Consider the following 453,626-nt stretch of genomic DNA (forward strand, 5'->3'; position numbering starts at 1 on the left):
CGTCGGTCCGCTCGAGGCTCGGCACGCTCCGGTCGGCCCCCTCGGCCAACGCGCCGGTCGCCTCGACCAAATCCGCCAGCGGGGCCATGACCTTGTGCGTCAGATACAGACGCGATCCGATCGCCAGCGCGAGAATCGTGACGGCCAGCGCGAGCAAGGCGATCGCGGTAATTGTCAGCGTGGTCTCGGAATGGGCCTTGAGATCGGCCTGTTGCTTGCCCGCCAGCGTCACTGCGGCATCGATCAGCGTGCGGTGTGCGGCATAGGCTTCCGACAGACTCGCATAGCTGCGGGCGAGCTGGGCACCGTCGCGCGCGCGGGCGGCGGCAATCATATGATCGGCCTCTGTCCAAAACCGCTGGGCGGGCGCATCGGCATCGCGCGTCAAGGCGTTCACCAGCGCCGGGTCGAGCGTCGATCCCTTCCAATACGCGTGCCGCTCGTCATAGGCCTTGCGCAGCGCCGCCAGCCGCGTCGCGCGCATATCGACCTGGTCGGGATGGTTGGCGAGCAAGGTCGCCTCGAGAAACGGCTCGAGCACATATTCGGGCGGCGGCAGGATGTCGGCGACATAATCCGATTCCGCCTGGATCTGTTCACCGATCGGGCCCCCAATCCGGACCAGATTGATGCCGTATGCGGCGATCACGATGGCCAGCAACATGGTGACCGTGATCAAGGCCGAGCCGATGCGAAGGCGCTTGGCAATGGACATGAAGGGATGACTTTCCAGCGAAAAAGCGATGCCGCCTCATTATAGACGACGCGCGCGCGAACGGTGGGCATCGGCTCTCATCCTACCGTGCCGACCTCGGTCAGTCTTCGCGGCGATCGCGGGGCATGGCACCGTCCGCACTGCCCGGCTTCTGTCGCTGCGGACTTTTGTCCTGACAAACACCCCCCATTTGGCCTAACCTTGAACTACCCTCCTGCTCCCGAAAGCTCCCCATGTCCGCTTATGCTGCCCGTCTCGTCGCCCTCCGCGCCCAATTGGCAAAAGACGGGCTCAATGGCTTCGTCGTGCCGCTGACCGATGAATATATGTCCGAATATGTCGGGGCCTATGCCCAGCGCCTGGCCTGGCTGACCGGCTTTCAGGGCTCGGCCGGCAGCGCGGTGGTGCTGGCCGACAGCGCCGCGATCTTCACCGATGGCCGCTATACGCTGCAAGTGCGCGAGCAAGTGTCGGCGGACGACTGGTCCTATGTCGCCGTCCCCGCGAGCAATGTCGCACGCTGGCTGGGCGAGCATGCCCCGGCAGGCGGGCGGATCGGCTATGATCCGTGGCTGCACACCAGCGCGTGGGTCGCCGATGCCCGCGCCGCACTGGCCGCGCGCGGGGCCGAACTGGTCGCGGTCGAGCGCAACCCGCTCGATGCGGTGTGGAGCGACCGCCCTGCCCCCTCGACTGCCGTGCTGACGGTGCAGGATGATGTGCATGCCGGGCTCGGCTCGGCTGCCAAGCGCGCGCAGATCGCCGACTGGCTGTCCGAGACCAAGGCCGATGCGGTGGTGCTGACCGCGCTCGATTCGATCGCCTGGACGCTCAACCTGCGCGGCAGCGACGTGGCGCACACCCCCGTCGCTCTGGCCTATGCGATCGTCGATGCCGATGGCACTGCCGACCTGTTCATCGCGCCCGAAAAGGTGACCGACGCGGTGCGCCAGCATCTCGGCAATGCGATTCGCCTGCATCCGCGCGACGCCTTTGCCGGTGCCTTGCATGGCTTTGCCGGCAAGCGCATCGCCGCCGACCCCGAGCGCGCCGTGTCCGCCATTTTCGATTCGCTGACCGCGGGCGGTGCCACCGTGCTGCCGCTGCGTGATCCGGTGGTGCTGGCCAAGGCGATCAAGAACCCGGTCGAGACCGCTGGCCACCGCTCTGCCTCCGCGCGCGACGGCGCGGCGGTCGCGCGCTTCCTGCGCTGGGTCGAGGCGGAAGCGCCCAAGGGCGGCCTGACGGAGCTCTCTTGCGTCGATCGCCTGAAGGCCTTTCGCGAAGAAACCGGCGTGTTGCTCGACACCTCGTTCGACACGATCTCGGCGACCGGCGCGCATGGCGCGAGCCCGCATTACCATTCGACCCCCGAATCGAACGCACCGCTCGAACTGGGCCAGCTCTATCTGGTCGATTCGGGCGGGCAATATGCCGATGGCACGACCGACCTGACCCGCGTGCTGCCGATCGGCACGCCGACCGACGAAATGCGCGACCGCTTCACCCGCGTGCTGAAGGGCCATATCGCGCTCGCCACCGCGGTCTTCCCAGCCGGCACCACCGGCGGGCAGCTCGATTCGTTCGCCCGCGCGCCCTTGTGGCAGATCGGGCTCGATTATGCGCATGGCACCGGCCACGGCGTCGGCGCCTATCTGTCGGTGCATGAAGGCCCGCAGCGCATCGCGCCGCCGACCTATCCCGGCGGTGGTGCGGCGGAACCGCTGCGCGCGGGCATGATCCTGTCGAACGAGCCGGGCTATTACAAAGCCGGCGAATACGGCATCCGAATCGAAAATCTGCTACTGGTCGAGGAACGGCCCTTCGCGCACGGCGCGACGATGCTGGGCTTCGAGACGCTGACCTTCTGCCCGATCGAACGTTCGCTGATCGTCGCGGAGATGCTGAGCCCCGCCGAACGCGCCTGGCTCGATGCCTATCATGCGCGCGTCGTCGAAGTGATTGGCGGCTATCTCGGTGCCGACGAGCGCGCCTGGCTGGCGGAAAAATGCGCGCCTATTGCTTAGGTGCATCCGGAGTGCTGGCGGTCGCACCCGCGTCCAGGGCGCGGGCGCGGCCCTTGCGGCGTTTCAGGTTTTCGCGCAGCGCCGCCGCCAGCCGTGCAGCTTTTTCCTCGTCTTTCGTCGTCACTTCGCCACACGCTCCTTGACAATGTCCGCTCCAGCGGCTCTTAGGCCGCTTCCGCCCGCGCCGTAAGGCGCTTCGTGGACATGCTGCCGTAGCTCAGTGGTAGAGCGCATCCTTGGTAAGGCTGAGGTCGTGAGTTCAATCCTCACCGGCAGCACCATTTTCTAAAGTGAGTGAGATATGCCCTTCGGGGCAAAGATAGGGCTTACGACCCTGATCTCGAGGCGCGTGTGAGCGCTCTGTAGGCGGCCACAAGGCCCTGCCAATTTTGTTGCGATCGGTAACGACCTTGGCCTTACCCGACCTCGGCCGTCCGTACCCGTTCGTGTCCATACGGTGCTTCGGTGGTATTGGCGCAGGGTATCTTTACGTCCTTTATCTTCTCTTTATGCGACATCGGTGCAGGCGCTCTGCACTTGGGCTTCCTCTTCATCGGAGCCTGATCATGTCCTATCGTTTCCTGCGCTACCCCAAGTGCCTTCCCCTTGGCGCGGTGGCGCTGAGCTTGGCAGCCTGCGCCGTGTCGGCTGCGTCTTCGACAGCGATCGCGACGTCCTATCCCATGACCACCGAGACCTGGCAGGGGGAGAAAGCGACGTTCGCGTCCGACGAAGCCTTCCCCGAGGGGCTGATGACCGTCTCCGAAGGATTTGCCGTGCTGAAAGTCGGCACCTTCGCCGAGGGAACGATCGAATTCGATATCAAGCCGCTCGCTTACGCCGATACCGGGATCGTGCTGCATCGTCGCGACGCGGATACCGCCGAGTTCGTCTATCTGCGCGCCAACCCGGATTGCCCGGCCGCCAATGATTGTGTGCAATATGCCCCGATTACCAATGGGCGCATGCAGTGGAACGCCTATTCGCGCTTCCAGAACAGTGCGCCGGTCGTGGCGTCCGGCTGGAACCACCTCCGCATCGTGATCGCGGACGGGCGGCTGCGATTGTTCGTTAACCACGCGGGCGAACCATCGCTGGATGTGCCGCGGCTGCAGGGCATCGCCGATCGCGGCGGGATCGCCGTGAAGGGACCAGCCATCTTCGCCAATGTCGTTGTTCGGCCCGAAGACAAGGGGTCGCCCGCGCCGTTGCCGGTCGATGTCGCACCGCCGGGCGTCGTCCATCACTGGCTGCTCGGTCCCGTCACCCATGCGCCCGCCAACGGCATTCCGAGCGCAAATGACATACCCAACACCGGCTGGCAGCGGTTCGAAGCCGAACCGGACGGTCTCGCCAATTTGGCCCGTGCCATTCCGAAGAATGACAGCCCGCGCCGACAAATCGCCTGGCTCAAGGTCGAGATTGATGCGGTCGCCGACGGCACTAAGACGCTCGACCTCGGTTTCGTTCCCCGCGCGTGGCTGTTTCTCAACGGCGCACAGATTTATAGTGGCGAGAACTTCTATTATCCGGCCGAAAAGCGGCTGGCACCGGCGGGCCGGTTTGCGCCCGACAACGCCCGGGTGGAAGTACACCTCCACAAGGGCAAGAACACGCTGGTCCTTGCCACTGACGACGCGTGGCGGCGTCCCGACGGCACGCTGCGGCCTGATCATTATGGTTGGGCGGCGATGGCACGCTTCGAACAGCCCGCGGGGTTGACCCTGCGATGAGGCTGCGGCCGGAAGCGATGTAATGGCACGCGACACGGCAAGACTTCAGGCGCGACGATCCGTTTCGCCTGGGGTCGCCAATCGGCCGTACCGTCAATCGGCGTTCCACTTTGCAAACGGCCGATGCTAGGGCGGTGGCATGACGACGCCGACGCAGTGGCAAATCGGGACGTGGACGTTCGACGCGGCCGGAACGCGCTTGACCGCGGGCGACACTGAAGTGCCGCTCGAGCACCGTGCCGCACGCACGCTCGACATGCTGTGCCGGAGCCGTGGTAGTCCGGTGTCGCGGGAAGAGATTCTCGCGGAGGTCTGGGAAGGCCGTTCGGTCAGCCCCAATAGCGTCGCGGTCGTCATTGCGGACCTGCGCCGTGCCCTTGGCGACGACGCGAGCGCGCCCCGCTTCATCACGACGATTCCCAAACGCGGCTACCGGCTGAGTGACGCGGTGCCGCGCGTCGCAGCACCGCCCCCCGTCACCCCTGCCCGACGAAACGTGTTGCGATCGCTGGCAATTGCGGTGGCGGTCATAGCGCTGCTCGGCGCGGGCTTTCTGGCAATGCGACCTCAATCCAGCGACCGGTTGACGCTCGTCGTCACTCCCACCGCCAACGACACGGGGCAGGCGCAGTATCGCCCGCTTGCGACCGCATTACAGGCGCTCCTCATCGACCGCCTGGCGCGGATGGGGGTGGATGTCATCGCGGCACCGACACCGCCCGGCCCGGTTAAGCACGGGCGGCAATTGTGGTTCCGCTCGCGGCTGATCTTGTGGAACGGTATCTCGACCCTGTCGATGGAGGAGGTCGATGGTTCCGGGCGTGTAACCTGGACGGGAATGGCGGTCGCGCCGCCGGACGCGCTGGCATCGGCCACCATCGCGCAGTTGAAGACGTTGAAGGCCAAGACCGTGGATCAGTAACTCTGCGGCCGCGCCGGGTGAAAGTGCGAGAGTGGTCAGCCGGCCGCACCTGGGTTGGCCTTCGCGATGGCGATCCGACCCTCTGAACCCGCGTCATGCCTGGCGAACCAACGCGCGAGATTGGGAAGGGCGGTCGCGACATGCGCCAGGGCCCGCGCGATCAGCGGTTCGGCAAACTGAAGGAGCAGGAGCACCTCTACCGCGTACGGGATATTCGCCTGCGCGAACGACGTTAAGAGCGTCTCCGACAATGCGTAGACCCGGTGGGCCTGGCTGAGGGTGGCGCGTCCCATGCGCCACCTATGCCGCTTTGCGGCGCGCGAGCGCCGACAACCGCCGCGGTAGAAGCTGAGCACCACCGGGCCAGAGGCGAGCGTATGGGATAGCCGCACCACACCGCCACGCGCATTGCTCAGCGCAAAGTCCGGTGCCTGGTTGCCCGCCGTCAGGGCGGCGTCGAGGATGCCCGACGCGACCAGGGCGAGGTCGGTCTTGGACATCGCGGCAGCGATATCGGTCGGCATCCTAGTCAGGAAATCGGCGTCTATGGCCTTGAGTTCGGCTGCACGTGACATCGGGGGTTCCTCAGGCAGAATGCCGGTTCAGGTGTCCGACCATCTCAGTTGGTCTCGGGTCGAGCATGTCAATTCGCACGACCTTCTGCCCCTGCCGTTCACCGAAGAGGCGCTCGATGCGGTCTGCACCAACATCCGCCATGTTCAGGACGTGCTCGAACGGCCGCTCGTTCTCGAAAATCCATCGACCTACCTGACCTTTGCCGATGACCAGATGACCGAATGGGCGTTCCTTACCAAGATGACCAAACGGACCGGCTGCTATCTCCTCCTCGATGTGAACAACATCTATGTGAGCGGAACCAATAACGGCTTCGACCCCTATGAGTATCTGGCTGGCGTCCCCGTCGATCGCGTCCGCCAGATCCATCTCGCGGGCCATAGCCAGGGGCGCGAGCGCCTGATCGATACGCACGACCAACCGGTTCCCGATCCGGTCTGGAACCTGTTCAGCCGGATCTACCCGCGACTGGGGCCGGGTTGCAGCAATGATCGAACGCGACGACAATATCCCGCCGCTTGCGGAGCTGCTGTCCGAGCTCGACATCGCCCGCCGGATCGCCGCCGAAGCGATGGCGGTCGCGGCATGAGCTTGCTCGCCCTGCAGCGGACGTTCCTGGACTTCCTGCTCGACCAACCCACCGATATTCCGGTTGCGGTAAACGGGGACGCCGGGCCGGGGCTCGCCGTCTACCACAATGCCTACCGCGCTCAGCTGGTTGCGTGTCTGAAGGACAGCTACGAGCGGCTTTGGGCGTGGCTTGGAGACGACGCTTTCGAAGCCGCGGCGCGCCATCATATCGCTGTTCATGCCCCGACGAGCTGGACGCTGGGCGATTACGGGATCGGCTTCGCCGACACGATCGACGCCCGCTATCCCGCAGATCCAGAGGTCGCCGAGATCGCCGCGCTCGACTGGGCATTACGCCGCGCGTTCGACGGTCCCGATGCGTCGCCCTTCGATCCGGCTCGCCTTGCCGAGATCGATTGGGACGATGCAGTCCTCCACTTCGTGCCAACCCTTGCATTGCTCCCAGTCAAGACGAATTGCGGTGCGATCTGGACGGCGATCGCAGCCGGCGGTGAAGTGCCCGCCGCACAGATGCTGCCCGAACCGGCATGGGTTCGAGTTTGGCGGGTGGACCTGCAGCCGCATTTTGCGACAATCGAGCGGACCGAGATGGACGCGATCCGGCTCGCTGCGTCCGGCCTGAGCTTTGCCCAACTGTGTGATCGGCTCGCGGAAACGATTGGCGTCGAGGAAGCGGTCCTGGCCGGCGGGCGCTATCTGACCTCCTGGCTGCAGGACGGTCTGATCGCGGACATTCAATGAAGCGCAAGCGCTGGCGTGTCGCCATGCTGGCAGCAGGGCAGGCCAGGAATGATCCGCTTCTATTTTCACCCGACACCAACGCTGCGAAGGCTGAGATCGCCGGTTCAATCCTCACCGGCGGCGGCCGTTTTGGGCGGAACCAACAGGATCAGCGATAGTCGAGCGCCGCGAGATCGCTGAGCAGATCTGGCCCCGTCGGCTCCCATCCCAGCCGCGCGACGGTCCAGGCGTTCGACGCGATCATGTCGCGCCCTGCGAAGGGGGCCATCCAGCCGAAATACTGCTCGACCTCGTCGGGCATGATCGAGCGGACCGGTAGATTGGCCCCCTTTCCAATCACCTCGGCGATGGCGCGTGCCGACACCCCCTCCTCGACCGAGGCGTTGTACCGCGCGCCGGGCTCGCCCTTCTCCAGTGCCAGAACGTAAAGCTTCGCCACGTCGCGGACATGCGCCGCAGACCAGCGCGTCTGTCCCTCGCCGAGATACGCCACTGCTCCAGCGCGGCGGGCCTCGGCAATCAACGGAGTGATGAGCCCGGCCCGGCTGGTGTCGTGCACCTGCGGCAACCGGATGGTGCGTACGTCGATCCGTCGCGCGATCAGCGCAGCGCCGGCAAGCTCGGTCGCAATGCGCGGATTCGCGTGGTGCGGGTTGAGCACATCCTCGGTCGCAGTGCCGCCGTTCAACGGCGTGCCAATGCCGACGCCAGAGGTGATCAGGATCGGCTTCGATGTCCCCTCCAGCGCCGCGCCCATTGCGGCGATGTTGCGTTCGTCTTTCTTGGTATTTTCGAAAAACGTCGCGAAATTGTGATCGAACGCACAGTGGATGACCGCATCGGACGCCGCAGCGCCGCTGGCGAGTGTCTCGGGCTGTTCGAGGTCGCCGCGGTGAACCTCGGCACCGGCCGCCTCAAGCTGCTCGGCACCGGCGTCGGAGCGGGAGAGCCCAAGCACCCGGTGGCCGCGATCGAGCAGTTGGGGGATAATGTGTGAGCCGATGAAGCCGGTCGCGCCGGTCAGGAATATGCGCATGGAAAAGTCTCCTTCTTGCGAAGGGGCGTATCGTCGCGCTTCATACCGTATTAAAGTAGGGACGGTATCAGGGTATAACACCTAACAGGATTGCGCATGGCAAGCGACGCGCCCTCTCTGCTCGGAGCGTATCTTCGGGATCGCCGCACACGCCTCGACCCGGTGGCACTGGGATTCGGCGGCGGGCGACGGCGCACGCCGGGGTTGCGCCGCGAAGAGGTGGCCAGCCGGGCGAATATCAGCGCGACCTGGTACACATGGCTCGAGCAGGGGCGCGGGGGCGCGCCGTCGGCCGATGTGCTCGACCGAATCGCCAAGGGGCTCTTGCTGACCGAACCGGAGCGCGAGCATCTCTACATGCTCGGCCTCGGCCGCCCGCCGGAAGCGCGCTACCAGCCGGTCGACGGCATCTCGCCGCGGCTCCAGCGGGTGCTGGACGGGATGGTGCTCAGTCCCGCGATCATCAAGACCGCGATGTGGGATGTCGTTGGGTGGAACCGCGGCGCTGCTCTGATGCTCACCGACTATGCCAAGCTGCCGCGCGAGCAGCGCAACATCCTTCGCCTGATGTTCAACAGCCACCACGTCCGCGCCCGCAATGCGGATTGGGACGGTATCGCCCGCTTTGTTGTCGGTGCCTTTCGCGCCGACGTAGCGCGCGCAGGGGCCAATGACAGCGCCGCCGTCACCCAATTGGTGACGGAGTTGTGTCGGGTCAGCCCGGAATTCGAAGCGCTGTGGCAAGACAATGATGTCGCCGCGCACGGCGAAGGGGTGAAGCGCATCCATCATCCGACCGCTGGACCGCTTGCGATGGAGTTCTCGTCCTTCGCAGTCGAAGGGCGGCCCGAGCTCGGAATGATTGTCTATAACCCCGCCTCGCCAGCGGATGCCGAGCGCCTCCGCACCTTGCTCGAATCCAGGGACGACTGATTAGGCGCGGGCGATCCTGGCCCGTGTGTTGAGGGTTCGCAGGGTCGAGGCCGCGCCCGGCTTCGGAGACCGCTTCACCGCGCCCGCCCGTCAAATCGCACTTTCGTTAACTCTACAGAGAATGAATGTTGCACTAAGGCAAAAACTCAGGCATCGCATCACCATCGCGCCGCAGAGCGCGTCAGGATGAGGATGGGGAAGTCTTCTTATGAAAAGCTGTGCTTGGTTGCTGAGCGCGTCGGCGCTGGCCTTCACCTCGAGTGGCGCGGCAATCGCGCAAACGGTACCGGCCCCGGTGGGGACCGCGACAACGGCGGAAGCGCCCGGCGATAGCAGCCAGGATATCGTCGTCACCGCGCTGCGCCGCAACGACAAGCTGTCGCAGACGCCGATCGCTGCGTCGGTGCTGTCCGGGGCGGATCTTGCCAATAAGGGCGTCGTCAATATCGACGCGCTGCAATTTGCGGTGCCGAGCGTCGTCGTCAACAATTTCGGCCAGGGGCTGGAGTTCAACATTCGCGGCATCGGCAAGGCCGAGCATAATTCGCAGACCACCACCGGCGTCATCACCTATCGCGACGGCGTGCCGACCTTTCCGGGCTATTTCCAGGAAGAGCCCTATTTCGACATCGCCAACATCCAGATTCTGCGCGGGCCGCAGGGCACGTCGGTCGGGCAGAATTCCACGGGCGGCGCGGTGTTTGCCAACACCAATGATCCGATCATCGGCGGCGGCTCGCACGGCTATCTCGCTGCGAGCTACGGCAATTATAACGATCTGAACGGGCAGGGCGCGGTCAATTTGCCGATCAGCGACACCTTCGCCGCGCGCGTTGCCTTTTCGGGCGAGCGGCGAGACGGCTTCTACCACATTACCGGACCCGGCGGCGCGGCCTATACCGGCAATAACGGCAGCGTACGCTCGATCGCGGGGCGGATCAGCTTCCTGTGGAAACCGACCGATCGCCTGTCGATCCTGTCCAAGACCGATCTCGATTATCTCGACATGGGGGCCTATCCGGCCGACCCGTTCACCAATCGCTCCAAGACGCTGACACTGGCGGGCGGCACCATCGCCAACCCCAATTACCGCGACCTGTTCGATATCACCGCCAACATGCCGCAGGAGGCGCGCGACAAGTTCGTCCGCACCGTGCTCAAGATCGATTACCAATTTGCCGGTGGGGTCAAGTTCCGCTCGATCAGCGGCTTCCAGACCGGCAACACGCTGTACCGCGCCGATCTCGACGGCACCAACGCGACCGCGAATGTCGCCGCCACGCCGACTACGCCCGCGCAGAAAAATTACATCTTCTTCGACACCACCACCGAAACGCAGTTCAGCCAGGAATTCAACCTCATCTCACCCGATAACCAGCGGTTCACCTGGTTGGTCGGCGCGTTCGGGCTGTGGAATACCTATTTCTGGCTGCCGCCCTACCAATTCGTGATCGACGCGCCCGGTGCCGGGCAGCCGCTCGGCACCACCGCCGGGCAATATACACTGCAAGGGCGCAACCCCGAGCGCTCGCTCGCGGTGTTCGGCCAGGTCGGCTTCAAGATCACGCCGCGGCTCACGGTTGATCTGGGCGGGCGCTACACCGCCAGCCAATCGACCAACCATGTCGACATCAACCAGAACGGGCTGCTGCTGCGCGACGACCAGCAGATCAAATCGAACAATTTCTCGTACAAGGCATCGCTCGGCTGGGTGATCGACCCTAACAACTATCTCTACGGCTTCGTCGCAACCGGCTTCCGCCCGGGCGGGATCAACGTGCCGGTGGGGTCAGGACTGGCCACGCCGCCATTCCAGCCCGAAAAGGTGCGTTCGTATGAAGCCGGCTGGAAGGCGAATTTCGCCGGCGGCCGCATCCACACGACGATCGACGCCTTCTACAACGACTATGAAAATTTCCAGGTGATCGTGGGGTATCCGACGCTGCCGGTGTTCGGCTTCGAGATCAACGTCCCCGGCACGACCAAGATCTATGGCTTCGAAGCCGAGGCCGATTTCAAGCTGGGGAGCTTCACCTTCGACGCCGGGATCAACGCCTTGCACAGTGAGTTGGCGCAGTTCTACGCGCTCGACACGCGCACCGGCGGATCGTTCGCGCCGTGTTCGCCAACCACCGGCCCCGCCACCGCGACCTGCCTCAACTTAAAGGGGCGCGAGCAGACCTACGCGCCCAACCTCACCTTTAACCTTGGTGCCTCGTACGAACATCGTTTCGCGAGCGGCGACACGCTGACCCCGCGCGTCAATTTCGGGCATATCGCGGCGCAATGGGCAACGCTGTTCGAGAATGCAGCGCAGGGCGATCGGCTCGGCGAGCGCAACATTCTCGGAGCGCAGGTGGCGTTCCAGCACAAGAGCTGGACCGTCACCGCTTATGGCACCAATTTGACCGACCAGCATTATGTCGCGGCGCTCAACAGCGGCCTCGATTTCGCCGGGCCGCCACGCCAGTACGGCGTCAAGGTGCTCAAAACGTTCTGACCTGTACCGCCTGGCCGTCGCCTGTGCAGGCGGCGGCCCTTACCCGCGAGTTTCGAAAGCACCATGCAAACATACGGCCTGACCGTCGATAAGTTCCTGGATCATGCCGCACAGTGGTTCGGTGATACGCAGATCGTAGAGGCCGATGCCGGGCAGGCGGTCCGACGGATCGGCTATGGTGCCTTGCGCCTGCGGAGCAACCGCCTGTCGGGGGCGCTGCGCACGCTGGGCCTGGGGTTCGGCGACCGGATCGGGACGCTGGCCTGGAACACCCAGGCGCATCTCGAAACCTATTACGCCGCGATGGGCATCGGGCTTGTATGCCATACGCTCAACCCACGGCTGACGCCCGCGCATCTCGCGGCGATGATCAACGAAGCCGAGGACCGTGTCATCGTCGTCGCGGCGGATCTGCTGCCGGTGTTGCGCGACGTCCTTGCCGACTGTCCCGAGGTCGCGCATGTGGTGGTAATCGACGCTCCCCTGCCGCAGGGCTCCCCGATCGGCACGCATCCGGCGCGGCTTTGGGCCTATGACGATCTGCTGGAACGGCATGGTGCCGAAACGCTGTGGGGCGACTTTGCGGAGACCGTCGCTGCAGGGCTGTGCTACACCTCGGGCACGACCGGACGACCCAAGGGTGTCGTCTACACCCACCGTTCCAACTATCTTCACACGCTGCGCGCGCTGCAGGCGGATGCGATGGCACTGACCGCGCGCGATGTGCTGCTGCTCGGCGTACCGATGTTTCACGCAAACGGCTGGGGCCTCCCGTTCGCCGCGCCGGGGGCGGGCACCAAGCTCGTCCTGCCCGGGCGGATGCTCGACGGCGCGAGTCTCGCGCGCGTGATGCGCGACGAGCGCGTGACCATCGCGGTCGGCGTGCAGACCGTGTGGCTTGGGCTGGTCGATCACCTCGAACGCACGGGCGAAACGCTGCCCGACCTTGAGCGTGTCCTGATCGGCGGATCGAGCTGTCCCGAAGCGCTGATCCGCCGGATCGAAGAGCGTCTGGGCGTGCATGTCCAGACGAGTTGGGGGATGACCGAATTGTCGCCGACCGGCACGATATCGCCGCCTTATCCGACCGCGCAGAGCCGCGGCGCGTCGGGCCGCCCCCCGCTTGGCGTCGAGTTGAAGATGACCGATGCAGCGGGGGTAACGCTCGCGCGCCAGCGCGGCACGCTCGGTCATCTCAAGGTGCGCGGGGCGAGCGTGCTCGACCGTTATTTCAAGGCGCAGAGCGACGCGCTCGACGAAGAGGGATTTTTCGACACAGGCGACCTCGCGATGATCGATGGCGAGGGCAATCTTACGATCTGCGGTCGCGCCAAGGATTTGATCAAATCGGGCGGGGAATGGATCAACCCGAACGAGATCGAGGCGCTGGTCGGGATGCACCCGGCGGTGCGGCACGTCGCGGTGATCGCGCGCGCCGACGAGCGATGGGGCGAACGCCCCGTGCTGATCGTCGAGACGGCGGAGGCGGACGTAACGCCCGCTACGCTGATCGCGCTGTTGCGCGGCAAGGTCGCCGATTTCTGGATTCCCGACCAGGTCGCGCAAATCGAAGCCATGCCGCTCGCCGCGACCGGCAAGATCGACAAGCTGCGGCTTAATGCCGAGCTTGCCGCGGGGACCATCCCGCTAACCAAGGTAGCGCGGTAGCGAGGCGCGCAGCCTCCCAAGGGGGGGCTGCGCCGGCACGCTCAAGGACATTCCGCGCTCGCCGCCGGAAGCTTCGGTGCGGCCAGCCCGACGTTCCAGTTCCATCCGATCTTGCCGGTCGCCTTGTGGCGGCACATCACCGTTTCGTTGAGCGCAAACATGCCGGGCATCAGCTTGGTTTCGACCAGCGGCACGTCGGCGAAGTGAAGATAGCTTTCGCCGCTGCCGAACGCGGGCCACGCCGGTGCCTGTGCCGCGACCGGCTGGCCGCCCTGCGCGAAGCTCGCCCAATAGTCCGCCATCGCGTCGGACAGCGCGCGGTTCACCGGCACATCCTCGACGCGCGGCCAACGCGGCGGGGTGCGATCGAAGGTGCCGAACACGAAGGGCAATTCGCTGGCATGGAATGCGTGCAGCCCGGCATCGTCAGCGGCGCGATAGCCGTGATCGAACAGATAGAGATAGGCCGATTGCCCGATCGCGGTTTGCGTGCGCGCCAGGCGCTCTGCGGTCCAGCCGTAGAGCGCGTCGCGCGTCGTCGCCAGAATGCTCTGCTTATAGTCGGCCGCAGGATACAATCGCAGGAACGCATCGGCGAGATCGCCATAGCGATCGCGAATGCCTTTTTCATAATCGGCGGCCGTCGCCGGAGCCTTGGGCGCAAGCACCGTCAGCGAACGGATTTCGCCCTGATTGAACCCGACCAGCAGCGGCACCGCTGCCTGTCGGCCCGCGGCGAAGGCCGAGACCATCTGCTCGGGCAGCACGCGCCCGTCGACCGTGCCCCAGGGGCCATAGCCCATGCCCGCCGCAGCATTGGTCAGCGTCTGCGCATCGATGCCGCGCAGCGCCCCCATGTCGGGTGCCTGCAGTGCAGCGGCCAGCATTTGCCCCGCCCCCTCGCCCGAGGGCGCTCCGTACACCGCCTTGCGGAGTTCGGGCATCGAGATCATGTAGCCGCTCTCGACAATCGCCCGAGAGAAGAGGCCGCGCGCCAGCGGCGATTCGAGCAAGTACATCACGCTCAGCCCGCCAGCAGATTCGCCCGCGATCGTCACCCTGGCCGGATCCCCGCCGAAAGCCGAGATATTGGCCTTCACCCATTGCAGCGCCGCAATCTGGTCGAGCAGGCCGTAATTGCCCGACACATGCTGCGCCGATTCTGCGCTCAGGCCGGGATGGGCCAGCCAGCCGAGCACGCCCAGCCGATAGTTGATCGACACGACGATCACCCCGCGCTCGGCAAGACGCTTGCCGTCATACACCGGGTCACGGCTCGATCCGCCCACCAGCGCGCCGCCGTGGATCCAGAGAAACACCGGTGCCTTATCCGCCTTGGCGGGCGTCCAGATGTTGAGCGTCAGGCAATCCTCGCTCACCGGCATCGGATCGCCGCTATAGATTGACGACGGCGTCTTGCTCTGTGGCTGGACGCAGGCGGGCCCGAACGCGGTGGCGGGGCGGACGCCTTGCCAGCGCGGCAGCGCTACGGGGGGCCGCCAGCGCAGCGATTGCACCGGCGGCGTTGCATAGGGAATGCCCCGGAACACGCGGATCGACCCGTCGACTTGCCCCTGCACCGCCCCCGCCGGGGCGGCGACGATGGGCGCGGTCTCGCCCGCGCGCGTCGCGGCAGGAAGCGCCAGCGCAAGGGCAGCAAGAACTTTGAAACGGCGAAACGCGATCATGCGGCAACCTTTCCGACGAAACCGCTCCGGCGCAGGACGCGACCGAGCCACAGAAACAAGGCGATAGCGACCAGATAGGCGGGTGCCAGCGTGTACAGGGCGACCTGCAGCGCGTGCGCCACGCCGCGCGCAGCGAAATAATCGCTCGCCGCGCCGACATAGGTGGGCCCCAGCCCGAGCCCGATGAAGTTCATCACCAGCAACAGCAAGGCCCCGGACAGAACACGCTGGTCGGGGCGCACCTCTTCCTGCACCAGCGCGACCGACGCCGAGAGATAGAAATAGTTGAGCAACATCACCACGGTGAGCAACATCAACGCGAGCGGCCAGGTCGGAGCCCAGACGAACGCGACGTAGAAGGGCAGCGCGATCGCCAGTGATACCGCCGGCCCGATCGCATAGACTTGCCGCGATCGCTTGATCAGGCGGTCGATCACACGCCCCGAGATCAGCATCCCACCGCCCATGCCGAGCGCCACCGCGATCGCATACCACACCGCGATTTCCGTCAGGGTCATGCCCTTTTCGCGGATCAGGAACAGCACCGCGAAATTGCCGAGCCCATAGGTCACGAATTGCGTCGCGCCACTGCCGATCGACACGAGCAGCAATACGGGATTGGTGAAGAACGCCCCGACCGTCCGCCAGAAGGGCAGCGCGTCGGCGGGCCGGGTCGTTGCCGCATCGTCCAGGGCACCGCGGACTGGCTCGCGGATCAGCAGCCGCACCGCGATCGCGGTCACCACCCCGATCCCACCGATGGCGATAAAGGCATAGCGCCAGTCGAACGCCGCCGCGATCGATGCGCCGAACGCAATGCCGATTGCCGCTCCGATCGGTGGCCCGAGATTGTAGATGCTAAGCGCGGTCCCGCGCGTGCCGGGCGGAAACGTGTCGGTGATGATCGCATAAGATGGCGGCACCCCGCCCGCCTCGCCAAACCCAACCGTCATCCGCGCGATCACCAATTGCGGGAAGGTCGCCGCCAGCCCGCAAGCGATGGTCGCCCCGCTCCAGATCGCACAGGCGAGCGCAACCACGCTCACGCGATTGGTCCGGTCGGCGAACCAGCCAACGGGGATCGCGATGAAGCAGTAGAAGAAGGCGAAATACAGCCCGCCAATCAGCCCCAACTGCCCGTCGGTGATGTGCAGCGTGTCCTGAATCGGCTTGGCCAGGATCCCGAGCAGTTGGCGGTCGAGAAAGTTCAGGACATAGACGAACGTCAGCGTGACAAGGACGATGCCCCGTCGCCGTGCGGCCGCAGCGGTGTTCGGCCGAACGCGCGGCTCCGCTGCCAGAATATCCATGCGACCTCTCCGTCGGCGTGCGTCTTATCGTTGAGGGCATCATGTGGGCGACACTTCGCGCTGTCAACTCTCACTCTCACGCGTGTGAATGATTGATCGCGCCTTGACGCCCGGCGTGGAGGCTGAAAGGACGGTCCTCGTGAGCGAAGAGACGAAACAGGTACGGCGACCGCGCAGGGCCGAACAACGCGCCGAGACGATGGAGCTGATCCTCGATACGGCGGAAGAGCTGTTCTCGCAGCACGGCCTATATGGCGTAACGCTGAAAGAGGTCGCCAAGCGCGTCGGGGTCCATCACACGCTGCTCAATTACTATTTCGCCGACAAGAAAGCGCTGTTTGATGCCGTCTTCTCGCGGCGTGCCGTGGTTACGAGCGAGCGGCGCATGAAGGCACTGGCCGATTATGAAGCGGCCTGTGGCGGCAAGCCGACGGTGGAGGGCGCATTGCACGCGTTCCTCGATACCGACCTCGATTTGTATATCGAGGGAGGCGAAGGCTGGCGGAACTATGCCAAGCTCGGCGCGCAGGTCGCCAATACGCCGGAATGGGGGGCCGAATTGATGGACACGCATTTCGACCCGGTCGTGCTGCGGCTGATCGAACTGTTGAAGCGCGCCTTGCCCGATTGCGACGAGCGCAAGATTTTCTGGGGATATCACTTCGTGACCGGCTCGCTGATGCTGACGCTCGCGCGGACCGGGCGGATCGACAAACTCTCGGGCGGGATCAGCCGCTCGGACGATTTCGTCGCGGTCAAGGAACATATGGCCAAGTTCATGGCCGGCGGTTTCCTGGCAATTTGCCGCTAAGCGGCCACGCCTACCCCGTTTTCTGACAATTCACTAACTCTCTTGAGAGTGATTTTATCTGCGGCTATGCAGAGCAAAATCATAGGAGGGTTGGATGTCATTGCAGGACCGAGTTGCGATCGTGACGGGTGCCGGCGGCGGGCTCGGGCGGGAGCACGCGCGCTATCTCGCGCGGCACGGCGCGCGCGTCGTCGTCAACGATGTTTCAATCGAGGCGGCCGAGAGCGTCGCTGCGGCGATCGTGGCCGAGGGCGGCGATGCGATCGGTATCGGGGCCTCGGTGACCGAGCCCGACGCGGTCGCCGCGATGGCGGAAACGGTGATGCAGCGCTGGGGGCGGATCGACATTCTGATCAACAATGCCGGCATATTGCGCGACAAGAGCTTCACCAAGATGAGCCTCGACGATTTCCGGCTGGTCGTTGACGTGCATCTAATGGGTGCCGCGATCTGCACCAAAGCCGTTTGGGAGACGATGCGCGCGCAGCGTTACGGGCGGATCGTGATGACGACCTCATCTTCCGGACTGTACGGCAATTTCGGCCAGGCAAATTACGGTGCGGCGAAAATGGCGCTGGTTGGTCTGATGCAGACGCTGGCGATTGAAGGGGAGAAATACGGTATTCGGGTGAATTGCCTCGCCCCGACCGCTGCGACGCAAATGACTCGCGGCGTGCTCTCCGATGAGAGCCTGGCGCTGCTTGATCCGGCCTTTGTCAGCCCCGGGCTGTTGGCGTTGACCGGGGAGGAAGCCCCCACGCGCACCATCCTGTGCGCCGGAGCCGGGCATTTTGCGACCGCGCACGTCACGCTGTCGCAAGGCCTGTACATCGGCACGCGCGATACGGCCGGAGCGCAACTGGTAGAGGACTGGGCGGCGGTTGCGAACCGCGCGGGAGAAGTGGTGCCGGCCTATGGCTTCATCCAAGCCGAACGCGAGTTGGCAAGTGCGGGTGGAGAGGTCGGCGTCCGCGCAACGCTTCGGTGATGGCGCAGCGCTTAACCGGAGCTGGTAGAGTTCCCCACCGCCAGCGCTAGCGTCGCGTTCGTCCGACACCCCGACACCAAAAACCCCGGCGACCCTGCTGGATCGCCGGGGTTTTCGTTGGACCGTCCCGCGCGTACGCAAGAGATCCCGGTCGGCCCCGACACCCGTATAGGGGGTCGGGTGCCAGGGCCGGTCCGTCTTAGCCGAGCAGCTTCAGCACGCCCTGCTGCGACTGGTTCGCCTGAGCGAGCAGTGCGGTCGAGGCCTGGCTGAGGATCTGCGCCTTGGCGAGGCTGGTCGTCTCGGTCGAGAAGTCGACGTCTTCGATGCGGCTGCGGGCGTCGGTCAGATTGGCGACGTTGGTCGTCAGGTTGTTGACCACCGAGCTTAGGCGGCTTTGGCCCGCACCCAGCGTTGCCCGCGTCGTGTTGACAGCCGCCAGCGCGGTGTCGAGCGCACCGAGCGCAGTGGTCGCACCGGCTGCGGTCGAAATGTCCGAACCGGTCACGCCGGACAGATCCAGGCCGCCAACGGCGAGCGAAACCGTGTCGGTTGCCGACGAACCCGTCTGGATTTTCACCGTGGCTGCAGTGGTGCCGAGCAGCGACACGCCGTTGAAGTTGGTCTTGCTCTGAATGTCGCTCAGCTGACCGGTCAGCTGCGTAACTTCGGCCTGCAAGTTGGTACGATCGCCCGCTGCATAGGTGCCCGATGCCGACTGAACGGCAAGCTCACGAACGCGCTGCAGGATGTTGGTGACTTCGCCGAGCGCGCCGTCTGCGGTCTGCGAGAGCGCGATGCCGTCATTGGCGTTGCGGATCGCCTGATTCTGACCCTTGATCTGCGAGGTCAGCGAGGAAGCGATGGCGAGGCCAGCCGCGTCGTCCTTGGCCGAGTTGATGCGCTTGCCGGTCGACAGACGCTCGATGCTGGTTGCCAGCGCAGCGCTGGCGGTGTTCGACGCATTGGTCGCGCGCAGTGCGGCGACGTTGGTTCCGATAACAGTCATGATGTGTCTCCATCGTGGTTCGGCAATCCCGCCGCCCCCTATCGGAGAGCCGAGCCGCCATCACAGGTAACGACCGGTCGCGGCAGGGATTAAGCACTTTTGCAAACCACGCGCTTTTGTCCGCACCGACACCCTTGTGCACAATGTTGCGGCGACGGCCGATTGCCGCCGGAAAAATATTGCCGCTTTGCAACGTCCTTAACGGGTCGTTTACCACGGGTAGGGCATTCCCTGGATTGACCAGGGGGAATTTCATGCGATCCATCATCCCATCCGCCGCGATCCTTCGCCAGCATTATGCGCTGGTTTCGACCTTGCGCGCGCAAGGCTTTGCGATCGGCAGCTTCGAAGACGGCAAGCTGCGCAGCGGCGACCTGTATCTGGTCGCGGACGGCGAAACGCCGCCCGCTGCTGCGCGAACGGTCGTGATCGGCACCGAGGGGCGTTGCATCGTGCCCTCGCGTGACGGCCATCCGGCGCGCATCGCGTTTTCCGGTGCGGATGCGGCGGTTGGCGCGGGCTTCGTCCGCGCATTGCTCGCCGAGCCCGAAATGCCGACGGCCGCCGACCCTGAAAGCCTGGCGCTCCACGCGCTCGCCGATCGCGTTGCCGCCGCCGACATCACCGTCCTGATCAACGGCCCGACCGGCACCGGCAAGGAAGTGCTGGCGCGCTCGATCCATCTGAAATCGGCGCGTGCCGCCGGGCCGTTCGTCGCGATCAATTGCGCCGCCTTGCCGGAGACGATGCTGGAGGCATTGCTGTTCGGCCATCAGAAGGGCGCGTTCACGGGCGCGTCGTCGGGCGGCGAAGGCTTTTTCCGCGCCGCGCACGGCGGCACGCTGCTGCTCGACGAAATCGCCGAACTGCCGCTGCAACTGCAGGCCAAGCTGCTGCGCGCGCTGCAGGAACGCGAGATAGTCCCGATCGGCGCGACCACGCCGCAGGCGATCGACGTGCGCGTCATCGCTTGCGCCAATCGCGATCTGCAGGATGAAGTCGCGGCCGGCCGCTTCCGCGCCGATCTTTATTACCGCCTCTCGGTCTTCCCGCTCACCACCAAGCCGCTCGCCGATCGTCCGCAGGATGTGCCCGCGCTCGCCGCAACGCTGATCCTGCGCCATGCCGGCAATCGCATGACGATCCCCTGGCCTGACCAGTCGGCGATCGATCTGCTGATCCGCCACGATTGGCCGGGCAATGTCCGCGAGCTGGAAAACGTCGTGCAGCGCGCGTTGCTGTTCGCCGGTGGCGACACGATTTCGGCCGAACACATTGTGTTCGATCGCCCCGCCGCGCGCGCCGCCAACGACCAGCCGGGGCAGCCCGCGACGCTTGGCAACATCGTCCAGATGCACGAATTCCAGGCGATCCGCGAAACGCTCGCGGCGTGCAACGGCAGCCGCACCGAAACCGCCAAGCGGCTTGGCATCTCGGAGCGTACGCTGCGCTACCGCCTCGCCAAGGCGCGCGAACAGGGCGATGACATCGTGCCCGCCACCAACCGGACGGCCTGGGCATGAGCATCGACGGCATTGGCGGTGGCGGCGCGATGGGCGTCGACCGGGTGATGGCGCTGCGCGCGCAGATCCTCGAACGCAACCAGGCGCTGGCCCGGGCTGGCACCACATCGGGAGCCGCCCCGGCGGCTGCGGCCAAGCCCGCGAGCTTCGCCGCGACCATGGAAGACGCGCTGAAGAGCGTGAACCAGGGCCAGGTCGAGGCCGGCAAGCTGTCCGAAGCCTATGAACGCGGCGAGACGATCGACATCGCCAAGGTGATGATGGCGCGTCAGCAAGCCTCGGTCGGGTTCGAAGCGACGCTGCAAGTCCGCAACAAACTGTTGTCCGCATACAAGGACATTATGAGCATGCCGGTCTAAGATAGATGAGCAACGCCCTCACCCCCGCCCCGCAGTCCGGTGTCGCCGCCCTGGTGCCCGAACGCTTCGCCAACCCCTTGCAGCAAATCCAGGGTCTGCTGGCGCAGCCAGCCGTCCGCCGCAGCTTGCCGATGGTACTGCTCGTCGGCTTGATCGCCGCTGCCGCGCTCGCCTGGATGATGCTTGCAACGCCGACGCAAAAGACGCTGTTCTCCGGCCTTGCCGATAGCGACAAGGCGTCGGTGACGGCCGCCTTGCAACAGGCCAACATCACCTCGCGGATTGACCCCGGCACCGGCGCGCTGACGGTTGCGGAAGACGATTATTCGCGCGCGCGCATTCTGCTTGCAGGGCAAGGCCTGCCCAAGGCTGCGCCCGGCGGATATCAAATCCTCGACAATCTTCCGATGGGCGTGTCGCGCGCCGTCGAAGGCGAACGCCTGCGCCAGGCACGCGAGACCGAACTCGCCCGGTCGATCCAGGAGATCGATGCCGTTGCCGAAGCCCGCGTCCACCTCGCCACGCCCGAACAATCGGTGTTCGTGCGCGACAATGCCGCGCCGTCCGCCTCGGTGATCGTCAAGCTACAACCGGGCCGTTCGCTCGGCGACGCGCAAGTGTCCTCGATCGTCAACCTCGTCGCCTCCTCGGTGCCGGGCATGAAGCCCGAAGGCGTCACCATCGTCGACCAGATGGGGGGGTTGCTCACCAAGGGTGCCAACCAAAGCCAGCTCGGCATCGCCAGCGACGAACGCATCGCCTTTCAGCGCCGGGTCGAAGAAAAGTACCGCGCCCAGGTCGTGCAATTGCTCACCCCGCTGATTGGTGCCGGCAATTTCACCGCCGAAATCCAGGCCGATGTCGACTTGAACGAAACCCAGGCGACGCGCGAAAGCTATGACAAGCAAGGCGCGCTCCGCGTCGAACAGGGCCAGTGGACCGGCAACGGCAAGGACGCGCAAGCCCCCGGCGGCATTCCGGGCGCGCTGTCCAACACGCCGCCGCCCGCATCCACCCTGTCCGCCCCGCAGCCCGCCGCGACGCCGACCCCGGCACCGCCCGCAGGCTCGGGCGTATCGACCCCCGGTGCCGCTGCACCGGTGGTGGCGGCCGCTGCCGGAGCGGTCAGCGATGCGATGAAGGCGAGCGACCAATATTCGCGCGCTTATGATCTAGGGAAAGAAGTGTCGGTCAGCCGCACCGCGCCCGGCACGATCACGCGGCTGTCGGTCGCGGTGCTGCTGCGCGACCCCGAAACCGGCAAGCCGCGCGGCACCATGGAGATCCAGCAAGTCACCCAGCTCGTCCAGACGGCGGTGGGCTTCAACCCCAGCCGGGGCGACCGCGTCACCGTGATCAGCCGCAAATTCGCTGGCGGAACCGCGCTGGACGACAAGCAGCCCTGGTATGAAGCAGGCTGGCTGCCGGTGGTCGCGCGCAACGCAACGGCACTGGTGATCGCCTTGCTAGTCTTGTTCCTGGGCGTCCGCCCGCTCGCCAAGAGCTTGATGAAGAAGGACCCCGAACCGGTCGCGCCGCAGGACCGCCCGGCGCTCGGTCGCGATCTGCTGAGCGAAGCGCAGGGTGGCGGACAAGCTCCGCCGCCGCCGAGCGACCAGCCCGTCAGCATCGACGCGCTGGAAAGCGCCCGCAACTATGACGATCGCATCGGCATGGTGCGCGGCTTCACCCGCGACAATCCGGCGCGCGCCGCGCTCGCCGTTCGGGACATGATCAAGTCATGAACGCTCCCATGCGCACCTTTACCGGCGTCGAACGTGCCGCCGTGTTGATGATGCTGGTCGGCGAGGAAGAAGCCGCCGCGATCCTGCAGAAGCTCGACCCCGAAGAAGTGCGGCAGCTTGGCAAGGCGATGTTTGCGGTCGCCGATGTCAGCGAAGTCGAGGTCGAATATGCGCTCGACGATTTCGTCGGTAAGGCACGCGAGCGCACCGCGATCGGCTTCGACCCGCGTCCGCGAATCGAGGCGGTGATGACGCGCGCGTTGGGCCAGGAAAAGGCTGACAGCGTGCTCGCGCGGATCGTCCCCGCTGAAGATGCGTGCCAGCTCGATTTGCTCGACTGGCTCGACGCCAGCGAAATCGCCGCGATGATCGAGAAGGAACATCCGCAGATCGCCGCCGTGCTGATCGCCAATCTGGAACCGAGCGTCGGCGCACAAGTGCTCGAACTGATGCCCGATGCGGCACAGCCCGACATCCTGCACCGGCTTGCGCGGCTGGGGCCGATCACGCCCGAAGCGGTCGAAACGCTGCGCACGATGCTCGCCAACCGCGCCGGGGCCGCACAGGCATCGGCCGGGGTGACGCTCGGCGGCACGCGCGATGCCGCCAAGATCCTGTCGAGCGGTCGCAAGGCGACCGAACTGCGCGTGATGCCGAAATTGTTCAAGATCGACCGCGACGTCGCCAAGGCGATCGAGGAAGCGATGTTCGTGTTCGAAAACCTGCTCGAACTTGATGACAAGAATCTGGGCACGCTCATCCGCAACATCGACAGCGACATCCTCACCCGCGCGCTCAAGGGCGTGGACGAAAGCATTCGCGGGCGCTTCCTCGGCTGCATGTCGAGCCGCGCCGCCGACGGCATTCGCGACGAGATGGAGGCGCGCGGACCGATGAAGCTGAGCGAAGTGCTCGACGCGCAGAAGGTGATCATCCAGATCGCACGCAACCTCGCCAAGGACGGCACCATCCAGATGGGCGCAGGCGAAGACGATTATGTCTGAATTCACCGCCGGATTTTCCGCGCGCAGCCAGGGTGTGGCCGAAGCGCTGCAGGCCGCCTTCGCGCCGCGGGTCGCGGGCTTCGCCGCCGCCGATTTGCGCGAGCGCGCCGAGCGCGGGCCGGTTTCCTTCTCCCCGCACGGCAGCGAGGGCGAACGCCCGCGGCATTTCTCGCCCGCCGCCCCCGGCACCAATCCGACCGCAGGCTGGGATCCGTTCGATGCCAACCCGGCCCCGCCGACAACGCCCTTTGTCGACCCGGTCGCAGTCGCGCATGAAGCGGGCTATGCGATCGGCTATGTCGAAGGCGGCGACGCCGCGCGCGCCGAAATGACCGCGCTGGCGGAGCGCGACCGCGTCCTGCTCGAATCGCTCAGCCAGGCGCTGCAATCGAACGACCGGATCGACCGGGAAGCGGTTGCGCGTCGCTTGCGCGAGACCGTGCTGTTCCTGGTCACGCGGCTGGTCGGCGAAGCCGGCATTTCGTCCGACCGGCTGGCCCAGCGGATCGAAGCCGCCGCCGACTTGCTGACCGATGTTACCGAATCGGCGATGCTGCGGGTTCACCCCGACGATGTCGCCTTGCTCGAGGGCAAATTGCCCCGCCAGATCTTCGCGGTCGGCGATGCCAGCGTGGCGCGGGGATCGTTCGTGCTCGAAAGCGCGTCGACCATCGTCGAGGACGGACCGGACTTGTGGCTCGAACAATTGGCGCAAGCGATCGATCATGTCGCGGTGCCCGGGGCATGACCGCCCTGCACACCGTTCGCCCTGAGCCTGTCGAAGGGCCGTCGTTTGTAGCACCGCCGCATGTGGGGCGAGAGGTGCTTCGACAGGCTCGGCACCAACGGAACACCAAGAGCATGCCATGCTGAACCGCTTCACCGGCGACTATCTCGACGCGCTCGGCCTGCCCGATTTCGCGCCGCGACCCAAGGTATCCGGGCGCTTGGCGTCGTTTGACGGGCTGCTGATGGAGGCCGTCGGGCTGACACTACCGGTCGGCACGGTGTGCCAGGTCGGTGACCGGCAATCTGGTGTCGAAGCCGAAGTGATCGGTTTCCGCAATGGCCGCACCTTGTTAATGAACCTCGGCGGCCCGGCGGCCTTGCTCCCGCAAGCGCCGGTACGCCCGCTCGGACCTCCGGGCGAGGCTGAGGTCGGGGCGGCGCTGCTCGGTCGCGTGGTCGATGGCGCGGGCAAGCCGATCGACGGGCTGGGGCCGATCCGCGGTGCGGCGCGCTGGCCGCTTGCGGGCAAATTGCAATCGCCGCTCGACCGGGGTCGCGTGCTGCACCCGCTCGATGTCGGCGTGCGCGCGATCAATGGTTTGCTCACCGTTGGCCAAGGGCAGCGCATCGGCATCATGGCCGGTTCGGGCGTCGGCAAATCGGTGCTGCTCGGCATGATCGTGCGCGCGGCACAAGCGGATGTTATCGTCATCGGCCTGATCGGCGAACGCAGCCGCGAAGTCGCCGACTTCCTCGAAACCAAGGTGGCGGGCGAAGCGCGCAAGCGCGCCGTCGTCATCGCGGTGCCCGCCAACCATTCGCCTGTGTTGCGCATTCGCGGTGCGCTGCGGACCCACGCCATTGCCGAGGCGTTCCGCGCCGAGGGCAAGAAGGTGCTGCTGATCATGGATTCGCTCACCCGCGTGGCGCATGCCGGGCGCGAAATCGGCCTGGCGCTGGGCGAACCGGCCAGCGCGCGCGGCTATCCGCCCTCCGCAATCGCGATGCTGCCCAATCTGATCGAACGCGCCGGCACCGACGTTGCCTCGGGCGGGTCGATCACCGCCATCTATACCGTGCTCGCCGATGGCGATGACGGCAACGATCCCGTGGTCGACAGCGCGCGCTCGATCCTCGATGGGCATATCGTGCTCAACCGCGCGCTGGCCGAGCGCGGCGTATATCCGGCGATCGACATCGGCCCCTCGGTCAGCCGCGTGATGAACGACATTGTCGACAAGCCGCACCAAATGGCCGCGCGCGTGCTGCGCCGTCACCTCGCCACCTATGAGGAAAATCGCGATCTGGTGCTGATGGGGGCGTATCGCTCGGGTGCCGATCCGGCGATCGACGCCGCCATCGCCTGCCATCCGGCGGTGCTCGAATATATCAAGCAGGACCCCGACGAGATGGTCTCGCTGCCCGATGCCGCCGCCGAGCTGATCGGCGTGTTCGGCGATGGCTAAGCCCTCCAAGCTCGACCGCATTTTGCGGGTGCGTACGCTCCAGCTTGGCCTGGTCCAGGCCGAGGAAGCGCGCGCGCACGATCGCGCCGCCAGCGAACAAATGCTCAGGTCGCGCATTGCGCAGCTCACCGCGAACGTCTCACCGACACCGGCGGCGGCCCCCGTTGCGGGCTTTTCGCTGGTCGCCGCAGCGCATTTTCGCGAGCGCCTCCACCAATCGGCCGAAGCCGCCGACGGCCGCTTGCGTGCGGCCCAGGCAACCGCTGCGCGCGCTAGCGAAGCGACGCGCGAGGCTCGCCGCGACCAAAGCGCGATCGAGAAATTGATCGCCCGCGCCGATGCCGAGGCCGTGGTCAAAGCGATCCGCGCGATGGAAGCCGCACCGCCAACGCGCAAAATTCGGCACGATCCTTGCTGAAGCTCTGACGACGTCGATCGGAAGCTGCGAATCGACCCCGTTGGAGCCTGCATGATCGATCTGTTGCCCCTATCGTCTGCGCCATCCGCCCCCGGCCACGGACACGCCCCCGGCCGCAGGGGCGGCACGTCCGGCCATTTCGAGAAGACGCTCGGCGCGGTGGTTGAGGCGCGCGATACGACGACGGCAGCCGCGTTGGCCCCGGCGGCGATTGCCCGGCAAGCGGTTGCCGTGGGTGGCAAGGGCTTGCCCCAAGTCGTCCCCGCCAAAGCCGTCGCGGCCGACGGAAACGGAACCGTAGCCGTCCAAAACCCGGTCCCGTCTCCCGCTGATCCGACGATCCCGGCCTTCCCCTTGGCGACTGCATCCAAAGCCGCGCAGCCGGTCCAGGACCCTGCCGCAACGCTGCCAGAAAGGCCCGCGCCAAACGTGGTGCCGCAAGCGGATTATCGTGACCCCGAATCCGTATCCGCTAAGATCAACGCTGACGGCATATCCCTTGCCACGGGACCGACCGGGGCGGCACCGATCGCTTTTCCGACGGTCGCGACACCGACGCCGTTCGCGGTGCCTGCGGCGCTGCAAAGCGGGACTGGTAAAGACGCCCGCGCACCGACGACACCTGTGGCGACCACCAATCCCTTGCTCGTGGCGGCCGGGAACACTGGGGTGCCCTTTCGGTCTGCGGGCACCACAACCGCTCTGATCGCACCGGCAACGCCCGGCTGGCGCGACAAAGCGCAAGATCTCAGGACGGGCGCGTCCTCCGCCGCAATGGCCTTGGCAAATGCGCCCGCACAAACGACTGCCCCGCAGGCCGATATCGGCGAGGAAGGCCCGCCGCAGCCCGCGCTTGCGCAGCGCGGAGAGTTGCTCGCGCCGACAATTGCAGCACTTAGCTCCGGTGGCCTTGACGCGGTCATCGCCAACGCGACGCCACAGCGACCGGGCACGGTCACGACGTCGCAAACGCGGACGAACGAGGACGGTCTAACGTTGCTGCCGACGTCGTCCTTTACGGTCGGCAATGCGGATAGCCAGGCGTCGCCCGTCGCGACGATAGGGGCTTCGGCGGCCAGTGCCCAAGCGGCATCGATTGGGCCGCGCGTCCAGACGCTGGCGGCCTTTCTAAACGGGCGTGACGCCACGGTGGCACCCCCGACACTTGCAGCCGCGGTCTCACCGAAAGCAGCACGCTCCGCGGACCACCAGAGCAAAGCCGTACGCGTCGACGCGCAAGACGTGACACCAGCATCCCTGGCCAATCTGGCGTCACCCTTGGTTGCGCCCACGATCGCCCCTGCTCCTGTCGCTGTTACCGTGGCTGATCCCAATGCAGCGGCATCGCCTACGGTGACGACCATTGCCTCGCTTGCTGCGGCTCAGCGCCCGGTTTCGATCACAACGCTCGAGTCGGCATCGACGTCCATCGCGACGGCCGCTCCATCGCCGCGCGCAACGCCGGGCCGCATAGCGACGCCAGAGACCGCAGAGACGGCAAACGACGGCACCGAGACACCCAGCCCTGCACCGCCAGGGCGCACACCTGCTGCCAAGCCGGATGCGATCCTACAGTCCCTGCGCGCGCCGCTCGGCGGCATGCTCGCAGCGCAGCCCCCAGGCGCGCCGACCGGTTTGGAGACTCAGCCATTGTCGATCACGCTGCCGGATTCGAGTTCGGTTGCCACGACTGGCCAGCCCAAACCGCCGCAACCCGCAATCGTGGCGACGGCCCCCGAGCGATCCCCTCTGCCAGCGGCCCCTGCGCAAGCGGTAGCCTCTCTGCCTATTCCAACCCCGACAACCGTAGCCGCGTCGCCATTGCCGCAGCCGCTGCGCGTTTCGGATGCCATAGCCCCTGTCGGACAAGCCGCCGCAGCGTCCGCACCGGCAGCGCCGCTCCCGATCGTTGCCGCATCGAGCCCGAGCGCGCTACCTACATCCGCGCCATTGGCTGCACCCACGCCAGGGGTAGACCGTTCTGATACGCCAAGCTGGGTCGCCCAGCGCGACGCCGCCGTGCCAACCATCACCGTGAGCACGACTCCGCAGCCGGCCGGTCAAGTCTTCGCGGCGGCAATCGCGGCGGCGACGTCATGGCGCAGCAAGCCTGCGCTCCCGGGTCAAGGCGACGCCGCACTACTGGCCGCCGCGCTCAGCACCGCACCAGCCGCCAATCTACCCGATCAAACCGCCGTGGCGGCGACCGGAAGCACCAACGCGGCACCGCTCGACCTGCGGCAGGATCCGGGCTTGCAGCGCATGATCGATCACATCGAAACGCTCCGCGACGATGCCAATGCGCATGACACGCGCATCAAGCTTTCGCCCGACGCGCTGGGGAGCGTCGACGTCGCCGTGCGGCAGGAGGGCGACCGCGTCCACGTTCGCTTCACCACCGAACATGAAGCCACCCGCGCGCTGATTGCCGAGGCGCAGCCGCGCTTGACCGAACTGGCCTCCGCGCGCGGCGTTCGCATCGGCGATACCAGCGTGACCGCCGATAGCGCGGGCGGCGGCAACGGTGCCGCCCCGCAGCCGCGCCCAACGCCGCAACCTTCGCGAACGCCGCCCCGCGCGCGCTCCGACGCCACTGACGATCCCGTCGACCACCGCCTAGCTTGAAGATGAAGGACAGTATCCATGAGTGACGCCCCCAAGGAAACGCCCAAGAAGAAGGGTGGCATGATGAAGATCCTGCTGCTCATCGTCGGCGGGCTGGTGCTCATCGGCGGCAGCGTCGGCGGCGCGGTGTTCGCCATGCACGCCGGGCTGCTTGGCGGCAGCAAGGCCGCACCCGAGCCAACCGGCCCACGGCTGGTCCCCAAGGCCGAGCAGAAGCGCGTCGGCACCGGTGAGGGTGCCGAGGGAGCCAAAGGCGGCACCAAGCCACCGATCGGCGTTGGCGGCGACAAATATGCCTCGAATTACTACGCCATGGACAAGGAGTTCACCTCCAACCTGCAGGACAGCGTCCATTTCGTGCAGGTCGGGGTCGCCGTCTCCACGCCCTATGACGATTCGGTGATCGAGAACATCAAGACCAACGAAATCGCGGTGCGATCGGCCATCCTGATGGCGCTCGGCGACACCACCGAGGAGCAGGTCTTCACCAGCGATGGCAAGAAGGTTTTGCAGCGTCGCATCGCCAAAGCGATCAACGATACGCTCAAGGAAAAAGAAGGCTTTGGAGGCGTCGGTAACGTTTACTTTACCAATTTCGTTGTTCAGTGAGGCATGGTTAACGAAGGCCTTCACAGCGCGAGCGACAGGCGGGAGCGGCCCCGGCGGACAGCAGAGCATGTCACGCTGGGGACGGCCAACCTCAACCCGTTCGGCGACCTGCATACGGTGCAGCATTTGTCCGCGCGGCTCGCGCGCGGCGTGCGCGCCGTGTTCGAGCCGTTGCTGCGCCGCGAGTGCCGCACCTGGGCCGAGCCGCTGGTGGTGCAGCGCCTGGCCGATTACCGGGTCGAACGCCCCGACGGGCTGACCGCATGGCTGCCAATGGCGATGACGGCGGCAGGGGCACCCGCAGCCGGACAAGCGCTGGCGGTGCTCGACGGGCGTTTCGTGATGGAATTGCTCGATCTGTTTTTTGGCGGCACCGGAGCGGCACCCGCCACCTTGCCCGCCGAATTCACCCCCGCCGCCGAGGCGATGATCGCCCAGCTCGGCCGGATGCTGGCCGAGCCGATGCGCGCCGCATGGGAGCCGCTCGCCCGGATCGAGTTCACGCCCGGCCGGGTCGAAGCGAACCCCGCACTGATTACCGATCTCGACGCCGATGACGCCGTCGTCATCACGCGCTTCGGGATTGCCTCGGGGACCGCCAAGCCCGTGTTTCTCGACCTGCTCTATCCGGTCACCGCGTTGAAGCCGCACGGCCCGTCCCTGACCGGCAAGGTGCATGGCAAGACCGCCGAGCCTGATCCGGCCTGGCGCACCGGCCTCACCCGCGCGGTGATGGACGTGCGCTTCCCGATCCGGTCCGTGCTGGCGGAACCGATGGTGTCGCTGAGCTTGCTGATGGAGCTGAAGGCGGGTGACGTGATCCCGATTTCGGTCGGCGGCGACGTGCCGGTGATGGTCGGGCGCGACCGGCTCGGCGCGGGCACGGTCGGCACATCGAACGGCAAGGCCGCGATCAAGCTCACGCATATTTCCTACGACCTAGACCGTGCTTTCGGGGGTGAATTGCAATGACCGACTTGAGTGGCGGATTCCCCGTCGATGCCAGCCTGGCCGCCAATTTCCGGCTGCTGCAGGACGTCGATGTCAAGCTGACGGTCGAGATCGGCTCGACCTCGCTCACGTTGCGCGAATTGCTCGCGCTTGGCGAAAGCAGCGTGATCGAGCTCGACCGACAGGCCAATGAACTGCTCGATGTGCTGGTCAACGGCACGCTGATCGGGCGCGGCGAAGTGGTGATGGTCGGCGACAGCTTCGGCGTGCGCATGACCGAATTGGTCAGCCCCGAGAAGCGGGCCTGATCGTCATGATGTGGTCCTATATCCTCAAGCTCGTCGTGCTGCTGCCGCTGGTGTGCGGCCTGATGATCGGGTGCCTTTATGCCTGGCGTCGGCTGGAATCGCGGCTGCCGGGTCAGCCCGCCAACCGGCTGCTCAAGGTCACCGAAACCATGATGATCTCGCCTAGCGTCCGGCTGGCGGTGATTGATTTCGAGGGGCGCAAGCTGCTCGTCTCGGTCAGCCGCACTGGCGTCGCCTTGATCGATCGCGGTGGAGACGCACGATGAGCGTCAAGGTCATTCGCAAAGGCTGCGGCCCGGCGCTGATCAAGCCATCGGTGGCGCGCGCGCTGCCGTGGGGCAAGCTGGCGCTGATGCTGCTGGGCGTGGTGTTCGCGATCCTGGTTGCGCACCCGGCCTTCGCCCAGGCCGCCCCGATCGCCGTGCCGACCCCCGGAGCCGGCGACGCCGCCGATCGCGCGTTGAAGGATCTTGGCGGTGGCAATGCGCCGATGGCGCTGAGCTTGCAGATCCTGATCGTGATGGGGCTGCTGACGATCCTGCCCGGCATCCTGCTGATGATGACCAGCTTCACGCGCATCATCATCGTGCTGGCGATCGTGCGCCAGGCGATGGGCCTGCAGCAAACCCCGCCCAACCAGGTGCTGATCGGCCTGTCGCTGTTCCTGTCTTTCTTCGTGATGGCGCCGACGATCACCCAGATCAACGCTACCGCGATCCAGCCTTATGCCGAGAGCAAGATCGGCGCGACCGACATGATCAAGGCGGCCGCGATCCCGCTGCACACCTTCATGACCAAGCAGACGCGCAAGAAGGACATCACCATGTTCGCCGGCATCGCCAAGAGCGGGCCGTACAAGCAAGCGAACGACATTCCCTTTTCGGTACTACTGCCCGCCTTTGTCACCAGCGAGTTGAAGACCGCGTTCCAGATCGGTTTCCTGGTGTTCCTGCCGTTCATCGTCATCGATCTGGTGGTCGCGACCGTGCTGATGTCGCTCGGCATGATGATGCTGTCGCCGACGATCATCTCGATGCCGTTCAAGCTGCTGCTGTTCGTGCTGGTCGATGGCTGGGCGCTGACGATGGGCAGCCTTGCCAATTCGTTCGTGAATTGACGCGATGCGCAGCACACAACCGTTCGAGCTGAGCTTGTCGAAGCCTGCCCGCAGCACCTGCCGCGGTCGCCGTGGCGCGCTGCCCTTCGACAGGCTCAGGGCGAACGGAAAGGAGCGTTTCTGATGGACGCGGAATATTTCCTGACCGTCGCCAATCAGACGATGTGGGTGCTGGCGCTCGCCGCCGCGCCGATCCTGATCCCGGCGCTGCTCGCCGGGCTGATCACCGGCATGATCCAGGCGGCGACCTCGATCAACGAACAGACTTTGTCGTTCGTGCCCAAGCTGATCGTCGTCGGGGTGTCGATCCTGGTGTTCGGCAGCTTGATCCTGGGGCTGCTCACCGATTTCACGATCGGGATTTTCGAACGGATCCCGGATCTGGTGCGATGAGCGCGGGCCGGGCCCTTTCTTCTCCCCTCCCGCTTGCGGGAGGGGCTGGGGGAGGGGAGTGCCGTTATTGCGCGCAATGCTCGCGCCACGCCCCTCCCCTAACCCCTCCCGCAAGCGGGAGGGGAAGATGAACGGTCCGCTCGGCTTCGGCCTGTCGGTCGAGCCGCAACTCTGGGCGCTGATCTTCGTGATGGTGCGCGTTGGCGCGGCGTTCATCGCGGCTCCCGTGTTCAGCGCGGTCTCGATCCCGGTCACGGTGCGCGTCACGCTGTCGGGTGCGATCGGCGTGCTGGTGCTCTCGGTGCATCCGGTGGTGCCGCCTGCACAGATCTTCGCGCTCACCACCTTTCTGGCGGTCGCGGCCGAGGCACTGGTCGGCTTCGCAATGGGCTTTATCCTGCAAATCGCCTTCGCCGCGCCGATGATTGCCAGCGAAGTGATCGGCACCTCGATGGGGATCGGCTTTGCGTCCGCCATCGACCCGCAGAACGGCCGCTCGACCCCGGCGCTCGGCCAGTTCTTCTCGATGATGCTGACCTTGCTGTTCCTCAGCGTCAACGGCCACCTCATCCTGGTCGAGATGATCGTGAAGAGCTATGATGCGCTGCCACCGGGGGCGGCCTGGCTCAAACCCGCACAGCTTGAAAATATCGCCTTTTTCGGTGGCTATACCTTCCTCGCGGGATTGTTGCTGGCGCTGCCCGTCGGCTTCCTGTTGCTGTGCCTCAACCTCGTCGTCGGCATGATCTCGCGCTCGGCACCGTCGCTCAACCTGTTCGCGGTCGGCTTGCCCGCCAGTCTCGCGGTCGGCGTCGTCGCGCTGGCGCTCGGCTTTCCGGCGATGGGGGATTATCTGCTCGTCATCATCAACGAAGGCCTTGCCGCCACCCAAAGCCTGGTGCTCGGCTGATGGCAGACGAATATGGTGAAAAGACAGAAGCCCCAACCGCCAAGCGCAAACGCGATGCGGCGGAACAGGGTGACATCCTCAAATCACGCGAGTTTGCAACCGCGCTGGTGATGCTCGCCGGGTGCGCCTGGCTGGCGATGATGGGGCCGTCGCTGGTTGGTGCCTGCAAGGAGATCATGACGTCGAGCTTTTCGTTCGATCAGCGCGATATCGAGGATTTCTCCCCCTTCCGCCCGCTCCTGCAAAGCGGCTGGAAGCTGGCACCGGCGATCGGCTCGCTGCTGGTGGTCACGCTGGCGGCGGCGATCCTTGGCCAGGCCGGGCTTGGGCATCTTGGTTTCAATGGCAAATTGCTCGCACCCAAGGCATCGCGGATCAACCCCGCCTCGGGCCTGCAGCGCATCTTTGGACCGCAGGGGTGGATCGAGCTCGGCAAGTCGCTGCTCAAGGTGGCGCTGCTCGGCAGCATCGGCTGGTACATGCTCGAACAGGCGTCGCACACCACGATCGGCCTCGCCTCGACCAATATCGGCACCGCGGTCGCCGCGCTCGGCGGCACCTTCATGGGGATTTTGTTCGCAATGGCGGGCGGGCTCGTGATCATCGCGGGCATCGACGTGCCGCTGCAATTGATCCAGCTGCTGCGCAAATTGCGCATGTCCAAACAGGCGATCCGCGACGAGCATAAGGAAACCGAAGGCTCACCCGAGGCCAAGGGCGCGATGCGCCAGCGCCAGCGCGAAATGGCCAAGCGCAACATGCGCGCGGCGGTGAGCGAAGCGCATGTCATCCTGACCAACCCGACGCACTTTGCAGTCGCCCTGCGCTACAATCGCGAGTCCGACCAAGTGCCCGTCGTCGTTGCTAAAGGGCGCGGCGTGGTGGCGCTCGCGATCCGCGAATTGGGGGCGGAGGCGCGGGTGCCCGTGCTCGAATATCCCTCGCTGGCGCGCGCCGTCTATTACACCAGCCGCGAGGGCCAGGAGGTGCGCGACGACCTCTATGTCGCGCTGGCGACGATCCTTGCCTTCGTGTTCGGGCTCAATGCCGCAGCGGGCGGCACGCCGCCGCCGGTGCTGGTGCCGCCGAGCGCGCGCTTCGACGAAAATGGCGTGAAGGAATCCTAAACATGACCGCCCGCCCGTCGTTCTTACATATGAGTTTTGGAGCAGGACCACAGCCATGGTGACCACCACCGCAACCCAGTCGATCCTCACCTCGCTCGGGGCCGGGTCGGGCGTCGACACGGCATCGTTGGTCGCCTCGCTTGTGCAAGCGCAGTTCGCCGCCAAGAACGCCTCGCTGACCAAGCAGGAAAATACGCTTACCGCGCAAATCTCCTCGGTCGCCAAAGTGCAAAGCGGCATCACCAGCTTTGCCTCCGGGCTCAAGACGCTGGTTCAGGGCGGCACCCTGGTGACGCAGCCGACCAGTTCGAACACGAGCGTGCTCACCGCGACCGCGCTCCCGGGTGCGAAATTGTCGGGTCTGGCCGCGTCGGTCGAGGTGACCCAACTCGCCACCGCGCAGGTGGCGACCAGCGCATCGTCCTTCTCCGGCCGCGATGCCACCGTCGGCACCGGCAATCTGACGCTCACCTTCGGCACCGCAACCGTCGACAGCGGCGCGTTGACGGGTTTTACCGCCGGTGCCGCCCAACCGGTGACCATCGCCATCGACAGTGCGCACCAGACGCTTTCGGGGATCGCATCGGCGATCAACGCCGCGTCGGCCGGGGTGACCGCGAGCATCGTCACCGATGCCAATGGCACGGCGCGTCTGACGCTGAAGGGGGCGACCGGCACCAATCAGGCGTTCACCCTCTCCAGCGACACGCCCGCCCTGTCCGCGCTCAATGTCGGCGTCGGCCAGAGCGCGACCACGATCGGCAGCGCGGCCGGCAACGCCCAGCTCAAACTGGACGGCGTTAGCGTCGAGCGCTCGAGCAACACCGTCTCCGACCTGATTGAGGGGGTGAAGCTCGAACTCACCGGCACTGCGGTCGGCAAGCCGGTCACCTTGGGCAATACCAAACCGACCGCGGCGCTGTCGCAAGCGGTGACGGATTTCGTCGATACCTACAATCAGCTGCAAGCGGTGCTCAAAACCGAGACCGATTCCACCACCGGTGCGCTGCGCAACGACAATAATGCCACCAGCCTGGCGCGCGCGCTGCGCGCGTTGCCACTAACCACGCTGGCGACGGGCGCGGCCGCGGGCGACCCGATCAATCTTGCCTCGATCGGGGTGTCGACCAATCGCGACGGCACGCTGAGCGTCGATTCAACCAAGCTGAACGCAGCTCTGTCCAAAACCCCTGACGCAGTGGAAGCCTTGTTCGCCAATGGCACGGGCGCAACTGGCGGCGGCATCGCCGCAGCGCTCGATGCGATCTCGACCGCGGCGGTCGACCAGAAAGTGACCATTAACGGCAATGTCGAACATATCGGCCTGGTTGGCAGCACCGCGCTTTATACCGCTGCCAAAACCAAGGTGACCGACGCCGAAGCCAAGGTCACCACCGACACCGCCGCCTATCAGGAGCGCCTGACCAAGCAATATGCGGCATCCGATGCGCTGGTGGCCAAATACAAGGCATCGCAGACCACGCTGACCAACCAGATCGCGCAGTGGAATAAAACCGGGTGAGCACCGCCTACGCAACCGCGTTCGGGCGCAACCCGGAAACGACCTATCGGCAGATCGAACTCGCCGGGCAGACCGCCGAGGCCGATGGCCCGGCGTTGGTCCAGCTGCTGTATGATGAGGCGATCCGTGCGCTGCGCGGCGCGGCATGGGCGGCCGAAAATGGCAATTATGCGATGAAGAGCGACAAGGTCACCCGCGCCACCGCAATCCTGTTCGCGCTGGAGGCGGGGCTGGATTTTGACGCCGGCGGCACCGTCGCCCCGGCTCTGGCCAACCTGTATGCCGGGGCGCGCCAAACCGTCGTCAATGCCAGCATCGGCAGCGATCCGGGCCCGTTCCGGGACGTCGCGGCGACACTCGACGAAATCGGCCAGGCCTGGCGTACGGTGCGCGCCGCGTGACCGGCACGATCCTGGCGATTGACGACAGCCGCACCAGCCTCAGCGTGCTCGGCCAGCGGCTTGGTCAGCTCGACTATTTGACGGTGCTCAGCGACAACGGTTCAGAAGGGCTCGACCTGATTACCGCGCGCGGGTTCGATCTTGTCCTGCTCGACATGGTGATGCCCGGCATGTCGGGCCTTCAGGTGCTGCACGAAATCCGCAGTAATCCTGATACAGCGGACTTGCCGGTGATCATGATGACCAGCCACCGCGATCCCGCTGCCGCGATTGACGGGCTGGCGGCGGGTGCGGACGACCATGTCGCAAAGCCGCTCGATTTCGATGTCCTCGCCGCGCGCATTGCCCGCGTGCTTGCCCGCGCACGGCGGATTACCGACCTCAAGCGCGCCAATGCCGCGCTGGATGCCCGCGTCGCGACACGCGCGATCGAACTGGGCGAGACCAAGGCCACGCTCGCCGCCACCCAGGCCGATCGCACGCGCCTGACCGCCTCGATCAAGACGCTAACCGACAAGATCCAATGGCTCAGCCGAACCAGCGTTTCGCGCTGAAATAGCCGATGATGCCGATGGTGATCGCGATGCAAATCCCGCCAATGGCATCGAACGCCCACGGCTCCTTGGCATAAGGCAACCCTTCGACATTCATGCCGTACAGCCCAGTCAGGAAGGTGAGCGGCAGGAAGATCAGCGCGACGATCGAGATCAGCAGCGCACGCGAATCGATCTGTTCGGCACGCAGATCGGTCAGCGATTCATGCATCAGTGCCGAGCGCTCGCGGATCGCTTCCAGTTCTTCGGCCATGCGCGCCGCGCGGTCGGCCGCAGAACTGAGATGCAGCCGGTCATCATCATGCAGCCAGTCGCAGGGAAGCGCCGCGAGTTTCTCCAGCGCGGCGCGCTGCGGCTGCAGGAAGCGCCGATAGCCGATCGCGGCGACGCGCACCTTGGTCACCCCGCGGCGCAGTTCGAACACCTTGTCGGCGTCGAGATCGGCTTCGCAATCATCGAGCCGGTCGCCGAGATCAGCAACTTCGGGATCGAGCTCTTCGGTAATCGCCACCGCGAATTCCGCGATCAGATCGCCGGGGTCGCGAATATGGCCGCCTTCGATCAGCTTCACCACATCGTCGATCGCGGTCACCGCCCGCCGGGTGACCGAAATCACCCGCCCCGCCACCGCCCAGATCCGCAGCGACGCGAGCGGGTCCGAGGTGGTCATCGCTTCGTTCGAGCGCCCGCGCAAATTGAGAAACGCGCCATCGCCCACCGCATCGCAGCGCGGGCGCGATTCGGACGTGGTCAGCGCATCGACGATATAATCGGGGGCTTTGGCGGTGTCGGTCAGCCACGCCTGCGCATCTTCATTGTTCGAGGTGAGATGCACCCAGACAAGGTCGCCGGTCGCCGCGATGGCCTGGCCGATGTCGATCCGCGCCGCCTTGCCGTCGGCAACGCAATAAGCAAAACCGCTCATAGTTTCTCCAGCCAAACCGAAAGCCCCGGCTCACGCGTAACGGGCGGACCTGCGCAGAGGATCCGCACCGCATCCGCACGCGCGCGGTCCAGAACGGCAGACGGAGCGGATGCCGCCGCATAAATCCGGTCGGCCAAGGCGAGCGCGCGCGCCTGGGCAAGCGTGAGATCGTCGGGATCGTCCGAGACCAGACGGATATGGACGAGTTGGTCGCGCTGCGCGGTCGGCGACTGCAGCCATGGCTCGACCGCGTCTGGCCCCGCAGACAATGGATCAAGCGCTCCCCCTTGCGCAAAGGCCGCGCCCAGCGCGCGCCGCCGCGCCTCCAGCGACGGGAAAGCGAGCCGGATCGCGGCACGCCAGCGGAACAGCGCGCTCGCAAGGGGGCCGAGCGTTTGTGGCAGCAGCGTCTCGAGCCGTTGCCGCACCGCCGCCGCCAGTCCGGCCGAGGCCCCGCCGGTGCCAATCGCGACGATCACGGGGTTGCGATCGATGATCGCGGGCAGCGTGAAGTCGCAATCATCGGGCCGATCGACCGCGTTGACCAGCACGCCGCGCGCCTTCAGCCGCGCGATGACCGCTTGCGCCTGTGCAGGTTCTTCCAGCGCAACGATCGCCAGCGCTGCGGTCGCCGCTTCGCCAACGATTTCGGCCCCGGCGCGCTCCAGCAAACGACGCTTGGCGTCGGCGGCTTCGCCGGTTCCCACAAGAATCACCGGCCGCCCGGCCAGCCGCACAAACAGCGGCAGACTGTGCAGACGAGCGTCGTCAGTCACCCGGCGTGAGCCATTCCGGAATGCGTTCGGCGGCGAGGATCGTCTCGGGCAGGATACGGTCGGCCACCACCGCGAACCGGTCGCCATCGACCAGCACTTCGGGCACCAATGCGCGGCTGTTATAGGTTGACGCCATCGTCGCGCCATAAGCGCCTGCGGTGCGGAAGATGGCGAGGTCGCCGCTCTTCACGGCATCGATGTCACGGCCCATCGCGAAGGTGTCGCCGCTTTCGCATACGGGCCCGGCAATGTTCGCGATCATGCGGTCGCCGGTCGGATGGACCGCCCTGAAATCATGCCAGGCGTCGTACATCGCCGGGCGCGCGAGATCGTTCATCGCGGCGTCGACGATGACATAGGGATTGATCGCGCCGGGCTTGACCCAGATCACCTTGGTCAGCAGCACACCGGCATTGCCCGCAATCACGCGGCCGGGTTCGAACATCAGCCGCACGCCCCAATCCTTGGTCGCGCGGGCGACCATCGCGCCATATTCGGCGGGGCTCGGCAAGACATCCCCTTCGCGATATGGCACGCCCAGCCCACCGCCAAGATCGACGCGTTCGATCGGGAAGCCGAGCCCGCGCAAGTGCGCGACCAATTCCCCAACGCGGCGATACGCCGCCTCCAGCGGGGCGAGATCGCTCAACTGGCTACCGATGTGGATCGCGACGCCGCGCAGCGCGAGGCCGGGCAAGCCCGCCAATCGCCCGAAAATCGCCGGAGCCTGGTCGATTGGCACGCCGAACTTGTTTTCGCGCTTGCCGGTCGAAATCTTGGCGTGGGTGCCGGCATCGACATCGGGGTTCACGCGCAGCGTCGCATTGGCGACGAGCCCGCGCGCCGCCGCCAGCCCGGCCAGCACGACGCCTTCTTCTTCCAGCTCGAGGTTGAACTGGCCGAGCCCTGCCTCCAGTGCGGTGGTCAATTCGGCGACGGTCTTGCCGACGCCCGAAAACACCACGTCGCTGGCCGGGATCCCCGCCGCCAGCGCGCGCGCCAGTTCGCCGCCCGACACGACATCGGCACCATAGCCCGCATCCGCCATCACGCGCAGCACCGCGAGATTGGGATTGGCCTTGATCGCATAAGCGAGGTGGATATCCCCTGCCCCGGCCAACCCTTCGCGGAACACGCGCGCGTGGCGCTTCAGCGTCGCAGTCGAATAGACATAGACCGGCGTGCCGACAGCCTCGGCGATCACCGACAACGGCACGTCTTCGCAGTGCATCGCCCCATCGACGAGCGAAAAATGATCCATAAATTCAGCCTAAATCAATTGGGGGGCGGCAAATCGAAATCGTCGCCGCGCCGCTGCTGCGAGTTCTTGAGCACTCCGTCGCTGCGCTCGGGGCGGGCCTGGTTGCTCGGTTTTATCAAATCGGCAGGCGTCGGCGTGGCGGTCGCCCCATAAGGCGCGACCGGCAATGGCTGGCCCTTGGGCGGTTTCAAGGTGGTCGCCGAACCGCAACCCGCAAGCAGCGCGATCGACCCGAGGACCATCAAACCCGGCACCCGCGTGAGTGTCATGACCGTTTCCCTTCGCGCGCCGCCGCAATCGCCGCCCGCACGCGCGACGGCGCGGTGCCGCCAAAGCTCGTGCGGCTGGCGACCGACGCATCGACCGACAACACGCCATAGACGCGTTCGTCGATCCGCGCATCGATCGCTTGCAAATCGCCGAGCGGCAGCGCGTCGAGCTTCACCCCCAGCGCTTCCGCGCGCGCCACCGCCTGGCCGGTGATGTGATGCGCCTCGCGGAACGGCACGCCCGCTTCGCGCACCAGCCAGTCGGCGAGATCGGTGGCGGTGGCGAAACCGGCCTCGGCCAGCCCGCGCATCCGGTCGGTACGGAAGGTCGCGCTTTCGACCATGCCCGTCATCGCCGCGATCGACAGACCCAGCAGATCATGCGCCTCGAACACCGGCGGCTTATCGTCCTGCATGTCCTTGGAATATGCCAGCGGCAGGCCCTTCATCGTCACCATCAGCGCGGTCATGCAACCGAGGATGCGCCCGGCATGGCCGCGCACCAGCTCGGCGGCATCGGGGTTGCGCTTCTGCGGCATGATTGAGCTGCCGGTCGACCATTGATCCGACAGAGCGACGAAGCCGAACGGCTGCGACGCCCACAGCACGAACTCTTCGGCCAGCCGCGACAGATGCAGCGAACATTGCGTCGCCGAGGTCAGATAATCGATCGCGAAATCGCGGTCGGACACACCATCGAGCGAGTTGCGCGTCGGCCCGTCAAACCCGAGCGCCGCCGCCGTCATCTCGCGGTCGATCGGGAAGCCGGTTCCGGCAAGCGCCGCCGATCCCAGCGGCGACAGGTTCATCCGCGCGCGCGCATCGGCAAAGCGGCTGCGATCGCGCGCGATCATTTCATAATAGGCCATCAGATGATGGCCGAGCGTCACCGGCTGCGCGCTCTGAAGATGCGTGAAGCCCGGCATCACGCTGTCGGCATGCTGCTCCGCCCGCGCGAGCAAGGCGTCCTGAAACGCCCCCAACGCCGCATCGACCTCATCGATCGCATCGCGAACCCACAGTTTGAAATCGGTCGCGACCTGGTCGTTGCGCGAGCGCGCGGTGTGCAGCCGCCCGGCAACCGGGCCGATCGCCTCGGCCAGGCGCGACTCGCTCTGCATGTGGATGTCTTCGAGCACCATGTCCTCGGCCACGCCATGCTCGGCATAGTGCGCGGCAACGGTGTCGAGGCCAGCCGAGATCGTGGCATCGTCCTCGGCTGAAACGATGCCGGTCGCGCCCAGCATCGCGACATGCGCCTTGGACCCGGCGATGTCCTGCCGCCACAAACGCTTGTCGAATGGGATCGAGGCATTTATCGCCCGCATCACTGCGGTTGGCCCCTCGGCAAAACGACCGCCCCACATCGCATTGGATGCGCCCGATATGTCTTTACGCTCGGTGATGGTCCCGGTCCTGCTGCTCGGAGTGCTTGGGGGGTGCGATAAGCAAGTCTCGTCCAACGGGCAAGACGCGCTCGCGCCCACCGCCAATTCCACTCAGGCCGCCGCAGAGCCAGCCGCGACCCATGCAATCGACCGCAGCCACAAGGGCGAAGCCGCCCCCACCGTCTCGTTCGAAGGCCCCGATGGCAAGCCGATGACGCTCGCGGCCTTCACGGGCAAGCCAGTGCTGGTCAATCTGTGGGCGACCTGGTGCGGCCCGTGCGTCAAGGAAATGCCGACGCTCGACGCGGCGGCGGCAACCATCCCCGTCGCGACGATCAGCCAGGACAAGGACCGCGCGACCGTCGCCGGCTTCTTCGCCAAGCATCCCTTCACTCGGCTGAAGCCGTATCTCGATAAGGACCTCGGCCTCAGCGTTGCCTATAACGCCAATTTGCCGATGAGCATTCTGTTCGATGCGACGGGCCACGAACTATGGCGCAGCACCGGTGGCATGGACTGGACGAGCGCCACCGCCAAGGCCGCCCTCGCCGAAGCCAAATAACCCGCGCCGCTTAGATACAGCGCGAATCGCGCTCCGGCGCGGCGGCGCTGCGCGTCTTCCACACGCCATCGGGGCCTTTATATTTCTCGCCCGGCGCGGTCTTCAGGATGAGATTGCAGCCGCTGGTGAAGGCGAACTGCTCGACCGTGGCACCCGACGCCGCGCTTTGTTGGGTATACGCCGCCTTGCGCTGGATGTTGATGTTGTTGACCAGCGCGCGCACCGCCGGGCTCGCGCTGCCGACCACGCCGAGATAGCCATCGGGCTGCTCGCCCACTTCGCCCGCCGCGCGCGCCGCCTGATAGGCCGGGTCGCGCTGCGCCAGCGCCGCGGTCGCACCACCGACCAGCAGCAGCATCGCGATCGATATCTTGAGCCTGTTCATCAGAAAATCCCCGGTTGCGACTGAATCAAATTCTTGGCCTGGCCATCAAGACGATAGACCACTTCCTGCGTGACGCTGATGTTGAGGTTGATGACGATCGGTTTGTCGGGCGCGGTCACGTTGACGCATGCCGTCTGGGCAAGACACAGCGCACACAGGCCGAGGATCGTCAGTCTCTTCATCACGCCGTTGCTCGGCCAGTCCTTCATCTTCGTCAATGCTGTTTCGGTCATGGCACGGTCCTGCTGTCGGAGGGCTGAATGGGGGTGGAGGGCACAGGCGGGGGCGGGGTCGCGCGCTTATTCTGTTCTTCCAGCAAGGTGGGCAGATTGCGTTGGATCAGCCGCTTTGGATCATAGTAATTTTGCACCGAATCCGCGAGCTGGCGGAACGGTGCGGAAATCCTCAGGTTGAACACGATCGGCAGCTTCTGCAGCCGGTCGAACAGGAAATTGCGCTTGGCCCCCGCGCCTTGCGCAATCCCGGCGAAACGCACTTGCGTGATCACCTCGCCCGCCAGCGGACCGTTCATGACGATGTCGAGATTGCGATAGCGCAGCGATTTCAGCGACTGGAACGCGAAATTCCCCCAAAAGCCGAGGTCCTTCTGCGTAACTTCGCCGACATAGGCGATCGTACCGCCACCCGGGCGCACCACTAGATTGCCGTTTTCAATCCGCCCGCCGCGCGCATCGAACACCATCGGCAGCGCGCCATCGAAAATTCCGGTGGCGTTGAGGTTCTTGAAATCGAACTGCTGCAGGAACTGGTCGCCCTGCACCCCGGCCACGCGGAAGGTCAAATGGCGCTCCTGCGCCTCGTCAAAGTCGAGCAGGGTCGGTTCCAGCGACAGCCGACCCCCGGCAAAGGGCCATATCCCCTGCTCGATCCGCACGCGTGCGCCAGGCAGCAATTGATAGCGCACCGTACCGTCATTGACCGCAATGCCCGGATTGAGGCTCTTGATTGTCGTGATCTGACCGGGCGCGCTCTCCAGATTGAGCAGATCGGTGAAGCGTACTTCCCCGGCGATTCCGCTGGCCGGGCCAAAGGCGGCGGCGAGATCGATGCCGGGGGTGCGGAACACGCCATCGCTGGTGACGGCTTGCGGGGTCCAGCGAATGTGTCCCTCGCCGCTGACCGCGCCGACGACATTGGCGATCACACCATAGGTCAGCTTGGTAAGCTGATCGGGCTGGAAGTGCGCGCCAAAGCTGATCCCGGGCACGGCGAGATCGGCGTGACCAAGCCCGGTGCCCAGATCATGCGCGATCACGACAGTGGCCACCTTCACGCCCTGTGTCGGCTCGACCAGCGTGCCGGTGGCGGCGATGCGGTTGTCGGCCAGCGTCAACGCGACCCCGCGCGCGGCCAGCGGCTGAAAGCGTGGTGAAGCGGCACTGTCGGCGACAGAAAGCGCCCCTTCGAGCGACAGCGTGTTGCGCGCAAAGCGCCACTGGCCGTCGGCACCGGACAAAAGCAATGGGACAGTGCCGATCTGCCCCCCCGCGCCGGTAAAGCTGCCCTGCGGGAGGTTCGCCGCGAACGCGCCCGACAGCGTCGCGATATCGAGCCGCGTGATCCGCTCGGCCGTCCCGATCCGCACGCCCAGCCCCGCCAGCGTGAAGCGGCGATCGGCCAAGCTCCACTGCGCTTGGTGTGAGACCAATTCCAACGAGGATGCGCCGAGCGTCCCTGCCAGCCGAATCGGCCCAATCGAACCGCCGCCGCGCAGCATGCCGCGCTCCAGCCGCACCAGGCCGCCATCGCGCGGGCATAGCGTGACCGACGAGCGCCGCAGGTCCATGCCCGACACGCGCAGCCGCTCGAACCCCAAAGGTGCGCAGCTCGCATTGACGGTCAAGCGCGATACGCCATCCCATACCGCCGCGATCGGCAGGCGCAGCGAGTCGACGCGTCCATTGCCAAGCGGACCGGATAGATCGATTTTGGCCGTCACCTGGGTCGTACCGTCGCGGCGCGCGGTGAAGGCGACGGGCATTTGCGCAAGGCGCGATGTCCCAACGCCATAGGCTTCGACAACCGCTTGCCCGATCAGCGGCGCACCGACGGCCGCCTGCGTTACCTGGGCCCGCACCGTCGGCAGTCCCCCACCCGCCACTTCGGCGATGCCGCCCACCCGCCAGCCGCCGCCCGGCCAGCTATAGGCGATTCCGCTTCCGCCCCCGACGCTGAGCCTTGCGCCCGACGCGGCGGCGAGCGCCAGCCGCGATACGGTAACACGCCCGCGCGCACCGTTGAGGATGGCGGAGAGGTGCGCGTCTGCCGTCACCGCCTGCCCTGCGGCCCGCGTCGCCTTTGCCACCTGCGAGACCAACGGCGCGATCGGCGTACCGGCACCGGCGGTTCGCCACGAATCCAGCGAAGACAGCATGGTCTGCGGCAGCCGCGCCTCGACCGCGCGCGCGCCACCATCAAACGCGAAACCTCCCTTGGCATAGCGATAGCGCCCGGCGAGTGCCGCCTGCCTTCCGGCCACGCCGCCGGTGGAGAAAGCGCCGGAATGCAGATCGACCGTGCCCGACATGTCCGTGGCCGAACCTACAAACGCCACGGGGCCCATGATCGTACGCGCCTGCGCGCCCGGCACAGCCAGCGCAGCGACGCCAAGCTGTGCTTTCCCTTTCCAGCGGTCGAGCTGGCGATTGAACACCAAGGCGAGATCGGCCGTTGCCCCAGTCGCGCCGAAACCTGCACAGCCTACCCGCGTGGCGCGCACCGGCCCGCTGATGCTCGGTCGGCTGGCCAGAACGTGCACGGCAACGTCGGCGGAGACGTCATCCAGGCGACAACCGTCCACCGCAAGCCGTCCGGCCACCGCGCGCACCGTGCCGGAAAAGCCATCGTCGAGCGCACCCGTACCCTCCACTCTCAGCGCAACCGCGCCATAAGGCGTCGCCAGGGCGATGCGCGCATCGGCAACATCCGCGCGAATCGCGGGCAGCGCGAAGCGCGCGCCCGAAGATGCAGGCAGCAAGCGGTCGAGTGCGCCAAACGAGACCTTGCCATCCGCCAACCGCGCCCGCAGCGCGACATGACCGACGCGGATCGCGGTGACGCCAGCGCCGGAGAACCACAGGCTGGTATCGACCTCCACCCAGTCGGCGCGCAGATCGGGATTGGCCGGATCCCCGATGACGACATTGGTCAGACGCTGCGTGCGCAGGCCGATCTTCTCGATCTGGTAGCGCGCCGGAACGGCGCGCGCGCGGAGCGCATCGTCGATGAAATATTGGGCCAGCGGTTTGCGCGTCAACCACACGCCCAGCAGGACGGCCGCCAACACCAAGCCGAGCGCGCCCAGGACATAGGGCCACCGCACCCGCCGTGCGAGGCGCTTCCCGGTTCCTGCCGCCACGGCCTCGCTCACTCGACCTCCCGTACCCACCTCGCCTGGGCGTAACACCCCAACAACCCAGGGCACGCAAGATCGTTGCGCGCGGATCGACTGGAAAAAAGGGAGATGGCTGGATGCCCCGTGAGGATTCGAACCTCAATAGGCGGTATCAGAAACCGCAGTCTTACCATTAGACGACGGGGCATCAGCGGGAGCCGTCTAGGGCGCAGAAATGCGTGGGTCAAGGCGTTTTGAGGGGAAGCCATGCGCCGAAATTTTGTCGCACGTGCGACAAAGCCCTTGCCCGCTTCTCGCGTTTTTCGGGCGCATCTAGTCCGATTCCGCCTTTGCCAACCTATGGGAGGGTGCCGTCAATATTGTCGGACACTTAGGTATCTAGGATCGCTGTGTGGCCGGTCGCGCGATCCCTATCCGGTCATTTGATCTCTCAAGCGCCACGCCGACGGCACTTCTATTCCAATGGCGAGGCGCGAGACACTCCCATACGCCTCAGCACGATCGCGGCCAATTCCGCCACGGTCTCGGAAGCCGCAGTTCCCCCCTCTCGCATAATTTCGATCACAGCGCGCTCGGCTTCGTTACGCACGGCCATCCGGTTGTCTTCAGAATTAAGCAAATCGCCGGCATCGGTGCCCAGCGCATGGGCGATCCGCCGAAGCCAGTCGATCGTCACTGGGCGCTCGCCGACTTCAAAGCGACTTATTTGAGTCTGCGACGTGCCCAGCGCCTCCGCTACGGCCTTCAGCGTGATACGCTTCGCCGTACGCAATTCGCGGATGCGGTTAGGCGGATTATCGAGCAGTCTCGTCATCGAAGCGGGTCTCCACGCTCACGCCCAATCTTGAAATCCATCGTACCCCGCCCCGCAAGTACTTTCACACGTTGCAGAGCGCAAAGGCGCTTCCTCATGTAGCCACAGCCCTGTCGCTTGCCGGTCGACAGACCATCCGCTAGGATCGCCGCCAAGCACCGAACGGCGCGCGACCCGCGCGCCGCGACGGCAGAACAGAATAAGCGAGTCACACGGCATGGGGGATCGATCGCCCGATATGCCGTACCGGCAGGTGAAGCCTGCCCGTTCGGCGCCGACCAACGGCAAACCAAGAGGCGGCACCGCGCTCGCCGCGCGCGGGCGGGATCCACGCCATTTTGCCGCGCTGGACCTTGGCACCAACAATTGCCGCCTGCTGATTGCGCGGCCACAAGGCGATGGCTTTGCCGTGATCGACGCGTTTTCGCGGATCGTGCGGCTTGGCGAAGGGCTGGCAAGTTCAGGCCGCTTGAGCGATGCCGCGATCGAACGGACCATCGCTGCCTTGAAAATCTGCGCGGAGAAATTGAAGCGCCGCAACGTCACCTTGTCGCGCGCAGTCGCGACCGAGGCGTGCCGCCGCGCCAGCAACGGGGCCGACTTCATCGCGCGCGCTTATGCCGAAACCGGGATTTTGCTCGACGTTATCACCGCCGAGGAAGAGGCGCGGCTGGCGGTGCTCGGGTGCCATGCGCTGATCGAGCCCGGCGAAGACCCCGCCCTCGTCTTCGATATTGGCGGCGGGTCGACCGAATTGGTCCTCGTCGACACGCGCGGGCCCGACCCCAAGGTGCTCGACTGGCACAGCGCGCCATGGGGCGTGGTGTCGCTGACCGAGAGCGCGGGCCATGGCGACGGGCCCGACGGCCGCGCGGCCGCTTATGCGCGGATGCGGACATTGGTGACCGACAGCATGGCCCCCTTCGCGGCGCGCTTGCCGCGCAATATTGCGGTGCCCCGGCTCCTTGGCACCTCCGGGACCGTCACCACGCTGGCGAGCGTGCATCTCGGCCTGTCGCATTATGACCGCGCGCAAGTGGACGGATTGATCGTGCCGGCCAGCGCCATGCGCCGCATCAGCGCCGACCTTGCGGCGATGGACTTGCGCCAGCGCGCGCAATTGCCGTGTATCGGGACCGAACGCGCCGATCTGGTCGTCGCGGGTTGCGCGATCCTAGAGACCATTCTCGACTTGTGGCCGGCCGAGCGGCTCGGCATCGCCGATCGCGGGATTCGCGAAGGCATCCTCCGACGTTTGATGGGAAATGGCGCATGAGCCGGGATGGCGGCGGCCTCAGGGTCCGCGTAAAGACGGCGCGCAAGCGCACGGCGCAATCGACGCGCTGGCTCGAACGGCAATTGAACGACCCCTATGTGAAGCGCGCCAAGGCCGACGGCTTTCGCAGCCGCGCGGCCTATAAATTGAGCGAGCTCGACGAACGCTTCGCCTTTTTGAAGGGCAAGCGCCGCGTCGTCGATCTCGGCATTGCGCCGGGTGGCTGGTCGCAAGTGGTGCGGCGGCTGGTGCCCAAGGCAGCGATCGTGGGGATCGATTTGCTCCCCGTCGATCCGATCGAGGGCGTGACGATCTTCCAGCTCGATTTCATGGCCGACGTCGCGCCCGAACGGTTGATGGCGGCGCTCGACGGTGCGCCCGATCTGGTGCTGTCGGATATGGCGGCCAATACCGTCGGCCATCCGCAGACCGACGCCTTGCGCACGATGGGGCTGGTCGAGGCGGCTTTGGCCTTTGCGATCGATGTGCTGGAGCCGGGCGGCGCGTTCGTCGGCAAGGTGTTTGCAGGCGGTGCCGACACCGCTTTGGTCGCCGAAATGAAGCGCAATTTCGCAAGCGTGAAACACGCCAAGCCCGCCGCCAGCCGCAAGGCGTCGAGCGAATGGTATGTGGTGGCGCAAGGCTTCAAGGGCCGCGCCAAGGTCGCAGCGGATCCGGGCGACGCGTAAATCCGGCGTGCGAAGCGACGGTAAGCGCGAGGGGGAACCCCGCACCACCGCCGTCCTGCATTTGGCTGATCCGCGTCTAACGCAAGGCGTTAGCCGCGGGGATGATCAGCCTTCGTAGTCTGCGCCGAGATTCTGGTTGCGCGGGGGCGCTGCTGCGGTGAGGCGCAGCGCTTCGGCCGACGCCGAAAGCGAACCGACCGCATCGGCAACGTCGTCATCGTCCATCTGCACGCGCTGCAGGCCGGAGATGACCGATTCCTGCAGATGCGCCGGGTGGACCAGCTCATCGGCGATTTCGCGCAAAGCGACGACGGGGTTCTTGTCGCGATCGCGATCAAGCAGCAACTCAGCGCCGCCCGAAATCTGCCGCGCGCGCTGGGCGGCGAACAGGACGAGATCGAAGCGGTTGGGAATCTTGTCGACACAATCTTCGACAGTGACGCGCGCCATGAACGGCTTCCTTGCTTGTACGACGATAGTCGGAAAGGCGGCGATCTAGGCCGGAAGTCCGTCAGAGTCAAGGAAAGCGGGTTGCATCCCACCAACGGCCCCGCCACAGCAGGGCAATGGAGAGCCCGCCCGAACAGCCGACCTTCACGGTCGATGGCAACCGCCTGACCATGCTCGACACCGGCCCCAGGCGACTCGACACGCTGATCGCGCTGATCGACGGTGCCAAGGCCACGCTGCGCATTATCTATTACATCTATGTCGATGACGCCGCCGGAGCGAAGGTGCGCGGCGCGATGATCCGCGCGGCGGCGCGCGGGGTGAAGGTGTCGCTGGTGGTCGACGGCCTGGGCAGCGAAGTGGCCGAGAGCCATCATTTCTTCGAGCCGCTGCGCGCCGCCGATGTCGACGTCTGCCGCTTCGTGCCGCGTTGGGGGCGGCGCTATCTGTTGCGCAACCACCAGAAATTGGCGCTGGCCGATGGCGAAACCGACGATGCGCGCGCGATCATCGGCGGGTTCAATGTCGAGGACAGCTATTTCGGCACGCCCGCCGAGCAAGCCTGGCGCGACCTTGGCCTGTTGGTCGAAGGGCCCGCCGCACAGCGCATCACCGGCTATTTCGACGCGCTGGCGCGCTGGGCCAAGCGGCCCAAGCCCCCGCTGCGCGCGCTGCGGCGTGCGTTGAAGGCGTGGAGCGAGCCCGATGGCCAAGTGCGCTGGCTGTTCGGCGGCCCGACGCGACGGCTTTCCCCTTGGGCGCGCGCGGTGAAGAACGATCTGGAGCGTGCCTGCCATGTCGATCTGATCTCGGCCTATTTCGCACCAAGCCCGGGGATGCTGCGACGGCTCGACGCGGCGGGGCTGCGCGGCCAAATGCGGATCGTGCTCGCGTCGAAGAATGACCATGGCGCGGCGATCTGGGCCTCGCGCTTCACCTATGCCGGGCTGCTGCGCAAGCGCGTGCAAATCTACGAATATCAGCCGACCAAGCTGCACACCAAGCTCTTCCTGATCGACGACGTGGTCTATATCGGCTCGGCCAATTACGACATTCGCAGCCTGTTCCTGAACCTGGAAATGATGCTGCGGATCGATGACCCCGCCTTTGCCGCGCATGTCCGCGCCTATGTCGATGGTGAGGTGGGCCAGTCCGAGCGGATCACCCTCGAACACTATCGCGCCACCACCGGCTGGTGGACGCGCACCAAGCAGGCCGCCGCCTTTTTCGTGATGACCGTGCTCGACTATAATGTAACCAAGCGGCTCAATTTCGGGCGCGAGCGGTGAAGCGGCAAGCGCGGATCGATCGCGATTTCGCGTTGCTGTTCACCGTCATGCTGACGATCGCGGCCGGCAACACCGCGCTGCAATCGGTGCTGCCCGCGCTCGGCCGGTCGCTGCACGTGCCCGACAGCGCGGTGGCGGCGGCGTTTTCGGTGTCGGCGTTATTGTGGGTGCTCGCGGCCCCGTTCTGGGCAAAGCGGTCCGACCGGCATGGGCGGCGCGCGATGATCCTGCTCGGGGTGGGGGGCTTTGTCGTCTCGCTGAGCGTATGCGGCGTGTTTCTCACCGCCGGGATCAATGGCTGGATCGGGGGGACGGCAGCGTTCCTCTGCTTCATCTTCGGGCGGCTGATCTACGGCACCTTCGGCGCAGCGGCCCCGCCTGCAGTCCAGGCGTTGGTCGCAGGCAGCACCACGCGCGCGCAACGCACCAAGGCGCTGACGCTGCTAGGGTCCGCCTTCGGACTGGGCACGATTTTAGGGCCCGCCATCGCCCCCTATCTGATCCTCGGGTCGGTCGGCGGGGTCGAGATCGGTTTGGCGGGTCCGGCCTTCCTGTTCGCGCTGTTCGGGCTTTGCGTGTGGGTCGCGGTGCGCCAGATGCTGCCCAACGATGTGATACCGCAACCGGGGACGCATGGCGCGGCCAATGCCTATCCCTCGATCGGCGGGCAAAGTTCGGGCGCGAGCATTACGGCGGCGACCGAACCGCATAGCGAACAAGTGGGCTATACCGACTCACGCATTCGCGGCTGGATGATCGCCGGGCTGATCATGGGGCACGGCCAGACGATGACCGGCCAGGCGATCGGCTTTCTCGTCATCGACCGCCTGCATCTGGCCCCGGCGCTCGCGCTGCAACCGACCGGCATCGTGTTGATGATGGGTGCAGGGGCGGCTTTGCTGGTGCAATGGGGGATCATCCCCAATCTCGATCTGCGGCCGCGCGCGATGATGCTGGCGGGGCTATTGATCGCGGCGCTGGGTTGCGCGCTGACCGGGCTTGCCACGTCGCTTTACAGCATCGCCTGTGCCTATGCGCTGGCCAGCGTCGGCTTCGGCTTTACGCGCCCGGCCTTCACCGCAGGCGCGTCGCTCGCGGTCGGGCACAATGCGCAAGGCGCGGTCGCGGGAAAGGTTACCTCGATCAACGGCGCGGCATTCGTGTTGGGGCCCTCGATCGGGGTGGGGCTCTACGAAGCATGGCACCCGCTGCCCTATCTGACAGCGGGTGCCGCGATGTTGCTCCTGTTCCTCTATGCCCGCCTCACCTTGCGCGAGCCGTCAGCGATCTCCCTCGCGGGGGCGCAATTGCCCCGGTGAGACGAAACCGATCGGCTGCAGCGAGGCCGCATCCTGCTTCAGCCGCGTGCTCATCGATTCATATTCGCGTTCGAGCTCAGGCGTGACCGAGGCGCGCGATTCGCCCAGCGCGATCTCGAAATGCGCCATCGTCACTTGCGTGACGGCGAGCGATTCGCGCAACGCGGTGAGCCCCGCGCGCCGCACCAGATCCTCGAGATCGGCCCCGGTGAAGCGATCGGTCCGCCGCGCGAGTTCGTCGAGATTGACGTCCTCTGCGATCGGCATCTTGGCGGTCTGGATCGCCAGGATGCGCGCGCGCCCGTCGAGACTGGGCACGCCGACATAGATCAGCTCGTCGAACCGCCCCGGTCGAAGCAAGGCCGGGTCGATCAGATTGGGCCGGTTGGTCGCACCGATCACCACGACCGACTGCAATTCTTCCAGCCCGTCCATCTCGGCAAGGATGGTGTTGACGACCCGCTCGGTCACTTGCGGCTCGCCCAGCCCACCGCCGCGCGCGGGCACGAGCGAATCGAGCTCATCGATGAAGATCACGCACGGTGCCACTTGCCGCGCGCGGGCGAACAATTTGGCGATTTGCTGTTCGCTCTCGCCATACCATTTGCTGAGCAGATCGGACGATCGCGTGGCGATGAAGTTGGCCTGCGCCTCGCGCGCGACCGCCTTGGCCAGCAAGGTCTTGCCGGTGCCGGGCGGGCCGTAGAGCAGGAAGCCCTTGGCCGGACGAATGCCCAGTCGCCGGAACGCATCCGGGTCCTTTAGCGGCAGCTCGACGCCTTCCTTCAGCCGCATCTGCGCCGAATCGAGACCACCGACATCGTCCCAGCGGACGCGCGGTGCCTCGACCATCACTTCGCGCATCGCCGAGGGCTGCACGCGCTTCAACGCATCGACGAAATCCTCGCGGGTCACGGCCAGCGTGTCGAGAATCTCGGGCGGGATCGTGCCCTCCGACAGGTTGAGCCGCGGCATCAGCTTGCGCACCGCCTCGATCGCCGCCTCGCGCGCGAGCGCGGCAAGGTCGGCCCCGACAAAGCCATAGGTGGTGCGCGCCAGCTCATCGAGGTCGACGCGGTCGCCCAGCGGCATACCACGCGTGTGGATGCCGAGAATCTCGCGACGGCCGCGTTCATCCGGCACGCCGACGACGATTTCCCGGTCGAACCGGCCCGGGCGCCGAAGCGCCTCATCGATCGCCTCAGGGCGATTGGTCGCCGCGATCACGACGACATTGGCGCGCGCTTCCAGCCCGTCCATCAGCGTCAGCAATTGCGCGACCAGCCGCTTCTCGGCCTCGCCCGACACTTGCCCGCGCTTGGGCGCGATCGAATCGATCTCATCAATGAACACGATCGAGGGCGCGGCCTTGGCCGCTTCCTCGAACACCTGACGCAATTTGCCTTCGGATTCGCCATACGCCGAGCCCATGATCTCGGGCCCGTTGATCAGGAAGAATTCAGCGGCGGATTCGTTGGCGACGGCGCGCGCAAGCCGCGTCTTGCCGGTGCCGGGCGGCCCGTGCAGCAACACCCCCTTGGGCGGATCGACGCCCAGACGCTGGAACAATTCGGGGTAGCGCAGCGGCAATTCGACCATCTCGCGCAACTGGTCGATCGTCGGACCCATGCCGCCAATATCGTCATAGGTGACGTCGGCCCGGCGCGCTTCCTTCGGCTCTTCATATTCGGGCCGAAGTTCAATTTCAGTATGTTCGTCCACATGCACCACGCCCTTGGGCACCGTGGAAATGACCGCGAGGCGGATTTCCTGGAGTGCATAAGCCGGCGCGCGCAGCATATTCTGGACGCCGGGCGGCATGTTGTCGACGCGCTGCTGGCCCGCCGTCGCGACGACGTCGCCCTGCGTCAGCGGGCGGCCCAGAAAGGTGCGCTTCAACGCGTTGGACGAGCCCTGCAGCCGCAGATTCTGCTGCGCGGGCGCAAACACCACGCGCGTCGCTGCCTTCGATTCGGCGCGGCGGATTTCGACGAAATCGCCCGATCCGACCCCGGCATTGGCGCGCTGAAGCCCGTCGATGCGGATGATCTCCAGCCCTTCATCCTCGGCATAAGGCGCGACCGCGCGCGCGGGCGTGGAGGACTTGCCGACGATCTCGATAACATCGCCTTCGCCAAGGCCGAGCGCCGCCAGCAGCGCGCGGGGCACATGCGCGAGCCCGCGCCCACTATCCTCGGGACGGGCGTTAGCGACCTGCAATTTCCGAATCGGCGTCTCGACGTCCGCCATAGTGTCTGTTCCTCGCTTGAACCCGTCGCTGCACGAGGCAGGCGGCCGGGTGTTGAGCGCGCGAGATAGGAACGTGGTTCCACAAATGCGAGAGCACGGGCGAAGTCGCCTTGGAAGGCGTTGATAAAACAAAAAAAGGGCCGACCCTGAAAAGGATCGGCCTTGAAAGTTTTAGGAGAGGATGCCTGAAAGGCACCCCCTATGTGCCGCGCGGCGTTCCATGTTGCAAGTGCGAAAGAACCGATTGCGATTGCGCTTTCTGCAATCGGTGCTTTTCTTTTGCACCTGAGAAATGTTAGCTTTCGAGCTAACGGTATTTTGGTGCGCTGCACAAGATAGCGCAACCATAAGGGAAGAGGCCATTCCACCATGCGGAGATTGCCGCCATTGACCGCAATCGAGGCGTTCGTGCAGGTCGCACGGACGGGGTCGATCAAGGCTGCGTCGCAGGAACTCGCTTTGTCGCCGCCGGCGCTCAGTCGACGCATTCAGGCGCTGGAGCGCTTCATCGGACGCCCGCTGTTCGAACGGCGGCATCAAGCCGTCGTGCTCAATGCCGATGGCGACCGCTTGTTGCAGCAAATTGCCCCGGCGCTCGACCAATTGTCCGACGCGGTCGAGATCATGACCAGCAACACCGACGTGCTGCGGCTGCGCCTTGGCATCCTGCCGCTCTACGCCTCGCAGCGGCTGTTCCCGCGCTTGCCCGAACTGCGCGCCAAACACCCCGAATTGCACCTGGATGTCGACACTGCGCAACACGGCCTGGCGCGGCTGGGCGAAGGGCTGGACGCGGTGATCGCGCTCGCGCGCGAGATCGACCCGTCGCTGTACGCGCGGCGGCTGGATCGCAATCAGGTTTATGTGATCGGGGCGCGGCACTTGCGCGAAGGTGCCGACCCGATCGTGCGACCGGAACAACTCGCGGGCCTGACCGCCTTGGTCCATCGCGATATGCCCGATACGTTCAGCGCCTGGCGCGCGGCGGCGGGGCTGACCGACCTGGAGCCGCTGGCGATCGACCATTTCGATTCGGGGGCCTTGATGCTGGAGGCGGCGGCGCAGGGGCTTGGCATCGCCTTCATGCACGCCAGCCATTTCGAGGATGCGCATGACGACCGGCTGGTGCGGCTGTTCGATATTCCGGTGGAAAGCCCGTACAGCTATTGGTTCGCCTGCCGACCGCGCGCGCTGACGCAGCGCCCGGTGAAGCTGTTTCACGACTGGCTGATCGACACCATCGCCGATCCGAGCGTGTAAGTCTCCCTCTCCCCACTGGGGGAGAAGGGTCGGAGAGAGGGGCCGTAACGGGTGCCCCCTTGATACTGCCCCTCTCCCGACCTCGCTGCGCTCGGCCACCCTCTCCCCGCAAGCGGGGAGAGGGAGATCGTTACTCGGCGCGCGCCTTCACGATCTTGCCGGGCTCGCGCGGCGGCTCGCCCTTGGGGAGCGCGTCGACATGCTCCATGCCCGAGGTCACTTCGCCCCACACGGTATATTGGCCGTCGAGGAAACGCGCATCGTCGAAGCAGATGAAGAACTGGCTGTTGGCCGAGTTCGGGCTCTGCGCGCGGGCCATCGACGCGACACCGCGCACATGCGGCTCCTTTGAGAATTCGGCGGCGAGATTGGGCTTGTCCGAGCCGTGCATACCGGTGCCGGTGGGATCACCGCCCTGCGCCATGAAGCCGGGGATGACGCGGTGGAACACGACGCCGTCGTAGAAACCATCATTGGCCAGTTCGGCAATCCGCGCGACATGGTTGGGCGCGAGATCGCCACGCAACTTGATCACAACATCGCCGCCTTCGCCATTTCCGGTGTCGAGCGTCAGGGTAAGGGTTTCGGGAAGTTCGGCCATGGTGGCTCTCCTGCTATTATCCGTAATGGTCCGCCGTAGCGATGCCGGGCACGGCTGGCAAATCCGCAACCGCCCAGCCAGCGCGCGGGGCCGCCTTCGCTTGGCTTTGCGACGGGGCGACGCTACACCGCGATCGTCGCGTGGCTGAGGAGGTCTGACATGAGCGAGACCGATCTGCCCGAAACCGACGTCGATAGCGCGCAGCTCGACGAGGACGATCGGCTCAAGCCCGAATTTGTGCGATCGGTGCTCGATGCCGTGGAGGATGGCGATGCCGAGGCCGCGCGCGCGCTGGTCGAGCCGCTTCACCCCGCCGACATCGCCGATCTGTTCGAGCTGACCCCGCACGAATTGCGCGCCGCGCTCGCCACCGCGCTCGAAAATCTGCTCGACGGCGAGGTGTTCGCCGAGATGAACGATTATGTCCGCGAGGATCTGATCGACGCGCTCTCGGCCACCCAAGTCGCCGACATCGCCTCCGAACTCGACACCGACGACGCGGTCGCGATCATCGAGGACATGGAGCCCGCCGACCAGCGCGAAGTGCTCCGCGCGCTCGACCCCGATGATCGCGCCGCGATCGAGGAGGCGCTGCGCTATCCCGAGGAATCGGCCGGCCGCTTGATGCAGCGCGAGCTGATCGCGGTGCCCGAACATTGGTCGGTCGGCGACGTGATGGACTATCTGCGCGGACATGAGGAGCTGACCACCGATTTCTGGGAAATCTTCGTGGTCGACCCGGCGCACAAGCCCGTTGGCACGGTCGCTTTGTCGTGGATCCTGCGCACCCCGCACGGCATCGCCATCAGCGATGTGATGCAGCGCGAACAGACGCTGATCCCGGTCGACATGGACCAGGAAGAGGTGGCGCTCCGCTTCCAGAAATACGCGCTGATCTCGGCTGCCGTGGTGGATCCCGCCGGGCGGCTGGTCGGGATGATCACCGTCGACGACGTGGTCCACATCATTTCCGAAGAAGCGGGCGAGGACATTCTGCGCCTGTCGGGTGCTGGCGACGGCGACATTAACGAACCGATCCATTTGACCGTGCGCACGCGCATCACCTGGCTGGTGGTAAATCTCGGCACGGCGATGCTGGCGGCGTCTGTCGTCGGGCTGTTCCAGGGCGAGATCGGGCGTTTCGCCTTGCTCGCGGTGCTGATGCCGATCGTATCGGGTATGGGCGGCAATGCCGGGACGCAGACGCTGGCGGTGATGGTGCGCGCGATCGCCATCAACCAGCTGACCAGTTCCAACACCGGCCGCATGATCTACCGCGAATTCCGCATCGCCGCCGCCAATGGCGCAATGCTGGGCGCGCTGATCGGGATCGGCACCTTGCTGATCTTCGGCAACGTCAATCTGGCGATCGTGATCGCGATGGCGATGGTGATCAACAATCTGATCGCGGGTCTCTCGGGCGTGCTGATCCCGGTGACGCTCGACCGGCTCGACGTCGATCCCGCCGTGTCGTCGGCGGTGTTCGTGACGATGATGACCGATGTGATGGGCTTTTTCTCCTTCCTCGGGCTGGCGACGCTGTTCGGGCTTGGCGGTTAGCCCATACGGCCCCATTTGGCGCAGATGCCGCTGCATTTAACCAAGGTCGCGTTCGGCGCGACCAGCCTCGACCATCTCGCCGAACGTCTGCGCCAGCGCGGGGCCGAAGGGCCGGTGTTCCTCACCACACGCTACCTGCCCAAACGGCATGAGGAAATCGCCGGGCCGGGCGCGGGTGCTGGCGGATCGCTGTTCTGGATCATCAAGCACACGCTGGTGGCACGCTCCCCGATCCTCGGCTTTGGCGAGGCCGAGGGCGGGCGCGTCGCGATCCATATCGACCCCGAATTGGTGCTGACCGAAGGCCGCCCCAAACGCGCGCATCAGGGCTGGCGCTACCTTGAGGCGACCGACGCCCCCGCCGACCTTGGCGCAGGCGTGGTGGCGGGCGATACGATTCCGGCGGCGCTGCTGGGGAAATTGTCGGCCTTGGGGTTGCTATAGCGGCCTGCGGGTGCGGTCCGCGATTGCGCCACCGCCGCGCCACCACAGCCAATCGCGCCGCCCGCCGCCTTGGTCTTGCACTTGGGGCTGCCCAGCACCGTTACCGTGCCCAGCCCCGTGGTCATCACATCGGCAAAATAGCGCGCGCTGGCCGTGATCGCACCGGCCCCGCCATTGCGGATGACGATCTGGTCGGCGCGCAGCGCGGTCGCATCGATCGTGCCTTTGCCACTGGAGATGATCCGCACTTGCGCGCCGCGCCCACCCAGCGTCAGCGTGCCCGCGCCGATCAGCGTCACGGTGACCTGTTCGGCTTCGATCGCGGGTGCCACGATCGCGCCACCACCCGTCAATTGTACGTCGACGCGTTGCGCGCGCAGCGGGCCGGTGATGTCGAGCTTGCCGCCCCCGATCACGGTCGCGCCGCGCAAGTCGGTCGTGCGCAGATAGACGACCGCGCCGCCACTCGCGCTCCGGGGCCCGGCGCGCACGATCAGCGTGCCCGCCTCGACATGGACGTCGACCGCGTTGGGCGCACCCGTGATCCGCGCGCCCGGCCCGGCGCGCGTCGCCAGATGCACCTCGACCGGGCCGTCCACACGGACCCGATCGAATTGGGTGACAAAGGCCGTGCGGTCCTGCGCCTCAAGCGGGGCGGCGACGGCCAGCAGCGGCAAGACAAGCGACAGACGATTCATCGCCGCCGAGCATCCCCGCCCGGGCCGCCCCATGCAAGCGCGATCAGCCGCCGCAATGCACCTCGCCCGAGCCAATCTTGGTCGTGCTGCATTTGGCACTGGTGCCAAGATCGACATCGCCCGACCCGACCACCGAGACCGACGCGCTGCCGATCACCTCGGCGCGGACATTGCCCGAGCCCGCCACCGATACGCTGGCGCTGCGCGCTTTCAGCCCGCCAGCCGCGACATTGCCCGATCCCGCGACATCGACGGTCAAGCGATCGACCGTGCCCTTTGCGGCGATGTCGCCCGATCCGGCGACCGACAGCTTGGCGCGCGGCACCGTCAGTTGCGCGATGCTGAGATTGCCCGACCCTGCGCTGTCGCCAGCAAAATCGCCGCCCGCCACGCGGTCGATCGCCAGATTGCCCGATCCCGCGATTTGCGCGGCGACGATGCGCGGCATCGTCACGAACACTTTGACGCCCTGATGATGGCCGCCCCAACTGAAGCCGCTATTGCGCTTGCGCCCCACCCGGAGCGTGTCCCCGACGCGCTCGATCTTGAGCTTGTCGAGTTCGGCGCTCGGGCCCTCGGCGCGGACCGAGAAACCAGGGCCGACGCGCACATCGACATCATCCGATCCCCGCAGCGCGACCCCCGTGAAATCAGCAACCGCGAAGGTCCGTGCGGTACCGGTGCCCGTAGCGGGTACGCCGGTGCCACCATCGTCTCCATCAACCGAGCAAGCCGCCAATGGGGCAGCGGTCAACAGCAAAGCGGGGAGCAAGAGGATGGCGCGCATAAGGGTCTCCTGTGTGTTGTCATAACAATACACCCCTGGATCGGCTGCGCAACAAAAAAGGGCGGCTGTCGCCAGCCGCCCTTTTTCGAGTTTCAATCGCCACTCCGGACAGGCCGGGGCGGATCAGGCCGGCGCCTTGTCCTTATTGTGGATCGCGGCGGCCTTGCGCAGGATTTCGAGGATCTTTTCCTGTGCGGTCGGCTCGTCGACCTGCTCCATCGCGGCGAGTTCGCGGGCGAGACGGCTGGTCGCACCTTCGAAGATCTGCCGCTCCGAATAGCTTTGCTCGGGCTGGTCGTCGGCGCGGAACAGATCGCGGACCACTTCGGCGATCGACACCAGGTCGCCCGAATTGATCTTGGCTTCATATTCCTGGGCGCGACGCGACCACATCGTGCGCTTGACGCGGGGCTTGCCGGTCAAGGTTTCGAGGGCTTCGCGCAGCGTCTTGTCGCTGGACAGCTTGCGCATGCCCACGCTTTCGGCCTTGTTGGTGGGAACGCGCAACGTCATACGTTCTTTTTCGAAGCGCAGCACATAGAGCTCGAGTTGCATCCCGGCGATTTCCTGCCGTTGCAGTTCGATCACACGGCCAACGCCGTGCTTGGGGTAAACGACATAATCGCCGACGTCGAAGGACAGCGCCTTGGCAGCCATTCCGTAAGACCTTTCTGTGGACCGGGGTTCCCGGGGCAGCGCGTCCGCAGCAGCAAGGCTGACGGGGCGCATGCGGGTGTTGGTTGTGTACGTCTCCGTGGTCGGAAGTACGCTCGCTGGCGCTTCCGTGCGGACCTTTTAACAGAGTCGTAATAAAATTACCAGCCAAACGTCGCGCAATGCGCGGCGTTAACGCGCAAAGGCGTTCCCGGATCGGGATTTCAAGCCACAGAAGCGCAGATCAGTCGCCTGCGCCGGGCTCGGCCGAGAAGTATTTGTCATATTTGCCGGCCTCGCCCTTATGCGCATCGGCATCGGCGGGGGTCTGGTCAGCCTTGCGCGTGACGTTGGGCCATTGCGCGGAGAAGGTCGCGTTCAGCTCCAGCCAGGTTTCGACATCCTTTTCGGTGTCGGGCAGGATCGCCTCGGCCGGGCATTCGGGCTCGCACACGCCGCAATCGATGCATTCGCTGGGGTTGATGACGAGCATGTTCTCGCCTTCGTAAAAGCAATCGACCGGGCACACCTCGACGCAATCCATGTACTTGCACTTGATGCAGGCATCGGTGACGACGTAGGTCATTGAAACACTCCCGGAGCAACGAACCGGTTGCTGCTATGCCCGAGCGCTTCCGCCGTCAACGCCTGCGCGCATCGAAGGCGCATTTTCGATCAAGTCGACATAACAGGCGCGGGCTTCGTCCGCCGGGCCCCGCCGCATCGGCAACGCGGCGACACGCAGCGCGCGGACTCGTCCGCCAGGGGTAACAAAGGCGATGACGCAGCCGACGCGCACCAGCGCGGCAGGCTTGTCGATCGCACGGCCGTCGAGCCGAACATGCCCGCTTGCGGCCATCGCTTGAGCGATCCCACGCGTCTTGGCGATCCGCGCGAACCACAAAAAGCGGTCGATCCGCATCATGCCCTGCGTCGCCGCCAAGCCGTTACACCGCCAGATCCGCCAAAGCCGCGAACGCCCCGGCCAGTGCGGTGTCGCGCGGCGGCGGCGCGGCACGCACCGTCGGGAGCCCGCGCCAGGTCCACAAGGCCGCTGTATCCGTTCCCCCAGGGGCCGGGCGGAACCCGAACCCCGCCATCAGCCGTTCCAGCGTCGGCCGCGTCACCCCCATCGACAAAGCGAGCGCCGGATCGAGCGCGAACGGCTTGCGACCCGCTGCCCCCCGCGCCTCATGCGCCGCGCGCGCGATCCGCTCGACCAGATCGATCCGCACCGCCTGCGCCGCGACCGGGCGATAGCCGTGATCGAGCGTCGCGCCCGGCGCGCTACGCTCCAGCACCGTCGCCCCGTCGCGCGGGCCCGCCTCGACGCCCGCGCCGATGCGCGCCGCGCGCAACACGCGCCGCCAGCGCGCCGGGCCGGGCTTGAGCAAGCGCGCGTCGAACACGTCGAGTGCGCCGATCGTCACCCCAGCCCCGCGAAACGCCTTGCGCGCGACGCCGTCCAGCCCCTCGAGCGACACCGCGATATCGGGGCGCGCCACCATCCCGCCACCCGCGACCAGCGCCGCTGCAACCGCGCGAGAGGCGGGGCTGGCGGCAGGATCGCGCTGCACCGAATCGAGCAGCGCCAGCCCCGGCAGCGCGCGCCGCAATTGCCCCGACAGCCAATCCCCCAGCCGCGTCGCAATGCGCGCGCGCAGTTCGACCGTCAGACATTCCAGCGCGCGATCCAGCACCACGCGCGGACGCATCAACGAAGCACCTGGGCCAAGCGTCGCCACCGGCAAAGCCCGCCACAACAGCATCGGCACCGCGCCTTCGTCCATCACCACCGTCAGATCGGCATCGGCGGCCTCGGCCAGCGCCAGCCCCCGCCGTGTGCGCTCGTCGCCCAGGCGGCGCTCGGCGGCGGCGAGCAGCAGGCGCTTGTCGGCGGCGCGCGCATCGGCGGCGACGGTGAAGCGAAAGCCGTCGAGCCGCCCGATCGCATGATCCTCGACCAGGACTTCGCCTTCGGGGCCGATCGTCACCGGCAGCGCGCGCGGATCGGCACCGATCTGTCGCATTAGCAACGTCGTGCGCTTGTCGACGAAACGCTGCGTCAGGCTGGTGTGGAGCGCATCGGACAGCCGCTCCTCGACTGCACTCGCCCGCGCCGACCAATGCGCCGGGTCGGCCAGCCAATCGGCGCGGTTGGCGATGTAGGACCAGCTGCGCGCAGCCGCGATGCGCCCCGCCAGCGTCTCGACGTCACCCGCGACATTGTCGAGGCGGGCAATTTCGGCGGCAAACCATTCGTGCGGGACATGACCCTTGCCTTCGCTGAGATAACCCCACAGCCGCGCGACGAAGCGGGTATGCGGATCGACCCCGAGCTTGCGGAAATCGGGCACGCCGCACGCCGCCCATAACCGCGCGACCATCGCCGGATGCCGCGCGCGCGCCCGCACCCCCGGCTCCTCCGCCATGCGCTTGAGCACCGCTAGATCGACCGATTGCGGTGCCGCCCACAGGGCTGGATGCTGCGGCCGCTGTTCCAGGCTCTCGATCAGCGCATCGACGCTGGAATAATCGGGCGCGCCCTGCCGCCAATAGAGCTGTTCGAGCGGGGGGAAGCGATGCTCCTCGATCGCCAGCACCTCTTCCGGCGTGAACGCCCCCGGCCCTTCCTCGACCAGCGCGCCAAAGGTGCCGTCGCGCTGATGCCGCCCGGCGCGGCCGGCGATCTGCGCCATTTCGGCGATGCGCAGGCGACGCTGGCGATGGCCGTCGAATTTGTTGAGGCTGGCAAAGGCGACATGCGCCACATCCATGTTGAGCCCCATGCCGATCGCGTCGGTCGCGACCAGATAATCGACCTCGCCCGCCTGGAACATCGCCACCTGCGCGTTGCGCGTGCGCGGGGACAAAGCGCCCATCACCACCGCCGCGCCGCCGCGCAGCCGCCGCAGCATCTCCGCCACCGCATAGACTTCTTCGGCGCTGAACGCGACGATCGCCGAGCGTTTGGGCAAGCGGCTGATCTTCTTGGCCCCGGCATAGGTCAGCGTCGAAAAGCGCGGGCGATTGATGATCTCGATCTTGGGCACCAGCGCCTTGAGCATCGGCCGCAGCGCTTCGGAGCCGAGCAGCATCGTCTCCTCCCGACCCCGTGCGCGTAAAATGCGGTCGGTGAAGACGTGTCCGCGCTCGGGGTCCGCGCCCAATTGCGCTTCATCGAGCGCTACGAAGGCGAGGTCCTTGTCGAGCGGCATCGATTCGGCGGTGCACAGGAACCAGCGCGCGTCCTTCGGCACGATCTTTTCTTCGCCGGTGATCAGCGCGACGCGAGTCTCGCCCTTCAGCTTGACGACCCGGTCATAGACTTCGCGCGCCAGCAGCCGCAGCGGAAAGCCGATCATACCGCTCGAATGGCCACACATCCGCTCGACCGCGAGATGGGTCTTGCCGGTGTTGGTCGGGCCCAACACTGCCGTAACGGGCACCGCCGCAGCGGCGCGGTCTTCGTTTCGTTGCATGACCCCTGCAACATCGCGTGCCAGGAAGCGGTGCGCAACCGCTAGCTGCGAGAAATATGTGCCTTTGCGGAGATTTCCTTAACCATATTGAATTACGCGCTTTTCCCTAGGTTCCATCCCTTCGCCGCATAGACCAACCGCTTCGCCGCGCGCCGCCCGTTTCGACGTCGCGGTTAATTTGACTTTAGGCTTTGCGCGGCACAGTCCTACGCTCGATGCTGCGGGGCGGGTACTGGCGGCAATTGGAATTTTCGGGGGCATCCTCAGCCTTGTTCTTGCGAAGCGATCATGGCCTGGAGCAGGCGGGCGGTACGGCGACGATGGCGTTCGGCCGCGCGATCGTGCCTCAGCCCGAACTGGGCTTGGTCGATCGGCTGCGCGCTGCCGCACTGCAAATCGATTGGGTGCCCGATCTCGGATCGCGGATCGGTTCGCTCGAATGGTGGCGTGGCGCGGCGACCTGCGCCGCCTTGTGCGCGGGCGCAATCGCGATCGCGCCGCCGATCGGTCGTCCCTTGCTCGGCACCATGCCCAGCCCGCTCTCCGGCACCGATCGTGACGAAGCGCGCGCGCAGGCGATCGCGCCGATCGCCTGGGGTGGTGACAGCGGGCGGCATATGGCGGCGAACGACTTGGTCGTCCCGCTCGCCGAAGCGCCCGAACGCCCGATCGAGGATCGCACCGTCACCGTCGGGCGCGGCGGCGGCTTTGGCGACATGCTGCAACGCGCAGGTCTGTCCGAGCGCGATGCGCAGGATGCGACCGCGCTGATCTCGTCCGCCGTGCCGCTCGGCGATCTGAAACCCGGCACGCAAATTCCGATGACGCTGGGGCGGCGCCCCAACAAGACCGTCGCGCGTCCGCTGGAAGCGCTGTCGGTGCGCGCGCGCTTCGATCTGGAACTGACGTTGAAGCGCGTCGGCAGCGGCCTGACGCTCACTCGCCAGGCAATCGCGATCGACAATACCCCGCTGCGCATTCAGGGCCCGGTCGGTGGCAGCCTGTATCGCTCGGCGCGCGCGGCCGGCGTGCCGGTCAAGCTGGTCGAAACCTATATCAAGGCGATCGCCACCAAATTCGCGATCGGGCGGGTGTCCTCGGGCGACACTTATGATCTGGTGATCGAGCGTCAGCGCGCCGCAACCGGCGAGCAGCAGCTCGGCAATCTGCTCTTTGCCGGGCTCGATCACGGCGACAAGAAGACGCAATTGGTCAAATGGACCGACGGCACCTGGTATGAAGCCTCGGGCCAGGCCGAACGCCAGGGCATGTTCACCATGCCGGTGTCGATGGCGCGGGTAACGTCCAGCTTCGGGATGCGCTTCCACCCGCTGCTCGGCTTCACGCGGATGCACAAGGGCATCGATATCGGCACGCCGTGGGGCACGCCGATCCACGCCCCCGCCGATGGCACGATCGTCTATGCCGGGCGCAGCGGCGGATACGGCAATTTCATCAAGATGGCGCATGGCGGCAATATCGTGACGTGCTACGGCCATCTCAGCCGGTTCGCGACGCGTTCGGGCCAGCATGTCGCGCGCGGTCAGGTGATTGGCTATAGCGGCTCGAGCGGTCTGTCGACCGGGCCGCATCTCCATTGGGAAGTCATCCGCAATGGCGTCGCGGTCAACCCGCGTGGCTTCTCCTTCTCCAGCATCGCCACGCTGTCGGGCGAGCAATTGCGCCAGTTCAAGGCGAAGGTGGCGAGCCTGCTCGCGGTACGCCCGGGGGCGTAACGCCCCTTTTCACCGAACACGCGCGGCCGCCTTACCGCCCCTGTGCGCGCCAGCGTTTGAGCGTGCGCGTGATCATCTCGCCCTCGCCGCCGGTTTCGCGCCATAGCCGTGAGAAGACGGGGTCGTCCGATGCCGGGCGCTTGTCGTCGGCCAGCGTATCGAAGGCGACGCGAATCGGGATCGCCACGCCCTCGCCACAGACGATCGCCTCGCGGTTGCGCAAGGCGGGGATCGAATCGAGAAATCCGCGCGCACCCTCGGGCATCGCTGCACGGACAAAGGCCTGGTCGCGATCGTTGTTGAGGCGCATCGCGATGATCGTGCCGCATTGCGACAGCACGCCCTCGGCCAGATCCGACGGCCGCTGCGTGATCAGCCCCAGCGCCACGCCATATTTGCGGCCTTCCTTGGCGATGCGGCTGAGGATGCGCCCGACGCTCGAAAAATCGGCATGCTGCCCGCTCGGGATGTAGCGATGCGCCTCTTCGCAGACGAGCAGGATTGGCCGCTGCGCTTCACCGCGCGACCAGATCGCAAAGTCGAACACCATCCGCGCCAGCACCGCCACCACCACCGAGGTGATCTCGCTCGGCACGCCCGACACGTCGATGATCGAAATCGGCTTGCCGTCGCCGGGCAAGCGGAAGATCCGCTCGAGGAACGCGCCCATCGTATCGGCGACCAGCATGCCCGAGAACATGAAGCCGTAGCGCGGATCGGCCTTGATCTCGTCAATCTTGGTCTTCAGCCGCAAATAGGGCGCGGTGTCGCCCGCCCGATCGAGCTTGCCCATTTCGAGCTGGATTAGGTTGGACAGATCGCTCAGCAGATACGGCACCGGCGCATCGACCGTCAGCTTGCTGATCTCCTGCCCCAGCCGTCCCTTGGCGCGCGCGGCGAGCAGGCATTTGGCGAGGATGTCGGCATCGATCTGCCGCTCCGCGCCCGATGCGGTGACGAACACCTCGCAATGTTCGGCGAAATTCATCAGCCAATACGGCATTTGTAGATTGGACACGTCGTAGATCGCGCCATTGCCCTTGAAGGCGGCGGCATATTCGCCGTGCGGATCGACCATCACGATATGCCCCTGCGGTGCCAGCTCGCAGATGCGGTGGAGGATCAGCGCGGCCGCGGTCGACTTGCCGGTGCCGGTCGAGCCGAGCAGCGCGAAATGCTTGCCGAGCAGCGCATCGACATAGAGAGCGGCGCGAATGTCCGGCGTCGGATAGACCGTGCCGATCTCGATATTCGCGCGCTCGTCGGCGGCATAGACTTGCGTCAGATCGGCGGTCGACACCGGATAGACCGGATAGCCCGGCGTCGGATAGCGCGTGACGCCCCGGCGGAAATTATACAGCTTTCCGGTCAGCTTTTCCTCATCGCCCTCGCCCAGGAAATCGACCTGCGCGGCGATGCGGTCCTCATGCCCATCGACCAGTTTCAACGAACGGATATTGGCGATCAGCCATGACCCGCTGACGCGCACCTTGATCTGGCTGCCGACCGATCCGGCGGCGGCGATGACGGGATCGCCATGCCCCATCGTCGTTTCAAGCGCGACGGGATCGAGCATCACCATGCTGCTCGACCCGGCAATGTCGAACACCATGCCGATGCACGGCATCTGCGCCAGCGGCACGGCTTGGACAAAGGCATTCCCGCCCGGCATCTCGGTCATCCAAAGCCCTTGCTTGCATCGAGCCGCTTTCATGCAGGGTGACCGGTAAAGATTGGGTGACGAACGGGGCGATGCCGAAAGTCTCCGCGACCGCGCGTGAGGGCGTGGTGCCGGGCCGCCACAAATGCCCTCAGAAGCGCCGCGCGATCACCCCAGCGCCCCAGCCGAACAGCACCGACAGGGCCACGGCAACCAGCCCGTACGCCACCGAATGCCGATCCGCCGAACGCGCGACGAAGCGTTCGAAGCCCGATTTGCGGATGTCTATTTCGCGCGTTGCCACCGCCAAGACGCGGCCATCGCGGATCAGGAAGGTTTCCGCCGTGAAGCGCCCCACGGGTACCCGTGCGGGAATCGTGACGCGCGCACGATACAGCACGCCCTGCGTGATCTCGACCGCCCGCGGGGCTTCGACATACAGTCCGTTGCGCGCCTTCAATTCGACCAGCCCGCGCGCGAAACGGTCCTGTTCCTGCGTCGGCGCACTTGAGGCAGGCGACAATTGCAGGCTCGACAAACCCAGTTCGTAAATGGCTCTGGTGCGCGCATCGAGCATCCGCGCAATCGGCTTGGACGAGGCGATCGCATAGAAACTGGGGGCGGAGCGATAGCGCAAGCGACTGGCATTGACCCAGATCAGCCCGCCCAGTTTCTGCTTTTCGCGCACCAGGATCGATTGCACCGGCCCCTTCACCACCACCACGATGTCGGTCGGCTTGTCGTCATCGGGCAAGCGCCCGCCGGGATAAAGGATCGCACCGAACAGCAGCAAGTTCGCGCCGGTAAAGCTGTACTGGATCTCGATGTCGCGTTGCGACACGTCGGGCACCAGCACCGGCTTGGACTGCGCCATCAACAGCGGTGCCAGCAGAACCGCGATCCAGCCGCGCCTCACGACAATTCGACCGAATAGAGTTCGTCGGGCCGCCAGCCGAGCCCCAGCGCAATCCGCCCGGCGACGAGCAATACGATCACCGCCAGAGCGAGCCGCAGATATTCGGGCTTCACCTTCGCGGCAAAGCGCGCACCGATCTGCGCCCCCGCGACCGAGCCGAGCAGCAGCAGCGCCGCGAGGACAATATCGACCGCCTTGGTCGTCGTCGCGTGCACCATCGTCGCCATCGCGGTGACGAACAGCGTCTGGAACAGCGAGGTGCCGACCACCACCTGCGTCGTCATGCCGAGCAGATACAGCATCGCCGGCACCAGGATGAACCCGCCGCCGACACCGAGCAGGATCGTCAGGATGCCGACGCCGAAACCGAGCAGCAGCGGGGCCAGCGGCGAGATATACAGCCCCGAGCGATAGAAGCGCGTCCGCAGCGGCAGCGACGCGACCAGCGGATGATGCCGCCGCTTGCGCGCCGTGGGCGCGAGCCCCAGCCGCGCCGCGCGAATCGCGCCCAGCGCCTCCTTGGCCATCATGCTGCCGATCGAGCCGAGCAATACGACATAGACGATCGCGATCACGGTATCGATCTGTCCGCTCGCCTGCAGCAAGCGGAACACCCAGCCGCCGAACACCGACCCGACCAGCCCGCCTGCGACCAGCACCCCGCCCATCTTGAAATCGACGCCCTTGCGCCGGACGTGCGCGAACACGCCCGAGACGCTCGCCCCGGTCACCTGGCTTGCAGCCGAAGCGGCGGCGACGGTTGGCGGAATGCCATAGACGATCAGCAACGGCGTGGTCAGAAAGCCGCCGCCGACACCGAACATGCCCGACAACAGCCCGACGCCACCGCCCAGCAACACGATGACGAGCGCGTTGACCGAAAGATTGGCGATGGGCAGGTAGATGTCCATTGCCCGACAGCGTTAGCCGCTCGCGCTTCCCGCGCAAAGCACGCCGTTTCAGAAATCGCTGCCAAGCGTAACCGCCAGCCCCGATCCGGGGCGCGCGGCCCCGGCGACGCGTTGCCGCCAGTCCAGCCCCAGCCGGACCGACCGCTCGCCAATCGGAATCACAAAGGCGAGCGACGGCCCAAGATCGAGCCGCGCCGCGCCGCGCTGCGCCGCGCCCCACAGCCCTGCGCCGAAATCGAGGCGAACGCGGCCGATGTCGGCCAGCGGATGCGCGACGCGGAGGGCACCGTCGACATAAGCCTCGGTCGCGGTGCGGCGAATCACCCCGGCCTGGCCATAGCCTTCGAGCCGAAACCCGAGCGGCAACGGCGTTGGATCAAGTCCGCCGACCACTGCGAGCGCCGGACCACTGCGTCCGCCCGCAATCGCGAAGCGCTGTTCGGCGACCAGTCGCAGCGGCAGGCGAGTCGGCTGCCATTCGACGCCCAGCGCCGCCTCGCGCAGGCCCGGCCCCAGCGGCGAGGACACACGCCCGGCCACAGCGACGCGACGTTTGCGATCGATCGCATAAGCGAGCCGCACCCCCGCCTGCGACCCGCCGAGTTGCCCGCCAAGCCCGCCCGGCGCGAGCCCGGCACCGCCACGCGCGAGCAGCCAGGCGCTCCCGGACCAGCGCGAGCGCGCGTGCGGTGGCGGGGGTTCGCGCGGCGGATGGGGCAAGCCTGGCACCAACGGGGCGGCCTGCGTCACCGGTTGCGGGTCGCCATAGCGGACCAGACCAAGCAGCGCGAGCGCGACTCGAGTCGGATCGGGCGTGCGGAGTGCCACCCTGCCATGCGGCCTGGCCACGGCGGCACGGTGCCAGCGCCGCACACTGTCCCCCGCCGCTGGTCCGGCGACCGCGACGGACGATTTCTCCGTGATCGCCGCGACCGGCACCGGCACGACCGCGCGAAACACGTCCGCCGCAGAATGGATATGCGGCCACAGCAATGCCACCCGCACCCCGACCCAGACCAGCAGGAACCCAGCGAGGAACCGCAAAGGGCGGCCCCGCCCGGCTTTCACTGATCGACCTGCGCCAGATCCGGAAAGGTGTGCTGGGTCTTGTCCCAGCGCAGCGCCGTCCCGCGCAGCGACGCGACATAGGCAACCATCGCGCGCCGCGCGGCGAGCAAGGCGATGAGATTGCCGACAAAGGCGCGCGGCAGCGACCACGCCGCCTCGCGCCAGCCATAGGCCGCACCGGTAAACGCCGCCCGCGAGGCAAGCCGCCACAGCAGCAAGACCGCGTTGACGTGCAACAGCCCCACCATCGGATCGGACAGCGGGAGCCCCCCGCCATCCAGCAGCGCATGGCCCAGCTGCGACGCACCCCAGGCCACCAACGCGACATAGGCGATCGCCAGCACCAGCACCGAAATCGGCGCGCGGCGGTCGCGCATGCGCATCCAATGTTCGTGCAGGTCGAGCGGGCCCGCCCACCCCATCCGGTCCCACCCCGCCAGCGCGATGCCCGTCATCCAGCGCGATTTCTGCCGAACGGCGGTTTGCAGCGTCGCGGGGAAATAGGCTCGCACTGCGACCAACGGCCCGCCCGGTCGCTCCCGCACGCGCGCGAACGCGCCACGCCCGCCCAGCCCCGCAATGTGCAGGCCGAGCTCATAATCCTCGGTCAAGCTGTCGGCATCGAACGGCATGCCGCCGCGCGCCGCCGCAATCCGCTCGAGCATCCCGCGCTCAATCGCGCACGCGACGCCCGCCAGCGGCAACCCTGCCCCCAGCGCCTGACGCACCACGAGATTCTTCCCGTGTGCCTCCGCAAACTCGTCGGCATAATGGCCCGATATGAGCCGCGCTTTGCCATCCACCAACGGCAAGACCGGCAATTGTACGGCGGCATAGCGCCCGATCAGCGCATCGATCACGCGCAATTCGCCCGGATGCACCATGTCCTCGGCATCGTGCAGTTCGACCGCCGCCACGCGAATCTGTTCACGTTGCTCATCGCGCAGCAGCGTCGCCCATAGCGCGTTCAGGCAATCGGCCTTGGTCGTCGGTCCATCGTTCGGGCCGATCACCAACCGGATCCGGTCATCGTCCGCCGCGACTTCCGCGACGGCGGCGATGGTCGGAAGATCATTGGGATAGGTGCCGACATAGATGCGGTAGTCGGGATGGTCGAAGCGTGCGAGGCAGGTCCGCAACATCGCGCCGATCACGCCCGCTTCGTCCCAGGCGGCGACGAACACCGCGATCCGACGCGGCACGCGCCGGGTGTAGCCCTCCAGCGTGGCGGGCAACCCGTCCGACCGCCGCCACAGCCGCGTCCCCATCCAGGCAACATCGACCGCGACATCATCGAGGCCACCGACGAGAAAGCCAAGCGCGGCGAACAGCATCGTCTCGCGCGCGACCGCGTCCAGCGCGGCGATGATCCACTCTCCCCCCAAGAGCGTTCCTCCCCTCGACCGGCCCCCCGAGTCGATCTACACGGAGTGTCTAACAGCTGTGACGGCGTAGCAAGCTGTCATCACGCCGTCACCATTCGTCGCTGTACTAGCACGGTTCGTCGCTTTATAGCATGCGATAAGGTCTTGGGGAGGATTCGATGAAGCTCGCGTTCCGAGTCGCACTGCTCGCTTTGGCGCTGGCTCCGATCACCGCTTTTGGCGACTCCAGCCCGCAAGTCATCCTGGCCACCCCTGGCATTGGCGACGGCGCGATCGAACGCTTCACCGCGCGATTCAGCCAGCCGATCGTGCCGCTGGGCGATCCGCGTGCGGCTTCGCCCTTCGACGTCACCTGCGCCGTTGGCGGGCAGGGGCGCTGGGTCGATCCGCAGACCTTCGTCTATGATTTTGCGAACGGCCTACCCGGCGGCACCGTCTGCAAGTTCAAGCTGCGCTCCGGGCTGAAGAGCGTGTCGGGTTATGCCGTGTCCGGGCAACAGGAGTTTTCGGTCGACGCCGGCGGCCCGGTCGCGCGCGCCGTGTTGCCCAGCCAATATGATAGCGAGATTGAGGAAGATCAGGTCTTCCTGGTCGCCGCCAACCTGCCCGCCACCCCGGCCTCGGTTGCCGGCAACGCCTATTGCGCGGTCAAGGGCATTGGCGAGAAGATCCCGGTTGAAGTGCTCGCAGCCGATGTGCCCGGCAAGCTGTTGGGCGAAATGGGCACCGACAATTGGAACGTGCGCAACTTCCTGGAAAGCGCCGGGCTCCCCGCTGCGATTCCGCCTGCCGCCGAGCGTGCCAAGGCCTATGCCGGGGTGACCGCATTGAAGTGCCGCCGTCCCTTGCCGCCGGGCACCGACATGGCGTTGGTGTGGGGCGCGAACATCGCCGGGGCCAGCGGCAAGACCGCAGGTGCCGACCAGCGCTTCGACTATACCGTGCGCAAGCCCTTCACCGCGCGCTTCGAATGCGGCCGTGTCAACGCGCAGGCCGGGTGCAATCCGGTCGAAAAGGCATGGGTTCGCTTCTCCGCGCCGGTCGCGACCGATCTCGCCAAGCAAATCCGTATCCAGACCGCCGATGGCAAGCTGCTGACCCCGACGCTGTTCGATGATTCGTCCGAGGATTCGGGGCATGGCGACGCCAAGAGCAAGGCGACCGTCTCCTCGGTCGGCTTCAAGAGCCCGCTGCCCGAATCGCAGACCGCCAAGCTGCTGCTGCCAACAGGCGTTAAGGACGAGAGCGGGCGTGCGCTTTCCAATGCGGAACGCTTCCCGCTCGACGTGCGCTTCGATGCCGCGCCGCCGCTGGTGAAATTCGCCGCGCCCTTCGGCATTCTGGAATCGAAACAGGGCGGCGTGCTGCCGGTGACGGTGCGCAATGTCGAACCTGCGCTACAAGGCACCAACCTCAGCATCGCCGGGCAATCGCTGCGCATCGATGCCTCGGACGGCAAAATCGCCGAATGGCTGCGCACCGTCGGCCATGCCGATGACACGGCCAGCCATGAGGAAACGCGCGGCAAGGACAAGGTCCGCATCAACGATACCGGCGCGACCTCGATCCTGGGCAAGCAAGGCGCGTCGCTGAAGCTCGGCCTACCCGGCAAGGGCAAGGATTTCGAAGTCGTCGGCATGCCGCTCGGCGGCGGCAAGCCCGGTTTCTATGTCGTCGAACTGGCGAGCCCAGTGCTCGGCCAGGCCCTGCTGGGGCGCAAGGCCCCGCGCTATGTCGCCGCCGCCGCGCTCGTCACCAATATGAGCGTCCACTTCAAATGGGGCCGCGCCAAAAGCCTCGCCTGGGTGACCGCGCTCGACACCGGCAAACCCGTCGCCGGGGCCGAAGTGCGCGTGAGCGATAGCTGCACCGGCCAAGTGCTGGCGCGCGGGGTGACCGACAAGAGCGGCGGCGTCTATGCCCCGCCGGGCCTGCCCGAACCCGAGACCTGGGGCAGTTGCGAAGGCACCAGCAGCCATCCGCTGATGGTTTCCGCACGCGCCGCCGACGATTTCAGCTTCACGCTGACAGCATGGGGCGAAGGCATCCGCCCCTATGACTTCGACTTGCCCTATGGCTATCAGGCGCGCGGCGAAATGCTGCACACCGTGTTCGACCGGATGCTCGTCCGCCAGGGCGAGACGATCCACATGAAGCACATCCTGCGCACGTCGATTGCCGATGGCTTCGGCATGGCCCCGGCGGTGTCCGGCACGCTGCGCTTGCAGCATCGCGGGTCCGATACGCAGTTCGATTTGCCGCTGACGATCGACGCCAATGGCATTGGCGAGAATGAATGGACCGCCCCGGCCGGCGCGCCAATGGGCGATTACGACCTGTCGGTAATCGTCGATGGCCGCCGCATAGAAACCACGCAATCCTTCAAGGTCGACGAATATAAATTGCCGACAATGCGCGCGAGCGTCACCGGCCCCAAGGACGCCGCGATCCGCCCCGCCAATCTGCTGCTCGATCTGTTCGTCGGCTATCTGTCGGGCGGCGGCGCATCGAACCTGCCGGTCGACATGCGCATCGGCTATTTCGCGCATGACACCAAGCCCGACGGCTATGAAAGTTACAGCTTCGGCGGCAAGGTGATCGCCGAGGGCACCAAGCCGCTCAATGGCGATGGCGAGGAGGAGCAGACCGCGCTCCCGCCAACGCAGACCCTGCCAACCACGCTCGGTGGCGACGGGACTGGCAAACAGACCGTCGCCGTTCCGCAGACGCTCGACGGCGTCACCGACATGCTGGTCGAAATGGATTATCAGGACGCCAATGGCGAAATGCTGACCGCGTCCAAACGCATCCCGATCTTCCCGAGCGCCGTGCAATTGGGCGTTAAGACCGATGGCTGGCTGATGAAGCAGGACGATTTGCGGCTGCGCTTCGTCGCGCTCGACACCAGTGGCAAGCCCATCGCCAACCAGGCGATTTCGGTCGCGCTCTACAGCCGCCAGATCCTGACAGCACGGCGCCGGCTGATCGGCGGCTTCTATGCCTATGACAACCGCATGAAGACGACCAAGCTTGCGCAAAGCTGCACCGCGACCACCGACGCGCAGGGACTGGCGACGTGTAAGATCGCGCCGGGCATTTCCGGCGAAGTCTATGCCGTCGCCACGACCAAGGACGCGAATGGCAATGAAGCGCGCGCCACGCAAAGCGTGTGGCTGGCGGGCAATGACGATTGGTGGTTCGGCGGCGACAATGGCGACCGCATGGACGTCGTGCCCGAACAGCAAGCCTATAAAGCGGGCGACACCGCGCGCTTCCAAGTGCGGATGCCGTTCCGCAAGGCGACCGCGTTGGTCACGGTCGAGCGCGAAGGCGTGCTGTCGAGCTTCGTCACCGAGCTCAGCGGCACCGATCCGGTGGTCGAGGTCAAGATGCCGGGCAGTTACGCGCCCGACGTGTTCGTGTCCGTGATGGTCGTGCGCGGCCGCACCGAAAGCGGCATCTGGACGTGGCTGCACGGCATCGCGCAATCCGTTGGGCTGGCGAGCAGCCCGCCGGAGGGACAGGAGCCAACCGCTTTGGTCGATCTCGCCAAGCCGAGCTATCGCCTCGGCATCGCCAAGGTGAAGGTCGGCTGGGAAGCGCATCAGTTGCAAGTCGCGGTCAAGGCCGATCGCGCGCGCTACGCGGTGCGCGACGTGGCGCAAGTCGATGTCGCGGTGAAGACGCCCGACGGCAAGCCCGCGCGCACCGCCGATGTCGCCTTTGCGGCGGTCGACGAGGCGCTGCTGCAACTCGCCCCCAATGACAGCTGGGACGTGCTGACCGCGCTGATGGGCGAACGCCCGCTGTCGGTGCTGACCTCCACCGCGCAGACGCAAGTCGTCGGCAAGCGTCATTATGGCAAGAAAGCGGTCGAGGCCGGTGGCGGCGGTGGCGGCGATTCCTCCGGGCTCAACCGCGAGAATTTCCAGCCGGTGATCCTGTGGAAGGGCCGCGTCGCGCTCGACGAGAATGGCCATGCCCGCATTCCGGTGACGCTCAGCGACGCGCTGTCGTCGTTCAAGCTGGTCGCGATCGCCACCGATGGCGCGCAACTCTATGGCACCGGCATGACCAGCGTGCGCACCGCGCAGGACTTGTCGATCTATGCCGGGATTCCGCCGGTCGTACGCACCGGCGATTTCTATGCGTCGAGCTTCACGCTGCGCAACGGCTCGGACAAGCCGATGACGGTGACGGCAACGGTCGACCTGACCCCGGCCATCGCGCAGGGCAAACCACTGACGGTCACGATCCCGGCAGGCGGCGCGGTGCCGGTGGCGTGGAATCTCACCGCGCCCGCCACTATCGATCGCTTGCGCTGGCATGTCAGCGCCAAGGCATCGAACGGCAAGGCGGTCGACCAGATCACCACCGATCAGGCGGTGGTGCCGCTCTATCCGGTCGAAGTCTGGGCGGGCACGCTGGCGCGCGTCGGCGCGGACACCATTATCCCGATCCAGCCGCCTGCGGGCGCGATCGCCGGGCGCGGCACGGTCGATATCCGGCTCGACGATACGCTGGCGCCGCCGCTCGCCGGGGTGCGCGAATTCATGGCGCGCTATCCCTATGATTGCTTCGAACAGCGGCTGTCGCGCGCAGTGGCGCTCGGCGATGCCGGGCTATGGCAAGCGCTGGCGGGCGATCTTCCTGCTTATCAGGCGGATGACGGGCTGCTGCGCTATTGGCCATCGGGCAGCCTGAACGGCTCGGAAGCGCTGACCGCTTATGTGCTGGCGATGACCTCGGACGCGGGATTGCCGATCCCGGCGGGGCCGCGCGCGAAGATGATCGAGGGGCTGAAGGCCGTGCTCGACGGGCGCTTGCGGCATGAGGATTATGGCGATGTGCGCTGGCAGCGCGTCTATGCCTTCAACGCGCTCGCCCGCGCCGGAGCCGCGACGCCTGCCATGCTCGGCCAATTGAGCATGACTCCAAAGGAGATGCCAACCGCGTTGCTCGCCGATTATCTCGTGTCGCTCGATCATCTCCAGGGCCTTGCCAATGCCCCCGCGCTGAAGAGCGCCGCCGAGGCGGTGTTGCGCACGCGGCTGGTGTATGAAGGCACGCGGCTCGATCTCTCCGACAGCAGCAACCAGCCATGGTGGCTGATGTCGTCGGGCGATGAAGCGTCGATCAAGACCGTGATCGCCACGCTGGGACGACCCGGCTGGCAGGACGAAGCCGCCAAGATGATGGTCGGCGTGGCGCTGCGTCAGTCGCATGGACGGTGGGACACCACCACCGCCAATGCCTGGGGCACGATCGCGGCGCGCAAGTTCGGTGCGCTCTATCCCGCCAGCGCGATTATCGGCACGACGACATTGGGATTGGGCCCGCAGACGATCAGCAAGAGCTGGCCGCTCGCTGCCACCGCGCGCACCGCAAGTTTCGCGTTGCCGACGAGCCAGACCCCGCTGAAACTCGCGCAATCGGGCGGTGCTGGGCCATGGGCCACCGTCTCGGTATCGGCAGCGGTGCCGCTGACCAAGCCATTGTTCGCCGGTTATGAGATGCAGCGCCGTGTCGAGGTGGTGCAAGCGCGCACCAAGGGTGTTCTCACGCGCGGCGACGTGGTCAAGGTGACGATCACGGTCAAGGCGAGTGCCGAGCGCAACTGGGTGGTGATCAACGATCCGATCCCGGCGGGCGCAACCATCATCGGCGATCTGGGCGGGCAGTCGCAAATCCTTGCCGGGCAAGCGCAGGCAGGGCCGGGCACCAAGTTCGAGGCGCGCGATGCCGATGGCAAGCTGTGGGACATTCAGGTCGGCGTCGTCCCCGCCTATGTCGAGCGGCGCAACGACACCTGGCGGGCTTATTATGGCTGGGTGCCGCGCGGGGCGTTCAGCGCGTCGTACATGCTGCGGCTGAACGGGGCCGGGCGCTTCAACCTGCCGCCGAGCCGGGTCGAGGCGATGTATTCGCCCGCCATCCGTGCGCAACTGCCGCTCGATACGATGACGGTCGTGCAGCGATAGCCTTTGTTGAATCCACCCCGGCGCAGGCCGGGGCCCAGTATCGGGCCGTTGAATGATCGAGCGTGGCGCTCTCTTGCAGAAACTGTCGCGACTGGGCCCCGGCGTTCGCCGGGGTGGCGATAAGGTTTGGGCCGCGCTCCAGACTCGGGCGGGCGCGAGCATCGCGGGGGTGACGCTCCTTCTCCTCGCCTTCGTCGCGCTCGACTACGACACCCTGCCCCCGCCGCTCCCCGCTTACGCCCAGGTCCGCGCCACATGGCACCCGTCCGAAGCGTGGCTCTATGATCGGAACGGCGTGCTGATCGACAGCGCGCGCGTTGATTTCAAGGCGCGCCGCCTCGCTTGGACCCCGCTCGACCATGTCGCACCGGTGGCGCGCACCACGATCGTCGGCGTTGAGGACCGACGCTTCTTCTCACACGGTGGCGTCGACTGGCTCGCGCTTGCGGGCGTCGCGCGCGACAAGGCCAAGGGTGAGCGTGCGCGCGGGGCGAGCACGCTGTCGATGCAGGTCGCCGGTTTCCTCGCGCCCGATCTTGCCGCCCCCGGTCAGCGCCATTTCTGGGACAAGATCCGCCAGATGCGCGCCGCCTGGGCGCTAGAATCGCGCTGGTCGAAGGATCAGATCTTGGAGGCCTATCTCAATCTCGCGGGTTTCCGAGGCGAAGCGCAGGGCATTGGCGCGGCCGCGCTCGGGCTGTTCGGCAAGACGCCCGACGCGCTCGCGCGCGATGACGCGCTGCTGCTGGCGGCGCTGCTACCCGATCCGCAGGCCGATGCCGGGACCGTCGCGCGGCGTGCCTGCGCCGTGTCGCACGAGCAGGACTGTGGCCGCTTTGCCGGGGAAGCGGCCTCGATGCTCGGGCCCGCGCGCAGCCTCGCGCTCGATCCGGGGCTCGCGCCGCATCTGTCCGACCGGTTGCTGACCAAACCCGGGCTGAAGGTGACCACCACGCTCGATCGCCGCATCCAGACGCTCGCCATCGTCGCGTTGAAGCGGCAGTTGCAGGGCCTGGGCGGCGCGCGCGCGCGCGATGGCGCGGTGGTGGTGGTGGACAATGCCAGCGGTGACGTGCTGGCCTATGTCGGCGGCATCGGCGGTGCCTCGACCGCACCTGCGGTGGATGGCGCGAACAGCTATCGCCAGGCGGGATCGACGCTGAAGCCGTTTCTCTACGCCCAGGCGATCGAAAAGGGATATCTGACCCCGGCCTCGATTCTCGATGATTCTCCCGTACAGCTCGACACCGCGTCCGGCCTGTACGTGCCGCAAAATTACGATCGCGGATTCAAGGGGCCGGTGTCGGCGCGCTCGGCGCTGGCGGGGTCGCTCAACGTGCCTGCGGTGCGCACCCTGCTACTGGTCGGGGTCGATCCGTTCCGCGATCGGCTGTGGGATACGGGCTATCGCGGGCTGGTCGAGGATGGCGACTATTACGGCTATTCGCTCGCTTTGGGATCGGCCGAAGTCACCTTGCTCGAACAGGCTGATGCTTACCGCAGCCTTGCGCAAGGCGGGCGCTGGTCACCGCTGCGACTGACCCTCGATGCGCCCCACACCGCGCCCCGCGCGGTCACCACCCAGCAAGCAGCATGGATCGTCGCCGACATGATGGCCGATGCCAATGCCCGCGCGGTTACCTTCGGGCTCGATTCGGCGCTGCATTTGCCCTTCTGGGCGGCGGTGAAGACGGGAACGAGCAAGGCGCTGCGCGACAATTGGTGCATCGGCTTCACGCAGAAATACACGGTCGCCGTCTGGGTCGGCAATTTGGAGGGCGATTCGATGCGCGCGGTGTCGGGCGTCAGCGGCGCGGCACCGGTATGGCGCGACATCATGCTGTCTCTCAACGCCGAGGAGCGCGGTGCCCCGCCGCCGCGCCCGGCGGGCGTGGAAGCGCGCTCGATCACCTTTGCGGGCGCGATCGAACAGCCACGCACCGAATATTTCCTGGCCGGGACCGGGCAGAACCACATCGCCTTTGCCCCCGACGAATCGCGCCGCCCACGCATCACCAATCCGGTCTCAGGCAGCGTCTATGCGATCGACCCGGACATTCCGCATGACCGGCAACGGCTTGCGGTCGATGTCTCGGGGGCGGTGACCGCACACCGCTTGTGGCTCGACAAGACCGACATCGGGGCGGCCGATTCGCAGCCCGAGATCATTGCAGGCCCGGGCACGCACCGCCTGCGCCTCACCGATGTCGGCGGGCGCGTGGTCGACCAAGTGATGTTCACGATTCGCTGAAACATCGGCCGCGCCGAGGGGCGCGGCCGATGCGATACGGTTTAGCGATAGAAGCCGCGGATCACGTCGATGACAAACCCGCGCCGCGTATCGACCAGGATCACGTCGTCATAATGGCGGATCCACTGCTGGCCATAAGCCGGGCGACGCAGGTGATAGCGCCACGGATCGGCGATGATGTAGCGCGGGCCATAATAAGGCGCGCCGATGCGCAGGCCGGGGCGGAAGGCGGTATAGCGGAACGGAGCTTCCCAGCGGCCGCGCGCATACCAATTCGGGTTGCGATCACGCCAGCCGCGCCAGTCATCGCGGCCCCAGGCGCGCTCCCGATCGCGTACGTCCTCCCGATACTCGTGGCGGGCGTCGCGAAGATCGCGCTGGTCGCGCCGGATGTCTTGCCGATCCCGGCGCAGTTCTTCGTTCGATTGGGCGCTGGCGGCAACGGGCACCAAGGTTGCGGCGAGCAACGCGGTGGCAATGAATTTGCGCATCATATCCTCCATATCTGGCCGACCGGATCAAAAGGTCGAGCCATGCAAAGGATTTTGGCAAACGCGCCCTGAACGCTTTACGAACGCCGGTGACAGCGATCTGTCAGGGTTGTCGCAAAAGCGTGTCGCCGCCGTTATGGCGTATCGCGGCCACCGGTGTTGTTGTTGCCGCCCTGACCGCCGCCGATCGCGCCGACCGTGCCGATATTGCCGAACAGTTCGTCGAAGAAGCTGCGCTTCTTGCCCAAGGTCGGCGTAGTCTTGCCCGATGGGCTGATCGACGCGACCTGCTCGGCCCCCGAGCGCCGCACCGCCGACACGACACCGCGCGAATCGAAGCTGATGCGCAGCGTCACCTGATCGTGCACATGCGGATTGTTGTACGCGAAATTGCGGACATCGCGCGAAATATAATACCAGTCGCCCTGGTTGAACTCGCTGGTGAAGGTCGGCTTGCCGAGCACCGCGAGCACCGATTGACGATTATCGGTGCCCGCCTGGACCGAATTCACCAGATCGGAATCGATGACATAGCCCTGATGTCCCTTCAGCGGAACGCAGGCGCTGGCCCCGAACACACTGGTGGCGAGGGCGGCGGCCGTCATCAGGCGGACGGACTTGGGGCTCATCGACACTCTCCACAGGCACGCAAAGCTCCGAGACGCATTGCATCGCGGACAGGGAGCCTCAATATGCCGGGAAACGCGGCCAAACAAGGGCGCATGGGGAACAAGGTTTTGGGCTGGCTTACCAGATTGCTGGGCGGGGAGCGCGATACGGTAGCGCTGCGGCTGTATACGAGCGTGATCGAACGCGCCCGCGCGCCACATTGGTATGAGGCGGGCGGGGTGCCCGATACGCTTGACGGGCGCTTCGATATGGTGGCGGCGGTGCTGGCGCTGGTGCTGTTGCGGCTGGAGGGCGACGCCGGGTCCGCCGCCGTCAGCGCGCGCCTGACCGAGCGTTTCGTCACCGACATGGACGGGCAATTGCGCGAAAGCGGTATTGGCGACATCGGCGTTGGCAAACATATCGGCAAGATGATGAGCATGCTCGGCGGGCGGCTGGGCGCGTATCGCGACGGGCTGGTGCTCGGCGATCTTGCGACGGCGCTGCAGCGCAACCTCTACCGCGGCATCGCCCCCACCCCAGCCGCGCTGGCGCATACCCAAGCCGCGCTGATCGCCTTTCGAGACGCGCTGGCGGCTACCCCCGTTGCTGCGGTGATTGCTGGAGACTTGCCATGACGGCCCCCGAATTTTCGCGCCTGGAGCGAATCGATACGATTGGCGAGGGTGCCCGCAGCGTCTCGATCACCGCAGATGCGGCCGAGCGTAGCGCGCTCGCCGAGCGTTTTGGTCTGCTCGCGGTCGATCGGCTGGAGGCCACCTTCCGCGTGCAGCGCGATGCGGCGGGCGTGGTGGCGCGCGGCGAAGTGCGCGCGGCGGTGGTGCAGGCGTGCTCGGTGACCGAGGAGCCGTTGCCCGTCACCGTCAGCGAAGACGTCGCCTTGCGCTTCGTCACCGAACAGGAAGCCACCGCCGAGGAAGAAATCGAACTCGACCTCGATGCGCTCGACACCATGCCCTATGATGGCGCGGCGATCGATCTGGGCGAAGCGGCGGCGGAGACGATGGCGCTGGCGCTCGACCCGTTCCCGCGCGGGCCCAATGCGGCGGCGGCGCTGCGCGCGGCGGGGGTGATCAGCGAGGAAGAGGCAAAGCCAGCCGGCGCGCTGGCCGGGCTGAAGGGGCTGCTGGCGAGGGATTAATCCTCTTCGGGCCCCAATGCCGGATCAAGATCGCGCGGACGCACGAAGCGCACCAGCCGCGCGCTGCCCGCCGCCAGATCGGCCCAGCTTCCTTCGAACGCGAGTTCGGCGATGGTCGCGGTCGGATATTTTGCCTCGAGCGCAACGCGCGCGGGCTCGTCCGAATTCGGCACCAGCAGCATCGCCAGATCCTCCAGCCCGGGATTGTGGCCCACCAGCAGGACCCGCGCGCTATCCTCGGAAAATTCGTGGACGATATCGAGCAGGGTTACCGCCGAAGCGAGGTAGATGCGCCGATCCCACTCGGGCGCAAGCGTCCGGCCATAGCCCGTTTCGACCTGCGCCAGCGTCTCCACCACACGGAGCGCGGGCGAGGCGATGATGTGATCGAACACCGCGCCGCCGCTGCGCAGATAGCCACCGATCAAGGCGGCGGCGCGCTTGCCGCGCGCGTTGAGGGCGCGGTCGTAATCACGGAGCGCAGGATCGTCCCACCCCGATTTGGCGTGGCGGAGCAACGTCAGCGTCTTGGTGCCGGCGGTCATGCGGGTCTCCGTCAGGCGGTTTCGCGCGCCTCATGCCCCGTTTGCGCGGCGGAGGGAAGCGCTGCTGCACGCGCCACCGCTTCATCGAGCGTAACGCGGGTGATCGTCACGCCCGGCGGGAAGGCCGTCAGCAGTCGCGACGGCATTGCTGCCGAGAGCAAGATGAACACGCCGTGATCATCCGCGCGCCGAATCAGACGGCCGAACGCCTGCGCCAGCCGTGCCCGCACGATTCGGTCATCATAGCCGCTGCCGCCGCCTGCCAGGCGCCGCGCGGCGTGCAGCACGGTCGGCTTGGGCCAGGGCACCCCCTCCATCACCACCATCCGTAGCGACCGGCCCGGCACATCGACACCGTCCCGCAGCGCATCGGTGCCAAGCAACGAGGCCGCCGGATCATCCCGGAAAATATCGACCAGCGTGCCGGTATCGATCGGATCGACATGCTGGGCGTAGAGCGGCAGCCCTTCGCGGGCGAGCCGATCCGCGATGCGCGCATGGACGCCGCGCAGCCGCCGGATCGCGGTGAACAGGCCGAGCATTCCCCCACCGCTCGCCACGCCGAGCCGCGCATAAGCATTGGCGAGCGCCCCCATGTCGCCGCGCTTCACATCGGTGACGATCAGCACTTCGGCTTGGCTCGCATAATCGAACGGCGACGCCGCCTCGAATCGACTCGCGCCGCGCAGCAGATGCGTCGCCCCGGTGCGCGCCTCGGCCACGTCCCAATCGCCGCCGCCGCGCAAGGTCGCCGAGGTTACCAGCACGCCATGCGCGGGTTTCAGCACGGTTTCGGCAAAGGGCCGCGTCGGATCGAGCCAATGCCGGTGCAGCCCAACATCATAATCGCGCCCCTCGACGCGATCGACCGCCATCCAATCGACGAAGTCGGGCGAAGCCGGGCCGCCGATCCGCGCGAGCAGCGACAGCCACGCCGCCACCGTCTCGGCGCGCCAGCCAAGCGAGGCGATTGCCCCTTCGATGCGCGCACGCGCGGGCCCATCCATCCAGTCGGGCGCTTCGTCGAGCACCGCCTCCAGCCGCCGCCCAAGCGCCACTAGCGGGCGCACCAACGCATCCAGCGCTTCCGCCGCCGGGCCAGCCGCCTCGATCAAGCCGGGATCGGGCTCGGCAAGCTCGGTCTCCAAGCCATAACCCGCATCGCCGCCCGGATCGCGCCCCGATTCGGCGCGGGCATAGGTGAGCCCGCGCACCGCCGCCAGCAGCGCCTCGATCGGCCCGAACGGCGCGCCCTCGCCCAGGCGCTGCAGCCAGCCATCGCTCGCCAGCGCCTGCGCCGCGTTCACCGCATCGGCGATCGCGCGCGCGCCGCCCTCGTCATAGCTCGCCACATCGGACAGCCGCGCCGCGAGCCCGCGCCGCCGCCCGCGCCCGCCCGATTCGGGGCCGAGCACCCAACGCCTGAGCTCGATCGTCTCGGCACCGGTCAGCGCGGTCGAGAACATCGCGTCGGCGGCATCGAACAGATGATGCCCCTCGTCGAACACATAGCGCGTCGGGCGCGTATTCGATTCGCGCCCGCGCGCGGCATTGACCATCACCAGCGCATGGTTGGCGATGACCAGATCGGCATCGGCACTCGCGCGCGCCGCCTTTTCGATGAAGCATTTGCGGTAATGCGGACAACCGGCATAGACGCACTCGCCGCGCCGGTCGGTGAGCGCGGTCGCGCCGTTGCGGCGGAACAAGGTCGGCAGCCAGCCGGGCAGATCGCCGCCGACCATATCGCCGTCCGCGCTATACGCCGCCCAGCGCGCGACGAGGTGCGCGAGGATCGCGGCGCGCCCGGCGAACCCGCCTTGCAGCGCGTCCTCCAGGTTCAACAGGCACAGGTAATTCTCGCGGCCCTTGCGCGTGACCACCTTCGCCCGGCGGATTGTCGCATCGGGAAAGAGCCGCGCGCTTTCATGCCCCAATTGCCGCTGCAGCGCCTTGGTGAAGGTCGACACCCACACCGCGCCATCGGCCTTCTCCGCCCAGAGCGAAGCGGGCGCGAGATAACCGAGCGTCTTGCCGATGCCGGTGCCGGCTTCGGCGAGCACCATATTGGGCATCCCCGCCGCCATGCGCGGCGCAAACGCCTCGCGTGCCGCCTGCGCATAGGCACGTTGGCCGGGCCGCTGCTCGGCGGTGCTGCCGGTCAAGCGGGCGAGCCGCGCCTGCGTCTCGTCCGCTTCCAGCGTGACGGTGCGGGGCTGCGCGCGCGGCGCGCCCTCCGACCATTCGCCGAGCTTGGTGAACAGCCAGCGCTCGGCCGTATCGGGCTTTTTGAGGCGCTGGGTCAGCACCGGTGCCCAGGTCCAGCGGAGACGGAACAGCGACTGCGCCGCCGTCCACGCGCCCTCGCGTTCGGGCCACTCGCCTTCGATCATGCCGAGCAACGCCCCGGCGGCTGCGCGCAGGAAGGTGGCGACTTCGGCATCGGCGGCGGGCGGCGTCAGCCCCGTCACGCGCGCGAGCCCGCGCGGCGTCGGCACCATGAAGCGCGCCGGGCACAAAAAGGCGAACAGTTCGAGCAGATCGAGCCCGGACAGATCGGCATAGCCCAGCCGCTGCCCGACCAAGGCGGCATTGAGCAGGATGACCGGCGTATCGGCGGCGATCCGGATCGCCTCCCCCCGCCCGATCGGCCGCGTGCCGTCCTCATCCGAAATCCAGATGCCGCTATGGCTGGCGTGCAGCGCCGGATAGGGCAGCGCAAGATCGGGGAACGGCGACATCGCGCCGACAGTGCGCGAGCCGGAACGAAAGGGCAACCTTGATCCGCCCCTTGCGGCACATACCGCCCGATGGAGGTTGTGCCGCGCCGCACCCATGCGCTACGCCCCCGCTTATGACCGACGTTTTCCGCACCGCCGCCCTCGATTCCAAAGCCTGGCCGTATGAGGAAGCGCGCAAACTGCTGAAACGCTATCCCGAGGGCAAGCCCGGCGGCGCGCCGATCATCTTCGAAACCGGCTATGGCCCGTCGGGTCTGCCGCATATCGGCACGTTCAACGAAGTGCTGCGCACGACGATGGTGCGTCACGCCTTCCAGACGCTGACCGATGCGCCGACGCGGTTGATCGAGTTCAGCGACGATATGGATGGCCTGCGCAAGGTCCCCGACAACGTGCCCAACCAGGCCATGCTGACCGAAAACCTCGGCAAGCCGCTCAGCCGCATTCCCGATCCGTTCGAGAAGTTCGAGAGCTTCGCTGCCCATAACAATGCGATGCTGCGCGACTTTCTCGATCGCTTCGGCTTCGAATACGAATTCATCTCCTCCGCCTCGCAATATGAAGCGGGCGTGTTCGACGATGCGCTGAAGGGCGTGCTGCGCCACTATGACGCGATCATGGGGGTGATGCTGCCGACGCTGCGCAAGGAACGCGCCGCCACCTATTCGCCGATCCTGCCGATCAGCCCCAAGACCGGGATCGTGCTGCAAGTGCCGGTCGAGGTCGTCAATGTCGAGCAGGGCACGATCCGCTTCACCGACAGCGATGGCGAAGTGCTCGTCCAATCGGTGCTCGGCGGGCAGGCCAAGCTGCAATGGAAGGTCGATTGGGCGATGCGCTGGGTCGCGCTTGGCGTCGATTATGAGATGTACGGCAAAGACCTGATCGACAGCGGCGTGCAGTCGGGCAAGATCGCGCGCGTGCTCGGCGGTCGCCCGCCCGAGGGGCTGATCTACGAGATGTTCCTCGACGAAAAGGGCGAGAAGATCTCCAAGTCCAAGGGCAATGGCCTGACGCTGGAGCAGTGGCTCGAGTACGGCACGCAGGAAAGCCTGGCCTTCTTCGCCTACCGCGAGCCCAAAAAGGCCAAGCAGCTGCACATCGGCGTCATTCCGCGCGCGGTGGACGACTATTTCCAGTTCCGCGGCAGCTATGCCGCGCAGCCGGTCGAACAGAAGCTCGGCAATCCGGTGCATCACATCCATGGCGGCGACGTGCCGGACACGACCCCGCCGGTCACCTTTGGCTTGCTGCTCAATCTGGTCGGCGTGCTGGGCGCGGGCGCGACGGCGGAGCAGGTGCACGGCTATCTCAGCAATTATATCGAAGGTGCCGTTACGCCCGAGCTCGACGCGCTGATCGGCCATGCGCTCGCCTATAACCGCGATTACGTTGCGCCAACGCTCCAGCGCCGCAAGCCGGAAGGGATCGAGGTGGCCGCGCTAGAACGGCTCGACCGCGAACTGGCCGCCGCGCCCGCCGATGCCTCGGCGGTCGATTTGCAGAACATCGTCTATGCGATCGGCAATGAAGGCGGCTTCGATCCGCTGCGGGCGTGGTTCGGCGCGCTGTACGAAACGCTGCTCGGCTCCAGCCAAGGCCCGCGCATGGGCAGCTTCATCGCGTTGTACGGCATCGACAACACCCGCACGCTGATCGCCGAAGCGCTGGCGGGCTGAGGAGGACGCCGCCCATGCCCACCAAACCGCTAATCGGGCGCGAGACGCGGCTGTGCATGTCGCTATCGGCACGCCCGGGCAATTTCGGAACGCGCTTCCACAACCGGCTCTATGAACTGCTCGGGCTCGATTTCGTCTACAAGGCGTTTTCGACGCGCGATCTGGAGGGCGCGGTGCGCGGCATTCGCGCGCTCGCCATTCGCGGGTGCGCGATCTCGATGCCGTTCAAGGAAGCGGTGATCCCGCTGCTCGACGGCATCGCCCCCTCCGCCGCCGCGATCGACAGCGTCAATACCATCGTCAACGATGAGGGCACGCTGACCGGGCACAATACCGATTATGCGGCGGTGGCGCGGCTGATCGCCGATATCGACCCCGCGACGCCGTTCGTGCTGCGCGGATCGGGCGGCATGGCCAAGGCAGTGGTCGCGGCGCTCTGCAATAGCGGGTTTCGCGACGGCACGATCGTCGCGCGCAACGCCGAGCAGGGACAGGCGTTGGCGACGCGCTACGGCTTTCGCTGGCAGGCCGATCTTGGCGCGACGGGTGCGCCGTTGCTGATCAACGTCACGCCGATTGGCATGGCGGGCGGCGACGCCGACGCGCTCGCCTTTCCCGAGGCGATGATCGCGGCGAGCCAAATCGTCATCGATGTGGTGCAATATCCGCCGGAAACACGGCTGCTGCGCGCCGCGCAAATGGCCGGCAAGCGGATCATCACCGGCACCGAAATCGCGACCTTGCAAGCGCTCGACCAGTTCGTGCTCTATACCGGCGTCACCCCCAGCGACGCCCAAGTCGCCGACGCCGCCGCCTTTGCCCGCGCGGCGGGGTAAAACCCCCGAACAGCTCCGGTTTCGGTTCCCCGCAGCGCCCCGTGCCGCTAGGCTGCGGCATGACCAATTCCAGCACATCGCGCCGCGTAGCGCGGAACATCCGTTCGGCGCTCCGCACCTTCCTCGCCCAGGAAGCGGCAGGCGGCATGGTGTTGATGGCGGCGGCCGCGTTCGCGCTGATCTTCGCCAATTCGGAGCTCGCGCACGCGTATTTCGCGTTTCTGCACCAGGAAACGGGGCCGGTGCTGGCCCCCGCCATCGGCCCGATGACGGTGCATTTGTGGATCAATGACGGCCTGATGGCGGTGTTCTTCCTGCTGGTTGGGCTGGAGATCAAACGCGAGCTGGTCGACGGGCAATTGGCGAGCCCCGCGCGACGGCGCTTGCCGATCATCGCGGCGGGCGCGGGGATGGCGATGCCGGCCTTGGTCTTTCTCGCCATGACCGGCGGTGCCCCTGCGCTTAGCCCCGGCTGGGCGATTCCGGCGGCGACCGACATCGCCTTTGCGATTGGCGTGCTGGCGCTGCTCGGCAAACGCGTCAGCCCGGCGCTGAAGCTGTTCCTCACCACCGTGGCAATCGTCGACGATTGCGGCGCGGTCGCGATCATCGCGCTCGTCTATAGCCACGGTATCGACTGGATCGCGCTGGCGGGCGCGGCGGGTACGATCCTGATCCTGTTCACGCTCAACCGGCGCGGGGTGGTGGCCTTGTGGCCCTATCTGCTCGGCTTTGTCGGCCTGTGGTGGCTGGTGCTGCTGTCGGGCGTGCACGCGACCGTTGCCGGCGTGATCACCGCCGCGCTGATCCCGGTCGCCACCTCCCCCGGCGCGCCCGATGCGGCGCATTCGCCGCTCCACCGGCTGGAACATGCGCTGTCGCCGTGGGTGGCGTTCGGCATCGTGCCGCTGTTCGCCTTTGCCAATGCGGGGGTGTCGCTGCTGGGCGTGTCGGCGGCAACGCTAGGCGACCCGCTGGTGCTGGGCATTGCGGGTGGGCTGTTCCTCGGCAAACAGGCCGGGATTGTCGGGGGTGTGGCCATCGCCGAGCGTCTGGGGATCGCCAAGCGCCCCAAGGGGATGCGCTGGATGCAGCTTTATGGAGTCGGCCTGCTCGCCGGAATCGGTTTCACGATGAGTCTGTTTATCGGCGGCCTGGCGTTTCCGGGCGACGCGCAGCTGCAGGATTCGGTCAAGATCGGCGTGCTCGGCGGATCGATCCTGTCGGCGATCGCGGGCTATGTCGTGCTGCGCTACATCGCGCCGCGCGCAAAGGCCGTTTGATCCCTCCAAACGAAAACGGGCGCCCCGTGTGGAGCGCCCGTCTTCTGGTCCGATACGCGGACTATCAGAGCTTTTCGGTCAGCTCCGGCACGATCTTGAACAGATCGCCGACCAGACCGAGATCGGCGACCTGGAAGATCGGCGCGTCTTCGTCCTTGTTGATGGCGATGATGGTCTTGCTGTCCTTCATCCCCGCCAGATGCTGGATCGCACCCGAAATGCCGACCGCGACATAGACTTCGGGAGCAACGATCTTGCCGGTCTGGCCGACCTGATAATCGTTCGGCGCATAGCCGGCATCGACGGCAGCGCGGCTGGCGCCGACGCCCGCGCCGAGCTTGTCGGCGAGCGGATCGATCACGGCATGGAATTGCTCGCTCGACCCGAGCGCACGCCCGCCCGAGACGATGATCTTGGCCGAGGTCAGCTCGGGCCGCTCCGACTTGGCGATTTCCGAACCGACATAGGTCGAAACACCCGCATCGCCGGTCGAGGCAACCGCTTCGATCGTGCCCGTACCGCCTTCGGTCGCGGCCTTTTCAAAGGCGGTGCCGCGCACCGAAATGACCTTCTTGGCGTCCTTGGTCTGCACCGTGGCGATTGCGTTGCCGGCATAGATCGGGCGCGTGAAGGTATCTTCGCTCTCGACCGAGAGGATGTCCGAAATCTGCATCACGTCGAGCAAGGCGGCGACGCGCGGCGCAATGTTCTTGCCGTTGGTGGTAGCGGGCACGAGGAACGCGTCATGCGTTTCCATCAGCTTGGCGACCAAAGGCGCGACGTTTTCAGCCAGCGCATGGGCATAGGCCGCATCGTCCGCGACATGCACCTTGCCGACGCCCGCGATCTTCGCGGCGGCCTCGGCCACTGCGCCGACGCCCTGGCCGGCGACGAGCAGATGGACTTCACCCAGCTTGGCAGCGGCGGTGACGGTGGAGAGGGTGGCGTCCTTCACGGATGCGCCATCATGTTCGACCCAAACGAGCGTCTTCACTTTGCGACTCCCATTGCCTTGAGCTTGGCCACCAGTTCATCGACATCGGCGACCTTGATCCCCGCCGAGCGCTTGGGCGGCTCGACCACCTTCAGCGTGGTCAGGCGCGGGCTGACATCGACGCCGTAATCGGCCGGGGTTTTCTGCGCGAGCGGCTTGGATTTGGCCTTCATGATGTTGGGCAGCGAGGCATAACGCGGCTCGTTGAGGCGCAGGTCGACCGTGATGATCGCGGGCAGCGGCAGCGATTCGGTTTCCGCGCCGCCATCGACTTCGCGCGTCACCACGACGGTGCCGGGCGACAATTCGACCTTGGACGCGAAGGTCGCCTGGCCGCGACCGAGCAGCCCGGCGAGCATCTGGCCGGTCTGGTTGTTGTCATCATCGATCGCCTGCTTGCCGAGGATGACGAGGTCGGGCTGTTCCTCCTCGACGATCTTGGCGAGCAATTTGGCGACGCCGAGCGGCTCGACCTTGTCTTCGGACACGATCAGGATCGCGCGGTCGGCACCCATGGCCAGCGCGGTACGCAGCGTTTCCTGCGCCTTCTGCTCGCCGATCGACACGACGACGATCTCGGTAACGCCCGCTTTTTCCTTCAGGCGGATCGCCTCTTCAACGGCGATTTCGTCGAACGGGTTCATGCTCATCTTGACGTTGGCGAGGTCGACCCCCGTCCCGTCCGCCTTCACGCGGGGCTTCACATTATAGTCAAGCACGCGCTTGACCGGGACCAGCACCTTCATTGCACGCTCTCCGAACGGTTCTTTACGTTTACGTCAATCCAATGCAGATGTGGCGATGTCGCGCGAAAAGATCAAGCAATCGATCACACCGATGTTGCATTGGCGCGCGCCGCGATGAATTCTCCAATGAGGGCCGGGAACTGCTCTCGGGGTGGAAACCCCTCAAATGCATGTGCAGCGCCAATCCGCGCCCAGGGCAGCGCTTCTGCAATCACCGTCTCGATGAACGGCGCATCATTTGGGGGCGAGTCCAGCAACGTCGATCGGACATTTACGAAATCGTCCATGCCCTCGGGGCGTGTGAACACCCAGCTCAGGCAGGACGGGCAATAGAGGTGACGCTGCGGTCCCCGCAGCGCCCCCGCCACCGGCTCGCCCGCCAACACTTCAAAACGGTCGGCCGGGTAGAAGGCGCTGACCGAATAAGCGCTGGCAGTCATTCGCTGGCAGCCCCGGCAATGGCAGGCCATAGTGATCAGCGGGTCGCCAAACACCTTGAAACGGATTTCTCCGCATCGGCAGCCGCCATCGCTGGAGCCGCTATCGCTCACGCAGCCTTTTTCACCTCAGCGACGATCTTCTTGGCGGCATCGCCCAGATCGTTGGCAGGCACAATCGCCAGGCCGGAATTGGCCAAAATGTCCTTGCCCAATTGCACGTTGGTGCCTTCGAGACGAACGACCAACGGCACCGAAAGGTTCACTTCCTTGGCGGCCGCGACGATGCCCTCGGCGATGATGTCGCAGCGCATGATGCCGCCAAAGATATTGACCAGGATGCCCTTCACGTTCGGATCGCTGAGGATGATCTTGAACGCAGCCGTCACCTTCTCCTTATTGGCGCCGCCGCCAACGTCGAGGAAGTTGGCCGGGAACATGCCGTTGAGCTTGATGATGTCCATCGTCGCCATGGCGAGGCCGGCACCGTTGACCATGCAACCAATGTCGCCGTCGAGCTTGATATAGGCCAGGTCGTACTTGGAGGCTTCGAGCTCGGCCGGATCTTCCTCGGTCTCGTCGCGCAGTTCGAGCAGATCCTTGTGACGGAACATGGCGTTGCCATCGAAGCCGACCTTGGCGTCGAGCACGACGAGCTTGTTGTCGTCGGTGACGGCGAGCGGGTTGATTTCGATCTGCTCGGCATCGGTGCCGAGGAAGGCGTCATACAGCTTGGACGCGACGCTGGCGGCCTGCTTGGCGAGATCGCCCTTCAGTTCGAGCGCAGCGGCAACGGCGCGGCCATGATGCGGCTGGAAGCCAGTCGCGCAATCAATGTCGATCGCGTGGATCTTCTCGGGCGTCTCATGCGCGACGGTTTCGATGTCCATGCCGCCTTCGGTCGAGGCGACCATCGACACGCGACCGGTGGCGCGGTTGACGAGCAGTGCCAGGTAGAATTCCTTGGCGATGTCGACACCGTCGGTGATGTAGAGGCGGTTGACCTGCTTGCCATGCTCGCCGGTCTGCGCGGTCACGAGCGTGTTGCCGAGCATGTCGGTTGCCGCAGCGCGCACCTCGTCGAGCGTCTTGGCGAGGCGGACACCCCCCTTGGCATCAGGCCCGAGTTCCTTGAACTTGCCCTTGCCGCGGCCACCGGCATGGATCTGCGCCTTGACGACGTAAAGCGGCCCAGGAAGCTTGGCGGCGGCGGCGACGGCCTCTTCGACGGTCAGCGCAGCGAACCCTGCAGGCACCGGCACGCCGAATTTCGCGAGGACTTCCTTGGCCTGATATTCATGGATGTTCATGGGCTGCGTGCCTTTCGAAGATCGGGGATAGAGTGGCCTTAAGCACAGCCGCCCGTGCGAATCCACCCCGTAGGCACGCGCATCGCTCGCCATTGCGCGTGCGGCCCGCTATATCGCATCCATGTCCTGGATCATCGGCCCGCTGCTGTTCATCGCCACCGTCGCCGGAATGGAGGGGTTCGCTTACGGCGCGCACCGCTGGCTGATGCATGGGCCGGGCTGGTTCCTGCATAAAAGCCATCACCGCCCGCGCACTGGCAATTGGGAACTGAACGACCTGTATTTCGTGATCTTCGCAGCACCCTCGATAACGCTGTTGCTCGGCGGCGTGCAATGGGGCTGGGGCGACTGGACGATCTGGGTCGGTGCCGGGATTGCCGCTTATGGCGCGATCTATCTCGGCTTTCACGACGTGATCGTGCACAAACGCTTCAACCACCGCTATCTGCCGAAATCGGCCTATATGAAGCGCATCATCCAGGCGCACAGGCTGCACCATGTGGTGGAAACCAAAAGTGGGACCGTCAGCTTCGGCTTTCTGGTCGCGCCAAGCCCCGAAGCGCTGAAGGCCGAACTCAAACGCCGCGGCCATGCCGGCGTGCGCGCCGCAACACAGCAGGCAACACCCGTTTCCCCTTGAACGAGAGCGCTTTCTTCTACGCGCTGGCGATTCCAGCGGTGTTGCTGCTCGGCCTGTCCAAGGGCGGCTTTGTCGGGCTTGGCGCGCTGTCGTTGCCGCTGCTGGCGATGGCAACCTCACCGGTACGCGCGGCTGCGATCCTGCTGCCGATCCTGATCGTGCAGGATGTGGTCGGCGTATGGGCGTTCCGGCGCGATTGGGATGCGGGCATATTGGGCTGGATGCTGCCGGGTGCCGCTATCGGGATCGCGCTCGGCTATCTGTTTGCCGCGCAGGTTCCAACCACGGCGGTGCTGGCGCTGGTCGGGGCGATCTCGGTGGTGTTCGGTCTGTACCGGCTATGGGCTGACCGGCGCGGCGCTGTGGCGGTCGCGGCCCAGGCGCCGGGCTGGGTCGGCACGCTGCTGGGCATTGCCTCGGGTTTTACCAGCCAGGTTGCCCATGCCGGACAACCGCCCTTTCAAATCTATGTGCTGCCGCGCCGCCTGCCACGCGATGTACTGGTCGGCACCACCGCGATCTTCTTTGCCGCGGTCAATTGGATCAAGGTGCCGGCCTATTGGGCGCTCGGCCAGTTCAACCGCGACACTTTGGGCGTGGCGGCGCTGCTGCTGCCGGTCGCGATTGCGTCGACCTTTGCCGGGGTCTGGCTGGTGCGCCGCGTGTCGCCCGCACACTTTTACACCGCCATTTATGCGCTGATGGTGCTGGTCGGAGTGAAGCTGATCTGGGACGCGCTGGCCTGAGCGCCCGCGCTCTCAGTCAAACAGCGACGACACCGAACTTTCATCGGCGATGCGGCGGATCGCTTCGGCGAGCAGCGGGGCGATCGTCAGATGGCGGATCTTCTTGGCGGCGGCGACAATGTCATGGCTGCCGAGCGAATCGGTGATCACCAGTTCCTCGAGCGCCGAGCTTTCGACGCGCGCCACAGCACCACCCGACAGCACGCCGTGCGTGATATAAGCAGCGACGCCCTCGGCCCCCGCTTGCTTGAGCGCAGCGGCGGCGTTGCACAGCGTGCCGCCCGAATCGACGATATCGTCGATCAGAATGCAGAAACGGCCCTCGACCTCACCGATGATGTTCATCACCTCGGATTCGCCCGCGCGCTCGCGCCGCTTGTCGACGATGGCGAGCGGCGCATTGTCGAGTCGCTTGGCCAGCGCGCGCGCGCGCACCACGCCGCCAACGTCGGGCGAAACGACCATCAAATTGCGCTTGCCATAGCGCGTGAGAATATCCGCCGACATCACCGGCGCGGCGAACAGATTGTCGGTCGGGATATCGAAAAAGCCCTGGATCTGCCCGGCGTGCAGATCGACCGAGAGTACGCGGTCAGCGCCCGCGACGGTGATCAGATTGGCGACGAGCTTGGCCGAAATCGGCGTGCGCGGCCCCGGCTTGCGGTCCTGCCGGGCATAGCCGAAATAGGGGATGACGGCGGTGATGCGCTTGGCCGAGGCGCGTTTCAACGCATCGATGCAGATCAGCAATTCCATCAAATTGTCGTTCGCCGGATAGCCGGTCGATTGCAGCACGAACACATCCTCGCCGCGCACATTCTCGCGAATCTCGACGAAGATTTCCTCATCGGCGAAGCGGCGGACCAGCGCGTCGGTCAACGGCAGTTCGAGATAGGACGCGATATCGCGCGCGAGGGGCAAGTTCGAATTGCCGGTCATCAATTTCATGGCGTTCGAAACTCCCTGTGGTCCCCATGCCCCGCGTCTGGCTGCGCGCGCTCTTGGCAAAGCGTCCTTTAGGCGCGGGCTTTGCGCGCGGTAAAGGGGCATTGCCGCACGAACCAGCGCTGCCTAGAGCAAATCCATGACCATTCGCACCCGTTTCGCCCCCTCGCCCACCGGTATGCTGCATGTCGGCAATATCCGCACCGCGCTCCACAATTGGGTGTGGGCGCAAGCGCAAGGCGGGGAATTCTGGCTGCGCATCGACGATACCGATGCCGAACGCAGCGAGGAACGCTTCGTCGACGCGATCCGCGCCGATCTCGGCTGGCTTGGCCTCACCGCGCACGGAGAAGAACGCCAGTCGGCGCGGTTCGCGCTCTATGAGGCACGCTTTGCCGCGTTGCGCGCGGCGGGCCGGGTCTATCCGGCGTATGAAACCGCGCAGGAACTCGATCTCAAGCGCAAGATCGCCGCCGGGCGCGGCTTGCCGCCGATCTATGACCGCGCCGCGCTGGCTTTGTCGGATGCCGACCGCGCCAGGCTGGAGGCCGACGGCATCGCCCCGCATTGGCGCTTCAAGCTCGATCATGACACGCCGATCGTCTGGGACGATTTGATTCGCGGCCTCCAGAAATTCGACGCGGCGACGATGAGCGATCCGGTGATCCGCCGCGCCGATGGATCGTGGCTGTATATGCTCCCCTCGGCGATCGACGATGCCGACATGGGCATCACCCATGTCGTGCGCGGCGAGGACCATGTCTCCAACACCGCGCTGCAATTGCAGATGTTCGCGGCGATGGGCGTCGCCGCGCCGGCTTTCGCGCATGAAGCGTTGCTGGTCGGCTCCGAAGGCAAATTGTCCAAGCGGCTTGGCTCGCTCGGTGTCGAGCATTTCCGCGAGGTCGGGATCGAGCCCGCCGCCGTGCGCGCGTTGCTCGCGCGAATCGGGACGAGCTTGCCGGTGGAACCTTTGGTCGACACCGCCGCGCTGGTCGCAACCTTCGATTTTGCCAAATTCGGCCGCGCGCCTGCGCGCTTCGACGAGACGGAACTGGCGGGGCTCAACGCCAAAATCGTCCACCAGCTCGATTTCGCCAGCGTGTCCGAACGGCTGCCCTCGGGCATGGGGGCGGCGGAATGGGAAGCGGTGCGACCCAACCTCTCGACCGTTGCCGAAGCCGCCGATTGGTGGAAGGTGATCGAGGGGCCGATCGACGCGGTGCGCGACCCCGCCGATGCCGATTTCCTCGCCGCCGCCGCGCGCCATGTCGCCGCAATGCCGTGGGATGCGGACCCGTGGCACGCGCTGACCGCCGCGTTGAAGGCCGAGACCGCACGCAGCGGCAAGGCGCTGTTCCTGCCGCTGCGCCGCGCGCTGACCGGGCGTGATCACGGCCCCGACATGAAGGCGCTGCTGCCGTTGATCGGTCGCGATCGTGCGGCAGCGCGGCTTTCCACGATCTGATATAATGTCTCTTGCGTCGCAAATGTTATGATGTAACATTCTCTCCTATCCGGCGTGCGACCGGACACCATAGTGGGAGAGAAACGATGTACGCAGATCGTTATTCCAGCCGCCAAGGCCTTAGCCCCGGGGGTGTAGGCTTCGCACTCGGCGCGAGCGGGGTGCTGCTGTTCGGGCTTTCGCTGACCGCCCCCAATCTCGTCACCCATCTGGTCGATCCGCCGCTGACGACCATCAACATCCCGATCCCGACCGATCCGCCACCGCCGGAAAAGACCCTGCCCGCGCCGCATCTGAAGGCCCCAGTCCCGACCAACCCACCCCCGGAAACCGTTGACAGTTCCAAACAGCAATCCACGACCGACCTCACCGCCGCCGCCTTGCCGATCGCTCCTCCCTCCAAGATCGAGGTGGAGGTCGGCAGCGGCGCTGGCGAGGTTCACACCGGCACCCCGCCACACCTTCCGACGATCGTCGCGCCCCAGCTCGATTCGCGCTACGCGAACCTGTTTCAACCCGCTTACCCGAGCGACGAACGCCTGGCTGGCCACACGGGCCGAGTCGTCGTGCTTGTGCTGATCGGGACGGACGGGCGCGTGAAGGAGGTGCGGCAACTCAGCGCCGCCAGCACCGCCTTTTTCGAAGCGACGCGCAAGCAGGCACTGGCCAAATGGCGCTTCATGCCCGGAACGCGCGACGGCGTGCCGGTCGAGGCATGGCGCACCATGGCGGTGCGCTTTGAACTCGATGGCGACTAGCGGACCGTGGTTACGGTGCGGCGGGGGTGGCATCGGTGCCCCGCCGCGCCTATCTCCCTTTCCATGAACTTTTTGCGCTATTTCTCCCCGCTGCGTGCCTGGCGCGATCTGCGTTATTACATCGTCACGCGGCAGCGGCATCAGCTCGGCTTCATGGGCGTCGCGCTCGCGCTGACCTATGTGATGGTGGTCGGCGTGATTTATGAATCGCGGATCCCGCCCAAGCCCTATCACCGCGACATCATCTATGTGCAGCAATGGCCGCTCAATCGTACCGATGCCGAGATCATCGCCCAGCAGAAAATCGACGGCATCGAACAGACCAAGCGCGAAAATGAGTTGAAGCGGCTGCAGGCCGAACGGCGCGCGCAGTTCAAGAAAGTGAATGACGGCCTCAAGGCTTACGGGCTCTGAGCATGATCGACGACCATCGCTGGATGGGGGCCGCGCTCGCGCTCGGCGAGCGCGGGCGCGGGCGCACCGCCCCCAACCCCAATGTCGGCTGCGTGATCGTGTCCGACGGCCGCGTCGTCGGGCGCGGCTGGACCCAGCCCGACGGCCGCCCCCACGCCGAGGCGATGGCACTGGCTGAGGCCGGTGAAAAGGTGCGCGGCGCGACCGCCTATGTCACGCTGGAACCCTGCGCGCATGTCTCGCCGCGCGGCCCTGCGTGCAGCGATCTGCTGCAACTGGCGGGCGTGGCGCGGGTGGTGGTGGCGTTGGAAGACCCCGATATGCGCACCAACGGCGCGGGTATCGCGCGGCTGCGCGACGCCGGAATCACGGTCGAGGTCGGCGCGCGCGCCGACGAAGCGCGCCGGGCGATGGCGGGATTTCTCGCTCGACGCCTGCTCGCACGCCCGCAGGTCACGCTCAAACTCGCGCTGTCGCTCGACGGTGCGATGGCGCTGGCGTCGGGGCAAAGCGTCTGGATCACCGGTCCGGAAGCCCGCGCGCACGCGCACCTGGAACGCGCGCGCCACGAAGCGATTGTGGTTGGACGCGGCACATTTGAGGCAGATGCTCCGACCCTCGACGTCCGACTCGCTGGCCTGGAGGCGCGCAGCCCGCAACGCCTGCTCCTGTCACGCACCGAAGCCGATGGCTGGACGCGCCTCGCTGCACCCGCCGACATTGCAACGCTCGATTCGGTCGATCATGTGCTGGTCGAAGGTGGCCCGGCCACCGCTGCCGCCTTTCTCTCCGCCGACCTGGTCGACCGGCTGTTGCTGTATCGCGCCCCGATCCTGATCGGCGGCGGACGCACGCTGCCCGACATTGGCCTCACCGATCTTGCCGACGCGCATGGCCGCTGGTGCCTGATCGATTCGCGGAGCCTTGGCAGCGACCGGCTCGAGGTTTACGAGCGCGTAAGGGAGCCTGCACCAGGCGAAAGAGGATAGCGCGATGTTCACCGGCATCATCACCGATATCGGCACGATCGACCGGGTCGAGGCGCGCGGCGACCGGCGCATCTTCGTGCGGACGGACTATGATATGACAGGCGTCGATCTTGGCGCGTCGATCGCCTGTTCGGGCGTATGCCTCACTGTCGTCGACAAATCGGGCGCAGGCGAGCCCGGCTGGTTCGCCGCCGACGTCTCGGGCGAAACCGTCTCGCGCACGCCGCCCGAACAATGGACCGCCGGACGCCGCCTCAACCTCGAACGCGCGCTGAAGCTTGGCGAAGAACTGGGCGGACATATCGTGACCGGCCATGTCGATGGCATCGGCACCGTGGTCGGCGTTCATCCCGAAGGCGACTCGTGGAAAATCGACATTGCGGTGCCCGCCGATCTTGCGCCCTTCGTCGCGCAAAAGGGGTCGATCACCGTCGATGGCGTGTCGCTGACGGTCAATGCCGTCGCCGATCACGGCGACACCTCGCATTTTTCGCTCAACATCATTCCGCACACCCAGGCGATGACCACGCTGGGCGATCTTCACCCCGGTGCCGCCGTCAATATCGAGATCGACGTCCTCGCCCGCTATTTGAAACGCATGGAGCATTATCGTGCCACAGCCTGAAGTCGCGCGTCTGCGCCATGGGTTCCTGTCCAGCCCCGAGGAGTTGATCGACGAGGCCCGCAATGGCCGCATGTTCATTCTGGTCGACGATGAAGACCGCGAGAATGAGGGCGATCTGGTCATCCCGGCACAAATGGCGACGCCCGAGAAGATCAACTTCATGGCCAAATATGGTCGCGGGCTGATCTGTCTCGCCATGACCAAGAAGCGCGTCGATGAACTGGGCCTGGGGCTGATGAGCCGCCACAATGGCACGCGGCACGAAACCGCCTTCACCACCTCGATCGAGGCGCGCGACGGGGTTACCACCGGCATTTCCGCCGCCGACCGCGCCCGCACGATCTCGGTCGCGATCGATTCGTCCAAAGGCAAGGACGAGATCGTCACGCCCGGTCACGTCTTCCCGCTGGTCGCGCGCGATGGCGGCGTGCTGGTGCGCGCCGGCCATACCGAGGCGGCAGTCGACGTCGCACGCCTGGCCGGGCTCAACCCGTCGGGCGTGATCTGCGAGATCATGAACGAGGACGGCACGATGAGCCGCCTCGACGATCTCGTCACCTTCGCGCAATTCCACAATCTCAAGATCGGCACGATCCGCGACTTGATCGCCTATCGCCGCCGTCACGACCATCTCGTCGAGAAGCGCGCCGAAATGGCGTTCGAGTCGAAATGGGGTGGCCAATGGAAGGCGATGACCTTCCACAACAAGGCGACCGGCGACGAGACGATCGCTTTGGTCAAGGGCAAGATCGACCCGGCCAAGCCGACGCTGGTGCGGATGCACACCGCCTCCTATTTCGTCGACATGTTTGGCGAGGTGTCCGAACGCTCGGGCCTGCTCTCGCGCTCGATGGAAGTGATCGCCGAGGAAGGGGCCGGCGTCATCGTCGTGATCAACCGCCCGATGAAGGATTCGGTCACGCGCTTCATCAAGCTGCGCGGCGAGGGCAAGGGCGCGGGCGCGCCCGAGGTCGAGGAACTGCGCGATTACGGCGTCGGCGCGCAAATTTTGGCCGAATTGGGCGTTGAAGAAATGGTGTTGCTGACCAACACCCATCATGCGCTGGTCGGCCTCGAAGGTTATGGCCTGTCGATTGTCGACGAGCGCGCGATTCCCGGTACTGGAGGCGAATAATGCGCACCGGGATCGACGAGGCACGCGATCCCAAATATGCGCATATCGAACGCGAGCGGCGCTGGCTGGTCGATCCCGCGACGCGCCCCGACCTGTCGGCGCTGCCGTACGTTCTGATTGAGGACCGCTACATCGCCAACACGCGGATGCGTTTGCGGCGAATGACGGCAAGCGCCAGCGGCGAGCAGGCGCTGAAGCTCACCAAGAAATACGAATGCAGCGATCCGCTCGCGCGACCGATTGTGACCACCTACCTGACCCAGGACGAGTACGCGCTGCTCGAGACGCTGCCCGCCGCGGCCCTCATCAAGCGGCGCTATGAGATTGTGGACCAAGGGATCACGTTCGGACTCGATCAATTCCTTGGTGCGGTGGCACCGCTGGAACTCGCCGAGATTGAATGGAGCGACGATGCGGGATTAACGGCCTTGCCCTCACCCAGTTGGGCAGTCCGCGACATCAGCGACGACCCGCGCTATCAAGGCGGCGCAATTTCGCACTCTGGCATTCCCAAGGATTGATCGTGGCAAAGATTCTCATCGTCGAAGCCCGCTTCTACGACCATCTCAACGACATGCTGCTCGACGGCGCGCGCGCCGCAATCGAGGAGGCGGGCCATAAGCACGAGACGATCACCGTGCCGGGCGCGCTTGAGATTCCCGCCGCCGTCGCGCTGGCGTCGGAGAGCGGGGCCTATGATGCCTTTGTCGCGCTGGGCGTGGTGATTCGCGGCGAGACCTATCATTTCGAGATCGTCGCGGGCGAAAGCGCGCGCGGGCTGATGGCGCTGTCGATGGACGGGCTGCCGATCGGCAATGGCATTCTGACCACCGAGGACGAAGCGCAGGCGATCGTGCGCGCCGACCGCGCGCAGCTCGACAAAGGGGGTGCAGCCGCCAAGGCAGCGCTGGCGATGCTGGCGCTGAAGCACCGCTTCGGCTGAGGCAAAGGTGCAGCCGCCCCCGCCTCGCTACAAGATTTTCGAGCGCGACGGGCGGCTGATCACCATCGACACCTGGGCGGACAAAGCGACCTCCGCCCGGCCGACCTCCGCCATGCGACCGGACCGCGGGGCGACGGGTGCGCGACTCCAGGCGATGCTGCTGGCGATTGCTTTGCCGATCCTCGATGAAAGCGGCCGCCGCTTGCTGACCACGGGGACAAGCTGGGATCAAGAGGGCCCGCGCGTGATCGCGCTTTCCCCGAAGGGGGAAAAGCGCGTCGGGATGGTGCTCCTGCTCGGCGTCATTGTGCTCGCTGCCTTGCTGCTTCTGGCCATCGCCAATATCGAATGGATACTGCCTTTTATCGTTGTCGGCGCGGTGCTGAGCAGCGCCGCTGCCACGGCCGGGCTCCCCATGGTAACGCGGTTTCTGGATTCGCTCGGTGAGACTACCGGCTGAGGCTTCCATCGGCCGCGATCTTACTTATACTCGTGTCAATAAGCGGGAGAGTGATCGATGGCCTATGCGCACACCTTTCAGGCGAACCCCCATTGGCTGCCCCGCCAGAAGCAGTCCGCGATCCATGCCATTCCCGGCGAGGACGGGCTGCCTTTCATTGGCAATACCTTCCGCATGCTCCGCGATCCCGTCGCCTTCGGCAAACGGATGATCGACACGTACGGCCCGGTGTTCCGCAACAATGCCTTTGGCGGCCCGACCGTGACGCTGGTTGGCCCCGATGCCAACGAACTGGTGCTGTTCGACCGCGACCGCGTGTTTTCGTCCGAACAAGGCTGGGGGCCGCTGCTCAATTTGCTCTTCCCGCGCGGGCTGATGCTGATGGATTTCGAAAAGCACCGCGCCGACCGCAAGGTGATGGCGGTGGCGTTCAAGCCCGAGCCGATGCGGCATTATGCCGAGACGCTGAATGCCGGGATTTCGCGCGCGGTCGCGACCTGGGGCAACAAACCCGTTCGCTTCTATGATGCGATCAAGGAACTGACGCTCGATCTGGCGGCAGAGAGCTTTCTCGGCATGCTGCTCGGGCCCGAGGCGACGCGGATCAACCAGGCCTTTGTCGATGAAGTGCAAGCGTCGATCACGCCGATCCGCATTCCGCTACCGGGATCGCAAATGCGCAAAGGCGTGCGCGCGCGCGCGTATCTGATCGACCTGTTCGCGCGCGAAATTCCCGCGCGGCGGGCCGGACAAGGCCAGGATTTCTTCTCGCAATTCTGCCGCGCGACCGGCGATGACGGCCAGCCGCTGCCCGCCGATGCGATTGCCGATCATATGAACTTCCTGATGATGGCGGCGCACGACACCATCACCTCCTCGGCGACCAGCCTGATCATGCTGCTGGGGCGCAATCCGGAGTGGCAGGAGAAACTCCGCGCCGAGATCGCCGACCTTGGCATGAATGCAGAGGGTGCGCTGCCGTATAGCCAGCTCGACCGGCTCGAATTGACCGACATGGCGTTCAAGGAAGCGCTACGGCTGATCCCGCCAGTGCCCTCGCTGCCGCGACGCTCGATCAAGCCGTTCGATTTCGGCGGCTATCACATTCCGGCGGGCACCACCGTCAGCGTGAGCGTCGCTTATACCCACACCATGCCCGAGCTGTGGCCCGATCCGCAGCGCTTCGACCCGCTGCGCTTCACGCCTGAAGCGGTGCGCGCACGGCACAAATATGCGTGGGTTCCCTTTGGCGGCGGCGCGCATATGTGCCTGGGGCTGCATTTCGCGACAATGCAGATCCGCATTCTGGTGGCGCAATTGCTCAACCGCTACCGCATCGAACTCGACGAGGGCGCGGGCGCGCAGTGGCAGGCCTGGCCGATCCCACGACCGAAGGATGGCCTGCCACTACGCTTTGTCCCGCTTGGCTGATCCTCCCCGGCGCGGGGAGGATCGGCGTTACGCCGTCGCCGTTTCCAGCGCGGGATAGTCGCTATAGCCTTCCGCGCCTTGGCTATACCACGTCGCGGGATTGCCCTCCGCCAGCGGCGCGCCCGTGCGCAGGCGTTCGGGCAGGTCGGGATTGCTGATGAATGGGCGACCGAAGGCAATGGCATCGGCCACCCCCGAATCGATCGCCGCCTGGGCTTGCTCTACGGTGCGATAATCCGAGTTGAGCACCAGGGGCTTGGAGAAGACCTGGCGGATCGCCGGGCTGACCTTGGGCACGTCGGTGCGGCCGAAGGTGCCGTCGGGGCCCGGTTCGCGCAGTTCGAGGAAGGCGATGCCGATCTCGTCGAGCGCCTTCGCCGCCGCCGTGAACAAGGCTACCGGGTTGCTGTCATCGACGCCTTGCGAATCGCCATTGGGCGACAGGCGGATCGAGGTGCGCTCGGTCCCCGCGACAGAGGCAACGCGCTCGGTCACTTCGCGCATCAGGCGGATGCGATTTTCGATGCTGCCGCCATAAATGTCATCGCGGAAATTGGCGTTGTCGCGCAGGAACTGGTCGATCAGATAGCCGTTCGCGCCGTGGATCTGCACCCCGTCGAAGCCCGCGCGGAGCGCGTTCTTCGTGGCATGTTCGTAATCGGCCAGCAGGCGCGGGATTTCGGCGAGTTCGAGCGGGCGCGCGACTTCGAAATCCTTCTTGCCTTCATAGGTGTGCGCCTGGCCTGCGGTGCGCGTGGCGGAGGACGAAACCGGCTGAACGCCGGTGACCGACGAATGCACCTGCCGCCCCATATGCCACAATTGCACGACGATATGCCCGCCGCTCGCATGGACTGAATCGGTGACGGCTTTCCAATGCTCGACCTGTTCGTCGGTCCACAGGCCCGGTGCAAACGGCCAGCCCAGACCTTCGCGGCTGATGCCGGTTGCTTCGGTGATGATCAGCCCGGCGCTCGCGCGCTGGGTATAATAATCGACCATGATGTCGGTGGGAACGGCTTCGCGCGTGGCGCGCCCGCGCGTCAGCGGTGCCATCAGGATCCGGTTGGGGGCATGGATCGTACCGAGCTGGATCGGGTCGAAGAGGCTGGGCATTGCGGACAAGTCCTTTTGCTGTGACGCACCATAAATAGGGGGCTACAGGGCGGCATGCACGATACCCAGCGCAAAAGAATAACTGTTACGCCTGCAATATCCGCCAGCACGCTCGCGCTTCTTGCAGTGATTGTCGCCAATGCGGCGCTGGCCTTCGGGCCGTGGTTCGTGCGTTTGTCCGATACCGGCCCGGTCGCGTCCGCCTTCTGGCGGATCACCCTCGCCGCGCCATTGCTCGTCGGGGCGGCCTTGTCGCCGCATTGGCACGCCGTGGGCACCACGCCGCGCCGCCTTTCGCCCGGCCTGTGGTGGATGATCGCGCTGGGCGGCCTGTGCTTTGCCGCCGATCTGGCGAGCTGGCACCTCGGCATCCTGCGCACCACGCTCGCCAATGCGACCTTGCTCGGCAATGTCGCGACGCTGATGTTCCCACTCTATGGCTTCGTCATCATGCGGGCGTGGCCAACGCGCCTGCAGGGCTTTGCCTTGGCCCTCGCCGCGATTGGCGCGGGGCTGCTGCTGGGGCGGTCCTATCAGCTCGACCCGCAGCATCTCGTCGGCGACCTGCTCTGCCTTCTCGCCGGGTTGCTCTATACGGCCTATTTCATCCTCATGGCGCGGGTGCGCGCGGTGCTCGCCCCGCTCCCGGCGCTGGCGCTGTCGACGGCGGCGAGCATCGTGCCCTTGCTGTGCTTTGCGCTGCTGCTCGGCGAGAAACTGCTGCCAACCGATTGGGCACCGCTGATCGGCCTTGCGCTGGTGAGCCAGATCGTCGGCCAGGGGTTGATGATCTATGGGCTCGGGCGTTTGCCGCCATTGACGGTCGGGCTTGCCCTGCTCGTGCAGCCGATGGTCGGCACGCTGATTGGCTGGATCGTCTATCACGAACAGCTCGGTTGGGCCGACGGGATCGGCACGCTGCTGGTCGCGGTTGCGCTGGTGCTGGTCAGCCGCCGCGCGCGCGCCTAGATAAACAGCATGACAGACTCGATCGCCCCCACGCCGCTGGCCGATGCAACGCTCGATGAAATCCGCGCAGCCCTCGCCCCGCTGATCGCCGCCAATGCCGGGTTTGACGGGTGGGGCGACGACGCGCGCGATCTCGCGGCCGACAGTGCCGGGGTCGACCGCGATGTCGCGCGACTCGCCTTTCCCGGTGGTGCGGTCGACATGGTGGAGGCATGGTTCGCGCATATCGACGCTGCGATGGTGCAGAGCCTGCCGGCCGAGCGGCTCGCGACGATGAAGATTCGCGACAAGATCACCGCGCTGGTCGAGGCGCGCTTGGCCGAAACCGCGCCTGACCGCGAGGCGCTGCGGCGCGCGCTCGCGCTGCTCGCTTTGCCCCAGAACGCCGCGCGCGGGGTGAAGCTCGGCTGGCACGCCGCCGACGTGATGTGGCGCGCCGCCGGGGATGTGGCGACCGACTATAACCACTATACCAAGCGCGCGATGCTGGCGGCGGTGTACGGGGCGACCGTCACGGTGTTCCTCGACGACGAAAGCGACGGCTATGCCGACACCCGCGCCTTTCTCGCGCGGCGGATCGCGGGGATCATGCAGTTCGAGAAAGCCAAGGCGAAGCTGCTCGGCCGCACCGAATTGCGCCCGAGCCTGTCGCGCTTCATCGGACGACTGCGCTACCCCGCCGTTTGAGAGTGATTCGCATTTAAAGCTGGTATTGCGCTCGCGTCATTGATAATCAGTCGCATCATGGATATGTCCAACCCGGTGAAGACTGCGTCGTCGCTTCCATTGCTCAGCCTCGAGTCGCTGCCGCAGCGGCAGTGCGCAACGGTGTCCGCGATCGATTGGGCACATTTGTCGACCCCCGAAGCGCGGCGCTTGCGCGAACTGGGTTTCGATGAAGGCGTCGGCGTCGAGGTGCTGCACCGCGCCAGCCTCGGCAAGGGGCCGATCGCGTGCCGGATCGGGCGGATGACCGTCGCGCTGCGCCGCGCCGTCGCGGGTGCCGTCCTCGTTTCGCCCGTCACGCGCTAACATGCCCCCCGTCCCCGGTGCCGCGCCCTTGGTGGCGCTGGTCGGCAATCCCAATGCCGGCAAGAGCGCGCTGTTCAATGCCCTCACCGGCGCGCGCCAGAAGGTCGGCAATTATCCGGGCGTGACGGTCGAACGCCATTCGGGCAAATTGGCGCTGCCCGATGGCCGCATCGTCGATCTGGTCGATCTGCCGGGGGCCTATAGCCTCGAACCGTCGAGCCCCGACGAGCGCGTGACGCGCGACTTCGTGACCGGCACGCAAGTCGGCGAACGCTTGCCCGATGCGCTGGTGGTGGTGGTCGATGCCTCCAATCTCGACAATCATTTGCGCTTCACGCTGCAATTGATCGCGCTCGGGCTGCCGGTGGTGGTGGCGCTCAACATGTTCGATCTGGCCGAACGCGACGGGCTGACGCTCGATCCGGCACGGCTGTCAACCGAACTCGGCGTGCCTGTTGTGGCGACGGTGGCGGTCCGGCGGCGCGGGCTCGACGAGTTGAAGGCGAAGCTCGGAACGATCATCGACGAAGGTGCCGCGATCCGGCTGCGGCCGAGCAATGGCACGATCGGCGAGGACATCGTCACGCTGCAGCGCCGCGCGCGCAAGATTGCCGCTGCGGCAACCGTATCGGAGGCCCCGGTACGGCGCTGGACGCACGCGCTCGATTCGGTCGCCTTGCACCCGATCTTTGGGCTGATGCTGCTGTTTGCGATCCTGTTCGTGATGTTCCAGGCGGTGTTTTATGCAGGCGCCGACCCGGCTGACGCGATTGCCGCCGGGTTTGACTGGCTGAGCGCCCAGGTGAAGGGCGCGATGCCCGATTCGGTGCTGCGCTCGCTCATTACCGATGGCATCATCGCCGGCGTCGGTGCGGTGGTGAAGTTCCTGCCGCAGATCCTGATCATGTTCTTCTTCATCCTGGTGCTGGAGGCGAGCGGCTATATGGTCCGTGCTGCCTTCCTGATGGACCGGGTGATGGCGAGCGTCGGCCTGTCGGGGCGCGCGTTCATCCCGCTGCTGTCGAGCTTCGCCTGCGCCGTCCCCGGCATCATGTCGACGCGCACGATCGAGGATGAGAAGGACCGGTTGACCACCATTCTGGTCGCGCCGTTGATGACCTGTTCGGCGCGGCTGCCCGTCTACACGCTGGTGATTGGCGCACTGATCCCCAACACCAAGGTGCTGCCGTTCGTTGGCTTGCAGGGGCTGGTGATGCTCGGCCTTTACATCATGGGCGTAGTCGGGGCGTTCGTCGTGGCGCTGGTGCTGCGCCGCACGGTGACCAAGGGCGCGTCTTCGGGCTTCATGATGGAAATGCCCAAATATCAGCTGCCGCGCGCGCGCGACCTGGCGCTGGGCCTGTGGAGCCGCGCCGAGATTTTCCTGAAGCGTGCGGGCACGACCATTGCCTTCACCACGATCGTGCTGTGGGCGCTGCTGAGCTTCCCCAAGCCGCCCGAGGGCAGCCCGGTCTCGGCGGTCAATTATTCGGTCGCCGGGCGCATCGCCAACACCATCGAGCCCGCCTTCCGCCCGATCGGCTTCAACCGCGACATCGTGCTGGCGCTGATCCCGGCAATGGCGGCGCGCGAGGTTGCGGTCGCCGCGCTCGGCACCGTCTATGCCATTGATACCGCAGGCGACAAGGATGAGGCCAAGATGGCGCAGACGCTGCACGCGCGCTGGAGCCTGCCGACCGCGCTCGCCTTTTTGATGTGGTTCGTGTTCGCGCCGCAATGCATCTCGACGATTGCCGTCACACGGCGGGAGACCAATGGCTGGAAGTGGCCTGCCTTCATGGTTGGCTATTTGTTCGCGCTCGCCTACATCGCTGCAGGAGCGGTTTATTGGGCCGCCATCGGACTCGGGCTTTAGCCCCGGACAGCGCAGGAACAGACTATGGCGGGCGGCAGCGTCAACAAGGTAATCATCGTCGGCAATCTCGGGCGCGACCCGGAAAGCCGCACCTTCCAGAATGGCGGCAAGGTCGTGAACCTGCGCATCGCCACGTCGGAAACGTGGAAGGACAAGAATACCGGCGAGCGCAAGGAACAGACCGAATGGCATTCGGTCGCGATCTTCAACGAAGCGCTGGGCGGCGTGGCCGAGCGCTATCTGCGCAAGGGCTCCAAGGTCTATATCGAAGGCGCGCTGAAGACGCGCAAATGGCAGGACGCCAGCGGTGCCGACAAATATTCGACCGAGATCGTGCTGCAGGGCTTTAACGGCGTGCTGACGATGCTCGACGGTGCGCCCGGTTCGGGCGGCGGCGGTGGCGGCGGGGGCCCGCGCGACGATTTCGGCGGCAATGACGATTTCGGTGGCGGCTCCAGCGGCGGTTATGGTGGCGGCAATCGTGGTGGGTCGCGCGGCGGCGGGGCCCCGGCCGGTGGCGGTGCAGCGCGCGGCGGCTTTGCCGACGATCTCGACGACGACGTGCCGTTCTGAACCGAACGCGCGCCGCCGCGTTACGCTCTGCAATGACTGACTCCCCCTCTCCCGCCATGTCCAACAGCTCGGGCTGGCGGAATGACGAACGCGCGCGCGCAGCTGCCATCGCCGAATATGGGTTGGAGGGGCTGCGCGACGACGCCGCGCTGAAGCGGATCACCGATTTTGCGGCGGCGCTGTGCGACGCGCCGATTGCCTTGGTCAGCATCGTCGAGGAGCACCGCCAGACGTTCCTGTCGCGAACGGGGGTCGAGGCGACCGAGACTCCCAGGGAAACCTCGTTTTGCGCGCACGCGATGGTGCTCGACGATCTTCTCGAAGTTCCAGACGCGACGCGCGATCCGCGCTTTGCCGACAATGCGCTGGTTACGGGCCCGCTTGGAATTCGCTTTTACGCGGGCGTGCCGCTTGTCCGCGAGGACGGGCTCCCGCTGGGCGCGCTGTGCGTGATCGATACGGCACCGCGCGCTGGCCTGAACGACCTTCAGCGTCAGGGGCTGCGCGTGCTTGCCGCCGACGTTCTGGCACGACTGAGCGACAACCGGAGCGCCGCGCAATCGCGCGCTGCGCTCGATGATAGCGAAGGGCGCTTTCGCGTCCTTGCCGACACGATGCCGCAAATGGTCTGGTCAACCCGACCCGACGGTTTCCATGATTATTACAATGCCCGCTGGTATGAATTTACCGGAATGCCGGTGGGGTCGACCGATGGCGCGGAATGGAACGGCATGTTTCACCCGGACGACCAGGATCGCGCCTGGGCGATATGGCAGGAATCGCTGGCAACCGGCGCGCCATATCAGATCGAATATCGCCTGCGCCGCGCCGACGGCCAATATCGCTGGACGCTCGGCCGCGCGCTGCCCATGTATGACGAGAGCGGCACGATCGTTCGCTGGTTCGGCACCTGCACCGATATTCACGAGCAAAAGGAAGCCAGCGAGCAGCGCGAAATCGTCGCGCACGAGCTGAGCCACCGCATCAAGAATATCTTCGCGGTGATTTCAGGTTTGATCAACTTGTCCGCGCGCAGCAACCCCGGTTTTGGCCCGATCGCCAGCGACTTGCGCGAGCGCGTCACGGCGCTCGGCCGCGCGCATGATTTCGTGCGCCCGCACAGTGCGCAGTCGCGCCCGTCAGCGTCGCAGAACAGCCTGCATGGTCTGCTGAGCGAGCTGTTCCTGCCCTATCAGCCCGAAACGTCCCCCCGCATTTTTGTGCAGGGTGCCGATTTCGAAATTGATGACCGCTCGGCGACCCCGCTCGCGTTGCTGTTCCATGAACTTGCCACCAACGCGATGAAATATGGGGCCTTGTCGAGCGACGCTGGCGTGGTTGAGGTCGCGACCCGTCGCGATGGCGAACACGCGGTACTGGAATGGCAGGAGCGCGACGGCCCCGTCGTCACGGTTCCAACCAAGACCGGGTTCGGCTCGCAATTGATCGAACTGAGCGTCGTACGCCAATTGGGCGGGACGATCGAACAGCGTTGGGCACCGGACGGGCTCCGCGTGGCCATCACCATTCCCAACCCGGCGCTGCGCCGGAACTGAGCCTTAGCTGGTGAGCGGAACGAAGTCGCCGGCGGCGACGGTGTCGACCTCGGCCGAGGCGCTGGCGATCGCCGCCGCCGCCAGGATCGCCGCTTCGCTGAACGGCTTGCGGACATAGCCCAGCGCCCCGCTCGGATGCGCGATCTGGCCGGGATTGGCGGTGACGAAGACGACCTTGACCCCATAGTCTTTCGCCAGCGTACGGGCGAGTTCGGGTCCGGTCGGGCCGTCGCGGAGATTGATATCCACCAGCGCGAAACTGCAGTCGCTCGCGGCGTCGAGCGCGCCGTCGCGGTCCGCCGCAATCGCCTTCACCGCATAACCGGCATCAACCAGAATGCGTTCGAGGTCGAGCGCTACAAAAATCTCGTCTTCGACAATCAGGGCGGTGGCGGGCATGGCGTTTTTTCATTCGCATTGGGGGTTTGGGACTATCTAACCCGGTATCGGGGGTGATGGTTCCTTGATCTCGCTCAATCCTTTCGGACGACCCCACCCAATTTGAACACCGCATGTTCGGCCAGCAAGTTCGCCTGCACCGATCCGGTCTGCTGATCGCCGGACAGGAACCAGGCACCCTGCACCTCAATCCCGCGCGCCTTCACGAACGCACGAAAATCCTCGATCGTGACGTGGTGGATGTTGGGGGTATCGAACCATTGCTCCGGCAACAGCCGCGTCACCGGCATCCGCCCGCCCCACAATAGCGACATGCGCACGCGCCAGTGGGCGAAATTGGGAAAGGAGACGAACGCTTGCCGACCGACCCGCAGCAAATGATCGAGCACGACGTCGGGGCGGCGTGCGGTTTGCAGGGTCTGGCTTAGGATCGCGTAATCGAAGCTCGCATCGGGATAATCGGCGAGATCGATATCGGCATCACCCTGAATCACCGACAAGCCGCGCGATACCGCCGCCGCGACATTCGCCGAATCCAGCTCCAGTCCGCGCGCATCGACGCCCTTGCTATCGCGCAGCGCCGCCATCAGCGCGCCATCGCCGCAGCCGACATCGAGAATGCGGCTGCCCGGCGCGACATGGTCGGCGATGATCGCAAGATCTGGACGCAATGTCATCCGCGCAGGCTCGCGGCAAAGGTCGGATCGAGCCGTTCCATATAGTTTTCCGGTCGGAGCGGCGCGTGAAAGCCAAGCGCTGCGTAAACGCCGTGCGCGTCGCGTGTGACCAGGGCGATCCGTCGAATGCCGTGATAGCGCGGATGATCGACGAACCATTGCACCATGCGCCGCCCGAGCCCGGCACCGCGCGCCTTATCGTCGACCCACACGTCGGCGATCCAGGCGAAGGTCGCATAATCGGTGATCGCCCGCGCATAGCCAAGCTGCACCCCATCCCGGTACGCACCGAGACAATGCGACCCGGCGATGGCGCGCTCGACCAGATCACGCGCGATACCCGGCGACCAATAGCTGGAGGCGAGCCAGCCATGCACGCGGGCCACGTCGAGCAGCGCCGTGTCGTCCGACAGTTCGATCATGCCCCTGCCCTCAAAAACCCATCGACCACGCGGTTCATCTCGGGTGCGTCGAGCAGAAAGGCGTCATGGCCGTAAGGGCTCGACAGTTCGACGAAGCTGACCGGCGCGCCCGCTGCATTAAGCGCGTGCACGATCGCGCGCGAGGCCGGGGTCGGATAGAGCCAGTCGGTATCGAAACTGACCAGACAAAAGCGCGCCTTGGTCGCGCGAAAAGCGTTGGCGAGATGCCCGCCATGCTCGCTCGCCAGATCGAAATAATCGGTAGCGCGGGTGATATAGAGGTAGGAATTGGCGTCGAACCGGTCGACGAAGCTGATGCCCTGATGCCGCAAATAGCTTTCGATCTGGAAATCGGCATCGAAACCAAAGCTGATCGCGCCATCGGGCCGATCGGGCCGCTGCTGCAGGCGCCGCCCGAATTTCTCGGTAAGGCCGGCCTCTGACAGATAGGTGATGTGCGCCGCCATGCGGGCCACGGCGAGCCCCGCCGCCGGCGGATCGCCCGTTTCATAATAGGCACCGCCGCGCCACTTCACATCGGCCATGATCGCTTGTCGGCCAACTTCGTGAAACGCGATGTTCTGCGCACTGTGCCGCGCAGTGGACGCAATCACCACGGCGGCGCGCACGCGATCGGGAAAGGTCGCGGGCCAGCTCAGCGCCTGCATCCCGCCCATCGATCCGCCGATCACCGCCGCCAGCGTGGCGATGCCGAGATGATCCAGCAGCAGCGCCTGCGCCCGCACCATGTCGCGAATGGTGATGACCGGAAAGGCCATGCCCCAATGCGTGCCCGTCGCCGGGTTGATCGTCGCCGGGCCGGATGACCCCATGCAACTGCCGATCACATTGGTGCAGATGACGAAATGCCGCGCCGGATCGACGGGTTTGCCCGGGCCCACCATGCGCGCCCACCAGCCGGGCTTGCCGGTCACCGGGTGCGGCGACGCGACATGCTGGTCGCCGGTCAGCGCATGGCAGATCAGCACCGCATTGCTGCGATCGGCGTTCAGCGTACCATAGGTTTCGTAGGCGATCTCGACCGGCGACAGCAGCGCCCCGCCATCGAGCCTGAGCGGCCCGGGCAAACGTACATGGCGGGCAAGCCCGAAACGCGCATCTTCCGTCATTGCGCGCTGGTTAGGATCATGCGGCGATCAACTCAAGCGTCGCGCATGCGCCCGGCTCGCGATGATGGTCGAGGCGGCGAGGCGTCCGGTCTGGGCGCTGCCATTCATATAGCCAGGATATGCGTCGGAGAGATGTTCGCCCGCGAAGAGAACGGGGCCGGCACCCACGGGCGGCTTCACAATGCCATTGACCTCGGTCCAGATCAGCCGCCCGAAGCGCGTCAATTGGCCCGGCCGGAAATTGACATAGGCCCCCATCGCCATCGGATCGCGGTGCCAGTTGGTGCGGCGCACGAACGGCCCGGTCGCGGCCAGCATCCCGGGCACGCCGGGTTCTGCCTGGACGGCATATTTGGCGGTCAGCGATAACGGCTCGGGCCGGTCGGCCGCCGCCACCTGCGCACCGCCCAAAAACCACGTCCACATATCACCCGACGCGCCACCGCCGCGCACGCTGCCGTCCCAGCCGCTTGCCACGCCCGCGCGCGCATTGGTTTGCCAGATGTCGCCGCCGCGCCCGACCACAGCATCCCACGGGCGCGCCGTCATCCCGACCTGGACCTTCATGTTCACGCCCAACCCCACCTCGGCAATGAAGCGTGTCCACAAGGGCGGCAACGGCACGCGAAAATCGATATTGCGCGTGATCGAGGCCGGGGTCGTCACGATCACGTTGGCGGCATCAACGGTCTTGCCATCGGCAAACACCAAGCGAACCCCCGCCCCGAACGGATCGATCCGCGTGACGCGGCGGTTGAGCTGAATACGGGCCGACAACCGCGCCGCCATCGCGTCGATCAACGCACCGCTGCCGCCGGAGATCAGATAGCGCTCGTCGCTGCGCCCGAGAACGTCGATCCGCCGCCCTTTGACCGTCGGCAAGTTGAACACCAGTTCGATCGCCGACGCGTCATCCGGTTCCACCCCATATTCGGTGCGCGCGGTCGCCTCGATCAGGCGGCGGACCCACGGCTCGGGCATCAGATCGGCATGCCGGTCGAGATAATCGGTAAAGCTCAGCGCATCGAGCTCGGGCCCGACCCGCGCATAATCCTGGTCCATCCGTACCGAATCCGCGTCGATTTGCCCGGCAATCCCGCGCAAGGCCGCCGCCAGCTTGCTCTCTGGCACCTCCTTGCCGTCGGCCAGGATCATCGTGCGGTGCGGCGTGCCCTTGCGGTCGATCAGCGCCAGACCGAATTCGCGGGTGAGCGCATGCATATCGGCATGGTCTGTATTGACCAGCTGGGCACCCGCCTCGAACGTCGGCTTGCCCGGCTCGCGTGCGGTATAAACGCGCCCGCCCAGCCGCGCGCGCGCTTCATACAGACGCGCGTCGATCCCGGCGCGGGTGAGGTGCCACAATGCGGTCAACCCGGCGATGCCTCCACCGATGATTGCCACCGGCCCGGCGCTGGGGGTCGCTGCCATGGCCGGGCGCGGCAACGCACTCGCCGCCCCCGCCGCCGCGAGCGCCGCTAAAACCGCGCGCCGCGTCTCGCCTGTTTCCCCCGCAACCGGTGCCGTAAGATGGGCGTCGGTAAGATTGGCCTGTCGTGCCATCGCCATCGCGCGCCAGACCGTTTCACTTCCCCGCATTCCTATCTCCCCACGCGGCCTCCTAGCAGGCCAGGCGGACAACGCCAGCTTGCCATTGGAATGAGCATCCGCCATGCGCGACGCCATGCTGCCCTTTGCCCGCATCACGATCATCGGTATCGGTCTTATCGGCTCCTCGATCGCCCGCGCGGCGCGCGCCGCGATGCCGACCGTCCGGCTGACCGGCTATGATGCCGACCCCGAGGTTCGGGCGATCGCCGATCAGCTCCACCTGTTCGACGATGTCGCCGATAGCAGCGGTGCGGCGGTGATCGACGCCGACCTCGTCATCCTGTGCGTCCCGGTTGGCGCGATGGGGGCAGCCGCCGCCGATTTCGCCGCCGATCTGCCCGCCGACGCCGTGGTCAGCGATGTCGGCAGTTGTAAGGCCGAAGTGCTGCGCGCGCTGAGCGAAGCGCTGCCCGGGGCCACGATCATTCCCGCGCACCCCGTTGCGGGGACCGAGCGCAGCGGCCCCGAAGCAGGCTTTGCGACGCTGTTCCACAAACGCTGGTGCATTCTCACGCCGCCCGAGCATGCCGATCCGCTCGCCATCGCGCGCGTTGCCGAATTCTGGCGCAGATTGGGCGCGGAAATCGAGACGATGGCCCCCGACCATCATGACCGCGTGCTCGCCATTACCAGCCATTTGCCACATCTGATTGCCTATACCATCGTCGGCACGGCCTCCGACATGGAGGAAGTTACCCAATCTGAAGTCATCAAATATTCGGCCGGTGGCTTCCGCGACTTTACCCGCATCGCCGCGTCCGACCCGACGATGTGGCGCGACGTGTTCCTGTCCAATCGCGAGGCGGTGCTCGACATGCTGCAGCGCTTCTCCGAGGATTTGACCGCGCTGCAACGCGCGATCCGTTGGGGCAAAGGCGACGAACTGTTCGATTTGTTCACCAAGACGCGCGCGGTGCGGCGCGGCATTATCGAACAGGGGCAGGACGATCCGGCTCCGGACTTCGGACGCGCGCACGACTAGAAGCGCCTGCGGTGCTAGGTTTGCGGCGTATCCAAGGCGTTGATCGCCGCATGGACGCGCCGCTCGATCTCGGCGCGCGGCAGACCCGGCGGAATCGGGTCGCCAAAGCGGAACGTTACGACCCCCGGCACTTTGGCCCCGTGTTTCGGCCAGACCAGCCCGCTGTTGATCGCCACCGGCACCACCGGGATCTTGAGCATTTGGTACAGCCCCGCGAACCCGGCGCGCAGCGGCGGCTGTTCGCCGGGCGCGACGCGCGTCCCTTCAGGGAAAATCAGGATCGAGCGGTGCTCGGCCAGCGCGGCGCGCGCCTCGCGCAACATGCGCCGCAACGCACCCGCCGATGCCTCGCGGTCAACCACGATCACCCCATAACGCCGCGCCGCCCAGCCCCATACCGGGATGTCGGTCAATTCCTGCTTCATCACGATCGCGGGGTTGCGCAGCATCCGCCCGAGTTCGAGCGTTTCGTACATCGCCTGGTGTTTGGCGGCATAGAGCACGGGCACGCCCCCGATGTGGCCCGGCCCGGTCGTATCCCCAAAGCGAGCGCCTTCGATATTCTGGTGGATACCGAGGATGGTGCGCGTCGCCCAGCCATGGAAGCGCGTCCAGAAATGCGTATGCACCACCATTGCGCGCCAGCCGAACAGCGCCGAGATCGGCGAGGTCAGCACGATTGGCACCGAGCCCCCGTAAAACACCAGCAGGAACAGCCAATTGCGCACAGCGATCACGTGACGGCCCCGATCAGCAAGGCGGCCTTGCGCAGGATGAGCTTGTTATATTCGCCAATCAGCACGGCATAACGCGGGCTGCTCGGTACGCCATCGCCGAACACGGTGGCGTCGCCATCCAGCGCATTGACCAGTTCGAGCCGCGCCCGCGCCAGATGCCAGTCCGAGGTCACCAGCCGCACCGTCTTGTAACCATGCGTGCGCACCCAGTCCGCCGTCTCGTCGGCATTGGAGCGGGTGTCGACGGCTTCATGGCCCAAATCGACGCAGCAGGCGAACAAAGCCGGGCTGACGCGATATTCATGCGCCAGTTCGGCGGGGCGCACTTCGGGCGCGACGCCGCTGATCAACATGCGTTTGGCCATATGCCCTTGCAGGAGCGCAAGACCGCGATCGATCCGCCCGGCCGAGCCCGTCAGCACGACGATCGCGTCGGTGCGCGGACCAGCGAGCGGCACCGGCATCGTCGCCAGAAACACCGCAAACCCCAGCATCCAGAGCAAGGCGAGCACCCCGAGAACCCGCGCGATCACAGATAGCGTCCAAGCGCGCCAAGCACCGCCTGCCGTGCCGCGAGCGTCGCCAGCACCGCGAACGCAAACGGCAACGCGCCCAGCAACACCCAATCGCGGGTGCCAAGCGAAAGCCCCCCCAACAGATCCGAGCCCAATGTCGTCAATTGCCAGCCGACCAGCAGCACCACGCCGACCGCCCCGATCGTGCCAAGCACACCGCCAATCAGCGTATCCAGCGCAATCCGGCGCTGAAACAGCCGCGCGACCTGCACATCGGTCGAGCCCAGCATGTGCAGGACCTCAATCGTGTCGCGGTGCGTTTCCAGCCCCGCGCGCGCCGCCAGGATCACCACCGCCGCCGTCGCCGCCGCCATCAGCAGCACCAGGCCCGCCGCGAGCAGCGTGACCATCCCCATGAAGCTGCGCACCGGGGACATCCAGCTTTCATGCCGGTCGATCCGCGCCGAGGGGGCGACCGCGCGCACGCCATCGCGCACGCGCGCCACCGCCGCATCGCTGGCGGCGCGGAGATCGACATCGATCATCGCCGGAATCGGCAAATCGGGATCGGCCCCATCCGCCCCCAGCCACGGGCGCAGCAGCGTCGTCAGCTTTGCGCGATCAACCTCGACCGCGCGGGTTACAACCGGATCGGTGCGCAGCACCGCCAGCGCGCGCTGCGTCTGGTCGAGCCGCTTGGTTTCCACCGCCTCGACAATCTGCACCGTCAACCGCCCGGCCAATTGCCGGTCGAGCAACGCCGCCGCCCCCAGCGTGCCCAGGCCAAGCGCCGCCGCCAGCACCGTCAAAAACAGCATGATCGCCATGATCCACGTCATCGCCCGCGTGCCGCGACTTTCGTCGAGCAAGCGCCGGTCAGCCGCCGTTGCAATCACCTTCACGCTCATTCGCTGCCGCCCGGCGCGTTGGGCGGGGGAAAGCGCAGCGAACCGGTCGGATCGAGCAAGCGCCCATGATCGAGCCGCATCATATGCGCCTTTTGGATGCGCCCGAGCAGGTGGAAATCGTGCGTTGCAACCACGACCGTGGTGCCCAGCCGATTGAGCGAATCGAACAAATGCAGCAGCCGCTCCGCCATGTCGGGATCGACATTGCCGGTCGGCTCGTCGGCAACGAGGATTTCCGGGCGACCAATCACCGCGCGCGCAATCGCCACACGCTGCTGCTCGCCGCCCGACAGCGTCGGCGGCTTGGCGTCGACGCGGTCGCTAAGGCCGACCCAGGCCAGCATTTCGCGCACCGGCGCCTCGACATCGCTTTCGGGCACGCCGGACACGCGCAGCGGCAAGGCGATATTGTCATAGGCCGAGAGATGCGGGACGAGGCGGAAATCCTGGAACACCACCCCAATCCGCCGCCGGAAGCCCGGCAAGCGCGATCGCGGCAAGGTCACCGCATCTTCGCCGAACAGCCGGATACTGCCGCGCGTCGGGCGCTGCGCCAGATAGAGCAGCTTCAACAGCGACGTCTTGCCCGCCCCCGATGCGCCGGTCAGGAAATAAAATGCCCCGGTCGACAGCGTAAAGCTGACGTCGGACAGCGTCTCCTGGCCGGTGCCGTAGCGTAGCCCCACATTCTCGAACTGGACGATATTCGCCATGTGGCGCGTGCTGCTCGCTCTCTAATCAATGCCCTGCGCCTGCATCGCACGATCCGGCGCGCCGCCACAAGCGCGGGCAGCATGATCGACTTGCGAAAGGCTTGCCTAGCCCGGCTGCCTCGGCTTAGATTCGGCAGATACGTTGCCACAGGGCGGTAACGGGGCCAAAGCCGTATCATGATCCTCGAATGCACCGAGTGCCACACGCGTTACCTCGTCCCGGATTCCGCCATCGGGGCGGATGGGCGGACCGTGCGGTGCGCAAGCTGCAAGCACAGTTGGTTCCAGGCGGGTGCCCCCGTGCTCGATCTGGTTGCGCGGGCCGAAGCGGCCCCGCTCGCGCCGCCGCCCGTCGCGGCCCGGACGGAGGCGGCGGTCGAGACTCCGCCGGAACCTGTCTCGGCACCGGCGGCCAGCGCGGCGACCGCACCCTATGACGATTATGATGCGTTCGCGCACGAACCGCCGTTTCGCCCGCGCCGCAACCCGGCGCGGCGCTGGACCGTGGCGGCGATCGCGGCTGGCATCGCCATGCTCGCGGCAGCGGCGCTGGTTTTCTATGCCGACCTCCCCGGGCTGGCGGGCCAGTTGTTTCGCCCGGCAACCGGCACGCCGCTGAAAATCGTCAGCAAGCCGGTCGACCAGCATACCTTTAACGGCAACGAGATTTTCGCGGTCAGCGGCATCGTGCTCAACCCGACCGACACCCGCCAGCCCATCCCCGACATCCGCGCCGACTTGCGCGATGCGCAGAAGCGGATCGTGTTCAGCTGGATCATCCGGCCGGAAGCGACCACGCTGCCGCCCAAGGGCCAAGTCCAGTTCAACTCAGCCCAAGTCAACGTGCCGGTCAACGCGCAGGAACTGGTGCTCAGTTTTTCGGGCGAAGCCGCGCACTGATCCAGGCGAAGCGGCCGCCATGCAGGAGTGCGGCGGCAACCATCCCTAGCCCGGAGGCGTAGACGAGCCCAAGCGGCCCAACGCCCGCCTGCACGAACAGCCACCCCGCCCCGCCGGTGACGACGAAGAACGCCATGATGCTGTTCACCCCCGCCGCAATCTGGTCGCCGAGCGACCGCAGCGCATAGACGAACACCACCTGCACGCCGTCGAACAGAATGAACGGTGCCCAGATCGGCAGCATCGCCAGCGCCACCGCATGCACGCCAGCCGCCGCCGGGAACGCCGCGACGATCGGCCAACGGGCGACCACGACCACGATCGCCAGCAAGCCCGTGAACAAGGCCGCCAGCGCAGCCGCGATCAGCGTGCGGGGCACTGCCAGCGCAGGGGTGCCCTCGCCCACCGCATTGCCGACGCGCACCCCCGCCGCCGATCCCAGCCCCAAGGCGACCCCGAAGGTAACGTTGTGGACCGAGAAGACGATCTGGAATGCGTGCGCGGTCACCGGGCCGAAATCGGTCGACAGCGCGATCAGAATCGAAAAGCCCGCCAGTTCCAGACCCGACGCGATTGCGGGCACGATCCCGAAGCGCGCCAGCCGCATGGCACCTGGCACCGCAGCACCCCAGGCCCGCCGTGAAAGATCGCGCACCCCGCGCGCCCGCGCGGTGTCCGTCGTCCACACCGCCGCCAGCATCGCCACCGCGCCGATCAGCGAGGCGCTTGCGGTAGCCGAAGCCGCCCCGACAGCCCCCAGAGCGGGCAAGCCGAGATGCCCGCCCGACCACGCCCAGGCCAGCACCGCGTTGAGCGGGAGAATCGCAAGGTTGACCACCATCACCCGGCGTGGCCGCGAAATCGCCTCCAGAAAGAAGCTCGCCGCGATCGTCGTGAGTTGGAACGGATAGGATAATGCCATCACCCGCACGACGCGCGCCGCCGGCCCCACCAAAGCGGGCGCGACGCCAATGCCGCCCAACATCGCTTCGGCAAACAGCCCGAAGCCGAGCGCACCCAGCGCGCCCAGCACCAGCGCCAGCACCAGCCCTTCGCGCAGCGTCGCGCCCGTACGCGGCAGGTCGCCCGCGCCATCGGCGCGCGCGGTGAACACCAAAGTACCCGACAACCACGCCAGTCCGGCGACGATCGTCACGAAGGTCAGCGCGCGACTCGCGCCCAACGCGGCGACCTGGTCGGTGCCGGTCAAACCGACCACCACAATGTCGGTGACGCTCAAAATCGTCCAGTTGAGGCTGGTCAGCATCACCGGCCATGCCAGCGTGAGAATACGCCGCGTCTCCGCAACGCATCGGTCGGAGCGGGTTGGGAGTTGGGCAACGGGCATCCGCGCCTGCTACGCGCATCATCCCGATTGCGATAGGCATTGCGCCCGCCGCGATGCTTTGCTAGGGGCGCTCGCCTACCAGCTGCCGGGCGTGCCCGGTGATGTTACGTGCGGCCGTGGCGGAACTGGTAGACGCGCAACGTTGAGGTCGTTGTGGGCGAAAGCCCGTGGAAGTTCGAGTCTTCTCGGCCGCACCACTTTTTAAACAGGCAGGCGGCAGCCGAGCCTGCTTTCCGGAGACGGATCACTCCACCCAGTCGCGCGGGAGAAAGCGGCTGGCGAGCGCCATTAGCGCGCCCGCGACCAGATACAGGCACAGGCCCGTCGCAATCGCGTAGCGCAGCGCATCGCTGCCATAGATCGGCGTCAAATGGTCCGACAATGCGCCGATCACCCACGCGCCGAGCCCAAGCCCGATCAAATTGTTGATCAGCAGGAAACTGGCCGAGGCGGTCGCGCGCATATGGGCGGGGACGAGATGCTGGACCGCGGTCAAGACCGGGCCGAGCCAGACATAGACCAGCGCCTGTGGCAGCAGGAACAAGGCGAATGCCGCCTGCCACGATCCGGCCAATACCCCGGCGATGAACAGCGGGGTCCCCACCACATAGCAGATCGCCGGAAACAGCGCGTACCAGCGCCGCCCGCGCGCGCCGAGCCGGTCACCCAACCATCCGCCCAGCGCAATGCCCGCAACCCCGCCGCTGAGCAGCAACGCGCCGAAGAACTGCCCGGTCTGGCTCAAGCCCAGACCGTGGTTGCGCATGATCATGCTCGGCAGCCAGAAAGCGACGCCATAACCGCACATCGACCCCGCCGCCGCGCCAAAGGCGAGCAGCCAGAAGCTCGGCTTGGCGGCGAGGATGCCGAAGACATGGGTGATCGGCACTTGATCCACCGGTGCCACCGCGCGCGGGCGATCGCGCACAATCGCTTTGAACGCAGGCGCAAGCAGCAGCCCTGCCACCCCAACCGCGAGGAACGCGCTGCGCCATTCGACCGTCTGCGCGATGTAGCCGCCGAGCAACGCCCCTGCCGCCGCGCCCACCGGGATGCCGAGCGAATAGATCGACAGCGCCCGCGCCCGCATGTTGGCCGGATAATAATCGCCGATCAGCGCATAAGAGGGTGCCACCCCGCCCGCTTCGCCAACGCCGACACCGAGGCGAAAGGCGAACATCTGCCCGAAGCTCTGCGCGGTACCGCACAGCGCCGTGAACACGCTCCACACGCCGAGCGACAGCGCAATCACCCAGGACCGGCTGGTGCGATCCGCCAGCAAGGCGAGCGGGATCGCCAGCGTCGAATAGAGCGCGGCAAAGGCCAGGCCCCCGAGCATCCCGAGCTGCGTATCGGTCAGCCCCAATGACGCCTTCACCGGCTGTGCGAGGATGCTCAGAATCTGCCGGTCGAGAAAATTAAAGGTGTAGACCAGCAGCAGCATCGCCAGGACGAGCGCGCGGTTTGCCGGGCGGGGGGTATCGGTGGTCATGCTGCCTGCCCTCAATCGTAAAAAGGGCCGGGCACCCTGTGTCGAGTGCCCGGCCCGCATGTTTGTAACCGCCGCGATTCAGAATTTCGCGGTAATCGTCCCGAACACCTGGCGCGGATTGCCGTAAAAGGCGGTTGCAATCCCTTCCTTGCCCAGCGTCGGGACATAGGGGCCGTTCGGCACCGGCACGTTGGCGAGATTGATCGGGTTCCCGGCCAGATCGGTGCGGATATATTGGTAGCCCGAGGTCTTATAGTGCTTGTCGGTGATGTTCTTGGCATGGACGCCGATCGAATAGCGCCCCTTGCCAAAGGTATAGGTCAAATGCGCATCCCATAGCGCATAGCCCGGCTGGTCAAGGAACGGGCTGGCGGTTTCGAACTGGTGCGTCAGGCTGCGATACGACACCGTGGTGGAGGCGTTGACCTTGCCCGGCCCGGCCGGCAGCGTGGCACCGAGCGTGCCCGACAACGTCCAGTCCGGCGTGTTCTGGAACACGCGGACATTGGCGACATCGGTTCCGGTCGGGCCGATAAAGGTCTTATATTTGGCGCTGATATAGCCCAGCGTCCCGGCCAGCGTCACGTTCGACCCGGCCCCCGCGAAATCCCGCGCGAGGATCGCGTTCGATTCGAGCTCAACGCCTTTGATCGTCGCCTTGGCGGCGTTGGTGGTGATGCCGCAGAAGGACTGGACCCCGCCGATGATGCAGCCGACCGATCCCGGCACCTGCACATTGCTATAGTCCGAATAGAAGCCGTCGAGCGCGAAGGTCAGGCGCTTGTCGAACAGCGCGCCCTTCCAGCCGACCTCATAGCTCTTCACCACTTCGGGCTTGAACAACAGATAGTTGTAGATTTCCTGATAGCTGCGCACGCCATCCTGATTGACGTCGGGGGCCGAGGTGCCCGACCCGCGCGGATCGAACCCGCCGCCCTTAAAGCCTTCCGAATAAGACGCATAAAACAGATGGTCGGCGGTCGGCTTGAAGCTCAGCGAGGCGCGCGGGGTGAAGCGTTTGAAATTGGCGGTGCCGCGGAAATTGGTCGATGGCGCGCCGACCAGCGTCGGATTGCCGCCGAATTCCGAGGTCACGCCGAAATAGCTGGCCTTGAAGATATAGGACTCGCGCTGGTCCCAGGTATAGCGCCCGCCCAGCGACAGGCTCCATTGCGGCGTGAAATCATAGGTGAAATCGCCGAAGATCGAGCTGGTTTCGGTCCGCACGTCGCCCGCAGTATAGGCGTCGAAGTTGGGCAGCGTCGTCGACAGGAGCACGTCGAAGCCGGTCGAAGCCTTGGCCCCCAGATAATAGAAGCCGACCAGGCCGTTGAGCTTGTCGCTCTTATAAGCGAGCTGGAATTCCTGGCTGGTCTGTTCGTTGCGATAAACGGCCGGCACATCGACATCGACCGCAGGCAGTGCGTCGAAATCGATCGGCGTGAAGGAGCGGTCCTTGCGGAACGCGCTGATGCTTTTCAGCGTCAGATGATCGCTCAGTTCGCCGGTCGCGACCAGCGACAGCCCGCCCGCCTGGATGTTCTGGCGCGGGCTGTTGAGCCCGGCGCGCGTATCAAACGGATTGGATTGAACCGGCGTCGCGCTGGCCAAGCTGGTGATCAACCGCGAACCGTTGCGCGCGTTCGATTTGTCCTCGGTGTAATCGCCGGTCAGCCGCAGCGACATCCGCCCGTCGGGCGAGGCGAACTCGATCGTGCCGCGCCCGGCCCAGACGTCCTTGTTATAATTGTCGATGTTGAGATTGGTGTTGCGCCCGAAGCCGTCGCGCGTCAGCCGCGCGCCCGATAGGCCGATCTTGAACAGCGGCCCGACCGGCGTCGACAGACTGATGATCCCGTCCGCCTGATTGAACGAGCCATAGCTCGCCTTGAAGCTCGCCTCGGGTACGTCGGCCAGGCGCTTGGTCACATATTTGACCGCGCCGCCAATGGTGTTGCGACCGTAGAGCGTGCCCTGCGGCCCGCGCAGCACTTCGATGCGATCGACTTCGTACACATCCAGCACCGCCGCCTGCGGCCGGTTGAGATAGACATCGTCGAGATAGATGCCGATCCCCGCCTCGAACCCGGGCACCGGATCCTGCTGGCCGACGCCGCGAATGAAGGCAGCGAGCGTGGAATTGGTCCCGCGCGCATCCTTCAGCGTGGTGTTGGGGGTGACGTTCTGGATGTCGGCCAAATCGACCACGCCGGTCTTCTCGAGCCGATCCGCGCTGAAAGCGGTCACCGCGATCGGCACGTTGAGCAAGGTCTCCGCACGGCGACGCGCGGTCACGACGATGTCGCTGCTCTCCGCCACCGCTTCCGGTTCTGCTGTCGTCGGTGTGGGGGCGGTCTGGGCCATGGCAGGCACGGCGGCAATGGCAGCGAGCGCGACGCTGGCGCTGAGCAACAAGCGCACGGAATTCAGGCGTGTCATCGGTTTTCCCCTCCTGCGGCGCATCCACATGGCCCGATATGCATCCGGGTTGTGCGCCTGTGATTCTCGCTTTACTGAAACATGAACCAGGTTTCAACTTGGGAATTGGGGAGGACGATCGGATGGCGGCCAAACGTGGCGTGGTGGCAACAGCCGACCCGGCGCAATCGGGCGCTCCGGCTGCGGGCGGCGACGCTGTGCGTCTCGACGATTCGGCAAGCGCGGGCAAAGCCCCACGGACCGAGCGCGGCCGCAAGACGTTGCGCGCCATTCTGGACGCCGCGGCGATCGAATTTGGCGAGCGCGGGTTCCACGAAGCCTCGGTCAGCGGCATCACCCGCCGCGCCGGCGTCGCGCTGGGCAGCTTCTACACCTATTTCGATTCGAAGGACGCGGTGTTCCGCGCGCTGGTGCGCGACATGTCGGATCAGGTCCGCGAGCGTGTCGCCCCGGCGATTCGCGCCGCCCCAGACCAGATCGCGGCGGAACGCGCCGGGCTGCTCGAATTCATCGCCTTTGTGCGCGGGCACAAGGAAATCTACCGCATCATCGACGAAGCCGAATTCGTCGATCCCGAATCCTTTCACCTGCATTATGCGACCACCGCCGAGCGGATCGCGGTGCGCCTGAAGGCGGGCGCGGCGCGCGGCGAAATCCGCAGCGATGTATCTGAAGTCCATGCCTGGGCGGTGATGGGGATGAACGTGTTCCTGGGCCTGCGCTACGGTGTGTGGACCGACGACCTCGCCCCCGAGGCGGTTGCCGATGTGATCGCCGATATGCTGGTCAACGGTCTGGCCGCGCGGCCTTAGCCACCTTCGCCCCTGTCCGGGCCCTCACAAAGAAAAAGGGCCGGTGCGTTGCCGCACCGGCCTTAGGTCGTCCGCAGGAGGAACATGGTTTGGCCGCCGGGCTCCCCCGAACCCGGCAGCCAATCTCTTCAATAATGGTAAGCGCGCTCGCCATGCTCGGCGATGTCGAGGCCTTCCTGCTCGACATCGGCGCTGACACGCATGCCCCAGGTCTTGTCGATCAGGACGAACAGCACCGCTGCACCGACCCCCGACCAGACCAGCGTCAGGCCAACCGCCGAGCACTGGATGATGACCTGGCTCAGCATGTCATAGGTGCCCGCGACCATCGTGCCGGGCTTGGTCGAATAATCGGCCAGGCCCTGACCACCGAGTTTGGGCGCGACCAGGATCCCGGTCGCGATCGCGCCGGTGATACCGCCGACACAGTGCACGCCGAACACGTCGAGCGAGTCGTCATATTTGAACCACGCCTTCACCTTGGCGACGAAGAAGAAGCAGAGCGGCGAGACGATCAGGCCGAGCACCACCGAACCCATCGGCCCGGCATAGCCCGAAGCCGGGGTGACCGCGACCAAGCCCGCGACGACGCCCGATGCGGCCCCGAGCAGCGACGGCTTGCCGCGCACGATCTGTTCGACCAGCAACCACGACAGGCCAGCGGCAGCGGTGGCGACGAAGGTGTTGATGAAGGCGACCGAGGTCACGCCATTGGCTTCGAGGTTGGAACCGGCGTTGAAGCCGAACCAGCCGACCCACAGCAGGCTGGCGCCGATCATGGTCATGGTCAGCGAGTGCGGCGGCATCGGCTCCTTGGGGTACCCCAGGCGCTTGCCGAGCAGGATGCACATCACCAGACCCGTGATACCGGCGTTGATGTGGACGACGGTGCCGCCCGCGAAATCGAGTGCGCCCCATTGGAACAGCTTGCCCGCATCGGCATTCTGCGCGGTCAGTGCGGCTGCGCCCTTGAGCGCCGCCGAAGCGATCGCGTCCGGACCGCCCCAATACCACACCATGTGCGCGATCGGGAAATAGACCAACGTCACCCACAAAGCGGTGAACAGCATCAGCGGCGAGAATTTCACCCGCTCCGCCACGCTGCCGATGAACAGCGCCGGCGTGATGCAGGCAAAGGTCATCTGGAAGCAGATATAGGCATATTCAGGAACATAGACACCGTTGGAGAAGGTCGCCGCCTGGCTGTTCGCATCGACGCCCATCAGGAACGCCTTGGAGAAGCCACCAAAATAGGCGCTGCCGCCAGTGAAGGTGACCGAATAGCCATAAGTGACCCAGATCACCGCGACCATGCACACGATCATCAGCACCTGCGTCAGCACGCTCAGCATATTCTTGGTGCGGACAAGGCCGCCATAAAACAAAGCGAGCCCCGGCACCGACATCATCAGCACCAAGAGCGAGGAAACCAGCAACCAGGCGGTATCGCCCTTGTCGACGGTCGCCTTTGGAATCGGCGAGACGGCCGCTGCCGCCGTGGTCTGCGCCCAGGCCGGGAGCGCGGCGAAGACGGCAGCCCCCGCGAGCGCCGCCAACCCCAATTTGGTCGATGCTTTCATCTTTACCCCCTTAACAGCCCCGCTCACAGCGCGGTCTCATCGGTTTCGCCGGTGCGGATGCGGACCGCCTGACCGACATCGAGCACGAAAATCTTGCCGTCGCCGATCGCGCCAGTATTGGCCGACGCTTGGATCGCCTCGACGACCTTGTCGGCAAGATCCGCGCCGCAGACGATCTCGATCTTGATCTTGGGCACCATGTTGGTGCTGTATTCCGCGCCGCGATAGATTTCGGTCTGCCCCTTCTGTCGGCCGAATCCCTTGACCTCGGTAACGGTCATCCCCGCGACGCCGATTTCGGTGAGCGCTTCGCGCACCTCATCAAGCTTGAAGGGTTTGATGATGGCTATGACGAGCTTCATGCGACAACCGCCCCTGGTTATGGACCCCAAGAGCTCTTACGCAATGAGCGTGCCAGAGTTGGAAAGACGCGTTTCTGCGTACAAATGCGTCATGAAAGATTACGGAGCGGTAAATTTTTGTGCAGTTGCGAAGGTTTGCCTAAGAATCGGGCAGTGCCGCAATGATGTGGCGCGCCGCCGCGATATCGTCCGCATCGACCATCACCCGCACCGGGATGAAGAACTGGCTGCCATCGGCAATGCTGGCGTTGCCGTCGAGCGCGAGGGCGGGGATCCCCTCCGATTCAAGCCGCCCGATCACGATATGCGCTTCGTTGCGCGCAAAACGGCCGAGTTCCACCAGACTCATCGGGCCGTCACGCGGACGGCGCGTCGACGCTCGGCAACACCGCCTGCACCCGCACGGGCAAGCCATCGATGCTGGTCGTGCGATCCGCGATCTTGGCGAGGCGCGCCGCCGGTTCCTGCTGGGCGTGATATTTGACCAACGTATCGCGCGGGCGATCGAGCGTCATGTGCGGCACGCCCCATCCGCAGCTGGTCTGCAGGCTGTCGACCGTGATGTCGAAAATCTGCCGCGCACCGGGCAGGCGCGGGAAATGCTGGGCGAGGTCGTCAAAGCCCGGCTCCCCCGCAATCACGAAACGCCCCGTCCCATATAGCCGCAGAATGAGCGCCGGATTATCGAACGCGCAGAACATGATTGTGATGCGCCCATCGGCGGCGAGATGCGCCTGCGTCTCATTGCCCGATCCGCCAAGATCGAGATAGGCGACGCGGTTGGGGCCGAGCACGCGAAAACTGTCCATCCCCTTGGGGCTGAGGTTGATGCGCGCGCCCTCCGCCGCCGTCGCCACGAAAAACATCGGTTGCCGCGCAATGAAGGCGCGATGCTTGTCGTCAAGGGCGCGAAAGAATTCCATGGCGAACGCTTAGCATAAACGCACCCCGTTGGCGATCTGCAGGCTTAGACCGCCGTCCCGCCGACCGTCAGCCTGCCGACCAGCAGCGTTGGCTGCCCGACACCAGCCGGCACGCTCTGCCCGCCCTTGCCGCACATGCCGACGCCCTCGTCGAGCGCGAAATCGTTGCCGATCCCTTCGACGCGCGTCAGACAGGACGGGCCATCGCCAATCAGCGTTGCGCCCTTGATCGGCGCACCGAGCTTGCCGTTCTCGACCAGATACGCCTCGGTGCAACTGAACACGAACTTGCCCGACACGATATCGACTTGCCCGCCGCCAAAGCTCTTAGCGAAGATGCCGGTCTTCATGCGGCTGAGCAACTCGGCCGGATCGTCGCTGCCGCCGCGCATAAAGGTGTTGGTCATGCGCGGCATCGGTGCGTGGGCGAAGCTTTCGCGGCGGCCATTGCCGGTCGGGGCCACGCCCATCAGCCGCGCATTGAGGCGGTCCTGGATATAGCCCTTGAGGATACCGTCCTCGATCAGCACATTTTCCTGCGTCGGCGTGCCTTCATCGTCGATCGACAGCGAACCGCGCCGGTCGGCGATCGATCCGTCGTCGACCACCGTCACGCCCGGGGCCGCGACGCGCTCGCCGATGCGGCCGGAAAAGGCGCTGGTGCCCTTGCGATTGAAATCGCCCTCCAGCCCGTGGCCGATCGCTTCGTGCAGCAGGATGCCGGGCCAGCCCGGCCCGAGCAGCACGGTCATCTCGCCCGCCGGGGCCGCGACCGCATCGAGATTGACCAGCGCCTGCGACAGCGCCTGGTCGATCGCGCGGTTCCACGTCGCGGGTTCCATCAGCTCGGTATAAAGATAGCGGCCGCCCATGCCGAAATTGCCGGTTTCGCGACGGCCATTCTGTTCGACCACGATCGACACGTTCAAACGCACCAGCGGGCGCACGTCGGTGGCAACGAAGCCATCGGCGCGGACGATTTCGACCACGTTCCAATTGCCCATCAGCGACACCGACACTTGCGCCACCCGCGGGTCACGCGCGCGCGCGGCGGCATCGATCGTCTGGCACAGAGTCACCTTGTCGGCGAAAGGGATAAGGTCGAGCGGATCGGCAGCGGTATAAAGGTGGCGGTTGGTGCTGCGCGGCGGCCCCGCTTTGGGCGCGGAGGATGGATCGATCAGCGCCATCGTCTCGCTCGCGCGGCGGATCGCGGCGGCGCTCAACTCATTGGCATGGGCAAAGGCGGTCATCTCCCCCGACACCGCGCGCAGGCCAAAGCCCGAGTGCGTGTCGTAACTCGCCGTCTTCAGTCGCCCGTCATCGAAGCCGAACGCTTCGGACTTGCGATATTGCAGGTACAGCTCGCCATCATCGGCCTTGCCGAGCGCGGCTGCGGTCAGCGCCTGCGCCTCGGACGGATCAAGCTGGCCATCGTGGTACAGGAAGGCGCGGGGGTCTGTGGGGCTGGTCATCCAGCAGAGATAGGGAGGCGCTCTGCCTTCGTAAATGGCACAGAAGTAGTGAGTGCGGTGTTATGGGCACCCGTTCGCCGTCACCCCGGCCGCGTGCCGGGGTGACCGACGACTATTTGGTCGGCAGCGTATAGGCCAGGTCGTAACGGTGCACGCCGCCCTCGATCGTGATCGCGAAGCTGCCGCTAATCCCGTCCAGCGCACCGGTGCCGCTGTCGGGCGCGATGATCACCGATAGATCGGCACCGCCGGCCTTGTCGATCGTGCCGCGGTGGAGCAGCAGGAAGCTTCCCGCCTTGCCATCGACGCTCCCATTGAACTGATCGATCGCGACATAGCCCGCCGGGTGCCCCGGCCGGGGCGTACCCGCTGCCAGCATCGTTCCGGTCGCGCTGCCGGTCATGCCGCCGATGAAGGTCTTGGCGATCCCCATCCGGCTGGTCGGCAAACCGCCGCTCGGCGCATCGCCTTGCGCCTCGGGCGTCATCTTGACCTCGAATGTGCCGGTCGCGTGCTGCATCAAGGTCCTTTCAGGCGCTGCCGCGATGAGCGCGAGCGGCGTCAGCAGCCAACGCGCTTTCAACGCCCCGCGCCATCCCCATGGTCGCGCAAGGTTGCCGGATCGACCCCATCGGCGGGGCCGCCGATCAGCACGAAACGCCGGTCGCAATAGCCGCAATCGACATAGCCGCTCTCGTCAATCTCGAGGAACACGCGCGGATGGCCGAGGCTGGCACCGCCGGGAATATCCGACGCGCCATCGCAATGATTGCGGGTGTGGGTGACACGGACGATTTCGGGCGGTGCGATCATGCGGGGGCGTTTAGCAGCGGAGTCGCGCGCGAACAATCCTCCCCGGCAGAGGATCGGGAGGATTGAGCTTGCCGCGCCGCGCGCGTAGGGCAGCAGCCATGACCGAGGCCGCTATCTCCATCGCGAACCTGTGTAAGACGTACAAAGGCGGCAAGCGCGCGCTCGACGGCGTCAGCTTCGATGTGCCGCGCGGGCAGATTTTCGGCCTGCTCGGCCCCAATGGCGCGGGCAAATCGACGCTGATCAACATCCTGGCGGGGCTGGTCAACAAAACCAGCGGCAGCGCGTCGATCTGGGGCTTCGACATCGATCAGCACCCGCGCAACGCCAAGGTTTCGATCGGCATCGTCAATCAGGAAATCCTGTTCGACCCGTTCTTCTCCCCCTTCGAGACGCTGGAGATTCAGGCCGGGCTGTACGGCGTGCCCAAGGCCAAGCGGCGTTCGATGGAATTGCTGCGCGCGGTGCATCTGGAGGACAAGGCCAATGCCTATGCCCGCACGCTGTCGGGCGGGATGAAGCGCCGATTGATGGTCGCCAAGGCCATGGTGCATTCTCCGCCCGTGCTGGTGCTGGACGAGCCCACGGCGGGCGTCGACATCGAATTGCGCCAGCAGCTTTGGGCCTATGTCCGCTCGCTCAACGATGCGGGAATCACAGTGGTGCTGACGACGCATTATCTCGAGGAAGCCGAACAATTGTGCGACCGCATCGCGATCATCAACCATGGCAAGGTGATCGCCAACGAACCGACGCGCGAACTGCTCGCCAAGGCGACCGAGAAACTGGTCGAGGTGACCGTCGACCGCGATGTGGCCGCGCTGCCAACGGCGGCGTGTTTCCAGAAGATCGCGCTCAAAGGCACGCGCACGCTCGCCATCACTTATGCCAAGGATCAGGTGAATGCCGGCCAGGTGCTCGCCGCGGTGCAGGCCGATGGTTACGGCATCGTCGACGTCTCGACGCGCGAAGCCGATCTGGAGGACGTGTTCCTAAACCTCACCCGGGCATCGAACGCCGCCTAATCCGCTTGTCTTCCCGTTCGGTTCGAGCGTAGTCGAGAACCCTGCGGGCCGCCGCGACAGGTGTCTCGACTGCGCTCGACACGAACGGATTCGCTTTTGCCCCAGACCAACACTTCGGACGTGCTCATCATCGGCTCGGGTGCCGCCGGGCTCACCGCCGCGCTCAACCTCGCCGATCGTTTCAAGGTCACCGTGCTCGCCAAAGGGCGGCTCGACGAGGGCTCGACCGCCTGGGCACAAGGCGGCATCGCCGCTGTGCTCGAGGAAGGCGACACCTTCGAAAGCCATATCGAAGATACGATGATCGCGGGCGCGGGGCTGAACAACCGTGCGACCGTCGAAATGGTGGTCGAACGCGCGCCCGCCGCGATCGCGCGGCTACGCGAACTGGGCGTCCCCTTTGCCACCGAAAGCGAAGAAAATGGCGGCGCGCTGCATTTGACGCGCGAGGGCGGCCATTCGCACCGCCGCATCGTCCATGTTGCCGACGCGACCGGCTGGGCGGTGCAGGAGGCGCTGCAACGCGCCGCGACCGACCATCCCAATATCACGCTCGTCCCCGACATGGTCGCGATCGACCTTGCCACCAGTCGGCATGAGGAGCGCTATTCGGGCGCGGGCCATGTGTGGGGCGTCTATGCCGTCAACCGCGCGACCGGTCGGGTCGAACTGTACACCGCGCGCGCAACGATACTTGCAACAGGCGGCGCGGGGCGCACCTATCTGTTTTCGACGGCGCCGCGTGGCGCGACCGGAGACGGCATCGCCATGGCGTGGCGCGCGGGGTGTCGTGTTTCCAACATGGAGATGATGCAGTTCCACCCGACCTGCCTCTACAATCTCGACGTCAAGAATTTCCTGATTACCGAGGCGGTGCGCGGCGAGGGCGGGCAATTGCTGCTGCCCGACAATGGCTATCGCTTCATGCCCGATTTCGACCCGCGCGCCGAGCTCGCCCCGCGCGACATCGTTGCACGCGCGATCGACCATGAGATCAAGCGGCTGGGGCTCGATTACGTCCATCTCGACATCAGCCATATGGGGCCGGACTTCATCCACGAGCATTTCCCCAACATCCAGGAAAAGCTGCTCGGCCTGGGCATCGACATGACGCGCGACCCGATTCCGGTGGTGCCCGCGCAGCATTATACCTGTGGCGGCATCGTGATCGATCTCGACGGCCGCACCGACCTGCCCGGCCTCTATGCCGCAGGCGAATGCAGCGAGAGCGGGCTGCACGGGGCCAACCGCCTTGCCTCGAACAGCCTGCTCGAATGTTTCGTGTTCGGCGAAGCCTGCGCGCAGCATATCAGCGAGCATTGGGACGATCTGCCCCCGCCGCCGGCGATCCGCCCATGGGACGAAAGCCGCGTCGAGGATTCGGACGAGGAAGTCGTCATCAAGCAGAACTGGACCGAAATTCGCCGCTTCATGTGGAATTATGTCGGCATCGTGCGCACCACCAAGCGGCTGGAGCGGGCGCAGCACCGCATCCGCATGCTGACCGACGAGGTCAACGATTATTACGGCCACTTCCGCGTCACGCCCGACCTGATCGAGCTGCGCAACCTGCTGCAGACGGCCGAGCTGATCGTGCGTTCGGCACTGCACCGCAAGGAATCGCGCGGGCTGCATTACACGCTCGATTATCCCGAGATGCTGCCGGAAGCGCTCGACACCATTTTGGTGCCGTGAAATCAACGGCCTGACCGGTTCCCGCCGAACGCTCGTCTCATCCTGTGACACAGGCGATTCATCGCACGGTTGCCGCGAAAGGATTCCTCAACCCTATTGTTGCCCTATCATGGGGTTTGGGGCTCGGGTGAGAGGGTCTTCTCGGGACATTGGGGCCAGTAAACGGTGACGCGCATTCTTCCGTATCGATTCCCAAAACCGGCGGCGGCGATGCTATTGACCGCTGCTCTGTGCGCCTGCGGTCACGATGCCAACGTCCATGTCGCGCGCCTGGCCGCTCCGCCCGTTCCGGTCGCGGTGCCAAGCCCCGTCGCCGCCGCCCCTGCCCCGCGCCCGGTCGCGCCGCCGTCCGCGCTTGTCGCCAATGTCGCGGCGCTGGTGCGCGCCTTTGATGGGCGGGTTGGCGTGGCGGTGCGCAGCATTGAGGAAGGCTGGGCGGTCGACACTGGCGGCGACCAGCGCCTGCCACAGCAAAGCGTAAGCAAATTGTGGGTCGCCATGACCGTGCTCGATTTCCGCGATGCCGGGCGTTTGAAACTCGAAGATCCGATCACGCTGACACGCGACGACCTTACCGTCTTCCATCAACCGATCGCCGCGCTGATCAAGGGCGAACAGGGCTATCAGACCACCGTCGGCGAATTGTTGCAGCGCGCGCTGACGATGAGCGACAACACCGCCAATGATCGGCTGTTGCGCTATGTCGGCGGGCCCAATGCGGTGCGCGATTTCCTGCAGCGCAAGCGGCTGGGCGACATTCGCTTCGGGCCGGGCGAGCGGTTGTTGCAAAGCCAGACCGCAGGCCTGGTGTGGAAACCCGATTTCGCCTTCGGCAACGCCTTTGCGCTTGCCCGCGCGCGCCTGCCACGCCCCGACCGTATCGCAGCGTATGAACGCTATGTCGCCGATCCGCCCGACGGTGCCGCCCCGCGCGCCATTGCCGAGGCGCTGGCGCGGCTCAAGCGCGGCGACCTGTTGTCGCGCAGTTCGACCGAATATCTGCTGACCACGATGGAATCCTCGCACACTGGCAAGCAGCGCCTGCGCGGCGCGGTGCCCGCCGGGTGGACCTTCGGCCACAAGACCGGCACCGGCCAGGATCTCGCCGGACGCACCGCCGGCTATAATGATGTCGGCCTGCTGATTGCGCCTGATGGCCGCAGCTATGCGATTGCGGTGATGATCGGCGATACGCTCAAGCCGATTCCCGCCCGCCAGGCGCTGATGCAGGCGGTGGTGGCGAGCGTCGTCGCCAATCACGGATAGCCGAGACGAAAGCGGGGCTTTGTCCTCGTCGAAGCTTGGGCTATCCCCCCGCAATGCCGCATCTCTATCTTGTCGATGGCTCGGGGTACATTTTCCGCGCCTATCACCGTCTCCCCCCGCTCACCAACATTCATGGCGAGCCGGTCGGTGCCGTTTATGGCTATACCACGATGCTGTGGAAACTGGCCGATGAACTGCACAAGGCCGATGGCCCAACGCACATGGCGGTCATCCTCGACAAATCGAGCAAGACCTTCCGCAACGACCTTTACGATCAATATAAGGCGCACCGCCCGCCCGCGCCCGAGGATCTCGTCCCGCAATTCCCGATGATTCGCGATGCGACGCGCGCCTTTTCGCTGCCGTGCATCGAGACCGAGGGGCTGGAGGCCGATGACATCATCGCCTGCTACGCCAAGGCCGCGCTCGCGCAAGGCTGGGCGGTGACGATCGTCTCGGCCGACAAGGACCTGATGCAATTGATCGAGCCAGGCCTCGATCTCTACGACACGATGAACAACCGCCGCCTCGGTGCCGAGCATGTTCGCGAGAAGTTCGGCGTCGAACCCGCGCAATTGGGCGACGTGCTCGCTTTGATGGGCGATAGCGTCGATAACGTCCCCGGCGTCACCGGCGTTGGACCCAAGACCGCCTCCAAGCTGATTGCCGAACATGGCGATCTCGAGGGTGTGCTCGCCGCCGCGCCGACGATGAAACCGGGCAAGTTGCGCGACAATCTGATCGCGCAGGCCGACAATGCGCGGCTGTCCAAGGTGCTGGTGACGCTCAAATGCGACGAACCGCTGCCGCAGCCGCTCGATGAACTGGAATTGCAGGGCATCCCCGATGCGCCCTTGCGCGCCTTCCTGGAGCATCACGGCTTCAAGTCGCTGATCGCCAAATTGTCGGCAGTGGCCGATGCCCCTGTCGCCGCGCCGAAAGCGGTGCCGACCGAGCAGGACCCGCCGTGCGAGCATGATTCGTACGAAACCGTGGTCGATGAGGCCGCGCTCGATCGCTGGATCACCATCGCGCGCCACCAGGGCTGGATCGCGATCGACACCGAAACCACCGGGATCGACGCGACCCGCGCCGAACTGGTCGGAATCAGCATGGCGCTGCATCCCAATCTCGCGTGCTACGTACCTCTCGCGCATGGCGGAAGCGGACTCTTTGCGGAAAAACCGGTGCAGTTGACCGCAGAGGTGGCGCTGGCCAAGCTCAAGCCGCTGTTCGAGGATCCGGGCGTGCTCAAGATCGGGCACAATCTGAAATACGATATGATCGTGCTCGGGCGTCTGGGCATCGATGTCGCGCCTTTCGACGACACGATCCTGATGAGCTTCGATCTCGATGCCGGGCTGCATGGCCACGGCATGGACGAACTCGCCGCGACGCATCTCTCGCATAGCTGCATCGCCTTCAAGGATGTGGTCGGCGTCGGCAAGTCGCAGCGCACCTTCAACGAAATCGATCTCGATGCGGCGACGCGCTATGCCGCCGAGGATGCCGATGTGACACTGCGTCTGTGGCGGCGGTTCAAGCCGCGCTTGCCCGCTGAGGGCGCAACGCGTGTGTATGAAATGGTCGACCGGCCGCTGGTGCCCGTCATCGCGCAGATGGAACGCCACGGCATCAAGGTCGATCGCGAGCGCCTCGCGCAATTGTCGGGCGAGTTTTCCGGGCAGATCGGCGCGCTCGAAGTCGAGATCCACGCGCTCGCCGGTGGCCCCTTCACGATCGGCAGCCCCAAGCAATTGGGCGACGTGCTGTTCGAACGCATGGGCATCAAGGGTGGCCGCAAGGGCAAATCCGGCGTCTATTCGACCGACGTCAACGAACTTGAACGCATCGCCGCCGACCGCGATTCGCCGGGCAAGGACATCGCCACCAAGGTGCTCGAATGGCGGCAATTGTCGAAGTTGAAATCGACCTATACCGATGCCCTGCAAGCGCAGATCAACCCGGCGACCGGCCGCGTACACACATCCTATAGCCTGACCGGCGCGCAGACCGGGCGCTTATCCTCGACCGACCCCAATTTGCAGAACATCCCGATCCGCACCGAAATCGGCCGCCAGATCCGCGATGCCTTCGTGGCGGAACCGGGCAATGTGCTGCTCGCCGCCGATTATTCGCAGATCGAGTTGCGGCTTGCCGCGCACATGGCCGACGTGCCGGCACTGCGCGAGGCGTTCGCGAGCGGGGCCGACATTCACAGCATGACCGCGCAGGAATTGTTCGGCGAGGTCAATCGCGACACGCGCGGGCGCGCCAAGACGATCAACTTCGCGATCCTCTACGGCATCAGCCGCTGGGGCCTGGCCGGTCGGCTGGATGTAACGGCGGACGAAGCGCAGGCGATGATCGACCGCTATTTCGATCGCTTCCCCGGCATCCGCAACTATATCGCGCAGACCACCGAGAGCGTGCGCGAAACCGGCTACACCACCACCTTGTTCGGGCGAAAAACCCATTTCCCGCGCATCGCCTCCAAGGTGCAGCATGAGCGCCAGGGGGCCGAACGCGCCGCAATCAACGCCCCGATACAAGGCACCTGCGCCGACATCATCAAGCGCGCGATGGTGCGGATGGGCCCGGCTTTGCTCGAAGCGGGCCTGCCCAATGTGCGGATGCTGCTGCAGGTGCATGACGAATTGGTGTTCGAACTGCCCGAAGGCGATGTCGCCGCCGCCAAGCCGGTGATCGAACGCGTCATGGCTACCGCCGCCGAGCCCGCGGTGACGCTCAGCGTGCCGCTCGGCATCGAGATCGGCACCGGGCTCAGCTGGGGAGCCGCGCATTGAGCGCTGTGGCAAGCGCGACCGGCGGGCGAACCACGGAAGAAATCGACGCGCTGGCCAAGGGCGGCCGCACCAACATCATCGGTTTCATGATGCGGCTGGTAGCGCGGCTGCCGTTCCTGTTCATCGCCGGGCGACTCTACGGCCCGGATACGCTCGGCACCTTCGCGCGCGCGGTGTTGTTCGTCGAAGTCGCGGCCTTGCTCGCGACCTTCGGACTCAAGCGCGGGCTGGCGCAAGCCATTGCCGAAGCGGACGAGCGACCGCACGTCCAGATCGTGTGGGATTGCCTGGTCGTCGCCGCGATCGCGTCGGGCCTCGCCAGCGCAGCGCTGATGCTGGTGCCCGAGCTGATGTACCACGGCAGCAGCCCCACTTTGCTCGAACGTCTGCTACCCTGCATCATCGTCGCCAGCGCCTGGTCCGACATTATGCTCGCCGCGCTCGCTTATCGCCGCGACGTGCAGGCGACGGTTACCGCGCGCGCGGTGATCGAACCGTGGACGATCTCGATCGCGGCGGGCGTGCTGTACCCCATCGCGCGGCATGATGGGCTGGTCATCGCCTATATGCTGTCGATGATCGCGGCGCTGGTCGCGTCGCTGGTCCCGTTCGTGCGCAGTTATGGCCGCCCGCATGGCTGGCGGCTGCACCCGGCACGCACGATCGCGCTGATCCGCCGCAATGCCCCGCTTGCTGGGGCCGATGCGCTGGAATGGGGCACGCGCAATGTCGATCGCTCGATCCTGTTCCTGATGTTCGAGCCGCGCATCGTCGGCATTTACTGGATGGCACAGCAAGTCGCCTCGATTCCGGGCAAGCTGAAGACGAGCTTTGACCCGATCCTGGGGCCGGTGATCACCTCCAGCCTCGCGCGCGGCGACACCGCCGGGGTGGCGAGCCAGGTGCGCCAGGTCGGTTTCTGGATTTTGGCCGCACAAACCGGGCTCGCCTTGATGGGCTCGATCCCCGGCGAAGCGGTGATGGGAACGGTCGGGCCACAATTTGTCGCGGGCACGGCGGCACTGGCGTTTTTGCTGATGGCCGAAGCGGCGGCATCGACCGGAGCGGTGTGCGAATCCGCCTTGGTCTATATCGCGCGGCTGCAGAACATGGCGATTTCGATCGGGATGCTGCTGTTTCAGGTCGGGCTCAGCTTTGCGCTGATCTTCGGCATGCAAGCGCTTGGCTGGCCACTCGCCTATCAGGCGGCAGGCCCGGCCGTGGCGCTGTTCCTGTCGGTCTCGCTGACCTCGATCATCAAATCCAACTATCTCGCCCGCCTGCTGCGGGCACGCGTGGCCGGATGGCGCTGGCCGATGGCATGGGCGGTCGCGGCCGCGGGGCTGGTCGGCGCGGCCTTCACTTCGCTGCCGCATCGCTTCGAATGGGCGGAATTGCTGATCGGCGAACCGGCGATCGCGGGGGTCTATATCTTCGTTCTGTACCGCTGGGCGTTCGGCGCCGAGGACCGTGCCCTGTTCCGGCGGATGCCGGGCGGCGAGGCGGTCGTGGGCTGACCCCCACGCCGCCTCGCCTCTCGTCTCTCAGTGGCGGAAGTGGCGCACGCCCGTGAACACCATCGCCAGCCCCGCCGCATCGGCGGCCGCGATCACTTCATCGTCGCGGATCGATCCGCCTGGCTGGATCACCGCCGTAGCCCCGGCCTCGACCGCCGCCAGCAGGCCATCGGCGAACGGGAAGAAGGCGTCCGAGGCGACTGCCGATCCGATCGTGCGCGGCGTCGCCCAACCTGCCTTGTCGGCGGCGTCCTTCGCCTTCCACGCCGCGATGCGGGCGGATTCGAGCCGATTCATCTGCCCGGCACCAATACCGGCGGTGCTGCCGCCCTTGGCATAGACGATCGCGTTGGACTTGACGTGCTTGGCGATGGTCCAGGCGAAGCGGCAATCGGCCAGTTCCTCGGCGGTCGGCTGGCGCTTGGTGACGACCTGCAGCTCAGGATTGCTGGCGCCGTCGCGCGTCTGCACCAACCAGCCGCCGGTGATCGCTTTGGCGAGCAGCCCGGGGCGCGCCGGGTTGGGCAATTCGCCGGTCAGCAGCAGGCGCAAATTCTTCTTGGCGGCGAAGATCGCCAGCGCTTCTTCATCGGCGTCGGGCGCAACCACCACTTCGGTGAAAATCCCCGAAATCGCGCGCGCCGTCGCCCCGTCAAGCGCACGGTTGAGGGCGATGATTCCGCCGAATGCAGATACCGTGTCGCACGAAAACGCGGCGGCATAGGCTTCTTCCAAGGTCGCGCCGGTCGCGACCCCGCAGGGGTTGGCGTGCTTGACGATGACGCAGGTCGGCGCGGCCTCGCGGAATTCGCTGACCAGGTCGAGCGCAGCATCGGCGTCGTTCAGATTGTTGTAGCTCAGCTCCTTGCCCTGCACCTGGCGCGCCTGGCCAATGCCGCGTGCGTGCGGGCCGCTGGCGGTGTAAAAGGCCGCCGACTGGTGCGGGTTCTCGCCATAGCGCAGGGCCTGCCCGCGCTTGAGCGTCAAGGGCAGCGTCTCGGGGAAGCGTTCGCCCTGATCGGCAAAGGCGAACCACTGCGCGATCATCCCGTCATAGGCGGCGGTCGCCGCATAGGCCTTGGCGGCAAAACGGCGGCGGTCGGCAAGCGTAGTGCTGCCTTGCGCGACCACCGCATAATCCGCCGGATCGGTGACGATCGCGACAAAGGCGTGGTTCTTCGCGGCCGACCGCACCATCGACGGGCCACCAATGTCGATATTCTCGATGATCTCGTCGCGCTCGGCACCCTTGGCGACGGTGGCCTCGAACGGATAGAGATTGACGACGACGAGATCGATCGCGCCGATGCCATGTTCCTCCATCGACGCGACATGCGCGGCATCGTCGCGCACCGCGAGCAGCCCGCCATGCACCACCGGATGCAGCGTCTTGACGCGGCCATCCATCATTTCGGGGAAGCCGGTCAGGTCCGAAATGTCGCGCACGCTCAACCCCGCTTCGCGCAGCGCCTTGCCAGTGCCGCCGGTCGAGACGAGTTCGACCCCGGCTTCGGCCAGCGAACGGGCGAGATCAACGATACCGGTCTTGTCGGACACCGACAGCAGCGCGCGGCGAATGGGGATGGTGGTCATGGGGTGCTCCAGGGGATGGCTTTGCGCGTCCCTGCCCGCTCGCCTGCGAAGATTCAACCGGTGCGGTTTATCCCGCGCGCTTGAAAGCCCAGCTCACACTCGCCCCACCTGCGGGCGATTCGCCAGTGATGACGAGTTGCATCGTCGCATGCGGGCGGCCATCGGCATCGATCCACACGCTTTCCTCGACCGCCAGCGTGCCGCCGCGACAGCGGAACTGCCACAACCCGCCCCCCGGCAATCGCAACAACGCCGCAAGGCCATCGGCGGTTGGCGACACTTGCACACCCACCCCAAGGTGAAACCGGACGGCAAAACCGGTCGCCGCCAGCTTGCGGCGCTTGGTCGCCGGGAGCAGCATATCTTCGCCCCGTAGCTCGCGGCCATCGCTGGCCAAGATGAGCTGGCGACGATGCAGAAACCCGAAGCGGCGGGCATAACCGTCATGGCTGGCCTCGACGCGGCTCAACCCCTCGCTCTCCTGCCGCGCCAGCTCGACCTCCGACACGCCGCGCCCGAGCGTACCGTCGGCATGGATTGCCGTCGAATTGCTATCGCCGACGATCAGCGTCGAGTGCGCTGCCGTGGTGCGCAACCCCTCGGCCAGCGCTGCCGGAAGCTGCACCACACCGGCGCGCGCGCCACCGCAATTGACGACGAGCCGCTGCGCGCCATCGGACATCTCAAACGCCAGCGTGGATGCGCACCCACCCTCGACCAGCCGCGCAATCGGCGGCGGCGCACCGTCGAGGATCACCACCGTGGCCCCGGCAGCGAGCCGCTGATAGCCCCATTCGCGCGCCTGGCGGAGCGGACGCGTGCGCACGCCCGTTGCCGTGATGATCTGGTCGAGCGCCGGTGCCCCGATCGGCGCGCCGCCTTGCCAACTGCTGACATCGTGATCGCCGTGGCAGACGCCGAGCAAGGCCGGAACCAGCGCTGCGATCGCATTGGCGACGCTCGCCGGCGCTTCGAGCCGCCGCGCAGCATAAACTTCGCGCAAAGCGGTCAACAGCATCAGCAGATCGACCTGTGCGGCGGGCGCACGCGCGACATTGCCGCCATCTTCAAAGATCGACGCCGCCAGCGTCTTGGCGAGCGCAGCTTCGGTGGCACTGCGCCGCACATCGCCGCCCGGGATCAGCAACCCGGCCGCGACCACGCCGCACATCGCCGCAACGCGCGGCGCGCCCGGCGCGGCCTTTTCCGCGCCACGGTCGATATGCCGCGCGCCGCGCGCCAGCGTGTTGAGCACGCGGCTGCGGTAAACAAGATCGGTCGATGACAGGATGAGCGGTGCATGCGCGGTCCACAGCAGGATCCGCCGTCCCCACAGATCGGCGCGCCACGCTGGCTCGCTGACGGTGTCGGCATGGGCATCGAGCCAACGCCGCATCAGCGCCTCCGCAATGGGGATTCCCTGCGCCCGCGTGGCCACGGTCGAGAGATCGCGCAGCCAGGAAAAACCGTGCAGATATTCGGCAAAAGCCTTGGAAAAATCGGGCTTCGCCAAATTGAGCGCCGCGATCGCGCGCGATTCGCCGCGGAAGCTCAGCCGACCGTCGAGCAATGCGTTGCCGCGCCGGGCATCGCCCAAAAAGGGATCGTCCGGGACTGCGATCAGCTTCAGCGGGTGCCGACCTTTCAGCCGCATCCCGTGAATGGGCGTGCGCCAGGTCAGCCGATGAAAGCGTTCGGCCAGACGTTCGGCCAACGACAACCCCTTGTCTCCCCCTTGGCGGATCAACCGCTTGCCCTCGTCGATGCTGTCGCCCTGCACATTGGGGCCAGACTCGATCGGGGCTCCAAGGGAGGACGGGATACCCATCTAGCCGCGCAGGCCCGCGATATTGGCGGCGTAAGCGCCGGGGCCACCGCGGAAAGTCGCCGTCCCCGCGACCAGCGCGTCGGCCCCAGCGGCGATGGCGCGGGGCGCGGTGACAAGGTCGATGCCGCCATCGACCTCCAGATCGACAGCATAGCCGCCCTTGTCGATCATCTTGCGCACCGCCTCGATCTTGCGCAGCGAACTTTCGATGAACGCCTGACCACCAAAGCCGGGGTTGACGCTCATGATCAGCACCAGATCGACCTCTTCCAGCAGATAGTCGAGCGCCTTGGCCGGGGTCTGCGGGGTGAGCACCACGCCGGGCCGCTTGCCCAGGCTGCGAATGTGCTGGAGGCTGCGATGCGTGTGCGGCCCGGCCTCAACATGGATGCTAATCGTATCGGCGCCCGCCTCGGCAAAGGCATCGAGATAGAGATCGACCGGCGCGATCATCAAATGCACGTCGAGCGGCTTGGTGGTGTGCGGACGGATCGCCTTCACCACCGCCGGGCCGATCGAGATATTGGGCACGAAATGCCCGTCCATCACATCGACATGGATCCAGTCGGCGCCCGCAGCATCGATCGCGCGGACTTCCTCGCCCAATTTGGCGAAATCGGCGGACAGGATCGACGGTGCGATGCGGACGGGACGGTAGGTCATAAGGCGTCAGCCTCTAGCACGGCCACACCGACGGGCAAGCAAGGGATTACCCGGCGCGGCGTAGGCGCGCGATGAAAAAGCCATCATTGCCGCCGGGATCGACCATACCGGGAAGCGTGCGCACCCACCCGCCAGGATTGGGCACGATGCCAACCGGCAGTTCGTCCGAAGTCACGGGTACCAGCGCATAGTCGCTGCGCGCCGCGAGAAAGCGCTTCAACTGCGCCTCCCCCTCCGCCGGTTCCAGCGAACAGGTCGCAAAGACCAGCATCCCGCCCGGCTTCACCCAATCGGCGGCGCGGGCGAGCAATTTTGCCTGCAGCGCGGCGAGTTCGGTGATCTGCGACGGGCGGATGCGGTGAAGCACGTCGGGATGACGGCGGAAAATGCCGGTCGCGCTGCACGGCGCATCGAGCAGCACCGCATCGGGGGGTGCCGGCGGCGACCACAACAGCAGATCGGCCGCGATCACCTCTGCGCTCAGATGCGTGCGTTCCAGATTTTCGCGAAGTCGCGCCAGACGACTTTCCGACGAATCGACCGAAGTAACGCTCCAGCCGGCACTTGCGAGCTGCATCGTCTTGCCGCCGGGAGCCGCGCACAGATCAAGCGCGACGCCGGGGCCACGCCCGAGCAAGCGCGCGGGCAGCGACGCGGCGATGTCCTGCACCCACCAGCTTCCCTCCTCGAAACCGGGCAGTTCGGGCACATGCGCCGAGGGCAGGCGCACATGGCCGGGCAGCAGCGAAACGCCCCCCAATGCCTCCGCCATCGCGGTCGTAGTGGCGGGATCGGCCAGCGTCAGGTCGAGCGGCGGTGGTGCAGCCATCGCGCGCTCCGCCGCTTCGATCCCGTCATCGCCCCAGGCCGTGTGCCAGCGAATCGCCACCGGATCGGGCAAAGTCGGCTGCTCGGGAAGCTGGTCGCCACCGCGCATCAATGTGCCGAACACGCCGTGGACAAGCTTGCGCGGGCCGCCATCGACCAGCGGCAGCACGGTCGAAATCGCGGCGTGCGGCGGCGTACCGAGCGACAAGGCCTGGACGAGCGCGATGCGGAGCGCAAAGCGTGCCTTGGCATCATCAGGCAACCGCGTCTTGGTCGCCGAATCGATCAGCGCGTCGAGATCGGGCAAGCGGCGCAGCACCTCCGCCGCGATCGCATGCGCCAGCGCCCGGTCATCGGAACGCTCGATCCCCGCCGTCGCGCGACCGATCGCCGCTTCCAGCGGAACGCCCTGGCGCAACACGGCATCGAGCAGACGCAGCGCCGCACGGCGCGCTGGAACACCGGGCGGATCGACCGGTTCGGGCTTGGGCATGTAGCGGCGGGGCGGCGGAAGGGTCAAAAGCAGGATCTCACATTAGCAGGCGGTGGGTTGAATTGCGCGGAAAGACCGCCGATGTCACGCACTGCACTGTATCGTGCAGCCACAAGGAACCCTCCATGGCCCGCCGCCCGCCGCATGTGAAGCCACCTGCCTATCTCAGCAAGAACCCGCCGCTGCCCACAGCCGAGCCAAAACCAGCGCCCGCCGCGGGGCAAAGCGCGAAGGGCGATCCCGACGGGCTTGATCCCACCCGCTATGGCGATTGGGAGTTGAAGGGTATCGCGATCGACTTTTGATCGCTCGCGGTCCCACGGAAACGCCTTCCCCGGCGAAGGCCGGGGCCAGTTGCGATGCCCCGTATAATCCAGCGCTGTCCTCTCTCAGCGGCGCTCCACCACTGGGCCCCGGCCTCCGCCGGGGAAGGGCAACTGAGACAGGAAGGCTATTCCGGGCGAAGCGGCCGCGCGAGCAATGCGCCGACCACCGCAGCGACATCGCGCCCGTCGAGCAATGCACAGACCGCGTCCACCACCGGCATATCCACGCCCGCTTCGGCTGCCGCCGCCTGCAATACGGGTGCCGTGAACGCACCTTCCGCGACGGTCAGGCGATCGGCGAGCAGATCCGCCGCGCGCTTGCCTTGGCCCAATCCGACCCCAAGCGAGAAATTCCGCGAACTGGTCGACGAACAGGTCAGCACCAGATCGCCCAGACCCGACAAGCCGCTCAGCGTCTCCGCCCGCGCGCCCCGCGCCAGGCCAAAGCGCGTCATCTCGGCAAAGCCCCGCGCAATCAGTGCGGCGCGCGCATTCTGGCCCAGCCCCGCGCCCTCGACCACGCCGCACGCGATCGCGAGCACATTCTTGACCGCGCCGCCAATCTCCGCGCCGATCACATCGGTCGAGGCATAGGGACGGAAGCTCGGGCTGGCGAGCCGGTCGGCCAGCGCCGAGCCAAGTGCTGCATCGCCGCAGGCGAGCGTCACCGCAGTCGGCTGCCCCGCTGCCACTTCATGCGCAAAGGTCGGGCCGGACAGCACCGCAATCGGTGCCTCTGGATAGAGCTGTTGCGCCACCTCGCCGACCAAGAGCTGCGTGCCCGCTTCGATCCCCTTGGCGCACAGCACCAGCGGCGTCGTGCCGACCGGCGTTTCGGCGAGCACTGTGCGGACATGCTGCGCGGGCGCCACCACCAGCAGCGCATCGCACGCCGCCAGATCCGCCAGCGCACCGGTCGCACGAATCGAGCGCGGCAGCGCGATGCCTGCCAGAAAGCGGCTATTCTCGTGCCTCTGGTTGATCGAAGCGACCACTTCCGGCTCGCGCGCCCACAGCAACACAGGATCACCGCTGCGCGCGGCAACCTGTGCCAGCGCGGTGCCCCAGGCCCCGCCGCCAATCACGCCGATCCTCATGCCTTGACCCCCGCGCCGCGCACCGCCTCTGCCCCCGGATCAAGCGGCCAGCGTGGCCTTGCGGCGATGTCGAGCGGGTCGGTCAACCCCGCTGCAAAGCGCTCCGCCCCGGCCCAGCCGATCATCGCGGCATTGTCGGTGCACAGCCACAAGGGCGGCGCGACGAAGCGCAAGCCGTGCGTGTCCGCCAAACCGCTCAGCGCCGTGCGTACCGTCGTGTTCGCGGCCACGCCGCCCGCGACCACCAGCGCGGTCGCAGCGCCAGCGCGGTCGAGCGCGCGAACCGTGCGGTCGAGCAGACAATCGACTACGGCTGCCTGGAAGGAGGCGGCCAGATCCTCGACGCTCCACGTCTTGGCGTCATACGCGCGCACCACCGCGCTCTTTAGGCCCGCAAAGGAGAAATGCGGCTCGGCCGATCCCTTCAGCGGGCGCGGCAACGGCACGATCGGCCGCCCCAATGCAGCCGCCGCCTCCACTGCAGGTCCGCCGGGGAAGCCCAGCCCCAGCACCTTGGCGGTCTTGTCGAACGCTTCGCCTGCGGCATCGTCGATGGTGGTGGCGAGGCGGCTGTACCGCGCAACGCCTTCGACCAGCAACAACTGGCAATGACCGCCCGAGACCAGCAGCAGCAGATAGGGAAAAGCGAGATCGGGATCGGACAGGCGCGGTGACAGCGCATGGCCCTCAAGATGGTTGACCGCGACCAGCGGCTTGCCCGCCGCATGGGCCAGCGCCTTGCCCGTGACCAGCCCGACCATCACGCCGCCGATCAGGCCCGGCCCTGCGGTCGCCGCGACCGCATCGACATCGGCCAGCGTCACCCCGGCATCGTCCAGCGCCGCCTCGACCAAGGGGGCCAGCACTTCGACATGCGCGCGCGCCGCAATTTCCGGCACCACGCCGCCAAACGGGCGGTGCGCCGCCTCCTGCCCCGCCAAGCGGTGGGCGAGAATGCGCCGGTCGGAGGTCACCAGCGCTGCCGCCGTTTCGTCGCAGCTCGATTCAAGGCCAAGGATCAGTGCCATGCACCGCCCGTAGCGTGTTGCGCGGCGCTTGTCGAAATCGGGTCGCTTCGCCACAAAGGGCGCTCGCAATGGAGGGGAAGCGCGTGACCAGCCCACAACTCAAACTCGGCACACGCGGATCGCCGCTCGCGCTGGTGCAGGCCAATATGGTGCGCGACACGCTGTGCCATGCACATGGCTGGACGACCGACGCAGTTGAAATCGTGCCGATCAAGACCACGGGCGACCGCGTGCAGGATGTCGCACTCGCCGAGATCGGCGGCAAGGCGCTTTGGACCAAGGAACTCGACCGCGCGCTGCTATCGGGTGAGATCGATTGCGCGGTCCATTCGATGAAGGATGTCGAGACGATCCGGCCTGCCGCCATCGCTATCGCGGCGATGCTGCCGCGCGCCGATGTGCGCGATCGCCTGATCGGGGCGGACAGCATCGCCGCGCTCCGCCCGAACGCGATCGTCGGCACCAGCTCGCCGCGCCGCGTCGCGCAATTGCGACGGATGCGGCCCGATCTGACGACCGTGCTGTTTCGCGGCAATGTCGATACCCGCCTCGCCAAGGTGGCCGCAGGCGCGGTCGACGCCTCGATGCTCGCGGCAGCGGGGCTCGATCGGCTTGGCCGCCCCGATGTCGGCGTCGGAATCGGAATCGACGTCATGCTGCCCGCCCCCGCGCAGGGCGCTGTCGGGATCGAGGCGCGGGCAAGCGATTCGCGCATGCTCGGCTGGCTCGCCGCGATCGATGATGCGGCGACGCATTGCTGCGTGCTGGTCGAGCGCGCGTTGCTGGCCGCCCTCCAGGCCGATTGTCATTCCCCGGTGGCCGCGCTGGCGACGCGCGACGGCGACACCATTCGCCTGCGTGCCGAATTGTTTGCCGAGGATGGCAGCGCCCATGTCGCGGGCGAAGCAAGCGGCGCGGTTGGCGATGCTGCGCTGGCCGAGCGACTGGCGGCCGATTTGCTGGCGCGGGCCCCCGCTTCGGTACGGCGGCTGTTCGCGGCGTGACCACGCTGACGGTGTTGCGGCCCGAGCCGGGCAATGCCGCCACCATCGCCCGCGCGCAGGCCGCTGGGTTCAAAACCGTGTCGGTCCCGTTGTTCGCGGTCCAGGCACTCGCTTGGGATGTCCCCGATGCCGCGCGATTCGATTCGCTGATCCTAACCAGCGCCAACGCGCTGCGCTTCGGCGGGCCCGGACTGGAGGCGCTGCGGCGGCTCCCCGTCCTGGCGGTCGGGCCGCACACCGCTGCTGCTGCACGCGCGGCGGGTTTTGACGTCATGGCGACGGGTGAGGGCACGGCCGCCGACATCGCTGCGCTCGCCACCGCGCACGGATTTACCACCGCCTTGCACCTGACCGGCCGCGACCGCACGCTGGAGCGCGGCGGGGCGATTGCAGCGGTGGTGCCCGTCTATGAAAGTGCCCCGATCCCGATCGAGGAGACCGCGCTTCGCACGCTCGCCGGAACGACCGCGCTGCTGCATTCGGCGCGCGCGGCGCGGCGGCTGGGGGCTTTGGTCGACGGAACGGGCATGGACCGCGCGACCCTGGGCATCGCGGCGTTCAGTTCGGCAATCGCCACCGCCGCCGGGGATGGGTGGCGCGAGGTCGCGGTCGCAGCGACGCCGGACGACGCCGCGCTCTTCGCCGCGGTGCGCGCGACGAGCCGTTGACCGCCCGCGTCAGCGCCCCGATAAGGCGGCGATGGACGCCACCCCACCTCCCGTCCCTGAAACCGCGCCTGCGCCTTCCGACTCACCTCGGGTAGAGCCGATCGCACCGCGTATCGTTCCCCCCTTCGTGCCACCCCCACGGGTGGCAACGTCGGACGGGCTCGGTTGGCGGCGGGCGATCGCGCTCGGGCTGATCGCGTTCCTGATCGGGGCCAGCGCGACGGCCTTCGTCATCTTGCGTCTCGTCCGCGGCGGCGACACCAAGCCGGTCGCAACGGTCACGCTCCCGGTTGGCAGCAACGGGCAAGCCCCGGTGGTGATCGTACCCAGCAAGACCAATGCCCCGGTCCCGACGATCGACTTGGCCGCTTTGTCCAGCCGCGAGGCCGAATTGGCCGACAAGATCGGTGATCTGGAGGTACGGTCGGGCACGATCGATCGGGACGCACGCCGCGCCTCTGGCTATGCGACCCGGGGCGAGGGGTTGATGGTAGCCTTTGCCGCGCGCCGGGCGCTCGATCGCGGGCTTAATCTCGGTTTTCTCGAGGATCAGTTGCATGAGCGCTTCGGCAACGCCCAGCCTGCTGCCGTTGCCACGATCGTGCAGGCCGCGCGCGAACCCGTAACGCTCGAAGATCTCCGCATCGGCCTGGACGGGGTTGCGCCCGAGCTGATGACGGGGGCGGCCAGCACGGGCTGGTGGCAAAGCCTGACCCGCGAACTAAGCAATCTGGTCGTGGTGCGCAAAGCGGGGACGCCGTCGCCCTTGCCAGTCGACCGCGTGGCACGGGCGCGGCGATTGCTCGATGCTGGGCAAGTCGAGGCGGCCTTGGCCGAAGTTTCGCGCACGCCTGGTGCGCCCCGCGCCGAACGTTGGACGAGCGCGGCACGACGCTACATCGCAGCACGACGCGCGCTCGATACGATCGAAAGCGCCGCCCTTTTTGCCCCCGGGGTCAACGCCGCACCCGCTGCCATCGTCGCACCCGCCCCAACAGTACCGGCTGCGCAGGGCGTGTCGGCACCAGCGGGTGCCGCGCCACAACCGACACCACAGCCCACAGTTCAGGCGCGCTAGCCGCCAATCCGTTCGATCAGCGCCATCGCTCCGGCGGGCGCACGGACCTTCGCCCCGTTGATGAAGAACACGAAGGTCTCGCGCGGCACCACCGGCGCGGGTTCGGCGAGACGCGGGAGGTGATCGGGCGCTTCGCCCCGCGCCCACCCGCGCGCCGCCTCGGCCCAGCGGTCGAGCGCTGCCGGAGCATAGCCGGTCGGTTCCTCCTCAACCGCAGCTTCGAGCCGGGCATAGACGAAATCCCCGCTGACATCGGCGATCGCCGGATAGTCCGCCGAATCGGCATAGACAATCGCCACACCGGCGGCGCGCGCCAGCGCGACGAATTCGGGGACCTGGAAACTGGCGTGGCGAACCTGCACCGCGTGACGAAGCGCAACGCCGTCCTGATGCGCCGGCAGCAGCTTCAGAAACGCCCCGAAATTGTCGGGATCAAACGCCTTCGTCGCCATGAATTGCCACAAGATCGGCCCCAGCCGGTCGCCCAGCTCGACAATCCCCTGCCCCGTGAAGCGCGCGATCGATTCGCCAGCCTCGGCCAGGACCTTGCGATTGGTGCAGTAGCGCGAGGCTTTGAGCGCAAAGACAAAGCCGTCCGGCACGGTCTTCGCCCAGGATGCGAAGGTCGCGGGCTTTTGCGAGGAATAATAGGTTCCGTTGACCTAGATCGCGGTCAACCGCGCCGCCGCATATTCGAGTTCGCGCTTGATCGGCCATTTCTCGGGGAAGAACACTCCGCGCCACGGCTCATAGGTCCAGCCGCCAATGCCGATTCGGATTTTGCCTGTGGTCATAGCCGCGACGCTAACCCAGACACGCAGCGCGTGCCACCGCCACGATGGCACCGTCGTCTAAGATTTCCGAGGAAGGAAATCGCTGGAGCGGGCGAAGGGATTCGAACCCTCGACCCCAACCTTGGCAAAGTTACTAAAGCCCTTTTTCTAGGCTACGCCAGAGGTCGCTGGTCTACGATGTAAACTACTGATCTAAAAGTAGTATTACTCAAAAATCTACGCTATGGTGTCCGGGACCGGACCTGCGATTTCCGGCGTCGGTGATGACCAGGTGTTGACCAAAATCTCCAAGGTTGGGGTGGCGAATGGCTAAGGGAAAACAGCTTCGACTGACCAAACGCGTCGTTGACGCGGCCGAGCCAAGTGAAAGCCGCTATGTCGTTTGGGACAGCGAGTTGAGTGGATTTGGAATCCGTATCGAGGTGAGCGGAGCTAAGGCATTCGTCATTCGCTACCGCGCTGCAGGAGGCGGGAGGACCGCTCCCCAGCGGTTGGTCACCGTTGGAAAGTTCGGAAACCTGACGGTCGATGAAGCTCGCAAACAGGCAAAAGTGCTTTTAGGCGGCGTGGCTGTCGGTGAGGATCCCGGCGACGAGCGCCGCACGAAGCGCACGGAAATGAAGATGAACGGCCTCATCGATCTCTATGAAGAAGACGGCTGCTACATTCAGCGTGGGAAGCGCCAGGGCGAGCCCATGAAGGAGCGGACCAAGACCTATACGATTGCGCGACTTCGGCACCATGTCGTCCCGCTGCTAGGCCACAAGCGTGTAACCGAGGTTGGCATTCCGGAGATCGAGCGCTTCTTCCGAGACGTCGCCGCGGGCAAGAGTCGTTCGGACACCAAAATCGGCCCGCGCAGGCGAATTGTTGTCCGCGGCGGCGACGGGGCCGCTCGCAAGGTCTTTCGGGATTTGTCGGCGGTGTTCAGCTTCGCCTGTCGGCATGGGATCGTGCAAAACAACCCTTGTGAAAAAGCCGTTGTGAAAAAGACAGATCATCAGCGAACGCGCTTCCTTACCCTTGACGAGGTCGCGCTACTCGGTGCCGCGTGCGACGCGTTGGAGGCGGAAGGAGTCAATATCAAAGCTCTGACGATCGCGCGGCTTTGGGCCTTGACCGGGTGTCGGCGGCAGGAAATTGCAGAGTTGAAATGGAGCGAGATTGATTTCGAACGCGGGCTTTTAATTTTAGACGATACGAAAACTGGCAAGTCGATACGCCCCTTGGCGGCAGTCGCTCTTGAGATCCTAAAAACCATCGCACCTATCGAGGGCAGCGCATTTGTTTTCCCCGCCGATCGGGGGGAGGGGCATTTCCAGGGCACGAAGACGATATGGCCCAAGATCATCAAAAAAGCCGGTCTCCCTGGCGTTACGCCGCACACTTTGCGGCACACGCTGGGCGCGACCGCGACATCATCAGGAGAAGCGCTCGCGCTTACCGGTGCGATCCTTGGCCACGCTAGCTTACGTTCGACAATGATTTACGCACACGTTCAGCATGACCCATCCCGTAAAGCTGCCGATCGTGTCGGTCGGAAAATTGCTGCCGCGCTGGCAGGAAAACCGCCGCTTGCAGGACGCAACCGTAAGACCGCATGACCTTTCCCGTAAGCGCGGGCATGCGATCCGGCAGCACTTTCGTGGTCAGCAGCGCCTGACAAAGCCTGAAGGAGCTACAGCCATTTTGCGGCATCAGCGTGCCGAGAAGCCAGTTGAATCGTCGCCACCGAGCCAACGGTATCGGCGGGCTATACGGTGGCCTGCCATCTCCCCGGCTACGCAATCGGCTCGTCGACCTTTGCGTTGCGGCCCTATAAAATCATGCCGCGACCGACTCAGCCGACCGCCGAAATCGTTGGCGCCATTGCCCTCACTACCGCCCACCGGCTGCTCGCGGCGATCGACGAAGGGGACCTGTGACGAGATCGACAGATACCGTGGCGGTCCTTGCTTCTGCGACAGCATCGCTGTTTCTGGCGCTCGCGTACACGAGTACGGCTGCCGGTGCCCGCGCGTGACGGCGTGCGTGCGTCCCTTGCGACAAACTCCGTCAACAGGAAGCGCCTCGCACGTGCACGCGCAACACAGGTCGCGTAAAACGCAAATCAAGGCCGCAACACCACCTTGATCACCCCGTCCTCCTTGTCGCGGAACTTCTTGTACATTTCAGGCGCATCCTCGAGGCTCGCCGGGTGCGTCACAACGAAGCTCGGGTCGATGTCGCCCGCCTCGATCCGCGCGAGCAGCGGCGCGGTATAGGCCTGAACGTGGGTCTGGCCGGTCTTGATCGTCAGCCCCTTGTTCATCATCGCGCCGAGCGGCACCTTGTCGCCCATCCCGACATAGACGCCGGGGATCGACACCGTGCCGCCCATCCGGCAGCTCATGATCGCCTCGCGCAGCACATGGATGCGATCGGTGGCGAGGCCGACCGCCGCCTTGGTCTTGTCGAGCACCGCATCGAAGCTGCCATGGCCCGATGCCTCGGCGCCGACCGCGTCGATGCAGCTGTCGGGGCCGCGGCCCTTGGTGCGGAATTGCAGCTCGTCATAGACGTTTTCGGTTTCGCTGAAATCGATCGTCTCGGCGCCGCCGGCCTGCGCCATCAGCAGCCGCTCGGGGACTTCGTCGATCGCGATGACGCGGCCCGCACCCAGCATCAGCGCCGAGCGGATCGCGAACTGGCCGACCGGACCGCAGCCCCAGATCGCGACCGTGTCGCCGGGTTCGATCTGCGCATTCTCGGCGGCCATATAGCCGGTCGGGAAGATGTCGGAGAGGAACAGGGCTTGCTCGTCGGTGACGCTGTCGGGCACCTTGATCGGGCCGATATCGGCCATCGGCACGCGGAGGTATTCGGCCTGGCCGCCGCAATAGCCGCCCAGCATGTGGCTGAAGCCGAACAGGCCGGCGGGCGAATGGCCCATCGCCTTGATCGCCATCTCGGCATTGGGGTTGGTGCGCTCGCACGCCGAGAACAGGCCCTTGCGGCAGAAGAAGCAATCGCCGCAGCTGATCGTGAAGGGGACGACGACGCGGTCGCCGATCTTGAGGTTGGTCACTTCCGAGCCCAGGGCGACGACTTCGCCCATGTTCTCGTGGCCGAGGATGTCGCCGGCCTGCATCGTCGGCTGATAGCCGTCGAGCAGATGGAGGTCCGAGCCGCAGATCGCGCAGGCGGTTACCTTGATGATCGCATCGCGCGGATGCTGAATTTCGGGGTCCTTGACGGTGTCGACGCGGACGTCGCCTTTGCCGTGCCATACCAATGCGCGCATTTCGTGTCTCCGGTCGCTGGATGCTTCCGCCGGGGGTGCGGAAGAGTCTTCATGCGGCCCAACGCGTCGGCGCGCGAAAAAGGCGCGCAAGCCGTTGTTTATCATACTGATCTGAAGCAGGTTCAAAGGGTAGCTTGCGAAGTGCAACATAAGGCAAGCAGATGTTTCTGCCGGAGCAATCTTGCAGAACGCCCGCGCTTCATACCGGGGTAACGGCGACCTGATACGTCATGGATGCCACACGCCGAGTCCCCTGCAGCAAGGACCCAATCCGGACATTTGCGAGGCCGTTTTGCTGCGCAATGTCCGCCATCCGCTCATCTCGACCCAGAGACCGGTCTCAGGGCCAACGGCTTTTCCACAGAAAGGCGATAGTTGGTGGGAGCGGAAACGGCCGATTCGAGGTGATGAGTTAAGGTGAGCGGCCACTCGTAGAGCTCGTGCTATTGGCTGCTATTTGCACAGGGCACGCTTTATTATAAATATGTTTTGAAACGGAGTCGGAGAAACGGGTGGTGGGCTGCTCATCAACATATCATGCGAACGCAGTCGCCGAACGGACAGCTGCAGAAAGAGAGATATTACCGCTACGTCGTCTACAACGCCAACGATCTGCGGAGCGTTGGGAATGCATGGCGCGACAGGCTGAAGAGCTTGAGCGTCATTCGGCGTTGAATGCGGCCAGTCGCAACGAGCAACCACATTATCAGTCGTTCAAATTTCGACAGGGACAGGGCTAGGCCAAAGAGTCTTTGATCACAGCCAGAGATGACCGTGGCGGCGAGCGCGATGGCTGAGAAGAAAACCGTCGAACAGCATATCGGTTTCTTCGGGGAAGATTTATCGTGTTGGCGCAAAACTCTCTGCTTTGGCAAATTACCGATGGTACGCTTGCCACTGTTCCACGGAGTGCGTCACCGCATGGGGTGACCGCGATCGTGGCCTAGTTGGTTAGCGAATAACAAACGGAACGACCAAGAGCCCCCATAGCAACGCCGAAGCCGGGATTGCGATCAGGATACCGTGTGCTCCGAACGGACGGTCGTTGACAGGTTCGGTTTCGAAACCGTGCATATTCGGTTGGCGCAAGTCATCTCTCCAGGCCGTACGACCCGCCGTTACGGGGCATTTGATCGAGACCGCGCCAATTTCAGCCAAAAATCAATACGGAACTGAAACAAATTCAAATTGTCTTCATCGGACGCACAGTGATTTTGATGCGACCGCACCGGGAGCAGCGGGACACGAGCTTGTCTGGTCGCAGGGTCGCTGCGCGCGTGACCCACTTGTGAATCTCAAAACTGCAAAGCATCCGTCCGCCCCATCTCGCCGAACATTATATACCTGATCGACAGCACAGACCGTAGATGCCGCTTCGTCGATATTTGCTTAAGGCGCGATTATCTCTTGGTTTCCGATTTCCCGCGCTTGCCATAATTTGTCAGGCGCTGGTGCAGGGGCCGTCCACGCCATCACGTCACTTCAATGTCGTGTAGAAGAGGCTCGGCTGCGCGATAGAGACGTTGGTGCAAACGCAACAGATGGCCTGCTGCGTTGCAACATTCGCGTCGGAACTGTAGCCTTATCTACGCCGGTTTGACCTGCGCGTTCGAACCCGGACTTCGGGCGCGAAAAGATGGAGAGCCGATCGATGCGAAATGTTCTTTTTGCCGTTGCTGTCACTCTGCTACCGGCACCGGCCGCCGCCCAAACTTCGCCCGATCCCGATCGCCTTAAGGCTGACGTCAATACGTTGGTGAGCTTCGGAACACGTCACACCCTGTCGAATCCGACCGACCCAAAGCGCGGCATCGGTGCGTCGCGTCGCTGGTTTGCGGCCGAGTTGCAGAAGATTGGCAAGCAATGCGGTGACTGCCTCAAGGTCGAACAGATCCAGCGCGTCGTTACCGGCGAGCGTGCCCCAGCCGGCGTCAATGTGGTCGACGTCCTAGGCGTTCAGCCGGGTACCGATCCCACCCGCGTCATCATCGTCCAGGGCCATATCGATAGCCGGGTCACTGACGTGATGAACGCGACCGCCGATGCGCCTGGCGCCAACGATGATGGCTCGGGCACTGCGCTGGTGCTCGAGACCGCGCGGCTGCTCGCGAAAGAGCATTTTGCGGCGACCGTCATCTATGCCGCACTGTCGGGCGAAGAGCAGGGGCTATTGGGCGCCAGGCTGCTCGCCGACACGGCCAGGCAACGCGGTTGGATGGTGACCGCGGTGCTCAACAACGATATCGTCGGCAACACTGTCGGCACCGACGGTTCGGTCGTCGCGGACCGTGTGCGAGTGTTTTCCGAAGGCAACGAAGCCGCCGAACCGATCGAGGCGCAGCTCGCCCGGCGTGCCAGCGGCGGCGAGGACGACAGCCCGTCGCGAGCCCTCGCCAAGGCGATACGTGACATCGCAAAGTCGCTCCCCGGCGGGCTCGAGGTGGTGGCGGTTCGACGTCCCGATCGTTTCGGGCGCGGCGGCGACCATTCGGCCTTTCTGGAGGCAGGCTTTCCCGCCGCGGTGCGTTTCTCGGTCGGTGTCGAGAACTTCGCCGCGCAACATCAGGACCTGCGCCCGGGCTTTGGCGACACGTCCGACAAAATGGACTTTCCCTATCTCGCCAAAGTTACCGCGATCAACGTCGCCACCATCCGCCGCCTGGCCAGCGCGCCGGCCGCGCCGGACACGGTCACGCTTGCTAGCGCCTTTGCGAGCACTGCCTCGGGTGCTGCGACTGCGTCGTTCGGCGATGCCGTGATCGGGACCAAGGTAAACTGGACACCCGTCGCCCGGGCAATCGGCTACCGCATCTACTGGCGACGCGCCGATACGCCCTATTGGACCGATCATGTCGATGTGCGGGGAGGCGCCGCTGCAGAGGCGACGGCCAAGGGTGTGATCGTGGACGATAGCTTCGTTGGCGTCGCTTCGCTCGGTGAAGCAGGCGCAGAAAGCCTCGTGACCTTCGGCGGATTGGCGCCTCGTCGCCGCGCGCCAGCTGCTCCGGCGCCAACGGCCAAACCCTCGGGGCAATAAGGCCGCGGCTCTTCACGCTGGGAGGCGGAGTTCCCATCCCGGCGCTGGGCCGGGATGGGGCTCGCAAGCCGTCCGGCGGGCCAGTCTACATCTTGAACCGGAAGCCGAGACGATAAGTGCGCCCGATCAGGTCATAGTTGGAACTCGACCCGAAGGCGTTGCCGCCAGGAACGAGCGGGGGATCCCGATCGAACAGATTCTCCACGCCCGCGAACGCCGTCACCTTGCGTCCACCGAGGCTGACGTCGAAATTCTCGTTGAGATCGAAATACCACACCGCCGGAACATGATTATCCGCATCCGGGAGGCCGGTGGAGCTGTTCTGCGGCTGGTTGGTGACCTTGCCGGAGCCGTAATAGCGCGCGGTGATCGTCGTCTGGCTCCGACCGACCGCATAGGTCGTCGTCAGCAGCCCCTTCCATCTCGGGCTGAGATAGGTGCCAAGCGTTGGGACCGGCGTATCGCCGGGCAGGTTGGTGATATCCTGCAGCCGCTGCGAGACGAGCAGGCGCAGGTCGAACGCACCGGGTAGCGAACCGCTGATGCGATCCAAGCGGGTGCGATAGCTCGCTTCATAATCGATACCTTCCGCCGCAACGTTCTGCGCGTTGATCCCGCTGGTGTAGATGGTGGCATTGACCAGGTTGGTTGCCCCCGACGCCAGCACGATCGAGTCACACGCCGAGGCGTTTTTTGGTCGATTGAAACCATAGCACAGATCGATGATCGTCTGCGCCCCAACGGCCACGATCGCATCCTTGATGTTGATTTTGTACCAATCCACCGAAAGGCTGAAGCCAGGCAGGAAACGGGGGCTGAAGATGCCGCCCGCGGTCCAGGTATCCGCGATTTCGGGCGTCAAATTGGGGTTGCCGCCACTGATCGTGATGTTGGAAACTTGCGGGCTGCCGGCCTGCGTGCGGTCCAGATAGCCGTTCACGAACTGGCTGGCCGGGGCGAACAAGTCGTTCAGATTGGGCGCCCGAATGTCTCGGGAACGGGTGCCGCGCAGGCGCAGGTCATCGGTGATCGCCCAGCTCAAGCCGGCTTTCCACGTCGTGACCGGGCCGCTCGTCGAATAGTCCGTCCGGCGCACCGCGCCATTGAACTCCAGGCTTTTCGCCACGACCGAATCTTTTAGCAGTGGCACCAGGATTTCGCCGAAGACTTCCTTCACATTATAGCCCGCACCGCCGGGTTTATAGTTCCCCACGTTCCATTGCGACGCCACCGAGGTGGGGTCGGCGGTCGCTCGGAAGGACTCCCTGCGATACTCGGCCCCCGCAGCGACCGAGACCGGCCCGGCCCAGGTGGAAAAGGGGCTGTACTGGCCGTCGATCGACCAGACGTCCTGATAAAAATCGAGGTCTTGGCGCGTCCGGAGCCCGTCGCTCGCGCCAGTGACCCAGGCGATCGACGCGGCACCCAGTGAACCTTCGCCGAAGACGTTCATCGGGACGCAGCCATTGGTGGGGTTGGCGAGCGTGGAGCGACAGACCGCTGCCCCCGCCGCGACACCGGCGACTCCGCCCGTCGCGGGGTTCGCGGTAACATCGATCGCCTGATTGAAACGGCTCAGGATGATGTTGTTGTCGCGCGTGTAATTCACCTTGCTGTGGCCGTGCTGGTAATAGGCCCGCCACCGGCCACTCCCAAGAAAGCTGCCTTCGAGCGCCGCCAATTCACGATCCTGGCGACGGTTATAGCCGGCCTGGCCGTTATGGCTGCCGGGATCATTGACCATGTCGTAGAAGGTCCGCGCCAGCTGAAAGGACGAGACCTTTGCCGCATCCATCTGTTGCTGGATCGCAATCGGCAGGAACGGATTGTCACGCGTGACGGTGATCGCGCTCGCGCCTTGGCGCGTATAGATCGCCGACCAGTTCACCGAGGCGTTGCCGGCGTAGCTCGCCTCGAAAATCGCCTTGATATTGTCGGTCATCTCATAGCTGAGGCGGCCATAGATGTTGAAGTGATGATCCGATGGCAGCAGCGAGCCGCGCGACTGCGTATTGGGAATGACTGTTCCGCCGGCCTGGTTCTGGCCCTGCTGGATCGCCCCGAAGGTGAAACTGCCGATCTGCCCGTTCGGCAGAAACAGCGTTCCCTTGAGCGGTCCCGAAGCAATCACGCCGCCGGAGGGCGCGGTGGTGCCGACGTCGTACCGTACGATCTGACCAGACTGGCCGTTGGTGGCGGTATAGGTCGGATTGGTCAGAACGCCGAAGCCCGGCTGATACCAGTCACGCGTACTTTTGGCGAAATCGATTCCCTCGCCGGCGTAATAATCGCCGCTGAGGAGCAGATGGCCGCGATCGCCCGCAAACTTTGTCCCATAGGCGAGATTGCCGGAGAAGACCCTGCCATCCGCGCGATCCGTCTGACTAAGATTGACGGTGCCCTTGAGACCCGTGAACTGGGTATCGAGAATGAAGTTGACGACACCGGCGACCGCATCGGAGCCATAAGCAGCCGACGCGCCGCCCGTCACCACGTCGACGCGTTGGATCAGGTTTTGCGGCAGCATATTGACGTCGACCGCCGGCGACACGCCGGAACCGACCACGCGTCGCCCGTCCAGCAACACCAAGGTGCGCGTGACGCCGAGGCCACGGGCGTTGAGCTGATTGGCGCCGCCCGTGGCATTGGCATAGACCGTGGTGCTGCGCGGCGTGTTGCCCTGTCCCATCGCCGGCAACTGGTTGACATAATCGGCAACGTTGCTCGGAGAGCGCTCGGCGATGTCCGCCGCGCTCAGGACGGTCACCGGGGTCGGCGCGCTGTTGCCGTTGCGTACGATCCGCGAGCCGGTGACGACGATATCCCCGCTTGCGGGGGCGGGTGTGACAGGCTCGCTAGTGCTTTCCGGATGCAGGACGGGGGCGTTGCCGGTCACCTGCGGATCGCTGCGGATGTCGTTCGCAGAGCCGGTGCGATCCTGCGCCTGGACGGCCACGGGAGGTGTAGCGGCGGCCTGAGACGCGGCGGGCAGGGTGGCCGCTTGCGCCAAAGCCGGGCTAGCGCAGAACGCAACTCCGACACCCGCAAGCAGCCGCATACGGATACACTTCGACCAATGATTCATGTAACCCCCGTTACGATTATGTTGCAATTGCAATGCTGCGCTGCAAAAAAAAGTGTGTCAAGCGAGCGCGGCGCGATATTAAATTACGCTGGATGGGTGGGGGCGGCCGGTGCGTTAGGACGGCATAGCGTATGCGGAATCAAGGCTGAGGCGATCGGCCGGCGCATGGGCACCGCACGCCGCTGGGCCGATCGCGCTGGATGTGTACGGCGACACAGAGTCGGATGGCCGCTATCCGTTACGGCGATGCCCAACCGCTCGTGAAGGGCCGTCCGCGGGTCCCGGCAACTGGTTCAGCTTGGTCGGTCGCCGGCCCGCATGAACGCGCCGATATGATCGTTGAGGAATTTGGCATCCGTCGGATTGCTGGCCGCGCCGGCGGTATGGCCCCAGAGCGACGGCATCGGTAGCAGCGTCACGCGGGGCATGAACCCCGCTTCGTAGCGCGCGTCATCGACGGGGAAGTAGAGGTCGGTCGCGGACGGCATGTAGAGTACGGGCACCGCGATCGCGGCGAGCGCGCGTTTTACGTCGCCGCCCATGCCCGGCGTGGTGCCGATGTCATGCCCCTCCCAGGTCCGCATCTGCAGGATCAGGTCGTTGGCGTCACCGCCCGGCACGAAATCCTTGTACAATCCCTCGAACACGCTTCGGTACGTCGTGCCGGCGGGCGAGCCGGCGCGCCACAACTCCTCGCGCCACCACCCTTGCGAGAACAGCCAGCCAGCCCAAATCGCGCCGAAGGTCTGCAGCCCGGCCTTCGGTGGCGTCTTATAGTCGCCGCTGGCAAAGGCCGGATCGTTCTGAATCGCCATTATCTGGCTTTCCAGCCGGATGATACCGTGTGGCCAGGCCTTCGCGGTCGCAGAAGTGACGACGATTCGGTCGGCGAAGCCGGGATGGCTCACCGCCCATTGGAACGCCTGTTCCCCGCCCATCGAGAAGCCGACGATCGCGCGCAGGTGACGCACGCCGAGTGCCTCACCGAGCAGCCGATGCACCGCCTCGACATTGTCGCGGATGCTGGTCACCGGGAAACGCGGGCCGTCGAACGGGGCGGGCGTGTTGCTGGGCGAGGAGGACTTGCCATTGCCGAACAGCTCGGTCGCGATCAGGAAGTATTTGTGCGGATCGAGCGCCTTGTCCGGCCCGATCAGCCATTCGTAGCCGTGCGAATCCGCCATATAGTGCGACGGCAGCAGCACGGCGTTGTCGTGCGCGGCGTTGAGCGTGCCATAGGTGGCGTACATCACCTTGGCCTCGGGCAGGATGGTGCCGTTCTCGAGCGTGAATTGCTTGATGATGAAGGCGCGGCGATCGCCGTCTGCGGCGAGCGCGGGTGTGGCGAGCGAGAAGATCATTGCCAGCACCGCCACGACGAACCTAATCATGCGCTTGCTCCTTGCCGCGACCATGCCAACGCGGTCGATCATTCCGAAAGCGCGCGACAACCGCAAGTCCGGCTCTCGACACGACAAAGGCGCGTGGTACGCTGCGACGCGACGATCGCCGGGAAATCAGGCGACACGATCGGGCGGAGATCTGTATGAGCGACCTTACGGCTCCCGCTTTCAAGCGCGTGCTTGGCCCGGTCGGGGTGACGATGCTGACCTTGTCGGTCCTTTCCCCCGGCGCATCTGTGCTCGTCGCGGGGGCTGACATTCTGCATCAGGCCGGCACGGGCGCGGCGCTGGCGTTCCTCCTCGGCGGCGTGCTCACGCTAATCTTCACCTTCGCGCAGGCCGAGCTCGGCTCGTCCTTTCCGCTCGCCGGCGGTGATTACGCAACCATCGGCAACACGCTGGGACCGCGCGCCGGCTTTGTACAATTTGGGGTCAATGTCCTGCAGACGCCGGTGTTCATCGCGGTCTCGGCGACCGGCGTGGGGCTGTACCTGCATGTATTGGTGCCAGCACTGCCCGTCACCGGCACCGCCGTCGCCGCGCTCGCTCTGGCGGCGGGCATTGCGGTGCTCAACATCCGCACCGGCGCTGCGCTGACCGGCACCTTTTTGATGATCGAATTGGCCACGCTGGTGCTGATCGCGGCGCTCGGCTTTGCGCATCCGGTGCAGTCGCTCGGCGCGATCGCCGCGCACCCGACGGTCTTCACGGGCGGCGTGCCGACGCATCTCGGCCTTGCCGGGCTCGGCCTCGCCGTGGCGGCAGCATCATGGGCGACCAGCGGGGCGGGCCAAGCGATCTACTTCAGCGAGGAGATGCACGCGCCCGCCAGCGTCGGCCGGCTCGTGATCGCGATCGTCGTGATCACAGTGCTGTTCGAGCTTATCCCAGTGCTCGGCATCGTGATCGGCACCACGCATCTGCCGACCGTATTTTCGAGCGACGCGCCGTTTACCGCCTTTCTGGCCGAGCGCGCTTCGCCGCTGGTGGCGATGCTCGTTACGCTCGGCATCATCGCCGCTTTGTTCAACGCGGTCGTCTCGGGCATCACATGCTATGGACGCTATGTTTTCAGTTCGGGGCGCGACCGGATCTGGAGCAACGGCATCAACCGCGCGCTCATCCGGCTGCATCCCCGCTACGGCTCGCCCTGGGTCGCGACCCTGGTGCTCGGTGCTGCGGCGTTTGCCAGTTGCTTCCTCGGCCTGTCACAGCTGATCGTGCTCGCGGCGGGATGCGGCATCGCGCAGTGGGTGCTGATCAATCTCGCCGGCATCGCCGGGCGCCAGCGCGGGCTGACCGGGGGGCCGGGCACCTACCGCGCCCCGCTCTACCCGCTGACCCATGTCCTCAGTCTGGCCGGCGCGACCGCGCTGGCGGTGCTGGCCTGGAACGACGTCGCCAGCGGCCGCCCCGGCGTGATCGCGGTTGGAACGGTGATCGTGCTGTCGCTGCTGTACCACGCACTCGTGCTAGACCGCGGCAGCGAGCGCTGGACAGTGCTGGGCGTTCCCGCCGACGCGGGCGGCTGATCAGCGGAACACGATGCGCGGGAAGTAGAACGACACCGTCCAATTGGGCACGTCGACGATTTCGCTGATCCGCAAATCGCCGCACACCGAGCACAGCATGTACGCATCGACCGCCGCCAAACCGTGGTCGCGGACGAGCAGATCGATCATCCGGCTCACCGCTTCGCGCGCCGCCGCGATCAGGTCCGGGCCGATGCCGGTTGTCGCCTCATAGCCGTCGGCGTCCAGGTGCCGCGTCACCGGGCCGGGCGTTGTGAAGCGCGGCGTGGCCAGGTTTGCGCCCTTCACCAGATCAAGCTTGAGCGTGAGCGCCATCGGACTCTCGATCGCGGTGCCGCAGATTTCGCCGTCGCCTTGCGCGGCATGGGTGTCGCCGATCGAGAACAGACCACCGGCGACCTCGACCGGCAAATACAGCACGGCGCCCGTGCTCAAGTCGCGAATGTCGAGATTGCCGCCGGTTCGCCGTGGCGGCACGATCGAATGCAGCCCCGGTTCGGCGAGCGCGAGCCCGATCGTGCCGGCGAACGGCTTGAGCGGCACGCGCGCGCTGCTGGAAAAGGCGGCCGGCGTCATTGCCACGCGGTCGTACGACCAGATCTTCAGTGCGGGCTCGATGAACTGATCCGCGAGCAGGCCGAAGCCGGGGATGTTGGCGGTCCAGCCGAAGCCCGACGGCGTGAAGTCGCCGATCGTAACCATGATTGCATCGCCCGGTTCGGCGCCGTCGATGCGGATTGGGCCGACGACGGGGTTGATGCGCCCGAAATCGAGCGCTGCAACGTCCGCTACCGTGCTGGTCGGCGTGAGCTGGCCATCCGAGGAGTCGCGGCAATCGATGCTCACGGTATCGCCCGGCGCAACCGTCAGGATCGGCGGGATCGCATTGTCCCAGCCGAAATGATGGTGGTGCCGGTGGATCGTGTGGCGGGTTGAGTTCGGCATCTCGGCCTTTCGCATCGCTGCGTTCGTTGCAGCAGATCGGCAAGATCCTGTTTCCAGAAACGGGCGGAGGTATGGGTGCCGTGGCCGCGCGTCTCGGTACTCTCGGCGATCAGCCGGAAGCGCGCGTCCTTCATGCGAGCGACGGCGCGCATGGGCAGATCGAGGTTGCGCGGGTTGATGAAGTCATCGGCCGAGTTGACCCACATCGTCGGTGCGGTGATCGCCTCAAGCCGCTGCCAAGGCGCGTAGGTGCGCGACGCGTCGATCTGGTAGATGAGGTCGTTGGCGTCGGTTCCGGCGATCGACGCCGCCACTCGCTCGCGCGCGAACGCCTCGGCCGTCTCGCGCCGGGGATAGCGTGCCTGGAAGTAGAGCGGTGCGGCCCCTGCCACGAACAACAGGCTGGCGGCGGTGCGCAAGCCCTGCGTGGGTGGGGTACGATACTCACCGCCAGCCCAGGCCGGATCGGCCTCGATCCCGTCGATCGTGAGTTGCCGCCACATGCGGTTGAGGCCGGCGATCTCGACCGGCTCGCAGGCGAGCGGCATCAGCGCGCCGACGAAGTCGGGATGCGTCTCGCCCCAAACCAGGCTGTGCATACACCCCATCGACGTACCCATGACGAGCCGCATGTGCCGAATCCCGAGCCCGTCGCGGAGCAACCGATACTGCGCCTCGACCATGTCATCATAGTCGTAGTGCGGGAATCGCATGTGCAGTCCGTCGGACGGTTTGGAGGATTTGCCGTGGCCGATGCCGTCGGGGAGGATGATCCAGTAGCGCGTTATGTCGAGTGGCTGACCGCGACCGTAGAGTTCGTCGGCGAACTGCGGGCTGAGAAACTGGCGACCGGTGCCGCCGGTGCCGTGCAGCACCATAACGGCATTGTCGATCTCGCCCCGCGCATTGCGGTGTGGATTGCCAAGCGTCGTGTAGTTGATTCGCAACGCCTGCAGCGTCTCACCCGAGCGGAAACGGAACTTGGGGATGGTGAATTGGGCATCGCGTGCCAACCATGTCGCGGCGGGCGGTGCCGGCCGCGGGGCCGGCGCCGTCGCCGCGCTCAACGGTGGCGTCGGGGATGGCGTCGGGGCGGCGGTGGCCTGAGCGAGCAGCAGGAGCAGGGATGACAGCATAACCGTATCGTCGCGCGCCAGAGAGGAGAGGGCAAGGGCCCCCTCCGGCGCACCAAGCCCGTTGATCGAGCCAATAGCCGTAGTCCGAGCACCGGCCCAGCCATGGAGCTTCTCGAGTGAGTCACAGCAACCGCCTCGGGCTTTGTTTCGAACAGGGCATTGAGCCCCGAACATCGCAACATCAGCTATTTGTGCATGTGCCCCTTAACGGAAGAATCTCGTTACAAGTTTGCCGGCTTATCGATTTTCGATTAATGAATGAACGGCGGATTTTCGGAATCGGGCAGCGTCGCGCTATTGTCGCTTTATGGTCTTTTTGATGGTGAAGCTGTCGGTCAGCAGCGCGCCCTGAATCTAGCCATTCAACCGCTCCTAACACAATCCCGACAGCGGACATGCGGTCGCGCATAGTCCTGAAGCTTCAAGGTAATCGCCAGCCACTCTGCCGCGCGCGCGTTTCGGTGGCCGCGTCGAAAGGTTCGCCGGACATGGAAGCTTCCGCGTCGGCCATGAGCGGCGCGTCGCCAGAGCTTGCTTGACGGTATTCGGTCGACGGCGCTGCGGTGCGCCCACGCGTTTCCCGTAACACCCAAGTTTCCTTTTCGCGACAAGCGATACCGCCCAGTGCGGGTGTCGTGAACGTCCGGCAGATCGCGCCCGATCGATCGCGAAAACTGACCAGCATGCGGGTAGTCGCAGCACTGTCTTGGTTGGACGCGAGCTGCGTATTTAGAGCATGCTCAAGATTGCCTGATGCGACGAGCATGCCGCCGTGATTTGCAATGGGTGCGTCTCCGCCGATCCGACCGCCCAAGAAGAGGCCTAGCGCGAGACTTGCCGCAATTGCGCCGCCGACCGACCACCCCCCCAAGCGGCGCCGGTTCTCACGCTTGTCCCGCGCCGTAGCGAGCTTCACCACTTTCGGCGGTGCCACCGCCGCTCTCAGGGTGTCCGGGACCGGCTCGTTTGCGATCGGGTAGAACGCCCGTGCCAGTGTTTCGCGAAGCTCGCGGTGGCGCGCTACTGTTGCGGCAGCGTCTGGGTCGCTGGCGATCGCGCGCTCTAAGCGCTTGGCAGAGATCGGATCGAGCTCGCCATCGGCATAGGCCATCAGCAATTCTGGATCGAGCTTATCACTCATGCCGCTTCTCCCAGCGTTCGCATCAAGGCTTCCCGGCCGCGTACCAGTCGCGAGGTGAGCGTGCCCATCGGTATCTCCAGCACTGCCGCTGCTTCCTTATAGGCAAGCCCCTCGACCAGAACGAGCGCAACCGCCTCGCGCTGCTCAGGAGGCAGCATAGCCATCGCGCGGCCGACATTGGCCAGTTCGACGCGCGCCTCGATTGCGCGGTCTCCCGTGTCGCCGACGCTTTCACCGGCCTCCGCGTTCACGAAAGTCTCGCTGCGCCGTTTAGTCGCGCGCGCGGTGTCGATCCAGGCATTGCGCATGATTCGATACATCCAGCTATCCAGTCGCGTTCCGGGCTGCCATTGGTCACGCGACTTGAGCGCACGCTCTAGGGCAGTCTGGCAGAGGTCGTCGGCATCGGGGGCTGCGAAGGCAAGCGAGCGGGCGAAACGCCGCAGACGCGGCAAAAGCCCGATCAGCTCGTCCTCGAAAGTCACCTCTGCTTTCTCCTCCGTCCTTGCGATATGGATGAAACGGATGGGCTAGGCCGTTTCATCCACGACATGACAGAATTTCTTCGTCCGTATAGAGTCCCGCGCATGATGATGCGGCAAATGCTATTCCCCGCCGTGTTGCTTCTCGCGATGCCCGCGGCGGCGCAGTTGCTGCCCGCGCAAGTGCCCGGCGTGGTGAACGGTGCGCTGCGGGGCGTCACCGATACGGTAAGGTCCGCATCCGAATTGCCCTCGGCGGTTCCGAAGCTGGTACAGGATCGGCTTGCCAGGTTTGCTGTCTTGCTGCGTAATCACCGGGCCGAAATCGCGCGGGACGATCATGGCGATCCCGCGCGCGCGGGCACGATCCTCCTCGGGGATCCCGACGACGCGCTGGTAGCGGCCGCGACACGGGCGGGCTTCGTGCTCGCCGAGCGGGACGAAATCCAGGGCCTCGGCATCAGATACGCGCGTTTCGGTGTGCCAAGAAGCAAATCGCTCGTCGATGGACTTCGCGCCATGCGCAAGCTGGCGAAGGGGCACGATGTCTCGGCCGATCAATTGCATTTCGAGGGCGGTGGCATAAGCGGTCCCGCGATGTCGGGCGCGAACGTTGCATCGGGCAGTGCGTTCGGATCGATCGGGATGATCGACGGCGGGGTGGGCACTCTCACGGGCGCGATTGAGCGGCGCGGCTTCGCGGTTGGCGCGCCGTCGCCCAGCAACCACGGTACAGCGGTTGCGTCTCTCATGACCGGTGGCGGCGGGGTGAAAGGCGCGGCGGTCGGCGCGCGACTCTATGCGGCAGACGTTTATGGCAAGGATCCGGCCGGCGGCAACGCGCTTGCTATCGCCAAGGCCTTGGCGTGGCTCAGCAGCGAACACGTACCGGCTACAGTCATCAGTCTGGTCGGCCCGTCCAATCCGCTGCTCGCGCGGGTCATTCAGGCAGTGCAGGGGCACGGCATGATCGTTGTTGCGGCGGTTGGTAACGACGGCCCCGCAGCACCGCCATCCTATCCCGCATCCTATCCCGGCGTGGTCGCGGTGACGGGAGTGGACGCGCGCGGACGCGCGCTCATCGAGGCGGGGCGCGCGCTGCATCTCGATTATGCCGCGCCCGGCGCTGACATGCTTGCGGTGGACGCGCGAGGGCGGGCGGTAGCGGTCCGTGGCACGTCATTCGCCGCGCCGCTCGCGGCGGCGCGGATCCTGCGCTTCGCCGGCGGAGGAAGAACCGTTGCGCTCCGAGCTGTGGATGGCGAGGTACGCAAAGCAGGCCCTGCCAGTCGGTACGGCCGGGGCGTTCTTTGCGAGGATTGCAGGACGCCCGCAAAATAATTTCGGCCGATGCGGATTAAGTGTCGGCTGGCATCCGTTGCTTCTTCGAGGGCTCGATCAGAGCTCGCCATCAGAAGAAGGGATGACATCATGAAAACGTTCCTGATAGCTACGACCGCAATCGCTCTCGCCTTCAGCGCGGCACCTGCATCGGCGCAATTGCTGGGCGGTCGCGGCGGATTGGGCGGCGGTCTTGGCGGATCGCTCGGCGGTGGCCTTGGCGGAATTGCTGGTTCCGGCACTGGCTCGCTCGGCGGAACGCTGAACGGCACGTCGACGGTCATGCGCTCGACGACACAGGGCACGCTCGACAATACGGGATCGACCAACGGCTCTATCAAGGGTGATCGCCACAAGGGCAGTGTGTCGACCAGCCGTTCCGTCAGCGGCACACTTGGCGGCACCGTCGCCAATGCGACCGCCCCATTGAGCGGCTCGACGGCAGGGAGTGCCGGCGGGTCGGCTTCAGGCAGCGGTAGTGCTCAGTTGATCGGCACGGACGAAGTTCGAGGCGCGGCCGGCAACGCGGTCAGCACCACCCGCAATACCATCGGTACGGTTCGTGACCGGGCCGGCAACAGCGTTGGCACGGTGCGGAACCGTGCCGGTAACGTCGCGAGCGGGACGAGTGATCGCGCCGCCGGGCTAACGCAGGGCTCCAGTTCAGCGGCTGGCAGCACCTCGGATGGCGGGGATGGCGGCACCGGCGATCTGTCGCTGGCCGGCAGCGGCAATGCGGCTGGATCGAGCGGCTTCACGGTGACACGCGGCATGAAGGTTCGCGACGCCGCCGGTGCTGTGATCGGCCGCGTCCACTCGGTCTCGACCGATGCGCGGGGCCGTATCGAGGCGATCAGCATGAAGGTCGGTAACAAGTTCGCGACACTGCCCGCGACGAATTTTAGCGGCAACGGCAATCTGCTCGTCTCGGCCATGGGCGAAGGTGACGTTCGGAAAGCAGCGAACTAAGCAAAGATCGACGAAACGTTTTGCAAATATGCAGAGTGTCAGCCCGGGCAGGTTAGGGTCCGGGCTGCTACTGTGCGTTACGAGGTCACAGACTGGTCTGGGCTGCGGCTAGCGAAAGTACGCTGCCCTTGCATCCCCTCGATGCCGTTAAGCGGACTGACCGCCATCCTCCGAGATGCCACCACGCGCCGCCCGCGAGCAGTAACCCGCTTGTGTAGGCCGTGTCCTCCCGCCAATCTGCTGCGATGAAACGCTTGCTTCCCCTGCTCATGCTCCTCACCGCGGCGAGCGATCCCGCGCCGCCGCTATTGTCGGCCGAACGGATCAAGGCCGATGTCCACACGCTAAGCGCCGATGATTTTCATGGCCGTGGGCCGACACAGCAGGGCGAAGCGATCACGCTCGCCTTTCTCGAACAGCGCTTCGCGCAGCTTGGCCTGAAACCGCTCGGCGATGCGGGCTATCGGCAGACAGTGCCGCTGCTGCGCTGGACGCGGGAGCGCGCGCGCTTTGCGCTTGATTTCGGCGGGAAAACGCGCCCGCTGATGCCGGGCGTCGAGATCGCGGCCACCTCGCGGATCGTCGGGGAATCCAACCTCGATCGGGCCGAGGTCGTGTTCGTCGGCTACGGCGTGGTCGAGCCCAAGCTCGGCTACGATCCCTACCAAGGCGTCGATGTTCGCGGGAAGGTGGTCGTCGCGCTGGCAGGCGATCCCGATGTCGAGGCGGGACGCGACCTGGGCTTTGGCGGGCGCGCGTCGAGCCCTGCGGCGCGCACCAAACTTTCCGAAGCGCAGAAGCGCGGCGCCGCGGCATTCCTGACGATCCACGATACCTTCCCTTCGAGCTATCCGTGGCTTCAGCTGGCCAATAGCGATGCGGTGCCGGGCTATGCGCTCGACACCGGCGCGCTGCCGCCGGCGTTCGGGCTGCGCGGCACGATCCGCAACGATATCGGCGTGGCGATGCTGCGGCAGAGCGGGCTCGATTACGCCGCCGCCAAGCGCAGAGCGCAGCGCGCCGATTTCCGCGCGGTGGTGCTCAAGGGGGTATCGCTCACCGCTGCGACGACGATCACGCTCGACCATGTCGTCAGCCATAATATCGTCGGGATGCTGCCGGGCCGCGACCCATCCGCGGGCAGCATTCTATATGGCGCGCATTGGGATGCCTATGGCGAGAACAGCTTCGATCCGCCGGCTGACCGCATTCGCAACGGCGCGATCGACAATGGCACTGGCACAGCAACGCTGCTCGAGATCGCGCACGCCTTCACCGGCGCCAAGCCGCCGCGTCGCTCGGTGGTGTTCGCAATGTGGACCGCCGAGGAAAAGGGGCTGCTCGGGGCGAGCTGGTATGCCGACCATCCCGCACTGCCGCTGGCGACGACGGCGGCGCAGTTCAACCTCGATCCGCACGCCGTGCTCGGCCGGACGCGCGACCTCGAGCTGATTGGGGTCGGGCGCACGCCGATGGAAGGCGATCTGGCGCGCATCGCCACGGCGCAAGGCCTTCGCGTCGTCCCGGAGGAGAATACCGAGGCGGGCTGGTATTATCGATCGGACCATTATGCATTGGCGCAAAAGGGCGTCCCCGGTGTCTATTTCCGCGCCGGGCGCGATCTGGTGAAGGGGGGGCTTCCGGCCGGCGAGCGCATTCGCGCACGCTACAACGCGCAATGCTATCACCAGACCTGCGACGCCTACGATGCGGGCTGGGACATGACCGGCGCCGCGCAGGAAGGCAGCGTGGCGTATGCTCTCGGCCGCGAAGTTGCCGATGGAACGGCATGGCCCACCTGGAACGCAACCGAGCCGGCGCTGGCCGAGCGCACGAAGACCGACGCCGCGCGACATCTTTAGGATCTTCCACCAGAAATCTACGCCTATCGCGCCGGGCGCAATGCCCAGCAGGCCGTGATCGCGGTGGAAGATCAGCTGTACCATGGCCGTCCCGATGTCGTGGACGCCGACCTCGCAGATTACTTCGGCAGCATCGCTCACCTCGAGCTGATGAACTCCGTGGCACGCCGGATCGTCGATCCAGCCGTACTGTTTATGATCAGGTCGTGGCTGGACCGCGCTGTCGAGGAGACGGACGATCGAGGCCGGAAAACACGAACGACGGTGGCCCGGGATCAGCGATGCGGCATCCCGCCAGGCTCACCTATCTCACCCTTGCTGGCGAATCGGTACATGCGCCGGTTCGTGTTGGGGTGGAGGAAGCTCGGCCTTGGGCAACGCCTCGGCGCTCGGCTCGTCACTTATGCCGACGATCTCATCATCCTGTGTGAGAAGGGCAACGCGGAAGCCGCGCTCGATAAGATGCACAGGCTGATGGACAAGCTGAAGCTGACGGTGAACGAGGAAAGGGCCCGCATCTGCAAGGTGCCGGACGAGACATTCGACTTCCTGGGCCATACCTTCGGGCGGATGTACTCTGCGAGGGGCGAGCCCGCATAGGCTATCGGCCGTCGATGAAAAGCATCAAACGAGCGCTGGATACCATCCACGCGCTAACCGAGCGAAGGTCTACATGGCAGGATGCCACAGTGCTGGTGGCCAAGATAAACCGGGCGCTGCGCGGATGGGCCAACTACTTCTCGGTTGGAACCACGAGTCAGGCGTATAGGCCGATCGACAGCTACACAGTGGTGCGGCTGCGTCGGTGGCTTCGGCGCAAGCACGGGAAAGCCGGCAAGAGGGCGAGAGCCTATCTACCCCAGCACCTCTACGAGCAATACAGGCTCGTACGGGGTACCCAGCTTGGTCGGGGCGCGCTGTGGGCGAAGGCATGATGCTTTGTCCGAGAGCCGGATGCACGGAAATCGTAAGCATCCGGTAAGGACCGCGTTTACGCGGCCTTGAGCAGTTCTGCTGGTCGTCGCCAGTTCCAAGGTAGCAGTTCGCAAAGCTGGCTCTGCTGGATATCGGCGATGCGAGCGAGGACGTCGGCGAGCCAGGCTTGCGGATCGATGTCGTTGAGCTTGGCGGTGCCGATCAGCGTATACATGAACGCGGCGCGCTCGCCGCCGCGGTCGGAGCCTGCGAACAGCCACGACTTCCTACCGAGGGCCACGCCACGCAGCGCGCGTTCTGCGGCGTTGTTGGTCAGGCAGATACGGCCGTCGTCGAGGAACCGGGCGAACGCAGCCCAGTCCTTGAGCATGTAGTCGATCGCACCCGCGACCGGGTTGTGGCGTGCGAGCGCGGCACGCTGGGATCGCAGCCACTGCTCCAGGTCTGTGACGAGCGGGATCGCGATCTCCTGGCGCATGGCAAGCCGCTCCGCGATGGTGTTGCCGTTGACCGCGCGTTCGGCGTCGAAGATCACGTCGATCCGCCTGACCGCTTCGGCCGCGATCGGCGAGATGACCGATGCACCCTTACGCCGCTTCAGCTGCGCGGCGACGTCGCCCAGCTCGAAGAACTTGCGCCTGGCATGTGCCCAGCAGAGTGCACGGGTGACTGGTGACGGCGACCGATCGGAGCGGAACAGGGTGTTGTAGCCGGCATAGGCGTCGCCTTGCAGGATACCGCCATAGCCGGTGAGATGTGCGACCGGATGTTCGGCGCGACGGGTCCGCGAATAGCGGAACAGGGCAGCTGGCGGCGCAGGCCCTGCGAACGGTCGGTCATCGCGCACGTAGGTCCATAGGCGTCCGACATGGGCCGTGGTCTTCGCCAGCACCGGCACGGTCGTGTCGTCGCCGTGGAGCCGCTCGGCGGCTAGAACGTGCGCCTCGATCAGCCGGTGGAGCGGCGCGAGTGCGGCCGCGCACGCCCCGACCTGGTCGGCGAGCGTCGACAGACTGATCTCCACGCCCTCCCGAGCATAGCGGTCGCGCTGACGGTTGAGCGGCTGATGCGTCCCGAACTTCTCGAACATGACCATCGCCAGAAAGCTTGGTCCGAACAGCCCGCGCGGCGTCGCATGGAACGGAGCAGGTGGCTGGGTGATACCCTCGCACACGCGGCAGGCGAACCGCTCACGAACGGTCTGCACGACCTTCCACTGCCGCGGGATCACCTCCAGCGTCTCGGTCACGTCCTCGCCCAGCTTCGACAGCCGGTCCGACCCGCAGCAGGCGCAACTGGTGGGCGCGGCAACGACGACGCGCTCGCGCGGCAGATGCGCCGGCAACGGCTTGCGCGAAGGTCGCGTCCGGGTGAACGCCTCGACAGGGGTGCCGGCCGCGGCACGCTGGCCCAGAGCCTCATCCTCGCCGGCGCTCGCCTCCAGCTCCTCCAGACCAAGCTCGAGCTGGCCGATCAACAACTGGCCGCGCTCGGAACGCTGCCCGTAAAGTGCCCGACGCATCTTCTCGTTCTGCAACTCGAGCAGAGCCACCCGGGCCACCAGATCGGCGTTGATCGCCTTCGCGCGGGCAGCTTCGGCCTCGGCATCCAGAAGTGCCGCGCGAAGCGCCGTGACATCGCTGATGGGTGCCGCTGCCATGGCTTGAGGATAGCGAAAAAGCCCCGGAAAACCTAGCTTTTTAGCATCATCCAGCGGCCTGCGGACGCCATGTCATGCGCGGATTACGCCAGTCGATCGCTTCGAGCAGACACGCCATCTGCGACGCGGTGATCGCTACGACGCCATCAGTCGCCGCAGGCCATATGAACCGTCCACGGTCGAGCCGCTTGGCATAGAGCGACATACCCACACCGTCATGCCACAGCACCTTGATCAGATCGCCGCGTCGTCCACGGAAGATGTAGAGATCGCCGGCATGCGGGTCGCGCTTGAGCCCTTGCTGCACCAGCAACGCCAAACCGAACATCCCACGGCGCATGTCTGTGCACCCGGTCGCGAGCCAGATCCGGACGTCGCTTCGGACCGGGATCATCGCCTGAGCGACCGCACCACAGCCGCCACCAATGCGGGCGGCGCATCGCTTGCGATCCGCAGCACCGCCCCGCCGACCTCCAGCACTATCGCGCATCCTGCCGCGGGCTCAGGCTCGGCGCCGACCGTCACCGCCGCGAAGCCCGGCGACACCGGCTCGGCAAGATCGCGTCGCCACCGATAAAGCTGGCTCGGCCGCAGGTCGGCACGCCGCGCGATCTCCGCCACGCTCGCTCCCGGCTCGCAGGCCGCCGCCACCAGCGCCCGCTTCTGATCGTCCGTCCAAACCCGGCGCCGCTCCGCGCCCGAAATAATCGTGATCTGACTCATCGCACCATCGCTAACACCGGTGCAAACACCGTCGCTTGCACCAGTGCTACGTCAGCCGATCACCCGTTCCCGGCAAGGCGGTCCACACCGGAGGGGTACCGGAAATCCGCATGTCCGGTTCGATGAGCAGGGAGTGGAAACGGGTCGTCTGGTAAGCCCCACAGGCGCGCCGCATGACACCGCGCCACTCTCTGACTCTACTCAATCCACCGTTCTGAAACTTTGTATGCACGGGATGACAACGTAGGAGCCCCCCGGTCTCTGACGTGTTCAAAATGACGCGGGCGCAAACGATCGGCGTCGTAAAACCGCCGAAATGACGATCGTCGTTTTAATTTTGTCCCTTCGACCTACCCAAGCCATTCGTCTTCGCCAAACCAGATCGTTCGGCGCTGTATTCAGCAGATACCATCGAATAAGAAACCGGAAGTGACCATTTTGCACGATACTCGTCGGCGGTCAGGTCGTGCGTTGCGAGGTGCTTGCGAAGTGTCTTGAAGCGCTTTCCGCATTCGAGACATCCAACCGAGCCAGGCTTAACGCTCGCCCGGATCGTCATAGCGGGCGCTGGCACGTCGTCCATACCGGTTGGCGCGCTCATGCCCTTAAGCCCCGCTAGGCTCTCATAGACGGTCTTAATGAGTTGCGGGATATCCTGTGAAGCAACGACATTCGAGGTCAGATGGGCGGCAACAATATCGCTTACGTGGATTAATAGGTTTAAATCAGCCATGTTTTACCAGTTACGCCTGTTATGGAGCAGTGCCAATGACACTTTTTATGAGGCAGCCACAGCGGCATTCGTCATACGGCCGCGTAAGCTTCAAGCGAAAATCAGAGCGTGAATGAACGGCGGCTTTGGGTGGGGCGAAAAGGCGGCAATAATAGCTGGAATTCGGTCACCGCAGACGCGGCCGCCGAAGGCGGATTGAAATAGTTTATCTTGTGTTTTCGCCTAACGGACAAAATTTCAGTCTTAATTTCACTGCCTAACTATCCTTGTGAGTTAGGAATCAGTCGTCACTGGTGCACAAGTAGGTATGAGAACCGGGCTGGGTGTCAGAACTTCGATCGTAAGGTCGGCGGTCATCTGCTCGGTCATTTGACGGCGGCTCGAATGATCGGATTGGCGTGCGCCGAATGCTCGACGACGAGCAGGATGCCCTTGTTACGATATATTTCCTTTGGAGGCTCCTTTTATCTTAAAAGCGGTGTCGCGTTCAGTCACCTCCCCCGCCTTCGCCACCCTCACGACTTTCCCCAGAGGCGCTGCGGTGGCAGCGCGCACAGTTCTGAATGTTCTGGATCCCTTCCTCGGCATGTTTGGCGCGGATCTGGTCGGGCTGGTGCTGGTGGCAGCTGAAACAGGTGTAGCGGCTGGTGTCGCCGCCGGTGTGGCATGTCGCGCAGGACGCATTGTGTGGGCCGGTCAGCGCGAAGAACTTTGCATGGTCGAAGGTCGCGGGTTTCCATCCAGCCTGGGTGTGACATGCCGCGCAGTTGCTGCCGCTCTGCGCGTGCAGCGGCGTTTGCGGTCCCCGGTGGCAGGCCGAGCACTGGCCACGCACGTCGGGCCGGAGCAGGGCGTGGGCAAAGCTCGGCCGCGACATCTTGACCAGATGCGGCGCGCTGTGGTCGGTGTGACAAGCCATGCAGTTGGGCGTCGTCAGCGACTGGTGAAAGGCGATCGCATCGCCGTCTCCTTTGACTGCCGCCCCCGTCGTAGTCCGGATCCCAACGTCTGCGACTTTGTGGCAGGCGGTGCAGCGATCGGTCGACGCGCCCTTGAATGGCGCGTGGCAGGCGAAGCAGTTCGTCGTGATGCTAGCGTGCGCCGGGATCAGTGGTCCGGGCGCGATCATGAGGTGCGGCAGAGCGAAGACAAGCGCGATAAGCCCGCATAGGTTGATGACGATCAGCCAGAGACCCCAGCGGCGCATCACCTCCACCCCCAGAACAGACAGATCGCGATGATGTGCGTCAGCGCCAGCACGCCGAACGCCAGCGTGATCGGCAGGTGGACGACGCGCCATGCTTTGACGACATCGAACGTGAGGCTGTCCCAATAGGTCTGTTCTTCGAGCGCTTCCGCCGACAGCCCCTGGGCGCGCAACCGCGCGCGAGTAGATTCCAGTCGCTTGCGCGACCGGCCGAGCAGATATTTGCCGGTCAGGCCGCTCGCGATGTTGATGAGCATCGCCCACACCGCAAGCCAAGCCAGGATCGCATTGAAGTGGATGCCAGCATGGACGAGCACCAGCAGCGATCCTGCCCAGGCGAGCCGCTCATGCCAGCGGAGCAGGTCAGCGGGCTTGCCCGACTTGATCAGCTTGCGCTTGCGCATCGAATAGCCCGACGATGCGAGGATCAGCAGGACGCCAGGGATGCCGAGATAGCGACCGATCCAGACTGCATTGCCAAGGTGCAATGCCGCGTCGAGTGCCAGTGCCGCCCCCCCGAGCGCGGCGAGCGACAGGTAGAACGGGATGACCTCGCGGCTCAACAGGCTGGTGCGCAGGCCGCTCATGCCTGGAGCACCAGATCGCCCGTCGGCGCACCGACGCAGATCAGACAATGGCCTTTGCTGACATCAAATGACGGGGGCTGCGCATAACGGACTTCACCCGAAATCACTGCCGTGTCGCAGGTGCCGCAGCTTCCCGAACGGCAGCCAGAGTCGAGCGCGATGCCGTGACGTTCGGCGAAATCGAGCAGATTTTTGTCTTCCCCTGTCCAACTGAGCGTCCGGGCCGAGGTCGCGAACTGTACTTCGATTGGCGTCTCGAGCGGGACTGCGATCCCCTGTTCGGGGGACTCGATCGAAGCCGGACCGAAGGCTTCGTAATGGACATCGTCTCCTGCGACACCCCATTCCCGCAATGCGGGGACGAGGCTCGCCATCATCGGGGGTGGCCCGCACACATAGAAACTGTGCCGGCCGTGCGGCAAGATGCGACGCAGTAATGCGATATCGATGAAGCCGACCGCATGATATCGATCCGCCTCGGCCTCCGCCGGCAGCGGGGTGCTCTGGACGATCGTCAGGTGGAAATTCGGATGGTTCTCCTGCATCGCTAGCAGGTCGGCTTCAAACACCAGCTCACCACTATCGCGGACGCCGTAGGCCAGATGCAGCGCCCGGTCGGGCTGCATCGCGAGCGCGGCGCGCGCCATTGCGAACAGCGGCGTGATGCCGATGCCACCCGCGATCAGGACGGCGGGCACATTGCTGCCGTCGTCAAGCACGAACACTCCGGCAGGCGCACGGACCTGAAGAATTGCGCCAGGTGTGACCCTGTCATGGAAGTGATTGGAAACGAGCCCCGGCGGCAGATCGGGGCGATCGCGCGGCGACGGGATCCGCTTCACCGTGATGCGAAAAGCTTGCGAGTCATGACGGTCGGACAGCGAATAGCATCGCGTGACTTGTCGGATCTCGCCTCTCGCGTCCGTCAACTCGATCTGGAAGGTCAGGAATTGGCCAGCGCGATATGGGGCAAGCGGCTGTCGATCGACCGGCTCGAGATAGAAGGAAGTCTGACTGATCGCATCATCTTCGTCGTCGCGCGACCGAACGCGAAAGGCGCGTAGGCCGCGCCAGGCCGCATCTGTCATTGCGCGGACCGGGGTAGGTTCGACTGATGGCGGTTTGCGGCGAAGCGTGGCGAAGACGATAGCGGCGATGACCTGGGCCAGCAGCGCCGCAAAAATGTAGCCAAGGAGCGCGAGCGCCGTCATTGTCGTAAAAGGTTTGGTGGTGCAAGATTGATGTCGTTGTAAGATTGCGACGACACCATGTCGTCGCCGACGAGCGGACGCCCGCAAGCGAGCTGGCCCCATTTCCCGCGGCGGCGCGTCGCGGACCAGTTGACGGTCACGTAGGCTTCTCGCGAGCGTGACAATGCTGAGAACGCCTTATGGTCAGGCTCTGTATCACCGATCCCGCTGCCTTCGGCTGTTCGATTCGATCGCGACGCGAGCGGCCCCAATCGAGACAGAGCGCCGATCATGACGGGCATCCTGGTTCCCTTCGAACCGATCGACCCATTTCAGTAAAGTCGTCCGCGTTCATCGAGCAGCCTCGGAAACTACGCAGACTCCTGGCATCCTCGTACCGGCAGTCCGACTTTCAGCCTCTTGGCATTTTTGGGTCATCATGCCGAGGATGCGGCGTGGTCATCGCCGCCGCCGATGCCAGGCGACCCAATACAGCATCAGCGCGACGCCCATCAGCAGCCCTGCGCAAAAAGCGGCGACAAGGTAACCCGTCGTCACCACAGGTTCCGCATTGGAGGAGGCTCAGGGGGCCCAGACATCACACTGCCTAGCCGACGAGCATGCCAATTCCCGCGGTCAGGGCCATCGCCAGCGCCCCCCAGAACGTGACCCGCACGGTGGCCTTCAACACGGGCGCTCCACCCACGCGGGCGCCGACAGCGCCCAGCAAGGCGAGGAACAAGAGCGATGCTGTCGCCTCGATGATGACCAACCGGCTGACGGGCGCGAGCATGACGATCGCCAGCGGCAGAGCAGCTCCAGCCGTGAACGTCGCGGCAGAGGTCAGCGCCGCCTGGATCGGACGCGCCGTCGTCATTTCCGAAATCCCGAGCTCGTCGTGCGCGTGCGCGGCTAGCGCGTCCTTCGTCATCAACTGCCGCGCTACCGACTCCGCCGTCGCCGGATCGACACCGCGGTTGACATAGAAACCGGCCAGTTCGTGCACTTCGCCCTCCGGGTCAGCGGCCAGTTCCGCATGCTCACGCGCGAGCTCTGCCCGCTCGGTGTCGGACTGACTGCTTACCGAGACATATTCGCCGGCCGCCATCGACATCGCTCCTGCGACCAGTCCAGCGACGCCTGCGATGAGAATATCGCCGGGCTTTGCGGCCGCAGCCGCTACGCCAATGATCAGGCTGGCGGTCGAGACAATGCCGTCATTGGCCCCCAGCACGGCAGCCCGCAGCCAGCCGATGCGGGACACCGAGTGGCGCTCGGAGTGAAGGTGAAGCCTAGTCATCGCCGTGTTCGCCTCTTTCCACACCGCCGTTACGGTCGCCGGCATCGGCGTGGGCACCGGGGGTAAATGCTAAGGGATCGTTCAGCGTCACCCCATACGTAGTTCCCGCGATCGCGACCGCTGCGATCGGTAGCGCCAGCGATGCCGGGGGACGCGCATCACCGATCCCAGGATGCAGATCGGCACGCTTGGTGCCCGTGATGAACGCGCCGATCAGATTGTCTCTGGTCAGCAGCGACATGGCGATCACGGCAACGACGTGCAGCGCGACAAGCGCTAGCAGGCCATTAGCCAGCGTCTCATGCAGGCCGCCTTCGGCTTCGCCGCGCATCGTGGCACCGGTGTAGACGAGGCCGGCGACCGTCCCCAGCAACGCGATGATGGCAAGGGCGCCCAGCGCATTGTGGCCGACCGATCGGTCAGGCTTGCCGCGAACCAAGCCGCCGAGGTGATGCGCGATCTTGGTCGGCTTCAAGAAGTCGACGAAGCGCGCATGCTCACCGCCGACGAAACCCCAGACGATCCGGAAGATCAGGAGAACGGCGGCGACCCACCCCGCCGGAACATGCCACGGCGCGAGCGCACTGTCCTCTTCCGACGACAGGAATGCGACCAGAACCGTCGCGACGAGCAGCCAATGGAACAGGCGCACCGGCAAATCCCACACGCGGATGCGCGCGTTCGCCTTTATAGCTGCGGACGAGAGTGGGGGCATCGACAGGTTGGGCATCATCACCTCCGTTGAGGTGATGACATCCGCTGAACTCCTGACGAAAACCTGACGCGAGAGCCAATCTCCTCAGAGCTGGGCGATTAGCGCTTCAGAGCCGAGGTTTTTAAGCGCGACCGCCAGCGAGCCGTTTCCTCCAATCCACCCGCATCAATGCGACCAGCGCCGCGATCATCAAAACCTGGATGGCAATGCTCGTCGGGCTGGTGAACATTTCCAGAACTTGGTCACCGATCGACGACTTCCGGATGCTGGTGGCCGATACTGCATAGATCGAATACGACACCAGCCGCCCCACAAAGAAGGCGGCTGTGAAGCCGACGAGACGGACGTGCGCGAGGCCTGCCGCTTCGAATAACTGTGCCGAGGGCAACGGCGAAAGCGCAAACACCCCGAGCGCCAGAAGTCCGCCGCGCTTGTTCCGTTCAAGCGCCTCGCGTGCAGCCGCCAGATTATCCCGGATACGCTCCGGGATGCGCCCGCCGAGCAGACGGAAGGCGTGCGCGAGGGCAAAACGACCGAGCGCGGCCGCAAGCGCACCGGTCAGGATGATCGCTACCGTCGGCATCTGCGTGCCAAGGCCGTACAGCACGATGATGGACCAGGTCGGCGGGCCGAACGCTGGCATAAGGTTCACGCCCAATACGATCACGAACAAGAGCAGATAGCTGTTCAGTCAGTCCTTCTCTTTCTGCGGATGCGGCTCATGATGGTTCGAACGCGGCGAATGTCACCCGGAACAGCGCGCCGCCGCCGGGAGCGTTTTCGACCGTTATGGCGCCGCCGTGTGCCTGTGCAAGCCGCTGGACGATGCCGAGGCCAAGGCCCGCCCCGTCACTCTTGCGCCGGTCCTTGCGCCAGAAACGTTCGAAAATGTGCGGGAGGTCTTCGTCCGATATGCCGGGACCGTGATCGCGCACGCTGATCTGTGGTCCGGGCCCGGCGGTCACCTCTATTGGCGTGTTGCCGGGCGCATGGGAAAGCGCGTTGTCGATCAAATTGCGATAGATGCGATAGATCGCCTCCGCATGGCCAAGCGCCCGTGTATCGCCAACCGCGTCGAACCGGAGGTCGCGTTGCGCGCCGAACACCTTGGGAGCCATGGCGGCGACGATTTCGCGGCCGATATCGGCGAGATCGATTGTAGCATCGGGCTCAACCGCCAGCGCGTCGGCTTGGGCGAGATCGAGCATCTGCCCGACCAGTCGCGTCATATGCTGTGTGTCGGCTTGCAGGTCGTCCCGCTGCTGACTGGGGGGCAGCCGGTCGAGCGAGAGCTGCATAATGGACAGCGGCGTGCGCAATTCGTGTGCTGCATTGGCGGTGAACCCCCGCAAGATTGCCATCGTTTCGTCGAGACGAGTCAGAGCGCGGTTGACGGCACGGACAAGGGTATTGACCTCGCGCGGCTCCGGAGCCTCGGAAAGGCGCCGCAAGACGTTGTCAGGATCGAGCGCATCGACTTCGGCCTCTGCACGTCGGAGCGGCTGAAGGACGCGGCGGACCGCGAAAATATTGAAGAGCAGCAGAAGGAGCGACAGCGGGATCAGCGGCAGGACGACATGCTGCACGATCTCATTGATGATCACTGGCACGTAGGGCTGAATACCGTCGCCTTCGAATTGCATGAAGAGCCACCGCTGCTGGCCGTCCTGCACGACCGACCGAACCCCCGAGATTCGGTAGCCACCGGCAATGCGTTCGCGGCGCGTCCAGTCCATTAGCACGCCGCTCTGCGCGTCGGCGCGCGATGGCAGAACCACGGGACTCTCGGCACCCGGCTCGACATAGCGAGCCGCCCAATGCTCCGCCCCGGGCGGCCCGGCAAGCAGATCGGGGGCCAGGGCCGTCGCACCTTCTGCCTTGCTGGCCTCCAGTGTCAGCAGTTCCTGCGCGAGCGATTCAGGCTGGCTGCTGTAGGTGAAAACGACGATGCCGACGTCAAGCAACGCGAACAACAATGTAAAGGCGGCGAGGCGTGTCGCGATCTGCCGGAACAGCGTCGGCCCAACAGGTCCTTTCTTGCTGTTGCCTGCTCTATCCATGGAGGGTCGAGCCGGTTTGGGTAACTGGCGCGAACAGCGCATAGCCGACGCCGTGAACGGTGCGGATCTGCACGTCGGCCCCGGCGCTGGTCAGCCGCTTGCGCAGACGCGAAATGCACGCCTCCAGCGCATTCGGCGTCACTTCGGCATCCATCGAGTAGAGCGCGCCCTCGAGCGCGGGCTTGGCAACCACATGGCCGGCTCTGCGCAACAGACATTCGAGCAGGTCGACCTCGCGCGGGGTGGCTTCGACCGGAAGACCGGCTACCGCGACGCTCCGTTCGGCAGCATGCAGGATGACGTTTCCGACCGTGAGTTCGGTGCCAAGCGACGCTCCCGGTCGCCTTAACAGCGCGCGACACCGTGCCGCCAGTTCCGGGATCTGGAACGGCTTGACCAGATAGTCGTCGGCGCCAGCGTCGAGTCCGAGCACCCGGTCGTCGAGCCCGCCGCGCGCAGTCAGCACGAGGATCGGCATCGTATCTCGCCGCCGGCGGAGCGTCCGAACGAGATCCAGGCCCTCGCCATCGGGAAGGCCGAGATCTAGCAGCATCAGATCATAATCAGTGATTTTCAGCGCATGGTCGGCGCCATCAACGGTTTCGCACCAGTCGACGGCGAAACCTTGGCGATCGAGACCCTCACGAATGAGGCTCGCAAGGCGGGCGTTATCTTCAACTAGCAACAGGCGCATTGTCGATGTCCGTCCCTTCTGCCGCCCGCTTGTAGCCGGTAATCATCGCGAGCGGCAGGTTCTCACGGTGGCGGACGCTTTCGACGATCGCGCCGATCACGTGGAGCGCCACGGCCCCGATCAACACGTTGGCGGTGATTTCATGCATTGTCTCGACCCAGGCAACGCCCCAGAATGCATCGAGGCCCATTATCCATCCAGTCGTGCCGACCGTTGTCAGCAGCACCAACAGCAGCACGATCATTGCCGCCCCGGCGGGGTTGTGGCCGACATAGCGCGGTTCGCGCTTCCCGAGCATCGCGGCGAAGTAGCCGACCAGTCGATGCGGGCCCGGCACGAAGCTGGCGAAGCGGGCATGACCTCGCGCGACGAGGCCCCAGACGAGCCTGATGATCAGCGCCGCGATGACGGCGTAGCCCACATAGATATGCGGGCTTTCTGCATGCCGCAGAAAGGTCAGGTTGGCGATGACGCCGCCTGCGACGGTCCAGTGGAAGATGCGGACGACAGGATCCCACACCCTGACCCGGCGGGGGACCGGGCCAGGGGTGGGCGCAGCGGCGACGGGGGCAGTCGCAGCCACGATCAGTCGACGTTGTTCTGGACGACCGCGCCGGTCACCGGGTTGAAATAGACCTCGGCGCGCTTTCCGTCCTTGGTGTGGGCATAGATTTCGTAGCAGCTGCCCGAAACCTGGAAGACCTTGATGTCGCGATAGCCCATTTTGGCGATCTTCGCCTTCATCTGCGCTTGGGTGAGCCACTTGGCCGGCGGGAGTTTGGTGCAGACCGGGGCGGCGCTTGCAATCGAGGCCAGCGACAGAACCGAGGCCGTAAGAGCCAGCTTGAGCATTGTTGCACGCTTCATTGGGACAATCCTTTGTGATCGGGGGAGCTGCCCCGGCCAGGTCGAACTGCGCCCACGGCCTGACGAAAAGCTGACGGCCGGCAAAAAGGTATGTTCGCGCTTTTTCTGACTTTGTGATCGGCGTGTCAGGAGTGCGTCAGGACATCCCTCCACAAGCAGGGCGTCGCCGCTGTCGGCGCATACCGGAGATTGACATGAACCGTTCCCTGTTCGCAGCGGCCGCCACGTTTGCCGCTCTCTGTTCTACCAGCGCAATCGCGGCTCCGCCGGAAGGCAAGCCGCTGTCGGCACAGACCCGCACCAACCTTGAAGCGGCGATGCACGGCGAAGCCTATGCCAATCTCAAATATCTCCGCTACGCCGATCAGGCGCAGGCAGCCGGCAAACCGGCGCTCGCCAAGCTGTTCCGCGCGTCGGCGAACATCGAGGCGAACGAGCATTTCGACCGTGAGGCACAGGCGCTTCAGCTCGGCGGGGCCAACGGCGCCAATCTCGAAGACGCGATGGCCGGCGAACACTATGAGAACGTCACGATGTACGTGAACTTTGCAAAGCAGGCCGAGGCCGATGGCGATCTGAAGGTCGCGGCGATGTTTCGTCAGATCGCAGTCGACGAAGGCACGCATTACGAAGCCTACAAGGCGGCGCTTGCGAAGCTCTCGGCCCGGTAATCCAAGCCCGTCCCGGTCGACGTCATCGTCGGCCGGTCGGGCGCCATCTTCGCTCAATATGTTGCGTCTTGAAAGGCTTGGGGATGACGGGTGAACGCGACGTGCCCGACACTCCGACCGGTGAGGTTGATGAGTTCCGCCCCAGCCTCCTCAAACGTGCTTGGGGTAGATTGAAAGAGCATCCGCTTGCGCGCGTTGGGCCAGGTCTGATCACGGGCGTCGCCGATGACGACCCGAGCGGCATTGCCACCTATTCGCAGGCCGGGGCGCAATTCGGTCTCAAACATGCTCTGGACGATGCCGCTGGCATATCCGCTCATGTCGGCCGTCCAGTCGATGTGCGCACGGATCGGCCGGGTTACCGGTCGAGGGTTAGCCGCGAACATCAAGGCGGCGTTCCCGCCGTCCGTCCTCAAGGGCGTCGTGCTGCTCTTGCTTGTGGCCAACACGTTGAACATTGCCGCCGACGTCGCCGCCATGGGCGAAGTCGGCGAACTTGTGACCGGCCTGGATCGGCACGTCATGACGCTGGTGTTCGTATTGACGAGTTTGATCCTGCAGATATTCGTGCCGTATCATCGGTATGTCGTCTTCTTGAAGTGGCTGACCCTTTCCCTCCTTGCCTATGCCCTCGTCCTATTCACGGTTCATGTGCCGTGGGGGCAGGTCGCGCTTCGGACTGTGTGGCCGCATTTTACACCCAATGCGGCAGCCGCTGCGGTTGTGGTCGGCGTGTTTGGTACAACGATCAGCCCCTATCTGTTCTTCTGGCAAGCTTCCGAGGAGGTCGAGGATATGGTCCGGCGCGGCGGCGTCCCGCTCACCGTGGATGGAACCGCCGCACCCGCGGAACTGCGCCGGATCGGGTGGGACACATGGAGCGGTATGTTCTACTCCGACCTGACCGCCTTTTTTATCATTCTTGCGACCGCCGTCACGCTTCACGCAGCAGGCGTCACCGATATCAAAAGCGCCGCGGACGCCGCGTCTGCGCTTCGGCCATTGGCTGGCGACTTCGCGTTCCTGCTCTTCGCTTTGGGAATTCTGGGGGTCGGGATGATCGGTGTACCAGTCCTCGCCGGATCAGGTGCCTATGCACTTTCGGAAGCTATGGGATGGAAGGAGGGCCTCGAGCGGAGCGCAACGGATGCACGCGGTTTCTACAGCGTCATTGCCGTCAGCGTCCTGCTGGGTCTGGTGATCCAATATTCTCCGATTAGCCCGATGAAGGCGCTGTTCTGGAGCGCGGTGATCAACGGGGTCGTCGCGGTCCCTCTGGTCGCGGTCATCGTGATGCTTGCTTCGAAGAGGAGCATCATGGGCGCTTTCACCGCAGGCCGCGCGACCATCGTTCTGGGATGGGTCACCACGTTGGTTATGGGTGTCGCCGCTGTCATGATGTTCATCCCGAGCTGAGCTGCCGAACATCAAGCGGTGTCATGTATCCCGAATGCAGGGGCCAGCCTGGCGTGAGTAGCAATGTTCCCGCACCGCAGATGTGGTCCGACGCCGATGCCCAACGAACGGCATGCGTATTTTCCGAGTCTGGTAGCCAGGCGCCCGTGTGGCCCAGTGTCACCGCGCCAAGGTATGCCGGTTCGTAGTCGAGCACCCGGTTTCGAGTTCATTCTATGAATGCGTATTTAGTCGACGATGCTCTCACGCCGAAGCTACGCCGCGTGCCGGGAGTCGTTCGAAAACCAGCCCGTTCGCGATGTGATCCCCAGGATGGAGGGGCTCGCAGCGGCAGACGGTCATTCTCCGTACGATCGCAATTCATCACGGCAAGGAAGATTACGCATGGCCCAAGGTCGTCAGATTATCGCCTTAATGGTTTCGGCCGCAATCCTTCCGCTAACGCTGCCCGCCCCGGCGGCCGCGCAGGTCGAGGGCAAGACCAATAAGGAATGGTTCCCAGACCTCCTCGACCTCAGCCCGCTTCGTCAGCACGCGTCGAAGTCGAACCCGATGGGGCCGGCCTATGATTATCGCGAACAGGTTAAAACGCTCGATGTCGTCGCGCTAAAACGTGACATTGGGCAGGTCCTGACAACGTCGCAGCCTTGGTGGCCATCTGACTATGGCAATTATGGCCCGTTCTTCATCCGGATGGCCTGGCACAGTGCAGGAACCTACCGCCAGGCCGATGGGCGCGGCGGTGCAGGTGGCGCGCAGCAGCGGTTCGAGCCGCTCAACAGCTGGCCGGACAATGTGAACCTCGACAAGGCACGGCGGCTGCTCTGGCCGATCAAGCAGAAATACGGTTCGAAGCTCAGCTGGTCGGATCTGATGGAGCTGACCGGGAATGTCGCGCTTGAGCAGATGGGCTTCAAGACCAACGGCTTCGCCTTTGGACGCCGCGACGAATGGGAGGCCGACAAGACCTATTGGGGGCCGGAGACCAAGATGCTGGACGACCAGCGCCACGCCGCGCCGGGCGTCATCAAGAAGCCGCTGGCAGCCTCGCAAATGGGCCTGATCTACGTCAATCCTGAAGGGCCCAACGGTAATCCCGATCCGCTCGCGGCGGCGAAGGAAATCCGCGCGACGTTCGGCAATATGGGGATGAACGACGAAGAGACGGTCGCGCTGATCGCGGGGGGCCACACTTTTGGCAAATCACACGGCGCGCATCCCAAGAGCTGCGTCGGCGATGCACCAAGCGCGCTCGGCGTGGAGAAACAGGGCCTTGGCTGGGAGAACAAGTGCGGCAGCGGCTATGGCGCAGATACCGTCGGCGCGGGCCCAGAGGGTGCCTGGTCGAGCCAGCCAGCGAAGTTCACGCATGAATATATGTCGAATCTGTTCGACAACGACTGGGTGCTGACCAAAAGCCCGGCGGGCGCCAGCCAGTGGAAGCCCCGGGTGGTCACGGCCAAGACGATGACCCCCGATGCGGCCGATCCTGCGAAAATGCATCCGCTGATGATGTTCACGACCGATCTGTCGCTCAAGATGGATCCGGCCTATCGCGCGATCTCGCTGCGCTTCAAGAACGATCCGACCGCGTTCGATAAGGCATGGGCGAATGCCTGGTTCAAGCTGATTCATCGCGACATGGGGCCGCGGCGCTTCTATCTCGGAAGCGAGATTCCCGCGCAGGAATTTGCGTGGCAGGAGCCGCTTCCGACTGCGCCCGCTCCAACCCTCGGGACCGGTGACATCCGCTCCTTGAAGGAGCGCATCGCTGCTTCGGGTATCGACGATGCCGCGCTGATCCGGACCGCCTGGGCGTCGGCGGCCAGCTACCGCAAGACCGACATGCGCGGCGGCGCAAATGGTGCGCGCGTCCGGCTCGAACCGCAGATCCATTGGCTCGCGAACTCTCCGCAGGAACTGGCAGAGGTTCTGGTCAAGCTGGGCACCATTCAGGCTGACTTTAACCGCAAAGGGGGGCGTTACGTATCGACCGCCGACTTGATCGTGCTCGCCGGCGACACCGCGGTCGAGCATGCAGCGATGCTCGGCGGATACAAGGTCAGCGTACCGTTCAGCCCGGGCCGCGTCGACGCTACCCAAGAGCAGACCGATGTCGCCGGCTATCGTGCAATGGAGCCAACAGCCGATGGCTTCCGCAACTATTATGCCCCCTCAGAACGCCTTTCGCCGGCCGAAGCGCTGGTGGAGCGAGCCTATATGCTCGACCTCTCAGTGCCTGAAATGACGGTGCTCGTCGGCGGCATGCGAGTGCTCAACGCGAATGCGGATCGATCGACCGTCGGAGTGCTGACCGATAAGCCCGGAACTCTGAACAATGATTTCTTCGTCAATCTGCTCGATATGAGGACCATATGGTCGAAGTCTGCCGCTAGCGCTGCGATGTATAGCGGGAAAGATCGTGCCAGCGGCCGGCAGCGTTGGACGGCGTCCCCTGTCGATCTCGTCTTTGGTTCCAATTCGGAGCTTCGCGCGGTCTCCGAGGTCTATGCTCAGGCGGATTCGAAACGAAAGTTCGTCGACGATTTCGTCACTGCATGGACGAAGGTCATGAATAACGACCTCGAGGTGAAATGATGGCGCATTCTATAAGCTGGGGTCGCGTTTTTAGCACCCGCTGGACGCGCGATTGAAAGCGCGGTGGGCCGGATCCAGAGTGAAACCTGGTCCGGCGTTATCGTTACGCTGATCGAACAGCTTCATGGAGAGCTCGACTAGGCTATGGCCCGTTTATCCACGATCGGGTTATAGTTGGGTCGACAGTAGCTGTTATGTAACTCTATTTAATGCCGACGACGTTCGGATGCATGCGAAGTTTGCGCCTATTTGTTCACCGCGCTTGAAAAAGTGGCGTCATCGACACCACCCCGCCAGCGCTGTCGCCGGCCCGGCGGAGATGCTCGGTGATCCGGAACGCGTCTTCGATCGTTCGCAGAAGGGAATAATGATTATACGGCGTCGCGTCGCGGAGTCCGCGCGGGCCATGATTGGTGATCACAATCGTTGGAATGTGCCCACCGCCGTAGTTTGACGAGGCACCAGGCGTCACGCTGCAACAGCCGCCCTTGGAGCCGCCGGATCCTTCATCGAAAGTGATGACAATCGCCATATTCTCATGCGAACGCCAGTCAGCTGTCGCTTGCAGCTTTGCTACCAGCTCGCCAACAACTCGATCACCGCGGGTGATCAGTCGTCTGGTGTTGAGGATTGTGCAGTCGCCTGGCACGCCGATGCCGAACAAGCCGTGCATCTCGTTGCACTGATTGGGGACGATCAAAGCGAAGGCAGGCAGCTTGCCGACAGCGATATCGGCGTCGAGCTGTTCGAAGCCGACGAGCAACGACGAACGCGCCGGATCAATCTGCACGTCCCGAAAGTTTGCGAACCCCGAGTGCTTGCTGGCGTACAGGGCAGACAATCCAGAACCGCGGCCGACCCGGCTGTCGCCCGACAAAACAGCCAGCGATCCCGGCTCGGGAAGGCTCTCGTAATAGCCTTTCCAACTCAGACCTTTTCCCCGAAGTTGGTCTCCCAGGTGAGCTGCATTGACCGTGTGGTCGACGTAGCCCGGTTCTCGCGCATGATTGCAATGCGCCGCTGTTGATCCAGGAGTACAATAAAAGGCATCGTCGTCGTGAATGCCGAACGTATCGCCGCCGAGCAGTGCCAGATAGTTGGCCTCGCTCGGATGCTCCTCGCCAAAGAAGTTGTCCGCGCTGGCATACTCGTTTGCCAGCCGCGAAATATTGGGCGCAATAGCCGGATCCATGACCTGGCTGAAGTCCTTGTTCTCCTCCACAATGACAAAAATGTGTGTGTAGACCGGCCCGCATTCGGCCGGCTCTAGGTTTGCCTCGCGCGCCGGCGCTGTGGACGCAACACTTAGGGAAGCACATATTAAAGCGATGTTTTTGAGCAACAGCCGTTCCCCCACTTTTTTGTGGTGTTTAGCGGCAGGGGTGGCAGATCACGCCCTTTCCGCCTTCTGATCGCCTCTTTTTTTCCAACAGACCTATTAATACGGTGCGACTAGAACCCGAGCGTAGAAGTCCAGCGTCGTGGATCCGATTTCGCATCGGCCTGTGTGGCGACGCGACGGCTACGTCGCGACGTCGATTGCGGACAGCCGTTCTTTGCACAAGTGTCTGATTTTGTGGCTATAGGACTATCAGGCTTTGTCTGCGTATCCATTGACTCGGTGTTCCCGTCTTTCCGTATATCGACTTGGCCCAGCTGTGTGCTGTTCGCGGACTGTTGCGGCGAGGCGGCGGTGGCCGTGGAATAAGAAGCGAGGCTGATAAATACCGAAACGAGGATATGGATCTTTTTCATAAGAACTCCGCTTTTTCGAGCGCGCTGCGCCGTTCTGCGACCAACTGGATTGGGATACATCTTGTGGTCGTTAGAATGACGCCGTGCTCTTGCTGAACCCCAGTTCCGCAGTTGGCGAAATCGAAACAAGCAGCCTCAGCCCGTTTGATGGTGCGTGTCCCGCGTCCGCTCAGCGGCGATCCCGGCCGCGGCGCCAGCGTTTTCGATCGGCGTTGGCATGCTGGTTGCAGCGTGAGGGAATGACGCCGAGCATTGTGGGAACGTCACGCCGTGCACGAACTTCGCGAAGCAGGCGCGAACCGATGCAGATGTAAAGGGCGCGGCACTGTTTCCGCCAGATCGCGGTCCACGAAAGCATGCATTACGATGCGGATAGGCCGCGCTTGCGAAACTGTCTCACCAGTCGAGCCTGCGGCGATGTCGATCGGCAGCTCCCCCCGTAGACCTCCCATTTGCCGAATCCGGTGGTGGCCCCCTGACTTACCCAGCGCGGCGTTGACGCCAAGATTGTGCAGCCCGCTCAGCGCGGCTCTGCACCATTGCCCAGTGACAAGTGTTCGGACCAAAATCACGCTGAGCATCATCGCGCTCGAGCGTCATTCCGACCGGGCGCTCGCCCATATCCGCCAGAAAAGCGGGAAAATCGTTCTGCCACCGCGAGGCCACGGCAATCCCACGCCCGCCGCATTGCGGATAGCCGCTTACCTTTGGATTGCTGCAAATGCTCTTCATCAACTGCCAGGCCCGATAGGTCGGCGCATGACGCTTCTCAGCCCGGTCGCCATGCGTGCGCAGCCGGGCGGCGCTGATCTCGCGGTGTCTGCAGCCACAGCTCGTGGTCGCGCCACTCCGAACATTGCCGCCATGAGCGACGATCATGCTGCCGCAATCACAGGCGAACGTCCAATGACAGTGCCCATGCCGATCCGTGTGCGAAAAATCCACGCCCATGAGGCGCGCATAGCGCACCCCGGCCATGTCGATTCGGATCTTGCGCACCGCCGCCATCAACCGTGCTTGTCTGCTGTATGCTCGGGTTGCACGGACCAGGCCGCCGGTTGGTCGCCTTGGTCGGCCTTGGCCGCCGCTGCAGTGGACTGAACGGCGTCCGGCCGATGATGCGCAGGGGCATAGACCGTGTAGAGTTGCATCGGCGTCGTGCCGGTATTGGCGACGTTGTGCCACGTCCCAGCTGGAACCATGACACACCAACCGTCCGAAACGTCCCGCTCGAAGGTCAGGGTGTCCTTGGCAGCGCCCATCTGCACGCGACCGTTGCCGGCATCAAGGCGCAGGAATTGATCCGTCTGGGGATGCGCTTCAAGGCCGATATCGCCACCGACCGGAATCGACATGAGTGTCACCTGCAAATAGCGGCCACTCCACGCTACCGAGCGATAATCGGCATTGTCCGTGGTCGCGCTTTCGAGGTCGAACGACTGTGGCTGGGGCCCAACATCTTTGATCCTGGTATCCTTGTTGCCCATTACTGGCCTCCTTGAGAGCATCGACAACGCAGGGGCTCAATCTGTTATAAAAATTAGCCGCGTATGGCGCTGACACTATCGGACGCGCGTTCGCGAGCGTACAGCCTCGGAAAATACGCACCCGGCGCCGTTTCAGAAACGCCTTCGCTTCGAAAAATCTAAAGCCAAGACTGATTTCGGGTGAGGACTTCTGGTCGAAGGATTTCGCGATTCGACTAGAGCCGTGAACGTCCTTTTCGGGATCGGCGGCTTTGCTGTGGAACGCCAAAAAAACGGCGGCGGCCGTCGATCGGCCCTTCCGTCGAAAAGCGATGACGCTGCTGTCTGTTCGCCGCGTTGCCGCCCCGCCTCCTGCCGAGAAACAGCCATCTGCGCGGGTTTAAAAAGTCAGGGGTAACATTCGGCGTTCGGGCCAAGCCTGGAAATAAAACATGCGATTAAGCGTCGGCCGACTGAGGTAGCACGCTTTGCGTATCGTCTCTTGCACGGGTCTGAGGAAAAAATCGTGCGTCCCTTCCATCTGCTGTCCGCGTGTCGAGGTGTGAAATTGCCGGATCAACCCGGACTGTCCCGCCGACTGTCTTGGTTGTCCCGTCCGCCTGTTTGCCGCGCGTTGCTTGCCTGCTTCTGGCTCGGTGCCGGCATCATCGCCCTGCGCAGTGTTCCACATGCATCTGGTGCCGCGCTCGTGCGCATGCCACCTTTATTCTGGCTGACGGTATGCGCTTATGTTGCGATCCATCCCATCGCCGATCTTGCGATCTTCCGTTCGGTCTGGGGGCGGCAGTCGGGTATGCTGCCTGCCGTAATCCGCAGGTTCGTCGGCAATGAATTGTTGTTCGGCTACGCCGGGGAAGCATATCTTTTCGCATGGGCGCGAAGCCGCAAAATTCCTCACGCGCTGCATGGGGTCAAGGATGTCGCGATCCTCTCGGCGTTTGTCGGCCACGCGATTGCGATATTCCTGTTTCTCCCGCTGATCGCGTACCGCGGCGCGTCGGGCCTTGGATTGACTGCGGGTCAGCTTGGAGCGTCGGTCTTCTGCATAGCTGCGTTCAGCGTGACGATGGTCCTGCTGCGGGACCGTCTCTTGAAGCTGTCGAGCCATCAGTCGGCTTTTATCACCGCCGTCCATCTGCTTCGTGCACTTGCTATGGCCGCACTCTTCATACCGTTGTGGATCTTCGCGGCGCCAGCGCTTGGCCTTGGGACGTGCGTCGTGCTGGTCGCCATTCGGCAACTCGTATCCCGATTGCCATTGGTGCCCGGAAAGGATCTCATCTTCGCTGCGATCATCGTGGCGTCGCAAGGCACGGGACAGGGTGCCGCGGAAGGGGTCTCTGTCACGGCTATCGCTGTGATATGTGTCGAAGCGCTTGTCGCGATCGCACTCGCTATCATGACGGTCGCCGCAAGGTCGGTCAAAGCCGAAGCCATGAGGGAGACGATGACCGGCACCCGAGGCGCCAGCGTGGTTATCGGGCGAGCGGAACAGCCAGGTTCCGCTGGGGAGGTTGTCGCGGCCCTTCCCGAAATCCTGCAGCGGACGATCGTCGGCATTGGCTTTGAGCCGCCGACGCTGGCCCATGGCCGGCGCGAGATCAGGCTTATGCCGCACTTCGATCAAATGGTAGCTTCTGGTCTGCTCGTCAGGGCTGCCTCTGGTGGCGGTACGACCTATCACCTGACGCGCTTGGGCCGGGCAGTTCGCGATATCATCCTGCGGGAGCATGACGGGGCCCGCGAAAGCGTCGTGCGCGCAAGATCGTCGAACGAGACGTGCGATGTTCCGCATGGCCAGGACCAAGCAGTTCCAACAGCCCGACCGATGCGGGTTGTTGCTACCGCTTCATCGAGGCCACGGTGCGAAATCTGAACGCCATCGACGCTGGTGGTCTGCTGCTAGCAACGCGTAACCCCTTTGCCGCCAAGCGCGTGATGGCGGTCGCTTCTCGAGGTGGACCATGCTTTTGACGTGTTAGGTTCTCGCGCCACAAGCCTGCAAACGATTTGGTATCTCACAGATACCAGCAGCGGATTTGCTACATGCTGCGTTGGATCGGCCATTTCAGTATCGCCGACGGAAAGCCTTTCCGGCGGCGAGATCTCGCGCGAAAGCCGTGTATGACGTTAGGCACGGCTATCATATCGACGGGTCGGCACCCGGCCGTCTGTCGTGAGTCGGCACCCCGGCCAATCTATGTCCGCCAGCCGGAACATGCCAAGAGAGCGAGCCACATGGCATTGGACGACCTGAGCGGCGAACCAACCATTGTCCTAACCACGCTGGGCACGCTCGGCGATCTATACCCGTTTATCGCGATCGCGTTTGCCCTCAAGATCAGGGGCTTCCGACCGATCCTCGCCGTCGCACAGGACCATCTGGCGGTTTGTCACGACCTTGGACTGGAAGCGATCGCAATTCATGCTGGGTTCCAGGCGATTGGCGAACGCATGGGATTGAGCGACCGCGAGGCCATCAGGCGGATTGTCGCCGACCAGCGTGTCATGCTCGAGCAGGTCCTGCTCGATGATCTCCCGGCTTGCGCGGCAAAGCTCGATGAGATCTGTAAGAATGCCGAGGCAATCGTCGGATCGGTCTTCGTATTCGCAGCCGGAATGATCGCGGAAAAACGGGGCTTGCCCCTGATCTCGATCGTCCTGCAGCCGATGGCCATGCTGAGAGCAGAGGACCCGCCTCAGACGCCCGATTTCTGGATGATGGTGGCCCATCCCAGGGGCAGAATGGCCAAGGCCTGGAACCGTGTGGCGTTTTGTGCCCTTCGAACGATCCTCAACCTCCTCTATGGGCGCCGGATCGATGCCGTGAGAGGCGCACTTGCGCTGCCGCCCGCGGGCGCGTCGCACATGCTCGATGCTCCGCCCGGATCGATCCTGCGACTTGGCTGCTATTCGCCGCTCTTCGCCGCCGCGCCTGCACAGTGCGAGGTGCCGACGCGAATCGTCGGGTTTCCCATGTTCGATGGCGCGCTTCCAACGGCGAATGCGCTTCCGTCCGGACTTGCAGCATTTCTCGCCGCAGGGCCGCCGCCGCTCGTCTTCTCGCTCGGGACCTTTGTCGTGGGTGAGGCGGAGGCATTTTACATCAATGCGAGCGTCATTGCGCGTCGGCTTGGCATGCGGGCGGTGTTGCTAACCGGGGATGGGGCCGCGCCACAATCAGACGGGCGCGTGTTTCGTTGCACCCACGCGTCGCATTCTCAGCTCTTTCCTGCGGCGGCAGTGATCATTCATCATGGAGGCGTCGGGACCACAGGGCAGGCGCTGCGTGCCGGCAAGCCGCAGTTGGTCGTTCCGCACATGGGCGATCAGCACGATCACGGTCACCGGATCGAACACCTCGGGGTTGGAATACGCCTTCTCCCGCGGCATTTCACTGTCGAGCGCGGTATAGCCGCCATCAGGACATTGGCCACCAAGCCGGATTACGCCAGCCGAGCGGTCGATATTGCAATCGAGGTGGCACGGGAGAGCGGTGCGGCCGCGGCCGCGGCAGAAATCGAAAGAGTGCTGACGGCGAGAGATGACGCACCTCCCGTATCGGATACGGCGTGCGATCCTAGCAATGCCGAATCAATGAAAATGGGAGCGTCGTGACCCTCAAATTAGCCGCAGTGTTGATCGCCGCCATCCTTTGTGTGCCGGCGGCCGCCGGCGCCCGAACGCCGCACGCTACGATCGCCCTCACCTTCGACGACTTGCCTGCGCTCACCATTGTGAAAGATCAGCGCTACGTCACCTATCTGAACACCATGATCCTGCGCGGTCTGAAACGACACCGGATCCCCGCAACCGGTTTCGTGAATGAATCCAAGCTCGACGAACTCGACCGCGAGCAGCAGATTGCCGTGCTCGAACAGTGGCTCGATGCGTCGATGGATCTGGGCAACCACACTTTCTCCCATGAGACCCCCAATACGCTCGGCGCGGCAGGCTACATCGCTGATATCGTGAAGGGTGAGCCCGTCACGCGGGGTCTGCTCGCGGCGCGGCACCGCACCATCGCGTGGTTTCGTCACCCTTATCTCGAAACAGGCGCGCCGATCGCGGTGAAGCATGAAATCGAAGACTGGCTGCGCTCGCACGGATACCGAGTCGCTCCGGTGACGATCGATGGCGACGATTGGGAATTCGCAGAGCCGTATGACGACGCCATCGCTCACCACGACGACTCGCGCCGCAAACGCATTCGCCGTGAATATCTGGAGCACAGCACGCAGACCATCCGCTGGTACCGCTCCGCTGCGCATGCCCTGTTCGGGCGCGACATCGCGTACGTGATGCTGCTCCACGCTACCCGCTTGAACGCCGATTGCATCGACGACGTCGCCGCGCTGATCAAGCGGGAGAAGTTGCGGCCGGTCTCGCTTGCTCAGGCGATGACCGACCCGGCCTATCGAACCCGCGACCCCTACGCCGGCAAGGACGGGATCGAATGGCTCGAACGCTGGTCGATGGAACTGCGCAAGCCGCTGCCGTGGGACAGCTTTCGGGACGTTCCAAAGGACATTTCGGCCGAATATGATCGGGTGGATGGTGACCGGAAGTAGGCGGCAGCTTTTGTAACCTTGTGCAGCCCGTTGTCCTTTAACACGCCGGTGAAGGACTGAGCGATTCGGGATAGATACGCCAGGATACGTTCACAGCCCTTCGGCTTGCTTCATGATCGCATGGAACTGCACAAGCGGTTCGATAGTCCAGGGTAGGTCCGGAGGTCTCGATGTCATTTACCGTCCCCTATGCCGCTGACCCTGCCCGGTACGAGAAGGGAATGCCCTATCGACGAACAGGGCGCAGCGGGCTCAAACTCCCCGCGATCAGCCTGGGCCTGTGGCAGAACTTCGGGGGTGACGATGTGTTCGAAGTGGGCCGCGCCATCTTGCGTCGCGCATTCGATCGCGGAGTCACGCACTTCGATCTCGCGAACAATTACGGGCCGCCGTACGGGTCAGCGGAAGAAAATTTCGGCCGCGTTCTCGCCACCGATTTCTCGGCCCATCGTGACGAGCTAATGATCTCGACCAAGGCTGGGTGGGACATGTGGCCAGGCCCCTATGGTGACGTCGGCTCGTCGAAGAAATACCTCATCGCCAGTTGCGATCAGAGCCTCCGACGGATGGGCCTCGACTATGTCGACATCTTTTACTCCCACCGCGTTGATCCTGCCACGCCGCTCGAAGAGACCATGGGCGCGCTGGTGCAGCTCCACCGCCAGGGCAAGGCGCTGTACGTCGGCATTTCGTCCTATGATCCCGGCCTGACGCGCCGTGCCGCGGCGATCCTCGCCGAAGAACGCGTTCCCTTGTTCATCCATCAGCCCAGCTACTCGATGCTCAATCGCTGGATCGAGAAGGAGTTGCTGGCAACGCTTGGCGATCTCGGCACCGGGTGCATCGCCTTCTCGCCGCTCGCACAGGGTATGCTGACGTCCAAGTATCTGGATGGCGTTCCCCAGGATGCGCGGGCCAGCCGCGGCGGATCGCTCTCACAAGGGTTGCTTACCGATCGAAATCTGACGGCTATCCGGACACTGAACGAGATCGCCAAGGCGCGCGGGCAGTCGCTTGCCCAGATGGCGATCGCATGGGTTTTGCGCGATCGGCGAGTTACGTCCGCCCTGATCGGTGCGCGCACCGTGGAGCAGCTGGATGAGTCGCTGAACGCGGTCAACCGGCTCGACTTTGCAACCGACGAGCTCAGCGCGATTGATCGCGCTGCAGAAGACGGCGGAATCAACCTGTGGTCAGAGTCGTCCGACATCGACACGCTTCCGTCCGCTCAGGGCGTCCCCGCATAAGGCATTTGTTGGCGGACAACGCACAATCGGCGTGTTCGCGATTTTCCGTGCTATCCCGGCGCAAGCTCACGAGCCAGCATGGACCAATAGGTTCGAAAAACGAGCCTCAGGCCGCTGCGAACGCTACGCGAAATGGGCCGCTCGTTCATTGACGCGGTTTAGTATTTGGTCTGCCTTTAGCCAACCTGCTCCTATCTGGAACGATGATGGGATGTTTCCCTTCGGTGGACCTGTTGGACCGATGCGGATCCAAGCGCATCGTTCGTTCATCAAGAGCGCCTGACAGGTCCTCTGGAACCTCCCGCCAGATCACCGCGTGAACGGCCGCTGCAAGTCTCGTTCAGGCGAGGCGCATCAGCCAGGCTCCATGCCAGCTTTATCGGCCGTTCGCCGATGAGGAGATTGCTGATGTTTCGCAAGTTGATCCTGTCCGCATCGCTTGGCCTGTCGGCTTTGGCTACCCTTGCTCCAACCGCCGCCTTTGCCCAGAGTTACGGGAGCTGGAACGCACCATACGGTTCCGCCGATGGCTATCAGGACCGCCGCTACGACGATCGGCGCGATTACGACGATCGCGGAAGGTATCGAGCGCGCCAACGTTGGATTGCACATCACCGTTGGGAGCAGGAAGAACGTCGCCGCGAATGGCAGCGCGAACATTGGCGCGGAGGCGATGACCGGCGCGATGGCTGGAACCACGATCGACGCCGTGGGGATGACCGTGGCGACTATTAAGTTTGAGACGTCCCGCGACGTTGCGCCCGGTCAGTAATGGCCGGGCGTTCTCTTATCGGACCGGAAACCGGTTATCGGCCGATCCCCGGCCGTCGCGAGCGATACCGCACAAGCCTCTTAAGGGCACCCCTCGCTTTCTTCCGAGACCGACCGCTTGGTCCAGGCCCGCAGGCCGACGGGCAGGATTCCGGGTGGGGGTGGCGACAGGTCATCGACATGGCGCAGCTGGCGGCATGACCGGCATGCCAATCCAAGGCGGTCGGGATAGAACGCTTTGGTAAACCCGATTTGGTGACCTGCGGGCCTGCGCGGCCACAGGGGGCGCCCTTTATCAGCCGACAGTCGCGTGGAACACATGTCCCACGCCGGCGGTCACCGCCATCGCGATCGATCCCCACAGCACCACCCGCAAGATCCCCGGCAGGATTGGCGCACCACCAACGCGCGACCCCGCCGCGCCGAGCACGGCAAGGGTGAGCACGGCAACAGCCGCGATCGCCCACAAAATGCCCGAAGCAGGAACCAGGAGCGCGGTCAGGAGCGGTGGAAAACCGCCGGCCAAGAAGGACGCCGCCGATGCAATGGCCGCCTGCAGCGGATTTGCGGTCGATGTATCCGTGATCCCAAGCTCGTCGCGGGTGTGCGCTTCCAGCGCATCATGCGCAGACAAAGCGGTCACGACCTCGATCGCCAGGTCTTTCGGCAAGCCGCGCTTGATGTAGATGGCAGCCAGCTCGCGCGCCTCATGATCAGGATCGGCCACGAGTTCGAGCCGCTCGCGTTCAATATCGGCCTTTTCGGAATCCGCCTGCGAACTGACCGAAACATATTCGCCGGCCGCCATCGACATGGCGCCCGCGACGATGCCGGCAACCCCCGTGAGGATGATCAGCGACGAGCCTGCCGCCGCAGCTGCAACACCGACCATCAAGCTTGAGGTGGAGAGAAGCCCGTCGTTTGCACCAAGGACCGCTGCCCTCAGCCAACCGATCCGCGTCACGAAGTGCGTTTCACCATGTCGATCGTCTGCGGGCACCTTTGCATCCTTCCTATAGGGTGGTTGCTACTTGACCCGGGCGGCCGGTGACGGACGCTTGGGGTAGCTCGAATACGCCTGGGTGTGCTCTGGCGCAGTCTTGCGCCGAAGGGGTCAATGCTCGGGGGAATCTGCGAGGGGCTGGGATGCTGGAGCAATGCCTTCGATCTGCTCCGGCGACACGGGAAGCGACGGATCAGGACTGGGCGTCTTCAGTGGATTTGAAGAAGGCGGCGCCTCGTCGCCGTGGATCGTTGCGGGCGCTGCCGGCGCGAAACGTCCATGTAATCCGTCGATCTCAGCTTGGCGCCGGTCGAGGTAAAAGGATCGTGAGGCTGCGTATGGGTCCGCACTTTCGTCGTGCAATTCATGCAGCTGATCGTCAAATTCGGCGCGATGGTCTAACGTGCTGACGATACCGACGGGTAGCGTGAAGGCCAGCTTGTTGAACGGCGCGCCGACGACAAACGGCAACAGGAACCGGTCCAGCCCACCGCCCACCAGATCGCGTACCGTCGTGGGACCGATGAGCGGGAGAAACAGGAAGGGCCCCGGCTTTATCCCGTAAAAACCGAAAGTGTCCGCAAACCCGTTGCGGCGGCGCGGCAGATGGAAAGGCTTACGCTTGGCCACATCCACCAGACCAGCACCACCGATCGTGGAATTGACGACGAAGCGCGCCAAGGTCGCTGCAGCTTTTCCAGGCTTGATCTGAAGCAGAAAATTCACGAAAACGTCTGGCTCGTGCAGGTTGTAGAGGAAATTCCGCAGACCGTCGCGGACCGGCGTTGGAAGGGTCTTCTTGTAGGCCATTGCCAGCGGGCCGACGAATGCGCGGTCGACAGTCTGCGTCACCGCAAAGGATTGCGCGTTCACAGCGCGAAGCGGGTCGACGGCTACCATATGTCGCCGCGCCGTGACGACGATTTCATCATTCCTGATCGCGGGTTTAGCGGAACGCACGCCCGGGACAGGCAGGGGGCCTGCGGTAGATTGATTTTCCTGTTCCACCGGCAAGGTCTCGGCGACGGCGGGTCGCATGATCGGGCTTTCGACACTCTGCGCGCTCGGCGGCAGGCTGACCGGATACGTCAGCGCGCCTGAGGGCACTGCGAGGAGCATGAAGGTTGATGCAATCATTTCGCCACGCCAAGCGACGTGGGAACACAGCACTGTCTGGCGTCGATCATCGGGGACTCCCGACCTGAAGTGGTCACAGCCTAAGACGACGCGATCTGCCAGCACCGCAGTTCGACCCGGGCGGGATGCGAACAATCATCGGACCGTGTGAAACCCGGACCAGACGTCGATCGCTTTGCCGTTACGTGGCTTGCCCGGGCTTGACGTTGCGCCGACTTCCGCTTGGTCCATCACCCTTTCGGTGGCAGAGACCTTAAGGATGGCGGTCATCGACGTTCCCTCCCCGCAGTCCGGTCTCAAGGACCTGTACCGGGAACACCGCGCAGCCCTGCTTCGGTTCGTTGCCGCTCGGTGCGGCGACCCCGCCGATGCCGAAGACATATTGCAGGATCTCTGGTTGCGGCTGGACACGGTGGGCACCGGTCCGATCGGCAACGGTCGCGCCTATCTCTTCCGCATGTCGCAAAACCTTGTCCTCGACCGATTGCGCGAGCGGCGCCGCCGCGAACAGCGCGATGATCAATGGACGACCGCAACCTTCGAGCGTGATATGCGCCTCCCCGACACGCCTGATAGCGCTGATGGTGCCGAGGTCGCCCTCATCAAGCGCCAGGATGCCGCGCTGCTCGCGCGCGCGATCGCGCAACTGCCCACCGGTGCAGGAAAGGTCTTGCGGCTGCACAAGCTCGACGGTCTGTCGCAGAGCGAAGTCGCGGCCACACTCGGGATCAGTCGGAGCGGGGTCGAGAAACATATGGCGGTTGCGATGGCGCATTTGCGACGCGCGCTGGCGGAGGACTGAGGTGATTCAATCGCGGCGGCGTCATGCGTTGGTAACACGAAAAAATGCACGCGGGGAATGTCGGCAAGAGGTGGCAGGGACATGAACGATTCAATCATCGAGCGGGCGGCAGAGTGGCACGCTGCGCAAGATGGTGACTCCATGGATTGGGACGCCTTTACGCTTTGGCTTGAGGCGGATCCGCGTCACCGTGTCGCATTTGATCAGATCGCGTTGCTCGACGATGATCTCGTCATGCAACGCGGTTCGATCGGTCGCACCCTGGGCGACGCTTCGATCGTCGATCGACCTCCGCGACACTGGCGGTTTCTCGCCACGGGTACCTTGGGCGCCGTCGCTGCCGCCTTGGCACTCATTGTTGGGTTGCCGTATGTCGCGAACGGGCCGGATCAGAGCGTCAGCTATGAGACCGCCAGGGGCGAGACGCGGCAGATCCTTCTGCGCGATGGATCCCGCATAACGCTCGCACCATTGAGTGTGTTGAAGGTCGGGGACGCGCGGCAATCACAACTCGCTCTGGCAGGCACTGCATATTTCGACATCAAGCATCGGTCGGACCGCGCGCTTACCATCGCGGCCGGCGGCTTGGTGGTTCGCGATATCGGTACCGCATTCGCGATCGATTCGGGTGCAGATGGCGCTCGGGTCGCGGTTGCTGAGGGATCGATCAACATTGCTTCGACGGCTTTACCAAGTTCAGTTGCGCTGACGGCAGGGCAGAGCTTCACGACGAGCAAGGCGGCGGCCACTGCGGTGCGCGGAGCGCAGCGCGCCGATTCGATCGCAAGCTGGCGACATGGACAACTCGTCTACGACAAGACCCCGCTTGCGCTGGTCGTTTCCGATCTCGGGCGCTATGCGTCGACTACGGTGACGATCGACCCGACGCTCGCCAGCCGCCGCTTCTCTGGGATTCTGACGATCGGTGATGGAACGGGTCTGGTTGACGATGTCGCCGCGATCATGGCGCTCGACGCGCGTCCAGTGGGCAAGGGCATTCGCCTGGAGCCTGCCCGCAAGCCTTAGCCTGGTTACGCCCGCCGCCGCCCAAAGGGACGCGACTCCGATAGCGATTGATGTGCCAGCCGGGACGCTGCGGCAGAGCCTCGCGATTTTGGCGCGCCAAACCGGTGTGTCGATCGGTGGGACCGAACTCATCACTGCAGAGCATGTCCCAGCGGTAAAAGGGTACCTCAGCGCAGACGCAGCCCTCGTACGCGTCTTGCGCGGCACATCGCTGATCGCGGTGCGGATCGCGCCGGCGCTGTTCCGCCTCGAGCGCCGCCCCCAACGGACCCGGGCTGCTAAGCGGCGATCGCGCCCCGTTCCGACGTCCGGAGGGGACATTGTCGTGACCGCCACCAAACAGTCGACGGCGCTCAGCGAGGTCGCGGTCCCGCTCGTGGTCCGCGACACAGCCGCACTCGACCGACTGGGCGACGCGCTCGATACCGGTGCGTTCGCAAGCGCCATCACCGGGCTCTCGGTCACCAATCTCGGCCCGGGTCGCGATCGGCTGTTCGTGCGCGGTATCGCCGACAGTCCGTTCGATGGTTTCGGCCAAGCCAGCGTGAGCGTCCAGATCGACGATGCGCGCGCGACCTATGATGCGCCCGACCCCGACCTGCGGCTGATCGACATGGCGCAGGTGGAACTGTTGAAAGGACCGCAGGGCCCGCTCTACGGTTCGGGCGCGCTCGGCGGCGTCTACCGTCTTGTCCCGGCCAAGCCGGATCTCGAAGGTGCGAGCGGCTGGTCACAGCTCGGTCTCGAGACGACCCGCCAAGGCGGTGTCGCGGGCTCGGTCGAGGCGGTGGCCAACGTTCCGATTCTTCCCGATCGCCTGGGAATTCGCGCCGTCGCCTATCGGATCGGCCAAGCCGGCTGGATCGACGATTCGACGGGAAAGCGGGACGTCAACCACGGTCAAACCACCGGCGGCAGAGTGGCGATACGCGGGCGGGTCGGATCGGACTGGACCGTCGACGCGGCAGGCTTGGTACAACTTTCATCCGTGGCCGACAGCCAGTACGTCACCGGATCATCAAAGGGCTGGACGCGCGCCAGCCATCTTGCCGAGCCGCAGGATACCGATTTCGCGCTGTTCGACCTCGCGGCGACCGGTCCGATCGGCGGACTTACGTTCACGGGCAGCGCCAGTCTTGCCAACCAGCAATTGCAGGCGACCTATGATGCTGGTTCGGCCGCCGCACTGCTCGGCGGCAGCGCGCCCGCGCGCTATCTTGATCATCGGCGCTACCAGGTGTTCAACGCCGAGGCGCGGATCGGGGCGACGTCCGGACCGATCACCTGGCTAGGGGGCGCCTCCTTGCTTGGCGCGACAACCGACGCCTCGGGCGTGCTCGCTGATCCGTCCGGAATGCGTAACATCTTGGAATTCCGGCGTCGCATCACAGAGGTCGCGCTGTATGGCGAGGCGTCAACAGGCCTAGGCCGAAGCGTGCGCGCGACGCTGGGCGCGCGGCTGTTCGGCTCGGCGGTCGATGACGAACGCCGCCAGGATGACGCGGTTGCAGGACTCACGCGGACCACAATTCGCCTCAGTCCGAGTGCGACGCTGAGTTGGCATCCTGGCGCGCGGTTGCTGGTGTTCGCGCGCTACGCGAGCGCGCTGCGCCCCGGAGGGGTCGAATCGACAGGTCAGGAAGGCGTGACCCCAACCACCTACCAATCGGATGAGCTGCAATCCTACGATCTTGGTATGCGCTGGTCGTGGCCACGTCAGTCGCTCACCTTGGATGCCGACGTGTTCGCTTCGCGCTGGCAGCGCGTCCAGGCTGATCATCTTGAAGCAAGCGGGTTGGTCACCACGCAGAACGCCGGCAACGCCGGCAACCATGGGATTGACGTATCGCTCACCTGGGCGCCGATACGGTCGTCAACACTCGCCATAGGCGCGCTCGTGCAACATGCCCGGATCGATCCGGGCGCAGGAGCGCCGGACGATCGGCGTCTGCCGATAGTACCGGATCTCGCTGGGCATATCGAGCTGGAACGTCGCTTCGCCGCGCTTGGCTGGCGCATGCGACTCGGCGCCCGCGCCACGTATACCGGCACATCGCGGCTGAGTTTCGACCCGACGCTCGATCGCAAAACCGCTGCGGCTACCCTCGTATCGACATCGCTGACGGGCGAGCGCGGGCCGTGGCGGTGGCGCCTCGCAATCGACAATGTGTTCAACAGCGCGAGCGACAGCTTTGCCTTCGGCAACCCTTTCTCGATCCGGCTCGGGGACCAGCATACCCCGCTGAAACCTCGCTCAGTCGCCTTGTCGCTTCGGCGCAGCTGGTAAATTCAACTTTGTGAACTGAGGTGGTCGGACTCCTCTGGCGTCTTGGCAGTATCGACGCCGAGGAGCTTGGATGCCGGAAGCCGCAGTCACGCGATTGATCGCCACTCGCTATGACGCCGTTCACGGCGCCGCACGCGTCGCGGACTATCCCGAATATCTCTCTGTGCCCGGCGAAGCGGGTCCTTGCGCCACTCTCGGTTTTCGCCGCGCCAGCCAAAGCGCGTTGTTCCTGGAACGCTATCTCGATGCACCGATCGAGCAGGTTCTGACTACGCGCTTCGGCCGCGCAATTGACCGGCAGGACATTGTCGAACTCGGTGACCATGCTTCGGTGCGTGCGGCGGCCACAATCGCTTTGTGGCACCGCGCGGCGCACGAACTGGCCGACCAAGCGGAGTTTGCGGTAGCAGTGCTGACTGCGCCGCTTCGCGCAATGTTCAAGCGCCTCGACCTGACAATCGTCGAGCTGGCCCCCGCCCGCGCCGAACGTCTTGGCTGCGCAGCCGACCAGTGGGGGCGCTATTACGCGCTGGACCCCGTGCTGTGCGCCGGGGCGATTGCCACCGGCCGAGAACGGCTTGCGCTTTCCGACGCGAAACGAGGAAAACACCGATGAACTCGATCCGGTCCCGCATCGACTATCACGCCACGGCGCGCGGCGACGCGCTGGCGCTTGTCGACTGCAGCGGAATGTCCCTGACCTGGTCCGCTCTTGCTGGCCTGCTTGAGACGTCCATCCCTGCCATCGTTGCGCAGTTTGACCAAAGCCGTCCGGTGGCGTTGCGTGCGGATTACAGCGTCGCACGGTGCCTGCTGGAGCTTATCCTGCTGGATCGCGGCATTCCGGTCATTGCGATCCCCGCCTTCTTCACCGATGCGCAGGTCGAGCAGACGCTTGAGGCCGCCGGATGCCCGGTCCTTGTTACGCAGATCGGGATTGATCCCCAGGACCCGCACCCCCTTCGGCTCGTGACCCATTGCAGCGTGCGCGACCGGGTGGCGCTTCCCGAGGGCACGGCCATCATCAGTTTCACGTCCGGCTCAACGGGATCCGCAAAGGGGATCTGCCTGTCCGCGGATCACGTCAGCGCCGTCGCCGCGTCCGTCGTCTCCTACCTCGGGACCGAGCATGCCGGGCGGCATTTGCCGCTGCTGCCGCCTGGGATCCTGCTCGAAAGCGTCGCCGGGTTCTACGCGACCATGATCGCGGGCGGAAGCTATGTCGCGCATTCGCAGCTAGCCGTAGGCCTTGCCAATCCGTTTCGGCCGGACTTCGCGCACATGATCGCGACGATCGACGCGCACGCGATCACCTCGTTGATCCTCGTTCCGGAATATCTTGCGGGCCTGGTGCGTACGCTCGAAGCGAGCGGCCAGCGTTTGCCACGCCTGACACTGGTCGCGGTCGGCGGCGCGCGGATCGATCCCAGCCTTCTTGCACGTGCGGCACGGCTCGGTCTGCCGGTGCGTCAAGGCTATGGGATGACCGAATGCGGCTCTGTCGTCGCGCTCGAGCGCGGCGACGAGGCGGTACGCGGGAGTGTGGGAACCAGCATCGGCCTGAACACGATAGAGCTCGCGCCCGACGGAGAGATCGTGATCACGGGGCCGATGTATCTCGGCACGATCGGCGCGCCACGCACGAGCGGGCCCCTGTCTACCGGCGATATCGGCCGGATCGACGAGGCAGCCTGCTTATGGATCGAAGGCCGCAAGTCCAACCTGATCATCACGAGCTTCGGGCGCAATATCTCGCCCGAATGGATCGAGGGCAGCCTGACCGCGCAGCCAGCGATCCTGCAGGCGATGGTGCGCGGCGACGGTAGATCCGAGCTCGATGCGCTGCTCGTTCCCGCCACGCCCGATGCCGACATCGCCTTCGCCGTTGCCGAGGTTAATGCAGCGCTTCCGGCTTATGCGCGGATCGCCCGCTGGCACATCGTCCCGCCCTTTACGCCGACGAACGGCCTGCTCACCGGCAACGGTCGCCTAAAGCGCGCCGCGATTGCGAAAACCTATCCGGAGACCTCTGCCACCATGCCGTTCTTCGACCGCCTCGTTTCCGAGACACGCGAGGCGCAGGCGCGCTTTGCCATGGTGCCGCAACTGCAAGCCGGCCTGACCGGCCGGATCAGTCGGTCGGATTACATCGCGTATCTGTCGCAAGCCTATCACCACGTGCGCCACACCGTCCCGCTGATGCAGGAGGCGCGGGCGCGGTTGCAAGACCGACCGGTGCTGGTGCGCGCGCTCGATGAGTATATCGAGGAAGAGACCGGCCACGAGCATTGGATCCTGGAAGATATCGATGCGGCCGGTGGCGATTCGGCCGTGGTGGCGGCCAGCGCGCCCGATGCGACCACTGCCGCGATGGTCGATCACGCCTATCGCACGATCCGCGAGGGCAATCCGGCGGCCTTTTTCGGCATGGTCTATGTGCTCGAAGGGACCAGCATCGCCATGGCGAGCAGTGGTGCCGATGCCGTACGCCAGGCGCTTAACCTGCCGGCTGAGGCCTTTCACTATCTCACATCGCATGGCGCGCTCGACCAGGACCATATGGTTTTCTTCGAAAATCTGATGAACCGCATCGACGACCCCGCCGACCAGGCGGCGATCGTCGCGATGGCGAACGACATCTTTGCGCTGTTCGGCGCGTTGTTCGCCGGCATCGCGCTGGAGGACACGCATGTCGCGGCTTGAGGGCAAGGTGATCGTCCTGACCGGCGCTGCCGGCGGCATCGGATCGCTCGTCGCAGCACGGCTACAGACGCTGGGCGCGCACGTGACCGGTGTAGACCGTGCACGCTGCCCGGATTGCAACGACCATATCGTCGCCGATCTGGCCGATCCGCAGGACCTTGCACAGCTGGCCGAACGCCTGACCGTCTTTCCGGTCGATATCCTCGTCAACGTCGCAGGGTTACAATATTTCGGACCTTTCGAGGATCAGCCGGCCAACGCGCTGCGCACCGGCTATCTCGTCAATCTGGTCGCGCCAGCCACGCTGATCTCCGCGGTACTGCCTGCGATGCGGCGAGGTGGATCGGGGCAGATCGTCAATATCGGCTCGGTCATGGGATCGGTCCACTATCCCTTCTTCGCGGCGTATTCGAGCGCCAAGGCTGGTTTGCGAGGGCTCAGCGAAGCGTTGCGGCGCGAAGTGCAGGCCGATGGAATCGCTGTGACCCATATCGCGCCGCGTGCCGTTCGCACCGCGTTCAATACCGCGGCGATCAACCGCTTTATGACGATGACGGGCATGCGCGCCGACGAACCCGGCTTCGTCGCCGACCAGATCGTCAAGGCGATCGTCGATCGCCGCAAGGACGTTTCGATCGGCGCCCTCGAAGCCTTTTTCATGCGTCTCAATGGCCTGTTCCCCCGCCTCGTCGACGTCGGCCTCGCCGGACAGGCGAAACAGGCGCGTCGCCTCTTCCTGCCCTGATTTGGAGACCCATGATGATCGCACGAAATGTCCGCCGCGCCTTGGCCTTGCTCGCCACCGTTGCGCTGGCTGGCAGCGCGGCTGCCAGCAACAACCCCGCCATGGATGTGCAAGTCGCACGGATCGATACCGGCTGGCAGCATATCCGCTATCAGGTTGGCGATCGCGACGAGCAATATCGCCAGCTCGACGTCCTCGCCCAACAGGCAGCACAAGTCGCGGCGCGCTTTCCTGGACGCGCTGAGCCGCTGCTGTGGCAAGGGATCGTGACGAGCGAGGAAGCCGCGCGCGCGACCGTATTCAAGCAGCTCGGACTTGCGACTGCGGCGCGCAACATCCTGGAAAAGGCAAAGGCGATCGATCCCAATATCGCAGATGGTGGGATCAAGATGAGCCTCGGCGTGCTCTATTACCGCGTGCCCGGTTTCCCGATCGGGTTCGGCAGCACCGCCAAGGCGCGCGCTTTGCTGCAGGCCGCGATCGCGCAGGATCCGCGCGGCCTCGACAACAATTTCTTCTACGCCGACTTCCTCAACGCTGAGGGCCAGCCAGCCAAGGCCAAGACGTATGTGCTTCGCGGCCTTCAGGCGCCGGTCAACACGGCGCGTCCGGTCTGGGATGCGGGCCGGCGCGCCGAGGCGCGCGCGCTGCTCGCCAAGATCGACGCCAAGCTGGCGCACACCTGAGCGTGACGCTTGGCCATGCCATTGGACGGCAGCTGGAACATCCCCGCGGACTTGGAGGATGGTTGACCGGTCGTGTGATGCGCGTCGTCAATGCGCATCCGACCGCACTGACGATCGACGCTCTGGTGGTGCAGGCCGGTGACATCGTCCTCGACATGGGGTGCGGTACCGGCGACGCGCTTGACGCCCTCGCGCGCAAGGCGGGCTCCGGCGTGGTCTACGCGCTTGACCAATCCGACGCCATGTTGGCGGTCGCCCGCAAGCGCCATGCGCGCCGCATTCGAGCCGGCTCGATCGTACTGAACCACGGGAACTTCGCTGCGTTGCCGTTCGCCGACGCCAGCTTCGATCGGGTGCTCGCTTCGAACGTGATCTACTTCTGGAAAGATCCCACCGCGGTGCTGGTCGAAATCCTGCGCGTGCTCAAACCCATGGGTCGCTTGGCGGTTTACGCCACCGACGGCACCGACATGGCGAAATGGTCGTTCGTGAAGCACGGTACACACACCTTGTACACCGAAGCCGCGCTCGATCGGCTCATGGCAACCGCACCCGGTAGCGCCCGTTTTCGCCAGCAGCGCGTGGCGGTCGGGTGGGGAATCCACGGCCTCATTGCGACACTTGATCGGTCGCCCGGATGAGGCAACCGCTGCATTTCTGGCTCTATGTCGGCCTCGGCATGATCCTGATCATTTCCTCCGTCGTGCGTTTGCCCTTCATCCGTGCCAATCGCTGATCGGGGCGGCCCCTGTTAGGAAACTCAATGTACCAAGCGTTCCTTCGCCGCTACCTCGACGTGCTCGCATCGATCTACATCTATAACGAGCATCGCGGCTACACGAGTATCGATCGTGTCCTGGAGGCAGTCCAGGCGCGGTGCCCCGATGATGCCGTTTTCATCGCTGCGATCCGGAAACACCGCGCCGATGAGCGCAAGCACTATGTCATGTTCAAGCGCTGGTTCGAATTGCGCGGCATCATGTCGCTAAAGGTTGATCGTGCGTGCGGACATATCGATCGTTTTGTCGAGATCGTGTTCGGCACGACGATCGACGCGCTCGATACAGAGGCCGTGATCGCGAGCGACGCATTGTTCGAGCGCCTCTGCCGGGTGATCATGCTGACCGAGATGCGGGGCATGCGGCAGGTCGCCACCTTGCTCAAGTCACCGCTGTTGCGCTCCGATCCTGTGCTGGTGAAGATTTTCAGGATCGTCGAGCGTGACGAGCCGAGCCACTGGCAGCCCTATCAGGCGTGGCTGACGCGGACGAACCGGTCCCAGGCCAAATGGCATGAACGCCTGACCGATTTCTGGATTCACCGCGAGCTCTTGTTCATCAAGCTGCCGATCGTATTCCTCAATCCATGGCTGCCGCGGCGCCGAGACTGGGCCGATGCCGCTGAAGTGGAAGCCAAGCCGCAGCCGATCGTCGCATAGCCCTCGGCGTCCGCTCGTCTGCATCACCGTAATCCACGCTGTGAATTCGGCCAGGCTGGCAAAGCCGACTGCGGTACACTGCGTCGGTGGCGTCTTGTCTATGAATGGGTAAGGCGATGGGCGGCAAGCACGAAGACATGTCGGCAAGCGGTCAAACGGCCGCTGTGGAGGGGGAAAGATCGCTCGCGGAATGGACGAGGATTTGGCGCGAGGTCGCTCCCGATATCCTCGCGCTTCATCCAATGGGACCGGCTACGGAAGTGGCAGCGACAGCTGAAACACGATCGGTCAGCACGCTCTGGAGAAGCCCAGAAACACATCGCCTGCTCGAGATACTCGCATTCATGCCGCCCGATTTCACCGACCAACGGATTTCGCTCGTTGCCGCAATCAGGCAAAACATCTGCGAGCACGACGTCACCGTTGAGCACGCCGCCCTCGATCGGGTGATGCAGGCAATGGAGTTGGTCCCGCGCGAGTTGTTCGTGCATCCGGACGTGTCCGAACTCGCCTACCTGCCGACATCGATGGACATCGGTTGCGATCAGACCATCTCCAATCCTCATATCGTGGCGGCAATGACGCTGGCGGCAGATCTCCCCGATGACGCCAATGTTCTCGATGTGGGGACCGGGTCGGGCTATCAGGCCGCAATTCTGTCGCTGCTTGCAGCGTCCGTCACCACGATCGAAATCCTTCCCGCCATGGCCGACCGCGCGCGCGATCGCCTCCGCACTTGCGGCTATGGCAATATCGAGGTGCGGTCGGGCGATGGCTTCAGCGGCGCACCGGATCGTGCCCCGTTCGACGCGATCATCGTAGCTGCCGCGGCGGCGTACGCCCCTGGCCCGTTGCTGGAGCAGCTCGCACCGCGTGGCCGCTTGATTATGCCGATCGGACCTTCGGCGGAAAGCGATCGGCTGACCGTCATGACCAAGATGCCATCGGGCGGATTCGAAACGCGCTCCCTGGGACCGGTGAAGTTCGTGCCGCTGACGGGCGCTGGCCAGCGGTGAAGCGCGCTACAGACGGCCGGGTGCGATGCGGCCACTCCGGCCAATTCATACGAAAGCGGCAACCCTGGGCGTACTGAGCTGTGCGCGGATGCGGCCGCCGTTCGATCGGCGCGGCCATACTGTGTCACAGCATCCGCTGAACGGTTCGATCTTTGACGATGACCAGATGATAGACCGCGCCGAGAACATGCAGGCCGATCGCGACGAGCAAGACGATCGCGACCGTCTGATGAACGTCCCCGAGGGTCATGCCCAGAGGCGATCCGGCCGCGGACAGCGGTGGCAGCGGGATGACGCCAAACAGAGTAACGCGCCAGCCGCGCGCAGAGGCATTCGCCCATCCCAAGAGGGGGAGTGCGACAAGCAGCGCGTACAGCGCACTATGTGTCGCGCGCGATACAGCCTGCATGGCCGACGACAGCGAAATTGGCGGGGTCGGAGCGGGGTGCGTGAGGCGCCACCCCGCCCTGACCAGCATGACCGCGAGGATCGCCATCCCCACCGACAAATGCCAAGCGATGAGACCTACGGGCTCGATGCCGCGATGAATGTCCGGCATGCTCCATGCAATCGCGAACTGCGCCACGACCAGTATGACGATTGTCCAGTGCAGCAGCTTGGCGACACCGTCGTAACCCTTATCTTCCGTCGCCCGCATCGATCGATCCCTTCAGTTTGCGCGAGGCGCTACCTCTCAATACCACCGACACCGTCAAATGCGGAGGTTCGGGCCGCCCTCGCCCCGACCGATGGCATTGCCGCCGGTGCAGGCCGCCACCAAAGCTCAGGTCAGGCGCTTCGCCATATCGAGGTGCTTTTGCAGATCAGGCAGAGCATCGCGCGCCAGCGCCTTGACGTCGCTCGGCGCGTCGCTCTTCGCTTCCTTTGTAAAATCGGAGATATCGCCCTTGTGGTCGTCAATCATATAGCTGACGAATTCCTTGTCGAAGGCAGCGCCGCTGAGACCCTGCAGTTTGGTGCGCTCCTTGCTCGCTTCCGGCAAGAGGTCGCTCGGCGGCGTAAGCCCGTAATGGGCCGCGATTGCAGTAGCTTTTGAACGAGCCTTGGTGTGATCCGCGACGAGCGCACGGCCATAATCTGCAACAGCAGACCCACCCTTGCTCGCCGCGATCGCTCCAAGCGTCATCTCTGAATTGTCGCCTTGGATCGCTTTTGCCAGAAAGGCGTCAGGGGCTAGCGGACGCGAACATCCAGTGGCCAATAGGAGTGGAAACAAAAAGGCAGAAAGTTTCGCTCGCATAACAGGCTCCTGACCATGGTTTGCCAAAACGCAGAATCTGAAGCCGGCCCAGCTTCCGCGGGTGTCACGCAGCAAAGACGCCGTCGCTGCGAAAACGCCCCACCTTGGAAGATAAATATTTCTGGGTTTTTCGCGTCCTAGAACGGTGTGCATCAGCGAAGCATGATCGGGCCGCAGTCTAGATCATCCGCACGAGTGTGCATTGATGAGATGTAAAACTGCACGCGGACCCCTCGCGCTGGCGCGCGACCTCGCTCTAGGCTGCACGTGCCCGTGCACCCCCGAGCCCCTGAAGGGTCTCGGCCGATGGTGACGTCCGCTTGGGGCCGGCCGGCGTTGCCGTCCGAATAGGGACGCCGCGCAGCGGCGCGACGGCGTCTTTGTGTGGCCACTCCCAGCAAGCGGGGAATGGTCGGCGCTCCCTGCTAGGCCCGCCCGCAGCGGCTGCAAGTCGGGCTATGCCCGACTGCTCCACTACCGTTTCGCCCCTTCGGGTGCAGCCGCCGCTCAAGCGGGCCTCTCCAGTCGCCCTCGCCGCCCACCCCCCGCTTTCCGGGGGTGGCCATGGTGGTTTTTGGGCGGCGTTGGAGGTGAGCCATGGGGTCGAGCAACACAGCGCGTGCCAAGGGTCGGTGTTCGGGAAAAGGCAAGGTGCAGGGGGCGGTTGCCTCGCCCGAGACGGTCGCTCCACGCGGGGACGTCTATAGGCAAGTTACCAACCGGATCATTGCCGAACTGGAGGCGGGGCGGTTTCCTTGGGTTCAGCCGTGGAAGGCGAGCGGCACGGTCGCACCCGGCATGCCGCGCAACGCGCTTACGGGTCGCGCTTATTCCGGGATAAACGTCCTGATCCTGTGGGCGACCGTGATCGAGCGGGGTTATCCGTCGCAGAGCTGGCTGACCTTCCGGCAGGCGATCGAGGCGGGCGGGTGCGTCCGCAAAGGCGAGCGTGGCACCACCGTGGTCTATGCGGATCGCTTCACACCGGAGGGCGAAAAGGTACGTGCGGCCGAAAGCGGGGACGATCCCCGGCAGGTCGCGTTCCTCAAGCGCTTTACCGTCTTCAATGTCGCGCAGTGCGAGGGGCTGCGCGAGGGACTCGCAGCCGATCCGGTGCCTTTGCCCGACGAGTGTGCGGTGCCGCTGGCCGAGGAGGTCATCGCTGCCAGCGGTATCGCCTTTCAGATCGGCGGTTCGCGCGCCTTCTATGCGCCCGGCCCCGATCTCGTGGTGGTTCCGCCGCAGGCTGCGTTCTTCGATTCCATCAACTATTACCGGACCTGCCTGCACGAACTGACCCATGCGACAGGCCACAAGTCCCGGCTCGCGCGCGATCTCGCCAATGCATTCGGGTCGGAAGGCTATGCGCGCGAGGAACTGGTCGCCGAACTCGGCTCGGCCTTCCTGTGCGCAGCGCTGGGCATCGTGCCGACCGTCCGGCATGCCGATTATCTGGCCAGCTGGCTCGACGTGCTGCGCGGCGATGCCCGCGCGATCTTTCGCGCCGCCAGTGCCGCCAGCAAGGCCGCCGACTGGCTGCTTGCGCGGCATCAGAACGCAACCGCCGAGCGCCCCGCGCTTCGCGACGCCGCGTGAGCGCAGTGTGTCTTCTCCCCTATCTGAAGGAGCAACCGTCATGGAATTGCTGACCCCGGACCTGTGCGCGGTGCTGCACGCCAATGCGGAAAAAGCCGGTATGCCCGGCCACGACCCGGTGCCTGTCGTCAAACTGTTCAATCCCGTCGGGCCCGCCACATGGCTTGCGACAGAATTGGACGATGACGGCGACGTGCTGTTCGGCTTGGCCGACCTCGGGTTCGGCTGTCCCGAGCTTGGCTATTTCAGCCTGTCCGAACTGGCGCGCATCCGTTTGGGCGTAGGGCTCGGCATCGAGCGGGATATCGGTTTCGCCAGTGATTTCCCGCTGTCGCGCTGGGCAGAAGCCGCACGCGTGACCGGCTCGATCCTGAGCGCCCAATCCATCCTGCGGCGCGCGGGGCCTGCGCCTCTCCCCGAGCTTCCGTCCGACCCTGCCAGGAAGGACGGCTGACGCGCGGCGCGTTCCCGCCGTATCCAAACCGGCCCCGCTACCCCAGAGATCAACAAGGACGGGACCGGCACTCACAAGGAGTGATTCGATGAAACTCGATTTTATCGCCCTCGACAAGCTGTCCGTCAGCAAGACCAACATGCGCTATGCGAAGAAGGCCCCGGACGTGTCCGACATCCTGCCGACCGTGCGTAGCCGCGGTGTTCTCCAGACGCTGCTGGTCCGGCCCAATGGCGCGCCTGACGCCTTCGAAATCGTTGCGGGAAGGCGCCGCTTCCACGCGGCCCAGATCGTCGCCGCAGAGCGCGGCGAGGCCGAGCCGCTGCCGTGCGCGATCCTCGATGACGCCGACGATGCCGCCGCGATCGAAGCCTCGCTGATCGAAAATCTCGCGCGGCTCGATGCCGATGAGGTGACCCAATGGGAAACCTTCACCCTGCTGGTCCGCGAAGGCCGCAGCCTCGACGATATCGGCGATACCTTCGGCCTGCCCGCGCTGACGATCAAGCGCGTGCTGGCGCTCGGCAATCTGCTGCCGCGTATCCGCACCCTCTACGCCGCGCAGAGGATCGACCGCGCGACCGTCCGCCATCTGACCCTTGCCAGCAAGAGCCAGCAGAAAGCGTGGCTGGCCTTGCTCGACGATCTCGATGCCCGCGCACCGGTCGGTCACCAGTTGAAGGCATGGCTGTTCGGCGGTCAGTCGATCGCCGCCGCGCATGCGCTGTTCGACGTAGCGGCATATGCAGGCGCGATCGTCACCGACCTGTTCGGCGAGGATCGCTATTTCGCCGACGGCGACGCTTTCTGGAATGCGCAGAACGCCGAGATCGAGACGCGGCGTGCCGCCTATCCGGCGGCAGGCTGGGGCGACGTCGTGATCGTGCCGCCGTCCGAGCAGTTCGCGTCGTGGGACTATGAAAAGACCGCCAAGCGCAAGGGCGGGCGCGTCTATGTCGATGTCCGCAGCAACGGCGAGGTGGTGTTCCACGAGGGCTATCTCAGCCGCAAGGAGGCGGCGCGGATCGCCAAGGGAGAAAGCACTGCCGCCGCGCCCAAGCCCCTCCGTCCGGAGATGACCGGACCGCAGCAGACCTATGTCGATCTGCATCGGCACGCCGCCGTGCGCGCCGCGCTGATCGATGCGCCGGGGGTCGCTCTGCGTTTGATGGTGGCGCACGCCATCACCGGCTCGCACCTGTGGGCGGTGCGGTCCGAGCCGCAGTCCGCGCATAACGACGCCATCGCGGAAAGCGTCGAGAATGCCCAAGGCGAGGCCGTGTTCGACGCGCGGCGGCGCGCGGTGCTCGGGTTTCTCGGCTTCTCGCCCGAGGAGCCGACCGTGCTCGGCGGGTGTCGCGATAGTTCGGGCCCGTCTGGAGATCGCCTCTCGGCGATCTTCCTCCGCTTGCTCGAACTTCCCGATCCGGCGGTTCTCGATGTCGTCGCCATCGTCATGGGCGAAAGCCTTGCGGCAGGAAGCGCCATTGTCGAGGCGGTCGGCCTGCATCTGGGCGTGCGGATGGATCGCTACTGGCAGGCGGACGCTGCCTTGCTCGACCTGATCCGCGACCGGGAGGTGTTGCTCGGCATGACCGCCGAGGTCGCGGGGCCAATGGTCGCCGACGCCAATGCAGGCGAAAAGGCGAAGACACTGCGGCGGATCATCGCAGATCATCTCGGCGGTGTCGGCGGGCGTGAGAAGCGCGAGCAGTGGGTGCCGCGCTGGATGGCCTTCCCGCCGTCCGCTTACACCGCGCGCGGCGGCGTCGGCACGGTCGCGGCGCATGCCCGCATGATGGCGGCGCGCGAGGCGATCTATGCCGAACGCGTCGAGGAAGCGGCTGAGCAGGATGCCGCTCAGCCCCACAACGATGGCCCGGTTCAGGCTATTGCCGCCTGACACGATCGAGGCGGCGGGCTCGCCCGCCGCCCCCTTGTACCCGCGCCAAAATCCGGCCGCGCCGCGCGCCTGCGGCATGCGGCGCTGCCATAGGCAACAGGTCAGGGGTTTGCGGAACAGCGGTAGGTGAACCCGTCGAAGGCGCCTTTCTGCAGGGCGCGAGCTGTTGTAGAGTGAAGAAACAGTGGCGCTGTGGCGGTGGTGGAGAGCGCGTTCGATGACCCCGGTCGATGACTCCGGTCGATGACCCCGGTCGATGACCCCGGTCGATGACCCCGGTCGATGACCCCGGTCGATGACCCCGGTCGATGACCCCGGTCGTCAGGGAGAACGCTCGTGTTTCTGGCCGTCCCGATCCTGCTCCTCGTCGCCTTCATCATGGCCCGCCTGATGTTCCACCTTGCGCTCAATGCCTTGCCGGTGGCCGCTGCCGTGGCGGCGTTCTTCGTCGTCCGCTCAGCGGACGGCACCCTTGTGCAATCGCTCCTCGCCGCCGGCGGCGTCGCGCTCGCGGTCACCGCGTTCGGGCATGTCGCGATTCGGCATCTGTCCAACCCCGTCATGCGGGTTTTGGTGTTGCTCGCTTTTGCCGGACCGGCAGCCGTGGTCGCCTTCAATGCCGTCTGGGTTGTGTCGGCACCAGTCGGGAGCGTGGCACGCTGCGTCCTGGCAGTGACCGCTGCCCTCTTGGTCGGATCGGTCGCGTGGCAGAAGCTGTTGCAAAGAGGGACCTGAGCTTGGGGAGTGACGGCCGCAATCGCCATACGCTCGGAGCAGATGTTCCCGACTCCCCGGCCGGGACCGACGGCCTGGCTGAGGCAGTGTCGTTGCTGCAGCTTCAGCACGAACGAGTCGCCAAGCCGTAGACGTGGGTGCGGATGCCCGGATTTCGAGGGCCGAGCATGATCGCCTTTGCGCCACGACACGTCCTTCGTGGGATCAAGGTCGCCTGATGTCTCGTTGATGGCTGTCTAGCCGGAGGGCGGCTGCGCCTCGAGCGCCTGAGCCGCAACCGCGTGTCCGTCCCTTTCTTCCCCTGGGCTGAAGCCCATTCCTCGCGAGACAAGAAAGCGGCGTTCGCGCGGTCCTCCGCTTCGCTGCGGGCCGAGCTGCGGCGGCGCTCGCCTCCGGCTCCGCGACGCCATCGAGACGCATAGGGCGGCCTCGAAAAACGAAGGACTAAAATCATGGCGAACATCGGCAGCTTCAAGAAGGTCGGCTCTGAATATCAGGGCCAGATCGTCACCCTCAGCGTCCAGACCAAGGGCGTCCGGATCGTTCCCGAGGAGAACCGCAGCAACGACACTGCACCCAGCCACCGCATCTATGTCGGCCGCGCCGAGATCGGTGCCGCCTGGGCCAAGCGCTCCGCCGAACAGCGCGACTATCTCTCGGTCAAGCTCGACGATCCCAGCTTCACCGCCCCCATCTTCGCCAATCTGTTCGATGATGCAGAAGGCGAGGGCTATACGCTCATCTGGTCGCGGGCGCGCCGCGCCACCAACGACTGAGCCGACACGGCGCCCCGCCCGGGATCGGGCGGGGTGCATCTTCGCGCAGTAGAGCGACGGGCCGCCATTGGCGAGCAGGCGAACCGTCCATGGCGTTGCGCGGCAGTGGCGAGCCCGGTCCCGACCGACCCACCGGGTCGTTACCGGTCATAGCGTGGCTGGGAAAGGCACCAGGGTCCGCTCCGTCTGCTCCGCCCCCTCGTGCGGGACCACATCGATCGGCCGCGCGCTCGGCGCGCTTATAAGAGCAAGCCGCACGCGGCTACCGCGGTTCGAAGTCTTCCACTTACGCGTCGGCGTCGCGAACACGCCCCAGCGCTCCGGTCGCGATGCGGTTCTCATGGCGATGGATGAGCGTGGCCACGCGTCCTCCTGAAAGACCGACAGAGCGGCCGACGGCTTCGAAGGATCCCAGACTGCGGTACAATTCGATCAGGTGTTCAGCCCGGTGGTCCTGCTCCTGCCGGCTCGGGGCGGGAGGGACGGGTGGCTCGTGCTGTAGCGTTCCTAAATCCAGCGCCTTTGCCAAAAGGCGCCGGATTGCTTCCGCGCGATTCACCGGACCGGCCTGGATCCGCCACCTATCGAGTGCGGCTATCAACTCAGGCGGCAGATGCGCGGACACTTGGCCCGCCGCGCGTCGCCGGAGTTGATCGCGCCCCATCTTTGTCATGCGCCATCTCGTGCTTGCGGTGAGCAAAAGCGATTGCCTGTTATGACAAACCTATCAGATTGAACGCTATTCTTCAAATATCGCCATGTCGCGAAGCCAGTGCCCATGCGGGGGTAAATCACATGATCGGCATCGCATTGGCGGTGACCAGATGGCGCGCCGCTTTGTCGGCGCTGCGCGGCTGCGGCCACGTTTCGGCCCTCCCAAGTTCAGGGGATAGACCCCACCACGAGCTGGAATGGTCCGGATCGCTCGGTCCTTCCATGCTTCCTCCCCGACTTGGGAGGACCTGGCGATGGCCGGCGAAGACAAGGTGGACCGGTCAGCGCGGCGGAATCTGGATTTCGCCGGTTTCGCGCAGGAATTCCTGCGCCGCAACCCCGCCTATCGCCAGGACTATCAGGCGCTGGCGCACGATCTCTCCACATCTGCGCAGGAGGTGATGGCCCGTCGATGGGGCTTGTGCTTTTCCCTGTTCGCCGGACGCCGTCCCGGCTAGCGAACCGGCGCTCTGGCCGCCATCGACATCGCCCGCGACCGTCATTCTCGACGCGGCGCCCGCCGATATCGCCGACGCGCGGCCCCTGGATTTCCACGGCTGGCCGCTGATCCTCGCGGACCGCGCCTTGTCGGATGGGCGTCACCTTGTCCTGGGCGACGTGGATGGCCCCCATCATCTCTGGTTGCGCGCGACGCTACCCGGGCAGCCGCTCGCCTATATCATCGTCCGCGACCCGGCGATCGAGGTCCGCCGCCAAGCGGCGTTGCGGCTTGATCGCCGTATCGGAGGCGCGCCGCCGACGCGCAGCGCCGGCGCCTTTCGGCCAACACCGTTTCAGCGGCAGCGCCTCGACCTGTTGCTCGACATTCTCGACCTGGTGCAGACCCAACCCCGGCCGACATCGCACGATATTGCGCGTCGCCTGATCTATCCCGGCATGTCGATCGGCCGCGGCATGGAGTGGAAGTCGTCGACCGAGCGCCGGCGCACCCAGCGTCTGATCGAGGAGGCGCTTTCCCTGATGAGCGGAGGCTATCGCACGCTGCTCCGCGGCAGCCTCGGGGGGCGACAAAAGTCGACAGCCTGAAATAGCCGCTCCGGGGCGCCGGCCCTGCTTCGCCATTGTCCGCCGCATGGTTCCGCACCGACCCATGCCGGCCGGTGCATCGACGGAGGACGATCATGCCGCCAGAAGCCCTCGTACAGCGCCCGCGCTTCCTTAAGACACCCCATGCGGCGATCCATCTCGGCCTCTCCCCGCGCACGCTCGAAAAGCATCGCTGCTATGGAACCGGACCGATCTTTCGTCGGCTGGGCGGTCGTGTCGTCTATGCGATCGACGACCTTGAAGCCTGGGCGGCGATCGGCACGCGGCGCTCGACCTCCGATGCGGGCTCCGGCACCGTCTATCCGGCTCGGCGCCGCCCGGCCGAGTCATGATCCTGATGCCGCGCACCGCGCCTCCCGCTTTCAACGATCGCCGGCAGCTCGAGCTGTTCCGATCGGTGCCGGGCGACATCGCGCTCCGCGATGCGCAGGATCTGATGACCTGGCCGTTCTTCAGCCTCGCCAAGTCGAAGCGCACCGCCCCAATCGACTTCCGCATGGGCGAGACCTGGATTTCGGTCGAGGCCGTGCCCGAACACGGCATGGCGACGATCTGGGATGCCGACGTGCTGATCTGGGCGGCGAGCCAAATCGTCGAAGCCCGCGACGCCGGGCGGCCGACGTCGCGCCTGATGGCGACGACGCCGCACGAGATCCTGACCTATGTCGGGCGCGGCACCGGCCGCGACAATTACGATCGCCTGAAGGCGGCACTCGACCGGCTCCAGTCGACCACCGTCGCCACCTCGATCCGCCAGCAGCATCAGCGACGCCGGCATCGCTTCTCGTGGATCAACGAATGGCAGGAACGCCTCGACGCGAGCGGACGCCCGCTCGGCATTGAACTGATCCTGCCCGACTGGTTCTATGCCGGCGTCCTCGAGCGCGGGCTCGTGCTCACGATCGACCGCGCCTATTTCGATCTCACCGGCGGCCTCGAGCGCTGGTTGTATCGTATCGTCCGCAAGCATGGCGGCCGCCAGTCCGGCGGCTGGAGCTTCGACGTGTCGCATCTCCATCTCAAATCGGGCGCGCTCTCGCCGCTCAAGCGCTTTGCCTTCGAGCTTCGCGCGATCGTGCGGCGTCAGCCGCTGCCCGGTTACACGCTCGCCATCGAGCACGCTTTCGGTCGCGAGCGTCTGCGCTTCGCGCCGCTGCCGGTCGATCCGCTCGACGCCGCAATGCGCCGTCTCAAGCTCAAGTCTGTGGATAATCCGCCATGCTGATCGTCCTATCGGGAACCGACCGACACGTCCTATCGGGAACCCAGGAGTCGTCCTATCGGGAACCGGAATGTCCCCGAAACCCGCAGAAATCTGCGCGGAATCGGCGCCCCTCTAACGGTGCTAATAGAGAAGAATCCTTCGGATTCTTGCTAACGCTCCAGCGGCCTGTGGACGAACGCGGTACGCGCCGTCCCGAGCGCCGCTGTCGAGCGGCCGTCGCGGTGCCACCCAAGACTCGCGCTGGCGGGACCGGCGAGCATGCTATCCGCATGCCGAGCGGCGTCGCAGGTGTAACGCAGGTCCGTACTGCGCACGCTCTGAGCGTGCAAATTGTCTGCGCATCGCGCGCGCTGCATGCCGCCTCCGGTGACCCATCATGAGGCAACCTCTTCCCGGCAAGGGCGTCGGCGTGCGGACCGCCCCGGCATCGCGCAATGCCGCAACCGAGGTCGAACTCATCTGGATCGAAAAGCGTCTCGAGCACTGGATACGCTTCGGCCGAATTGCTGCCGAGCGCATCGTCAGCCGCAAGACGCGGGTCGTCTCTTTTCGACCGAATGCCGTGTTCGCGCTGTGCCGCTGGGCGTCCAATGACTACGGTACAGTCCATTCGCGCATCGATATCCTGCGCGCGGTCGGTCCGTGCGAAGCCTATACCACCGCTCCGTTCGTGCGGCCCGGCGGCGAACTGTATCTGTCGATTCAGGGCTGGGCCAAGGTCCGCGCGGTGCTCGCCGCAATCGACGCGGTCGAACATGCCGGCGTCGACCCGTGCGACGCGGCACCCGACCATTGGCGCCACGTCCACAACCGCTTGAGCGCCGGCGATGCGCCAAGACCCTACACCGCCGAGCGCCATGCCGCCTGGCTCAAGCGCAAGGCGATCGAAGGATGACCCGGCTCGGCTATGTCCTCGTGACCACCGTGTTTGCCGAACTGTTCGGCGGCCTGTTCGTCTCCGTCGCGCTGCTGGCACCGCATCCCCGCCTCGTCTGGAACGCGACCGCCAGCGCACCGATCGGGCTGTATCAGCTGACGGCGATCGACCGCCTGGCAGTCGGCGATCTGGTCGCCGTGATGCCGCCACCGGCGCTCGCGCGCTTCCTTGACGAGCGCCGCTATCTCGCGCTTGGCGTGCCACTGCTCAAGCATGTCGCCGCCCGTTCCGGCGCGACGGTGTGCCGCGCCAGCGCGCGCGTCACGGTCGATGGACGCGCGGTGGCGATCGCCCGGACCAGCGACAGTCACGGTCGCGCACTCCCGGTTTGGCGGGGCTGCCGCGTGCTGCGCGCGCACGACCTGTTTCTCCTCAACGCGGTCCCCGACAGCATGGACGGGCGATATTTCGGGCCGCTGTCGAGCGATCGCCTGCTTGGTCGTGCGACGCCGCTGTTCACCCGCGGCGCAGCCGACGCGTCCTTTCACTGGCGCGGAACTGACGCGTCAAACGCAGCCCTTCACCAGCAATAGGAGACCTCCCATGCAGATCGGTCGCTTTGCCCGCAACGGCGACACGTACGTCGGTCAGCTCGAAACGCTGGCGCTCACCGTGCCGTTGCGCATCGTGCCCGTTGCCGAACCCGGTGGGGAGCGTGCACCGGATTGGCGGGTGCATCTCGACGACGGCAATGCCGCGGCGGAGATCGGCGCCGGCTGGACCCACGAGCGCGAAGGGGGCGGCAGCTTCATCACCGTGCAGCTCGACTGCCCGACCTTCACGCGCCCGCTGCGCGCAAGTCTGCTGCAATCCCGGACGCAGGACGAGGTGCATGTCCTGGTATGGGCCCGGCAGAAACGTCGTCAGCGCGAGGATTGAGGGATGTCCTTTTGCGCACATGCCACGCGCATAAGCTTGGAACTGGCAATGGGGACGATCGCCATTGCCAGTCCTTCGGTTAGCGCTGGCGCCGTGCAGAAGAGTGTCCTCCCGGCCGCTGCTTCTGCGCCCACCTATGCGGATTGCGTCGCCGAAGCGGCGCAGCGCTTCGGCCTTCCCGAAACCTGGATTTGGGCCGTGATGCGCGCGGAGAGCCGCGGCGATCCGCGCGCGGTCTCGCGCGCCGGTGCGATGGGTCTCATGCAGATCATGCCCGCGACCTGGACCGGCTTGACCGCGCGTTATGCGCTTGGGTCCGACCCTTTCGACGTGCGCGCGAACATCTATGCAGGGGCCGCCTATCTGCGCGAGATGCTCGATCGCTATGGCGATCTCGGCATGGCGCTGGCCGCGTACAATGCCGGCCCGGCCCGCGTCGATGACTGGCGGGGGCACGCACGATCCTTACCGGCCGAAACGTCAGGTTATGTCGCCCGCATTGCATCCGCCGTCGGCGTTTCGGCTTCGCCAAGCGTCATCGTGCCGCGCGCGCCATCGATCACCTGGCGCAATGCGGCCCTCTTCACCGTGCGCAGGGATGGGGCTTCGGCCGGGACGAACGATGCCGTCCTTGCGCGCCCGATCGACAAAGCCGCTGCACCGGTCGTGCCGGAATTCTTGCAACGGCCAGCCGACCCGCTGCCAACCAACCCATTGTTCGTCGCGCATTCCGGTCGAGGCGCGCCATGAACGCCCGTGGGGTAGCCGTGCGTGCCGTGGCGGTCTGCGGGCCGGATTCCTGGCGTGATGACGTCGTGGAGAAGGGAAAGAAGCAGCGATGGCAAGATAAAAGCCGCGTCGGACACCGACGCTTTTGTGGTTGCGGAAGAGAGACTTATCCGTCGGACAGCGGGTCTGCGCGTCGGACGGAAACAGGCGCAATCGGCAGTCTGCCGCGGCGCGCGCGTCCGACAGCGCTTCTACGGGTGCCGGCATGAGCACCGACGACCAGGATTTTCGGGTTCGACCAGGCCGCAGCCGGGATGCCGGCGGCGCCGCGGGCGGCCGGTCGAAAAGCCTCGCCGCACAGGTCAGACGCGCCGGCGCGCGCTCGGGGCGGCCACGCATGCTCCATCCAAAAGGACGCAGCACGCGCGTCGGGGCCCGCGGTCGCGGCCGAAACGCTTTGCTGCGGATCCGCCGGCCCGCCAACGCGCGGCGCGTGACCGTCGTGGCCCGCGTGGTCCGGCATCGCGGTTCGCGATTTCGCGCGGCCCCGCTCGCACGACATGTCGCCTATCTCAAACGTGACGGCGTGACGCGCGACGGACGCGACGCCGAACTGTTCGATGCGCGCTCGTCCCAGGCCGATGGCGATGCGTTCGCCGAGCGCTGCGAAGACGATCGCCACCACTTCCGCTTCATCGTTTCACCCGAGGATGGCGCCGACATGACGGACCTGCGTGCCTTCACTCGCGAGCTGATGGACGACATGGCGCGCGACCTCGGCACGGAGCTCGACTGGGTGGCGGTAGATCATTGGAATACCGACAATCCGCACGTGCATGTGCTGGTCCGCGGCCGCGTCGATGATGGCTCCGACCTGGTTATCGACGGCGACTATATCCGGGACGGAATGCGGGGTCGGGCTGAGGCCCGCGCGACGCTGGAGCTTGGGCCCCGCAACGAGTCCGACATCCGAAGCGCGTTGCAGCGGGAGGTCGAAGCGGATCGCTGGACCAGTCTTGATCGGCAGTTGCAGGAGCGCAGCGACGGCCTGTCGGGCGTCATCGATCTGCGCCCCGGCGGGGATGACGAAGAGACGCGCCGACTGCTGTGCGGCCGCGTCGACAAGCTCGAGCGGCTCGGCCTCGCCGAACTCCACGAGCCAGGCCTCTGGACGCTGCGCGCCGATGCCGAGCAGACGCTGCGCGACATCCAGATGCGCACCGACATCATCAAGACGCTGCACAACGCGATGCAGCGCGACGGGCGCACGCCGGACCCAGCGGCTTTCGCGATCCACGACGCTGCCACGTCTGAGCCGATCGTCGGCCGCCTCGTCGAGCGCGGCTTGCACGACGAGCTGCAGGCGACGGCCTATGCAGTGATCGACGGTGCGGACGGGCGCACGCATCACGTCCGCTTCGACGATCTGGAGATGACCGGCGACGCCCGACCGGGCGCGATCGTCGAGCTGCGGTCCTGGACCGACGCCAGTGGTACCGCCCGCACGTCGCTGACGACGCGATCGGATCTCCCGCTCGACCGGCAGGTGACGGCGTCGGGCGCGACCTGGCTCGATCGCCAGCTCGTCTCGCGTTGGCCGGTCGCATCCGAGGACGGGTTCGGCGCCGAGATCCGGGGTGCAATGGACGCACGCACGCAGGAACTCGAAGCTACCGGCCTGGCACGCCGCCAGGGGGCGGGCATGCGCTTCGAGCGCGACCTCATCGAGACGCTGCGCGCACGCGAAATGCGTGAGGCCACGGACGCGATCGCCGAGCGTACCGGGCTTGCGCACCGTCCATCGGGCGAAGGGGAGTATGTCGCCGGCGTCTACCGCGAGCGGGTCAACCTCGCCTCGGGTCGCTTCGCGATGATCGAAGTCATCAGTGGGGATGGGGGAATGGGCTTCCAGCTCGTGCCCTGGCGGCCCGCGCTCGACCCGCATCTCGGCACGCACATCAGCGGCACGATGGGGCCGGGCGGCAGTGTCGAGTGGTCGATCGGCCGTGGCAAGGGCCTCGGTCTGTGATCTCGCCTTGCTCAAGCCGGAGGCCCATCCGATGAATGCCACCAGGATCCTGTGGGGCCAGGTCTGCGCCGTTTTTGCCATCGTCCTCGTGGCGATCTGGACAGCAACGCAGTGGACCGCGCACGCGCTCGCCTACCAAAGCGAACTGGGGCGTCCCTGGTTCCTGCTGGCAGGCCTTCCGGTCTATCCGCCGCCGGCCTTCTTCTGGTGGTGGTTCAGCTTCGACGCCTATGCACCGCACGTCTTCGCGGTCGGGGGCTATATCGCCGCGTCCGGGGGGCTGCTGTCGGTCGTGGTCGCGATCGCAATGTCGGTCTGGCGCGCGCGCGAAGCGAAGAAGGCCGAGACGTTCGGCTCGGCGCGCTGGGCGACGCCCCGCGAGATTGCACGCGCCGGCATGCTGAGCGAGGACGGCGTGGTGCTCGGCTGCCATGGTGCGCACTATCTGCGCCACGACGGTCCGGAGCACGTGTTGTGCTTCGCGCCGACCCGCTCGGGCAAGGGCGTCGGGCTGGTCGTGCCCACGTTGCTGACCTGGCCAGGCTCGGTGATCGTCCACGACATCAAGGGCGAGAACTGGCAGCTGACCGGCGGCTTTCGTGCCGCCCATGGCCGCGTCCTGCTGTTTGATCCGACCAACCCGGCGTCGGATGCCTACAACCCGCTGCTTGAGGTCCGCAAAGGCGAGTGGGAGGTGCGCGACGTCCAGAACGTGGCCGATGTGCTGGTCGATCCCGAGGGAAGTCTGGAGAAGCGCAACCATTGGGAGAAGACCAGCCACGCGCTGCTGGTCGGCGCGATCCTCCATGTGCTCTATGCCGAAGCCGACAAGACGCTCGCCGGCGTCGCCGCCTTTCTCTCGGATCCGCGCCGGCCGATCGAGTCGACGCTGCGCGCGATGATGACCACGCCGCATCTGGGCGACGCTGGCGTCCATCCCGTCGTTGCCTCGGCCGCGCGCGAATTGCTCAACAAGGCGGAGAACGAACGCTCGGGCGTGCTGTCGACCGCGATGTCGTTCCTGGGGCTGTACCGCGATCCCGTGGTGGCGCGCGTCACGCGCGCCTGCGACTGGCGGATCGGCGAACTGGTGAGCGGCATCGCACCGGTATCGCTCTATCTGGTGGTGCCGCCGAGCGACATCAGCCGGACCAAGCCGCTGATCCGGCTGATCCTCAACCAGATCGGCCGCCGCCTGACCGAGGAACTGAACGTCACGCAGCGACCGCATCGCCTGCTGCTCATGCTCGACGAATTTCCGGCACTCGGTCGGCTCGACTTCTTCGAATCCGCGCTCGCCTTCATGGCAGGCTACGGCATCAAGGCGTTCCTGATCGCGCAGAGCCTCAACCAGATCGAGAAGGCGTACGGGCAGAACAATGCGATCCTCGACAATTGTCATGTCCGCGTCGCGTTTGCGACCAACGACGAGCGGACCGCCAAGCGCATCTCGGACGCGCTCGGAACCGCCACCGAGATGCGCGCCATGAAGAACTATGCCGGGCACCGGCTCAGCCCCTGGCTCGGGCATCTGATGGTCTCGCGCAGCGAGGCCGCCCGGCCGCTGTTGACCCCCGGCGAGATCATGCAACTGCCAGCGCATCAGGAGATCGTGATGAGCGCCGGCGTCCCGCCGATCCGGGCCCTGAAGGCACGTTATTACGCCGATGCAAGATTCACCGCTCGGCTTTTGCCACCACCGGCGACGGCGTTGCGCGATACTGCGCATCTACCGGCGGATGACTGGACCGTGATGGCACCCGTCGCGGCGCCCGAGCCACCTGCCGCGCCGGTAGCATCGTCGCCGCCAGAGCAGCCGGCCCCGGCAGCGCTGCCACCGGCGCCCGCGGTATCAACGGAGACTGCCGATCCGCGATCCGCCCAAGACAGCGCTACCTCCGATATCGAGGCACGCGATACCGCCAATGCTGGCATCCGCCGCGAACCCGAACTGGGCGAGCATGAAGAGGTTGTACCGCCGCCGCCCCGCGCACCCGTGAACGAGTTCGCGTTCGATACTGATGAACCCGAGGCGATAGCCGCGCGGAAACGGCGCGGGATCGAGCGCGCGATGGCGCGCACTGCGCGTGCGGCCGCGCTCGATCCGGATGATGGGGTTGCGCTATGACCGTCGTGCGCGAGAAGAGCAGCTTCCGGCTGCCGCCCGACCTGGTGCGCCAACTCGACGGGTTCGCCAGGGCCAAGAAGGTCTCACGCACCGCGGTCGTCGAGGCGGCGCTGGCATCCTATCTGTCGCCGGACGGTGCCGACCGGCTGGAGGCGGCCGTCAGCCGGCGTCTCGACCGGGTCACGAGACAAGTCGCGCGGCTGGCCTTGCACGTGGACCTGTCGAACGAGGCGCTCTCCCTGTTCGTCCGCTCCTGGCTCAGCAACACCGCACCGGTCCCCGAAAGCGCGGTGAAGGCGGCGCAGGCGATGGGCGCGGAGCGCTGGGAGCGGTTCGTCAGCACACTGTACGATCGCATGGAATCGGGGATTCGGCTGGCGCAGGAGGTCGGCCTCGACATCGAATAGAGATTGCGGTGCGGCCAGGCTTTGCTGCGTTGCAAACCGATACCTGAAAGGTTTAAAACCGAGCCCGGCGCGGAGTTTAGCGACCACCATCTTGTTTATGCCAAGAAAGGAGGTCTGCCATGCGCGCATTGCATGACCATTCCCCGTGACGGCTCGGCAACCCCAGTATCGGCAGGTGATTTGCCGAGCGCCATCCAGACTCTGTTGAACGCCGCTTCGGGCAGATGGGAACTGCCTTTATCGGCATTTTAGGCGATCGAACCGACACAGGCTCGGAAAATGTGCCGACGGTCGAACGATGTCATGCGCACCCTTATCGACGAACTGGTTCTCAAGGTCTCCAATGCTGGATCCGAAACGAACCTTGCCGACGCCATGGCGTACGTCACGCGCCAGCTGGATTTCGATCACTTTGCACTGTCGTATCAGCACCATGGCCTAAGCTCTACCGAGACGGATTTTCTCCTTCACGACTATCCCGCGCCGTGGGCGCAAACCTATGTCGAGTTTGATCTTGCCGGCAACGATCCGATCCGACGTGCCTGCGAACGCAGCATGATGGGGTTCCTCTGGTGCGAGCTCGACGATCTCGTGCCGATGAGCCCCGGCGACCGGCGCATGCTCTCGGTCGGCAGGGCCAACGGGATCGGCGATGGCTATACGGTGCCGCGCCACCTTCCCGGATACGCGAGCGGCTCATGCACCTTCGCGTTGCGACCAGACCGGGTTATGCCGCGGCCGATGTTGCCGGTCGCCGAGATCGTCGGCGCCTTTGCGCTCACCACTGCCAGACGTCTGGCAGGCGAGTCGCCAATCATCGCCCGGCCAGTCCTCTCTCCGCGGCAGCGCGAATGCGTCCTCTGGTCGGCCCGCGGCAAGACGGCCGCCGACATCGCCACGATCCTGAGCATCGGCGAAGACACGGTCATCCAGCACCTGCGGACAGCACGCGAGCGCTACGACGTCCACTCGCGCAACGCGCTGATCTTGTGTGCTTTGTTCGATGGCCTGATCAGCTTCGCCGACATCCGACGTTGGTGGTATTTCCACTGAGTCTGCGACGCCTGCGCCCGGACATCCCCCCTTCTTGGGATGCCGGGCGTTCGTGAAACGTGATCCTTGGGCGCCACCTCAAATGTGAGCTGGAGCCATCAATGACCGACCTTCTGGACCGGGCGCCGCGTGCGCTCGGCGACGCTTCCCTGCGGGCAATGTTCGCGGCCCGCAAACAGGTGTTCGTCGACTTGCTGAAGTGGGATTTGCCGGTGCTCGCCGGCGAATATGAACTCGACCAGTTCGACGATCCCGACGCCGAATATCTGATCCTGCTCGATGCGGCCGGACGGCATCGGGCATCTGCCCGGCTGCTCAAAACGGATCGTCCGCATCTGCTCGGCGATCTGTACCCCTTTCTCTGCGCCGGCGCGGTTCCGGCGGGGCCCACGACCCGCGAGATCACGCGGTTCTGCCTCGATCGGCATCAGTCCGCGGCCGATCGGCGGTCGGCCCGCAACCAGCTTGTCACCGCCTTGGTCGAGCATGCGCTGCGCGAGCGGATCACCGATTACACGGGCGTAGCCGAACTCTGCTGGTTTGCGCAGATTCTCGGCTTCGGCTGGCGTTGCGCACCGCTTGGCCGGGCGGTCGAGCAATCTGGACGATCGCTGGCGGCCCTTCATATCCAGATAGACAATCGTTCGATCGACGGGCTTCGCCACACGGGCGTGTACGCGCCGCTCACCCTTCAGCTTGCGCAAGAGGAGCTAGGAGCGTGATCGCCGTCACCACCGCCGACTGGGTCGAGCAGCTGCTCCACCAGGGATATTGCATCATCCCCGACGCCGTGCCGGCAGGGTCTATCGCCGCCCTGGATGCTGACCTCGATCCCATCTTCGCGGCTACGCCGTTCGGGCAAGGGCGCTTCTACGGCTTTCGGACCAAGCGATTCGCGAGCCTGCTCCGTCGCTCGCTCCACTGCGAAGCGCTGGTGCTCCATCCGACCATTCTCGCGATGGCCCAATCCGTCCTCGGCGAGGCGTGCGACCGCATCCAGCTGAATGTTGCGCAGGCCATCGAGATCCACCCTGGCGAGCCGCGTCAGTTCCCGCACCGCGATCACGACATGTGGCCGGGTGCAAAGGGCGCTCACGAATTTTTGCTCAACGTGATCTGGCCGCTGGATCGTTTCACCACCGAGAACGGCGCGACCGAAATCTATCCCTTCAGTCACGGCGTGGCCGGGATGGCGAAGGAGGACGTCTATGACCCGATCGTCGTCGTGTGCGATCCGGGGTCGGCCATCTGCTTCCTTGGGTCGACCGCACACGGCGCGGGTGCCAACCGCAGCAGCAGCGTGCGGCGCGCGATTGTCATCGGTTACAGTCTCGGCTGGCTGAAGCCCTATGAAAATCTCTGGCTTGCCTATCCGCCGGAGGTGGCGCGCACCTTTTCGCCCGAGCTCGCGCAACTCGCCGGCTACGTTCAGCATCGGCCGAACCTTGGCAATTACGAGGGGCAGTGCCCCTCAATCCTGCTGCAGGACGAAGTTCCAGCGTATATCGGTGCAGTCGACGCACTGCGACCGGATCAGGAGGCGATGCTTGCCGGTTTCGGCGACGGCGGCGGGGCCAGCGTATGAGCCCCTCTCATGTCCTCGAGCCGACCTATAACGCGATCAAGCACCGGCTGCTGGTCGGACATTGGCCGCCTGGGTTCCGGCTCGAGGCCGCGCGCCTCGCAGCGGACATCGGGGTGAGCATCACGCCGATCCGCGATAGCCTCAATCACCTTGCAGGTGAGCGGCTGGTCGAGCTGATGCCCGGCGAAGGGTTTCGGGTGCCGACTCTGAACGCCGCGGATCTGCGCGATCTCTTGTATCTCAATCAGCTGCTTCTGCTCGCAGCGATCGACGAAAGTGATGTGCCTGTAACGGGATCGGCAGATGCCATAGCCATGCCGGACTTCGCTTCGGCAACCGCATCGCTGTTCCTGACGATCGCGAGTGCTTCCGGAAACGGCGAGATCACAGTGATGGCGCAGTCCCTCAACGATCGCCTTCACCCATTCCGCCAGCTCGATGAAGCGGTGCTGGCAGACGCGGCAAGCGAACTTGCGGCGCTGCGCGCTTCCTTCTCGTTGCGCACGTCCCGCAGCAACGCCCGGAACCTGCTCCTTCGCTATCACGACGTCCGCAAGCTCGAAGCCGACCGCTACATCAAGCTGTTGGCGAAGGGACGCTCATGAACAGCATCATGCTCGCCCTGCTGCTCGCCACGGCGGGATTGCTTGCGGGTTGCGCCAAGCCTGAACCGCCTGCGGTGCGCTATTTTGCGGCCCATCTCGACGAGGCGAACGGCGTTGCGAGCGATTGTCGCACCGGCGCCGTGCGGGGCGAAGAATGCCAGAACGCGGATACCGCGCTGGAGGCGGATACTGCCGCGAAGCGGTTCAAGCATTTCCGCAGCAACTGATTTCCGCCAAAGAAAAAACGGCAAAGAAAGGATCAGCGTCATCAACGGCATCGAACGGGTCGCCAATGCGTGCTTGCTGTCCGTGCATGCACCATAGTATGTTGGATACCTAGGAGAATGCGCATGGCTAGCACGGGCAGACGCCAGCAACCGCCGATTACGATCCGCTCCGCGCGCGCCGTCGAGTTGTTGCGCACCTTAGTGGGCCCTGGCCGCAGTCAGGCCGAAGTGATCGAGCAAGCGCTTGAGCAGATGGTCGGCCGTCGCCCCTCACTCGCAGCGCTGCTCACACCTAAGGAGCCGATCGATGTCGACTGGGAGCCACCGCGGTCCAGTCTGACACACCGGGATGCAGGGTTCGCGGACTGATGTATTTGCTCGATACCAATGTCGTGTCCGAAAGCAGAAAGCTGGGGTCGGGCCGCGCCGACCCGCAGGTTGTCGCGTGGATGTCGGCCGCGGATCCGGCTTCCACGTACCTCTGCGCGATCACTGTGTTCGAACTGGAATATGGCACGCGGCTTATGGAACGACGTGACCCCGTACAGGGGGCCATGCTGCGCCGCTGGCTGGGCGAAACCGTGCTGCCAGCGTTCAAGGGTCGGATTCTTTCGATGACGGCAGAAGTGGCGACGCGGTGTGCGCGGCTGCACGTGCCGGATCCGCGCAGCGAGCGGGATAGCTGGATTGCAGCGACCGCGCTGGTCCATGACCTGACGGTTGTCACCCGAAACGTTGCCGATTTCATGCACACCGGCGTCAGCCTTATCAACCCATGGGGCGTGTCGGACGCGCCCAGCCGTCCGTAACCAGGATATTGCCCATGCGCAGCGAACTGGATCATCTTCCCCCGCAGAAGCGTCGCGAGCTGGAGCGCGTCGTCCAGATCATATTCGAGGAATTCGACGACGCGCTCGCGCTGGCCAATCACCCATGGAAGAAGCGCGGGCGCATCGAGAAGGTTATCCTCTACGGCAGCTATGCGCGAGGGGGATGGGTCGACGAGCCGCATACCGCGAAGGGCTATCAGTCCGATTTTGACCTGCTGATCATCGTCAACGACAAGCGGCTGACCGATCGGATCGACTATTGGTCCAAGCTTGAGGACCACCTCAACCGCGAGCTGGCGATTACCAAGACGCTCAAGACGCCGGTCAATTTTATCGTTCACACGTTGCAAGAGGTGAACGACGGGCTCGCGCATGGCCGCTATTTCTTCATGGACGTACGGCGTGACGGGATCGCGCTTTACCAGGCTATTGACGACGAATTGCATGAGCCCAAACCCAAGACACCCGAGCAAGCTCTGGCAATGGCGCGGGAGTATTACGAGGAATGGTTTCCTGCGGCGATGAAGCGCTTTGAGGGCGGCAAATTCTATCTCTCAAAAGGCTATCTCAAGGATGCTGCGTTCGACATGCATCAGGCGGCCGAGCGGCTGTATCACTGCGTTTTATTAGTCGTGACCTTCTACACGCCGCACGTGCACAATCTCGGCTTTTTGCGGACGCAGGCGGAGCGCCTGGATCGCCATCTTATCGAAGCCTGGCCGCGCGAGAGTCGCTCGGAACGCGCAATTTTCGAAAAGCTGAAAGAAGCTTACGTTAAGGCGCGTTATTCGAAGCACTATAAAATTACTGTCGAAGAACTCGAATGGATCGCAGCGCGTGTAGAACAACTCGGGCAAGTCGTTCTCTTGATTTGTAATGCTCGAATCACGCAACTCAAACAGGAAGCAGATTCCCAGCGCGCCGGATGACGCCGGTCGAATACAGCCAACTTTGCGCTGGGTTGACCCTGGATCCGTCATTCGCGGCGCGTTTGTGATTCTCAACTTTCGGCATTCGTTAATTCTGGCCTCGGGTCTGGCTTCGGATCAAACCGCTCATCTGCTGAATTGCGAACGTTGATGGGTTTGTGCTGGTTCGTTCAGGTCGGCGACAAACGAACGCTGGTCGATCTTCGCCCGAGAGCTTTAGAGGTGGCCCCGGTTGTCTGAACAGGCTCGCGGTCTGGATAAGTGGATCGCCGCTGGTTGATCATGCCGCTGCGAGAAGCGGCTGGTCGAAGTATACCTGGTCCGGTGTCCTGGTACCAAGGGCTGAATGTGGCCGGATGCTGTTATAAAATGCAAAGTATCGGCCGATGCCGGCGCGTGCTTCCGGGACTGAGGTGTATGCGTTGAGGTACACGTCCTCGTATTTCACCGAGCGCCAGAGGCGCTCCACGAACACGTTGTCGCGCCAGCAACCCTTTCCATCCATGCTAATGGCGATCTTCTCTCGGTGAAGGACAGCGGTGAAAGCCGCACTGGTAAATTGCGAGCCCTGGTCGCTGTTGAAGATCGTAGGCTTGCCATAACGGGCGAGCGCTTCCTCCAGTGCCTCGATACAAAACGCGACATCCATTGAGATCGACACCCGCCAAGCCAGCACCCGCCGGGTAAACCAATCGACGATAGCGACCAGATAGACGAAACCGCGCGCCATGGGCACATACGTGATATCGGTCGCCCAAACTTGGTTCGGCCGCGTCACCGCCAGCTTGCGCAGCAGATAGGGATAGATCTTGTGACCCGTCGCCGGTTTCGACGTGTTCGGACGGCGGTAGATCGCCTCTAGCCCCATCCGCTTCATCAGCGTCGCAACATGCCGTCGTCCGATGCTCACATCCTCCTGACGGAGCAGATCGCGCAGCATCCGGCTCCCGGCGAACGGATAGAGCAGATGAAGTTCGTCGATCCGGCGCATGATCGCCAGGTCAGCCGAGGATACAGGCCGCGGAAGATAGTAGATGCTGCCGCGGCTGATCTCGAGCTGCTGCGCCTGATGGGTCAGCGGCAACTCATGGTCACGGTCGATCATCGCTTTGCGCTCGGCAACAGACCGGCCTTCCCGAGCGCACCGGCCAAAAAATCGTTCGCCAGCGTCAGCTCACCAATCTTGGCGTGCAGCACGGTTATATCGACCGCTGGTTCGCTCGCTGCCGGAACCGCTCCGAACACGTCTGCCGCCCCCTCCAGCAGCTTGGACCGCCACTGGTTGATGAGGTTCGGGTGCACCTCATACTCCTGCGCCAGCTCGGCCAGCGTCTTCTCACCCTTCACAGCAGCCAGCGCCACCTTGGCCTTGAATGCCGGACTGTGGTTCCGGCGGGGTCGCTTGCTCATCTTGCTTCCTCTTCGCGGCCAGCATGGCCGCTGTCAGATCGGCAATCCACTTATCCCCGCTGTTCAGATTCCTAGAACCACCTCTACGAACCTCGTCGGTATCTGGCGATGGCTGGGGCAGCAGACCAAATATGAAGATGGCGGCCGATCGGCCGAAACCGCCAGCCAACGATCGGAAACCCCGAACCTGTTCACTGCGACCGGACTGATCGGCATGGCCGTCGACGACAAGGCCGGCATGAACCTGGGCCGGGTCGTCGAGGCGCTGATCGAGTGCGCGACCGGCAGGATCAATTATGTGGTGGTGTCGGACGAGCGCTATGCCGGTCTCGAGGAGACGTTGCGAGCGGTGCCGCTCGATCAGCTCAAGATCGGTTACACCCGCATAACAATGCTGCTCGATGGCCCAAGCTATCTGGCGTTGCCCGGCCTGAAAAATCGCGATTGGCCCGCTTACGCCCCGGTCAATCCGCAATAGGGTTGGGATCACCACCAACTGTAGTGCGCGGTCATGATCCTGGCCGGGGCCAAGAAAGCGCAGGACAAGGTGCGCTCGGGCTCTGGACGATAAAGGATGCCATAGCGCCGATAGGAACGGCGCCGGATGCCGTAGCGCTCATATCGCGGCACCAGAGGGAAGCCTTGGGGAAGATCGGCGAGGCGACGGGCTACCTCGCGCAGCTCCTCCACGAAGCTGATCGCGCGTGCGGGATTGTCCGCTTCGATATGCTCGGCGATGCGATCGAGATCGGCCAACGCATCCGGCGTCAGGATGAGGGCATAGCGTGGAAGGTACGCTAAACAACGCTAAGAGCGAACAATCAGCGAACGCTTAGGCGACGCGGCTATCGGGCGGCAGATTGAGGGCCTTTCGACCAGCGGAGGCGGCTGCGCGATCCCAGAGGGAATCGCCGGAAAAAGCAATATGCTCCCAGCCTACCGGGGACGTGTGGGCAAGGAGATCGTCAGGCACCGGGACCGATGTCGATCGTAGGTGCTGGGCGGCGGCGTCCATGTAGATCGTGTTCCAATAGACGATCGCCGCGATGACCAGGTTGAGGCCGGATGCCCGATATTGCTGCGTAAGCGGTGTTTTCCACCCACCTTGCACGGCGTGGTGATTGAGGCAGAGGGTGGGCGTTATGGAAGCCCACAACCTTACGAGCGCACTGGACACCCGCACTGGAGTTGGTCTGGAGCCTGTCCGCCGCCCTGAACGCCTACGCCGGCACACAGAACGTGACGGGCCACAGCGTCGCTCAGGCCCAGGACGATCGCGGATGATCAAGTTGCGGCCGTGATCGAGCGGACACTGCGCTCGAAGCCTGATGATGCGACCCACTGGTCGATCCGCTCGATGGCAGGCGCAACCGGTTTCTCCCACACAACGATCCGACGCATCTGGACGGCCTTCGGGCTACAGCCACACCGTTCAGAGACGTTCAAGCTGTCTAGCGATCCGCTGTTCGTCGACAAGGTTCGCGATATCGTCGGCCTTTATCTGTCGCCGCCCAACCGTGCGCTGGTGCTCAGCGTGGACGAGAAGAGCCAGATCCAAGCGCTCGACCGCGAGCAGCCGGTTCTGCCGATGATGCCCGGCATGCCCGAGCGTCGCACGCACAGCTATGTCCGCCATGGCACGACCTCGCTCTTCGCGGCGCTCGATATCGCCTCGGGCTTTGTCATCGGCAAATGCTACAAGCGGCATCGCGCCACCGAATTTCTCGACTTCCTCAAGCAGATCGACGCCCAGGTACCACCCGATCTCGACGTCCACATCATCATGGACAATTACGCGACCCATAAGACCGCGCTGGTCCGGGCATGGCTCGCTCGCCGGCCGCACTACCATGTCCACTTCACGCCGACCTCGGCATCCTGGATCAACCAGGTCGAACGCTGGTTTGCAGAACTCACCCGCAAGCAATTGCGGCGCGGCGTCCATACCTCCACCAGCCAACTGGAGCAGGACATCCGCACTTTCATCAACCGCCACAACGAAAATCCAAAGCCATACCGGTGGACCAAGTCGGCGGATGAGATCCTAGCCTCCGTAAAGCGCTTCTGCCAAACCACAGATCGCACATTATGCGGCGAACTTTAGATTCAGATGACTAGGGTCAGGACCCATTGATCAGATCGAGCCGGTTATATCAATGGGTCCTGACCCTAGGGTTTGAGTGCCCGTCAGGTGCGCCGTGTTCGTGTGATACGCGGCGTGGCGGACGGCCAATCGCTGGCCATCCGCCACGCTTGCTTTGTGCGGAACTTCTCCAGGGAGAGGGCCCTCACATGGTTCGTCGAAACGCCCCGCCTTAATTCCCTGCTGCGAGCGCTGCGCCGACACCTTGTGCGATTTCCTCAACGAGTTTGGCACAGAAGGCGGGCAAATCATTGGGATCGCGGCTGGTAACAAGGCCGTTGTCGACCACGACTTCCTCATTGGTCCATGCACCGCCGGCGTTCTCGATATCGACCTTCAGCGTCGGGTAGGACGTTAAGGTGCGACCCTTAAGCACGCCCGCCTCGATCAATATCCAGGGTGCATGGCATATCGCGGCAACCGCTTTTTCTGATCGAAAAAAGCCCGGATGAAATCAATTGCCTCGGCGCTGCCGCGCAGCTTGTCGGCACCGACCGTCCCTCCGGGCACAACTAGTCCGTCGAAATCGTCGGCTTTGACATCGGAGAACGTCTTGTCGATAGTATAGCTGCCGCCCTCGTCAAGGTCGCTATTGACTGTGCGAGCCACGCCCGCTTCAAAACTGACCACGGTCACTTTGCCGCCAGCCTCCTCGATAGCTTGCTTGGGCTTCGAGAATTCTGGCTCTTCCGTCCCGCGGGGCGCGATCAGAACGGCAACTGATTTGCCTTCTAACGTCATAATCTATTCCCTATTCCGTTGAAGACTACGGTCAGGTGGTCGGCTTAAGCACGACCTTTGTCCATCCATCATCGCGCGCATCGAAATGCTTGTAGGCGTCTGGCGCCTGATCGAGCGGCAGTCGGTGCGAGATGATTTGAGCAGGATTGGCCCGGCCATGCTTAATGAGGTTCATCAGCCGCCGGTTATAATGCTTTACATTACATTGCCCGGTGCCGATCTTCTGCCCCTTGAACCAAAAGTTGCCGAAGTCGAACGCAATCTTGCCTTCCTTCTGGAGATCGTCTGGCGCATTCGGGTCTTCCGGAATGAACACGCCGACGACGCCGATGCCGCCGGTGGCCTTCGTGCTTTTGACGAGGCAGTTCATCGTGTAATTGCTGCGCTCCTTGCCGTGGCGATCGCAGCACTGGTATCCGACCGCCTCGACCCCGCGGTCGGTCCCGAGGCCGCCGGTTGCATCTAGGATTTGCTGGGCGGGATCGCCCTTGCGCATGTCGATCGGGATGGCGCCGATCGCCTCGGCCAGCTTCAGGCGATCATCGTGGGAATCGACCACGAAGATCTGAGCGGCACCGCGGATTTCGGCTGAGTGCGCGGCCATCAAACCGACCGGACCAGCTCCGTAGATCGCGATGCTTTCGCCGGGCAAGAAACCCGACAACTCGACGCCATGCCAACCCGTCGGAAAGATGTCGGAGAGCATGACATAGTCATCCTCCTTCTCCTCAGCGTCCTCGGGCAGCTTCAGGCAATTGAAGTCGGCATAAGGTACGCGCATCATCTCGGCCTGACCGCCTTGCCACGGCCCCATCTCGGCAAAGCCATACGCTGCGCCGGCGGTTCCAGGATTGGTCGTGAGGCAAAAACCCGTCAGACCGCGTTCGCAATTTTCGCAGAACCCGCAACCGACGTTGAACGGCATGCAGACGCGATCGCCCCTCTTGATACGATCTACGGCAGCGCCGACTTCGATGACCTCGCCAAGGTTTTCGTGACCGAAGACCCTGCCCTTCTCAAAGCTGGTACGGCCCTCGTACATGTGAAGGTCGGACCCGCAAATGTTGGTCGTGGTCAGCCGGATGATAACATCGGTCGGCTTTTCGATCTTGGGATCATCGATGGTATTGACGGAAACGTCTTTGGGCCCGTTGTACACGACAGCTTTCACGGATCTTCTCCTTTTGTAGCTCTGCTCTGGGCGTCATCAAATCGAGAGCTTGCTGATGATCCCGACCAGCGCAAAGGCGCATAGCATCGCATCTTTCCAACCGATGTCTGTCTCCTAAACCGCCTGATGCCTGAGCGGTTCCTTCCCGTTCGGCAGTTCTCGGATCGATTTACGGCGGCTTTTCGATTGCCTGGGCCAGGACGATCTAAAAAAGCGGCAGATTGATGACCTCAAGAAGTTCCTGCGAAACCAACGGCGCCATGATAACGCAACACATCAACGCCGACTTATCAGCAGCAGCATCAAAAGGCAGGATAAGCGCAAAAGACAAGGCCATCCACTATCGCGGATGGCCTGTCGTATTCTTCTATTTAGTTCCAGAGCCGGCCGGGCCGTCCATTCCCGACGGCAGGCGACCCTAACCGTGCAGTCGTACGGCAGCCTGGTGTGCCGACCGCTCCGCTATTTCGCGGCCAGCAGGGTGAACTTGTGAATCTGCGGCGGTTCCGAGAACAGTTCTTCCGCCTTCTCCATCAGCGCGGCGGCAACCTTGCCGTCAAGATGGGCCTGCCGATCCTCCTCTGTGTCGAACGTATCGAAGATCGCGTACGCACCGGGACCTTCCTCGATCGCATACCAGGTCAGAGTGCCCGGCTCGGCTTGAACGAGCGGCAATGCCGAGGTCAGGAAATTGGCGACATCGCTCTCTTTACCGGGTTTGGCCTTCAGTGGCACGTACAGCGCGAGTTTGGGCATTATCGACTCCTCAAGTTAAACGGACAGATATCATTCGGCAGAGTAACGGACGAGCGGGCCGGTACGTTCCCCATGAGGCGGAGCACACGCGGCCCCGCCTCCTCGTCGAAATCAGAACTGCTGTGCGGTCGGCCGGATGACGATCGCGTTGACGTCAACGTCATCAGGTTGTTCGACAGCGAACGCGATAGCACGCGCCACCGATGCCGCTGGGATGGCCTGCTTGTAGAAGTCGAGCACCGTCTCGGCTGCCGTGCCAGACGTCGTGAACTTCAAATCGCTTTCGACGGCTCCGGGCTCGATCGACGTGACACGGACCTTTTCACCCACCTCGTGGCGCAAGCCCTCGCTGATCGCGCTGACCGCGAACTTGGTACCGGAGTAGACCGTGCCGCCTGGTGCGAAGACCTTGATGCCGGCGACCGAGCTCAGGTTGATGATGTGGCCGCTGCCCTGCTCGAGAAAGCCGGGAAGGGCCGCCGCGATGCCGTAGAGCGTACCCTTCAGATTGACGTCGATCATCTGGTCCCACTCGTCGGTGTTGACCTCGGCCATCGGACGGATCGGCATCAGCCCTGCGTTGTTGATCAGCACGTCGAGGCGGCCGAAGTCGGCAATGATTGCGGCGACGACGGACTGGACCGCCGCCTTGTCGGTGACGTCGAGCGCGTAGCTACGTGCCGTGCCGCCGTTTGCGGCGATGTCCGCGACGACCTCGTCGAGCTTGTCCTTGCGCCGCGCGGCGATGGCCACCTTTGCGCCGCGTTCCGCGAGAAGCCGCGCGGTTTCTGCGCCGATGCCGGTGCTGCCGCCGGTAATGAGAATGACCTTGCCTTCGATACCCTGGGTCATGACTGTATTCCTTCAAGTCAGTTGTTGATTTTTCGCCGGATCGCGGCTCCGCCTCAGCGGTAACCGCGTGGATGAATGAGGCCCAAGAGTCCCACGCGGAGTGCAGGTGCCAACAGGCCGATCATCCGCAACTCCTCTCTGTAGAACGGTTGTGCCAGCAGCGCCGTACCCACCCATTCTTCAGGCTTGCCCATGGCACCACCCTCAGGTCGCCGAGACGGGGTTGAGGACGAACGCGGCGCGCTCGGCCAGATCGCCGATCTGAGAGAGATAGTTCTGGAAGTGGGGCGTCTCGCGGTGGGCGGCGACCGCATCCGCGTACAGCTCGTCGAGCACGAAACGGTTCGGATCGCTCTGGTCCTGCCAGAGATCGTAGCGCAAATTGCCCGGTTCGGCACGGCTCGGCTTTAGCATGGCGTCGAGCAGAGCGCGCAGGCGGTCGACGGTATCCGCACGGGCGGTAAGGACGGCGACGATCTTCACGTTGGCGGTCATGGCACCGTTCCTTGTCTTGGCTATATCCGAGGGAGGGCGCACCCTGAGCGCCCCGCCGGTCATCCTCGTACTTACGCAGCGGCGCGATCGAGGGCTTCGATCAACGCGTCGGCCATGGCCCGGTCCGATGCCGGATTCTGACCCGTGATCAGCTCCCGGTCCACGACGACATTCGAAGCGAAGTTCTTGTCGGTGACAGAGACGTCGCCACCGGCCGACCGCAGCGCCTTTTCCATGTCGAAGAAGAGCTCGCCCTTCAGCACTTGCTCCTCGGCGATCTTCTCCTCGCTCGCCGAGAAGACGGTCATGCGGTAGCCTGAGTAGATCCAGTCTCGCGCCAGGTCGGCCGCCCCGGCGTCATCGCCTTCCTCCAGCGCCTTGCGGAAGGCCGGAGCATCGTCGAGCGTAGAAACAACGACCACCGGTCCGTGGCAGAGGAGCGCGGTCGGCTTGGCCGCTGCGTGGAAGTGACGGAGGATCGTGCCCGCATCGCGGTCCACCATGAGGTCGACGATGGGCGCGTGACCTCCCGGCACGAACACGCCAGCAAAGCCGTCCAGACCCTCGTCGACGACCGATTTCAGCGTACGCACGTCGTTCATCGCCGGGTGGCTGGCAAAAAAGTCCTTGGCGCGCTGGAATGCCGTCTCATCGCCGCCAAAATGATCAACCGAAACGGAGACGGCGTCGATGTGCGGCTTGGCCCCATTGGGCGTGGCGAGAACAATATCATAGCCGGCGTCGAGCAGAGCCAGCGCGGGGACCGCCGTCTCGTTGAGATACTGACCGACCGTCGCGGTACCGCCGCCACGCAGACCGATCTGCGTCGCGTTCGATCCAAGAACGAGAACCTGACCCTTGCTCATCTGAACCTCCATGTTCGCGGCGTCGATCACCGATGGACGCTAAATGGGCCTCGTTGACATATTCTAGAAGTTTATCTTTTTGATTTCAGATATAACGCTAACAGGATGACTGTATGCGCTACGATCTGAACCTGCTGCCGATCTTCGTCGCGTTGATGGAGGAGCGCAGCGTCACGCGGGCCGCCGAGCGCATGGGCATGACACAGCCCGCCCTGTCTAACGCCCTATCGCGTCTACGACTGATGCTTCAGGACCAGCTGTTCGTCCGCGAGCGCTACGGCATCCAGCCGACCCCGATCGCGCTAGAACTCTCACCGCTAATCGCCGAGGCACTCGCCCAGCTCGACGACGCGGTCCTCGGTCAGCAGGCCTTCGACCCCGCACAGGCCGAACGGCTCTTCACGATCGCGCCAAACGGCTATGTCGAGTTCGTCCTCGTCCCCGCTATCGTGGCGCGCCTGGAGAAGGTCGCCCCCGGCATAAAGCTTCGTCTGACGCCCTTCGGCAACGATCTTGTGGAAACAGGCGTCGTGTCGGGCACGACGGCGCTCGTGCTGGGCCGCATCGTCGATCCGCCCGACAACCTCGTCGTCCAGCACCTGATGGACGAAGGGCTCGCCTGCGCCGTCCGCGCCGACCATCCGGGCGTCGGCGATGCCATGACGCGCGAGCAGTTCGAGACGATGAAGCATGTCAACATCGTGCCGCCCGGACGGATGCGCGCCGGTTTGTTTCAGGCGCTGGCGCAGCAGCAGCTGAAGCGCGACGTCGCGATCTCCGTGACAAACTTCTTCGCGGTAGCCGAGATGGTGGCCGTGACCGACTATTGCGCCACCTTGCCCTCGCTCATCTGCAGGCGGCTGATGCACGACCCCCGGCTGAAGATCCTGCCGGCTCCGGTCGACCTTGGCAGCTTTCCCGTGGAAATGGCTTGGCACGTCCGCTATCGGCATGATCCCGCACACCGCTGGTTACGGGCGCTGATCGGCGCGGTCATCACCGACCTCACGGGGAAGACGGCAGCGGCAACCACGCCGTCGCCAGCCTGAGGACGATGTCGAACCGCGATGTCGCTTGTGCGTATCCCGTATGCGACAAAGTTCGCTATACAGCCCCTGACAATAGGATTTATCATGCGCGCAATCGGCTACCAGCAGCCCGGAACGATCGATCGCACGGAAGCTCTCGTCGATATCGAACTTCCCGATCCCAACGCTACCGGCCGTGATCTCCTCGTCGAGGTCAAGGCTGTCTCGGTAAACCCGGTTGACACGAAGGTGCGCGCTGGCTCGGGTTCGATCCACGGTGATTGGCGTGTCCTGGGTTGGGATGCCGCCGGTGTCGTTCGCGCTGTTGGCCCTGAAGTGCGCGGCTTCGAACCGGGCGACGAGGTGTTCTACGCGGGCAGCATTGGCCGCGATGGGACCAACGCCGAGTTGCACCTGGTCGACGAGCGCATTGTCGGGAAGAAGCCGGCCAGCCTCGATTGGGCAGAGACAGCGGCGTTGCCGCTGACGGCGATCACCGCGTGGGAGGCCCTCTTCGAGCGATTGTCCGTGCGTACTCCTGTAGCCGGTGCAGCACATGCGCTGTTGATTGTCGGGGGTGCCGGCGGGGTAGGCTCGATGGCAATCCAGCTTGCTCGCCAGGTAGCCGAGCTGATCGTCATTGCGACGGCCTCGCGCCCCGAAACGCAGGCCTGGGTGGGTGAGCTCGGTGCGCACCATGTCATCGATCATCGCCAGCCGCTGGCTCGGCAAGTGGCGAATTTGGGCATCGGCGCGCCGGCTTTCATCTTCTCGGCCACCCACACCGACGAGCATATCGAGCAGATCGCCGAGCTGATCGCCCCGCAGGGACGTTTTGCGCTCATCGACGACCCCAAGACGCTCGATGTCGTACCGTTCAAACGCAAGTCGGTGTCGACCCACTGGGAGTTTATGTTCACCCGGTCCATGTTCGAGACTGCTGATATGGAAACGCAGGGTCAGATCCTGTCGGCCATCGCCAGCCTCGTGGACGCCGGCGAGGTGCGCACCACCCTCACCGAACGGTTCTCCCCCATCAACGCCGCGAACCTCAAGCGCGCGCACCAGGCGCTTGAGAGCACTACCGCACGCGGCAAGATCGTCATCGAGGGTTGGCAGTGACGCGGTTCACGCTCACTCAACGTCCGCCGCGCCCGCGGCCCCCGCTGCACCAACTGAAAGGGACCAAGCCTCGGCGTTATCGATGCCAGCCATGTGCGGTTGTGGGCGTCGCTTTCGCTGGGTCACTGATATCTACAATCGTAAAAGACCGTGATGTTTCGAGATAGCAGACGCGGTCCTCGGGTGAAAACTCGGGACGTCTGCCAGCTCGGCATCTCACCAATCGGTGCCAAGAGCGGGGAGTGCTTCGGCTAAGAAGTCAATCCACGCCCGCGTCTTGGCGGCGGGGCGCCGCGTCGGGTGTGTGATGGCATATGCCGCTCCCAGCATCATAGGCGGCTCGTCCAGCTCAAGCTCGCTCAATTGGCCGGCGCGAAGCGCCTCTGCCGCAATAAAGCGTGGCCCATAGACCAGCCCTTGGCCCGCGATGGCAGCGCGAACCAAGGCCTCGCCATTGTCGGAACACATCGATCCTGAGATCGGCACCTTGATCGTCCCGTCTTTGCCGAACGCCCACGATGTCGTTCCTGCAAGCGACGCGTTGGTGTGGCCCAGACAATCGTGATCGCCGAGATCGGCCAGGCGGGTTGGCGTTCCCCGCCTCGCCAAATAAGAGGGGGCGGCACACAACACGACGCGCATCGCCACGAGCTTGCGGGCAACAAGCGCACTGTTGGCGAGGCGCCCGATCCGTACGGCGACATCCCAACGCTCTTCCAGCAGGTCGACGTAACGATCGTTGAAGCCCAGTTCGATCGTCACCTCGGGATGACGTGCGGAGAAAGCAGGGATGAGTGAGGCAAGGTGCAGAACGCCGAAGGTGGCGGGCGCACTGACGCGCAGCAGTCCCTGGGCGGTGATCGACCGCGACGATGCCTCCGCCTCGGCTTCTCCGATCTCCATCAGGATACGTTCGGCCTTTTCGAAATAGTCGGTGCCTGCCTCGGTCAGCGACAGCCGACGCGTCGAGCGCTGGACCAGCGTGGTGCCGAGCCGCGCTTCGAGGGCGTCCAGGTGCTTGGCCGCCATCGCCGGCGACATGTGCAGATCGCGTGCGGCAGCAGAGATGCCACCGAGCCTGATCGCCTTTACGAACACGTCCATACCCGTCAACCGATCCGCCATGATTTCCTACCCGTGGTTGAAGCTGATCCTTCTACGTGGCAGATTATCATTGCGCGATAGTGGGCACATATCCGGTCAACAGATCGAACAATGATCCAGGCGGCTTCCGTGGCGCCTGCACCGGAGTGTATGACCATGAGCGTCCAGCCTACCTACTTCATCCCGCATGGCGGCGGCCCCTGCTTCTTCATGGACGATCCGCGCGGCGTGTGGAGCGGTATGGAAGCGTTCCTGCGCAGCCTGCCGAACTCGCTTGCCGAGAAGCCCAAGGCTATCCTCGTCGTCTCGGGACATTGGGAGACGGACGGCTTTGCCTTGACCGGCGCCGAACGGCCCGAGCTGATCTACGACTATTACAACTTCCCGCCCCATACCTATCAGCTGCGCTACGACGTGCCGGGCGCACCCGCGCTCGCCGCCCGTGCCGCGGCTCTGCTCAAGGATGCGGGCATCCCCTCGTCTGTCGACGCGACACGGGGCCTGGATCACGGCGTGTTCGTGCCCCTCAAGGTGGCCTTTCCGGATGCCGACATTCCGCTGATCGAGATGTCCGTCGAGCGGGGGCTGAACCCGGCCCTCCATGTCGCTGCCGGGCGCGCCCTCGCGCCGCTGCGGAAGGAGGGCGTGCTGATCCTGGGTTCGGGCATGAGCTTCCATAACATGCGCGCCTATGGCGATCCGCGCTCGACGCCCGGCTCGCAGGCGTTCGACCAGTGGCTGGCCGAAAGCATGGAGCTGGACGGCCCACAGCGGGCCGAGCGTCTGGCGCATTGGGCCGATGCGCCCTCGGCGCGGTTCGCGCATCCCCCGGCCAAGGAGGAGCATCTGCTGCCCCTGATGGTCGCGGCCGGCGCGGCCGAAGGCGAAGGCGCCCGGGTCTATGCCGAGGAAGTGCTGTCGACCGCCATCTCGGGTTTCCGTTTCAACTGATCTCACCGCGTCACTGAAGGAGAATTGTCATGACCATCGCCGTCACCGGCGCGACCGGCCAGCTTGGCCGCCTCGTCATCGAAAGCCTGAAGCGCAAGTCGACCGGCGAGCCGATCGTGGCGCTGGTGCGCTCGCCCGAAAAGGCCAGCGACCTGGGTGTCGAGGCACGCGCGTTCGATTACGCGCAGCCTGAGACGCTCGCTCCGGCACTGGCCGGGATCGACACGTTGCTCTTGATCTCGTCGAGCGAGGTCGGGCAGCGCGAGGCACAGCACCGCAACGTCATCGAGGCCGCCAAGACGGCGGGCATCAAGCGTATCGTCTACCCTATTACGGTCCCGAGCGATCCGGGCCGCCGCTGACCAAAGCACTGATCTTCTCAAGCTGGTCGATGGTGCCCGATGCGATCGCGTCCATCCTGTCCTACGAGGCCGAGCGCCGTATGGGCGTCGGCGCTTCGGGGCAGCGATATTTCGGTCATGTTCGCCCACGCCCCATCCAGTTCCGGCAAAACCAAGGGCGCCTTGTCGCCATGCGGGCGATGCACTTGGTCTAGGTACATTCCATTGGCGCCGATCGCGGCAGCCTCGCGCCTGGTAAGGCGGGTGTTATGCCAAGCGAGTATATTATGAGGCAGCAGCACGTCAGAAAGGTCTCTGATGATTGCGTCGTAGTGATGCGGAGAAGCGAAGCGTTGATCGGTGAGCCAATCTTCTAAGACAGCGCGATTTGCCTCGAGAAAGGTAGTAACCTCGAGCGGCCAGGTGACAGGGCGATCATAGTCGATGAGCACCCCTCTACCCAATCTTCGCCATAAGGCGCCCTGCTGCCCCGTGTTCCGCCGCAAGGTTGCGATTGTAAGCGAGCGGCATGCGCGGCGACTTCCACCGCAGCGCATCCATAATTCCGGCCAGATCCTCACCGCTGGCGAACAGATCCTGATTGAGCCCGATCCGCGTCGAGTGCGCGCTGATCCCCTTGAGCAGCCGGGCGAGATCCTCGGCCGTGAGATCAGGCAAAGCGCCGAGGTCGAACGCCCGCTGGATGATCGACCGGAAGATCGGCCCGATCGACCCGGGATGCAGCGCCACGCTACCGATGTCATATTCGACGCGCGCTTTCACCGCCGGTTTGGAGAGCGTCTTGCGCAGATCCCAGGTTTCTCGCCCCGAGATGCTGTCGATCGGCCGACCGCGCACGGCAGCGCGCGCCTTGTAGCGCCGCACCTGCACCCGCCGGAACAGCGGCCCCTCGGTGATCTCGGCCGCTTCGGTCCAGGCCGCGATCGCCGCCACAGTGCGCGGGCTTAGGTAAGCGGTCGCCCCCTCCCCGTCCTGATCACCCTTGCTCCGCAAGATCTGCAGCAGGCGCGCCTCGGGATCGATCGCCTCCTCGATATGCTCGACCGCGACCGCTACCAGCTCGGAGGCGCGCAGGCCGGTGTCGTAGGCAGCCGACAGCAGCGCCCGATCGCGTAGACCCGGCAAATCGTCGCCGCAGCTCTCGAGCAGCGCGCGGATGTTGAGCCCGCGTGCCTTGTCGCGCTCGACGTCGCGCACCGGACCCTTGAACCGCAGCGGCCGCGCCTGCTTCTGCGCCGCCCCCTTCTCACGACGCACCGCCTGGAGCCGCAGCTTGACCAGAGGCGCCGGCGTCGGATCTTTCAGATCGAGCAGCTGGTGGATCTTGGCGATCGACGCCTTGTACCGGGATAGCGACGCCGGCCGGCTCCCTTTCCCTGCCCGCGCGTCGAGATAATCGGCCACGGTCTCGGCCGTCGCCGGCAGCGCGATCCGGTTGGTGCGCCGACACCAGCTGTCGAACGCCTCGACGTCGGACTTGAGCGCGCGGATGCTGTGGGGAGATGAAGCGGCTTGATAGGCGTCGATCAGCGCCTCGTTGACGGTGATGCGCTCACCGGCGCGCATCTGCACGATCGTCCACGCAAGGTCGGCCGGTGCCCTGGCAGCCCGCAGGACCGCCTCAGGCGCCGCTACAGCGGTTTCTCGCCCTTCTAGGGCGGTTTCGGTGCCTATCATGCGCTTCGCTCCTCAGCCCGCCTTCTACCGCACCTTATAAAGAGGGGTCAATTCCGCTTATGTGATAAGTGCAATTATCGCATGTCCATATTCCGCTAACGCAGGAGTGCGAAACCAACAGCTGACTTTGGTTTCCATTAATGGCAGGATGGCGGCAATGGCGCGCACCGCAAACCTGAAGGCTGACGACCCGCTTCTGCTTCTCGGCCGCCTTGACGGGCGGGTCCTTGGTAGTCCGTGCGCCGACATCTTTTTGGCGCGTTCTCGTCTCGCGGGTGCTGCCGCCCTTGCCGGCCTCGCCGGCGTTCCGATCGGGGTAAGCGACCTCCAAAGCTGGATTGCAGGGCACAGCCCCCCACCCCGTGCTTCCGAAGGTCTCAATGATCCTATATCCGTGGCCGCGATCTTCCACCTCGCGCTATCGCGGGACGAAGAGGTTCGGGATCCTGTGAATCAGGCCACGTTGCAGATTCTGCGATCGGTGCTCGACGATCGCGCCGAGGCTGCAACCTATGCCAGCGATGACCTTGCGCATTTCGGCCCCATGTGGCGCCAGATCAGAGCTGAAGCTGATGCGCCCTTCGCGACCGCCGACCTGGTTTCTATCGCGCATCGCATTTTCGCGCTTGCCGCTCTTACCGAGCCGGCGTCCCAATCGTCGGTCGACGTCGTCAGCTTCGACGGGCGATCGCTCGACCTCCCGCCCAGACAACGCGATCGCCTGTGGTTGATCGCCGTCGCCGTGCCGCGGATGCTCCATCGCGCGGGCTTCACATCCCGGTTCCTCCCCTCACTGATCCTGCTGCCGAAGTTCCTGCCCCCCTCCCCTGCTGCCTTGGCCGAATATATGGCAGATGCCATTGGGAGAGCGGCTCGCGCGGGCCTCAAGGAACTTGATGCAATCGAACGCACTGCCGACAAAGCGCTTGTTGATCGGGGCGTCACCCGGCGGAGCAAAGCTCCCCTGCTCGCGCGGCTCCTGTTGTCCTATCCAGGTCTTCAACCTCAAGCGGTGGCGAAGCTCCTCAACATCACCCCACAAGGTGCTAGGAAGCTTCTCAAGGCGTCAGCCCGACCGTCAGGCCCAGTGTTGGTCTAGCACCTTGCGAATGGCCTCGTCGGCCTCTTCCCGCGTCGCTCCGCCCTTGCTGAGCAATGTGAGGCGAACGCCCTTCCGATCGGCACCCTCGATCCGCAAGATCGGCTTCCCTCCGGCGCCTGTCACCGTTTCCGGCTTTCCTGACTTCTTGGGGGATCCTGACCTCTTGGGGGGGTCTACGGCGAGGGTGAGGGCTTTGATGACCTCGAGTACGGGCATCGCTTGGCCGGTGTCTGCCTGAACCTTCGCTAGACGCCCCGCCTCTTGGAACGCACGCTCCCTACGATCCTCCGGTTTCATCAGCGCTTTGAGCGCGATCGCATTACGGACTCCCAGTTCCTGGGGTTCCGTGAACGCTCTCGTCAGCTCGGCCGGCAGGCGCGCCAGATCGAGGTAACGCGTCAGCCAGCTCTCAGAGACTTTCAGGCGCTCTGCCATCGTTTTCTGACGCCCCTCGTAATAGGCGTCGAGCGCTCGCAGATAATCGCGAGCGCGCTCCAGATCCGTTAGGTCGTCGCGGGCACGGTTCTCGATATCCGCAAGGCGAAACGCTTCTTCGTCGCCGATCTCGCGGACGTCGACCAGGAATTTGAATTCCGGATAGTTGTGCGACCGCAGCCAGCTGATGGTCCAGTGCCGCCGTGCGCCACAGATCACTTCGAAGTCGTAGTCCGGATCGCCCACGACCCGACGAACGATCGCCGGTATCTCCTGCCGCCCTTGCGCCTTGATGCTTTCGATCAGGTCCTCGCAGCGCTGCTCGTTGAGCAGGGCATATTCACGGTTGTGCCCCGCCCACATGCGGCATCGGGCCGGGTCCACCAGTTCATGGGTGCGCGTCACCACTGCACCTGACGCCAAGTCGGCGAGACGGTTGGCTCTGCCCGTCAACACGTTCGTTGCAATGCCGGATCGTCGCGCCGGTGCGGCCTCATTCGAGAGATCGATTCCGGCCGCGAGATCAGCGGCAAAGCCGCTGTTTTTCCTGCTCATGTGAGCCTCCCTTCGCTCGGAATTGCACGCGTGCAATTCGTGATTCTACCGAAAATTGCACGCGTGCAATTTCCTTTGCTCACGCCAGCGCCGCTTCGCGCAAGCGCTTCTGATGGCTTGGCCACATCGACCGGATGTCGACCTCGATTTCGCCATTCACGCCGTCGAGATAGGCAAGACAACGGTTACGAACTGCAGAGCTGGTCGCCGGGCCATCGAGTTCATAAACCGTCATCAGACGAGCGGTCGCGTTATCGATCTCCGCCGAGTCCTTCAGTGGCGTGCGCACCATCGCATGACCGAACAGGGTCCGCATCAGGTTCAACAGCTCCTTCTGCATCGACTTGTTCTCGTCGACCTTAGACGCGACAAACCGGAGGAACCGCAACTCAGGCGCCAGACCGCGCTCGGAAAGCTGTTCGATCGTCTCGTCCAGCATCGAGAGAAAGGCAGCTGTCGAGGAGAAATCCATGACCGTCGGCGGCACTGGCACTACCAGTGAATTTGCCGCACGCAGCACCGACAGCGAAATCGCGCCCAAGGCGGGCGGCGGATCCATTACGATCACATCGAAGCGGTCCGAGATGCTCTCGATCCCTTCTCTCAACCGATCCAGCAACCCGCCGCTCCCGCGGGCCATGCGTGCCGCCAATTCATATTCGGACTGAAACAACCTCAGGTTCGCCGGGATAAGCTCGAGGCCGTCGAAATGCGTTTTGCGGAGCGCATAATCGAGCGACGTTCTCTCCCCCTCGCGAAGGAAGGGGTAGAGCGTATCGTCTTCGTCAAGGTCGAGGTCGGGCACATAGCCGAACAAGGTAGTCGCCGACGCCTGACTGTCGCAGTCGATGAGCGCCACGCGGTAGCCGCGGATTGCGAGATATTGCGCCAGATGCACCGCGAGCGTGGACTTACCCACGCCACCCTTGAAGTTCTGAACGGCGACGACGCAGCATGGATCTCCGGGGCTGCGATACGGCCGGGTCCCAAACACCCCGCGCATGTCATTGAGTTGCGCGAGCGTATATTTTTCGCGCCGGTTATTGTCAGTCCGCGTCGGCTCCGGCAGGCGCCCATCCTTCTCCGCATCACGAATCGCTGCCGCGGTCCGGCCGACGAGCTCGGCTGCTTTGCTGATCGTGAAGGTCGGCTCACGACGATCGTCGCTTCTAGCGCTTCGGGCCGAATCCCGCAGCCTTTCCAGGACCGAAGATGTGCGGCTCGCCAGTGTCGCGACGGACACAAGGCGATCGGCCTCCTCTAGTTCGAGACTATTTGACATGCTCCCGCCTTTCGAAATTCAAGGCATGGTATACGCACTTGCGATTTTCGGTCAATAAATTCGCTAATTTCGAAAGTGCGCCTGCCGTTCCGCCCCGTTTTCAGGCGACATCGCCGCTAACCTGACTCGGTGGGGGAGGCGAAAATTGCACGCGTGCAATTTTGTCCTAAAGCGCCCGACCTCGCCGGGTAACCCAGCTCTCGCAGAACCCTTTCCATGCAGCCGCCAGCTTCACACCACGGAGCTTCTCGAGGCGCTCGCCCATATGCTCGCGAAATCCGCTTGCGATCATATCGATGTCCCAGCCACCGCCATGGGCCCGGCCGATTGCGAGTAGATCATCGTGGCCAAAACGGATCGACCCGCTGGGGAAGGTTTTATCCTCTGGTTTGGTGAGCGCCTTGGGCGGGGCCGCGACAGCCGCCTGCCCTACTGAGATCGATTCAACCGTGCCATCCCGCCGTTCTCGGCGGCCACCGGAATGACGATCAAGCTCATCGACCGTTTCGATAACCTCCGGCGGGCTCTTCGGCTCGAAGCGGAATTCGATTTCGGCCACCGTTCGACCCTGCCGGATTTCGCGCCACTCGACACGAAAATGGGCCAGCTGATCGATCTCCGCCTTTGCCTTCTCGAGTACTTTGCGGCGCAGCTGCGCGAAGTCGGTGTATACCTCGGGGGGTATCCCCAGAGCGGCCCGGAGCGCTGCCATGTCGCCCCGCCAAGTTGCCTGTCTCCGATGGAGGCGCAACGCGCCAAGCTCATACAACCGCAATGCGTAGTTGGACCTGAAGCCGAGCACTGCCTGCCGGTTCAGGACGGCATAAGTTTCGGACGCCTGGATCATCTTGCGGGCGTCCGGCGTGAACTCCCACTCGATCCAGCCGGCCTCACCACCGTCCTCTTCGGTTTCCTCGCGCGACCGCGAGATCAGCGAGAAACGAAGCGTCGCCTTCTTTCCGCGCCAGGATTTGTCATCGACTGCGAACAGCGTCCGATGAAGCTCCTCCAACATGTCGGTGATTCGCTCGTTACCCTTGTGCCCTCGGCGAATGTCGGCCTTTCGCATCCGGTGTGGCTTGTCTTCCCAAGCATCACCTCCAGCCGTCAGGATCATGAGCGCAAGCAAACGAGACGCTGTCAGGCTCAGCGATTCGCCTTTGACGAACTTAACTTCGATAATGTTGCCAGGCTTAGCGAATTCATCGCCGCCTTTTGCTCGCAAAGCCGCAGCCACGCGCATAGCTCGTCCAGGCGAGACTTCGTCGATTGCTGGTTCGACTTCTTCAGCTAATTGGCCTGCTTCGGATTCCATGCCATAGTACGATCGAAACTGAGTCTTCGGAAACTGTTTGCTGCCTGACCTGACCCTTCGCGTCAAGTCAGGTCAGGATAGATCTTCAACGACAGCCCCCATGCGGTCAGGATAGATTCCCGTCCCCGGACCCAAGAAAACGAGGAGATCCACCGAGTCGCGGATCGAGCTCCCGGAGCGACAGAAAACAGCCGTTCCGCCCCGCTCAGCGGGTGTATTAGACCAAAAACCGCTCGGGATCGGTTCGGGATGGTGCGCGATGCGTCTTCCCCCAAGAGGTCAGGGTTACCCCAACGGGTCAGGTATCCTCCCCCGCGAGGACAGGCTTCAGCCCCCGCGAGGTCAGGCAAACTCCCCCGTCAAGTCAGGTAAAACCGAATAATCGATTGAAACCAAATGGCTTTTCGAGCCTGAATCTGAATCAATTTGAATTATGAATCCTTCCGCTGCGAGCAGCGGCGTATTTAAAAATGATTCTTTCGAAGAAGACTGCCGATTCGCGCCAGGCACTCGGGCGCATAAAACTGCACCATGGGCGACGACAAAGAGAGAGGGGAGGGGGGCCGAGCTGGTAAGCAGGAGGTACAACCATGCCGCTTACAGCCAAACGGCCTTCCCAAGAACTGGTCAACATCGTCGGAGCACTCGGGGGCACCTGGAGCGGCTATGTCGCGATGTGCCGATGCCCAGCCCACGCCGACAGCGATCCAAGCCTTTCCATCCGCCAAGGTGACCGATCCATCCTGGTCACGTGCTTTGCGGGCTGCGCACGTGAAGACGTGTTGCGCGAACTTGGCCGCATCAGACCAGGGCAAAGCTATGCGTATCCAGCACTCGAGCAACCCAGCCGTTCGGCGAATGTCGAGCGCATCTGGGATCAGGGAGTCGAAATCCCCGGCAGCCTCGCTGAGCGTTATCTGGCGCATCGTAATTTACTCCCGCCGCCGCCAGACGTCCGCTTTCATCGACGCTGCCCCTATCTTCCGCGCCCGAAGACCGTCTTCCTGCCGGCGCTTCTCATTGCTGTCCGGGAAACAAGGAAGCTCACGGCGATCCAGCGAATATTCCTTGAGCCCGACGGCACCGGCTACATCCGCAAAGTCATGCTCGGGTCGCCGGGTGCCGGGGCTTGGCGGGGCAGGGCAGGGGGGCCGATCCTCGCAATCGGCGAGGGCTTTGAAACCGCCGAGGCGTTCACCCGACTGAACGACATCCCCTGCTGGGCTTCGTTAGGCGCCCGTCGCCTCGACCAGCTCGTGATCCCGGAGCACGTCACCACCCTCCTGATCGCCGAAGACAATGACGCCGAGGGACGACGCGCCGCGGACAACGCGGTTCGGCACTATGCACGGCCAGGCCTCGCGATACGCCGCGCACCACCGCCGCCGAAGTTCAAGGATTGGGCCAAGGCGCTCGACGCTCAAGTGCAGTCGATGCGAACCTGGGGCGCCGCGAGGCGGTCGAGAGGGGAGGGGGATCGAGAGTGTGATGCTGCCGAGGGTGCAGCCACGCAGGAGAACCCAGATGACCGACCTCTTCAAAGCGGCTGATCATGCCGACCGGCAAGCCGCGCGCCAACTCCTCACATCGTTGTCCTCGGACACGCCGCTCACCCGCCGGCAGCTCAATGAAGCTATGGTGTCGGCCTTTGGCGGGTCGGATGCCGAGGGCCGCTGGACCCAGCGCGAGAGCTTCGAAGTCCTCGAACACGCCCTTGCCCTCCACATCCGCGCATCGGGCTCTTCGCTTTCGTCGTTTTGCGAGGTCTTACCGATGATCGAACTCGCGGGCCGGCTTCCGACGCAAACCGTCCGCAGTGAAGACCAGATCGAGTGGCAGCAATTCTCGACACCCGTCGACATCGCCGCCGTCGCGGTGCTGCTCGCCAACGTCCAGTCCGACGACGTCATTCTGGAGCCCAGCGCCGGCAATGGCCTCCTTGTAGCGCACCTTACTGCGCACCGATCGCTGCACCTGAACGAACTCGACCCGGTACGCCGTGGCCGACTCGCTGAGGTGTTCCCGACGGCCATCGTCACCGGCCATGATGGCGCCACGCTAAACTCCTCCCTCGGCGACACCGAGCGCCCGACGCTCATATTGATGAACCCGCCATTCTCGCGCTCGCTTGGTAGAGGGGCCGACGACTATGCCGCAGTCCGCCATTTGCAGGCTGCGCTCCGCCGTCTGCTACCAGGTGGCCGCCTTGTCGCGATCATGCCGGACTGGTTCGGGCCGAGCGCAAGAATGCGCGACCAGTATGAGACCGTGCTCCGCGACGTTACGGTGAGAACCACAATCCGGCTCGAGAAGTGCTATTTGAAGCACGGCACGTCGATCGCCATCAGGCTGTTCGTGATCGACAAGCTGCCGGGCAAGGCACCGCCGGCGATCATCCAGCGTTCGTCCGTGGCCGAATTGCTCGATGCGCTCGCGATTGCCGAGCGCGCGCCATCGCGCGCCGACCTGCCCGCCACCCTTCCGAAGCGTGCGACCGGTGTGTCGATGTTCCGGGCGATCAAAAGCAGCCGACCCGCACCACGCGCCTACCATGCACCCGTGCGCAACGACGTGTTGCCGGTCGATTACGCCAAGCTCGAGACGCCTGCCCCTCTTCTTGACCAGACTGGCGTCTACCTACCGTACCGCCCGAGCCGGATCGTCTTCGACAAAGCCGGCGAGCACCCGACCGCGCTGGTCGAATCCGTCGCGATGGGATCGATCCCGGCGCCGATCCCGGACTATGTGCCGCGGCTGCCAGAACGCACTGTCGCTGAGCGATTGCTGTCGGCATCGCAGCTCGAGACCGTCGTCTATGCCGGTCACGCCTGGTCGCAGATCATTCCCGGCCGTTTCAAGCCCGATAAGGAGGGCGTTGGCCTCACGCTGGCCGAAGATGGCGACGCGTATCGTAAGGGTTTCTTCCTGGGCGACGGGACCGGCGCCGGCAAAGGCCGCCAGATCGCGGCGTGTATACTCGACAACTGGCTGCAGGGCCGTCGCCGCAATATCTGGGTGACGAAGAACGTTCCCCTGCTCGAAGATGCGCGTCGCGACTGGACCGCGCTTGGTGGCCTCAACGGAGACATCCAGCCCCTTTCGAACTGGAAGATCGATGAGCCGATCAAGCTCGATCGGGGCGTTTTGCTCGTCACCTATCCAACACTGCGTTCTCTTCGCGGTGACCATAGCCGGCTCAAGCAGATCACCGACTGGGCCGGCGCAGATTTCGACGGCGTCATCGCCTTCGACGAGGCTCATGAGATGGGCGGCGTGGCGGGCGGGGAGGGGGCTCTCGGTGCGAAAGAGGGCTCGCAGCAGGGTATCTGCGGCGTGCTGCTTCAGAACTACCTGCCGAACGCTCGCGTCCTATACGCTTCCGCCACTGGTGCTTCGGACATCAACAATCTCGCTTACGCGGTTCGCCTCGGCCTGTGGGGACCAGAAACCGCCTTCGCCGATCGCGAGCAGTTCATCAGCAGCATCCGCCAAGGCGGGATCGCAGCCATGGAACTGGTTGCGCGCGATCTGAAGGCGACCGGTCTGTACATGGCCCGCGCGCTCAGCTTCGCCGGCGTCGAGTATGACATTCTTCAACATGAGCTGACGCCCGCCCAGATCGAGATCTACGACACCTACGCGGACGCTTGGTCAATCATCCACCAGAACATGGAGAAGGCACTGGAGCTGACCGCAGTCGTGGACGGACTGGAGAACGCGACGCTGAACAGCGGCGCCAAGGCCGCGGCACGGTCACGGTTCGAGTCGACCAAACAGCGCTTTTTCGGTCAGGTCCTGCTGTCGATGAAGCTGCCAACGGTCATCGCTGCCGCCAAGCACCACCTCGAGAACGGGCAATCCGTGGTGATGCAACTCGTCACAACCGCCGAATCCATTCTCGACCGGCGTCTCGGTGCGCTCAGTCCAGATGAACGGGCCGACCTCGAAATCGATCTCTCTCCTCGCGAGTATGTCATCGATTATCTCGAGCGCGCTTTCCCGACCCGGCAGATGCGCGTGTTCACCGACGACACAGGCACGCCGCGGTCCATTCCAATGGAGGACGAAGCCGGAAACCCGGTCTACAATCCCGAGGCCGAAGCGGCGCGCGACCTGATGATCGAGCATCTTTGCGCCTTGCCCCCAATCATGTCGGCGCTCGACGGCCTGCTCGAGCATTTCGGACACGACCGCGTTGCCGAAGTGACGGGTCGCACGAAGCGGCTGATCTCGGGCGGCGATGGTCGCCAGAAGCTCGAGACCCGCTCGACCCGGACAAGCCAGGCCGAGGCCGCCGCCTTCATGGAAGGGCGCAAGCGCATGCTGGTCTTCTCGGACGCCGGTGGCACGGGCAGATCTTATCATGCATCAAGGGATGTCGCGAACCAGGAGCAGCGCGTTCACTTACTGCTCGAACCGGGTTGGCGCGCCGATCGCGCGATTCAGGGGCTGGGCCGAACGCACCGCACGCATCAGGCAAGCACACCATTGTTCCGCCCGGTGACCACGAACTGCAAGGGCGAACTCCGCTTCACCAGCACGATCGCGCGTCGGCTCGACAGCCTTGGCGCCCTTACGCGAGGCCAGCGCCAGACCGGCGGACAGAATTTGTTCGATCCCGCCGATAATCTCGAAAGCGAATATGCCTGCGCCGCGCTCGTGAGCTGGTTCCACCTGCTCGTCGGCGGGAAGCTGACCAGTGTCAGCCACGCAGAGTTCGAACAGCGGACCGGTCTTGAGCTTTGTGACAAGGACGGCGTCATGAAGGATGAGCTTCCGCCCATCCAGCGGTGGCTGAACCGCATCCTGGCGCTGCCGATCGGCCTTCAGAACAAGATCTTCGACGAATTCCTCTCTCTCGTCGAAACACGCGTCTCGGCGGCGCGCGAAGCCGGGCGGCTTGATGTCGGTGTCGAGACCATCCTGGTCGACAAGGCGACCCTCATCGATGACACGCTCCTGCGCACCGACCCCGTCAGCGGCGCCACTTCGCATCTGCTTACGATCGAAATCGAGCATCGGCGCGTGCCGGTCTCGCTCGAGCGGATCCTCCATATCGCCGACAGCGATGCCACCGCTCAATTCCTAACCAACACCAAGTCCGGCAAGGTGGCGCTTCAGACCCGGGCACGTACTCTCATGGAGGAGAAGGAAGGGACACCGATCCCGCGGGTCGAGCTGATGCGGCCGACCAGGCGCGAATATATGCGCGAGCACGAATTGTTCGAAAGCGCATGGACCACCATCGACCGGGATGCCTTTTCCGCCAAATGGAGCGAAGAAGCCGAGGACGCGGCGAACAAGGTTGATACCGAGACCGTCCGCCTTGCTACCGGCCTGCTGCTCCCGATTTGGTCCGCTCTGCCGAGCGACCATCTTGTCGTGAACCGCATCGCCGACAAAGCGGGTCATAGCTGGCTCGGCCGGCTTGTCTTCGATGAGCATGTCGTCCAGCTCTTCACCAAGCTGGGCATCGACCGCGCCGAGAACCTGGCGCCGCAGGACATCGTCAAGTCCGCCTTCTCCGGTCGTCCCGTCGACCTTGCCCGACCTTTTCCGATGACCATCCGGCGCGCCCTGGTGAACGGAAGCCCCCGGATCGAACTGGTCGGCGCCCCCTCCCAGCAACTCGCCTGGCTCAAGTCGATCGGCTGCTTCACCGAGGTCATCCAGTATCGTACGCGAGTTTTCCTGCCGACTCCGAACGCGACCACGATTCTTAGCCTTATCATAGCCGGTGGCGCTTGATCAGCGAGGCAATTGTGCCTTCAGCCTGCTTGAGCTTGCCGCACCCTGAAAATGTTCGTCATAAGCGCTGCTCAACCAAATGAGCACGCGTGGGACTCGGTTCGAACGGACCAGTAAAATACTGCGTCTCACACGCGATCAGGCCATCGCATAGTTCCATGATACTCACGACGTAGGATGGTTCGCCGTCATAGGTGATCACAAGTTCTGTCACCCAAAGATCGCCACTGCCGAGCATCCTGCGCACGTCGAAGCGTTTGTTGCTTGGTTGAATGCGCCGACTTTCCTGAATGTGGCGTCGCCCGCGCAGCCGCTCGCCGGACTGGGGATAAAACAGTTCAGCATCCTCGTGATAGATCACATGTTCCGCTTCGAAGTCATTGGCGTCTGACGCCTCCCAATGATGTTGTAGCGCTTCGCGAACGGCCTGATCGTCCATCGTAATTCTCCGATCTGCAGGCGTTGTAACGCGCTTCGGTGTCAGTGCCCATGAAGCGAAGCCCTCGGCCGCCGACGCGCCGTGATCGGCGAAGGCTGCCTGCGGCAACGACCCCCGCGGCCACCCTGGGAGAGAGGTGAGGGGGAGCGGGGATGGTGTCCGGAATGTGCCGGACGCCAGAAGGAGTTACTCCCGTGATCCAGTCCATTAAACTCAGCAAATTGCGGCTTTCGCCCATCAACGTCCGCACCGCCCCCGACGAGCAACTGCAGATCGAACCCATGGCGGCCAGCATCGAAGCCAAGGGCGTGTTGCAGAACTTGCTTGTCACGCCGGCGAAAAAACCGCGAGGCACCTACGAGGTCTTCGACGGCGGCCGGCGCTGGCGCGGACTGCAGCTGCTCGTCGAACGCGGCACGATCGTCGCTGACGACTACGACGTTCCAGTCAAGGTCCTGACCGGCGACGATGCCACGCTGTCCGAAACGTCGACCGCTGCCAACTTCCACCAGCTCAAACTGACGCCCGCCGAGGAATGCCGCGCATTTCAGCATTTCATCGGCTCAACCGGTGATCTCGACGCCGTCGCCAAACGCTTCGGCGTAACCCGTCGCTTCGTCGAGGGGCGGCTGCGGCTGGCGTCGCTGGCTGAACCGATCTTCGCAGCGCTCAGCGCCGGCGAGATCACGCTTGATGTGGCCAAGGCCTATGCTTCGACCGAGAGCCAAGACAAGCAGCTCCTGGTCTGGAACAACTATAAGAATGGCTACGTCAACGCCGACACGATCCGCCGCGTTATCGCCAACGAGACGCTCAAGGCGAATGATCCGATCGCGATCCTGGTCGGCGAGGCCCGTTACATCGAAGCCGGCGGCAAGATCGATGGCGACCTCTTCACCGATGGGAACGACCGCTGGGTCAATCCGGAGATCGCGCATCGACTGGCCGGCGAGATCATGGAGGCCGAGGCCACGCGCGTCGGCGAAGAAACTGGCCTTGCGTGGATCCGGCCAATCGCCAGCAACTATGCGCACAACGCGGCGCACGGCTTGTACCGCGCCATCCTGCGTCAGCCTGACCTGACCGATGAACAGGCACAGCGTCTGACCGAAATCGAAGAGCGGCGCTCCGAACTCGAACTCGAGATGCAGGACGACACCCTTTCCGAGGACGATTTCAAGCTGCTCGACCAGGAAGACGACCGGCTCATCAACGAGGCCGATGCGATCGAGAACCGCGCGCCGGTACTCCCCGAAGAGCTGAAGGCTCATGTCGGTGCGTTCCTGCTTCTGACGCCGCAGGGCGAGATGGTGCTCGATACCCAATATTATAGTGAGCAGCAGATCCTCATCGAGGAGCCGGTCGACGACGATCAAGGCGGCGATGGCGAAGATGGCGAGCGCTCGTCGGGCGGTTTCCGCATCGGCGGGCCCAAACCTTCCGAACCGACCTATCGCCCCGAAGCGGTGGCCCCTGGGGGCAAGCCGCTCAGCTCCCGTCTTTATGACGAACTTGCGATGCAGCGCCGCGACATTCTGGCCTCCTGCATCCTCGCCCAACCCGCGCTCGCGCTCGACTATGCGCTGTTCGTGATGGTCGATGCCCGGACCAAGACGCCTGGCCGCTACAGCTACAACTCGACCAAATACGGCACGACAATCCGCGCCGGCGCGCCGCAGGATCCGAACGTTGGCGACATGCCGACATCGCGGGCCCGCGAATACCTGGCCGAGGCGCATGAAGGCCTCGACGCTGGTTGGACCGAGCACGAAAGTGAGATCGACCGGTTCGAAGGCTTCCGGGCGCTCGACGATGACAGCAAGGCGAACTGGCTGGCTTACATCGTCGCAATCTCGCTCGAGGCGAAACCCGGCATCAGCAACGAGCAGATCCCGCTTCACAATCGGTTGGCCTCTATCCTCGAAATCGACGTCGCCAGCTGGTGGCGCCCGACGTCGGAGAACTTCTTCGACCGGGTGAACAAGGGCAGCATACTCAGCCTGCTCGACGAGGTGGGGGGACCGGCGCTCAGCGGCCGTCATGCCTCGCTCAAGAAGACCGAGATCTCGGCCAGCTGTCAGAAGCTGTTCGCCGGCGACACCATCGTCGAGCCCGAGATCAAGGAAGCGGCGCTCGCCTGGGTGCCCAACGCGATGCGGTTTCTCGAGGGCCAGCCCGAAGAGGGTCTCGTCGACGCGGACGACCTCGATCGCGACGACACCGTTGAAGCCGTCGGCGCCGAGGGCGATATCGCTGCGGATAGCTCGTCGGATGAGGCTGACTCCGCCGACGAGCCCGGATCGGACACATCCGCGGCTGACGAAACGGTGCTCGAGACCGCAGCCTGACACCCTGATGGCGGGGGCGGCAGTCCGCCGCTCCCGTCACTCATCATTTTCATCCAGGGCATCCGCCCGTCGGCGCCCGTGCGCTAGCGGCCCCGCTTGCCCGCTCTCCGGAGCGCATTGTCATGACCGTAAAAGCACGGCCGAGCCGCGATGTCGCGGCCGAGATCACCAATCTCATCATCAATAAGCTCGACGAGGGCGTCCCGCCATGGAGCCGACCCTGGCGTGTGCAGGGAAGCGGCGGGCGGCCGCTCAGACATTGCGGAACGCCCTACACGGGCATCAATACCTTCTACCTATGGGCGATCGGTGATGCCCAAGGTTATCGCTCGCGCTACTGGATGACGTACCGCCAGGCCGAGGCGCTGGGCGGCAATGTGCGCCGTGGCGAGTCCGGCTCGCTCTCGGTCTATTATTCCAGCTTCAAGAAGACCGAAGCGAACCCGATTACCGGCGCCGAGAAGGAGCGGAGCATCCGCTTCCTCCGGCATTACATCGTGTTCAATGCAGACCAGATCGATGGCCTGCCTTCACATTACTACCCACCCGTCGAAGATCCCGCGCCGATCGACCCGTCGGTGCATCAGGCCGAGATCGATCGCTTCTTCGCCGCGATACCGGCGGAAGTGCGACATGGCGGTGACCAGGCCTATTTCGCGCCCACCCTCGACTACATCCAGATGCCGCATCAGCGCACGTTCCGCACGATGGACCATTACGCGTCGGTGCGGGCGCACGAGACCACGCATTGGACTGGCGGCACGAAGCGATTGGCGCGCACCTTCGGCAAGCGCTTCGGTGACAAGGCTTATAGTTTCGAGGAACTCGTCGCCGAGATCGGGAGCGGGCTGGTCTGCGCGCACCTTGGCCTGCCCAATGAGCTTCACGACAGCCATGCCAGCTACGTCGCGCACTGGCTCGGAATCCTCCGCGGCGACAAGACCGCGATCATTCACGCCGCCTCCAAGGCCGAGCAGGCGTTCAACTATATGCTCGCCTTCAGCGATGACCCGAACGCTGCGCACTCTGCCGCAATGGCGCCCGAGGCCGACGAGCCTTTCGCCGCCGCGGTGTGAAGGAGGCCATTATGTCACTCGAAATCAACACGCTCGTCTGTCTCTCGACCGCACATGTCGATCAGGACACGGCGCGCGAGCTAGACGCCCTCATACAGTTCCCGCCGCCGATCGCGGCTCGCGACGTTCTTGCCATCTGGCAGGCTCAGATCGTGGCCGAGCGCTGGCAGGACTATGGGTGGTCCGTCTGGGTGCCGTCGCCCAGCAGCGCTGCAATGCCACCAGCGCTGCGCGCTTGTCTCACACTGGCCGAGGCCGCTGGCGCGACCTGGATCCAGTTCGATCGCGACTGCGAGCCGATCGAGGATCTGCCGACTTACGACTGGTGAAAACCCACAATCTGAGGAGATCATCGATGGGCTGGCTCACAATGTCCCGCTACCATATGGGCGGGCACGCAACCCCAAAAGCATATCTGGACGCGCAGTTCACCTACAGCCGCGATGTCGATGGCGTCATCAAAGGGCTGAAACTGCTTGCCTCGTCTTGTCCACAAAACCGCACCTATTATGCCGCCGCCCAACAGATGGTCGACGGTGTTGGCGGCGACGTCTTCGCGATCGTGTGCAAGGTGATGTGGAACCCTCGAAGCAAGACTGGCGAGCATTTCGGGTACAAGGACATGGATGAATCGATGGGTCCGTGCGAGGACAACTGCCCGGCCCATATTCTCGATCTTCTGACCCCGACCGACAAGGAATATGCGATCGACTGGCGCCGGCGCTGCCGCGCCAACCTTGAACGGCGTACCCGCAAAATCGAAGATGGCGACCGCATCAAGCTGGCCTCGCCGCTCACCTTCACGGACGGCCATGTCGGCGAGGAATTCATCGTCGTAAAGCGCGGGCGACGGCTAAGCTTCCGCGACCCTGAGACCCGCATCGGTTACGCAATTAGCCGCTTCATGCAGCGGGAGTGGACGATCGTGCCGGTCACGAAGGTCCACAAGACGATATTTGCCTGAGGCCGCGCGCCCGGGCCATGATGTCCGTGAAAAGGATTTCGACATGTTTGCCCCAGCACCCCGGCTGTCGCCCAAGCGCTACCTCCTGTGCAGCCGCGAGAATGCGCAGCGTGTCGCGGCTCGGCTGTTCGACGCGCAACCTGGCCGCGTCAGCATCATTCGGACAGGCAACCCGCTGCAGCCGTTTCATGTCTCCACCGCCCCTTCGCGCGACGCGCATGTCGAGGTCGAGATCGTGTCATGATGCGGACGATATTCCTCGCCGCCCTCGCGCTCGCTTCCTGTGGAGCCTCACCTGAAGTCGATAACGATCGGAGCTTCAACGCCCGGGCACGGGCGCTCGATGGTGACACTGTCGCCGTCGACTTCCGCCTCCTCGGCGTTGACGCGTTCGAGCGCCGGCAGCTGTGCGAGCGCCGCGGTGCATGCTGGCAATGCGGCAAGGCCGCGCAGGATTATGCCGCGAACCTGCTCCGGTCGAAGACAGCCCAGATCAGGCTTACCCCTTCGACGACCTATGGTCGGCCGGTGGCGACGGTGACCGTGGGTGGCGCTGATCTCGGCGAACGCCTGATACGCGCCGGTCTCGGTATCCCCGAGGCCCAGTATCTTCGCAGCGATCCCGGCCGTGCCGCCCGCTACGCCACCGCCTTCTCGCTGGCCAAGGCCGCGAAGGCTGGGGCTCTCGCCGGACGGTGGATCGAACCTTCCAAATGGCGGCGAGGAGAGCGTCTCCAGTGCGAGGGACGCTCCCGTTGAGCGTTAGCCTTAGGCCGTAAGCGAGGGATCTGCCCACCAGGACGGACCCTGCTCGAAATCCGCGTCTAGCCTGACGAGCGGGCCATCCGGAGCATCCGCGACATAGGGCTTCGTGAGCGGCATGCACCGACCCTTCATCCGCCGCATCTCGCCGGCCACGCGCCCACGGCGCTCGAGCATATCCTCCAGCCACTCAAGATCGTCGAGCATGTCGACCACCCCTCGGCCAGCGAGACAGAAATAGATGCAGCGCTGAAAATCGTCGGCGCCATCGTTGGCGAGGATCGCGGTCAACTTCCGCTTGGCCGACACGTCCCCCTCGTGCGTCCAGGCGATCGCCTCCCGAAGTTCGCGCACCGAGTAATACGCGTCCTCGACGTCCATGCCGATGGCGGCGTTCGCGAGCATACGACGGGTCGGTCGGTTGTCGGCATCCAAAGCGGCATCGCGCAGGGTAATGTCGAGATCGAACCGGTCGTGGAAAATGGTTTTCTTCATCGCAAGTCTCCAGCACGCGGGAACGTACCGTGAACATGCGCGCCGGTCAAGCCGGTCATGAACCACCGGGGAAGGTCTTCACCATGCAGATCGACATCATCGTCGGGCTCCCGCATCTCAACGAGGGTCCGATCCTCCAACGGGCGCGGACGCTACGCACCACAGCCCTGATTTCAGCGAACGGCCTGTCGCGCTGGTCTGACAAGCGCGGCTGGCGCGAGTGGATCGGCTGGCGGACGACTCAGCTTCGCAACGCAAAGGGGCTGGCTGGGCTCTGCCTGGACTCCGCCGGCTTCGTGGCCGCCTCGCGTTACGGCGGATTCCCCTGGACGATTGCCGATTATGTTGCCCTCGCCGCCGCCCACCCGTTCTTGTGGTGGGCGAGCGCCGACTATTGCGTCGAACCCGAGATCGCAGGCGATCGCGAAGAGGTGACCGACCGCATCTCGCGTACCATACGGGCAAACCGTGATTGCCGGAGACTGGCCGACGATCACGGCATCGCCAATGCGATGATGCCGGTCATCCAAGGCCGAACTCCAAGCGACTATGAGCGCTGTGCTGACGCACTGAGCGGAATCATCGGGCCGTCCGGCTTGCTTGGCGTCGGAAGCATGTGCAGGCGTGACATCCACGGGCCCGAGGGTCTGATCGCCGTGATCGACCATCTCGACCGAGTCCGGCCCGCGGGGGTCCGGCTCCATGCTTTTGGGGTGAAGGGGACGGCGCTGCCGTTCCTTTTGCCATACAGTCACCGCGTCGCGTCGATCGATAGCCAGGCCTATGGCGTCGCTGCCCGACGCGCTGCCATCGGCCGCGCTGTCCCCAAGACGGATGTGCTCGTCGCTGATCATCTGGAACGCTGGGTCGGTGCCCAACGCGCTCGGTTGGCCCGGCGGCCCCACCAGCTTCCTCAGGTTCGGCTCACGCCTCACGATCCTGTGTCAGTCGATCCCTGGGAAGTTGCCATCGCGCAAGCCCGCGAAGAGATCCGCGACCTGATCGAGGCCGGAGAGCTCGACCATGACGAGCTGACCTCCCCGTGGATCGAGCAATGGGCGGCCGACATCTATCGGGACAGGCTCGCAGCCTGAGTGAGGGGAGGGGGAGCAAAGGGCTGACGAGGGGCGGGTCCAAGCCGCTCCCCAGCGCCGAGGAGCCCCCCAATGCTGCAATCCGCCATCACCAATGACCTCCGTCCGCTGATCGGCGAACTCCGGTGAGCGCCCGGTCGACCAAGGCCGAGGTGCGGAACCCAATCCTGACCCTCCCGGCCGTAGCGCGTCTACGGGCGCTTAGCCCCGAGGCGCGCGTCGCACTCCAGGAGATCCTGCTCGACATCCAGCACGATGCGCGCCTGCGCGCCGAAAAGAGCTGGCGAAGCCGCAAACCGCCGGTCGCGGCCTACTGGGCTGCCTGTGGCGTCTACGCCGGACACATAGCGCGCACGATCGGACCGGGCCCCGCCCGAGGGCTTCGTGCGGGAGGCATCCCATTATCAAACGAGGGGTCCATCACATGCTGATCGAACTGCGCAAGCTCCGGATCATCAAGGCGCTCTCGGAAGAGACGCCCTGCTACACTGCGGAAATATGGATCGACGGCGCGCTCGCCTTCCATGCCAGCAATCGCGGTCATGGCGGTGCCGACGATTATCGTCAGGTCGGCGCAATCACCGAAGCCGAAGCCAACAGCTGGCTCCGCGCCAATAGACCGCAGCGCTCGTCCCACGGCATGACGTTCGACCCCGATCTGGAGCATGAGGTCGCAACGCTGATGGACCAGGCCGAGCAGCACGCCCTGCTCCAGCGTCGCCTGCGAACCCACATCGTCACGATCGAGGACGGAGCTGTCTACACCTACCCAATGAAGGGCCGACCCGCCGCTGTGATCGCAGCCGCTGTTCGTGCGAAAAAACCGAACATCGAGATCGTCAACGAGACCGGTCAAGCCGGGCTGACGCGTGCCGTCCAGCTCATGCTCGCGGCCGCACGGGACGCCGAAGACCCGTGACGGGCAAAGGCGCGGCTTTGCTGGCCGGGGGCCAGCGATCCCGCGGAAGAGAGGAGGGGGAGGGAACGGGCGAGCGGATTTGCGCTCGAGACCGGAGGGCCACCCCATGCATTACGATGTCGCCATGCGCCACCAGCAGGCGCTCGACCCGAGCGCGCTGACCACCATCGCCACGACGCTCCACGCGATCGAAGCCGCCATCACCGATTGCCGCAATGCCGGCAAGGACAGCGAAACCGATCCGGCTGTTGTCCTCCTCGCGCGGCATCTGGGCACGGTCTGCGCGCGCGCCGCGGACGACACGGTCCTGCGTCGGACGTGCCTTGATGAAATCGCCGACATCCGGCGGCACCCCGCCCTGCGCACGCTCGCCTATCGGGGCGTCAGCTATGATGAGGCGGCCAAGCGCGTCTTCCATGCCGAAGGCCGCGCCGCCATGCGGCGCCTGGCCGAGGCCCTGGAACTTGACGACGGAAGCTTCGACATCCGTTCGAACAAGGCGGGACCCGCGATCTCGGGCGAAATCACGCTCCACGGCGACGAAGTCTGGGTGCAGCTCTCGCTCAGCTGCATGGGACCCGACCACGAAGTCCTGTTTCGACACGTGCGCGACCGGAGCGATCATATCGGTGATCGCAATCGGTGGGCCTCGATCAATGAACTGCTCGCGCCCGATCGCTTCGCTGCGCGAATCCGCCGCGAATTGCGCCTCACTGCTCCTGCCGGCCAATCCGCGCGCCTCTTTGCCTGATCCAGTGACCAGGAGAATGCCAATGTCTGACCTCCCTTTGGCGCGGCCCGGTCGGCCAATGCCGCCGCCCCTGCCGGGCCTGCCTGAACTCGCCATCGGCCCGGAGATCATCGGTGCCATCCAGCGCGACGCATGGATCGTCTTCAACCTCTCGGGCGGCAAGGACTCGAGTGCGGCCATGTTCACGGTCAATCTCCTCCTCGATCGTCTTGGTCATCCTCGCGCGCGACGTATGGCGATCCACGCCGATCTTGGTCGAGCCGAATGGGCCTCCACGCCGGCAACGATCGAGCGCATCGCGGCGCAGGCCGGTATGCAGCTGACCGTCGTCCGTCGTGCCGCCGGCGATCTCGTGGACCGCTGGATCCAGCGGTTCGAGAATGCCAAGCGTCGCTACGCGGCACTCGAGACATATAACCTCATCGGTCCCTGGTCGTCCGCCTCGCTGCGCTTCTGCCAGTCAGAGATGAAAGCGGCCGTGATCGGGCCTGCGATCGCGCGGATCCTGTCGGGAGAACGGATTATCTCGGTGCTTGGCCTGCGCCGCGACGAAAGCCACACCCGCGCAGCGATTCCAGCGGCGAAGGCCGATCAGCGTTACGCCAAGGCCGGGAACCGGCGGGGCACGGTCATGTTGCTTTGGAATCCGCTGGCTGACTGGACGGCGGACGACGTGTACCGCGCGCATGACCAACTCGGCATTCCGTTGCACGAGGCCTATACCATTTGGGGCTCGACGCGCTTGTCGTGTCGCTACTGCATCTTTGCGTCGTTGCATGACCTGCAGGCCTCGTCCGCCGCACCGCTGAACCATGAGGTTTATCGGGTGCTGGCGGAGATCGAGGCCCGTTCGACCTTTCCTTTCCAACCGACGCGCTGGCTGGCGGATGTAGCCCCACATTTGTTGGGGACCTCGCTGGCGGCAGACATCGTCCGTGCCAAAGCGGACCAGGCGGAGCGGCGACGGATCGAAGCCGCGATGCCGTCTTCGTTGCGCTACGTTGCCGGTTGGCCGCCGCGCGTGCCAACACGCACCGAGGCCGAGGACATAGCTGCGGCGCGCCGTCCAATCCTCGCGCGGCACTGTCTCGACGACCGCTACCCGTCGGGCGCCACCGTCATGACGCGCTTTGCCGAGCTCATCGAGACGGCGGCACAAAAGAGGGCAGCATGACGACGATCGTCGCCCGCTTTGGCCGGTACATCGTCTCGACCGCCGTCGCCGAAATCCCGCCTCTTGGCTGGCGCTTCTGGACTCTTGCCGGCTTCCCCGGCGATCCGGTCGATCCGCGCCCCTACGCCGGCACACGCTGCCTGCCGCTCGCCCTTGTCGACCTGAACGGCGATGCACGTTGGCTTTGCGCTATGGAGCACGATCGCTCCTTTCGGCTGTTTGCCAGCCACGATCTCTTCCCATGCGCCGATCAGGACGGCGCCGCCGCCTTCGCGGGCGAGATTCTCGCCAACCATGCGCGGCAACCCAAGCTGCTCTGATCGGACCTCGTTATGGACACCACCCGAAGCCAACGCTGGCGGGAGCGTCGCGCGCTGTGGGCGCGCGACCTCACTGTCATTGATCCGAAAGCCTATACCGTCGATGTCGTCGAGCACGGCGTTGCTCGCAAGTTTATCGCAGAGCACCATTATCTCCCAAGCTTTCCCGCCGCGCGGCTCGCCGTTGGCCTATTCGGCCGCAACGCCATGCTCGAAGGCGTCGCCGTGTTCGCCGTGCCCGCGACGGACGCCGTCATCACCCGCCATACCGGTTTCGACGATCCGGGGCGGGGATGCGTGCTCGCCCGTCTCATTCTCACCGATACGGTGCCCCAGAATGGCGAGAGCTTCTTCGTCGCCCGGGCCTTCCGACACCTGCGGCGCGAGCGACCGGGCATCGAGGCCGTGGTCTCTTATAGCGATCCTGGCGCCGGTCATATCGGACGTGTCTATTGTGCTCTGTCGGCGGCGCACCGGGCCGTCACGCGACCGCGTACGGTGCTGCGCGCCAAGGGGGTCACGATTTCGGGTCGAACGCTCTCGAAAATCCGGCTCGGCGAACAGGGTCATGTCGGTGCGGTGGAGCAACTCGTGGCACTGGGTTTGCCTCGGCCGAACCTGTTCGAAGGGCCGACCGCGTGGCTCTGGCGTCTCGAGCGAGACCGCCATCTCATTCGCCACCGGCAGGCGGGTCTCTACGCCTATTGTTTCGAACTGACGCGCGAAGCGCGGCGCCGAGGCCGGGCACTGCCCCGTCTACCCTATCCCAAAGCGCTGCCGCTCACCCAGCCGATGCTGCCGCTCCTTTCGCCGATGGAGATCTGACATGGCCGATATCACGACCTTGCCCCTGATGACGGCCGCCGATGCCGAGAGCATCGGCTTCGCGCGGTTCAACGATGTCCCGACCCTACCGATCGACATCCCCGATGGGAATTTCACGATCAGCGCGAAGACCACCGATGGACGACGCATCACCTTTTTCTTCGGGGAGCATCGCACCGATGCCCCTCCGAGTTTCGTCGATATCCAATTCCATGATCATGGCGCCACCATACCGAACGCCGACGGCGGTCGATCGCCGGTGTTCGACATGCTGACCATCGGCCTGCGCGGGCGGCAGGTATTCGACAGCCGCAAGAGCGCCATCGACGACAAACCTTCGATCGCCGTGATCCTCATCGGCGAGCCGCGCCCGTCTGGTTCACCCGCTGGGGACGACTAGCCATGGCTGTTTATGTCGCGCGTTATACACGCCTTCACCCATGCTTGTGGGCGCCTTACTCGATCACGGCGTATCCGCACGGATTCCACAATTGGCCAGACGGGCTCGCCGATCCGGTCTGGACGCCTAATGCTCGCATAGTAACCTCAGCGGGTGCAGCATCCAGGCCGCTCGCCGATTGCGCAACGCTCGATGCCGCCATCGAAGAATGCTGGGTCCATTTCGCGACTCTCGATCAGGAGCTCCAACCGTGCTGAGCGCATCTCAGCGCCCATGCGCGCCAAGAAAGAGGAGAGGGATTTCGACGACGCGCGGCGGTACGCCGCTCTTCAAGAAAGGAACGCTTGATGCGGATTGTACGCGGCGACTTGCTCCACCTTGCCCGTCAGGGCGATTTCGATGTCATCATCCACGGGTGCAACTGCCAGTGCGCGATGGGCAAGGGCATCGCGCTCGCCATCAAGCAGCAGTTTCCGGCAGCCTACGCGGCCGATCTCGCAACGGCGAAAGGCAGCGCCGCCAAGCTAGGAACCTATTCGTCGGCCTCCCTCGAAACCGACGCCGGCACGCTTACCATCGTCAACGCCTACACGCAGTTTCACTGGAACGGGCCGGGCGTGAAGGTCGACTATGACGCGATCCACCGTGTCATGCGCGCGATCGCGCATGACTTCGCCACTGCTCGGATCGGCTATCCGAAAATCGGCGCTGGTCTGGCCGGCGGCGACTGGTCGGTCATCAGCGCGATCTTCGACACCGAGCTGGAAGGCCTGGATCACACCTATGTCGATTTCGCCGGCTGAAGCGCCGGACTGAGGGGAGGGGGGCCGAAAGGCAGGCGCATTGCCACCTTTAAAGCCCGAGGCCTTACGATGTCATTCCTTCCGACCGCCCTGCAGAGGCAGGCCGACTATCTCAACATCGCCGAACCGCCGCCGGTCGTTCTTGCATATGGCATCGGTGTTGATTCCACAGCGTTGCTCATCGAACTCGAAGCGCGCGGCGAAGCCCCCGATCTCGTGCTGACCGCCGATCCGGGCGCCGAGAAGCCCGCAACCTACGAGTACCAGAAGCTCATCGCATCGTGGATGGCGGCGCGGCAGATTCGGTACGAGGTGGTTCGCTACGTGCCGCGGCGCTTCAAGCACTGGCCACCTTATTATTCGATCCTCGAAAACGTCCTTACCAATGCGACGCTGCCAAGCATCAGCCTGGGTCGGCACAGTTGTTCGCTCAAATGGAAGGTCGCGCCACAGGACGCCTTCCTCAAGCGATGGGCGCCGGCCCAAGCCGCGTGGGCGCGCGGGCATAAGGTCACACGCCTGATCGGTTATGACGCATCTCCTGCGGATACGCGCCGCTATGCCCATGCCTCAGCGATCGACGACCCGCTTTTCGATTGTCGCTATCCGCTGCGCGAGTGGCGCTGGACGCGCGACCATTGCACCGCTCGCATCGAAGCGGCCGGTCTGCCGGTCCCGCCCAAATCGAGCTGCTTTTTCTGCGGCGCGATCCGGCCCGATGAGGTGCGTGCGTTGCCGCAATGGTGCCTGCGCCTGATCGTCCTCATCGAGGCGCGGGCCGAACCGCGCCTTCGCACCGTCGAAGGTCTCTGGCGCCGGTCGACCAAAACCAAACCCGGCAGGATCACCGATTTCATTCGCGCGGAGCGCCTTCTTCCCGAGGCCGAGATCGATGCGATCCGCCGCGACGCACCGACCGAGCTTGTCCGCTTCCAGGACGCCGCCGGCCTCGTGCCAATGAGCGAGCGTCCGACGATGGAGGAATGGCTCGAGAGCTTCAACGCTGGCCGGATGGAGGCAGCATGACCGACCGAATGTCACGGATCGCCGCGCTCAACGACCGTTGCCGCCAGGGTCTGGATCCGACCGGCCGCATCGTCATAACCGCCGCCTGTCTCGCGACCTTCGCAGGGGAGGGGGGCAAGGTTGCTCAGATTTTGGCCCAGGCCGAGTTGATGGCCGCAATCCGTCGGTACGTCTTCAGACCCGAAGATTGCCGCGAGCGGGCGCGAGGCGACCTCGTCGTCGCCGGCCACGCCGTCCGCTTCACGATCGATTATTATGACCTGACGCTCGAATGGGGGTCCGAGGACCCGGCTGACCCGCTGGTCACGGTGAGGGTCATGACGATCATGCTCCCCAGCGACGACTGAGCGTCGCGCAAATTTCCGACACCCAATCCGGAGACCAGCCATGCGGCGGATTACACCGGCCGGGCCCGAACATGGGCAGGCGATAGCAATAGCAGTTGAGCGTCTGCGCGAAGCCCGTACTCTGCTCCGGCAGGCCGGCGCGCGTCAGGCAGCCTCGGCGGCCGGCAAGGCGATCAGCAGCGCCGAGGGTGCTGCTCGCCACGTGCAACACAGGATCCGAAGGACGACCCAATGAGCCGGCATGACCTTCAGCCCAAGGCCGACCAGCCGCATGTCGTGCGCGCGACCGTCGGTTGGGACCGCCCATTGCAGACGTTCTTCGCACAGGTGTTCTTCCGCACCGAAGACGAGCCGGATGAAGGGGAAGCCCTGATCTGGCTCGGCACCGAACCCGGCGAAATGTTGACGCCCGAGGCCGTGATCGCCGTGGTCGCGCCCCATGTCGAAATGCCCCCTGACCTCGCCGAGAGGCTCGATGCTGAAATGCGTCAGACGACCGGCATGAAAGACGGCCGCCATCAAGCCGCGGCCAAGCGGTCGCTGTTCGGCTCGATCCACTGATCCGCTGACGCTCTCACGCGGCGGACACGCCCCGCAACTCGTCGTCTTCCCCCATCCATCCGCTCCGCCGGCCATCACGGCGGGGCCCATCGTCACGTGCCCAGCGCACCGATGATCTAGGAGCCGTTATGGCAGACCGTGTCTCAGCATCGATCTTCATCGGTGGTTCGCTCTCGGCATCGGCATATGCCGAGCTTGCCGCACTGATCAGCGATGAGGGCCTTTCCACCGAATGGGACGGAGAAGCCTTCGCGCCTGAACATCGCGCCGTCGGCCGACCCCTCAACCTCTACGCGCACGAGGTCGCGTGGGGACGTTTCGGAGAACTCGAAAGCTGGTGCGTCGAGCGACTTGTCCCCTTTGCCAGATGGTCGGGCGGCTATTCCGGCCAGTGGGGCCCCGAGCGTGTCGTTCACCAGGGCGACGGGACACTGACCTCCTACGCGACGACCGAAGACGACATCGTCGTCATCCCGCAGGAGGTGCTCGAAACGCTCGGATCTTTCGAGGCAACCCTCGCACACTTCGCCGCAGTGGATTTCACCGTGCCGCCGCTCGTCGTCGAAGGCGATCTGCCCCAGTTCGGGATATCGACGGAGTCCACCCTGGATGCGGAAGGACTGCCGCATGTCGAATAGCTACTCCGCCTCTGATCGACTTCGCGGTTGCGCCACAGATGCAGACCTATAGCTTCATCGCCCGGAGACTGACGATGACCTCGATTTCGACCGATTATGATGCCGCGCGTGCGGCGCTGACGCGCCTCTTGCCGCTCGCGATGTCCGACACCGGCCAGGCGCGCCGCGTTGCCAACTTCCTGATGGCCTGGTGGAACGGCCCGGACCTGGGCCATTTCGAGATCGCCGATATGTTCGGCCTCGACGTTGCGATCGCCAACGACATCACGACGGTCATCGGCTTTCTCGGTCAGAACGACCGCGGCGCCGTCTATATTGACAGCCTGGGGTTCGCCGAAGAGATGCAGGACATCATCGCGCTGTGGCGCAAGCCGGCAACGCCGCCCACCAACTGACGTCTCCATACGCCCCTGAGACGATCAGGAACGACCCGACGGCGCCGAAGAGGCGTCCGTCGGAGCGGCGCTGGCGCGCCTTACTCGGCCGAACGGCCGAGGAGCTGAGTGGGTGAGAGAGTGTGTTCGGACAAGGGGTTCGAGCAGCACAACTCAAGGAGACTTCCCATGAACATCGGCACCATCACCCAGAACGCCAGCGGCACCTACACCGGCAAGATCTCGACGCTCACCGTTGCGATCGTGATCGCCCTCCGCACCGTCCAGTCCGCCAACCCGCGCGCGCCCAAGTTCGAAATCCTCGCCCTCTCGGCTGCCCGCCAATGGGTCCAGGTCGGCGCGCTGTTCGAGCTGTCCTCCAACTCGACCGGCGAGACCTTCCTCAACGGCAAGATCGAGGATCCGAGCCTCGACAAGCCGCTCTACATCTCGGCGTTCCGCCAGGAGGATGGCTCGTATAACATCGTGTGGTCGCGTCCGACCCGCCGCCGCGATGCCCCCACCGACGCTGCCGCAGCCGACGATGGCCTGCCGCCGCTGCCGGGCGCCGACGAGCCGTCTGCTCCTGCCGGCGGCGACGGTCTGGGTGAATCTTCGGCCGATGGCGCGTTCGGAAGCGAGCCCGCGGCGGCCGGTGGCCGCAAGCGCCGCACGCCCGAAATGGCCGACTGATCGGTCGCCACCCGTCCTCTGACGCGCTTCTTTCCCGGCGCGTAGCTCCTGACAGGGCTCGCTTCGCTCACCTGGCGAAGCGGGTCCTGTTTTTCGTTCGCTCGAATCTGTCATCCTGTCCGGCCGGCGCACTTGCATGCTCGGCAACCATGTATATGTTGATGTATATGCAAAGGAGGCCGTCGTGGCAGCTAATCATCCTCAGGCTTCAGTCTCGCGTGAAGTGAAGCTTTTCCGAAACAACAAAAGCCAGGCGGTGCGTATTCCCGCCGACTTCGAGCTGCCCGGCGACCGAGTGATGATCCACCGCGAAGGCGACCGATTGGTGATAGAGCCGATCAAGCGCAAAAACATCCTCGAGGTGCTCGCGGGCCTCGAGCCGCTCGGACCGGACGACCAGTTCCCCGATATCGACGATACGCTCCTGCCAGCCAGGGCAATCGACCTGTGAGCAAACTCTACATGCTCGACACCAACATCGTGTCTGAGCTTGCGCGAAATCCGCACGGTATCGTCTCGTCCAGGATCGCCGAGGTCGGACCAGACTCGATATGCGTCAGCATCATCACAGCGGCGGAATTGCGGTACGGCTGCGCGAAGAAGGGCTCGCCCAAACTGCTGACACAGATCGAAGCGATCCTCGGAAGCGTTCAGGTACTCGCCCTCGATGTCCCCGCCGACACCGAATATGGCGGGATCCGTGCCGAGTTGGAGAGCGCGGGCAAACCGATCGGTCCGAACGACCTCTTCATCGCTGCCCATGCCTATGCACTCGAAGCGACGTTGGTGACGGCCAATGTCGGCGAATTTTCACGCATCCGCGCGCTCACCGTCGAAAACTGGCTCACCGACCGCCCCTGAATCGGCGACTGGCCTGCCAAGACTGATGTCGCTTGGCCGGGGTCTCCTCGGTGAATGAGACTGCGACGCACAGCGGGACGGACTATCGCCGAGACCGTGATGGACTGATGGCGCAAGGCAAGCTTGGCCGGGTTCGCCCGCCTTCCTTCGCCTTTGACTGACACCTGCGGCGGACGGTCTCGCATCACAACCCCATCCAGTCGCCCGTGTTGCCGCTCCGCGGCTGCCCGCGCCAGCTCCCTCCAGGGGTTTCCCTGCGCTTAGCGCTCCGGTGCGATGCGATCCCGCACGCCGCTCTTCGGTGTCACCGGCGGGAAGGCCGTCGGACCCAACAAGGAGCACGCCCATGAACATCGTCAACATCACCGGCCGCGTCGCAAAGGATCCCGAAAACCGCGGCACGGTCACCACCCTCATCGTCGCAACCGACCGCGCGAAGCTCAAGGACGGCAAGACCTATGTCGACGAAGCCACCGGCTACACCGCCAAGGAGACCGAATTCCACAAGGTCACCTGCTTCAACGGCCTCGGCAAATCCGCCGCGACCCGCGAGAAGGGCAACGTCGTCGCGATCTCCGGCCGGATCCACTATTCGAGCTGGGAAGACCGTGACGGCGTGACACGCTACGGCTGCGAAATCATCGCCAACAGCATCGACTTCTTCTGACCCTGGGGCGGGCGGCGCCGAAGGCGCCGCCTCGCTTCGCAAGGATCGGTTTCCTGTAAGCGTTCAGGCGTGGCGCGGCGCGGCTCCAAGCAGATCCGCAACGCTCTGCGCAAAACTCTGCGCAAGGAGCGCCTCGTCGCGCGACAGCGTGATCTGGCTCGTCATGCTCGCGTCGAGCAACGCTTTGAGCCGTGCCGCCAGTGCCTGGGCGGCTTCCTTGAGCAGTGCCTCGTCCATCCCGCGCCTCGCGTCGTTGATGCTGCTGACCGATGGCGGGCACGGGAATCACATCGTGCTGCTGCCTATCGAGGCCGACTTATAGCATATTTCGGCCTGTCAGCTCGCGTCCTACTCTCCCCCTCCGGAGATCGGAGCGGCGAGCGGGGCCACAGCCGTGGAATAGACCCATGCCCGCGCCAACTGGTCGGAAAGCGGGTCACGGAACATGATCTTGCGCCACCGGCCCTTACTCTCCTCAACCGCAATTTCGGTGCCTTTGGGCGCCTTCAAGACGACGGCGCCATCGCGAGCCGGGGCATTTCGAAACGTCGCATCGCGTGAGAGATAGGCGCGCGCATGCTGCGCCAGGAACGCAGCCTCGGATTGCGCCGCCGCTTCATGGTAACGATGATGCTCCGCCTGCGCATGGTCGATCTTCTGGTTCAGCGTGCTGAACGCTGCTTTCTCCTGCGGGCTCATCGTCGGCTGCTGCGGAATAAGTGCATAAGCACCCAGCAGGGTCAGGATGAAGCTGATGAAGCCTACCAGACCCATACGCTGCAACTCGGGCAGGGTGTTCGGACCAAGGCCCTGGAAGAAGCTCAGCACGAGGTCGAACAAGGAACCTTGCAGGCGGGCAGTGTCTTCGTCCGTCTCTGCCGCGGCGATCGCCACGGCGACCCGCTGCATCTCGATCACCGTGCGCGCCGCAAACGACGTCGCGGTTTCCCGCTCATCGACGCTCGCGCGCAGCGTGAGCGTGTCGATCACGAGCATGCGCTCGGCAATCGCACTGAATGTCGAGAAACGCGGTAGCGCCGCGGCTATCATGCGTTTGTAGGTCGCGCCGGCATTGGCGGACGCGATCGCCGATGCGACGAGCGACTTGTTCGCATCGAATGCCTTCACGGTGTCGAGAACCGAAGAAGCCAGATGACGTTGCTGCTCGACCAACGACGTATTCTGCTCAGCGAACCGGCGCGCTGTGTCCGTAACCGAAAGCGCCCAGGCGTTGCTGGTCAGGTGCTTCAAGCTCTCGCGGTCCCTCCGATCGCGCTCAAGCGTGTCGAGTATCCCGCGATAGGGTGCGTCGAGATCCAGCCCGCGCAGCATTTCGCTGGCTGTCTTCGCCTGCTTGACCACGTCGGCGATCGCACTGCCGCCAAGTGCATTGCGGAAGAGGGCGGCACGTTCACGCTCTTCGCGCAGGAAGCGATCGGTGGCACTCTCGGGTAAGCCAAAGGGATTGTTTCTCATGATGCCATGATTGTCAGATCGGCACGACCAGCGCGACCAACATCTGGGCAACCAGAGTGCACCGCGGGCAGACAGTTCGACGCATCCCGGCAAAGCCGGGACCGGCGCTCTACTCGGCTATCGCCTCCCGAAGCCCCCGGTGCCCGGGTCTTCGCCCTGCGGGTAACGATCACCTTGCGGGGAGCCCGGGGGCGAGGGGGGTGCCCTAAAAAATCTCTCTCTCTGAATGCCTAGATATGACGTGCGGGGATCCGAGCCCGTCAAGGATGAGCGGTACCCCCAATTTTCACGCGGCCCGCCACTCTCGCTTCGCTTCGTTCTGGGCCACGAGAAAATCGGCTCCCCCACTCCCCGCTGGCGCGGCGTTAATCGGGGTCCGGCTGCGCCGGCTTCCCGGTTAACGTCCCTGACTGCCACGACCGCCGCACGTCGAATGAGAAGCCTCATCGAATGGATGAGATTCATGGAGGCTATCATGACCAACTTCACGAACTTCGCCGACCTCGCCAGCCACATTGCGGCCGCGCGCGAGAATGAAGACCTGACCCAAACCTACGAGGGTGCGTTCATCGAGCATAGCGAGATGGCGAAGCTGAGCATCGTCGAAGCGCCCGAAGCTCTCGACATGCCCGATCCGGAGCAGGTGCGAGCGGCTGTCGAAATGATGATGCAGACGATGTTCGATGTGCTGCGCGATACGCGCATGGAGCCGTTTGCCACCGATCTGGTCTGGGGGTTCGCCAACAGCTTCCATGTCGTCGCCAAGCGGATCGAAGGCCGCGAGGACGATGCGGCCAAAAAGTTAGGCGAACTCGCCCGTAGCTACGACCCTTCCGAAATCTACGCGACCGAACTGGAAGACACGCAACTGCTCTGCCAGACGCTGCAGGGGTGCCGCGAGGCAATGGAGTGCATGCGCGACCATGCCGCCGAAATGTACCGCGTCGAGACCGGAAAGCCCTTCTCGCCGGTCCGGGGGAGCCGGGTGTCGAGCGCGCTCAACGCCTCGATGATCGATGCCCGCGACTATCTGGCCTCACGTGCCCGGGAACGCCGGGAACAGTTCGCCCCCGAGGGCCCGGTGGTGGCCTTCTCTGGAGGCCAGGCGTGGGAGGATGCCGATCTGCTCTGGAACGGACTCGATGGCATCAAGGCCCGCATCCCGGAAATGATCCTCGCGACCACGGCGCAGGCCAAGGGCTGCGATGCCGTGGCGCACGCTTGGGCGGCCTCGCGCGGCGTGAAGGTCATCCAGTTCCGCCTCGACCGGAGCCAGGGCAACCGCGCCGCCTTTGTCCGCAACGACCGCATCCTCAATCTAAAGCCGGTCGAAGCCGTCATCTGCGAAGGGTCGGGCATCCAGCAGAACCTTGCGCAAAAACTGCGGCAGGCCGGCGTCCCGCTGCACATCGTCCGCCTCGCGCACCAGCGCACCGCACAGCGGGCGTGAGCCCCTTGTGGAGAGGTCCTGGCTTCGGCCGGGGCCTCTCCACTCTTTTCTTGTGTCGACATGCGGCGCTCAGGGGCATCGAGCCCCTTCGCGCCGCGCTGGACTGAGCGCCTGCGCGCTCGCCGATCGAGACCCGCGGCCACAGATCAGGCTCACGAAGCGGTCAGAGGGGAGGGGGGCAGGAGAAGCGGTTCAACAGGGGAGGACGAGATGTCCATCACGTTCCGCATCGCTACCGCCGCCGACGATCAGCCTCGTCCGATTGCCACCATAAACGCCCGCCAGCTCGCCGCCTTCAGAGCATTCCTTCGCGAGGAAAGCGAGCGGACGTGCACTGTACTTCTCGCTCCGGACGCGGACGAAGACGCGTTCCTGTCCTATCATTTCGAAGCGCGCGTCTGCCCGTTGGCGCTTGCCGCGGTGACGCGCGTCTTCGACTTCCAAACCGACGTCATCAGCGTCGTCGAGGAAGCGCAGTTCCGCTGCCGACGCGTGAGCGTCTGTCGCATCGAAAAGACCGGCACGATTCACATGCGGGTCGCCTTGACGTCCGATCGGGGCTTGGAGCTCGACCTGGCCGCCGCCAACGCCTTTGCACTGCTCGAAGGCCTTGGCCTTCGCCCCGACAGCGTCGGCGAAATCCCGATCGACACGGTGCGCGCCCGGCTCGCTAATCCGGCCGTCCGGCGACGCGCCGCCGAGCACGGTGTGACGGCCTATCTCGACCGGCTCGATCAGCTGCTCGCGACCGCAGATGCCGACGACACTTCGCGGCTGGAATGGGCTTAGCCTCCGTCCACATCCCGCCGACGAAGGAGGGCGCGCCCCTAACGCTGGCGCGCCCTTTTTTTGCCTATCTGGCGCAAGCCTTGAAATCGTCACAGCCGGCCACGATCTCTCTCGGAAGGGCGTGGCCACGCCCTTCCATGGACAGCGAACCAGAACCAGCGAAACCGAAAACTCGAAACCAGCAAAACTCAGCAAACCAGACACACAGCAAACCGAAAACAGCCAGCAAAACTCAGATCCAAACAGCGAACCCGAAAAACCAGCAAACAGCAAACCCAGATCAAAAAGCGAAACATGGAAATATAGAGGTTCGGCCTCTCAAAACACCGAGCAAGCGCGTTGCAACGTAATACCCCTTCAATCTGGGGGCGCGTCCCCATCGCTGGAAGACAAAGCGATGGAATGGCACAATTTCGCAGAGATCCTGTTTGGACTCGCGGCTGTAATCACCGCCCTCAAGCAGGGCGGAAAAAAGAAATGAACGACGGGGCGGCAGGTGCAAACCTGCCGCCCTTTCGGGTTCGAGGGCGCCCTGGAAGCAGCCGCCGTCACGCTATGGCGGAAACCTTATCCGGGCGGTTTCGCAAGAGCGTGTCGATCGCCCCTTGGAGCTGTGTCGCGGTCGCTTCCTCCGTCACGCTCTGAAGCAGATTGTGAGCCTGCCGCATCAGCGCCAGTGCCATCGCCCGGGTGACGGCCGGGTCCTTCTCGTGATGTTCCATATCGCCCACTCGGAGGCGCGCTCATGCCGCGAGAGTGCTGGTGCGCCCGCCCAACAACTCCCGCGCGCTGGGCGCGGGAGCCGGGGCTGGTAACACGCCGAGACATGCGCCTACGCTTTTAGTGCCGAGGCACCTGGACATATGCGCAGGCACCCCGGCGTGAAGATCACACCGAGTTGCCGTTCTCAGCGGGATTACCAGTCCCGGCGCTGCCCGTTTTGCAGCGCCCGCCGGGACTAACACAGCGACTTGGTTGAACCAACCAGAAGGTCACTCCTCACCTTCTCCAATCCCGGACGAGGCCATCATCGACCAGCGTCCGCTACGGGCGGGAATGCCGTTCGTTATTTCGGGGATAGGAGGATCAGCTTGGACTGAAGGCGCTGCGCGTCAGCATGAATCCGGTCGGCCAGGTTTCGCGCTTCTTCTTCCTCCCAGACGAAAATGGTCCGCTCCGCACGCCGGTTTTTGAACGACGTCATCCGCACGACTAATGTCCAACGACCAGCCTGATCGACGCTGATCTTGCCTAAGCCATGGCAAAGCGGCGCGCGGACGCTGTCATGTGCGCGGAACGCCTCGAGCGCCTTGAGGACCGGGGCCGCGCCGTCACCGAATGGCCCGTTCGCGGCGATCGCAGCGGCCAATGCCTCGAAGCGCTGGCCTACCAGATGGGGGAGTTTTACCAGGGCTCCCCGCTCCGCGTCCTGCGATAACCGGTCCAGCGCCTCGGACACGGCATATTCGGCGCGCGAAAACGCGTTCAGGCAGCGGCCGCGCCATGCATTTACCGTCTCATGGACACTTGCCCATGCGATGGTGTCGGCGGCGGCGATAGAAACCTGTTCGTTCATCGCACGCTTCGTAGATGTCGCGTCTTAAGTCCAGGTTGCCACATCTTCGGCGGATAAGCGGTGTCGACATCTGGCAGATCAGCAGGGCCTATTACGCTTGCAAGCAGTAACCGATACCATAGTCTGTCGGGATACTGGCTCAGCGGGAAAGCAGACGATGAAAGAGCGTTCCAATCTGCCATCGCGTAGTGTCGTTTGGCTTGCCACAGCGGCGCTCCTGCTCTTTTCCTATTTCATCGCAGCGCTCCTGCTCCTGCACGTCCTGCGACCCGACTATACGATCGCGGATCACATGATCAGCGACTATGCCATCGGTGCTTTCGGCCCGATCATGACGAGCGCCTTTTTATCGATCTCGCTTGGCTGTCTGGCGCTAGCAACGGGCCTACTGCGGATAGGACCAAAATCGTGGCTCGGGAGGGCGAGCGCGGGCCTCCTCATCGTTGCATTTGCGGGATTGATCGTCACGGCGGTGTTCCCGACCGATCTCGAAACCGCGGCATCCACACGGACGGGAGATATCCACAACATCAGCTTTCTCGTGAACATCGTGAGCATCATGCTCTCATCGATCTGTCTGAGCCTGAGCTACACTTTCGACCCGCAGTGGAAGCGCCACCGGGTGGCTGCCCTGGCACTCGCCGGCGTCCTCCTCCTCGCCTTCGTCGCGCAATACCTCACCCTGCACAGGGGCGCGCCTTATGGGATCACCAACCGCCTGTTCGTGGCGGTCCTGATGGTCTGGCTCCTTTCGAACAGTCTGTGGCTCAAGGCCGCGGCGAGCATCAGGCTTGCGCAGCCCGAATAAGCGAAGTTCAGATGGCGCCAAGCGCAACCGTATGCGTGCCCATCAGAGGATAAAATCTCTCACAGAATTCCGAGCATGTCGTTGAGGGAGCCACCGCGTCAAGGACGGCGGGGCCCCACCATTTTCTTCGGCGGAGCGAGCGGCAGTGCTTCCTTTCGGCGGCGGTGGCCGCCGAAGAAGATCGTGACCCCCACCGCCGCTTCGCGGCGCCGGCTGTGCCGGCGTCCCTGACCCGGCGGCTCCCTCAACGACGACCTTTCCCCTGTCATTTAAGACGACAGGAGGACAACATGCAGATCATCTCGACCGCCGCCCATGCCGACACCGCCAACTATCTCGCCGCGCTGGCCTTCGCAGAGCGTCGCGCGCTTCACAGCTTCTTCGACCAACACGTCATTGAGGACGCGCCCGGACGGTACATCGCGGTCGACGAAGGCGACTATAACGCGCTGCCGATGATGCTCATCGACCGGGTGGTCCACACGGTCCCGGGCCGGATGTCCGACGAGTTCTGAAGGATCATGGGAGGGGCTCCGGCCTCTCCCTTTTTTTTGCTGGGAGAGGTACGGACATGGGGGGCATCGAACCCCCCATGTCCGTGCCGCGCCGTTGGCGCGGCGGGTCAGGGTCAGGCTGCCAGCCGCTTCTCGACTGCCTCGATTCCGAGGGTCTTGATCCGGTCGGTGAGGGCCGCCAGCCGTTTGGCCTCGAGCTTGAGCAAGCCTGATCTTTCGACCGTCGAAATGGCCTGCTCGCGCTCTTTTTCTTCGAGCCTTCTGCGCCGCTCTTCCAGCCGACGCGCATCCTCTTCGAACGCCAAACGCTCCTGTTCCAGTGTCTTTGCCATAAGGGCCTCGTGTTCAACGCTAATCGGGCTGTGAACACCGTGACTATAACGGCGATTACAGCGCGCCGGAAGAAGCAGGTGAAGGCGGGGGCGCATCGGGCTCATCGCCCGATGACGGCTCTATTCGCTAGAGATCCCGTCGTCCTGGACGGACGCCGGGATCAAAGCTCACGGAGCCAAGGCGTTTGCCTTGTCTCCGCCCTGCCGGGTTACGATCCTCGCCCGGCCAATGGGGCCGGTGGCCCCCATTGATGCGCGCTTCGGGACCAAAGTCCCGGCGCGCATGGGGGAGGGCATCGCTCGCTTGCCCGTCCCCGATCGCGCAGCCTGACTGCTTCGCAGCAGACGCTATGCACGTTCCGCCCGTAGGCGGAGCGGTCCCCAGCCGGCCCCGGTAACGGGCACCCCAGCAGACATCGCTAGACAGCCCAGGGACAGGGTATCGGTCTCTGAGGATATGCACACCCTACGCACCTGAAGGTGCAAGGTTTCCGTTGCTGCGCAACGGTTTAGCGCGGATGGAAAGGCGACTACATTGTAGTACGGTTCTTGCGGCGCGTAAAAGCCACACAAATCCGCCACTTGAGCGTAGTACGGACGACTACGATGGTTTGGCACTCGACGATCAACTTGCCGCGTGCCAGCCTCTAGGCTATAAGTCAGGCCTTCTTCAGTCCCCACCAGCCTCCCTGCTAGGAGGTTGGTCTTGGCTACCAGTTACCGGCACTATAATGTGCGGCTCGAGCGGACCCAGTGGGATCGGCTGAGCACCATCGCTGCGGAGCGCAAGCTCAGCGTCGCCGACATCATCCGGTCGGCGCTGGACGTCTTCCTCTCCTCGTCCGATCTGCTGACCGCCAGCCACCGCCGTCTTGCACGGATCAGCGAGTTCCAGCAGCTCGCTTTGGACATCATCATCCGCGAGCAATATCCCGAGCTTCGCGAGCGGCTCGTCGCCGAAACCGACAAGCGCCTGGTTCAATATCATGGCGCGTGAGGACATCCGCTCGAACGGGAAAAACATCCCGCTGACCCATCACTCCGCGCGGGGCCGGGTTCAGCGCAACTCGGGCAATTTCACACGCGGCAGCCAGCTCCTCACCCATGAGATGCTGATGTGGTTTTCGGGCGCGAAGCTGCCCATCATCGCCTGGTTCTTCGCCTTCCTCACCGCCTGGTTCATCATCCTTTCGCTGCGCCTCGACGAGCATGGATTCCAGCTCGTCTGCATGAAGCTCTATTCGGCGCTTTGGAACTGGGTCGACCTCAATCCCAACAAGCGCGTCAACGTCACGCTGCCGAACGGCGAGATCTACAAAACGATCATGCCGGCCGTGCCCTATATCCCCGCCGTCCAAAAGGCGTGGGCAACCACGGTCCACGCGTTTATCGGCTCGATCCTCGTCTCGGTTTTCGTCATCGCGCCGATCACGATCTGGTTCGTCGATATCTCCCGGCGGCGCGGCAAGACCATCCTCCAGGAACGCCACGAACGCGGCGCGATGCTGGTCGAGCGCGATGTCCTCTTCGCCGAAATCGCCCAGCATAACGCCGCCAAATTCGAGGAAGATGCGCGTCAATTCTTCCCCCGGCTAAGCCCTTCGGCGGTGCTCCGATTGCCCTTTGCCGAGCGGAAAGCCGGCGGCATTCACCACCCCTATTCGCTTGCCGGCGTGCCCTATCCGCACCGCATGGAGCAGTCGCACACGATGCTCATCGGCACGACCGGATCGGGCAAGACTACCGAGCTTCGCAGTCTCGTCGCGCAGATGCGGGCGCGCCAGGACAATGCGGTCATCTTCGACCTGACAGGCGCCTATGTCGAAGCCTTCTACGATCCCGAGCGGGATACGATCCTCAACCCGATGGACCAACGCTGCCCGGCCTGGTCGATCTTCAACGATTGCCGCACGCACAGCGAATTCACTGCGGCGGCTGCAGCCCTGATCCCGTCGGACGGTGGATCCTCGGAGCCCTTCTGGGCGCTGGCGGCGCGCACGCTGTTCATCGAAATGTGCGTCCGCCTCCAGGAGCGCGGCCAGACCACCAATCTGGCGCTCAGCGAAAACCTGATGACGGCCGATCTGAAGCGCGTTCACCGTTTCCTCGCCAACACCATCGCCGACCCGCTGACCGCCCCGGAAGCCGCCCGCATGGCGGAATCGATCCGTGCCGTCTTCAACACCAATGCGCAGGTCCTGCGCTTCCTGCCCGACGAGGGCGAGCAGTTCTCGATCCGCGACTGGATCACCGGCGACAAGCAGCCCGGCGCGATCCTCTTCATCACCTCAAACTATGTCGATCTGGCGATGAACCGGGCGCTGCTGACGCTCTGGATGGACCTGTGCATCAACCGTCTCATGACCATGCCGCGCACCCGCTCCTTGCGCATGTGGTTCATGTTCGACGAGCTCGGCGCGCTCCACAAACTGCCGGCAATCGAGAATGGCCTCCAGACCGCGCGCGCATTCGGCGGCGCGATGATCCTGGGCATCCACAGCTTCGAGAAACTGGTCGAAGTTTATGGCGAGCAGGGCGCCCGCAATCTCGCCTCGCTCGCCCGATCCAAGCTCATCCTGGCAACCGCAGACCTCGACACGGCCGAGCAATGCGCGCGCTACATCGGCAACCGTGAAGTGCGTCAGATGGATGAGGCGTACAGCTATGGTTACAACAACAATCGTGACGCCTCGACGCTGACCCCGCGCAAGCAGGTCGAACCGCTCGTGATCGCCGACGACATCACCAACCTGCCTTCGATGCATGGCTTCGTGAAGTTCCCCGATGGCTTTCCGGCGGCCCGCATTCTGCTCGAATGGCAAGACTATCCCCAGGTCGCCCAGGGGTTTGTCGCGCGACCCACCATGAGCCCGGTGCGGTCGAGGCGCGGAGAGGAAGTGTTCGCCGAAGAGGACGGCGCAGGAGGCGAGGCAGGTGGGCGTGATGGCGCCGTCCAGATCGTGGAGGAGGTGGTCGAGGCGACCAATCTCGCAAAGGAGATGGCGGCGCGGATCCTCAGCACTCCGACCGAAGAGGAGAATGCCGAGACGATGCGCGCGGCGCAGCGCACCGACGATCGGAACGAGCAGACGACGCCCGCTATCCATGCGGCTGACAAGGCGCAGACAGCGCGCGACAAGCCGGAGGAGCAGGCCGCCGGCACCCGGACCAGCGAGGAGCGCCGCGACGGTCGCGACGCGCAACCGCGCGCCGCCCAGGTCGAGGATCAGACCCTGGTCGAGCTGCGGGAAGGCTTTGCCAGCGGGCGCGATTCCGATGGCATGGATATGGGGATCTAGGGCGTGCTCTCGGTCGCCTCGGTCCGCTCCGCCTCGGGCGCCGCGAACTATTTCGCGAAGGACGACTTCAAGGACAATTACTACACCGCCGATGGCTCGGCTGAGCAGAGCGAATGGGGCGGGGCGGGGGCCGAGACGCTCGGCCTCGAAGGCGAGGTTTCGAAACAGGCGTTCGAGGAAATCCTGAGCGGGACGCTGCCGTCAGGCGAGGGCGTCGCCCAAGTGGAAAACCGCCGCAACGGCGTGGATCTCACCTTCTCGGCGCCTAAGTCGGTGTCCCTCATGGCCTATGTCGCCGGCGACAAACGCGTGCTCGCGGCCAACATGGCTGCCGTCCAGAAGACGATGGCATGGGTCGAGAAGAATCTCGCCGAGGGTCGCAAGGATGTGGAGGGCCGCAAGGTCCCGGTCCAAACCGGCAATCTGGTCTATGCGCTGTTCCAGCACGACACGAGCCGCGCGCTCGACCCGCAGGCCCATGTCCATGCCGTCGTCGCCAATCTGACGCAGATGCCAGACGGCAAATGGCAGGCGCTCCACGCCGACAAGATCTGGAGCAGCAACACGACGATCGGCGCCATCTACCACGCCTATCTGAGGGCCGGCCTCGAGAAGCTTGGCTACAGCGTAGAGCTCAAGGGTAAACACGGCACGTTCGAAATAGCGGGCGTGCCCAAGGCGGTGATCGACGCCTTCAGCCAGCGCCGCGAGGCGATCCTGGAAAAGGCGGCGGCACTCGGCATCGTCTCGGCCAAGGGCCGTGACGGGATCACCACCAACACCCGTGATCCCAAACTCAATGTCGATGACCGCGACGGGCTGCTGAAAGGCTGGATCGACAAGGCAGCGGCGCTCGGCTTCGACGGAAAGGGCCTGCTCGCTTCGGCCGAGGCACGCTCAGGTCTGAGCGCCGCCGACGGCCGGCTTGAGCGCGGCTTCCGCGCGGTCAGCGACGCGATCGCTGGCGCGCGCGACCTGGTCGGCGGCTTCCTTCGCCCGCACGATCCGCTGGTCGATTCAGGGCTCGCGCGCGTCACCCAGTCTCCCGCGACAGCCCGCTCGCAGCTCGCCGTCGCGTCCGCCGTCCGGATCCTTTCCGAACGCGAGGCGGCATTCAACGTCCACCTGCTGGCGAAGACCGCGCTCGATCTGGGATTGAAGGGCGTCACGATCGACACCGTCGAGCACCGCATCGGCCAGCTGATCGAGAACCGGCAGCTGATCCCCGGCGTCGTCCGCGCCGGCGACAAAGGCGTGAGCATGGTCACCACGCAGGAGGCGCTCCGCACCGAAGAGAGCATCCTCAAGGCAGTCGAGGCCGGTGCGGGAAAAGCCGCTCCGATCGTCCAGACCGCCGATGCGCCCGCACGGCTGCAGACGGCCGCGGATCGCCCGCTCAATGCCGGGCAGCTTGCCGCGGCCACGCTGATCCTGGCGTCTGAGGATCGCACCGTCACCATTCAGGGCGTCGCCGGCGCCGGCAAATCGACGATGCTGCAGGCGGTCGCCCGGGTCGCCGAGAGTGAGGGCCGCAATGTTTTCGGTCTCGCTTTCCAGAACAAGATGATCGCCGATCTTGCGACAAGTGCCGGCATCAAGAGCCAGACGATCGCCTCTTTCGTTCTCGCCAACGAACGGTTCGTGACCGAGCGCGACACGCCGCGGTTCGAGGCTGCGCAGGCGAAGTTCGCAGGGGCCATGCTTGTCGTCGACGAGACCTCGATGGTCTCGAGCGACGACATGCTGATGCTCCACCGGATCACCGAGGCGCTCGGCGTCGACAAACTCGTGCTGGTCGGCGACCGCCAGCAACTCTCCTCGATCGACGCGGGCAAGTCGTTCGCGATGATCCAGGCGGCCGGCGGCACCATGGCGCGGATGGACGAGAATATCCGCCAGCGCACTGATACGCTGCGGACCGTCGCGGCGCTCGCCAATGTCGGCAAGGCCGGCGAGGCGATGAAGGTGCTGGGCGACAACGTCCATGAGAGCGCCAGCGCGCCGGAGACCGCCGCCGACATGTGGCTGGCACTGTCCTCGGGCGATCGCGAGGCGACCGCCGTCTTCGCGTCCGGCCGGGAATCCCGTGCGATCATCAATCAGCGTATTCAGGACGGCCTCGCGGCCGAGGGCACCGTGAGGGGGCAGGCCATCCACCTCACCGTCTATGAACGGGTCAATCTGACCCGCGAAGAGCTGCGCTACGCGTCGACTTACCAGCCCGGCCAGACGCTCGATGTCGGCCGCGGCGGTGCGCAGGACATCGGCCTCGGAAAAGGCCGGTACGATGTCACCCGCGTTATGCCCAACGGCAGGGTCGAGCTCAGCGATGGCCGCCGGAAGATCCGGTTCGACCCGCAAAAACTCTCGCCGACCGAGAAACGCGACCGGCTCGAGCTCACCCAGAAGAAGGACCTCCACGTGCGGGAGGGCGACCGCATCCGCTGGACCGCCAACGACAAGCCGCGGGATCTCCACAACGCGGCGCTCGCCCGCGTGCTGACAGTCGATGCCAATGGCGTCACCGTGGAGACCGCCGGGCAGCAGAGGCTGACGCTCGATCTGGGCGATCCGATGCTGTCGCGTCTCGACCTTGCCTACGCGCTCAACATGCACATGGCGCAGGGCATCACGACCGACAAAGCCATCACGGTCATGGACAGTCATGAGCGCAATCTGTCCAACCAGCGCCTGTTCAATGTCGGCGTGACGCGCGTCCGCGACGTTCTGACCATGGTGGTGGACAACCGGGAAAAGCTCGAGCGCCAGCTCGATCTCAATCCCGGCAACAAGACCTCCGCGCTCGAGACGGTCGGTCGCCTCGATATCGACGCCAAGAAGGGACCGGCGCCCGCGGCGAAGTTCGACCCGGGTCCGATCGAGGGCATCAACATGGTCGATCAGCCCGACATCTTCGCCGATCTGCCACCGGTCCCGGACGGACCGGTCGCGCCACCCCCGGCCACGGCGAAGGCCGGCGACCTCAAGGCGCCGTCCGATTTGAAGCCGGACAAGAGCGACCTTTTGCCCCCGCTGCCCGAGCGCAGCCTGGGGCTCGATTTGTAGCGAAGCGTCGGCGCGGTGCCGGCCAGAATGAAGGAGACCGACCATGGCATGGGATTTTGACGAAGGCGGCAAGTTTGGCAGCGAAAAAGCGGCCGAGGATTATGCGCGCCGCAACGGCCTCAGCGAAGCGGATTTCCGCACCCGCCGTAAGGGCGACCAGGTCGAACTCGAGATCCGCCGCTCGGCGATCGACGGCCGCACGCTGCGGGACAGCAACGAGGGCCGCAAGGACGGCTGGAACTGACACCGTTGGCGCGTGATCGCCGCGAGGCGGTCGGCGCTAAACCGAAAAGGGGAATCCCCATGTCTCATCTTCCCAATTATCTCGCCCAACACCCGTTGGTGGTACCGATCCTGATCGGCGTCGCGGTCGTGCTCTTTCTCATGTCGCACGGTATGAGCGCGGTTCCTCCGGCACCGGTCGCGAAGCCTTTCCTGACGTCTCGCGAGCAGGCGATGCTCTTCGCGCTGGAAGAAGTTCTGCCGATGTACCGGGTTCACACTCAGGTTGCGATGGGCGCATTGCTCACCGTTCCCAAACGACTGGGGCGCAGGTCTACCCCGGCCGATCGCAATGCCTTTTCCCAGAAGATCGTCGATTTCGTGATCTTCGATCAAACGACGGGCAAGATCGTCGCCCTGGTCGAACTCGATGACCGGACGCACGACGCTCAGAAAGACCGGAAGCGCGATGCGATGACCGCACACGCGGGTTATCAGACAATCCGCATCCCCGCCTCGGCCCGGCCCACCGTCCCGGCAGCGCTGGCCGCCGTCGGTCATCTTCGCGAGGCGGCGCTCAGCGTCGCGCTCGCAGCCGCGTAGGGAGACGGCCGATGGGTCTCGATGATCGCGACTATATGCACGAGCGTCGCCGCCGCGAAAGCGGCGCTCGCCTCGGCAGTGCCGCCTGGATCGACAAGAAGGGGCGGCTTGAGCACCATGACCTGTGGTTCGACGGCAAGGATGTCGGTTCTGGTCGGAAACATCGGCACAGGTCCACGCCGCGTATGGTCTCGCATCCGTGGCAGAAGTGGATAATCTTGCTCTCGGCGACCTCAATCCTGGTCCCAATGTACGGAGAGGCCCAGCGTAAAGGGTGGCTACCGGATTTCGAGAAGGCGGCACCGTTTCCTGAAACAGGATCGGTAACGGTGCCGGCAAACATGGTCGGCATCGTCAGCAGAAGCTCTCTGACAATCGTGACGAGCGAGGCCAATGCTGTGGTTCAGCTCTTCGACCCGGATACAAATAACCACGCGCTGTCGATCTACGTTGCTGCCAACAGCCGGGTCACCGTTCCGGTGCCGTCAGCTACCTACCGGATGCGGCTGATCGAGGGACAGAACTGGCACGGGACGACGCGCTATTTCGGACCCAACACGTCGTACGAGACTGTCGCGGAATTGATGACCTTCGGGCCGCGCAGCGGGTATAGTATCGACCTGCATCGAAGGCCCGATGGCAATCTCAGGACCCGCCTCATGCTATCGCAACCAGAAAGCCTCTAGCTGCTGGTGCCACCCGTGACACTTTACCTGGAAACGCTGGGTAAAGTGTCACTGATGACAATTCCCTCGCTTTGCGCCCCTTGTTGCAGAAGCCGGTGCCCGATTTCCCCAGTTAGCTGTATTGGGGATAGACCAGTCAGGGATAACCATGCCGATCCAACAAAAGTATTTCGAGCTGCGCGACGTCCACGCCCTCCAGGGGCGGCCATGGATACCGCTGCGCCATGACGCCGACGTGGAAATCAGCCCCCCGGAACCGGGTATCCTGGAGTTAAAGGAATATACCGGGATCGCTACTGCCGCCATCTACGACACCAAGAGGATTGATGGCGAAAAGATCGGATGGAGTGACCTTGGCGTTGCCGCACATCGGGGCGGCATGGAGCCCTGGGGTTATCGTGCGTCCGATCTCTTCTATCGCAGAGCAGATGAGCCGATCGGTGTAAACCTCGTGATCGACCAATATCTCGAGGACGAACATCTCCACATCTGGCATCTGCATCCTGATTTGATCGTCGCCCTCAAGCTCTTACGCGAGGGCGATAGCTGGTTTCGGCCTTCGGAGGGTTGGGCCGAGGTTGCGCGACTGAAGCGAGACCACCACGAACGACCCGTGCTGCTTGAGATCCGGGCTGAGTTTTTGGGCGACTATCTCAGCGCGCGTGCCATGGCCCTCTACTGCTCAAGCTACTGGCAACGAACCGCCGTCACCGCCGACAAACCCGTTCACAGCTGGCCTGGTGACTCGTTTGACGAGGTGGCAGGAAGGGACACGCGCGAGGGGCGCATCAGCAATGGCCGCTGGCCCGTGCCAACCGATCATTTCAGCATATTGGGCGCGATGTGGCGGACGGAATGGGTTCAAGCGGGAGGACGCAGTACCCGCATCCGGGGCGATAAGGATCCTCACTCGACCAGTTTCGCGCTGGAGAATGATGGTCGGCGCGCGTCAGGAGAGGATCTCGCCGGCGTGTCGTCCTGGCTCTATTTCGACCCGACCGTGGTCTCCGCGCTCATGCGCCATCGCGGCGCGACGCTGCACTGGTACAGCGCGGAGACTGGCGCGCTCGGTGCCAGCACTAACGTGCATTTCGGGGTCAATCGGCTCGGCCTCATCACTGTCTTCGCCAAGGATATCGGCGCGCTCGATCCGTGGGAGCAACGATTGTGGAGTGCTCACAACGTGACGCCCGACGGTGGTGTGTCCGCGGAGCTTTTCGCCGCCCAAATGGAGGTGAGGCCAGCAGCCACCGTCGCACCCGAGTCCGAGCTCTCAGTTGCGCTCGACGAGATTGATACGGCCTTCAAGGCGAAATACGGGCTCCCACTGCTTCGAGCCGATAAGGCAGTTCCCACATTGCTACGCCGGGCGCACCGATTTCAGGTGGCTGAGGCAGACGGCCTCCTTGAGCTCTCGAAGGAAGTAACCCGCCTGTTTACGGAGCGGGTCGACGTCGACGCCGTCCTCTCGCCGCTCGCCGTGCCCAAGCAAAAGGACGGCAAAAAGCCCGGCTCGAACAAGGCGCTCGAAAAGCTCATCGGCAGCCTGCTCGGAGAGGCTGCTGCAAGCAGCATGACGGCACCCCTGTTCGGGATCTACGATTTACGGCTCGCCGACGCCCATCTTGGCTCGGGCAACATCGCGAGCGGCAAAGTGCGGGCGGGGGTCGACGACACCGCCCCGGCGGCCATGCAGGGGCGCCAATTGCTCGACACGTTCGTAAAGACACTGCGTCAGATCGCAGCGGCGATCATCTAGCGGCTATCAGGCAGGGCGTCGCTACAAGGCAAGCGCGGTTTGAATTGCGCTACCCGCAATCTCTTCGATGATGAAGGTTCGCGCCGGTGGTGTCTCTAGCAATTCGGTCTCTGGAACGGTTCGGTCAAGCCACTGCATGACTTGCCGCCGGTGAATGATCGCGCCGTGCCGCTCCTGGAACCGGCTGACCTCCGGGTTCGCCGTAACGGTGACGATCTTGTAGCTCTCTGGCCAGTCGGCCATCGCTGGCTCCCAGACCGCAGCGAGGTAGAAGAAGTTCCCGCCATCAAGCGTCACCCGATACCGCTTGTCTCCAACCGTCATGTGAAATTCGGAGGCGGGCACGAGGCAACGATGGCTCGGGAAGGTCTTGCCCTCAGACCGCACGAACCTGAAGGACGTCCCCGCGCCGAAGCGTGGATCGGAACCCCACCTGGCGTGGACCATTTCCAGTTCCAGCGTTTTCGCCGGGTTGTAGCGGATGATTGCGCGCTGTGAGCCGAGTGGCGCATCTGTGTCGAAGGGCGTTGCCTTGTCCATCGCAAGGAACATAATGGGAACGTCGTTGAGTCGCAAGCCAGATCAAAGTGAGAAGCCGGATGTGCAATGACTATCGCCTGGAAGTCGATATCGCGTCGATCGTCGAGGATTTCGATAACCTCAAGATCAAGGTCAAAATGCCCGAGGGGACTCCGAACGTCGAGGCTCGCGAGGACATCAAGATCAGCGATACCGCCCCAATCGTGCGGAGTGGGGAGGCTCGCGGAACGGGTGAACTGCTCAACCGTCGATGGAGTTGGGCCGGGCAGGGCGGCAAGCCGGTCTATAACTTCAGGTCGGAAGGTAGGGAGTTCACATCCCACCGGTGCCTCATTCTAGCCGACGGCTTCTACGAATTCACCAAGCCCGAGGATCCTAAGCAGAAGCGTAAGACCAAATGGCTGTTCACTCTTCGCGATCATCCCTGGTTTTGCATCGCCGGCATTTGGCGCGAGACGCCGGATGGCGAGGCTTTCACGATGCTGACCATGGAACCGGGGGAAGACGTCGCGCCGTACCATTCGCGCCAGATCATCCCGCTCACCCGGGATCAGTGGTCCGACTGGCTGGACCCGACCGTTCCGGCCAGCGCCGTGCTACGAAGCTTGCCAAAGGGAAGCCTGACGACGGCACGGGTTTATCCGCCGCTTGCTGCGCAGCATACCATGATCTGAACTCTTCTGCCGGCGCCACTAAAGCCACCACTCGAATCGACCGGTCGTCAAGCAAACGTTCTCTTTATGTTCGGATCGTGCTAACTCGGCATCCATGGTTTGCGAGTCTGCAGTCCGAAAAGTGATTCATGTCGACATGGACGCGTTCTTCGCGTCCGTGGAACAGCGTGATGACCCCTCGCTCAGGGGAAAGCCGGTCGCGGTAGGGCACGGTGCGACGCGGGGCGTCGTGGCTGCGGCGAGCTATGAAGCGCGGACCTTCGGCGTCAAATCGGCGCTACCGTCAGTGACCGCGCTGAGGCGCTGCCCCGATCTCATCTTCGTCCCGCCACGCTTCGAGGTCTACCGCGCTGTGTCGCAACAGATCCACAGCATCTTCGCCGACTACACCGACCTCATTCAGCCTCTCTCGCTCGACGAGGCCTATCTCGATGTGACCGCCGATCGCCGCGGCCTGAAGACAGCATGGCTTACCGCCAAGGAGATCCGCGCGCGCATCCTAGCGGAAACCGGCCTCACCGCGTCCGCCGGCATTTCCTACAATAAATTTCTCGCGAAGCTCGCCTCGGACCATCGAAAGCCCAACGGGCAGTTTGCGGTCACCCCAGACATGGGTGCAGCCTGGGTTGAGACGCTGCCCGTCTCCCGCTTCCACGGCGTGGGCCCCGTGACGGCCGAGAAGATGAAGCGACTGGGCATCGAGTCAGGCGGCGATCTCCGGTTAAAGTCGCTCGCTTTCCTGCAGCAGCATTTCGGCAGTTCTGCTGACTGGTACTTCGCGATCGCGCGCGGCGAGGATGAGCGCCCGGTCAATCCGAACCGGATACGCAAATCGTCGGGATCTGAAACCACGTTCCGGCAGGATCTTGTCGCCTCTGCAGACATCGAGGCTGGCGTCGTCCGCATGGCCGAGGAGGTTTGGGCATGGTGCGAGAAGCGCCAAGCGTTTGGCCGAACAGCGACCGTGAAGATCAAATACGCTGATTTCCAGCAGATCACCCGCCGTAGGAGCCGTCCGTCGGCGATAATGACATTTGAGGAGCTTCGCGAAGCGGCTCTCGACCTGATCCGGTCGATTCTTCCGACCACCAAGCCGATCCGTCTTGTCGGAGTGACAGTATCGACGTTTGAGGACGCCTCCCCGGCATCCGCACCACAGCTGTTCGAGGACGATCCGCAAGCTGCGCCCGAGCTAGTCGACGAAGGAGCGTGAGGCGCTCCCCGCGATCGGCCGCGCTCTCCGATTGAGGCTGGTGTCAGGTCCGTCGCCTTCGCGCAGCCTTCTCTGGCGCCAGCTCGATCCATGTCGGGGCGTGATCGCTGCTTTTCTCCCATCCGCGCACGTGACGGTCGACCTGAGCGTCGACGAGCCGGCCGGCGAGGGCGGGACTGAGCAGAAGATGGTCGATGCGAAGCCCGGCATTGCGGCCATAGGCGTTTCGAAAATAGTCCCAGAATGTGTAGATCGTCTCGTCGGGATGGATGGTCCGTAGCGCATCCGTCCACCCTTGCTCGATCAACCGGAAATAGGCAGCACGGACCTCAGGCGCGAACAGCGCATCGTCCAGCCAACGCTCCGGCTTATAGACATCGCGTTCGGTCGGCATCACGTTGAAGTCACCTGCCAGCACCACGGGCGCGCCGGTCGCCAGCAACTCCGCCGCATGCTCGATCAGCCGCTCGAACCAGGCGAGCTTGTAATCGAACTTCGGACCGGGACATGGGTTGCCGTTCGGCAGATACAGGCCTGCGATGAGGACGCCGTTCACTGCGGCTTCGATGTATCGGCTTTGGGTTGGATCAGGGTCTCCCGGCAAGCCGCGCCGCGTTTCATGGATGTCGCCGACGCGGCTCAGCATAGCGACGCCGTTCCAGCTCTTCTGTCCGTGCCAGATGACGTCGTAACCGAGGCTCCGGATGGCAGCCTCCGGAAACTTTTCCTGGGGAGCCTTCAGTTCCTGAAGCACCGCGACGTCAGGCTGCGCTTCCGTCAGCCACCGAAGAAGCACGGGCAGGCGACCGTTCACGCCATTCACATTGTAGGTAGCGATCTTCACCGTGTCACAGGTCCGGCAAGGTCTGGTCGGCGCGGCCCCAGCCCTTCAACACCTTGGAGGCAGCCCGTTTCACGAGTTCATCGGCATCGCCGATGTGGAAGTGGTTCGGCGCGGCGATCGTCTCCATTTCTTTCCAGGTGATGGGCGCGGCGACCGGCGCCTCCGGGCGCGCCCGTACCGAATAGGGCATGACAGCCGTCGCGCCGCGCTGATTGCGCAGGTAATCCACGAAGATGCGTCCCTTGCGCTGCGCCTTGGGCAGCGCCGCGGTGAAGTTTTGCGGATCGCTTTGCGCCACGGCCTGGGCCAGCCTGTGCGCGAAATCCTTCACCTCCGGCCATTCGGCCTGCGGTACGAGCGGCGCGATTACATGCACGCCCTTCCCGCCGGTGAGCATCGGGAAGGTCTCAAGCCCGATCGATTTTAGGATGTCGCGGAAATGAAAGGCGGCGGTGCGCACATTCTCAAAGTCCAGCCCCTCGTCCGGGTCCAGGTCGAAAACAAGGCGGTCAGCCTTTTCGACATCCTCGATACGGGCACCCCAGCCGTGGAATTCGATCGTTCCCATCTGGACGCAGGTCATCAGGCCATCAGCGGTATCGACGAAGAGATAGGGCTCCTCGTGGCCATCCTTCTCCAGAATGCCGACATGTTTGACGGCGTCGCCAAAGCTGCCCGCGTCATGTTTCTGGAAGAAGCACTTTTTGGCGCGGCCCTGCGGACAGCGCACCAGACTGATCGGGCGGCTGCCCAGCCACGGCAGCATGATCGGCGCGACCCCCGCATAATGGTTCGCCAGCTGGCCTTTGGTAATGCTGGATTCCGGGAAGATGATGCGGTCGGTGTTGCTGATCTTGACGCGCGATACCGCCGGTGCCGCGATCTCGGTCACCGATTGCTCGACTTCAAGGACGACCGCTTCAGCCTTCTTGTCGGCGCGGAGCCCGAGATAGCTCGGATGGCGCAGCGTGCCTTCGTTTGTCATCTCGGTGTAGGCGATCTCCGCAACGAGCTTGGGTAGAAGCCAATGGGCGCCGCGAACCTCCGCACGAGGTGCGTTCACAGTTGGCGTTGTCTGCTCGAGCGGGCGCATCGTCTCCATCAGACGCTCTATCTCGTCCATGCTAAAGCCCGTTCCGACCTTTCCGGCGTATCGCAGCTCGCCCCCCTCATGGATCCCGAGGATTAACGAACGAAACCCGCGCGACTTGTCGGACGGCGTCCAGCCGATGACGACGAACTCCTGGCGCTTAATGCATTTAGTCTTAAGCCAGCCGCCCGAGCGCGAACCAATGTAGCGGCCGTCGGCCTTCTTTGAGATGACGCCCTCGAGCCCGGCGTCGCAGAAACTGTGAAGCAGCTTCTCGCCGTTACCCTCGATATGTTCCGAATATCGGATGCGGTGGCTTCCTTCGGGTAGGATCTCACGCAGCTTCGCCTTCCGCTCCGCGAGGGGCAACCGGGTAAGATCTTCCCCGTCGAGCTCGAGCAGATCGAAAGCGATATAATCGATACTGGACGGCGCGCCTTTGAGCGCTCCCTGGAGATCCTGGAAACTGGAACGCCCGCTATCGTCCATCACGACCGCCTCACCGTCGAGCAGCGCCGACCGAATGTTGAGCTTGCCCGCTTCGCCGACGATGCCAGCGAACTTTTCCGACCAGTCCAGGCCGGACCGCGTGTACGCGCGGGCTTCATTGCCGCCGACGGCGACGAGCAGCCGGTAGCCATCATATTTCATTTCGTGCAGCCAGCGATCGCCGGTTGGAACTGTGTCGACCAAAGTTGCCAGCTGGACGGGTTGAAACGTATGGCTCGCCCCGTCGGCAAGCGGTTTGTGTCTGATGTTCTGAGCAGTCTGCGAAAACGTATCCGGCCTTTCGACGCGAGGTCGTTGGCCAAGATGGAGATCCGCGCGTCCTGGTCCTCATAAAGGGGCCGGCATCGAGTGCCATTTTAAGCCATAGGGTTCCAGGTCACCGGTCGACTGTCAGGCCATCTTTCACTTACCTCCCGCAGACATCATCCAGCCGGTGCAAGGTGCATCGGCTGATCTCGTTCACGCCGCTTGTGCGGCTGGATCGTAAGTACGCTCATGACGCAGCAGCGCCCAGACGATGCGCGCCATCTTGGCCGCTAGCGCCACCACGACGGTGTTGTGATGGGAACGCGACAAAAGGCCGCGTAGCCAGGCGCCAAGTCGTGTGTCGCTCTTGCTCATCGTCGGTAGTGATGCCCGGGCACCCTGGATCAGGTTTTTCCGCAGATAGCGGCTTCCGCGCTTGGTAATGCCGAGCAATCGCGGTTTACCCCCGGTCGTTGCTTGACGCGGCACGAGCCCAAGCCACGCGGCAAGATCCCTGCCCCGTCCGAATGTTCGAGCGTCGCCAACTGCAGCTACCAGCGCCGTCGCGTTCAGCGCGCCGATACCAGGAATAGTCAGGAGGCGCCGCGTTCGCTCATCCGAGCGGGCAGCCTCGGTAAACTCGGCATTGAGATCTGCGATCCGGTCATCAAGGGCAATCCAGCGCAGACGCATATCACTGACGAGCCGGTGGATACGAGAGCCCAGCACTGGCTCGTCACCATCGAGCATCTCACCCAGCCGGACGGCAAGCTTTGCGCGTCCTTGCGGGACTATGTAGCCGCGCTCCAGAAGAAGACTTCTGATCTGGTTCATCAACGAGGTGCGATCACCGACAAGCTGGTCACGGATGCGATGCAGCGTTTGCATGTCGAGTTGTTCCTCGGTTTTCAACTCGACGAACCGCATGGTCGGCCGTGTTGCCGCTTCCGCGATCGCCTCAGCGTCGCGGTCGTCGTTCTTCTGCGCCTTAACGTATGGACGGACATATTCCGGCGACATCAGCCGAACGGCATGGCCTTGTCGTGCCAGCGCCCGTCCCATGTGATGAGCTCCGCAGCAGGCCTCCATCGCCACGACGCAAGCCGGCAGACCTGCGGCGTATGTGATGACCGTGTCGCGGCGCATCCGTCGGCGGACGACGACCTTGCCGGTCGCATCCAGCCCAACCACGCTGCAGCTGTTCTTGCCTAGATCAATTCCCAGAACCGATACGTCCATGACCTTCGCTCCTTCCTCAAACGACCTGCTGTCGTAGGATGACAACGATTCGGATAAGGGGCGAGCCATCCATAAAGGGGGCGGTCTCAAAGCTGGTAAAGCTCGAGCCCTCGACGGTTTCCGGGCCCTTCCTTCCCCTGGTTCTGCGAGCAACTTGGCCATGACTGATAGACTCGTGCCTGGCAGACTCGTTCCAGCGCTGATGTGACTCGGTTCATCGACACAGCGCGCCTTTGGAAAAGGCTGGCGGAAACTCTTCAGGCAACCGGCGTTCCGTTAGGGCAGCAACCCGCATCAAGGAGGTATGGAAATGGCTGACGACAAGACGCTCCGCGCGCCCCAGGATAGCTCGCGCATCGCGCTCGGCGAGGATTATGAGGTGGAATACTGGACCAATAAGTTCGGTGTCAGCCGCGACAAGCTCGCCGAGGCGGTGAAGGCAGTCGGCAATGGCGCCGACGCGGTGGGCGAATATTTGAAGCGGTAAGTTATTGGCGCGCATCATAGTATAATGCGACTTTCCGGATCGCAGAGGTGAGTGCCCGGGGACTATTCCGGAGCGCCCCAGGTTTACGACGAACGCGACAGTGACCCGGTAGATGGCCATGACGGTGGCCGCGAAGTCGCCGTCAGGACAGGCACGCGAAAGACACTTCCGTGCCGTCCCTTTTCGGCGGGGTCTTTGCGGATGGGGGAATTGTCCCACAAGTCGTCGGCAGCAATCGACCAAACCAAGAAGTTCGCAGCACGCTTTTGAAATGAACGGAACGAGGAAGTCTTACCGTTCGCCGAGGGTTAGGCTTTGGGCTTTGCCGCCGATGGATCAAACTCGTAGCGAAATTCATCCTCGGTCGACTTGCGCAGCCGCCAGCCCTCTTCAGGATCGAGCAAGTCGCTTAGAAGACCGCCGCCTGGCGGCCAATAGCCCGGCGGCCAAGCGGGAGACACTGGCTTTAGCAGGGCGTCCCAGATCAGCGTGACCATCGTGTAAGGTGCAGTGGCGGACTCGTCCGAGCTGGTGACGATCCCGATCATCTTGCCGTCGGCATCGAGCACCGGGCCACCGCTCATCGCACCGACGGTGGCGAGCGCCGCCGCGAAACAAGGTCGGGGCGCCATCACGCGGTCGCGGCCTTGCGGCCAGACTTCCAGTATCGCGCCCGAGCTGAGCAGGAAAGTCCCGGCTACGTCGGGAAGCACCTGAATTTCGGGTTCAAGTGCTTGCCGGGCGTTGCGCGGACGGAAGCCGACTGCCGTCACCCGGTCGCCGACCCGCGGCAGCTTCGCGCTGAGCAAGAAATGCGCCACGTCGACCGGCGAGCGGGGTTCGCAGGCATGGGCGAGGGTCAGCACTGCGAGGTCGCCGTCGAGGCTGTACGTGATCTTCAACACCTGCCAAGCAGCGAGCCCAGTCGCGCTCACGCCGAAGGCATAGAGCGCGGCGTCGACCGCCTCGAACAGCCCGTCGCCGTCATGCTCCGCGATGACATGCGCTGCGGCGATGGCGATGCCCGGGGCGACCAACGCTGCTGAGCCATAGATCGCGCATTGCCCGTCGCCAAAAGCAGCGAGAGTAAGGATGCTGCCCTCCAGGCCATCCATATTCTCGATGAAGTAAAGTCCGTCGTCCGCGAAGGGCGTAAGCCCGACCGGCTTTATATGAAGCTCTTGGTGCAGCAGGGGCTCGCGCTGCGCCGCGGCGATTACGACCGACGCAGATTCCATCACGGGATGCCCACCGCCCGCGGCGTCATAGATCGTTCGATCGGTCATTGCGTCCCGAGACTATCGGCGTCCGCTGCGTCTAGATCCTCGAACTCGCTGAAAATCTCGAAAATCCCGCGATTCCGTCGCGGGTGCGTCGCCAGGAGCTCGGCAGTATCCGCCACGCGCTTGTCGAGGAGGAAGCGCCCATGCTGCCCACGAATCTCGTAGAAGCGCACCGGACGATCCCGGCCTTCCAGAGCCCGGATAACAGCGAACATGACCGCCGAAGAACAGCGCATGCCGAAGATGACCTCTTCGAGCTCAAGCGGCGAATGCTGCTCGCCGCGTGGACCCAGCAGCCTCCATTCGCGTTCGTAGGCCCAAGGGCGGGCCTTCCTGAGGAGGACCGCTTCATCGACTCCGCGCCGAGCCGCACTGTCGCCGGCGAGCATTGCCGAGACCGCGCTGGCCTGGACGAGGCGCGAGCCGCCATACTTCATCTTGTGGATGTCGATGGTAGCATCGGCCGGCACCGAATAACCGAAGCAAATGCCGTGGTGCTGGTCGCCATAATGGCTCCACATCAACGGGCAGTTGACGCGCTCGGCGAGGGAGAAGACCCCACGGTCGTATCGCCGCAGCAGCTCCTCTTGCACGTATTGGCCAAGCAAGAACTGCTCCGGATCGGCCACCTCGTATTCCGGATTGGTGGCGTTATAACGAATATCAGCGAGCAGGCGTTCGGCGGCCTTGCGGCTTTGGCGCGCGATATGATCGAGCGTCTTTGGGCCGTTGTAGCGGATCGTCTTTGCCGCCGCCGCCATCTCGGCCGTTGTCCGTTCCTCAATCATCTGCGCCAGAACGGGTTCAAGCGCCGCGCTCGGCAGATCGGTGTCGAGCGTGGGCTTCGTGTCGAGCGGATCATTGAAGGTCGTCGGGTCGGCAAAATAGACCGTGTCGTTGACGAGCATGCCCAGCGTCAGATTGCTGAAGCTGCGATATTTGTAGAGCCGCTTCGGCGGAACGCGTTCGCTCATGTCACCCCCTCACTCCGGCCGTACTCAGCCCCCCCGTTGGTATCCGCCTGCGTCAGCGGTCGTCCGGCGGAAAGACAGGCGACGCGATCGCCCGCGCGTCCGTCTCGACCATGACCTCCTGAAGAAACGTCGTCTTAGGCACATAGCGGACACACGGCAGGTTGGACTCATCGTAAATTTCGAGCTTCACAAGAAAGTCGCCGCCGAAGTCGATGTAGACCGGACAGGTGGCTTCCAGCCACGTCCGCCGCGGGCGGACCCAGTCGTATTGGTGGTGGCCGCAATAGACCTCCTCGACATCAGCCTGGATGTCGCGAAGGCTGAAAATCCGCCCGAAACTCAGTGTCGCCTTTGTTACCGTCCGTTCGGGATAGTCACGCTGCGTCTCGGAAAGCCGGAAGAACAGCCCACCGGCCGCGCCTTGCATCGGCCGGGTGGCCTTCGCCCACACGATGTCCTGGGCGATCTCCGAACTCGGATGGGGCAGTCGATGATAGACTTCGAAGTTGCCGCGAAAACCTCGCCCGTCGATCACCCACACCAGGTTCTTGTAGAAGGCCTCGCGCGAAATACGCTCGGCGTCGGTCATCGCCGAATGTTGCACCTCAATGTAGATCCCCGTCGCGGTCATGATGTCGGCTCGGTGAATCTCGCCGCCGGGCGCGGTGTGGGAAATCTCCCGGCAGGCCTCGGGGAAGAGATTTTTCCATTCACGGTGCCACTCGGTTTCATTCTCCCACCACGGGTCGCAATTCCGCCGGCCGGCATGCGCCCAATGATGGAGGATGCGCGGCCCGCACTTGGCGATCATCGCCGCCCCGCAGGTCGGGCACTGCCCACGCCCGCCGGGGAAGGCTTCGAGCCGCTCTGAACCGACGAGTGCGAGTTGCATGATCTTGCTCCACCAGCTGCGGACCCCTCGGTTGTATCCGGATCAGCGATTGCATCGGATAGCGGGATCGGGGAGGCCGCGGCAACGCGGGCGGGAGAGATGCCCGTTGGTGATCGTAGGCGAGCCGCCTAGGCTCGGTTGCACCTTTGCCGTGCGGTCCTGACCCCGATCCGCTACGCACGTAGCGAATGGGAAGGGAGAAACGTGGCGCTGGCGCAAATCGGACAGGGAGATGAGGGCTGGTACGTCCGGGACGTGGGCCCCGGCCAAGGGCGGCAGCTATGGCGGTTTGTCGATGCGACCGCAATGCGCGCGGGCGTCACCAACCCCGAAGGGGGCGCGGGCACCTATTATGCTGCGGATCCGGGCGAGACGATCTGGGCGTGCCTGCGGCGCTCAACGCCCTGGCTCGACGGACTGGATGGTTCCGGCCCCTTTCAGCGGATGGTCCGTCGGCCTGGGGAATTTCACCCCCGTGTCGCACGCCCGCTCGCGTTGAGGGAGAAGGAAACGCTCTGGTTCCCCGACGATGCAAAGGAGCAGCGCTATATCACCAGCGCGCAGAACCAACTCGGATCCTTGATTGATGATCTAAGAGCGATCTGTCGCGTCGTGCAGCCCGCAGCCAGCACCCTGTCGGTTTATGGGCATGAAATCCGCAACCTCTTGATCCTGGCGGCGACCGAGGTCGAGATGCACTGGCGCGGCATTCTGACGGCCAACGGATCGACTGCAAAATTCAACACGAATGAATTCGTGAAGCTCGCCGCCCCTCTCGGTCTGCGGGATTACGCCGTTCACTTCCATCCTTGTCCAGACATTGCCCCGATCAGGCCCTTCGACGGCTGGGACGTCCTCGATCCAACAAATTCTCTCCCTTGGTTTGCGGCCTATCATGGCGTCAAGCACAACCGCGAACATGAGTTCGATCAGGCGAACCTGGCCAATGGATTTATGGCGGTCGCAGCTTGCGCGGTCATGATGGTCGCGCAGTTCGGGCAGGATGCGTTGACACGTGAACTTAAAGGTTTCCTGTCGGTCCAGCCGCCCGCCTGGCCAATCGAAGAGATGTATCTGATGCCCGAGGCGGAGGGCGACTGGTCTCCAATTCCCCTGCAACTCTCGGTGAAGCTGTGACCGGTAAATTCTCACCGTTCGTCGTCAAGGCGCTGGTCGACACCATCACGGGCGGGGCCGGCAACGACAATGCGCCCGCCATCGGAATCTATCGTTCTGGCCCCAAGATCGAGCAATTCTTCCTCGACTGCGGGCTGGACATGCGCATCGGCGTTGGCTCGCGCGTTCCAGCGACGACGGATTTTCTGCGCAAGACTGCAAACCATTACGACGGGAATGGCGATGCCCTTATCGCCCGGATCATCGAGCGGGTTTGTGATCCTCGTGATTACCTGGCGGAACCTGACAAAGCGATCGCCGTGCGCGAGCATCTCAACAAGGCGCTGGCTCCCGACGGCTTGGCCGTCGTCATCGTCGGCGGGAAAGCGCTTCTGACAGAACGCCGAGGGTCGGGCACGATCGTCGAGCCGTTCATCCAGAAAGTCGCGACCTTGGATTTCGACACCGTTCAGATGGAGATCGCCCGTGCTCTTCCCAATCTGGAAGATGATCCGGAGGATGCGGTGACGGCCGCGTGCTCGCTGATCGAAGCGGTTTGTCGCTCGATCCTCGTCGAGCTCAAATTGCCGCTTCCCGCCAAGAAGGACATCGATGGCCTTATCCGTGCGGTGCAGGAGCCGCTTGGGCTGTCGCCTGGTCGGTCAGACCTTCCGTCCGAGGTTGAAGCCGACGTTCGGCAAACCCTCAGCGGTTTGACATCCGTGGCCAAAGGCATCGGCGCACTGCGGACGCATGGTGGAGACGCCCACGGACGCGAGAAAGGCTTCCGCCGCATCGACGCGCGGATCGCCCGCCTTGCCCTCAACGCCGCAAGTTCGCTCGCCTTGTTCCTGATTGAGAGCTGGGAACGCAAGGAGCATCGGTCCCTGCCACAGCATGCTGGCGAGCCTTGATGCCTGAACAACCCTCCGCCACGTCCGAGCTCGAAGCGCTGCGCCCAGCGCGTAAGGATCGGGTGATCGACCTCGTGCGCGCCGCGGGTCTCGATGTGTCGGACTGGTCGAATAGCAGCCGGGGCGAGGCCGGGGCGGCCACCAATCCCAAATATTGCTACGAATGGGTCTTCGTCGAAGCCGGCAACGCCATTGTTCTCAACCTCTGGCACGTCCTACTGGCGGAAGACGCCGAAGGCCGCATCGTCCATCGCGGCAATTTTCGGGAGGATGCCGAGATCCAGTATGCGCGGGGTCGCGGCAACCCCTGGGGTCTGCGCGCCACACGTCTCGACGCGGCGCTCCAGGCCGCCCTTCGGGACGATCTTGCGGTCCGCGTCATCCTCAACGCCGGGGTTCGCCGGGATCGCGACGATCCCGATGCTGAAGCCTCAAAGGTGGAGCTGCGAACCCTCGACCCGGAGCCGTGGTCGATCGGCGCCTATGACGCGGCGACCGGCAAGCATCTGCTTATACGCGGCGCGGCGCCGCCGGCCTTCGTCGATCAATTCTCGATCGATTCGGATCCCGGCGGCGCGTCGGTGCGGAGCGAGCAGACCGGGTCCGTTTTCGTCCGTAATCCCAAGGTCCGCGAGGCGGTGCTCAAGCGCTCCTGCGGTCGCTGCGAGCACTGCGATGAACCTGGCTTTCGTCGAGCAGACGGCGCCATCTATCTTGAGACGCATCACATCGTGCCGCTGCACGAGGGCGGCCCAGACCTCATCGGCAATGTCATTGCACTGTGCCCGAACGATCATCGCGAAGCACACTATGGCGAGGCGGCCGCCGCGCTCCGCCTCCGCTTCATCGCCATTGTTGCTGTGGCCTGACCAGCGCGGGAATGCCTCAGCAATTCCCGTTCCGAACTGTCGTTCGGATGAAACTGGAATCTCAAGTGTTGCTTGGTATCTGCCGTGCCTGGGATTCGCTGCGAGCGATCGCCTCGCCCCAATATTGGTTGCACCGTACGTTATCGGAAGTCGCGCGGTTTGATCTTGATGCCTTCTGTCGGCTGCCCTGGAACGATACCAGACCCAAGGGGGAGATCCGGAATGAAGATATCCCGCGGTGACCTGCCAAGCGGCGACGCGCCGAGGTCGCGTGGGTCCGGGCGCATCGGGCTTTTGACTACATCGGCACGACTGACGCGGTAGACTTCGGAAACGTCGACACGATGGCCGACGCTGGCGAGAAGGGGCGACAGGTCATCGAGGCGCTGGGCAATGAGGTGAATGACCTCGCCCTCACGCTGGACCTGCCCTCGCACGCCCATCATCGAGGCGCCGAGCACCGTGCGACGGTTCTTTTCGAACACATTGGTCCAAACGACGAGGTTGGCGACATTCGTCTCGTCCTCCAGCGTGATGAACATGACACCCTTCGCCGACCCGGGTTTTTGACGCACCAGCACGATGCCGGCCAGCTCGATCCAGCGTCCGTCCTTGACGGTCTGGAGCTGCTCGCAGGTGATCATCTTTCGCGCCTTCAGCTCATCGCGAAGGAACGCAAGCGGGTGCGCACGCAGTGACAGCCCGGACGCGCGGTAATCCTCCACGACCTCGGCTCCCTCGCCCATTGGTGCCAACAGCACGGTCGGTTCGATTGCCTCCTGCCGAAGCTTGCCATCGCGCTCGTCAGCAGCTGCGAACAGGGGCAGGGCGGCGTTGCCGAGCCCTTTCACGTCCCACAAGCCCGAACGACGGCTGAGCGCCAGTGAACCGAACCCATCCGCCTCGCCGATGCGATCAAGCGCCCCACGACCAACGCGGGCCCGGCGCTGGATTTCTTCAACGTTGGAATAGAGCTGTTTTCCGCGTGCCGTGACGATGGCCGCGCCGTCCGCATTGGCCAGATCGCGCACCATACGGAGGCCAAGCCGCACGGCCTTGTAACGACCGGCTGCCTCCTCGAGCGTGCAATCCCATCGGCTGTGGTTCACGTCGATCGGCCGGATCTCGACGCCATGCTGGCGCGCATCGCGCACGATCTGCGCCGGTGCGTAGAAGCCCATCGGCTGCGCATTGAGTAGCGCTGCGCAAAACGCGTCGGGATGATGGCACTTCACCCAGGACGAGGCATAGGCGATCAGCGCGAAGCTGGCGGCGTGGCTTTCAGGGAAGCCGTAGGACCCAAATCCCTCGATCTGCTTGAACGTCTTCTCGGCGAACTCACGGTCGTAGCCCCTCGCAACCATGCCATCGATCAGCTTGTCGCGGAAATGCGACACGCCGCCTGTCAGCTTGAAAGTGGCCATCGCTCGCCGAAGTAGGTCGGCCTCGCTCGCCGTGAAGCCGGCGCACTCGATGGCGACCCGCATGGCTTGTTCCTGGAACAGCGGCACACCGAGCGTCTTCTCCAGGACCCGTCGCAGTTCCTCGGTCGGATAGGTCACCGCCTCCTCGCCGTTGCGGCGACGCCGATAGGGGTGAACCATATCCCCCTGAATCGGCCCGGGCCGCACGATCGCGACCTGGATGACCAGGTCGTAGAATGTCTTCGGCGCCATCAGCGGGATCGACGCCATCTGCGCCCTGGATTCGATTTGGAAGACGCCAAGAGTGTCCGCCTTGCGAATCATCGCATAGGTCGCGGGGTCTTCCGCCGGGATCGTGGCGAGGTCGTGTTTGATCCCTTTGTCATTCTCCAGAAACTCGAACGCCCTGCGCATGCAGCTCAACATGCCAAGCGCCAACACATCGACCTTCATGAAGCCTAAAAGATCGATGTCATCTTTGTCCCACTCGATCACCTGGCGGTCTTCCATTGCCGCAGGCTCGATCGGAACAAGCTCGTCCAGCCGGTCGCGCGTCAGGACAAAGCCGCCAGGGTGTTGCGAAAGATGGCGCGGGGTGTTGATGAGCTGCCGCGCCAGTTCCAGCGTCAGCATCAGCCGCTTGTCGCTAAGATCCATGTTGAGCTCGGCCGCATGCTTTTCCTCGACGCCTTCCCGGCTCCACCCCCACACCGCACCGGATAGCCCTGCGGTCATGTCTTCTGAAAGCCCCAGTGCCTTGCCTACCTCGCGGACCGCACCGCGCGCGCGGTATCGCGTCACCACCGCGGTCAGAGCGCTGCGGTCACGACCATAGGTTTCGTAGATCCACTGGATCACTTCCTCACGCCGCTCATGCTCAAAATCGACATCGATATCGGGCGGCTCCCTGCGCTCCGCGCTGACGAAGCGCTCAAACAGCAGCTCGGAGCGCACGGGGTCGATCGAGGTGATGCCGAGGACGTAGCAAACGGCGCTGTTGGCGGCCGAGCCGCGCCCCTGACACAGGATTTCGCGCCGGCGCGCCTCCATCACGATCGAGTGCACGGTCAGGAAGTAAGGCGCATAATCGAGATCCGCGATCAGTCGCAGCTCATGCTCGAGCTGCGACCGCACCTTGGCATCCAGGCCTTCAGGATAGCGCTCGGGGGCCTTCTCCCACGTCAGCCGCGCAAGCTCCTCTTGCGGCGTGCGACCCGGGACCTGGATTTCGTCCGGATACTGGTATTTGAGCTCCTCAAGGCTGAACGTGCATCGGGCCGCCAACTCCACCGTACGGGCGACCGGGCTCACATCCTTCAGATAGCGTCGGAAAAGGCGCTCCATCTCCGCTGCTGTTTTCAAATGGCGGTCGGCAAAGCGCTCACGGCGCTCGCCCAGATCATCGACCGTGCATTTCTCGCGGATACAGGTGACGACATCCTGCAGAAGTCTGCGGTCGGGTGCATGATAGAGGACGTCGTTGGTAGCGATCGTCGGCACCCGCGCTGCGGCAGCCATGGCGGCAAGATCGCGAAGCCGGATCGCGTCGCGTGGGCGCCGGCGGATCGACAGTGCCGCATAGCAGCGATTTCCAAAGATGCGGCGCATGCGAGCAAGCGCGGTCTCGGTCGTGGCATCGGCGCCATCGGGTACGAGGAGCGCGATCAAGCCATCGTGCCATTCTTCGAGGTCCGACCAGTCCAGATGACAGGCGCCTTTGCCTGCGCGTCCCTTGCCGACGCTCAAGAGTCTGCACATGCGACCATAGGCCGCCTTATCGGTGGGATAGACGAGCAGTGCCGTGCCGTCAGTGAGATCCAATCGACAGCCCACTATCGAACGCACGCCGGTCGTCTTTTCCGCGTCCCAGGCACGTACAATCCCTGCAACCGAATGCCGATCGACAATGCCAAGGGCCGGCAGCCCAAGGAGCGCGGCTGCGGCAAAAAGCTCCTCTGGACTGGAGGCTCCGCGCAGAAAGCTGAAATGGGTCGTGACCTGCAGCTCCACGTAGCCGCTAGCGGCGGTCACGCGAACGCTCCATGGATGAACCAGCGCATCGGCCCTGTGACCGGATTCTCCCCGTCGCCTGCGCGAAAGAGCCAATAGCGGCCGCCGGTTTCGGTCTCGACCTGATAATAGTCGCGCACCGTATAGGGCTGCTCGCCTTCAACGCCGTGATCGCGCCACCACTCGCCATATAGGCGCTCGGGTCCATCGCCTTGGGTAACGCGGTATCGCCTTCGCCGCCAGATGAACAAGCGAGGTGCCTCGTCGGGGAGCAGGGCAACCACATCGATCGGTTCCGGCCGATCCAGCATGCGCGCCGGTCGAGGCAGGTCGCCTGCCCAAGCTATGCCGCTGGAACTGGCCAACGCCGCGAACCGCGCCACGGAGCGTTCAGGCATTGCGCTTGGCTGAGGCCCCGCGCGGTGAAGGTGCCTCTGGCCGAAGCGATTAGCGAGCGCATCGACCAGCGCGGCAATGTCCGGACCCTTGCGACCGGAACCTGCCAGGCCGTCGCTTTGCGAAGCGCTCATCGCTTCGGCAAGCGGCGTCACGAGCGTCATTGCTTCTATGCCCAGCCCTGGTTCGATCGTCTCAATCTTCGCGCACAGCAGCTTGGTCAGATGCGCGTGATCGCGCGACGGAGCGGCCGTTCCGACCCGAATTGCCTGCCGGTGCCCATCGACGCGAGCGAAATGACAATCGAGCCGACGAGCTCCTTTGCCCAACGCGGTCAACTGGACCACGATGTCGGCGACTAGATCGCCGATCACCCTTGCGAATGCCTCTGGCGTGGCGATCGGCTCCATCAGGCCACGGCGGGCCCGAGGCAGATGGTCCGGGAAGATCGGATCGATAGGCTCGGGTATCTGGCCCAGCGCCTGATCGAGCCGACGATAGAGTTGGCGTCCGAAGCGCTTGGCGAGGGGCGCCCGCGGCGCACCAACGAGTTGTTCAATCCGCTCGAACCCGAGCTTTCGGAGGCCTTCCACGTCTCGCGCATCCAGGCGCAGCGCAGCGATCGGTAGCAGCGCCATCGCTTTGCGGTGGTCGCCGGGAGCAATTGTCACGGGGCGGCCAGCGGGAACCTGGCGGGCCACCGCATGCGCACATCCCGCCGTGTCCGCGACCGCCAGCTGCAACGAGAGACCAAAACCAGCGACCCGCCCGTGCAGATCCTTCAGAAGCGCCTGCTCGGACCCGAAAAGGGGGGCGCAACCCGTAATGTCCAGCCAGATGCCATCTGGCACATCGGGCGCAACGACGGGGCTGTACCGCTGCCCGGCCCAAAGCGCGAGACGCCGCAACCCTTGAAGGTCGGCTTCCGGCTCCGCGTCGATGACCAGAAGCTCTGGCGCGAAACTGCGTGCCTTGGTGATAGTCATACCTGGTACGATCCCGAGTGTCCGTGCTTGCCCGTCAACGGACGCCACCACCCGTCTCCCATGGTCCGGGATCGCCGTGACCATCGGTGCAGGTGCCGCGTCAGGCCGCGAACTGGCGTTCTTCCTGCGCAGCCGGTCGGTCGACCAGTGCGGCAGGAAGAGCGATACGACCCGTCGCATCGCAGCCCTCCACAATCCAGCTGTGCGGATTTCCGCCGCGCACGCGTTCCAGCTCAACCCGCCAGCGTGGTCGCCCGAGGCTCGGAATACCAAGGTCCTCACTGGGGTGAGCTGTCACGCGCCAGCGCGTCACCGCAGCCGTTCCCTCTACGGCCTGCTCAACCCTCGAGGCGCGTCGGAAGACGAAGGCGGCTACGCCCGAACCCTCTGCCGCGAGCTGCAGGCGTTTGGAGGCAGTCGTCGAATATTTCGCGACTTCGCCAACCACCCCGGCAAGGCCTGGTTGGCGCAAACATTCCTCCATCGCGAGGAGCACGTTGGTGTCGCTGCCGGCCTCGACATGGATCACCCGGTCCGGATGCAGTCCAGCCAGGTGAAGGGCAGGGGCAAAGAGGTCACGCCAGCGCAGACACCAGAAGACCGGACCCTCGACACGCGCTAGAATGCCCGCAAGGAACACCGTTGCGCTAGCCTCGTCGGCCAGATCGGTACTGCCGGCGATCTCATGCAGCGCGCCTGTGGCTATGCCACCGCCTGGCAGGCGACAATCAATGCTCTCAATCCCGAACGGAATGGCGTCGTGTCGCCCATCAGCGCACTCGATCTGCGCGATGCGCGCACGTAGATCATCAAGGACGGCTGACTCGCGCATAGCATCACAGAGACTCGGAAGGCGGTTGATTCGTTCCCTCTTTGTTCTGATGAGGGCGCGCCAGAGTCAAGCGCGATGGAGATCGCCTCTCGCGCCGTCGCCGCAACGACCGGCAAAAAGGGACACATCTCCGACGCGAAAAAATTGGTGGAGGTCTCTTGGATAGCGGCCGACGTTGGAATCCGGCAGATTGCTCCGATGAACGATCTCAATGGCAAGTCTATCGCGGAGATGCTCGCGCTCCATGCCGCAATCAACGAGGAACTACGATCGCGCAACGTCTTGCGGTCTGCCAACAATCCGACCGGAGACCTGGCCGAATATCTCTTTTGCGCAGCTTTCGGTTGGGAGCAGGAGGCCAATTCGAAGAAGGGCTTCGACGCGGCGGACTCGGACGGCGTCCGCTATCAGATCAAGGGCCGGCGGCTGCACAGGCGCAACAAGTCGCGTCAGATGTCGGCGATCCGGTCGACGGACGGTTTCGATATATTGGCCGGCGTTCTCTTCAACGACGACTTCTGCGTCATTCGCGCGGCGCTGATCCCTGCAAGCGTGGTGTTCGAGCGAACGAGCTTCGTCGATTATACGAAGAGCCATAAATTCTACCTTCGCGATGATGTGTGGGATGCACCAGGCGTCAGCGACGTTACCGAGCGCCTCCGGGCCGTCGAGCAGGCCTAGATACCAACTGCGGCTGACCTGCGGTGGCCGCGCGAGCGGCCAAGCGGGCAAGAAGTGTCACAGCAGAAAAAACTGACGAAAGACGCACGAACGGGATTCACATTGCCGCAAGCGATGCTAAGATTCATCTTATGTTCCACCAAGCCGACCTTTTCGATGCCGTTGAAGTCGGTCAGGGAGCGCCTGCCAAGCCCCTGAATTTGCCGGCGCTGATCGAACGGATCGCGGATTTCTCGCCACGACCGCGCTATGCGTTCATGGTCCTCAACCTGATTGCCAAAGCCGCCGGGGGGAACAGCGGTTCAGCGGGCCCCTATGTCGATACCGAAGACGAGGTTCGCGTACCGCTCCGCGACTGGTTGTGCGATTCACTGGTTCCGATGGCAAAGCGTGATGCCCGTCGCCTGATCATCGTCGAAGAGGTCAAAGCTTCGCTTGCTGCGCAGGATGCCTTGCCAGACGACGCCGAGCAGGCCGCAAGGGCGATCGACAATGAGGTCCGTGAACGGGTCCGGCGCTCAGGCCGGTGCAACGTCAGCCGCGCCGTTTCTGATCTCGTGCGCGCCGGTCTGGTCCGACGACACTACCAGGGCTACCGCGTGGACCACCACAATCGTGGCGCTCAGCGCGAGGCGGTGTACACCATCACCGAAGCAGCGGCTCGGGCCCTTTGGTCTCAAAAAGCCTCATAACCACGCCGGGACCATAGATCATTTCACCATTCTGCGACTTTCAACGGTTTGTTGAAAAGCATGTTTCAGTGAAATAATTTGCAATTTCAGCCGAATCATGATTTCAACGGTTCGGTGAAAGACGCAATGGACACCGAACGACGGGCGGCAGAAGCGCTCAAGGCCTTCCTGGGCTCGATCCCCCAATTTGCCCTTGGCCAGATGACGATGATCGGCAAGCCAGGCGAGGCTGATCGCGGCGTAGACATCGTCGCGGAAACCGAGTTCGCCGGCCGACCGCTCAAGATCGTGGTCGAGGTCAAAGGCAACGGGCAACCCCGGATAGCGCACCAAGTGGCCTACCAGCTCAAACGCTATCTCGATCAGACCGGCCAAGAGGGGGTGCCGATGTTCATCGCGCCCTATTTATCCGAACAGGCGCAGGCGGCATGTCGCGAGGAAGACATCGCCTACCTCGATTTTCAGGGCAACGCGCGCCTCGTTGTCGATACCATCTTCATCGAGCGCAAGGTCGAGGGGAAACCCGATCCCGAACGACGTTCCCTGCGCACCCTGTTCAAGCCAAAGTCGACCCGGATCTTGCGCGTACTGCTGAACGAGCCGCATCGGCCCTGGCGCGTGACCGAGCTTGCTGAAGAAGCCAAGGTCAGCCTCGGGTTGGTCAGCACGATCGGCACCGCCCTGCGCGAACGCGAATGGGCCGATCAGACCGAACAGGGGCTGCGGCTCGTCGATCCTTCCGGTCTGCTGGACGAATGGGCCCGCAACTATGAGCCGCCCAGAGGGGAGGAGGTCCGCCTCTATACCCACCTCCATGGCAAAGCCCTGACGGAGCGCCTGCGTGATTTAGCGACCGAGCAGGGAAGGGTGGCGCTGGCCTCGTTCAGCGCGGCCGATTGGTACGCGCCCTTCGTTCGCCAAGGCACCAGCTATTTCTACGCTGACGAGAAGGGCCTTGGCGCCTTGCAAACAATCTTAAATCTGACTGCACCCGCAAAGGGTGCGAACATTGTCGTGCGCGTCCCCGATGAAGATGGCGTGCTCGACGACGCGCGGGCCGTCGCACCGGGGGTCATCGCGACGAGCCCGGTTCAAACCTATCTCGATCTCATGGCGGGCGGCGAGCGCGGCGTCGAAGGGGCAGAACATCTGAAGGACAAGCTTTTGCGGTGGCCTTCATGAACGACGAACCGCAATCGGCCACAGATTATGACGACCGCACCAGCGCCGCTGTGAAGTCGGTGCTCGTTGAGATCGGCCAGACGCTGGGCAGCTTTCGTGGGAAGTTCGCGGTTATCGGCGGCGCCGTGCCTTGGCTGCTGCTCGAGGACAGCGAGATGCGCCACGTCGGCACCCTCGACATCGATCTCAGTCTCGACGCGCAGGCCTTGGCCGCCGGCGAGGAGTATGTCGCTCTCGTCGATGCCCTCCACGAACAGGGGTACGCACCCCGCGACACGCTCAAATATTTCCAGATGGTCCGGACGGTCCAGCCGAAGGACGATGGACCGCCGATTGATGTGATCGTCGATTTCCTGCGGCCCTATGACGCCGTGCTGGAAAAGAACCGGCCGCCGCTCACCACCGAATTCGCGACCCAGCGTGCGTCGGGCGCGGAGCTTGCCATTCACTTCCACGAGCTCGTCGCGATCGAAGGCGATATGCCCAAGGGCGGGACCAACAAGGTGATGATCGCTGTCGCCTCGATTCCGGCGCTTCTCGCCATGAAAGGCTTCGCGCTCGACGGACGGTACAAGCAGAAAGACGCCTACGACGTCTATTACTCGATCCGGAATTATCCCGGCGGGATCGATGCGCTTGCGGACGATTGCCGCCCGCTGTTGGAGCATCAGAGTGGCCGGGACGGCTTCGCGCATGTCGTGGCGAAATTCGACGATCCGGACGGCTACGGGCCGACGTGCGTGCGCAATTTCGTCGAAGGCTCCGATATCCTGGACGGCCGAACGCCGGACGAGTGGCAGCAGGATGCCTTTGGTCAGGTCGATGCCTGGGCCCGTGCGATGGGATTGCGATGACACACCGATCTGCGAAGCCACAATGAAGCTCATTCACACAGCGGACTGGCAGCTCGGAAAGCCGTATGGCCGGTTTGAGCCGGAGGTACGCGCCGCGCTGTCCGAGGCACGCTTCGACGCCATTGATGCAATTGGCAAGGAGGCAGCTCTCCACGGCGCGGCTCACGTTCTGGTCGCCGGCGACGTCTTCGACACCGAGGGACCAGAAGACCGCACGATCGTTCAGGCGATCTCTCGAATGGAGCGCCATGCATGCCGGTGGTGGCTCTTGCCCGGCAATCACGACTTTGCGCGCAATGGTGGCCTCTGGGACCGCGTGCGTCACCGCGCTGGTAACGGCATTACCGTCTTGGCAGAAGCGCAGCCTCACGAGATCGAGCCGGGAATCTGGCTCCTGCCGGCGCCCCTTACGCATCGCCACAATCTCGATGATCCTACCGAGCTCTTCGACAGCATGGAGACACCCGGCAGTCGCATTCGCATTGGCCTCGCGCACGGATCGATCCGTGACTTCGGCACCCAAGGCGAAACCAAGAACCAGATCGCGCCCGACCGGGCCCGTCGCTCCTCGCTCGATTATCTTGCGCTTGGAGACTGGCACGGGACGCTCAATATCGACGCGCGCACCTGGTACGCCGGCACACCCGAAACTGATCGCTTCCAGCGCGACGAGCCCGGCCACGTGCTGCTCGTCGATATAGCCGAAGGCGGCGACCCGTCGGTCACCCCGATCCGCACGGGGCGTTTCCAGTGGATCAGGCGAAGCTGGACGGTGAACGACCAAGCCGGTTTCGATGCCGAGTGCGATCAATTGCTGGGATCCATTGATCCCCCGTCCACCCTCCTCGAACTGTCGCTGGCCGGAATCACCAGCCTTACGGATCGGGTCGGGATGCTGGGCAGGCTGGAAAATGATGTCGGGCACCGGGTCCGTTATCTCGACGTTCGGTCTGACGACCTTGTCGGCCGCCCGAGCGAAGACGACCTCGCAAGCCTTTCGGTAGAGGGCATGCTCGGCGTCGCGGCGGCGAAGCTGTCCGCCTCGATCGAAACGGGCGGTGCCGACGCTTTGATCGCGAAGCGTGCCCTGGAGCGCCTCTTCGTCGAATATAGCCGGGAGGACAGGGCATGAGCCTGTACCTGCGTCGTATCGCCGTCGATGGCTTCCGCAAGTTTCGGGAGCCAATGGCGATCGAGGGGCTGACCGACGGTCTCAATATCGTCATCGAACCCAACGAAACCGGTAAGTCGACATTGCTTGAGGCGCTTCGCGCGGCGTTTTTCGTTCGCCACGGCACGAAGAACCAGCTTGCCCAATCGTTCGCGCCTTATGGCGAAGCTGTCGGACCGGAGATTCAGGTTTCGTTCGACGCCGATGGCGCGCCATGGACGGTGACCAAGCGCTTCCTGCGTGGCGCGTCGATCGAGGTCACCGGTCCACAGGGCAAGGCACAGGGCGAAGAAGCGGAAGCCCGCCTGCACACGCTGCTGGGGTCAGTACGCGATACCAGCCAGAAGGGCGATGCCGGCACATACGGCGCGCTCGGACTTCTTTGGGTCGCACAAGCTGAGGCGCTCGCGGTCACCGGGCCAGGACAGATCGTGCGGGACACGGTCCGCTCGACGCTTGAAGCGGAAGTCGGCTCAATCATGGGCGGCCCCGCCTACACGCGCGTCCGATCCAGGATCGACGAGCAATATGGGCGGTACTGGTCCCCCACCGGACAAAAACGCGGGCGACAGAATGAAGCACGCGAGCGTGTCGAGCAGGCGGAAGCGGCCGCGCGCGACGCCGCTGAACGTCTGGCTGGGCTTGAAAGGACGTTCGCCGAGCTCGAAATTGCGCGGGCCCGGCTCAAGGTCGTTCACCGCGAGATCGCGGACGACACAGATGTGCAAACGCGGAAGGATCTCGCCGCCTCTCTCGAGACAGCTCGCGCGGCCGCCCAAATCCTCGCAACGCGGCGGGCCGAGCATGAGGCCATCAGCGCGAAGGCCCGTAGCTTGGAAGACCTTGTCGATCGTCATCGCAAGGCGACGGACGATCGGAACAGCGCCGAACTCGCGCTGGCCGATGCGCGCATACGCCGCGCCGAAATTCTCGATGGCTTGGCAACGGCGAAGCAACGTCTTGCCGAGACACGCAGCGCACTGGAGGCTGCGCGCACGGCCCGCCAGGAGGCTCGCCGTGCTCTCAGCACGGGCGAGGACGTTTTGCGCGCCTCGCGTCGCCGTAGTGCCGTAGACGCGGCACACGCGCGTCATACCGAACTCATCGACCTTGAGCGGCTTCAGGGAGAGGCTGCGGCTCTTGCCACGACGATCATTTCCACCAAAGCCATGGAAGCGCTTGAGACAAACGAGCGGCTCGTAGCTGAAGCGCGCGCGTTGCGGGCCGCAGGCGCCACGCGGATTGCCCTGGTGGGCGATGCAGCCGGCGTATCGATAGATGGCGAGCCGATGGCGCTCGGCGAACGCGCTCTTACAGGCGAGACTCGCGTTCGGTTCGGGAGTGCCGAGCTGGTCATCACGCCGCCGGCAGGCGCGGCGAGCGCCGAAGGAGCTTTGGCTTCAGCGCTGGAGCGCCAGAGGTCCGCTCTGTTAGAGTTGGAAGTTGAGAGCCTGTCGGCAGCACGCGCACGGAACGACGCCGCGCGCGACGCCGCGAGTGAGCTGCGCACTATCGCTGCGCGCATTGCGGCTGTCACCGCTTCGGATGACATTATCGAGCTCGCTGCCGGTCCAGAGGCGCTAAAGCTCTTTGTCGTCGGACTGATCGACGAGACAGCCATCGTGGAAGCCGATATTCCGGATATCGCTTTGCTTACCGCAAACTTGGAAGCGGCTGATACGACTCTTGCACGGGCCGAAGGTGCCCAGGAGAGCGCTGTCGAAGCCCTGCGCCGTGTTGAACAAGAGGACGCGCCGCTGGCCAGCGCGGAAGCGGGTGCTGCCAGCACTCTCACCAACGCCGGCACCCAGATCGAGACGATTGAAAGCCGTCCTGAATTCCCGACGCTCGCGGTGGACCTGGCTCGTGCCCGTGAGCAGACCGCCGAGGCAGCTGTGAAGCTGGAGGAGGCCGCGCGCGACGCTACGGCGCACGACCCTGCGGTGATCACGCGGAAGATCGAGACAATCGATGCGCGGACAAAGGCGGCGGGGGAGGCACGCACCAAGCTCGAGATGGACGAGGCGCGACTGGAGGGGACGATTGAGAGTGAGGGCGGCAAAGGTCTCGCCGATCGGGAGGCGGGTGCTCGCGAAGAGGCGGAGGCGGCACGCGCGGCTCTGCAGCGGATCACCGAGGAGGCCGATACGCTCAAACTGCTGCGCGATACGCTTGACGAAGCGCGCGATGAGACCTCAGCCAAGTTCGTCGGACCGGTCGCAAAGCGCGCAAAGCGGCACATCGAGCGTCTTTTGCCGGGCTGCGACCTCAGTTTTTCAGAGGATCTCACCCTCGAAGCTGTGGTGCGCGGCGGGATCAGCGAAGGGTGCAGCGATCTGTCGCGCGGCACACAGGAGCAGCTAGCGGTACTGACGCGGATCGCGTTTGCAGATATGCTTCTCGACCAGGGGCGGCCGGTATCGTTGATCCTGGACGATCCACTCGTCTATGCCGACGATGCCCGGCTCGATCTGATGGTCGAAATACTGAGCGAGGTGGCCGAGCGGATGCAGGTCATTGTGCTGACCTGCCGCGATCGGACGTTCCGCCATGTCGCTGCTAATAGGATCAGCCTTTCTTCCGCCATGCTGAATGACCGCCTCAATGCGCCTGCTGCTTGAACTCTCCTTGACCGGTTGGGACCAGCAGCCCACGCTCAACATAGGAGGATGAATGCTGTGGCGCGGACTGCCGAATATTCGATCAAAGGTTACGTCTATCAGTTTCTCCGATATCTTTCGGAGATCCTCGAAGCGACTGACGGCTCTACTATAACGATCGAGGGAGCGATCGAGGACATCGACGTCACGACACCGGACCTAACGACGGCCGTGCAGTGCAAATATCACGAGCAGGCTGAGAAGTTCACATTGGGAAAGGTCTACAAGCCAATCCTGCTGATGCTGGAGCATTTCTCTCATCATAGCGCCCCTCCGAAGGTTCATTACAGACTGTTTTGCTATTTTCCTGGTTCGTCCGGTTCACAATCATTAACGCGCACAGAGCTGGAGACAGTACTCGCCACCAATTCCGTGCCACTCAAGGCGATAGTGGCACGCCTCGCGCACGGAGCGGATTTGGACCTGTTTCTGAGCCGGTTTTCGATCGAATTTGGGCCTACCTGCGAGGCGCTTCAGGACAGGGTCCTAGCTTCGCTGAACGCGAAGGGCTTCTCGTCCGAGGACGTCGACGCGATCGTATATCCGAACGCCTTCCAGCGCATAGTCGACCTAGCTACCCGGTCGACAGCTGCGGAGCGGACGGTTGAGCCATCGGCTTTCATCACGGCGCTGAACGATGTGCGGCAGGTCACCTTTACGCGCTGGACTCGCGAGCTTGCGACTCGTGCCAAAATTTTCCAGCGACTGCGCAAGGATCTGAAATTCTCGCTCGGTCAGAATTCACGAGGACGGTACTTCGTGATCGATCCGACGATGATCGCCAATTTTGACGGCGAGATAGTCAGATTTATCAAGAAGTTCAGCGAGCGCTATAGCTTCAAATATCTGCACGCCAACCCGCCGCTTTTCGCAATCACGGGAGAATATGACGTCGGCGCATTGCAGGCGCGACTGCACGACGTGGGCCTCCGATGTGCAAACGGCTTGGTGGGCGGCACCGAGTTTCGGCCCACTGAACTTTTCCGAAAGCCGATGCGACGGAAAAGCCCAGACGAACTCGAGTTCAGGGTGAGGTTGGCGAAGCGTTCGGTCGTGACCGAAACAGGCCCGAAGCGACCGGACGATCTGTTCCTAGTGAACATCGCGGACGACGACTGGGACCATCCAGACGTCAACGTTCACAAATTTGAGATCGAGCGCCTCTCCGACCTGGAATACGCGCTTCAGCTAAGGAACGATTATGCTTGAGCTTGGAGCCCCAATCGGCTGCGTGACCGACAGCTCGCCCTCGCTTATTCGGATTGAAATCAGCGGGGCGGAAGAATTCGAAAAGCACAAGTCGAAGCTTGGCGTAGGCCAATATCTCCTGATCGCCTCGGGAAATAGTCTCCACCTGCTGAGTACGATCACCGCGGTACGCGCGTCTCATACCGAGCGATCCCATGGCTCTAGCGACGCCGAGGTCGGCGGAGACGCTGAGGCAGTCGCCTTCCGATTTCAGGTCGATACGCAACCCATCGGCACCCTGTCCGACGAGAGCGAATTCACCCGAGGCTCGCATTCGTTGCCGGTGCCGACCGAATTTGCCTATGTCACTCCTCCGAAGGTGCTGAGCAGCATCTTCTCGCATCAAATCAAATCCCCATTCCCGCTGGGTACACTCAGCATCGCTCCTGAGGTTCGGTTCGACATCGATGGTGACCGGTTCTTTAGTAAGCATGTCGCCGTGGTCGGCTCGACTGGATCCGGCAAGTCATGCGCGGTCGCCAAGATACTTCAGACCGTGGTTGGGATCGAGTCCAAGGCGAACAGCCACAAAGCCGCGCAAAAGAACGCGCATATTGTGATCTTCGACATCCATGCCGAGTATGCTGCGGCGTTCCGGCTTGCCGACGAGGAAAGTTTCACACTCAACCTGCTCGACGTGGACACTCTCCGGCTGCCCTATTGGCTGATGAACGCCCAAGAGCTGGAAGAGATGTTCATCGAGAGCAACGAACTCAACTCGCACAACCAAGTTTCGCAATTCCGCCATGCCGTCGTGCGGAATAAGTGTCGGCATAACCCCGGCCTCTCAAACGTGTCGTTCGATAGCCCCGTCTATTTTTCTATCGATGAGGTGGTGACCTATCTGGAGAACATGAACTCGGAGGTGATCGGCAAGTTGCCCGACGAGGGAAAGCCGAAGCTGGCGGCTGGAACGCTCATCGCGGACCGAGACACGTATTATTTCGATGCAGTACAGAGCTTCGTGGTTTCGTCCACCGCTGCCGCGACGAAGGCGTCGAACGGTCCGTTCCACGGCGAATTCGATCGGCTCATCCTCCGGCTCCGTACCCGTCTCGCGGATCCGCGCCTTCGCTTCCTCTTCTATCCGCAGAAAGCCGATGGCAGCTCGTTATCGACCAGCGACTTTGCGGACGTGGTACGACAATTCACCGGCTACCTTACGAAATCGAACGTCTCCATTGTGGATCTCAGCGGAATCCCATTCGAGGTCCTCAGTATCGTCGTGAGTCTCATTTCCAGAATGATCTTCGACTTCGGATTCCATTATTCGAAAAGCCGCCACGTGGGCGGCCAAGTCAGCGACGTGCCAATCATGATCGTTTGCGAGGAGGCCCATAATTATGTGCCTCGATCCGGCGGTGCTCAATATGACTCTTCCAGGAAATCGATCGAACGCATCGCCAAAGAGGGCCGAAAATATGGGGTGACGCTGATGGTTGTGAGTCAGAGACCGTCAGAGGTCTCTGAGACAATTTTCTCGCAATGCAGCAACTTCATCGCGCTGCGGCTCACCAATTCGGTAGATCAAAGCTATATCAAATCGCTGCTGCCGGACCTGTCTGCCGGGATTGGCGACCTCCTTCCAAACCTCGGCCAGGGCGAGTTCCTCACGGTTGGAGACGCGCCCCTCATGCCAACGGTTGGGCGATTTGCATTGCCCGTGCCTGAGCCGCATTCGCGAAGCGTGAACTACCTTCAAGAGTGGAATGCGGGATGGCGGGAGGTCAATTTCGACGATGTCATCGAACGTTGGAGAGGTAAGATGCTTGCGGCATCATGATACGCTACCTGTCCACCGGGATGGTGCGCCTCTCGCCAGCGCGTTGGGTAGAATCATACTTTTGGAATGACGTTCATCGCTCATGACCGGACTGGGTCAGTTGCACCGCTCACGCTATGAAAAACCAACTATTAGTCGGGAGAAATTGATTCGTGGACGATTTTGAACAACAGCCATTTGCCGACGCCGAGTTCGCAGAGAACCCTGAGCAGCGCTGCCCCTGCGTCCTCCTCATCGACACCTCAACGTCAATGCGTGGCGCCCCGATCGATCAGCTCAACCATGCGCTGATCGAGTTCAAAGAGGAGCTCGTTGGCGATGCCATGGCGGCAAAGCGCGTTGAGCTAGCCATCATCACCTTCGGTCCTGTTCAGACGCGCACCGATTTCACCACCGTTGATGGTTGGTATCCTGAGGCGTTCGAGGCCAACGGCGCTACTCCGCTCGGAGAGGCTGTCGTGACGGCGCTCGATCTTCTTCGGCAACGGAAAGACCGATACCGTGCGAACGGTGTCAAATACTATCGGCCATGGGTTTTTCTTATCACCGACGGCGCTCCCACCGACAGCTGGCAGGAAGCCAAGCGCCGCGTCCATGAAGGGGAAGAGCGCAAGGAATTCATGTTCTACGCCGCCGGCGTGGAAGGCGCAGACATGTCCGTGCTCTCCCAGATCGGAACGCGTGCTCCGCTGAAGCTGCGTGGTCTCGCCTTCCGCGAGCTGTTCCAGTGGCTCTCGAGCTCGCTGAGCGCGGTTTCACAGTCCAATCCTGGTGACGCCGTGCCGCTTGCCAACCCCACGGCACCGGACGGCTGGGCCGTTGCCGGCTGATCCAGGGCGGTGGCGGTGGGCCGCGGCCTCAAGGATCGGAACGTCGCACCTTAAAGCCGGAACGCGGAAGCAAGACGCTTACGCCGTTAAGGTCCCAGGGCCCGCTACGTTGTGCGTTGTGGTGTCGGACGGAGCGGGCAGCTCGAGTCACGGCGGCGAGGGCGCTTCCCTTGTCTGCCGAATACTGTCGACCGCTATCTGCGATTGGATCGCGAACCACGACGGGCTGCCGCCAGACGATCAGATTTACGAGTGGCTCGATGCGGTCAGGGACCGGCTTGCGTTGGTCGCTGAGAAGCGGGGACTCACAAAGCGCCAGTTCGCATCTACCCTGATTGCCCTCGCGGTCTTTGGCGACGAACTACTGGCGCTGCAGATCGGTGACAGCGCCCTGGTTGCGCGGAAGGCAGGACAGTGGGAAGCGATCTGCTGGCCCGAGAATGGTGAGTTTGCCGCCACCACCTACTTCGTGACAGACGATCCGGAACCGCGCCTGCAGATCACTCGCAAAACCGCTGGCGTCTATGACGCCTTCGCGGCGTTCTCCGATGGCATCGACAGCATAGCGTTGCACCATGCCAACCAGGAGCCCCACGCGCGCTTCTTTGATCCAATGATCAAACCGGTCGACCAAGCGGCAGAGCGTGGGCGACTGGCCAGCCTCTCGGCAGCTTTGGGGCGCTACCTCGACGGCCCGGCGATCTGCGATCGCACCGACGACGACAAGACGCTGGTACTGGTATCGCGGGTTTGACCCAGCCGGCGATCAAAATCGATGGCCAGCCATTCGCGCTGGGCAAGCGCATCGGCAAGGGGGGCGAAGGCGAGGTCTTTGCTGTCGAGAACAAGCCAGACAGCGCCGTCAAAATCTACAAGGACGAGCTGCGGGCGAAACGCGAACCGAAGGTGCGAGCGATGGTGCTTGCCGACCTTGCCGACACCACGAAATTGGTGGCGTTCCCTGCCGCGATCGCGACCGATGGCAAAGGGGGCTTCCTCGGTTTCCTGATGCGCCTCGTATCTGGCTACCGGCCTATCCACGAGCTCTACGGCCCCAAATCTCGCAAGGCTCATTTCCCAAAGGCCGATTACCGCTTCCTCGTGCGCGCGGCCCTCAACGTGTCCAACGCCGTGGTGAAGGTCCATCGGAGCGGCTGCGTCATCGGCGACTTCAACCACTCGGGTGTTCTGGTGTCGAACGAGGCGACCGTTTCGCTTATCGACGCGGACAGCTTCCAGTATTCCAGGGACGGCAAGCTATTCCCCTGCGTGGTCGGCGTGCCTGATTTCACGCCACCCGAACTGCACAGCGCTGATCTATCGACCGTCCGCCGCACCGAAGCGCACGACAATTTCGGCTTGGCGGTGGCCATCTTCCACCTCCTAGCTATGGGAAAGCACCCCTACGCCGGCCGCTTCGCCGGCGGTGACATTTCTATGAGCGACGCGATTGCACAGCATCGCTTCGCCTTTTCACAGGTCCGCACGTCGGAGACGCGCACCACACCGCCGCCCGGGTCGGTGAGTTTGAAAGACTTCCCACCGCAGATCGCCGCCGCATTTGAAGCGGCCTTCGGTCGAAATTCGGCGGCGCGGCCAAGCGCTGCCACTTGGGCGACCCTGATGAAGGAACTCGAGCAGGCATTGAGTCACTGCGGAAAGGTTCGCACCCATTATTATCCGTCAGCGGCGTCATCCTGCCTATGGTGCCGTGTCGCCGGCCAGTCCGGGGTCGATATGTTCCCCGACCTGCTTGGGCCCACCCCACAGATCGCACCCGGTGGGCCGTTTGACATAGAGCGGATCGCGGCGCAGTTCGCGGCCATCAAACTGCCTGATCCAGCCTCATTGCTCCCAATTTGGTCCGGTCAGATTACGACCGTGAGTGAGGCAGTCGCTGCGGCCAACCGGGCGCGCATGGGCCATCGGGCATTGGGGGCTGTGGCCATGATAGCCGCCGTCGGCGGCTTTCTGGCGGCCGCCAATTTCGCGATCGTGTGGATCGGGATCGGCATCTTCGGCCTCATCAGGTTCTTCGGCGGATCGGTCGAACAGGCACCGTTCAAGACGGCCTACAGCGATGCCGACACCCGGGTTCGCTCACTTCAGCAGGGGTTCGTTGATCGGCTCGGCCTCAGCGAACTGGTCACGGTTCAAGCCGACGTCGCGGTCTGGATTCGAGTGTACCGCGACCTCGATCGCGACCTCGCGCAGAATATCCAGAAACTGAAGGCATCACGCGAAGCGCGGAAGCGGGAGGAGTATCTCGATCGCTTTCTCATCCGGCGTGCCCGCATCGCCGGAATCGGCGCGGCCAAGACGGCGACCCTCGCATCCTATGGGATCGAGACCGCCGCAGACATCAAGTCGACCGCCGTACGCGCTGTGCCCGGCTTTGGTGAGGCGATGACGGCGAAGCTGCTCGCATGGCGCAAGGCACACGAAAACAGATTTACCTACAACTCGGCTCCAGACGCCTCCGACGTGCAGGCTGAGAATGCCGTTCGCGCCAACTGGGCCGCAAAGCGTGCTGATCTCCAGACTAAGATTCGCTCGGCCCTAGCCGCGCTGCAGACAGGCCCGCAGCAGGTCGCGATCCGTGCGCGGAACGGCGATCCCGCGCTCATGGAAGCGCTCGCGAAGCGCGCTCAGGCAGCGCACGATCTCAAGTCGATTGGAATTCCAGTACCGACTACTGCGCCGTTCACGCTACAGACCCGGCAGGCTCCTTCACCGACGCTATCGCCTAGTACTCCGCCTCGCTCGCCTTCGACAGGAGGCGCATCCGCGCCGAGCTGCCCGCAGTGCGGATCTTCGATGCAGCGCCGGACCGCTCGGAAAGGTCATCGCGCTGGCAAACAGTTCTGGGGATGCACTCGCTATCCGACGTGTCGTGGGACGCGGAACTAATGCACTCCAAAACGGTGGCGGCAGCGCAGACTTGTGTCCGATAAGCCCGATCCTCGGACGAGCTTGGAAAGCGGTGCTACCGCGGCTATAGATATCCAGCTAACACATTGATATTATTTAACATAATCATTATTATCAGTCTTAAAAATATAGAGGGGCGGATTCTAGATTGAAGTGCGAATTCCTTGGATTTCTATGGGGTTTCCCCTTTTCAAGGAATGCAAATGATGGGCAGATATCATCAACTCGGATTGGACGAGCGGCGAATATTATATCGTCTGGTGCAGACTGGGCGAAGCGTCAAGCAGGCGGCGATGGAACTGGGGCGTCACCCCTCGACGCTTTATCGCGAGATCAAACGCAACCGACATCTTGACGAGGAGCCGCTGTTCCGCGGCTATTTCCCTACGATCGCGCAGACCAAGGCTACGGGTCGCCGTGTGCGCGGTGCCAAAGTTGCGCGCCATCCTGAACTGGCCATCTATATCATGGATCGTCTGGCGGCGGCCTGGTCACCCGAACAGATCGCTGGTTATGTTCGCCGGCATCGCCTGGCCGGTCTCTCGATATGCCACGAGACGATCTATCAATATGTCTATGGCGGCGTAGGTCGTGACCAGGGATTGTGGCGTTTCCTGCCTCGCGCTCGCCGATCACGACGTCGGCGCTATGCCCGCAAGCCGCGCGGCGTCCATATCCCGCTGGCCAACACGATCAAGGCGCGGCCTGCGGAAATCGGTCGCCGGACCAGCTTTGGGCATTGGGAAGGCGACTTGGTGGCTTTCCGGCAGGAATTTGGCAAAACGAACCTGACGTCGCTGGTCGAACGGCGTAGCCGATTTACGATCCTGACGCGCAATCCGAGCCGTCACTCGGCCGGTGTCATGGCGGGTATCGACAGGCAGTTGAAGGCCCTGCCCCCTTCCCTTCGCCAAAGCATAACTTTCGACAGGGGGACGGAATTTGCCGCCTTTCTAACCCTGCGAGAGAAACTCGGCATGACCAGCTATTTCTGTATGCCATCGGCGCCATGGCAAAAGGGCAGCGTCGAAAACAGCAACGGCCGGATACGGCGCTTTCTACCGCTCGATACTGACATCGCGCTGGTGTCGGACAGGGAGCTCCAGGCGCTGGTTGACCGGCTCAACAACACGCCCCGCAAATGCCTCGACTACCGAACGCCGCAGGAGGTGCTGGGAGAGCAAATTGCCATCCTTCGGGCAGGGTAAATTTGGTCAGCCATGGTTGGGGCTCGCCCCAACCATGGCTGAAGTGCTATGCAAGCCACGGAAGTCGCACTTCAAATGGAAAGCGCAAGGCCCTCCTGAATTATCCTTAAGAGACTTGTCTCTGAAGATCCGGGGTTTGAAGCGCATAAGTTCCGGCCAGCTCGTCAGTGGGCGGGTGCGAACTGCCTTTGAAGGAGACCCTGGGCGTTGCGCTCTTGCGCACCCTGGGACGTGAGAGCGGAGAGGATTATGGACGCCAGCCAGAATGCCGTCAGGCCCAGGAAAACGCCCGCCGCAATCTTGAGGACCTCCCGAACGTCCGCACGCATGTCGTCTCCTCCCAACCATTAGCGCACTACAGTCTGATCCTTGCGAACAAACCTCGAACGCACTATACTGCCGGCCGTTCGGAGCTGTCACCCATGTACGATCTTAGAACCTATATGGCGACGAAGGATCTGCCTGGCGGTCCCTTTTATGTCCCCGAAGAACATTTGGGACATGACAGGATTGCTGAGCGCCTTGATGATCGTCCTCTGACCGTCGGCAAAGCTATTGGCGGCATGATCTCGCTGTTGCTTCTTGTTGCGACGGGTGCCTACCTTTTCGTCGCTCTTTAGATCTACGGTCACTTGCGCAAGTCGGGATCGTTAAAGAACCCGCGATTGTGATCCCTTGATACCTCTGACTGTAGGTCAACCGTTGCCTGCGCGCGGCTCGTACGCGCAGCCGCGGCAACCGCCCTGTCGTCATCAAGTTTCCCACGGCCCTCATCGATGATTTTGGCGGCGGCAGCGGGATCACCTCCTGGACTACCACCACCGATCCGATCGACACCGTGTGGATGATAGGACGAGCGTACCGCAGCAGCGCCTCCGACGTCGGTCCGATGCACATCGACGAGAGAGGGCTCCGGAAGATTTCCCTTAATCTCTTCCCAGAGCGCATCGCGCTTCTCCTGCGACCATTGCTGGATCATCTCGTTGCGCACGGCCCGCTGATGATCGGTCAAGCCGGTTGCCCATAGCTCCGGCGCATCCATGTTGGGATGCATCGCCTGTTGCTGCCGGTACCACTGCGCAAGATCCTGGCTCATATTCTCACTAAGCTGCATGCCGTGCGATTCTGCAAAGCTCGCGTCACGGGACAGCGACTGAGCGAGCTCCTCCATTCGGCGTGCGGCCTCGGAGTAGGACCTTGCCTTGGCCAGTGAATCTTCCGTGCTTTGAGAGGACGACGAAGTTGACGATGCTCGGCTAAAGACGCCCGAGCGATCGTAAGTACCGTCGGAGGTTGAGGCGCCGCTACCGCTGGAATGTTCATCCCGGACTCCGCTTGACGAAGAACTAGCGTTGTCAGTCGAACGAGTCTCTTCTGTTCCATACCGCAGACCGTCAGTCTGTTGGCCGGTTCTGCTCACACCCAAGCTGCCGCTGCTACTCGGAAGAAGGCCGCCGAGGCCACCTTTTCTACCCGCAGTTCCCTTGCCAGAGCCACTACCCGACCCTGCGCTCAGGGACCCGGTGACCTGGTCGTTAGTTGCCGCACCGCGATCATGCCCTTGGGAAATCCGCTGCCCTTGGCTGGTCGAAGATCGCTCCTCCAGGCCCTGCGAGCTGGATCCGGTGGTCCTGTCGAACTGCTCGATATTAGTATTCGCCGACCGGCCGCTCCCTGACTCGAAGCCCGACGAGCGTTCCGATGACGTGCCGAACGCACTACGGTTCGTGTGCGTGCTGGTGAGGATATCCTGCGCCGCATTTTCGAACGCCTCGGCCTGCCGGTGTGCCTGGCTCGCCATTTGGCGCCACTCAGCCACCGTTCCAGAGTTCATGGTCGGCGTGAAGCCGAGCCGCGAAATCGCGCTACCCATGTCGATAACGTCCTGGCCATTGCCGAACCCGGACACGACTGCACCATTGTCCTGGCGCCAGCCGACGCTCGTAGCACCGCCCATGAAGCTCGGTGCCGTGGACCATTGATCGCTCTGGCGCATGTTCGAGGTGGCGTTCGCCCAGCTTACGTTTCCATAGGAATAGTTGCCGGTGGTCTGCTCGAGCGCCGCTGCCTCTGCCGCGTTCTGCGCCGGCGCCAGCATCGACGTTGCCTGCCCCGCGATCGACATGGCGCCGCGCGCCAGACCGGCAGCTAGAAACGGGATGCTCATCAGCATGAAGCCGGCGATCGTCGCGGTCTCGCCATTCACGGCGGCGATGCCGGCATAGCTCCCCAGAGTCACGCCGCCATCTGCCACGCCCGTGGCCGCTGCCTCCGCCCGGGTCATGCAGATCATGTGGAGGATGACGTAGAGCGGTCCCCATGCGGCAAGGTAAAAGAACCCCATCGCATAACCCTTGAGCGTGCCGAGCCCGGTCTGCGGCATCAGGAACAGGGGAAAAATCACCGGGAACATCGCGAAGAACACGACGGTTAGGACGATGTTCAGGATAGGGACCCACGCCATCGCCTGCTGGGCGATCGAGTTATAGGTGTTGCGGGCCTGGATGTCGGCGCGGGTCTGAGCGAACGTATCGATCGTAGCCGCGCCGGAACCACCCGCCATGCTATTGCGTGCCTGCATGAATGCGTTGATCGCGGTGTTCTGGCGCATCGAATCCGAATAGCTGCTGGCCGAGCCGGTGAACGCCGCGTTGGCGATCGGCAGGTCGTGCTTCAGCTTGTCAGCCGCCAACGTGTTGCTCAGCTTCGGATAAAGCTCCTTGCCCCAGAGCGGCGTGTTGGCTTCGATCATCGGCGCCCATTGCGCGTCAAGCATCTGGTAGGCCTGCCGGCAGGTGACGATGAAGTTGTTGACGGTCCCGTCGCCCTGTCGTTCAAGCCACTCCTGGGAGCGGGCCTCCGAGCCGGGTCCGATGTCCGCCCACAGATCCTTGGACTGAGCGAGATTGGTCAGGGATTTCTGGTAGAGCATGACATCGCCGAAGAGGCACTTCTTGAAATGCTCCTCGAGGTTCGTCGAAAACTCGGCGTCGCGGACGACGAAGTTGCGCGTCGCGTCGAACAGGCGCGCGCCGTAAACCATGCCGTTCGTCGTGTAATTGAGCTCACCGGGCATCACGAAGACCGTTTCGGCCGTACGAGTGAGCCAGTCGCCGATTTGGGTGGTGAAGCTTGCGAGGACGCCCAGCCCGAGCGGAACGTTGGCGACCGTCGCCGGCGCGAGCGACGGGTTGATCCGGTCGGTAACCTTGACGTCGATCGTCGGCACCATGAGGCAAAGATAGATCAACGTCGACTGCAGGAACCAGTTGAACCACACGCGAAAATTGAGCGTGAATGCGACCACCAGCAGCGAGTAGATAAGGCCCATCACCATCACGACACGGAGGAGCGAGCGGTATCCCCCTCCCCCCGACCATGCCGCGACGGCGTTGAAGGTATTGACGAGATACTCGCCGCCGCCGACCGTGAAGACCTCCAACATCGCTTTGGCCCCTACCCCGCTTTACATGAGCCCCTGGGCGTTCAGCCCGCGCGAAAAGTTGAGCGCCGACGACATGCCGGGCGTCATTGAATTCTGCAGGGTGGACTCGAGCATGATGCTGCGGTTGATGATCTGCATCGTCACCTGCAGCTTGTTGTTGAGCTTGACGTCCCGCTGCGAGAATTTCTGCCGGGTTGCCGCGATCTGCTGCTTCCATTGGGTCGCAGTCGCCTGATCGAACGTTTGGTAATGGGTCTGTGCCTGCTCGACGCGATCGAGCATGTTGTCCAGCATCGCTGCCAGCAGATCGACCGCAACGATCTCCGACAACGTCTCAATCTCGCCATCGGTCAGCGCGTAATGCGCGTACGCTTGCACGGCGAGGATTTTGTAGATCGGCACCGTTGCGAGATTCAGAAGCTGCTTCTCAGCCGCATCAAGGGCGGTGTCAGACCGGATCTTTCCGCTCATCGACTTGATCATGCCGGCGATCCGAGGTCGCAACGCGGCCGATGCCGGCACGGTCAGGGTCTGTTCGCCGACATCGTAACAGTTCGTGTCGTTGCACTTGAGGATCTTCACCGCCGGCGCGTTGGCCGTGCCGTCAAGAAGGGCCGTCACTACCGCTTCCTCTGCCGGGCCGAACATCACGACCTTCCCGCCGACGGTCGGGTCGGTCGATGGCGTCGTTACGACCGTGCCGACCAACGTCATGACGAACTCGGAGAAGGATTGATCGAATGCGCCAAATTTTGCCGATTTCTTCAGCGCCTCCCAAGTGTAATTGTGCGGCTCGCCGACGAGCTGGTCCTTCATGCTGCCGTCGGTGTTGCCTGCGATCGTCGCGTCGCGCTTATTGCCGTTATTGCAACCTTGGCGCGATGCCGCCCAATCCGAAAACACCCCCTGGCTGTTGCCGACCGCCTCGCAGATCGTCGAACGCGTGGAATCCATCTGCGGCCAAATGCCGCCGACGAGCGCCTGCGCGGTTTCGCAGCTCGATATATTCATCTGGTTGAGGAGCTGTGCCTTCTGGCTGAATTCATCCATGACCTTGCCGATTTCCGGCGACACGGAATCGATCGCGAGCTTGAAAGCAAAGCCAAGCGCATTGTTAGCCGTCGCCTTCAGCATTGCGACGATCTCAGACGCATTGATGAACGAGAAGCTGCCGCTGAAGAGGTCGATCCCGCCGCAGCCGGCGCGCGCGGATGGCAGCTGCAGGTTGAAGGGCGAGACACTCTTCTGAGGGAAGCGGGTCCACACGTTTCCCAAGGAGTAATAGCCGGCAGACTGCCCCTGGAACGCAGTCGGACCGGTGACATTCGCAGCGCCGCCCGCGTCGTTGAAGAAGCCGTTCATCTCCGATGCAACGTCGGCCCTGGCTACGCCGACAAGCGCAAGGTGCGACGCGGCTACCAGGGCCAGCCATGCCGCGGTTTTCCGGCGAAGGACGCGCACCCATCCCTGCTCTATTATCCGTTCCATCAGTAGTCGCTCCCTACCTTGGTGTTGGTCAGCATGAAGATGCGATCCATGATCTCATCGGCGCTGAGCACGCCGTACCCGACCGGGATCGTCCGTTTGGTCTGCGTGTCGAACAGCACGAGCGCCGGCGTTTCGTTGCCGGGGACACCCATCCGTGATCGTTGCCCGGAATCGACGACGTAGTTGGGGAAGTCCTTACTCGGCCCGCCATCCATAGAAACCGCCATCACGGTCATGCGGTGGCTGTCGGTCACCGACCGCAGGATTGGCGCGAAGACTTCGCAAGCACCGCAGCTCTGCGCGTAGAAGTAAAACAGACCGTAGCGCTGCCCGAGGTTCGTCAGCACGGCGTCACGGTCCGCCTTGCGGTTGTCGAGCCAAAGCCTCTTACCGACAGTCGAAACCGGCCGCTGCAGGGTGTAGTCGAGGTCTGGGTTTTGCCACAAAGCCCGTTGCCAGGTATCCGAAAAAGTCGATGCGCGATCCAATTGCTCGCGCTGGAAACGGACGTAGGCGATCACATTCGCCTCAGTCGGCTCGAGGATCGCGCGCGCCTTCAGCTCGTCCAGCTGCTTGGTGATCGCGGCGATCCGCTCCGCCGCGCTCACTGTGGGCTCCGGCGCCGCGCTTCGTGCGTTTTCGGTCGGCTTGGGCTTGGTGCAATAGAACCACTGCCCGAGCTTGCGCTCACCGCAATAGAAATCATCCGGCGCGTCATGCTCGATCGCATCGCGCGCGGTCGTGGCCTCCTGCGCCCGGGTGGCAGTGGTGGCACCGACGGGTGACAAGATCAGCAGAAGCAGCGAAAGCTTAGCGTTTCGTGACATCCTGTATCGTCCTTTCATCGTCGGCTCGGGTTCGCGGGGTAGAGGTGAAGGTCGAAGAGAGCGTGGACTGGCCGTTCCAGATTGCTAGGTGAAGGCAGCAGTCGAAGCCGTCGGGAACGCGCCGGCCACTGCAATGATCTGTCGGTGGAGTGACGGGCCGTGGTGGCACCGTGTTGAGCATCAGCATCGCGATCAGCATAGGCATCTCAATCATCGGCATCGCCCAACTCCTCTCTGGTGAGCCTCAGCACGGCCATCATCAGCGCGACGTCGATGAGCCTCGTCCCCTGGTCGAACATCCGGATGATTCCGTTCACCAGGTGGCGCGCCACCCGGCGGCCGTCTTCGGTGGCTTTCAGCTTCCCGCCGACCACGACCAGCCAGCCTCGGCCAACCATGCCGGCTGCCGCCGCTGCGATGTCGTCGGGCGCGATGAAACATTCGAACCAGCGGCACAGGATCTCGGATATGACGTCGGTATCGACCGGCTGCACGGCACGAAAGACGGCGATGAAGATCGCCAGCTCGAGCACCGTCATGGCCCAGTCGCATGCCGGGCTGTCGCCCGATGGAGGCGGATCATTTGCCGTGCAGATCATAATAGGCCTGAATCTTGTCCTGGATGTCGGACATGGTCTGGACTTCGTCGGGCAGCTTCGCCGCATCCATGAAGTCCGAGTACACCTCGGTGAAATCCATCACTGACAGGTCGAGGGACGCAAACTCCTCGATAGTGAAGCCTTGGCATTGCTCCTTTTTGGGGCTGGCCCATGGCTTGCGCAGCTGCACTCGTCCTTGCTCCTGAAGGATGCGCGACAGCTTGCTCTCGAAGCAGCAGTAGGCGGTGCGCTTCGTCGAGCAGATTCCCAGAAAGCTCGATGAGCAATAGGTGCCGACATTATGACAGAAGCCCATCCTGTCCTTGATATCGAGTTTCATTTCGTCCTGAGAACAGGCGAACAAGACGAGAAACGGCGTAGCAAAGGCGGCGATCGCCGCGGGCCCGCCGGCGAGCGCTGCGGCGCCGGCGGCGACGGGCACGGCGCCTGAAACCTTTCCTGCGCAGCAGTTGATCAGCCCGAAAACCGGCTTGTGACAGGTCTCGCGTGTACCGCTGAACACCCTGAGATCGGTTTCGTTGAACTCCTTGCCGGCCTGGTCGAGCGCATGGAGACCGACCAGGGCATCCTTGAACTCGGTCGATGCCTCGCGAACGATCGGCTCGCAGTCGCCGTTGATACAGTAGACGTCGTTGCCGCAGATATACTGCTTGGTGTCGGCAGATGTGCCGGCAGGCGTCTCGCACTTGTAGACCTTCGTGAGGGTCTTGCATGGGCCCGGTCCGGCCTCATCCGGATCATCGAGGCACTCGTCGCGGACGTACGAGCACTTCGGATTCGCAGACAGGGTGCCGCAGTCGTTGCCCGTGCCGACCGTGTTGCAGGTGTAGGTCCGGTCCCACGCCCAACAGGGTTGCGTTATCGCGACGCCGTTCACGACCCGCGTCTCCGGGTCGCTCGATGTACAAACTTCCTCCGTTACCGAGCAATTGCTGTTTCCTGCCCAAGCCGAGCAAGCGGTTTCGTCTTTCACCGAACCGGCGTAGACATTCTCGACGCCGATCAATGTCCCTGGCGCCGCGGTCCTGTTCCAGGATCCGAACCTCGCCGAGCCCCCTGCCGGGGACGCCGTCTCACTCGAGCAACTGTAAGTTCGTGTCGATGTCGTCGAGTAATAGTTTGCATCTCGACCGACGACGTAGCGGCGATGGTTATCCGCCAGAGCCTCGTTGGTCATGGAGCAGGATGGAGCGGCCGCGTAGCCGGTACAGCTGTCGAGCGAACTGGTGACGGTGACGGCGGTAGAATATTGAACGCAGGTGCGACCTTGGTAGCGCACGCAGCTTGTGACCTCGTGCGTCAGCTTGGCCGTCCCACAGGTGTAGGTGTAGCTTTGGCGGACGCTATGGCTCAGGCCGACGGAACATGCCCCTGTCGTCGTGTCGACCTTGGCCCCAACGTTGCATGTCGCCTCGTAATAGCCGGCGGTTCCCGCGCCTGGCGGCAGAGGCGTACAACTGCCGCTCGAGGAGCCGATCGCCTCACCCTCAAGGTAAGTCGAGGGATCATTCTCCACCGCCGTGGCCCGCGTTGTAGTCGCCAGGATCTCAGCGTTACTGAACGTTGGTCGGACATTGGCGCTATCTGTCGTGACCTGATACTGTTCGTTGGTGGACTTCATTGCCTGGCTATCGGCAACCAGCTTGTCGGGATCGTCGTAATAGGTGCTCTGAGGTTGGTTGGTCCCGGTATATCCAGGGACCGACGCTGCCTGTGCGTCGCTGGAGGGGACCAGCGAGGAGTCGTTCCTCTTCTCCTGAGCCATCGCCTTGCCCTCTTCGCGGGCCTGCTCGACGGTCATTTGCTGCGCGGCGATCGGTTGCGTGACGAGCAGCATCGCGCACAGACCACTGAGGACGCGGCGGGCGATCATTGCCGTTCCCGCTTCATGTTGGAGAGTGCCACCGCCGCGATCCGCGCGCCCGGCCCATTGCCACTGGCGAACGTCGAGAGCGCGTAATCGACAGTGACGTTGCCGACCATGCGATCATAAGGTGGAAGCTTCGTCGTGCAGGAGAAGCCCGCGCACAGATCGAAGTCCGACGATACGGCGACGTAAGTTGGGACCGCCTGCACGTCGAACGCGCGGAAGAGCCGCGGATCGATGCCGATGTTCGCAAACTGATCGCGCTCGACCACCTTGCTGATCCGCCCGACGAACTCCTTGGCAGAGTTATTGGGGAAGCCTCTGAACACGACCACGCCGCCGGCGCTCGCCGTGTCGCGCACCAGCTGCTTGAGCGCGGGGTCGGGCATCGAGAGGCTGGCGAACACGATGAACTGCGGAGCTTCGCCGCTGCGGGCACCGACATTTTTCGCTGCGCCCTGCACAATTTCGTCGAAGTCCACGGCCCCTGTCGGGCCTTTCGGGAGCTCGGTCCCGGCAACCCGCCGCATGTTCTCCGTGCCACTCGTCCGAACGGTTTCAGCGTCCTCGCGAAACTGATCGCCTCGGTCCTTCACCTGGTCGACGAACGCTTGAGCCTCGGCGGCGAGATCGGCCGCGCGCTTCTTGACCGCCTGAACGTCGACGCCGTCGACGGATCGAGCGAGAAGCGCGGAAAGTCCCGCCGTTCCGAGGAGCGCCAACACGCCCATGGTGAGAAGGCGCATCGCAAGTCCCCTAAAACACGCAGCAATTGCGCTTGCGCCACACGAGGTAGCCCATGTCCTCGCCACCAGCGGGATAGGCGCGCCCCGCGTCGGGCGGCATGGTGGAAGCCCCGATCGCCGAGCACGCAAAACGGCCGCTGACGGTCGGTATCGGATTGACCATCTGGAAGCGATATTGCTGCTTCCGCATGATCGGCATCAGGTACTTCTTGCACAGCCCGGCCGAACCCATCGTGCCCCAGGCGAGCGCTTCGCGGTGCATCTTGTAGGCAAACCGCGACAAGGCGAGCCGTGACGACTGGACATGCCCGATCGACGACGGGATGTTGCCGTTGAGCGGGTACATCGACCCCTGACAGCCAGCGCACCAGAAAAGCGGATCGAGCGGCAGGTTCACGGTACCGGCGATGCAGTCGCCGGCGCAGGCCGCTTGGGCGATCGGATTGGCGAAAACGATCGCCTCGGGATTGATCAGCGCCGCGAGCGAGTCATCCTGCCAGAGCGGATCGACCTCGGTCATGTAGGCGATGTCGAACGACGCCTGCTCGAAGCAGGCGAAATCGGTCAGGATTTCCATCCAGTACAGCAGCGGATAGACATACCAGTGGACGTGCCATTTGGCCGTGCTTTGGGAGCGGCCGCCCACCATTGACGGTCCCGTCAGATAGCCCTGGCCGATATCGAACCCCGGCGCGATCCTGATGCCGCCGAGATTTGGAAAGCACCACGGCTTCATGGTCACGTCGGCGAGGCGCGCAGGCTCCCAGAATCCGACCGAGATACCGATCCGGGGAAGAGGGTCGGCGCACGCGCAGATTGGCGACGCGGGATTGCTGGGATCAGGCCGGCTGCTCGGCCAGATCTTCATGGCTCCGACGGAGAGCGGGAACAGGCACGACCAACAGACATCCGTGATCGGATTGACGAACTTGCCGTTGCATGTCGGTCCAGCGGCGGCCGCTGGCGGTGACATCGCGACCATGGCGAGAATGAACGCGACAAGGCCGAACGCGCGGGGAATCAATCGAGTCACTCCGTGCCTCCGACGCTATCGAAGAAGGCCTGATCGGCCCGCTGCTTTCGCATAAGGTAGAGGCAAGTGTATGCCGCGGTGCCGATCAGGAGGACGGCCGCACCGATCGGCGCGGCGCGGCCGACAGCATGCCGGATCGACGAGAAGAATCCGATCGCCACCGCACAGGTGAGACACATCGCCTGCCATATGTAGCGCATGCGGCGCAGCGTGCGTGTTTCGGGCGCTGCCATCGGAGTGCAAAGCAGATCGAGCCACAGCGGCATCAGCCGGCCCTCCCCGTCTTCAGCACTTGCTCAGTGACGCGCATGGCACGGCCGTTCTGCCGGACCACCGCCGGCGTATGCTCAATTCCGAAACGCGACGTCAGCTTGCCAGCCTGGTCGAAGTAAAACCGCCGTTTCCGGTTCGTCATCTCCTCGAGCGGCGACCCCCTGACGAAGATGATCTTCGCGTTGAGATCGGTGTAGTGACTGGTCGCCCATGCGAGCTGGCCAGCGTCATCGCCGTCAATGAAAACGAGGGCCTGCTTGATTGTGACAAAGTCGAGCGGGTTGATTGTCTGTCCGGCCGACGCGATCAAATTGCCTTTCTGGTCGTGGATGTCGCGCTCGAGCCGGACCGATGGATCATAATCCCACTCGCGGGCAGTGATCGCCGGCGACATGCCGGCGACCGGCGTCGGGCGCCGCACCTTTGCTTCCACACGCTTTGCGAACATCTCGTTCGTCTGCGCGAGTTCGCCGGTCGCCTCGGCTCGTTTCAGCCGCGCTTCGATTGTCGAGAGCAAGTCGGGCTCAATCACGGGGAATGCCTGAGCCGCTTGGCCATAGTCGCGCGCTACCGATCGTGTCGGGCTGGCGAGGAATGCTGTGACACTGAGCAGTGCGATCCCGGCCGCACCGGCGAGGATCCGGATCACAACACTGGCTCCCCGATGCCGATGATCTGACGGCCGCAGACAAAGCCGACTTCAGCATATCGGCTGTCGAACCCATCGGGGTGCGGCGAACCCGCATAGTAGCAACCGGCGGGTATCCGCCCCACGCCCCCCGGCGTGAGCGGTTCTCCCGCCTTGGTTCGTGACTTCATGCGGCTGACGGGCGTTCCGTTGACTGTGACAATCGGACCGAGATGGGCCACCACATCCCCCGGCATCCCGTAGACGATCTTGCCGAACATCTGCGGTTTAGCCCCAAAATGGCGTCGCAGCAGCGCGCTGGCCGGCGGGTCGAAGAAAAGATAGTCGCCGCGCTCCGGTCGCTGATAACGACGGATCAGAAACGCCCAGTTCGGCAGCGAGTCCGTCGTATTGATCAGCAGCAGGTGGCTATCGCGCCAGCTGCTGATTGCGCCAAGCGCCACCGTTCCGGCGATTGCCAGTCCCAAGAGCGCCCATAGGCGCTTGCGCGGCCGCCAGCGCGCGATCGCGGGTTCACTGGCCGCCGTTGCCATCGGGTCCTCCAAAGGTGGAGACTGACGCGCCTCGGGCCGCGGGAAGCATCTCCTGTGGCGGCGCGCGCCCTGCCGACGGAAGCGCCTGCGCGGCGGCCATGGGGTTGAGCGTGTCCTGCGGTGCCAAGGTCGCCGGCTGGGCCGCAGCGAGGGCTGCCTGCGCGGCGGAAAGCTCTTGCATGCGCTGCAGCTCTTCGACCGAGATGCGCTTTGGGACGGGCACGCCGGATGCGAATACCGCCTTCTTCAGGCTGTCAGTGATGTCCGGCACATTCTTGGTGAGGACCGCTTCGCCGACGAGCACAACCTGGCCGTTAGCGCTGCGCCGCTGAAGTTCCTTGTCGAGCGAAGCCATGAACGCACGCATCTCGGCTTGGACCCGATCGGGCGGAGAGCCCGAGAAGCGCTGCGCCTCGACATAGTCGCCGACCAGTGCCGACAGGCGCGCCGACGCGATATGCTCCTCCTTTGGCGCTGTGAGTGCCCTCGTCACCCACATACCCCAGACGATCATGGCAAGGAGAACGAGCCCAACGAAGATCTGCTGCCTGCTAAATCCACCGAAGCCGGTTCTGCGTGTCGCGGGTGCGACCATAGGGGGAGATGCTGGGCCGGGCGGGAGATCGAGTTCGGGCTGCTCAGCCATGACGCTACACTCCTTCGTGGGTCCGGTCGGGGAGGATCCTGTCTCGGCGGAAGGCGATCACGGCCGTAGAGAGGATCATGTGCGCGATCGCGAAGATGTTGAGGAAGGCACCGGTCCGTGCTGCATCCGCCGCCACATAGCGCGTTGTGAAATTGTTGAGCTGGTGGATGAAGCCATCAAACGCGAAGCCGCCGATGGCGAGGAAGAACAGAAAGAACAGTCCCCAGGTCATCAGGAGCGTCGAGCCGACGAACCCGAAACCGTGAAGCGTGAAGTACAAGACTGATCGCCACTGTGAAGACCGCCTGGCGTCCGCTGCGAGAGCCTCAGTGGGCCGGGTGATGTCCGTCGCCATCTCGCTACTCCGCGGCGATCGCGATCTCGTCCGCAGGGGCGAGATTGCTGACCCATTTCTCGGGATTGTCGGGAAAGGCGATCCGCTCGATTGCCTCGTCCATGCTCATGCCTTCGGCGATCAGCGCGTCGATTGCGGCGAAGGTCGTCGGGCTCGACGAGAATAAAGTCGCCGAATAGGGATCGAGTACCAGACGCCCGACCGCGAGCGTGTCGGGACCCTTGATCATGATGTCGGAATATTCGAATCCGTTGCGCTTGAGCGACCGCAGAAGGGCGTCGGTATAGTCGTCCATCTCGAAGCGATCATGCTTCTTGAAGTCCGCAATCGTCTCCGGCTTCTGCTGCAGGATGACGAACCAGTCGGAATTCTCGAGCGCCGCGATCGAGCCGGCCGATTTGTAGTAGTCGTTGAGTGACTGGGTCGCCGTGACCAGTGAGGCGCCGTACTTGCGGCACGTGCGGGCATAGGTCTCGATAAAGTCGGCCATCGCGCCACCCCGGAGCATCTGCCACGCCTCGTCGAGCAACAGCGCTTTTGGAATCGATCGATCGAGCTTGCGCATCATCTGTTGCGACATGAACATGATCGCCGTCAGCACGACGCTGCGCAGCTCCTCGCGCGCCGACAGATCGGAGAGCTCGAACACCGTGAGCTGCGCTTTCAGCTCGAACGATACCTGGCCCTGAAAGAACCTCCCATAGGTCCCGCCCGACGAGAAAGGCCGCATGGCGATGCCGAGATTGGAAGCAAGCGGGTTGCCGGTCGCCTCCAGCGCCTCGATCACCAGGTCGATCGACCCTTGGCTGCCATGTTCCTCCCACACCTGGTTGACGGCGCCGTCGATCAGGCCACGTTCGGTATCGTCGAGCAGGTTTATATGGCGCGACATCTGATTGATGATCGCCTTGAGCATCGCCATGCAGTCGAGAAGATAGTCTTCGTCCTCGGCCGCCTGCTCCTGATCGATCATCGAGAAGGGGTTGAGGCAGAATCCCGAGCTCATCGTGAACTCGACGAACGCGCCGCCCTGGAGCTTTGCAGAATGCTCGAACGATCGGCCGTCGTCGATGACCACGACCTTCGCGCCGGCGCCACACAACGAGCCACAAAGTTCCTGGAGCGCGACCGACTTTCCCGAACCGGACTTGCCGAAAACCGCGACATTATGATTGCCGGCGGCGTTCTCGAAAGGGCTCCAGAAGAAGGGCTGTCCGCGCCGACCGATCAACAGCAGGTGCGGCACCGTGCCCCCAAGATATTCTCCCTGCAGCGGCGCAAGGTTCGCAGCCGTCGTGGTCAGAAGCGTACGCATGCGTTTCATGCGCTCGAGATCCTTCGACAGCCCGTTGGCCATCGTCATCGGCATCGCGCAGAGCAGACCCATGACCTGCAGGTATCGATCGTCGAGAAGATCCCAGCCGGCTGCCCGGTAAACCGATTTCAGAACCCGCTCGTTGCTGTCGCCCTTGCCCTTGGGCGAGAACGCAGTGACGCTGAAGAACACGCGAACGAGCTTGCGGCCCTGCCGGATCTCCTCGTTGACGTAGCGCCACTCCTGCGATTGCTCGCGCAGCTGCGGCAGGAATTTCGACGATTTGGAGTCGGCAAGGCTTGTCGTCCGCATGAACTTGTAGCTGGCCTTGTTGGTCGAGGCCTGCGCGTCGGGGAAATCGATGCACAGGTTCGTTGCGACCGGGCACGGCATGCGCAGTTTGTCCGTGAACATGTCGCCGATCAGACGTGCCACATCCCAAGGTGCCCAGCGGTTTGGCAGGTTGCGCACCGAGAAGGACCGGACATCGAAGACGTCCGGGTAGATCTCGCCGATCTCCGGCGCGCCCTCCAGCGTCTTGCCCGTCGGCCTGAACCGTTCGGTCCGCAGTAGCATCCGATCCGGCTCGACCAGGAGTTCGATGTCGCGGCGAATGGCCTGGTCCGCGATCGGGTCGAGTGGATTATAGCTGACGGCGTCGTCGCCGGCGGCGGTGGTCGGCGAGGTAATGTCGTCGATCCATCCGATCAGTGCGACAGGGTCCATTTTGCGGGCCGAGACGTTGATCGACTGCAAGGAAGAAATGATCCCTTCCATCACCGAGACAATCTGCTCGACCGAGACGCTTGATGATTCCGGGGTGGAATAGGAGATGGCGACGCGGTGGTTGCGCAGACAGAATGGCGCGTCGGCGGAGAGCGATTCCCAGACCCCGTCGGTCAGGAAATCAACGCGGTGCTTCGCCATCCGTTCGTAGACGCCGCGCGCGGAATAGCGTGGCAAATACCATTTCGACAGGCGCTCGCCGATGCGCGGCGACATCCACTGGTGAAACTGCAGGCAGCCCGGAGCCGGTATCCCCTCAGATAGGAACTGCGCGAGAATCTCGCCCGTTCGCTCATCGGCGCCGACCAGCGGCGCCGCTTCAATCACGAAGCCGCGCGACGCGCTGTTGTAGAAGATGCCGGTCTTCGGATCGTGGCTGCGGTAGGGAAGCCAATGGGCCAGCATGGGCACCGCAAGGTCCGGCCGCTGCGTATCCGGGCGCTTGCTGTCTCCAAACACGCCGGCGAGCAGTTCGTCGAAGAATCCGCCCGCCATGTCAGTTGTCCTCCGGGACGGCGCCCGGAAAGCCGGCTGCGCGGACCGTCGCCTTCGAGGTCGGCTTCGGGTCGGATTGCAGCGCCGTCGGCGCACTGCCCCGCGCCGCTTCTTCGACCTGGGTGGCGCCCGCCTGGAATTGCGGAGTGGCCTTCACCCGCGCCGCGGCCTCCTGACTGACCGCGGTCTTTGAGGATGACGCGGCAGCCGACGCGACAGCTGGCTTCTGGGCTGTGCTGGCGCCGGTAACGGGCGGCGGCGCGCTCATTGGGCCGGTGCGGACATCGCGGTGCTCGGGCATCCTTCCCTGTGCCGCCGGCGACTGGTGCGCCGACGGCGTGCGGCCCGTCTTGGGGGCGAGACGGGCCGCAACCTCGGATTTAATCGCTTCAACTGGGTCGGCCGCCCGCGCCCGGGCGGCGGCGACAATGGCCGGATCCGGAAGATTGGGGTCGATCGCCGCAACCTCGCCGTTCGCCGGGTCGGCGCGGTCGACGGCTTCGGCGAGCGATTCCGGCGCCGACGGCGCGCCCCGTGCGTTCCGATCGGGAATGGCGGTCGCGCTGGCCAGGACCTGCTGTTGCCATTCGCCGCTCTGGACCACGGCGTGGACGGCGCTTGCTTCGTGCAACCGGCCCTGCTCGTCAATATAGGGCTGGAACACGATCCGCAGCACCCGTTCCTGGGTTCGCCGCGGATCTGCCTGGGCAATGGTCAGGCGTTGACCTGCCGCCGATGTCCGCCAGGCCTTCGCTTTTGGCCGCGAGTCCATATAGGGACCAGCCGGCGAGGCATCGCTAGCGGCGTTGTCGCCGGCGATCATCGCCAGTGCCCGATCGTCGATGGAAGACGAGGGCGCGCAAACACCATCGGGCGCCGCACAGGAAAAGCTGCCCTTCACATTGCCGCCGAACGTCGCGCATCCGCTCAAAGCTACGAGCACGACGGTGGCGATGATCGCCCGGCACCGGATCGCCCGAAGGCGTCGCGCGATCACGACTTGGCCCCGTTGAGCCAGGCCTCGAGGAATTCCCTCGGACGATATCCCTCGATCATCGCGCCGTCGCTGCGGACGATGACCGGCGTCCCGCTCAACCCATGCTGGTGCGCGAACTTCTCATTCGCATCGAGCCCCTTCGTGTCGCATGCGCTCGGCGCCTTAAAAGGCTCGCCGGCATAAGCGGCGTGCAGGGCCTGTTCCTGATTTTTCGAGCAATAGACCCGATCGGCGATGTCTCGGCTTCCGAGGACCGAGATTGGCCGCTCGACCACGCGCACGTCCATGCTGCGCAGAACATTGGTCAACGCGCGGCAATATCCGCACCGGAAATCGGTGAAAACAGTGACGGTCTGCTTGGCAGCCCTGTTGCCCCATATGATGGCACCGTCTGCCGGCAGGCTCGCAAGATTCAGCGCCGCTGGCCGCACCGGGCCCGTCGTCCTTCGCACGCCGCCACGCGCCAGCGAAACTTCCGGGCCTGCCTCCTCTGGTCCGTCGGCCGCAGCAGCATTTGCTTTGGCCGCGCCGCCGACCAACATGTCCGGGTTGATCTCGAGAAGGCGTGCCGCGGTCAGGTCCTGGCGCGTCTCCATGTCGTACACCCGGCCGATGATCAGGTACCGCGCGTCGTGGCTGACGTAGAACAGATTCGAGCCGGCGGTCACCTCGCACAGGCCGTCGATCTTCTTGCATTCGACCTTTGTCAGCTGGGTCTTCGGCAGTCGGGTTTTCAACAACCCCGTCACCTGTGCCTCGTCAGTCCCGGCGACGTCAGCCGCCAGCGCGATGCCGGCGACGCCGATCGCTCCGATCGCGATGATCGCAGGAGCGGAACGCGCAAGGGAGCCCAGCCCCCGCAAGCGGTCAATTACGAACATACACACCCTCCAGGAAGACGATTTCGACATCGATGCCGGTCGGCATCTCAATCACCGGCTGATATTGCTCGGCGCGCTCGATCAGGTATTTCGAGACCATGTCCCCGGTCTGGGCAACGCCCTCACCAAGGCCTCCCTCGAGGATCTCGCCGCCGGACAGCTTGTTGCGCTGACCGTTGGTGCTAATGTTGGTGCCTTGGAACACCGAGTTGGCATTGGCCGAGAATCCTCGCCCGAAGCCGCCAGCAAGGCCTGCGATGAAGGCTTGGGTCACGAGCGACCCTTCGCGCGAAACCACGCGTCCCCGGACGCCCGTCTTGCCGCCAAACGCGATGAAGCCCTTGACCTCGGATACGGCGTAACGCCCCCCCGGCTGGGGACAGGTCATCTTCTGGAGTTTGACGTAAACCTTCTCGCTCGAAAGCTCGCCGCGGGCGGCCCCGTTGATCAAGCAGCCCTCAATCTTTGTCGTGAGCAGCCGGCCGTTCTGATAGACCGATCGCGCCGGGCCGGTGACGCGCAGGACGACCGGCAGCGGATCGGTCTGGCTGTTCACGCCGGCGCTCGCATCGACACCGACGATGACCTTGGCACTCGCGAAGCTATTGGGTGGGAGATAGTTTATGCTGTCGGTGTAGGTCGTCGTTCCCTTTGCGACCCGTGTTGCCATCCCCGCGTCGGCGGTTTGGAAACTCACCATCTTCACCTCGGCCCCGCTCCCGATCGGCGCAATCTTGGGCGCAGACGTCCCATCCGGCCGCTGGTAGCCCTGCGTGCCGTTGGGGCCGTACATCGCAGAAGGACCGGGCGTTGGCGGCGGAGCAGCCCGGCTGGACGCAACCTCCCGCCTCAGCTGCTCGTTCTCCTGCTGGTAAGCGGTCAGCACTCGCGCGCCGTCTGCCTGCATCGCCTGGTTTTGGCCCTTGAGCAGCTCGATCTGCTGCGCGAGCTGGTCCATTCGCTGCTGCTGGCCGTTCACCGATTTCAGCTGGTTCTCGACCGACTGCATCTGATTTTCAGAGAGAGCCATCCACTCTTGCTGGTTGAGGTTCTTGTTGACCATGTCCTTGGTCGAGACCTCGACCTTGGCAGGCTCGTCGCCAGAGGACGCTGACTTGCTGCCGTCGTCGCCGAAGATCCAGAATGAAGAGGCGACCAGCCCGACGCCTGCCACCCCGGCGAGCAAGAGCCGCTGCCTCTTTCGAACGCTCTCGTTGGCGGTCAGGTCGCTCGACACCGGCGACACGCCGTCTTCGCCACCGTCCAGGGGCAGGCGCTTGCGCCTGAGAAGATCACCCAAGGCCATGTCATTGCCTCCCGTTTTGCGAGACGAGGTAGGCCGTCGTGACCTTCCCGGGATCGAGCTTTGGCTCCGCGATCGACACGGCGAGCGCGCTGCTCGGCGCCACCGTCGCTTCGGTCAGCGTGACTGGCGCGGCACCCTTGTTTTCGATGCGCAGCACGCGCCCGGTGAACTCAGCGCCGCGATATTCGGCGATCATCTGGACCTTGAGGTTGCCGACATAGACCGGCCGAAGCGCCCGCTGGCGCATCTCGTACCCGTCGACGACCTGGTTCGAATACATCGCCTGCACGAGTTCGACCGCGCCGTCCTGCGGATTCACTGCAGCCGTCTGCGGCGTCGCCTCTCCCGCCTTGTCCTTCGCGATCGCGGGGTTCGATATGAACACCTGGACGGCTTGCTCGCCGGCAATACGGCACACAAACTTGTAGACGTAGCCCCGCTTGCTGGTCGCAAAAAACGAAAGGGACTGGCGTCCGAAGCCCTCGGGCACCGACAGGTAGATGTCGCCTCGCACCGGCTCGTTCACGACCGAGAAATCGTCCTGCGGATTGCCGGTCGAGATCTTCGACACCGAGGCGAACTCATCCTCGACGAGACTGATCCGGGTCAGATCCTTGGCGGACGCGGCACAATCGACCTGGCTGCCGTCTGCGGCCATCACCGTCTGGTCCGCCCAGGCGGGCGCAGCGGTGATCATGAAGCTCATCACCAGCAGTGCCGCGCCGATGCACCGGCTCAAGAGGCAGTAAAAGCGGGAGAGGAAGACGGCACCGATCGCGGCGCTGCCGATGGCAAAGACCGACATCACTGATCCTTTTCCTTGCCGGTCGTCACCATGCCGAAGCCGACGAGCTTCAGGGACAGTCCGGAATATTGCCAATCGAAGCGGAAGGTCCGTCGCTCGTTCGACACAACCTTGTTGCCGACGATCGTGTGCAGGTCTCCCGTGACGGTGGACCACAGATTCTTTGGGTCGATTTCCATCGTCTGGATTGTGAAGAACTGCGAGATCGACGAGCCGCGCTGCTCGTTCACGATCTTCATCAGGTCCGCCCGGATCCGCCCCTGCGCACTTGGCGCCGTGATATCGAGGACCGACTTCATCCAATATTCGAGATTGGCTGGGCTGCGGTCGAGCGTGAGCACCGCGGTATCGCGTGTGATCAGCTCCAGATACTCCCGCGACACGCCGGCGCTATTCACCGTCAACGCTGAGCCGAGTACGGGTTGCAGGATGACCTCCCGATCCCGCGTCGCTGTAACCAGGAGCAGGATCGCCGACAAAGTGCCGAGCCCGGCTGCCACCAGCACCAGCAGGTTGCGCTGCCGGAGAACGCGCTGGCTTTGCGCGTGCGTGTAGGAGATCTCCATCTTACCCCGCCATCAGTCGAAGGTACGAGGGTGGTGTGGCCTTCATCCCGGTGAAACCGGCAGGAAGATGCCAATAAGCCATGTGAAGCAGCCAGGAAGTCGCCCGACCTGCCTTAGCCTTCTTCAATCCCCACCAGCCTGCGCCCGCAAGCAACATGCCGAGAAGGATATGCTGAGACAGGATTCCCCAGACGAATGGGATGACCATCGCCAGGAATTCATCTAGCGTCCACAGCCCGATTAGCTCCGGGTCGTCTAGATGAGACGGTATGACATACTTGTCCGCGGCCATTGCACCACCCCCTCCAAGAGCCGGCCGGAACTGCTATTCCGACCGACCATCGGACTCGTCAGATCGTTGCCGTTACCGTGGAGGTGACGATTGGAATGCCCGTCCCCGCGCCGACGCCCACGCCGACCGGGATCGCGATCTGGCCCATCGAGAAGCGCCCCGACGCGAGCGCCACGATGCCGCCGGCCAAAGAGAGGACGGTGATGATCTTGCCACCCGACCCTTCGAGGAAGTCCGTGAACTTCGTCAGGGCCGTATCGAAAGTCGTATCGGCGCCGGCGAACGCCGGGCCAGCGAAAAGGAGAAGCGCGAATGCCAGTGCGACGAGGGCGAGGATCGCCAGCTCCGCACGACCGCTGTACTTGGCGACAGACTGCATGAGAGTTTCCCTTCAAATCGAACGCGACGGATCCGCGCCCGAGTGAAGAGTGGGGGCCGCCAAACACGGCGGGCAACAATGCGCTCCGAGGACCGATCAGAATCAAACGAAAAATATAGGCTTGTCAGCGATTTCGGGACGACTCGTCCTTCATTCCGGGACACGCCGTCCGGCGTTCCGGGACGCCGCGTCCCAAACGCGCGGACACGATGTCCCAATCGCGGGACAGCCAGATCTCGCAAATCGAAGCCCGACATTATTCGCCGAGTCGCTGTTTGGACTCGAAGCGACTCGCCTTTTTGCCTATCGTTACACTGGGCTGCTCGACGGATGTACGTTGGCGCGGGGATCGACGGGTAGGAACACGAACATGAGTGCGGACACCCGCAATTACGTTCTGGATATTTCTACGGACCTCTTCCGTCTGTCGACCGAGAGTCTGCGCCTTCGCTCTAACGAAACGCTGGTCTACGCAACACTCGAGAGCCTCATTGATTCTCGCGCAGCTTCAAGCACTTACAGCGACGAGCTTAAGCCCGAAACGCTCCGAAAGCACCTCCGGGTGGTCCCGACCTCAGGCGATATCCGGATAAACCTCAACATTCGTAAGACCAGCGCGGAGAGCCTGGACGAGGCCCGCGCACGTCTCGGCCAGAGACTGGGATCGAACATGACGCTCGCAGATGCGATATCGGTCCTGCTATTCGACTATGTGGCCGAGAAACGGGCCGCTCAGGTACTGGATCGCGCCGGGTTGGGAGAAAACCTCCAAAATGGAGATGAATCGCCCGCGGGCGAAACGAACGCCGGAAATGTCGTCCCTCTTAGGTAATTAACCTTAGTCGTTTGCATTGCTTCGGATTCACAATATCTTGCCAATTTCTGGACCCTGTGATCTGCTCGACTTAACCGACCTTTACAATCGGGGGCAGTGTTATGTCATCCCTTGCCAGGAGTGCGGCGGGAACGGACGACGCTCATCATCTGACCGATGTTGAGCCCCGTGACTATATCCCGCTGATCCAGCAAGCGATGGCCGAGCGAGGCCTGCATATCCGCGAGCTCGCCCTGAAGACGGGCATAAGCAAGAGCCGACTCGGCCTGCTGCTGCATAGTGACCCCGCAAAAAGACCGAGCCTGTCCCTCGTTGAGTTTCAGACGATCCTGAGCGCCTTGGACATCAGCATAATCCTGGCGATCATCAGCGTCGAATCCGCCATCGATCAGAAGATCGTTCACGATGAACGCTTTGCGACGCTGCTCGCTATGCTGTCCGAACTCTTCAGCGGCCTGCCCTCCATGCTCATCCAGGCTCTCGACGAAATTGAGGGCATCGACGGTACGGAGATTCGGCGCGAGTGGGCCGCTCCCCTTAAAGAGGCAGTCGTCGAAAAGCTGGTAAAGGAGGTAACAAAAATCATGGCCCGCCGGGCCGTCCTCAGCGAAACAAGCCGAATCGGGCTCTGAGCCAGCCGCCCTAAAACATCGAAACCGTGGCTGAACGACCTGTCTTGGCCCGCCACCCGGCGGGGGGCCGCACGGCAATGCTTTGGCCCGCTACGGTCGTTTCCAGGCCGGCCAGCCGCTGCCAATTCAAAAGCACGTTGTCGACATATGCCTGCGTCTCAGCGATCCGCGGCAGGACACCGTTGCGCACCCTTCCAGGGCCTGCATTGTAAGCCGCCAACGCCAGATGCACCTGGCCGAACCGGTCCAGTTGCTGTCGAAGATACTTGGCTCCGCCGCGCAGGTTCTGCTCGATATCGTAGCGATTGACGCCCAGTCCCTCGGCCGTGTCTGCCATAAGCTGCGTCAGGCCGAAGGCGTTCTTTGGTGAGTAGATCGACGGCTGATAGCCGCTTTCCCGGATGATCATAGCGTCGAAGAGCCCGGTCGGGATTCCGTACTCGCAAGCAATGCCGCTCATCAGGCCATAATAGCCGAACCGCCTGTTTTCGGCGGCCGCGCTGAGGAAACCGGCAGGTCGATATGCACTTGTCCCACAGCCCGAACGGTAACTCGACGCGGCGGCCGCGAAGGCCAGACCGCCCCTCATCCACCCCGGGACAGATATTGGTGGCGCCAGCGGAACCGCGGCTGCTCGCGGGTCGGCTTCGAACCGCGCAATCCCGACATGAGCGAACGGATCATCGTCGATGGTGGGCGCCATCGCCGTCCCGGTCGAGGAGAGAAAGCTGCTCTTCATCTCAAATTCAACCCAGCGACGACTCAAGTCATGCACGCGAAAGGCGGCGTCGAGCTTGCCGGTCCCGGGCGCAACGGAGGTGTCTGCCTTGCTTCCCGCTTCATGCTGCTCCTCGGCCGCTTCGGGAGGCATCAATGGCGAGGCAACCCCCGACATCGAAATGACCTGGGCCACTCTCACCGGCCTGACTGCTTGTGCAGCTGCCTGACCTCCCGTCGCGCTCGCGACAAGCAGCACCGCACATCCCACTAAAAGTGATCGCATCCCGACCTCCAAAGCGACTGTTCTGAAAAGTTGAGATCAAGCGAATGAGGATTGTCAATCCACCAGCACTCGGCGAGCATGATGCGAAATCCCGCTTCGACAGGCTCGTTCATGTGGTTGATCGATCGCCATAGCGACGGGCTTGGCAAAGCCCGTATCCCCCTCCCCGGCCCACTTCGGGCCGCGCTAGTGCGCTGGTACGCCGGCGAAGGCTCCCGGCCGGACGAAGAGGCGGGCATCATGCTTGTCCAACAGGCTCGCATCGGCGAGAAATGGATCGCTTGCGACTGCCTTGGCAGCGATCGCGAGCCCCCGATGCTCACGCCGGCATTCCTGTCAGAGGCAGAAACCTACTATCTGCGCCGGCTTACTGGCTCGAAGCGCGCCGAACACCTTCCAACCTGCCCCTTTTTTCGTGACCAGGCGACCAACCGCATCAGCGAGGTCCGCAATCCCGAAACTCCGGCCGATCCGCCCGTCGGCTACTTCGAGGTCCTTCGGCCCGCTCCCGAGAAACTCGCTCAGCGTCCGGACGAAGACAGCAGCGACGATCGTACTCGGAACGCTTCCCTGCCGAGGTTGGCGCGGCTGCTCTGGCGCCTTTTGAACGTCTCCGGTCTCAATCTCTCCGCGCCGATCTCAGAGGAGCCGCCCGACCGCTCGATCACACATGAATTCGAAGCGTTGACCGCTGCGGCGGGAAAGATCGAGATCGCGCCAGGCATCGAACTCGGCCGGGCACTGTGGACACACGCCAAGGCTCTCCACAGCAAGCGCGCTTACGCTGGCATCCGCGAGCTGGCCCCAACATGGCCTCGCGGGCATGCGCCCCAGGGCTTTCTGACGGTCTTCGCAAAGGGGTTCCGCGGATCGACGATCTTTCCAGCAGGGTCGGATCCGATTTCCGTCGCAAACCGAATTCAGTCCCCATCGGTACGGGGCAATCACATCAAGGGCCCCTTTCTCGTTATCGTGGTGATCGGCGAATATCCCGAGGCACATGGCTATGCGCCTTTGAGGGCCTATGCTCAGCCCGTTTTCTCCGGCAACCGCTTCATCCCCGTCGATTCAGAATTTGAGCGAAGCATGTTGCGGGCGCTTCTCGGTGCGCGTTACGCCTTCGACCGTGGAGGCGTCGACATTGCGATCGAGAAACCGGTATTCGACAGGCTAACGCCGCTCGGCTCTTGCCGACCTGATTTCATGCTTGAGGCGCGCTCGCGGCGCACAGGCGAAATCCGGACGCTCATCGTCGAGGCGATGGGATTTTCCAATGAGGAGTACCTGGCCTCCAAGGCCGCCACCCATCCGAGAATGGCGCAGATCGCCCCCGTCGTCTGTATCACGCCGGAGGATCTGGAAGCTGGACATGTCGGCAGGATCCTGTCCGACGCGCTGCTGGGTTGAAGCGAGGACGGCCGCAGCCGTCAGGTCCAAGTCAGCGTCGCGGCGAATGATCCGACGATGAGCAGCGTCACAGGCGTCGATAACAAGTAGCTCTTCTGCCAACGCCACCAGGTTCTTGGCAGAAAGCGCAGCACATCCCCTGTCGACTTCAGCCCGAGCCAGGCCCGTTCGCGATACAGATCATAGATTGACGTCGCGACAGACAGTATCACGGCCAGGCCGCAACACACACCTGCCGCTGCGTATAGCGCGAGCCAGTTGGCGATCTCTGTTTGAGACAGAGCTGTCATAGGCAAAACTCCAATCTCCACACGCGCAATGCCTCGACGTTCTCATTCGAGGATCGATTCCGCCGCAGGCGATCGCCGAAACGGCAACACGGCTGACCTGACTGATGTAACAACCTCATTTTAACAATGCGCTGGCCACGTCACCATAGCGAAGGGGGTGAACCCGATCTCGCGTCGGAAACCGACCCAGATCCAGCGTCTCGTCGCCGAATATGAGTGCTACCGAAGCCACCGCATAGGCCGCAGGCCGAGAATGTGGCAGCAGCCAAATCACGCGCCGCGTGCTGATGCGTCGCCTGATTTCGGCGAGACCGCGCTGCAATGTCCGTCCTGGTGGGTCGTTGGAGCCAATTGCCATGATGGTCATACCGTAGTTCTTGGCCGGTTTGCGCCATGCCCGGATCTGCTTAGCCGACGCGCGCTCCACGGCCATGACGTCGCAGTGCAAGGCAGCCCGCGCGTTGATCGCTTGCGCCGTACCTACACCGATGCTGTCGCCGAGAATGAGGCACTCGAACATTTCTCTATGCCCCAGGGCCAGGCGCCTTACCGCCTGGAGCGGCGCCGCGACGGGTTCGCTCAAAAATTGGCACATTTACCTCGACAAAGCGACTCGAGCTGCGCCTCGAGGTCGTCCAATTCCGTCTCGGCGATGATATAAAAGTCTTCCTCCGCAGCGAAGAATCGCTCGATATGGTCTTCTTCTCGCGCAGCCATCACGGCGGGCCTTTCCCCGAGCTGTTCGGGCCATCGACTGACGACGAAATCCACGAGAGCGGTGTGCGCCGCCGCATGGTTGTCGTGGATCGTAATGAACTCCGCGCCTTGGTGTATAATCACCAGAACGGTCGCCTCCATAGTCTCGCTCCCTAGCAACCAAAGCCGATCGACAAAAAGGCGGTGCGCCGCAATTCCCTGAGGCCTCGCACGGTACGGCGCCTGTCCGATGCCGTGGATCCTGCGCGGCGGATCAGCGCCTCGAAAAGGGTGACGGCTATCGCAGCCTCTTTAGAATGATCGCGACCGCTCCTCAGGAGCGCCAACAACGGATCCAGATCCTCCATGTAGCCTCCAGCGCCTAATTTCTAATACGCAGCCCGAGGAATGATCCCTCATGGAGCTGCGGCATCGTTCACTTCCAACGGAACCGACGGCTGCGCCGGCACCATTTTCGACAACTGATCGGCCGGCGGCGCATCGATAGTCCGGCAAATGCCCGCCTCACTGTCGACGACCGTCATGCCAGCAAGTGCTGACCACCATCGACCGGGATGATCGTGCCGGTGATGCGGTGAGCTGCGTCGCTCACCAGAAACGCGGCCAATGCGCCGACATCTGCGATATCGACGCGGTGGCGGGCCGGGGCGCTGGCGGCGGCGCGTTCAAGCAGTTCGTCGAATCTTTCCAGGCCGCTTGCCGCGCGCGTCGCGATCGGTCCGGGCGAGATCGCATGCGCCCGGATGCCCTTGGGCCCGAGCTCCGCCGCCACATAGCGCGTCGCACTTTCCAGGGCAGCCTTCACCGGCCCCATCAGGTTGTAATTCTCCACGACCCGTTCCGAGCCGTAGAAGGTGACACAAAGCAGACAGCCGCCATCGGTCATCAGCGGTTCGGAAAGCCGTGCCATGCGCAGGAAGCTGTGGCACGATACGTCCATCGCCGTCGCAAAGCCCTCGGCCGAACTGTCGACGACGCGGCCATGAAGATCCTCGCGTGGCGCATAGGCGATCGAGTGCAGCACGAAGTCGAGCCCGCCCCAGTGCGATCTGACCTGTTCGAACAGCGCTTCCAGTTCGCCCGGAACCCGCACGTCGCATGGTGCCATCCACTCGATGCCGAGCCGTTCGGCGACCGGGGCGACATGGCTTTTCGCCTTCTCGTTGAGATACGTTGCGGCCAACCGCGCACCACAATGTGCAAAGGCCTCCGCGCACCCGGCCGCAATACTGCTTTCGTTGGCGATCCCGACAATCAGCCCGCGCTTGCCCGAAAGGTCGACGAGCGGCTTCATAGCTGAGCCCCTGTATCAGGTCCGAGAAGCGCGACGACATGATCGGCGATCACGCGTTCCTCGTCTGTTGGGATGACGCGTACGATCACCCTGCTGTCCGGCGCGCTGATGACAGGCGCGTTCGTCGCATTGGCATCGGGATCAAGCATCACCCCAGCCCAGGCCAAGCGCTCGCAAATCGCGGCCCGGATCATCGAATCATTCTCGCCAATGCCGGCGGTGAAGACGAGACCGTCGAGACCGCCAAGCGCGGGGATGAGAGCGGCGGCTTGGCGGCCGGCTTGCTGGACGAAGAGGGCGACCGCCTCCTGCGCTTCCGGCGCGTCGCTTGCATGCAACGTACGCATGTCGCCTGAAATCCCGGACACACCGAGTAGGCCCGACTGCTCGTAGAGCAACGTCTCCACCGCCTGTGTGGCCATACCGAGCTGAGTCTGAAGATGAAGCACCACGCCGGGGTCGATCGCGCCCGAGCGCGTGCCCATCATCAATCCATCAAGCGCCGTGAAGCCCATGGTCGTATCGACGCTCGCGCCGGCACGCATTGCGCACATGCTCGCGCCGTTGCCGAGGTGCGCCGCGATGACGCGGCCTGCGGCCAGTGCAGGGTCGATCTCGCGGAGGCGGCCCGCGATATATTCATAGGACAGACCGTGAAAGCCATACCGGCGCACGCCCTGGCCGTGAAAGGCGCGCGGAATCGGCAGGCGCGTCGCCAATGGCGGCATGCCATGGTGAAACGCGGTATCGAAGCAGGCGATCTGCGGGAGCAAAGGCGCCAGCACACGCAAGGCCCGGACCGCGGCGAGGTTATGCGGCTGATGGAGCGGCGCCAGTGGGATAAGGGCGTCGAGCGCATCCAGCAAAGTATCATCGATGATCTGCGGCGCGGCGAAGCGAACGCCGCCATGGACGATACGATGGCCGATCGCGGTGACCTTGCGGTCTCCCAATTGGGTTGCGGCCCAGGCAAAGAGGTCCTCGAGCAGATTCTCGTGGGAGAGTGCGTCCCCGCCCGGCCACGTCTTTTCGACGATGGTCTCGCCGCCCGCGTCGCGCGCGATTAGCCGGGGGCTGGAGCCGATCGCCTCGATCTTGCCACCCGCATCGAAGTCGAGCTGTCCGCCCGACAAGCGATAGAGCGCGAACTTGATGCTCGACGAGCCGGCATTGAGGCTGACGATCGCCTTCATGCCGGGCTCGCAATCGGGCCGGGCGTCGCCTTGGGAGCGGCGCGCGCCAGCAGGACCGCGACGGCGCAGGACGCCAGGCTGGTCCGCAGCGAATCCGCCCGGCTGGTCAGGATGATGGGCACGCGCGCGCCCAGCACCACGCCGGCAGCGTCGGCGCCGCCGAGGAAGGTGAGCTGCTTGGCGAGCATGTTGCCGGCTTCCAGATTAGGAACGACGAGGACTTCGGCGCGCCCTGCAACGGGGGAGACGATGCCCTTGTCCTTTGCCGCCTTCTCGCTGATCGCGTTGTCGAAGGCGAGTGGACCGTCAAGGACGCCCCCGACGATCTGTCCGCGATCGGCCATCTTGCACAAGGCGGCCGCATCGAGCGTCGAGCGGATCGCCGGATTGACCGTCTCCACGGCCGACAAGATCGCGACCTTCGGACAGGCGATGCCGATGACATGCGCGAGGTCGATCGCATTACGGATGATATCGGCCTTGTCTTCCAGGCTCGGCTCGATGTTGATCGCCGCGTCGGTGATGATGAGCGGCGCTGGATGCCCGGGGACGTCCAGCAGATAGGCATGGCTGATGCGGCGCTCGGTTCGCAGGCCCGTCGCAGCCGGAACGACAGCACCCATAAGTTCGTCGGTGTGCAGCGATCCCTTCATCAGCAGCAGTGCTTCGCCCGAGCGGACCAGTTCGACCGCACGCTCCGCGGCGGCATGGCTGTGGGGCACATCGATCAGGCGGAAGGCACCGATATCCTTGCCGGCGTCCTTGGCAGCCGCACGGATGCGAGCCTCGGGGCCGATCAGGATCGGCACGATCAGGCCGGCTTCGGCAGCGGCTGTCGCAGCCAGGATCGCGGCTGCGGTGCAGGGATGTGCGATCGCCGTGGGAACGGGCTCGACGCTTCTCGTCATCTCGATCAACCGGCGAAAGCCGTCATGATCGGAGAGCTGGATATCGGGCAGCGCCATGCGCGGGCGCCTCACTTTCTCGGTCGGCGCCTTGACCTCGGCCTCGCCGTTGATCACCTCCTCGCCGGCCTGGTTGACGCAGCGACAGTCGAAGATGACGATATGATGTTCGGCGCGTTTCTCGCGTACCGTGACCGACGCGATGATCGTGTCCCCCAGCCCTACGGGCCGCTTGAACCGAAGGCTTTGGCTCAGATAGATCGCGCCGGGCCCAGGAAGCTGCGTGCCGAGCACGGCGGAGATCAGACCACCACCCCATAGGCCGTGCGCGATCACCCGCCCGAACATGTCGCCGGCGGCATATTCGGCATCGAGATGCGCCGGATTGACGTCGCCCGAGACCAAGGCGAACAACTGGATGTCCTGTTCGCCCAAGGTCCGCGTCACGCTCGCCGTCTCGCCCACGACGATCTCGTCGAAGGTCCGGTTCTCGATCATTTCGAGGCTGCTCATTGCTCAGCGCTCCAGCACATAATGGCCTGGCGCGTCGCAGAGCGCTGCGAGGCCCCTGTCCGGATTACCCATCGGCGGCGGGGCCTGCGGCGCGCCGGAATGATCGCCGAGCCATGCCACCCAGTCCGTCCACCACGGTCCCTCGCGCGCCTCGGCCTGGTCCAGCCAATCGTCCGGATCGAGCGCGGGGCCGTCGAGGACGCGGGTCGCGACATGATAGCTGCGGTGGCGATGCCCGGGCTCGGACACGATGCCGGCATTGTGGCCGCCGCTGGTCAGGACGAAGCGGATTTCGGCGCTGCTTAGCCAGTGCAGCTTGTGGACCGACTGCCACGGCGCGACGTGATCGCGCTCGGTCCCCACCACGAAGATCGGCTGCCGCAGCGACGAGAGCGTAATCGTGCGCCCGTCGACCTTGAACCGGCCTTCGGCCAGATCGTCGTCGAGAAAGAGCGCGCGCAGATATTCGCTGTGCATGGCGTAGGGCATGCGGGTGCCGTCCGCATTCCACGCCATCAGGTCGGTCATGGGCTCGCGCTCGCCCATCAGATAGGTGCCCAGGATCTGGGACCAGATCAGGTCGTTGGACCGCAATATCTGGAAGGCGCCGCCCATCTGGCTACTGTCGAGATAGCCGCGGCTCCACATCATATTGTCGAGCAGGTTGAGCTGCGCCTCGTCGATGAACAGGCCAAGCTCGCCCGGCTCGCTGAACTCGGTCTGCGCCGCGAACAGGCTGAGCGATGCGAAGCGCTCGTCGCCGTCGCGGGCCATGGCGGCCGCCGTGATCGCCAGCAGCGTTCCGCCGAGACAATAGCCAACGCCGTGGACCTTGTCCGAGCCTGTGATCGCTATGACCGCGTCGAGCGCCGCCATCGGCCCGAGGCGGCGATAGGCGTCGATATCGAGGTCGCGGTCCGCGCTCTGCGGATTATGCCAGGACAGGACGAACACGGTATAGCCTTCGGCCACCAACCAGCGGATCAGCGAGTTCTCAGGCGACAGGTCGAGAATGTAATATTTCATGATCCAGGCGGGCACGATGAGGACCGGCTCGGGGCGAACCGTCCCGGTCGTCGGCGCAAATTGGATGAGCTCCATCAGCGCGTTACGGAAGACCACCTTGCCGGGCGTGATCGCCACCGTCTCGCCGGGGCGGAACGCCTCCGTCCCCACGGGCGGCTCGCCTCGAGCACGGCGCTCCGCATCCTCCATCCAATGCTTCGCACCCTCGATCAGGCATTGGCCGCCGGTTTCGACGATCTTGCGCTGGAGCACGGGATTGGTCGCGAGGAAGTTGGTGGGCGCGACCACATCCAGCATTTGGCGCGCGGCAAACGCAACCATCTCTTCGTGATGCCTGGACACGCCGCTGATCCCGGTGGTCGCGGCGTGCCACCATTGCTGGGTCAGGAGGAAGGATTGCGAGATCAGGTCGAAAGGGAACCCGCGCCAGGCCGGATCGGCAAAACGCCTGTCCTGCGGCAGCGGCTCGATCGCCGGCGCGGCATCGCCCTCTCCTACACGCCGCGTCGCATAGTCGGCGATCCGCTGGACCTTGCGGCCCGCCTTGCCGACAAGCTGCAGTCGCCTGCCCGGCGAAATGGCGAGGTGGGCACACCAGTCCAGCCAGGCTTGCAGCATCGTCACCGGCGACAGGCCGGAGGTCATCTGCGCGATCACCGCGGCCGAGGCATGGTCGAGCGTCTGGGCGATGCCATCGAGCGGGTCGCACTTGGCACAGTCTGCGGACGTATCGATCATGCAGCGTTTCTCCGTGGGACGTCGCGGCATGCCCGGCATGCCTCGAAACAACATTACGTAATGTCCCCAGATGCTTGTCCTTTGACGGGCGCACACGCAGAATGACGGCCATGTCTCCCGAGGCGCGGCTCTCCCAACCCGCCCGTCTCGGTGACCCGTCAGGCTCCGGAGGGCCACCGCCAGTCGCGAACGGCAGGCATATCGATCCCGTGTGCCGCAATGTACCGCTTGTGCTCGACCAGTTCATCATCGATCGTCTGCTTGGCGTAGGCGGCCGCGCTATCGGGCAGCTCGACGTGGTCGATAACCTTCCCCATGAGATGGAAGCGGTCGAGATGGTTGCGGACCACCATGTCGAAAGGCGTCGTCGTCGAGCCCTCCTCTTCGAACCCGTGGACGTGGATATTCTGGTGGTTGGTGCGCTTGTAGGTGAGCCGATGAATCAGTGCCGGATAACCATGATAGGCGAAGATTACCGGCTTATCCGTCGTGAAGAGCGCGTCGAACGCGCTGTCGCTGAGCCCATGAGGGTGCTGGCTGTTGGGCTGCAAGGTCATCAGATCGACGACGTTGACGACGCGGACCTTGAGCTCGGGGAGCTGCACGCGCAACAGGCTGACCGCGGCTAGTGTCTCCAGCGTTGGAACGTCGCCAGCACACGCCATGACGACATCCGGCTCCCCGCTGCGGTCGTTGCTGGCCCAATCCCAGATACCTATGCCGCGCGTGCAGTGCTTGATCGCCGCATCCATGTCGAGCCACTGGGGCGAAGGCTGCTTGCCGGCGACGATGACGTTGATTCGGTCCCAACTGCGCAGGCAATGGTCGGTGACATAAAGGAGGGTATTGGCGTCGGGCGGAAAGTAGACCCGCACGATGTCAGCCTTCTTGTTGACGACATGATCGACAAATCCGGGATCCTGATGGCTGAAGCCATTATGATCCTGGCGCCAGACATGAGACGTCAGCAGATAATTGAGCGAAGCGATCGGCCGACGCCAAGGCACCTCTTTTGCCGTCTTTAGCCATTTGGCGTGCTGGTTGACCATCGAATCGACGATGTGGATGAACGCCTCGTAGCAGGAAAACAGGCCGTGGCGGCCCGTCAGCAGATAGCCCTCCAGCCATCCCTGGCAGCAATGTTCGCTCAGCACCTCCATGACGCGTCCGCTGGGATCGAGATGGACATCGTCCGCAATCGTCTCCGCGTCCCAGCTGCGGTCGGTGGCTTCGAAGATCGTCTGCAACCGGTTGGATGCCGTCTCGTCCGGACCGAAAACGCGGAAGTTGCGGGCCTGGGCGTTCTCCCGCATCACGTCGCGCAGGAACTTGCCCATCACCTGGGTCGCCTCGCCGTCGCTCTGGCCGGCATGCGAGACCGGCACCGCGTAGGAAGCGAAGTCAGGGAGGCGGAGCGGGCGCATCAGAGCCCCGCCATTGGCATGCGGATTAGCACTCATCCGCCTGTCGCCCGCCGGTGCCAGGGCCGCGATTTCGGGTCGAAGCCGCCCGCCATTATCGAACAGTTCTTCCGGATGGTAGCTGCGCATCCATTCCTCGAGCAGCCCAAGATGCTCGGGCCTGTCCATCGTGAAGGGGACCTGGTGGGCGCGCCAGAAGCCTTCGCTCTTCTGCCCGTCGACGATCTTGGGCCCGGTCCAGCCCTTCAGGCTGCGCAGGACGATCATCGGCCAGAGCGGACGCGTCGTGATTCCGCCCTCGCGCGCGGCTTTCTGGATCGCGTGTATCCGATCGACCGCCTCGTGGAGCGCGGCCGCCATCGCCTGATGCATCGCGTCCGGCTCCTCGCCGTCGACGAAGATCGGCAGGTAGCCATAACCGCGAAACAGCGCGTCGAGCTCAGTGTGCGAAATGCGCGCAAGGACAGTCGGGCTTGCGATCTTGTACCCGTTGAGATGCAGGATTGGCAGGACGGCCCCGTCGGTCGCGGGATTGAGGAACTTGTTGCTGTGCCACGAGGTCGCAAGCGGCCCGGTCTCCGCTTCGCCGTCGCCGACGACGCAAGCAACGATCAGATCGGGATTGTCGAAGGCGGCGCCAAACGCATGCAGAAGCGAATAGCCCAGTTCACCACCTTCATGGATTGAACCGGGCGTATCGGGTGACGCATGACTGGGAATGCCGCCAGGGAAGGAAAATTGCCGGAATAGCTGGCGCAGGCCATCTTCGTCCGGACCGATGGCAGGATAGACCTCGCTATAGGTGCCCTCGAGCCATGTGTTGGCGACGACACCCGGTGCGCCATGACCAGGCCCGGCGATGAAGAGCGCATTGAGACCGCGCGCCTTGATGACACGGTTGAGGTGCACATAGAGGAAGTTGAGCCCGGGGGTCGTACCCCAGTGTCCAAGGAGCCGCGGCTTGACGTGATCCATCTTGAGCGGTTCGCGGAGCAGTGGATTATCGAGCAGATAAATCTGGCCAACCGAGAGATAATTGGCGGCGCGCCACCAAGCGTGGATCAGGCCGATCTCATCGCTGGAGAGTGGCTGGCCAGTCGCCTCGGGCTGCGGGTCCATGGTCATTCTTCCTGAAACTGAAAGGGCATGCGTTCCCGGCCGCCGAGCCGGAGCGGGTGTTTGCCGGAACGCTGATGCGCCACCGCGCAGCGCTCGAACGGCTTGCGCACCCATGAATGGCGCAGGCCGCTCGCAACATGCGTATTGATACGGATGGCAGTGCCGCACAGTCTGCAAGGCAATCACGTCGCCACCGGCGTCAACTCAGAGCCCTACTCCGATACCGTCCGGGTTCGGCCGCGTGCGCGTGCTCCGGCCGCGAGTTCAACCACCTCGGCGGTGATTTCCTCCTGGCGCGTCAGCCGTTCCTCGCGTTCAAGCGCCTGGAGTCTGGCGTCGATATTGGTTTTCGCGGCAGCCATCGTCGCCATGCGAGCCTCGTTTTCAGCGGCGAACGCCTCGGTGGCCGCTTCGCATAACTGGGCGAAGACATATTCCTGGGCCAAGCGCTCGACGAGGTCGCCGGCGGGCAGATTAATCAGGGGTATCGACCCCGTCGGTTCCGGCGGAAACATGTCGGGATCGAGCGGCAAGAGACTACGGCGGACGACCGATGCACCATGCCCTGCCGTCCAGACCGGATAGATCATTGCGACCGGGACCGCGCCGGCCACGGCCACATAGTCGTAGAGGGCGGCGAGCAGCTCGGTTGCCATATCGGCAAGCGCAGCGGCGCGACTGGGAAGGCTGGTGGCCCAAGCGACGGGCAGTGACCGCTCGGCAGCAAGCGCGGCGGCACGGTCGCCGACGAGGAAGATGTGCGCCACTTGGGAATCGCTCGCAGCTGCGTTCAATATCTGCTCTGGAAAGGCGCCCGCGAACCCCTGCTCCGCGCCGAAGACGATAAGACCGGCCTTGCCCTTTGGGGTGTTCAGCGGGGGTGCAGAAGATCCTGTTTGTAGCTGCCGCGCCTTCCCAATCGCATGACCCGCCGTCGCGGCATAGGCGCGGATCGCGGGCAACAACGCGCGGCCCTGCTGGGCACGGGCGCCGGCGATGCCGCGCATCGCATTGACCACCGCACCGAGTTGCCGCACCGTTGCAATCCGTCGCCCTACATCGGCCAGACGATCGCTCATATCGCGGCGCCGGCGCTGGAGCCGGCGTTCATCCGCTGTAGGGCCGCCAACAATGCGGCGCGCAAGTCCGCATCCATTGTCCCCTTATCCTCGACCTGCCCGACGAGAGCGGACGCATTGGCATCGAGCCATGACGGCAGCGCCGCGCGGATCGCAGCGATGTCGGGGATCGCCACGGCATCCAGGAGGCCCTCGGTGAGCGCGATCGCCAGCGCCACCTGATCCACGACCCGCAGAGGCTCGAAGCGCGGCTGGGCGAGCAATGCGCGCAGCCGCCTGCCACGCTCGATCTGGGCCTTCACGCGCGGCTCCGGCTGCTCGCCGAAGCGGGTGAACATCTCGAGCTCGAGGAACTGGGCATAGTCGAGCCGCATCGTGCCGCTCGCGTCCCGCAACGCCCGGGCCTGCGTCTTGCCGCCTACGCGGCTGACGCTGGTGCCGACATCGACCGCGGGTTTGTGGCCTTCGGCGAACAACCGGGTGTCGAGCACGATCTGCCCGTCGGTGATCGAGATCAGGTTGGTCGGGATATAGGCGCTGACATTGCCGGCATCGGTCTCCGCAATCGGCAGCGCCGTGAGCGAACCGCCGCCCTTTTCGGGCGACATCCGGGCGGCGCGCTCCAGCAGCCGCGAATGGAGGTAGAAAACGTCGCCCGGATAGGCCTCGCGTCCGGGCGGCTGGCCGGTCAGCAGCGCGATCTCGCGGTGCGTGGCGGCATGCCTGGTGAGGTCGTCGAGCACGACGAGCGCATGACCGCCCTGATCGCGGAAATATTCCGCCATGGTGAACGCGGCAAATGGCGCGACCCATTGCAACCCCGGTGCGGAAGCCGGGCTCGCGACCACGAAGATGCAGCGTTCCGGCGCGCCATGGCGGCGCACCTGATCGATCACGCGCGCGACACTGGAGGATTTCTGGCCGATCGCGACATAGATGCATATCATGTCGCTCGACCGCTGGTTGATGATCGCATCGACGGCGAGCGCGGTCTTGCCGGTCGCGCGGTCGCCCAGGATCAGCTCGCGCTGGCCGCGGCCGAGCGCGAACATCGCGTCGATGACCAATATCCCGGTCTGCACCGGCTGAACGACGAGGTCGCGCTCGATAATCGACGGCGCGGGACGCTCCACCGGCTCGAACCGCTCGGCGACGATCGCCGGCCCGCCGTCGAGTGGCCGGCCGAGTGGATCGACGATACGGCCGAGCAGTCCCCGCCCCACTTGCGTGCGCACCACTGCGCCGGTGCCCGAGACGATGTCCCCCGCCTCGATGCTGTCAGCATCCTCGAGCATCACGCAGCCGATGCGATCGCGGTCGAGCGTTTGTACGAAGCCCGCCTGACCTCCGGCAAACTGCAGCAATTCGTCGAGCCGGGCCTCCGCCAAACCCGAGACCAGCGCTACGCCATCGCCGATGGATTCGACGCGGCCGATCTGGCGGACCTGTGCGCCGATTTCCGCCGCGGCCACGCGCGTCGCGGCCCGGGCAAGCCATTCATCCGCGGAGCCCGGCATGATCGTCCTCCTTGAGTGCCGCCAGCTGCGTGTCGAGATCGGCTCGCCAGCTGTTGCGGACGAGCATGTGCGGTCCATGGAGCTCGAACCCGGCAATCAGCGCGGGATCGACGGTGAAAGTCGGTGCTGCAAGCCCCGGCAGCGCCTCTGCGAGCTTTTGCACGCACCGCGCCTGGGCCTCCCCATCGAGCGCGGCCGGCGTCACGATGGCGAGAGGAGCGTCACCGGCCAGGGCCCGGCGTTCCTCGATCGGCAGGCGTTCGATCCGTTCGAGCAGGGCAGCGAACATCATATCGGTGGTGGCCCCGGCCGGTAGCCGGTGCAGCAACGCAGACGCCATCTGTCCCGCGAGCACCGCCGCTTTTTCCTCTAGCTGTATCGCCATGCCCTTTTGCGCGTCCTCGACAGAAGCAAGCGCCAGCTTCGCTTTTGCATCGGTCTCGGTCCTGGCCGCATCCAGGAGGCGGCTGCGCTCGGCCTCTATGCTGGCCAGCAAATCTGTCCGGCGTGCGTCTCCATCGGCGGCGAAGGCGTCGCTCTGCGCCTTGAGGTCCGCTTCCTGCTTGAGCGCAGCTGCCTTTGCAGACTCCGCATCGGCGAGCAGCTGGTCCATAGCGGTCTGGCGCGCGGCGATAGCCCCCATCACCGGACGAAACAGAAAGCGTGCGAGCAGCCAGACGAGGATGACGACGTTGATCGCCTGCAGCGCCAGCGTCCACCAGTCGATACGCATGTCAGGCGAAGGGATTGGCGAAGAGCAGCAGCAGCGCGATCACGAGACAATAGATCGCCATCGTCTCGATCATGGCCAGGCCGACGAACAGGGTGCGCGAGACGGTGTTCGCCGCCTCTGGCTGGCGGGCGATCGCATCCATCGCTGCGGCGACCGCCTTGCCCTGGGCGAGTGCCGGCGCGATCGCGCCGATGGCGATGGCGAACGCCGCGCCGAGGATGCTGACGATGTGGATCCAGTTCATGAAGAGACCTCGTGGTTCGGCGCTTTCGGGGATGGGTTCGCTTCGCTGATGGCGCTGCCGATAAAGACCATTGCGAGCGCGCCGAAGATGTAGGCCTGGACGGCTCCTGTCAGCATCTCGAGCGCCATTAGCGGGATCGGTACGAGCAACCCCGCAAGGCTCAGCACGACGCCGATCATGAACACGCCGCTCATGACATTGCCGAACAGGCGCACCATCAGGGAGAAGCTGCGGGTAAACAGTTCAACGAGATTGAGCGGCGCGAGCAGAATCGACGGCTGCGCGAAACTGCGCAGATAACCGCGCGCGCCAAGCGCCCGGACACCGAACCAGAGCGTCGCGCCGAACACGATCAAGGCCAGCGCCGCATCGGTTTCAAGGGCCGCCGTAGGCGGTTCGACGCCCGGCAAGAGCGATGACCAGTTTGCGACCAGCAGGAAGATGAAAAGCGTCCCGATCAAAGGCAGATAGGGCTGGGGTTCCGCTTCCATCGTCTCGCGAATCTGGCGCGCGATCACATCGACCACCAGTTCCAGCGCCGCCTGGGTCTTGGTGGGACGAAGACCGAGCCGCCGGGTCAGTAACCAACAGCCAATCGTCAGCACCGCCATGATGCCCCATGTCGTGACGACCGGCTGGCTGATCGGAACCGGTCCGATCGTGAACAGAATATGGCTTTCGAGCGGCGAGGCGATCTTCATGACACCGCTCCCAGTCGGTGGAGCACGACCTGTCGCGCCGCCATGAACCCGGCCGCAGCCGCAAGTAGGTCCCCCCAGCCCTGCCTTGCGGCAACGAGCAGCACGCCGAGCGTCAGAAGCATCCGGCCGAGCCGCAGGCCGAGCGACAGCATGAGCGATCGCCATGGACGAGCAGGTCAGCATCCTTCGCGATAGCGAGGTAATGTGCTGTTCCGGCAGCGGCGCCGAGCAGCAGAAACAGGAGGACGGCCCAGGGCGTCATTGCCGCCCGATCCACTTCCAGGCCGACCAGCAGCCCAGGCTCACGCCCAGGATCAGCAGCGGCGCGGTCCAGAAGATGCCGCTGGACAGCCGATGGTCGAGCCAGCGCCCGATCGCGAGCGCGATCAGCGCCGGCACGACGACCTGCCAGCCAAGCACACCAATCTGGCCGAAATTGCGCGCAAAAGAGGGCAATCCCCGCGCCCTGCGTCGACGTTCGGCGCGCTGTTTGACGGCGTCCACGAGCCGTTCCTGCTCGGGTGGCAGATCCTCGGTCATAGACCGATCTCCGCCGGCCCGCCCTGCAGCGCCTCGACCATGCGCCGGATCGCGCGCATGCGCAGCCGCGTCGCAGCGGTGCGGCCGCTGCGTTCGGCGTCGCCGCGCTCCCGGTAACCCCTAAGCACTACCGTCTCGAGTTCGTCGAGATCGTCGCCGACATGCGCCTCGCGCGTCGCGATCTCGACCTCCTTGCCGCCACTCACCGTCAGAATGCCGTTGCGCACCGCGCAGTAGCCGGCGCGACCTTCCATGTCGCGCCAGGAGACGACCGAGATGTCGAGCGCGGTCAGGAAATCGGCGTGGCCGTTCAGGATGCCAAAGCTCCCCGTGGCATCCTCCGCGCGGATCGCAGCGACCTCTCGGTCGACCATGATCGCGGTGGGATCAGTGATGCGCAGCCTCATGGCCTGGGCCCCACCTTGCCGCGTGCCTCTTCCAGGTCTCCGACCATATAGAAGGCGCTTTCGGGCCAATCGTCGGTCTCGCCGGCGAGGATGGCGCGCACGCCTTCGAGCGTGGCGTGAAGCGGCACGGATCGTCCGGGCTGGCCTGTAAACGCCTGCGTTACGACAAAAGGCTGCGTCAGGAAGCGCTGGAGCCGGCGGGCACGACCAACGATTAGCCGATCCTCCTGTCCCAGCTCCTCCATGCCGAGCAGCGCGATGATGTCCTGCAGCTCGCGATAATGGGCTATCGTCTCGCGGACTTTTTGGGCCAGCGCATAATGGTTCTCGCCCACGACCAGCGGATCGAGCAGGATCGAGGTTGACGCAAGCGGATCGATCGCCGGGTACATGCCCTCCGCGGCCATGCTGCGCGACAGGAGCACATTGCTGTCGAGATGCGCCGAGATCGCCGTCACGGCCGGATCGGTGAAATCATCGGCGGGCACATAGACCGCTTCAATCGCGGTCACCGATGCTCCCGCAACCGAGGCGATCCGCTCCTGGAGCGCCGCGACTTCGCTCGCAAGCGTCGGCTGATAGCCCACCCGCGACGGCATCCGGCCCAAGAGTCCCGAGACTTCGCTGCCCGCCTGGACGAAGCGGAAGACATTATCCATCAACAGCAGCACATTGCGCTTCTGCTCGTCGCGAAAATATTCGGCGATGGTAAGCGCGGTCAGACCGACCCGCCAGCGCGCGCCCGGCGGCTCATTCATCTGTCCGAAGACCAGCACGGTCTTCGCGATCACGCCGGACGTGCGCATGTCGGTGAGCAGTTCATGCCCTTCGCGCGAGCGCTCGCCGATACCCGCAAAGACAGACACGCCCTCGTAGCGCGCGACCATGGCGTTGATCAGTTCCATCACCAGCACGGTCTTGCCAACCCCGGCGCCGCCGAACATCGCCGCTTTGCCGCCCTGCGCGAGCGGCGCAAGCAGATCGATCACCTTGATCCCGGTCTCGAACATCGTCGTCGCTGTGCTCTGGACATCGAGTGGCGGCGGTTGGCGATGGATTGGGCGAAGCGGAACGTCCACGGGAAGCGCTGCCCCACCGTCGCCGAGGACGCCGGTGGCATCGAGCAGGCGGCCCAGGACCGCATCGCCGACCGGGACCATGATCGCCGCACCCGTGGCCTCGACGTGGACGCCGCGCGCGAGTCCGCTGGTGGTCTGGAGTGCGACCGCTCGGACGGTCCGCGCGTCGACATGGCTCTGCACCTCGGCGATGTGCATTCCCGTTGGGGTTGCGATGCGCAGCGCATCGTTGACTGGCGGGAGCGAGCCGGCGGCAAATTCCACGTCGAGCACGGGACCGCGGATCGCGCAGACGCGTCCGCTCGCCTTATCGATGTCGGTTGCCGCGCTGCTCATCTCAAGCTTCTCATAACGGGAGCTAAAGCGAGATCGGGCGCCATCGATATGCGGGACAATACGGATGCTCGTCTCTGCGCCGCGGCTTCGCCGGATCGCTCATGCAAACCGGTCTGGCGAAGTTTGATGCGTCCCGAATTCCAGGACGCCAATTCCGATGCTCTGTCCGGCTCACGCCTCGCCGGTGGCGCACCTGTCGCAGTCCTGCGACGGATCGCCGCCGCCCGTCAGCAGCACCGGCGCGAAACCACCACCGGCGGTGCGCATATTGGTGGTTTGGCCCTGATATAGTCGTGCAGCGGCAACAAGCGGCTCCCCATCATAGGTGTAGAGACGGACGTCGATCTTGCGCTTGACCATCTCTCCATCCAGCCGGATGGTCCGCTCGCTTGGCCGCACATAGGCTTGGGCGACGTAGTCGCTCTCCAGTATCTCGGCCCATACCGATTTCGTCAGCTTGTCGCCACGATACGCCGCTTTGCTTCCATAGCCTCCCGCTGGCTTGAAGAAGAATTGCCTGCGGCCGGCCCAAAGCCGCTTGGCGGAAGCCTCGTCGACCCGTTCGGTTGCCGGAATGCCGGTATCAAGCGTGTCGACTATTGCCTGGTCGAAACCCCATTCCCGCAGCAGCGCGGTGTCGGACAGCAGGGTGAGATTGCGCTTGTCCGCGAATTTCGCGTGGACATGGGGATTGGGCGTTACGACCACCGAGCCGTCAAGATATGCCGCTCGCAATGCCGAGTGCTCGGGTCGATCGAGCGAGAAATCGACGAGCCGGTTGTAGATGAGATCCACATTCCGGTCCCCATAGCGGAGAGTGCCGGACGCATAGTCGAATTCAGAAGGATCGGCGATGCAGACGCTATGGCCGGCCCGCTCCAGCATATGGCGGGTCAGCAGAAATTCGGGAAACAGATATTGCGATACGGGATCGTCATCGACGATGGCGATGGAGACCGGTTCGCCGCTGCCGCGTTGATAGCGCCATTCCTTCGAGAACATGGCCGCGACCACGGCCTCGAACGAATCTGCGCCAAGAAAATCTGTCGACTCGGAAGGGCAGCAGACTCGTTGTGCCCGCGCGAGCACGGCATTCAACATTGCTCCGCCAGCATTGGTATTTATTTCGATCAGGGCCGGGCCGCGCTCGCTCAGATGGAAGTCATAGCCCATGAAGACGCCGTGCGGACCAAAGTCCTGTCGAGCACTCGGGGGCGCCCAGTCCATGGTGGCGGCCAGATAATCCGGGTGGCGCGCGACCGTCTCGATCGCGGCGATGATGCGCCGCATCCCGGCGAGCTGGGATGCATTGATGAACACCGCCACGTCCGAAAACAGATGCGGGCGCGTTTCCAGAAATGACGCCCCCATCGCCAGATCGCCCGTCTCCAAGATGAGCGCGTCGCTCAAGGCGAGGCGATCCAAGGTCAGACACACGCATTCCAGACATCCGTTCTGCAGGCTTGAGATCCTGGTTTCCTCTAGGCTCGGCACGCTATCGCGTTCCCTGGAATAGCGACGGGACCCAGCGACATAGCCTGATCCTTCTTTGGCTCATGCAAATTTCATTTCACGTGAGCGACGACGACCTCGCCCGCCGCGTGATGACGCAAAAGGCCCGCTCACTGCGCGATCAGCCCCTGTTCTCGGGCGGCATCGTCATAAAGGAAGGCGGTGTTGGGATCAGGGTGGCCATAGCGATCAGAATCCGTTTCCCCCAGCCGGGTCAGCAGATCCCTGATCAGTGCGAGGCGTGCCTGATGCTTGTCGTCCCCGCGAACCACCGTCCAGGGTGCCGCGATGCTGTGCGTGCGGGCGAGCATTGCATCGCGCGCCTTGCTGTAGGCCTTCCAGCGCTTGTTCGCCTGGTCGTCGATCGGGCTGATCTTCCACTGTTTGAGCGGATCCTCGCGGCGGGCGGTCAGGCGCTTCTTCTGCTCCTCCCTCGAGATATCGAGATAATATTTTACCAACGTGACCCCGCAATGTTCGAGCAACTGCTCGAACATCGGCACGGTCGTCAGGAACTCCTCATATTCCTTATCGGTGCAAAACCCCATCACGCGCTCCACGCCGGCGCGATTGTACCAGCTCCGATTGAACAGGACGATCTCGCCGGCAGCCGGCAGATGAGGGACCCAGCGCTGGAAATACCAGGACCGGCGATCGTGATCCGATGGCGGCCCGAGTGCCACCACGCGGGTTTCGCGCGGGCTCAGATGTTCGACGACACGCTTTATCGTGCCGTCTTTGCCGGCTGCGTCGCGCCCCTCGACGATGACCAGCACCTTGCGGCCATCCTCGATGACGCCCCGCTGCAAGGCGGTCAGACCGATCTGAAGCGCGCGCAATTGCTCGGCGTAACGGGGCTCGTTCTTCGCCTTCTTCACCACCGGTCCCTTCTCCTGTCGGCAGTCAGGCACACCGCGGCAGAGCGCTGCGAGCGGCCGGGGGCGCACTCGTGCGCCCGTTTCAAAGAGCGGAGCCAACGGCAGGGGGGGCCACCGCGGAGGCCCGGCTCATGCCGCCCCGACTGATACCCGCCAGCCGGGTGCGCTTCAGCAGCAGGGCGTTGATCGCGACGAGTGCGGAGCTGCCCGACATAGCCAGCGCAGCGACCTCGGGGCTGAGCAGCACCGGATAGAGCACACCCGCCGCGAGTGGAAAGGCGATCACATTATAGCCGACCGCCCACCACAGATTCTGGTGCATCTTGCGAAGCGTGGCGCGTGAGAGCGCAATGGCACCGACAATATCATAGGGATCGCTCTTCATCAGGACGACATCGGCGCTTTCCATCGCGACGTCGGTGCCCGCCCCGATCGCAAAGCCTACGTCGGCCTGGGTAAGCGCTGGGGCATCGTTGACCCCGTCGCCGACCATGCCGACACGCTGGCCCTGGGCCTGCAGCTCCTTGACCTTCTCCGCCTTTTGTCCGGGAAGCACGTCGGCAAGGACGATGTCTATCCCAAGCTCATCGGCGATTCGCTTGGCCGTCCCGGCGTTGTCGCCGGTGATCATCGCGACCTTGACGCCGCGCTCCCGAAGCGCCGCGACGGTCGCTTTCGCGGTGGGCCGCGACGCATCCGCTATGGCGATCAACCCGAGAATCTCGCCGCCGCGCGCAACATGGACGACGGTGCGCCCCGCTCCTTTCAGGCGCTCGCCAGGTTCCTCTAGGGCTCCCAGCGCGACTTTTCTTTCATCCATGAGACGCCGGTTGCCAAGCAGCACGGTTGCGCCCTCGACCTGGGCGCTGGCGCCCTTCCCCTCTATATTGGCAAAATCGCGCGTCTCGGGAAGCGTGATACCGGATGCACCTTCGAGGACCGCCAGCGCAAGCGGGTGGTCGGAGTTGCGCTCGATCGCGCCGGCGATGCGAAGCACCTCGTCCCGGGTGATGCCTTCCGCTGTGACAACCTCGACAACGTTGGGCCGACCCATGGTGAGCGTCCCCGTTTTGTCGAACACGATGACGTCAAGCTTGGTCGCATCCTCAAGCGCGCTGGCGTTCTTGAACAGGATGCCATTCATCGCGCCGAGGCCGGTACCGACCATTATCGCCATTGGCGTGGCAAGGCCAAGGGCGTCCGGGCAGGCGATCACGAAGACGGTTATCGTCATTGTCAGCGCAAACAACAGGGTCGCACCCAGAATCCAGTACCAGACGGCGAACGTCCCGAGACCGATCAGAATTGCCGCGAGCACAAGCCACTGCGATGCCCGGTCTGCGAGCAGCTGTGCCGGCGCCTTCGAATTCTGTGCCTCCTGGACGAGCTTGACGATCTGGGCGAGCGCGGTGTCGGCGCCAACCTTGGTCGCGCGATAGCGGAAGCTGCCGCTGCGGTTGATCGTCGCGCCGATCACGGTGTCACCGAGCGCCTTCGACACCGGCATCGATTCACCGGTGAGCATCGACTCGTCGACCTCGGATTTGCCTTCGAGAATTTCGCCGTCGACGGGAATCTTGTTGCCCGGCCGTATCAGCACGACATCGCCGGCCAGTACCTCCGCGGTCGGCACTTCGACGTCCTTCCCGTCGCGCTGTACGGTCGCCATGGGCGGCGCCAGATCCATGAGCGCGCGGATTGCCTGGGACGCGCCCGCGCGAGCGCGCATCTCCAGCCAATGGCCGAGCAGGATGAAGATGAGCAGGACCGCGGAAGCCTCGTAGAATTGCTGGCCCTTGAACAGGAATGTCGACGCCACGCTGAACAGATAACCGGTGCCGACGCTCAACAGGACGAGCACCGCCATGTTCAGCACACCGTTCCGAAGCGCGCGGATCGCGGCGACCACGAAGGGCCAGACCGGATAAAGGATCGCGGCGCTGGCAAGCAGGAACAGGGTCAGGTCCAGACTAAGTCCGAACATCGGCTTCAGAAGGGGATGGTCCAGGCCCATTGGCGACAGCGCGAAGATCGGCAGGCCGAAAACAAGGCTGACGATAAACCTGTTGCGCATGTCGCGCGCCATCGCCGCCATGTCCTTGCCGTCGCCATGCCCCATCTCGTGCGCCATGGCGTCGTGTTCGGCCGTCACCGGCGTGCGATCGGAAGCAACCGATCTGGCGGCGATTCCATCGGAACGATGATCGGGAGGGTGCGTCGCGGCGGGTGACGCAGAGGACAGGGTTGTGCTTCCGATCACGCACACATGCCGCGGAACAAGTCGGCCACCGCAATGGAAGCCGCAATCCGCGATCTTCTCCTCTATTGCGGTTTCGCTGGTGCGCGATTCATCAAAGCTGACGGTGACGCTATCGGAGGCCGCGTTCGCGGAAACTTCCGTGACGCCGGCAACCCCCCGCAACTGCTTTTCGACCCCGAGATGGTCGAGTGTTCCGAATGCTCCACGCAGATCGAAGGTTATCGTCTTCAAGTCAGGTCTCCGATACCGAGGCAAATTGCCGCCGACGGGTCGGCAGCCATCGATGCGCCCGCCGCAAAGGCCCGTGCGCGTGTCGGCCAGTCATCCCGGCGAGACCTATTGCCGCCTGTCACCCATGAAGCGCAGCAGGAACAGGAACAGGTTGAGGAAATCGAGATAGAGCGTGAGCGCGCCCATCACGACCGCCTTGCCGCGAAACTCGGTACCGGCCACATCGAAGTAGACGCTCTTGATCTTTTGCGTGTCGAAGGCGGTCAGGCCCGCAAACAGAAGCACGCCGATCGCGCTGACGATGAGGTCCAAAGTGGACGACCGCAGGAACATGTTGACGACCATGGCGATGAGCAAACCGAAGACGCCCATGATCAGGAAGGTCCCGAACGCCGACAGGTTCCTCTTGGTTGAATAGCCCCACAGGCTCAAACCCCCGAAGGCGGCGGCCGTAACGAAGAATGTGCGTGCGACACTCACGCCGGTATAGGCGAGGAGGATGGTCGACAGCGATACGCCCATCAGGATCGCATAGGTCCAGAACAGTGCCTTGACCGTGCTTTCGGACAGCCGGTTGATACCGAAGCTTAGCGTGAAAACCAGGGCGAGCGGTGCGAAGACCGCTATCCATCCGAGCAGCGTCGGAGTGCCGCTCGCGGCGAAAAACACGGCGCGTATGGAGGCGCTGTTCGCAACCAACATCGCGACGATTCCCGTCAACAACAGACCGCTGGCCATGTAGTTGTAGACTGCGAGCATATATGTTCGCAGCCCCGCATCAAAGGCGACCGCGGGGATGGCCGGATTCCCGCCAGCAGTAAGCGGCGGTGCGGTCGGTTTCAGCGGATCTGCCATGGCCAGTGCTCCTTCTCGGTGTCGCGTTTCAAGTTTCAGTCATTTCGGCGAGGCGACCGGCAAGGACATGCAGCCGCGCCGGCCTGTGCTCCGCGTCCCGATGCCAGGCGGACGGCTGGACGGTTCCCCTGGGATTTGCGCCGGTCCGGCTGGCAGGGAATTCATCGCTGATCCGCTCCTGCGTCACGCTTCGCCCCGAGCAGGCGCGCGAGATGGGGCACGAACGGTGGAACGGTCTTTGCGTAGCGACGATAGGCATCGCCAAATTCGGCGAGAGCCTCACGCTCCTCGGTCCGAGCCAATCGCAAATACATGACGACGAGCACCGGAAACATCGCGAGCGTCAGGATCGTCGGCCACTGCAGCAGGAACCCGAACATCACCAGAATGAACCCGATATATTGCGGGTGCCGCACATAGGAATAGACCCCCTGGGTCGCGAGCTCGTGGACCTTCTGCGCGTCGTACAGCACCTTCCAACCGGTCGAGATCAAGATGAACCCGCCGCCGATCAGGATAAAGCTCATGACATGGAATGGCCCGGCATGCGGATTAGCCCGCCAGCCGAAGAGCATCTCGAGAAGATGCCCGGCATCGTGCGAGAACCAGTCGATATTGGGATAATGGCTCTGCAACCATCCGGACAGGACATAGAGAGTCAATGGAAAGCCGTACATTTCGACGAACAGCGCCACGAGGAAAGCGCTGAACGCGCTGAACGATCGCCAGTCCCGCGTCGTTCGCGGCTTGAAGAAACTGTACGCGAACAGGATGAAGACCGCCGCATTGACGACGACCAGACCCCACAGGCCATAGGCTTGCGCATGGCCCGTCACTGGCCCTGACCTTCCTGCGGCGAACGATCGGCCCCCGGCTGCGGCGTTCCATCGTGATGATGCCCATGTCCATGATGCATGAAGAGGTGCATCAGGGGACACGACAGCAGCAGCAGAAAGGGCAGCGCGCCAAGTACATGCGCGCGGTGCTCGGTGAACAGCAGCACGAAACCGAGCGCCAGAAAGCCCATCATGACGATGCCCGCGCGCGACGTCAGGAAGTTCTGTTTTCCAGTATGTGCCGGTCGTTGCCGTTCCATCATCGCGTTTCCTTGAATAAAGAGCTCATAAAAAGATCGCCCGCCGCTCGATTCCGCAGCGCCGTCCTAGGGACGCTGCCAGTGACCGAACCAGTTATAGAAGGCGGCGAAGATACCTCCCACTGCAGCGCCAAAGGCGATCGACCAGCACAACCCCGCCCCAAGCGCGACGAACGATCCCGGCGGGGCTGGCGTGAACATCGTCACGAACATGTGTGACCCGATCGGACCGAACAAAGTCGCCGCGAGCCAGCAAAGCACGAAGACAGTGGAAAGAGCGGCGGCACTGCTCGCGGCGCATCGTATCACACTGAGCTTGCTTGCATCGGTCATGATGGCTTCCTTTCCTCCCAAAATTGAGCCGGATCGAAGACAGCCTCTATACGTATTCCACCCAAGGCTTGGTCTCTCGACCCGCCCCTGGAGCCGCTACGGTGAATGACAGTCCAACCTTCATCCCCGCACTCGGGCGGTCTGGTTTGACCGGCGGCTATGACCGCGTGATCGCCGTCATGACCCGCGAGCGCCGGTGGCGCAGCGCATTGCTCGAGTTGATCGCGCCTGAGGCGGGCGATGTCATCGTCGACGTCGGCGCCGGCACAGGCTCGCAGCTGATCGCGATCAAGCAGGCTGTCCCTGCGGTACGCGTGATCGGGATCGATCCGGATCCTGCAACTCTCGCGCTGGCGCGGCACAAGGCACAATCGGCCGGCGTAGAAATCGAGTGGATTCGAGGTTTCGGCGACCAGGTCGACACCCTGGTCGGCGCCACTGCCAACAAGATCATGTCGAGCTTAGTGCTGCATCAATGCGACCTGCCGGTGAAATCGGCGATCCTTCGCGCGATGGCACGAACGCTTTGCCCGGGCGGCCTCGTGGCAATTGCCGATTACGGCCTTCAGCGCACCTTGTGGATGCGAACGCTGTTTCGCCAAGTGCAGGCGCTCGACGGCTGGGAGCGCACCGGGCTCAACGCAATGGGCATCCTGCCGGAGCTCATCGCAGACGCCGGTTTCGAGAATGTCGCCGAAGTTCGCGTCGTCCAGACGCCCACCGGCTCGATCTCGCTCTATAGCGGGCGCAAGCCGTTCTGACACGGACGGCAAGACGAGACCAACACCCATCACCGACGGCTTCAGAATCAGCGAAGCGCGGATGGCGTGCGATCAACCGTGGTGCGCAAAGACGCGGCGCCCTCCGGGGCCAAAGGCGATGACATCGTAAGGCTGGCCCTTCATCCCTGGCATCTCCATGCCCGGCGATCCCATCGGCATCCCCGCAACGGCGAGGCCGGTGACGCCCTTGGGATGCTGGGCAAGCACGCGCTTCATGTCGGAGATCGGAACATGGCCCTCAAACGTCATCCCGTCGATGGCGGCGGTATGACAGGAAGCCAGCTCCGCGGGCACGCCGGCACGACGGCTGAATTTCGCCCGGCCGGCATCGTCGACGATCTGCACCTGCCGGCCAAACTGCGCGCGCACCTGCGCCGCCCATTTCTCACAGCAACCGCAGCCAGGATCACGGTGAACTACAATCGGGGTCGCCGCCATCGCTGCGACGGGAAAGGCAAGTGCCAAGGCGGCGGCGAGTGTACGGACGCTGATCATGATAGCTCCTTCGATTTCATGTAGGCGCGCTGCCGACCGACAGCGATACTCCTGCGAGGCTATTTTCGGGCGAGGATCGCCTTCATCTGATCGATCTCCTGGCGCTGGGACCGGATGATCCCGTCGCACAACGCCTTCACTTCCGGATCGCTGAGCGACGCTTCCCGGCACATCAGGATCGCGCCCGAATGATGCGGGATCATCGACCGCAGGAACTGCGTGTCCCCAACAGTGGTCTGGGTGCGGATCAGCGCGAACGAGCCGAGGAATATCGCGATCGATCCCGCGAGCAGCGCGGCGTTGAGACCTTTGGAGGGAAACATGTGGCGCATGGCGACGATCATCAGCACCACCATCGGCGCGACCATCATCAGGGTCATGTAGAACATGTTCAGGTTATTGTAGAAGCTGCCCAGCCCGTCGATCATGACGAACATGACGAGATACATGACCGCGCCGCCGACGATCGTCTGCACAGCGAGGCTCGCATAAGCGTTTTTCATCATGGCTTCTCTCCTTCTTCGCTCGGGCGCCAAGGCAGCATCTCAGAACCAGGTCCGCAGGCCGACCACGAAGCTGGTGGCCTGGACGCTGTCGCCGTCCATCCGGGCGAAGTCAGCGGTCCGCCCCAGCCTTCGGTCATAGGAGATACCGATATAGGGCGCGAACTGCCGGTCGATCTCGTAGCGCAGCCGCAACCCGAATTCGGCATTCGAGATACCCGCGCCAATCCGGGTCTCCGGAACGTCCTGCGCGGACAGATTCAATTCAACACGGGGCTGCAGGATGAGGCGCTGCGTGATGCGCTGGTCATAATAGCCCTCGATCCTGCCGAGCAGTTCGCCCTTGTTGGAGAGAAAGACAGCCGCCTCGGTCTCGAACCAATAGGGTGCGAGCCCTTCGATGCTGACAGTGGCGTAGGCGCGCGATGGATTGGGTTTGAAATCGTAGCGGATGCCGGCTTGAAGGTTCCAATAGGGATCGATCGCCCGGCTGTAGAGCGCCTGGACCTCGGCGGTTTCCATGAACGATCCGCTGCGGCCGCCAAGGACACCTTCGCCCTCGCTCTTGAGCGTCAACCGATTGACGTCCCCGCCATACCAGGCCTCCCCGTCCCAGCGGTAGCCGTCCTGGCCCTTGCGAAACTGATACTCCGCGACGTTGAACATGATCTGGTAAAAGGGCAGTCCCCCTTGCTCGCGCATCATCTCCATGTGCGATCGCGCCATCTCGGCCGCGGGAAACTGCCTGTCGGCATAGCGGTCCGTCGGTGGCTTGGGCGCAGGCGCGTTGCCGGCGGGCAGCGCGGTGCCGGTCATTTGAATCCCGGGCATCGTGCTCATGTCATGGCCGGCATGCTCGTCTGACATATCCATGCCCGGCATCGCGGGACCGGGAGGCGTTTTGGCGCCATTCGACATGTCCATACCGGGCATGGCGCCATGGTCCATCGCCGGACCGGCATTCTTCTCGACGGGCGTGCTCTGCGGCGACGCCATCCCGGGCATGGCCGAATGATCCATGCCTTGCATGTCGGGGGCCATCGCCGGCTTCGCCGGTGCGGCCCGAGGCGGCGTCTTCCGGCGCACCGGCACCTTGGTCTTTTTCGCCGGCTTCTTTGCAGCAGTCTGCCCGGCGGGCATCTTCATGCCGGGCATGCTGGAATGGTCCATGCCCTGCATCGGACGATCCTGGGCCAGCGCCGGTGACGCAAGGAGGATCGCCGTGCCGGCACAAAGCAGCGCGAACGGGCGGATCATGCGGCCTCTCCCTTCGGACGGACGCTCACGACGCGCATCATGCCCGCATGCATGTGGTAGAGAAGGTGGCAGTGGAACGCCCAGTCGCCGACGGCGTCCGCGGTGAAGTCCCAGGTAACCTTGCCGCCGGGCTGGACGACGACGGTGTGCTTTCTGGGCGCATGATCGCCATGCCCGGTCACCAGCTCGAAGAAATGCCCATGGATGTGGATCGGATGCGCCATCATGCTGTCGTTGATCAGATTCAGGCGAACCCGCTCGCCCTCGATGAACGGAATGGGATCATGGACGTCCGACATCTTCTCCCCGTCGAACGACCACATGAAGCGCTCCATGTTGCCGGTCAGGTGGAGATCGAGGCTGCGGGACGGCGCGCGCACATCGGGATTGGGCGCCAGCGCGATGAGGTCCCTGTAGACAAGAACCTTGTGCCCGACATTCTCGAGCCCCTGGCCCGGCTCGCCGGTCCGGTCGACCGGCATTGGCGAGATCGTCTGAACGCCAGGGGTTCTCTTGACCTGCGGCGCGTTCGAAAAGTCGCGCATCTTCATCGAGCCCATGTCCATCGCAGGCGCGCTGCCCGGCGCGGCACCGGCCGAACCATGGTCCATTCCGGCCATCGCTCCGCCACCCGCCGCCATTCCCGGCATATTGGGATCCATGCCCGCCATCGCCGCGTGATCCATAGCCGGCATTGCGTCGCCATGGGCCATGCCGCTCATCGCCATGGCGGCGGCAGAGGCTGCGAGCTTCGCTGACGGGTTCTTCTCGGCGGTGGGATCGACGCCGCGCGGCGGGACCATGCCGCCTGCGGACATATCCATCCCTTCCATGCCCGGCATGGATGACATGTCCATGCCCATGTCCTTCATCGTGGCGAGCGGCCGTGCGCGCAACGGCGGGACATCGGCCGTCATTCCGGCGCGCGGTGCGAGGGTCGCTCGCGCCATACCCGACCGATCCGTGGCTTCGCCAACCACGGTATAGGCGCGGTCGTCGGCGGGCGTGACGATCACGTCATAGGTCTCCGCAACGCCGATCTGGAATTCGTCGACGGTCACCGGCCGGACATTCTGCCCGTCAGCCTGAACCACGGTGAGGGTAAGGCCGGGAATGCGAACATTGAAAATGGTCATCGCCGATGCATTGACGAAGCGCAGGCGCACCCGCTGGCCCGGCGTGAACAGCGCCGTCCAATTGTCGCGCGGCCCGTAGCCATTGACCAGATAGGTGTAGGCTGATCCCGTCGTGTCGGAGATATCGGCCGGGTCCATCCGCATCCGGCCCCAGTCCAGACGGTCCTTGAGCCGTTGATCGCTTCCTGCCAGGAGACCCGCCAGGGTCTGGCGCTGGAAATTGAAATGCCCCGGATTGACCTTCATCCGCCGGAAAATGGCCTCCGGCGAAATCGAACTGTGATCGGCGAGGACGATGACATGCTCCCGGTCGGATTGGACCGGATCGACGCCTGCGGGATCGATGACGATGGGTCCGTAATGGCCAAGCTGCTCCTGGAGACCCGAATGGCTATGGTACCAGTAGGTGCCGCTCTGGATGATCGGGAATTCATAGGTGAAGGCCGATTTCGGCCGAATGCCCGGAAAGGATACGCCCGGAACGCCATCGAATTGCGGCGGCACCAGAACACCGTGCCAGTGGATCGAGCTGTCTTCCTCCAGGTCGTTGGTGACGTGCAGCCGCACCGTCTGTCCTTCGCGCAGGCGGATCAGCGGAGCGGGAACCGTGCCGTTGATTCCGATCGCGCGGGTTTCGCGGCCATCGACGAGCATCGTCTGCCGCGCGATCGTGAGAGCGATGTCGTCGCCGGAGACGACCGGAAGCGGTTTGGCGATGCCGGCCGAGACGGGCTGGGCCCATGCCGGCATCCAGCTGGAAAGTGCCAGGCTGCCTCCGGCCAACGTAGCGCCGCGAATGAGGTCGCGGCGATTCAAGACCGGGCTCATGCAATCTTCCCTTGTTCGGCCGTCAGCCTCGCATTCGCTATCGGCCGACGAGCATTGCTCTCTATGTCTTCCTTACGCACGCCTGACCCCTACCCCTCATCTTCAGCCATAATTTCGGCGAGCCGATTTCGCGCACGGTACAATCTTGTTTCAACAGCTTTGGAACTGATCGACAATATCGCAGCCGTATCCGCCTGGCTCAGACCCTCGACCGTGCGCAGCAGCAGAACCTCCCGCAACGGCGCGGGCAATCCCTCGATCGCCGCCGTCAGCCGGCGCAACGATATGCGCGAAGAGACCGTCGCTTCCGGCGATGGAGCTTCGTCGGGAACATCGTGCGTTTCCTCTTCGGCATCATCGACCAGCCCGAAAATCTGCCGCACTCTGCGACGACGGCGCCAGTCGCGGCTCTTGTTGATCGCGATGCGCGAGAGCCAGGCGCGCAGGGGTCGCTGTCCATCAAATTTGCCGAGATGGTCGTAGGCGGACAGGAAGCTGTCCTGAGTCAGATCCAGCGCTTCCTCGACATTGCCGACCAGCCCGCGGATCAGTCGATAGACGGGGGCCTGGTGACGCTGCATGATTTCAGCGAAAGCGTCCTTGCGACCACCGAGGGTGAGCGCGGCGAGTTCGCCGTCAGAACACGCCTTGAGGTCCACCGCACCCGGATTCACCGAGTATCGTCGGTAAGCGCATGGACCACCGCCCGATCGAAGGTCTTGGCCTGGTCCGGCCTGAGAATCTGGCGCATCGCAAAAATATGCCCGAGCGTTTCCTTCTGGAGTTGCCCCATCGCCCGGTGAGATTGATCGACCGCCGCCTCGACCTGCGGCCCATTGCCATGTTCGAGCTCGATCGCAGCCGCCAACCGCGCATTGTCCGCGCGCAGCTCCAGTTCCAGCGCCTTGCGACGGACCGCGAAGCTTTGCTCAAGAATTTCGAGGTGCGCCCGCTGCGCATCGTCGAGATCGAGTTTGCGGTGCAGCACTTCGTGCAGCTCGACGCCAGCCACTGGCGGCCCAGGAAAAAGCTGCCGCCCCACGAACGCCCCGATCAAGGCGGCGGTAAAGGCCACCAGCGCCAGGAGAACAATCAACCGGGGCTTCACCGCGGGCCGACCAAGAGCGTCGACGGCGCGAGCGGATTAGCGGGACCGAAGGGCGACAGGGTGACTGATGCAACGGCCGGCGGCGGAAAGCCGGTGCTGACCACACCCAGCAGCACCGCGCCAAAGGCCGCCGCCATTCCCAGGCGAACTTGCGTAGCCACAGGAATCTGCGGGCGGGCCGCTATCCTGCTCAGCACAGCCTCCTCGAGCCCGGCCAGGCCGGGGTGCAGGGGCGCGGTGCGAAGTCGATCCAATAACGTGTCTAAATCTGTCGTCATCTCAATTTCCCAAATCCAGAGTACTCGGCTCTTCACCTGCCAACCACATGAGCGGTTGCTTGCCGAAAGCCCGGTCTGCGTGACTTACGGCATCGCCTTTTCCATATTGGGCATGTCCTTCATCATCGTATCATGGTCTTCCGGTGCGCTTGCCACCACGGCCTTATATTGCGCGGGCGTCATCCCGGGCAATTTGCGAACAAATGCGACCATGTCCCAGATCAACGTGTCGCTATGGGTTTTCCCCCAGGCCGGCATCGCGGTCAGCTTGACACCATGTTTGATGATCCAGAATTGCTCCTGCGCCGATCGGCGGCTCGCGCGGAACAGTTCGGGGGCCGCGGGATAGAGACCCTGGCTGATCTCGGACTTCTCCAGGCCCGGCCCAAGATGGCAGCCGCTGCACATCTCGGCGTAAAGCCCCGCCCCGCTCTGGACCCGCCTCACCGCCATCAGGTCTGCTGGAACACTGACATCTTTGGCGCGGGCGGCGATCGAACGATCGCGAAACTGCTCAATCATCCAGTAGATCGGCTTGCTATGGGGTGTGTCAGCCCCGATGTCGTAAACGCCGGCGTAGACGAAGCCGCCGGCCACCGCGCCGACGCCCAGTGCTGCCAGCACGACGAAGGCCGCGCTCGGCAAATGGCGCCGAAGTCTTCCCTGTCCTGTCTCAGTCATGGCGAGTTCTCCTGCGCGTGGCCCACGGCGCGTCACGTTCCGTCCATATGGTCATACGCACGCTGAGACCCCATCCCTCATTGGGCGTGAAGATCGCGTGGCCGAAAGCCGATCGCCTGGCGCACGACCGGCAGCCGCCGGCCCGATCGCCGGCTGGAAAAATTGGACCGGATGAGGGGTTTCAAACGGGGATGCGTAATAGCTTGTGACGGCAGCCCTGCCGCTCATGGAGAAACCAATGTTCCGAAAAGCAGCTTTTGCCATGGCCCTGACCGCCTCGGCCTTCATCGCCAGCGCCGCTCAGGCACACCCGAAGCTAACCAGTGCCACGCCGGCGGCCAATACGGTGGTGGCCGCGCCGAGCGAGATCCAGCTCGTCTTTTCCGAAGGGCTCGTCGCGCAATTCTCAGGGATCGACCTGACGATGACCGAGATGCCCGGCATGAAGATGGGACCCATGAAAATGGGGGGAATCAAGATCAGCCTGGCTCCCGACGGCAAGACTCTTGTCGGCGCGCTCGCCAAGCCATTGCCCGCGGGAACCTACAAACTCGATTATCATGTCGTATCGACCGACACCCACCGGGTCCAGGGCAGCTATACCTTCAAGGTCAAATAGGCCTTGCCGGACATAGTCGCCGTTCTGGTCAGACTGGGACTGTATCTCGACCTGATGCTGTTATTCGGGTTGCCGATGTTCGGTCTCTGCCTATTGCGCGGGGCCGAGCGGGAATCCGGCTCGGTCCTGTCCTTTCGTCCGATGCTCGCCATTCTCGCGTCGCTCGGCCTTGGCCTCTCGCTCCTGGGCATCATGGTATTGGCAGCCTCGATGGGAGGCACTGCGATCGGGCAAATCGATCGGGCTACGGTTGAGCTGGTGATATGGCAGACCGCGATCGGCACTGCCTGGCAGGTTCGTATGGCCGCGCTCCTGCTGGTGCTTGGATTTTCTCTCTTCGGTTGGAGACGGCCTGCGTTCGGGCTGTGCTCGCTCGCGATCGCCGCCACAGCCGCCCTCGCCACGCTGGCCTGGACCGGCCACGGCGCGGCCGATGAGGGCACGCTGGGCTGGTTCCATTTGGCTGCCGACATCGTCCATCTATTGGCTGCGGGCATCTGGATCGGGGCTTTGTGCGCCCTGTGCCTCCTGATCTTTCGGCCTGCCAGAAACGTGACGCGGGACCATCTCCGTCTCTCGCATCGCGCACTGCACGGCTTTTCGACGATCGGATCGATTGTGGTCGGCCTGCTGATCGTGTCCGGCCTGATCAACGCTTGGATATTGATCGGTCCCACGCGGCTGGGGTCGCTGTTCACGAGCCTCTATGGTCTCTTGCTGACGGCGAAGCTTCTGCTGTTCGGCGCGATGCTGCTGCTGGCGGCCGCCAATCGCTTCAGGCTGACGCCCAGGCTGGCGGCGGCCATCGCGGCCGGCGACACCGCCACCGCGATCCGGTCGCTACGGATCAGTCTCGCCGTGGAAACCGGATGCGCGTCGGCCATCCTGGCGCTGGTCGCCTGGTTCGGGCTTCTGGCGCCGCCCGCCGCCGGGGTATGAAGACGGCCGATCACGGCAGCGCGCGTGCGATGGCCTTGATCGCCTTGAGGCCTGAACCGAACCGCGAAATCGCGTCCTTGTGGCGTTCGAGTTCGCCATAGGAGAGATAGGCGATTTCAAGATCGGCGACCCGGCTGAACGCGGGGCGCGCCAGTTGCGCGCGCACTTCGCTTTCGCGGGCATCGGGCGCAACCAGGAAAAGTCCTGCCGTCGTGTGGAGGTCGCTGCCGCTCAGCGCCAGATCGAGCATGCGCACGATGCCCGAATAAATCGAGGTCGAGTGCTCCACCTCGAAGGCGGCGGCGACACTGTCGCCTTTCGGTTCGAGCCACAAGACATCGATCAGGCGTATCGCGTCACCCCCGGTCGAGGTCGTGATCGATGGAGGGAGGCTCGCGAGGCAGCGGGCGCCGAGGGGCACACCCTCATGCAGGCGACCCCGATCATTGGCCGCGATCCAGACATCGTAGCCGAGCGCATGGCCGATATCGCGCAGCCACGCCTGGATTTCCGAATGGGTCCGATCGCCCTCCCCTTGCTTCAGTAGGGCTTTGTCGAGCGTCTGTGCTTCGGCGCGGGCCTGTTCCAGCCGCGTCGCCCATGTCCCGACCGATTGGTCCTCGTCGTCGCGCGGCGGAGCCGGATACCTGCCCGAACCGATATCGAACAGGAGCCCTCCGATCGCGCCCAGATCGTTCGACAGCAAATCGCGAAACTGCTCGTTGAGATCGAGCACGCCCGCCCGCATCGCCAGAAAATGCGGCCAGCTGCCAAGCTTCACCTTCCCGCCCGTGAGCTTGTTGTAGCCGTTGACGATCGCCGTGTTGAATGGCGGCACCAGCGTCGGATGCAGGAAATAGAGGAGATTGGCGACCGCGGGTCCAAGACCCTTGATGTTCAACCGGTCGATCGCGTGGATCCCGGCGATGATCTCCTCGGCCGTATCGCAGCAGGCACAATGATCGAGCAATCGGCCGAAGGCCCGCTGGTTCGCTGGGTTCTCATAGATGTCGGGAATACGAAGCTTGGGCTTCCACAGGAACGCGTGATCGGCGCCCTTGAAGATCTGGCGTTGTTCGGCAACCGAGTGGACCACCGTTTCGAGCGAGGAACCGCGATAGGCTACCCCGAACCGGCCGGCCTCGATCTCGGCAACGACCTGCGTGAGCCCGCGGCGGATCGAACGGAAATTCTTGATCCGCTCGTCCCACAGGAACCAGCTCCGATAGGTCGCATTGGGGTCGTCCCGCCATCGCTGGATCAGTTGCCGCGCCAGCACCTCGAAATCGGCCAAACTCAGTCCCCCTCGCTTATTGTTCGTGGCAGCGCCGCGTGCCGCTCATGAGCTCAAAGACATGGCGGTTTTAGCTGGCGAACACGAGCAGATCGCCACGTCCGTGTCGCACCATCAGGACCGCCGCGATCGCGACCCGCCAAAGCCCGATCCGCAGCCGTATCACGTCGAAAATGATTTCGTCGATGCCCAGGCTTCACGCGGAGTAAGAAGCATCCGCCACAGGGCGGGCGGAAGGGAGCGCGATCTGTAGTTCGATCATTGTCCTGCCCCTGCTTCTTCCGCCCGCCCACCTTCGCGCCACGCTGCGACCCGTGGGCAACCAGTCTGAACGCGGCCATTGGCCACCTTAATTTAATTACGCATGGCGGGCGCAAAACCCTCATGGCAGAGCACGAGTTCGCTGCTCCGAGTGCCAGCACATCCAACCAATTGAGTAGCGAATAGAGAAGCATAAGACGCGAGGATGTCTCGCCTGAGCCTCTGATTCGTCCTCGTAACATTACGCATATTGAGTCGGGAGCCGGGTCCATAGTTCTGGTGGCGAAGAAAGGTTCTTCACCGCCAGGTTTCCTCGGCGGGTCTTGTAAACTCAGCCAAGGAGGCTTCCACCATGTTGCTCAAGAAGAAGATCACCATCGCGCTTGCTGGCCTCGCCGTGCTCGGCGCCGCGCCCACCTTCGCCCAGGGCATCGGCCACAGCTTTTTCATGCGCGGATCGATCGTCGGCAAGGACACGACCGGAACGGTCGTTTGTGTCGGCAAGGCCGATGGCGCGACAGTCGGACAGGTGCTCGAGGTCTACCGTGTGGAAACCACACCTGGACCTTCGAAGACCCCCGGCGCGGGCTTCCGTCGCGTGGCCGTCGGGCACGTCAAGATCGATCACATCTTCGATGACCATTTCGCCCATGTGAGCATCGCCGACGGCACGCCCGCAGTCCACGACATTGTCGAGCTCCGCAAGAAATAAGGGGGTGCCGGGGAGGGGCTTGCCGTTCCCCATGATGCCTGATGGCGGCCGCAAGCGACGACAAGTCGCGGGGCGTTTGAACGGACAGGAGAGCGGCGATGATCGACCAACGTCCAAATATTTCTCTTGACCCTGGACCTAGGTCCAAGCGGCACGGTGCCTCCGAGACTTGCCATGTCACGGCTTAGAATCGGTGAACTGGCCGACGCTGCCGGGGTTCGAAAGGATACCATACGCTATTATGAGCGAACCGGCCTGCTCCCCGCTCCGCAACGGACCAGTGCAGGATACCGCGTCTATCATCCGTCTGACGTCGATCGCATCAAGTTCGTTCGCACGGCACAGGGGCTCGGTTACACCCTCACCGAAACGCAGGCGCTCCTGCTGGTGCGGGCCGGTGACATTCTCGGTGGCTCGCAGATCCTCGCCGTCACGCGGCTCAAGCTGCGCGAAGCACAGGCCAGGGTCGAACAGCTCGAGCGGATCGAGACACGTCTCGCGCAGTTGGGCGAAGCGCCCGCACACGAGACCGAAAGCGACACCTGCCCGCTCCTCTTCCTGGTCCGGGACGGGCGGCTGTCTCCATTGGCCGCAGAACAACAAGAGCAAATATCCGTGGGAGAGGACCACACCACCTCAACAGGGAAGGACTGAACATGAAATATTCTATCTCGCTGGGACTGCTCCCGCTGGCGCTGCTCGGCGCATGCGCGACCATTCCGCCGACCAGCGCACAGATCGAGAGCTGCAAGGCCATGGAAGACAATATGGGTCTCGCAACGCCCCATGATCACAACGAGATGAAGGGACAGGGGCGCAACCCGATGAATCTCTCGCACGATCGCTGCCTGCAGATTCTCAAGCAGCAATGACACCCTGATCCGTCGGTCGAGCACGCTTATCAAGCTCGTCCGACGGAATTTGCGTTCGACCGCTCACTCTCATTCGGAGACACATCATGAAGACGCACCTCACGAATACGACCGGGAAGATCGTCTCGGGTCTCACAGCCCTTGCGCTTCTCGGAACGCTTGCCGCATGCGGCAAGAAGACCGACGGCACGCAAAACCAGGCTGCCGCCAATGCCTCTGCAAGCGCCACCGACGCGCCTGAAAACGACAGCGCCGCCGCCACGGACTCTGTCGCGACCGACAACGCGACGGCCGATATGGACGAGCGCCACCGTCAGGACATGGACCACAGCGACATGCGCCGTGGTGGGCCGATGATGCCCAATGGCGCACCGGCAACGGGTACGCCCGACAGCAATCAGTCCGCCCCGATGAAGGATATGTAAGCAGAGCGGCCCCCCCCCCCCGGCGCTGCCCGAACCGAGCAAGACCAATCCGAAGGATGATGCCGCGACCTGCCGAATGGTCGCGGCAGCGGAGACCCGCCATGACATATTTCACGATCGGAAAGCTGTCGCGTGCGCTCGGCGTCCGTCCCGACACCATCCGCTATTACGAGCGCAACGGTCTGCTTCCGCCGCCCGCCCGGTCTTCCGCCGGCTACCGCACCTATGGCGACGCCGATCTCGAGCGCGTGCGGTTCATCCGCAAGGGACAGCATCTCGGATTCACGCTTCGCGAAATCGGAAGCCTGCTCGATTTGCGCGCGTCCGACACCGCGACGACCGCCGATGTCCTGGCCATCACTGAGGGCAAGATCGCTGAAGCCACCAGCCGCATCGATGATCTGACCCGCATCAGGACTGCCTTGACGGCCCTTGCCGCCCAATGCTCGATCGACATTCCCATCGCGGATTGCCCGATCCTCGCGCATCTCGCGAGCATCTCCAGGGACGGCGCACCAGAAGACGGAGACCCTTCCGCCACCGGCGCGGTGAAGGCGCCCTCGTGAGCACTATTGATCGGCGCCCTGTCTCGTCGCTGCTTTGCGCGAGCCGGTCCCGATCGCGTGCGCTCCGCCGCCGAGCAGGTTTGGCCTTGGCTATGGTTGCTGCAGTCGGCGGCCTGACCCAGCCGTCAGTTGCCGAGAGCCCGCCGGCCCAGGGTCGTGGCACGAAAACGGATCTCGTTGGCGTCTGGTCGTTCGACGCCCGGTCCGGATGCGAGACCGGCACAGCCTGGGAGTTCAGGGCAGACGGGTCTTACAACGAACTCCGTTTGCCCGACCGGAGACCGCGGGCCGCCGGGAAGTGGTACGAACGCGGTGACACCATCTTCTATTCCCTGGCGCGGGCGGAGACCGCCGCCCCGGGGCCGCCTGACAAACGCATGGTCATCATCGAACGCGAACCCGATCGCCTCGTCGCATTGGGCGGCCGCAGGGTTCGCCACGTGATGCACCGGTGTCCGTGATGACCGAGAGCCTCATCGTGGAGGGCATCCACTGGATCACGCGGGCCATCGAAGTCACGGGGACGGCGATCATCGTCATCGGCGCGGGTTCTTCGCTGATCAGATTCCTGCAGCAATCCGTGAAAGGCCCGATCGACCAGCACGTGGTAGGCAGCTTCAGGTCGAGCCTTGGCGAAGCCATTCTTCTCGGACTCGAATTCCTGGTCGCGGCCGACATCATCAACACCATCGCAATCCAGCCCACGCTCAGCAGCCTCGCGGTCCTTGCCGGCATCGTGCTGATACGAACCTTCCTGAGTTTCTCGCTTGAGGTCGAGATCAAGGGCCGCTGGCCCTGGCAGAGGGTGATGGGAACCCCACGCGATGATTGAGACCGGCGCTCGTGCCGCAGCATTTTACAGCGTTGGGCGACCTGGGCTCAGGCGGGATCGGTGGCGCTCAGAGGCCTTGCCACAGCAAACCGTTCGTAGCCGTGCATGGTATCGGCCGCATTCGCTGTCCTGGCGATCCTGGAATCGCATCCTTGTTCGCGGCTGCTCCTTGGCTCTCGCCCCGCAGCACCGGCACAGTAGGGAATTACGTATATTGGCCAAAATCTATCTGTGGTCCCTCAGGACCGTGACCAGCCGAATGATCGGCCAGGTCATTACCACGGAGTATTGATCATGATCATGACACGTTCTTCCCGCTTGCGCGCGCTTGCGCTGGCAGGTTCCATCTTGCTGTCGCCCGCGATCGCTTCCGCCCAGGGGCAGGCCGCCGGCCAGACCTCGACCCAGCCCGCGCCTCCCGCCGACGCGTCGATGCCGGCAGGCGGCATGATGGAGAAGCACGACGCGATGCCTGGCATGGCCGGCATGCCGATGCAGGACGACAAGATGCCCGCGGCCATGCCGCCGATGGCGAAGAAGGCCGGATGCTGCGGCATGAAGAAGAAGCCGATGGCCAAGCCCAAGGCCGCCCCGCACCGCCATGCGAAACCCGCCGCCGCGAAGCCGGCACCGATGCCGGCCGACAAGCCGATGCCCACGAAGGACGATATGTAAGGAAGTCCTCAGGTGACGCGCCTTCACAGCAACATCACCGGCCTCAAGCTGTCGCGGGCTTTGAGGAGCGGTACCGCACTCGCGCTGGCGATGATCTCAGGGTCACCGCCAGCGTCAGCGCAGATGGCCGAGTCCGAGCACGCGTCGCATCATCCAGGGGGAGCAGCCGCCGCGCCGGCCGCGATGCCTTCGGGCAACACGATGGGGGCAGCAGCTCCGGCCGCAGCGAAAGCTGCCGATCCCATGGCGGCGATGATGAAAGGGATGATGGCGCCGTCGCCGGGTGCCAAAATGGGCGCGGGGCCGGCGGGATGCTGCGGGAATGGCGGCGCCAAACCCTTCTACCCTTCGCTGATGGACTGGCCTGTCCTGACCGATGAGGCACGGCGGACGGTACGGACCGCGGCTCTCGCCCGCTTGGGGTCCGGCGCCGAGGTCCTGACCGCGGAGCAAGCCCGGCTTCACCACGCTCTCATGTCGAACGACACCAAAGGAGCCCAGGATGCGATCCGGGGCGCCCGCGAAGGCCTCGCACTCGCGGACAGCGGTGCAGGCGCGCTCAGGGGCCTCGAGGAGGGCCGCCCTCCCCGGCAGATTGCCCTGAGCTGGTTCAAGACCCAGGCGGGTCTGGCCGATAGCGACCGTATGGCCGCCGGTGGCGAGGCGGCCGGTCTTTCCTGGTGGCACCTGATCGCCATGGCGCTGCTGGCGGCGGCTCTGGTTGCAGCGTTGCTGCTGCGGTGGGCACGCCTGCGCCGCATCGCAAGTCTCGTCGAGCGGCTCGCACCGGGCGGGGCTCCGCCACCGGCCATTCCGGCCGTCTCTGCGGCGCCGGGCGCTGTCGTACCGGCGCCCGCTGCGCCGTCAGCCGCACCTGCACCCACAGGCGCGGCGCCGGCAGCGCCGCGCCTGTGGAAAGGCGTCCTGCGGATCACCGCGATTTTCGACGAGACCCCGAGCGTCAAGACGTTCCGGCTCATGGAGCCGAACCGCGGGCCGATGCCGTTCACGTTCCTGCCCGGCCAATATGCCTCGATAACCTCGGAAATCGAAGGCCAGAAGGTCCGCCGATCCTACACGATCTCGTCATCGCCCACACAGCGCGACTATATCGAGCTCACGATCAAGCGCGAACAATATGGGCTGGAATCGCGCCATCTCCATGATCACGCCGCCACGGGCGACCTTCTCGAGATTGCGGCGCCCGCGGGCCGGTTCTTCTTCACCGGCAAGGAGGCGGAGGGCATCGTCCTGATCGCCGGCGGGGTCGGCATCACCCCGATGATGAGCGTGCTGCGCAGCCTGACCGACCGCTCCTATGAACACGACATCTACCTCCTCTACGGCGTGAACACGCCGACGGACCTGATCTTTCGCGAGGAATGCGACTATCTGGCGCGGCGCCACCGCAAACTTCACATCATCTCCATCGTCGCAAAGCCCGATGGCACCGACTGGACAGGACCTGCCGGCTATCTGACGGCCGATTTCATCGCCGCGTCCGTTCCCGAAATCGCCAGCAGGCGCGTTCACCTGTGCGGCCCGCCGCCGATGATGGACGCGGTGAAGGCGGCGCTTGCGCAGCTCAAGGTGCCGGCGGAGCAGGTAAAGACGGAGGAATTCGCGCCCCCCAAGGGCGGACCCGTCCTTGAAGATGAACCGGCGGAGACCGCGACCGACAGCTCGGCATCGGCCGCCCCGCAGACGCCGCCCGCCATTCCTTCCGCGCAGGCGACGATCGCTTTTTCGAAGTCCGGCAAAAGCGGTGCACTCGCACCCGATCAGTCCGTGCTCGAGGCGGCGGAGGCCATTGGCGTGGCCATCGACTATGAATGCAGGGTCGGCATCTGCGGAAGGTGCAAGGTCCCGCTGCGGCAGGGCCAAGTGACGATGGAAGTGGAAGACGCTCTCGCCGCCGACGAGAAGGCCGACGGTATCATCCTCGCCTGCCAGGCAAAATCGGTGGGCGATCTCGTGGTGGACGCTTGAGATGACCGAAACCGAGAAAGTAACGGTCGGCGCTCTCTTGACCGCTCTTGCGCTGCTGGTCCCGGCCTTCCTGCTGCATTCCGCGCCGCGGTTCCCCGGGAGCCTGGCGGGAGGCCTGTTCGGCATCGCCGCCGCCCTGCTTTTCGTGCTCCTGCTCGTCTACAGCATCGTGAAGCGGCAGGCGTGGGTCAAGCAGCGCACGCAGCGTCTCGTCTCGCTTGGCGGACTGCTCAGTTTCCATGTGTATGCCGGCGCGATCGGCGCGCTGCTCGGGATTATCCATTCAGGGCACAAGTTTCAAAGTCCGATCGGCATCGCCCTCGTGATCGCGATGCTGACAGTCGTCGTCACGGGCTTCATCGGCCGATATTATCTGGCGCAGGTCGGCCAGGAATTGCGGTTTCAGCAAAAGGAACTCAAGGTCCTGCGCGACCGCTATGACGTCCTGGCGGCCGTATCGGCCGATCTGCACGGTCAGAACATCGTTGATCCATCAGGACTGCCGCTAGACTCGCTGCTCGGCGCGATAGCCGATCTCGAATTCACGATTACCGCACGCGACGTCATCAAGGCCACGCTCGACAGGTGGATCGTCGTGCATATCGTCGCGGCGATCATCATGTACGGATTGCTGACGATGCACATCTGGAGCAGCATCTACTTCGGCCTGCGGTGGTGGCCATGAACCGGACGACCATCGTCTATCTGATCCTTGCGACGCTCGCGGTGGCCGCCGCGATCGCCGTCCCCCTCACCATCTACCGCTCGGGCAGCACCGCGCTGCCGCAATGGGCGTCGTCGGTTCGACCCGGGCCGCTATCGAACGCCCATGCATTTCTCGAAGGCAAGTGCGAGAGCTGTCACACGCCCAATCGCGGGATCAAGGCCGAAACCTGTATTGCCTGCCATGCGTCGGCGCCGGAATTGCTTATGAAGCCGGAGACCGCCTTCCACGTTAACGTCACGGAATGCGCCGGCTGCCATGTCGAACATCAGGGGAGAGACATTCGGCCGGTCCGCATGGATCATGCCGTACTCGAGAAGATCGCCCAGCGTGGCATGAACCATCCCGCGGGGCTCGACTGCCAGTCCTGTCATGCCCCCCGGGACACGCATAAGGGCTTCTTCGGCACGGACTGCGCCAGCTGCCATCTCACGAGCAGCTGGAAGATCAGCGGATTTCTCCACCCCAGCCCCAAATCAACCGAATGTTCGCAGTGCCACAAGCCGCCGCCGAGCCATAACATGATGCACTTCGAAATGATGGACAAGACGATCACCGGCGAGAAGAGCGCCCGCGTGGAGCAGTGCTTCGCGTGTCACCAGACCGACTCATTCAACAATATCAAGGGTGTCGGCATGGTGAAGGTCCATTGACCCGTCATAGGGGTGTACCGGCAACAGTCGCTACGCGCGCTTTACTCCAGCCCGAAAGAGCAATTCGAGGATTTCCCGGAGTTGGAAAGGGCGCTGCCCGACAGCTTTTCCTCGCGCCACGTCCGTTCGCGCGAAAATGCCGCTGCCCGCAGACCACATTCACGAAACCGAACTCAAGGATCCGTAACCGGCCGACCAAAGAACTGGAAAAATGGGACCAGCGTGCACGAGAACCCCGTTGGCGCGCGAGCCGGATTCCCAACAGGACGGCCCTTTGATGAAAGCTCCACGCCCAAAGGCGTCTCGCACCCGCCGATTGCGACGCATCCGCCAAATATTTGGCCCAGGATTTATTGCCGGAGCCGCCGACGACGATCCCAGCGGGATTGCAACCTATGCGCAAGCCGGCGCGGCTTATGGATATATGCTTGGCTGGACCATGCTTCTCACCTGGCCGCTTGCCGCGGCCGTGCAGGAGATCTGTGGTCGAATAGGGCGAAGTACCCGCGCCGGGCTGGCTGAAACCATTCGTCGTCGTTGTCCATCACCCGTTCTAAGGCTCGTTGTCCTCCTCCTGTTCATCGCAAATATCATCAATCTCGGGGCCGACCTGGGTGCAATGGGCTCGGCGATGTCTCTCATAGGCGGCGGTCCCCCGCACCCCTGGGTGATCGTCTTTGCGCTTGCTTCAACATTGCTCGAGACGTTTGTGGACTATCAGCGATATGCCCGGCTCTTGCGATGGATGACCCTGGCGCTCCTGGCTTATGCGGCGACGGCATTTGTGGTGCATGTATCCTGGGGCTCGGTCTTGCGCGGGCTTGTAGTACCAGCCATGCCCGGCTCGGGAGCGTGGATGCTGGTGGCGGCGATCTTTGGCACCACGATCAGCCCCTATCTTTTCTTTTGGCAGGCCTCGCAGGAAGCCGAAGAAGCGGGCCTGGCCAGCGCTGGTGATGCGGAGCCAGGGCCAGACTGGCAAGTGCGCCGTATCCGACTGGACAGCTGGCTCGGAATGCTGTTCTCGAACGTCATTGCCATCTTCATCATCGTGACGACGGCCGCAACTCTGAATGTCGCTGGAACCACCCAGATTGATACGGCTGCTCAAGCGGCCGAGGCGCTTCGACCGCTTGCAGGCGATTTTGCCTTCGCGCTTTTCGCTGTCGGAATCATCGGGACCGGCATGCTCGCCATTCCGGTGCTCGCCGGCTCTGCGGCCTATGCCGTTTCTGAAGCATTTGGTTGGCGGACCGGCCTTGCGCAAAGCGCTGGGCGGGCCAAGGCCTTCTATGGCGTAATTGCTGCCGCGGGGTTGCTGGGTGTGCTTGTGCACTTCTCCTCGATCGATCCGATGAGGGCATTGCTATGGAGTGCTGTCGTCAACGGCTTTGTTGCAGCCCCACTTATTGCCCTGGTGATATGGCTCGGCTCGGATTCCGAAGCGATGAACGGCCAGCCCATTCCTCGGCGGCTGCAACTGCTCGGTGGCGCAGCCTGTCTGGTCATGGTCGGTGTTGCCATAATGACCACAGTTTCGTGGATCGCCCCGACCGCGCGATAAATGATGATGATCCCCTGGCGATCCAGCGCTCGCACGCACAGATCAAGCTTGGCACGAGATTGACGCGTTCCGCCCTCAGCAATTTCAGCATCGTGAATCCGGCCGACGCGCGGCCTGGCTCAGGCGACGCCGGTCAGCAAGTCCTGCGCACATTACGTAACGCGACGTGTGTGTGCTTGCCATAAATCGAAGAAATGCAAGCCAATCGCCCAAGTCACCGCGCCAGCATTAACGCCGTCAGGCCGGCGCGGCCGCGCAATCCTGTGTCCAAGCTGCTCAGGCGTGGAGACAGAATATTGGCCTTGACTCTGGACGGTGGTCGAAGCCCGACAACATGGTCGGATCATGAACCCCATTGCTCGGCAACCGTCGTCTTGCCGCGGCGCGAACACGAGGGAGCAGCGGACGCGGCCCCCAAGGCGGCATGAGTCGCTCTGAGAGATATTTTCATATTTGAGGTCGAGCATGAACCACTCTGTGATCATTCCCCCGCTCAAGCGTATCGCTGTCGTAGGAACCTGCATTCCAAGGCAGTGTGGCATCGCCACCTTCACCAACGATCTGCAGCAGGCGTTGAAGAACTGCGATTCCGATCTCTCTTCAATGACGATCGCGTTGACGGACGATGCCAACACTTACGCCTATCCGCCCGATGTCGCCCTGGAGATCCAGCAGGCCTCGCCCGCGTCCTATGCAGTCGCCGCCGACTTCCTCAACGTGTCGAACGTCGATCTCGTTTCTCTTCAGCACGAGTTCGGGATCTTCGGAGGTGAGGCCGGTGAATTCATCCTTGGCCTTCTCAGCGGCCTCAACGCTCCGATCGTCACGACGCTGCACACCGTACTGGCCAACCCCAACCCTGCACAACGTCGCGTCATGGATGGCATCATCAAACACTCATCCCGCCTCGTCGTCATGGCGGACAAAGGACGGCGCATTCTGCAGGACGTCTATGATGTCCCGACCGAGCACATCGCCGTGATACCCCACGGCGTTCCGGACCGCGCCTTTATCGATCCGGCGATGGCGAAGCACAAACTGGGACTTGCAGACCGGACCTTGTTGATGACCTTTGGCCTGCTTGGTCCAGGCAAAGGTATCGAAACGGCAATTCGCGCAGTGCCGGCACTCGTTCGCGACCATCCCAATCTGCTCTATATGATTGTCGGCGCGACCCACCCCAACCTCGTTAGGGATGAAGGCGAACGCTATCGCGATAGCCTCGTTGCACTCGCAACCGAACTCGGCGTCATCGAGAATATTTGCTTTGTCGACCGTTATCTCTCACTGGATGAGCTGCTCGACCATTTGGCTGCATGCGATATCTACCTATCGCCTTACCCCAATGAAGCGCAGATCGTTTCAGGAACGCTCGCTTACGCTGTTGCCCTTGGTAAAGCGGTCGTCTCCACGCCCTTCTGGTATGCGCAGGAACTGCTCGCCGACCATTGTGGCGTGCTGGTGCCTTTTTCGGAACCGGATGCACTCGGAGCTGCCGTCGCTCGATTGATCGTCGATGGCGCGTCGCGTAGCGAGATTAGAACCCGCGCGTACGAGCGCGGTCGCGCGATGATCTGGTCGAGCGTGGCGAAGCAGTACCTGAAAGTCTTCTCCGATGTCCGATTTGAAAGACGCTCCGGCGCTTCTCGGGCTATACGTCCTGTAAATGACGAAGCCTGGAACAGGGCGCTTCCACCGATAAACACGGACCATCTCGCCGCTCTTACCGACATGGTCGGCGTAACCCAGCACACAAAATTCGCGGTTCCGGACCGGAGACACGGCTATTGCCTCGATGACAACGCGCGCGCGCTGTTGCTTCTCTCCGAACTATCGACGCTGCGTTCTCTTACTCCACACGAGGAGCAGCTTGCGTTGACATATGCCGCATTCGTTGAGCACGCCTGGTCGCCAAAGGATAACCGCGTCCACAATTTCATGGGGTTCGACCGCACATGGCTCGACGATGCGGGAGCCGACGACGCGCATGGCCGCACGGTCTGGGCGCTGGGGGCGGTCGCAATGCGAAAAGACGATCGATTCCTGGACGGATGGGCCGCCGCGCGCTTGCTGGAGATGGCGCCGGCGTTGGTAGCGCTGACCACGCCGCGTGCCTGGGCCTACGGGCTGCTCGGCATCTCAAAGCTTCTCCGGCGCTTCCCGGGCCATCGCAATCTGGAACAGCTGCGAGGAGAACTGTCCAATCGCTTGTTCCAACGTTGGTCTGACGCCGCCGCGCCCGACTGGATCTGGTTCGAAGACAGGCTCGGCTATGACAATGCCCGATTGTGTGAAGCTCTCATCGAAAGCGGCCATGACACTGGCAACGAGTCTCACCTTGATGCCGGCCTCGATACGCTGCGCTGGCTGATGACGCTGCAGACGGCTGAAGCTGGGCACTTTCGGCCGATCGGAACCGAAACATTTGGAAGCGACAGGCGGCGCCCGCAGCCGTTCGACCAGCAGCCTCTCGAGGCTTGTGCAGCGGTGAGCGCATGCCTTACCGCGGCCCGAGTCACCAGCGACGTCCGGTGGAAGCGCGAAGCGCGCCGGGCCTTCAATTGGTTTCTCGGGGCAAACGACCTTGGCATCCCCGTCGTGGACGTCGAACGAGGCGCCTGCTTCGATGGTCTCCATCCAGACCGGCGCAATGCCAACCAAGGCGCTGAATCGACGCTCGCATATCTTTCCGCACTGACCGCGATCCTGAGCACGGCCGAACAGGATAGCTCGTCGAGCAGAGCGGCACGCGTAGTCGAACTCTGCGCGGCCGGTACTAAGCCTCTCAGGCGGGTACCCAACGGGGTCCGAACAGGTCTTCCCGAAGACCGCCCAGAAGCTCAGCTTTCCTGTGGATGCCCAAATCCATGACGACGGTATCGGCTCAGCCGGCTGAAAAGGCCCGAGCGCTCAAAAGGTCCGCGACCGACTCCATCGGTCCGTTGGCGATGGATGCCGTACAGAAAGCTGAGGCATGAGCAGATGCGTATAGCGATGATCGGCCTCGGCAGGATGGGTGCCAATATCGCGCGCCGTCTGATGCGCGGCGGTCACGAGATCGTCGCCTATGATCGGAACCCGCCGCTGGTGGCCATGCTGGCCGGCGAAGGCGCGACCCCCGCCGCTTCGCTTGAGGAGGTCGCAGCCACGCTGGAGGGGCCGCGCATCTTCTGGGTGATGCTGCCAGCCGGACCGCCGACGGAGAGCACGATCGAGACGCTGATGGGCCTCGCCTCCCCAGGCGACATAATCATCGACGGCGGCAACAGCTTCTACAAGGACGACATCCGCCGGGCGAAGCTGTGCGCCATGAAGGGGCTCCACTATGTCGATGTGGGCACCTCAGGCGGCGTGTGGGGCCTCGACCGAGGCTATTGCATGATGATCGGAGGCGATGCTGCGACGCTCGTCAGTCTCGATCCTCTCTTCGAGGCCCTGGCACCAGGCTTCGGGACGATCGCACGCACGCCGGATCGCGGCGATCCCAACGAGGATGCCCGTGCCGAGAAGGGCTATATCCACACCGGTCCCGCCGGCTCGGGCCATTTCGTCAAGATGGTGCACAACGGCATCGAATATGGCTTGATGCAGGCCTATGCTGAGGGGTTCGACATCCTGAAGGGCAAGTCATCGGCCAAGCTGCCGGAAGACGAGCGCTTCGACCTCAACCTGACGGACATCGCCGAAGTTTGGCGTCGCGGAAGCGTCATCTCCTCGTGGTTGCTCGATCTGACCGCAACGGCGCTCGCGAAGGACCAAATGCTGGAACAATTCTCCGGCCAGGTCGCGGATTCCGGCGAGGGTCACTGGACGATCGAGGCGGCAATGGAGGAGGCAGTCCCTGCCTACGTGCTCTCAGCGGCACTGTTCGCGCGCTACCGCAGCCGCGTCGACACAACGTTCGGCGACAAGCTGCTCTCGGCGATGCGGTTCGGCTTCGGTGGCCATGTCGAGATGCCGCAATGAGCGATGCTCCGACTGCGCCCTCTGCCACCTTCGTTATCTTCGGCGCACTCGGAGACCTCGCCCGCCGCTTGCTGATACCCGCGCTCGTCAACCTCGCTCGGGCCGACTTGCTGAAGGAGGATTTGGCGCTCGTCGGTGTCAGCCATCATGACATCGACGACGAACAGCTGCGCGCGGCGCTTGACGAAGGCGTGGAGGACGATGCCAACTGGCAATGGCTCCGCAGTCGTATCCGCTATTTGAAAGGCGATTTCGCCGACCCGGCAATGTATCAGGGTCTCGGCCGCCAACTCGCCGGCAACGCGATATTCTACCTCGCCACCGCGCCGACTTTCTTCGGGACCGTCGTCAATCAGCTCGGCGATGCAGGACTGCTCACCGAGACCGATGGTTTCCGCCGCGTCGTGATCGAAAAACCGTTCGGGACCGACCTTGTCTCCGCGCAGGCGCTGAACCGGCAAATCCTTTCCCGCGCCAGCGAGTCCCAGATCTACCGGATCGATCATTTCCTTGGGAAGGAGACCGTGCAGAACATCATGGTCACACGCTTCGGCAACACCATGATGGAGGCCGTCTGGAACAACCGCTACGTTGACCATGTCCAGATAACGGCGGCCGAGGCAGTGACCGTCGGCACCCGCGGCAGATTCTACGACGCCACCGGCGCATTGCGGGACATGGTTCCCAATCATCTCTTCCAGCTACTGGCGATGATAGCGATGGAGCCCCCGATCAGCTTCGATGCCGATGCGATCCGCACGGAGAAGGAGAAGGTGATTGCCGCCATCCTGCCGATCGACCCGGCCGAGGCCATTCGCGGGCGCTATTGCTCGGGCTCAGTCGCTGGCAAGGCCGTTCCCGCCTATCTCGACGAGCCCGACGTGGACCCTGCCAGCCGCACGGAGACCTTCGCCGCACTCAAGTTGCACGTAGAGACATGGCGGTGGTCGGGCGTGCCCTTTTATCTACGCACCGGGAAGGCGCTGGCGACCCGTGATACCGAGATCGTCGTCCAATTCCGCGACGTGCCGCTGGCGCTTTTCCAGGAGACGGTGGTGGACCGGCTGCCCCCCAACCGTCTTGTGGTGCAAATCCAGCCCGACGAGGGCATCAGCCTCGAGTTTGTGGTCAAGCGGCCTGGGCTCGTCGTGAACACTGCGCCAGTGGCAATGGATTTCCGCTACCGTGACCATTTCGACGTTGGCCACCAGACCGGCTACGAAACTTTGCTGTATGACGTGCAATCCGGCGACCAGACGCTGTTTCAGCGCGCCGCGCAAATCGAAGGTGGCTGGCGCGCTGTGCAGCCGCTCCTCGATCTGTGGACGCAGGGCACTCCCGAGGACTATGCCGCAGGCAGCGCCGGCCCAGAAAGTGCGGATGCGCTGATGCACCGCTCGCATCGACGCTGGCATCACCTGGGATGAGCAGCCCTATTCGCCTGATCGTCTCCGATATAGATGGCACGCTCGTCCGCCAGGACAAAAGCCTCTCCGAAGGCGTCATCTCTGCAGTTGGACGCGCCAGAGCAGCTGGTATTGCGGTGAGCCTGATCAGTGCTCGCCCGCCCAGCGGCATGCTTTGGATCGCGAGACGGCTGGAACTCACGGGCGTCATCGGCGCTTTCAATGGCGGCACGATCGTCGAGACGGATGGGGCTGTCATCTCGGCCGACCAACTCGATCCCGAGTGCGCCGCGCGGACGCTCGCCCTGCTCGAGCACCCAGCCGTCACGCCCTGGCTGTTCACGGGCGGCCTCTGGTACGCACGCGCGGCCGACGATGTGTACGTTCCGCGCGAGCGCCGCGCGGCAAACATCGAGCCGATAATCAGGGACAACTTCGCGGGATTGCTCGCACACACTGACAAGATCGTCGGCGTCAGCAACGACCAAGCACTCCTCGCGCGACTTGACGGCGATATCGCGGCAGCGCTCGGACGCTCTGCGACTGTCGGCCGTTCACAGCCTTACTATCTCGACATTACCGCCGCCCAGGCCAACAAAGGTGATGGCGTCGCCGCCCTGGCAGCCGCGATCGGAGTGCCGCTCGCCAACGTTGCCGTCTTGGGGGACGAGCGCAATGACCTTCCAATGTTCGCGCGCGCTGGCCTCTCAATTGCGATGGGACAGGGTCCCGACGCGGTCCGCTCAGCCGCTGACCAGGTGACTGTGTCGAACGAGGAGGACGGCGCTGCCCAGGCGATAGACAATATCATCCAGACGGAGGCTGCGAGATGATCCAGCCATTGTCGGTCGCGCCATCGATGTGCGCGACGAGGTGGCGCGCAAAAAATGTGCAGCGCCGCACGAGCCGGGCCAAAGGCGGATCCGCTGCGGCATCTTGGAAAGGCGCATCGCGTTCGGAGATCCACCAGAGCCGGCGATCGTGCCTTAGCGCCGCCTACCTGCCGAGCGACCGCACCCTGATTGGAGTCCACCGATGAAGCGACTTTTCGCCTTCGATCTCGACGGCACGCTGGCTGAAAGCAAGCAGCCGATCGACCAGAATATGGTCGAGTTGCTTGCCGCGCTGCTCGATCTCGTCGGCGTCGCGGTTATCTCCGGTGGCGACTGGCCGCAGTTCGAAGCGCAAGTCGTGTCGCTGCTGCCGAGCAGTGCCAACCTCCGGCAGCTCTTCATTATGCCGACGACGGGCACCAAACTCTACCGTTTCGAGAGCAGCTGGAAACCAGTCTATGCTGATGTGTTCGACCCCGACGAACGCCAGCGCATTCTGCGCGCGTTTGAACAGGCTCTGGACGAGATGGACCTGGCGCACGAGAAGATATGGGGCGAGCGGATCGAGGACCGCGGAAGCCAGATTACTTTCTCTGGACTTGGACAGGAGGCGCCGCTCGATGCAAAGAAAGCGTGGGATCCCGACTTCGCCAAGCGCAAGGCACTGCAGGCGGCGCTTCGATCACGACTGCCGGAATTGTCCGTCAACGTGGGAGGATCAACCTCCATCGACATTACTCGCCAAGGTATCGACAAGGCCTACGGAATGCGCCGTCTTTCCGAGGAATCCGGCATTCCGCAGTCGGCCATGCTGTTCATGGGGGACGCGATCTATCCCGGTGGCAATGACGATCCCGTTCGCGCAGCCGGAATCGACGTAATCCCCGTGCGAGACGTGGCGGAGACCCGAACCGCGATCATGGCAATCCTCGCTTGCCTCGCGCCTGATCCCGCTCTGGCCGAGCAATAACCACAGGTGCGAGATGACCCGCCGCCCGGGCGCGTCTCACGCCGGCCGGAACAAGAATTCTCCACCCGGCGGCCGACTATTCCCTGTGAGCCAAAGTGACCTACTCCATCACATCGAGGAGATTGTCGATCGATGCCGTAGCGAAGGCAGTAAAGCTGTCCGCCACGCCATAAGGGAGCAACATCGTCCGACCCTGAACAATCGCACCGCAACTGTAGACGACGTTGGGCACGTAACCGTCTCGCTCGTGGGGACTGGGGAAGAGCACCGGGCGCGGCGTGCGGGCCAGCAGCTTCGATGGGTCGTTCTTGTCGAGCAGACACGCGCCGATGCAGTAGTTTCGCACCGTGCCGACACCGTGGGTCATCACCAGCCAGCCTTCGTCGAGCTCGATCGGCGACCCGCAATTTCCCACCTGCACGAATTCCCAGGGGAACTTTGGCGTAATGAGCTTTTCGCCCCCTTCCCAGTTCAGCAGCTCATCGGAAAAATGTAGCCAGATGTTCTTGCTGTCCTGACGCCCAAGCATTGCGTACTTGCCCGCGATGCGCCGCGGAAAGAGGGCCATACCCTTTCCGCTCGAGGCGCGACCGCTCAGAACGCGCATGTCGAACGACCGAAAATCGGACGTCGTCAGCAATTCCGATCGCACTTGGCCCCCGCCGAACGCGGTATAGGTTCCATGATAGATCATGCTGCCGTCATCTTCGCAGAAGCGGACGAGGCGCGTATCTTCGATGCCTTGCGTTTGGCTTGGCAGTACCGGGAACAGCACGGTCTCCGAAATCGACCTGCCACCAGCGCAGCAAAGGCGCGCCGCTACGCCCTCACCTCTCGGACAGGTATCGATAAGGGGCGCTACCGATGTCGGACTGGCATCATCGACGACGAGCGCTCCTCCCGGCGTCCAGGTGCCAGTGCGGAACGTCACGGACGACACATGTCCCTCGCCAATTCCCCGCAACGAGATCACGAAACGGATGGTGCCTTCGGCAAGACCCGACTGGTCGGGATGGAGTACCGCGCTTGGATTGAACAAGGCGGCCGCCTCATATGCAAATTCCTCGCTGCAATAGGCACCGACCAATCGTCGTTGCGCAGCGTTCGTCCGATCAGCGCCTTTAATCCGACCGGCGATATCGTCGAATTGGCGAAGCAGCATGGCATCAACATCACGATGGTTCTCGTCCAGCGACAGCGTCACGCCTTTCAACTGGCGGGCCAACTCAGCCTCGTCGAGACCCATGATCAGGTCGACTGTCTCCTGCGTGCGGGATGGACCGTCGTCGAAGCCTCTGGGGTAACTCGGCTCAAATGGCCGGACGACAGTGCGTGATGGATCGGGTCGAAGCACGCGGTCGTAAAAGGTGAGCTTGGCGCGTTCGGTCATGCCGGCCGGTCTCCACCCAGGGCGCTGCCGCGACCAAGGAGATCTATGACCGCTTTGTGCCGGTCCCACGGTACGAGAAAACTCGCCCCGGGGTCGCGGCACGTGACCCGCCGACGTCGAGAGCCGAGGCTAACTCGATGCGAGAGCGGTTGTTCCGCGCAGGCTTTGAGCGAGCGCGCCGTCACTGGGCGCCGCCCTCGAAGTCGATCACGATCCGGCCTTCGATTTCGCCATGATGCATGCGCGCGAAGATGTCGTTGATATTCTCCAGCGTGTCCGTCGTGACGGTCGCGTGAACCTTGCCCTCGGCGGCAAAATCAAGGGCTTCCTGCAGATCGAGGCGAGTGCCGACAATGGAGCCGCGAACGGTGATCCCGTTGAGGACCGTGTCGAAGATCGACAGCGGAAAGTCGCCTGGCGGAAGCCCGTTCAACGCCACCGTGCCGCCCCGCCTGACCATGCCGAGTGCCTGCTTGAATGCGATCGGCGACACGGCGGTGACAAGTGCGCCATGGGCGCCCCCGATCTCCTTCTTGATGAATGCCGCGGGGTCGACGTTGCGCGCGTTGACGGAGAGATCTGCGCCCAGTCGCTCCGCGAGCGCGAGCTTGGCGTCGTCGATATCGACGGCCACGACATTGAGCCCCATCGCCTTGGCATATTGCACGGCCATATGCCCGAGACCGCCGATGCCCGAGATCGCCACCCAATTGCCGGGCCGTGTGTCCGTGACCTTCAGCCCCTTGTAGACCGTCACGCCGGCGCACAGGATCGGGGCGATGTCGATGAACCCGATATTGGCCGGCAGGTGACCGACATAGTTGGGATCGGCGAGAACATATTCGGCAAAACTGCCATTCACCGAATAGCCGGTATTCTGCTGGGCCTCGCAGAGCGTTTCCCATCCGCCGAGGCAATGAACACAGTGCCCGCAGGCGGTGTAGAGCCAGGGGACGCCGACACGGTCGCCCTCCTTCACATAGGTCACGCCGCTACCCACCGCGACCACATGACCGACACCCTCATGGCCGGGAATGAACGGTGGATTGGGCTTGACCGGCCAGTCCCCCTCGGCCGCGTGAAGGTCTGTATGACAAACGCCGGTCGCCGCGATCTTCACCAGGATCTGGCCCGGGCCAGGCATCGTGACCGGCACTTCCTCGATCACCAGCGGTTGGCCAAATTCGCGTACGACCGCAGCTTTCATGGTCTTGTTCATCGTGGTGTTCCTTGCAGAGGCGGCCGCGCGGATTGGCCGCGGCCTGGGTGAGCCGGGTCAAAAGAGGCCGAGGGCCGTCTCGTCGTAGCTGACCAGCAGATTCTTGGTCTGCTGATAGTGGTCGAGCATCATCTTGTGGTTTTCACGCCCGAACCCGGAGGCCTTATATCCTCCGAACGCCGCGTGCGCGGGATAGGCATGATAGCAGTTGGTCCACACCCGACCGGCCTCGATCGCGCGGCCCAGCCGATAGGCATGATTGCCGTTACGGGTCCACACACCGGCGCCCAATCCGTAGATGGTGTCGTTGGCGATCGAGATCGCGTCCTCGATCGTCTTGAACGGGGTCACCGACAGGACCGGCCCGAAAATCTCCTCCTGGAAGATCCGCATCTTGTTGTTGCCGACAAACACGGTGGGCTCGACGAAGAAGCCGTCGTCGAGCTCGCCTCCCGGACGGGCGCGCTGCCCCCCCGTCAGGCACTCGGCGCCTTCCTGCTTGCCGATGTCGATATAGCCCAGGATCTTGTGGAGCTGGTCCTCCGACGCCTGCGCGCCCATCTGCGTGAGCGGATCGAGCGGGTCGCCGACCCGGATCGCCGCGACGCGCGCGACCGCCCTTTCGACAAACCGGTCGAAGATCGATTCGTGGACCAGCGCGCGCGAGGGGCAGGTGCAGACCTCACCCTTGTTGAACGCGAACAGGGCGAAGCCTTCCAGCGCCTTGTCGAGGAAATTGTCGTCCTCGTTCATGACGTCCGTCAGGAAGATGTTCGGGGACTTTCCGCCCAGCTCCATCGTCTGCGGGATCAGGTGCTCGGCGGCATAGCCCATGATCTGCCGGCCGGTCGTCGTTTCGCCGGTGAAGGACACTTTCGCAATCCGCGGATTGGCCGCGATCGCGCGTCCGACCGACCCACCCGGTCCGGTCACGATATTGACCACCCCCGGCGGCAGGATATCGGCGGTCAGCTCGGCGAACAGCAGCAGCGAAAGCGGCGTCTGCGAGGCGGGCTTGATGACCGTGCAGTTGCCGGCCGCGAGCGCCGGGGCAATCTTCCAGGCCGCCATCAGCAGCGGGAAATTCCACGGAATGATCTGTCCGACGACGCCCAGCGGCTCGCGGAAATGATAGGCGATCGTCTTCTCGTCGATTGTCGAGATCGACCCTTCCTCCGCGCGGACGCAGCCGGCGAAATAGCGGAAGTGATCGATGGCCAGCGGCACATCGGCGGCGCGGGTCTCCCGGATCGGCTTCCCGTTGTCCATGGTCTCGGCCAGCGCGAGCAGCTCGAGATTGTCCTCGAGCCGGTCAGCCACGCGATTGAGGATCCTTGCGCGCTCGGCGGGGCACATGCGCGCCCAGCCCTCCTTCGCCCGGTGGGCAGCATCCAGCGCTGCCTCCACATCCTCTGGCGAAGACTTCGCGATCTCGGCCAGCTGCCGGCCGTTGATCGGACTATGGTCCGTAAAATATTCGCCGCGTATCGGCTCCACCCATCGTCCACCGATGAAGTTGCCATAACGCGACGGTGCGTGACCCTTCGCCCGGACGGTGTCGATCGCTTGCTGGAACATGAAACATCTCCGCTATACATGGCCCGGCGCCCAGGTGTGCGGCACCGCGGACTCAATATTCTCCCTCGCAGGAGGGCTGCGTTGCGGATGTGCGAGATGACGACTTTGCGAAGTATTGGGATTGTTACGTAGCGGCTGATAGAGCAATCCGGGGCCGGTTGGATGCGGTGTCGATCGGCAACAAGAAGCCGTGCGTCGCGACCGAACGCCGACACGGGCGTCAACGTCAGTAATAATCTGCGAGCGTCAGCAGCCGCACGATACCGGATCCGTCGACGAGCCTGAAGTGGGTGCCGGCAGGAAGGAAGCGCCAGCGCCAAAGCTGCCCACGCGTGTAGCTTGCATTGATTGGCCGCCCGTCGATACGGACGATCCGATCGCCGACCGACCAGCCGCTCTTCTCGGCCGGACTATGGACCGCGACATGGGCGACGGTCAGGGCGGAAGGCGAAACCGCCAGGCCGAAGCCTGAACGGTCTTTCAGCATCGGGAGCCTGTGTTTTGGCGGCGCCGGACGCAGCCACAGGCTTTCCGCAGTGATATCCATGATCACATCGAATTGCGCGATGAGCGGCAATCCGATGCTCCCCACCGCGCTGTCGGATTGCCAATGATCCAGCCCCGCCACCGGCACCCCGGCAATGTGCACTTCGCCGATAACAATGTCGTCCAGAACAAAGGCGGTCACAATCTGGACCCCATCGAGGCTTCCCAGCGCCGCGGTCGACCGGGCCTTGCCGGCGAGGAGGTCCTGCGCAGCGACAAAGGGGGTAGAGAGCATGAGCGCATTTGCGCTCCCGAGATCGAAAATGAGTTGCACGGGGCTCCCGCCCCCGATCGACGCTGTGACCAGCAGTCGCTGCGAGTCCCGTGCGTCAGAGGAAGGCGACGCCAGCCGCTCCCGCCGGCAAAACTCCCCGTCGGGGCGAAGCCGATCCGGTCCTGCGTGAAGTCGAGGGCGACACAGCGCCCCGCCAAGATGTCCTCCCCCAGGACCAGATCGATCGGGCGCCCGAATGCGGACGATATCGCCGCAAGGTCGCTCACGATGGCGAACGGCAAGCGCCTGCGATCGTCGGCGACGGTGAGGGCAACGTCGCTGATCTCGGTGACCTCGACGCGGCCACCGGTGCCGCGAATGATCCGTTTCCCGGATGGGGCGATATCCAGACTCTCCACCAGGCGCGTATTGATGATCGAAGCGGCGCTTCCGCTGTCTAGAATGGCGCGGACGGGACTGCCGGCCACCTCTGCCGAGACCATCAGCGTATCGCCCATCGCGATCTCCGCTGACGTCCAGGCAAAGGAACCCCACCCATCGCCTGCGCGGGCGAGAGACGTCAGAGGGAAGCCAGCCGACGAGGCGCCCAGGAGCGACGCGGCGGACAGGCCGCGGGCGAGAAGCGTCCGGCGATGCATCCTGTGATAAGCGTCCGCGTCGTTTTCCAATCTGCCCTGCCTGCTTCTGGAAAACCGCCCCGTTCGATCGACGCCGCACAGGCGGTCTCATTGCCCGGCATGATCGTTCGCATGCTGCGCCGGCGGCAGGCATCCGTAACAAAACGTATATTTCCCGAACGGCTCGAACGGCACTTCTGCTGGCATCTTCAAACGGATCGAAATCTTGCGGTCCCCACGTCCAATTCTTCGAGGAGCCAAGTCATGCAGAATATTTTCCGTAGCAAAGCTGGCCTGATCGTCCCCGCCATCGCTGCGCTTGTCGCGCTCTCGGCGACGCAGGCTTGGGCGGATGAGGCCCCGCCGGTGCCGGCAAAAGTCGTCAAGCACCAGAACCACGAGGCGCATCAGGCCCATCAGGCAGGGATGAAGCATGGCGCGAGACAGATGCATGACGAGATGATGCACGACCATCAGATGGGCGTGAACGCGTCGGGCGGCATGCAGATGGGATGTGGCGGGGCGGCCGGGTGCAAGGACAAGATGCCGATGGCGCCCAAAGCGAAGCCGGACCAGGCGCCGCCCGCCGCCAGCATGCCCGCCACGCCGATGAGCGACGACATGTAGGAAGCGCGGAAGTGAAGGGCCGACAGCGTTGGCGAGACAGATGCGAGGGTCCGGCAGATACGGATGTCTCCACCGGACGCTGATCCTGCGCGCCTTTCACTTCCTCGGCCGGGTTTCATGCGCCCCTGACCCCGCCTGCCCGGTCGGCCGTCTCTGCGACCATGCCCCCGCGGGGCAATCGGCTCCGCGGCGTCTCTTCAGGTCTGGTTCCGAAAGTTCAAATTGATGCGGACTCTACTTCCCCCGCTTGCCGATACGACCACCGGTCGCCGAGGCTTCGTGCAAGGTCTTTTGCTCGCGACAGCCCTTGCCACGCTGGGTTGGCCCGCGCACGCGCTCGCGGCACCGGCGGTGAAGACGCCGGACGTGCTGAGCGGCACCGAGATCGATCTCGACATCAGCCGGGTCACGGTCAACTATTCCGGAAAAGCGAGCGTCGCCACGGCCGTCAACGGGAGCGTGCCGGGCCCGCTGATCAGGCTGCGCGAAGGCGACGCTGTAACGATCAGGGTCAAGAACAGTCTGGATGAAATGACCAGCATCCATTGGCATGGCCTGATCCTGCCGACGGACATGGATGGCGTGCCAGGGATCAGCTTTGGCGGAATAGCGCCGGGCGAAACCTTTACCTACCGCTTTGTCGTGAAGCAGAGCGGCACCTTCTGGTACCATGCTCATACATTGGCGGAGCAGACGGGCCTTTATGGCCCGATGATCATCGAATCGAAGAGCGAGACGCCCCTCGCCGCCGACCGCGACTATACGGTCATGCTCAGCGACTGGACGGACGAGGCTCCGCTTCAGGTCTATCTGAACCTGAAGAAGATGAGCAGCTATTATAATTTCGCGCAGCCGACCGCCGGCGATTTTGCGCGCGATGCCGGCAAGCTCGGGCTGGGCGGTGCTTTGTCGAAGCGCGCGATGTGGAACAAGGCGCGCATGAATCCGACCGATCTGAGCGACGTGTCCGCCGCCACCTACACCTATCTCCTGAACGGCGCGCCCTCCGCCAGGCACTGGACGGGCATCGCGAGCAAGGGCGAAAGGGTTCGCCTGCGCTTTATCGGCGCCGGAACCGCCACCTATTTCGACGTTCGGATTCCCGGCCTGATGCTCACGGTCGTCGCCGCCGACGGACAACCCGTCGAGCCGGTCGACGTGGATGAATTCCGGATCGGACCCGGTGAAACCTACGACGTCATCGCGACCATCGCGGACGACAAGGCCTATGCGATCTTCGCCCAGTCCATGGATCGCACCGGCTTTGTCCACGGCGTGCTCGCGCCGCGTGACGGCATGAGCGCGGACATTCCCCCGGTCGATCCGCGCTCCTGGCTCGATCCGATCGACATGATGGGTGGGATGGCCGGGATGGCGGGGATGGGACCGGCCGGTCACGACCATGGCATGGTCGAGACGACACCCAAAGCCCGCCATGCGCGTACCGAATATGGTGCCAATACCGACATGCGCGTCGACTTTCCGCGTACCAATCTCGATGATCCCGGCGTCGGGCTGCGGCGCAATGGGCGCCGGACCCTGACCTATGCGGATCTGAAGACAGCAGGGCCGGCGGCAGACCCCCGCGAACCGCAGCGCGAGATCGAACTCCATCTGACCGGCAACATGGAACGCTTCGTGTGGGCATTCGACGGCGTGAAGCTCAACGATTCGAAGCCCCTGCATTTCACCCCGAACGAACGGCTCAGGATCATCCTCGTCAACGATACGATGATGACCCACCCGATGCACCTGCACGGGATGTGGAGCGATCTTGAATCGCCCGACGGACAGTTCCAGGTCCGCAAGCACACCATTTCGGTGCAACCGGCCCAGCGCGTGGCCTTTCGCGTGACGGCCGACGCGATGGGCCGGTGGGCCTTTCACTGCCACCTTCTCTACCACATGGCGGCGGGCATGTTCCGCGAGGTGGTCGTGGCATGACAAGCTCGCGCTCAACTTGGTTGCTGGCTCTCACCGGGCTCGCGATGACCACCATCACCGAACCCGCGCTCAGCCAGCAGGTGAAACCCGCGGGCAACGCCGAGGCCGCCAGCTCCAATGATCAGGCCATGCCGCCGGATATGCAGATGGGCGACCAGCAAAAAGATGGCAGCAGCGCGCCCCCGATGAACATGCCCGGCATGGACATGAGTGGCGGAAAGCCCGGCGCCGATGCGCGCGACCCGGACGCTTATTCCGACGGCTACAGGAATTCGACGCTGCCCGGCTATGAGATGGCCGACAAAATTTCGGTGGCCAAGGTGCTCGTGGATGAGCTCGAGTTCCTCACGAACAAGCAAGGCCAAGGCATCAGCTGGTCGGGTCAGATTACCAATGGCCCGGACAACGACAAACTCTTGCTGCGGAGCCAGGGCCTGAAACAATCCGGTGAGCGGCTTGATCCGGAATCCTCGGTCGAGGCGTTCTGGTGGCACGGACAGCGCCCGTTTTGGGGAACGATCCTTGGCGTGCGTCAGGACATCGGCCCGGGAGCCCATCGCTGGATCGCCGGGGGGATCGAGGGCCTGGCCCCCTATTGGTTCGATGTCCAGCTGACCGGCTACGTTGGAGACGATGGCCGTCTCGCGGCACGTCTGAAGGCATCCTATGACGTGCTGCTCACCAACCGCCTCATCCTCGTACCGCAGCTGGAATCGAACGCCTACAGCAAGGCGGCTCCCGAGCGCGGGCTCGGCGGAGGCCTGAGCAACCTCGAGCTCGGCTTGCGGATGCGCTACGAGATTCACCGAAAAGTCGCTCCCTATGTCGGCTTTGTATGGGAGCGCTCCTTTGGTGAGACGGCGGATTTTCGTCGCCTTGCTGGCGAAAATCCCACCGAACACCGGTTTGTGGCTGGCTTACGGATCTGGTGGTGAGACGCGCGCTGAACCGCAGCGGCTAAACTTTTTGGAAAGGACCAAATCATGCTTGATCGTCGCGCCGTCATCGGTTCGGGACTCACCTTCGCGGCGCTTACCGGGGCTGTCGCCGCGGCAGGCCCGGCCATCGCGGCGCCAAGGAAGCGTGGTGACGGCATGATGACGCTCGACGAGTGCGTCGACAGCTGTATCGCATCGCACCGCATGTGCCTGGAAACCGCGCGATACTGCACCGAGCAAGGCGCACCGGCTCATATCGAGGCGACGCACATCGCTTTGCTTCTGGACTGCGCGGAGCTCTGCCAGACAACCGCCAATTCCATGCTGCGCCGATCGCCGCAGCATGCCCTGTTGTGCGACGCCTGTGCCCGGATGTGCGAAGCCTGCGCGCGCGATTGCGCGAAGATCTCCGGCGACGCCCGCATGCAGGCCTGCGCCCAGACCTGCAGGGATTGCGCGGCGAGCTGCAAGGAAATGGCCAGTATGGGAATGTGATCTGGCCGGTCACCGCTTGCCTCCGGATCCGCACCCGACGTTCATTCCGCAAGCCACGCGACCGGCCAATCAGCCGCGGGCACGATCGTGCCAGATTTCCGCTGCGGACCGCATGTTTGCCGGCCCCAGGCCACCCGTCTGAGCCAGCAACAACTTCCCGGCGCTTTGCGTTCTGGCGCAACAGCATCTGGCATATCCGTCCCGCACTCATAGGGCGCCGCATCCGAGCCGGCATAAGCACGAGAAGCATTCGTATATTTCCGTAGAGACCCGGCGCGACCCAATTGCGACTTTCAATGCATGGAGGCGGTCATGAACGAGTGCGATATTCCTTACTTGCTACGGCGCGTGCGCGCCCACCGGTCACAGGCAGCGGCGGCGAATTGCCCCGAGGCGCGCTTGATCCACCGACGCTTCGTCGAGAATTATCAGCATTTGCTGGTGGGAATACGGCGGGACCAACTTCGTGAGCGAGGCGACCGGGGAAGCCAGCCTTGTGCTGAACGCGCCTGCCTTTGCGAAGGGCAAGACCCGGAAATGGCCCAGAGCCGTCGCGCAACATCCGCAGCCGCCGCAGCGGGTGAACGTGGAGAAAATGAGGCGGTCCCAGCCATTCGGTACAAGCCGGCCAGCGTACTGGTCCATCACGACCTGACCGCCCTTGGCCGACAGAGCGTTCCTGAAGCCCCTCAGCTTTTCAACACGAACGTAACTGTCGCGACGGCCAGTGCTGCGACGGCGGCACACCAACGCATCAACCCTGCCGACCGCCAGGCTCAAGCGATGGCGATGGACGCCACAGCCTGAATGGCGCCATTGAGGTTGCCGCTGGATATGCTCTGATGGACTGGACCAACGCCACGCCGCTCGCTGCCTTGACGGGCGGAATATTGATCGGATTGGCGTGCGCGATCATGTTGCTCGGCCTCGGCCGGATAGCGGGCGTGAGCGGCCTCGCCGCGCGTGCCTTCGCCCTCTCACAGACTGGCCCGCCCTGGAGCATCGCTGCGGCTTTCATTGTCGGCCTGCCGTTCGGAGCGGGGATCGTGAACCTGATCTCAGGTCCGGTAATTGCCCGTTTTCCATCCTCGCCGGCGGTGGTCCTGATCGGCGGGCTGCTGGTCGGCTTCGGTACCCGGATGGGCAGCGGCTGTACCAGCGGCCACGGCGTGTGTGGCCTCTCCCGCCTGTCAGCGCGATCGATCGTAGCAACTTTGAGCTTCGTGAGCTTTGGCTTCGCGACCGTCGCGGTGATGCGCGTGCTAGGCGTTTCGTGGTGAGGGTCCGCATCCCTATCGCACTCATTGCCGGGCTCCTGTTTGGCGCAGGACTCGCCTGTTCCGGCATGTCAGATCCGACCCGCGTGCGTGCCTTCCTCGATCTGTTCGGAGGCCGCTGGGACCCTACGCTTGCTTTCGTGATGGGAGGCGCCATCGCCCCGATGGCCTTGGCCTGGGTGATCCGGCGGCGGATGGAGACGCCACTTGCCGACAGCCGCTTCTCGCTGCCGGATGCCCGCGAGATCACCGCGCGCCTGATCGGCGGTAGTGCAATCTTCGGGATCGGCTGGGGAATTGCCGGCCTCTGCCCCGGTCCGGCGATTGCGGACCTTGCCATCCGCCCGACGCTTGCCGCGCCCTTCGTGATCGCGATGCTGGCAGGGTTCGCGGTGCACCGCTTCATCGATCGCCCGAAGATCTGAATCGGAGCCGGCCCTTTGATGTACTTTGACGACGGAGCGAACGAGAGGCGCCTCAATCTTTCAACCGTAACGTCATCGCCGTGACCGCCAACGCGGCGGCAGCGGCAAGCCACAGCATCAAATGCTCCGACGCGCTTGCCCATCCAGTGACGATCGACGCCGCAGCCTGACTGGCGCTCACCGCCGCGTACTGGAGCGCAAGGCCCGAACCCTGCGTGCCCGGAGACGCTTTCGACGTCAGATAATTGGTGAGCAGCTTCAGCGTCGCGGTGCTCCAGCCGGCGAGCAGAAATACAGGCACGAGCACCCACAAGGTCCGGGCGAAGACGGCAATGATCAATGCGGCGGCCAGCCCGGCGAGCATTGGCCGCAACAGCCAGGCCGCGCCGACCGTGACTCTGCGCCCTGTGAACGGGACGAGCTGCGCCACCAGCATCGCTCCGCCGCACAGAGCGAACAGCATCGAGACGTTCTCGCGGGACAGATCCCGCGCGCCCGATCCAAGCGACAACGTCAGATGCAGAACGGTGAGGCACCCGGACGCAATGGCCGAGATCAGGAGCAGCGGGACAAGCGCCTCACGCGCTTTCGGGCGTGGAACGCTGCCGACCGGACCAGTGGCACTTTCCCGTGAAACCAGAAGAAGACCGGGCATGGCGATCGCGCTCAATGCAGCTGGCGCCAGGAATGGCGACGTTGCTCCGAGCGCCACCGAAATTTCTCCAAGGAGCGGGCCGGTCAGGTCGCCCGCGAAGACCAGGGCGTTCAGCCAGGTGAACTGACGCGCTCGCCGAACCAGATCTGGTGAACGATCGGCGACCATCGCAAATGCCGTCGGCACGACGGCCGCCGCAAACACGCCATTGAGCAACCGCAAAACATAGAGTCGCTCGAATCCGACCGCGGAATACAACGCCATTGTCAGGCTGAAACCCAACAGCCCCACGACCAGGATCGGCCACCGTTTCCACCGGTCGGAAATCCAGCCCCATAACGGCGCCGAGAGACACCCTGCGATCTGGGAAACCGTGACCAGGGCGACGACAAGGCGCCCTCTCGCGAGGGCACTCGCGTCCGGAGACATTTGACCCACCATTTCTGGCAGGAATGGCAGGACGACGCTATTACCCAGGGCAACCGCCGTGGCCGCGAAGAGAAGAACGACGAAGCCAAGTTCGCCCCGATCGCGCGCCGCTTCGATGACCGTGGCGGGCAAGCTCGCCTCCATATGCTACGACCCGGCCATGAATACCCGGATCGCGCTGGCCCCGCCCTTGCAGTCACCAGGGCCGGGCGCGCCCGCGAAGAAGATCGCACGCGGAATCGCGCGCATATCCACCATCAGAAGGCGGCGGAGAAAATGCCTTGTGGGACGAGCGCCGGTCCCGGGAAGGTGCGAGGATGTCGCAGAGGTTCCGATCACGGCGCGATATTCCATTTCCCTAGCAGTGATCGCTGCCAACTTTCCGCCCGGCGGAGATTACTTCGCCGATGGTCTGTACCAGCACACCATCGCGCAGAGGTTTCTCGAGCACAGCGGCAAAGCCCGCTTCCTGCGCGCTTTCGGCGAGCTTATCCGCGTAATGCGCCGTGATCAGGATCGCCGGCCCACACCAGCCCGCCGACCGAAGCTTCCTCAGGATCGAAATGCCGTCGATGTCCGGCATAAGATAATCGACCACGAGGCAATCGCCCGATTGCGTTTGCGGATCGAGCAGCAAGGCAGTGCCACTCGCATAGGACAGGACGCCAAAGCCGCGGGACCGCAACAAGAGATGAAGGGACCTGCGTACCGAGACATCGTCGTCAGACAACAGGATCAGGGCCGCTTTCTCGCTCGTTTGGTGATCGATAACGCCCATGACCGACGATGCTGCCTCTTCGCTGATCCACCCTCGGATCCTGGGCATGCATCGCAAATGAACAGGAGGCCGTCGCTACGTAGTGATCCCAAGCTCACGATTCCGGCGCATCGCCCAATCCGGCCGAAAACGCGATCCTCAGCGCGTCCGACAGGCTATGCACTTCGAGCTTGGTCATGAGGTTCGCCCGATGAACTTCCACCGTTCGAGTCGATATGTCGAGATCATAGGCGATCGTCTTGTTGGGAAAGCCGTTGGCGAGGCCGATGAGAACCTCTCGTTCGCGAGGCGTGAGCACGGCGACCCGCACCCTCGCCTCCGCCTCTCGAAGCGACCGCGCGTCGGAATTATCGAGTCTCGAGAATGCCACGCCGATCGAGGCCAGGAGCGCGGTCTTCTCGAACGGCTTCTCCAGGAAATCGACCGCCCCTGCCTTCATGACGCGAACCGCGATCCCGACATCGCCATGCCCGGTCAAAACGATCACCGGCATGGTGACACCACGCTCTGCAAGCACCTCCTGGACCTCGAGCCCGTCCATGCCGGGCATGCGAACGTCGAGCAGAATGCATCCCGGCTCAGCGGTCTTGACGGCTTTCAGAAACGCAATGCCGGAGGCATAGGTCTGGACGGCGAATCCCGATGTCTTCAGCATGAAGCCGGCCGACTTGCGGATGGATTCTTCGTCATCGACCAAATGGACAATACGTTTAGGCGTCATGCTCATCCTCCGGGCGGGCCTGCATCAAGGTGAAATGAAAAGCAGCGCCTCCGTTCGGCGCGCCGTCGGTCCAGATCCGGCCGCCATGGGCTTCGATGATCGTTCGACAGATCGAAAGGCCAAGGCCCATGCCGTCGGTCTTGCTGCTCACAAAGGCTTCGAAAAGTTGGGGCGCGACCTGCTCGGATATGCCTGGGCCCGTGTCCGCCACGGACACCTGAACCATTGCCTTCGGCCGCCGCCGCGTCGTGATCGTGAGGTCGCGAATGGCGACCTGCGCCATCGCCTCGACCGCATTGCGGATCAGATTCACGAGGACCTGCTGAACCTGTATGCGATCGGCGAGCACCGGCGAGGCCGCCGGATCAAAATCGAAAAAACTGCGAACGCCTCGTTCACGGGCGCCGACAAGGCCGAGAGCAGCGGCTTCCTCAATCAGCCGCGGCAAATCCTCGATCCGCTTCTCGGTCTCCCCTCGCGCCACGAAATCACGAAGTCTTCGGACGATATGCCCCGCGCGGTGGGACTCCTTAGCTGCCTCGTCGAGCGCGTCGCGCACGATCGCGACGGTCTCGGCATCGGGATCGACAAGCAGGTCGCGCGTCGTTTCCAGATAATTGGCGATCGCGGTAAGCGGCTGGTTCAACTCATGGGCCAGCGTCGACGCCATCGTGCCCATCGCGCTGAGGCGCGAGACGTGAATCAATTCGGCCTGCAGTTCCTTGAGCTGCAGTTCGTTGCGGTCGCTTTCTGTCAGGTCGCGAATGAAGCCCGTGAAGACACGATACCCACGGTGACCGGCCTCTCCGATCGAGAGTTCCATCGGAAAGGTGGTACCGTCGCTCCGCTGGCCAACGACGATCCTGCCAATACCGATGATCCGCCGTTCGCCGGTGGACAGATATCGGCCGATATAGGAATCGTGCCGTTCCCGGTCGGGTGACGGCATCAGGCTGCTCACATTGGCGCCGAGTACGTCCGCTTCCGAATATCCGAACAAGCGCTCGGCCGCGGCACTGAACGAGGTTATCAGCCCGCGCTCATCGATAATGACCATGGCATCGGGCACGGTGTCCAGGATCGACTGGAGATGCTGCTCGCGCGCAACGATCGCTTCCTTGGTCGCGGCTTCATCGGTGGTGTCGCGCAGGATCTTGCCATAGCCGCTCAGCTGGCCGGTTTCATCCCGGAGCGCCGTCGTCGTCAGATGTGCGAGAAACTCTGACCCGTTTTTCCGGACGCGCCACGACTCCTGCTCGACCCTGCCAAGCTGCTCGACCTGCGCGAGGTGCCTGTCCGCAACGCCCGCCGCGACATCTTCCGCGCAATACAGGAACGAATGGTGTTTCCCGATCGCGTCGGAGCTGGCCCATCCCGTAATGTCTTCACAGCCCTTGTTCCAGACTGTTACGAGGCCCCCAAGGTCAAGCGCATAAACGGCGTAATTTGGTGCGCTCTCCACAACCTGGAGGATCGTGCCCGAAGCAGCATCATGCCGATTTGCCTTGTCGCCCTCAATCATGCCCCCGTCCATCTCCTCGTCATCCACAGTCAAACAAGGTTGGAATGGATTTGCGGACAGGCGCCGACAGGCGTCGGAGGCAGGGTTTCTGCCATCGTTCCCGCCATGCACCCGGCGAGCGAAAATCGGCGTTGGCTTTCGAAACGAGACATCAAGCGTGGCTCCCCATAACCCTATACGCAGGAGCAGCGGTTACCCCTCACGCTCCGTTTCCAGTCCTTCGATGGACCGGACATCGTCCGGATGGCCGTTGTGGACCTTGGACCATAGTCCAGGGTCAAGCGGTATCGACGAGCCGGGCGCGTTCATGATGACACGCGGATAGCGTTGAATGCGGGTGGGAGGGCCGGTCGCTGTCGATCGAGGGGCAAGAAAACGTGGCGTTGGCTGCCGCGATGAGCTGCACCCGCTGTTCGCTGGTCTTCTGCGAGTTTCCGGACGGGATCAGGCGACCGTGAATTGCCCCATCATGCCTTCATCCTCATGTTCCAGGATATGGCAATGATACATAAAAGGTGCTTTCGTCGCCGGCTGGTCGAACCGGACCAACAGTTCCACCGCCTCCTTCACGACGATCGTATCGCGAGGCCCCTGATCGAGAACGTCCGGGTCGTCGCCATCGCGGCGTAGCACATCGAAATGCACGCCATGGATATGGAAGGGATGTGGCATCTTCCGCCCGGAGACTTTCCATATCTCGACGTCCCCGAGGCGGACTTCCTCATCGATGCGGCCAATGTCGAACGACCTGTCGTTGATCGTGAGGGCGTCGCCATCGCTGCCCATCATCCCCTCCCCTTCCGTCGACATATTGAGCACGAAGCGCCGGCGCGTTACGGCCGCATCGGGATCTGGCACGGTGCGTGCTGCCAGGAGCGTTGGGACAGGGGCTGCGGCCCGCCCGCCCAAGCCTGGGCGCGGCGAGAAGGCCAGCACCGTCTCCGTCGTTGAAGCGTCGTCTTCATCGTCGTGATGGCCGCCCATCATGCCCATGCCTCCCATCATTCCCATCATCGACGCGTTCGCATCTTGGCCGGTGACCAGGGAGACCGGCTGGCCGTCGGCGAAGCTGACCAGTATCTCTGCACGCTGACCCGGCGCCAGGGTGATGGCCTGCAGTTCAACGGACCTCGCCAGGAGACCGCCCTCGGTGCCGATCCAATGAAACGTCCGATCATCGCTGAACGAAAGCTCATAGATGCGGGCGTTCGAACCGTTCACGAGCCGCAGCCGCACCAGACCGTTCGGAACGTCGGCGCGAGGCGTGGGTGCGCCGTTGACCAGGATGGTGTTGCCGCGGCGGCCCTGCGACGCAATCATCATGCCGGTCGGCATGACCAGACGGCCGTCCTCGAATTGCCGATCCTGGATCAGTACCGGGAGATCATCCACGCCATAGTCCGATGGCAGGCCAAGCCCCTGCTCTTCCTCGTCCGTCACGACCAGCATGCCCGCCAGCCCGGAATAGACTTGCTCGCCCGTCAAACCATGCGCGTGCGAATGATAGAAGAGGGTCGCCGCCGGCTGGCGGATCGGTAGCGTAGGACGCCAGGTCGCACCGGATGCGATCAGCTGGTGCGGGCTGCCATCCAGTTCTCCCGGCACCAGCAGCCCGTGCCAGTGAACCGTCGTATCGGCCGACAGGCTATTGCGGACGGCCATCGTCACATCGTCGCCGCGATGAACCCGCAGCGTCGGGCCGAGATAGCTGCCATTATATCCGAGCGTGGTGCTTCGCCGGCCCGGGAAGAACGCGGTCTCGCCCTTTTGTGCCTGCAGGCTGATCAGCTGGCCCTGTTGGCGCGCATCGATCAGGCGCGGGATCGGAAGCGTCCCGGCACGCTCGGGCGACGCGAATTTTCGGGTACACGCCGCCGCCAGGAGCAGGCCCCCGCCCGCCAGCAATGTCCGCCGGTCCAATAACGTCATGGCCGCCTCTTGGTTAGCGCGTAGCGCCGGTTTGCAAAATGAGCATTCAGCGCGCCACCAGCTTATCGATCATCGGACAGGCTCGCCGGCCGTTGCCCCGGCATTGTCCGGCGACATCGAGCAGCGCCACGCGCATCGCCTCGATGCTGCCGGCGCAACCATGAATGGGGAAGACCGCTCGCAACATGCGTATTGATACGGATGGCAGTGCCGCAAACGTATGCAAGGCAGTCACGTCGCCACCGGCGTCATCTCAGCCACCCTTACTCCGATACCGTCCGGGTTCGGCCGCGTGCGCGTGCTCCGGCCGCCAGCTCAACCACCTCGGCGGTGATTTCCTCCTGACGCGTCAGTCGTTCCTCACGTTCAAGTGCCTGGAGTCCACCCCGATCATTGTATCCTTTGACACGGTTGCCGTCCTTTCCGCTCAGTGGTCCTAACTCCACTATCCTGGCACATCTCGATGCCGTCTGGGGAGGGCGGCAACCACCCCATCTCGTTTGACCGCTGACCACCCATCACTCGCCGCCTTTCGTGAGGGTCCGCGAGCTGTCCTAATCTGCCGCCCTCAACAAGACCGGGTTCCGGCGGCGCTTACGACCGGATCGCGTAGGATGCGAAGTCGGATAACCGCAGAGGGCGTATCAGAGCCCCGCCATTGGTATGCGGATTGGGACTCATCTGTCTGTCGCCAGCCATCGCAACGGCTGCAATTTCAGGCCGAAGCCGACTGCGATCGTCGAACAGCTCGGCATAAATCGCACGCCATGCACCGTTGACACAGCGGTAGAGCTTCGTACCAGTGGTCGGCATCAGCCACAGCCGCTCGCGCACGGCGCCGATCGGCAAGCGCGAGGCGACTTGCCGATCGAATTGGGGTCAGTCGCCGCCCGAGATCACCGCAACATCGACCACGGCCAGCAGACGCGCGAACGTCGCCCCCATTTCAGCCGATAAAGGGCGCTTGCTCTCCGCAAGCGTCCCGTCGAGGTCGAACACGATCAGCCATTTCATGCTGCGTTGAGCGCCGGATCGCGGTAGGCGAGCAGCCGCAGAGCGTTGAACACGACCAGCAGCGTCGAGCCTTCATGCATCGCGACCGCCGGGCCGATGCCCAGGCCGAGGATTGTCGCCGGCACGAGGAACGCGACGACGCCGAGGCTGACGAACACATTCTGCCGGATGATGCCGCGGGTGTGGCGGCTCAGCCCCACCGCGAAGGGCAGATGCGCGAGATCGTCAGCCATCAGCGCGACGTCGGCTGTTTCCAGCGCCACGTCCGAGCCCGCAGCGCCCATTGCGATGCCGACGGTCGCCGACGCCATCGCCGGCGCGTCGTTGACGCCATCGCCAACCATCGCAACTTTGTCCTCGCCAGCGAGCTTCTTGATCGAGGCAACCTTGTCCTCCGGCATCAGGTCGCCCCATGCCTCGTCGAGCCCGACATCCTTGGCGATGGCGTCCGCCACCTTCTGATGATCGCCCGAGATCATGATCATCCGGGTGATGCCCATCTCGCGCAGCCGCTTGAGCGCGACCTTGGCCGCTTCGCGCGGCGTATCCATCAGCCCGATCGCGCCGATGTCCTTGTCGCCTTTGCGCACCACCATCGTCGTGCGCCCGCCCTCGCGCAGGGTGGCGATGGCGTCGGTCGCGGCCGCGTTCAGCGTGGGGATACCCTCCTTGCCGAACATCTCGGCCTTGCCGATCCATACCGTCTCGCCGTCGACGGTCGCGGTGACGCCGCGTCCGGTCAGGCTCTTGAGGTCGGTCGCGGTCGGCAGCTCGCGCCCGCCCAACCGCTCGCGTCCATCCTTCACAATCGCCTGTGCCAGCGGGTGATCGCTCAACCCCTCAACCGCGATGGCGAGCGCCAACAGATCCTCTTCGCTCGCGCCGTCGACGGGGACGACATCGGTGATGCGCGGCCGGCCTTCCGTCAGTGTCCCCGTCTTGTCGAAGGCGATCGCCTTTAGCGAGCCGAGGTTTTCGAGCGGTGCGCCGCCCTTTACCAGCACGCCGCCACGGGCGGCCCGCGCGACGCCGGACAGCACCGCGCTGGGTGTAGCGATCGCTAGCGCGCAGGGGCTGGCCGCGACCAGCACCGCCATCGCGCGATAGAAGCTGTCGCGGAACGGCTCGTCGACCACGACCCACGCGAACAGCAGGATGAACGAGAGCGCCAGGACCGCCGGCACGAAGACGCGCTCGAACCGATCGGTGAAGCGCTGCGTTGGGGACTTCTGCGTCTCCGCTTCGCTCACCATCTTCACGACCTTGGCGAGCGCGCTTTCGTTGGAACGCCGCGTCACTTCGATCTCGATCGCCGCACCGCCATTGATCGTGCCGGCGAACACCCGCGACGTCGCCTCGACCGCATCGGGCTTCGCGCGCGCCGCCTCGACATCGGCGACCGGCTCCTTGTCGACCGGAATGCTCTCGCCGGTGACGGGGGCCTGGTTGATCGCGCTCGACCCCTTGATGACGAAGCCGTCGGCGGGCAGGCGTTCGTTGGGGCGCACGACCACGATGTCGCCGACCACCAGCTCCTCGACCGGGATCTCCGTCGTCTGCCCGTCACGGCGCACCGTCGCCTTGTCGGGCGCGAGTTCGGCCAGCGCCTCGATCGCGCGCTTGGCGCGACCCATCGCATAATGCTCGAGCGCATGGCCGAGGCTGAACAGGAACAGCAGCAGCGCGCCTTCCGCCCAGGCGCCGAGCGCCGCGGCGCCGGCGGCCGCGACGAGCATCAGCGTATCGATCTCGAATTTCTTGAGCTTCAGATTGTCGATCGCCTCGCGCAGCGTGAAGAAGCCGCCGAACACATAGGCGCCGACATAGAAAGCGGTCGGCAGCCAGTCGGGCGCGCCCGCGACCAGCTTCTCGATCGCGAAGCCGATCGCCAGCAGCGCGCCGCATGCCAGCGCGAAGATCAGCTCGGTATTAGGGCCGAGGAAATTGGCGTGGGCATGGTCGTGGCGATCCCCCGGCCCATGCTTATCCGCGCCTTCGCCGTGATCGTGCCCGGCATGGTCGCCGGAGTTGTGATCGTGTCCGGCATGATCACCGGCCTGATCGGAGCCAGTCCGCTTGCCGGGTTTGACCTTGAGCCTGCCCAGTGCCGCGAGGATCGCCGCTTCGTCGACGCGTTCTTTGTCATATTCGACACGGACGCTGCCCGAGGCGCTGGCATCGGCCTGCAATACGCCGGGCACCTGGGACAGGGTTTCCCCGACGGTACGGGCGCGGCGTTCGTGGCCGATCCCTTCGACCTGCCATGTCACATGACCGTATCGCCCGCTGATCTCGGCGCCTGCCGCCCGCACCATGTCGCGCACGCGTGACAGCGGCAGCGCTTCGCCGTCGAAATGGATGCAGAGCTTTGCCGCCGTATCGCCGTCGGCGGGCAGGACATGCGCGCGCTCGACGCCGCGCTTGGCGCTCAACGTCGAGACGAGGCGCCCGACACAGGCATCGGCCGCGTCGGGAACCTCGGGCAGAAGGACGGGAATATCGAGTTCGAGCTTTTCGGTCATCACGCCGTCTCCGCGTTGGTCTTGGTTTCTGCGCGCGCATCACGCAGGATTTCGATGCCGCCCTTGATCGCGATAAGGGCGGTAGCCAGGCCGACCAGTAGATCGGGCCAATTCGTTCCCAGCCAGAGCACCAACGCCCCAGCAATCAGGATGCCGCCGTTAGAGATGAAGTCGTTGAAGCTGAACGTGGTCGCGGCGCGTAGATTAACATCGGGCTGCTTGAGCCGTTGCAGCAGTCGCAGACAGATATAGTTCACGACGCCGGCAATCGCCGACATCACCATCATTGTCGGCCCGATCGGGTCGCTGCCCTGGATATAGCGGCGGCCGACGTCAATCAGGATGCCGCCGGCGAAGATCAGCAGCATGACGCCGGACACTGTTGCAGCCCGCGTCTTCCAAGCGCGTCCCTGACTCAGGGCAATCAGGCTGAGGGCATAGACCGCGGTGTCGGAGAGGTTGTCGACGCCATTGGCGATAAGCGCGCTGGAATCGCCGATCAGGCCGGTCACGAAGAAGCCCGCGGCGATCACTACGTTGAGCAGCAGCACGATCCAGAGCGTGCGGCGCTCGACTGAAACCTGCCCATCCGGGGAAGCCGTCATACCATGATTTCCTCGATCAGCAGGAGGACGAGGAAGCCGACGAAGAACATCGCGCTAATAAGCGGCGAGTCCGGCTTCTCGTGCGCTTCGACCAGCAGCTCTTCGGTGACGAGATAGAGTAGCGCCATAAGACCGAAGCTCAGGAAGCCGGTGATCCATATCGGCGTCAGCAACGCCACCGGCTGTGCGATCAGCGCGCCGATCGGCACCAGCACCGCCAGCGCGCAGGTCAGGCCGATCGCTTTCATCTTGCGATACCGGCCTGCCAGATCGTTGGTGAGGGTCAGGGCCAGGAACAGCACTTCGAGGGTCAGCGCGACGGCCAGCAAAGAACCCGCCTTCTCGCCGGCGATAAAGGCGAGGCCGAGAACAAGGCCGTCTATCGCCAGATCAAGACCGATCGCGGCGAGCAGCGCGACCGGCCCCCTGAACCGGCTTTCCGCCGCCTTCAGGCCGAGCATCACAGCGACGCCCAGCGCTCCGCCGATCAACGTTGCGGTCGGAGAACTGCCGTGCATCACCAGCGGCAGGATCTCCGTCGCAGCGGCGGCGAACACCACGCCGGCCGCGAGGTGCTGCATGGCCGCGACCAGCTTCTCGCCGGGCGTGCGCCATCCGGCGACTAGCGCGCCGATCATGATCGCGATCATGGGGATCAAGGAGAATTTGAGCGCTGCCATCGTCAGCGCCCCTCTGGGCCGGGTGAATTGGTCACAAGCTCGTTGCCTTCCTGCACAGGACCGGATGCTTGTCCGCTTCCTCGATTTTGATTTCGCTGCCCGAGAAGGTCGCGCTCATCGTGTCGCCGACATATTGGAGGCCGGGTGCCGGCGCGGTCAGGACGATCGGCGCCGCGTTCGCATCGCGGCGCAGCTCGAGCGCCAAGCCCTCATCCTTGAAGTCGACGAGGAGCGGGCGATTGTCCTCGCACCGATAGGGGTGACGACCGCGGGTTCCGCTCGCATCCCCGCTGTCGCCGGCGTGGATTTCCTGTTCGGTCGGCGGCCCTTTGCGAGGCTGTTCGGAACAACCCGATAACGTCAGCACAACGCATATGCCGGCGATTCCAATCCGAAATCGCGTCATGTGTGTCGCCGGGCACATCCTGATACTCATAAAAGCCATTGAGCAGCTCCGATGACGCCGGCGATCGTGACGATGACGCCAACCAGGATCAGCTTTTCACGGCGCGGATCGGCGACGTTTCGTATTCGCGCCGCGACCTGCCAGGCAGGGCGCACCGGGACGCGCCAAGACCCGGACGCGATCCGGTCCAGCTCGGTATCCGAAAGGCGGAAAAACGATTTCACGTCAGTCCGAGAGCGTCCCGTGAGACCCGTCACGCGAAAAACCGGGTCGGCCCAAGCCAGTTCGATGGCGCTTGGATTCGCGGCCATCGGTGAGATGTCGTCGCCCGCTGCCCATGACGGACGCAGCAGCGCGATAAGCCGGTGCGGATCGCGTTCGAGCAGAGAAGCCCAGCGCACCAAGCGTGAACGACGGTCGCCGCTCGGGAGCGCGGACACCGGCTCGGATTGCCCACCACTCTTCGGCACTCGCCATTTCATGCGCGTGTCTGCGGGACGATTGTGCCTCATTGCCGGTCAACCGGCTCGACGTGATCTTGGGAGGCACGCTTCAGCGGATGAGAAAAGCGCAACGTCAGGAAGGTCGTCAAGCTGAGAACCGCCGCGATGTCGTAGAGACCATAGCCGACTGCGGCCCCCAGCGCTCCGGTCGCCCATAGGCTTGCAGCGGTAGCGGTCCCGGAAGCCTTTCCGCCATGCTTCAAAATGGCGCCACCGCCGATGAACCCGACGCCTGTGATCAATCCTTCGAGCAGACGTGCTTGGGCAGGAGACGTGCGACCGAGAATGGCGATAGCGACAAGCACGAACCCGCAACTGGCGATGGCGACCAACGGAAAGGTTCGGATGCCAGCGCTGCGTTCGTCCTTCTCCCGGTCCCAGCCAACCGGAAGCGCTAGCGCATACGCCAGCGCGAGGCTGACGATATGGGAAAGGGCTTCCCACAATGACGGCAGCAGCATCATGCGGCCGAGCCCGCGGCTTTTCCGCTTGCTGCCTTGTCCGCTGAATCTCGATAGGCGGGCGCCCTCTTGCAGGTCATGGCGCGCGCGCCGGGGCGCTCGAGCGTGATCAGGTCGCCGCCTGAGATCGACACGTTAAGATTTGGGCCGACGTAGGTCAGCCCGCTTGCCGGCGAAGTCACTCGCATCGGGGCTGCGTTCGGATTTGTCTTTATAGCGAGGGTCAGGCCATCGCCGAGAAAATCGACATCGAGGCGTGAACCATCAGGACATGCGTAGAAATGCTCGCCAATGAAGTCGGGCATCTGACGATCACGGGATGCTTTGGCCTCGCTGTCGCTCGCAGATGGCGAGCAGCCGAGCAGGCCCGGCGCCAGGGCAAGCCCGGTTGCGATGATGATCCATCGAACCGGACCGCTGCTAGGTCGCCGAGCCGTCATCTCCCTGTCTTCCCACGATCTATCGCCATGGGCGCTACAGGGGGCACGCCCATGGCGCGGGCCGTTCTCACACGGACACCCGAAGGACTCGTTGTGCGGCGGCCGATCCACAGCAGTTCAGTCGAACAATTCGCTCAGGAAGCCCTTGCGGCGACCCTTATGGCCCCGCTCGTCGCCGTGCTTCCCGCCATGATCGCCATGGCCACGATCGTCGAACATCCCGGCGCGACCGCCGCTCGCCGGCGGCGCGATGTCGCCGCCGGCGCTGCGCTCGATGATCTTGTCGAGTTCGCCGCGATCGAGCCAGACCCCGCGACATTGCGGGCAATAGTCAATCTCGATGCCTTGGCGCTCGCTCATGACGAGATCAACCTTGCAAGTCGGGCACAACAGACCTTGTGAGGTTCTGTTCTCTACCATGACGACACCCTTTCTTTTGGATTTAAGAAGCAAATGACGATCAGCCAATGTCCGCCGCGTTCGACAGCGTGTCAGTCATTGGCGGCATTGCGAGCAGCGGGCGGTTTAATCGGCCGTGGGCGGTTTCGCGTGGATCGCCCCGGCAATCGGGACTGACGGCGCAGAAGGGCCAAAAAAGCCGCATCCTGCTGACGCATGGTCCGGCGCAGGCCCTTGCGCATCATGCGGCCGACCAAGGCGCCGACGATACCCCGACATTCGACTGAATGGTGAACACAGACGCCGTTCGCGATAGGCTCGATCTCGTAGCGTTCGTCCAGGGTGAGAAAACCTCGCACACCCATCTGCCATCCGATGAGCTGGGGTTTCGTCAGCCGGTTGATGATCATTTGCGTCGTCATTTTCCGATCGCCGCCGAACAGGAGCCATGTCACATCGATTTCGGCACCACGTTCGGCCTCGCCCGCGATGCGATATACGGGGTGCCATCGTGCAAAGCTCCTTAGATCGGAGATCAGCGACCAAACGCGGAGCGCTGACATGTTGAAATCGAAACTCGTCTCTTCCTTCATGACTGCCTGTCCTGTCGGGGCCCGACACGGCCGAACCGGAGGCCGCGCAAAAGCGGCCTCCTCCCCGATTAAGCGGGAAATTGATGGGAGCTGCGTGGACGCCAGGGGCTGGTACGGACCAGGCCCCGGTGCGTGCGGGCCGATCCTCATTGGCTAGGGCTTTCCAGCGTTTTACTGGCCTTGCCCCCGATGACCTCTACGGCTTCGAGAGTGATGAGGCCGATGTCAGGCACATCATCCAGACTGGCAACGAACGCGCGCAACGCATCCTCAAAATCGACGATCTCGATCACCACGGCTCGATCACTTTCGAGCACATGGCGGCGGTGGACGTGCGACGACGCCCCAAACCCGATCAGCGCCTCAAGCACCGTGAGACCCGCCATCTTCCGATCGCGCGCCAGCGAGGCGACATGTTCGAAAACCTTGCGATCGCCGATATAGGCCGCTTCGTCTGTGTAGATCCGCAGCAATTTTCGAGCGGGTTGTCCCATCACGCTTCTCCTATCAAAGGGGCAGGATCCTCGTCGTGCGGGGTGCTACCCTCTTGTTCTTTTTGGTCCTGGGTTCGCCCGAGGATCACTTTCGCGAGCGCCGGCAGCACGAGCAAGGTAAGGATAGTTGCCGCAATCAGGCCGCCGATCACGACCGTCGCAAGCGGCTTCTGGACCTCAGCGCCGGTACCGTGCGCGAGCGCCATCGGCACGAAGCCGATCGCCGGCACGAACCCCGTCATGATGACCGCGCGCATCTTCTCGGCCATGCCTTCGCGAATCGCCTGCGCGATAGGCAGTCCACCTTCACTCCGGTCTCGGATCGCCGTCATGACGACAAGCCCGTTTAGCACCGCCACGCCGGCGAGGCAGATGAACCCAACCGCCGCCGACACCGAAAAGTTGATGCCCGTCAGCGCCAGTGTGAACACGCCGCCGGCGAGGCCCAGTGGAACCGCCAGGAACACCGATGCCGCCCTGCCGAACCCGCCGAGCGCCATATAGAGGAGCCCGAAGATGGCCAGGAAGCAAAGTGGAACGACGATCGACAGTCGTTTGGACGCTGCAGCCAGGTTCTCGAACTGGCCACCCCACTCAAGATAGTAGCCGGCCGGTAGCTTGATCTGCGCGATCTTTGCCTGCGCCTCCTGTACGAACGACCCGGCATCTCGACCGCCCAGGTTAACCTGAACAACGACGCGACGCTTGCCGTTCTCGCGGCTGATCTGGTTCAGACCCTCGGTCAGCCGGATTTGCGCGACTTGCGCCAGTGGCACCTGCCCACGCGGACGACCCGCTACCTCGGGTAGCAGCACCGGCAACGAGCGGATGTCGTCGAGATTGGCACGGGTCGCATCTGGCACACGCACGGTGATATCAAAACGCCGATCGCCCTCGTACACACGCCCGGACTCACGACCGCCGAGTCCAGCCGCAACGGTATCCGCGACATCGCGGATGGTCAGGCCGTACCGCGCGATCGCCGCGCGATTGAGCTTTACGTCGAGCGCTGGCGCGCCCCCGACCTGTTCGGCCTTGACGCTCGCCGCGCCGGGTACCGTCTGGAGCACCCGCACCATTTCGCCAGCGGTCTGCGCCATCTTGTCAAGATCGTCGCCGTAGATCTTGATCGCGACGTCGCCGCGGACGCCCGCGATCAGCTCGTTGAAACGGAGCTGGATCGGCTGACTGACCTCATAAAGATTGCCGAGCAGTCCGCCGGTCGCCTTTTGGATCTTGGCAACGATGTCGGCCTTGGTCGTGCCCTTGGCCCATTCCTCCTTCTCCTTCAGGATCACAAACCCGTCCGAGACGTTCGGCGGCGCCGGGTCAGTTGCGGCTTCCGCGATGCCCGTCTTGGAGAACATCAACGCGACTTCCGGCACCTTTATCACCGCCTCCTCGACCTTGCGTTCCATCAACAGCGATTGTTCGAGGCTGACCGAGGGCACGCGCGTAGACGCGAAGGCGAGATTTTTCTCGTCGAGCTGGGGGATGAACTCGGAACCGAGCAGTCCAAAGGCGGGGATCGCCGCCAGGAAGAAGGCAAGCCCGCCGATGATGAACGGCCACGGCTTGGCGATCGCCCTGTCGAGCAGTGGAAGGTAGCGCTCTTTGGACTTGCGGATCAGCCACACATCCTTCTCCGCGACCTTGCCGCGGATCAGGATTGCGACCAGCGCCGGAACCAGCGTGATCGCCAGCACGAACGCCGCCACCAACGCGAGCATGATCGTGATCGCCATCGGCGAAAACGTCTTGCCTTCGGTGCCGGTGAAGGTCAGCAGCGGTGCAAATGCCAGGAGGATGATGGCCTGACCAAAAACGGTCGGCTTGATCATCTCCTGCGCGGCCCGCATGGTCTCCTCCAGCCGCTCCCTGACCGAAAGCAGCCTTCCCTCATGTTCTTGCCTATGCGCCAATCGGGCGAGGCAGTTTTCGATGATGATGACCGCGCCATCGACGATCAGCCCAAAGTCAAGCGCGCCCAGGCTCATCAAATTGCCGGGGACGTTGAACGCGTTCATTCCCATGGCCATCATCAGGAACGAGAACGGGATTACCAGCGTCGCGATCACCGCGGCGCGCCAGTTGCCGAGCAGCAGGAACAGCGACGCCGCGACGAGGATCGCGCCTTCGGTCAGGTTGCGCTGGACCGTGGCCACCGTTGCCCCGACCAGCGCCGCGCGGTTCAGCACCACCTTAACCTGGATGCCGGGCGGCAACGTCTTTGCTATCTGATCGAGCTTGGTAGTCGCCTGTTCGGCCACGACCCGGCTGTTCTGTCCAATCAGCATCAGCACCGTGCCGATGACCGCTTCGCGGCCGTTCATGCTGCCAGCGCCGGTACGCAGGTCACCGCCAACACGAACGTTGGCGATCTGGCCGATCGTGATCGGCGTCCCGCCCCGCGTAGCGGCGACCGCGTTGCGGATTTCGTCAACGGTACGCACGCGGGAGTCGACGCGCACAAGGTACGCTTCACCACCGCGGTTGTAGTAGTTCGCGCCCACCGCGAGATTTGCGTTCTCGAGAGCTTGGCCAAGTTCACTATAGGAGATGCCATAGCTGGCTAGTTTCGTCGGATCAGGCTCAACCACGAATGTCTTAGCGAAGCCGCCGATCGAGTCGACGCCGGCAACGCCCTTAACCGAGCGAAGCTGCGGACCGATGATCCAGTCTTGGACAGTTCGCAGATAGCTCGCCTTGGCCACCGCGTCCGTTAGTCGTTCGCCTTCGGGCGTCAGATAGCTGCCGTCAGGCTGCCAGCCGGGTTGGCCGGCGACCTTTTTCGCGCCCCTGCCGTCCGGATTGGCGTAGCCGACCGTATACATGACGATCTCGCCGAGGCCGGTCGAGACCGGCCCGACCTGCGGCTGCACACCGTCCGGCAATTTTTCGGCCGCTTGGCGCAGGCGCTCACCGACCTGCTGGCGCGCGAAATAGAGGTCGGTGCTGTCGGTGAAGATCGCACTGACCTGGCTGAAGCCGTTGCGCGAGATCGAACGTGTGGTTTCTAGCCCGGGAATGCCTGCGAGCGCAATTTCGACTGGATAGGTGACGAGCTTTTCGATTTCGACCGGCGACAGCCGCGGATCGATCGTGTTGATCTGAACCTGTTTGGTAGTGATGTCGGGCACCGCGTCGATCGGCAGCTTGGAAAGCTGCCACACGCCGAGGCCGGCGATGACGAGGAACAATGCGAGGACCGTCCAGCGTGCGCGGACGGAGAGCGCCATGAGATTTGCGATCATGATCTATTCTTCCTCGCCCGCGCCCTTGCCGAGTTCGGCCTTGAGCAGAAATGCGTTTTTGGTTGCGACTTGGCTGCCTGCCGCGAGACCCTTCAGGATCTCGACCCGGCCGTTGCTGCGTTGTCCGATCGTGATGGTCTGAGCCTTGAAGCCCCGCGCGGTCCGCACGAACACGATGTCACGCCCCTCGAGCGTCTGCACCGCATCCTCCGGCACCACGATCGCATTGCTAGTCGTGCCGCCTCCGCTCGGTAGGAGCCGCACGCGCACCGCGAGCCCTGGCTGAAGGCTGCCCGTCACATCGAGGACAGCAGTCGCCGAGCGCGTGTCATTGGCGAGGCCAGGCGTGACGGCGCGCACCCGTGCTTCCACGGTTCGGCCGTCGGGCAATTCGATAATCGCCCGATCGCCGGGCGATAGCCGCTGTGCATCGGTCGGTCCGACCGCGGCCTCGACCTGTATCTTCGACGCATCGGCGACGCGCATCAGCTCGGTCTCGGGCTGGACAAAGGCGCCCAAGCTTACGTTCTCCGAGGTAACGCGGCCGGAAATCGGGCTGGACACCAACACGCCGCGGCCATCGGACGTCACCCGTGCGGCCCCTGCCGCCACGCTGGCGCGGCGCGCCTCAGCCACAGCAGACGCGGCCTCGGCTTCTGCCTGTTCAAGCTCGACCCGCGCCGAGACCTTCTGGCGGAATAGATATTGCTCGCGGGCGAGTGCCTTTTGCGCCAGCGTCGATTTCGCAGCGGCAGCTGTGCGATCGGCAGCAAACTGCGCCGCGTCCCGGCTTTCGACGACGGCGAGCGTTTCGCCGGCACGCACCGGATCACCGAGCCGCTTCATCAATCGCGTGACCGCGCCGCCTGCGCGGGCGGTCACGATCGCTTCGCCTTGCGGTGATGCGCTGACTGTCGCCTGCGCTACGATTTCCGCGCCGAGCCCGCTGGGATTGATCGTCTCGACGGCAATACCGGCCTGCTGGACCGCTTGCGCGGTCATCGCCACCGTGTCGGGGTTTTTTTTCTCCTCTTTAGGGGCGGCGGTGTTGCCGCTTGCCGCTTCGGTCGCGGCAGGTTCACTCGCGGTCCAGCGTGCGATCCCGAAGCCGCCAAGTGCGGCGACGATCGCGACAGCCGCCGCACCGCCAAGAAAGCGCTTATCGTTCATCATCGATCATCTCCGGAAATCGTCGGGGCCGGCGTCGTGAGCCGGTCGAGCCGGGCCTGCGCGTCGTGGTACGCCGCAAGCGCATCGACGTAGGTCTGGCGGGTCTGTGAAAGCGTGCGCTCGGCATCGAGGAGCGCGATCTGGTCGAACTTGCCCTGCGTCCAACCGATCCGCGCTATGCGGGCGGCCTCCTGTGCCGCCGCCAGTCCCGGCCCGCCCGCCGCTCGCGCGGTCGCAGCGGCGTTCGCCACTTCGGTTTGTGCGCTAGCGATCTGTTGCCGGGTATCGATCACGGCGAGGTTGCGCAGCGCGATCGCCTGCGTCTGTTCAGAGCGTGACTGCGCCACGAAGGCGCTGCCGTTGTTGAAGAACGGGATCGGGATCGAAATGCCGACGACCGCGGCGGTGTCGTTGGTCGCCGCCAGTCGGCGGGCGGAGGCGCTGACCGTTACGTCAGGAACCCGCAACGACCGAGCCACGCGAACCTGCGCATCCGCGGTGCGAACATCCGCTTCCGCAGCAACCAAGGCGAGCGTCCCATCAACATCGACGGGCCGGGGCGGTCCGTAATCAGCGATCCGCTCGAACCAGGCGCGATCGAGTGGGCCCATCACCGGCACCGACAACAATGTCTCAAGGTTTGCACGCGCCGCCTGTGCCTGCCGGGCCGCGATATCGGCTGCGACCTGCGCATTGATGCGCAGCACATCGGCGCGCTGTTGCTCGATCGGACCTACATCGCCGGCCTTGACGCGCTCGCTTGAGACCCGGAACGCGTTGTTGGCGATCCCTGCCTGCTCGCTCAGCACTTCGGCACGGCGCTCGGCGGCGGCGGCTTCGATATAGAGCTGCGTAATCCGCAAGCGGAGATCCGCCTTCGCGATTTCAGCCTGGACTTGCGCGCGACTGAGGCGTGCGGTTGCAAGCGCGACACGCGCTGGCCGCTTGCCGCCCAACTCTAGCGGGAGCGCCACGCCAACCGTCGTCTCGGAGCTTCGCAAACCCTTGTAGACGCCGGTCCCCGCAAGATTCTCAACCTGCGCCTGCACTTCTGGGTTGGGGCGCAAGCCTGCGACACGCCGCGCCGCGGTCGCGGCATCGACGCCGGCCGTGGCCGCCGCGATCGACGGAAGTGGAGCCGATCCGCTCCCCCCCGATGCCGCGCCGTTGTCGAGGACGGCCGACGGGATGGATGGCATGCCGCCCGCAGCGAGAGCGTTCTCGAGCGAGAACGCATCGGCCGATTGTGACGAAGTGGTCGCCGCCGGAATGCCGGGCGGCGTTGTTGTTTGCGCCCCGGCCGCACCGGCAAGGGACGCCGCGACCATGACGGCCGCGATTGTACGATACATGGATGATAACTCCTGACGAACCGGGTTCGCCCCGCGCGGCAATTGCCGGCGAGGTCAGCGGATCCTCAGGCTTGGGGAGGCCTCAGCGCCGGATCGGCGGTAGAGAGCGGCCGCATGGAATGACTCGCGAAGACGGGGGCGACCCGAAGATCGCGCGTCAGTGCTGCGTTGGTAGCCTTGACCGGCGCTGCGACGTGATCGCCATGGCAACCACCGTGATGATGAGGATAGCCCTTGTCGCTATCAGAAGGCACTTGGTCGGCGTCGCCAGGTACATGGCCTAACGCAACTTCGTCCACGCGCGCCTCATGGGATGAAGCGCTAACATCCGGTCGCTCCAGCACATGCGCAGTCGCCGTCGTTCCCAAGGAGAGGGCGATCGTCAAATACGCAAGGATGTTCAGCAGGCGTCGCACGGATCACGCTCTAACAGGAACGCAGGTAACGGGCTAGTCCGCTCGTCGCATGAAGAAATAAAGCCGTCATCGGAAAGTCTGCAATAAAATAGGACGTGCCTTGCGCCATATCGGGATCGCCTCGGCACGCACCCACTCGCCTAGGAATATACACGCGCGTTCGGGCTGCATCAGCCGGTGGCCGCAGCGGCTCGGCGCCGGTTGAGGATGAACCCGCCGATTACCGCGATGAACATCAGGAGCTGAGCCGCCATCGATTGCAAGGTCGGGAAGATACCGAGCATAGAAACGCGGATCCCGCCGCCAAGCGGCGCAATGTCGATGATGCCGGCTTCCTGTAGCGCCGACACGCCCTTGCCGGCGAGGACTACGGTGAGGATGGCCATCAGCCAAGCACTGTAGGCAAAGAATTTCGCGATCGGCAGGGCGCGGCTGTAGCGCAACATGGCCCAGGCAATGAGCCCGAGCAGAACGACCGCCGAGCCGGCGCCCGCCAACATCATGCCGCCATTGCCCTGGGTCCAGAGCGCGGCATAGAACAGCATCGTCTCGAACACCTCGCGATAAACGACGATGAAGGCCAGGCCGAACAGGAACCAGGCCGACTGCTTCGACAATGCGTGCGATATCTTCTCGCGGATGTAGCGCTGCCATTGGTCCGCCTGCGCCTTGCCGTGCATCCAGATCCCCACGGAGAGCAGGACGACAGCCGCGAACAGCGACCCGAACCCTTCGGTAAGCTCCCGGCTCGCGCCGCTGATCCCGATCGCATAGGTCGCGATTCCCCATGTGACCGCGCCGACTATGAGCGCCCCGATCCAGCCGCCATGGACATAGGGCAGCACTTCAGGCCGCTCGGCCTTGCGGAGGAAAGCGATCATCGCGACGACGATCAGCAGGGCTTCGAGCCCCTCGCGCAGCAGAATGGTGAAGGCGCCCAGGAAGGTCGATGCGCTGCTCGCTGCGTCCGGGGACAATGCCGCGTCGGCATCGTCGAACAGGCCGTCGAGCACCTGGACGCGCGTGGCAACCTCGTCGGCGGGGCGACCTTGCTGGAGTGATGCCCGAAATTCGCCCATGGCGCTTTCGATGTGCCCCATGAGCGTTGCGTCGCGCGCGGTCAGCATCGGCTCGAGTGGCTCGAAGCCATCGAGATAAGCCGAAAGCGCGAGTTCCTGGGCAGCGTGACGGTCGCCACCGCGGTACGCGGCAAGGCTCCGTGCCAGTTTTTCGCGCGCGATGGTCAGCGAGCCGGGTGCCTGCCGGATCACCGCGTCCGGGTGACGGCGCAGATAGGCGATCACCGCGTCGGCCTTGGCAGGTCCGATCGTCTTGGCAAGCACCTCCGGGGTCAGTCCCGCCAGTGTTGTCAGGTCGGGGATCATGTGCCGCAGGCCGGGATCGGATTTCCACAGCCGCTCGCCCTGGCTTGCAAGGGCGTCGGGAAAGGCAAAGCGACCGGCATAGAAGGCCAACGCCCAGCGATCATCGCTCGGCAAGGTCGCAAAGCTTTGCATCGCCGTGCCGTCGATGCCCTGGTCGATGACCTGGTACAGCGCGAAGGGACTGCGTTGCCGCGCGCGCGTTATTTCGCTGAAGGCGATCGGCGGCGTGGTGAGCTTCGCCGCGTCGGGGCCATGCCCATCCCCGGTCATGCCGTGACAACTCGCGCAATTCTGCGCGAACAACGTGGCGCCGCGGGCGAGGTCGGGCGCCTTGCCCGGCGCGAGCGGCACGGGATAGGCCTTGAGCAGATCGGCGGCGAGGCCATGGGCGATGCGGGCGACCTCTTCGGGCGTTCCCTTCGCGGCGATGACGCCCTGAAGTCGAGCTGCGCCCGCGATCAGCTTCCCGCGCGCCGGCGTGGGCGACAGCGTCGAAAGGCGAGTCGATACCGAGGCCGCGAATTCGGTCATCTCGGCATATTCGGAAGGACTCTTCACCCGTCCGCCGCTGACAGCACCGCCATAGTCGACCGCCATATAATCAAGTAGCCGCCATGCCGTCTGGACGTCGGTCGTTTGGGCATGGGCCGCGACGCTTGTGCCAAGGGCAAACAAGAGGGCGCCGAGCACCGCCAGCGCGCGGCGCAACGAGACCGTCCGCAAGAGAATCGACAAAGGGCTGTTTGAAGGCGTAAACATGCGCAACGTCTACACCCTCTAGCCGCTAGAGGGTCAAGTGGTTTTGCGACTTGTTTGCATTAGCTGCTGGCAATTGCGAACGGTGGTATCATCAACCGCCCTGCTCAGCTGAACGTGGCGGAATCCGGCGCCAATGTCTCGATGATGCGGCACTCGGAAATAGTGCCCTGTCCGCACTGGACAATCACGTTGCTCAACTCGGACCTCAAAGTATTCAGATCGCGGAGCTTTCGGTCGATTTCGGCGAGATGCTCCCGCGCGATCGCGTCCACCGCCTTGCAAGAAATATCCTTCTGGTCGGCGAGCTTGAGCAACTCCTGAACCTGGTCGATCGAGAAACCCAGCGCGCGAGCCCTGCGAATGAAACTGAGCCGTGCGAGATGTTGGGCGGTGTAGGCGCGATAGTTGTTCTTTGTTCGGGCGGGCGCCGCCAACAAGCCGATGCTCTCATAATAGCGGATCGTCTCCACCTTGCTGTCGGTGGCTTTGGCGAGACTCCCGATGCTGAGCGGCTCGGTGGACATATCGTTTGACCCTCTAGTGACTTCAGACTGTATAGTGGGTGTCATGTCGAAAAGTCGAGGTGACGCAATGTTCGAGCAGACCGGGACGAGCCCCATAGCGATAGGGCGCCGGTGGCGCTTCAAGGTCCAGGGGCTAGACTGCCAGAATGAGGTTCGATTGCTCAGAGAAGCGCTTATCCCACTCGTTGGAGATGAGCGGTTTTTGTCGTTCCAGCCGAAGCTTGGCCTGCTCGACGTCGATGTCGCGTCCGGCCTCACAGTCGAAGCCGTGATCGCGGCCGTATCGACCACCGGGATGACCGCCGAGCTAGATGGTCAGAGCGGTATCTCAAAAGATGCCGCAGGAGCCGACGGTTGCAGAAGCTGCTCGGGTGAACCGGCGCCCGTTGCCCAGGCTCTCCCGGACCATCCGGACGGCGTCATTTTCGAAATCCATGGCATGGACTGCGGTGACGAAGTCGCGGTGCTCAAGCGCGAACTCGGTCCGATCGTAGGGCCGGAAAATCTGTCGTTCGATCTCATCAACGGTCGCATGTCGATCGCGAGCGGTGCCGATCTCTCTCTTCACGCCGACATCCTAAGGGCAGTCGAACGCACGGGGATGCGCGCCGAACTGTGGAAAGAAGGCGAGCGCAGTGCCGGTGCGCCAGAGGAGCAGCGGCGACGCCGGGTTCAGGCCGGGCTGACCATCGCAAGCGGCGCTTTGGTCCTGGTCGGTTTTGCGATTCACGCGCGCGCAAACGGCTTCGCTGCGGTACTGCACGAGAGTCTGGCGCGCGAGGCGCACCCCCCGGTTCTGGCGATGCTCGCTTATTCCTTGTCGGTCCTGTCGGCAGTTCGATACGTCGCACCCAAGGCGATCCTCGCGGCGCGGCGACTCCGGCCGGACATGAACCTGCTCATGCTGGTCGCGGTGGCGGGTGCCCTCGGCATCGGCCAATGGTTCGAAGCGGCGACTGTCGCATTTTTCTTCGCCCTTGCGCTGGCGCTTGAGGCATGGAGCCTGGGACGTGCCCGCCGTGCCGTCGCCGCACTTATGGAAATCGCGCCGGATTCTGCCCGGATACGAGATGCGGCAGGCGTCGAGAAGGACGTACCCGTTGCCGAAGTTGCGGTCGGAACCCATGTGATCGTTCCCCCGGGCGGAAAGATACCGCTCGACGGCTATGTGGTTGCGGGGACGAGCGCGGTCAATCAGGCGCCAATCACGGGCGAAAGCGTACCCGTTACGGTGACGCAAGACGCGGTGGTCTATGCCGGGACCATCAACGGCATGGGCGCGCTCGAGATCGTAACCACCCGGCCAGCCTCCGACACCACGCTCGCGCGTATCGTGCGCATGGTCGGCGAGGCGCAGAGCAAACGGGCTCCGAGCGAACAGTGGGTGGAACGCTTCGCGCGGATATACACGCCGGTCGTGATGGCGCTTTCCCTGGCGGCATTCCTCGTGCCGCCGCTTCTGCTCGGGGGAAGTTGGGCCGCATGGTTCTATCAAGCGCTGGTGTTGCTCGTCATCGCCTGTCCCTGCGCCCTGGTCATCTCGACCCCTGTCAGCATAGTCGCAGGATTGACCGGCGCGGCCCGGCGGGGCGTGCTGATCAAGGGAGGTGTCCATCTGGAAACGCCTGCCCGCCTCACGGCGATTGCGATGGACAAGACCGGCACACTCACGCTTGGCCGCCCCAAGGTGATCGAAATCATACCGATCGGCACCCGGAGCGAATCTGAGTTACTGTCATTTGCTGCTGCCGTTGAAGCCCGCAGCGAACACCCCATTGCGCGCGCAATCCTCGCCATTGCAGCGGAGCGCGGCATAGACGTGGTCCCCGCGAAAGACGTGACGGCTGTCCCGGGCCTAGGGGTTGTTGGCAAGATCAATGATCGCCACGTCTGGGTCGGTTCTGCCATCTATCTTGAACAGAGGCTCGGCGGCGGCGACAGCGAAAAACTGACAACCGCCTTGAAACGTATCGCTGGAGCCGGACTGACTGGAATCGCGGTCTGGGAATCCATGACAGTGATCGGGTTGATCGCGGTGGGTGATGCGGTGCGACCTGAAGCAAGACTAATCGTTGCACAATTACACGCCCTTGGCATCGCTCAAGTGGTCATGCTCACGGGAGATGCTCGCGCGCCGGCCGAAGCGATCGCGCATGAAACCGGCGTGGATGAGGTTTACGCCGAGCTGCTTCCCGAACAGAAGGTCGAGGCGATAGAAAGACTGGTGGCGCAGCACGGCCTTGTTGCCATGGTCGGTGACGGCGTCAACGACGCGCCGGCGATGGCGCGGGCGAGCCTCGGCATCGCGATGGGCGCGATTGGGAGTGATGCGGCGATCGAGACGGCCGACATCGCACTGATGCAGGACGATCTCTCCCAGCTACCGTGGCTCATTCGGCACTCACGAGCGACACTCACCATCATCCGGCAGAACATCGGCTTCTCGCTTGCGGTAAAGCTCGTCTTCGGGGGGCTGACGCTGCTTGGAATGGCGTCGCTCTGGGGCGCGATAGCAGCAGATGTCGGAGCATCGCTCCTGGTCGTGCTCAACGGGCTGCGTCTTATCGATCGCGACCAGCAGGCGCGATAGCCCGGTTACCGAGCGTCCCGAAGCCACGATCTTCGCTCTTCCATCCCGCAAAGGACTACATTGATATGGCCGGCCAATGTACCGCGAGCATCGACACGGGCTTTGTGACATTGGGCTATGCCAAGGTCGCCCTATTGGGCGTGGTGCAGGGCATTACCGAACTTCTGCCGATTTCGTCGACAGCCCATATGCGCGTCGTACCTGCCGTGCTGGGGTGGCGAGATCCGGGTTCGGCCTTTTCGGCCGCGATGCAGCTTGCGGCGCTCGCCGCCGTTATCAGCTATTTTTGGCGAGACGTTCGCCGTCTTGCGGTCGGGTCAGTGTCGGCGATCAGCCGCCGCGAATTCGCCGATCCCGATCTTCGTCTGGCGACCTGGATCGTGCTGGCAACGATTCCTATCGCGCTGGCGGGCGCGTTACTTTCGAGCAGCCTCAATACATGCAACTCACCCCTTCGCGCATTGCCGGTGATTGGCTGGGCGTGCATCTTGATGGCGGTGCTGATGGCGCTCACCGAAATCCTGGCACGCCACCGCCGCAGCGTCGAGAATGCATCACTGGTGGACGCGCTGCTCGTCGGCCTGGCCCAGGTCGGAGCCCTCATCCCAGGCGTCTCACGCTCCGGATCGACTCTCACCGCTGCGCTCGCACTCGGATTTAAGCGTGAAGAAGCTGCGCGCTTTTCATTCCTGTTGGGCATCCCGGCTATCGCTCTCGCCGGATTGAAGGAATTGTGGGAGCTGCACAAAGTCCACCTCGACATGCACGGCTGGTCCATTCTGGCGGTCGGCCTTGGCGTCGCAACCGTTTCAGCATTCGCGGCGATCTGGGCGCTAATGCGCGTCCTCGAGCGCTTCTCCGCCTGGCCCTTCGTCATCTATCGCGGAGTGCTTGGCGTTCTTCTGGTCATCGCGACCACCAACGCCTGGCTAGTCTAAGCGTCAGCCTCCCAACACATCGGGAAATTGGCATGGCAATGCCTCGTCGACGCATCGCGATGCCTATGCCTATGCCTATGCCTAGGAGGTTCACCCAATCTGGTATCAGGCGAATGGTCGTGCAGCTCAGTCAGATGTAGCCACAGTCCGATAGATACTAGATTTCGGCGACGATGAGAGGCGCCGTGACAGGTTCGCCGCTCTTGCAGCAACATCGATCAAATCGTGCTCAATTGGTAGCAGACAATGTTGTGATCAACGGGCATCCGACCTGATCGCCGACGTCGCAGGCACGAACGGTGTCGGCGGAATGGCCTTTGAACGCCATGGTCATTGCTGGCCAGCCCACCGCCAGTATCGGCCGATGCTGGATCGTGAGCTTGTTCGCCTTGGTATCGATCGCGGTGATGACATCGACACCCTGCCCCGTCGTGACGGCAGGCGCCTTCTTGTCCATGCCCGCCATACCGGCATGCCTTTCATATCTCCGCTCATGGATTGAGCGAGGGCCGGACCGGCGGAAGATGGCGGCGGTACGCAATGCGATGCGTAGCGCTCTTATGATGACTTCCTTTTGCTGAGAGGTTGGGGTCGTTTTGGAAGATGGACGTAGCGGCTTGCGCAGCAACAGCGGCTAAGCGGCCGCCAAAACGAACATTGACACCGGCGAGGCTGCCAGCATGCCACCGACTGAGTATGGCGATCCGGCTCATCACCTCCAAACCAGCGCCAGTCCCGAGCAGGACCTGTAGCTTCCCATTGCTTTCGTGTCGAGCTGCTCAGTAGTAGTCGGCAAGCTTTAGAACCCGCGTCGTTCCGTTCGCGAGCTTAAGCGTTACCCGGCTTCCTGCGGGGCCGTAGCGCCATTGCCAAAGCAATCCCCGCGTATAGGAGCTGTCGATAGGACGACCGTCCACGGCTACAACCTGCTCACCGACGGCCCACCCCGCCCGATCCGCAGGGCTGCCGGATGCCACATGCACGACAGTCAGGTCAGTAGTGGAGGCGGCGAGGCCGAGGCCGCTTCGATCCTTCAGCATCGGCAGGCGCGCCCGAGGAGGGGCGGAACGCAACCACAACTGTCCTTGAGACACGTCCAGTACGATGTCGAATTGTCCGAGCAACGGCATCCCCACATTCCCTACCGTGCTCACCGAGGTCCACCGATCAAGGGCGAGCGCCGGAACTAAGGCGCTCGAGAGCGCGCCCAGGCTCACCTTGTCGGCAACGAAGGCCTTGACGATTTGCACTCCCTCGACCCCGCCAAGGGCGGCGGTGGAGACGGTCTTGCCGACGAGAACGGAGTGCGCCTCGATATAGGCGGAGGATAGCATCAACGCCGACGAACTGCCGAAATCGAGCATCAGCGGCACCGGGTCCAGTCCGGCGATGGACGCGAGCACAAACAATTCCCGTTTGGCCCCGTGCCCGAGCGGAAGTACAGTCCATTCCGGACCCCCCACAAAGCTGGCGGTCTTCTCAAATGCAAACCGCCGTGTCGTGAAATCGAGCGCCAGGCAGCCACCCGCTAGTACGTCTGACCCGAGGATCATGTCGATCGGCCGACCAAAGGCGGCCGAAACCGCCCCCAAGTCTGCAACGACTGCGGAGGGGAGGACGGTAGCATGAGTGTCCAGCATCACCGCGACATTACGGACCAGACCAACCGGAGCCTTGCCGCCCAGGCCGTTGATCCGTCGCGGCTCCAGGTTCGTCAAGCCAAGCTTGGCCGCGAGCGGTTTGCTGATAATTGACGCGCCGCTTCCGCTGTCGAGCACCGCGTCGATTGCTACGCCGGACACCTTGGCCGGCACGATCAGCGTGTCGCCGGTTGCGACTTCTATCGGGCGCCAGACCGGAGGCGTAGCGAAGCCGCCCCAAGACCGACCCCGCTCGGTCCTCGCTGCCAATAGAGGAAGCGGAATGCTCGTCATGAGCCCGGCCCCGAGCCACATGATCGCCGCCCGCCGGTCAGCATGCCAAATCGTCTTGATTTCTTCCCTGGGTTCCACCGAATTTCCATTCGCTTCTCACGAGTCGCGGAGAGGTTCGAGCGTTGCTACATGCTCCAGCCCCTCAAGGATCAAGCCCCCCGACCGAAAATGATACGGCCATGCTGCGGGTTTAGCGATCAGAAGCGTTTCGAGAAGCCCGCCGCGAGAAAAGGATGAGGTGGTTTTGTGCCGGCGGCACCCGTCCCGACGCTAAGGTCAATCTGTATATCGTGCCCGATGATGTACGCGGCCCCAACGTCGAAGATCAACGAAGCACGTCCATTCTTCTCCTCGGCATATTGAAGCTCGGTGTCGACGAAAAAATTCAGGATCTTGCTCGGATTGTAGTTCAACGTAGCTGCGAACAGTCCGGCGGCATAGGAGCGCTTCGTGTCGTCCTCGTACACCGCCACGCCGACGTTGGGGTTCAATGACCATTTGTCGACAAAATTCCAGTCGGCCGCCAAGCGGAAATCCCCGGTTGCGCGCGAGTTACGAAAAGCACTGGAACCAGAAGGTGGAAAGACCCGAACGATTGCGCCGATTGATGGCTGGGTCGATCCCACTGCCTTGACGATATTGTACTTCAGACCAATCGAGGACGGCGCAAACCCGCTGCTGTCCGTATCGACTAGGGCCGGGTCGTGCTGGCGCTGCCGAGTGAACGTGTTGCCTTCGACACGGAACTCCCAGTTCTTGCTGAACCCATATCGCAGCAGCCTCGGAATAAAGGTCGTATGCTCTCGTTCATCGCCGTTGCTGCGATACTCGCGCTGGATAGCCGTCTCGAACTGAAAATGACCCCTGGCCAACCGTCGTGCTTCCATCCGCGATCCCGGGCCGATCGGGATTGATGAAGTCGTCGGAAGGGTCCGCATGAGCTGGAGCTGCCACTGCGAACGCCGCAACGATAATGAGCGTTGTTGATGTGCGAAGATGGCAATGGGGCATCGAAAACTTACTCCGCTCCTGGACGCAATCAGTCGGCACCTAAGCGGCTGGCCGCGCTATCGCTTGAATGACCCGGCACTCGGCCATCGTTCGGGCGCAGCACCCGCTCGCGCTCATGGCGCTCAGCTCGTCGCGCAAGGCAGAAAGCTGGCGAAGCCGATCCTCCACACCGACCAGGTGCCGCGCTGCGATTTCCGCTGCTTCCGCACAGTCGCGCTCCGGTTGATCGGCAAGCGCGAGGAGCGAACGAATTTCCTCGATCGAGAAACCGAGCCTTCGCCCGTTCCGCACGAAGTTCAGGCGATCCACGTCGCCGTCACCATAGGTGCGTCTGCCCGAGGATGTGCGCTCAGGTGTTTCGAGCACACCAATTTGCTCGTAAAAGCGGATCGTCGTCACCTTGGTCGCAGTCGCGCGCGCCAACTCACCAATCTTCATCTCGCATTTGCTCCAAATCATTTGCTGCCATCGAACTTTGCGCTTGCTCCTACAGCAGCTAGAGATTGTAAAGAAGCCAGATGATTGACACCCGAATCGTTAACGCGCCCGCCCGCCATGGACGGGGCGAGCGTTGCCCGACCTCACGGTTGACGGCGTGATCGCGCTTCTGTTCCTTCCTTCCGCGTATGAGATCGTCCGCAATGCGCGGACTGAACTCCGGCCGGCAACCTAGAGGTGCGCAGGATGATCGTTCCGCCGCGCGCGGTTTTGTGCGTGCTGAATGCAACGCTGGTCGCGTGCCTCGCTGGCGCGTCGGTCGCGCAGGCGCAAACGGGGTCTCAACCGGGGGTGCCGACGACTTCGACCGAGGGAGAGGTGCTTAGCCTTGAAGCGGCCTTGTCTCAGGGCGGCGCCGCTTCGCCCTCGATCGCAGCATCGACTGCCGGTGTGCAGGCGGTCACGGCCGCCCGTACGATAGCGGGATTGCGCCCAAACCCCGAGGTTCAGCTGCAAGTCGAAAATTTAGCGGGTTCGGGGCAATATCGAGGCTTCCGCAGCGCTGAATCAAGCGTCGGAATTGCGCTGCCTCTGGAACTAGGAGGCAAGCGCAGCGCGCGGCTTGCGCTGGCGAACGCACGACTGACCCGGGCTGAGATCCAGACCGCAATCGCCGTTGCCGACCTTCGGCTCAGGATCACGCAGCTCTATGTCGAGGCGGCCGCAGCCGAGCGTCGTACAGAAGTGCTGTCGGAGCAGTCTGCTATTGCAGCAAATGCCTTGCGGATCGCAAGCGAACGCGTTCGTGCCGGCGCGGCATCGCCAATCGAGCAGCAACGCGCTGATGTCCTCCGGATCAACGCACAGGTCGCTGCCGACAGTGCGGGGCGGCAGGCACAGGCTGCAAGACTAAATCTCGCCGCGCTCATCGGTCGCCCGATCACGGGGCTGCTTGACCGCGCCTGGTTCGATCAGGTCGCAAGTTTCTATGGGCCCGCTCAGCCCGTCGATGTCGAAGAGACTCTCGCTTTTGCCGCTGCCACCGCCGACGTTCGCGCGGCGGATGCTCAGGTCCGACTAGCTCGCGCGTCACGCATTCCTAACATCACGATCAGCGCAGGAGCCCGTCGTTTGGCGGAGACCAATGACACAGCCGCCGTGGTCGGCGTGAGTGTCCCCATCCCGATCTTTAACAATGGTCGGGCCTTCGTCAGTCAGTCGCAAGCCGAGCAGACGCAGGCTCAGGCGCTGCGCTCCCTCGTGGCACTCGATACCCGCCAGGATATCGCCCGCGCGCAAACCGAAGTCGCCAATGCTGCCGCGACTGCACGCGCTACGGGAGGCCCAGGTCTCGCTGCCGCAGCGGAGGCGGCCAGGATCGCGCGTATCGGTTACTCTCAAGGCAAGTTTGACCAGATCGCGCTGCTAGACGCCGAGCGAACGCTGTCTCAAACCCGGCAAGCCTATGTCGATGCGCTTGCCGCCTACCACGATGCAGTGGCGAGATTGCAGCGTCTGACGACGCCAGCCACCCTCGCCAACGGTGAGGCGCGGCAGTGATGAACTTGGAACATAAGCCGGGTTCCGGCCGCACGTGCCTTGGGCATAAGTCGTATGCTCGCGCCTCGTTTTATCTCGGAGAACACCTATGATCCTTCAGGATAAGCGCCTGCTTGGCAGTGCGGCCGGTGTCGCGTTGATCGCCGCGCTCGGTGGTTTCGCGGTTGCCCGCTATACCACGGGCGGCTCGAAGCCCGTCGAGGCCCCGGCCAGCGTTCCTGCGGCTGCATCGGGCAAGGAGAAGAAGCCGGATACCTTGGCAATGACCGCACAAGCAATGCAGCAAGCTAGCATTGCGACTGAAACGGTCAAGGCAGGCGGTCTGGGTGCCGAAATCGTTAGCCAAGCGACAGTGGCAGCCTCCCCTACTGGCGAGGCGATCGTCACAGCGAGAGCCGGAGGTGCGGTGACGCGCTTGCTCAAGCGCCTGGGCGATCCCGTACGAGCAGGCGAAGCGCTCGCGATCGTCGAGAGCCGTGAGGCGGCTCAATTCGCGGCGGATCGCACGGTCGCAGCTGCCAAATCAGCGCTGGCGCAAAAGGCATTGGCGCGAGAGCAATATTTGTACCGGCAGAAAGTATCCGCGCGGGTCGATCTCGAGCAGGCTCAGGCCGGGGCGACGTCCGCGGCGGCCGAGGCGCGACGCGCGCAGGTCGCCGCGGGAGCGGCAAACGTCACAAGCGATGGTCGCGGTGTCGTCGTCGCAAGTCCGATCACAGGGCGCGTGACCGCCGAAAACGTAAGTCTCGGGGCGTTCGTTCAACCCGAGACCGAACTGTTCCGGGTTGCCGATCCTGCGAAGATTCAGATCGAAGCCGCGGTCGGTCCGGCTGATGCTCAGCGCTTATCCCCCGGTGACCGCGCAATCGTCGAATTGCCCGGCGGGCGGACGATCGAGGCGCGCGTGCGCGCCGTGACCCCTGGCCTTAGCGGGGAGACTCGTTCCGCGACTGCGGTGTTAGATGTTCCCGGTTCTCTGCAGCCGGGTCTCGCAGTCCGGGTGCGGCTCCTGCCAAGCCGCGGCGAGGTTTCGAACGCGATTGTCGTGCCAGAAGACGCCGTTCAGAGCCTTGAAGGTCGCGACGTCGTGTTCACACGCACTGCTAAGGGTTTCCGCGCCCAGAATGTCACTACCGGCCAGCGCAGCGCCGGCCGCATCGAGATCGTGTCGGGCCTCTCAGCCGGGCAGACCATCGCCACCAAGAACGCCTTCCTGCTCAAAGCCGAACTCGGCAAGGGCGCGGGCGAGGAAGAATAACAGATGATCGCCAACCTTATCGCGCTGGCCGTCCGTGCGCGCTGGGCGGTCCTGTTCATCTTCCTGGCGATTGCCGGTCTTGGCCTGTGGCAGCTCACCAAGCTGCCGATCGACGCCGTGCCCGACATCACCAACAAACAGGTACAGATCAACACCGTCGATCGGCGCCTCTCGCCGGTCGAGATGGAAAAGCTTGTCACTTATCCGATCGAAACCGCGCTGGCTGGCATCCCTGGACTGGAGACGACCCGTTCGATTTCCCGCAATGGCTTTAGCCAGGTATCCGCAATATTCTCGGAAGGCACCGATCTCTATTTCGCGCGCCAGCAGGTAGGCGAACGCCTGACCCAGGCGCGCGATACGTTGCCCGACGGCGTACAGCCGCAGATCGGCCCGGTTACGACCGGTCTTGGCGAAGTCGTGATGTACACGGTCGAATATGCCAATCCTGACGGCAAAGGCGCGAAAATTGTGAACGGCCAGCCCGGCTGGCAATCGGATCGGAGTTACCTGACGCCCGAAGGCGATCGGCTGACGAATGCGGTCGAACAGGCCGGGTTCCTTCGCACCGTTCAGGACTGGATCGTCCGCCCACAGCTCCGCGCCGTTCCGGGCGTGGCCGGCGTCGACTCGATCGGCGGCTACGCCAAGACATTCGTGGTTGAACCAGATCCGGTGAAACTCTCGACCTACGGTATCTCGTATAGCGAGCTTGGCGAGGCGCTGGAGAACGCCAACCTCGCGGTGGGCGCGAACTACTATAACCGCGGCGGCGAAGGCTATTTGGTTCGGCTCGATGCGCGGGTTCGCTCGGTGGATGAAATCAAGAACGCCGTCGCCGCCACACGCGGCGGTGTTCCCATCACCGTTGGCCAGATCGCCAATGTCGAGAGCGGGGGCGACCTTCGCACCGGTGCGGGCAGCGTGAACGGCAAAGAAGCCGTCATCGGCACCGCGTTGATGCTTATCGGTCAGAACAGCCGCATCGTTGCGCAGGATGTCTCTGCAAAGCTCGAGCAGGTATCGAAGACCTTGCCGCCCGGCGTTACCGTCAAGGTGGTGCTCGACCGCTCGAAGCTGGTCAACGCGACGGTCGCGACCGTGCAGCGCAATCTGACCGAGGGCGCGATCCTGGTGGCGGTCGCGCTATTCCTGTTGCTCGGCAACTGGCGCGCGGCGCTGATCGCGGTGCTCGTTATTCCCTTCTCGTTCCTCATGATGGCAATGGGGATGAACGCCTTTCGCGTGCCCGGCAACCTGATGAGCCTGGGGGCTCTCGACTTCGGTCTTATCGTCGACGGCGCGGTGATCATCATCGAGAACTGTCTGGCGCGGCTAGCGCACCGGCAGGAACATGAGGGCCGGCTGCTCGCCCTTCGCGAGCGGCTTGAGGAGACCATGCGCGCCGCTCAGGAAATGATAAAGCCGACCGTTTTCGGGCAAGCAATCATCCTGCTTGCCTTTGCGCCGCTGCTCATGTTCACCGGCGTCGAGGGCAAGACGTTCTCGCCGATGGCAATCACGATCATGCTCGCGCTGGTCGCGGCCTTCATCCTGGCGCTGACCTTCGTGCCGGCCATGGTGGCGCTGCTCATTCGCGGCCGGGTCGCCGAGAAGGAAGTGTGGCTGATCCGCAAGAGCAAGGAGCGCTATCTGCCGCTGCTCGACAAGGCGATCGCACGGCCGTGGCCGTTCATCCTCGGCGGACTGGCCTTCTTTCTCGCCGCGGTGCCGGCGTTCGGATTGTTGGGCAGCGAGTTCATCCCGCAGCTCGACGAGAAGAATATTGCCCTCGCCTCGACCCGCGTTCCCTCGGTCAACCTCGAACAGTCGCTCGCTATGCAGCGACAGGTCGAGGCCGCCGTGAAAAAACTGCCCGAAGTCGAGCTGATGTTTTCCAAGACCGGCACCGCTGAGGTTGCGACCGATCCGATGCCGCAGAACATGTCGGACGGCTATATCATTCTCAAGCCCCAGGATCAGTGGCCCGCCAGCGTCCATACAAAAGCCGAGGTGATCGAGCGCATTGAGAAGGTGTCACGTGGTCAGCTCGGTCAAATCTATGAAATGAGCCAACCGATCCAACTTCGCTTCAACGAACTGATCGCGGGTGTTCGCGGTGACGTCGCCATCAAGCTCTACGGCGACGACCTCGACAAGATGGCGCAGACGGCCAGCGAGATGGTTCGCGTCCTGCAATCCATTCCGGGCGCGGGCAGCGTAAAGGCTGACCAGGTTGGTGGTGCGCCGACGCTCGACGTGAAGCTCGATCGCGCCGCCATTGCACGCTATGGTCTCACGATGCGCGAAGTGGCCGACACGGTTTCCGCGGCGCTCGGGGGCCGCGAGTCCGGTTTGCTCTATGAGGGCGACCGGCGGTTCGACATCACGGTGCGCGTGCCCGAAACCACGCGCACCAGCCTGGATGACATCCAGGCGCTGCCGGTGTTGCTTCCTGAGAAGGCCGGGCAAGCTCGCCAGCAAGTGCCGCTCTCGCAAGTCGCGCAGATTCGCGTCACCGAAGGCCTCAATGAGATCAGGCGCGAGAACGGCAAGCGCCGTCTCGCCATTCAGGTGAACTTGTTGGGACGTGATGCCGGGTCGTTCGTCGCCGAAGCGCAGGCCAAGATTGCACAGGTCAAACTTCCGGCCGGCTATTATCTCGAATGGGGCGGGCAGTTCCAGAGTCTGCAGGATGCATCTAAGCGGCTTTCGATCGTTGTGCCGCTCTGTTTCGCGTTGATCTTTGGCCTGCTCTACATGGCTCTCGGCAGCTTTGGACGCGCTACTGCGGTGTTCCTGGCGGTGCCCTTAGGATTGGCGGGCGGCGTGTTCACCTTGGCGCTCACCGGCATTGCATTCTCGGTATCAGCCGCTGTCGGCTTCATCTGTCTTGCGGGCGTCGCCGTACTCAATGGCCTCGTGGTGATGACAGCGATACGCGAACGGATCGAGGCAGGGTTTCCGCTCGCTCAGGCGATCCGCGACGGGATGGCCGAAAAGATGCGCGCCGTCGTCATGACCGGATTTGTGCCGGCGATCGGTTTCGTGCCGATGGCGCTCGCGCACGGCACCGGCGCCGAGGTCCAGAAGCCCCTGGCGACCACTGTTATCGGGGGCTTGGTTGCGGCTACCATTCTCACTTTGCTCGTTCTCCCCGCCATCGCCCGCGTGGTGCTTGGCTGGGGCGAACGCGTGGGCAAGCACCGCGATCCCGAGCCGGATGGCGGCGTGGCGGCGCATCCGACCCCCGAGCCGATCTCGACATGACACAGGAGGCGAGCATGAGCGAACATACCAAATTGCTCCGCATCTACACCGACGAGGCCGCCTATTACGGCGACCGCAAGGTGCTCGAGGTGGTCGCATCCAAGGCGCGTGACGCCAGACTCGCCGGCGTGACCGTGCTTGAGGCGCTTATTGGGTTCGGGCGATCGGCGCATCTTCATCGCAGGCATGTACTCGAAAGCGATCGAGCCGTGGTGATCGAGATCGTCGATTTCGACGCTCGTTTGCGGGCGTTCGTGTCGGACCTGTCCGACGTGCCAGGGATAGGATTGATGACGCTCGAAGCAGTGGAGGTTCTCGGGTCAGAGCTTTCGGTCAGCAGTATACAACCAGAGTGAGGTTTGGGATCAGGGTGAGGATCGTTCTTGGCGACTGATATTCCTTCCGCTTCGTCTCCACGGCCATCATTGCGCCGCTTTGCCCTGTTGCTCGTGCTGGTCGGGGCGGCAATGATTCCCGCCGTGATCCTGCGGATCGAAGGCTGGCGTCCCAACCCGCTGCTCGACACGTTCGTTTTCGGAGCGGCTATCCTCGCTGCGGGGTTCCTTTTGTCATGGGGCGCCGAGGCGGCCGAGAAGCGCATTTCGGCAGGGTTGATCGTGGCGATCGTCGCGCTGATCACCGTGCTCCCTGAATATGCCGTGGATTTTTACTACGCCTATTCGGCGGGCGCGAACCCCGGATCGAATTACGTCCATTATGCCGCGGCGAACATGACCGGCGCAAATCGGCTGCTCGTCGGCCTTGCCTGGCCGCTTCTGGTATTGCTTCACTGGCGGCGAACGCGGGATCGCGCCATTGAGTTACGGCCCGCGAACCGAACCGAAATCCTCTTTCTGCTTCTGCCAAGCATCTATGCCTTCGCGATCGTGGCGAAGGGCCGAATTTCACCCATCGACACCATCGTCCTTATCGCGCTGTTCGGGGTGTATATGTGGCGCGCCAGTCGGAAGGAAACTGGCGCAGACGCTGATGACGACGATGACGACGATGACGACGAGCCTGGCCCGGCCGCGGCGCTCATGCTGCTTTCACCCCTTCGCCAATGGTTAGCCATGGGAGCGCTGACGATCGTCGCAGCCGCGATTATTCTTGTATCCGCCGAACCTTTTGCAGAGTCGATGATCGACTCGGGCCGCCTTTTGGGGTTCGACGAGTTCTTGCTGATCCAGTGGCTCGCGCCGCTGGCCAGCGAAGCGCCTGCCGTCGTCGTGGCGGCGCTGTTCGTGCTGTCGGGCCGCGCCGCGTCCGGCCTCGCGACGATGATGTCCGACAAGATCAATCAATGGACTCTGCTAGTCGGCATGTTGCCGCTGGCGGTCAGCTTGGGCGCGGGGCATCTGACCAGCCTCCCGCTCGACACACGCCAACACGAGGAATTCTTCCTCACTGCCGCACAGTCGTTATTCGGTATCGGCTTGCTGCTGCGTCTTCGCCTCAGTCTGGTGGGTGCGGCGGCGCTCGCTACCCTTTTCGTCGCCCAGGTGGCTTTGGCGGTAATCTGGCAGGGTGACGAACTGCGTATCGTCAACAGTCTGACGTGGCTGGCTTGGGGCTATCTGGCGCTCGCGGCTGGCCTGTTCTTGACGAACCGCAAAGCGCTTGGCGCGCTTTTCAGGAAAACAGGCTAGTGAGACGGCCAGCGTCGTTGAACCGACACGGCCGGCCCGCCGGCAAACGTAGGAGGTGGAGTCGTTGTTTGACCAACTCGCCGCTCCGGTCCTCGACAGCCCAGCCTCTAGGCCGGGGAATACGCCGCAGCGCGAGGGTGAAGCCATGACGAGGGCTGCCACCTGGCTGGGCGCAGGGCTCGCCCTGACCGTGGACCAGGTGACCAAGCCGGCGGCCTTCGAGCTCGTTGCAAGCCACGGCGCGATACCCGTCCTCCCCTTCCTTACCATCACGTCCAGCATGAACGCCGGCGTTGCCTTCGGGATCGGCACAAGGGTGCATCCGATCCTGCTGATCGGGGTCGCGGCGACCGTCACGGCTCTTCTCCTCGCGATGATCCTGCGGTCGGCGAGTCCTCTCTACCGCGCCGTGCTGGGCATGATCCTCGGCGGCGGCATTGGGAATATCGCCGACAGGCTGCGATTCGGCGCCGTACGCGACTTTATCGACCTCCACTGGGGCGGATCTCACTGGCCGACGTTCAATATGGCAGATGCTTTCATCACCGTTGGCTTCGTCATCATGCTCATCGCCTGCGACGAGTCCAACGGGCATTTGAAGCCGCGATCCACCCGTTGCGGGAAGAACTGATGTCAGAAGCGGGGATGAATGAGGGAGCGCCACCCATGACAGGCCACTTCCTGTCGATCTACCGACAAGGCTTTGTGAGGGTCGCCGCTTGCTGCCCCCTCTGCAGGATCGCGGAACCGGCGTTCAACCTCGAGGAAACACTGAGGCTCGCCCGCAGAGGGAGTGATGAAGGGGTCGCGCTGATGGTCTTCCCGGAGCTCGGGCTGTCGGGCTATTCGATCGACGACCTCCTCCATCAGCGGGCCCTGCTCGACGAGGTCGAACGACGACTTCTGGAGCTGGTCGCCGAAAGTAGCGATCTCCACCCGGTCCTCCTCGTCGGGGCACCGCTGCGCCGTGAGGGGCGGCTCTACAACTGCGCCATCGCCATTCATCGGGGTCGAATTCTCGGCGTCGTGCCGAAGGGGCACCTGCCCAACTATCGGGAGTTCTACGAGAAGCGTTGGTTCGCCTCCGGGCGGGACGTGCGCGGCGAGATCTGCCTCGGAGGCGAGCCCGTTCCGTTCGGGATGGACCTCCTGTTCCAGGCGGAGGATGTCGACGGCCTGATCTTCCACACCGAGATATGCGAGGATGCCTGGGCGCCCGCCCCGCCCAGCGACTTCGGCGCGCTCGCCGGCGCGCTGATCCTGACGAACCTCTCTGCCAGCAACATCGTGGTGGGCAAGGCAGACACACGGCGACGCCTCTGCGAGGTCCAGTCCGGCCGCTGCTGGGCCGCCTACGTCTACTCGGCGGCTGGACACGGGGAGTCGACAACCGATCTAGCCTGGGATGGCCAGGCCTGCATTTACGAACTCGGGGCCCAACTCGCGGAGACGGAGCGCTTCAGCGCAGAGTCCCAGATGGCCGTCGCGGACATTGACATCGAGCGGCTGCAATTGGAGCGCATGCGGACCGGTACGTTCAACGAGGCGGCAATCGCCAACGGCATGCCGGACCGGCGCTTCCGTCGCGTGTCCTTCGTTCTCCAGCCGCCCGCTGGCGACTTGGGCCTGCGGCGACGCATCGATCGCTTCCCCTTCGTACCTAACGATCCAGCCCGGCTCGATCAGGACTGCTACGAGGCGTTCAACATCCAGGTGACCGGGCTCGCGAAGCGCCTTGAGACGACCGGAATAAGCAAGATCTGCATCGGCGTGTCCGGAGGGTTGGATTCGACCCACGCCCTGATTGTCGCGGCGAAGGCATTTGATCTGCTCGGGCGTGCGCGTACCGACATCCTCGGCTTCACGATGCCCGGCTTCGCCACCAGCAGCAGGACCAGGTCCAACGCGCATTCGCTGATGAGCGGGCTCGGGGTGACGGCCGAGGAAATCGATATCACGCCGCTGGCCAACCAGATGCTTCGCGATCTGCGGCACCCGTTCGCGAGCGGGGAGCCGGTCTACGACACGACCTTCGAGAACGTGCAGGCGGGGATCCGGACCGATCTCCTGTTCAGGGCCGCCAACCAGCGCCAGGGCCTGGTGCTCGGCACCGGCAACATGTCGGAGCTCGCACTCGGCTGGTGCACCTACGGCGTCGGCGACCAGATGAGCCACTACAACGTCAACGGCTCGCTTCCGAAGACCCTCATTCAGCACCTCATCCGGTGGACGGCGTCGAACCGGCTGTTCGACGCCCAAGTGACCGACATCCTGCTCGACGTGCTCGGGACGACTATATCGCCGGAGCTCATCCCGCAGGCATCCGAAGGCCAGTCGCAGAGTACAGAGGAAAAGATCGGCCCCTACGAACTCCACGACTTCTGGATCTACTATCTGACCCGATTTGGGCTGCGCCCCTCCAAGATCGCCTTCCTAGCAATGCACGCTTGGCAGGACGCCTCCGCGGGCAACTGGCCGCCGGGCTTTCCGGAGGACCAGAAGCGCTCCTATGATATACCTGCCATCCGCCACTGGCTCGACGTTTTCCTGCGCCGCTTCTTCGCCAACCAGTTCAAGCGATCCGCCCAGCCGAATGGGCCGAAGGTCACGACTGGCGGCTCGCTGTCGCCGCGCGGCGATTGGCGCGCGCCCTCGGACGCCAACGGCCAGCTCTGGATCGATGAGCTTTGCAACAACGTGCCCGAGGACCTCAACGCGGCGGACGTGTCTCCTCTGACGCAGGAACCACCTGCGGTAGCCGCGGAGGGCAGACCCATTGTCCGATGAAATCCGATACCATACGGCCCGGTGGCTGCGCACCGGCCGTCCGCACCTCGGGGCGCCCGGCGACATCGTCGTCCCGAGCACGGCGAAGAGGCAGCCCGACGTGGGTGCGACGGAGGCGCCGTTGCGGGGCGGCCCCCATCCAGGGCGCGGAGGGGCGGCGACGATCCATCGGCAGGCAAGCTGGAGCGAACGACAATGGCTGAGCATCCGAAGCCTTTGACCATGGCCGCAGAACGGTCGGGAATACGAAGGGAGGGCCGGGTGGGTCTTCCTGATGTGCGCAACGGTCCTGGGTGTCGCCACTTTGTGGCTTCCCGAACAGATTGAGCTGCCACGGGAAACTGCCCCGCGGCTCGCGTTTGCCGCCCGCGAAAGCCTCCTCGTAATGCTGTGGGTCGCCATCGGTGTCGGGATGGTGTCGACCATCCGGCGCTACTCGGCACATGACAATCCCGGCTCCGCCTTCGCTCCTCCAAGCGAGCGGCTGAGGGTGCCGCTCGCATTTCTTCAAAACACGCTTGAGCAGGCGACGATGACGAGCATCGCCTTTCTCGGGCTCTCCACCGTCGATGGCGACGCTCCGCTCGGCTTCATCACCGGCGCCGTAGTCCTGTTCGCGGCAGGACGGATCGAGGTGCGTGGCATGCCACTAAATGCCCAGTGTCGAAACCGGTCCAGCCTGAGCAAATATTCCGGGCGCATTGGCGGAAGCGCTTGACCTTTGGCTGAAAGATACAGTCCTCCGGCGACGCACCACAAACCTCATCAGGTTCGCCAGGTTTGACGCCAACGATACCGCGTCTGTCCCCAACGCGAACAGAGCTCCGACGATCAAATTATGGGCAAGCCAAAATGGAGCCCCCAGGAGGAAGAGCCCCTTCATACGCGTAGTCGATGTCTGCAAGCGCGCCAGACTACCCAGCGAGCTCCCCGTCAATGCCAGCGCAGACGGTATGCCGTGCCATGTCACTACCGAAAGGAAAGACAATATAATGAGGCTGGCTCCGTAGAGTCGCACGACGACATAGCGATCACGCACCGATGCCGAAACGTAAGCATCCGGTAAGGACCGCGTTTACGCGGCCTTGAGCAGTTCTGCTGGTCGTCGCCAGTTCCAAGGTAGCAGTTCGCAAAGCTGGCTCTGCTGGATATCGGCGATGCGAGCGAGGACGTCGGCGAGCCAGGCTTGCGGATCGATGTCGTTGAGCTTGGCGGTGCCGATCAGCGTATACATGAACGCGGCGCGCTCGCCGCCGCGGTCGGAGCCTGCGAACAGCCACGACTTCCTACCGAGGGCCACGCCACGCAGCGCGCGTTCTGCGGCGTTGTTGGTCAGGCAGATACGGCCGTCGTCGAGGAACCGGGCGAACGCAGCCCAGTCCTTGAGCATGTAGTCGATCGCACCCGCGACCGGGTTGTGGCGTGCGAGCGCGGCACGCTGGGATCGCAGCCACTGCTCCAGGTCTGTGACGAGCGGGATCGCGATCTCCTGGCGCATGGCAAGCCGCTCCGCGATGGTGTTGCCGTTGACCGCGCGTTCGGCGTCGAAGATCACGTCGATCCGCCTGACCGCTTCGGCCGCGATCGGCGAGATGACCGATGCACCCTTACGCCGCTTCAGCTGCGCGGCGACGTCGCCCAGCTCGAAGAACTTGCGCCTGGCATGTGCCCAGCAGAGTGCACGGGTGACTGGTGACGGCGACCGATCGGAGCGGAACAGGGTGTTGTAGCCGGCATAGGCGTCGCCTTGCAGGATACCGCCATAGCCGGTGAGATGTGCGACCGGATGTTCGGCGCGACGGGTCCGCGAATAGCGGAACAGGGCAGCTGGCGGCGCAGGCCCTGCGAACGGTCGGTCATCGCGCACGTAGGTCCATAGGCGTCCGACATGGGCCGTGGTCTTCGCCAGCACCGGCACGGTCGTGTCGTCGCCGTGGAGCCGCTCGGCGGCTAGAACGTGCGCCTCGATCAGCCGGTGGAGCGGCGCGAGTGCGGCCGCGCACGCCCCGACCTGGTCGGCGAGCGTCGACAGACTGATCTCCACGCCCTCCCGAGCATAGCGGTCGCGCTGACGGTTGAGCGGCTGATGCGTCCCGAACTTCTCGAACATGACCATCGCCAGAAAGCTTGGTCCGAACAGCCCGCGCGGCGTCGCATGGAACGGAGCAGGTGGCTGGGTGATACCCTCGCACACGCGGCAGGCGAACCGCTCACGAACGGTCTGCACGACCTTCCACTGCCGCGGGATCACCTCCAGCGTCTCGGTCACGTCCTCGCCCAGCTTCGACAGCCGGTCCGACCCGCAGCAGGCGCAACTGGTGGGCGCGGCAACGACGACGCGCTCGCGCGGCAGATGCGCCGGCAACGGCTTGCGCGAAGGTCGCGTCCGGGTGAACGCCTCGACAGGGGTGCCGGCCGCGGCACGCTGGCCCAGAGCCTCATCCTCGCCGGCGCTCGCCTCCAGCTCCTCCAGACCAAGCTCGAGCTGGCCGATCAACAACTGGCCGCGCTCGGAACGCTGCCCGTAAAGTGCCCGACGCATCTTCTCGTTCTGCAACTCGAGCAGAGCCACCCGGGCCACCAGATCGGCGTTGATCGCCTTCGCGCGGGCAGCTTCGGCCTCGGCATCCAGAAGTGCCGCGCGAAGCGCCGTGACATCGCTGATGGGTGCCGCTGCCATGGCTTGAGGATAGCGAAAAAGCCCCGGAAAACCTAGCTTTTTAGCATCATCCAGCGGCCTGCGGACGCCATGTCATGCGCGGATTACGCCAGTCGATCGCTTCGAGCAGACACGCCATCTGCGACGCGGTGATCGCTACGACGCCATCAGTCGCCGCAGGCCATATGAACCGTCCACGGTCGAGCCGCTTGGCATAGAGCGACATACCCACACCGTCATGCCACAGCACCTTGATCAGATCGCCGCGTCGTCCACGGAAGATGTAGAGATCGCCGGCATGCGGGTCGCGCTTGAGCCCTTGCTGCACCAGCAACGCCAAACCGAACATCCCACGGCGCATGTCTGTGCACCCGGTCGCGAGCCAGATCCGGACGTCGCTTCGGACCGGGATCATCGCCTGAGCGACCGCACCACAGCCGCCACCA

Annotated in this window: 442 protein-coding genes, 3 tRNA genes and 7 pseudogenes (2 of these 452 cut by a window edge); 231 read left to right on the top strand and 221 right to left on the bottom strand. The window is 64.2% G+C overall.

Translation table 11 applies throughout. The annotated features are described in order from the left end of the window. On the bottom strand, positions 1–715 hold the 5' portion of the coding sequence (locus tag H4W01_RS17555) for a methyl-accepting chemotaxis protein (protein WP_209612666.1). It extends 1,100 nt beyond the left edge of the window; only the first 715 of its 1,815 coding nucleotides appear in the window; the start codon lies at positions 713–715; its stop codon lies off the left edge, out of view. Between the two features lie 233 nt (positions 716–948). Between H4W01_RS17555 and H4W01_RS17560 the strand changes: the two genes are divergently transcribed. Beyond that, complete coding sequence (locus H4W01_RS17560) at positions 949–2,742, top strand: aminopeptidase P family protein (protein WP_209612667.1); 1,794 nt, start codon at positions 949–951, stop codon at positions 2,740–2,742. Here the strand turns inward: H4W01_RS17560 and H4W01_RS22885 are convergent. Then, positions 2,732–2,866 carry a hypothetical protein gene (locus H4W01_RS22885; RefSeq protein ID WP_334685326.1) on the bottom strand — a complete coding sequence of 45 codons (135 nt, stop codon included), beginning with the start codon at positions 2,864–2,866 and terminating at the stop codon, positions 2,732–2,734. The genes H4W01_RS17560 and H4W01_RS22885 overlap by 11 nt on opposite strands. Before the next feature lie 82 nt (positions 2,867–2,948). Between H4W01_RS22885 and H4W01_RS17565 the strand changes: the two genes are divergently transcribed. The 3 genes from H4W01_RS17565 (at position 2,949) to H4W01_RS17575 (ending at position 5,397) form a co-directional block, all read left to right on the top strand. Beyond that, positions 2,949–3,023: transfer RNA gene (locus tag H4W01_RS17565), tRNA-Thr, on the top strand. A 285-nt stretch (positions 3,024–3,308) separates the two neighbouring features. Further along, positions 3,309–4,475, top strand: a complete 1,167-nt coding sequence (locus H4W01_RS17570) for a hypothetical protein (protein ID WP_209612668.1) — start codon at positions 3,309–3,311, stop codon at positions 4,473–4,475. A gap of 139 nt (positions 4,476–4,614) precedes the next feature. Then, a complete protein-coding gene (locus H4W01_RS17575; RefSeq protein ID WP_209612669.1) occupies positions 4,615–5,397 on the top strand; it encodes a winged helix-turn-helix domain-containing protein in 783 nt (260 codons plus the stop codon). A 35-nt stretch (positions 5,398–5,432) separates the two neighbouring features. On the opposite strand, the gene H4W01_RS22890 is transcribed toward H4W01_RS17575, so the two are convergent. Continuing rightward, positions 5,433–5,972: a hypothetical protein gene (locus H4W01_RS22890; RefSeq protein ID WP_334685327.1), complete on the bottom strand. Its 540-nt coding sequence runs from the start codon at positions 5,970–5,972 to the stop codon at positions 5,433–5,435. A 22-nt stretch (positions 5,973–5,994) separates the two neighbouring features. Between H4W01_RS22890 and H4W01_RS17590 the strand changes: the two are divergent. The 3 genes and pseudogenes from H4W01_RS17590 to H4W01_RS17600 form a co-directional block, all read left to right on the top strand. Next, a pseudogene (locus H4W01_RS17590) lies at positions 5,995–6,562 on the top strand (DUF692 domain-containing protein); the annotation flags it as partial. Further along, positions 6,559–7,305, top strand: a complete 747-nt coding sequence (locus tag H4W01_RS17595) for an HvfC/BufC family peptide modification chaperone (RefSeq protein ID WP_209612670.1) — start codon at positions 6,559–6,561, stop codon at positions 7,303–7,305. The pseudogene H4W01_RS17590 and the gene H4W01_RS17595, both read left to right, overlap by 4 nt. Continuing rightward, positions 7,302–7,463, top strand: coding sequence for a hypothetical protein (locus tag H4W01_RS17600; RefSeq protein WP_209612671.1), 162 nt, complete (start codon positions 7,302–7,304; stop codon positions 7,461–7,463). The genes H4W01_RS17595 and H4W01_RS17600 overlap by 4 nt, the downstream gene beginning before the upstream one ends. Here H4W01_RS17600 and H4W01_RS17605 read toward each other — a convergent pair. Next, the gene (locus H4W01_RS17605; protein WP_209612672.1) at positions 7,454–8,341 is read right to left on the bottom strand and encodes an SDR family oxidoreductase; all 888 of its coding nucleotides are present in this window, start codon (positions 8,339–8,341) and stop codon (positions 7,454–7,456) included. The two genes, H4W01_RS17600 and H4W01_RS17605, sit on opposite strands and share 10 nt — an antisense overlap. A gap of 96 nt (positions 8,342–8,437) precedes the next feature. Here H4W01_RS17605 and H4W01_RS17610 point away from each other — a divergent pair, with 96 nt between their 5' ends. The 3 genes from H4W01_RS17610 (at position 8,438) to H4W01_RS17620 (ending at position 13,442) form a co-directional block, all read left to right on the top strand. Then, a complete protein-coding gene (locus tag H4W01_RS17610) occupies positions 8,438–9,274 on the top strand; it encodes a helix-turn-helix transcriptional regulator (protein WP_209612673.1) in 837 nt (278 codons plus the stop codon). Positions 9,275–9,482: 208 nt separating this feature from the next. Beyond that, a complete protein-coding gene (locus H4W01_RS17615; RefSeq protein ID WP_209612674.1) occupies positions 9,483–11,774 on the top strand; it encodes a TonB-dependent receptor in 2,292 nt (763 codons plus the stop codon). 63 nt (positions 11,775–11,837) lie between these two features. Beyond that, complete coding sequence (locus H4W01_RS17620; RefSeq protein WP_209612675.1) at positions 11,838–13,442, top strand: AMP-binding protein; 1,605 nt, start codon at positions 11,838–11,840, stop codon at positions 13,440–13,442. Positions 13,443–13,483: 41 nt separating this feature from the next. Here H4W01_RS17620 and H4W01_RS17625 read toward each other — a convergent pair whose 3' ends face one another. Then, on the bottom strand, positions 13,484–15,130 hold the full coding sequence (locus H4W01_RS17625; RefSeq protein ID WP_209612676.1) for a carboxylesterase/lipase family protein: 1,647 nt from the start codon (positions 15,128–15,130) through the stop codon (positions 13,484–13,486). Continuing rightward, on the bottom strand, positions 15,127–16,440 hold the full coding sequence (locus H4W01_RS17630) for a spinster family MFS transporter (protein WP_209612677.1): 1,314 nt from the start codon (positions 16,438–16,440) through the stop codon (positions 15,127–15,129). Before H4W01_RS17630 ends, H4W01_RS17625 begins: the two co-directional genes overlap by 4 nt. A gap of 199 nt (positions 16,441–16,639) precedes the next feature. Here H4W01_RS17630 and H4W01_RS17635 point away from each other — a divergent pair, with 199 nt between their 5' ends. Together H4W01_RS17635 and H4W01_RS17640 are read left to right on the top strand one after the other, a co-directional pair. Next, positions 16,640–17,251, top strand: a complete 612-nt coding sequence (locus tag H4W01_RS17635) for a TetR family transcriptional regulator (protein ID WP_010405374.1) — start codon at positions 16,640–16,642, stop codon at positions 17,249–17,251. 94 nt (positions 17,252–17,345) lie between these two features. Then, positions 17,346–18,239 (top strand): SDR family NAD(P)-dependent oxidoreductase, encoded by an 894-nt coding sequence (locus tag H4W01_RS17640; RefSeq protein WP_010405375.1) that lies wholly within the window; start codon positions 17,346–17,348, stop codon positions 18,237–18,239. Positions 18,240–18,438: 199 nt separating this feature from the next. Here H4W01_RS17640 and H4W01_RS17645 read toward each other — a convergent pair whose 3' ends face one another. Then, positions 18,439–19,248: a flagellin N-terminal helical domain-containing protein gene (locus H4W01_RS17645; RefSeq protein ID WP_010405376.1), complete on the bottom strand. Its 810-nt coding sequence runs from the start codon at positions 19,246–19,248 to the stop codon at positions 18,439–18,441. 254 nt (positions 19,249–19,502) lie between these two features. Between H4W01_RS17645 and H4W01_RS17650 the strand changes: the two genes are divergently transcribed. From H4W01_RS17650 to H4W01_RS17740, 19 genes are all read left to right on the top strand, one after another. Beyond that, positions 19,503–20,771 (top strand): sigma-54 interaction domain-containing protein, encoded by a 1,269-nt coding sequence (locus H4W01_RS17650; protein ID WP_209612678.1) that lies wholly within the window; start codon positions 19,503–19,505, stop codon positions 20,769–20,771. After that, positions 20,768–21,130, top strand: coding sequence for a flagellar hook-basal body complex protein FliE (gene fliE, locus H4W01_RS17655; protein ID WP_010405378.1), 363 nt, complete (start codon positions 20,768–20,770; stop codon positions 21,128–21,130). The genes H4W01_RS17650 and fliE overlap by 4 nt, the downstream gene beginning before the upstream one ends. A gap of 5 nt (positions 21,131–21,135) precedes the next feature. Beyond that, a complete protein-coding gene (gene fliF / locus H4W01_RS17660) occupies positions 21,136–22,875 on the top strand; it encodes a flagellar basal-body MS-ring/collar protein FliF (RefSeq protein ID WP_209612679.1) in 1,740 nt (579 codons plus the stop codon). Continuing rightward, positions 22,872–23,879 (top strand): flagellar motor switch protein FliG, encoded by a 1,008-nt coding sequence (gene fliG / locus H4W01_RS17665; protein WP_010405381.1) that lies wholly within the window; start codon positions 22,872–22,874, stop codon positions 23,877–23,879. Before fliF ends, fliG begins: the two co-directional genes overlap by 4 nt. After that, positions 23,872–24,627, top strand: coding sequence for a FliH/SctL family protein (locus H4W01_RS17670; protein ID WP_209612680.1), 756 nt, complete (start codon positions 23,872–23,874; stop codon positions 24,625–24,627). Before fliG ends, H4W01_RS17670 begins: the two co-directional genes overlap by 8 nt. Positions 24,628–24,745: 118 nt before the next feature. Then, positions 24,746–26,074: a FliI/YscN family ATPase gene (locus tag H4W01_RS17675; RefSeq protein WP_010405385.1), complete on the top strand. Its 1,329-nt coding sequence runs from the start codon at positions 24,746–24,748 to the stop codon at positions 26,072–26,074. After that, complete coding sequence (locus H4W01_RS17680; protein ID WP_209612681.1) at positions 26,067–26,492, top strand: hypothetical protein; 426 nt, start codon at positions 26,067–26,069, stop codon at positions 26,490–26,492. Before H4W01_RS17675 ends, H4W01_RS17680 begins: the two co-directional genes overlap by 8 nt. A 51-nt stretch (positions 26,493–26,543) precedes the next feature. Then, positions 26,544–29,117: a flagellar hook-length control protein FliK gene (locus tag H4W01_RS17685; RefSeq protein WP_209612682.1), complete on the top strand. Its 2,574-nt coding sequence runs from the start codon at positions 26,544–26,546 to the stop codon at positions 29,115–29,117. Positions 29,118–29,135: 18 nt separating this feature from the next. Further along, complete coding sequence (locus tag H4W01_RS17690) at positions 29,136–29,726, top strand: flagellar basal body-associated FliL family protein (protein WP_126849251.1); 591 nt, start codon at positions 29,136–29,138, stop codon at positions 29,724–29,726. A gap of 3 nt (positions 29,727–29,729) precedes the next feature. Continuing rightward, on the top strand, positions 29,730–30,698 hold the full coding sequence (locus H4W01_RS17695; protein ID WP_209612683.1) for a flagellar motor switch protein FliM: 969 nt from the start codon (positions 29,730–29,732) through the stop codon (positions 30,696–30,698). Beyond that, positions 30,695–30,985 (top strand): flagellar motor switch protein FliN, encoded by a 291-nt coding sequence (gene fliN, locus H4W01_RS17700; protein ID WP_010405391.1) that lies wholly within the window; start codon positions 30,695–30,697, stop codon positions 30,983–30,985. The genes H4W01_RS17695 and fliN overlap by 4 nt, the downstream gene beginning before the upstream one ends. Before the next feature lie 5 nt (positions 30,986–30,990). Further along, positions 30,991–31,251 carry a flagellar biosynthetic protein FliO gene (locus H4W01_RS17705; RefSeq protein ID WP_209612684.1) on the top strand — a complete coding sequence of 87 codons (261 nt, stop codon included), beginning with the start codon at positions 30,991–30,993 and terminating at the stop codon, positions 31,249–31,251. Then, positions 31,248–32,102, top strand: a complete 855-nt coding sequence (fliP, locus tag H4W01_RS17710) for a flagellar type III secretion system pore protein FliP (RefSeq protein ID WP_209612685.1) — start codon at positions 31,248–31,250, stop codon at positions 32,100–32,102. Before H4W01_RS17705 ends, fliP begins: the two co-directional genes overlap by 4 nt. Positions 32,103–32,225: 123 nt before the next feature. Continuing rightward, the gene (gene fliQ, locus H4W01_RS17715) at positions 32,226–32,495 is read left to right on the top strand and encodes a flagellar biosynthesis protein FliQ (protein ID WP_010405396.1); all 270 of its coding nucleotides are present in this window, start codon (positions 32,226–32,228) and stop codon (positions 32,493–32,495) included. Between the two features lie 127 nt (positions 32,496–32,622). Beyond that, a complete protein-coding gene (gene fliR, locus H4W01_RS17720) occupies positions 32,623–33,405 on the top strand; it encodes a flagellar biosynthetic protein FliR (RefSeq protein ID WP_209612686.1) in 783 nt (260 codons plus the stop codon). Then, a complete protein-coding gene (locus H4W01_RS17725) occupies positions 33,405–34,532 on the top strand; it encodes an EscU/YscU/HrcU family type III secretion system export apparatus switch protein (protein ID WP_209612687.1) in 1,128 nt (375 codons plus the stop codon). The genes fliR and H4W01_RS17725 overlap by 1 nt, the downstream gene beginning before the upstream one ends. 55 nt (positions 34,533–34,587) lie before the next feature. Further along, positions 34,588–36,054: a flagellar filament capping protein FliD gene (gene fliD, locus H4W01_RS17730; RefSeq protein ID WP_209612688.1), complete on the top strand. Its 1,467-nt coding sequence runs from the start codon at positions 34,588–34,590 to the stop codon at positions 36,052–36,054. Further along, complete coding sequence (locus H4W01_RS17735) at positions 36,051–36,455, top strand: flagellar export chaperone FliS (RefSeq protein WP_209612689.1); 405 nt, start codon at positions 36,051–36,053, stop codon at positions 36,453–36,455. Before fliD ends, H4W01_RS17735 begins: the two co-directional genes overlap by 4 nt. Beyond that, positions 36,452–37,009 carry a response regulator gene (locus H4W01_RS17740; RefSeq protein ID WP_010405403.1) on the top strand — a complete coding sequence of 186 codons (558 nt, stop codon included), beginning with the start codon at positions 36,452–36,454 and terminating at the stop codon, positions 37,007–37,009. The genes H4W01_RS17735 and H4W01_RS17740 overlap by 4 nt, the downstream gene beginning before the upstream one ends. On the opposite strand, the gene H4W01_RS17745 is transcribed toward H4W01_RS17740, so the two are convergent. The 5 genes from H4W01_RS17745 to argH are packed head-to-tail and all read right to left on the bottom strand — an operon-like array spanning position 36,984 to position 41,607. Beyond that, positions 36,984–37,934 (bottom strand): zinc transporter ZntB, encoded by a 951-nt coding sequence (locus H4W01_RS17745; protein ID WP_209612690.1) that lies wholly within the window; start codon positions 37,932–37,934, stop codon positions 36,984–36,986. The two genes, H4W01_RS17740 and H4W01_RS17745, sit on opposite strands and share 26 nt — an antisense overlap. After that, on the bottom strand, positions 37,931–38,710 hold the full coding sequence (locus H4W01_RS17750) for a precorrin-2 dehydrogenase/sirohydrochlorin ferrochelatase family protein (protein WP_334685329.1): 780 nt from the start codon (positions 38,708–38,710) through the stop codon (positions 37,931–37,933). Before H4W01_RS17750 ends, H4W01_RS17745 begins: the two co-directional genes overlap by 4 nt. After that, a complete protein-coding gene (gene lysA, locus H4W01_RS17755) occupies positions 38,703–39,971 on the bottom strand; it encodes a diaminopimelate decarboxylase (RefSeq protein ID WP_209612691.1) in 1,269 nt (422 codons plus the stop codon). Before lysA ends, H4W01_RS17750 begins: the two co-directional genes overlap by 8 nt. Positions 39,972–39,985: 14 nt before the next feature. Next, on the bottom strand, positions 39,986–40,240 hold the full coding sequence (locus tag H4W01_RS17760) for a hypothetical protein (protein WP_209612692.1): 255 nt from the start codon (positions 40,238–40,240) through the stop codon (positions 39,986–39,988). Next, positions 40,237–41,607, bottom strand: coding sequence for an argininosuccinate lyase (argH, locus tag H4W01_RS17765; RefSeq protein ID WP_209612693.1), 1,371 nt, complete (start codon positions 41,605–41,607; stop codon positions 40,237–40,239). Before argH ends, H4W01_RS17760 begins: the two co-directional genes overlap by 4 nt. Before the next feature lie 19 nt (positions 41,608–41,626). Here argH and H4W01_RS17770 point away from each other — a divergent pair, with 19 nt between their 5' ends. Beyond that, positions 41,627–42,190, top strand: coding sequence for a TlpA family protein disulfide reductase (locus H4W01_RS17770; protein WP_209612694.1), 564 nt, complete (start codon positions 41,627–41,629; stop codon positions 42,188–42,190). 10 nt (positions 42,191–42,200) lie between these two features. Here the strand turns inward: H4W01_RS17770 and H4W01_RS17775 are convergent, their stop codons facing one another. From H4W01_RS17775 to H4W01_RS17795, 5 genes are all read right to left on the bottom strand, one after another. Then, positions 42,201–42,575, bottom strand: a complete 375-nt coding sequence (locus tag H4W01_RS17775; RefSeq protein WP_209612695.1) for a YdbL family protein — start codon at positions 42,573–42,575, stop codon at positions 42,201–42,203. Next, complete coding sequence (locus H4W01_RS17780; protein ID WP_334685330.1) at positions 42,575–42,808, bottom strand: YnbE family lipoprotein; 234 nt, start codon at positions 42,806–42,808, stop codon at positions 42,575–42,577. The genes H4W01_RS17775 and H4W01_RS17780 overlap by 1 nt, the downstream gene beginning before the upstream one ends. Beyond that, the gene (locus H4W01_RS17785) at positions 42,805–45,966 is read right to left on the bottom strand and encodes an intermembrane phospholipid transport protein YdbH family protein (protein ID WP_334685331.1); all 3,162 of its coding nucleotides are present in this window, start codon (positions 45,964–45,966) and stop codon (positions 42,805–42,807) included. Before H4W01_RS17785 ends, H4W01_RS17780 begins: the two co-directional genes overlap by 4 nt. A 98-nt stretch (positions 45,967–46,064) precedes the next feature. Further along, a tRNA-Gln gene (locus H4W01_RS17790) sits at positions 46,065–46,138 on the bottom strand. A gap of 267 nt (positions 46,139–46,405) precedes the next feature. Then, the gene (locus tag H4W01_RS17795) at positions 46,406–46,765 is read right to left on the bottom strand and encodes a helix-turn-helix domain-containing protein (RefSeq protein WP_209612696.1); all 360 of its coding nucleotides are present in this window, start codon (positions 46,763–46,765) and stop codon (positions 46,406–46,408) included. A 217-nt stretch (positions 46,766–46,982) separates the two neighbouring features. Here H4W01_RS17795 and H4W01_RS17800 point away from each other — a divergent pair, with 217 nt between their 5' ends. After that, positions 46,983–48,041, top strand: a complete 1,059-nt coding sequence (locus tag H4W01_RS17800; protein WP_010405421.1) for a Ppx/GppA phosphatase family protein — start codon at positions 46,983–46,985, stop codon at positions 48,039–48,041. Further along, positions 48,038–48,730, top strand: coding sequence for an RlmE family RNA methyltransferase (locus H4W01_RS17805; RefSeq protein ID WP_209612697.1), 693 nt, complete (start codon positions 48,038–48,040; stop codon positions 48,728–48,730). The genes H4W01_RS17800 and H4W01_RS17805 overlap by 4 nt, the downstream gene beginning before the upstream one ends. A 105-nt stretch (positions 48,731–48,835) precedes the next feature. Here the strand turns inward: H4W01_RS17805 and rpoZ are convergent, their stop codons facing one another. Continuing rightward, on the bottom strand, positions 48,836–49,180 hold the full coding sequence (rpoZ, locus tag H4W01_RS17810) for a DNA-directed RNA polymerase subunit omega (protein WP_010405426.1): 345 nt from the start codon (positions 49,178–49,180) through the stop codon (positions 48,836–48,838). Between the two features lie 116 nt (positions 49,181–49,296). On the opposite strand from rpoZ, the gene H4W01_RS17815 reads away from it, so the two are divergent. Together H4W01_RS17815 and H4W01_RS17820 are read left to right on the top strand one after the other, a co-directional pair. Next, positions 49,297–50,469 carry a phospholipase D-like domain-containing protein gene (locus H4W01_RS17815; RefSeq protein ID WP_209612698.1) on the top strand — a complete coding sequence of 391 codons (1,173 nt, stop codon included), beginning with the start codon at positions 49,297–49,299 and terminating at the stop codon, positions 50,467–50,469. Next, positions 50,466–51,788, top strand: a complete 1,323-nt coding sequence (locus H4W01_RS17820) for an MFS transporter (RefSeq protein WP_209612699.1) — start codon at positions 50,466–50,468, stop codon at positions 51,786–51,788. The genes H4W01_RS17815 and H4W01_RS17820 overlap by 4 nt, the downstream gene beginning before the upstream one ends. Here H4W01_RS17820 and H4W01_RS17825 read toward each other — a convergent pair. Beyond that, entirely contained in the window at positions 51,750–54,038 is a 2,289-nt protein-coding gene (locus tag H4W01_RS17825; RefSeq protein WP_010405435.1) for a CDC48 family AAA ATPase, read from the bottom strand. The two genes, H4W01_RS17820 and H4W01_RS17825, sit on opposite strands and share 39 nt — an antisense overlap. 369 nt (positions 54,039–54,407) lie before the next feature. On the opposite strand from H4W01_RS17825, the gene H4W01_RS17830 reads away from it, so the two are divergent. Next, complete coding sequence (locus tag H4W01_RS17830) at positions 54,408–55,298, top strand: LysR substrate-binding domain-containing protein (protein WP_209612700.1); 891 nt, start codon at positions 54,408–54,410, stop codon at positions 55,296–55,298. 130 nt (positions 55,299–55,428) lie between these two features. Here the strand turns inward: H4W01_RS17830 and H4W01_RS17835 are convergent, their stop codons facing one another. Next, positions 55,429–55,899, bottom strand: coding sequence for a peptidylprolyl isomerase (locus tag H4W01_RS17835; RefSeq protein ID WP_010405437.1), 471 nt, complete (start codon positions 55,897–55,899; stop codon positions 55,429–55,431). A 159-nt stretch (positions 55,900–56,058) separates the two neighbouring features. On the opposite strand from H4W01_RS17835, the gene mgtE reads away from it, so the two are divergent. Together mgtE and H4W01_RS17845 are read left to right on the top strand one after the other, a co-directional pair. Next, positions 56,059–57,459: a magnesium transporter gene (mgtE, locus tag H4W01_RS17840; protein ID WP_209612701.1), complete on the top strand. Its 1,401-nt coding sequence runs from the start codon at positions 56,059–56,061 to the stop codon at positions 57,457–57,459. Positions 57,460–57,483: 24 nt separating this feature from the next. Then, positions 57,484–57,903, top strand: coding sequence for a DUF1489 family protein (locus tag H4W01_RS17845; protein ID WP_209612702.1), 420 nt, complete (start codon positions 57,484–57,486; stop codon positions 57,901–57,903). Here H4W01_RS17845 and H4W01_RS17850 read toward each other — a convergent pair. The 6 genes from H4W01_RS17850 to H4W01_RS17875 form a co-directional block, all read right to left on the bottom strand. Then, complete coding sequence (locus H4W01_RS17850) at positions 57,795–58,601, bottom strand: GIN domain-containing protein (protein WP_334685332.1); 807 nt, start codon at positions 58,599–58,601, stop codon at positions 57,795–57,797. The genes H4W01_RS17845 and H4W01_RS17850 overlap by 109 nt on opposite strands. Before the next feature lie 43 nt (positions 58,602–58,644). Next, complete coding sequence (locus H4W01_RS17855; RefSeq protein ID WP_334685333.1) at positions 58,645–59,388, bottom strand: head GIN domain-containing protein; 744 nt, start codon at positions 59,386–59,388, stop codon at positions 58,645–58,647. Positions 59,389–59,511: 123 nt separating this feature from the next. Continuing rightward, positions 59,512–60,045, bottom strand: coding sequence for a CarD family transcriptional regulator (locus tag H4W01_RS17860; protein WP_010161421.1), 534 nt, complete (start codon positions 60,043–60,045; stop codon positions 59,512–59,514). Positions 60,046–60,286: 241 nt separating this feature from the next. Beyond that, entirely contained in the window at positions 60,287–60,628 is a 342-nt protein-coding gene (gene fdxA / locus H4W01_RS17865) for a ferredoxin FdxA (RefSeq protein WP_010405447.1), read from the bottom strand. A gap of 33 nt (positions 60,629–60,661) precedes the next feature. Then, positions 60,662–60,967 (bottom strand): RNA-binding S4 domain-containing protein, encoded by a 306-nt coding sequence (locus tag H4W01_RS17870; protein WP_443024799.1) that lies wholly within the window; start codon positions 60,965–60,967, stop codon positions 60,662–60,664. Between the two features lie 22 nt (positions 60,968–60,989). After that, on the bottom strand, positions 60,990–63,524 hold the full coding sequence (locus tag H4W01_RS17875; RefSeq protein WP_209612703.1) for a helicase-related protein: 2,535 nt from the start codon (positions 63,522–63,524) through the stop codon (positions 60,990–60,992). 269 nt (positions 63,525–63,793) lie between these two features. Between H4W01_RS17875 and H4W01_RS17880 the strand changes: the two genes are divergently transcribed. Beyond that, on the top strand, positions 63,794–65,260 hold the full coding sequence (locus H4W01_RS17880) for a M23 family metallopeptidase (RefSeq protein WP_209612704.1): 1,467 nt from the start codon (positions 63,794–63,796) through the stop codon (positions 65,258–65,260). A gap of 31 nt (positions 65,261–65,291) precedes the next feature. Here H4W01_RS17880 and H4W01_RS17885 read toward each other — a convergent pair whose 3' ends face one another. From H4W01_RS17885 to H4W01_RS17905, 5 genes are all read right to left on the bottom strand, one after another. Next, positions 65,292–66,941: an ATP-binding protein gene (locus tag H4W01_RS17885; RefSeq protein WP_209612705.1), complete on the bottom strand. Its 1,650-nt coding sequence runs from the start codon at positions 66,939–66,941 to the stop codon at positions 65,292–65,294. A gap of 130 nt (positions 66,942–67,071) precedes the next feature. After that, complete coding sequence (locus H4W01_RS17890) at positions 67,072–67,794, bottom strand: TIGR02186 family protein (RefSeq protein ID WP_435803876.1); 723 nt, start codon at positions 67,792–67,794, stop codon at positions 67,072–67,074. 38 nt (positions 67,795–67,832) lie between these two features. After that, complete coding sequence (locus H4W01_RS17895) at positions 67,833–68,747, bottom strand: sulfite exporter TauE/SafE family protein (protein ID WP_010405461.1); 915 nt, start codon at positions 68,745–68,747, stop codon at positions 67,833–67,835. Between the two features lie 48 nt (positions 68,748–68,795). Continuing rightward, positions 68,796–69,791, bottom strand: a complete 996-nt coding sequence (locus H4W01_RS17900; protein WP_334685334.1) for a hypothetical protein — start codon at positions 69,789–69,791, stop codon at positions 68,796–68,798. Positions 69,792–69,811: 20 nt separating this feature from the next. Continuing rightward, a complete protein-coding gene (locus H4W01_RS17905) occupies positions 69,812–71,200 on the bottom strand; it encodes a glycosyl transferase family protein (protein ID WP_209612707.1) in 1,389 nt (462 codons plus the stop codon). 158 nt (positions 71,201–71,358) lie between these two features. On the opposite strand from H4W01_RS17905, the gene H4W01_RS17910 reads away from it, so the two are divergent. Further along, a complete protein-coding gene (locus H4W01_RS17910) occupies positions 71,359–77,181 on the top strand; it encodes an alpha-2-macroglobulin family protein (RefSeq protein ID WP_209612708.1) in 5,823 nt (1,940 codons plus the stop codon). Positions 77,182–77,233: 52 nt separating this feature from the next. Beyond that, the gene (gene pbpC, locus H4W01_RS17915; protein ID WP_334685335.1) at positions 77,234–79,432 is read left to right on the top strand and encodes a penicillin-binding protein 1C; all 2,199 of its coding nucleotides are present in this window, start codon (positions 77,234–77,236) and stop codon (positions 79,430–79,432) included. A 41-nt stretch (positions 79,433–79,473) separates the two neighbouring features. On the opposite strand, the gene H4W01_RS17920 is transcribed toward pbpC, so the two are convergent. Together H4W01_RS17920 and H4W01_RS17925 are read right to left on the bottom strand one after the other, a co-directional pair. Next, complete coding sequence (locus H4W01_RS17920) at positions 79,474–79,923, bottom strand: RcnB family protein (RefSeq protein WP_209612709.1); 450 nt, start codon at positions 79,921–79,923, stop codon at positions 79,474–79,476. 134 nt (positions 79,924–80,057) lie between these two features. Beyond that, positions 80,058–80,552: an outer membrane protein assembly factor BamE gene (locus tag H4W01_RS17925; RefSeq protein ID WP_010405826.1), complete on the bottom strand. Its 495-nt coding sequence runs from the start codon at positions 80,550–80,552 to the stop codon at positions 80,058–80,060. Positions 80,553–80,645: 93 nt separating this feature from the next. Between H4W01_RS17925 and H4W01_RS17930 the strand changes: the two genes are divergently transcribed. Together H4W01_RS17930 and H4W01_RS17935 are read left to right on the top strand one after the other, a co-directional pair. Then, positions 80,646–81,170 (top strand): ubiquinol-cytochrome C chaperone family protein, encoded by a 525-nt coding sequence (locus H4W01_RS17930; RefSeq protein ID WP_209612710.1) that lies wholly within the window; start codon positions 80,646–80,648, stop codon positions 81,168–81,170. Next, positions 81,167–81,694: a YceD family protein gene (locus H4W01_RS17935; RefSeq protein WP_209612711.1), complete on the top strand. Its 528-nt coding sequence runs from the start codon at positions 81,167–81,169 to the stop codon at positions 81,692–81,694. The genes H4W01_RS17930 and H4W01_RS17935 overlap by 4 nt, the downstream gene beginning before the upstream one ends. Here H4W01_RS17935 and H4W01_RS17940 read toward each other — a convergent pair. Both H4W01_RS17940 and H4W01_RS17945 read right to left on the bottom strand, forming a co-directional pair. Next, positions 81,691–82,239, bottom strand: a complete 549-nt coding sequence (locus H4W01_RS17940) for a SixA phosphatase family protein (protein WP_209612712.1) — start codon at positions 82,237–82,239, stop codon at positions 81,691–81,693. The genes H4W01_RS17935 and H4W01_RS17940 overlap by 4 nt on opposite strands. An 11-nt stretch (positions 82,240–82,250) precedes the next feature. Then, positions 82,251–84,980: an ATP-dependent DNA helicase gene (locus H4W01_RS17945; RefSeq protein ID WP_209613439.1), complete on the bottom strand. Its 2,730-nt coding sequence runs from the start codon at positions 84,978–84,980 to the stop codon at positions 82,251–82,253. Between the two features lie 113 nt (positions 84,981–85,093). Here H4W01_RS17945 and H4W01_RS17950 point away from each other — a divergent pair, with 113 nt between their 5' ends. From H4W01_RS17950 to nhaA, 3 genes are read left to right on the top strand one after another with little or no spacing between them, the layout of a single operon-like run. Continuing rightward, positions 85,094–86,659 (top strand): lysine--tRNA ligase, encoded by a 1,566-nt coding sequence (locus H4W01_RS17950; protein WP_209612713.1) that lies wholly within the window; start codon positions 85,094–85,096, stop codon positions 86,657–86,659. A 14-nt stretch (positions 86,660–86,673) separates the two neighbouring features. After that, on the top strand, positions 86,674–87,495 hold the full coding sequence (locus H4W01_RS17955) for a shikimate 5-dehydrogenase (protein ID WP_209612714.1): 822 nt from the start codon (positions 86,674–86,676) through the stop codon (positions 87,493–87,495). Between the two features lie 59 nt (positions 87,496–87,554). Further along, positions 87,555–88,778, top strand: a complete 1,224-nt coding sequence (gene nhaA, locus H4W01_RS17960) for a Na+/H+ antiporter NhaA (RefSeq protein ID WP_209612715.1) — start codon at positions 87,555–87,557, stop codon at positions 88,776–88,778. A 64-nt stretch (positions 88,779–88,842) separates the two neighbouring features. On the opposite strand, the gene H4W01_RS17965 is transcribed toward nhaA, so the two are convergent. From H4W01_RS17965 to sucC, 4 genes are all read right to left on the bottom strand, one after another. Then, on the bottom strand, positions 88,843–89,772 hold the full coding sequence (locus H4W01_RS17965; protein WP_033966993.1) for an electron transfer flavoprotein subunit alpha/FixB family protein: 930 nt from the start codon (positions 89,770–89,772) through the stop codon (positions 88,843–88,845). Then, positions 89,769–90,518 carry an electron transfer flavoprotein subunit beta/FixA family protein gene (locus H4W01_RS17970; RefSeq protein WP_010405844.1) on the bottom strand — a complete coding sequence of 250 codons (750 nt, stop codon included), beginning with the start codon at positions 90,516–90,518 and terminating at the stop codon, positions 89,769–89,771. Before H4W01_RS17970 ends, H4W01_RS17965 begins: the two co-directional genes overlap by 4 nt. An 83-nt stretch (positions 90,519–90,601) precedes the next feature. Continuing rightward, positions 90,602–91,069 carry a GFA family protein gene (locus tag H4W01_RS17975; protein WP_209612716.1) on the bottom strand — a complete coding sequence of 156 codons (468 nt, stop codon included), beginning with the start codon at positions 91,067–91,069 and terminating at the stop codon, positions 90,602–90,604. Beyond that, on the bottom strand, positions 91,066–92,265 hold the full coding sequence (sucC, locus tag H4W01_RS17980) for an ADP-forming succinate--CoA ligase subunit beta (RefSeq protein WP_209612717.1): 1,200 nt from the start codon (positions 92,263–92,265) through the stop codon (positions 91,066–91,068). Before sucC ends, H4W01_RS17975 begins: the two co-directional genes overlap by 4 nt. 121 nt (positions 92,266–92,386) lie before the next feature. Between sucC and H4W01_RS17985 the strand changes: the two genes are divergently transcribed. After that, positions 92,387–92,905 carry a sterol desaturase family protein gene (locus tag H4W01_RS17985; RefSeq protein WP_209612718.1) on the top strand — a complete coding sequence of 173 codons (519 nt, stop codon included), beginning with the start codon at positions 92,387–92,389 and terminating at the stop codon, positions 92,903–92,905. After that, positions 92,902–93,651: a sulfite exporter TauE/SafE family protein gene (locus H4W01_RS17990; RefSeq protein ID WP_209612719.1), complete on the top strand. Its 750-nt coding sequence runs from the start codon at positions 92,902–92,904 to the stop codon at positions 93,649–93,651. Before H4W01_RS17985 ends, H4W01_RS17990 begins: the two co-directional genes overlap by 4 nt. Positions 93,652–93,663: 12 nt before the next feature. Here H4W01_RS17990 and H4W01_RS17995 read toward each other — a convergent pair whose 3' ends face one another. Next, the gene (locus tag H4W01_RS17995) at positions 93,664–94,599 is read right to left on the bottom strand and encodes a ribose-phosphate pyrophosphokinase (protein ID WP_010405850.1); all 936 of its coding nucleotides are present in this window, start codon (positions 94,597–94,599) and stop codon (positions 93,664–93,666) included. A 136-nt stretch (positions 94,600–94,735) separates the two neighbouring features. On the opposite strand from H4W01_RS17995, the gene H4W01_RS18000 reads away from it, so the two are divergent. The 10 genes from H4W01_RS18000 (at position 94,736) to H4W01_RS18045 (ending at position 102,819) form a co-directional block, all read left to right on the top strand. Beyond that, positions 94,736–96,064: a glutamate--tRNA ligase gene (locus tag H4W01_RS18000; protein WP_209612720.1), complete on the top strand. Its 1,329-nt coding sequence runs from the start codon at positions 94,736–94,738 to the stop codon at positions 96,062–96,064. Positions 96,065–96,150: 86 nt separating this feature from the next. After that, positions 96,151–96,822, top strand: a complete 672-nt coding sequence (locus tag H4W01_RS18005) for an energy transducer TonB (protein ID WP_209612721.1) — start codon at positions 96,151–96,153, stop codon at positions 96,820–96,822. A 63-nt stretch (positions 96,823–96,885) separates the two neighbouring features. Then, complete coding sequence (locus tag H4W01_RS18010) at positions 96,886–97,236, top strand: hypothetical protein (RefSeq protein ID WP_209612722.1); 351 nt, start codon at positions 96,886–96,888, stop codon at positions 97,234–97,236. 2 nt (positions 97,237–97,238) lie between these two features. Then, on the top strand, positions 97,239–98,225 hold the full coding sequence (gene ribD / locus H4W01_RS18015; RefSeq protein ID WP_209612723.1) for a bifunctional diaminohydroxyphosphoribosylaminopyrimidine deaminase/5-amino-6-(5-phosphoribosylamino)uracil reductase RibD: 987 nt from the start codon (positions 97,239–97,241) through the stop codon (positions 98,223–98,225). A gap of 4 nt (positions 98,226–98,229) precedes the next feature. Further along, entirely contained in the window at positions 98,230–98,850 is a 621-nt protein-coding gene (locus tag H4W01_RS18020; RefSeq protein WP_209612724.1) for a riboflavin synthase, read from the top strand. Beyond that, positions 98,837–99,985 (top strand): 3,4-dihydroxy-2-butanone-4-phosphate synthase, encoded by a 1,149-nt coding sequence (gene ribB / locus H4W01_RS18025; RefSeq protein WP_443024800.1) that lies wholly within the window; start codon positions 98,837–98,839, stop codon positions 99,983–99,985. The genes H4W01_RS18020 and ribB overlap by 14 nt, the downstream gene beginning before the upstream one ends. Next, positions 99,985–100,506 (top strand): hypothetical protein, encoded by a 522-nt coding sequence (locus H4W01_RS18030; protein WP_209612725.1) that lies wholly within the window; start codon positions 99,985–99,987, stop codon positions 100,504–100,506. Before ribB ends, H4W01_RS18030 begins: the two co-directional genes overlap by 1 nt. Before the next feature lie 2 nt (positions 100,507–100,508). Then, positions 100,509–100,928 (top strand): 6,7-dimethyl-8-ribityllumazine synthase, encoded by a 420-nt coding sequence (gene ribH, locus H4W01_RS18035; RefSeq protein WP_010405859.1) that lies wholly within the window; start codon positions 100,509–100,511, stop codon positions 100,926–100,928. A 7-nt stretch (positions 100,929–100,935) separates the two neighbouring features. Next, positions 100,936–101,388, top strand: a complete 453-nt coding sequence (locus H4W01_RS18040) for a hypothetical protein (RefSeq protein ID WP_209612726.1) — start codon at positions 100,936–100,938, stop codon at positions 101,386–101,388. A 57-nt stretch (positions 101,389–101,445) separates the two neighbouring features. Beyond that, positions 101,446–102,819, top strand: coding sequence for a cytochrome P450 (locus tag H4W01_RS18045; protein WP_209612727.1), 1,374 nt, complete (start codon positions 101,446–101,448; stop codon positions 102,817–102,819). Positions 102,820–102,846: 27 nt separating this feature from the next. Here the strand turns inward: H4W01_RS18045 and H4W01_RS18050 are convergent, their stop codons facing one another. After that, the gene (locus tag H4W01_RS18050) at positions 102,847–103,935 is read right to left on the bottom strand and encodes an alkene reductase (RefSeq protein WP_209612728.1); all 1,089 of its coding nucleotides are present in this window, start codon (positions 103,933–103,935) and stop codon (positions 102,847–102,849) included. Positions 103,936–103,989: 54 nt separating this feature from the next. On the opposite strand from H4W01_RS18050, the gene H4W01_RS18055 reads away from it, so the two are divergent. Genes H4W01_RS18055 through H4W01_RS18080 form a run of 6 tightly spaced genes read left to right on the top strand, consistent with a single transcriptional unit; the run spans position 103,990 to position 109,941 of the window. After that, positions 103,990–104,904, top strand: a complete 915-nt coding sequence (locus H4W01_RS18055; protein ID WP_334685336.1) for a DMT family transporter — start codon at positions 103,990–103,992, stop codon at positions 104,902–104,904. A gap of 9 nt (positions 104,905–104,913) precedes the next feature. Continuing rightward, entirely contained in the window at positions 104,914–105,591 is a 678-nt protein-coding gene (locus H4W01_RS18060; protein ID WP_209612729.1) for a COQ9 family protein, read from the top strand. 57 nt (positions 105,592–105,648) lie between these two features. After that, positions 105,649–105,936 carry a FeoA family protein gene (locus H4W01_RS18065; protein WP_209612730.1) on the top strand — a complete coding sequence of 96 codons (288 nt, stop codon included), beginning with the start codon at positions 105,649–105,651 and terminating at the stop codon, positions 105,934–105,936. A 1-nt stretch (position 105,937) separates the two neighbouring features. Further along, entirely contained in the window at positions 105,938–107,812 is a 1,875-nt protein-coding gene (feoB, locus tag H4W01_RS18070) for a ferrous iron transporter B (protein WP_209612731.1), read from the top strand. 24 nt (positions 107,813–107,836) lie between these two features. After that, entirely contained in the window at positions 107,837–108,385 is a 549-nt protein-coding gene (ssb, locus tag H4W01_RS18075; protein WP_209612732.1) for a single-stranded DNA-binding protein, read from the top strand. 56 nt (positions 108,386–108,441) lie between these two features. Continuing rightward, entirely contained in the window at positions 108,442–109,941 is a 1,500-nt protein-coding gene (locus tag H4W01_RS18080; protein WP_209613442.1) for a PAS domain-containing protein, read from the top strand. Between the two features lie 3 nt (positions 109,942–109,944). On the opposite strand, the gene H4W01_RS18085 is transcribed toward H4W01_RS18080, so the two are convergent. From H4W01_RS18085 to H4W01_RS18105, 5 genes are all read right to left on the bottom strand, one after another. Further along, positions 109,945–110,340 (bottom strand): response regulator, encoded by a 396-nt coding sequence (locus tag H4W01_RS18085; RefSeq protein WP_010405869.1) that lies wholly within the window; start codon positions 110,338–110,340, stop codon positions 109,945–109,947. A gap of 74 nt (positions 110,341–110,414) precedes the next feature. Beyond that, positions 110,415–111,017 carry a methionine biosynthesis protein MetW gene (gene metW / locus H4W01_RS18090; RefSeq protein ID WP_010405870.1) on the bottom strand — a complete coding sequence of 201 codons (603 nt, stop codon included), beginning with the start codon at positions 111,015–111,017 and terminating at the stop codon, positions 110,415–110,417. Beyond that, positions 111,014–111,439, bottom strand: a complete 426-nt coding sequence (locus tag H4W01_RS18095) for a GNAT family N-acetyltransferase (RefSeq protein WP_209612733.1) — start codon at positions 111,437–111,439, stop codon at positions 111,014–111,016. Before H4W01_RS18095 ends, metW begins: the two co-directional genes overlap by 4 nt. Next, complete coding sequence (gene metX / locus H4W01_RS18100) at positions 111,436–112,569, bottom strand: homoserine O-acetyltransferase MetX (RefSeq protein WP_010405872.1); 1,134 nt, start codon at positions 112,567–112,569, stop codon at positions 111,436–111,438. Before metX ends, H4W01_RS18095 begins: the two co-directional genes overlap by 4 nt. Before the next feature lie 27 nt (positions 112,570–112,596). Then, on the bottom strand, positions 112,597–114,168 hold the full coding sequence (locus tag H4W01_RS18105; protein ID WP_209612734.1) for a flavin monoamine oxidase family protein: 1,572 nt from the start codon (positions 114,166–114,168) through the stop codon (positions 112,597–112,599). A gap of 85 nt (positions 114,169–114,253) precedes the next feature. On the opposite strand from H4W01_RS18105, the gene H4W01_RS18110 reads away from it, so the two are divergent. Further along, entirely contained in the window at positions 114,254–115,162 is a 909-nt protein-coding gene (locus tag H4W01_RS18110; protein WP_209613443.1) for a prephenate/arogenate dehydrogenase family protein, read from the top strand. A gap of 14 nt (positions 115,163–115,176) precedes the next feature. Here the strand turns inward: H4W01_RS18110 and H4W01_RS18115 are convergent, their stop codons facing one another. From H4W01_RS18115 to ftsE, 4 genes are read right to left on the bottom strand one after another with little or no spacing between them, the layout of a single operon-like run. Next, positions 115,177–115,899, bottom strand: coding sequence for a lysophospholipid acyltransferase family protein (locus H4W01_RS18115; protein ID WP_010405875.1), 723 nt, complete (start codon positions 115,897–115,899; stop codon positions 115,177–115,179). Then, a complete protein-coding gene (locus H4W01_RS18120; RefSeq protein ID WP_010405876.1) occupies positions 115,896–116,432 on the bottom strand; it encodes a YdcF family protein in 537 nt (178 codons plus the stop codon). Before H4W01_RS18120 ends, H4W01_RS18115 begins: the two co-directional genes overlap by 4 nt. Beyond that, positions 116,429–117,322 carry a cell division protein FtsX gene (locus H4W01_RS18125; RefSeq protein ID WP_209612735.1) on the bottom strand — a complete coding sequence of 298 codons (894 nt, stop codon included), beginning with the start codon at positions 117,320–117,322 and terminating at the stop codon, positions 116,429–116,431. Before H4W01_RS18125 ends, H4W01_RS18120 begins: the two co-directional genes overlap by 4 nt. Further along, positions 117,319–118,035: a cell division ATP-binding protein FtsE gene (ftsE, locus tag H4W01_RS18130; RefSeq protein ID WP_010405880.1), complete on the bottom strand. Its 717-nt coding sequence runs from the start codon at positions 118,033–118,035 to the stop codon at positions 117,319–117,321. The genes H4W01_RS18125 and ftsE overlap by 4 nt, the downstream gene beginning before the upstream one ends. A 177-nt stretch (positions 118,036–118,212) precedes the next feature. Here ftsE and H4W01_RS18135 point away from each other — a divergent pair, with 177 nt between their 5' ends. Then, positions 118,213–118,935 (top strand): MJ0042-type zinc finger domain-containing protein, encoded by a 723-nt coding sequence (locus H4W01_RS18135; RefSeq protein ID WP_209612736.1) that lies wholly within the window; start codon positions 118,213–118,215, stop codon positions 118,933–118,935. On the opposite strand, the gene H4W01_RS18140 is transcribed toward H4W01_RS18135, so the two are convergent. Next, on the bottom strand, positions 118,907–120,283 hold the full coding sequence (locus tag H4W01_RS18140) for an MATE family efflux transporter (protein ID WP_209612737.1): 1,377 nt from the start codon (positions 120,281–120,283) through the stop codon (positions 118,907–118,909). The two genes, H4W01_RS18135 and H4W01_RS18140, sit on opposite strands and share 29 nt — an antisense overlap. Positions 120,284–120,393: 110 nt before the next feature. On the opposite strand from H4W01_RS18140, the gene H4W01_RS18145 reads away from it, so the two are divergent. Then, positions 120,394–120,480: transfer RNA gene (locus H4W01_RS18145), tRNA-Leu, on the top strand. Positions 120,481–120,527: 47 nt separating this feature from the next. Here the strand turns inward: H4W01_RS18145 and H4W01_RS18150 are convergent. Both H4W01_RS18150 and H4W01_RS18155 read right to left on the bottom strand, forming a co-directional pair. Further along, entirely contained in the window at positions 120,528–121,775 is a 1,248-nt protein-coding gene (locus tag H4W01_RS18150) for a spinster family MFS transporter (RefSeq protein ID WP_209612738.1), read from the bottom strand. Between the two features lie 78 nt (positions 121,776–121,853). Continuing rightward, entirely contained in the window at positions 121,854–124,214 is a 2,361-nt protein-coding gene (locus H4W01_RS18155) for a TonB-dependent receptor (RefSeq protein WP_209612739.1), read from the bottom strand. Between the two features lie 122 nt (positions 124,215–124,336). Here H4W01_RS18155 and H4W01_RS18160 point away from each other — a divergent pair, with 122 nt between their 5' ends. After that, the gene (locus H4W01_RS18160) at positions 124,337–125,026 is read left to right on the top strand and encodes a TetR/AcrR family transcriptional regulator (RefSeq protein WP_334685338.1); all 690 of its coding nucleotides are present in this window, start codon (positions 124,337–124,339) and stop codon (positions 125,024–125,026) included. Positions 125,027–125,154: 128 nt separating this feature from the next. Here the strand turns inward: H4W01_RS18160 and H4W01_RS18165 are convergent, their stop codons facing one another. The 7 genes from H4W01_RS18165 to H4W01_RS18195 all read right to left on the bottom strand — a co-directional run bounded on the left by H4W01_RS18165 (position 125,155) and on the right by H4W01_RS18195 (position 130,179). Next, positions 125,155–126,606 carry an ammonium transporter gene (locus H4W01_RS18165; protein WP_209612740.1) on the bottom strand — a complete coding sequence of 484 codons (1,452 nt, stop codon included), beginning with the start codon at positions 126,604–126,606 and terminating at the stop codon, positions 125,155–125,157. Positions 126,607–126,629: 23 nt separating this feature from the next. Next, positions 126,630–126,968: a P-II family nitrogen regulator gene (locus tag H4W01_RS18170; RefSeq protein ID WP_010405890.1), complete on the bottom strand. Its 339-nt coding sequence runs from the start codon at positions 126,966–126,968 to the stop codon at positions 126,630–126,632. Positions 126,969–127,107: 139 nt separating this feature from the next. Then, positions 127,108–127,317 (bottom strand): putative signal transducing protein, encoded by a 210-nt coding sequence (locus H4W01_RS18175; protein ID WP_010405891.1) that lies wholly within the window; start codon positions 127,315–127,317, stop codon positions 127,108–127,110. 7 nt (positions 127,318–127,324) lie between these two features. Then, positions 127,325–127,891, bottom strand: a complete 567-nt coding sequence (locus H4W01_RS18180; protein WP_209612741.1) for a pyridoxamine 5'-phosphate oxidase family protein — start codon at positions 127,889–127,891, stop codon at positions 127,325–127,327. A gap of 44 nt (positions 127,892–127,935) precedes the next feature. Continuing rightward, complete coding sequence (gene tldD, locus H4W01_RS18185; protein WP_209612742.1) at positions 127,936–129,366, bottom strand: metalloprotease TldD; 1,431 nt, start codon at positions 129,364–129,366, stop codon at positions 127,936–127,938. 112 nt (positions 129,367–129,478) lie between these two features. Further along, positions 129,479–129,949: a DUF3224 domain-containing protein gene (locus tag H4W01_RS18190; RefSeq protein WP_209612743.1), complete on the bottom strand. Its 471-nt coding sequence runs from the start codon at positions 129,947–129,949 to the stop codon at positions 129,479–129,481. Next, positions 129,946–130,179: a zinc-finger domain-containing protein gene (locus H4W01_RS18195; protein WP_010405896.1), complete on the bottom strand. Its 234-nt coding sequence runs from the start codon at positions 130,177–130,179 to the stop codon at positions 129,946–129,948. Before H4W01_RS18195 ends, H4W01_RS18190 begins: the two co-directional genes overlap by 4 nt. 98 nt (positions 130,180–130,277) lie before the next feature. Here H4W01_RS18195 and H4W01_RS18200 point away from each other — a divergent pair, with 98 nt between their 5' ends. The 5 genes from H4W01_RS18200 (at position 130,278) to H4W01_RS18220 (ending at position 138,489) form a co-directional block, all read left to right on the top strand. Next, positions 130,278–131,204 (top strand): ABC transporter ATP-binding protein, encoded by a 927-nt coding sequence (locus H4W01_RS18200; RefSeq protein ID WP_209612744.1) that lies wholly within the window; start codon positions 130,278–130,280, stop codon positions 131,202–131,204. A gap of 96 nt (positions 131,205–131,300) precedes the next feature. After that, the gene (gene nadB, locus H4W01_RS18205) at positions 131,301–132,899 is read left to right on the top strand and encodes an L-aspartate oxidase (RefSeq protein ID WP_209612745.1); all 1,599 of its coding nucleotides are present in this window, start codon (positions 131,301–131,303) and stop codon (positions 132,897–132,899) included. Positions 132,900–133,109: 210 nt separating this feature from the next. Beyond that, on the top strand, positions 133,110–134,165 hold the full coding sequence (locus H4W01_RS18210) for a serine hydrolase (RefSeq protein ID WP_209613444.1): 1,056 nt from the start codon (positions 133,110–133,112) through the stop codon (positions 134,163–134,165). Between the two features lie 53 nt (positions 134,166–134,218). Beyond that, positions 134,219–136,972, top strand: coding sequence for a DNA polymerase I (gene polA / locus H4W01_RS18215; protein WP_209612746.1), 2,754 nt, complete (start codon positions 134,219–134,221; stop codon positions 136,970–136,972). Next, entirely contained in the window at positions 136,969–138,489 is a 1,521-nt protein-coding gene (locus H4W01_RS18220; RefSeq protein WP_209612747.1) for an oligosaccharide flippase family protein, read from the top strand. The genes polA and H4W01_RS18220 overlap by 4 nt, the downstream gene beginning before the upstream one ends. A 27-nt stretch (positions 138,490–138,516) precedes the next feature. Here the strand turns inward: H4W01_RS18220 and purH are convergent, their stop codons facing one another. The 4 genes from purH to H4W01_RS18240 all read right to left on the bottom strand — a co-directional run bounded on the left by purH (position 138,517) and on the right by H4W01_RS18240 (position 143,894). Beyond that, positions 138,517–140,082: a bifunctional phosphoribosylaminoimidazolecarboxamide formyltransferase/IMP cyclohydrolase gene (gene purH, locus H4W01_RS18225; protein WP_209612748.1), complete on the bottom strand. Its 1,566-nt coding sequence runs from the start codon at positions 140,080–140,082 to the stop codon at positions 138,517–138,519. Between the two features lie 67 nt (positions 140,083–140,149). Beyond that, positions 140,150–141,910 (bottom strand): heparinase II/III family protein, encoded by a 1,761-nt coding sequence (locus H4W01_RS18230; protein ID WP_334685339.1) that lies wholly within the window; start codon positions 141,908–141,910, stop codon positions 140,150–140,152. Next, positions 141,911–142,573, bottom strand: coding sequence for a ribulose-phosphate 3-epimerase (rpe, locus tag H4W01_RS18235; protein WP_209612749.1), 663 nt, complete (start codon positions 142,571–142,573; stop codon positions 141,911–141,913). Positions 142,574–142,619: 46 nt separating this feature from the next. Then, positions 142,620–143,894, bottom strand: coding sequence for an RsmB/NOP family class I SAM-dependent RNA methyltransferase (locus tag H4W01_RS18240; protein WP_209613446.1), 1,275 nt, complete (start codon positions 143,892–143,894; stop codon positions 142,620–142,622). Positions 143,895–144,019: 125 nt separating this feature from the next. Here H4W01_RS18240 and H4W01_RS18245 point away from each other — a divergent pair, with 125 nt between their 5' ends. Then, entirely contained in the window at positions 144,020–144,199 is a 180-nt protein-coding gene (locus H4W01_RS18245; protein WP_102642612.1) for a DUF1674 domain-containing protein, read from the top strand. 146 nt (positions 144,200–144,345) lie between these two features. Here H4W01_RS18245 and H4W01_RS18250 read toward each other — a convergent pair whose 3' ends face one another. After that, the gene (locus tag H4W01_RS18250; RefSeq protein ID WP_209612750.1) at positions 144,346–145,317 is read right to left on the bottom strand and encodes an NAD(P)H-dependent glycerol-3-phosphate dehydrogenase; all 972 of its coding nucleotides are present in this window, start codon (positions 145,315–145,317) and stop codon (positions 144,346–144,348) included. After that, positions 145,314–146,345 (bottom strand): tRNA (adenosine(37)-N6)-threonylcarbamoyltransferase complex transferase subunit TsaD, encoded by a 1,032-nt coding sequence (tsaD, locus tag H4W01_RS18255; protein ID WP_209612751.1) that lies wholly within the window; start codon positions 146,343–146,345, stop codon positions 145,314–145,316. Before tsaD ends, H4W01_RS18250 begins: the two co-directional genes overlap by 4 nt. Positions 146,346–146,413: 68 nt before the next feature. Between tsaD and hemC the strand changes: the two genes are divergently transcribed. From hemC to H4W01_RS18270, 3 genes are all read left to right on the top strand, one after another. Next, on the top strand, positions 146,414–147,349 hold the full coding sequence (gene hemC, locus H4W01_RS18260) for a hydroxymethylbilane synthase (RefSeq protein WP_209612752.1): 936 nt from the start codon (positions 146,414–146,416) through the stop codon (positions 147,347–147,349). Next, complete coding sequence (locus tag H4W01_RS18265; RefSeq protein WP_209612753.1) at positions 147,346–148,017, top strand: uroporphyrinogen-III synthase; 672 nt, start codon at positions 147,346–147,348, stop codon at positions 148,015–148,017. The genes hemC and H4W01_RS18265 overlap by 4 nt, the downstream gene beginning before the upstream one ends. A gap of 142 nt (positions 148,018–148,159) precedes the next feature. Continuing rightward, complete coding sequence (locus H4W01_RS18270) at positions 148,160–149,095, top strand: hypothetical protein (protein ID WP_334685340.1); 936 nt, start codon at positions 148,160–148,162, stop codon at positions 149,093–149,095. Here H4W01_RS18270 and H4W01_RS18275 read toward each other — a convergent pair. Beyond that, positions 149,092–149,889: pseudogene (locus tag H4W01_RS18275) on the bottom strand (DUF72 domain-containing protein). The gene H4W01_RS18270 and the pseudogene H4W01_RS18275 overlap by 4 nt on opposite strands. A gap of 305 nt (positions 149,890–150,194) precedes the next feature. Between H4W01_RS18275 and H4W01_RS18280 the strand changes: the two are divergent. Together H4W01_RS18280 and H4W01_RS18285 are read left to right on the top strand one after the other, a co-directional pair. Then, a complete protein-coding gene (locus tag H4W01_RS18280; protein ID WP_209612755.1) occupies positions 150,195–151,493 on the top strand; it encodes a tyrosine-type recombinase/integrase in 1,299 nt (432 codons plus the stop codon). Positions 151,494–151,649: 156 nt separating this feature from the next. After that, positions 151,650–151,814: a hypothetical protein gene (locus H4W01_RS18285; protein ID WP_209612756.1), complete on the top strand. Its 165-nt coding sequence runs from the start codon at positions 151,650–151,652 to the stop codon at positions 151,812–151,814. Between the two features lie 185 nt (positions 151,815–151,999). Here H4W01_RS18285 and H4W01_RS18290 read toward each other — a convergent pair whose 3' ends face one another. Further along, complete coding sequence (locus H4W01_RS18290) at positions 152,000–153,172, bottom strand: zinc-dependent alcohol dehydrogenase (RefSeq protein ID WP_209612757.1); 1,173 nt, start codon at positions 153,170–153,172, stop codon at positions 152,000–152,002. 1,651 nt (positions 153,173–154,823) lie between these two features. On the opposite strand from H4W01_RS18290, the gene H4W01_RS18295 reads away from it, so the two are divergent. Beyond that, positions 154,824–156,209 (top strand): M20/M25/M40 family metallo-hydrolase, encoded by a 1,386-nt coding sequence (locus H4W01_RS18295; protein ID WP_209612758.1) that lies wholly within the window; start codon positions 154,824–154,826, stop codon positions 156,207–156,209. 85 nt (positions 156,210–156,294) lie between these two features. Here H4W01_RS18295 and H4W01_RS18300 read toward each other — a convergent pair whose 3' ends face one another. Both H4W01_RS18300 and H4W01_RS18305 read right to left on the bottom strand, forming a co-directional pair. Then, positions 156,295–159,267 carry a TonB-dependent receptor domain-containing protein gene (locus tag H4W01_RS18300; RefSeq protein WP_209612759.1) on the bottom strand — a complete coding sequence of 991 codons (2,973 nt, stop codon included), beginning with the start codon at positions 159,265–159,267 and terminating at the stop codon, positions 156,295–156,297. A gap of 320 nt (positions 159,268–159,587) precedes the next feature. After that, the gene (locus tag H4W01_RS18305; RefSeq protein ID WP_334685341.1) at positions 159,588–160,685 is read right to left on the bottom strand and encodes an alpha/beta fold hydrolase; all 1,098 of its coding nucleotides are present in this window, start codon (positions 160,683–160,685) and stop codon (positions 159,588–159,590) included. 155 nt (positions 160,686–160,840) lie between these two features. Between H4W01_RS18305 and H4W01_RS18310 the strand changes: the two genes are divergently transcribed. Next, a complete protein-coding gene (locus tag H4W01_RS18310; RefSeq protein ID WP_209612760.1) occupies positions 160,841–162,229 on the top strand; it encodes an APC family permease in 1,389 nt (462 codons plus the stop codon). Here H4W01_RS18310 and H4W01_RS18315 read toward each other — a convergent pair whose 3' ends face one another. The 4 genes from H4W01_RS18315 to H4W01_RS18330 all read right to left on the bottom strand — a co-directional run bounded on the left by H4W01_RS18315 (position 162,230) and on the right by H4W01_RS18330 (position 165,936). Next, a complete protein-coding gene (locus tag H4W01_RS18315; RefSeq protein ID WP_209612761.1) occupies positions 162,230–163,174 on the bottom strand; it encodes an acetamidase/formamidase family protein in 945 nt (314 codons plus the stop codon). It lies immediately after the preceding gene. Then, complete coding sequence (locus H4W01_RS18320) at positions 163,096–164,310, bottom strand: alpha/beta fold hydrolase (protein ID WP_209612762.1); 1,215 nt, start codon at positions 164,308–164,310, stop codon at positions 163,096–163,098. Before H4W01_RS18320 ends, H4W01_RS18315 begins: the two co-directional genes overlap by 79 nt. 421 nt (positions 164,311–164,731) lie before the next feature. After that, positions 164,732–165,451, bottom strand: coding sequence for an anti-sigma factor family protein (locus tag H4W01_RS18325; protein WP_209612763.1), 720 nt, complete (start codon positions 165,449–165,451; stop codon positions 164,732–164,734). Further along, positions 165,448–165,936: a sigma-70 family RNA polymerase sigma factor gene (locus H4W01_RS18330; protein WP_209612764.1), complete on the bottom strand. Its 489-nt coding sequence runs from the start codon at positions 165,934–165,936 to the stop codon at positions 165,448–165,450. The genes H4W01_RS18325 and H4W01_RS18330 overlap by 4 nt, the downstream gene beginning before the upstream one ends. A 102-nt stretch (positions 165,937–166,038) precedes the next feature. On the opposite strand from H4W01_RS18330, the gene H4W01_RS18335 reads away from it, so the two are divergent. The 5 genes from H4W01_RS18335 to H4W01_RS22995 all read left to right on the top strand — a co-directional run bounded on the left by H4W01_RS18335 (position 166,039) and on the right by H4W01_RS22995 (position 171,040). Beyond that, on the top strand, positions 166,039–167,274 hold the full coding sequence (locus H4W01_RS18335) for a S8 family serine peptidase (protein ID WP_209612765.1): 1,236 nt from the start codon (positions 166,039–166,041) through the stop codon (positions 167,272–167,274). Between the two features lie 90 nt (positions 167,275–167,364). Then, positions 167,365–168,243, top strand: a complete 879-nt coding sequence (locus H4W01_RS18340) for a hypothetical protein (RefSeq protein ID WP_209612766.1) — start codon at positions 167,365–167,367, stop codon at positions 168,241–168,243. Between the two features lie 245 nt (positions 168,244–168,488). Next, entirely contained in the window at positions 168,489–170,105 is a 1,617-nt protein-coding gene (locus tag H4W01_RS18345; RefSeq protein ID WP_209612767.1) for a M28 family peptidase, read from the top strand. 54 nt (positions 170,106–170,159) lie between these two features. Further along, entirely contained in the window at positions 170,160–170,705 is a 546-nt protein-coding gene (locus H4W01_RS18350; protein ID WP_334685342.1) for a reverse transcriptase domain-containing protein, read from the top strand. A gap of 14 nt (positions 170,706–170,719) precedes the next feature. After that, entirely contained in the window at positions 170,720–171,040 is a 321-nt protein-coding gene (locus H4W01_RS22995; protein WP_209612768.1) for a group II intron maturase-specific domain-containing protein, read from the top strand. 56 nt (positions 171,041–171,096) lie between these two features. On the opposite strand, the gene tnpC (H4W01_RS18360) is transcribed toward H4W01_RS22995, so the two are convergent. From tnpC (H4W01_RS18360) to H4W01_RS18430, 15 genes are all read right to left on the bottom strand, one after another. After that, positions 171,097–172,701 (bottom strand): IS66 family transposase, encoded by a 1,605-nt coding sequence (gene tnpC, locus H4W01_RS18360; RefSeq protein ID WP_209611180.1) that lies wholly within the window; start codon positions 172,699–172,701, stop codon positions 171,097–171,099. 46 nt (positions 172,702–172,747) lie between these two features. Continuing rightward, the gene (gene tnpB / locus H4W01_RS18365; protein WP_010189271.1) at positions 172,748–173,095 is read right to left on the bottom strand and encodes an IS66 family insertion sequence element accessory protein TnpB; all 348 of its coding nucleotides are present in this window, start codon (positions 173,093–173,095) and stop codon (positions 172,748–172,750) included. Continuing rightward, complete coding sequence (gene tnpA, locus H4W01_RS18370; protein WP_209611178.1) at positions 173,092–173,424, bottom strand: IS66-like element accessory protein TnpA; 333 nt, start codon at positions 173,422–173,424, stop codon at positions 173,092–173,094. The genes tnpB (H4W01_RS18365) and tnpA (H4W01_RS18370) overlap by 4 nt, the downstream gene beginning before the upstream one ends. Before the next feature lie 331 nt (positions 173,425–173,755). Next, positions 173,756–174,157, bottom strand: a complete 402-nt coding sequence (locus H4W01_RS18375) for a MucR family transcriptional regulator (protein ID WP_209612769.1) — start codon at positions 174,155–174,157, stop codon at positions 173,756–173,758. Positions 174,158–174,644: 487 nt separating this feature from the next. Further along, positions 174,645–175,367 (bottom strand): cytochrome c3 family protein, encoded by a 723-nt coding sequence (locus H4W01_RS18380; RefSeq protein ID WP_209612770.1) that lies wholly within the window; start codon positions 175,365–175,367, stop codon positions 174,645–174,647. Continuing rightward, positions 175,364–175,951, bottom strand: coding sequence for a hypothetical protein (locus H4W01_RS18385; protein ID WP_209612771.1), 588 nt, complete (start codon positions 175,949–175,951; stop codon positions 175,364–175,366). Before H4W01_RS18385 ends, H4W01_RS18380 begins: the two co-directional genes overlap by 4 nt. After that, entirely contained in the window at positions 175,948–177,162 is a 1,215-nt protein-coding gene (locus tag H4W01_RS18390; protein WP_209612772.1) for a 2Fe-2S iron-sulfur cluster-binding protein, read from the bottom strand. The genes H4W01_RS18385 and H4W01_RS18390 overlap by 4 nt, the downstream gene beginning before the upstream one ends. Further along, on the bottom strand, positions 177,159–177,434 hold the full coding sequence (locus H4W01_RS18395) for a hypothetical protein (protein WP_209612773.1): 276 nt from the start codon (positions 177,432–177,434) through the stop codon (positions 177,159–177,161). Before H4W01_RS18395 ends, H4W01_RS18390 begins: the two co-directional genes overlap by 4 nt. A 314-nt stretch (positions 177,435–177,748) precedes the next feature. Continuing rightward, the gene (locus H4W01_RS18400; protein WP_209612774.1) at positions 177,749–178,441 is read right to left on the bottom strand and encodes a VIT1/CCC1 transporter family protein; all 693 of its coding nucleotides are present in this window, start codon (positions 178,439–178,441) and stop codon (positions 177,749–177,751) included. Next, positions 178,434–179,171, bottom strand: coding sequence for a cytochrome b/b6 domain-containing protein (locus tag H4W01_RS18405; RefSeq protein ID WP_334685343.1), 738 nt, complete (start codon positions 179,169–179,171; stop codon positions 178,434–178,436). Before H4W01_RS18405 ends, H4W01_RS18400 begins: the two co-directional genes overlap by 8 nt. Before the next feature lie 106 nt (positions 179,172–179,277). Further along, the gene (locus tag H4W01_RS18410) at positions 179,278–179,823 is read right to left on the bottom strand and encodes a VTT domain-containing protein (RefSeq protein ID WP_334685436.1); all 546 of its coding nucleotides are present in this window, start codon (positions 179,821–179,823) and stop codon (positions 179,278–179,280) included. A gap of 52 nt (positions 179,824–179,875) precedes the next feature. Continuing rightward, entirely contained in the window at positions 179,876–180,892 is a 1,017-nt protein-coding gene (locus H4W01_RS18415) for a sensor histidine kinase (protein ID WP_334685344.1), read from the bottom strand. Between the two features lie 316 nt (positions 180,893–181,208). Then, positions 181,209–181,910: a response regulator gene (locus tag H4W01_RS18420; protein WP_209612776.1), complete on the bottom strand. Its 702-nt coding sequence runs from the start codon at positions 181,908–181,910 to the stop codon at positions 181,209–181,211. Continuing rightward, positions 181,891–182,493: a cytochrome b/b6 domain-containing protein gene (locus H4W01_RS18425; protein WP_334685345.1), complete on the bottom strand. Its 603-nt coding sequence runs from the start codon at positions 182,491–182,493 to the stop codon at positions 181,891–181,893. The genes H4W01_RS18420 and H4W01_RS18425 overlap by 20 nt, the downstream gene beginning before the upstream one ends. A gap of 2 nt (positions 182,494–182,495) precedes the next feature. Continuing rightward, positions 182,496–182,777 (bottom strand): PepSY domain-containing protein, encoded by a 282-nt coding sequence (locus tag H4W01_RS18430; RefSeq protein ID WP_209612777.1) that lies wholly within the window; start codon positions 182,775–182,777, stop codon positions 182,496–182,498. Between the two features lie 194 nt (positions 182,778–182,971). On the opposite strand from H4W01_RS18430, the gene H4W01_RS18435 reads away from it, so the two are divergent. Then, positions 182,972–183,448, top strand: a complete 477-nt coding sequence (locus H4W01_RS18435; protein WP_209612778.1) for a ferritin family protein — start codon at positions 182,972–182,974, stop codon at positions 183,446–183,448. A gap of 53 nt (positions 183,449–183,501) precedes the next feature. On the opposite strand, the gene H4W01_RS22895 is transcribed toward H4W01_RS18435, so the two are convergent. Further along, positions 183,502–183,768, bottom strand: coding sequence for a hypothetical protein (locus H4W01_RS22895; protein WP_334685346.1), 267 nt, complete (start codon positions 183,766–183,768; stop codon positions 183,502–183,504). On the opposite strand from H4W01_RS22895, the gene H4W01_RS18440 reads away from it, so the two are divergent. Then, on the top strand, positions 183,767–184,864 hold the full coding sequence (locus H4W01_RS18440) for an NRAMP family divalent metal transporter (RefSeq protein ID WP_334685347.1): 1,098 nt from the start codon (positions 183,767–183,769) through the stop codon (positions 184,862–184,864). The two genes, H4W01_RS22895 and H4W01_RS18440, sit on opposite strands and share 2 nt — an antisense overlap. Positions 184,865–185,248: 384 nt before the next feature. Continuing rightward, positions 185,249–187,462 carry a catalase/peroxidase HPI gene (gene katG, locus H4W01_RS18445; RefSeq protein ID WP_334685348.1) on the top strand — a complete coding sequence of 738 codons (2,214 nt, stop codon included), beginning with the start codon at positions 185,249–185,251 and terminating at the stop codon, positions 187,460–187,462. 253 nt (positions 187,463–187,715) lie between these two features. On the opposite strand, the gene H4W01_RS18450 is transcribed toward katG, so the two are convergent. From H4W01_RS18450 to H4W01_RS18460, 3 genes are all read right to left on the bottom strand, one after another. Continuing rightward, complete coding sequence (locus H4W01_RS18450; protein WP_209612779.1) at positions 187,716–188,804, bottom strand: alkaline phosphatase family protein; 1,089 nt, start codon at positions 188,802–188,804, stop codon at positions 187,716–187,718. Positions 188,805–189,697: 893 nt separating this feature from the next. After that, complete coding sequence (locus H4W01_RS18455) at positions 189,698–190,225, bottom strand: hypothetical protein (RefSeq protein WP_209612780.1); 528 nt, start codon at positions 190,223–190,225, stop codon at positions 189,698–189,700. Continuing rightward, positions 190,225–190,704 carry a cupin domain-containing protein gene (locus H4W01_RS18460; RefSeq protein WP_209612781.1) on the bottom strand — a complete coding sequence of 160 codons (480 nt, stop codon included), beginning with the start codon at positions 190,702–190,704 and terminating at the stop codon, positions 190,225–190,227. Before H4W01_RS18460 ends, H4W01_RS18455 begins: the two co-directional genes overlap by 1 nt. Positions 190,705–191,209: 505 nt before the next feature. On the opposite strand from H4W01_RS18460, the gene H4W01_RS18465 reads away from it, so the two are divergent. The 5 genes from H4W01_RS18465 (at position 191,210) to H4W01_RS18485 (ending at position 197,257) form a co-directional block, all read left to right on the top strand. Next, positions 191,210–192,580, top strand: coding sequence for a hypothetical protein (locus tag H4W01_RS18465; RefSeq protein WP_209612782.1), 1,371 nt, complete (start codon positions 191,210–191,212; stop codon positions 192,578–192,580). Between the two features lie 362 nt (positions 192,581–192,942). Then, positions 192,943–194,322: a glycosyltransferase gene (locus H4W01_RS18470; RefSeq protein WP_209612783.1), complete on the top strand. Its 1,380-nt coding sequence runs from the start codon at positions 192,943–192,945 to the stop codon at positions 194,320–194,322. Further along, positions 194,319–195,275 carry a polysaccharide deacetylase family protein gene (locus H4W01_RS18475; RefSeq protein ID WP_209612784.1) on the top strand — a complete coding sequence of 319 codons (957 nt, stop codon included), beginning with the start codon at positions 194,319–194,321 and terminating at the stop codon, positions 195,273–195,275. Before H4W01_RS18470 ends, H4W01_RS18475 begins: the two co-directional genes overlap by 4 nt. 170 nt (positions 195,276–195,445) lie before the next feature. Beyond that, positions 195,446–196,522, top strand: coding sequence for an L-glyceraldehyde 3-phosphate reductase (mgrA, locus tag H4W01_RS18480; RefSeq protein ID WP_209612785.1), 1,077 nt, complete (start codon positions 195,446–195,448; stop codon positions 196,520–196,522). A 408-nt stretch (positions 196,523–196,930) separates the two neighbouring features. Continuing rightward, entirely contained in the window at positions 196,931–197,257 is a 327-nt protein-coding gene (locus H4W01_RS18485; protein ID WP_209612786.1) for a hypothetical protein, read from the top strand. 331 nt (positions 197,258–197,588) lie between these two features. Here the strand turns inward: H4W01_RS18485 and H4W01_RS18490 are convergent, their stop codons facing one another. Continuing rightward, positions 197,589–198,293, bottom strand: coding sequence for a VIT1/CCC1 transporter family protein (locus H4W01_RS18490; protein WP_209612787.1), 705 nt, complete (start codon positions 198,291–198,293; stop codon positions 197,589–197,591). A 114-nt stretch (positions 198,294–198,407) separates the two neighbouring features. Beyond that, positions 198,408–199,433: an MlaA family lipoprotein gene (locus H4W01_RS18495; protein WP_334685349.1), complete on the bottom strand. Its 1,026-nt coding sequence runs from the start codon at positions 199,431–199,433 to the stop codon at positions 198,408–198,410. Between the two features lie 259 nt (positions 199,434–199,692). Here H4W01_RS18495 and H4W01_RS18500 point away from each other — a divergent pair, with 259 nt between their 5' ends. The 10 genes from H4W01_RS18500 (at position 199,693) to H4W01_RS18545 (ending at position 210,136) form a co-directional block, all read left to right on the top strand. Continuing rightward, positions 199,693–200,235 carry an RNA polymerase sigma factor gene (locus tag H4W01_RS18500; protein WP_209612788.1) on the top strand — a complete coding sequence of 181 codons (543 nt, stop codon included), beginning with the start codon at positions 199,693–199,695 and terminating at the stop codon, positions 200,233–200,235. 81 nt (positions 200,236–200,316) lie between these two features. After that, on the top strand, positions 200,317–201,261 hold the full coding sequence (locus H4W01_RS18505; protein WP_209612789.1) for a FecR family protein: 945 nt from the start codon (positions 200,317–200,319) through the stop codon (positions 201,259–201,261). 325 nt (positions 201,262–201,586) lie between these two features. Further along, a complete protein-coding gene (locus H4W01_RS18510) occupies positions 201,587–203,548 on the top strand; it encodes a TonB-dependent receptor (protein WP_209612790.1) in 1,962 nt (653 codons plus the stop codon). A gap of 70 nt (positions 203,549–203,618) precedes the next feature. After that, positions 203,619–204,164: a thermostable hemolysin gene (locus tag H4W01_RS18515; protein ID WP_209612791.1), complete on the top strand. Its 546-nt coding sequence runs from the start codon at positions 203,619–203,621 to the stop codon at positions 204,162–204,164. Then, a complete protein-coding gene (locus tag H4W01_RS18520; RefSeq protein ID WP_209612792.1) occupies positions 204,161–206,251 on the top strand; it encodes an AMP-binding protein in 2,091 nt (696 codons plus the stop codon). Before H4W01_RS18515 ends, H4W01_RS18520 begins: the two co-directional genes overlap by 4 nt. Then, positions 206,238–206,996: an SDR family NAD(P)-dependent oxidoreductase gene (locus H4W01_RS18525; RefSeq protein ID WP_209612793.1), complete on the top strand. Its 759-nt coding sequence runs from the start codon at positions 206,238–206,240 to the stop codon at positions 206,994–206,996. Before H4W01_RS18520 ends, H4W01_RS18525 begins: the two co-directional genes overlap by 14 nt. Before the next feature lie 14 nt (positions 206,997–207,010). After that, positions 207,011–207,682 (top strand): hypothetical protein, encoded by a 672-nt coding sequence (locus H4W01_RS18530; RefSeq protein WP_209612794.1) that lies wholly within the window; start codon positions 207,011–207,013, stop codon positions 207,680–207,682. Positions 207,683–207,744: 62 nt separating this feature from the next. After that, positions 207,745–208,323 (top strand): class I SAM-dependent methyltransferase, encoded by a 579-nt coding sequence (locus H4W01_RS18535; protein WP_209612795.1) that lies wholly within the window; start codon positions 207,745–207,747, stop codon positions 208,321–208,323. A 122-nt stretch (positions 208,324–208,445) separates the two neighbouring features. Then, a complete protein-coding gene (locus H4W01_RS18540) occupies positions 208,446–209,120 on the top strand; it encodes a ferritin-like domain-containing protein (protein ID WP_209612796.1) in 675 nt (224 codons plus the stop codon). Positions 209,121–209,236: 116 nt separating this feature from the next. Further along, entirely contained in the window at positions 209,237–210,136 is a 900-nt protein-coding gene (locus H4W01_RS18545) for a protein-L-isoaspartate(D-aspartate) O-methyltransferase (RefSeq protein WP_209612797.1), read from the top strand. A 124-nt stretch (positions 210,137–210,260) separates the two neighbouring features. On the opposite strand, the gene H4W01_RS18550 is transcribed toward H4W01_RS18545, so the two are convergent. After that, the gene (locus H4W01_RS18550; protein ID WP_209612798.1) at positions 210,261–210,794 is read right to left on the bottom strand and encodes a cytochrome b; all 534 of its coding nucleotides are present in this window, start codon (positions 210,792–210,794) and stop codon (positions 210,261–210,263) included. A gap of 126 nt (positions 210,795–210,920) precedes the next feature. Further along, complete coding sequence (locus tag H4W01_RS18555) at positions 210,921–211,397, bottom strand: DUF4142 domain-containing protein (RefSeq protein WP_209612799.1); 477 nt, start codon at positions 211,395–211,397, stop codon at positions 210,921–210,923. A 597-nt stretch (positions 211,398–211,994) separates the two neighbouring features. On the opposite strand from H4W01_RS18555, the gene H4W01_RS18560 reads away from it, so the two are divergent. From H4W01_RS18560 to H4W01_RS18580, 5 genes are all read left to right on the top strand, one after another. Beyond that, positions 211,995–212,993, top strand: a complete 999-nt coding sequence (locus H4W01_RS18560) for an ArdC family protein (RefSeq protein WP_209612800.1) — start codon at positions 211,995–211,997, stop codon at positions 212,991–212,993. Positions 212,994–213,033: 40 nt separating this feature from the next. Continuing rightward, the gene (locus H4W01_RS18565; protein WP_209612801.1) at positions 213,034–213,447 is read left to right on the top strand and encodes a DUF2958 domain-containing protein; all 414 of its coding nucleotides are present in this window, start codon (positions 213,034–213,036) and stop codon (positions 213,445–213,447) included. An 88-nt stretch (positions 213,448–213,535) separates the two neighbouring features. Next, positions 213,536–215,350, top strand: a complete 1,815-nt coding sequence (locus H4W01_RS18570; protein WP_209612802.1) for a ParB/RepB/Spo0J family partition protein — start codon at positions 213,536–213,538, stop codon at positions 215,348–215,350. Positions 215,351–215,686: 336 nt separating this feature from the next. Continuing rightward, a complete protein-coding gene (locus H4W01_RS18575; protein WP_209612803.1) occupies positions 215,687–216,085 on the top strand; it encodes a hypothetical protein in 399 nt (132 codons plus the stop codon). Between the two features lie 452 nt (positions 216,086–216,537). Beyond that, positions 216,538–216,861 carry a DUF736 domain-containing protein gene (locus H4W01_RS18580; RefSeq protein ID WP_131533396.1) on the top strand — a complete coding sequence of 108 codons (324 nt, stop codon included), beginning with the start codon at positions 216,538–216,540 and terminating at the stop codon, positions 216,859–216,861. Positions 216,862–217,147: 286 nt separating this feature from the next. On the opposite strand, the gene H4W01_RS18585 is transcribed toward H4W01_RS18580, so the two are convergent. Then, positions 217,148–217,534, bottom strand: coding sequence for a ribbon-helix-helix protein, CopG family (locus tag H4W01_RS18585; protein ID WP_209612804.1), 387 nt, complete (start codon positions 217,532–217,534; stop codon positions 217,148–217,150). A 295-nt stretch (positions 217,535–217,829) separates the two neighbouring features. Between H4W01_RS18585 and H4W01_RS18590 the strand changes: the two genes are divergently transcribed. The 19 genes from H4W01_RS18590 to H4W01_RS18680 all read left to right on the top strand — a co-directional run bounded on the left by H4W01_RS18590 (position 217,830) and on the right by H4W01_RS18680 (position 232,206). Further along, positions 217,830–218,033: a transcriptional regulator domain-containing protein gene (locus H4W01_RS18590; protein ID WP_131533392.1), complete on the top strand. Its 204-nt coding sequence runs from the start codon at positions 217,830–217,832 to the stop codon at positions 218,031–218,033. A 43-nt stretch (positions 218,034–218,076) separates the two neighbouring features. Continuing rightward, positions 218,077–218,622 carry a DUF2285 domain-containing protein gene (locus H4W01_RS18595; protein WP_443024809.1) on the top strand — a complete coding sequence of 182 codons (546 nt, stop codon included), beginning with the start codon at positions 218,077–218,079 and terminating at the stop codon, positions 218,620–218,622. Between the two features lie 95 nt (positions 218,623–218,717). Beyond that, positions 218,718–218,975: a helix-turn-helix transcriptional regulator gene (locus H4W01_RS18600; RefSeq protein ID WP_209612805.1), complete on the top strand. Its 258-nt coding sequence runs from the start codon at positions 218,718–218,720 to the stop codon at positions 218,973–218,975. Beyond that, positions 218,972–219,868, top strand: coding sequence for a replication initiator protein A (locus H4W01_RS18605; RefSeq protein ID WP_443024801.1), 897 nt, complete (start codon positions 218,972–218,974; stop codon positions 219,866–219,868). Before H4W01_RS18600 ends, H4W01_RS18605 begins: the two co-directional genes overlap by 4 nt. Positions 219,869–220,244: 376 nt before the next feature. After that, entirely contained in the window at positions 220,245–220,763 is a 519-nt protein-coding gene (locus H4W01_RS18610) for a DUF2840 domain-containing protein (protein ID WP_209612806.1), read from the top strand. After that, positions 220,760–221,338, top strand: a complete 579-nt coding sequence (locus H4W01_RS18615) for a S26 family signal peptidase (protein ID WP_209612807.1) — start codon at positions 220,760–220,762, stop codon at positions 221,336–221,338. Before H4W01_RS18610 ends, H4W01_RS18615 begins: the two co-directional genes overlap by 4 nt. Positions 221,339–221,348: 10 nt before the next feature. Continuing rightward, entirely contained in the window at positions 221,349–221,684 is a 336-nt protein-coding gene (locus tag H4W01_RS18620; protein WP_209612808.1) for a DUF736 domain-containing protein, read from the top strand. Between the two features lie 48 nt (positions 221,685–221,732). Then, positions 221,733–222,434, top strand: a complete 702-nt coding sequence (locus tag H4W01_RS18625; RefSeq protein ID WP_334685351.1) for a lytic transglycosylase domain-containing protein — start codon at positions 221,733–221,735, stop codon at positions 222,432–222,434. A 244-nt stretch (positions 222,435–222,678) separates the two neighbouring features. Next, entirely contained in the window at positions 222,679–224,442 is a 1,764-nt protein-coding gene (locus H4W01_RS18630; protein ID WP_209612810.1) for a relaxase/mobilization nuclease domain-containing protein, read from the top strand. Positions 224,443–224,473: 31 nt separating this feature from the next. Beyond that, entirely contained in the window at positions 224,474–226,570 is a 2,097-nt protein-coding gene (locus H4W01_RS18635; RefSeq protein WP_209612811.1) for a conjugal transfer protein TraG, read from the top strand. Then, a complete protein-coding gene (locus H4W01_RS18640) occupies positions 226,567–226,977 on the top strand; it encodes a ribbon-helix-helix protein, CopG family (RefSeq protein ID WP_209612812.1) in 411 nt (136 codons plus the stop codon). Before H4W01_RS18635 ends, H4W01_RS18640 begins: the two co-directional genes overlap by 4 nt. 303 nt (positions 226,978–227,280) lie before the next feature. After that, positions 227,281–228,030, top strand: coding sequence for a helix-turn-helix transcriptional regulator (locus H4W01_RS18645; RefSeq protein WP_206667865.1), 750 nt, complete (start codon positions 227,281–227,283; stop codon positions 228,028–228,030). 101 nt (positions 228,031–228,131) lie between these two features. Beyond that, the gene (locus tag H4W01_RS18650; RefSeq protein ID WP_209612813.1) at positions 228,132–228,752 is read left to right on the top strand and encodes an acyl-homoserine-lactone synthase; all 621 of its coding nucleotides are present in this window, start codon (positions 228,132–228,134) and stop codon (positions 228,750–228,752) included. Continuing rightward, positions 228,749–229,615, top strand: a complete 867-nt coding sequence (locus H4W01_RS18655; protein WP_209612814.1) for a phytanoyl-CoA dioxygenase family protein — start codon at positions 228,749–228,751, stop codon at positions 229,613–229,615. Before H4W01_RS18650 ends, H4W01_RS18655 begins: the two co-directional genes overlap by 4 nt. Further along, positions 229,612–230,220 (top strand): GntR family transcriptional regulator, encoded by a 609-nt coding sequence (locus H4W01_RS18660; RefSeq protein ID WP_209612815.1) that lies wholly within the window; start codon positions 229,612–229,614, stop codon positions 230,218–230,220. The genes H4W01_RS18655 and H4W01_RS18660 overlap by 4 nt, the downstream gene beginning before the upstream one ends. Continuing rightward, a complete protein-coding gene (locus H4W01_RS18665) occupies positions 230,217–230,447 on the top strand; it encodes an EexN family lipoprotein (RefSeq protein ID WP_334685352.1) in 231 nt (76 codons plus the stop codon). Before H4W01_RS18660 ends, H4W01_RS18665 begins: the two co-directional genes overlap by 4 nt. A 123-nt stretch (positions 230,448–230,570) precedes the next feature. After that, positions 230,571–230,816: a hypothetical protein gene (locus H4W01_RS18670; RefSeq protein ID WP_209612816.1), complete on the top strand. Its 246-nt coding sequence runs from the start codon at positions 230,571–230,573 to the stop codon at positions 230,814–230,816. Further along, positions 230,816–231,256 (top strand): type II toxin-antitoxin system VapC family toxin, encoded by a 441-nt coding sequence (locus H4W01_RS18675; RefSeq protein WP_209612817.1) that lies wholly within the window; start codon positions 230,816–230,818, stop codon positions 231,254–231,256. Before H4W01_RS18670 ends, H4W01_RS18675 begins: the two co-directional genes overlap by 1 nt. Positions 231,257–231,270: 14 nt before the next feature. Then, positions 231,271–232,206 (top strand): nucleotidyltransferase and HEPN domain-containing protein, encoded by a 936-nt coding sequence (locus H4W01_RS18680; RefSeq protein WP_209612818.1) that lies wholly within the window; start codon positions 231,271–231,273, stop codon positions 232,204–232,206. A gap of 280 nt (positions 232,207–232,486) precedes the next feature. Here the strand turns inward: H4W01_RS18680 and H4W01_RS18685 are convergent. Then, positions 232,487–233,616, bottom strand: a protein-coding gene (locus H4W01_RS18685; RefSeq protein WP_128082060.1) for an IS3 family transposase whose coding sequence is annotated in 2 segments (ribosomal slippage) — positions 232,487–233,355 and positions 233,355–233,616 — 1,131 coding nt in all. Because the reading frame shifts where the segments join, the coding sequence is not laid out codon by codon here. Between H4W01_RS18685 and H4W01_RS18690 the strand changes: the two genes are divergently transcribed. Continuing rightward, complete coding sequence (locus H4W01_RS18690; RefSeq protein WP_334685353.1) at positions 233,609–234,094, top strand: PRC-barrel domain-containing protein; 486 nt, start codon at positions 233,609–233,611, stop codon at positions 234,092–234,094. The genes H4W01_RS18685 and H4W01_RS18690 overlap by 8 nt on opposite strands. Before the next feature lie 8 nt (positions 234,095–234,102). On the opposite strand, the gene H4W01_RS18695 is transcribed toward H4W01_RS18690, so the two are convergent. Both H4W01_RS18695 and H4W01_RS18700 read right to left on the bottom strand, forming a co-directional pair. After that, positions 234,103–234,390: a type II toxin-antitoxin system RelE/ParE family toxin gene (locus tag H4W01_RS18695; RefSeq protein WP_209613457.1), complete on the bottom strand. Its 288-nt coding sequence runs from the start codon at positions 234,388–234,390 to the stop codon at positions 234,103–234,105. Between the two features lie 58 nt (positions 234,391–234,448). Beyond that, positions 234,449–234,697 (bottom strand): annotated as a pseudogene (locus tag H4W01_RS18700) (Tn3 family transposase); the annotation flags it as partial. Positions 234,698–234,877: 180 nt separating this feature from the next. Between H4W01_RS18700 and H4W01_RS18705 the strand changes: the two are divergent. Further along, a pseudogene (locus H4W01_RS18705) lies at positions 234,878–235,720 on the top strand (IS630 family transposase); the annotation flags it as partial. A 211-nt stretch (positions 235,721–235,931) separates the two neighbouring features. Here H4W01_RS18705 and H4W01_RS18710 read toward each other — a convergent pair. The 7 genes and pseudogenes from H4W01_RS18710 to H4W01_RS18740 all read right to left on the bottom strand — a co-directional run bounded on the left by H4W01_RS18710 (position 235,932) and on the right by H4W01_RS18740 (position 240,670). Next, positions 235,932–236,500 (bottom strand): annotated as a pseudogene (locus H4W01_RS18710) (type 1 glutamine amidotransferase domain-containing protein). Positions 236,501–236,531: 31 nt separating this feature from the next. Beyond that, entirely contained in the window at positions 236,532–237,671 is a 1,140-nt protein-coding gene (locus H4W01_RS18715; protein WP_064311492.1) for a glutathione-independent formaldehyde dehydrogenase, read from the bottom strand. A 462-nt stretch (positions 237,672–238,133) separates the two neighbouring features. After that, positions 238,134–238,427 carry a putative quinol monooxygenase gene (locus H4W01_RS18720; protein ID WP_062106251.1) on the bottom strand — a complete coding sequence of 98 codons (294 nt, stop codon included), beginning with the start codon at positions 238,425–238,427 and terminating at the stop codon, positions 238,134–238,136. A gap of 111 nt (positions 238,428–238,538) precedes the next feature. After that, positions 238,539–239,279, bottom strand: a complete 741-nt coding sequence (locus tag H4W01_RS18725) for an SDR family oxidoreductase (protein ID WP_064311493.1) — start codon at positions 239,277–239,279, stop codon at positions 238,539–238,541. A gap of 53 nt (positions 239,280–239,332) precedes the next feature. Continuing rightward, positions 239,333–239,473 (bottom strand): hypothetical protein, encoded by a 141-nt coding sequence (locus H4W01_RS18730; protein WP_157105557.1) that lies wholly within the window; start codon positions 239,471–239,473, stop codon positions 239,333–239,335. 10 nt (positions 239,474–239,483) lie between these two features. Next, positions 239,484–239,774 carry a putative quinol monooxygenase gene (locus H4W01_RS18735; RefSeq protein WP_209612820.1) on the bottom strand — a complete coding sequence of 97 codons (291 nt, stop codon included), beginning with the start codon at positions 239,772–239,774 and terminating at the stop codon, positions 239,484–239,486. Between the two features lie 71 nt (positions 239,775–239,845). Then, a complete protein-coding gene (locus tag H4W01_RS18740) occupies positions 239,846–240,670 on the bottom strand; it encodes a type 1 glutamine amidotransferase domain-containing protein (RefSeq protein ID WP_334685354.1) in 825 nt (274 codons plus the stop codon). Positions 240,671–240,753: 83 nt separating this feature from the next. Here H4W01_RS18740 and H4W01_RS18745 point away from each other — a divergent pair, with 83 nt between their 5' ends. Both H4W01_RS18745 and H4W01_RS18750 read left to right on the top strand, forming a co-directional pair. Beyond that, a complete protein-coding gene (locus tag H4W01_RS18745; RefSeq protein WP_209612821.1) occupies positions 240,754–241,689 on the top strand; it encodes a LysR family transcriptional regulator in 936 nt (311 codons plus the stop codon). A gap of 84 nt (positions 241,690–241,773) precedes the next feature. Continuing rightward, entirely contained in the window at positions 241,774–242,790 is a 1,017-nt protein-coding gene (locus H4W01_RS18750; protein ID WP_209612822.1) for a zinc-binding alcohol dehydrogenase family protein, read from the top strand. Between the two features lie 216 nt (positions 242,791–243,006). Here H4W01_RS18750 and H4W01_RS18755 read toward each other — a convergent pair whose 3' ends face one another. Beyond that, complete coding sequence (locus H4W01_RS18755; RefSeq protein WP_062126398.1) at positions 243,007–243,915, bottom strand: LysR family transcriptional regulator; 909 nt, start codon at positions 243,913–243,915, stop codon at positions 243,007–243,009. Between the two features lie 90 nt (positions 243,916–244,005). Between H4W01_RS18755 and H4W01_RS18760 the strand changes: the two genes are divergently transcribed. Together H4W01_RS18760 and H4W01_RS18765 are read left to right on the top strand one after the other, a co-directional pair. Then, the gene (locus H4W01_RS18760) at positions 244,006–244,845 is read left to right on the top strand and encodes a DODA-type extradiol aromatic ring-opening family dioxygenase (RefSeq protein WP_334685355.1); all 840 of its coding nucleotides are present in this window, start codon (positions 244,006–244,008) and stop codon (positions 244,843–244,845) included. A gap of 29 nt (positions 244,846–244,874) precedes the next feature. Continuing rightward, positions 244,875–245,207, top strand: a complete 333-nt coding sequence (locus H4W01_RS18765) for an NAD(P)H-binding protein (protein ID WP_209612823.1) — start codon at positions 244,875–244,877, stop codon at positions 245,205–245,207. A gap of 17 nt (positions 245,208–245,224) precedes the next feature. Here the strand turns inward: H4W01_RS18765 and H4W01_RS18770 are convergent, their stop codons facing one another. Then, positions 245,225–245,638: a hypothetical protein gene (locus H4W01_RS18770; RefSeq protein ID WP_209612824.1), complete on the bottom strand. Its 414-nt coding sequence runs from the start codon at positions 245,636–245,638 to the stop codon at positions 245,225–245,227. Between the two features lie 4 nt (positions 245,639–245,642). Then, the gene (locus H4W01_RS18775) at positions 245,643–246,881 is read right to left on the bottom strand and encodes an integrase (RefSeq protein WP_209613460.1); all 1,239 of its coding nucleotides are present in this window, start codon (positions 246,879–246,881) and stop codon (positions 245,643–245,645) included. A gap of 160 nt (positions 246,882–247,041) precedes the next feature. On the opposite strand from H4W01_RS18775, the gene H4W01_RS18780 reads away from it, so the two are divergent. Then, positions 247,042–247,983 (top strand): hypothetical protein, encoded by a 942-nt coding sequence (locus H4W01_RS18780; RefSeq protein WP_209612825.1) that lies wholly within the window; start codon positions 247,042–247,044, stop codon positions 247,981–247,983. On the opposite strand, the gene H4W01_RS18785 is transcribed toward H4W01_RS18780, so the two are convergent. From H4W01_RS18785 to H4W01_RS18795, 3 genes are all read right to left on the bottom strand, one after another. Then, positions 247,963–248,976 carry a ParB/RepB/Spo0J family partition protein gene (locus tag H4W01_RS18785; RefSeq protein ID WP_209612826.1) on the bottom strand — a complete coding sequence of 338 codons (1,014 nt, stop codon included), beginning with the start codon at positions 248,974–248,976 and terminating at the stop codon, positions 247,963–247,965. The two genes, H4W01_RS18780 and H4W01_RS18785, sit on opposite strands and share 21 nt — an antisense overlap. A gap of 79 nt (positions 248,977–249,055) precedes the next feature. Further along, positions 249,056–250,258 carry an AAA family ATPase gene (locus H4W01_RS18790; RefSeq protein ID WP_209612827.1) on the bottom strand — a complete coding sequence of 401 codons (1,203 nt, stop codon included), beginning with the start codon at positions 250,256–250,258 and terminating at the stop codon, positions 249,056–249,058. Positions 250,259–250,424: 166 nt separating this feature from the next. Next, positions 250,425–251,573 carry a replication initiation protein gene (locus H4W01_RS18795; protein WP_209612828.1) on the bottom strand — a complete coding sequence of 383 codons (1,149 nt, stop codon included), beginning with the start codon at positions 251,571–251,573 and terminating at the stop codon, positions 250,425–250,427. 590 nt (positions 251,574–252,163) lie between these two features. Here H4W01_RS18795 and H4W01_RS18800 point away from each other — a divergent pair. Beyond that, a complete protein-coding gene (locus H4W01_RS18800) occupies positions 252,164–253,123 on the top strand; it encodes a DUF7146 domain-containing protein (protein ID WP_209612829.1) in 960 nt (319 codons plus the stop codon). Further along, the gene (locus tag H4W01_RS18805) at positions 253,098–257,321 is read left to right on the top strand and encodes a strawberry notch-like NTP hydrolase domain-containing protein (protein ID WP_209612830.1); all 4,224 of its coding nucleotides are present in this window, start codon (positions 253,098–253,100) and stop codon (positions 257,319–257,321) included. The genes H4W01_RS18800 and H4W01_RS18805 overlap by 26 nt, the downstream gene beginning before the upstream one ends. 58 nt (positions 257,322–257,379) lie before the next feature. Here the strand turns inward: H4W01_RS18805 and H4W01_RS18810 are convergent, their stop codons facing one another. Then, complete coding sequence (locus H4W01_RS18810; protein WP_209612831.1) at positions 257,380–257,760, bottom strand: nuclear transport factor 2 family protein; 381 nt, start codon at positions 257,758–257,760, stop codon at positions 257,380–257,382. Between the two features lie 194 nt (positions 257,761–257,954). Between H4W01_RS18810 and H4W01_RS18815 the strand changes: the two genes are divergently transcribed. The 6 genes from H4W01_RS18815 to H4W01_RS18840 all read left to right on the top strand — a co-directional run bounded on the left by H4W01_RS18815 (position 257,955) and on the right by H4W01_RS18840 (position 262,907). Further along, positions 257,955–260,108: a ParB/RepB/Spo0J family partition protein gene (locus H4W01_RS18815; RefSeq protein ID WP_209612832.1), complete on the top strand. Its 2,154-nt coding sequence runs from the start codon at positions 257,955–257,957 to the stop codon at positions 260,106–260,108. 122 nt (positions 260,109–260,230) lie between these two features. Beyond that, on the top strand, positions 260,231–261,184 hold the full coding sequence (locus H4W01_RS18820; protein WP_209612833.1) for an ArdC family protein: 954 nt from the start codon (positions 260,231–260,233) through the stop codon (positions 261,182–261,184). Positions 261,185–261,195: 11 nt separating this feature from the next. Next, the gene (locus H4W01_RS18825) at positions 261,196–261,513 is read left to right on the top strand and encodes a DUF5983 family protein (RefSeq protein ID WP_209612834.1); all 318 of its coding nucleotides are present in this window, start codon (positions 261,196–261,198) and stop codon (positions 261,511–261,513) included. Positions 261,514–261,539: 26 nt separating this feature from the next. Further along, positions 261,540–262,148 carry a DUF6927 domain-containing protein gene (locus tag H4W01_RS18830; protein ID WP_209612835.1) on the top strand — a complete coding sequence of 203 codons (609 nt, stop codon included), beginning with the start codon at positions 261,540–261,542 and terminating at the stop codon, positions 262,146–262,148. 43 nt (positions 262,149–262,191) lie between these two features. Then, the gene (locus tag H4W01_RS18835) at positions 262,192–262,392 is read left to right on the top strand and encodes a hypothetical protein (protein ID WP_209612836.1); all 201 of its coding nucleotides are present in this window, start codon (positions 262,192–262,194) and stop codon (positions 262,390–262,392) included. Beyond that, positions 262,389–262,907, top strand: a complete 519-nt coding sequence (locus tag H4W01_RS18840; protein ID WP_209612837.1) for a thermonuclease family protein — start codon at positions 262,389–262,391, stop codon at positions 262,905–262,907. Before H4W01_RS18835 ends, H4W01_RS18840 begins: the two co-directional genes overlap by 4 nt. A 9-nt stretch (positions 262,908–262,916) precedes the next feature. Here H4W01_RS18840 and H4W01_RS18845 read toward each other — a convergent pair whose 3' ends face one another. Then, positions 262,917–263,405 carry a hypothetical protein gene (locus tag H4W01_RS18845; protein WP_209612838.1) on the bottom strand — a complete coding sequence of 163 codons (489 nt, stop codon included), beginning with the start codon at positions 263,403–263,405 and terminating at the stop codon, positions 262,917–262,919. A gap of 83 nt (positions 263,406–263,488) precedes the next feature. Here H4W01_RS18845 and H4W01_RS18850 point away from each other — a divergent pair, with 83 nt between their 5' ends. From H4W01_RS18850 to H4W01_RS18930, 17 genes are all read left to right on the top strand, one after another. Further along, on the top strand, positions 263,489–264,499 hold the full coding sequence (locus H4W01_RS18850) for a deazapurine DNA modification protein DpdA family protein (RefSeq protein WP_209613461.1): 1,011 nt from the start codon (positions 263,489–263,491) through the stop codon (positions 264,497–264,499). 424 nt (positions 264,500–264,923) lie between these two features. After that, entirely contained in the window at positions 264,924–265,418 is a 495-nt protein-coding gene (locus H4W01_RS18855) for a hypothetical protein (protein ID WP_209612839.1), read from the top strand. Between the two features lie 106 nt (positions 265,419–265,524). Continuing rightward, complete coding sequence (locus H4W01_RS18860; protein WP_209612840.1) at positions 265,525–266,169, top strand: hypothetical protein; 645 nt, start codon at positions 265,525–265,527, stop codon at positions 266,167–266,169. 22 nt (positions 266,170–266,191) lie between these two features. Continuing rightward, on the top strand, positions 266,192–267,343 hold the full coding sequence (locus tag H4W01_RS18865) for a phosphoadenosine phosphosulfate reductase domain-containing protein (protein ID WP_209612841.1): 1,152 nt from the start codon (positions 266,192–266,194) through the stop codon (positions 267,341–267,343). Continuing rightward, positions 267,340–267,663, top strand: coding sequence for a transposase (locus tag H4W01_RS18870; protein WP_209612842.1), 324 nt, complete (start codon positions 267,340–267,342; stop codon positions 267,661–267,663). The genes H4W01_RS18865 and H4W01_RS18870 overlap by 4 nt, the downstream gene beginning before the upstream one ends. 12 nt (positions 267,664–267,675) lie before the next feature. Further along, the gene (locus H4W01_RS18875; protein WP_209612843.1) at positions 267,676–268,488 is read left to right on the top strand and encodes a Mom family adenine methylcarbamoylation protein; all 813 of its coding nucleotides are present in this window, start codon (positions 267,676–267,678) and stop codon (positions 268,486–268,488) included. A 28-nt stretch (positions 268,489–268,516) separates the two neighbouring features. After that, positions 268,517–268,888 (top strand): hypothetical protein, encoded by a 372-nt coding sequence (locus tag H4W01_RS18880; protein WP_334685356.1) that lies wholly within the window; start codon positions 268,517–268,519, stop codon positions 268,886–268,888. A 347-nt stretch (positions 268,889–269,235) separates the two neighbouring features. Next, positions 269,236–269,691: a macro domain-containing protein gene (locus H4W01_RS18885; RefSeq protein WP_209612845.1), complete on the top strand. Its 456-nt coding sequence runs from the start codon at positions 269,236–269,238 to the stop codon at positions 269,689–269,691. A 69-nt stretch (positions 269,692–269,760) separates the two neighbouring features. Then, complete coding sequence (locus H4W01_RS18890) at positions 269,761–270,717, top strand: hypothetical protein (protein WP_209612846.1); 957 nt, start codon at positions 269,761–269,763, stop codon at positions 270,715–270,717. Beyond that, positions 270,714–271,064, top strand: a complete 351-nt coding sequence (locus tag H4W01_RS18895; RefSeq protein WP_126849499.1) for a DUF3768 domain-containing protein — start codon at positions 270,714–270,716, stop codon at positions 271,062–271,064. Before H4W01_RS18890 ends, H4W01_RS18895 begins: the two co-directional genes overlap by 4 nt. 231 nt (positions 271,065–271,295) lie before the next feature. After that, positions 271,296–271,625, top strand: coding sequence for a hypothetical protein (locus H4W01_RS18900; RefSeq protein WP_126849498.1), 330 nt, complete (start codon positions 271,296–271,298; stop codon positions 271,623–271,625). A gap of 128 nt (positions 271,626–271,753) precedes the next feature. Continuing rightward, positions 271,754–272,263, top strand: coding sequence for a hypothetical protein (locus H4W01_RS18905; RefSeq protein WP_185867740.1), 510 nt, complete (start codon positions 271,754–271,756; stop codon positions 272,261–272,263). A 74-nt stretch (positions 272,264–272,337) separates the two neighbouring features. Next, positions 272,338–272,658: a DUF7673 family protein gene (locus H4W01_RS18910; protein WP_126849497.1), complete on the top strand. Its 321-nt coding sequence runs from the start codon at positions 272,338–272,340 to the stop codon at positions 272,656–272,658. A gap of 168 nt (positions 272,659–272,826) precedes the next feature. Continuing rightward, complete coding sequence (locus tag H4W01_RS18915) at positions 272,827–273,330, top strand: DUF736 domain-containing protein (protein WP_126849496.1); 504 nt, start codon at positions 272,827–272,829, stop codon at positions 273,328–273,330. A 136-nt stretch (positions 273,331–273,466) separates the two neighbouring features. Continuing rightward, positions 273,467–273,781 (top strand): antitoxin, encoded by a 315-nt coding sequence (locus tag H4W01_RS18920; protein WP_334685357.1) that lies wholly within the window; start codon positions 273,467–273,469, stop codon positions 273,779–273,781. A gap of 11 nt (positions 273,782–273,792) precedes the next feature. Continuing rightward, positions 273,793–274,191, top strand: coding sequence for a type II toxin-antitoxin system VapC family toxin (locus H4W01_RS18925; RefSeq protein ID WP_209613462.1), 399 nt, complete (start codon positions 273,793–273,795; stop codon positions 274,189–274,191). A 346-nt stretch (positions 274,192–274,537) separates the two neighbouring features. Next, positions 274,538–274,858: a single-stranded DNA-binding protein gene (locus H4W01_RS18930; protein WP_209612847.1), complete on the top strand. Its 321-nt coding sequence runs from the start codon at positions 274,538–274,540 to the stop codon at positions 274,856–274,858. Between the two features lie 63 nt (positions 274,859–274,921). Here H4W01_RS18930 and H4W01_RS18935 read toward each other — a convergent pair whose 3' ends face one another. Continuing rightward, the gene (locus H4W01_RS18935) at positions 274,922–275,095 is read right to left on the bottom strand and encodes a hypothetical protein (protein ID WP_185867739.1); all 174 of its coding nucleotides are present in this window, start codon (positions 275,093–275,095) and stop codon (positions 274,922–274,924) included. A 111-nt stretch (positions 275,096–275,206) separates the two neighbouring features. After that, complete coding sequence (locus tag H4W01_RS18940) at positions 275,207–276,334, bottom strand: hypothetical protein (RefSeq protein WP_126849493.1); 1,128 nt, start codon at positions 276,332–276,334, stop codon at positions 275,207–275,209. 475 nt (positions 276,335–276,809) lie between these two features. Here H4W01_RS18940 and H4W01_RS18945 point away from each other — a divergent pair, with 475 nt between their 5' ends. The 3 genes from H4W01_RS18945 to H4W01_RS18955 all read left to right on the top strand — a co-directional run bounded on the left by H4W01_RS18945 (position 276,810) and on the right by H4W01_RS18955 (position 279,054). Beyond that, positions 276,810–277,784 carry a DUF2493 domain-containing protein gene (locus H4W01_RS18945; RefSeq protein ID WP_126849492.1) on the top strand — a complete coding sequence of 325 codons (975 nt, stop codon included), beginning with the start codon at positions 276,810–276,812 and terminating at the stop codon, positions 277,782–277,784. Between the two features lie 210 nt (positions 277,785–277,994). Next, positions 277,995–278,573: a hypothetical protein gene (locus H4W01_RS18950; RefSeq protein WP_126849491.1), complete on the top strand. Its 579-nt coding sequence runs from the start codon at positions 277,995–277,997 to the stop codon at positions 278,571–278,573. Between the two features lie 121 nt (positions 278,574–278,694). After that, on the top strand, positions 278,695–279,054 hold the full coding sequence (locus H4W01_RS18955) for a hypothetical protein (RefSeq protein ID WP_126849490.1): 360 nt from the start codon (positions 278,695–278,697) through the stop codon (positions 279,052–279,054). Positions 279,055–279,121: 67 nt separating this feature from the next. Here the strand turns inward: H4W01_RS18955 and H4W01_RS18960 are convergent, their stop codons facing one another. Both H4W01_RS18960 and H4W01_RS18965 read right to left on the bottom strand, forming a co-directional pair. Next, a complete protein-coding gene (locus H4W01_RS18960; protein WP_209612848.1) occupies positions 279,122–279,295 on the bottom strand; it encodes a hypothetical protein in 174 nt (57 codons plus the stop codon). A gap of 344 nt (positions 279,296–279,639) precedes the next feature. Beyond that, positions 279,640–280,149, bottom strand: coding sequence for a hypothetical protein (locus H4W01_RS18965; protein WP_126849489.1), 510 nt, complete (start codon positions 280,147–280,149; stop codon positions 279,640–279,642). 157 nt (positions 280,150–280,306) lie between these two features. Here H4W01_RS18965 and H4W01_RS18970 point away from each other — a divergent pair, with 157 nt between their 5' ends. Continuing rightward, positions 280,307–280,957: a DUF998 domain-containing protein gene (locus H4W01_RS18970; protein ID WP_126849488.1), complete on the top strand. Its 651-nt coding sequence runs from the start codon at positions 280,307–280,309 to the stop codon at positions 280,955–280,957. Between the two features lie 290 nt (positions 280,958–281,247). Continuing rightward, on the top strand, positions 281,248–281,472 hold the full coding sequence (locus tag H4W01_RS18975; RefSeq protein ID WP_126849487.1) for a hypothetical protein: 225 nt from the start codon (positions 281,248–281,250) through the stop codon (positions 281,470–281,472). A 113-nt stretch (positions 281,473–281,585) separates the two neighbouring features. On the opposite strand, the gene H4W01_RS18980 is transcribed toward H4W01_RS18975, so the two are convergent. Next, positions 281,586–281,804 carry a hypothetical protein gene (locus H4W01_RS18980; RefSeq protein ID WP_126849486.1) on the bottom strand — a complete coding sequence of 73 codons (219 nt, stop codon included), beginning with the start codon at positions 281,802–281,804 and terminating at the stop codon, positions 281,586–281,588. Positions 281,805–282,510: 706 nt separating this feature from the next. Here H4W01_RS18980 and H4W01_RS18985 point away from each other — a divergent pair. The 7 genes from H4W01_RS18985 to H4W01_RS19015 all read left to right on the top strand — a co-directional run bounded on the left by H4W01_RS18985 (position 282,511) and on the right by H4W01_RS19015 (position 291,439). Beyond that, positions 282,511–282,801, top strand: a complete 291-nt coding sequence (locus tag H4W01_RS18985) for a hypothetical protein (RefSeq protein ID WP_010405779.1) — start codon at positions 282,511–282,513, stop codon at positions 282,799–282,801. Continuing rightward, positions 282,791–285,103, top strand: coding sequence for a type IV secretion system DNA-binding domain-containing protein (locus tag H4W01_RS18990; protein WP_209612849.1), 2,313 nt, complete (start codon positions 282,791–282,793; stop codon positions 285,101–285,103). The genes H4W01_RS18985 and H4W01_RS18990 overlap by 11 nt, the downstream gene beginning before the upstream one ends. Positions 285,104–285,106: 3 nt before the next feature. Next, positions 285,107–288,169 (top strand): MobF family relaxase, encoded by a 3,063-nt coding sequence (gene mobF, locus H4W01_RS18995; protein ID WP_209612850.1) that lies wholly within the window; start codon positions 285,107–285,109, stop codon positions 288,167–288,169. 43 nt (positions 288,170–288,212) lie between these two features. After that, entirely contained in the window at positions 288,213–288,413 is a 201-nt protein-coding gene (locus H4W01_RS19000; protein ID WP_126849526.1) for a hypothetical protein, read from the top strand. A gap of 5 nt (positions 288,414–288,418) precedes the next feature. Beyond that, entirely contained in the window at positions 288,419–288,994 is a 576-nt protein-coding gene (locus H4W01_RS19005; protein ID WP_313912371.1) for a DUF2726 domain-containing protein, read from the top strand. An 11-nt stretch (positions 288,995–289,005) separates the two neighbouring features. Then, positions 289,006–289,680 carry a hypothetical protein gene (locus H4W01_RS19010; RefSeq protein WP_126849525.1) on the top strand — a complete coding sequence of 225 codons (675 nt, stop codon included), beginning with the start codon at positions 289,006–289,008 and terminating at the stop codon, positions 289,678–289,680. Positions 289,681–289,828: 148 nt separating this feature from the next. Further along, positions 289,829–291,439, top strand: coding sequence for a hypothetical protein (locus H4W01_RS19015; RefSeq protein WP_209612851.1), 1,611 nt, complete (start codon positions 289,829–289,831; stop codon positions 291,437–291,439). Positions 291,440–291,460: 21 nt separating this feature from the next. On the opposite strand, the gene H4W01_RS19020 is transcribed toward H4W01_RS19015, so the two are convergent. Then, on the bottom strand, positions 291,461–291,979 hold the full coding sequence (locus tag H4W01_RS19020; protein ID WP_334685358.1) for an SOS response-associated peptidase family protein: 519 nt from the start codon (positions 291,977–291,979) through the stop codon (positions 291,461–291,463). Positions 291,980–292,038: 59 nt separating this feature from the next. Between H4W01_RS19020 and H4W01_RS19025 the strand changes: the two genes are divergently transcribed. Next, complete coding sequence (locus H4W01_RS19025) at positions 292,039–292,653, top strand: SOS response-associated peptidase (RefSeq protein ID WP_209612852.1); 615 nt, start codon at positions 292,039–292,041, stop codon at positions 292,651–292,653. Between the two features lie 94 nt (positions 292,654–292,747). Continuing rightward, the gene (dinB, locus tag H4W01_RS19030; RefSeq protein ID WP_209612853.1) at positions 292,748–293,866 is read left to right on the top strand and encodes a DNA polymerase IV; all 1,119 of its coding nucleotides are present in this window, start codon (positions 292,748–292,750) and stop codon (positions 293,864–293,866) included. A gap of 43 nt (positions 293,867–293,909) precedes the next feature. Here the strand turns inward: dinB and xth are convergent, their stop codons facing one another. From xth to H4W01_RS19045, 3 genes and pseudogenes are all read right to left on the bottom strand, one after another. Continuing rightward, a complete protein-coding gene (gene xth, locus H4W01_RS19035) occupies positions 293,910–294,710 on the bottom strand; it encodes an exodeoxyribonuclease III (RefSeq protein WP_126849291.1) in 801 nt (266 codons plus the stop codon). Between the two features lie 4 nt (positions 294,711–294,714). Continuing rightward, positions 294,715–296,517, bottom strand: a pseudogene (gene ligD, locus H4W01_RS19040) (DNA ligase D); the annotation flags it as partial. 252 nt (positions 296,518–296,769) lie between these two features. Then, on the bottom strand, positions 296,770–297,795 hold the full coding sequence (locus tag H4W01_RS19045) for an IS110 family transposase (RefSeq protein ID WP_159513066.1): 1,026 nt from the start codon (positions 297,793–297,795) through the stop codon (positions 296,770–296,772). A 310-nt stretch (positions 297,796–298,105) separates the two neighbouring features. Between H4W01_RS19045 and H4W01_RS19050 the strand changes: the two genes are divergently transcribed. After that, complete coding sequence (locus H4W01_RS19050) at positions 298,106–298,282, top strand: DUF3606 domain-containing protein (protein ID WP_126849293.1); 177 nt, start codon at positions 298,106–298,108, stop codon at positions 298,280–298,282. Between the two features lie 308 nt (positions 298,283–298,590). On the opposite strand, the gene H4W01_RS19055 is transcribed toward H4W01_RS19050, so the two are convergent. Genes H4W01_RS19055 through H4W01_RS19065 form a run of 3 tightly spaced genes read right to left on the bottom strand, consistent with a single transcriptional unit; the run spans position 298,591 to position 301,431 of the window. After that, positions 298,591–299,568 carry a S1 family peptidase gene (locus H4W01_RS19055; RefSeq protein WP_126849294.1) on the bottom strand — a complete coding sequence of 326 codons (978 nt, stop codon included), beginning with the start codon at positions 299,566–299,568 and terminating at the stop codon, positions 298,591–298,593. Continuing rightward, on the bottom strand, positions 299,565–300,539 hold the full coding sequence (locus H4W01_RS19060) for a DUF2971 domain-containing protein (protein WP_126849295.1): 975 nt from the start codon (positions 300,537–300,539) through the stop codon (positions 299,565–299,567). Before H4W01_RS19060 ends, H4W01_RS19055 begins: the two co-directional genes overlap by 4 nt. A 52-nt stretch (positions 300,540–300,591) precedes the next feature. Next, positions 300,592–301,431: a competence protein CoiA gene (locus tag H4W01_RS19065; RefSeq protein ID WP_126849296.1), complete on the bottom strand. Its 840-nt coding sequence runs from the start codon at positions 301,429–301,431 to the stop codon at positions 300,592–300,594. 204 nt (positions 301,432–301,635) lie between these two features. On the opposite strand from H4W01_RS19065, the gene H4W01_RS19070 reads away from it, so the two are divergent. Genes H4W01_RS19070 through H4W01_RS19080 form a run of 3 tightly spaced genes read left to right on the top strand, consistent with a single transcriptional unit; the run spans position 301,636 to position 304,330 of the window. After that, complete coding sequence (locus H4W01_RS19070; protein WP_126849297.1) at positions 301,636–302,568, top strand: hypothetical protein; 933 nt, start codon at positions 301,636–301,638, stop codon at positions 302,566–302,568. After that, a complete protein-coding gene (locus tag H4W01_RS19075) occupies positions 302,565–303,461 on the top strand; it encodes an abortive infection family protein (protein ID WP_126849298.1) in 897 nt (298 codons plus the stop codon). Before H4W01_RS19070 ends, H4W01_RS19075 begins: the two co-directional genes overlap by 4 nt. Further along, positions 303,461–304,330, top strand: a complete 870-nt coding sequence (locus H4W01_RS19080) for an HNH endonuclease (protein WP_126849299.1) — start codon at positions 303,461–303,463, stop codon at positions 304,328–304,330. The genes H4W01_RS19075 and H4W01_RS19080 overlap by 1 nt, the downstream gene beginning before the upstream one ends. Positions 304,331–304,470: 140 nt before the next feature. Here the strand turns inward: H4W01_RS19080 and H4W01_RS19085 are convergent, their stop codons facing one another. Genes H4W01_RS19085 through H4W01_RS19095 form a run of 3 tightly spaced genes read right to left on the bottom strand, consistent with a single transcriptional unit; the run spans position 304,471 to position 309,978 of the window. Beyond that, entirely contained in the window at positions 304,471–307,785 is a 3,315-nt protein-coding gene (locus H4W01_RS19085; protein ID WP_209612854.1) for an error-prone DNA polymerase, read from the bottom strand. Continuing rightward, positions 307,782–309,326 carry a DUF6504 family protein gene (locus H4W01_RS19090; RefSeq protein WP_126849301.1) on the bottom strand — a complete coding sequence of 515 codons (1,545 nt, stop codon included), beginning with the start codon at positions 309,324–309,326 and terminating at the stop codon, positions 307,782–307,784. Before H4W01_RS19090 ends, H4W01_RS19085 begins: the two co-directional genes overlap by 4 nt. Further along, positions 309,247–309,978, bottom strand: a complete 732-nt coding sequence (locus H4W01_RS19095) for an ImuA family protein (RefSeq protein WP_126849302.1) — start codon at positions 309,976–309,978, stop codon at positions 309,247–309,249. Before H4W01_RS19095 ends, H4W01_RS19090 begins: the two co-directional genes overlap by 80 nt. 75 nt (positions 309,979–310,053) lie before the next feature. Between H4W01_RS19095 and H4W01_RS19100 the strand changes: the two genes are divergently transcribed. From H4W01_RS19100 to H4W01_RS22900, 13 genes are all read left to right on the top strand, one after another. Continuing rightward, entirely contained in the window at positions 310,054–310,659 is a 606-nt protein-coding gene (locus H4W01_RS19100) for a hypothetical protein (RefSeq protein WP_334685360.1), read from the top strand. Positions 310,660–310,790: 131 nt separating this feature from the next. Next, complete coding sequence (locus H4W01_RS19105; RefSeq protein WP_126849304.1) at positions 310,791–311,351, top strand: hypothetical protein; 561 nt, start codon at positions 310,791–310,793, stop codon at positions 311,349–311,351. A gap of 126 nt (positions 311,352–311,477) precedes the next feature. Next, positions 311,478–312,533 (top strand): type IV toxin-antitoxin system AbiEi family antitoxin, encoded by a 1,056-nt coding sequence (locus H4W01_RS19110; RefSeq protein WP_260591670.1) that lies wholly within the window; start codon positions 311,478–311,480, stop codon positions 312,531–312,533. After that, positions 312,530–313,387, top strand: a complete 858-nt coding sequence (locus H4W01_RS19115; protein WP_126849306.1) for a nucleotidyl transferase AbiEii/AbiGii toxin family protein — start codon at positions 312,530–312,532, stop codon at positions 313,385–313,387. Before H4W01_RS19110 ends, H4W01_RS19115 begins: the two co-directional genes overlap by 4 nt. A gap of 22 nt (positions 313,388–313,409) precedes the next feature. Further along, positions 313,410–314,519, top strand: a complete 1,110-nt coding sequence (locus tag H4W01_RS19120; RefSeq protein WP_126849307.1) for a metallophosphoesterase family protein — start codon at positions 313,410–313,412, stop codon at positions 314,517–314,519. Continuing rightward, positions 314,516–317,179 (top strand): AAA family ATPase, encoded by a 2,664-nt coding sequence (locus H4W01_RS19125; protein ID WP_126849308.1) that lies wholly within the window; start codon positions 314,516–314,518, stop codon positions 317,177–317,179. The genes H4W01_RS19120 and H4W01_RS19125 overlap by 4 nt, the downstream gene beginning before the upstream one ends. A 57-nt stretch (positions 317,180–317,236) precedes the next feature. Then, positions 317,237–318,427, top strand: coding sequence for a hypothetical protein (locus H4W01_RS19130; RefSeq protein ID WP_126849309.1), 1,191 nt, complete (start codon positions 317,237–317,239; stop codon positions 318,425–318,427). Continuing rightward, complete coding sequence (locus H4W01_RS19135) at positions 318,420–320,249, top strand: ATP-binding protein (RefSeq protein ID WP_209612855.1); 1,830 nt, start codon at positions 318,420–318,422, stop codon at positions 320,247–320,249. The genes H4W01_RS19130 and H4W01_RS19135 overlap by 8 nt, the downstream gene beginning before the upstream one ends. A gap of 152 nt (positions 320,250–320,401) precedes the next feature. Further along, the gene (locus tag H4W01_RS19140) at positions 320,402–321,079 is read left to right on the top strand and encodes a vWA domain-containing protein (protein WP_209612856.1); all 678 of its coding nucleotides are present in this window, start codon (positions 320,402–320,404) and stop codon (positions 321,077–321,079) included. Continuing rightward, complete coding sequence (locus H4W01_RS19145) at positions 321,021–321,833, top strand: PP2C family serine/threonine-protein phosphatase (protein WP_334685361.1); 813 nt, start codon at positions 321,021–321,023, stop codon at positions 321,831–321,833. The genes H4W01_RS19140 and H4W01_RS19145 overlap by 59 nt, the downstream gene beginning before the upstream one ends. Next, positions 321,830–323,989, top strand: a complete 2,160-nt coding sequence (locus H4W01_RS19150; RefSeq protein ID WP_334685362.1) for a topoisomerase DNA-binding C4 zinc finger domain-containing protein — start codon at positions 321,830–321,832, stop codon at positions 323,987–323,989. The genes H4W01_RS19145 and H4W01_RS19150 overlap by 4 nt, the downstream gene beginning before the upstream one ends. 224 nt (positions 323,990–324,213) lie before the next feature. Then, a complete protein-coding gene (locus H4W01_RS19155) occupies positions 324,214–325,218 on the top strand; it encodes an IS30 family transposase (RefSeq protein ID WP_209612857.1) in 1,005 nt (334 codons plus the stop codon). A gap of 188 nt (positions 325,219–325,406) precedes the next feature. Further along, positions 325,407–325,838 carry a hypothetical protein gene (locus H4W01_RS22900; RefSeq protein ID WP_334685363.1) on the top strand — a complete coding sequence of 144 codons (432 nt, stop codon included), beginning with the start codon at positions 325,407–325,409 and terminating at the stop codon, positions 325,836–325,838. A gap of 8 nt (positions 325,839–325,846) precedes the next feature. On the opposite strand, the gene H4W01_RS19165 is transcribed toward H4W01_RS22900, so the two are convergent. The 20 genes from H4W01_RS19165 to H4W01_RS19260 all read right to left on the bottom strand — a co-directional run bounded on the left by H4W01_RS19165 (position 325,847) and on the right by H4W01_RS19260 (position 345,522). Further along, entirely contained in the window at positions 325,847–328,663 is a 2,817-nt protein-coding gene (locus H4W01_RS19165) for a conjugal transfer protein TraG N-terminal domain-containing protein (RefSeq protein WP_209612858.1), read from the bottom strand. A gap of 21 nt (positions 328,664–328,684) precedes the next feature. After that, a complete protein-coding gene (locus tag H4W01_RS19170; protein ID WP_209613468.1) occupies positions 328,685–330,085 on the bottom strand; it encodes a conjugal transfer protein TraH in 1,401 nt (466 codons plus the stop codon). A gap of 65 nt (positions 330,086–330,150) precedes the next feature. Then, complete coding sequence (locus H4W01_RS19175) at positions 330,151–330,978, bottom strand: conjugal transfer protein TraF (RefSeq protein ID WP_209612859.1); 828 nt, start codon at positions 330,976–330,978, stop codon at positions 330,151–330,153. Between the two features lie 206 nt (positions 330,979–331,184). Then, positions 331,185–331,517, bottom strand: coding sequence for a hypothetical protein (locus H4W01_RS19180; protein ID WP_209612860.1), 333 nt, complete (start codon positions 331,515–331,517; stop codon positions 331,185–331,187). Between the two features lie 40 nt (positions 331,518–331,557). Continuing rightward, positions 331,558–333,471, bottom strand: a complete 1,914-nt coding sequence (locus H4W01_RS19185; protein WP_209612861.1) for a conjugal transfer protein TraN — start codon at positions 333,469–333,471, stop codon at positions 331,558–331,560. Beyond that, the gene (gene trbC / locus H4W01_RS19190) at positions 333,468–334,211 is read right to left on the bottom strand and encodes a type-F conjugative transfer system pilin assembly protein TrbC (RefSeq protein ID WP_209612862.1); all 744 of its coding nucleotides are present in this window, start codon (positions 334,209–334,211) and stop codon (positions 333,468–333,470) included. Before trbC ends, H4W01_RS19185 begins: the two co-directional genes overlap by 4 nt. Before the next feature lie 10 nt (positions 334,212–334,221). Next, positions 334,222–335,235, bottom strand: coding sequence for a conjugal transfer pilus assembly protein TraU (gene traU / locus H4W01_RS19195; protein WP_443024810.1), 1,014 nt, complete (start codon positions 335,233–335,235; stop codon positions 334,222–334,224). A gap of 5 nt (positions 335,236–335,240) precedes the next feature. Beyond that, complete coding sequence (locus H4W01_RS19200; RefSeq protein WP_209612864.1) at positions 335,241–335,510, bottom strand: hypothetical protein; 270 nt, start codon at positions 335,508–335,510, stop codon at positions 335,241–335,243. Further along, the gene (gene traW, locus H4W01_RS19205) at positions 335,510–336,157 is read right to left on the bottom strand and encodes a type-F conjugative transfer system protein TraW (protein ID WP_443024811.1); all 648 of its coding nucleotides are present in this window, start codon (positions 336,155–336,157) and stop codon (positions 335,510–335,512) included. Before traW ends, H4W01_RS19200 begins: the two co-directional genes overlap by 1 nt. Before the next feature lie 5 nt (positions 336,158–336,162). Next, a complete protein-coding gene (locus tag H4W01_RS19210) occupies positions 336,163–336,699 on the bottom strand; it encodes a S26 family signal peptidase (RefSeq protein ID WP_209612865.1) in 537 nt (178 codons plus the stop codon). Then, positions 336,680–337,345, bottom strand: a complete 666-nt coding sequence (locus H4W01_RS19215; protein ID WP_209612866.1) for a TrbI F-type domain-containing protein — start codon at positions 337,343–337,345, stop codon at positions 336,680–336,682. The genes H4W01_RS19210 and H4W01_RS19215 overlap by 20 nt, the downstream gene beginning before the upstream one ends. A 4-nt stretch (positions 337,346–337,349) precedes the next feature. Then, on the bottom strand, positions 337,350–337,700 hold the full coding sequence (locus tag H4W01_RS19220; protein ID WP_209612867.1) for a hypothetical protein: 351 nt from the start codon (positions 337,698–337,700) through the stop codon (positions 337,350–337,352). A 4-nt stretch (positions 337,701–337,704) separates the two neighbouring features. After that, positions 337,705–340,296 (bottom strand): type IV secretion system protein TraC, encoded by a 2,592-nt coding sequence (traC, locus tag H4W01_RS19225; RefSeq protein WP_209612868.1) that lies wholly within the window; start codon positions 340,294–340,296, stop codon positions 337,705–337,707. A 1-nt stretch (position 340,297) separates the two neighbouring features. Next, on the bottom strand, positions 340,298–341,293 hold the full coding sequence (traV, locus tag H4W01_RS19230) for a type IV conjugative transfer system lipoprotein TraV (protein WP_313912393.1): 996 nt from the start codon (positions 341,291–341,293) through the stop codon (positions 340,298–340,300). Further along, complete coding sequence (locus tag H4W01_RS19235) at positions 341,290–342,174, bottom strand: DsbC family protein (RefSeq protein ID WP_209612869.1); 885 nt, start codon at positions 342,172–342,174, stop codon at positions 341,290–341,292. Before H4W01_RS19235 ends, traV begins: the two co-directional genes overlap by 4 nt. Beyond that, positions 342,161–343,480 carry a TraB/VirB10 family protein gene (locus tag H4W01_RS19240; RefSeq protein ID WP_209612870.1) on the bottom strand — a complete coding sequence of 440 codons (1,320 nt, stop codon included), beginning with the start codon at positions 343,478–343,480 and terminating at the stop codon, positions 342,161–342,163. Before H4W01_RS19240 ends, H4W01_RS19235 begins: the two co-directional genes overlap by 14 nt. 1 nt (position 343,481) lies before the next feature. After that, the gene (locus tag H4W01_RS19245; protein WP_209612871.1) at positions 343,482–344,285 is read right to left on the bottom strand and encodes a type-F conjugative transfer system secretin TraK; all 804 of its coding nucleotides are present in this window, start codon (positions 344,283–344,285) and stop codon (positions 343,482–343,484) included. Further along, positions 344,285–344,851, bottom strand: a complete 567-nt coding sequence (locus tag H4W01_RS19250; RefSeq protein ID WP_209612872.1) for a type IV conjugative transfer system protein TraE — start codon at positions 344,849–344,851, stop codon at positions 344,285–344,287. Before H4W01_RS19250 ends, H4W01_RS19245 begins: the two co-directional genes overlap by 1 nt. Position 344,852: 1 nt before the next feature. Then, a complete protein-coding gene (gene traL / locus H4W01_RS19255) occupies positions 344,853–345,143 on the bottom strand; it encodes a type IV conjugative transfer system protein TraL (RefSeq protein WP_209612873.1) in 291 nt (96 codons plus the stop codon). Between the two features lie 58 nt (positions 345,144–345,201). Beyond that, on the bottom strand, positions 345,202–345,522 hold the full coding sequence (locus tag H4W01_RS19260; RefSeq protein WP_209612874.1) for a TrbC/VirB2 family protein: 321 nt from the start codon (positions 345,520–345,522) through the stop codon (positions 345,202–345,204). A 370-nt stretch (positions 345,523–345,892) separates the two neighbouring features. On the opposite strand from H4W01_RS19260, the gene H4W01_RS19265 reads away from it, so the two are divergent. Beyond that, entirely contained in the window at positions 345,893–346,354 is a 462-nt protein-coding gene (locus H4W01_RS19265) for a hypothetical protein (protein ID WP_209612875.1), read from the top strand. Positions 346,355–346,458: 104 nt separating this feature from the next. Then, the gene (locus H4W01_RS19270) at positions 346,459–346,989 is read left to right on the top strand and encodes a helix-turn-helix domain-containing protein (RefSeq protein ID WP_209612876.1); all 531 of its coding nucleotides are present in this window, start codon (positions 346,459–346,461) and stop codon (positions 346,987–346,989) included. Between the two features lie 10 nt (positions 346,990–346,999). On the opposite strand, the gene H4W01_RS22905 is transcribed toward H4W01_RS19270, so the two are convergent. Then, positions 347,000–347,902, bottom strand: coding sequence for a lytic transglycosylase domain-containing protein (locus tag H4W01_RS22905; RefSeq protein WP_334685364.1), 903 nt, complete (start codon positions 347,900–347,902; stop codon positions 347,000–347,002). Positions 347,903–348,103: 201 nt separating this feature from the next. Here H4W01_RS22905 and H4W01_RS19280 point away from each other — a divergent pair, with 201 nt between their 5' ends. Continuing rightward, positions 348,104–349,399: a hypothetical protein gene (locus H4W01_RS19280; protein WP_209613472.1), complete on the top strand. Its 1,296-nt coding sequence runs from the start codon at positions 348,104–348,106 to the stop codon at positions 349,397–349,399. A 20-nt stretch (positions 349,400–349,419) separates the two neighbouring features. Here the strand turns inward: H4W01_RS19280 and H4W01_RS19285 are convergent, their stop codons facing one another. The 25 genes from H4W01_RS19285 to H4W01_RS19400 all read right to left on the bottom strand — a co-directional run bounded on the left by H4W01_RS19285 (position 349,420) and on the right by H4W01_RS19400 (position 372,416). Further along, entirely contained in the window at positions 349,420–349,689 is a 270-nt protein-coding gene (locus tag H4W01_RS19285; RefSeq protein ID WP_209612877.1) for a hypothetical protein, read from the bottom strand. Positions 349,690–349,804: 115 nt separating this feature from the next. Further along, positions 349,805–350,272, bottom strand: a complete 468-nt coding sequence (locus H4W01_RS19290) for a hypothetical protein (protein ID WP_313912397.1) — start codon at positions 350,270–350,272, stop codon at positions 349,805–349,807. Next, complete coding sequence (locus tag H4W01_RS19295; protein ID WP_209612878.1) at positions 350,269–350,547, bottom strand: hypothetical protein; 279 nt, start codon at positions 350,545–350,547, stop codon at positions 350,269–350,271. Before H4W01_RS19295 ends, H4W01_RS19290 begins: the two co-directional genes overlap by 4 nt. A 254-nt stretch (positions 350,548–350,801) precedes the next feature. Continuing rightward, positions 350,802–350,930 (bottom strand): hypothetical protein, encoded by a 129-nt coding sequence (locus H4W01_RS22910; RefSeq protein ID WP_313912398.1) that lies wholly within the window; start codon positions 350,928–350,930, stop codon positions 350,802–350,804. Further along, a complete protein-coding gene (gene fabI, locus H4W01_RS19300) occupies positions 350,927–351,700 on the bottom strand; it encodes an enoyl-ACP reductase FabI (protein ID WP_209612879.1) in 774 nt (257 codons plus the stop codon). The genes H4W01_RS22910 and fabI overlap by 4 nt, the downstream gene beginning before the upstream one ends. Then, positions 351,697–352,893 (bottom strand): acetate/propionate family kinase, encoded by a 1,197-nt coding sequence (locus tag H4W01_RS19305; RefSeq protein WP_209612880.1) that lies wholly within the window; start codon positions 352,891–352,893, stop codon positions 351,697–351,699. The genes fabI and H4W01_RS19305 overlap by 4 nt, the downstream gene beginning before the upstream one ends. Beyond that, on the bottom strand, positions 352,890–354,311 hold the full coding sequence (locus H4W01_RS19310) for a bifunctional enoyl-CoA hydratase/phosphate acetyltransferase (protein ID WP_209612881.1): 1,422 nt from the start codon (positions 354,309–354,311) through the stop codon (positions 352,890–352,892). The genes H4W01_RS19305 and H4W01_RS19310 overlap by 4 nt, the downstream gene beginning before the upstream one ends. Before the next feature lie 3 nt (positions 354,312–354,314). Continuing rightward, complete coding sequence (locus H4W01_RS19315; RefSeq protein WP_209612882.1) at positions 354,315–356,075, bottom strand: PHA/PHB synthase family protein; 1,761 nt, start codon at positions 356,073–356,075, stop codon at positions 354,315–354,317. Between the two features lie 158 nt (positions 356,076–356,233). Further along, positions 356,234–358,615: a phosphoketolase family protein gene (locus H4W01_RS19320; RefSeq protein ID WP_209613474.1), complete on the bottom strand. Its 2,382-nt coding sequence runs from the start codon at positions 358,613–358,615 to the stop codon at positions 356,234–356,236. A gap of 212 nt (positions 358,616–358,827) precedes the next feature. Next, positions 358,828–359,694: a F0F1 ATP synthase subunit gamma gene (locus H4W01_RS19325; protein WP_209612883.1), complete on the bottom strand. Its 867-nt coding sequence runs from the start codon at positions 359,692–359,694 to the stop codon at positions 358,828–358,830. Then, positions 359,691–361,211 (bottom strand): F0F1 ATP synthase subunit alpha, encoded by a 1,521-nt coding sequence (locus H4W01_RS19330; protein WP_209612884.1) that lies wholly within the window; start codon positions 361,209–361,211, stop codon positions 359,691–359,693. The genes H4W01_RS19325 and H4W01_RS19330 overlap by 4 nt, the downstream gene beginning before the upstream one ends. After that, complete coding sequence (locus H4W01_RS19335; protein WP_209612885.1) at positions 361,192–361,944, bottom strand: hypothetical protein; 753 nt, start codon at positions 361,942–361,944, stop codon at positions 361,192–361,194. Before H4W01_RS19335 ends, H4W01_RS19330 begins: the two co-directional genes overlap by 20 nt. A gap of 1 nt (position 361,945) precedes the next feature. Further along, positions 361,946–362,188, bottom strand: coding sequence for a F0F1 ATP synthase subunit C (locus H4W01_RS19340; RefSeq protein ID WP_010405656.1), 243 nt, complete (start codon positions 362,186–362,188; stop codon positions 361,946–361,948). Continuing rightward, positions 362,185–362,889, bottom strand: coding sequence for a F0F1 ATP synthase subunit A (locus H4W01_RS19345; protein WP_209612886.1), 705 nt, complete (start codon positions 362,887–362,889; stop codon positions 362,185–362,187). The genes H4W01_RS19340 and H4W01_RS19345 overlap by 4 nt, the downstream gene beginning before the upstream one ends. Beyond that, positions 362,886–363,041 carry an N-ATPase subunit AtpR gene (locus H4W01_RS22915; protein WP_334685366.1) on the bottom strand — a complete coding sequence of 52 codons (156 nt, stop codon included), beginning with the start codon at positions 363,039–363,041 and terminating at the stop codon, positions 362,886–362,888. Before H4W01_RS22915 ends, H4W01_RS19345 begins: the two co-directional genes overlap by 4 nt. Before the next feature lie 106 nt (positions 363,042–363,147). Next, the gene (locus tag H4W01_RS19355) at positions 363,148–363,429 is read right to left on the bottom strand and encodes an AtpZ/AtpI family protein (protein WP_119749661.1); all 282 of its coding nucleotides are present in this window, start codon (positions 363,427–363,429) and stop codon (positions 363,148–363,150) included. After that, a complete protein-coding gene (locus H4W01_RS19360) occupies positions 363,426–363,836 on the bottom strand; it encodes a F0F1 ATP synthase subunit epsilon (protein ID WP_209612887.1) in 411 nt (136 codons plus the stop codon). The genes H4W01_RS19355 and H4W01_RS19360 overlap by 4 nt, the downstream gene beginning before the upstream one ends. Further along, complete coding sequence (atpD, locus tag H4W01_RS19365) at positions 363,833–365,251, bottom strand: F0F1 ATP synthase subunit beta (RefSeq protein WP_209612888.1); 1,419 nt, start codon at positions 365,249–365,251, stop codon at positions 363,833–363,835. Before atpD ends, H4W01_RS19360 begins: the two co-directional genes overlap by 4 nt. 171 nt (positions 365,252–365,422) lie before the next feature. After that, positions 365,423–366,661 (bottom strand): hypothetical protein, encoded by a 1,239-nt coding sequence (locus tag H4W01_RS19370; RefSeq protein ID WP_281822825.1) that lies wholly within the window; start codon positions 366,659–366,661, stop codon positions 365,423–365,425. Positions 366,662–366,873: 212 nt separating this feature from the next. Next, entirely contained in the window at positions 366,874–367,641 is a 768-nt protein-coding gene (gene ppk2 / locus H4W01_RS19375; RefSeq protein ID WP_209612889.1) for a polyphosphate kinase 2, read from the bottom strand. Positions 367,642–367,723: 82 nt separating this feature from the next. Next, entirely contained in the window at positions 367,724–370,132 is a 2,409-nt protein-coding gene (locus H4W01_RS19380) for a heavy metal translocating P-type ATPase (RefSeq protein WP_209612890.1), read from the bottom strand. A gap of 105 nt (positions 370,133–370,237) precedes the next feature. Beyond that, positions 370,238–370,987: a Bax inhibitor-1/YccA family protein gene (locus tag H4W01_RS19385; RefSeq protein WP_209612891.1), complete on the bottom strand. Its 750-nt coding sequence runs from the start codon at positions 370,985–370,987 to the stop codon at positions 370,238–370,240. A gap of 161 nt (positions 370,988–371,148) precedes the next feature. Then, entirely contained in the window at positions 371,149–371,823 is a 675-nt protein-coding gene (locus H4W01_RS19390; RefSeq protein WP_209612892.1) for a methyltransferase family protein, read from the bottom strand. Next, positions 371,820–372,086: a DUF2933 domain-containing protein gene (locus H4W01_RS19395; protein ID WP_443024802.1), complete on the bottom strand. Its 267-nt coding sequence runs from the start codon at positions 372,084–372,086 to the stop codon at positions 371,820–371,822. The genes H4W01_RS19390 and H4W01_RS19395 overlap by 4 nt, the downstream gene beginning before the upstream one ends. A 63-nt stretch (positions 372,087–372,149) precedes the next feature. Beyond that, positions 372,150–372,416: a hypothetical protein gene (locus H4W01_RS19400; protein ID WP_209612893.1), complete on the bottom strand. Its 267-nt coding sequence runs from the start codon at positions 372,414–372,416 to the stop codon at positions 372,150–372,152. A gap of 146 nt (positions 372,417–372,562) precedes the next feature. Here H4W01_RS19400 and H4W01_RS19405 point away from each other — a divergent pair, with 146 nt between their 5' ends. After that, a complete protein-coding gene (locus H4W01_RS19405) occupies positions 372,563–373,177 on the top strand; it encodes a class I SAM-dependent methyltransferase (protein WP_334685367.1) in 615 nt (204 codons plus the stop codon). Positions 373,178–373,249: 72 nt separating this feature from the next. Here the strand turns inward: H4W01_RS19405 and H4W01_RS19410 are convergent, their stop codons facing one another. The 8 genes from H4W01_RS19410 to H4W01_RS19445 form a co-directional block, all read right to left on the bottom strand. Then, positions 373,250–373,693: a DUF411 domain-containing protein gene (locus H4W01_RS19410; RefSeq protein ID WP_209612894.1), complete on the bottom strand. Its 444-nt coding sequence runs from the start codon at positions 373,691–373,693 to the stop codon at positions 373,250–373,252. A 59-nt stretch (positions 373,694–373,752) separates the two neighbouring features. Further along, positions 373,753–374,199, bottom strand: a complete 447-nt coding sequence (locus tag H4W01_RS19415; RefSeq protein WP_209612895.1) for a DUF305 domain-containing protein — start codon at positions 374,197–374,199, stop codon at positions 373,753–373,755. A gap of 39 nt (positions 374,200–374,238) precedes the next feature. Continuing rightward, entirely contained in the window at positions 374,239–375,453 is a 1,215-nt protein-coding gene (locus H4W01_RS19420) for a copper resistance protein B (RefSeq protein WP_209612896.1), read from the bottom strand. Further along, the gene (locus H4W01_RS19425) at positions 375,450–377,417 is read right to left on the bottom strand and encodes a copper resistance system multicopper oxidase (protein WP_209612897.1); all 1,968 of its coding nucleotides are present in this window, start codon (positions 377,415–377,417) and stop codon (positions 375,450–375,452) included. Before H4W01_RS19425 ends, H4W01_RS19420 begins: the two co-directional genes overlap by 4 nt. 89 nt (positions 377,418–377,506) lie before the next feature. Then, positions 377,507–378,076, bottom strand: coding sequence for an RNA polymerase sigma factor (locus tag H4W01_RS19430; RefSeq protein ID WP_334685368.1), 570 nt, complete (start codon positions 378,074–378,076; stop codon positions 377,507–377,509). 11 nt (positions 378,077–378,087) lie between these two features. Further along, positions 378,088–378,525: a periplasmic heavy metal sensor gene (locus tag H4W01_RS19435; RefSeq protein ID WP_209612898.1), complete on the bottom strand. Its 438-nt coding sequence runs from the start codon at positions 378,523–378,525 to the stop codon at positions 378,088–378,090. Beyond that, on the bottom strand, positions 378,522–378,803 hold the full coding sequence (locus tag H4W01_RS19440; RefSeq protein WP_209612899.1) for a hypothetical protein: 282 nt from the start codon (positions 378,801–378,803) through the stop codon (positions 378,522–378,524). Before H4W01_RS19440 ends, H4W01_RS19435 begins: the two co-directional genes overlap by 4 nt. Positions 378,804–378,887: 84 nt before the next feature. Continuing rightward, the gene (locus H4W01_RS19445; RefSeq protein WP_209612900.1) at positions 378,888–379,484 is read right to left on the bottom strand and encodes a c-type cytochrome; all 597 of its coding nucleotides are present in this window, start codon (positions 379,482–379,484) and stop codon (positions 378,888–378,890) included. A 262-nt stretch (positions 379,485–379,746) separates the two neighbouring features. Between H4W01_RS19445 and copC the strand changes: the two genes are divergently transcribed. Both copC and copD read left to right on the top strand, forming a co-directional pair. Continuing rightward, positions 379,747–380,103: a copper homeostasis periplasmic binding protein CopC gene (copC, locus tag H4W01_RS19450; RefSeq protein WP_334685369.1), complete on the top strand. Its 357-nt coding sequence runs from the start codon at positions 379,747–379,749 to the stop codon at positions 380,101–380,103. A 3-nt stretch (positions 380,104–380,106) separates the two neighbouring features. Then, on the top strand, positions 380,107–381,042 hold the full coding sequence (gene copD, locus H4W01_RS19455; protein ID WP_209612901.1) for a copper homeostasis membrane protein CopD: 936 nt from the start codon (positions 380,107–380,109) through the stop codon (positions 381,040–381,042). 10 nt (positions 381,043–381,052) lie between these two features. Here copD and H4W01_RS19460 read toward each other — a convergent pair whose 3' ends face one another. Beyond that, entirely contained in the window at positions 381,053–382,336 is a 1,284-nt protein-coding gene (locus H4W01_RS19460) for a type II restriction endonuclease (RefSeq protein ID WP_209612902.1), read from the bottom strand. 613 nt (positions 382,337–382,949) lie between these two features. On the opposite strand from H4W01_RS19460, the gene H4W01_RS19465 reads away from it, so the two are divergent. From H4W01_RS19465 to H4W01_RS19540, 16 genes are all read left to right on the top strand, one after another. Beyond that, entirely contained in the window at positions 382,950–383,309 is a 360-nt protein-coding gene (locus H4W01_RS19465) for a hypothetical protein (protein ID WP_209612903.1), read from the top strand. 174 nt (positions 383,310–383,483) lie between these two features. Further along, a complete protein-coding gene (locus tag H4W01_RS19470) occupies positions 383,484–383,963 on the top strand; it encodes a MerR family transcriptional regulator (RefSeq protein ID WP_209612904.1) in 480 nt (159 codons plus the stop codon). Positions 383,964–383,965: 2 nt separating this feature from the next. Beyond that, positions 383,966–384,181, top strand: coding sequence for a hypothetical protein (locus H4W01_RS19475; protein WP_209612905.1), 216 nt, complete (start codon positions 383,966–383,968; stop codon positions 384,179–384,181). 86 nt (positions 384,182–384,267) lie between these two features. Continuing rightward, positions 384,268–384,606 (top strand): hypothetical protein, encoded by a 339-nt coding sequence (locus tag H4W01_RS19480; protein ID WP_209612906.1) that lies wholly within the window; start codon positions 384,268–384,270, stop codon positions 384,604–384,606. Positions 384,607–384,707: 101 nt separating this feature from the next. Further along, positions 384,708–385,172 carry a heavy metal-responsive transcriptional regulator gene (locus H4W01_RS19485; RefSeq protein WP_209612907.1) on the top strand — a complete coding sequence of 155 codons (465 nt, stop codon included), beginning with the start codon at positions 384,708–384,710 and terminating at the stop codon, positions 385,170–385,172. Between the two features lie 460 nt (positions 385,173–385,632). Next, entirely contained in the window at positions 385,633–386,004 is a 372-nt protein-coding gene (locus H4W01_RS19490) for a DUF1622 domain-containing protein (protein ID WP_334685370.1), read from the top strand. A gap of 294 nt (positions 386,005–386,298) precedes the next feature. Then, positions 386,299–386,679, top strand: coding sequence for a hypothetical protein (locus tag H4W01_RS19495; RefSeq protein WP_209612909.1), 381 nt, complete (start codon positions 386,299–386,301; stop codon positions 386,677–386,679). Between the two features lie 12 nt (positions 386,680–386,691). Further along, positions 386,692–388,668, top strand: a complete 1,977-nt coding sequence (locus H4W01_RS19500) for an FAD-binding oxidoreductase (protein ID WP_209612910.1) — start codon at positions 386,692–386,694, stop codon at positions 388,666–388,668. A 1-nt stretch (position 388,669) separates the two neighbouring features. Next, on the top strand, positions 388,670–389,353 hold the full coding sequence (locus tag H4W01_RS19505) for an iron reductase (RefSeq protein ID WP_024018502.1): 684 nt from the start codon (positions 388,670–388,672) through the stop codon (positions 389,351–389,353). Next, positions 389,350–390,045: a cytochrome c3 family protein gene (locus tag H4W01_RS19510; protein WP_024018501.1), complete on the top strand. Its 696-nt coding sequence runs from the start codon at positions 389,350–389,352 to the stop codon at positions 390,043–390,045. Before H4W01_RS19505 ends, H4W01_RS19510 begins: the two co-directional genes overlap by 4 nt. A 238-nt stretch (positions 390,046–390,283) precedes the next feature. Continuing rightward, a complete protein-coding gene (locus tag H4W01_RS19515) occupies positions 390,284–391,609 on the top strand; it encodes an NRAMP family divalent metal transporter (RefSeq protein ID WP_226949255.1) in 1,326 nt (441 codons plus the stop codon). 465 nt (positions 391,610–392,074) lie between these two features. Next, positions 392,075–394,480, top strand: coding sequence for a glycosyltransferase family 4 protein (locus H4W01_RS19520; RefSeq protein ID WP_024018499.1), 2,406 nt, complete (start codon positions 392,075–392,077; stop codon positions 394,478–394,480). A gap of 81 nt (positions 394,481–394,561) precedes the next feature. Beyond that, positions 394,562–395,575, top strand: coding sequence for a phosphogluconate dehydrogenase (NAD(+)-dependent, decarboxylating) (gene gnd, locus H4W01_RS19525; RefSeq protein ID WP_119750000.1), 1,014 nt, complete (start codon positions 394,562–394,564; stop codon positions 395,573–395,575). Then, the gene (gene zwf / locus H4W01_RS19530) at positions 395,572–397,002 is read left to right on the top strand and encodes a glucose-6-phosphate dehydrogenase (protein WP_024018497.1); all 1,431 of its coding nucleotides are present in this window, start codon (positions 395,572–395,574) and stop codon (positions 397,000–397,002) included. Before gnd ends, zwf begins: the two co-directional genes overlap by 4 nt. Beyond that, entirely contained in the window at positions 396,999–397,814 is an 816-nt protein-coding gene (locus tag H4W01_RS19535; protein WP_209612911.1) for a Cof-type HAD-IIB family hydrolase, read from the top strand. Before zwf ends, H4W01_RS19535 begins: the two co-directional genes overlap by 4 nt. 202 nt (positions 397,815–398,016) lie before the next feature. Then, positions 398,017–398,784: an HAD-IIB family hydrolase gene (locus H4W01_RS19540; protein WP_024018495.1), complete on the top strand. Its 768-nt coding sequence runs from the start codon at positions 398,017–398,019 to the stop codon at positions 398,782–398,784. Positions 398,785–398,884: 100 nt separating this feature from the next. On the opposite strand, the gene H4W01_RS19545 is transcribed toward H4W01_RS19540, so the two are convergent. From H4W01_RS19545 to H4W01_RS22925, 5 genes are all read right to left on the bottom strand, one after another. After that, positions 398,885–400,174 (bottom strand): glycoside hydrolase family 130 protein, encoded by a 1,290-nt coding sequence (locus tag H4W01_RS19545; RefSeq protein ID WP_209612912.1) that lies wholly within the window; start codon positions 400,172–400,174, stop codon positions 398,885–398,887. A gap of 181 nt (positions 400,175–400,355) precedes the next feature. Beyond that, complete coding sequence (adhP, locus tag H4W01_RS19550; protein WP_024018493.1) at positions 400,356–401,393, bottom strand: alcohol dehydrogenase AdhP; 1,038 nt, start codon at positions 401,391–401,393, stop codon at positions 400,356–400,358. A 57-nt stretch (positions 401,394–401,450) separates the two neighbouring features. Beyond that, positions 401,451–402,971, bottom strand: coding sequence for an aldehyde dehydrogenase family protein (locus tag H4W01_RS19555; RefSeq protein WP_209612913.1), 1,521 nt, complete (start codon positions 402,969–402,971; stop codon positions 401,451–401,453). A 226-nt stretch (positions 402,972–403,197) separates the two neighbouring features. Next, the gene (locus H4W01_RS22920) at positions 403,198–403,659 is read right to left on the bottom strand and encodes a PDZ/DHR/GLGF domain-containing protein (RefSeq protein WP_334685371.1); all 462 of its coding nucleotides are present in this window, start codon (positions 403,657–403,659) and stop codon (positions 403,198–403,200) included. Next, entirely contained in the window at positions 403,656–404,249 is a 594-nt protein-coding gene (locus H4W01_RS22925; protein ID WP_334685372.1) for a retropepsin-like aspartic protease, read from the bottom strand. Before H4W01_RS22925 ends, H4W01_RS22920 begins: the two co-directional genes overlap by 4 nt. A 240-nt stretch (positions 404,250–404,489) precedes the next feature. Between H4W01_RS22925 and H4W01_RS19565 the strand changes: the two genes are divergently transcribed. The 7 genes from H4W01_RS19565 to H4W01_RS19595 all read left to right on the top strand — a co-directional run bounded on the left by H4W01_RS19565 (position 404,490) and on the right by H4W01_RS19595 (position 410,075). Further along, complete coding sequence (locus tag H4W01_RS19565) at positions 404,490–404,996, top strand: hypothetical protein (RefSeq protein WP_169793964.1); 507 nt, start codon at positions 404,490–404,492, stop codon at positions 404,994–404,996. Positions 404,997–405,221: 225 nt separating this feature from the next. Next, entirely contained in the window at positions 405,222–406,940 is a 1,719-nt protein-coding gene (locus H4W01_RS19570; RefSeq protein WP_031308709.1) for a copper resistance system multicopper oxidase, read from the top strand. Positions 406,941–406,984: 44 nt separating this feature from the next. Continuing rightward, positions 406,985–407,875 (top strand): copper resistance protein B, encoded by an 891-nt coding sequence (locus H4W01_RS19575; protein ID WP_370569401.1) that lies wholly within the window; start codon positions 406,985–406,987, stop codon positions 407,873–407,875. A 48-nt stretch (positions 407,876–407,923) separates the two neighbouring features. Next, on the top strand, positions 407,924–408,373 hold the full coding sequence (locus tag H4W01_RS19580; RefSeq protein ID WP_024018487.1) for a four-helix bundle copper-binding protein: 450 nt from the start codon (positions 407,924–407,926) through the stop codon (positions 408,371–408,373). 312 nt (positions 408,374–408,685) lie between these two features. Beyond that, the gene (locus H4W01_RS19585; RefSeq protein ID WP_209612914.1) at positions 408,686–409,180 is read left to right on the top strand and encodes a hypothetical protein; all 495 of its coding nucleotides are present in this window, start codon (positions 408,686–408,688) and stop codon (positions 409,178–409,180) included. Between the two features lie 35 nt (positions 409,181–409,215). Next, positions 409,216–409,653 carry a YeeE/YedE family protein gene (locus H4W01_RS19590; protein ID WP_024018485.1) on the top strand — a complete coding sequence of 146 codons (438 nt, stop codon included), beginning with the start codon at positions 409,216–409,218 and terminating at the stop codon, positions 409,651–409,653. Next, complete coding sequence (locus tag H4W01_RS19595) at positions 409,650–410,075, top strand: DUF6691 family protein (protein WP_031308708.1); 426 nt, start codon at positions 409,650–409,652, stop codon at positions 410,073–410,075. The genes H4W01_RS19590 and H4W01_RS19595 overlap by 4 nt, the downstream gene beginning before the upstream one ends. Positions 410,076–410,127: 52 nt before the next feature. On the opposite strand, the gene H4W01_RS19600 is transcribed toward H4W01_RS19595, so the two are convergent. The 22 genes and pseudogenes from H4W01_RS19600 to H4W01_RS19705 all read right to left on the bottom strand — a co-directional run bounded on the left by H4W01_RS19600 (position 410,128) and on the right by H4W01_RS19705 (position 433,086). Further along, positions 410,128–411,291 carry an MFS transporter gene (locus H4W01_RS19600; protein WP_171010527.1) on the bottom strand — a complete coding sequence of 388 codons (1,164 nt, stop codon included), beginning with the start codon at positions 411,289–411,291 and terminating at the stop codon, positions 410,128–410,130. A 226-nt stretch (positions 411,292–411,517) separates the two neighbouring features. Then, positions 411,518–411,985, bottom strand: coding sequence for a response regulator (locus H4W01_RS19605; RefSeq protein ID WP_309298561.1), 468 nt, complete (start codon positions 411,983–411,985; stop codon positions 411,518–411,520). A 46-nt stretch (positions 411,986–412,031) separates the two neighbouring features. After that, positions 412,032–412,658 (bottom strand): response regulator transcription factor, encoded by a 627-nt coding sequence (locus H4W01_RS19610; RefSeq protein ID WP_033963074.1) that lies wholly within the window; start codon positions 412,656–412,658, stop codon positions 412,032–412,034. Continuing rightward, positions 412,648–414,180 (bottom strand): PAS domain-containing sensor histidine kinase, encoded by a 1,533-nt coding sequence (locus H4W01_RS19615; RefSeq protein WP_209612915.1) that lies wholly within the window; start codon positions 414,178–414,180, stop codon positions 412,648–412,650. The genes H4W01_RS19610 and H4W01_RS19615 overlap by 11 nt, the downstream gene beginning before the upstream one ends. A 444-nt stretch (positions 414,181–414,624) precedes the next feature. Then, positions 414,625–416,109, bottom strand: a complete 1,485-nt coding sequence (locus H4W01_RS19620) for a multicopper oxidase family protein (RefSeq protein WP_010405588.1) — start codon at positions 416,107–416,109, stop codon at positions 414,625–414,627. A 726-nt stretch (positions 416,110–416,835) separates the two neighbouring features. Further along, positions 416,836–417,123: pseudogene (locus tag H4W01_RS19625) on the bottom strand (HAD family hydrolase); the annotation flags it as partial. Further along, the gene (locus tag H4W01_RS19630) at positions 417,120–419,645 is read right to left on the bottom strand and encodes a heavy metal translocating P-type ATPase (protein WP_010405585.1); all 2,526 of its coding nucleotides are present in this window, start codon (positions 419,643–419,645) and stop codon (positions 417,120–417,122) included. The pseudogene H4W01_RS19625 and the gene H4W01_RS19630, both read right to left, overlap by 4 nt. Continuing rightward, a complete protein-coding gene (locus tag H4W01_RS19635; protein ID WP_010405584.1) occupies positions 419,645–420,250 on the bottom strand; it encodes a cation diffusion facilitator family transporter in 606 nt (201 codons plus the stop codon). Before H4W01_RS19635 ends, H4W01_RS19630 begins: the two co-directional genes overlap by 1 nt. Next, positions 420,247–420,930 (bottom strand): ZIP family metal transporter, encoded by a 684-nt coding sequence (locus tag H4W01_RS19640; RefSeq protein ID WP_010405583.1) that lies wholly within the window; start codon positions 420,928–420,930, stop codon positions 420,247–420,249. Before H4W01_RS19640 ends, H4W01_RS19635 begins: the two co-directional genes overlap by 4 nt. 31 nt (positions 420,931–420,961) lie before the next feature. Next, on the bottom strand, positions 420,962–421,135 hold the full coding sequence (locus H4W01_RS22930) for a hypothetical protein (protein WP_245535560.1): 174 nt from the start codon (positions 421,133–421,135) through the stop codon (positions 420,962–420,964). Between the two features lie 227 nt (positions 421,136–421,362). After that, a complete protein-coding gene (locus H4W01_RS19650; RefSeq protein ID WP_010405581.1) occupies positions 421,363–421,818 on the bottom strand; it encodes a hypothetical protein in 456 nt (151 codons plus the stop codon). Between the two features lie 26 nt (positions 421,819–421,844). Continuing rightward, positions 421,845–422,300: an MgtC/SapB family protein gene (locus H4W01_RS19655; RefSeq protein WP_010405579.1), complete on the bottom strand. Its 456-nt coding sequence runs from the start codon at positions 422,298–422,300 to the stop codon at positions 421,845–421,847. After that, positions 422,300–422,740, bottom strand: a complete 441-nt coding sequence (locus H4W01_RS19660; RefSeq protein WP_010405576.1) for a hypothetical protein — start codon at positions 422,738–422,740, stop codon at positions 422,300–422,302. The genes H4W01_RS19655 and H4W01_RS19660 overlap by 1 nt, the downstream gene beginning before the upstream one ends. A 117-nt stretch (positions 422,741–422,857) precedes the next feature. Further along, positions 422,858–423,100: a TFIIB-type zinc ribbon-containing protein gene (locus H4W01_RS19665; RefSeq protein ID WP_010405574.1), complete on the bottom strand. Its 243-nt coding sequence runs from the start codon at positions 423,098–423,100 to the stop codon at positions 422,858–422,860. 131 nt (positions 423,101–423,231) lie between these two features. Further along, positions 423,232–423,732, bottom strand: coding sequence for an SRPBCC family protein (locus H4W01_RS19670; protein WP_010405572.1), 501 nt, complete (start codon positions 423,730–423,732; stop codon positions 423,232–423,234). Positions 423,733–423,878: 146 nt separating this feature from the next. Then, entirely contained in the window at positions 423,879–424,226 is a 348-nt protein-coding gene (locus H4W01_RS19675) for a DUF190 domain-containing protein (RefSeq protein WP_033963078.1), read from the bottom strand. Next, positions 424,226–427,480, bottom strand: coding sequence for an efflux RND transporter permease subunit (locus H4W01_RS19680; protein WP_126849020.1), 3,255 nt, complete (start codon positions 427,478–427,480; stop codon positions 424,226–424,228). The genes H4W01_RS19675 and H4W01_RS19680 overlap by 1 nt, the downstream gene beginning before the upstream one ends. 3 nt (positions 427,481–427,483) lie before the next feature. Continuing rightward, the gene (locus H4W01_RS19685; RefSeq protein ID WP_010405569.1) at positions 427,484–428,650 is read right to left on the bottom strand and encodes an efflux RND transporter periplasmic adaptor subunit; all 1,167 of its coding nucleotides are present in this window, start codon (positions 428,648–428,650) and stop codon (positions 427,484–427,486) included. Further along, on the bottom strand, positions 428,650–430,002 hold the full coding sequence (locus tag H4W01_RS19690; RefSeq protein WP_010405568.1) for a TolC family protein: 1,353 nt from the start codon (positions 430,000–430,002) through the stop codon (positions 428,650–428,652). Before H4W01_RS19690 ends, H4W01_RS19685 begins: the two co-directional genes overlap by 1 nt. Before the next feature lie 65 nt (positions 430,003–430,067). Beyond that, positions 430,068–430,418: a hypothetical protein gene (locus H4W01_RS19695; protein WP_081988561.1), complete on the bottom strand. Its 351-nt coding sequence runs from the start codon at positions 430,416–430,418 to the stop codon at positions 430,068–430,070. A 170-nt stretch (positions 430,419–430,588) separates the two neighbouring features. Next, positions 430,589–432,526: a cytochrome c/FTR1 family iron permease gene (locus H4W01_RS19700; protein ID WP_029622657.1), complete on the bottom strand. Its 1,938-nt coding sequence runs from the start codon at positions 432,524–432,526 to the stop codon at positions 430,589–430,591. A 140-nt stretch (positions 432,527–432,666) separates the two neighbouring features. Beyond that, positions 432,667–433,086 carry a MerR family transcriptional regulator gene (locus tag H4W01_RS19705; protein ID WP_010405566.1) on the bottom strand — a complete coding sequence of 140 codons (420 nt, stop codon included), beginning with the start codon at positions 433,084–433,086 and terminating at the stop codon, positions 432,667–432,669. Between the two features lie 67 nt (positions 433,087–433,153). Here H4W01_RS19705 and H4W01_RS19710 point away from each other — a divergent pair, with 67 nt between their 5' ends. Together H4W01_RS19710 and H4W01_RS19715 are read left to right on the top strand one after the other, a co-directional pair. After that, positions 433,154–435,676, top strand: a complete 2,523-nt coding sequence (locus tag H4W01_RS19710; RefSeq protein ID WP_249340854.1) for a heavy metal translocating P-type ATPase — start codon at positions 433,154–433,156, stop codon at positions 435,674–435,676. Positions 435,677–435,741: 65 nt separating this feature from the next. Beyond that, positions 435,742–436,614 (top strand): undecaprenyl-diphosphate phosphatase, encoded by an 873-nt coding sequence (locus H4W01_RS19715; protein ID WP_010405564.1) that lies wholly within the window; start codon positions 435,742–435,744, stop codon positions 436,612–436,614. Between the two features lie 229 nt (positions 436,615–436,843). On the opposite strand, the gene H4W01_RS19720 is transcribed toward H4W01_RS19715, so the two are convergent. The 4 genes from H4W01_RS19720 to H4W01_RS19735 form a co-directional block, all read right to left on the bottom strand. Next, on the bottom strand, positions 436,844–437,080 hold the full coding sequence (locus tag H4W01_RS19720) for a copper-binding protein (protein WP_010405563.1): 237 nt from the start codon (positions 437,078–437,080) through the stop codon (positions 436,844–436,846). Between the two features lie 313 nt (positions 437,081–437,393). After that, positions 437,394–438,626 (bottom strand): aspartyl protease family protein, encoded by a 1,233-nt coding sequence (locus H4W01_RS19725; protein ID WP_231564856.1) that lies wholly within the window; start codon positions 438,624–438,626, stop codon positions 437,394–437,396. Positions 438,627–438,745: 119 nt separating this feature from the next. After that, positions 438,746–439,486 (bottom strand): transporter, encoded by a 741-nt coding sequence (locus tag H4W01_RS19730; RefSeq protein WP_209612916.1) that lies wholly within the window; start codon positions 439,484–439,486, stop codon positions 438,746–438,748. Positions 439,487–439,598: 112 nt separating this feature from the next. After that, positions 439,599–439,997, bottom strand: a complete 399-nt coding sequence (locus tag H4W01_RS19735; RefSeq protein ID WP_033963081.1) for a MerR family transcriptional regulator — start codon at positions 439,995–439,997, stop codon at positions 439,599–439,601. A 279-nt stretch (positions 439,998–440,276) separates the two neighbouring features. Here H4W01_RS19735 and H4W01_RS19740 point away from each other — a divergent pair, with 279 nt between their 5' ends. From H4W01_RS19740 to H4W01_RS19775, 8 genes are all read left to right on the top strand, one after another. Next, the gene (locus tag H4W01_RS19740; protein WP_033963168.1) at positions 440,277–441,557 is read left to right on the top strand and encodes a TolC family protein; all 1,281 of its coding nucleotides are present in this window, start codon (positions 440,277–440,279) and stop codon (positions 441,555–441,557) included. Positions 441,558–441,645: 88 nt separating this feature from the next. Next, positions 441,646–442,815 (top strand): efflux RND transporter periplasmic adaptor subunit, encoded by a 1,170-nt coding sequence (locus tag H4W01_RS19745; protein WP_010405553.1) that lies wholly within the window; start codon positions 441,646–441,648, stop codon positions 442,813–442,815. Positions 442,816–442,818: 3 nt separating this feature from the next. Continuing rightward, positions 442,819–446,085, top strand: a complete 3,267-nt coding sequence (locus H4W01_RS19750; RefSeq protein ID WP_010405552.1) for an efflux RND transporter permease subunit — start codon at positions 442,819–442,821, stop codon at positions 446,083–446,085. A gap of 14 nt (positions 446,086–446,099) precedes the next feature. After that, positions 446,100–446,441: a DUF190 domain-containing protein gene (locus H4W01_RS19755; RefSeq protein ID WP_010405551.1), complete on the top strand. Its 342-nt coding sequence runs from the start codon at positions 446,100–446,102 to the stop codon at positions 446,439–446,441. Between the two features lie 27 nt (positions 446,442–446,468). Next, positions 446,469–447,734, top strand: coding sequence for a sodium:proton exchanger (locus H4W01_RS19760; protein ID WP_245535557.1), 1,266 nt, complete (start codon positions 446,469–446,471; stop codon positions 447,732–447,734). Positions 447,735–447,798: 64 nt separating this feature from the next. After that, on the top strand, positions 447,799–448,365 hold the full coding sequence (gene lspA, locus H4W01_RS19765) for a signal peptidase II (RefSeq protein ID WP_126849018.1): 567 nt from the start codon (positions 447,799–447,801) through the stop codon (positions 448,363–448,365). Positions 448,366–448,400: 35 nt separating this feature from the next. Then, positions 448,401–450,521 carry an NAD(+) synthase gene (locus H4W01_RS19770; RefSeq protein ID WP_081988567.1) on the top strand — a complete coding sequence of 707 codons (2,121 nt, stop codon included), beginning with the start codon at positions 448,401–448,403 and terminating at the stop codon, positions 450,519–450,521. Positions 450,522–450,795: 274 nt separating this feature from the next. Continuing rightward, positions 450,796–451,239: an MAPEG family protein gene (locus H4W01_RS19775; RefSeq protein WP_010405543.1), complete on the top strand. Its 444-nt coding sequence runs from the start codon at positions 450,796–450,798 to the stop codon at positions 451,237–451,239. Here the strand turns inward: H4W01_RS19775 and H4W01_RS19780 are convergent. The 4 genes in view from H4W01_RS19780 to tnpA (H4W01_RS19795) are tightly spaced (at most 46 nt apart) and all read right to left on the bottom strand, a layout consistent with a single transcriptional unit that may run on beyond the window. Then, positions 451,171–451,560 (bottom strand): YgjV family protein, encoded by a 390-nt coding sequence (locus H4W01_RS19780; protein WP_209612917.1) that lies wholly within the window; start codon positions 451,558–451,560, stop codon positions 451,171–451,173. The two genes, H4W01_RS19775 and H4W01_RS19780, sit on opposite strands and share 69 nt — an antisense overlap. 36 nt (positions 451,561–451,596) lie before the next feature. After that, positions 451,597–453,201: an IS66 family transposase gene (tnpC, locus tag H4W01_RS19785; RefSeq protein ID WP_209611180.1), complete on the bottom strand. Its 1,605-nt coding sequence runs from the start codon at positions 453,199–453,201 to the stop codon at positions 451,597–451,599. Between the two features lie 46 nt (positions 453,202–453,247). Beyond that, positions 453,248–453,595, bottom strand: a complete 348-nt coding sequence (gene tnpB / locus H4W01_RS19790; RefSeq protein ID WP_010189271.1) for an IS66 family insertion sequence element accessory protein TnpB — start codon at positions 453,593–453,595, stop codon at positions 453,248–453,250. Continuing rightward, positions 453,592–453,626 carry the end of an IS66-like element accessory protein TnpA gene (tnpA, locus tag H4W01_RS19795; protein ID WP_209611178.1) on the bottom strand. 298 nt of this gene lie beyond the right edge of the window, so only the last 35 of its 333 coding nucleotides appear in the window; its start codon lies off the right edge, out of view — the gene reads right to left on this strand; the stop codon is at positions 453,592–453,594. The genes tnpB (H4W01_RS19790) and tnpA (H4W01_RS19795) overlap by 4 nt, the downstream gene beginning before the upstream one ends.

It is taken from the genome of Sphingomonas sp. PL20 (genome assembly GCF_017875905.1).
Lineage (GTDB): Bacteria > Pseudomonadota > Alphaproteobacteria > Sphingomonadales > Sphingomonadaceae > Sphingomonas > Sphingomonas echinoides.

What these genes read in the sequence shown, in the direction of transcription:
- H4W01_RS17605 (WP_209612672.1), bottom strand. Translation starts at nt 8,341, where the DNA reads ATGCGCATATTCCTGACCGGCGCGACCGGCTTCATCGGCTCACACATT.
- H4W01_RS18765 (WP_209612823.1), top strand. Translation starts at nt 244,875, where the DNA reads ATGACCATCGCCGTCACCGGCGCGACCGGCCAGCTTGGCCGCCTCGTC.
- H4W01_RS19310 (WP_209612881.1), bottom strand. Translation starts at nt 354,311, where the DNA reads ATGAGCAGCCTCGAAATGATCGAGAACCGGACCTTCGACGAGATCGTC.
- fliN (WP_010405391.1), top strand. Translation starts at nt 30,695, where the DNA reads ATGACCGACTTGAGTGGCGGATTCCCCGTCGATGCCAGCCTGGCCGCC.
- H4W01_RS19355 (WP_119749661.1), bottom strand. Translation starts at nt 363,429, where the DNA reads ATGACCGAGGATCTGCCACCCGAGCAGGAACGGCTCGTGGACGCCGTC.
- H4W01_RS18890 (WP_209612846.1), top strand. Translation starts at nt 269,761, where the DNA reads ATGTCATTCCTTCCGACCGCCCTGCAGAGGCAGGCCGACTATCTCAAC.
- H4W01_RS19120 (WP_126849307.1), top strand. Translation starts at nt 313,410, where the DNA reads ATGAAGCTCATTCACACAGCGGACTGGCAGCTCGGAAAGCCGTATGGC.
- ssb (WP_209612732.1), top strand. Translation starts at nt 107,837, where the DNA reads ATGGCGGGCGGCAGCGTCAACAAGGTAATCATCGTCGGCAATCTCGGG.
- tldD (WP_209612742.1), bottom strand. Translation starts at nt 129,366, where the DNA reads ATGACCAGCCCCACAGACCCCCGCGCCTTCCTGTACCACGATGGCCAG.
- pbpC (WP_334685335.1), top strand. Translation starts at nt 77,234, where the DNA reads ATGATCGAGCGTGGCGCTCTCTTGCAGAAACTGTCGCGACTGGGCCCC.
- H4W01_RS18920 (WP_334685357.1), top strand. Translation starts at nt 273,467, where the DNA reads ATGCTCGGCAACCATGTATATGTTGATGTATATGCAAAGGAGGCCGTC.
- purH (WP_209612748.1), bottom strand. Translation starts at nt 140,082, where the DNA reads ATGACCACCATCCCCATTCGCCGCGCGCTGCTGTCGGTGTCCGACAAG.
- H4W01_RS18340 (WP_209612766.1), top strand. Translation starts at nt 167,365, where the DNA reads ATGAAAACGTTCCTGATAGCTACGACCGCAATCGCTCTCGCCTTCAGC.
- H4W01_RS18300 (WP_209612759.1), bottom strand. Translation starts at nt 159,267, where the DNA reads ATGCGGCTGCTTGCGGGTGTCGGAGTTGCGTTCTGCGCTAGCCCGGCT.
- H4W01_RS17620 (WP_209612675.1), top strand. Translation starts at nt 11,838, where the DNA reads ATGCAAACATACGGCCTGACCGTCGATAAGTTCCTGGATCATGCCGCA.
- H4W01_RS22895 (WP_334685346.1), bottom strand. Translation starts at nt 183,768, where the DNA reads ATGAGCGGATATGCCAGCGGCATCGTCCAGAGCATGTTTGAGACCGAA.
- H4W01_RS18810 (WP_209612831.1), bottom strand. Translation starts at nt 257,760, where the DNA reads ATGGACGATCAGGCCGTTCGCGAAGCGCTACAACATCATTGGGAGGCG.
- H4W01_RS17645 (WP_010405376.1), bottom strand. Translation starts at nt 19,248, where the DNA reads ATGACTGTTATCGGAACCAACGTCGCCGCACTGCGCGCGACCAATGCG.
- H4W01_RS18755 (WP_062126398.1), bottom strand. Translation starts at nt 243,915, where the DNA reads ATGGCGGATCGGTTGACGGGTATGGACGTGTTCGTAAAGGCGATCAGG.
- H4W01_RS18470 (WP_209612783.1), top strand. Translation starts at nt 192,943, where the DNA reads ATGGCATTGGACGACCTGAGCGGCGAACCAACCATTGTCCTAACCACG.
- H4W01_RS19340 (WP_010405656.1), bottom strand. Translation starts at nt 362,188, where the DNA reads ATGAACTGGATCCACATCGTCAGCATCCTCGGCGCGGCGTTCGCCATC.
- H4W01_RS18485 (WP_209612786.1), top strand. Translation starts at nt 196,931, where the DNA reads ATGTTTCGCAAGTTGATCCTGTCCGCATCGCTTGGCCTGTCGGCTTTG.
- H4W01_RS18725 (WP_064311493.1), bottom strand. Translation starts at nt 239,279, where the DNA reads ATGACCCAGGGTATCGAAGGCAAGGTCATTCTCATTACCGGCGGCAGC.
- H4W01_RS19535 (WP_209612911.1), top strand. Translation starts at nt 396,999, where the DNA reads ATGAGCAGCCCTATTCGCCTGATCGTCTCCGATATAGATGGCACGCTC.
- katG (WP_334685348.1), top strand. Translation starts at nt 185,249, where the DNA reads ATGGCCCAAGGTCGTCAGATTATCGCCTTAATGGTTTCGGCCGCAATC.
- H4W01_RS19690 (WP_010405568.1), bottom strand. Translation starts at nt 430,002, where the DNA reads ATGTATCGTACAATCGCGGCCGTCATGGTCGCGGCGTCCCTTGCCGGT.
- H4W01_RS17825 (WP_010405435.1), bottom strand. Translation starts at nt 54,038, where the DNA reads ATGGCGGACGTCGAGACGCCGATTCGGAAATTGCAGGTCGCTAACGCC.
- H4W01_RS19710 (WP_249340854.1), top strand. Translation starts at nt 433,154, where the DNA reads ATGTTCGAGCAGACCGGGACGAGCCCCATAGCGATAGGGCGCCGGTGG.
- H4W01_RS18135 (WP_209612736.1), top strand. Translation starts at nt 118,213, where the DNA reads ATGATCCTCGAATGCACCGAGTGCCACACGCGTTACCTCGTCCCGGAT.
- H4W01_RS18605 (WP_443024801.1), top strand. Translation starts at nt 218,972, where the DNA reads ATGATCCTGATGCCGCGCACCGCGCCTCCCGCTTTCAACGATCGCCGG.
- H4W01_RS19095 (WP_126849302.1), bottom strand. Translation starts at nt 309,978, where the DNA reads ATGCGCGAGTCAGCCGTCCTTGATGATCTACGTGCGCGCATCGCGCAG.
- H4W01_RS19050 (WP_126849293.1), top strand. Translation starts at nt 298,106, where the DNA reads ATGGCTGACGACAAGACGCTCCGCGCGCCCCAGGATAGCTCGCGCATC.
- H4W01_RS17845 (WP_209612702.1), top strand. Translation starts at nt 57,484, where the DNA reads ATGCCGCTGCATTTAACCAAGGTCGCGTTCGGCGCGACCAGCCTCGAC.
- H4W01_RS17685 (WP_209612682.1), top strand. Translation starts at nt 26,544, where the DNA reads ATGATCGATCTGTTGCCCCTATCGTCTGCGCCATCCGCCCCCGGCCAC.
- H4W01_RS19735 (WP_033963081.1), bottom strand. Translation starts at nt 439,997, where the DNA reads ATGAAGATTGGTGAGTTGGCGCGCGCGACTGCGACCAAGGTGACGACG.
- H4W01_RS18125 (WP_209612735.1), bottom strand. Translation starts at nt 117,322, where the DNA reads ATGAGCGTGAAGGTGATTGCAACGGCGGCTGACCGGCGCTTGCTCGAC.
- H4W01_RS17670 (WP_209612680.1), top strand. Translation starts at nt 23,872, where the DNA reads ATGTCTGAATTCACCGCCGGATTTTCCGCGCGCAGCCAGGGTGTGGCC.
- H4W01_RS18640 (WP_209612812.1), top strand. Translation starts at nt 226,567, where the DNA reads ATGACCGTCGTGCGCGAGAAGAGCAGCTTCCGGCTGCCGCCCGACCTG.
- H4W01_RS19135 (WP_209612855.1), top strand. Translation starts at nt 318,420, where the DNA reads ATGCTTGAGCTTGGAGCCCCAATCGGCTGCGTGACCGACAGCTCGCCC.
- H4W01_RS19555 (WP_209612913.1), bottom strand. Translation starts at nt 402,971, where the DNA reads ATGTTCCAGCAAGCGATCGACACCGTCCGGGCGAAGGGTCACGCACCG.
- H4W01_RS18540 (WP_209612796.1), top strand. Translation starts at nt 208,446, where the DNA reads ATGTACCAAGCGTTCCTTCGCCGCTACCTCGACGTGCTCGCATCGATC.
- H4W01_RS19020 (WP_334685358.1), bottom strand. Translation starts at nt 291,979, where the DNA reads ATGGACAAGGCAACGCCCTTCGACACAGATGCGCCACTCGGCTCACAG.
- H4W01_RS18935 (WP_185867739.1), bottom strand. Translation starts at nt 275,095, where the DNA reads ATGGACGAGGCACTGCTCAAGGAAGCCGCCCAGGCACTGGCGGCACGG.
- H4W01_RS18590 (WP_131533392.1), top strand. Translation starts at nt 217,830, where the DNA reads ATGGCCGGCGAAGACAAGGTGGACCGGTCAGCGCGGCGGAATCTGGAT.
- nhaA (WP_209612715.1), top strand. Translation starts at nt 87,555, where the DNA reads ATGACCAATTCCAGCACATCGCGCCGCGTAGCGCGGAACATCCGTTCG.
- H4W01_RS18210 (WP_209613444.1), top strand. Translation starts at nt 133,110, where the DNA reads ATGCTATTGACCGCTGCTCTGTGCGCCTGCGGTCACGATGCCAACGTC.
- H4W01_RS18990 (WP_209612849.1), top strand. Translation starts at nt 282,791, where the DNA reads ATGGCGCGTGAGGACATCCGCTCGAACGGGAAAAACATCCCGCTGACC.
- tnpC (WP_209611180.1), bottom strand. Translation starts at nt 453,201, where the DNA reads ATGGCAGCGGCACCCATCAGCGATGTCACGGCGCTTCGCGCGGCACTT.
- tsaD (WP_209612751.1), bottom strand. Translation starts at nt 146,345, where the DNA reads ATGGCACTGATCCTTGGCCTTGAATCGAGCTGCGACGAAACGGCGGCA.
- H4W01_RS18045 (WP_209612727.1), top strand. Translation starts at nt 101,446, where the DNA reads ATGGCCTATGCGCACACCTTTCAGGCGAACCCCCATTGGCTGCCCCGC.
- H4W01_RS19680 (WP_126849020.1), bottom strand. Translation starts at nt 427,480, where the DNA reads ATGATCGCAAATCTCATGGCGCTCTCCGTCCGCGCACGCTGGACGGTC.
- H4W01_RS18385 (WP_209612771.1), bottom strand. Translation starts at nt 175,951, where the DNA reads ATGAGCGGCCTGCGCACCAGCCTGTTGAGCCGCGAGGTCATCCCGTTC.
- H4W01_RS17650 (WP_209612678.1), top strand. Translation starts at nt 19,503, where the DNA reads ATGCGATCCATCATCCCATCCGCCGCGATCCTTCGCCAGCATTATGCG.
- H4W01_RS18960 (WP_209612848.1), bottom strand. Translation starts at nt 279,295, where the DNA reads ATGGAACATCACGAGAAGGACCCGGCCGTCACCCGGGCGATGGCACTG.
- H4W01_RS19470 (WP_209612904.1), top strand. Translation starts at nt 383,484, where the DNA reads ATGTCACGGCTTAGAATCGGTGAACTGGCCGACGCTGCCGGGGTTCGA.
- H4W01_RS18455 (WP_209612780.1), bottom strand. Translation starts at nt 190,225, where the DNA reads ATGGCGGCGGTGCGCAAGATCCGAATCGACATGGCCGGGGTGCGCTAT.
- H4W01_RS18780 (WP_209612825.1), top strand. Translation starts at nt 247,042, where the DNA reads ATGGCGCGCACCGCAAACCTGAAGGCTGACGACCCGCTTCTGCTTCTC.
- H4W01_RS18245 (WP_102642612.1), top strand. Translation starts at nt 144,020, where the DNA reads ATGGCCCGCCGCCCGCCGCATGTGAAGCCACCTGCCTATCTCAGCAAG.
- H4W01_RS17855 (WP_334685333.1), bottom strand. Translation starts at nt 59,388, where the DNA reads ATGCGCGCCATCCTCTTGCTCCCCGCTTTGCTGTTGACCGCTGCCCCA.
- H4W01_RS18325 (WP_209612763.1), bottom strand. Translation starts at nt 165,451, where the DNA reads ATGAGTGATAAGCTCGATCCAGAATTGCTGATGGCCTATGCCGATGGC.
- H4W01_RS19400 (WP_209612893.1), bottom strand. Translation starts at nt 372,416, where the DNA reads ATGACCGATGCAAGCAAGCTCAGTGTGATACGATGCGCCGCGAGCAGT.
- H4W01_RS18150 (WP_209612738.1), bottom strand. Translation starts at nt 121,775, where the DNA reads ATGACCACCGATACCCCCCGCCCGGCAAACCGCGCGCTCGTCCTGGCG.
- H4W01_RS19620 (WP_010405588.1), bottom strand. Translation starts at nt 416,109, where the DNA reads ATGACGTTATTGGACCGGCGGACATTGCTGGCGGGCGGGGGCCTGCTC.
- H4W01_RS19055 (WP_126849294.1), bottom strand. Translation starts at nt 299,568, where the DNA reads ATGACCGATCGAACGATCTATGACGCCGCGGGCGGTGGGCATCCCGTG.
- fliR (WP_209612686.1), top strand. Translation starts at nt 32,623, where the DNA reads ATGAACGGTCCGCTCGGCTTCGGCCTGTCGGTCGAGCCGCAACTCTGG.
- H4W01_RS18030 (WP_209612725.1), top strand. Translation starts at nt 99,985, where the DNA reads ATGCGCACCGGGATCGACGAGGCACGCGATCCCAAATATGCGCATATC.
- H4W01_RS19745 (WP_010405553.1), top strand. Translation starts at nt 441,646, where the DNA reads ATGATCCTTCAGGATAAGCGCCTGCTTGGCAGTGCGGCCGGTGTCGCG.
- H4W01_RS19520 (WP_024018499.1), top strand. Translation starts at nt 392,075, where the DNA reads ATGAACCACTCTGTGATCATTCCCCCGCTCAAGCGTATCGCTGTCGTA.
- tnpB (WP_010189271.1), bottom strand. Translation starts at nt 453,595, where the DNA reads ATGATCCCGGTCCGAAGCGACGTCCGGATCTGGCTCGCGACCGGGTGC.
- H4W01_RS17625 (WP_209612676.1), bottom strand. Translation starts at nt 15,130, where the DNA reads ATGATCGCGTTTCGCCGTTTCAAAGTTCTTGCTGCCCTTGCGCTGGCG.
- H4W01_RS19425 (WP_209612897.1), bottom strand. Translation starts at nt 377,417, where the DNA reads ATGAGCCCGGTCTTGAATCGCCGCGACCTCATTCGCGGCGCTACGTTG.
- H4W01_RS17630 (WP_209612677.1), bottom strand. Translation starts at nt 16,440, where the DNA reads ATGGATATTCTGGCAGCGGAGCCGCGCGTTCGGCCGAACACCGCTGCG.
- H4W01_RS18105 (WP_209612734.1), bottom strand. Translation starts at nt 114,168, where the DNA reads ATGCGGGGAAGTGAAACGGTCTGGCGCGCGATGGCGATGGCACGACAG.
- H4W01_RS18000 (WP_209612720.1), top strand. Translation starts at nt 94,736, where the DNA reads ATGACCATTCGCACCCGTTTCGCCCCCTCGCCCACCGGTATGCTGCAT.
- H4W01_RS19660 (WP_010405576.1), bottom strand. Translation starts at nt 422,740, where the DNA reads ATGACGGCTCGGCGACCTAGCAGCGGTCCGGTTCGATGGATCATCATC.
- H4W01_RS18440 (WP_334685347.1), top strand. Translation starts at nt 183,767, where the DNA reads ATGTCGGCCGTCCAGTCGATGTGCGCACGGATCGGCCGGGTTACCGGT.
- H4W01_RS17910 (WP_209612708.1), top strand. Translation starts at nt 71,359, where the DNA reads ATGAAGCTCGCGTTCCGAGTCGCACTGCTCGCTTTGGCGCTGGCTCCG.
- H4W01_RS19720 (WP_010405563.1), bottom strand. Translation starts at nt 437,080, where the DNA reads ATGGCGGGCATGGACAAGAAGGCGCCTGCCGTCACGACGGGGCAGGGT.
- H4W01_RS19180 (WP_209612860.1), bottom strand. Translation starts at nt 331,517, where the DNA reads ATGACGGTGCTCGAGCTGGCGATCTTCATCGCCGTCTTTCGTGCCGTG.
- trbC (WP_209612862.1), bottom strand. Translation starts at nt 334,211, where the DNA reads ATGCGCCTTCTCACCATGGGCGTGTTGGCGCTCCTCGGAACGGCGGGA.
- H4W01_RS22890 (WP_334685327.1), bottom strand. Translation starts at nt 5,972, where the DNA reads ATGTCACGTGCAGCCGAACTCAAGGCCATAGACGCCGATTTCCTGACT.
- adhP (WP_024018493.1), bottom strand. Translation starts at nt 401,393, where the DNA reads ATGAACAAGACCATGAAAGCTGCGGTCGTACGCGAATTTGGCCAACCG.
- H4W01_RS19100 (WP_334685360.1), top strand. Translation starts at nt 310,054, where the DNA reads ATGGAGATCGCCTCTCGCGCCGTCGCCGCAACGACCGGCAAAAAGGGA.
- H4W01_RS17610 (WP_209612673.1), top strand. Translation starts at nt 8,438, where the DNA reads ATGGCAAGCGACGCGCCCTCTCTGCTCGGAGCGTATCTTCGGGATCGC.
- H4W01_RS18200 (WP_209612744.1), top strand. Translation starts at nt 130,278, where the DNA reads ATGACCGAGGCCGCTATCTCCATCGCGAACCTGTGTAAGACGTACAAA.
- H4W01_RS18965 (WP_126849489.1), bottom strand. Translation starts at nt 280,149, where the DNA reads ATGAACGAACAGGTTTCTATCGCCGCCGCCGACACCATCGCATGGGCA.
- H4W01_RS18670 (WP_209612816.1), top strand. Translation starts at nt 230,571, where the DNA reads ATGGCTAGCACGGGCAGACGCCAGCAACCGCCGATTACGATCCGCTCC.
- polA (WP_209612746.1), top strand. Translation starts at nt 134,219, where the DNA reads ATGCCGCATCTCTATCTTGTCGATGGCTCGGGGTACATTTTCCGCGCC.
- H4W01_RS18520 (WP_209612792.1), top strand. Translation starts at nt 204,161, where the DNA reads ATGAACTCGATCCGGTCCCGCATCGACTATCACGCCACGGCGCGCGGC.
- metW (WP_010405870.1), bottom strand. Translation starts at nt 111,017, where the DNA reads ATGACATTGCGTCCAGATCTTGCGATCATCGCCGACCATGTCGCGCCG.
- H4W01_RS18160 (WP_334685338.1), top strand. Translation starts at nt 124,337, where the DNA reads ATGGCGGCCAAACGTGGCGTGGTGGCAACAGCCGACCCGGCGCAATCG.
- H4W01_RS18830 (WP_209612835.1), top strand. Translation starts at nt 261,540, where the DNA reads ATGGGCTGGCTCACAATGTCCCGCTACCATATGGGCGGGCACGCAACC.
- H4W01_RS17995 (WP_010405850.1), bottom strand. Translation starts at nt 94,599, where the DNA reads ATGAAATTGATGACCGGCAATTCGAACTTGCCCCTCGCGCGCGATATC.
- H4W01_RS17690 (WP_126849251.1), top strand. Translation starts at nt 29,136, where the DNA reads ATGAGTGACGCCCCCAAGGAAACGCCCAAGAAGAAGGGTGGCATGATG.
- H4W01_RS19570 (WP_031308709.1), top strand. Translation starts at nt 405,222, where the DNA reads ATGCGGACTCTACTTCCCCCGCTTGCCGATACGACCACCGGTCGCCGA.
- H4W01_RS18675 (WP_209612817.1), top strand. Translation starts at nt 230,816, where the DNA reads ATGTATTTGCTCGATACCAATGTCGTGTCCGAAAGCAGAAAGCTGGGG.
- H4W01_RS17945 (WP_209613439.1), bottom strand. Translation starts at nt 84,980, where the DNA reads ATGTCGCCGTTCCCCGATCTTGCGCTGCCCTATCCGGCGCTGCACGCC.
- H4W01_RS19125 (WP_126849308.1), top strand. Translation starts at nt 314,516, where the DNA reads ATGAGCCTGTACCTGCGTCGTATCGCCGTCGATGGCTTCCGCAAGTTT.
- H4W01_RS18175 (WP_010405891.1), bottom strand. Translation starts at nt 127,317, where the DNA reads ATGAGTCTGGTGGAACTCGGCCGTTTTGCGCGCAACGAAGCGCATATC.
- H4W01_RS19705 (WP_010405566.1), bottom strand. Translation starts at nt 433,086, where the DNA reads ATGTCCACCGAGCCGCTCAGCATCGGGAGTCTCGCCAAAGCCACCGAC.
- ftsE (WP_010405880.1), bottom strand. Translation starts at nt 118,035, where the DNA reads ATGGCGAATATCGTCCAGTTCGAGAATGTGGGGCTACGCTACGGCACC.
- H4W01_RS18805 (WP_209612830.1), top strand. Translation starts at nt 253,098, where the DNA reads ATGACCGACCTCTTCAAAGCGGCTGATCATGCCGACCGGCAAGCCGCG.
- H4W01_RS18850 (WP_209613461.1), top strand. Translation starts at nt 263,489, where the DNA reads ATGCAGATCGACATCATCGTCGGGCTCCCGCATCTCAACGAGGGTCCG.
- H4W01_RS19080 (WP_126849299.1), top strand. Translation starts at nt 303,461, where the DNA reads ATGCCTGAACAACCCTCCGCCACGTCCGAGCTCGAAGCGCTGCGCCCA.
- H4W01_RS18945 (WP_126849492.1), top strand. Translation starts at nt 276,810, where the DNA reads ATGACCAACTTCACGAACTTCGCCGACCTCGCCAGCCACATTGCGGCC.
- H4W01_RS18875 (WP_209612843.1), top strand. Translation starts at nt 267,676, where the DNA reads ATGGACACCACCCGAAGCCAACGCTGGCGGGAGCGTCGCGCGCTGTGG.
- fliP (WP_209612685.1), top strand. Translation starts at nt 31,248, where the DNA reads ATGAGCGTCAAGGTCATTCGCAAAGGCTGCGGCCCGGCGCTGATCAAG.
- H4W01_RS17775 (WP_209612695.1), bottom strand. Translation starts at nt 42,575, where the DNA reads ATGAACAGGCTCAAGATATCGATCGCGATGCTGCTGCTGGTCGGTGGT.
- H4W01_RS18645 (WP_206667865.1), top strand. Translation starts at nt 227,281, where the DNA reads ATGCGCACCCTTATCGACGAACTGGTTCTCAAGGTCTCCAATGCTGGA.
- H4W01_RS19270 (WP_209612876.1), top strand. Translation starts at nt 346,459, where the DNA reads ATGTCATCCCTTGCCAGGAGTGCGGCGGGAACGGACGACGCTCATCAT.
- H4W01_RS19105 (WP_126849304.1), top strand. Translation starts at nt 310,791, where the DNA reads ATGTTCCACCAAGCCGACCTTTTCGATGCCGTTGAAGTCGGTCAGGGA.
- H4W01_RS18760 (WP_334685355.1), top strand. Translation starts at nt 244,006, where the DNA reads ATGATCCAGGCGGCTTCCGTGGCGCCTGCACCGGAGTGTATGACCATG.
- H4W01_RS18795 (WP_209612828.1), bottom strand. Translation starts at nt 251,573, where the DNA reads ATGGAATCCGAAGCAGGCCAATTAGCTGAAGAAGTCGAACCAGCAATC.
- H4W01_RS18290 (WP_209612757.1), bottom strand. Translation starts at nt 153,172, where the DNA reads ATGCGCGCATTGGTATGGCACGGCAAAGGCGACGTCCGCGTCGACACC.
- H4W01_RS18975 (WP_126849487.1), top strand. Translation starts at nt 281,248, where the DNA reads ATGCAGATCATCTCGACCGCCGCCCATGCCGACACCGCCAACTATCTC.
- H4W01_RS19650 (WP_010405581.1), bottom strand. Translation starts at nt 421,818, where the DNA reads ATGAAATGGCGAGTGCCGAAGAGTGGTGGGCAATCCGAGCCGGTGTCC.
- H4W01_RS17955 (WP_209612714.1), top strand. Translation starts at nt 86,674, where the DNA reads ATGCCCACCAAACCGCTAATCGGGCGCGAGACGCGGCTGTGCATGTCG.
- H4W01_RS18415 (WP_334685344.1), bottom strand. Translation starts at nt 180,892, where the DNA reads ATGGACTGGACGCGCCGCGAACGCATTGCCGGTGGCTACCGAATCTCG.
- H4W01_RS19065 (WP_126849296.1), bottom strand. Translation starts at nt 301,431, where the DNA reads ATGCAACTCGCACTCGTCGGTTCAGAGCGGCTCGAAGCCTTCCCCGGC.
- argH (WP_209612693.1), bottom strand. Translation starts at nt 41,607, where the DNA reads ATGTGGGGCGGTCGTTTTGCCGAGGGGCCAACCGCAGTGATGCGGGCG.
- H4W01_RS18545 (WP_209612797.1), top strand. Translation starts at nt 209,237, where the DNA reads ATGGGCGGCAAGCACGAAGACATGTCGGCAAGCGGTCAAACGGCCGCT.
- H4W01_RS19445 (WP_209612900.1), bottom strand. Translation starts at nt 379,484, where the DNA reads ATGACTGAGACAGGACAGGGAAGACTTCGGCGCCATTTGCCGAGCGCG.
- H4W01_RS19730 (WP_209612916.1), bottom strand. Translation starts at nt 439,486, where the DNA reads ATGCGGACCCTTCCGACGACTTCATCAATCCCGATCGGCCCGGGATCG.
- H4W01_RS19295 (WP_209612878.1), bottom strand. Translation starts at nt 350,547, where the DNA reads ATGGAGGCGACCGTTCTGGTGATTATACACCAAGGCGCGGAGTTCATT.
- H4W01_RS19775 (WP_010405543.1), top strand. Translation starts at nt 450,796, where the DNA reads ATGTGCGCAACGGTCCTGGGTGTCGCCACTTTGTGGCTTCCCGAACAG.
- H4W01_RS19325 (WP_209612883.1), bottom strand. Translation starts at nt 359,694, where the DNA reads ATGAGCGATCGTCTGGCCGATGTAGGGCGACGGATTGCAACGGTGCGG.
- H4W01_RS18660 (WP_209612815.1), top strand. Translation starts at nt 229,612, where the DNA reads ATGAGCCCCTCTCATGTCCTCGAGCCGACCTATAACGCGATCAAGCAC.
- H4W01_RS19165 (WP_209612858.1), bottom strand. Translation starts at nt 328,663, where the DNA reads ATGTTGGAGGTCTTCACGGTCGGCGGCGGCGAGTATCTCGTCAATACC.
- H4W01_RS19465 (WP_209612903.1), top strand. Translation starts at nt 382,950, where the DNA reads ATGTTGCTCAAGAAGAAGATCACCATCGCGCTTGCTGGCCTCGCCGTG.
- H4W01_RS18820 (WP_209612833.1), top strand. Translation starts at nt 260,231, where the DNA reads ATGACCGTAAAAGCACGGCCGAGCCGCGATGTCGCGGCCGAGATCACC.
- H4W01_RS19335 (WP_209612885.1), bottom strand. Translation starts at nt 361,944, where the DNA reads ATGCGTATCGACTGGTGGACGCTGGCGCTGCAGGCGATCAACGTCGTC.
- H4W01_RS18650 (WP_209612813.1), top strand. Translation starts at nt 228,132, where the DNA reads ATGACCGACCTTCTGGACCGGGCGCCGCGTGCGCTCGGCGACGCTTCC.
- H4W01_RS19540 (WP_024018495.1), top strand. Translation starts at nt 398,017, where the DNA reads ATGAAGCGACTTTTCGCCTTCGATCTCGACGGCACGCTGGCTGAAAGC.
- H4W01_RS18840 (WP_209612837.1), top strand. Translation starts at nt 262,389, where the DNA reads ATGATGCGGACGATATTCCTCGCCGCCCTCGCGCTCGCTTCCTGTGGA.
- H4W01_RS18825 (WP_209612834.1), top strand. Translation starts at nt 261,196, where the DNA reads ATGTCACTCGAAATCAACACGCTCGTCTGTCTCTCGACCGCACATGTC.
- rpoZ (WP_010405426.1), bottom strand. Translation starts at nt 49,180, where the DNA reads ATGGCGCGCGTCACTGTCGAAGATTGTGTCGACAAGATTCCCAACCGC.
- H4W01_RS17770 (WP_209612694.1), top strand. Translation starts at nt 41,627, where the DNA reads ATGTCTTTACGCTCGGTGATGGTCCCGGTCCTGCTGCTCGGAGTGCTT.
- H4W01_RS17920 (WP_209612709.1), bottom strand. Translation starts at nt 79,923, where the DNA reads ATGCGCAAATTCATTGCCACCGCGTTGCTCGCCGCAACCTTGGTGCCC.
- traL (WP_209612873.1), bottom strand. Translation starts at nt 345,143, where the DNA reads ATGGCCGCGGACAAGTATGTCATACCGTCTCATCTAGACGACCCGGAG.
- feoB (WP_209612731.1), top strand. Translation starts at nt 105,938, where the DNA reads ATGCCCCCCGTCCCCGGTGCCGCGCCCTTGGTGGCGCTGGTCGGCAAT.
- H4W01_RS18430 (WP_209612777.1), bottom strand. Translation starts at nt 182,777, where the DNA reads ATGAAGCGTGCAACAATGCTCAAGCTGGCTCTTACGGCCTCGGTTCTG.
- H4W01_RS19545 (WP_209612912.1), bottom strand. Translation starts at nt 400,174, where the DNA reads ATGACCGAACGCGCCAAGCTCACCTTTTACGACCGCGTGCTTCGACCC.
- H4W01_RS18625 (WP_334685351.1), top strand. Translation starts at nt 221,733, where the DNA reads ATGGGGACGATCGCCATTGCCAGTCCTTCGGTTAGCGCTGGCGCCGTG.
- H4W01_RS19585 (WP_209612914.1), top strand. Translation starts at nt 408,686, where the DNA reads ATGAACGAGTGCGATATTCCTTACTTGCTACGGCGCGTGCGCGCCCAC.
- fliE (WP_010405378.1), top strand. Translation starts at nt 20,768, where the DNA reads ATGAGCATCGACGGCATTGGCGGTGGCGGCGCGATGGGCGTCGACCGG.
- H4W01_RS17930 (WP_209612710.1), top strand. Translation starts at nt 80,646, where the DNA reads ATGGGGAACAAGGTTTTGGGCTGGCTTACCAGATTGCTGGGCGGGGAG.
- H4W01_RS18580 (WP_131533396.1), top strand. Translation starts at nt 216,538, where the DNA reads ATGGCGAACATCGGCAGCTTCAAGAAGGTCGGCTCTGAATATCAGGGC.
- H4W01_RS19505 (WP_024018502.1), top strand. Translation starts at nt 388,670, where the DNA reads ATGACCGAAACCGAGAAAGTAACGGTCGGCGCTCTCTTGACCGCTCTT.
- H4W01_RS18180 (WP_209612741.1), bottom strand. Translation starts at nt 127,891, where the DNA reads ATGGAATTCTTTCGCGCCCTTGACGACAAGCATCGCGCCTTCATTGCG.
- H4W01_RS18250 (WP_209612750.1), bottom strand. Translation starts at nt 145,317, where the DNA reads ATGAGGATCGGCGTGATTGGCGGCGGGGCCTGGGGCACCGCGCTGGCA.
- tnpA (WP_209611178.1), bottom strand. Translation starts at nt 173,424, where the DNA reads ATGAGTCAGATCACGATTATTTCGGGCGCGGAGCGGCGCCGGGTTTGG.
- H4W01_RS18620 (WP_209612808.1), top strand. Translation starts at nt 221,349, where the DNA reads ATGCAGATCGGTCGCTTTGCCCGCAACGGCGACACGTACGTCGGTCAG.
- H4W01_RS19260 (WP_209612874.1), bottom strand. Translation starts at nt 345,522, where the DNA reads ATGCAGTCTGTCGCCAAGTACAGCGGTCGTGCGGAGCTGGCGATCCTC.
- H4W01_RS17745 (WP_209612690.1), bottom strand. Translation starts at nt 37,934, where the DNA reads ATGAGCGGTTTTGCTTATTGCGTTGCCGACGGCAAGGCGGCGCGGATC.
- mgtE (WP_209612701.1), top strand. Translation starts at nt 56,059, where the DNA reads ATGAGCGAGACCGATCTGCCCGAAACCGACGTCGATAGCGCGCAGCTC.
- H4W01_RS18085 (WP_010405869.1), bottom strand. Translation starts at nt 110,340, where the DNA reads ATGCCCGCCACCGCCCTGATTGTCGAAGACGAGATTTTTGTAGCGCTC.
- H4W01_RS19755 (WP_010405551.1), top strand. Translation starts at nt 446,100, where the DNA reads ATGAGCGAACATACCAAATTGCTCCGCATCTACACCGACGAGGCCGCC.
- H4W01_RS17570 (WP_209612668.1), top strand. Translation starts at nt 3,309, where the DNA reads ATGTCCTATCGTTTCCTGCGCTACCCCAAGTGCCTTCCCCTTGGCGCG.
- metX (WP_010405872.1), bottom strand. Translation starts at nt 112,569, where the DNA reads ATGACGGAAGATGCGCGTTTCGGGCTTGCCCGCCATGTACGTTTGCCC.
- H4W01_RS18305 (WP_334685341.1), bottom strand. Translation starts at nt 160,685, where the DNA reads ATGATTAGGTTCGTCGTGGCGGTGCTGGCAATGATCTTCTCGCTCGCC.
- H4W01_RS18600 (WP_209612805.1), top strand. Translation starts at nt 218,718, where the DNA reads ATGCCGCCAGAAGCCCTCGTACAGCGCCCGCGCTTCCTTAAGACACCC.
- H4W01_RS18110 (WP_209613443.1), top strand. Translation starts at nt 114,254, where the DNA reads ATGCTGCCCTTTGCCCGCATCACGATCATCGGTATCGGTCTTATCGGC.
- H4W01_RS18635 (WP_209612811.1), top strand. Translation starts at nt 224,474, where the DNA reads ATGAATGCCACCAGGATCCTGTGGGGCCAGGTCTGCGCCGTTTTTGCC.
- H4W01_RS18240 (WP_209613446.1), bottom strand. Translation starts at nt 143,894, where the DNA reads ATGCCCAAGCCCGAACCGGTCGATCCGCCCGGTGTTCCAGCGCGCCGT.
- H4W01_RS18835 (WP_209612836.1), top strand. Translation starts at nt 262,192, where the DNA reads ATGTTTGCCCCAGCACCCCGGCTGTCGCCCAAGCGCTACCTCCTGTGC.
- H4W01_RS18460 (WP_209612781.1), bottom strand. Translation starts at nt 190,704, where the DNA reads ATGGGCAACAAGGATACCAGGATCAAAGATGTTGGGCCCCAGCCACAG.
- ribD (WP_209612723.1), top strand. Translation starts at nt 97,239, where the DNA reads ATGATCGACGACCATCGCTGGATGGGGGCCGCGCTCGCGCTCGGCGAG.
- sucC (WP_209612717.1), bottom strand. Translation starts at nt 92,265, where the DNA reads ATGAACATCCATGAATATCAGGCCAAGGAAGTCCTCGCGAAATTCGGC.
- fabI (WP_209612879.1), bottom strand. Translation starts at nt 351,700, where the DNA reads ATGAAGCCGCTCGTCGACCTTTCGGGCAAGCGCGGGCTGATTGTCGGG.
- H4W01_RS17890 (WP_435803876.1), bottom strand. Translation starts at nt 67,794, where the DNA reads ATGGCGCAGTCCAAGCCGGTGCTGGTGCCCGACGTGTCGCAACGCGAC.
- H4W01_RS18560 (WP_209612800.1), top strand. Translation starts at nt 211,995, where the DNA reads ATGGGGTCGAGCAACACAGCGCGTGCCAAGGGTCGGTGTTCGGGAAAA.
- H4W01_RS19210 (WP_209612865.1), bottom strand. Translation starts at nt 336,699, where the DNA reads ATGGCAACGGCGGCCAGTGAACCCGCGATCGCGCGCTGGCGGCCGCGC.
- H4W01_RS19015 (WP_209612851.1), top strand. Translation starts at nt 289,829, where the DNA reads ATGCCGATCCAACAAAAGTATTTCGAGCTGCGCGACGTCCACGCCCTC.
- H4W01_RS18525 (WP_209612793.1), top strand. Translation starts at nt 206,238, where the DNA reads ATGTCGCGGCTTGAGGGCAAGGTGATCGTCCTGACCGGCGCTGCCGGC.
- H4W01_RS17560 (WP_209612667.1), top strand. Translation starts at nt 949, where the DNA reads ATGTCCGCTTATGCTGCCCGTCTCGTCGCCCTCCGCGCCCAATTGGCA.
- fliQ (WP_010405396.1), top strand. Translation starts at nt 32,226, where the DNA reads ATGGACGCGGAATATTTCCTGACCGTCGCCAATCAGACGATGTGGGTG.
- H4W01_RS19510 (WP_024018501.1), top strand. Translation starts at nt 389,350, where the DNA reads ATGAACCGGACGACCATCGTCTATCTGATCCTTGCGACGCTCGCGGTG.
- H4W01_RS18925 (WP_209613462.1), top strand. Translation starts at nt 273,793, where the DNA reads ATGCTCGACACCAACATCGTGTCTGAGCTTGCGCGAAATCCGCACGGT.
- H4W01_RS17885 (WP_209612705.1), bottom strand. Translation starts at nt 66,941, where the DNA reads ATGACCGAGATGCCGGGCGGGAATGCCTTTGTCCAAGCCGTGCCGCTG.
- H4W01_RS17760 (WP_209612692.1), bottom strand. Translation starts at nt 40,240, where the DNA reads ATGACACTCACGCGGGTGCCGGGTTTGATGGTCCTCGGGTCGATCGCG.
- H4W01_RS17795 (WP_209612696.1), bottom strand. Translation starts at nt 46,765, where the DNA reads ATGACGAGACTGCTCGATAATCCGCCTAACCGCATCCGCGAATTGCGT.
- H4W01_RS17615 (WP_209612674.1), top strand. Translation starts at nt 9,483, where the DNA reads ATGAAAAGCTGTGCTTGGTTGCTGAGCGCGTCGGCGCTGGCCTTCACC.
- H4W01_RS19200 (WP_209612864.1), bottom strand. Translation starts at nt 335,510, where the DNA reads ATGCCGCTGTGGCTCGATCTGCTTTGCACTCCGATGGCAGCGCCCGAA.
- H4W01_RS17870 (WP_443024799.1), bottom strand. Translation starts at nt 60,967, where the DNA reads ATGATGCGGATCGACCGCTTTTTGTGGTTCGCGCGGATCGCCAAGACG.
- lysA (WP_209612691.1), bottom strand. Translation starts at nt 39,971, where the DNA reads ATGGATCATTTTTCGCTCGTCGATGGGGCGATGCACTGCGAAGACGTG.
- H4W01_RS18395 (WP_209612773.1), bottom strand. Translation starts at nt 177,434, where the DNA reads ATGATCGGCGCTCTGTCTCGATTGGGGCCGCTCGCGTCGCGATCGAAT.
- H4W01_RS22915 (WP_334685366.1), bottom strand. Translation starts at nt 363,041, where the DNA reads ATGCTGTCGCTCGGCCTGCGGCTCGGCCGGATGCTTCTGACGCTCGGC.
- H4W01_RS17970 (WP_010405844.1), bottom strand. Translation starts at nt 90,518, where the DNA reads ATGAAGGTGCTGGTCCCGGTCAAGCGCGTGCTTGACTATAATGTGAAG.
- H4W01_RS19025 (WP_209612852.1), top strand. Translation starts at nt 292,039, where the DNA reads ATGTGCAATGACTATCGCCTGGAAGTCGATATCGCGTCGATCGTCGAG.
- H4W01_RS18665 (WP_334685352.1), top strand. Translation starts at nt 230,217, where the DNA reads ATGAACAGCATCATGCTCGCCCTGCTGCTCGCCACGGCGGGATTGCTT.
- H4W01_RS18630 (WP_209612810.1), top strand. Translation starts at nt 222,679, where the DNA reads ATGAGCACCGACGACCAGGATTTTCGGGTTCGACCAGGCCGCAGCCGG.
- H4W01_RS18095 (WP_209612733.1), bottom strand. Translation starts at nt 111,439, where the DNA reads ATGATCGAACTGTCGGACGACACGGCGCTGCTCGACGTGGCCCGCGTG.
- H4W01_RS18565 (WP_209612801.1), top strand. Translation starts at nt 213,034, where the DNA reads ATGGAATTGCTGACCCCGGACCTGTGCGCGGTGCTGCACGCCAATGCG.
- H4W01_RS19315 (WP_209612882.1), bottom strand. Translation starts at nt 356,075, where the DNA reads ATGATCGATACGTCCGCAGACTGTGCCAAGTGCGACCCGCTCGATGGC.
- H4W01_RS18735 (WP_209612820.1), bottom strand. Translation starts at nt 239,774, where the DNA reads ATGACCGCCAACGTGAAGATCGTCGCCGTCCTTACCGCCCGTGCGGAT.
- tnpC (WP_209611180.1), bottom strand. Translation starts at nt 172,701, where the DNA reads ATGGCAGCGGCACCCATCAGCGATGTCACGGCGCTTCGCGCGGCACTT.
- H4W01_RS18845 (WP_209612838.1), bottom strand. Translation starts at nt 263,405, where the DNA reads ATGAAGAAAACCATTTTCCACGACCGGTTCGATCTCGACATTACCCTG.
- H4W01_RS18680 (WP_209612818.1), top strand. Translation starts at nt 231,271, where the DNA reads ATGCGCAGCGAACTGGATCATCTTCCCCCGCAGAAGCGTCGCGAGCTG.
- H4W01_RS18375 (WP_209612769.1), bottom strand. Translation starts at nt 174,157, where the DNA reads ATGGCTGATTTAAACCTATTAATCCACGTAAGCGATATTGTTGCCGCC.
- H4W01_RS19280 (WP_209613472.1), top strand. Translation starts at nt 348,104, where the DNA reads ATGTGGTTGATCGATCGCCATAGCGACGGGCTTGGCAAAGCCCGTATC.
- H4W01_RS18400 (WP_209612774.1), bottom strand. Translation starts at nt 178,441, where the DNA reads ATGACTAGGCTTCACCTTCACTCCGAGCGCCACTCGGTGTCCCGCATC.
- H4W01_RS18940 (WP_126849493.1), bottom strand. Translation starts at nt 276,334, where the DNA reads ATGAGAAACAATCCCTTTGGCTTACCCGAGAGTGCCACCGATCGCTTC.
- H4W01_RS18155 (WP_209612739.1), bottom strand. Translation starts at nt 124,214, where the DNA reads ATGACACGCCTGAATTCCGTGCGCTTGTTGCTCAGCGCCAGCGTCGCG.
- H4W01_RS19475 (WP_209612905.1), top strand. Translation starts at nt 383,966, where the DNA reads ATGAAATATTCTATCTCGCTGGGACTGCTCCCGCTGGCGCTGCTCGGC.
- H4W01_RS19395 (WP_443024802.1), bottom strand. Translation starts at nt 372,086, where the DNA reads ATGATGGAACGGCAACGACCGGCACATACTGGAAAACAGAACTTCCTG.
- H4W01_RS19320 (WP_209613474.1), bottom strand. Translation starts at nt 358,615, where the DNA reads ATGGACCCGCAGCCCGAGGCGACTGGCCAGCCACTCTCCAGCGATGAG.
- H4W01_RS19305 (WP_209612880.1), bottom strand. Translation starts at nt 352,893, where the DNA reads ATGAAGGCGATCGTCAGCCTCAATGCCGGCTCGTCGAGCATCAAGTTC.
- fdxA (WP_010405447.1), bottom strand. Translation starts at nt 60,628, where the DNA reads ATGACCTACGTCGTCACCGATGCCTGCATCAAGTGCAAGTACATGGAT.
- H4W01_RS18310 (WP_209612760.1), top strand. Translation starts at nt 160,841, where the DNA reads ATGAGCGACCTTACGGCTCCCGCTTTCAAGCGCGTGCTTGGCCCGGTC.
- copC (WP_334685369.1), top strand. Translation starts at nt 379,747, where the DNA reads ATGGCCCTGACCGCCTCGGCCTTCATCGCCAGCGCCGCTCAGGCACAC.
- H4W01_RS19495 (WP_209612909.1), top strand. Translation starts at nt 386,299, where the DNA reads ATGATCATGACACGTTCTTCCCGCTTGCGCGCGCTTGCGCTGGCAGGT.
- H4W01_RS19090 (WP_126849301.1), bottom strand. Translation starts at nt 309,326, where the DNA reads ATGCGACGGGTCGTATCGCTCTTCCTGCCGCACTGGTCGACCGACCGG.
- H4W01_RS18730 (WP_157105557.1), bottom strand. Translation starts at nt 239,473, where the DNA reads ATGGGCAAGCCTGAAGAATGGGTGGGTACGGCGCTGCTGGCACAACCG.
- H4W01_RS19485 (WP_209612907.1), top strand. Translation starts at nt 384,708, where the DNA reads ATGACATATTTCACGATCGGAAAGCTGTCGCGTGCGCTCGGCGTCCGT.
- H4W01_RS18515 (WP_209612791.1), top strand. Translation starts at nt 203,619, where the DNA reads ATGCCGGAAGCCGCAGTCACGCGATTGATCGCCACTCGCTATGACGCC.
- H4W01_RS19615 (WP_209612915.1), bottom strand. Translation starts at nt 414,180, where the DNA reads ATGATTGAGGGCGACAAGGCAAATCGGCATGATGCTGCTTCGGGCACG.
- H4W01_RS19215 (WP_209612866.1), bottom strand. Translation starts at nt 337,345, where the DNA reads ATGGCTGAGCAGCCCGAACTCGATCTCCCGCCCGGCCCAGCATCTCCC.
- H4W01_RS19655 (WP_010405579.1), bottom strand. Translation starts at nt 422,300, where the DNA reads ATGCTGCTGCCGTCATTGTGGGAAGCCCTTTCCCATATCGTCAGCCTC.
- H4W01_RS19010 (WP_126849525.1), top strand. Translation starts at nt 289,006, where the DNA reads ATGGGTCTCGATGATCGCGACTATATGCACGAGCGTCGCCGCCGCGAA.
- H4W01_RS18140 (WP_209612737.1), bottom strand. Translation starts at nt 120,283, where the DNA reads ATGCCCGTTGCCCAACTCCCAACCCGCTCCGACCGATGCGTTGCGGAG.
- H4W01_RS19665 (WP_010405574.1), bottom strand. Translation starts at nt 423,100, where the DNA reads ATGAGCGAGCGCCAAGGCATCGAGATTGACTATTGCCCGCAATGTCGC.
- H4W01_RS19045 (WP_159513066.1), bottom strand. Translation starts at nt 297,795, where the DNA reads ATGGACGTATCGGTTCTGGGAATTGATCTAGGCAAGAACAGCTGCAGC.
- H4W01_RS19630 (WP_010405585.1), bottom strand. Translation starts at nt 419,645, where the DNA reads ATGACCGAAAAGCTCGAACTCGATATTCCCGTCCTTCTGCCCGAGGTT.
- H4W01_RS18610 (WP_209612806.1), top strand. Translation starts at nt 220,245, where the DNA reads ATGAGGCAACCTCTTCCCGGCAAGGGCGTCGGCGTGCGGACCGCCCCG.
- dinB (WP_209612853.1), top strand. Translation starts at nt 292,748, where the DNA reads ATGGTTTGCGAGTCTGCAGTCCGAAAAGTGATTCATGTCGACATGGAC.
- H4W01_RS19250 (WP_209612872.1), bottom strand. Translation starts at nt 344,851, where the DNA reads ATGGAGATCTCCTACACGCACGCGCAAAGCCAGCGCGTTCTCCGGCAG.
- zwf (WP_024018497.1), top strand. Translation starts at nt 395,572, where the DNA reads ATGAGCGATGCTCCGACTGCGCCCTCTGCCACCTTCGTTATCTTCGGC.
- H4W01_RS19605 (WP_309298561.1), bottom strand. Translation starts at nt 411,985, where the DNA reads ATGCCCAGGATCCGAGGGTGGATCAGCGAAGAGGCAGCATCGTCGGTC.
- H4W01_RS18720 (WP_062106251.1), bottom strand. Translation starts at nt 238,427, where the DNA reads ATGCCCAAACTCGCGCTGTACGTGCCACTGAAGGCCAAACCCGGTAAA.
- H4W01_RS18880 (WP_334685356.1), top strand. Translation starts at nt 268,517, where the DNA reads ATGACGGCCGCCGATGCCGAGAGCATCGGCTTCGCGCGGTTCAACGAT.
- H4W01_RS19640 (WP_010405583.1), bottom strand. Translation starts at nt 420,930, where the DNA reads ATGGCAGCGCTCAAATTCTCCTTGATCCCCATGATCGCGATCATGATC.
- atpD (WP_209612888.1), bottom strand. Translation starts at nt 365,251, where the DNA reads ATGAGCAGCGCGGCAACCGACATCGATAAGGCGAGCGGACGCGTCTGC.
- H4W01_RS18005 (WP_209612721.1), top strand. Translation starts at nt 96,151, where the DNA reads ATGTACGCAGATCGTTATTCCAGCCGCCAAGGCCTTAGCCCCGGGGGT.
- H4W01_RS17705 (WP_209612684.1), top strand. Translation starts at nt 30,991, where the DNA reads ATGATGTGGTCCTATATCCTCAAGCTCGTCGTGCTGCTGCCGCTGGTG.
- H4W01_RS18570 (WP_209612802.1), top strand. Translation starts at nt 213,536, where the DNA reads ATGAAACTCGATTTTATCGCCCTCGACAAGCTGTCCGTCAGCAAGACC.
- H4W01_RS19000 (WP_126849526.1), top strand. Translation starts at nt 288,213, where the DNA reads ATGGCATGGGATTTTGACGAAGGCGGCAAGTTTGGCAGCGAAAAAGCG.
- H4W01_RS19580 (WP_024018487.1), top strand. Translation starts at nt 407,924, where the DNA reads ATGCTTGATCGTCGCGCCGTCATCGGTTCGGGACTCACCTTCGCGGCG.
- H4W01_RS18010 (WP_209612722.1), top strand. Translation starts at nt 96,886, where the DNA reads ATGAACTTTTTGCGCTATTTCTCCCCGCTGCGTGCCTGGCGCGATCTG.
- H4W01_RS19285 (WP_209612877.1), bottom strand. Translation starts at nt 349,689, where the DNA reads ATGACAGCTCTGTCTCAAACAGAGATCGCCAACTGGCTCGCGCTATAC.
- H4W01_RS18915 (WP_126849496.1), top strand. Translation starts at nt 272,827, where the DNA reads ATGAACATCGGCACCATCACCCAGAACGCCAGCGGCACCTACACCGGC.
- H4W01_RS18615 (WP_209612807.1), top strand. Translation starts at nt 220,760, where the DNA reads ATGACCCGGCTCGGCTATGTCCTCGTGACCACCGTGTTTGCCGAACTG.
- H4W01_RS18230 (WP_334685339.1), bottom strand. Translation starts at nt 141,910, where the DNA reads ATGGGTATCCCGTCCTCCCTTGGAGCCCCGATCGAGTCTGGCCCCAAT.
- H4W01_RS18950 (WP_126849491.1), top strand. Translation starts at nt 277,995, where the DNA reads ATGTCCATCACGTTCCGCATCGCTACCGCCGCCGACGATCAGCCTCGT.
- H4W01_RS19480 (WP_209612906.1), top strand. Translation starts at nt 384,268, where the DNA reads ATGAAGACGCACCTCACGAATACGACCGGGAAGATCGTCTCGGGTCTC.
- H4W01_RS17835 (WP_010405437.1), bottom strand. Translation starts at nt 55,899, where the DNA reads ATGGCCGAACTTCCCGAAACCCTTACCCTGACGCTCGACACCGGAAAT.
- H4W01_RS18020 (WP_209612724.1), top strand. Translation starts at nt 98,230, where the DNA reads ATGTTCACCGGCATCATCACCGATATCGGCACGATCGACCGGGTCGAG.
- H4W01_RS18970 (WP_126849488.1), top strand. Translation starts at nt 280,307, where the DNA reads ATGAAAGAGCGTTCCAATCTGCCATCGCGTAGTGTCGTTTGGCTTGCC.
- H4W01_RS18050 (WP_209612728.1), bottom strand. Translation starts at nt 103,935, where the DNA reads ATGCCCAGCCTCTTCGACCCGATCCAGCTCGGTACGATCCATGCCCCC.
- H4W01_RS19360 (WP_209612887.1), bottom strand. Translation starts at nt 363,836, where the DNA reads ATGAGGCTGCGCATCACTGATCCCACCGCGATCATGGTCGACCGAGAG.
- H4W01_RS18335 (WP_209612765.1), top strand. Translation starts at nt 166,039, where the DNA reads ATGATGATGCGGCAAATGCTATTCCCCGCCGTGTTGCTTCTCGCGATG.
- H4W01_RS18900 (WP_126849498.1), top strand. Translation starts at nt 271,296, where the DNA reads ATGAGCCGGCATGACCTTCAGCCCAAGGCCGACCAGCCGCATGTCGTG.
- H4W01_RS19235 (WP_209612869.1), bottom strand. Translation starts at nt 342,174, where the DNA reads ATGTTCGTAATTGACCGCTTGCGGGGGCTGGGCTCCCTTGCGCGTTCC.
- H4W01_RS18065 (WP_209612730.1), top strand. Translation starts at nt 105,649, where the DNA reads ATGGATATGTCCAACCCGGTGAAGACTGCGTCGTCGCTTCCATTGCTC.
- rpe (WP_209612749.1), bottom strand. Translation starts at nt 142,573, where the DNA reads ATGACCTACCGTCCCGTCCGCATCGCACCGTCGATCCTGTCCGCCGAT.
- H4W01_RS18315 (WP_209612761.1), bottom strand. Translation starts at nt 163,174, where the DNA reads ATGCCGAACTCAACCCGCCACACGATCCACCGGCACCACCATCATTTC.
- H4W01_RS17805 (WP_209612697.1), top strand. Translation starts at nt 48,038, where the DNA reads ATGAGCCGGGATGGCGGCGGCCTCAGGGTCCGCGTAAAGACGGCGCGC.
- H4W01_RS18750 (WP_209612822.1), top strand. Translation starts at nt 241,774, where the DNA reads ATGCGCGCAATCGGCTACCAGCAGCCCGGAACGATCGATCGCACGGAA.
- H4W01_RS19175 (WP_209612859.1), bottom strand. Translation starts at nt 330,978, where the DNA reads ATGTCACGAAACGCTAAGCTTTCGCTGCTTCTGCTGATCTTGTCACCC.
- H4W01_RS19685 (WP_010405569.1), bottom strand. Translation starts at nt 428,650, where the DNA reads ATGAACGATAAGCGCTTTCTTGGCGGTGCGGCGGCTGTCGCGATCGTC.
- H4W01_RS19420 (WP_209612896.1), bottom strand. Translation starts at nt 375,453, where the DNA reads ATGATCCGCCCGTTCGCGCTGCTTTGTGCCGGCACGGCGATCCTCCTT.
- H4W01_RS19110 (WP_260591670.1), top strand. Translation starts at nt 311,478, where the DNA reads ATGGACACCGAACGACGGGCGGCAGAAGCGCTCAAGGCCTTCCTGGGC.
- H4W01_RS19330 (WP_209612884.1), bottom strand. Translation starts at nt 361,211, where the DNA reads ATGCCGGGCTCCGCGGATGAATGGCTTGCCCGGGCCGCGACGCGCGTG.
- H4W01_RS17640 (WP_010405375.1), top strand. Translation starts at nt 17,346, where the DNA reads ATGTCATTGCAGGACCGAGTTGCGATCGTGACGGGTGCCGGCGGCGGG.
- H4W01_RS18910 (WP_126849497.1), top strand. Translation starts at nt 272,338, where the DNA reads ATGACCTCGATTTCGACCGATTATGATGCCGCGCGTGCGGCGCTGACG.
- H4W01_RS19490 (WP_334685370.1), top strand. Translation starts at nt 385,633, where the DNA reads ATGACCGAGAGCCTCATCGTGGAGGGCATCCACTGGATCACGCGGGCC.
- H4W01_RS22995 (WP_209612768.1), top strand. Translation starts at nt 170,720, where the DNA reads ATGAAAAGCATCAAACGAGCGCTGGATACCATCCACGCGCTAACCGAG.
- H4W01_RS17600 (WP_209612671.1), top strand. Translation starts at nt 7,302, where the DNA reads ATGAAGCGCAAGCGCTGGCGTGTCGCCATGCTGGCAGCAGGGCAGGCC.
- H4W01_RS19750 (WP_010405552.1), top strand. Translation starts at nt 442,819, where the DNA reads ATGATCGCCAACCTTATCGCGCTGGCCGTCCGTGCGCGCTGGGCGGTC.
- H4W01_RS19770 (WP_081988567.1), top strand. Translation starts at nt 448,401, where the DNA reads ATGACAGGCCACTTCCTGTCGATCTACCGACAAGGCTTTGTGAGGGTC.
- H4W01_RS19670 (WP_010405572.1), bottom strand. Translation starts at nt 423,732, where the DNA reads ATGAAGGAAGAGACGAGTTTCGATTTCAACATGTCAGCGCTCCGCGTT.
- traC (WP_209612868.1), bottom strand. Translation starts at nt 340,296, where the DNA reads ATGGCGGGCGGATTCTTCGACGAACTGCTCGCCGGCGTGTTTGGAGAC.
- H4W01_RS19635 (WP_010405584.1), bottom strand. Translation starts at nt 420,250, where the DNA reads ATGACGGCTTCCCCGGATGGGCAGGTTTCAGTCGAGCGCCGCACGCTC.
- tnpB (WP_010189271.1), bottom strand. Translation starts at nt 173,095, where the DNA reads ATGATCCCGGTCCGAAGCGACGTCCGGATCTGGCTCGCGACCGGGTGC.
- H4W01_RS19240 (WP_209612870.1), bottom strand. Translation starts at nt 343,480, where the DNA reads ATGGCCTTGGGTGATCTTCTCAGGCGCAAGCGCCTGCCCCTGGACGGT.
- H4W01_RS19675 (WP_033963078.1), bottom strand. Translation starts at nt 424,226, where the DNA reads ATGGGACAACCCGCTCGAAAATTGCTGCGGATCTACACAGACGAAGCG.
- H4W01_RS19265 (WP_209612875.1), top strand. Translation starts at nt 345,893, where the DNA reads ATGAGTGCGGACACCCGCAATTACGTTCTGGATATTTCTACGGACCTC.
- H4W01_RS18320 (WP_209612762.1), bottom strand. Translation starts at nt 164,310, where the DNA reads ATGCTGTCATCCCTGCTCCTGCTGCTCGCTCAGGCCACCGCCGCCCCG.
- H4W01_RS17675 (WP_010405385.1), top strand. Translation starts at nt 24,746, where the DNA reads ATGCTGAACCGCTTCACCGGCGACTATCTCGACGCGCTCGGCCTGCCC.
- H4W01_RS18980 (WP_126849486.1), bottom strand. Translation starts at nt 281,804, where the DNA reads ATGGCAAAGACACTGGAACAGGAGCGTTTGGCGTTCGAAGAGGATGCG.
- H4W01_RS22925 (WP_334685372.1), bottom strand. Translation starts at nt 404,249, where the DNA reads ATGGGCGATACGCTGATGGTCTCGGCAGAGGTGGCCGGCAGTCCCGTC.
- H4W01_RS18495 (WP_334685349.1), bottom strand. Translation starts at nt 199,433, where the DNA reads ATGATTGCATCAACCTTCATGCTCCTCGCAGTGCCCTCAGGCGCGCTG.
- fliF (WP_209612679.1), top strand. Translation starts at nt 21,136, where the DNA reads ATGAGCAACGCCCTCACCCCCGCCCCGCAGTCCGGTGTCGCCGCCCTG.
- H4W01_RS17800 (WP_010405421.1), top strand. Translation starts at nt 46,983, where the DNA reads ATGGGGGATCGATCGCCCGATATGCCGTACCGGCAGGTGAAGCCTGCC.
- H4W01_RS17860 (WP_010161421.1), bottom strand. Translation starts at nt 60,045, where the DNA reads ATGGCTGCCAAGGCGCTGTCCTTCGACGTCGGCGATTATGTCGTTTAC.
- H4W01_RS18195 (WP_010405896.1), bottom strand. Translation starts at nt 130,179, where the DNA reads ATGATCGCACCGCCCGAAATCGTCCGTGTCACCCACACCCGCAATCAT.
- H4W01_RS17895 (WP_010405461.1), bottom strand. Translation starts at nt 68,747, where the DNA reads ATGGACATCTACCTGCCCATCGCCAATCTTTCGGTCAACGCGCTCGTC.
- H4W01_RS17940 (WP_209612712.1), bottom strand. Translation starts at nt 82,239, where the DNA reads ATGACCGCCGGCACCAAGACGCTGACGTTGCTCCGCCACGCCAAATCG.
- H4W01_RS22910 (WP_313912398.1), bottom strand. Translation starts at nt 350,930, where the DNA reads ATGACGGTCGTCGACAGTGAGGCGGGCATTTGCCGGACTATCGATGCG.
- H4W01_RS18060 (WP_209612729.1), top strand. Translation starts at nt 104,914, where the DNA reads ATGACAGACTCGATCGCCCCCACGCCGCTGGCCGATGCAACGCTCGAT.
- H4W01_RS17725 (WP_209612687.1), top strand. Translation starts at nt 33,405, where the DNA reads ATGGCAGACGAATATGGTGAAAAGACAGAAGCCCCAACCGCCAAGCGC.
- H4W01_RS19060 (WP_126849295.1), bottom strand. Translation starts at nt 300,539, where the DNA reads ATGAGCGAACGCGTTCCGCCGAAGCGGCTCTACAAATATCGCAGCTTC.
- H4W01_RS18170 (WP_010405890.1), bottom strand. Translation starts at nt 126,968, where the DNA reads ATGAAGCTCGTCATAGCCATCATCAAACCCTTCAAGCTTGATGAGGTG.
- H4W01_RS17850 (WP_334685332.1), bottom strand. Translation starts at nt 58,601, where the DNA reads ATGAATCGTCTGTCGCTTGTCTTGCCGCTGCTGGCCGTCGCCGCCCCG.
- H4W01_RS18930 (WP_209612847.1), top strand. Translation starts at nt 274,538, where the DNA reads ATGAACATCGTCAACATCACCGGCCGCGTCGCAAAGGATCCCGAAAAC.
- H4W01_RS18405 (WP_334685343.1), bottom strand. Translation starts at nt 179,171, where the DNA reads ATGCCCAACCTGTCGATGCCCCCACTCTCGTCCGCAGCTATAAAGGCG.
- H4W01_RS19415 (WP_209612895.1), bottom strand. Translation starts at nt 374,199, where the DNA reads ATGATGAAAAACGCTTATGCGAGCCTCGCTGTGCAGACGATCGTCGGC.
- H4W01_RS18785 (WP_209612826.1), bottom strand. Translation starts at nt 248,976, where the DNA reads ATGAGCAGGAAAAACAGCGGCTTTGCCGCTGATCTCGCGGCCGGAATC.
- H4W01_RS19440 (WP_209612899.1), bottom strand. Translation starts at nt 378,803, where the DNA reads ATGACGACAGATTTAGACACGTTATTGGATCGACTTCGCACCGCGCCC.
- H4W01_RS18295 (WP_209612758.1), top strand. Translation starts at nt 154,824, where the DNA reads ATGCGAAATGTTCTTTTTGCCGTTGCTGTCACTCTGCTACCGGCACCG.
- H4W01_RS18895 (WP_126849499.1), top strand. Translation starts at nt 270,714, where the DNA reads ATGACCGACCGAATGTCACGGATCGCCGCGCTCAACGACCGTTGCCGC.
- H4W01_RS18855 (WP_209612839.1), top strand. Translation starts at nt 264,924, where the DNA reads ATGCTGATCGAACTGCGCAAGCTCCGGATCATCAAGGCGCTCTCGGAA.
- H4W01_RS18800 (WP_209612829.1), top strand. Translation starts at nt 252,164, where the DNA reads ATGCCGCTTACAGCCAAACGGCCTTCCCAAGAACTGGTCAACATCGTC.
- H4W01_RS19155 (WP_209612857.1), top strand. Translation starts at nt 324,214, where the DNA reads ATGATGGGCAGATATCATCAACTCGGATTGGACGAGCGGCGAATATTA.
- hemC (WP_209612752.1), top strand. Translation starts at nt 146,414, where the DNA reads ATGGAGGGGAAGCGCGTGACCAGCCCACAACTCAAACTCGGCACACGC.
- H4W01_RS17925 (WP_010405826.1), bottom strand. Translation starts at nt 80,552, where the DNA reads ATGAGCCCCAAGTCCGTCCGCCTGATGACGGCCGCCGCCCTCGCCACC.
- H4W01_RS18550 (WP_209612798.1), bottom strand. Translation starts at nt 210,794, where the DNA reads ATGCGGGCGACGGAAGATAAGGGTTACGACGGTGTCGCCAAGCTGCTG.
- H4W01_RS17780 (WP_334685330.1), bottom strand. Translation starts at nt 42,808, where the DNA reads ATGACCGAAACAGCATTGACGAAGATGAAGGACTGGCCGAGCAACGGC.
- H4W01_RS18530 (WP_209612794.1), top strand. Translation starts at nt 207,011, where the DNA reads ATGATCGCACGAAATGTCCGCCGCGCCTTGGCCTTGCTCGCCACCGTT.
- H4W01_RS18790 (WP_209612827.1), bottom strand. Translation starts at nt 250,258, where the DNA reads ATGTCAAATAGTCTCGAACTAGAGGAGGCCGATCGCCTTGTGTCCGTC.
- H4W01_RS18555 (WP_209612799.1), bottom strand. Translation starts at nt 211,397, where the DNA reads ATGCGAGCGAAACTTTCTGCCTTTTTGTTTCCACTCCTATTGGCCACT.
- H4W01_RS19590 (WP_024018485.1), top strand. Translation starts at nt 409,216, where the DNA reads ATGGACTGGACCAACGCCACGCCGCTCGCTGCCTTGACGGGCGGAATA.
- H4W01_RS18280 (WP_209612755.1), top strand. Translation starts at nt 150,195, where the DNA reads ATGGCTAAGGGAAAACAGCTTCGACTGACCAAACGCGTCGTTGACGCG.
- H4W01_RS17935 (WP_209612711.1), top strand. Translation starts at nt 81,167, where the DNA reads ATGACGGCCCCCGAATTTTCGCGCCTGGAGCGAATCGATACGATTGGC.
- H4W01_RS19610 (WP_033963074.1), bottom strand. Translation starts at nt 412,658, where the DNA reads ATGACGCCTAAACGTATTGTCCATTTGGTCGATGACGAAGAATCCATC.
- H4W01_RS18860 (WP_209612840.1), top strand. Translation starts at nt 265,525, where the DNA reads ATGCATTACGATGTCGCCATGCGCCACCAGCAGGCGCTCGACCCGAGC.
- H4W01_RS18870 (WP_209612842.1), top strand. Translation starts at nt 267,340, where the DNA reads ATGACGACGATCGTCGCCCGCTTTGGCCGGTACATCGTCTCGACCGCC.
- H4W01_RS19565 (WP_169793964.1), top strand. Translation starts at nt 404,490, where the DNA reads ATGATCGTTCGCATGCTGCGCCGGCGGCAGGCATCCGTAACAAAACGT.
- H4W01_RS19715 (WP_010405564.1), top strand. Translation starts at nt 435,742, where the DNA reads ATGGCCGGCCAATGTACCGCGAGCATCGACACGGGCTTTGTGACATTG.
- H4W01_RS18345 (WP_209612767.1), top strand. Translation starts at nt 168,489, where the DNA reads ATGAAACGCTTGCTTCCCCTGCTCATGCTCCTCACCGCGGCGAGCGAT.
- H4W01_RS18500 (WP_209612788.1), top strand. Translation starts at nt 199,693, where the DNA reads ATGGCGGTCATCGACGTTCCCTCCCCGCAGTCCGGTCTCAAGGACCTG.
- H4W01_RS17950 (WP_209612713.1), top strand. Translation starts at nt 85,094, where the DNA reads ATGACCGACGTTTTCCGCACCGCCGCCCTCGATTCCAAAGCCTGGCCG.
- H4W01_RS18420 (WP_209612776.1), bottom strand. Translation starts at nt 181,910, where the DNA reads ATGCGCCTGTTGCTAGTTGAAGATAACGCCCGCCTTGCGAGCCTCATT.
- H4W01_RS19345 (WP_209612886.1), bottom strand. Translation starts at nt 362,889, where the DNA reads ATGAAGATCGCCTCGCCGCTCGAAAGCCATATTCTGTTCACGATCGGA.
- H4W01_RS19410 (WP_209612894.1), bottom strand. Translation starts at nt 373,693, where the DNA reads ATGATCAGCGTCCGTACACTCGCCGCCGCCTTGGCACTTGCCTTTCCC.
- H4W01_RS17635 (WP_010405374.1), top strand. Translation starts at nt 16,640, where the DNA reads ATGGAGCTGATCCTCGATACGGCGGAAGAGCTGTTCTCGCAGCACGGC.
- H4W01_RS17680 (WP_209612681.1), top strand. Translation starts at nt 26,067, where the DNA reads ATGGCTAAGCCCTCCAAGCTCGACCGCATTTTGCGGGTGCGTACGCTC.
- H4W01_RS18585 (WP_209612804.1), bottom strand. Translation starts at nt 217,534, where the DNA reads ATGACAAAGATGGGGCGCGATCAACTCCGGCGACGCGCGGCGGGCCAA.
- H4W01_RS19385 (WP_209612891.1), bottom strand. Translation starts at nt 370,987, where the DNA reads ATGGCAGATCCGCTGAAACCGACCGCACCGCCGCTTACTGCTGGCGGG.
- H4W01_RS17575 (WP_209612669.1), top strand. Translation starts at nt 4,615, where the DNA reads ATGACGACGCCGACGCAGTGGCAAATCGGGACGTGGACGTTCGACGCG.
- H4W01_RS17815 (WP_209612698.1), top strand. Translation starts at nt 49,297, where the DNA reads ATGGAGAGCCCGCCCGAACAGCCGACCTTCACGGTCGATGGCAACCGC.
- H4W01_RS18905 (WP_185867740.1), top strand. Translation starts at nt 271,754, where the DNA reads ATGGCAGACCGTGTCTCAGCATCGATCTTCATCGGTGGTTCGCTCTCG.
- H4W01_RS18435 (WP_209612778.1), top strand. Translation starts at nt 182,972, where the DNA reads ATGAACCGTTCCCTGTTCGCAGCGGCCGCCACGTTTGCCGCTCTCTGT.
- H4W01_RS19185 (WP_209612861.1), bottom strand. Translation starts at nt 333,471, where the DNA reads ATGATCGCCCGCCGCGTCCTCAGTGGTCTGTGCGCGATGCTGCTCGTC.
- H4W01_RS18505 (WP_209612789.1), top strand. Translation starts at nt 200,317, where the DNA reads ATGAACGATTCAATCATCGAGCGGGCGGCAGAGTGGCACGCTGCGCAA.
- H4W01_RS19575 (WP_370569401.1), top strand. Translation starts at nt 406,985, where the DNA reads ATGACCACCATCACCGAACCCGCGCTCAGCCAGCAGGTGAAACCCGCG.
- H4W01_RS17695 (WP_209612683.1), top strand. Translation starts at nt 29,730, where the DNA reads ATGGTTAACGAAGGCCTTCACAGCGCGAGCGACAGGCGGGAGCGGCCC.
- H4W01_RS18885 (WP_209612845.1), top strand. Translation starts at nt 269,236, where the DNA reads ATGCGGATTGTACGCGGCGACTTGCTCCACCTTGCCCGTCAGGGCGAT.
- H4W01_RS17830 (WP_209612700.1), top strand. Translation starts at nt 54,408, where the DNA reads ATGCGGAGATTGCCGCCATTGACCGCAATCGAGGCGTTCGTGCAGGTC.
- H4W01_RS19245 (WP_209612871.1), bottom strand. Translation starts at nt 344,285, where the DNA reads ATGTCGGTCTTTGCCATCGGCAGCGCCGCGATCGGTGCCGTCTTCCTC.
- H4W01_RS19220 (WP_209612867.1), bottom strand. Translation starts at nt 337,700, where the DNA reads ATGGCGACGGACATCACCCGGCCCACTGAGGCTCTCGCAGCGGACGCC.
- H4W01_RS17595 (WP_209612670.1), top strand. Translation starts at nt 6,559, where the DNA reads ATGAGCTTGCTCGCCCTGCAGCGGACGTTCCTGGACTTCCTGCTCGAC.
- gnd (WP_119750000.1), top strand. Translation starts at nt 394,562, where the DNA reads ATGCCGTACAGAAAGCTGAGGCATGAGCAGATGCGTATAGCGATGATC.
- H4W01_RS18390 (WP_209612772.1), bottom strand. Translation starts at nt 177,162, where the DNA reads ATGACGGCGCTCGCGCTCCTTGGCTACATTTTTGCGGCGCTGCTGGCC.
- fliD (WP_209612688.1), top strand. Translation starts at nt 34,588, where the DNA reads ATGGTGACCACCACCGCAACCCAGTCGATCCTCACCTCGCTCGGGGCC.
- H4W01_RS18080 (WP_209613442.1), top strand. Translation starts at nt 108,442, where the DNA reads ATGTCCAACAGCTCGGGCTGGCGGAATGACGAACGCGCGCGCGCAGCT.
- H4W01_RS18165 (WP_209612740.1), bottom strand. Translation starts at nt 126,606, where the DNA reads ATGAAAGCATCGACCAAATTGGGGTTGGCGGCGCTCGCGGGGGCTGCC.
- H4W01_RS17875 (WP_209612703.1), bottom strand. Translation starts at nt 63,524, where the DNA reads ATGCAACGAAACGAAGACCGCGCCGCTGCGGCGGTGCCCGTTACGGCA.
- H4W01_RS17985 (WP_209612718.1), top strand. Translation starts at nt 92,387, where the DNA reads ATGTCCTGGATCATCGGCCCGCTGCTGTTCATCGCCACCGTCGCCGGA.
- mgrA (WP_209612785.1), top strand. Translation starts at nt 195,446, where the DNA reads ATGTCATTTACCGTCCCCTATGCCGCTGACCCTGCCCGGTACGAGAAG.
- H4W01_RS18865 (WP_209612841.1), top strand. Translation starts at nt 266,192, where the DNA reads ATGTCTGACCTCCCTTTGGCGCGGCCCGGTCGGCCAATGCCGCCGCCC.
- H4W01_RS19115 (WP_126849306.1), top strand. Translation starts at nt 312,530, where the DNA reads ATGAACGACGAACCGCAATCGGCCACAGATTATGACGACCGCACCAGC.
- fliG (WP_010405381.1), top strand. Translation starts at nt 22,872, where the DNA reads ATGAACGCTCCCATGCGCACCTTTACCGGCGTCGAACGTGCCGCCGTG.
- H4W01_RS18745 (WP_209612821.1), top strand. Translation starts at nt 240,754, where the DNA reads ATGCGCTACGATCTGAACCTGCTGCCGATCTTCGTCGCGTTGATGGAG.
- H4W01_RS18055 (WP_334685336.1), top strand. Translation starts at nt 103,990, where the DNA reads ATGCACGATACCCAGCGCAAAAGAATAACTGTTACGCCTGCAATATCC.